The organism is Streptomyces sp. NBC_01410, assembly GCF_045040195.1.
Lineage (GTDB): Bacteria > Actinomycetota > Actinomycetes > Streptomycetales > Streptomycetaceae > Streptomyces.
The window spans coordinates 798771-1255232 of the sequence record NZ_CP109530.1 but is presented as its reverse complement, the minus strand read 5'-3'; the positions used below and the strand labels follow the sequence as shown (position 1 = coordinate 1255232).

405 protein-coding genes, 16 pseudogenes and 1 riboswitch (2 of these 422 running past the window's edge) are annotated in these 456462 nt (G+C 70.1%); of the genes and pseudogenes, 198 read left to right on the top strand and 223 right to left on the bottom strand.

What is annotated here, in order from left to right; all coding sequences use genetic code 11:
- Together OG741_RS05790 and OG741_RS05785 are read left to right on the top strand one after the other, a co-directional pair.
- A protein-coding gene (locus tag OG741_RS05790; protein WP_405595742.1) for a LuxR C-terminal-related transcriptional regulator crosses the window boundary here: on the top strand, positions 1-370 show its 3' portion. 1328 nt of this gene lie to the left of the window's left edge; 370 of the gene's 1698 nt are visible here — the last part of the coding sequence; its start codon lies off the left edge, out of view; the stop codon is at positions 368-370.
- A gap of 151 nt (positions 371-521) precedes the next feature.
- Positions 522-1907 carry an FAD-binding oxidoreductase gene (locus OG741_RS05785; RefSeq protein WP_405595741.1) on the top strand — a complete coding sequence of 462 codons (1386 nt, stop codon included), beginning with the start codon at positions 522-524 and terminating at the stop codon, positions 1905-1907.
- Positions 1908-1916: 9 nt separating this feature from the next.
- On the opposite strand, the gene OG741_RS05780 is transcribed toward OG741_RS05785, so the two are convergent.
- Positions 1917-3302, bottom strand: a complete 1386-nt coding sequence (locus tag OG741_RS05780; RefSeq protein WP_405595740.1) for a tannase/feruloyl esterase family alpha/beta hydrolase — start codon at positions 3300-3302, stop codon at positions 1917-1919.
- A gap of 287 nt (positions 3303-3589) precedes the next feature.
- Between OG741_RS05780 and OG741_RS05775 the strand changes: the two genes are divergently transcribed.
- From OG741_RS05775 to OG741_RS05765, 3 genes are all read left to right on the top strand, one after another.
- Complete coding sequence (locus OG741_RS05775) at positions 3590-4837, top strand: sensor histidine kinase (protein ID WP_405595739.1); 1248 nt, start codon at positions 3590-3592, stop codon at positions 4835-4837.
- On the top strand, positions 4834-5532 hold the full coding sequence (locus tag OG741_RS05770) for a response regulator (protein WP_405595738.1): 699 nt from the start codon (positions 4834-4836) through the stop codon (positions 5530-5532). The genes OG741_RS05775 and OG741_RS05770 overlap by 4 nt, the downstream gene beginning before the upstream one ends.
- A 187-nt stretch (positions 5533-5719) precedes the next feature.
- Entirely contained in the window at positions 5720-6742 is a 1023-nt protein-coding gene (locus OG741_RS05765) for a zinc-dependent alcohol dehydrogenase family protein (RefSeq protein WP_405595737.1), read from the top strand.
- Positions 6743-7112: 370 nt separating this feature from the next.
- Here the strand turns inward: OG741_RS05765 and OG741_RS05760 are convergent, their stop codons facing one another.
- From OG741_RS05760 to OG741_RS05745, 4 genes are all read right to left on the bottom strand, one after another.
- Positions 7113-7520, bottom strand: coding sequence for a hypothetical protein (locus tag OG741_RS05760; RefSeq protein WP_405595736.1), 408 nt, complete (start codon positions 7518-7520; stop codon positions 7113-7115).
- 291 nt (positions 7521-7811) lie between these two features.
- Positions 7812-8435, bottom strand: a complete 624-nt coding sequence (locus tag OG741_RS05755; RefSeq protein ID WP_405595735.1) for an NAD(P)-dependent oxidoreductase — start codon at positions 8433-8435, stop codon at positions 7812-7814.
- A 106-nt stretch (positions 8436-8541) separates the two neighbouring features.
- A complete protein-coding gene (locus OG741_RS05750) occupies positions 8542-9465 on the bottom strand; it encodes a glutamate ABC transporter substrate-binding protein (RefSeq protein WP_405595734.1) in 924 nt (307 codons plus the stop codon).
- 243 nt (positions 9466-9708) lie between these two features.
- Positions 9709-10674, bottom strand: a complete 966-nt coding sequence (locus OG741_RS05745; protein ID WP_405595733.1) for a DUF3048 domain-containing protein — start codon at positions 10672-10674, stop codon at positions 9709-9711.
- A 189-nt stretch (positions 10675-10863) separates the two neighbouring features.
- Between OG741_RS05745 and OG741_RS05740 the strand changes: the two genes are divergently transcribed.
- Positions 10864-11217: a cupin domain-containing protein gene (locus OG741_RS05740; RefSeq protein ID WP_405595732.1), complete on the top strand. Its 354-nt coding sequence runs from the start codon at positions 10864-10866 to the stop codon at positions 11215-11217.
- 89 nt (positions 11218-11306) lie between these two features.
- Positions 11307-12089 carry an amino acid ABC transporter ATP-binding protein gene (locus OG741_RS05735; RefSeq protein WP_405595731.1) on the top strand — a complete coding sequence of 261 codons (783 nt, stop codon included), beginning with the start codon at positions 11307-11309 and terminating at the stop codon, positions 12087-12089.
- Between the two features lie 36 nt (positions 12090-12125).
- Here the strand turns inward: OG741_RS05735 and OG741_RS05730 are convergent, their stop codons facing one another.
- Positions 12126-14147, bottom strand: coding sequence for a GTP-binding protein (locus OG741_RS05730; RefSeq protein WP_405595730.1), 2022 nt, complete (start codon positions 14145-14147; stop codon positions 12126-12128).
- Between the two features lie 353 nt (positions 14148-14500).
- Here OG741_RS05730 and OG741_RS05725 point away from each other — a divergent pair, with 353 nt between their 5' ends.
- Positions 14501-15877: an FAD-binding oxidoreductase gene (locus tag OG741_RS05725; RefSeq protein ID WP_405595729.1), complete on the top strand. Its 1377-nt coding sequence runs from the start codon at positions 14501-14503 to the stop codon at positions 15875-15877.
- Here the strand turns inward: OG741_RS05725 and OG741_RS05720 are convergent.
- The 4 genes from OG741_RS05720 to OG741_RS05705 form a co-directional block, all read right to left on the bottom strand.
- Entirely contained in the window at positions 15874-16584 is a 711-nt protein-coding gene (locus OG741_RS05720; RefSeq protein ID WP_405595728.1) for a YoaK family protein, read from the bottom strand. The two genes, OG741_RS05725 and OG741_RS05720, sit on opposite strands and share 4 nt — an antisense overlap.
- A gap of 149 nt (positions 16585-16733) precedes the next feature.
- Entirely contained in the window at positions 16734-17129 is a 396-nt protein-coding gene (locus OG741_RS05715; protein ID WP_266487888.1) for a hypothetical protein, read from the bottom strand.
- Positions 17130-17533: 404 nt separating this feature from the next.
- The gene (locus tag OG741_RS05710) at positions 17534-18457 is read right to left on the bottom strand and encodes a MurR/RpiR family transcriptional regulator (RefSeq protein ID WP_405595727.1); all 924 of its coding nucleotides are present in this window, start codon (positions 18455-18457) and stop codon (positions 17534-17536) included.
- A 242-nt stretch (positions 18458-18699) separates the two neighbouring features.
- On the bottom strand, positions 18700-18987 hold the full coding sequence (locus tag OG741_RS05705) for a hypothetical protein (protein ID WP_266487881.1): 288 nt from the start codon (positions 18985-18987) through the stop codon (positions 18700-18702).
- A gap of 172 nt (positions 18988-19159) precedes the next feature.
- Here OG741_RS05705 and OG741_RS05700 point away from each other — a divergent pair, with 172 nt between their 5' ends.
- From OG741_RS05700 to OG741_RS05680, 5 genes are all read left to right on the top strand, one after another.
- Positions 19160-20095: an NAD(P)-dependent oxidoreductase gene (locus tag OG741_RS05700; RefSeq protein ID WP_405595726.1), complete on the top strand. Its 936-nt coding sequence runs from the start codon at positions 19160-19162 to the stop codon at positions 20093-20095.
- Between the two features lie 71 nt (positions 20096-20166).
- Positions 20167-20745 (top strand): YdeI family protein, encoded by a 579-nt coding sequence (locus tag OG741_RS05695; protein ID WP_405595725.1) that lies wholly within the window; start codon positions 20167-20169, stop codon positions 20743-20745.
- Between the two features lie 138 nt (positions 20746-20883).
- Positions 20884-21330 (top strand): SRPBCC family protein, encoded by a 447-nt coding sequence (locus OG741_RS05690; protein WP_405595724.1) that lies wholly within the window; start codon positions 20884-20886, stop codon positions 21328-21330.
- Between the two features lie 88 nt (positions 21331-21418).
- Entirely contained in the window at positions 21419-23977 is a 2559-nt protein-coding gene (locus OG741_RS05685; RefSeq protein ID WP_405595723.1) for a SpoIIE family protein phosphatase, read from the top strand.
- The gene (locus tag OG741_RS05680) at positions 23974-26391 is read left to right on the top strand and encodes a SpoIIE family protein phosphatase (RefSeq protein WP_405595722.1); all 2418 of its coding nucleotides are present in this window, start codon (positions 23974-23976) and stop codon (positions 26389-26391) included. Before OG741_RS05685 ends, OG741_RS05680 begins: the two co-directional genes overlap by 4 nt.
- Positions 26392-26411: 20 nt before the next feature.
- Here the strand turns inward: OG741_RS05680 and OG741_RS05675 are convergent, their stop codons facing one another.
- Positions 26412-27530 carry a sulfite oxidase gene (locus OG741_RS05675; protein ID WP_405595721.1) on the bottom strand — a complete coding sequence of 373 codons (1119 nt, stop codon included), beginning with the start codon at positions 27528-27530 and terminating at the stop codon, positions 26412-26414.
- Positions 27531-27704: 174 nt separating this feature from the next.
- On the opposite strand from OG741_RS05675, the gene OG741_RS05670 reads away from it, so the two are divergent.
- A complete protein-coding gene (locus tag OG741_RS05670; protein WP_266487863.1) occupies positions 27705-28157 on the top strand; it encodes an SPW repeat protein in 453 nt (150 codons plus the stop codon).
- A 113-nt stretch (positions 28158-28270) separates the two neighbouring features.
- On the opposite strand, the gene OG741_RS05665 is transcribed toward OG741_RS05670, so the two are convergent.
- Entirely contained in the window at positions 28271-28966 is a 696-nt protein-coding gene (locus OG741_RS05665) for a type 1 glutamine amidotransferase domain-containing protein (RefSeq protein WP_405595720.1), read from the bottom strand.
- Positions 28967-29051: 85 nt separating this feature from the next.
- Here OG741_RS05665 and OG741_RS05660 point away from each other — a divergent pair, with 85 nt between their 5' ends.
- From OG741_RS05660 to OG741_RS05650, 3 genes are all read left to right on the top strand, one after another.
- Positions 29052-30023 carry a LysR family transcriptional regulator gene (locus OG741_RS05660; protein WP_405595719.1) on the top strand — a complete coding sequence of 324 codons (972 nt, stop codon included), beginning with the start codon at positions 29052-29054 and terminating at the stop codon, positions 30021-30023.
- A gap of 97 nt (positions 30024-30120) precedes the next feature.
- Positions 30121-31530: an acyl-CoA synthetase gene (locus tag OG741_RS05655; protein ID WP_405595718.1), complete on the top strand. Its 1410-nt coding sequence runs from the start codon at positions 30121-30123 to the stop codon at positions 31528-31530.
- Entirely contained in the window at positions 31523-32890 is a 1368-nt protein-coding gene (locus OG741_RS05650) for a carboxyl transferase domain-containing protein (protein WP_405595717.1), read from the top strand. Before OG741_RS05655 ends, OG741_RS05650 begins: the two co-directional genes overlap by 8 nt.
- A 54-nt stretch (positions 32891-32944) precedes the next feature.
- Here OG741_RS05650 and OG741_RS05645 read toward each other — a convergent pair whose 3' ends face one another.
- Both OG741_RS05645 and OG741_RS05640 read right to left on the bottom strand, forming a co-directional pair.
- Positions 32945-33733 carry a TIGR03943 family putative permease subunit gene (locus tag OG741_RS05645; protein ID WP_405595716.1) on the bottom strand — a complete coding sequence of 263 codons (789 nt, stop codon included), beginning with the start codon at positions 33731-33733 and terminating at the stop codon, positions 32945-32947.
- Positions 33730-34770 carry a permease gene (locus tag OG741_RS05640; RefSeq protein ID WP_405595715.1) on the bottom strand — a complete coding sequence of 347 codons (1041 nt, stop codon included), beginning with the start codon at positions 34768-34770 and terminating at the stop codon, positions 33730-33732. Before OG741_RS05640 ends, OG741_RS05645 begins: the two co-directional genes overlap by 4 nt.
- A 236-nt stretch (positions 34771-35006) precedes the next feature.
- Here OG741_RS05640 and OG741_RS05635 point away from each other — a divergent pair, with 236 nt between their 5' ends.
- From OG741_RS05635 to OG741_RS05620, 4 genes are all read left to right on the top strand, one after another.
- A complete protein-coding gene (locus OG741_RS05635) occupies positions 35007-35828 on the top strand; it encodes an alpha/beta fold hydrolase (RefSeq protein ID WP_405595714.1) in 822 nt (273 codons plus the stop codon).
- A gap of 375 nt (positions 35829-36203) precedes the next feature.
- Entirely contained in the window at positions 36204-37160 is a 957-nt protein-coding gene (locus OG741_RS05630) for a hypothetical protein (RefSeq protein WP_405595713.1), read from the top strand.
- Between the two features lie 71 nt (positions 37161-37231).
- The gene (locus OG741_RS05625; protein ID WP_266487848.1) at positions 37232-38770 is read left to right on the top strand and encodes an amino acid permease; all 1539 of its coding nucleotides are present in this window, start codon (positions 37232-37234) and stop codon (positions 38768-38770) included.
- Positions 38771-38843: 73 nt separating this feature from the next.
- Positions 38844-39761 (top strand): GNAT family N-acetyltransferase, encoded by a 918-nt coding sequence (locus OG741_RS05620; protein WP_405595712.1) that lies wholly within the window; start codon positions 38844-38846, stop codon positions 39759-39761.
- Between the two features lie 195 nt (positions 39762-39956).
- Here the strand turns inward: OG741_RS05620 and OG741_RS05615 are convergent, their stop codons facing one another.
- Complete coding sequence (locus tag OG741_RS05615) at positions 39957-41207, bottom strand: DUF6777 domain-containing protein (RefSeq protein ID WP_405595711.1); 1251 nt, start codon at positions 41205-41207, stop codon at positions 39957-39959.
- Between the two features lie 214 nt (positions 41208-41421).
- Here OG741_RS05615 and OG741_RS05610 point away from each other — a divergent pair, with 214 nt between their 5' ends.
- Entirely contained in the window at positions 41422-42690 is a 1269-nt protein-coding gene (locus OG741_RS05610; RefSeq protein ID WP_405595710.1) for a streptophobe family protein, read from the top strand.
- A gap of 19 nt (positions 42691-42709) precedes the next feature.
- Here OG741_RS05610 and OG741_RS05605 read toward each other — a convergent pair whose 3' ends face one another.
- The 4 genes from OG741_RS05605 to OG741_RS05590 all read right to left on the bottom strand — a co-directional run bounded on the left by OG741_RS05605 (position 42710) and on the right by OG741_RS05590 (position 47653).
- Positions 42710-43729, bottom strand: coding sequence for a serine/threonine-protein kinase (locus tag OG741_RS05605; protein ID WP_405595709.1), 1020 nt, complete (start codon positions 43727-43729; stop codon positions 42710-42712).
- Positions 43729-44382: a hypothetical protein gene (locus OG741_RS05600; protein ID WP_405595708.1), complete on the bottom strand. Its 654-nt coding sequence runs from the start codon at positions 44380-44382 to the stop codon at positions 43729-43731. The genes OG741_RS05605 and OG741_RS05600 overlap by 1 nt, the downstream gene beginning before the upstream one ends.
- A 14-nt stretch (positions 44383-44396) precedes the next feature.
- Positions 44397-46754, bottom strand: coding sequence for an FHA domain-containing protein (locus OG741_RS05595; protein ID WP_405595707.1), 2358 nt, complete (start codon positions 46752-46754; stop codon positions 44397-44399).
- A 68-nt stretch (positions 46755-46822) separates the two neighbouring features.
- On the bottom strand, positions 46823-47653 hold the full coding sequence (locus OG741_RS05590) for a hypothetical protein (RefSeq protein WP_405595706.1): 831 nt from the start codon (positions 47651-47653) through the stop codon (positions 46823-46825).
- A gap of 218 nt (positions 47654-47871) precedes the next feature.
- On the opposite strand from OG741_RS05590, the gene OG741_RS05585 reads away from it, so the two are divergent.
- Positions 47872-48816: a lytic polysaccharide monooxygenase gene (locus OG741_RS05585; protein WP_405595705.1), complete on the top strand. Its 945-nt coding sequence runs from the start codon at positions 47872-47874 to the stop codon at positions 48814-48816.
- A gap of 34 nt (positions 48817-48850) precedes the next feature.
- Here the strand turns inward: OG741_RS05585 and OG741_RS05580 are convergent, their stop codons facing one another.
- Genes OG741_RS05580 through OG741_RS05570 form a run of 3 tightly spaced genes read right to left on the bottom strand, consistent with a single transcriptional unit; the run spans position 48851 to position 53868 of the window.
- Positions 48851-51895 (bottom strand): alpha-mannosidase, encoded by a 3045-nt coding sequence (locus tag OG741_RS05580; RefSeq protein ID WP_405595704.1) that lies wholly within the window; start codon positions 51893-51895, stop codon positions 48851-48853.
- 10 nt (positions 51896-51905) lie between these two features.
- A complete protein-coding gene (locus OG741_RS05575; RefSeq protein ID WP_405595703.1) occupies positions 51906-53246 on the bottom strand; it encodes a 6-phospho-beta-glucosidase in 1341 nt (446 codons plus the stop codon).
- 34 nt (positions 53247-53280) lie between these two features.
- A complete protein-coding gene (locus OG741_RS05570) occupies positions 53281-53868 on the bottom strand; it encodes a putative glycolipid-binding domain-containing protein (protein WP_405595702.1) in 588 nt (195 codons plus the stop codon).
- A 147-nt stretch (positions 53869-54015) separates the two neighbouring features.
- Between OG741_RS05570 and OG741_RS05565 the strand changes: the two genes are divergently transcribed.
- Entirely contained in the window at positions 54016-55227 is a 1212-nt protein-coding gene (locus OG741_RS05565) for a DUF2993 domain-containing protein (protein WP_405595701.1), read from the top strand.
- Between the two features lie 73 nt (positions 55228-55300).
- On the opposite strand, the gene OG741_RS05560 is transcribed toward OG741_RS05565, so the two are convergent.
- Positions 55301-56053, bottom strand: a complete 753-nt coding sequence (locus OG741_RS05560) for an ArsR/SmtB family transcription factor (RefSeq protein WP_405595700.1) — start codon at positions 56051-56053, stop codon at positions 55301-55303.
- 46 nt (positions 56054-56099) lie between these two features.
- A riboswitch (cobalamin riboswitch) is annotated at positions 56100-56333 on the top strand.
- Between the two features lie 123 nt (positions 56334-56456).
- Here OG741_RS05560 and metE point away from each other — a divergent pair.
- Positions 56457-58778 carry a 5-methyltetrahydropteroyltriglutamate--homocysteine S-methyltransferase gene (gene metE, locus OG741_RS05555; RefSeq protein ID WP_405595699.1) on the top strand — a complete coding sequence of 774 codons (2322 nt, stop codon included), beginning with the start codon at positions 56457-56459 and terminating at the stop codon, positions 58776-58778.
- Positions 58779-59002: 224 nt separating this feature from the next.
- On the opposite strand, the gene meaB is transcribed toward metE, so the two are convergent.
- From meaB to OG741_RS05535, 4 genes are read right to left on the bottom strand one after another with little or no spacing between them, the layout of a single operon-like run.
- Complete coding sequence (meaB, locus tag OG741_RS05550) at positions 59003-59992, bottom strand: methylmalonyl Co-A mutase-associated GTPase MeaB (RefSeq protein WP_405595698.1); 990 nt, start codon at positions 59990-59992, stop codon at positions 59003-59005.
- A 4-nt stretch (positions 59993-59996) separates the two neighbouring features.
- On the bottom strand, positions 59997-62198 hold the full coding sequence (gene scpA / locus OG741_RS05545; RefSeq protein ID WP_405595697.1) for a methylmalonyl-CoA mutase: 2202 nt from the start codon (positions 62196-62198) through the stop codon (positions 59997-59999).
- Positions 62198-64090 carry a methylmalonyl-CoA mutase family protein gene (locus OG741_RS05540; protein ID WP_405595696.1) on the bottom strand — a complete coding sequence of 631 codons (1893 nt, stop codon included), beginning with the start codon at positions 64088-64090 and terminating at the stop codon, positions 62198-62200. The genes scpA and OG741_RS05540 overlap by 1 nt, the downstream gene beginning before the upstream one ends.
- The gene (locus OG741_RS05535) at positions 64071-65360 is read right to left on the bottom strand and encodes an MFS transporter (protein WP_405595695.1); all 1290 of its coding nucleotides are present in this window, start codon (positions 65358-65360) and stop codon (positions 64071-64073) included. Before OG741_RS05535 ends, OG741_RS05540 begins: the two co-directional genes overlap by 20 nt.
- 50 nt (positions 65361-65410) lie before the next feature.
- Between OG741_RS05535 and OG741_RS05530 the strand changes: the two genes are divergently transcribed.
- Positions 65411-65797, top strand: coding sequence for a MerR family transcriptional regulator (locus OG741_RS05530; protein WP_361903830.1), 387 nt, complete (start codon positions 65411-65413; stop codon positions 65795-65797).
- Positions 65798-65885: 88 nt separating this feature from the next.
- Positions 65886-66251 carry a VOC family protein gene (locus OG741_RS05525; protein ID WP_405605414.1) on the top strand — a complete coding sequence of 122 codons (366 nt, stop codon included), beginning with the start codon at positions 65886-65888 and terminating at the stop codon, positions 66249-66251.
- 32 nt (positions 66252-66283) lie between these two features.
- Here the strand turns inward: OG741_RS05525 and OG741_RS05520 are convergent, their stop codons facing one another.
- Together OG741_RS05520 and OG741_RS05515 are read right to left on the bottom strand one after the other, a co-directional pair.
- Positions 66284-66751, bottom strand: a complete 468-nt coding sequence (locus OG741_RS05520; RefSeq protein WP_405595694.1) for a PaaI family thioesterase — start codon at positions 66749-66751, stop codon at positions 66284-66286.
- 133 nt (positions 66752-66884) lie between these two features.
- A complete protein-coding gene (locus tag OG741_RS05515; RefSeq protein WP_405595693.1) occupies positions 66885-67244 on the bottom strand; it encodes a nuclear transport factor 2 family protein in 360 nt (119 codons plus the stop codon).
- Between the two features lie 79 nt (positions 67245-67323).
- Between OG741_RS05515 and OG741_RS05510 the strand changes: the two are divergent.
- The 4 genes and pseudogenes from OG741_RS05510 (at position 67324) to OG741_RS05495 (ending at position 70262) form a co-directional block, all read left to right on the top strand.
- A pseudogene (locus OG741_RS05510) lies at positions 67324-67955 on the top strand (DUF6629 family protein).
- A gap of 115 nt (positions 67956-68070) precedes the next feature.
- A complete protein-coding gene (locus tag OG741_RS05505) occupies positions 68071-68331 on the top strand; it encodes a hypothetical protein (RefSeq protein WP_405595692.1) in 261 nt (86 codons plus the stop codon).
- A gap of 117 nt (positions 68332-68448) precedes the next feature.
- Entirely contained in the window at positions 68449-68835 is a 387-nt protein-coding gene (locus OG741_RS05500) for a hypothetical protein (RefSeq protein WP_405595691.1), read from the top strand.
- 17 nt (positions 68836-68852) lie between these two features.
- Complete coding sequence (locus OG741_RS05495; RefSeq protein WP_405595690.1) at positions 68853-70262, top strand: NADP-dependent succinic semialdehyde dehydrogenase; 1410 nt, start codon at positions 68853-68855, stop codon at positions 70260-70262.
- A 26-nt stretch (positions 70263-70288) separates the two neighbouring features.
- On the opposite strand, the gene OG741_RS05490 is transcribed toward OG741_RS05495, so the two are convergent.
- From OG741_RS05490 to nagB, 24 genes are all read right to left on the bottom strand, one after another.
- Complete coding sequence (locus tag OG741_RS05490) at positions 70289-71218, bottom strand: ornithine cyclodeaminase family protein (RefSeq protein WP_405595689.1); 930 nt, start codon at positions 71216-71218, stop codon at positions 70289-70291.
- A gap of 389 nt (positions 71219-71607) precedes the next feature.
- Complete coding sequence (locus OG741_RS05485; protein WP_405595688.1) at positions 71608-72492, bottom strand: peptidoglycan-binding protein; 885 nt, start codon at positions 72490-72492, stop codon at positions 71608-71610.
- Positions 72493-72518: 26 nt separating this feature from the next.
- A complete protein-coding gene (locus tag OG741_RS05480; protein ID WP_405595687.1) occupies positions 72519-74111 on the bottom strand; it encodes a DUF6519 domain-containing protein in 1593 nt (530 codons plus the stop codon).
- Positions 74112-74152: 41 nt separating this feature from the next.
- Positions 74153-76312, bottom strand: coding sequence for a hypothetical protein (locus tag OG741_RS05475; protein WP_405595686.1), 2160 nt, complete (start codon positions 76310-76312; stop codon positions 74153-74155).
- Positions 76309-80061, bottom strand: coding sequence for a putative baseplate assembly protein (locus tag OG741_RS05470; RefSeq protein ID WP_405595685.1), 3753 nt, complete (start codon positions 80059-80061; stop codon positions 76309-76311). Before OG741_RS05470 ends, OG741_RS05475 begins: the two co-directional genes overlap by 4 nt.
- Positions 80058-83225 carry a putative baseplate assembly protein gene (locus tag OG741_RS05465; RefSeq protein WP_405595683.1) on the bottom strand — a complete coding sequence of 1056 codons (3168 nt, stop codon included), beginning with the start codon at positions 83223-83225 and terminating at the stop codon, positions 80058-80060. The genes OG741_RS05470 and OG741_RS05465 overlap by 4 nt, the downstream gene beginning before the upstream one ends.
- Positions 83222-83590, bottom strand: coding sequence for a GPW/gp25 family protein (locus OG741_RS05460; protein WP_266487781.1), 369 nt, complete (start codon positions 83588-83590; stop codon positions 83222-83224). Before OG741_RS05460 ends, OG741_RS05465 begins: the two co-directional genes overlap by 4 nt.
- Positions 83587-83958, bottom strand: coding sequence for a hypothetical protein (locus OG741_RS05455; RefSeq protein WP_405595681.1), 372 nt, complete (start codon positions 83956-83958; stop codon positions 83587-83589). Before OG741_RS05455 ends, OG741_RS05460 begins: the two co-directional genes overlap by 4 nt.
- Entirely contained in the window at positions 83955-84482 is a 528-nt protein-coding gene (locus OG741_RS05450; RefSeq protein ID WP_405595679.1) for a phage baseplate assembly protein V, read from the bottom strand. The genes OG741_RS05455 and OG741_RS05450 overlap by 4 nt, the downstream gene beginning before the upstream one ends.
- 18 nt (positions 84483-84500) lie before the next feature.
- Positions 84501-85640, bottom strand: coding sequence for a hypothetical protein (locus OG741_RS05445; protein WP_389369154.1), 1140 nt, complete (start codon positions 85638-85640; stop codon positions 84501-84503).
- The gene (locus tag OG741_RS05440; protein WP_266487773.1) at positions 85633-85983 is read right to left on the bottom strand and encodes a hypothetical protein; all 351 of its coding nucleotides are present in this window, start codon (positions 85981-85983) and stop codon (positions 85633-85635) included. The genes OG741_RS05445 and OG741_RS05440 overlap by 8 nt, the downstream gene beginning before the upstream one ends.
- Positions 85984-85986: 3 nt before the next feature.
- Positions 85987-86652, bottom strand: coding sequence for a hypothetical protein (locus OG741_RS05435; protein ID WP_405595676.1), 666 nt, complete (start codon positions 86650-86652; stop codon positions 85987-85989).
- A gap of 8 nt (positions 86653-86660) precedes the next feature.
- On the bottom strand, positions 86661-87248 hold the full coding sequence (locus OG741_RS05430; RefSeq protein ID WP_405595674.1) for a hypothetical protein: 588 nt from the start codon (positions 87246-87248) through the stop codon (positions 86661-86663).
- 19 nt (positions 87249-87267) lie between these two features.
- Positions 87268-93843, bottom strand: a complete 6576-nt coding sequence (locus tag OG741_RS05425) for a DUF4157 domain-containing protein (protein ID WP_405595672.1) — start codon at positions 93841-93843, stop codon at positions 87268-87270.
- Positions 93840-94148, bottom strand: a complete 309-nt coding sequence (locus OG741_RS05420; RefSeq protein ID WP_405595670.1) for a hypothetical protein — start codon at positions 94146-94148, stop codon at positions 93840-93842. The genes OG741_RS05425 and OG741_RS05420 overlap by 4 nt, the downstream gene beginning before the upstream one ends.
- Positions 94139-96253, bottom strand: a complete 2115-nt coding sequence (locus OG741_RS05415) for an ATP-binding protein (protein WP_405595668.1) — start codon at positions 96251-96253, stop codon at positions 94139-94141. The genes OG741_RS05420 and OG741_RS05415 overlap by 10 nt, the downstream gene beginning before the upstream one ends.
- 33 nt (positions 96254-96286) lie before the next feature.
- The gene (locus OG741_RS05410) at positions 96287-97120 is read right to left on the bottom strand and encodes a DUF4255 domain-containing protein (RefSeq protein ID WP_405595666.1); all 834 of its coding nucleotides are present in this window, start codon (positions 97118-97120) and stop codon (positions 96287-96289) included.
- A 4-nt stretch (positions 97121-97124) separates the two neighbouring features.
- Positions 97125-97847 carry a hypothetical protein gene (locus OG741_RS05405; protein WP_405595664.1) on the bottom strand — a complete coding sequence of 241 codons (723 nt, stop codon included), beginning with the start codon at positions 97845-97847 and terminating at the stop codon, positions 97125-97127.
- The gene (locus OG741_RS05400; protein ID WP_405595662.1) at positions 97840-98586 is read right to left on the bottom strand and encodes a hypothetical protein; all 747 of its coding nucleotides are present in this window, start codon (positions 98584-98586) and stop codon (positions 97840-97842) included. The genes OG741_RS05405 and OG741_RS05400 overlap by 8 nt, the downstream gene beginning before the upstream one ends.
- Before the next feature lie 29 nt (positions 98587-98615).
- A complete protein-coding gene (locus OG741_RS05395; protein WP_266487762.1) occupies positions 98616-99140 on the bottom strand; it encodes a phage tail protein in 525 nt (174 codons plus the stop codon).
- Between the two features lie 29 nt (positions 99141-99169).
- A complete protein-coding gene (locus OG741_RS05390) occupies positions 99170-101020 on the bottom strand; it encodes a phage tail sheath family protein (RefSeq protein ID WP_405595659.1) in 1851 nt (616 codons plus the stop codon).
- A gap of 419 nt (positions 101021-101439) precedes the next feature.
- Complete coding sequence (locus tag OG741_RS05385) at positions 101440-103002, bottom strand: APC family permease (protein WP_405595657.1); 1563 nt, start codon at positions 103000-103002, stop codon at positions 101440-101442.
- Positions 103003-103234: 232 nt separating this feature from the next.
- Positions 103235-104560, bottom strand: a complete 1326-nt coding sequence (locus OG741_RS05380) for a globin domain-containing protein (RefSeq protein WP_405595655.1) — start codon at positions 104558-104560, stop codon at positions 103235-103237.
- 221 nt (positions 104561-104781) lie between these two features.
- A complete protein-coding gene (gene nagB, locus OG741_RS05375) occupies positions 104782-105564 on the bottom strand; it encodes a glucosamine-6-phosphate deaminase (protein WP_405595653.1) in 783 nt (260 codons plus the stop codon).
- 146 nt (positions 105565-105710) lie between these two features.
- On the opposite strand from nagB, the gene OG741_RS05370 reads away from it, so the two are divergent.
- Positions 105711-106733, top strand: a complete 1023-nt coding sequence (locus OG741_RS05370) for an alpha/beta fold hydrolase (RefSeq protein WP_405595651.1) — start codon at positions 105711-105713, stop codon at positions 106731-106733.
- Positions 106734-106752: 19 nt separating this feature from the next.
- Here the strand turns inward: OG741_RS05370 and OG741_RS05365 are convergent, their stop codons facing one another.
- The 7 genes and pseudogenes from OG741_RS05365 to dhaK form a co-directional block, all read right to left on the bottom strand.
- Positions 106753-106968 carry a hypothetical protein gene (locus OG741_RS05365; RefSeq protein WP_405595649.1) on the bottom strand — a complete coding sequence of 72 codons (216 nt, stop codon included), beginning with the start codon at positions 106966-106968 and terminating at the stop codon, positions 106753-106755.
- A gap of 116 nt (positions 106969-107084) precedes the next feature.
- Positions 107085-107717 carry a class F sortase gene (locus OG741_RS05360; protein ID WP_405595647.1) on the bottom strand — a complete coding sequence of 211 codons (633 nt, stop codon included), beginning with the start codon at positions 107715-107717 and terminating at the stop codon, positions 107085-107087.
- 15 nt (positions 107718-107732) lie between these two features.
- Positions 107733-108275, bottom strand: a complete 543-nt coding sequence (locus OG741_RS05355; RefSeq protein WP_405595645.1) for a hypothetical protein — start codon at positions 108273-108275, stop codon at positions 107733-107735.
- 298 nt (positions 108276-108573) lie between these two features.
- Positions 108574-108675: pseudogene (locus tag OG741_RS05350) on the bottom strand (50S ribosomal protein L32); the annotation flags it as partial.
- A gap of 54 nt (positions 108676-108729) precedes the next feature.
- A complete protein-coding gene (locus OG741_RS05345) occupies positions 108730-109140 on the bottom strand; it encodes a PTS-dependent dihydroxyacetone kinase phosphotransferase subunit DhaM (RefSeq protein WP_405595643.1) in 411 nt (136 codons plus the stop codon).
- Positions 109137-109751, bottom strand: coding sequence for a dihydroxyacetone kinase subunit DhaL (gene dhaL, locus OG741_RS05340; RefSeq protein WP_405595641.1), 615 nt, complete (start codon positions 109749-109751; stop codon positions 109137-109139). The genes OG741_RS05345 and dhaL overlap by 4 nt, the downstream gene beginning before the upstream one ends.
- A gap of 48 nt (positions 109752-109799) precedes the next feature.
- Complete coding sequence (gene dhaK / locus OG741_RS05335; protein ID WP_266484572.1) at positions 109800-110792, bottom strand: dihydroxyacetone kinase subunit DhaK; 993 nt, start codon at positions 110790-110792, stop codon at positions 109800-109802.
- A 245-nt stretch (positions 110793-111037) separates the two neighbouring features.
- Here dhaK and OG741_RS05330 point away from each other — a divergent pair, with 245 nt between their 5' ends.
- On the top strand, positions 111038-111613 hold the full coding sequence (locus OG741_RS05330; protein WP_405605412.1) for a MepB family protein: 576 nt from the start codon (positions 111038-111040) through the stop codon (positions 111611-111613).
- A 17-nt stretch (positions 111614-111630) separates the two neighbouring features.
- On the opposite strand, the gene OG741_RS05325 is transcribed toward OG741_RS05330, so the two are convergent.
- Positions 111631-112299 (bottom strand): hypothetical protein, encoded by a 669-nt coding sequence (locus OG741_RS05325; RefSeq protein WP_405595639.1) that lies wholly within the window; start codon positions 112297-112299, stop codon positions 111631-111633.
- Positions 112300-112720: 421 nt separating this feature from the next.
- Between OG741_RS05325 and OG741_RS05320 the strand changes: the two genes are divergently transcribed.
- Positions 112721-113596, top strand: a complete 876-nt coding sequence (locus OG741_RS05320) for a universal stress protein (protein WP_405595637.1) — start codon at positions 112721-112723, stop codon at positions 113594-113596.
- A 42-nt stretch (positions 113597-113638) separates the two neighbouring features.
- Here OG741_RS05320 and OG741_RS05315 read toward each other — a convergent pair whose 3' ends face one another.
- Positions 113639-114292, bottom strand: coding sequence for a DUF4389 domain-containing protein (locus OG741_RS05315; protein ID WP_405595635.1), 654 nt, complete (start codon positions 114290-114292; stop codon positions 113639-113641).
- Positions 114293-114367: 75 nt separating this feature from the next.
- Positions 114368-115471, bottom strand: a complete 1104-nt coding sequence (locus OG741_RS05310; RefSeq protein WP_405595633.1) for a zinc-dependent alcohol dehydrogenase family protein — start codon at positions 115469-115471, stop codon at positions 114368-114370.
- 202 nt (positions 115472-115673) lie between these two features.
- Between OG741_RS05310 and OG741_RS05305 the strand changes: the two genes are divergently transcribed.
- A complete protein-coding gene (locus OG741_RS05305) occupies positions 115674-116141 on the top strand; it encodes a cyclic nucleotide-binding domain-containing protein (RefSeq protein WP_405595631.1) in 468 nt (155 codons plus the stop codon).
- Between the two features lie 103 nt (positions 116142-116244).
- On the opposite strand, the gene OG741_RS05300 is transcribed toward OG741_RS05305, so the two are convergent.
- Together OG741_RS05300 and ppk2 are read right to left on the bottom strand one after the other, a co-directional pair.
- On the bottom strand, positions 116245-116751 hold the full coding sequence (locus OG741_RS05300; protein WP_405595629.1) for a flavodoxin domain-containing protein: 507 nt from the start codon (positions 116749-116751) through the stop codon (positions 116245-116247).
- A gap of 257 nt (positions 116752-117008) precedes the next feature.
- Positions 117009-117830, bottom strand: coding sequence for a polyphosphate kinase 2 (ppk2, locus tag OG741_RS05295; RefSeq protein ID WP_405595627.1), 822 nt, complete (start codon positions 117828-117830; stop codon positions 117009-117011).
- Positions 117831-117842: 12 nt separating this feature from the next.
- On the opposite strand from ppk2, the gene OG741_RS05290 reads away from it, so the two are divergent.
- On the top strand, positions 117843-120239 hold the full coding sequence (locus tag OG741_RS05290) for a phosphoketolase (RefSeq protein WP_405595625.1): 2397 nt from the start codon (positions 117843-117845) through the stop codon (positions 120237-120239).
- A 76-nt stretch (positions 120240-120315) separates the two neighbouring features.
- Here OG741_RS05290 and OG741_RS05285 read toward each other — a convergent pair whose 3' ends face one another.
- Positions 120316-120552 carry a hypothetical protein gene (locus OG741_RS05285; RefSeq protein ID WP_405595623.1) on the bottom strand — a complete coding sequence of 79 codons (237 nt, stop codon included), beginning with the start codon at positions 120550-120552 and terminating at the stop codon, positions 120316-120318.
- A 209-nt stretch (positions 120553-120761) separates the two neighbouring features.
- Between OG741_RS05285 and OG741_RS05280 the strand changes: the two genes are divergently transcribed.
- From OG741_RS05280 to OG741_RS05270, 3 genes are all read left to right on the top strand, one after another.
- Entirely contained in the window at positions 120762-122039 is a 1278-nt protein-coding gene (locus tag OG741_RS05280; protein ID WP_405595621.1) for a DUF2254 family protein, read from the top strand.
- An 84-nt stretch (positions 122040-122123) separates the two neighbouring features.
- Positions 122124-124178, top strand: coding sequence for a SpoIIE family protein phosphatase (locus OG741_RS05275; protein WP_405595619.1), 2055 nt, complete (start codon positions 122124-122126; stop codon positions 124176-124178).
- Positions 124179-124310: 132 nt separating this feature from the next.
- Positions 124311-124694, top strand: a complete 384-nt coding sequence (locus OG741_RS05270; RefSeq protein ID WP_266484597.1) for a VOC family protein — start codon at positions 124311-124313, stop codon at positions 124692-124694.
- A gap of 27 nt (positions 124695-124721) precedes the next feature.
- Here OG741_RS05270 and OG741_RS05265 read toward each other — a convergent pair whose 3' ends face one another.
- From OG741_RS05265 to OG741_RS05255, 3 genes are all read right to left on the bottom strand, one after another.
- Entirely contained in the window at positions 124722-126026 is a 1305-nt protein-coding gene (locus tag OG741_RS05265; RefSeq protein WP_405595617.1) for an LCP family protein, read from the bottom strand.
- Positions 126027-126180: 154 nt separating this feature from the next.
- Positions 126181-128238, bottom strand: a complete 2058-nt coding sequence (locus tag OG741_RS05260) for a phosphocholine-specific phospholipase C (protein ID WP_405595615.1) — start codon at positions 128236-128238, stop codon at positions 126181-126183.
- 181 nt (positions 128239-128419) lie between these two features.
- Positions 128420-129445, bottom strand: a complete 1026-nt coding sequence (locus OG741_RS05255) for a PHP domain-containing protein (protein WP_405595613.1) — start codon at positions 129443-129445, stop codon at positions 128420-128422.
- Between the two features lie 278 nt (positions 129446-129723).
- On the opposite strand from OG741_RS05255, the gene OG741_RS05250 reads away from it, so the two are divergent.
- Both OG741_RS05250 and OG741_RS05245 read left to right on the top strand, forming a co-directional pair.
- Positions 129724-129972 (top strand): DUF5133 domain-containing protein, encoded by a 249-nt coding sequence (locus OG741_RS05250; RefSeq protein WP_266484613.1) that lies wholly within the window; start codon positions 129724-129726, stop codon positions 129970-129972.
- Between the two features lie 141 nt (positions 129973-130113).
- Positions 130114-131268, top strand: coding sequence for an FUSC family protein (locus OG741_RS05245; RefSeq protein ID WP_405605410.1), 1155 nt, complete (start codon positions 130114-130116; stop codon positions 131266-131268).
- Positions 131269-131308: 40 nt separating this feature from the next.
- Here OG741_RS05245 and OG741_RS05240 read toward each other — a convergent pair whose 3' ends face one another.
- Positions 131309-132100: a SigB/SigF/SigG family RNA polymerase sigma factor gene (locus OG741_RS05240; protein ID WP_405595611.1), complete on the bottom strand. Its 792-nt coding sequence runs from the start codon at positions 132098-132100 to the stop codon at positions 131309-131311.
- Positions 132101-132340: 240 nt separating this feature from the next.
- On the opposite strand from OG741_RS05240, the gene OG741_RS05235 reads away from it, so the two are divergent.
- The 3 genes from OG741_RS05235 to OG741_RS05225 all read left to right on the top strand — a co-directional run bounded on the left by OG741_RS05235 (position 132341) and on the right by OG741_RS05225 (position 133744).
- Positions 132341-132718 (top strand): DUF2795 domain-containing protein, encoded by a 378-nt coding sequence (locus OG741_RS05235; RefSeq protein ID WP_405605408.1) that lies wholly within the window; start codon positions 132341-132343, stop codon positions 132716-132718.
- Between the two features lie 166 nt (positions 132719-132884).
- The gene (locus OG741_RS05230) at positions 132885-133283 is read left to right on the top strand and encodes an STAS domain-containing protein (protein WP_405595608.1); all 399 of its coding nucleotides are present in this window, start codon (positions 132885-132887) and stop codon (positions 133281-133283) included.
- An 11-nt stretch (positions 133284-133294) separates the two neighbouring features.
- Positions 133295-133744 (top strand): ATP-binding protein, encoded by a 450-nt coding sequence (locus tag OG741_RS05225; protein WP_405595605.1) that lies wholly within the window; start codon positions 133295-133297, stop codon positions 133742-133744.
- Positions 133745-133771: 27 nt separating this feature from the next.
- On the opposite strand, the gene OG741_RS05220 is transcribed toward OG741_RS05225, so the two are convergent.
- Positions 133772-134647, bottom strand: coding sequence for a SigB/SigF/SigG family RNA polymerase sigma factor (locus OG741_RS05220; RefSeq protein WP_405595603.1), 876 nt, complete (start codon positions 134645-134647; stop codon positions 133772-133774).
- A gap of 121 nt (positions 134648-134768) precedes the next feature.
- Between OG741_RS05220 and OG741_RS05215 the strand changes: the two genes are divergently transcribed.
- Positions 134769-135227: an ATP-binding protein gene (locus OG741_RS05215; protein ID WP_405595601.1), complete on the top strand. Its 459-nt coding sequence runs from the start codon at positions 134769-134771 to the stop codon at positions 135225-135227.
- A gap of 130 nt (positions 135228-135357) precedes the next feature.
- Positions 135358-138300 carry a HAMP domain-containing protein gene (locus tag OG741_RS05210; protein ID WP_405595600.1) on the top strand — a complete coding sequence of 981 codons (2943 nt, stop codon included), beginning with the start codon at positions 135358-135360 and terminating at the stop codon, positions 138298-138300.
- Positions 138301-138313: 13 nt separating this feature from the next.
- Here the strand turns inward: OG741_RS05210 and OG741_RS05205 are convergent, their stop codons facing one another.
- Positions 138314-140575, bottom strand: a complete 2262-nt coding sequence (locus tag OG741_RS05205; protein ID WP_405595598.1) for a SpoIIE family protein phosphatase — start codon at positions 140573-140575, stop codon at positions 138314-138316.
- 117 nt (positions 140576-140692) lie between these two features.
- Here OG741_RS05205 and OG741_RS05200 point away from each other — a divergent pair.
- Positions 140693-140824 (top strand): annotated as a pseudogene (locus OG741_RS05200) (plasmid stabilization protein); the annotation flags it as partial.
- A gap of 39 nt (positions 140825-140863) precedes the next feature.
- On the opposite strand, the gene OG741_RS05195 reads toward OG741_RS05200, so the two are convergent.
- Positions 140864-141673: a VOC family protein gene (locus OG741_RS05195; protein ID WP_405595596.1), complete on the bottom strand. Its 810-nt coding sequence runs from the start codon at positions 141671-141673 to the stop codon at positions 140864-140866.
- A gap of 259 nt (positions 141674-141932) precedes the next feature.
- Here OG741_RS05195 and OG741_RS05190 point away from each other — a divergent pair, with 259 nt between their 5' ends.
- From OG741_RS05190 to OG741_RS05180, 3 genes are all read left to right on the top strand, one after another.
- On the top strand, positions 141933-142160 hold the full coding sequence (locus OG741_RS05190) for a DUF6458 family protein (protein WP_405595593.1): 228 nt from the start codon (positions 141933-141935) through the stop codon (positions 142158-142160).
- A gap of 76 nt (positions 142161-142236) precedes the next feature.
- Positions 142237-143568 carry an NAD(P)/FAD-dependent oxidoreductase gene (locus OG741_RS05185; RefSeq protein WP_405595592.1) on the top strand — a complete coding sequence of 444 codons (1332 nt, stop codon included), beginning with the start codon at positions 142237-142239 and terminating at the stop codon, positions 143566-143568.
- A 1-nt stretch (position 143569) separates the two neighbouring features.
- Complete coding sequence (locus OG741_RS05180) at positions 143570-145414, top strand: transketolase (protein ID WP_405595589.1); 1845 nt, start codon at positions 143570-143572, stop codon at positions 145412-145414.
- Positions 145415-145464: 50 nt separating this feature from the next.
- Here OG741_RS05180 and OG741_RS05175 read toward each other — a convergent pair whose 3' ends face one another.
- Positions 145465-145635 carry a hydrophobic protein gene (locus OG741_RS05175; protein ID WP_266484641.1) on the bottom strand — a complete coding sequence of 57 codons (171 nt, stop codon included), beginning with the start codon at positions 145633-145635 and terminating at the stop codon, positions 145465-145467.
- 63 nt (positions 145636-145698) lie between these two features.
- Between OG741_RS05175 and OG741_RS05170 the strand changes: the two genes are divergently transcribed.
- The gene (locus tag OG741_RS05170; protein ID WP_405595587.1) at positions 145699-146199 is read left to right on the top strand and encodes a DUF6328 family protein; all 501 of its coding nucleotides are present in this window, start codon (positions 145699-145701) and stop codon (positions 146197-146199) included.
- A gap of 198 nt (positions 146200-146397) precedes the next feature.
- Positions 146398-147021 (top strand): LAETG motif-containing sortase-dependent surface protein, encoded by a 624-nt coding sequence (locus tag OG741_RS05165; RefSeq protein ID WP_405595586.1) that lies wholly within the window; start codon positions 146398-146400, stop codon positions 147019-147021.
- Positions 147022-147119: 98 nt separating this feature from the next.
- On the opposite strand, the gene OG741_RS05160 is transcribed toward OG741_RS05165, so the two are convergent.
- From OG741_RS05160 to OG741_RS05135, 6 genes are all read right to left on the bottom strand, one after another.
- Positions 147120-148016, bottom strand: a complete 897-nt coding sequence (locus OG741_RS05160; protein ID WP_405595584.1) for a TauD/TfdA dioxygenase family protein — start codon at positions 148014-148016, stop codon at positions 147120-147122.
- A gap of 48 nt (positions 148017-148064) precedes the next feature.
- Entirely contained in the window at positions 148065-149390 is a 1326-nt protein-coding gene (locus tag OG741_RS05155; RefSeq protein WP_405595581.1) for an LLM class flavin-dependent oxidoreductase, read from the bottom strand.
- Between the two features lie 11 nt (positions 149391-149401).
- On the bottom strand, positions 149402-150286 hold the full coding sequence (locus OG741_RS05150) for an ABC transporter permease (protein ID WP_405595579.1): 885 nt from the start codon (positions 150284-150286) through the stop codon (positions 149402-149404).
- On the bottom strand, positions 150283-151098 hold the full coding sequence (locus tag OG741_RS05145) for an ABC transporter ATP-binding protein (RefSeq protein ID WP_405595576.1): 816 nt from the start codon (positions 151096-151098) through the stop codon (positions 150283-150285). Before OG741_RS05145 ends, OG741_RS05150 begins: the two co-directional genes overlap by 4 nt.
- Positions 151099-151102: 4 nt before the next feature.
- A complete protein-coding gene (locus OG741_RS05140; protein WP_405595574.1) occupies positions 151103-152116 on the bottom strand; it encodes an ABC transporter substrate-binding protein in 1014 nt (337 codons plus the stop codon).
- 210 nt (positions 152117-152326) lie between these two features.
- Positions 152327-152410 (bottom strand): putative leader peptide, encoded by an 84-nt coding sequence (locus OG741_RS05135; protein ID WP_351446407.1) that lies wholly within the window; start codon positions 152408-152410, stop codon positions 152327-152329.
- A gap of 364 nt (positions 152411-152774) precedes the next feature.
- Between OG741_RS05135 and OG741_RS05130 the strand changes: the two genes are divergently transcribed.
- Together OG741_RS05130 and OG741_RS05125 are read left to right on the top strand one after the other, a co-directional pair.
- On the top strand, positions 152775-156194 hold the full coding sequence (locus OG741_RS05130; protein ID WP_405605405.1) for a phosphodiester glycosidase family protein: 3420 nt from the start codon (positions 152775-152777) through the stop codon (positions 156192-156194).
- A gap of 297 nt (positions 156195-156491) precedes the next feature.
- Positions 156492-157349 (top strand): hypothetical protein, encoded by an 858-nt coding sequence (locus OG741_RS05125; protein WP_405595572.1) that lies wholly within the window; start codon positions 156492-156494, stop codon positions 157347-157349.
- A 3-nt stretch (positions 157350-157352) separates the two neighbouring features.
- On the opposite strand, the gene OG741_RS05120 is transcribed toward OG741_RS05125, so the two are convergent.
- Positions 157353-158408, bottom strand: a complete 1056-nt coding sequence (locus tag OG741_RS05120; protein ID WP_405595569.1) for an enoyl-CoA hydratase/isomerase family protein — start codon at positions 158406-158408, stop codon at positions 157353-157355.
- A 208-nt stretch (positions 158409-158616) separates the two neighbouring features.
- Here OG741_RS05120 and OG741_RS05115 point away from each other — a divergent pair, with 208 nt between their 5' ends.
- Both OG741_RS05115 and OG741_RS05110 read left to right on the top strand, forming a co-directional pair.
- A complete protein-coding gene (locus OG741_RS05115; RefSeq protein ID WP_405595567.1) occupies positions 158617-159795 on the top strand; it encodes a serine hydrolase domain-containing protein in 1179 nt (392 codons plus the stop codon).
- Between the two features lie 98 nt (positions 159796-159893).
- Positions 159894-161084, top strand: coding sequence for an acyl-CoA dehydrogenase family protein (locus OG741_RS05110; protein WP_405595565.1), 1191 nt, complete (start codon positions 159894-159896; stop codon positions 161082-161084).
- 187 nt (positions 161085-161271) lie between these two features.
- Here OG741_RS05110 and hypE read toward each other — a convergent pair whose 3' ends face one another.
- The 8 genes from hypE to OG741_RS05070 are packed head-to-tail and all read right to left on the bottom strand — an operon-like array spanning position 161272 to position 168699.
- Positions 161272-162342, bottom strand: a complete 1071-nt coding sequence (gene hypE / locus OG741_RS05105) for a hydrogenase expression/formation protein HypE (protein WP_405595562.1) — start codon at positions 162340-162342, stop codon at positions 161272-161274.
- On the bottom strand, positions 162339-163445 hold the full coding sequence (hypD, locus tag OG741_RS05100) for a hydrogenase formation protein HypD (RefSeq protein ID WP_405595560.1): 1107 nt from the start codon (positions 163443-163445) through the stop codon (positions 162339-162341). The genes hypE and hypD overlap by 4 nt, the downstream gene beginning before the upstream one ends.
- Entirely contained in the window at positions 163442-164128 is a 687-nt protein-coding gene (locus OG741_RS05095) for a CBS domain-containing protein (RefSeq protein WP_405595558.1), read from the bottom strand. Before OG741_RS05095 ends, hypD begins: the two co-directional genes overlap by 4 nt.
- Positions 164129-164150: 22 nt before the next feature.
- Positions 164151-165518: a Ni/Fe hydrogenase subunit alpha gene (locus OG741_RS05090; RefSeq protein ID WP_405595556.1), complete on the bottom strand. Its 1368-nt coding sequence runs from the start codon at positions 165516-165518 to the stop codon at positions 164151-164153.
- Positions 165515-166294, bottom strand: coding sequence for an oxidoreductase (locus OG741_RS05085; protein ID WP_405595553.1), 780 nt, complete (start codon positions 166292-166294; stop codon positions 165515-165517). Before OG741_RS05085 ends, OG741_RS05090 begins: the two co-directional genes overlap by 4 nt.
- A 1-nt stretch (position 166295) precedes the next feature.
- Positions 166296-167111 (bottom strand): FAD/NAD(P)-binding protein, encoded by an 816-nt coding sequence (locus tag OG741_RS05080; RefSeq protein WP_405595552.1) that lies wholly within the window; start codon positions 167109-167111, stop codon positions 166296-166298.
- Positions 167108-167563: a Crp/Fnr family transcriptional regulator gene (locus tag OG741_RS05075; protein ID WP_405595550.1), complete on the bottom strand. Its 456-nt coding sequence runs from the start codon at positions 167561-167563 to the stop codon at positions 167108-167110. The genes OG741_RS05080 and OG741_RS05075 overlap by 4 nt, the downstream gene beginning before the upstream one ends.
- Positions 167560-168699, bottom strand: coding sequence for a 4Fe-4S dicluster domain-containing protein (locus OG741_RS05070; protein WP_405595547.1), 1140 nt, complete (start codon positions 168697-168699; stop codon positions 167560-167562). Before OG741_RS05070 ends, OG741_RS05075 begins: the two co-directional genes overlap by 4 nt.
- A gap of 200 nt (positions 168700-168899) precedes the next feature.
- Here OG741_RS05070 and OG741_RS05065 point away from each other — a divergent pair, with 200 nt between their 5' ends.
- Together OG741_RS05065 and OG741_RS05060 are read left to right on the top strand one after the other, a co-directional pair.
- Positions 168900-169802, top strand: coding sequence for a universal stress protein (locus OG741_RS05065; RefSeq protein WP_405595544.1), 903 nt, complete (start codon positions 168900-168902; stop codon positions 169800-169802).
- A 257-nt stretch (positions 169803-170059) separates the two neighbouring features.
- Positions 170060-170599, top strand: coding sequence for a flavodoxin family protein (locus tag OG741_RS05060; RefSeq protein WP_405595542.1), 540 nt, complete (start codon positions 170060-170062; stop codon positions 170597-170599).
- Between the two features lie 93 nt (positions 170600-170692).
- Here the strand turns inward: OG741_RS05060 and OG741_RS05055 are convergent, their stop codons facing one another.
- The 7 genes from OG741_RS05055 to OG741_RS05025 all read right to left on the bottom strand — a co-directional run bounded on the left by OG741_RS05055 (position 170693) and on the right by OG741_RS05025 (position 178497).
- Entirely contained in the window at positions 170693-171073 is a 381-nt protein-coding gene (locus OG741_RS05055) for a hypothetical protein (protein WP_405595540.1), read from the bottom strand.
- A gap of 212 nt (positions 171074-171285) precedes the next feature.
- The gene (locus tag OG741_RS05050) at positions 171286-171804 is read right to left on the bottom strand and encodes a flavodoxin domain-containing protein (RefSeq protein ID WP_405595537.1); all 519 of its coding nucleotides are present in this window, start codon (positions 171802-171804) and stop codon (positions 171286-171288) included.
- A gap of 13 nt (positions 171805-171817) precedes the next feature.
- Positions 171818-172549, bottom strand: a complete 732-nt coding sequence (locus OG741_RS05045) for a CBS domain-containing protein (protein WP_405595535.1) — start codon at positions 172547-172549, stop codon at positions 171818-171820.
- A gap of 14 nt (positions 172550-172563) precedes the next feature.
- Complete coding sequence (locus OG741_RS05040; RefSeq protein ID WP_405595532.1) at positions 172564-175269, bottom strand: GNAT family N-acetyltransferase; 2706 nt, start codon at positions 175267-175269, stop codon at positions 172564-172566.
- A 98-nt stretch (positions 175270-175367) separates the two neighbouring features.
- Positions 175368-175655 carry a HypC/HybG/HupF family hydrogenase formation chaperone gene (locus tag OG741_RS05035; RefSeq protein ID WP_405605403.1) on the bottom strand — a complete coding sequence of 96 codons (288 nt, stop codon included), beginning with the start codon at positions 175653-175655 and terminating at the stop codon, positions 175368-175370.
- 5 nt (positions 175656-175660) lie between these two features.
- Positions 175661-177961: a carbamoyltransferase HypF gene (gene hypF, locus OG741_RS05030; RefSeq protein WP_405595529.1), complete on the bottom strand. Its 2301-nt coding sequence runs from the start codon at positions 177959-177961 to the stop codon at positions 175661-175663.
- Positions 177958-178497 (bottom strand): hydrogenase maturation protease, encoded by a 540-nt coding sequence (locus OG741_RS05025; protein WP_405595527.1) that lies wholly within the window; start codon positions 178495-178497, stop codon positions 177958-177960. Before OG741_RS05025 ends, hypF begins: the two co-directional genes overlap by 4 nt.
- Before the next feature lie 169 nt (positions 178498-178666).
- On the opposite strand from OG741_RS05025, the gene OG741_RS05020 reads away from it, so the two are divergent.
- On the top strand, positions 178667-179578 hold the full coding sequence (locus OG741_RS05020) for a universal stress protein (RefSeq protein WP_405595525.1): 912 nt from the start codon (positions 178667-178669) through the stop codon (positions 179576-179578).
- A gap of 26 nt (positions 179579-179604) precedes the next feature.
- A complete protein-coding gene (gene ppdK / locus OG741_RS05015; protein WP_405595522.1) occupies positions 179605-182262 on the top strand; it encodes a pyruvate, phosphate dikinase in 2658 nt (885 codons plus the stop codon).
- A gap of 32 nt (positions 182263-182294) precedes the next feature.
- On the opposite strand, the pseudogene OG741_RS05010 reads toward ppdK, so the two are convergent.
- Positions 182295-184015: pseudogene (locus tag OG741_RS05010) on the bottom strand (SulP family inorganic anion transporter).
- Between the two features lie 220 nt (positions 184016-184235).
- On the opposite strand from OG741_RS05010, the gene OG741_RS05005 reads away from it, so the two are divergent.
- The 6 genes and pseudogenes from OG741_RS05005 (at position 184236) to OG741_RS04980 (ending at position 190177) form a co-directional block, all read left to right on the top strand.
- Positions 184236-184847, top strand: coding sequence for a hypothetical protein (locus OG741_RS05005; protein WP_405595520.1), 612 nt, complete (start codon positions 184236-184238; stop codon positions 184845-184847).
- A 173-nt stretch (positions 184848-185020) separates the two neighbouring features.
- Positions 185021-185905 (top strand): universal stress protein, encoded by an 885-nt coding sequence (locus OG741_RS05000; protein ID WP_405595518.1) that lies wholly within the window; start codon positions 185021-185023, stop codon positions 185903-185905.
- Between the two features lie 46 nt (positions 185906-185951).
- Positions 185952-186827: a universal stress protein gene (locus OG741_RS04995; protein WP_405595516.1), complete on the top strand. Its 876-nt coding sequence runs from the start codon at positions 185952-185954 to the stop codon at positions 186825-186827.
- A gap of 43 nt (positions 186828-186870) precedes the next feature.
- Positions 186871-187029 (top strand): annotated as a pseudogene (locus OG741_RS04990) (type I glyceraldehyde-3-phosphate dehydrogenase); the annotation flags it as partial.
- Positions 187026-187793, top strand: a complete 768-nt coding sequence (locus OG741_RS04985; RefSeq protein WP_405595513.1) for an HAD family hydrolase — start codon at positions 187026-187028, stop codon at positions 187791-187793. The pseudogene OG741_RS04990 and the gene OG741_RS04985, both read left to right, overlap by 4 nt.
- A 2-nt stretch (positions 187794-187795) precedes the next feature.
- Positions 187796-190177: a glycoside hydrolase family 65 protein gene (locus OG741_RS04980; protein WP_405595511.1), complete on the top strand. Its 2382-nt coding sequence runs from the start codon at positions 187796-187798 to the stop codon at positions 190175-190177.
- A 352-nt stretch (positions 190178-190529) separates the two neighbouring features.
- On the opposite strand, the gene OG741_RS04975 is transcribed toward OG741_RS04980, so the two are convergent.
- Complete coding sequence (locus OG741_RS04975; protein ID WP_405595509.1) at positions 190530-191240, bottom strand: CBS domain-containing protein; 711 nt, start codon at positions 191238-191240, stop codon at positions 190530-190532.
- 724 nt (positions 191241-191964) lie between these two features.
- On the opposite strand from OG741_RS04975, the gene OG741_RS04970 reads away from it, so the two are divergent.
- Positions 191965-192546, top strand: a complete 582-nt coding sequence (locus OG741_RS04970; RefSeq protein ID WP_405595507.1) for a hypothetical protein — start codon at positions 191965-191967, stop codon at positions 192544-192546.
- 321 nt (positions 192547-192867) lie between these two features.
- Positions 192868-193326, top strand: coding sequence for a pyridoxamine 5'-phosphate oxidase family protein (locus OG741_RS04965; protein WP_405595506.1), 459 nt, complete (start codon positions 192868-192870; stop codon positions 193324-193326).
- A 25-nt stretch (positions 193327-193351) separates the two neighbouring features.
- Here OG741_RS04965 and OG741_RS04960 read toward each other — a convergent pair whose 3' ends face one another.
- From OG741_RS04960 to OG741_RS04915, 10 genes are all read right to left on the bottom strand, one after another.
- The gene (locus OG741_RS04960) at positions 193352-195121 is read right to left on the bottom strand and encodes a GAF domain-containing protein (RefSeq protein WP_405595503.1); all 1770 of its coding nucleotides are present in this window, start codon (positions 195119-195121) and stop codon (positions 193352-193354) included.
- A 108-nt stretch (positions 195122-195229) separates the two neighbouring features.
- The gene (locus tag OG741_RS04955; RefSeq protein ID WP_405595501.1) at positions 195230-195598 is read right to left on the bottom strand and encodes an MBL fold metallo-hydrolase RNA specificity domain-containing protein; all 369 of its coding nucleotides are present in this window, start codon (positions 195596-195598) and stop codon (positions 195230-195232) included.
- 120 nt (positions 195599-195718) lie between these two features.
- On the bottom strand, positions 195719-196375 hold the full coding sequence (locus OG741_RS04950) for a potassium channel family protein (RefSeq protein WP_405595499.1): 657 nt from the start codon (positions 196373-196375) through the stop codon (positions 195719-195721).
- Complete coding sequence (locus OG741_RS04945) at positions 196372-197031, bottom strand: potassium channel family protein (RefSeq protein ID WP_405595497.1); 660 nt, start codon at positions 197029-197031, stop codon at positions 196372-196374. The genes OG741_RS04950 and OG741_RS04945 overlap by 4 nt, the downstream gene beginning before the upstream one ends.
- On the bottom strand, positions 197028-199835 hold the full coding sequence (locus tag OG741_RS04940; RefSeq protein ID WP_405595495.1) for a cation-translocating P-type ATPase: 2808 nt from the start codon (positions 199833-199835) through the stop codon (positions 197028-197030). Before OG741_RS04940 ends, OG741_RS04945 begins: the two co-directional genes overlap by 4 nt.
- Before the next feature lie 54 nt (positions 199836-199889).
- Positions 199890-200879 carry an Acg family FMN-binding oxidoreductase gene (locus OG741_RS04935; RefSeq protein ID WP_405595492.1) on the bottom strand — a complete coding sequence of 330 codons (990 nt, stop codon included), beginning with the start codon at positions 200877-200879 and terminating at the stop codon, positions 199890-199892.
- A 22-nt stretch (positions 200880-200901) separates the two neighbouring features.
- Positions 200902-201807: a universal stress protein gene (locus OG741_RS04930; RefSeq protein ID WP_405595489.1), complete on the bottom strand. Its 906-nt coding sequence runs from the start codon at positions 201805-201807 to the stop codon at positions 200902-200904.
- A 215-nt stretch (positions 201808-202022) separates the two neighbouring features.
- Positions 202023-202739 carry a CBS domain-containing protein gene (locus OG741_RS04925; RefSeq protein WP_405595487.1) on the bottom strand — a complete coding sequence of 239 codons (717 nt, stop codon included), beginning with the start codon at positions 202737-202739 and terminating at the stop codon, positions 202023-202025.
- Positions 202736-204064: a nicotinate phosphoribosyltransferase gene (locus OG741_RS04920; RefSeq protein ID WP_405595485.1), complete on the bottom strand. Its 1329-nt coding sequence runs from the start codon at positions 204062-204064 to the stop codon at positions 202736-202738. Before OG741_RS04920 ends, OG741_RS04925 begins: the two co-directional genes overlap by 4 nt.
- Entirely contained in the window at positions 204057-204683 is a 627-nt protein-coding gene (locus OG741_RS04915; protein ID WP_405595483.1) for a CBS domain-containing protein, read from the bottom strand. The genes OG741_RS04920 and OG741_RS04915 overlap by 8 nt, the downstream gene beginning before the upstream one ends.
- A 233-nt stretch (positions 204684-204916) precedes the next feature.
- On the opposite strand from OG741_RS04915, the gene OG741_RS04910 reads away from it, so the two are divergent.
- From OG741_RS04910 to OG741_RS04900, 3 genes are all read left to right on the top strand, one after another.
- A complete protein-coding gene (locus OG741_RS04910) occupies positions 204917-205816 on the top strand; it encodes a universal stress protein (protein WP_405595481.1) in 900 nt (299 codons plus the stop codon).
- Between the two features lie 8 nt (positions 205817-205824).
- A complete protein-coding gene (locus OG741_RS04905; RefSeq protein ID WP_405595480.1) occupies positions 205825-206685 on the top strand; it encodes a universal stress protein in 861 nt (286 codons plus the stop codon).
- Positions 206686-206754: 69 nt separating this feature from the next.
- The gene (locus OG741_RS04900; RefSeq protein ID WP_405595477.1) at positions 206755-209376 is read left to right on the top strand and encodes a cation-translocating P-type ATPase; all 2622 of its coding nucleotides are present in this window, start codon (positions 206755-206757) and stop codon (positions 209374-209376) included.
- Positions 209377-209595: 219 nt separating this feature from the next.
- Here OG741_RS04900 and OG741_RS04895 read toward each other — a convergent pair whose 3' ends face one another.
- The 4 genes from OG741_RS04895 to OG741_RS04880 form a co-directional block, all read right to left on the bottom strand.
- Complete coding sequence (locus tag OG741_RS04895; protein WP_405595474.1) at positions 209596-210243, bottom strand: CBS domain-containing protein; 648 nt, start codon at positions 210241-210243, stop codon at positions 209596-209598.
- A 21-nt stretch (positions 210244-210264) separates the two neighbouring features.
- The gene (locus OG741_RS04890; RefSeq protein ID WP_405595472.1) at positions 210265-210729 is read right to left on the bottom strand and encodes a cyclic nucleotide-binding domain-containing protein; all 465 of its coding nucleotides are present in this window, start codon (positions 210727-210729) and stop codon (positions 210265-210267) included.
- A gap of 61 nt (positions 210730-210790) precedes the next feature.
- Entirely contained in the window at positions 210791-211405 is a 615-nt protein-coding gene (locus OG741_RS04885) for a flavodoxin domain-containing protein (RefSeq protein WP_405595470.1), read from the bottom strand.
- Between the two features lie 15 nt (positions 211406-211420).
- On the bottom strand, positions 211421-212140 hold the full coding sequence (locus OG741_RS04880; protein ID WP_405595468.1) for a CBS domain-containing protein: 720 nt from the start codon (positions 212138-212140) through the stop codon (positions 211421-211423).
- A gap of 439 nt (positions 212141-212579) precedes the next feature.
- Between OG741_RS04880 and OG741_RS04875 the strand changes: the two genes are divergently transcribed.
- Both OG741_RS04875 and OG741_RS04870 read left to right on the top strand, forming a co-directional pair.
- Positions 212580-213338 carry an ABC transporter ATP-binding protein gene (locus tag OG741_RS04875; protein WP_405595466.1) on the top strand — a complete coding sequence of 253 codons (759 nt, stop codon included), beginning with the start codon at positions 212580-212582 and terminating at the stop codon, positions 213336-213338.
- Between the two features lie 4 nt (positions 213339-213342).
- A complete protein-coding gene (locus OG741_RS04870; protein WP_405595464.1) occupies positions 213343-216279 on the top strand; it encodes an ABC transporter permease in 2937 nt (978 codons plus the stop codon).
- A 159-nt stretch (positions 216280-216438) separates the two neighbouring features.
- On the opposite strand, the gene OG741_RS04865 is transcribed toward OG741_RS04870, so the two are convergent.
- The 6 genes and pseudogenes from OG741_RS04865 to OG741_RS04840 form a co-directional block, all read right to left on the bottom strand.
- On the bottom strand, positions 216439-216630 hold the full coding sequence (locus tag OG741_RS04865; protein ID WP_405595462.1) for a hypothetical protein: 192 nt from the start codon (positions 216628-216630) through the stop codon (positions 216439-216441).
- 138 nt (positions 216631-216768) lie between these two features.
- Positions 216769-218264, bottom strand: a pseudogene (locus OG741_RS04860) (ISL3 family transposase).
- 882 nt (positions 218265-219146) lie between these two features.
- Positions 219147-219746, bottom strand: a complete 600-nt coding sequence (locus tag OG741_RS04855; protein ID WP_405595460.1) for an SMI1/KNR4 family protein — start codon at positions 219744-219746, stop codon at positions 219147-219149.
- Between the two features lie 323 nt (positions 219747-220069).
- The gene (locus OG741_RS04850) at positions 220070-220864 is read right to left on the bottom strand and encodes an AMP-binding protein (RefSeq protein ID WP_405595458.1); all 795 of its coding nucleotides are present in this window, start codon (positions 220862-220864) and stop codon (positions 220070-220072) included.
- Positions 220865-221083: 219 nt separating this feature from the next.
- Positions 221084-221421, bottom strand: a pseudogene (locus tag OG741_RS04845) (hypothetical protein); the annotation flags it as partial.
- A 71-nt stretch (positions 221422-221492) separates the two neighbouring features.
- Positions 221493-222167 carry a CBS domain-containing protein gene (locus OG741_RS04840; RefSeq protein WP_405595456.1) on the bottom strand — a complete coding sequence of 225 codons (675 nt, stop codon included), beginning with the start codon at positions 222165-222167 and terminating at the stop codon, positions 221493-221495.
- Between the two features lie 220 nt (positions 222168-222387).
- On the opposite strand from OG741_RS04840, the gene OG741_RS04835 reads away from it, so the two are divergent.
- The 3 genes from OG741_RS04835 to fdhF all read left to right on the top strand — a co-directional run bounded on the left by OG741_RS04835 (position 222388) and on the right by fdhF (position 227711).
- The gene (locus tag OG741_RS04835) at positions 222388-223251 is read left to right on the top strand and encodes a pyridoxamine 5'-phosphate oxidase family protein (RefSeq protein WP_405605401.1); all 864 of its coding nucleotides are present in this window, start codon (positions 222388-222390) and stop codon (positions 223249-223251) included.
- A 93-nt stretch (positions 223252-223344) separates the two neighbouring features.
- On the top strand, positions 223345-225030 hold the full coding sequence (locus tag OG741_RS04830) for an NAD(P)H-dependent oxidoreductase subunit E (RefSeq protein ID WP_405595454.1): 1686 nt from the start codon (positions 223345-223347) through the stop codon (positions 225028-225030).
- A complete protein-coding gene (gene fdhF / locus OG741_RS04825) occupies positions 225027-227711 on the top strand; it encodes a formate dehydrogenase subunit alpha (RefSeq protein ID WP_405595452.1) in 2685 nt (894 codons plus the stop codon). The genes OG741_RS04830 and fdhF overlap by 4 nt, the downstream gene beginning before the upstream one ends.
- Positions 227712-227839: 128 nt before the next feature.
- On the opposite strand, the pseudogene OG741_RS04820 reads toward fdhF, so the two are convergent.
- Positions 227840-228073: pseudogene (locus OG741_RS04820) on the bottom strand (dsRBD fold-containing protein); the annotation flags it as partial.
- A 206-nt stretch (positions 228074-228279) separates the two neighbouring features.
- Between OG741_RS04820 and OG741_RS04815 the strand changes: the two are divergent.
- From OG741_RS04815 to OG741_RS04805, 3 genes are all read left to right on the top strand, one after another.
- Complete coding sequence (locus OG741_RS04815) at positions 228280-228570, top strand: universal stress protein (protein WP_405595450.1); 291 nt, start codon at positions 228280-228282, stop codon at positions 228568-228570.
- 332 nt (positions 228571-228902) lie between these two features.
- Positions 228903-229778, top strand: coding sequence for a universal stress protein (locus OG741_RS04810; protein ID WP_405595448.1), 876 nt, complete (start codon positions 228903-228905; stop codon positions 229776-229778).
- Between the two features lie 103 nt (positions 229779-229881).
- Positions 229882-231357: an AAA family ATPase gene (locus OG741_RS04805; RefSeq protein WP_405595446.1), complete on the top strand. Its 1476-nt coding sequence runs from the start codon at positions 229882-229884 to the stop codon at positions 231355-231357.
- 152 nt (positions 231358-231509) lie between these two features.
- Here OG741_RS04805 and OG741_RS04800 read toward each other — a convergent pair whose 3' ends face one another.
- A complete protein-coding gene (locus OG741_RS04800; protein WP_405595444.1) occupies positions 231510-231743 on the bottom strand; it encodes a hypothetical protein in 234 nt (77 codons plus the stop codon).
- A 222-nt stretch (positions 231744-231965) separates the two neighbouring features.
- Entirely contained in the window at positions 231966-232217 is a 252-nt protein-coding gene (locus OG741_RS04795) for a hypothetical protein (protein ID WP_405595442.1), read from the bottom strand.
- A gap of 85 nt (positions 232218-232302) precedes the next feature.
- Here OG741_RS04795 and OG741_RS04790 point away from each other — a divergent pair, with 85 nt between their 5' ends.
- From OG741_RS04790 to OG741_RS04775, 4 genes are read left to right on the top strand one after another with little or no spacing between them, the layout of a single operon-like run.
- Complete coding sequence (locus OG741_RS04790) at positions 232303-232548, top strand: hypothetical protein (RefSeq protein WP_405595439.1); 246 nt, start codon at positions 232303-232305, stop codon at positions 232546-232548.
- Positions 232529-232873 carry a helix-turn-helix transcriptional regulator gene (locus OG741_RS04785; protein ID WP_266486510.1) on the top strand — a complete coding sequence of 115 codons (345 nt, stop codon included), beginning with the start codon at positions 232529-232531 and terminating at the stop codon, positions 232871-232873. The genes OG741_RS04790 and OG741_RS04785 overlap by 20 nt, the downstream gene beginning before the upstream one ends.
- On the top strand, positions 232873-233370 hold the full coding sequence (locus tag OG741_RS04780; RefSeq protein WP_405595437.1) for an ATP-binding protein: 498 nt from the start codon (positions 232873-232875) through the stop codon (positions 233368-233370). Before OG741_RS04785 ends, OG741_RS04780 begins: the two co-directional genes overlap by 1 nt.
- 31 nt (positions 233371-233401) lie before the next feature.
- Complete coding sequence (locus OG741_RS04775; RefSeq protein WP_266486505.1) at positions 233402-233527, top strand: DUF6126 family protein; 126 nt, start codon at positions 233402-233404, stop codon at positions 233525-233527.
- A 9-nt stretch (positions 233528-233536) separates the two neighbouring features.
- On the opposite strand, the gene OG741_RS04770 is transcribed toward OG741_RS04775, so the two are convergent.
- The 4 genes and pseudogenes from OG741_RS04770 to OG741_RS04755 all read right to left on the bottom strand — a co-directional run bounded on the left by OG741_RS04770 (position 233537) and on the right by OG741_RS04755 (position 235424).
- Positions 233537-233758 (bottom strand): hypothetical protein, encoded by a 222-nt coding sequence (locus tag OG741_RS04770; RefSeq protein ID WP_405606002.1) that lies wholly within the window; start codon positions 233756-233758, stop codon positions 233537-233539.
- A gap of 151 nt (positions 233759-233909) precedes the next feature.
- Positions 233910-234149, bottom strand: a pseudogene (locus OG741_RS04765) (hypothetical protein); the annotation flags it as partial.
- Between the two features lie 242 nt (positions 234150-234391).
- Positions 234392-234871 carry an NADH-quinone oxidoreductase subunit B family protein gene (locus OG741_RS04760; protein ID WP_405595435.1) on the bottom strand — a complete coding sequence of 160 codons (480 nt, stop codon included), beginning with the start codon at positions 234869-234871 and terminating at the stop codon, positions 234392-234394.
- A 202-nt stretch (positions 234872-235073) separates the two neighbouring features.
- Positions 235074-235424 (bottom strand): helix-turn-helix transcriptional regulator, encoded by a 351-nt coding sequence (locus OG741_RS04755; protein WP_266486502.1) that lies wholly within the window; start codon positions 235422-235424, stop codon positions 235074-235076.
- A gap of 402 nt (positions 235425-235826) precedes the next feature.
- On the opposite strand from OG741_RS04755, the gene OG741_RS04750 reads away from it, so the two are divergent.
- Positions 235827-236177, top strand: a complete 351-nt coding sequence (locus OG741_RS04750) for an STAS domain-containing protein (protein ID WP_405595433.1) — start codon at positions 235827-235829, stop codon at positions 236175-236177.
- Positions 236178-236286: 109 nt separating this feature from the next.
- Here OG741_RS04750 and OG741_RS04745 read toward each other — a convergent pair whose 3' ends face one another.
- From OG741_RS04745 to OG741_RS04720, 6 genes are read right to left on the bottom strand one after another with little or no spacing between them, the layout of a single operon-like run.
- Positions 236287-236508 carry an alkylphosphonate utilization protein gene (locus OG741_RS04745; RefSeq protein WP_405595430.1) on the bottom strand — a complete coding sequence of 74 codons (222 nt, stop codon included), beginning with the start codon at positions 236506-236508 and terminating at the stop codon, positions 236287-236289.
- A gap of 36 nt (positions 236509-236544) precedes the next feature.
- Positions 236545-236958, bottom strand: coding sequence for an STAS domain-containing protein (locus OG741_RS04740; RefSeq protein WP_405595428.1), 414 nt, complete (start codon positions 236956-236958; stop codon positions 236545-236547).
- Between the two features lie 16 nt (positions 236959-236974).
- A complete protein-coding gene (locus OG741_RS04735) occupies positions 236975-237397 on the bottom strand; it encodes an ATP-binding protein (protein WP_405595426.1) in 423 nt (140 codons plus the stop codon).
- A complete protein-coding gene (locus tag OG741_RS04730) occupies positions 237397-237807 on the bottom strand; it encodes a pyridoxamine 5'-phosphate oxidase family protein (RefSeq protein WP_405595423.1) in 411 nt (136 codons plus the stop codon). The genes OG741_RS04735 and OG741_RS04730 overlap by 1 nt, the downstream gene beginning before the upstream one ends.
- Complete coding sequence (locus OG741_RS04725; protein WP_405605399.1) at positions 237804-239513, bottom strand: SulP family inorganic anion transporter; 1710 nt, start codon at positions 239511-239513, stop codon at positions 237804-237806. Before OG741_RS04725 ends, OG741_RS04730 begins: the two co-directional genes overlap by 4 nt.
- A gap of 20 nt (positions 239514-239533) precedes the next feature.
- A complete protein-coding gene (locus OG741_RS04720; RefSeq protein WP_405595420.1) occupies positions 239534-239875 on the bottom strand; it encodes an ArsR/SmtB family transcription factor in 342 nt (113 codons plus the stop codon).
- A gap of 536 nt (positions 239876-240411) precedes the next feature.
- Here OG741_RS04720 and OG741_RS04715 point away from each other — a divergent pair.
- Entirely contained in the window at positions 240412-240819 is a 408-nt protein-coding gene (locus tag OG741_RS04715; RefSeq protein ID WP_405595417.1) for a hypothetical protein, read from the top strand.
- Entirely contained in the window at positions 240819-241139 is a 321-nt protein-coding gene (locus OG741_RS04710) for a hypothetical protein (protein WP_405595415.1), read from the top strand. Before OG741_RS04715 ends, OG741_RS04710 begins: the two co-directional genes overlap by 1 nt.
- Positions 241140-241812: 673 nt before the next feature.
- Here the strand turns inward: OG741_RS04710 and OG741_RS04705 are convergent.
- Positions 241813-242217 carry a DUF302 domain-containing protein gene (locus OG741_RS04705; RefSeq protein WP_405595413.1) on the bottom strand — a complete coding sequence of 135 codons (405 nt, stop codon included), beginning with the start codon at positions 242215-242217 and terminating at the stop codon, positions 241813-241815.
- A gap of 173 nt (positions 242218-242390) precedes the next feature.
- Here OG741_RS04705 and OG741_RS04700 point away from each other — a divergent pair, with 173 nt between their 5' ends.
- Genes OG741_RS04700 through OG741_RS04690 form a run of 3 tightly spaced genes read left to right on the top strand, consistent with a single transcriptional unit; the run spans position 242391 to position 244942 of the window.
- On the top strand, positions 242391-243755 hold the full coding sequence (locus tag OG741_RS04700) for a rhodanese-like domain-containing protein (protein ID WP_405595411.1): 1365 nt from the start codon (positions 242391-242393) through the stop codon (positions 243753-243755).
- Between the two features lie 54 nt (positions 243756-243809).
- The gene (locus tag OG741_RS04695) at positions 243810-244199 is read left to right on the top strand and encodes a rhodanese-like domain-containing protein (RefSeq protein ID WP_360866978.1); all 390 of its coding nucleotides are present in this window, start codon (positions 243810-243812) and stop codon (positions 244197-244199) included.
- Positions 244196-244942: a sulfite exporter TauE/SafE family protein gene (locus tag OG741_RS04690; RefSeq protein ID WP_405595409.1), complete on the top strand. Its 747-nt coding sequence runs from the start codon at positions 244196-244198 to the stop codon at positions 244940-244942. Before OG741_RS04695 ends, OG741_RS04690 begins: the two co-directional genes overlap by 4 nt.
- Positions 244943-244963: 21 nt before the next feature.
- Here OG741_RS04690 and OG741_RS04685 read toward each other — a convergent pair whose 3' ends face one another.
- Positions 244964-245251: a metal-sensitive transcriptional regulator gene (locus OG741_RS04685; RefSeq protein WP_405595406.1), complete on the bottom strand. Its 288-nt coding sequence runs from the start codon at positions 245249-245251 to the stop codon at positions 244964-244966.
- Positions 245252-245331: 80 nt separating this feature from the next.
- Between OG741_RS04685 and OG741_RS04680 the strand changes: the two genes are divergently transcribed.
- On the top strand, positions 245332-245919 hold the full coding sequence (locus OG741_RS04680) for a rhodanese-like domain-containing protein (RefSeq protein WP_405595404.1): 588 nt from the start codon (positions 245332-245334) through the stop codon (positions 245917-245919).
- Here the strand turns inward: OG741_RS04680 and OG741_RS04675 are convergent.
- From OG741_RS04675 to OG741_RS04660, 4 genes and pseudogenes are all read right to left on the bottom strand, one after another.
- Positions 245816-246400, bottom strand: a complete 585-nt coding sequence (locus OG741_RS04675; RefSeq protein ID WP_405595402.1) for an OsmC family protein — start codon at positions 246398-246400, stop codon at positions 245816-245818. The genes OG741_RS04680 and OG741_RS04675 overlap by 104 nt on opposite strands.
- A gap of 213 nt (positions 246401-246613) precedes the next feature.
- Positions 246614-246913: a hypothetical protein gene (locus tag OG741_RS04670; protein ID WP_266480411.1), complete on the bottom strand. Its 300-nt coding sequence runs from the start codon at positions 246911-246913 to the stop codon at positions 246614-246616.
- Positions 246914-246918: 5 nt separating this feature from the next.
- Positions 246919-247242: a universal stress protein gene (locus OG741_RS04665; protein ID WP_405605397.1), complete on the bottom strand. Its 324-nt coding sequence runs from the start codon at positions 247240-247242 to the stop codon at positions 246919-246921.
- 40 nt (positions 247243-247282) lie between these two features.
- Positions 247283-247546: pseudogene (locus tag OG741_RS04660) on the bottom strand (MFS transporter); the annotation flags it as partial.
- Here OG741_RS04660 and OG741_RS04655 point away from each other — a divergent pair.
- The 5 genes from OG741_RS04655 to OG741_RS04635 all read left to right on the top strand — a co-directional run bounded on the left by OG741_RS04655 (position 247545) and on the right by OG741_RS04635 (position 253281).
- Complete coding sequence (locus tag OG741_RS04655; protein ID WP_405605395.1) at positions 247545-249449, top strand: heavy metal translocating P-type ATPase; 1905 nt, start codon at positions 247545-247547, stop codon at positions 249447-249449. The pseudogene OG741_RS04660 and the gene OG741_RS04655 sit on opposite strands and share 2 nt — an antisense overlap.
- A gap of 486 nt (positions 249450-249935) precedes the next feature.
- On the top strand, positions 249936-250664 hold the full coding sequence (locus OG741_RS04650) for a transposase family protein (protein ID WP_405605393.1): 729 nt from the start codon (positions 249936-249938) through the stop codon (positions 250662-250664).
- A gap of 250 nt (positions 250665-250914) precedes the next feature.
- The gene (locus OG741_RS04645; RefSeq protein WP_405595400.1) at positions 250915-251559 is read left to right on the top strand and encodes a transposase; all 645 of its coding nucleotides are present in this window, start codon (positions 250915-250917) and stop codon (positions 251557-251559) included.
- Positions 251560-251615: 56 nt separating this feature from the next.
- Positions 251616-252083 carry an HIT family protein gene (locus OG741_RS04640; RefSeq protein WP_405595398.1) on the top strand — a complete coding sequence of 156 codons (468 nt, stop codon included), beginning with the start codon at positions 251616-251618 and terminating at the stop codon, positions 252081-252083.
- Between the two features lie 322 nt (positions 252084-252405).
- Positions 252406-253281, top strand: a complete 876-nt coding sequence (locus OG741_RS04635) for a universal stress protein (RefSeq protein ID WP_405595395.1) — start codon at positions 252406-252408, stop codon at positions 253279-253281.
- A gap of 74 nt (positions 253282-253355) precedes the next feature.
- On the opposite strand, the gene OG741_RS04630 is transcribed toward OG741_RS04635, so the two are convergent.
- Positions 253356-254189 (bottom strand): universal stress protein, encoded by an 834-nt coding sequence (locus OG741_RS04630; RefSeq protein WP_405595392.1) that lies wholly within the window; start codon positions 254187-254189, stop codon positions 253356-253358.
- Positions 254190-254481: 292 nt separating this feature from the next.
- Here OG741_RS04630 and OG741_RS04625 point away from each other — a divergent pair, with 292 nt between their 5' ends.
- The 3 genes from OG741_RS04625 (at position 254482) to OG741_RS04615 (ending at position 256423) form a co-directional block, all read left to right on the top strand.
- Positions 254482-255678: a site-2 protease family protein gene (locus OG741_RS04625; protein ID WP_405595390.1), complete on the top strand. Its 1197-nt coding sequence runs from the start codon at positions 254482-254484 to the stop codon at positions 255676-255678.
- 102 nt (positions 255679-255780) lie between these two features.
- Entirely contained in the window at positions 255781-256125 is a 345-nt protein-coding gene (locus OG741_RS04620; RefSeq protein WP_405595388.1) for an OsmC family protein, read from the top strand.
- 85 nt (positions 256126-256210) lie between these two features.
- The gene (locus OG741_RS04615; RefSeq protein WP_266484924.1) at positions 256211-256423 is read left to right on the top strand and encodes a universal stress protein; all 213 of its coding nucleotides are present in this window, start codon (positions 256211-256213) and stop codon (positions 256421-256423) included.
- Positions 256424-256512: 89 nt separating this feature from the next.
- Here OG741_RS04615 and OG741_RS04610 read toward each other — a convergent pair whose 3' ends face one another.
- From OG741_RS04610 to adhE, 8 genes are all read right to left on the bottom strand, one after another.
- The gene (locus OG741_RS04610) at positions 256513-256785 is read right to left on the bottom strand and encodes a universal stress protein (protein WP_405605391.1); all 273 of its coding nucleotides are present in this window, start codon (positions 256783-256785) and stop codon (positions 256513-256515) included.
- Entirely contained in the window at positions 256782-257051 is a 270-nt protein-coding gene (locus tag OG741_RS04605) for a universal stress protein (protein WP_405595385.1), read from the bottom strand. Before OG741_RS04605 ends, OG741_RS04610 begins: the two co-directional genes overlap by 4 nt.
- On the bottom strand, positions 257048-257314 hold the full coding sequence (locus OG741_RS04600; protein ID WP_405605389.1) for an SHOCT domain-containing protein: 267 nt from the start codon (positions 257312-257314) through the stop codon (positions 257048-257050). Before OG741_RS04600 ends, OG741_RS04605 begins: the two co-directional genes overlap by 4 nt.
- A 190-nt stretch (positions 257315-257504) precedes the next feature.
- Positions 257505-259016: a YfcC family protein gene (locus OG741_RS04595; RefSeq protein ID WP_405595383.1), complete on the bottom strand. Its 1512-nt coding sequence runs from the start codon at positions 259014-259016 to the stop codon at positions 257505-257507.
- Complete coding sequence (gene arcC / locus OG741_RS04590; protein ID WP_405595381.1) at positions 259013-259966, bottom strand: carbamate kinase; 954 nt, start codon at positions 259964-259966, stop codon at positions 259013-259015. Before arcC ends, OG741_RS04595 begins: the two co-directional genes overlap by 4 nt.
- Before the next feature lie 41 nt (positions 259967-260007).
- Positions 260008-261009, bottom strand: a complete 1002-nt coding sequence (gene argF, locus OG741_RS04585; protein ID WP_405595378.1) for an ornithine carbamoyltransferase — start codon at positions 261007-261009, stop codon at positions 260008-260010.
- Between the two features lie 70 nt (positions 261010-261079).
- The gene (locus OG741_RS04580) at positions 261080-262303 is read right to left on the bottom strand and encodes an arginine deiminase (protein ID WP_405595376.1); all 1224 of its coding nucleotides are present in this window, start codon (positions 262301-262303) and stop codon (positions 261080-261082) included.
- A gap of 624 nt (positions 262304-262927) precedes the next feature.
- The gene (gene adhE, locus OG741_RS04575; protein WP_405595374.1) at positions 262928-265588 is read right to left on the bottom strand and encodes a bifunctional acetaldehyde-CoA/alcohol dehydrogenase; all 2661 of its coding nucleotides are present in this window, start codon (positions 265586-265588) and stop codon (positions 262928-262930) included.
- 469 nt (positions 265589-266057) lie between these two features.
- Here adhE and gap point away from each other — a divergent pair, with 469 nt between their 5' ends.
- From gap to pflA, 4 genes are all read left to right on the top strand, one after another.
- A complete protein-coding gene (gene gap, locus OG741_RS04570; protein ID WP_405595372.1) occupies positions 266058-267086 on the top strand; it encodes a type I glyceraldehyde-3-phosphate dehydrogenase in 1029 nt (342 codons plus the stop codon).
- Positions 267087-267338: 252 nt separating this feature from the next.
- Positions 267339-268538, top strand: coding sequence for an Acg family FMN-binding oxidoreductase (locus OG741_RS04565; protein WP_405595370.1), 1200 nt, complete (start codon positions 267339-267341; stop codon positions 268536-268538).
- Positions 268538-270799 carry a formate C-acetyltransferase gene (gene pflB / locus OG741_RS04560; protein WP_405595368.1) on the top strand — a complete coding sequence of 754 codons (2262 nt, stop codon included), beginning with the start codon at positions 268538-268540 and terminating at the stop codon, positions 270797-270799. The genes OG741_RS04565 and pflB overlap by 1 nt, the downstream gene beginning before the upstream one ends.
- Entirely contained in the window at positions 270790-271524 is a 735-nt protein-coding gene (gene pflA / locus OG741_RS04555) for a pyruvate formate-lyase-activating protein (RefSeq protein WP_405605387.1), read from the top strand. Before pflB ends, pflA begins: the two co-directional genes overlap by 10 nt.
- A 211-nt stretch (positions 271525-271735) precedes the next feature.
- Here the strand turns inward: pflA and OG741_RS04550 are convergent.
- The 3 genes and pseudogenes from OG741_RS04550 to OG741_RS04540 all read right to left on the bottom strand — a co-directional run bounded on the left by OG741_RS04550 (position 271736) and on the right by OG741_RS04540 (position 273170).
- Positions 271736-272276, bottom strand: a pseudogene (locus OG741_RS04550) (GNAT family N-acetyltransferase).
- Between the two features lie 355 nt (positions 272277-272631).
- Entirely contained in the window at positions 272632-272913 is a 282-nt protein-coding gene (locus tag OG741_RS04545) for a hypothetical protein (protein WP_405595366.1), read from the bottom strand.
- On the bottom strand, positions 272913-273170 hold the full coding sequence (locus OG741_RS04540) for a hypothetical protein (RefSeq protein WP_405595364.1): 258 nt from the start codon (positions 273168-273170) through the stop codon (positions 272913-272915). The genes OG741_RS04545 and OG741_RS04540 overlap by 1 nt, the downstream gene beginning before the upstream one ends.
- Before the next feature lie 74 nt (positions 273171-273244).
- Between OG741_RS04540 and OG741_RS04535 the strand changes: the two are divergent.
- The 5 genes and pseudogenes from OG741_RS04535 to OG741_RS04515 all read left to right on the top strand — a co-directional run.
- A pseudogene (locus OG741_RS04535) lies at positions 273245-273547 on the top strand (helix-turn-helix domain-containing protein); the annotation flags it as partial.
- A gap of 195 nt (positions 273548-273742) precedes the next feature.
- Positions 273743-274588, top strand: coding sequence for a DNA-binding protein (locus OG741_RS04530; protein ID WP_405605385.1), 846 nt, complete (start codon positions 273743-273745; stop codon positions 274586-274588).
- Positions 274589-274605: 17 nt separating this feature from the next.
- Positions 274606-275082 (top strand): hypothetical protein, encoded by a 477-nt coding sequence (locus OG741_RS04525; RefSeq protein ID WP_405595362.1) that lies wholly within the window; start codon positions 274606-274608, stop codon positions 275080-275082.
- A gap of 394 nt (positions 275083-275476) precedes the next feature.
- Positions 275477-276403, top strand: a complete 927-nt coding sequence (locus OG741_RS04520) for a universal stress protein (protein WP_405595360.1) — start codon at positions 275477-275479, stop codon at positions 276401-276403.
- A 121-nt stretch (positions 276404-276524) separates the two neighbouring features.
- Positions 276525-278255 (top strand): GAF domain-containing protein, encoded by a 1731-nt coding sequence (locus OG741_RS04515; protein ID WP_405605383.1) that lies wholly within the window; start codon positions 276525-276527, stop codon positions 278253-278255.
- An 88-nt stretch (positions 278256-278343) separates the two neighbouring features.
- Here the strand turns inward: OG741_RS04515 and OG741_RS04510 are convergent, their stop codons facing one another.
- On the bottom strand, positions 278344-278760 hold the full coding sequence (locus OG741_RS04510; protein WP_405595358.1) for a pyridoxamine 5'-phosphate oxidase family protein: 417 nt from the start codon (positions 278758-278760) through the stop codon (positions 278344-278346).
- Positions 278761-278861: 101 nt separating this feature from the next.
- Positions 278862-279584: a response regulator gene (locus tag OG741_RS04505; RefSeq protein ID WP_405595356.1), complete on the bottom strand. Its 723-nt coding sequence runs from the start codon at positions 279582-279584 to the stop codon at positions 278862-278864.
- Positions 279585-280121: 537 nt separating this feature from the next.
- On the opposite strand from OG741_RS04505, the gene OG741_RS04500 reads away from it, so the two are divergent.
- From OG741_RS04500 to OG741_RS04485, 4 genes and pseudogenes are all read left to right on the top strand, one after another.
- Positions 280122-280250, top strand: coding sequence for a hypothetical protein (locus tag OG741_RS04500; RefSeq protein WP_405595353.1), 129 nt, complete (start codon positions 280122-280124; stop codon positions 280248-280250).
- 144 nt (positions 280251-280394) lie between these two features.
- Positions 280395-280661 (top strand): annotated as a pseudogene (locus OG741_RS04495) (nitrate reductase subunit alpha); the annotation flags it as partial.
- A 2-nt stretch (positions 280662-280663) separates the two neighbouring features.
- Positions 280664-281959, top strand: a pseudogene (gene narY / locus OG741_RS04490) (nitrate reductase subunit beta); the annotation flags it as partial.
- A gap of 202 nt (positions 281960-282161) precedes the next feature.
- On the top strand, positions 282162-282509 hold the full coding sequence (locus tag OG741_RS04485) for a respiratory nitrate reductase subunit gamma (protein WP_405595350.1): 348 nt from the start codon (positions 282162-282164) through the stop codon (positions 282507-282509).
- Between the two features lie 78 nt (positions 282510-282587).
- Here OG741_RS04485 and OG741_RS04480 read toward each other — a convergent pair whose 3' ends face one another.
- Positions 282588-282713, bottom strand: coding sequence for a hypothetical protein (locus OG741_RS04480; protein WP_405595348.1), 126 nt, complete (start codon positions 282711-282713; stop codon positions 282588-282590).
- Between the two features lie 81 nt (positions 282714-282794).
- Here OG741_RS04480 and OG741_RS04475 point away from each other — a divergent pair, with 81 nt between their 5' ends.
- The 5 genes from OG741_RS04475 (at position 282795) to OG741_RS04455 (ending at position 285667) form a co-directional block, all read left to right on the top strand.
- Positions 282795-283304, top strand: a complete 510-nt coding sequence (locus OG741_RS04475) for a flavodoxin domain-containing protein (protein WP_405595346.1) — start codon at positions 282795-282797, stop codon at positions 283302-283304.
- Positions 283305-283383: 79 nt separating this feature from the next.
- The gene (locus tag OG741_RS04470) at positions 283384-283854 is read left to right on the top strand and encodes a universal stress protein (RefSeq protein WP_405595344.1); all 471 of its coding nucleotides are present in this window, start codon (positions 283384-283386) and stop codon (positions 283852-283854) included.
- A gap of 74 nt (positions 283855-283928) precedes the next feature.
- Positions 283929-284849 (top strand): ABC transporter ATP-binding protein, encoded by a 921-nt coding sequence (locus tag OG741_RS04465; protein ID WP_405595341.1) that lies wholly within the window; start codon positions 283929-283931, stop codon positions 284847-284849.
- Complete coding sequence (locus OG741_RS04460; protein WP_405595339.1) at positions 284846-285379, top strand: ABC transporter permease subunit; 534 nt, start codon at positions 284846-284848, stop codon at positions 285377-285379. Before OG741_RS04465 ends, OG741_RS04460 begins: the two co-directional genes overlap by 4 nt.
- A 51-nt stretch (positions 285380-285430) precedes the next feature.
- Positions 285431-285667, top strand: coding sequence for a hypothetical protein (locus OG741_RS04455; RefSeq protein ID WP_405595338.1), 237 nt, complete (start codon positions 285431-285433; stop codon positions 285665-285667).
- 472 nt (positions 285668-286139) lie between these two features.
- Here the strand turns inward: OG741_RS04455 and OG741_RS04450 are convergent.
- The 14 genes and pseudogenes from OG741_RS04450 to OG741_RS04385 all read right to left on the bottom strand — a co-directional run.
- A pseudogene (locus OG741_RS04450) lies at positions 286140-286298 on the bottom strand (universal stress protein); the annotation flags it as partial.
- A gap of 33 nt (positions 286299-286331) precedes the next feature.
- Positions 286332-286493 (bottom strand): hypothetical protein, encoded by a 162-nt coding sequence (locus tag OG741_RS04445; protein WP_405595335.1) that lies wholly within the window; start codon positions 286491-286493, stop codon positions 286332-286334.
- A 54-nt stretch (positions 286494-286547) separates the two neighbouring features.
- Positions 286548-287153 (bottom strand): CBS domain-containing protein, encoded by a 606-nt coding sequence (locus tag OG741_RS04440; protein WP_405595333.1) that lies wholly within the window; start codon positions 287151-287153, stop codon positions 286548-286550.
- A 148-nt stretch (positions 287154-287301) separates the two neighbouring features.
- Complete coding sequence (locus tag OG741_RS04435; protein ID WP_405605381.1) at positions 287302-287568, bottom strand: SHOCT domain-containing protein; 267 nt, start codon at positions 287566-287568, stop codon at positions 287302-287304.
- Positions 287569-288121: 553 nt separating this feature from the next.
- Positions 288122-288739, bottom strand: coding sequence for a TOPRIM nucleotidyl transferase/hydrolase domain-containing protein (locus OG741_RS04430; RefSeq protein ID WP_405595332.1), 618 nt, complete (start codon positions 288737-288739; stop codon positions 288122-288124).
- 279 nt (positions 288740-289018) lie between these two features.
- On the bottom strand, positions 289019-290500 hold the full coding sequence (locus OG741_RS04425; protein WP_405595331.1) for an alpha/beta fold hydrolase: 1482 nt from the start codon (positions 290498-290500) through the stop codon (positions 289019-289021).
- Positions 290501-290607: 107 nt separating this feature from the next.
- Complete coding sequence (locus OG741_RS04420; protein ID WP_405595330.1) at positions 290608-291972, bottom strand: carotenoid oxygenase family protein; 1365 nt, start codon at positions 291970-291972, stop codon at positions 290608-290610.
- A gap of 36 nt (positions 291973-292008) precedes the next feature.
- On the bottom strand, positions 292009-292449 hold the full coding sequence (locus tag OG741_RS04415; RefSeq protein ID WP_405595329.1) for an SRPBCC family protein: 441 nt from the start codon (positions 292447-292449) through the stop codon (positions 292009-292011).
- 76 nt (positions 292450-292525) lie between these two features.
- Positions 292526-293998 (bottom strand): MFS transporter, encoded by a 1473-nt coding sequence (locus OG741_RS04410; protein ID WP_405595328.1) that lies wholly within the window; start codon positions 293996-293998, stop codon positions 292526-292528.
- A gap of 114 nt (positions 293999-294112) precedes the next feature.
- Positions 294113-296113, bottom strand: coding sequence for an ATP-binding protein (locus OG741_RS04405; protein ID WP_405595327.1), 2001 nt, complete (start codon positions 296111-296113; stop codon positions 294113-294115).
- 180 nt (positions 296114-296293) lie between these two features.
- Positions 296294-296686 (bottom strand): nuclear transport factor 2 family protein, encoded by a 393-nt coding sequence (locus OG741_RS04400; RefSeq protein ID WP_266485020.1) that lies wholly within the window; start codon positions 296684-296686, stop codon positions 296294-296296.
- A 97-nt stretch (positions 296687-296783) separates the two neighbouring features.
- Entirely contained in the window at positions 296784-298037 is a 1254-nt protein-coding gene (locus OG741_RS04395; protein WP_405595326.1) for a cytochrome P450, cyclodipeptide synthase-associated, read from the bottom strand.
- Positions 298038-298329: 292 nt separating this feature from the next.
- Complete coding sequence (locus tag OG741_RS04390) at positions 298330-299775, bottom strand: glyceraldehyde-3-phosphate dehydrogenase (RefSeq protein ID WP_405595325.1); 1446 nt, start codon at positions 299773-299775, stop codon at positions 298330-298332.
- Between the two features lie 117 nt (positions 299776-299892).
- On the bottom strand, positions 299893-301719 hold the full coding sequence (locus OG741_RS04385; RefSeq protein ID WP_405595324.1) for a glycoside hydrolase family 15 protein: 1827 nt from the start codon (positions 301717-301719) through the stop codon (positions 299893-299895).
- Between the two features lie 232 nt (positions 301720-301951).
- On the opposite strand from OG741_RS04385, the gene OG741_RS04380 reads away from it, so the two are divergent.
- The 3 genes from OG741_RS04380 (at position 301952) to OG741_RS04370 (ending at position 306785) form a co-directional block, all read left to right on the top strand.
- A complete protein-coding gene (locus OG741_RS04380) occupies positions 301952-302884 on the top strand; it encodes an oxygenase MpaB family protein (protein ID WP_405595323.1) in 933 nt (310 codons plus the stop codon).
- Positions 302866-305106 (top strand): tetratricopeptide repeat protein, encoded by a 2241-nt coding sequence (locus OG741_RS04375; protein ID WP_405595322.1) that lies wholly within the window; start codon positions 302866-302868, stop codon positions 305104-305106. Before OG741_RS04380 ends, OG741_RS04375 begins: the two co-directional genes overlap by 19 nt.
- 146 nt (positions 305107-305252) lie before the next feature.
- Positions 305253-306785, top strand: coding sequence for a phytoene desaturase family protein (locus OG741_RS04370; protein ID WP_405595321.1), 1533 nt, complete (start codon positions 305253-305255; stop codon positions 306783-306785).
- Between the two features lie 39 nt (positions 306786-306824).
- Here the strand turns inward: OG741_RS04370 and OG741_RS04365 are convergent, their stop codons facing one another.
- Positions 306825-308690, bottom strand: coding sequence for a serine hydrolase (locus OG741_RS04365; protein ID WP_405595320.1), 1866 nt, complete (start codon positions 308688-308690; stop codon positions 306825-306827).
- Between the two features lie 149 nt (positions 308691-308839).
- On the opposite strand from OG741_RS04365, the gene OG741_RS04360 reads away from it, so the two are divergent.
- Both OG741_RS04360 and OG741_RS04355 read left to right on the top strand, forming a co-directional pair.
- A complete protein-coding gene (locus OG741_RS04360) occupies positions 308840-309949 on the top strand; it encodes an NAD(P)H-dependent flavin oxidoreductase (RefSeq protein WP_405595319.1) in 1110 nt (369 codons plus the stop codon).
- Entirely contained in the window at positions 309946-311493 is a 1548-nt protein-coding gene (locus OG741_RS04355) for an acyl-CoA synthetase (protein WP_405595318.1), read from the top strand. Before OG741_RS04360 ends, OG741_RS04355 begins: the two co-directional genes overlap by 4 nt.
- Before the next feature lie 40 nt (positions 311494-311533).
- On the opposite strand, the gene OG741_RS04350 is transcribed toward OG741_RS04355, so the two are convergent.
- Positions 311534-313954, bottom strand: a complete 2421-nt coding sequence (locus OG741_RS04350) for a penicillin acylase family protein (RefSeq protein ID WP_405595317.1) — start codon at positions 313952-313954, stop codon at positions 311534-311536.
- Between the two features lie 85 nt (positions 313955-314039).
- On the opposite strand from OG741_RS04350, the gene OG741_RS04345 reads away from it, so the two are divergent.
- Entirely contained in the window at positions 314040-315542 is a 1503-nt protein-coding gene (locus OG741_RS04345) for an acyl-CoA synthetase (RefSeq protein ID WP_405595316.1), read from the top strand.
- 16 nt (positions 315543-315558) lie between these two features.
- Here the strand turns inward: OG741_RS04345 and paaK are convergent, their stop codons facing one another.
- A complete protein-coding gene (gene paaK, locus OG741_RS04340) occupies positions 315559-316851 on the bottom strand; it encodes a phenylacetate--CoA ligase PaaK (RefSeq protein ID WP_405595314.1) in 1293 nt (430 codons plus the stop codon).
- 221 nt (positions 316852-317072) lie between these two features.
- Here paaK and OG741_RS04335 point away from each other — a divergent pair, with 221 nt between their 5' ends.
- Positions 317073-317606, top strand: a complete 534-nt coding sequence (locus tag OG741_RS04335) for a VOC family protein (RefSeq protein WP_405595313.1) — start codon at positions 317073-317075, stop codon at positions 317604-317606.
- A 34-nt stretch (positions 317607-317640) separates the two neighbouring features.
- Here the strand turns inward: OG741_RS04335 and OG741_RS04330 are convergent, their stop codons facing one another.
- Positions 317641-319263 (bottom strand): acyl-CoA synthetase, encoded by a 1623-nt coding sequence (locus tag OG741_RS04330; protein WP_405595312.1) that lies wholly within the window; start codon positions 319261-319263, stop codon positions 317641-317643.
- 166 nt (positions 319264-319429) lie between these two features.
- On the opposite strand from OG741_RS04330, the gene OG741_RS04325 reads away from it, so the two are divergent.
- The 8 genes from OG741_RS04325 (at position 319430) to OG741_RS04290 (ending at position 328135) form a co-directional block, all read left to right on the top strand.
- Positions 319430-320239: a crotonase/enoyl-CoA hydratase family protein gene (locus tag OG741_RS04325; protein WP_405595310.1), complete on the top strand. Its 810-nt coding sequence runs from the start codon at positions 319430-319432 to the stop codon at positions 320237-320239.
- A gap of 232 nt (positions 320240-320471) precedes the next feature.
- Complete coding sequence (locus tag OG741_RS04320; protein WP_405595307.1) at positions 320472-321431, top strand: Zn-ribbon domain-containing OB-fold protein; 960 nt, start codon at positions 320472-320474, stop codon at positions 321429-321431.
- Entirely contained in the window at positions 321431-322492 is a 1062-nt protein-coding gene (locus tag OG741_RS04315; protein WP_405595304.1) for a thiolase domain-containing protein, read from the top strand. Before OG741_RS04320 ends, OG741_RS04315 begins: the two co-directional genes overlap by 1 nt.
- Positions 322485-323651, top strand: a complete 1167-nt coding sequence (locus OG741_RS04310; RefSeq protein WP_405595302.1) for a thiolase domain-containing protein — start codon at positions 322485-322487, stop codon at positions 323649-323651. Before OG741_RS04315 ends, OG741_RS04310 begins: the two co-directional genes overlap by 8 nt.
- 117 nt (positions 323652-323768) lie before the next feature.
- Complete coding sequence (locus OG741_RS04305; protein WP_266485060.1) at positions 323769-324011, top strand: DUF397 domain-containing protein; 243 nt, start codon at positions 323769-323771, stop codon at positions 324009-324011.
- A gap of 138 nt (positions 324012-324149) precedes the next feature.
- On the top strand, positions 324150-324494 hold the full coding sequence (locus tag OG741_RS04300) for a hypothetical protein (RefSeq protein WP_405595300.1): 345 nt from the start codon (positions 324150-324152) through the stop codon (positions 324492-324494).
- A 145-nt stretch (positions 324495-324639) separates the two neighbouring features.
- The gene (locus OG741_RS04295) at positions 324640-327567 is read left to right on the top strand and encodes an ATP-binding protein (protein ID WP_405595298.1); all 2928 of its coding nucleotides are present in this window, start codon (positions 324640-324642) and stop codon (positions 327565-327567) included.
- Between the two features lie 67 nt (positions 327568-327634).
- A complete protein-coding gene (locus OG741_RS04290; RefSeq protein ID WP_266485066.1) occupies positions 327635-328135 on the top strand; it encodes a hypothetical protein in 501 nt (166 codons plus the stop codon).
- Between the two features lie 82 nt (positions 328136-328217).
- Here the strand turns inward: OG741_RS04290 and OG741_RS04285 are convergent, their stop codons facing one another.
- Complete coding sequence (locus OG741_RS04285; RefSeq protein WP_405595296.1) at positions 328218-330143, bottom strand: N-acetylmuramoyl-L-alanine amidase; 1926 nt, start codon at positions 330141-330143, stop codon at positions 328218-328220.
- A 355-nt stretch (positions 330144-330498) separates the two neighbouring features.
- Positions 330499-331623 carry an aminoglycoside phosphotransferase family protein gene (locus OG741_RS04280; RefSeq protein ID WP_405595294.1) on the bottom strand — a complete coding sequence of 375 codons (1125 nt, stop codon included), beginning with the start codon at positions 331621-331623 and terminating at the stop codon, positions 330499-330501.
- 232 nt (positions 331624-331855) lie between these two features.
- Here OG741_RS04280 and OG741_RS04275 point away from each other — a divergent pair, with 232 nt between their 5' ends.
- On the top strand, positions 331856-333349 hold the full coding sequence (locus OG741_RS04275; RefSeq protein WP_405595291.1) for a hypothetical protein: 1494 nt from the start codon (positions 331856-331858) through the stop codon (positions 333347-333349).
- A gap of 111 nt (positions 333350-333460) precedes the next feature.
- On the opposite strand, the gene OG741_RS04270 is transcribed toward OG741_RS04275, so the two are convergent.
- On the bottom strand, positions 333461-334903 hold the full coding sequence (locus OG741_RS04270) for a PP2C family protein-serine/threonine phosphatase (protein ID WP_405595288.1): 1443 nt from the start codon (positions 334901-334903) through the stop codon (positions 333461-333463).
- A gap of 334 nt (positions 334904-335237) precedes the next feature.
- On the opposite strand from OG741_RS04270, the gene OG741_RS04265 reads away from it, so the two are divergent.
- Complete coding sequence (locus OG741_RS04265; protein ID WP_405605379.1) at positions 335238-335516, top strand: DUF4440 domain-containing protein; 279 nt, start codon at positions 335238-335240, stop codon at positions 335514-335516.
- A gap of 47 nt (positions 335517-335563) precedes the next feature.
- Positions 335564-337678, top strand: coding sequence for an NAD-dependent DNA ligase LigA (gene ligA, locus OG741_RS04260; protein WP_405595286.1), 2115 nt, complete (start codon positions 335564-335566; stop codon positions 337676-337678).
- A 13-nt stretch (positions 337679-337691) separates the two neighbouring features.
- On the opposite strand, the gene OG741_RS04255 is transcribed toward ligA, so the two are convergent.
- Together OG741_RS04255 and OG741_RS04250 are read right to left on the bottom strand one after the other, a co-directional pair.
- Positions 337692-338303, bottom strand: a complete 612-nt coding sequence (locus OG741_RS04255) for a GNAT family N-acetyltransferase (protein WP_405595284.1) — start codon at positions 338301-338303, stop codon at positions 337692-337694.
- Positions 338293-340368 carry a penicillin acylase family protein gene (locus OG741_RS04250; protein WP_405595282.1) on the bottom strand — a complete coding sequence of 692 codons (2076 nt, stop codon included), beginning with the start codon at positions 340366-340368 and terminating at the stop codon, positions 338293-338295. Before OG741_RS04250 ends, OG741_RS04255 begins: the two co-directional genes overlap by 11 nt.
- Positions 340369-340455: 87 nt before the next feature.
- Here OG741_RS04250 and OG741_RS04245 point away from each other — a divergent pair, with 87 nt between their 5' ends.
- The gene (locus OG741_RS04245) at positions 340456-341181 is read left to right on the top strand and encodes a siderophore-interacting protein (RefSeq protein ID WP_405595280.1); all 726 of its coding nucleotides are present in this window, start codon (positions 340456-340458) and stop codon (positions 341179-341181) included.
- A gap of 81 nt (positions 341182-341262) precedes the next feature.
- Here the strand turns inward: OG741_RS04245 and OG741_RS04240 are convergent, their stop codons facing one another.
- A complete protein-coding gene (locus OG741_RS04240; RefSeq protein ID WP_405595278.1) occupies positions 341263-342438 on the bottom strand; it encodes an alpha/beta hydrolase family protein in 1176 nt (391 codons plus the stop codon).
- 208 nt (positions 342439-342646) lie between these two features.
- Between OG741_RS04240 and OG741_RS04235 the strand changes: the two genes are divergently transcribed.
- The 5 genes from OG741_RS04235 (at position 342647) to OG741_RS04215 (ending at position 346792) form a co-directional block, all read left to right on the top strand.
- A complete protein-coding gene (locus tag OG741_RS04235; RefSeq protein ID WP_405595276.1) occupies positions 342647-343135 on the top strand; it encodes a GNAT family N-acetyltransferase in 489 nt (162 codons plus the stop codon).
- A gap of 247 nt (positions 343136-343382) precedes the next feature.
- Positions 343383-344150, top strand: coding sequence for an ABC transporter substrate-binding protein (locus tag OG741_RS04230; RefSeq protein WP_405605377.1), 768 nt, complete (start codon positions 343383-343385; stop codon positions 344148-344150).
- A complete protein-coding gene (locus OG741_RS04225) occupies positions 344117-344947 on the top strand; it encodes an amino acid ABC transporter permease (protein ID WP_266485091.1) in 831 nt (276 codons plus the stop codon). The genes OG741_RS04230 and OG741_RS04225 overlap by 34 nt, the downstream gene beginning before the upstream one ends.
- 9 nt (positions 344948-344956) lie before the next feature.
- Positions 344957-345805, top strand: a complete 849-nt coding sequence (locus OG741_RS04220; RefSeq protein ID WP_405595274.1) for an amino acid ABC transporter ATP-binding protein — start codon at positions 344957-344959, stop codon at positions 345803-345805.
- A 207-nt stretch (positions 345806-346012) separates the two neighbouring features.
- A complete protein-coding gene (locus tag OG741_RS04215; RefSeq protein WP_405595271.1) occupies positions 346013-346792 on the top strand; it encodes a uracil-DNA glycosylase in 780 nt (259 codons plus the stop codon).
- A 19-nt stretch (positions 346793-346811) separates the two neighbouring features.
- Here OG741_RS04215 and OG741_RS04210 read toward each other — a convergent pair whose 3' ends face one another.
- From OG741_RS04210 to OG741_RS04195, 4 genes are all read right to left on the bottom strand, one after another.
- Positions 346812-347711 carry a hypothetical protein gene (locus OG741_RS04210; RefSeq protein WP_405595269.1) on the bottom strand — a complete coding sequence of 300 codons (900 nt, stop codon included), beginning with the start codon at positions 347709-347711 and terminating at the stop codon, positions 346812-346814.
- On the bottom strand, positions 347708-348718 hold the full coding sequence (locus OG741_RS04205; RefSeq protein ID WP_405595267.1) for an SPFH domain-containing protein: 1011 nt from the start codon (positions 348716-348718) through the stop codon (positions 347708-347710). The genes OG741_RS04210 and OG741_RS04205 overlap by 4 nt, the downstream gene beginning before the upstream one ends.
- A gap of 104 nt (positions 348719-348822) precedes the next feature.
- Positions 348823-349782, bottom strand: coding sequence for an endonuclease/exonuclease/phosphatase family protein (locus OG741_RS04200; protein ID WP_405595264.1), 960 nt, complete (start codon positions 349780-349782; stop codon positions 348823-348825).
- Between the two features lie 82 nt (positions 349783-349864).
- Complete coding sequence (locus OG741_RS04195) at positions 349865-350161, bottom strand: hypothetical protein (protein ID WP_266485100.1); 297 nt, start codon at positions 350159-350161, stop codon at positions 349865-349867.
- Positions 350162-350423: 262 nt separating this feature from the next.
- On the opposite strand from OG741_RS04195, the gene OG741_RS04190 reads away from it, so the two are divergent.
- Positions 350424-350951, top strand: coding sequence for a GNAT family N-acetyltransferase (locus OG741_RS04190; RefSeq protein WP_405595262.1), 528 nt, complete (start codon positions 350424-350426; stop codon positions 350949-350951).
- Positions 350952-351134: 183 nt separating this feature from the next.
- On the top strand, positions 351135-352283 hold the full coding sequence (locus OG741_RS04185) for a S1 family peptidase (protein WP_405595260.1): 1149 nt from the start codon (positions 351135-351137) through the stop codon (positions 352281-352283).
- 249 nt (positions 352284-352532) lie between these two features.
- Here the strand turns inward: OG741_RS04185 and OG741_RS04180 are convergent, their stop codons facing one another.
- A complete protein-coding gene (locus tag OG741_RS04180; protein WP_405595258.1) occupies positions 352533-352829 on the bottom strand; it encodes a DUF1876 domain-containing protein in 297 nt (98 codons plus the stop codon).
- Between the two features lie 225 nt (positions 352830-353054).
- On the opposite strand from OG741_RS04180, the gene OG741_RS04175 reads away from it, so the two are divergent.
- Entirely contained in the window at positions 353055-353669 is a 615-nt protein-coding gene (locus OG741_RS04175; protein ID WP_405595256.1) for a hypothetical protein, read from the top strand.
- Positions 353670-353730: 61 nt separating this feature from the next.
- On the opposite strand, the gene OG741_RS04170 is transcribed toward OG741_RS04175, so the two are convergent.
- Complete coding sequence (locus tag OG741_RS04170) at positions 353731-354993, bottom strand: Tm-1-like ATP-binding domain-containing protein (RefSeq protein ID WP_405595254.1); 1263 nt, start codon at positions 354991-354993, stop codon at positions 353731-353733.
- Positions 354994-355281: 288 nt separating this feature from the next.
- Between OG741_RS04170 and OG741_RS04165 the strand changes: the two genes are divergently transcribed.
- From OG741_RS04165 to tgmB, 3 genes are all read left to right on the top strand, one after another.
- Positions 355282-355737 (top strand): lamin tail domain-containing protein, encoded by a 456-nt coding sequence (locus OG741_RS04165; RefSeq protein WP_405595252.1) that lies wholly within the window; start codon positions 355282-355284, stop codon positions 355735-355737.
- 272 nt (positions 355738-356009) lie between these two features.
- Positions 356010-356201, top strand: a complete 192-nt coding sequence (gene tgmA, locus OG741_RS04160; RefSeq protein WP_328681298.1) for a putative ATP-grasp-modified RiPP — start codon at positions 356010-356012, stop codon at positions 356199-356201.
- Between the two features lie 16 nt (positions 356202-356217).
- Positions 356218-357207, top strand: a complete 990-nt coding sequence (tgmB, locus tag OG741_RS04155; RefSeq protein ID WP_405595249.1) for an ATP-grasp ribosomal peptide maturase — start codon at positions 356218-356220, stop codon at positions 357205-357207.
- Between the two features lie 109 nt (positions 357208-357316).
- Here the strand turns inward: tgmB and OG741_RS04150 are convergent, their stop codons facing one another.
- The 5 genes from OG741_RS04150 to OG741_RS04130 all read right to left on the bottom strand — a co-directional run bounded on the left by OG741_RS04150 (position 357317) and on the right by OG741_RS04130 (position 364108).
- Positions 357317-358249, bottom strand: a complete 933-nt coding sequence (locus tag OG741_RS04150; RefSeq protein WP_405595246.1) for a carbohydrate ABC transporter permease — start codon at positions 358247-358249, stop codon at positions 357317-357319.
- Positions 358246-359586 (bottom strand): carbohydrate ABC transporter permease, encoded by a 1341-nt coding sequence (locus tag OG741_RS04145; RefSeq protein ID WP_405595244.1) that lies wholly within the window; start codon positions 359584-359586, stop codon positions 358246-358248. Before OG741_RS04145 ends, OG741_RS04150 begins: the two co-directional genes overlap by 4 nt.
- 12 nt (positions 359587-359598) lie before the next feature.
- Positions 359599-360933, bottom strand: coding sequence for an ABC transporter substrate-binding protein (locus tag OG741_RS04140; RefSeq protein ID WP_405605375.1), 1335 nt, complete (start codon positions 360931-360933; stop codon positions 359599-359601).
- A gap of 27 nt (positions 360934-360960) precedes the next feature.
- The gene (locus OG741_RS04135) at positions 360961-362634 is read right to left on the bottom strand and encodes a glycoside hydrolase family 13 protein (protein ID WP_405595242.1); all 1674 of its coding nucleotides are present in this window, start codon (positions 362632-362634) and stop codon (positions 360961-360963) included.
- Between the two features lie 202 nt (positions 362635-362836).
- On the bottom strand, positions 362837-364108 hold the full coding sequence (locus OG741_RS04130; RefSeq protein ID WP_405595240.1) for an ABC transporter substrate-binding protein: 1272 nt from the start codon (positions 364106-364108) through the stop codon (positions 362837-362839).
- Between the two features lie 167 nt (positions 364109-364275).
- Here OG741_RS04130 and OG741_RS04125 point away from each other — a divergent pair, with 167 nt between their 5' ends.
- The 7 genes from OG741_RS04125 (at position 364276) to OG741_RS04095 (ending at position 374036) form a co-directional block, all read left to right on the top strand.
- Complete coding sequence (locus OG741_RS04125) at positions 364276-364782, top strand: PadR family transcriptional regulator (protein WP_405595238.1); 507 nt, start codon at positions 364276-364278, stop codon at positions 364780-364782.
- Positions 364779-365573, top strand: coding sequence for an ABC transporter ATP-binding protein (locus tag OG741_RS04120; RefSeq protein WP_405595236.1), 795 nt, complete (start codon positions 364779-364781; stop codon positions 365571-365573). Before OG741_RS04125 ends, OG741_RS04120 begins: the two co-directional genes overlap by 4 nt.
- 2 nt (positions 365574-365575) lie before the next feature.
- Complete coding sequence (locus OG741_RS04115; protein ID WP_405595234.1) at positions 365576-367885, top strand: FtsX-like permease family protein; 2310 nt, start codon at positions 365576-365578, stop codon at positions 367883-367885.
- A 238-nt stretch (positions 367886-368123) separates the two neighbouring features.
- Positions 368124-371501, top strand: coding sequence for a pyruvate carboxylase (locus OG741_RS04110; RefSeq protein ID WP_405595232.1), 3378 nt, complete (start codon positions 368124-368126; stop codon positions 371499-371501).
- A gap of 136 nt (positions 371502-371637) precedes the next feature.
- A complete protein-coding gene (locus tag OG741_RS04105) occupies positions 371638-372573 on the top strand; it encodes an NADP-dependent oxidoreductase (protein WP_405595230.1) in 936 nt (311 codons plus the stop codon).
- A 39-nt stretch (positions 372574-372612) separates the two neighbouring features.
- Positions 372613-373644 (top strand): aldo/keto reductase, encoded by a 1032-nt coding sequence (locus tag OG741_RS04100; protein ID WP_405595228.1) that lies wholly within the window; start codon positions 372613-372615, stop codon positions 373642-373644.
- A 116-nt stretch (positions 373645-373760) separates the two neighbouring features.
- Complete coding sequence (locus tag OG741_RS04095; RefSeq protein ID WP_405595226.1) at positions 373761-374036, top strand: DUF2087 domain-containing protein; 276 nt, start codon at positions 373761-373763, stop codon at positions 374034-374036.
- A 29-nt stretch (positions 374037-374065) separates the two neighbouring features.
- On the opposite strand, the gene OG741_RS04090 is transcribed toward OG741_RS04095, so the two are convergent.
- Positions 374066-375361: a YncE family protein gene (locus OG741_RS04090; protein WP_405595224.1), complete on the bottom strand. Its 1296-nt coding sequence runs from the start codon at positions 375359-375361 to the stop codon at positions 374066-374068.
- Positions 375362-375535: 174 nt separating this feature from the next.
- On the opposite strand from OG741_RS04090, the gene OG741_RS04085 reads away from it, so the two are divergent.
- Positions 375536-376195 carry a TetR/AcrR family transcriptional regulator gene (locus OG741_RS04085; RefSeq protein ID WP_405595223.1) on the top strand — a complete coding sequence of 220 codons (660 nt, stop codon included), beginning with the start codon at positions 375536-375538 and terminating at the stop codon, positions 376193-376195.
- Between the two features lie 46 nt (positions 376196-376241).
- Here the strand turns inward: OG741_RS04085 and OG741_RS04080 are convergent, their stop codons facing one another.
- Complete coding sequence (locus OG741_RS04080) at positions 376242-378404, bottom strand: FUSC family protein (protein WP_405595221.1); 2163 nt, start codon at positions 378402-378404, stop codon at positions 376242-376244.
- Positions 378401-378574 carry a hypothetical protein gene (locus tag OG741_RS04075; RefSeq protein WP_405595219.1) on the bottom strand — a complete coding sequence of 58 codons (174 nt, stop codon included), beginning with the start codon at positions 378572-378574 and terminating at the stop codon, positions 378401-378403. The genes OG741_RS04080 and OG741_RS04075 overlap by 4 nt, the downstream gene beginning before the upstream one ends.
- Positions 378575-378831: 257 nt before the next feature.
- Between OG741_RS04075 and OG741_RS04070 the strand changes: the two genes are divergently transcribed.
- The 3 genes from OG741_RS04070 to OG741_RS04060 all read left to right on the top strand — a co-directional run bounded on the left by OG741_RS04070 (position 378832) and on the right by OG741_RS04060 (position 382787).
- Entirely contained in the window at positions 378832-379362 is a 531-nt protein-coding gene (locus OG741_RS04070) for a hypothetical protein (protein WP_405595217.1), read from the top strand.
- Positions 379363-379381: 19 nt separating this feature from the next.
- The gene (locus tag OG741_RS04065) at positions 379382-380278 is read left to right on the top strand and encodes a DMT family transporter (protein ID WP_405595215.1); all 897 of its coding nucleotides are present in this window, start codon (positions 379382-379384) and stop codon (positions 380276-380278) included.
- A gap of 97 nt (positions 380279-380375) precedes the next feature.
- Positions 380376-382787 (top strand): SpoIIE family protein phosphatase, encoded by a 2412-nt coding sequence (locus OG741_RS04060; RefSeq protein WP_405595213.1) that lies wholly within the window; start codon positions 380376-380378, stop codon positions 382785-382787.
- Positions 382788-382869: 82 nt separating this feature from the next.
- Here OG741_RS04060 and OG741_RS04055 read toward each other — a convergent pair whose 3' ends face one another.
- Positions 382870-383523: a M15 family metallopeptidase gene (locus OG741_RS04055; protein ID WP_405595211.1), complete on the bottom strand. Its 654-nt coding sequence runs from the start codon at positions 383521-383523 to the stop codon at positions 382870-382872.
- Between the two features lie 24 nt (positions 383524-383547).
- Between OG741_RS04055 and OG741_RS04050 the strand changes: the two genes are divergently transcribed.
- Entirely contained in the window at positions 383548-384354 is an 807-nt protein-coding gene (locus OG741_RS04050) for a class I SAM-dependent methyltransferase (RefSeq protein ID WP_405595209.1), read from the top strand.
- Between the two features lie 121 nt (positions 384355-384475).
- On the opposite strand, the gene OG741_RS04045 is transcribed toward OG741_RS04050, so the two are convergent.
- Entirely contained in the window at positions 384476-384778 is a 303-nt protein-coding gene (locus tag OG741_RS04045) for a dsRBD fold-containing protein (protein WP_266485173.1), read from the bottom strand.
- 228 nt (positions 384779-385006) lie between these two features.
- Here OG741_RS04045 and OG741_RS04040 point away from each other — a divergent pair, with 228 nt between their 5' ends.
- The 5 genes from OG741_RS04040 to OG741_RS04020 all read left to right on the top strand — a co-directional run bounded on the left by OG741_RS04040 (position 385007) and on the right by OG741_RS04020 (position 389678).
- Positions 385007-386338, top strand: coding sequence for an ABC transporter substrate-binding protein (locus OG741_RS04040; RefSeq protein ID WP_405595207.1), 1332 nt, complete (start codon positions 385007-385009; stop codon positions 386336-386338).
- Positions 386335-387273: a sugar ABC transporter permease gene (locus tag OG741_RS04035; protein WP_323136096.1), complete on the top strand. Its 939-nt coding sequence runs from the start codon at positions 386335-386337 to the stop codon at positions 387271-387273. Before OG741_RS04040 ends, OG741_RS04035 begins: the two co-directional genes overlap by 4 nt.
- Positions 387273-388106 (top strand): carbohydrate ABC transporter permease, encoded by an 834-nt coding sequence (locus tag OG741_RS04030; RefSeq protein ID WP_266485179.1) that lies wholly within the window; start codon positions 387273-387275, stop codon positions 388104-388106. Before OG741_RS04035 ends, OG741_RS04030 begins: the two co-directional genes overlap by 1 nt.
- 38 nt (positions 388107-388144) lie before the next feature.
- Positions 388145-389335, top strand: coding sequence for an ABC transporter ATP-binding protein (locus tag OG741_RS04025; RefSeq protein WP_405595204.1), 1191 nt, complete (start codon positions 388145-388147; stop codon positions 389333-389335).
- 136 nt (positions 389336-389471) lie between these two features.
- A complete protein-coding gene (locus OG741_RS04020) occupies positions 389472-389678 on the top strand; it encodes a cold-shock protein (RefSeq protein WP_405595202.1) in 207 nt (68 codons plus the stop codon).
- A gap of 158 nt (positions 389679-389836) precedes the next feature.
- Here the strand turns inward: OG741_RS04020 and OG741_RS04015 are convergent, their stop codons facing one another.
- Positions 389837-390790 carry an IS481 family transposase gene (locus OG741_RS04015; protein WP_405595200.1) on the bottom strand — a complete coding sequence of 318 codons (954 nt, stop codon included), beginning with the start codon at positions 390788-390790 and terminating at the stop codon, positions 389837-389839.
- A 209-nt stretch (positions 390791-390999) separates the two neighbouring features.
- On the opposite strand from OG741_RS04015, the gene OG741_RS04010 reads away from it, so the two are divergent.
- On the top strand, positions 391000-391509 hold the full coding sequence (locus OG741_RS04010; RefSeq protein ID WP_405595198.1) for a DUF664 domain-containing protein: 510 nt from the start codon (positions 391000-391002) through the stop codon (positions 391507-391509).
- A gap of 72 nt (positions 391510-391581) precedes the next feature.
- Here OG741_RS04010 and OG741_RS04005 read toward each other — a convergent pair whose 3' ends face one another.
- Entirely contained in the window at positions 391582-392460 is an 879-nt protein-coding gene (locus OG741_RS04005) for a trypsin-like serine protease (RefSeq protein ID WP_405595196.1), read from the bottom strand.
- A 219-nt stretch (positions 392461-392679) separates the two neighbouring features.
- Positions 392680-393918 (bottom strand): AI-2E family transporter, encoded by a 1239-nt coding sequence (locus OG741_RS04000; protein ID WP_405595194.1) that lies wholly within the window; start codon positions 393916-393918, stop codon positions 392680-392682.
- Positions 393919-394129: 211 nt separating this feature from the next.
- Here OG741_RS04000 and OG741_RS03995 point away from each other — a divergent pair, with 211 nt between their 5' ends.
- On the top strand, positions 394130-396349 hold the full coding sequence (locus OG741_RS03995) for an NADP-dependent isocitrate dehydrogenase (RefSeq protein WP_405595192.1): 2220 nt from the start codon (positions 394130-394132) through the stop codon (positions 396347-396349).
- Positions 396350-396406: 57 nt separating this feature from the next.
- On the opposite strand, the gene OG741_RS03990 is transcribed toward OG741_RS03995, so the two are convergent.
- Positions 396407-397138: a TetR/AcrR family transcriptional regulator gene (locus tag OG741_RS03990; RefSeq protein ID WP_405595190.1), complete on the bottom strand. Its 732-nt coding sequence runs from the start codon at positions 397136-397138 to the stop codon at positions 396407-396409.
- Positions 397139-397315: 177 nt separating this feature from the next.
- Here OG741_RS03990 and OG741_RS03985 point away from each other — a divergent pair, with 177 nt between their 5' ends.
- Together OG741_RS03985 and OG741_RS03980 are read left to right on the top strand one after the other, a co-directional pair.
- Complete coding sequence (locus OG741_RS03985) at positions 397316-398539, top strand: saccharopine dehydrogenase family protein (RefSeq protein WP_405595188.1); 1224 nt, start codon at positions 397316-397318, stop codon at positions 398537-398539.
- Positions 398540-398842: 303 nt separating this feature from the next.
- Positions 398843-400180 carry a DUF1996 domain-containing protein gene (locus tag OG741_RS03980; protein WP_405605373.1) on the top strand — a complete coding sequence of 446 codons (1338 nt, stop codon included), beginning with the start codon at positions 398843-398845 and terminating at the stop codon, positions 400178-400180.
- Positions 400181-400257: 77 nt separating this feature from the next.
- On the opposite strand, the gene OG741_RS03975 is transcribed toward OG741_RS03980, so the two are convergent.
- Together OG741_RS03975 and OG741_RS03970 are read right to left on the bottom strand one after the other, a co-directional pair.
- On the bottom strand, positions 400258-401205 hold the full coding sequence (locus tag OG741_RS03975) for a DUF5996 family protein (RefSeq protein ID WP_405595186.1): 948 nt from the start codon (positions 401203-401205) through the stop codon (positions 400258-400260).
- A gap of 97 nt (positions 401206-401302) precedes the next feature.
- On the bottom strand, positions 401303-402139 hold the full coding sequence (locus OG741_RS03970; protein ID WP_405595184.1) for a hypothetical protein: 837 nt from the start codon (positions 402137-402139) through the stop codon (positions 401303-401305).
- Positions 402140-402253: 114 nt separating this feature from the next.
- Between OG741_RS03970 and OG741_RS03965 the strand changes: the two genes are divergently transcribed.
- Both OG741_RS03965 and OG741_RS03960 read left to right on the top strand, forming a co-directional pair.
- On the top strand, positions 402254-403732 hold the full coding sequence (locus OG741_RS03965) for a glutamate-cysteine ligase family protein (RefSeq protein WP_405595182.1): 1479 nt from the start codon (positions 402254-402256) through the stop codon (positions 403730-403732).
- Positions 403733-403874: 142 nt separating this feature from the next.
- Positions 403875-404426 carry a hypothetical protein gene (locus OG741_RS03960; RefSeq protein ID WP_405595180.1) on the top strand — a complete coding sequence of 184 codons (552 nt, stop codon included), beginning with the start codon at positions 403875-403877 and terminating at the stop codon, positions 404424-404426.
- Between the two features lie 18 nt (positions 404427-404444).
- On the opposite strand, the gene phzG is transcribed toward OG741_RS03960, so the two are convergent.
- The 12 genes from phzG to OG741_RS03900 all read right to left on the bottom strand — a co-directional run bounded on the left by phzG (position 404445) and on the right by OG741_RS03900 (position 415149).
- Positions 404445-405104 (bottom strand): phenazine biosynthesis FMN-dependent oxidase PhzG, encoded by a 660-nt coding sequence (phzG, locus tag OG741_RS03955; protein ID WP_405595178.1) that lies wholly within the window; start codon positions 405102-405104, stop codon positions 404445-404447.
- Complete coding sequence (locus OG741_RS03950; RefSeq protein ID WP_405595176.1) at positions 405097-405933, bottom strand: PhzF family phenazine biosynthesis protein; 837 nt, start codon at positions 405931-405933, stop codon at positions 405097-405099. Before OG741_RS03950 ends, phzG begins: the two co-directional genes overlap by 8 nt.
- A 40-nt stretch (positions 405934-405973) precedes the next feature.
- On the bottom strand, positions 405974-407908 hold the full coding sequence (locus OG741_RS03945; RefSeq protein ID WP_405595173.1) for an anthranilate synthase family protein: 1935 nt from the start codon (positions 407906-407908) through the stop codon (positions 405974-405976).
- The gene (locus OG741_RS03940) at positions 407905-408528 is read right to left on the bottom strand and encodes an isochorismatase family protein (RefSeq protein WP_405605371.1); all 624 of its coding nucleotides are present in this window, start codon (positions 408526-408528) and stop codon (positions 407905-407907) included. The genes OG741_RS03945 and OG741_RS03940 overlap by 4 nt, the downstream gene beginning before the upstream one ends.
- An 8-nt stretch (positions 408529-408536) precedes the next feature.
- Entirely contained in the window at positions 408537-409742 is a 1206-nt protein-coding gene (locus OG741_RS03935) for a 3-deoxy-7-phosphoheptulonate synthase (RefSeq protein WP_405595171.1), read from the bottom strand.
- Positions 409743-409770: 28 nt separating this feature from the next.
- Entirely contained in the window at positions 409771-410259 is a 489-nt protein-coding gene (locus OG741_RS03930; protein ID WP_405595168.1) for a PhzA/PhzB family protein, read from the bottom strand.
- A gap of 239 nt (positions 410260-410498) precedes the next feature.
- Positions 410499-410807 (bottom strand): SCO5918 family protein, encoded by a 309-nt coding sequence (locus tag OG741_RS03925; RefSeq protein ID WP_361906706.1) that lies wholly within the window; start codon positions 410805-410807, stop codon positions 410499-410501.
- Between the two features lie 55 nt (positions 410808-410862).
- The gene (locus tag OG741_RS03920; RefSeq protein ID WP_266485221.1) at positions 410863-411261 is read right to left on the bottom strand and encodes a CBS domain-containing protein; all 399 of its coding nucleotides are present in this window, start codon (positions 411259-411261) and stop codon (positions 410863-410865) included.
- Between the two features lie 58 nt (positions 411262-411319).
- Positions 411320-412858 carry a DEAD/DEAH box helicase gene (locus OG741_RS03915; RefSeq protein ID WP_405595165.1) on the bottom strand — a complete coding sequence of 513 codons (1539 nt, stop codon included), beginning with the start codon at positions 412856-412858 and terminating at the stop codon, positions 411320-411322.
- Between the two features lie 363 nt (positions 412859-413221).
- Complete coding sequence (locus OG741_RS03910; RefSeq protein WP_018536328.1) at positions 413222-413425, bottom strand: cold-shock protein; 204 nt, start codon at positions 413423-413425, stop codon at positions 413222-413224.
- Positions 413426-413732: 307 nt separating this feature from the next.
- Complete coding sequence (locus OG741_RS03905) at positions 413733-414080, bottom strand: MerR family transcriptional regulator (protein ID WP_266485227.1); 348 nt, start codon at positions 414078-414080, stop codon at positions 413733-413735.
- A 445-nt stretch (positions 414081-414525) separates the two neighbouring features.
- Positions 414526-415149, bottom strand: a complete 624-nt coding sequence (locus tag OG741_RS03900; RefSeq protein ID WP_405595162.1) for a class I SAM-dependent methyltransferase — start codon at positions 415147-415149, stop codon at positions 414526-414528.
- A gap of 306 nt (positions 415150-415455) precedes the next feature.
- Between OG741_RS03900 and OG741_RS03895 the strand changes: the two genes are divergently transcribed.
- Positions 415456-417135 (top strand): ricin-type beta-trefoil lectin domain protein, encoded by a 1680-nt coding sequence (locus OG741_RS03895; RefSeq protein ID WP_405595160.1) that lies wholly within the window; start codon positions 415456-415458, stop codon positions 417133-417135.
- 193 nt (positions 417136-417328) lie between these two features.
- A complete protein-coding gene (locus OG741_RS03890; RefSeq protein WP_405595158.1) occupies positions 417329-419179 on the top strand; it encodes a sulfatase-like hydrolase/transferase in 1851 nt (616 codons plus the stop codon).
- Positions 419180-419215: 36 nt separating this feature from the next.
- On the opposite strand, the gene OG741_RS03885 is transcribed toward OG741_RS03890, so the two are convergent.
- Together OG741_RS03885 and OG741_RS03880 are read right to left on the bottom strand one after the other, a co-directional pair.
- Complete coding sequence (locus tag OG741_RS03885; RefSeq protein ID WP_405595156.1) at positions 419216-419641, bottom strand: VOC family protein; 426 nt, start codon at positions 419639-419641, stop codon at positions 419216-419218.
- Between the two features lie 293 nt (positions 419642-419934).
- Positions 419935-421443 (bottom strand): glutamate synthase subunit beta, encoded by a 1509-nt coding sequence (locus OG741_RS03880; RefSeq protein WP_405595154.1) that lies wholly within the window; start codon positions 421441-421443, stop codon positions 419935-419937.
- Between the two features lie 157 nt (positions 421444-421600).
- Between OG741_RS03880 and OG741_RS03875 the strand changes: the two genes are divergently transcribed.
- From OG741_RS03875 to OG741_RS03860, 4 genes are all read left to right on the top strand, one after another.
- A complete protein-coding gene (locus tag OG741_RS03875) occupies positions 421601-422311 on the top strand; it encodes an alpha/beta fold hydrolase (protein WP_405595152.1) in 711 nt (236 codons plus the stop codon).
- Positions 422305-423141: an SDR family NAD(P)-dependent oxidoreductase gene (locus OG741_RS03870; protein ID WP_405595150.1), complete on the top strand. Its 837-nt coding sequence runs from the start codon at positions 422305-422307 to the stop codon at positions 423139-423141. The genes OG741_RS03875 and OG741_RS03870 overlap by 7 nt, the downstream gene beginning before the upstream one ends.
- A gap of 98 nt (positions 423142-423239) precedes the next feature.
- Positions 423240-424388 carry a serine hydrolase domain-containing protein gene (locus OG741_RS03865; RefSeq protein WP_405595148.1) on the top strand — a complete coding sequence of 383 codons (1149 nt, stop codon included), beginning with the start codon at positions 423240-423242 and terminating at the stop codon, positions 424386-424388.
- A gap of 156 nt (positions 424389-424544) precedes the next feature.
- Positions 424545-425633 carry a sugar ABC transporter substrate-binding protein gene (locus OG741_RS03860; RefSeq protein WP_405595146.1) on the top strand — a complete coding sequence of 363 codons (1089 nt, stop codon included), beginning with the start codon at positions 424545-424547 and terminating at the stop codon, positions 425631-425633.
- Positions 425634-425704: 71 nt separating this feature from the next.
- Here OG741_RS03860 and OG741_RS03855 read toward each other — a convergent pair whose 3' ends face one another.
- Complete coding sequence (locus OG741_RS03855) at positions 425705-426043, bottom strand: hypothetical protein (RefSeq protein WP_405595144.1); 339 nt, start codon at positions 426041-426043, stop codon at positions 425705-425707.
- A gap of 146 nt (positions 426044-426189) precedes the next feature.
- Here OG741_RS03855 and OG741_RS03850 point away from each other — a divergent pair, with 146 nt between their 5' ends.
- The 5 genes from OG741_RS03850 (at position 426190) to OG741_RS03830 (ending at position 432084) form a co-directional block, all read left to right on the top strand.
- The gene (locus OG741_RS03850; RefSeq protein WP_405595142.1) at positions 426190-427848 is read left to right on the top strand and encodes an FAD-dependent oxidoreductase; all 1659 of its coding nucleotides are present in this window, start codon (positions 426190-426192) and stop codon (positions 427846-427848) included.
- Positions 427845-429362, top strand: coding sequence for an ATP-binding protein (locus OG741_RS03845; protein ID WP_405595140.1), 1518 nt, complete (start codon positions 427845-427847; stop codon positions 429360-429362). The genes OG741_RS03850 and OG741_RS03845 overlap by 4 nt, the downstream gene beginning before the upstream one ends.
- Before the next feature lie 15 nt (positions 429363-429377).
- The gene (locus OG741_RS03840) at positions 429378-429737 is read left to right on the top strand and encodes a UBP-type zinc finger domain-containing protein (protein WP_405595138.1); all 360 of its coding nucleotides are present in this window, start codon (positions 429378-429380) and stop codon (positions 429735-429737) included.
- Positions 429738-430004: 267 nt separating this feature from the next.
- Positions 430005-430349 (top strand): three-helix bundle dimerization domain-containing protein, encoded by a 345-nt coding sequence (locus OG741_RS03835; RefSeq protein WP_405595136.1) that lies wholly within the window; start codon positions 430005-430007, stop codon positions 430347-430349.
- Between the two features lie 7 nt (positions 430350-430356).
- Positions 430357-432084, top strand: coding sequence for a SulP family inorganic anion transporter (locus tag OG741_RS03830; protein ID WP_405595134.1), 1728 nt, complete (start codon positions 430357-430359; stop codon positions 432082-432084).
- Between the two features lie 2 nt (positions 432085-432086).
- Here OG741_RS03830 and OG741_RS03825 read toward each other — a convergent pair whose 3' ends face one another.
- The 3 genes from OG741_RS03825 to OG741_RS03815 form a co-directional block, all read right to left on the bottom strand.
- Positions 432087-432896 carry a Cof-type HAD-IIB family hydrolase gene (locus OG741_RS03825; protein ID WP_405595132.1) on the bottom strand — a complete coding sequence of 270 codons (810 nt, stop codon included), beginning with the start codon at positions 432894-432896 and terminating at the stop codon, positions 432087-432089.
- Positions 432897-432960: 64 nt separating this feature from the next.
- Positions 432961-434292 carry a diacylglycerol/lipid kinase family protein gene (locus tag OG741_RS03820; protein WP_405595130.1) on the bottom strand — a complete coding sequence of 444 codons (1332 nt, stop codon included), beginning with the start codon at positions 434290-434292 and terminating at the stop codon, positions 432961-432963.
- A 98-nt stretch (positions 434293-434390) separates the two neighbouring features.
- Complete coding sequence (locus OG741_RS03815; protein ID WP_405595128.1) at positions 434391-435377, bottom strand: YhjD/YihY/BrkB family envelope integrity protein; 987 nt, start codon at positions 435375-435377, stop codon at positions 434391-434393.
- A gap of 215 nt (positions 435378-435592) precedes the next feature.
- On the opposite strand from OG741_RS03815, the gene OG741_RS03810 reads away from it, so the two are divergent.
- The 5 genes from OG741_RS03810 (at position 435593) to OG741_RS03790 (ending at position 438275) form a co-directional block, all read left to right on the top strand.
- Complete coding sequence (locus tag OG741_RS03810) at positions 435593-436261, top strand: GAP family protein (protein WP_405605369.1); 669 nt, start codon at positions 435593-435595, stop codon at positions 436259-436261.
- A 169-nt stretch (positions 436262-436430) separates the two neighbouring features.
- Positions 436431-436868 carry a DUF6325 family protein gene (locus tag OG741_RS03805; RefSeq protein WP_266485271.1) on the top strand — a complete coding sequence of 146 codons (438 nt, stop codon included), beginning with the start codon at positions 436431-436433 and terminating at the stop codon, positions 436866-436868.
- A gap of 27 nt (positions 436869-436895) precedes the next feature.
- On the top strand, positions 436896-437174 hold the full coding sequence (locus tag OG741_RS03800; protein WP_405595126.1) for an SHOCT domain-containing protein: 279 nt from the start codon (positions 436896-436898) through the stop codon (positions 437172-437174).
- A 48-nt stretch (positions 437175-437222) separates the two neighbouring features.
- The gene (locus OG741_RS03795; protein ID WP_405595124.1) at positions 437223-437513 is read left to right on the top strand and encodes a YkvA family protein; all 291 of its coding nucleotides are present in this window, start codon (positions 437223-437225) and stop codon (positions 437511-437513) included.
- A 66-nt stretch (positions 437514-437579) separates the two neighbouring features.
- A complete protein-coding gene (locus tag OG741_RS03790) occupies positions 437580-438275 on the top strand; it encodes an alpha/beta fold hydrolase (protein ID WP_405595122.1) in 696 nt (231 codons plus the stop codon).
- Positions 438276-438331: 56 nt separating this feature from the next.
- Here the strand turns inward: OG741_RS03790 and OG741_RS03785 are convergent, their stop codons facing one another.
- The 4 genes from OG741_RS03785 to OG741_RS03770 form a co-directional block, all read right to left on the bottom strand.
- A complete protein-coding gene (locus OG741_RS03785; protein WP_405595120.1) occupies positions 438332-438790 on the bottom strand; it encodes an SRPBCC domain-containing protein in 459 nt (152 codons plus the stop codon).
- A 46-nt stretch (positions 438791-438836) separates the two neighbouring features.
- Positions 438837-439208 (bottom strand): TetR/AcrR family transcriptional regulator, encoded by a 372-nt coding sequence (locus OG741_RS03780; protein ID WP_405595118.1) that lies wholly within the window; start codon positions 439206-439208, stop codon positions 438837-438839.
- A gap of 115 nt (positions 439209-439323) precedes the next feature.
- A complete protein-coding gene (locus tag OG741_RS03775; protein WP_405595116.1) occupies positions 439324-440781 on the bottom strand; it encodes a M1 family metallopeptidase in 1458 nt (485 codons plus the stop codon).
- A gap of 96 nt (positions 440782-440877) precedes the next feature.
- The gene (locus tag OG741_RS03770) at positions 440878-441246 is read right to left on the bottom strand and encodes a low affinity iron permease family protein (RefSeq protein WP_405595114.1); all 369 of its coding nucleotides are present in this window, start codon (positions 441244-441246) and stop codon (positions 440878-440880) included.
- Positions 441247-441447: 201 nt separating this feature from the next.
- Here OG741_RS03770 and OG741_RS03765 point away from each other — a divergent pair, with 201 nt between their 5' ends.
- The 12 genes from OG741_RS03765 to OG741_RS03710 all read left to right on the top strand — a co-directional run bounded on the left by OG741_RS03765 (position 441448) and on the right by OG741_RS03710 (position 455085).
- On the top strand, positions 441448-443241 hold the full coding sequence (locus OG741_RS03765) for an enoyl-CoA hydratase-related protein (RefSeq protein WP_405595112.1): 1794 nt from the start codon (positions 441448-441450) through the stop codon (positions 443239-443241).
- Positions 443242-443289: 48 nt separating this feature from the next.
- The gene (locus OG741_RS03760; RefSeq protein WP_405595110.1) at positions 443290-444378 is read left to right on the top strand and encodes a hydrogenase expression protein HypE; all 1089 of its coding nucleotides are present in this window, start codon (positions 443290-443292) and stop codon (positions 444376-444378) included.
- A gap of 98 nt (positions 444379-444476) precedes the next feature.
- Positions 444477-446261, top strand: a complete 1785-nt coding sequence (locus OG741_RS03755; RefSeq protein WP_405595107.1) for a nickel-dependent hydrogenase large subunit — start codon at positions 444477-444479, stop codon at positions 446259-446261.
- The gene (locus tag OG741_RS03750) at positions 446258-446860 is read left to right on the top strand and encodes a hypothetical protein (RefSeq protein ID WP_405595105.1); all 603 of its coding nucleotides are present in this window, start codon (positions 446258-446260) and stop codon (positions 446858-446860) included. Before OG741_RS03755 ends, OG741_RS03750 begins: the two co-directional genes overlap by 4 nt.
- 68 nt (positions 446861-446928) lie before the next feature.
- The gene (locus OG741_RS03745; protein WP_405605367.1) at positions 446929-447534 is read left to right on the top strand and encodes a DUF5947 family protein; all 606 of its coding nucleotides are present in this window, start codon (positions 446929-446931) and stop codon (positions 447532-447534) included.
- Positions 447531-448229 (top strand): DUF6084 family protein, encoded by a 699-nt coding sequence (locus OG741_RS03740; protein WP_405595103.1) that lies wholly within the window; start codon positions 447531-447533, stop codon positions 448227-448229. The genes OG741_RS03745 and OG741_RS03740 overlap by 4 nt, the downstream gene beginning before the upstream one ends.
- Entirely contained in the window at positions 448226-449623 is a 1398-nt protein-coding gene (locus OG741_RS03735) for a hypothetical protein (RefSeq protein WP_405595102.1), read from the top strand. The genes OG741_RS03740 and OG741_RS03735 overlap by 4 nt, the downstream gene beginning before the upstream one ends.
- Positions 449620-450168 carry a hydrogenase maturation protease gene (locus tag OG741_RS03730; RefSeq protein WP_405595100.1) on the top strand — a complete coding sequence of 183 codons (549 nt, stop codon included), beginning with the start codon at positions 449620-449622 and terminating at the stop codon, positions 450166-450168. Before OG741_RS03735 ends, OG741_RS03730 begins: the two co-directional genes overlap by 4 nt.
- A 10-nt stretch (positions 450169-450178) precedes the next feature.
- The gene (locus OG741_RS03725) at positions 450179-450286 is read left to right on the top strand and encodes a DUF6893 family small protein (protein ID WP_405595098.1); all 108 of its coding nucleotides are present in this window, start codon (positions 450179-450181) and stop codon (positions 450284-450286) included.
- Positions 450287-451279: 993 nt separating this feature from the next.
- Entirely contained in the window at positions 451280-451771 is a 492-nt protein-coding gene (locus OG741_RS03720) for a sulfatase-like hydrolase/transferase (RefSeq protein ID WP_405595096.1), read from the top strand.
- A gap of 23 nt (positions 451772-451794) precedes the next feature.
- Entirely contained in the window at positions 451795-453513 is a 1719-nt protein-coding gene (locus OG741_RS03715) for a sulfatase-like hydrolase/transferase (protein ID WP_405595094.1), read from the top strand.
- A 258-nt stretch (positions 453514-453771) separates the two neighbouring features.
- Positions 453772-455085, top strand: a complete 1314-nt coding sequence (locus OG741_RS03710; protein ID WP_405595092.1) for a cation:proton antiporter — start codon at positions 453772-453774, stop codon at positions 455083-455085.
- A gap of 43 nt (positions 455086-455128) precedes the next feature.
- Here OG741_RS03710 and OG741_RS03705 read toward each other — a convergent pair whose 3' ends face one another.
- Positions 455129-455422, bottom strand: a complete 294-nt coding sequence (locus OG741_RS03705; RefSeq protein ID WP_405595090.1) for a hypothetical protein — start codon at positions 455420-455422, stop codon at positions 455129-455131.
- Positions 455423-455613: 191 nt separating this feature from the next.
- Here OG741_RS03705 and OG741_RS03700 point away from each other — a divergent pair, with 191 nt between their 5' ends.
- A complete protein-coding gene (locus tag OG741_RS03700) occupies positions 455614-455760 on the top strand; it encodes a hypothetical protein (RefSeq protein ID WP_405595088.1) in 147 nt (48 codons plus the stop codon).
- Positions 455761-455809: 49 nt separating this feature from the next.
- On the opposite strand, the pseudogene OG741_RS03695 reads toward OG741_RS03700, so the two are convergent.
- Positions 455810-456004: pseudogene (locus OG741_RS03695) on the bottom strand (MFS transporter); the annotation flags it as partial.
- 49 nt (positions 456005-456053) lie between these two features.
- Positions 456054-456462: the final stretch of a PP2C family protein-serine/threonine phosphatase gene (locus OG741_RS03690; RefSeq protein WP_405595086.1), read on the bottom strand. 713 nt of this gene lie beyond the right edge of the window; the window shows 409 of its 1122 coding nt (coding positions 714-1122); the start codon falls outside the window, past its right edge; the stop codon is at positions 456054-456056.

The window sequence follows — 456462 nt, the reverse complement described above, 5'->3', positions numbered from 1 at the left end:
GCCGTACGAGGCCGCGCAGGTCCGTATGACCCTGGCCGCCGCCGACCGCGCCGCCGGGGACGACGAAGGCGCGCGGCTGGAACTCCGGGCCGCCCGGGCGGTCTTCGAGCGACTGGGCGCGGTGCCCGACGAACGGCGGGCGGCGGCCCTGCTCAACACCGTGCGCCATCGGTTCCCCGGCGAGCTCACCGAGCGCGAGGTCCAGGTCCTGCGCCTCGTGGCCGCGGGCCGGACCAACCGCTCCATCGCCTCCGAGCTGGTCATCAGCGAGCACACCGTGGCCCGCCACCTCAACAACATCTTCGCGAAGCTTGATGTGTCATCGAGAGCCGCTGCCACGGCGTACGCGTGCACACACGGCCTCGCGTGATCCCTGCACGGTGCGGCGCATGGGCTGTTCTGCCCATGCCCGGACAACCGACATGGGCGGTTGTGGCGATGAGCCTTGCACGGCCCCGTGCCTACAACAGAGCTGTGCCCAACCCTGAGATCCCCGACGACGTGGAAAGCGGGTGGCGGTCATGACCACCTACACACCAGCCCTCGACGACAAGCTGCTGGTACGGCTGCAGGGGGCCGTACGCGGCGAGATCATCCAGCCTGCCGACCCCGACTACGACGAGGCCCGCAAGGTCTACAACGCGATGCACGACAAGCGCCCGGCGATCATCGTCCGGGCGGTCGACGTGGGCGACATCGTCGCCACCGTGGACCTCGCCCGGGAGCAGAATCTGCTGCTGGCCGTGCGAGGCGGCAGCCACAGCGTCCCCGGCTACGGCACCTGCGACGGCGGCGTTGTACTCGACCTCGGCCGCATGCGCGGGATCCGGGTCGACCCGCAGGCGGGTACCGCCCGGGCCGAGGGCGGATGTACCTGGGCCGATGTCAACCACGCCACGCATGCCTTCGGTCTGGCCACCACGGGGGGAATCGTGTCCAGCACTGGTATCGGCGGGCTGACCACCGGAGGCGGAATGGGCCATCTGGCCCGGCGCTGCGGGCTGGCCTGCGACAACGTGCTCTCGGCCGACCTGGTCACGGCGGACGGATCCTTCCGCACCTGTACCCGGGAGCAGAACGCCGACCTGCTGTGGGCGGTATGCGGCGGAGGCGGGAACTTCGGGGTCGTCGCGTCTTTCGAGTACCGGCTGCACCCCGTGGCCGACATTCTCGGCGGGCCGACCTTCTATCCCCTCGACGGCGACGTCATACGGCGATACCGCGAGCTGCTCGCCGAGTCCGAGGAGAAGCTCGGCGCTCTGCTCGTCGTCGCGCTCGGCCCGCCCGTGCCGTTCCTGCCGGAGCGCTGGCACGGGCGGCCGCTCTGCGGAGTGGTCACCTGCTGGACCGGCGCCGAGGACGAGGACGACCGGATCCGTGCCCGTCTCGCCGACCTCGGTCCGGTGGTGGGGCAGTACGTCGAACGCATGCCGTATCCGGTGATCAACACGCTGTTCGACGAACTGCTCCCTGCGGGTCTCTTCCACTACTGGAAGGGCACCTTCAGCCACGGTCTGCCGGACGGAGCCATCGACGCGTACGTCGAGTACGGCGCCACGACGCCCACCATCCAGAGCGCGACGGTGATCTTCCCCATCGACGGCGCCTGCCACCGGGTAGGACCCGAGGAGACCGCGTTCACCTACCGGGACGCCGACTTCGCGACGGCACTCAGCCCGACCCTCATGACCCGCGCCGACTGCGAGGCAAACGTCCCCTGGGCGCGGGCCTTCGCCGCGGCGCTCGCGCCTCACTCCCTGGAGGGCGGCTACGTGAACTTCATGGACAGCGACGACCAGGACCGGGTCCGCGCCAACTACCGTCAGAACTACGACCGCCTGACCGCCATCAAGCGGCGCTACGACCCCGGCAATCTGTTCCGCCTGAACCACAACATCGCGCCGTGAGCCCCCGGTTCACAGTGAGCAGGAGTCCACGCCTGCGTCGTCGTCCGGCCGGGGCACCGTGCGGCTCCGGGGCGGGGTGACACCCCGCTGCGTCCAGTCGACCATCGCGTCGAACGCCGCACGGAAGCAGGGCAGCATCGGCCGGACCGTTTCCGGATGGGCCGCGTACAGACCGTCGGTGTGGGATCCGTCGGTGATCCGGAAGTACCGGTGCAGGTCCCCGCGGCCGGCGTCCTTGACCATCCGGGTGTAGACATCCCCGCTCCTGCTGATCGGCAGCAGTACGTCACGCGTGCCGTGCAGGGTGATCAGCGGCTTGCCGATGCGCCCGGTCAGCGACACCCGTTCCACGGCCTTGTGCACCGAGCGGGGGCGCGAGGCGTAGTCGTAGTCGGTGTCGCAGCCGGGCCCGGTGCCCTCGGGGCAGAACGGCGTACCGCCCTCGGCCGCGCCGTCGTAGCCGGGGTCCAGTTCCTCCCGCACGATGCGCTGGAGCGTGTCCCACTGCGTGCGGTGGTGCAGGCCCCACAGCGGCTCGGTGCCCGCCGGGTAACCGGCGGCCAGCATCTCCTCGTGCGCGCCGGGCCGGCCGGCCACATAGCGGGGATACGCCCGCAGCGCCGGTGGCAGGGTGGTCAGCAGATTGGGCGCCTCGCGGGTGAACAGCAGGCCGTGCCAGTCGATACCGCCGCTGTAGAGCCCCGGATGCCGTTCCAGCTGCCAGCGCACGAGGTAGCCGCCCGCGGATGCCCCGGCGGCGTACGTGTGGGAGGGCCGGCGTCCGTACCGCTGGGCCGCAACGCGCTTGGCGGCGATGGTCAGTTGGGTGACGCGCCGGTGCCACTCGAGGATGGCGTCGCCCGGGCGGCGGCCGTCCTTGTAGATCTGCGGTCCGGTGTTGCCCTTGTCGGTGGCGGCGAACGCGAATCCCTTGGAGAGCGCGTAGTCGCCGATGATGCGGTCGTTGGCGTACTGCTCGCGGATGCCGGGCGGGCCCGCCACGATCAAGCCGCCGTTCCACCGCTCGGGGAGTCTGATCACGAACTGGCTGTCGTGGTTCCAGCCGTGGGTCCGGTTGGTGGTGGAGGAGTCGGGGAAGTAGCCGTCGAGCTGGAGCCCCGGAACGGCGGGTGGGCTGACCGTGCCGGGCGGTTCCAGGCCGGCCCAGTCGGCCGGGTCGGTGTGACCGCTCGCGACGGTTCCACCGGTGGTGAGATCCGGCAGGCAGGCGGAGATCATGAACTCCGCTCCCGGCACGCGCGGCGAATGCCCGCCGCAACTCGATCCTCCTCCTGCCGCGGTGCCTGCGCTCCCGCCGCCAGTGGCGAGGGCCGGGGTCAAGGTCGCCGCCAGCACGAGCGCGGTCAGTGCGGCGAGACGGCCGAAGACAGTCATGCGGTGTCCTTTCCGGGATGTCCGACGTGAACAGGACGACCGTAGAAAGGCATGGGAGCGCGCGTGAGTGCCCTGCGGCCACACCGAGGAGCGAAGGTCACGCGCCCTGCCGCAGCCACCCGGCCGGACGGCACATGACCTTTGGCCACATCTGCCCCGGGCCGGGCGGGAGTCGGGGGCCGCGGTCGTGGCCGCGACGTATCCTGCTGGGACACGACCGGCGCGGCGCAGCAGCGCAGCTCGCCTTGTGCCAGGGAGCAAGTGCCGCAGTTCCGCAGGGGGTTGGTATGGCCGCACCACCGACACCCCCCAGGCCACTGCGCTGGGTCCCGTCCGCGCTCTACGCCGCGGTGCTGGCCGGCGGGCTGTACTACGAGACTCTCGGAGAGGGCAGCCTCCGACTCGCGGGCACGGCGGGCTTCGTGACCTGCCTGCTGCTGCTGTTCGCGCTGGAAGCCGTCGAGCGCGGCCGCTACCCCGAACACGTGCCGACCCGCCCCGCGGTCCTCCTGCTGGCGGCCCGTCTCGGGCTGTACGCGGCGGTGAGCGCCCTCGACGAGGCAGGCGTCTCACGGGCACTGTTCGTACTGGTCCCGTTCACGGCCTACTTCGCCCTGGGCCGCACGGCAGCCCTGGTCGCGAGCGCCGGATGCCTCGGGCTGCTGCTGACCGGCAATGTGCTGTGGGTGCCGCGGTGGTGGGCGACGGCCGAGCACATCTCCGACCTGCTCATGCTCGGCATCGGTCTGGTGCTGGCCGTGTCCATGGCCGCGGTGGCGGTCGGCGAACAGGAAGGCCGGGCGCGGCTGGAGCACGCCCTGCGCGAGCTGAGCGACTCCCACGAGCGACTGGCCGACCATGCCGAGCGGGTGGCGGAGCTGTCGACGGCCAAGGAACGCAACCGGCTGGCCAGGGAGATCCACGACAGTCTCGGCCACCATCTGACTGCGATCGCCGTCCAGTTGGAGAAGGCCGAGGCTTTTCACGACCGGGACGCCGAGACCGCGCGGACGGCGGTCGGCCATGCGCACTGGTCGGCGGTGCGCGCGCTCGACGAGGTACGTCATTCGGTACGGGCGCTGCGCGACGAGGGTGAGCCGTTCTCGCTCTCCCGTGCCCTGGCCGACCTCGCCCGGCACGCCGACGGGGGCCGGTTGAAGATCGTCGCGCAGGTGAGCGGCGACGAGCGGGGCTTTTGCACCGGGGCGCTCACCGCCCTGTACCGCGCGGCGCAGGAGGGACTGACGAACGCCCATCGCCACGGGCACGCGACCCGGGTGTCTGTCGCCGTCGCGTTCGGCGGTGACGGCGCGCGGCTCGCCGTCACCGACAACGGACGCGGTTTTCCGGACGGTGCCTGCGAGGGATACGGCCTGCGCGGCATGCGGGAGCGGGTGGCGCTGCTCGGCGGCACGGTCGACATCCGCTCGGCACCGGATGCCGGGACCGCGGTGACCGTGACGCTGCCGCGGGCCGCCGCCTCGCCGCCCGAGGTTCAGGGCACGCCGGGCGCTTCGGCAAAGGCGGTGCGATGAGCACGCGCCCACCGGGGGCCCGCGACGCGGTGGCGGTGCTGGTTGTCGACGACCAGGAGCTGGTGCGGGAAGGGATCGCCTCCCTGCTGGGCCTTCAGCCCGGGATCACCGTGATCGGCGCGGTCGCCGACGGACGACAGGCCGTCGAGGCCGCCGTGACGGACCCGCCCGACGTGATCCTGATGGACGTCCGTATGCCGGTGATGGACGGTGTCGAGGCGGTGAGCCATCTGAGCAGACGGGCCCCGACGTGCAAGGTCGTCATGCTGACGACCTTCGACGACGACGAGTACGTGGTGCGGGCTCTGCGCGCCGGGGCGGCGGGCTATCTGCTGAAGAACCTGCCCGCGGCCGAACTGGCCGACGCGGTGCGGCTTGCGCATGCCGGGGTCACCCAGCTCGACTCCTCGGTGGCCCGGATTCTCACCGGCGCGCTGCTGCCCGCCGAGCCCGGCCGTGGCGCCGGGGACTCGGCTGCCGCGCCCTCCCACGGCGCTCCGCCCGGCGGTCTGACCGCCCGTGAGGTCGAGGTGCTGCGGCTGATCGCCGCCGGTTCCACCAACCGTGAGATCGCGTCCCGGCTGTACGTCAGCGAGGGCACCGTCAAGAACCACATCTCACGGATCCTGGGCCGGCTCGGCCTGCGCGACCGCACCCAGGCGGCGATCTACGCGCACGACCACGGACTCCTCTAGACGCCCGGCCGGTACGTGGGCGTGGGTGCCTGCGGGCGGACGCGGTCCGTCAGCAAGCATCCGGCCATGCTGGAGGCGGCCAACCTGGTCACCACCATGCGGCGGGGCAGGGAGAAGTGGGGAAGGGAGAAGTCGCGAGAGAAAAGGGAGAAGTTGCGAGAGAATACGTTGCGCGGACAGGAGGGCGATGATGGCATCCCCGAGCCCCGCGGCCACATCCGCGTGGGTGGTCGAGCACCCCGGACCGATCACGTCCGCCCCGCTGCGGCGGGTCGAGCGCGAGACGCCCGCGCCCGGCCCGGGCGAGCTGTTGCTGCGCGTACGCACCTGCGGAGTCTGCCGGACCGACCTGCACCTGGCCGAAGGCGACCTGCCACCCCACAAGCCTCGGTGTACGCCGGGTCACGAGGTCGTGGGCGAGGTCATCGCCACCGGGCCGGACGCCGAGGACTTCCGCGTCGGCGACCGGGCGGGCGCGGCCTGGCTTGCGGAGACCTGCGGGCAGTGCCGGTACTGCCGAAGCGCGCGCGAGAATCTGTGCCCCGACTCCCGCTACACCGGCTGGGACATCCACGGCGGCTACGCCGACCACCTGCTCGTGGACGCGCGCTTCGCCTACCGCCTGCCGCAAGGGTGGAGCGACGAGGACGCGGCGCCCCTGCTGTGCGCGGGCATCATCGGCTACCGGGCGCTGGAGCGGGCCGACCTGCCTCCCGGTGGCCGGCTCGGCATCTACGGATTCGGCGCCTCCGCGCATCTGACCGCCCAGCTGGCCATCGCCCGGGGCGCCGAGGTCCATGTCGTCACCCGCTCGCAGGGTGCGCAGCGGCTGGCGCTGAAGCTGGGGGCGACATCGGCCGGAGCGGCCGCGCCACCGAAGCCTCTGGACGCGGCGATCCTGTTCGCCCCGGCCGGGAGCCTGGTGCCGGTCGCGCTCGCGGCGCTGGACCGCGGCGGCACCCTCGCGATCGCCGGGATTCATCTGAGTACGATCCCGCCGCTCGACTACGACCGGCACCTGTTCCAGGAACGGACCGTGCGCAGCGTCACCGCCAACACACGTGAGGACGGCCGAGCCTTCCTGGCCGAGGCGGCGCGTCTGCGGCCCACGGTGCGGGTCACCCGCTACCCGATGCGACGAGCCGACCGGGCCCTGGAGGACTTGGCGGCCGGACGAATCACGGGCGTGGCCGTACTCGTAACGGAGTGATCCACCGCCGCCGTTTGCCGGAAGCCGGCCCGGGCACCTGCGCAGCAGGACAGATAGCGTGTCGAGCGGTCCATCCGGTCAGTGCGCCCAGCCCGGACGCGCGGAGAGAAGGGATCAGGACAGTGGGTACGCCTCCCAACGATCCGGTACCTCCCAACCCGACGCCCGCGCCGGGGCCCGGACCGGGGCCGGGGCCGGGGCCACTGCCCGGTCCGGTGCCTGGCCCGGGCGGGCCCGATCCAGTGCCCCCGGCTCCGCCCCAGCCCGAGCCGGACCCGCCGTCGCCGACCCCGCCTCCGGAGCCGCAACCCCAGCCGGGCCCGCTGCCGCACCCCGAGCCGGTCACCTGAATCCGCCTCTTACACGCCTACTAGTGCCCGAAGTGGTGACGGAACCTGTGGCCGGGGGACGCGGTCCGGGTCCGGTCGTCGGGCGGTGCCCTCCGGTCGTCGGGCGGTGCCTCAGCGGCGGGTGTCGTGGGCTCGCGCAGCGCGTCGTCGCGCTCAGCCGTAGTCCTGACGGCCTGGGCTCGCGGCTCCCGCATGGCGGTGGACCGGCGCCGTCGTCGCGCGCCACCGCCCATGACCATGGCACATCCGATGCAGAAGAGCAGGGCCAGGGCGACTCCGGCCAGGAAGATCGACAGGCTGTTCATGCTGGCCAGGTCGTTGTCGAACATCGTCACGGTGTAATCCGGGCCACCCGAGGTGTTGTACGCGATCAGCAGCCCGGTGAAGGCTCCGGTCGCTCCGAGCAGCAGAAGCCCAAGAAGGATCATGGCGCTAATCCCTTCAGATGGTCCGCTATGGCGTATCGCGTGTGCCCCGATTTCGCCCGTTCTAACTCGCGCCCGGCGTCGACGCTGCCGGCCTCCCGTACGCCCCAGAAGGGTCGGCTCGCTCTTCAGGTGCGCAACCGTCGCGGGTGTACTCCCTGGGCTCGCGGCCGGGAAACGGTATGACGGCGAGGTGCTCGTCGTAACTGCCCTGGGCCCAGCAGGCAGCGGTGACAGACGACAGCAGGTCGCGGCGCCTCAAGTGCCGCTGCGTCCCCCGCTTTTGGGAAGCGGTCAGTTGGTGAGGATCGCGGTGCGCCGGGACCAGGTCGGGTCGGTGAGCTGCGTGAGCATGAAGTGGGCGACGTCCGCCCGGCTGATCTTGGGCATGCCCCTGAATTCGAAATGGTCACCCACGCGGTAGGTGCCGGTGAATGGCCGGTTGGTCAGCGTCACCGGATAGACGAGGGTCACGTCGAGGTCGCTGGCGAGGAGCCTGCGGTCCGCCTTCCCCTTGTCGGGGTAGATCTTCCTCAGCATCGTGCGGTAGAAGAGCCGCTGCGGCAGCGAAGCCTGGGCGTAGGTCTCGTTGACGCCGAAGGCCGAGAGGAAGATCAGGCGGTCGACTCCCGCATCGTGCATGGCGGGGACGAGCGCGTCCACGGTGCGGCTGACGATGTCGGACGTGAGGCTCCACCCCGTCCCCATCGTGCTCAGCACGGCGTCCTGGCCCACGGCGGCAGTCGCGAGCTCCTGCTCGTCGGCGACATCACCGAGGAGCACGGTCAGACGGCCGTCGACCCGAGGCAGCTTTTCCGGACTGCGGACGAGCGCGGTGACGTGATGCCTCTGGTCAAGGGCCTGACCGACCAGCTGGAGGCCGGTGGGGCCGGTCGCGCCGAGAAGCAGCAGTCTCATGCCCTCCAGCCTGGGCCGGTTGGGGGCAGGGCGCTATCGCGCCCGGTGACGCGCCGAACCGGCTTCCGGTCGGGAAGCCGGTTCGGCATCAGGTGCCGGCCAGGTGTCAGTAGCGCTCGACCACCGGCGCACCGCCGTACTTCGAGCCGGAGAGGCCCAGCGTCGCCGCGTACGCCCTCTTGTGGTCGCCGTTCTCGTCGTGCGCCTCGAGCGCCGCCGTCACCGCTTCCCGCAGCGCCTCGTCGTCCTTGTTCATGCCGATGCCGTAGGGCTCCTCGGTGAACGGGTTGCCGACGACCTTCAGCTTGTCCGGGCGCTGGGCGGCGTAGCCCATGAGGATGGCGTCGTCCGTGGTGACGGCGTCGACCTTCTTGTCGAGCAGCTGCTGGACGCACTCGAAGTACTTGGACGTCTCGACCGTTGTCGTGTTGTAGTCGGGCTTCCTGATCTCGCGGAGAGCGGTCGATCCCTTGACCGAGCAGACCGTCTTGCCCTCCAGGGAGTACGGGCCCCCGATCGTGCCGTCGTTCTTGCGGACCAGGAGGTCGGCGCCGGCCCTGTAGTACGGCCCGGCGAAGCCCACCTTCTTCTTGCGCTCGTCGTTGATCGTGTACGTACCGACGTACAGGTCGACCTGGCCGCTGGAGATGGCGGCCTCACGGTTCTTCGTGTCGACCGTCTTGAACTCGATCTTGTCGGGCGAGAACCCGAGACTCGCCGCGACCATCTTGGCGATCTCGATGTCGAAGCCGGACCGCCTTCCGTCCTTCTCCTCGAAGCCGAGGTACGGCTGATCGTTCTTCGCGCCGATGACGAGCTTGCCGGCCCTCTGCGCCTTCGTCAGGGTCGGGGAGTCGATCTTGACGTCCTTGGCGACCGTGTACGTGGGCAGCCTCGGGTTGCTCCCGTTCGAGCTGCTGGTGGGCTCGTCACCGGAGGCATTATCGGACCCGCCGCTGCACGCGGTGGCGGTGAGGGCGACCGACAGCACAGTGATCGCCGCAACCGCGGCGGACTTGCACGACTTCATGGTGGAACATCCTCAAAAATCAACAGACTGAGCAGAGTGCACGAGGAGGCTGAATGACGGGACGGCGCCCTCAGGCCGTCGAAATGTCCGTCATCGGTGCATTGCTCCGGCCTTCTCGATGGGAAGACAGCTGGGAGGACGATAAGCCTGAGTCCTCGCATCGTCATCACATCTGAGGGGAACTTGAGCATTACAGTCCGGCCACGGAAGACCTGTCGCGCCCCCGGACCGGTCGGGAGCCCGTCAGCGAGCCGCGTACACGATCCAGACCTGTCCCGGGGCGAACGCCATGGGCCTGCCGTCCGGTGTCGTGAACGTCGTCCCGGACCGGGCGGTCGGGCGCTTCCACTCCGCCTTGTGCGCCTTGCTGTCACGCAGGACGAGCGCCGTGCCCGATCCCACGGTCTCGGTGTACGGAGAGATGTTCCCCGACCGGTCGTGGAACTTCGACGGGCGCACGGATACGTACTGCACGACCACGGTGGCGGCCCCCAGCGGCTGCCCCGCCTGTGTGCGGGAAGGCGTGCCGTCCATGGCCACCAGCCACTGAGCCCTCTGTGGCGACCATGTGAAGGCGAAGCGCGCGGCCGGATAGCGCACGGTGTACGCGGCAGTCGGTTTCCCGCCCGGGGGCTCGGCACCGAAGGTGAAGCCGGCGTACGTGGCCGCGTTCACGCCGGAGGCGTCGCGCAGTACGCGCTCGGGCCGTAGATAGAGGTTGTGCGGGGCGGCCCGGTCCTGGCTGCGGAAGTACGAGCCCCCAGGCGCCTTTCCCGGCGGAACCGCGTTCACCGGGGCCGCCTCGATGACCGGCAGGAGCTTGCTCTGCGCCCCGGAGAAGGCGAGGGTCGGCCGGTCGAACTGCGTCAGCAGTTCCAGATCGGATTCGCGGGCACTGCGCACCGGGCCGACGACGGGCGGAAGTCGGGAGGAGAAGACGGCGAGGATCCGGCTGAGGCCCGCCTCGACCCGCTCGACGTAGACGATGTCCGCCTCGTCGAGTCCCGTCGGGGGCCGGGCGGGAACGACGTTGTCGATTTTCACCGCGAGTACATGCGCGCGCGGGACGGACGCGCTCGTGGACGGCGTACGGTCACGGGCCGGGGGATTGCTGCCGTCGCCGCCCTCGCATCCGGAGGCGGCGAGGGCGAGCGTCACGAACAGCATCGCGACGGCGGCGGCCGGTCTCTTCTTCGTCTTCGCGGGCATGGCGGACGCCCCTTCGAGTCACCCGCCGGCGCCCGTGGCGAACCATCGGCAGCGGCGTCATGATGCACGCACTCTCTGTAGTCCGAGAATACGGCGCACCGGGGCCGAACGTTCTGTCGTCCCGGGGCGCGGGGAGAGCGGCACTGTGTCCCTGCCCCGCGCCACCCGGTATGGCCTAACGTCGCGATCATGACGACGTACAACAGTTTCGCCGTACACATCCCCGACGCCGACCTCGAGCCGGACCCGCTCGACCCCGCACAGATCGTCCGGGGCACCCCCGAGGTGTCGGGCAGGGTGCTCTGGGAGTCGGAGGACGGCAGGAACATCCGGGGAATCTGGCAGATCACCCCCGGCGTGGTGACCGACACGGAGGCGAACGAGCTCTTCGTCGTCGTCAGCGGCCGGGCAACCATCGCGGTCGAGGGCGGCCCCACGTTCGACGTCGGCCCGGGCGACGCGTGCGTCCTGCGCGAGGGCGACCGGACGACCTGGACCGTCCACGAGACACTGCGGAAGGCGTACCAGATCACGACGGCCTGAGCGCGTAACTTGGGCAACAGGTACGACGCTGCGAACGCCATGGGGCGCTCGGTATGCGGCCGGTCCGCGGCGGACGGAGTATGAAGCCGATGAGCGGAGTAACAGTGACCAAGGGAAATGCCACGCAGGCCAGGAGCGACGCCCTCATCGCGCTGAGCAACGTCAACAAGCACTTCGGCGCGCTGCACGTGCTCCAGGACATCGACCTGACGGTCTCCCGTGGCGAGGTCGTGGTCGTCATCGGGCCGTCCGGGGGCGGGAAGTCGACGCTGTGCCGCGCCATCAACCGCCTCGAGACCATCGACTCCGGCGAGATCGCCATCGACGGCAAGCCGCTGCCCGCCGAGGGCAAGGAGCTCGCCCGGCTGCGGGCCGATGTCGGCATGGTCTTCCAGTCCTTCAACCTCTTCGCGCACAAGACGGTGCTGGAGAACCTGATGCTGGGCCAGATCAAGGTCCGCAAGAAGGACAAGAAGGCCGCCGAGGAGCGGGCGCGCTCGCTGCTCGACCGGGTGGGCGTCGCCGACCAGGCGGACAAGTACCCGGCGCAGCTCTCCGGCGGCCAGCAGCAGCGTGTCGCGATCGCGCGCGCACTGGCCATGGAGCCGAAGGTCATGCTCTTCGACGAGCCGACGTCGGCCCTCGACCCCGAGATGATCAACGAAGTTCTCGAGGTCATGCAGCAACTCGCCCGTGACGGCATGACGATGGTCGTCGTCACCCACGAGATGGGCTTCGCCCGATCGGCCGCCAACCGTGTCGTCTTCATGGCGGACGGCCGGATCGTCGAGGAGACGACGCCGGAGGAGTTCTTCACAAATCCGAGCAGCGACCGCGCGAAGGACTTCCTCTCGAAGATCCTTCACCACTGAGCCGGCCTACCCGCCCTGCGTACGGTCGCAGTGCGACTACTCGCCTTCCCGGTGGCCACCGACCCGGCGCACGACATGCAGCAGGTATTCCTTGCGGTTGAGGGGATCGTGGTCCGTCCGCGGTCGGCTCGGGATCGCGCCCCGGACCGGCTGGTAGCGTTCGAAGGCGTATTCAAGTACGCCCTCGCCGCGTGTGAGCCCCGGCAGTTGCTGCTCCAGCGCGTACATCCGATCCGCCGGAATCTCACCCTCCAATACGCAGGCGGAACCCCGCACGACCGGTGTCTGCGGAACGGCACCCAGCCGAGCCAGCACGGGCAGAACCGGCCCGAGCGCGTCCGCCGGAAGCTCGAACCGGAAGCGGTGCAGCGGCTCGTAGACCGTGGTCCCTGCCTGTCGCAGTGCGCTCATCAGGACCAGCGGCGTCAGATTGCGGAAGTCCCCGGCCGTGCTCGACATGCTCTTGTCGAAGGTGCCGTGAGCATGGCTCTGCCGCGCCCAGTAGCCGGAGTGCGTCATGATGACGCTGCAGTCGGTGACCTGCCATCCGTAAATCCCTTGCCGCAGCGTCTCCTTCACGGTTTCTTCGACCGCCTTGATGAAGGAGTACGGCATCGACCCGAGCTCCACTTCCAGCCGGAATTCCACACCGCTGCCGATCTGAGCGGGCTCGATACGCAGCCCGACCGTGGCGAGAAACGGATTTGGCTGTTTGTCGATGATCTCGACACAAGTCCCTGTGCCGATGGGACGCTCCAGGCAGATCGTCGTCGTCTCGCGGAAGGTGACGTCAATGCCGAAGTCGTTCGCCAGCGTTGCCTGGATGACTTCCTTCTGCACTTCTCCGTAGAGCGAGACGGATACTTCCTGGCGGATATCGTCCTGCCGCAGATTGATCAGCGGGTCCTGTTCGGCGAGCTGGGCCAGCGCGAGATGCAGCGCCCCCTTGTCGCAGGCCCGGCCGGGAACCACGACCGTTTCCAGTGTCGGCGGAGCGAAGTAGCCCTGCCCGGCTGCCTGCTCGGGTGCTGGCTTCGGCGCGTCGCCGATCGCATCGCCGATCCGGATGTCCCCAAGCCCCCAGAGTTTCGCGATCCGCCCGGCGGTGACCGAGCTGTGCCGGACGGCCGCACCACGGTCGAAGACGCTGATCGCCGTCACTTTCTCCTCGCCGTCGCCGCGGATCCGCAGCCGGTCTCGGGTCCGTACGGTTCCGGACAGCATGCGTACGTACGCGATCTTCTCGCCGGACGGGCCGCGCTCGATCTTGAACACGGTGCCCGAGACCGGGCCTTCGGCGCAGCCCTCGCGCGCGGGCAGCAGCTCCCGGACACCGGCGACCAGCGCGTCCACGCCCGCGCCGGTGATGGCCGAGCCGAAATACACGGGCTGCACGAGCGCCTCTCGCGTCTGCGCCGCGAGTTCGCCGCGGAGTTGGGCGTACGAGAGGGTGGTCTCGTCGTCGACATAGGCGGCGATCAGCGCGTCGTCATGGCCCGACAGCAGATCGACCAGCGTGGAGACAAAGTCCGCGTCGGCTCCGGTGAACGGCTTGGGCAGCGCGCTACGGGTGCCCAGGCCGGCAGCCGAACCCATCGGGACGATGTCCCGGCTCAGCTTCTCGGCGATGCCCCGCAGTACATGCTCGTACTGTGCTCCACTGCGGTCGATCTTGTTCACGAAGATGAGGGTCGGGATGCGCAGCCGCTGCAGCGTCCGCATCAGCACACGCGTCTGCGCCTGCACGCCCTCGACGGCGGAGACGACCAGCACGGCACCGTCGAGCACGCTCAGCACCCGCTCCACCTCGGCGATGAAGTCCGGGTGACCGGGTGTGTCGATCAGATTGACCGTGATGTCGTCGACGACGAAGGACACGACCGCGGACTTGATCGTGATTCCGCGCTGCCGTTCGAGCGCCAGTGAATCGGTCTGCGTACTTCCGTCGTCGACGCTGCCGATCTCGTCGATGACTCCGGCGGCGTGCAGCAGCCGCTCGGTCAGGCTTGTCTTACCGGCGTCTACATGCGCCAGAATTCCCAAGTTCAACGTTCGCACTGAGCGTCAGGTCCTCAAGATAGGTGTCAATTGCCTTCTGGATGGACGTGAACGCTCCGCGCACAATCATCTCCTTGGTCGATCAGCTGTCATCGCGAGTCCAGCAGACGACCGCCCCGCGGGGCAACCGATTTGCCGGGCTCCGGCGCGCCCGCGTTTGCGCAGTCCCCGGCCGGGCGTGAGGCTTGATGTATCAGCCCCGCGGCGCCCGATTGTGCCTGCGGCCCCGTGAAGTGCCCGGGCGCCAAGACTCCGCCGACGGGGGACACCGCGGCGGCGAGGCGTTGGGCCGCGGCCGGAACGGCCGGAAGGCCGGGTGGGCTGCGGGTCCGCACCCCGCGTGGGAGACGGCGATGGACGGCACAACCCTGGAAGCGATGCGGTCCGCCCTGCGCGGTCCGGTGATCGGCTCGACGGACCCGGACTACAACCAGGCCCGCAAGATCTACAACGCGATGATCGACCGGCGCCCGGCCGCCCTTGTACGCTGCTCGGACGCGGCAGACGTCATGAACGCGGTCGACTTCATCCGCGACCACGGTCTCCAACTCGCCGTCAGGGGCGGCGGACACAGCGGAGCCGGCCTCAGTCTCGTGGACGACGCTGTCACGGTCGATCTGTCTCCCCTGCGCTGGGTGCGCGTCGATCCGGCCGCCAGGACCGCACAGGTCGGCGGCGGCTCACAGCTCGGCGACCTCGACCACGCCGCTCACGGCTTCGGTCTCGCCACCCCCGCCGGCATCATGTCGACGACGGGCGTCGGCGGCCTCACCCTCGGCGGCGGTATGGGCCACCTCACCCGCAAGTACGGCTTGACGGTGGACAATCTGCTCTCCGCCGACGTCGTGCTCGCGGACGGCAGCTTCGTCACCGCGAACAAGACCGAGCACCCGGACCTCTTCTGGGCGCTGCGCGGCGGTGGCGGGAACTTCGGCATCGTCACCTCCTTCACCTTTGGACTGCACCCAGTGCACACCGTGGGTGTGGGGATCACCGTCTGGCCGGTCGACCAGACACGCGAAGTCCTGCGCTGGTACCGCGAGTTCCAGCCACAGGCACCCGATGACCTCAATGGCTTCTTCGCACTGCTGGCTGTGCCTCCCGGCCCGCCGTTCCCGGAAGAGATCCACGGACACAAGATGTGCGGCGTGGTGTGGTGCTGGACAGGGGACCTGGCCCAGCTGGACGAGGCCCTCACCGCAGTCAACGAGCCCGGCCGGCCCACCTTCCACTTCACGACGCCGATGCCCTACCCCGCGCTCCAGAGCATGTTCGACGAGCTGATTCCCACCGGTCTGCAGTGGTACTGGCGCGGAGACTTCTTCGACCGGATCACGGACGAATCCATGGACGTCCACCTCAAGTACGGCGAGAACCTCCCCACCGACCTGTCGACCATGCACCTCTACCCGGTCGACGGCGCCGCGGGCCGGGTCGCCGACGGCGACACCGCCTGGGCGTACCGGGACGCCGTCTGGTCCGGCGTGATCGGCGGCATCGACCCCGAGCCGGACAACGCGGAGGCGATCAGGCACTGGGCCGTGGACTACTGGGAAGAGCTGCACCCGTACTCCATGGGCGGCTCGTACGTGAACTTCATCGGCGCGGGCGAGGGCAAGGAGCGGGTCAGGGCCACCTACCGCGACCACTACGACAGGCTCGCGGAGATCAAGCGGACCTATGACCCGCACAACCTCTTCCGCGCGAACCAGAACATCGAGCCGTCCTAAGTCCCGACCGGCTGGGCGTGCCGGGGTGCGGCTGTCGTCGCGGCCGCGATGGAGAGGATGAGGGCGGCCACCAGAAGCAGTACCCCCGTCGGGGGCCACTCCAGCCGGATGAGCCACGCACCCAGAACGCCGCCCGCGAACAGTGCCAGTACGCCGACGCCCCTGCGGACGGTGGCTCGGCTGCCGTAGCCCAGGGACGCGTCGTGGCCGAGGGGCGATCCGCTGATCAGCGCGGTGATCGTCCGCGTCACCAGCGTGGTGGGCAGGTCCGGTACGCGCGCACGCATCGCTGTCACATTGCGCATGCCCATCGCGATCGCCACTACGGCCGCCGTCGCGATGTGCCGCGCGGACGGTGAACCGGCTGCCCGCTCAAGACCCCAGGCGATGAAGGCGGCGCCCGCGACGAGCGCCGATTCCACGAAGAGTGCGAGGACGAACCAGCGGTAGCCGCGGGCCTCGGCCATGGACTCCATCCGTGCGCCGATGAGCGCTCCGACGGCGAACGCGCCGAGCGACACGGACGTTGCCACGGCGGACACCGGGCCCTCGCCCACGAGCGCGAAACCGAGGAAGAGCGTGTTGCCCGTCTGCACCGCGGTGAAGACGGGACCGAGAGCGAGAAGGCTGACGGCTTCCACCATGCCCGTGGTCAGCGTCAGCGCCGCCATCAGGGACGTCAGCTCGTGCCCGGGCTTCGTCTGCAAGCGCGCTCCTCGGCTGCGGCCGCGGCTGGGGTGTCGGGCCAGTGTCCGCATCCGCGTGCCACCGACCGCACCATTGGGCCAACCGTGGGCCGAACCCGGCCGGAGCGACCAGGGCGCCTCGAGACGTGCAACTACAACTGGACGGGCAACTACACGTGCGACCGTCTGCGCGGTACCGCGCCGGCCGCCTGAAGGGCTTCGCTGATCAGCCGGACGCCGCGGGCCAGGCGGTTCAGCTGCTCCAGCTCGATCGCGTACATCCTGATCGTGCTCTCGATGATCGTCTCGGCCACTCCGAGCGTCGGAAGCTCGGCCCTGCAGGTCTGCAACGCGGTCCGCACTGCCCGCATCTCGTGCTGCACCTGGAAGTGTGCGTGGCGCGCGAGCAGGATGGGGTTGCGGGTGAGCGGCGAGTAGCCGGCGTAGCGGGCCGGCAGGAGGTCTCGCAGCCAGCGGGCGGCCGTTCGTTCCCAGTCAGCGCTGCCGGGAGCCTTGACCTGGCACGGCCAGTCCGCGTTGATCGGCGAGTAGGTCGTCTGGGACATCGTCGTCCTTTTGGGATGTCGTGCGGATGTCGTACGCGTGGGCTCTGGTCGAGGGGATTTCCGGCGGCCCCGGCCCAGGGGTTGACCGGGGCCGCCGATGGACGGGCGTCCGAGGGGAAACGGAGCGCCCTGTTGGATCACCCCGGGCCGACGAGAGGAGGCGTCGTCCCATGGTGTCCGGTTCTGTGGCCCGTGAGGGCCGTGGTTCCGGCGTGCGGCTCCGGGAAACCCGGGGCCACCGGAGCAGTAAATATATATACCGTCGAGTAAGCAAGGGTATGAAAAATTTCATGCATGAATAAAGGTGAAAACGCCTGGTCTGCGGCCTTCCTCGACGGCGGCTCAGACGCCGGGCGAAGCCCAGGGGCCACTCCCAGGTCCAGTCCCCGGGCCGGCCCCGGGATTCAGTCCTCGAGGAAGAAGTTGTGCTGATCGGCGACCTGCTCGTAGCCCTCGAGCCGGACCTGCGTGCGCTGGGGGTCGGCATCCGCCATGGCCTGGAGGAGGGCCGCGGACAGAACGCCCGGTGCCGCGTACGAGTCGAAGACGAGACGTGAGCCGGTGCCCGCGATCAGCGCCACATCGGCCTCGTCCACCAGCGGCCCGAAGGCGAGGTCGGTGATCAGCGCGACGCGCAGCCCGATGCTGCGGGCGGTACGCATCGTCGCCAGCGTCTCGTTGGCGTGCCGCGGCATGGCGAAGGCCAGCACCCAGGTCCCGCCCGCCTCGTGCGACTGCAGCAGCGCGTCATAGGCGACGCTGCCGCCGCGGGTCACCGTGCGCACATCGGGATGGATCCGTCTCGCGGCGTAGGCGAAGTACTCCGCGAGCGACACCGAGATCCGCAGGCCCAGGATCGTCAGCGGAACGGACCGCGCCAGCTCCCGGCCCACGTCCAGGACCTGATTGGTGTCCGCGAGCAGGCGGCGCAGGCTCTCCAGGTTCTCGATCTCCGCGTCGACGGCGGCCTGCAGTTCGTTGCGGCGGATCTCCTCCCGGGTGTCCGGCGAACCGGCGACCGCGCTGAGGGCGATGGGCTGAAGTGCCTCCCGCAGCGCGGGGTATCCGCTGAAACCCAGCGAGGACGCGAAGCGGGTGACCGACGGCTGGCTCACCCCCACGCGTTCCGCGAGCTCGGTGATCGACAGGAAAGCGGCCTCGGTGAGGTGATCCACCAGGTACTGGGCGATGCGCCGCTGCGCGGGCGACAGCCGGTGGCCGCCGAACAGGGCCAGAACCCTGTCCGTGGGGGCGGCTTCCGTCTCGGGAGACTGCCCTCCCGGCGTGATCGCAGACGCCTGTGCGCGTGCCTGCTGATCTGATGGCACCGGTGTCACTCCTTCTCGTCCCACTTCCGCTCAACATAGCTCACTCACCGTGGTCGCAAGGGGTCGAGAACGAGAACGGGCAGCCGCCGGCGGCTGCCCGTTCCCGGATCGGCGTGCGTCCACCGTCGTCGTCGGAGTGTTCCAGCCGGAGATCCTCAGGTGTGGAGGGAGTTGGCGGGCCGGGGCCCGTTCCCGCCCGGCGTTGTTTCGCTGCCGGGCCCCGGCCGTTGCCGTGCGACCTGCTACTGAACGGAGGGAAGCAGCCCCGTGACGGGCGCGACCAGGTCGGTCAGCTGGTGCAGCTGGTTCAACTCGGCGAGCCCCTTGTCGGCACCCCGGAACTGACCGGACACCGACGGCAGTTCGGCCCGGTGCTCCGAAGGGATGCTGCTCTCGGCGAGAGAATCGACCTGGCTCATGACGGGGATCTTGTGGTCGGTGGCGACATCGGCGCTCGCTGCGGGGGCGGCCAGCGCCGTGGCGCCGGTGGCAAGGGCTACGGCGGCGAGAACGCGTCGTGTGTTGTTCATGCCCTGGCAACGGCTGACATGACGGGCGGACACGGCCGAACGGTCTCACTCACCCGCGGGCCGTATCGCGCGATGCCCTGATGACGCCGGGGCTGCGGTGACCGGCTGCGAGGGGTGCGATCGGCTGGTTGGCTACGAGGTGTCATCAGCCCAGCAGGGAGAGGCGGCACGCATGTCCACATCGCCGGCAGACAGCAGCGAGAAGATTTCTCCCGTGGTGGCGGTGCTCGGCACCGGTATCATGGGCGCCGCGATGGCCCGCAGTCTGCTCCGCTCCGGTCTGTCCGTCCGGGCGTGGAACCGTACGCGGGAGAAGGCCGAAGCTCTCGTGGCCGACGGAGCGTACTGCGCCGAGTCCCCACAGGACGCCGTCGCGGGCGCGGACGTGGTGCTGACCATGCTCAACGACGGGCCGCGGGTGCTCGCCGCCATGCGGGCGGCGAGCGCGGGCCTGGCCCCCGGAACGGTGTGGGCCCAGTCGGCCACCGTCGGGGAAGCCGCGACGGCCGAGCTCGCCGACTTCGCCCGGCGGCACTCCCTGGTCTTCGTCGACGCCCCCGTGCTCGGCACGCGCCAGCCCGCCGAGGCGGGGGAGTTGCTGGTCCTTGCGGCGGGGCCGGACAGCGCGCGAGCCGTACTCACGCGCGTCTTCGACGCTGTGGGCCGGCGCACCACATGGGTCGACGACGACGGCTCCTGTGCGGCCGCCAGCAGGCTCAAACTCGTACTGAACAGCTGGGTCGCCGCGCTGACCCATGCGACCGGCGAGGCGCTCACACTGGCCAAGGTGCTCGGTGTCGATCCGCAGGCCTTCCTTGACAGCGTGTCCGGCGGCCCGCTCGACAGCGGGTACCTGCGCGCCAAGGCCCAGGCAATCCTTGGCGGTGACTACACGCCAAGCTTTGCGGTCAACAATGCGCTCAAGGATTCCCGGCTGATCGTCGAGGCGGGGGAGCGCGCGGGTGTACGGCTCGATCTCGCGCGGGCGGGAGTGGCGCGCTTCGAGCGGCTGGAGCGGCGCGGCCTGGGCGAGCGGGACATGGCCGCCACCTATCTCGCCTCCTTCGACGACTGCGTGGAGCCTTCGGCTCAAGGAGGCGGCAATTAGGACAGGAGCTGGCCTAGAGGATGGCTAACGTGGCAATCACGTCAGGCATTCGCAGCCGGGGAGGCGCCACGATGGAATCGTTCAATGGCCTGGAAATCAGCGCCTTCGAGGACGCAGCGGAGCTGGAGTGCTGGCTCGCCGAACATCACCTGCTGCAGTCCGGCATATGGCTGAAGCTCGCCAAGAAGAATTCCGGAATCGCCTCGGTGACGGCCGCGGAGGTCATCGATGTCGCGCTGTGCTACGGCTGGATCGACGGTCAGCGCCGGTCCTTGGACGAGTCGTACTTCCTGCAGAAGATCACGCCTCGACGGCCGCGGAGCATGTGGTCGCAGGTCAACATCCGCAAGGTCGAGGCGCTGACGCGGGCAGGCCGGATGCGGGAGCCCGGCCTTGCCCAGGTCGAGGCCGCCCAGGCGGACGGACGCTGGGCCGCGGCGTACGCATCGCAGAAGGAAGCCACCGTCCCGTCCGATCTCGAAGCCGCGCTGGACGGAAATGAGCCGGCGAAAACCGCCTTCGGGAAACTCAACAAAACGCAGAGATACGCCGTGATCTATCGCCTCCTGACGGCAAGGACCTCCGATATCAGGGCGGCTCGGCTCCGGGAGATGATCGCCGCGCTGGAAGTGGGTCGGCCGATCCGGTAGTCCTGCGCGTAAGGGGCCTGTGCGAGGGCCGTCCGCGGCGCCTCCGGCTGGCCGCCACGAAGCCGGTATGCACACCATGGCTCTCTGGAACGATGCCAGCACGCCGCACCCCGGGCGCGAGCGATCACTGGAGGAAGCATGGCCGGTCAGTTCGAGGCAACGGTCGAGATCGGCCGCCCCGTGGAGGAAGTCTTCGCCTTCCTGGCGGACGGCAGGAACGATCCCAAGTTCAGCCCCAGGGTCCTCGAGATGACGAAGACGCCGGACGGGCCGACGGAAGTGGGCACCGTCTTCAGGAGCACGGTCAAGGACGCCGGGATGACGACCAAGCGTGAGATCCGGATCAGCGAGTTCGTGCCGCCGAGCACCCTCCGCTGGACCGAGACCTCCAAGAACATCGTCGTGTCCAAGGAAGGCGGCTACGACCTCGAGCCCACGCCGGAGGGCAATACCCGCCTGCGTATCTTCAACAGCCTTGAGGGCCATGGCATCGGCAAGCTCATCGTGGGCCTGGCCCTGAGCGCGGCACGCAAGGACGCTGACGCGTTCGGACAGCGGATCAAGGCGGCCGTCGAGGCGTCCTGACCGGGAGCCCGACGGAGAGGTCCTGGCGGCATCCAGAACGTGGGCGCGCCGGGCACGCGGCCCGGGTGGGGTGCCGGGTGGCAAGGAGATGCGCGGGGCGCCCGCCGGGGAGCATGCTGGCTGTGTGACCTGGTACCGCGCGGCCGGCCGCGCCGCGGTGAACGTGGGCGGGGCGGATCCCGGGGGACCGAACGGCACCGACCGCGTTCCGGACGAACTGGCCCTGGTGCTCGCGCATGCCGCCGTAGGGGCGGTCGAGGCTGTCGGCGGGTACGCGGGCGGTGTCTATCTGCCCTCGCGCACGCCCGGGCTGCTGCGGCTGGGCGTGATGGCCGGGTTGCCCAGCCGGCTGTTCAGGCCCTGGTGGCGCATGCATGTGAACCGGCCGTTCCCGGTGGCCGACGCGCACCGTTCGGGCCAGGCCATCCACCTCGGCGACGGCGAGGAAGCCATGCGGCGATATCCGCAGCTCATGGCGGGTCTGCCGTACCCCTTCGGCTCGCTGTACGCGCCTGTCGTCAGCGGCCGCCAGAAGTTCGGGGTGCTGGTCGTGCTGCGCCCGGCCACGCCCGGACACCCGGTGACGCACGCCGACCGGCTGCGCATGCACAACGCCGCGGCCCGGCTCGGCACCACCCTCGTCACGCTGGGCGCGCGGGGGGTGCCGGTCGTGTGGGACGGTGAACCGGTGTCCGTCCAGTTGCCCGCGGTCACCACGCCGCCCGTGCGCTTCGGCCGCTTCGACTGGGACCTGGGCACCGGAGCCATATCCGCCGACGAGGACCTGCGCGCGATTCTCGGCACCAATCGTGCGGACTTCGGCGACACCGTCGACTCACTGGCGGCACGGCTGGCACCGGAGGACATGTACGGGCTGTGGACCATTGCCCACCAGGCCATGGAGACGGGCAGGCCAGTCTCCCGCAGAATGCGCCTGCGCGGCCCGGACGGACGGCCTCACCTGCTCGAACTCTCCGCCCAAGCGCAACCACCCGGAGACGGCCAGGGGCGCCGTCTGACCGGATTCCTGGTGGACCTCGGCACCGGACCGATCGTGGCAGAGGCGACCGACCGTCTCCCGCGCGGCTTCTTCGCGCTCGACCGACTCGGGCGGATCACCTATGTCAACCACAGTGCGGAGATCCTGCTCGGCCGGCCGCGGTCGGAGCTGTTCGGACGTGTCCTGTGGGAGGTCCTGCCGTGGTTCGGGGACCCGGCGTACGAGGACCACTACCGGGCGGCGCTGCTCTCACGCGACCCCGTTCACTTCATGGCTCGCCGATCGCCCCAGGACTTGCTGTCGGTCTCCCTCTACCCGGGTCACGACGGCCTCACCGTCACCGTCTCCCCGTCCGATCAGCCGTCGTACACGCCGGGGTCCGTCGCCCTGCCCGGCACCGGGCTCGGCTCCGCGGCCGACCGGGCATCGGCCCTGTACCGCCCGGTTGCCCTGGCCATCGCGCTGACCGAGGCCGTCACGGCCCGCCAGGTGTCCGCCGTGGTCACCGAGGAACTGCTGCCCGCCTTCGGTGGCCGTCAGCTGGCGATCTACCTGCTCAACGAGCGCCATCTCTATCTGGCCTGGGAGACCGGGTTCCCGCAGGGCTTTTTGAACCGCTTCGACGGTGTCGCGCTCGACGCCAGGCTGCCCGGCGTCGAGACGCTCACCACCGGCCGTCCCATCTTCTTCGAGTCCATGGAGCACCTGGCCGAGGCATACCCCGGCATCCCCCTCGACGCCAACGTCGGCGCCCGGGCCTTCCTGCCGCTGATCGCCTCCGGGAGGCCCGTCGGCTCCTGCATCCTCGGCTTCGACCGGCCGCGCGGCTTCAGCCCCGAGGAGCGCACGGTGCTGACCGCGCTCGCCGGACTCATCGCGCAGGCCCTCCAGCGAGCACAGCGCTACGACACCGAAGCGGCCCTCGCGCGCGGACTGCAGGACGCCCTGCTGCCGCACCGGCTTCCCGTGCTCGACCAGGTCGACACCGTGGGTCGGTATCTGCCCGGCACCCAGGGCATGGAGGTCGGAGGCGACTGGTACGACGTCGTCGAGACCGACCGCGGGCTGGCCCTGGTCATCGGCGACGTACAGGGACACGGCGTCTCCGCCGCGGCCACCATGGGCCAACTGCGCAGCGCCGTACGCGCCTTCGCGCTGAGCGGGCACGACCCGGAGGAGGTGATGACCGGCACCAACCGGCTGCTCATCGACCTTGATCCCGGCCAGTTCGCCAGCTGCTGCTACATCGTCCTCGACCCGGCGACCGGCTCCGTACAGGCGGTACGGGCCGGGCATCCGCAGCCTCTCCTGCGCCACGCCAACGGCAGGACCGAGGTCCTGGACCTTGCCGGCGGGGTCGTGCTCGGCATCGACGTGGAGGCCTCGTACCCCGTCACCGAACTGCGGCTCGGGCCCGGCGATGTGCTCGCGCTGTACACGGACGGACTCGTGGAACAGGCGGGCATCGACATCGACCTCGGCGTCGAGCGGCTGCGCGCCTCGCTCGCCGAGGCCGGCTCGTCCTCGCTCGCCGGAACGGCGGACCGCCTCATGAACGAGGCACGGCAGGCCACCGACCGGCCCGACGACATCGCGCTGCTGCTCGCTGCCCGCTGGACGGAATCCGGCACCGGGAATCCGCCATGAGCAGCGTGTACGGCGCCGAGCACCACAGCGTGCGCGGGCCCCTCAACGCCACGAGGGCCGCCACGGCCGTCCTGGACGCCGACGGCACGGTCGTCGGCTGGAGCCCGACGGCTCAGGGGCTGCTGGGATACGCACCACAGGACGTGCTCGGGCGCCCGATCGACACCCTGGTGATGGACGGAACGGAAGAGGATCACGCGGCGCCTGATGCGCCGGCTGTGGGACGCGTAGCCCGGACGCTCCGTATGCGCCACCAGGACGGTCGCGCCCTCCGTGTGACCACCACAGAGCTGCCGCTCGCTCACACCGGCCCCGGTCCCGCACGGCTCCTGGCACTGGCCGACGCCGAGGAGACCGAGCAGTGGGAGGCCCTCCAGTCGATGCTCCGGGGACTCGCCACCCAGTCACCCGTCGGTCTGGCCATCTACGACACGGATCTGCGGGTGGTGTGGACGAACGCCGCCCTGTACGAGGAGATGGGCCCTTCGCAGTACGTGGGCGTCGGCCCGGACGACATGGTGACCCATGGCGAGGTGCTCTCCGAGTCGTATCCGAAGACTCTCGAAGAGATGATGCGGCGGGTACTCGCCACCGGCGAGACTGTCGTCGACCTGCACTACCGGGGCCGCCCGCCCTCGGACCCGGAGCGTGATCACGTCTGGTCGTGCTCCTACTACCGGCTGCAGGACGCCGGATCGGTCTCGCTGGGTGTGTGCGAGGAGACGGTGGACATCACCGATCGCTATCTCGCGCAGCAGCGACTGGATCTGCTCGTCCGCGCCGGGGCGCATCTGGGCACGAGCCTGGACATCACCCGCACGGCTCGGGAGCTCTCCGCGGTCGCCGTACCGGAGTTCGCCGACAAGGTTACGGTCGATCTCCTGGAGGAGGTCCTCGAGGGCGATCGGGCCACGCCCGGCTCGCGGCGGGCGGGAAGTGTGGTCCGGGTGTTGTGGGAGGCGGAGGAAGCCACGGGCGCGGTGGGTGAAATGCCCGTACCGGGGAAGCGGATCTACTACGCCCCCGACTCGCCACAGGCCCGCAGCCTCGCCTCCGGCAGCCCCGTGCTGGAAGGCCCGGCGGGCTCGGAGGACGATGACGAGCCACCGCCCCAGCGCTCGTGCCTGGCCGTGCCCCTGCGTGTCGAAAGCGCGACGCTGGGCGTGGTCACGTTCACGCGGAACCGTCTGCCCAGCCCGTTCGACCCCGCCGAACAGGCGGTTGCCGAGGAACTCGCGGCCCGGGTCGCCGTCTGCATCGACAACGCCCGCCACTACACCCGAGAGCATGCCGCTGCCCTGATGCTTCAGCGCAGTCTGCTCCCGCAGAAACTGCCACGGCTGACCGGAGTCGAGCTGGCCCACCGCTATCTGCCCGCGGACAGCAGGGCTGGAGTGGGTGGCGACTGGTTCGATGCCATCGCCTTGTCCGGCGCGCGGGTCGGTCTGGTTGTGGGAGACGTCGTGGGGCACGGTCTGCGGGCCGCTGCCACCATGGGCCGGCTGCGCACGAGCGTACGGGTGCTCGCGCGACTGGACCTCGCGCCCGACGACCTCCTCGCCCGCCTGGACGACCTGCTCTGGCAGGGGGCCGACGAGCAGGAGGCCGCGCGTATGGAGGGCGACGAACTGCCCGACGACGCGGCGCTCGGCGTGACGTGTCTGTACGCCGTCTACGACCCGGTGTCCGGTCTGTGCCGCATGGCGCGGGCCGGGCATCTGCTGCCCGCCGTCGTCGATCCCACGAACGGCTCCGTCACGTTCCCCGACATTCCGGCGGGACCGCCCCTTGGCCTGGGGGGCCTTCCCTTCGAGACAGCGGAGCTGACGCTGCCGGAGGGGAGCCTCCTCGCGCTGTTCACCGATGGCCTCGTGCGGACCCGCGACCGGGATGTCGACGCCGGTCTCGACGGGCTGCGGGCCGTCCTCGCGGAGCACCGGCGCCCGCTGGACGAGCTGGCCGACCGGGCACTGGCAACGCTGCTTGCCGGTCCTGTCGACGACGACGTCGCGCTACTGCTCGTCCGGACCCGCACGCTGGACAGCCGTCAGGTGGCCACCTGGGAGCTGACACCCGATCCCCAGGAGGTCGCCCGGGCACGTGCGGAGGCCGCCGCTCAGGTAGGCGTCTGGGGACTGGACGACCTTGTCTTCACCACCGAACTGGTGGTGAGCGAGCTGGTCACCAACGCCCTGCGGTACGCCTCCGGCCCGATCCGTCTGCGGCTCATCCGCGACCGGACGCTGATCTGCGAGGTCTCGGACAACGGCCACACCTCACCCCACCTGCGCCGGGCGGGATACGACGACGAAGGCGGCCGGGGTCTCTTCCTCGTCGCCCAGATGACCCAGCGGTGGGGGACCCGCCATGCGTACAGCGGCAAGACCATCTGGGCCGAGCAGACACTGCCGTAGACGCTGGGCACGCAGGGCGTTCAGTCGCCGTCCAGGCACAGGACCGGGATCCGCTGGACCAGATTGTTGGCGAACCCGCCGCGGTTCCAGGGCTGGGTGAGGGGCTGCGTACGGCCGCCGGCGTCGGTGGCACGGACGCTCAGCACATGGCTGCCGGGCGTCGCGGTCCAGACCGTCCGCCACTGCCGCCAGGCCCAGCCGTGTCCGTCCGCGGGGCCAAGAGCGGCCTCGCTCCAGGAGCCGCCGTCGTCGGTGCTGACCTCCACGTGGGTCACCGGGGCGTGACCGGACCAGGCCCGGCCCTCCAGCGGCACCTCGCCGGGGCGTACGACACGGGCCCGCGACATGAAGTCCGGGAACCCGGGCGGGATCATCAGCGCCCGCGGGGCGATCTTGTCGACCGGTTCGCCGGGCTCGTCGGGAGACTGCTTCAAGCGGTACGCCACCGCCTGCTGGAATCCGGTGAACGGGGTGTCGGTCAGCGCGATGTCGCGCAGCCACTTCACCTGCGCCATGCCGTACCACCCGGGGACGATCAGCCGCAGGGGATAGCCGTGCTGCGGCGGCAGGGGAAGGCCGTTCATCTCGTACGCGACCAGCACCTCGGGATCCTCGCCCCGGGCCAGTGCCAGCGGCAGGCTGCGCCGGTAGTCCTGCTCGATGCCGCGCTCGACGCCGTGGTCGGCCCCGGTGAAGACGGCCTCGACGGCATCCGGCTCCACTCCCGCCTCGATGAGCAGGGTGCGCAGCGGCACCCCCGTCCACTCGGCGGTCCCGACCGCCTCGACCAGCCAGGGCTGGCTCACCGGCCGTGGATCGAGGCGTGCCCTGCCGTTTCCGGCGCATTCCATCGTCACGCGGTGGGTGGCGGCCGGGAGCGATCGCAGCCTCGGCATGTCCAGGGTCAGCGGGGTGCGCACCCGGCCGCTCACGGTCAGCCTCCACTCGTCGGCATCGGCGGCGGGGATGTCGTAGTGGACGAGCACGTAGTGCAGTCCGGCGGGGGTGAGGTCGTAGCGCAGCGCCTCCAGCGGAAGCCCGTGATTGCGGGCCGCGAGGGCCAGTTCGTCCAGGCCGATGCCCTCGCCGGGCTCCGCGAGACGCCCTGGTGTGCTGAGGTCGGCGATGCGTCCGTCCATGACTTCATGGTGCTCTCCGGGCGGGTCCCGGGCACCTTGCGGGCGGACGTGAGCACATCTCCCGCCGGACAGGACCTAGGTGCTCATGGGCCGCCTGTTGACTGGAATGCCCTGGCAAGCGTTATATCGGAGATAAAGGGCAGATAAAGGCTTCTGAGTAGGAGGCAGCCCGCAATGACCACCCACCCGAGCATTGAGCAACACCCCGATCTGGCCGAGATGCGTTCCCGGTTCGAACGGGCGACCACGACCCCCCGTGCCCAGGCGATCGAGACACTGGCCCTCCTGACGGGTCTGTACCTGGCCGCCTCGCCCTGGATAGTCGGGTTCAACGACCTGAGCACGCTGACCGTCTGCAACCTGATCACCGGCGCCGCCTATTGCCTGTGCATGGGAGGGTTCGGCTCGGCTTACGAGCGGACTCACGCCATGGCATGGTGTGCCATCGCCATCGGAGCGTGGACGATCATCGCTCCGTGGGTCGTGGCAGGCAGTGTCGACACGACCCGCACGATCGTCAGCAACGTAATTGTCGGAGCCGTGGCCCTGCTGCTCGGCCTCGCAATGGCCGCCATGGACGTCCGCCGTCCCAGCCGCCTCCGCGCTCGCAGGAACGCGGCCATGTGATCCCCGGCGCTGACGCCACGTTCCCAAACGGAAGGGCCCGGTGGGGTGCGGCTGCCGCACCCCACCGGGCTGCCTGCGTCAGGTACGCGGCCGCCGGTGCGGCATGAGACGGGTCAGCCCAGCGCCTTGAGGAGCTCGACGGCCAACGGGGCGGACGACGAGGGGTTCTGGCCGGTGATGAGATTGCGGTCGGTGACCACGTGCGGGGCCCACGGCTCGCCCTCCTGGAAGTCCGCGCCGATCTCCACGAGCCGGTCCTGGAGCAGCCACTTCGCCTTGTCCGCGAGACCGGCCTGGGTCTCCTCGGCATTGGTGAAGCCGGTGAGCCGGTAGCCCGCGAACGGCGACGTGCCGTCCTCGCTCCGGGCGGCGAGCAGCGCGGCCGGGCCGTGGCACACCACGCCGAGCGGCTTGCCGGAGTCCAGCGCGGCCGTGAGCAGGGCGCCCGAGTCGGCATCGGCCGCCAGGTCCTCCATCGGGCCGTGCCCGCCGGGGTAGAAGACCGCCGCGTAGTCGGCGAGGTCGACCTCGTCCAGCTTGATGGGGTGCTCCAGGACGGACATCTCGGCGAGGGCGGCCGTCACGGCGGCGGCGCCCTCGGGGCCGCCGTTCACCTCGGGGGCCAGGCTCCCGGCGTCCACGGTGGGGATGACGCCGCCGGGTGTGGCGACCATGACCTCGTGGCCCGCGGCGGTGAGCGCCCGGTAGGGGGCCACGGCCTCCTCGGCCCAGTAGCCGGACGGGTGCCGGGTGCCGTCCGCCAGCGTCCAGTGGTCCGCGCCGGTCAGTACGAACAGGATCTTCGCCATCTCACATCTCTCCGCTGGGTTTCGCTCTTGCTGACGTCTTCGAACCTAAATCGCCGGGTCATTCGGATCCAATAGGCTCACCACCATGAGCCATAGAGAATCCAATGGATCGACGGGAATGCGGGAGGCCGCGTCGAACACACCCCTCGATCTGACCCTGCTGCGGACCTTCCTCGCCGTCCACCGGGCGGGCTCATTCACCGCGGCCGCACGTCTCCTCGGTCTGTCCCAGCCCACGGTGACCACCCAGATCCGTTCCCTGGAACGGCAGTTGGGCCGCGAGTTGTTCGGGCGGCTGCCCCGCGGCGTCACTCCGACCCCGGTCGCCGACGGTCTCGCCGCGCGGATCGCGTCGCCCCTGGACGCCCTGGCCGCCGTCGCCGACCGCGGCCATCTCGACGAGACCGTCCCCGCCGATCCCGTGCACCTCGCGGGTCCGGCCGAGCTCCTGTGCGTACGTGCCCTGCCCGCCCTCGCGCCGCTCGTCGAGCAGGGCGTACGGCTCAGGGTCACGACCGGGCTGACCGACGAACTGCTCGAAGGCCTGCGCCAGGGTCACTACGACCTGGTGATCTCCACCCACCGCCCGCGCGGCCGCACGCTCACCGCCGTACCGCTGATGGACGAGGAATTCGTGCTGGTCGCATCGCCGCTGTGGGCCGAACGCATCGGCCGGGACGGGGACTGGCAGGAGCGGGTGGCGGACGAGGGGCCCGCCGCCCTGCGCGGCGTCCCACTGGTCACCTACGCGGAGGACCTGCCCATAGCCCGCCGCTACTGGCGCCATGTCTTCGGCACCCGCCTGAACGCGCAGGCCGCACTGACCGTCCCCGATCTGCGCGGGGTGCTCTCGGCCGTCGCCGCGGGCGCCGGAATGAGTGTGCTGCCGCGCTATCTCTGCCAGGGCGAACTCACCGCCGGCGTGGTGGTGACGCTGCTGGCGCCCGAGGACCCGCCCATCAACACCGGCTATCTAGTCCAGCGCCCCGGCGCCACCGACAACCCGCACCTGACACTGGTGCGCGACCGGCTGCTGCGGGAGGCGCGCGGCTGGTGAGCCGAGGCTCCTGGCCGGTGAACGATTCCTTCGGCACCGGGCGGCGTAAGGAGGGATCATCGTGACAGCGGTCCGACGACAGCAAGGAGTACGACGCGTGTCCCCTCTCTTCCCCGCACTCGCCGCGAGGTCTGCGCTGCCGGCTCTCCGCTTCGGCGACCGGTCCCTGACCCATGCCGAACTGGCCGCGGCCGCGGGCTCACTGGCCGCAGGGCTGGCCGGCGCGCGAAGGGTCGCGGTGTGGGCGACGCCCACGCCGGAGACCGCGGTGGGTGTGGTCGCGGCACTGCTCGCGGGCGTGCCCGCCGTACCGCTCAATCCGAAGACCGGCGAGCGTGAACTGGCGCACATCCTCTCCGACAGCGAGCCGTCGCTGGTGCTGGCCGAGCCGGGCGCCGAACTGCCCGCGGCCCTGGGCGCCTTGCCGCGCAGGGACGTGGAGCTCACCGGACCGGAAACACCGCTGCCGCCCGAGCCGTCACCCGAGGCGCCCGCCCTCGTCGTCTACACCTCGGGCACCACCGGACCGCCCAAGGGTGCCGTCCTGCCGCGCCGGGCGATCACCTCGACACTCGACGCGCTGGAGGACGCCTGGCAGTGGACCGCCGACGACGTTCTGGTGCACGGGTTGCCGCTGTTCCATGTCCACGGGCTGATCCTCGGCATCCTGGGGCCGCTGCGCCGCGGCGGCGAGGTGCGGCACCTGGGGCGGTTCAGCACGCAGGGCGTGGCACGCGAACTGGCGTCCGGCGCCACGATGCTCTTCGGCGTACCGACGATGTACCACCGCATCGCCGAGGCACTGCCCGGCGATCCGCAGCTGGTGAAGGCACTGGCCGGGGCCAGGCTGCTGGTCTCCGGATCGGCCGCGTTGCCCGTGCACGACCATGAGCGGATCGCCGCGGCGACCGGCCGCCGGGTCATAGAGCGCTACGGGATGACGGAGACGCTCATGAGCACTTCCGTACGCGCCGACGGCGAGCCGCGCCCGGGGACGGTCGGTGTGCCCCTCAAGGGAGTTGAGTTCCGGCTGGTCGACGAGAGCGACGGCATCGGCGAGATCCAGGTGCGCGGGCCCAACCTCTTCACGCAGTATCTGAACCGGCCCGACGCGACCGAGGCGGCGTTCGACGACGGCTGGTTCCGTACGGGAGACATGGCGAGCCTCGACGCCGACGGCTATGTGCGGATCGTCGGCCGCAAGGCCACCGACCTCATCAAGAGCGGCGGTTACAAGATCGGCGCGGGCGAGATCGAGAACGCGCTGCTCGACCATCCCGGCGTCCGCGAGGCAGCCGTGACGGGCGAGCCCGACGCGGATCTCGGCGAGCGGATCGTCGCCTGGATCGTGCCGGCGGACCCGGCCGAGCCACCCGCCCCCGAAGAGCTGTCCGCGCATGTCGCGGCCCAACTCGCCCCGCACAAGCGCCCGCGCGACGTGCGCTTCCTCGACACCCTGCCCCGCAACGACATGGGCAAGATCATGAAGCGGGCGCTCCATGGCTGAGCGGCTCACGGCACGCGAGGCCATCACCCGGGTGGCCTCCGCCTTCACCGAACTGCCCGCGCCCGACGGCACTTCCGCGCCCGACGGCACTTCCGCGCCCGACGGTCCGATCGCGCCCGATGGTCCGATCGCCTGGCAGGGCTACGACGAGCAGCACGCCCGTGCCGCGCTGCGCACCGGCGAGAACGAGTCGGTGGTCTGTGGCACCGGAACCGTCGGCGAGACCGAAGCGGTGCTGATCTCCTTCGAGTTCGGCTTCCTCGGCGGATCGCTCGGGGAGCGCACCGGCGACCGGCTGGAGGCGGCATACACGCATGCGCGCGAGCGGCGGCTGCCCGTCGTCTCGCTGATCGCAACCGGCGGCAGCCGGATGCAGGAGGGCATGCGCGCGCTGGTCCAACTCCAGCGCGTGGCACGGCAGTCCACGCTCACACGCGCCGCGGGACTGCCCCAGATCGCGGTGGTGCGCGACCCGTCGACGGGCGGCGGCTGGGCCACCCTGGGCGCCGGCGCGGATGTCGTCCTGGCGCTGCCCGGCGCCCAGATCGGCTTCGCGGGCTCGCGGGTACGCCCTGCGGACGCCGACCCGGCTGCCTACACGGCGGAGGCTCAGCTGGCCGCGGGCCATGTCGACGCGGTCGTACGCCAGGAGGAGCTGCGCGAGAAGATGGGCCGCTGGCTGACGCTGCTCACCGCCCCTTCCGACGCACCGGCCCGGCCGCCCCGCGCCCTGGGCCGCGCCGAACTCCCCGCCACCGGCTGGGAAGCCGTCCAGAACGCCCGCTCCGCCGACCGCCCGCGGGCGCCCGCCTACCTCGACGCGTACTTCGAGACACGCGAGACCATCAGCGGCGACCGGTGCGGAGGCGTCGACCCGGGCATACTGTGCGGCTTCGGACTCCGCGAGGGACGGGCCATCGCCTACGCGGCCCAGTGCGGCACCGCGACCCTCCCGGTCGGCTACCGGACCGCGGCCCGGCTGATCCGGCTCGCCGGCCGTCTCGGCGTACCGGTGCTCACCCTGATCGACACGCCGGGCGCCGCCAATGACGCCGCGGCGGAACACGCGGGAGCGGGACCCGCGATCGCGGACGTCTTCGCCGCCGTGGCCGCCGCCCGTGTGCCGGTCACCACGCTCGTGATCGGCGAGGGCGGATCGGGCGGGGCGCTTGCGCTCGCCTCACCCGGCAACACCTGGGCCACGCCGGACAGTTACTTCTCCGTCATCGCACCGGAGCTGGCCGCGGCGATCCTCAAACGCGGGCCGGATCAGGCGCGCGCGACCGCCGAACAACTCCGGCTGCGCCCGCAGGACTTGGTGGACCTGGGCATCGCCCGGGGCATCGTTCCCACGGACTGACTGTCTGGAAACAAGCGCCGTGCTCCGGCACGCTCGCGGGGCTGATCGCGCGGCTCAGGAGTCGATCGCGGGAGCCCGGTCCAGGTAGGGGCTGGGAGGCTGCGGGATCCTCCGCAGGGAGGTGACGTCCAGGGCGAGAGCCGCGGAAGGGGTCCCGAGAGTGCCCTCGCGATGCCAGGTGCCGGTGACCTTCACCCAGGTGTCGGCGGGCGGCGCCTGCACGCCGTGCATCGTGACCGTCAGGGACTGGGAGTCGGCGGCGCAGCAGGCCACCAGCAGCCGGGTGAGATCCCAGGTGCCGTTCTTGCCCGGTGTGACAAAGCCCGACAGGAGCACGGTGCGGTCCTTGAGGGCCTGGTGGTCGTCCTGCTGCGCCCGGGCGATGAACTCCGTCAGCGAGAGAGGCGCGGGGCCGTGCGCCGGCAGCGGTTCGAAGCGGTCGTAGTCCTCGACGACCTTGGCGTTGTCGCGTGCGGCCGTGTACGAGCCGAGTGCGGGGGGCGCGTAGAACAGCAGGGCGAGCGCGGGCAGGAGCAGCAGCCACGCGATGCGGGGACCGTGCGAGTGATCATGTCCGTGCTCGTGATCGTGCCCGTGAACCTGCTCCTGAACCTGCTCCTGCCCGTGCTCATGGCCGGCTCCGTCCTTGGCGGGTCCGTCCCTTCCGGGTCTGTCGCGCACCGCGCCGATCAGGCCGAGCGCCATCAGGCAGACACCCGAGGCGATCACGTACGGCTGCAGTCCCGCCTTGACGTACCGCAGGACGATGTCGCTGAAGAGGGAGACCCGCAGCACTCCGGCCCCGGTGAGCAGGAGCAGTCCTGCCTGGAGGGTGCGCTTCACAGCAGCCACCACCCGGTCAGCGCGCTGCACACGACGGCGGTGATCGCCGTGGCCGTCGAGAAGCGTACGGCGAAGGCCCGGCCGAAGGTCCCCACCTGCAGGGCGATCAGCTTGAGGTCGACCATCGGGCCGACCACCATGAACGCCAGCCGTGCCGTGGGGGAGAAGCCGGTCAGCGAGGCGGCCACAAAGGCGTCCGCCTCCGAGCAGACCGCCAGGACCACGGCCAGGCCCGCGAGGAACAGCACCGACATCCAGGCCGAGCCGGAGAAGGTCTCGAGCACCGAGCGCGGCACGGTGACATTGAAGGTGGCGGCAGCCATCGCGCCGAACACCAGGAACCCTCCGGCGTGCAGGAAGTCGTGCTGGAAGCCCAGCCGGAACTCGTCCCAGCGGCTGTGGCCGCTCTGATGCCCGGTGTGCCGGGACGGCATCCGCAGCCACTCGGAGCGGCCGAGTCTGAGCCACAGCCAGCCCATGGTCGCGGACGTGGCCAGCGAGGCGATCAGCCGCGCGACGACCATCTGCGGACTGCCGGGGAAGGCCACGGCAGTCGCCGCGAGCACGACCGGGTTGACCGCGGGTGCGGACAGGAGAAACGCGAATGCGGCGGCCGGTGTGACACCGCGTCGGATCAGGCTGCCTGCGACCGGCACCGAGGCGCACTCGCAGCCGGGCAGTACGACGCCCGCCGCGCTCGCCACCGGCACCGCCAGCGCGGGGTTGCGCGGCAGGATCCGGCTGAAGGCATGAGCGGGGACGAACGCGTTGACGGCGCCGGAGATCAGGGTGCCCAGCAGGAGGAACGGCAGCGCCTGTACGGCGATGGCCACGCAGATCGTCTGCCAGGCCCGGAAGCCGGGCTGCGTGAGCCACTGGTCGGCGCCGAGCAGTCGGCCGAGCGCCACGAGGAGAAACAGCGAGACCGCTCCGGCGACGACTACAGAGGGCACCAGGCGGTCAGGCGCGGTCCTGGGGTTTGGCGCGACGGCCTGCCCGCTCAGCGGCCGGTCCGCCAGTTCTTCCGTATTGGGCACAACTGCTCCGGTTGTCGGTGACAGGGCATCACGATAGCCAGGCGATCGGTGCGTCCTGCATACGTTGAAACGCAAACATATGACCGATACCAGGTGTCTCCGCCCCAGTACGCGTTCGCGAGCGCCGTGAGCGACGATGAGGTGAAGGAGCCCTCAACCCGTGGGCGGAGGCCCAGGTCGCCAATACCGCTCTCACCTGCGTACGCCGCTTCGTCCGAGCGAGAGGACAGCAGCTCATGAGCAGCTTTACGACCACCGACGGCACCGAGATCTATTACAAGGACTGGGGCAGCGGGCAGCCTGTCGTCTTCAGCCACGGCTGGCCGCTCAACGCCGACGCCTGGGACGGACAGTTGCGGCTGGTCGCCGAGAACGGCTTCCGCGCCGTCGCTCACGACCGGCGCGGTCACGGCCGCTCCGGCCAGCCCTGGCAGGGCAACGACATGGACACGTACGCCGATGATCTCGCCCAGCTGATCGAGTCCCTCAATCTCAACGAGGTCATCCTGGTCGGGCACTCGACCGGCGGCGGCGAAGTGGCCCGCTACATCGGCAGACACGGCACGGCCCGCGTGGCCAAGGCCGTACTCCTCGGCGCCGTACCTCCGCTGATGCTGAAGACCGACGCCAATCCGGAAGGTCTGCCCATCGACGTCTTCGACGGCATCCGGGCGGGAGTCGAGGGCGACCGGTCGCAGTTCTACAAGGACCTCAGCGAGAGCTTCTACGGGGCGAACCGGCCCGGCTCGTCCGTCTCCCAGGGCACGCGGGACGCGTTCTGGCTGCAGAGCATGCAGTGTGGGCTGAAGGCCGCGTACGACTGCGTCGCCCAGTTCTCGGAGACCGACTTCACCGAGGATCTGAAGCGGATCGACGTCCCCACCCTCGTCGCCCACGGCGACGACGACCAGATCGTGCCCATCGTCGCTGCGGCCCACAAGTCCGTACAGCTCGTCAAGGACGCGACGCTCAAGGTCTACCCCGGTGCGCCGCACGGTCTGACCGGCGACTACGAGCAGGCCTTCAACGCCGATCTGCTCGACTTCATCCGGGCGTAGTCGTCGGCGCCGCCTCCAATGGCAGGGCACCGAGGGCTGGAGGACTGGACCACTGATGGACATCGTTGTCAAGGGGGTATGCACGGGCGCTTCGGGGCGTCGGGCGGGGCGCCGGGATTCCGCCCCGGAGATCTCGCGGAGAAGTGCATATGCCATACGGATGTCCCGCGAGTTGGGGGTGTAAAAGAGACTGCGGTCCGGTTAGTGCAATCCTGAATGAGTTGGCGGTGGATCATCCGGACTGCTGTTTTCGATATGACTTGTTGGTGAGTAGGGTGTGCTCGCTGCCGTGGATCAATGGAAGGGATCCGGCTAATTCTGCGTGGCCGGAATCTGTGCATGGGTGGTGTCGTCTGCAGGAGCGGGGAGGGGTTCATGGCTGCTGGCTCGTTCGAGGGGCAGTATGTCTGGCATCCGGCTGCCGATGACCGCCAGTTGGCTCAGGCCTGTATCGATGTGAAGGCCGGCCGGTACCTGAGCGCGCACGAAGCCCTCCTGGACGCGCGCCACGATTTCGAAGTGCGGGCCCATCGCTCCCTGGTGCTGGCGTCCGAGGCGGCGGACTCCGATCTTGCCGAGCGGTGGCTGGACGAGGAGCCGGGCCCGGAAGCGGCCCTGCTGTGGGCGCGCGTGGCGATGCTCCGGGCGTTACGGATGGCCGATGCCCATGACCGACGGGCGGGAACGCTCGTGGGGATAGCGCAGGCGGCAAGCGAACGGGCGGCGCAGATGCTGCCGCAGGACCCCACTCCGTGGGTTGCCCAACTGGCCCTGTCCCGCCTCAGGCGCCCCCGGGATCCGGCCCCCAACGGCTTGCTGACCGCGCCGCCGGGACCCTGGCAGTTATTCGCCCACATCCTCCGGCTGGACCCCTGGCACCGCGAGGCGCACCACCGATTTCTTGCCTTCTTCTTCACCCGCCACGGCGGCACGGCGAGTGCGCGCTGGGACGTCGCCTCCTTCCTCAGCCACCGGGCCCCCGCCTCCTCCGCGTTGAGGCTGCTGCCGCTGGTCGCCCTCGTCGAGGACTACGACGCCTCGGCCCTGCTGGCCGACCGCACCTGGGAACAGCCCCAGTGGCTGGCCGCTGCGACGGGCAGCTACAACAACTGGTTCCCCCGGGTTGCCGACTACCGCTTCACTCCCGTACTCGACCTCTCGTATCTGGCCCACGCGCTCTACATGGCGAAGCGCGAATTCGAGGCCCGGGAGGTGCTCACGGCGATGGGACCCTATGCCTCGCGTATGCCGTGGAGTGCATTCGGTGCCCCGGCGGACCAGTTGACCCGAGCGAGACGCTCCTGCGGGCTCCCCATTCCCAGTGCGGCCTGATATTGCCGCACGAGTTGTCCCCTCAATGAAGCCGATCAGTTCTCTCACCCCCAATGAGAAAGGCTGCGATTGTGTCCGAGCGTACGTCTGTCCTTCGCTCGAAATACCGTCAGGATGCGGAGTCGGTCACCCTCGACGACGACGCGACACTGCACGCCATGGGCTACCCCAGGAAACTCACCCGCAGATTCCGGGCGTTCGACAATTTCGCCATCTCCTTCACCATCATCAACATCATCTCCGGGATCTTCTCGGCCTTCGGCTTCGGCATGGGCGCGGGCGGGCCCCGGATCCTTGTCTTCGGCTGGATCGGCGTGTCGGTCATGGTGCTGTTCGTCGGCGCGGCGATGGGTGAAATCGCCTCCGCCTACCCGACGAGCGGCGCGCTGTACTTCTCCGCGGGCAAGCTCGCCAAGCGCCACCGCGGAGCCTGGTCCTGGTACACGGGCTGGCTGAACTTCGTGGGCCAGGTGGGCGGCACCGCCGCGACCGGTTACGCCGCGGCCACCTTCATCCAGGCCTTCATAGTCATGCAGTGGCCGGGCTACGACGTCACGGCGCAGCGCACGGTGCTCATCACGGCGGTGATCCTGGTCCTCCAGGCGCTGGCCAACACGTACACGGTGCAACTGGTCGCCGCCCTCAACCGGATCTCCGTGTGGTGGCTGCTGGTCGGCATGGTGGTGATCGTCGTCGCCCTGACCGTGAAACCGGCGCACCATCAGTCGGCCTCGTTCGTCACCCATTTCGCGAACAACACTGGTTTCACCAATGGCATCTACGCCGCAATGCTGGGTCTGCTCGTGACCAGCTGGACCTTCACCGGTTTCGACGGCAGTTTCCACATGTCCGAGGAGACCGTGAAGGCGACGGTCAACACGCCCAAGGGCATCATGCGGGCGATCTCCTACTCCGCGGGCGCCGGGCTGATCCTCATGCTCGCTCTGGTGTACGCGATCCAGGATTACGCGGCCGAAGCGAGCGCCGCGGCGCCCCCGGTGCAGATTCTCATCGATGCGCTCGGCATGGGCACGGCGAAGCTGCTTCTGCTGATCGTGATCGGCGCCATGCTCTTCTGCGGGCTCGCCAACATGACCAGCAATACACGCCAGATCTTCGCCTTCTCGCGCGACGGGGCGATGCCCGGCTCCCGTTGGTGGCATTCGGTGTCCCTGCGGACCCGTACGCCGGTCAATGCGGTGTGGCTCGCCGCGGCCTGCTCCATGGCGCTGATCATTCCCGCCTGGTGGTCCCACACGGCCTTCACCGCCATTGTGAGCGTCAATGTCGTCGGGCTCTATCTCGCCTACGGAGTGCCGATCTTCCTGCGGCTGCGGCTCGACGACTTCCAGCCGGGACCGTGGAACCTGGGCCGTTGGGGCAAGCCGGTGGGCGTGATCGCGGTGACCTGGATCGTCTTCAGCAGCGTGCTGTTCATGCTGCCCCAGGTCTCTCCGATCACCGGAACGACGTTCAACTACGCGCCGATCGCACTGGGAGTGGTGCTGTTCATCGCCACGGTGTGGTGGTTCGCCACCGCCCGCCGCCGCTTCCAGGGGCCGGTCAGCTACGGCAGCCCCGACGAAGTGGCCGCCATGGACCTGATCTGAGCCCCCGGCACAACCACCCCGAGGCCGCGCACGGCGGCCGCACCCGCCATCATCTGAAGGGACGAAAGAACGTATGAACCCCCTCGGCGAAGCCCCCCAGTCACCTGCCGCCGTCGAGCGCGCCGCCGGGAGCACTCCCGGCGGCGCGGGCGGACTCACCGTCACCGCAGCCTCGTTGGAGGACTGGCACCAGGTGGCGGGGTGGGCCGCCGAGGAGGGATGGAATCCCGGCCGCGGCGACGTGGCCTGTTTCCACCCCACCGATCCCGCGGGCTTCTTCATCGGCCGCCTGGGCGGCCGCACGCTGTCCGCCGTCTCGATCGTCAACTACTCGGAGCAGTACGCCTTCCTCGGCTACTACCTCGTCCACCCCGACCACCGTCGGCAGGGCCTCGGCCTGGCGACCTGGCGGGCCGCCTTCCCGCACGCCGGGACCCGCACCGTCGGACTGGACGCGGTCCCCGAGCAGCAACCCACCTACATGCGCGCAGGGTTCAAGTCCGCCAACGACACCCTCCGCTACGGCGGCCGCCCCGAGCGGTCCGCAGCCCCGGCGCCGGATGTCGTGCCCGTCACCGCGGCCCATGCCGACGCGATCGCGGCGTACGACCGGCAGTGCTTCCCCGCCGACCGGCGGGCCTTCGTCGCGCGCTGGCTCACCGCTGCGGGACATGTCGCCTACGCCCGCCTGCGCGAGGGACACATCAGCGGCTACGGAGTGATCCGCCCGGCCCGCGACGGCCATCGCATCGGGCCGCTGTTCGCCGACACGCCCGAGGACGCCGAAGCTCTCTTCGACGCCCTCACCGCGCATCTCGGGCCCGAGGACGAGGTCTCCATCGACATCCCCGAACCCCAGCACGCCGCTGGTGCCCTGGCCACGGCGCGCGGTCTCGAAGCGCGCTCGCACACGGTGCGCATGTACAGCGGGCCGGTCCCCGAGATCCGGGCGGAGCGCACCTTCGGCGTCACGACGCTCGAACTCGGGTAGCGGCGCCGGGCGGTCGCCCTAGGCCGTGTTTTAGAACTCCCGCCTGGCCCGCGACGCCTGGCACGCGCACTCGCTGCGTTGTCGGAGTCATCCAAGTACGTCCAGTACGAGGATGATCCTCCGCCTTGCGATTGCACGCACCAGACGCCGCGAGCCCCGCCCTACGGGCGGACGGCGCTAGTTCTAAAACACGGCCTAGCTCACAGGCGGGGACGAGGAGGCCGCGTCGGGCTGCGAGGCCGATGAGCCGCTGGGCGACTCAGGGGCCGACGAGCCCGACTCCGGTTGTTCCGACGACGGCGGCTCCGACGAAGGCGAGGAGGACGAGGGGGACTCGGGCGACGGGGGCTTCGAGGAAGGCGACGTCGGGGGGCAGGGGCTGCTCGACCCGGGCGAGGGCTCAGCCGGGGGCGGGCAGGGCGACGACACGCCCGCCGACGGCGAGGACGTGTTCGGGGACGGCGACGTGGGCGGCCGGGTCACGGGCGGCGGGACCTTCTTGTCGTGGCGTCCGTGCTGGTCACCGGACTTCCGCACGAACCAGTCCCCCTGGTTCGGGTCGAAGACGACAAAGACGTTGATCACGGTGACGGAGGGCTGAACCTGCACCACCTTCGTGGTCTGGAAGCCGGACCACGTGGGGCCCGTCAGCCGGGCGTCGCCCTGCACCTTTTTCGGCTCCAGCAGCGGATTGCCGCATGCGCAGCGCACGCGCGGAACGCCGTGGTCGTCGACGAGGACGGCCGTACCCGCCTGCAGCACCGACTGATACGTGGTGGGGCCGCCGTCCTTGTAGCCGTGGTTGGTGACCCGGGTGTCGTAGCTGAGCCGAAGGGGTGTCAGCGAGCGCAGATAGCCGGGCACCTGGCCGGGGCTGATGCCCAGGACGGAGGCGAACGCGCTGTTCTTGGCCGGAGCCGCGGAGAGATATCCGATCTGTTTCTCCACGTTGCAACTGGCCACCTGCCGTGTTCCGCCGTACACGCCGGCATCCGAGCCGCTCAGCTTTCCCGCCGGCGGGGCGGGCTGGTCCGTGGGAGGGGGCTCCTTGTCCGTCGACGGGGGCGTGTACGGATCATCGCCCGCCGCGTTGACGGGGTCTCTGACGATCTCCCCGGCTGCGGCCGTGCCGCCTCCTCCGGGGCGCGTCAGGACCAGGGTCAGAGCCACGACGGCGACCAGCGCGGCGGCGATCGTCGCGATTCTGGGGACCGACCGCCACCAGGGGCGTTCGGGCTCCCCGCCCGGGCCCTGTGTCTGCCCGCCTCCTCCGGGACCGCCCGGTCCACCGCCGCCTCCGGAGCCGCCCGGTCCGCCGCCGCCACCACCGGTCGGGGGTCCCGGGGGAGTGCCGGGCGGAGGCGTCGGGGTCTGCTGCGTCGGGCCCGAGAGGGGGCCGGACGGGGGTCCTGTGGGGCGGTCGGACGACGGCGGTTGGGCGCTCACGGGCCCTTCCTTCCAGCGTAGGAACATCCGGCGCAGGAGTGCGTCAGCGCCGGAACTCGGCACAGCGATGCCAGTGAATGCTGGCAAAAACAAAAAATGCCCAATATCACGCATACCGAGCCCATTGTGTGCTCCATACCTGGACGGCCCGCAAGCCGACGCGGTCGGCCCACCACAGCGGGCGCGGCGCCGCAGCCCTGCATAGCGTGGCAGCGTGAGCTTCCAGGAGACCGGCCGCCGGAGCCGTACGACGCGTGCCTCCCCCGGCTGGGGCGACGCCCTGGTGGCGGTGCTCGCAGGGGTGATCGCCCTCTTCGCCACCGCCGCACTCGGCCTGTGGGCCGCCGGTGCCGCCGACCTCCCCGGGAATGCCTTCGGGAGCGTCGCCGCGGCCGTGGTCGTCATGGCCGTCGGCGGCTCCGTGGAACTCTCGGGCGACGCCGGATTCATCGCCGACACCCAGGCCGACCTCGATGTGCTGCCACTGTCGGTCACCCTCGCCGGAGCCCTCGTCATCGCCGCCGGTTTTCTGCGGCCGCTGCGCAACCGTGCCGTCGCCGGGACCCGCGAACTCGTCGGCTGGGCGGCCCGCTTGGCGGTGCTGTGGGCGCTGGCGCTCATCGGCCTCGCGGCCCTGGCCCGCCACACCTTCGACATCCCGCTCGGGGAAGGAACCATCGGCGACATCGGCGACCTGCTGGACGCCTCCCCCCAGGTCGGCTTCCGCGCCGACATCCCGCTCACGCTCGTCCTCGGCCTGGTCTGGCTCGCGGGCCTCCTCGTCCTCGCCCTGCTCGTGTCGCGCAAAGCACCGCTCCCCACCCGACTGGTGCGCTTCCAGGAGTCGGTGCGCCCGGCCGCCTTCGCCATGGTCGTGCTGCTGCTCGCCTACGTCGTCGTAGGAGTGGTCATCGGACTCGTCGTCGCGGCGACCCGGGGGCACGCCGCCGAGACCTTCGCCGTGATCCTGCTCGGACTGCCCAACCTCGTCTGGCTCGCCCTCACTCTCGGTCTCGGCGCCTCGTGGGAGGGACGGGTCGAGGGACCCTTCGGGCTGCCCATGCCGCAGGTGCTCGACTCGGTTCTGCGTACGCCCGAGGACTCCACACTCAATGTCGGCTCGCTCGCCGACTACGACGAGCGGGCGTGGTGGCTCGTCGTCGTGGCCGCGGTCCTGGTGCTGGGTGCCGCGTTCGTGATGGCCGTGCGCTCACCTGCCCGGATGCGGGCCTGGCAGCACGCCGTTCACATGGCCGTGGGGCTGACCCTCACGGTGCTGACCATCTGCCTCGTCGTTCCGGTCAACGCTCGCTACGGCCTGTCCCTGCTGGGCATCGGCGACCTCGACGGCGGCCTGAGCGGAGTGGTGACGCTGAAGCCGCAGCTGTGGGCCGCGCTCGGCCTGGCCGTCCTGTGGGGACTGGTCACCGGCTTCCTCGGCAGTCTGCTCGCCTCCCGCGTGCACCGCAGGGGCGAGGTCTGATCCGCCGGCCGGACAGCCGTCACAGACCGGGCCCGAGCCCGGGGAACACCGGCCTCGCCCAGCGCGGCGGCAGCGGCGGCGGCCCGGGTTCCTGAACCGGCTTGGCCACGCGGACATCCACCTGCGTCGGCGGATGGCCGCCACCCGCATCCCGTACCGTGCCCGCGAGGCGCAGCGCGGACACGAACGCGAGGCAGCTGTCGTAGCGCTCGTCGGGCGACTTGGCGAGAGCCCGCGCCAGTACGCCGTCGACCGCGGCCGGGAGATCGGGGCGCCGTTCGGTCAGCGGCGGCGGGGGATCGTACTGATGGGCCCACAACAGCGCCATGTCGTCGTCCCGCTGGAAGGGCGGGGCCCCCGCCATCATCTCGTAGACGACACAGGCCAGGCTGTACACGTCGCACCGGCCGTCCACCGGGCGGCCCGAGATCTGCTCCGGGGCCACATAGTCGAGGGTCCCGACGAACTGGCCGACCGTGGTGAACCCGGTCAGCGACAGCGACTTCTTCGTCAGCCCGAAGTCGGTGAGGTAGACGTGCTCGGGGTGGTCGCTGTCCGTGCCCGCCGCGACCAGGATGTTGCCCGGTTTGACGTCCCGGTGCACCAGATCGTGGTCGTGCGCGGCGTCGAGCGCGGATGCCACCTGCGCGGCGATCCGGCCGGCCGCACGTACCGAGAGCGGCCCCTTGCGGTCCAGGAGGGCCCGCAGATCCTGTCCGGCGACAAAGCGCATGGCGATGTAGAGAATGCCGTCGGTCTCACCGGCCTCGAAGACCGGCACGATGTGCGGGTGGTCGATGGCGGCGGCGACCCGTGACTCGTGCGTGAAACGCTTGCGGAAGGTGTCGTTGCGGGCGAGTTCGGGGGCGAGCAGCTTCAGCGCGACGGTGCGGTCGAGCCGCAGATCCTTGGCGCGGTAGACGACCGCCATGCCGCCGCGGCCGATCTCGCTCTCGACGAGATAACCCGCGATCTGCTTCCCGAGCAGCTCCGAGGGCCTTCCGGTGGGCAGGCCGTCGTCACGCGGGGCACCGGTCATCAGGGCTCACCGGGCCACGTGGGCGGATGGGCGGGGGAGTCCCCGACGGGTGGCAACGGACGGGTCTCCTCCGCCCTGCCCGGCTCGGGCGCGACCTCGCCCGGGCCGACCACTCGCGTCGCTTCCGCCGGTGCCGCGGTACCGGTCCCCGACGGTGATGTCCCGGCCGCGGGCCCCGACGGCGTGGCGTAGGTCCGAAGCCGTGTCCCGTCGCAGTAGACCCACCGCTCGTGCTCGGCGTCGTACAGCCAGACCGACTCACCCTCTACGACCATGCCCACGCGCAGCCCCCGCGTCCGGCGGTGGAAGGTCTCGCCGTCCGTCCGCCCGGCCGCCAGGTCCTCCGCCGCGCTGCGGTACTGGCCCAAGGTCTCCTCGACGCGTGCCATCAGCGGCCGCGGATCCGCCGTACGGGCCATCGGCCGTCCGGCAGCCGGGGGTTCCTGCGGTACGGAGACCAGCAGCCGGCCATCCACCCACGCCGACCAGCCGTTCGCGCACAGGATCTGCCCCCAGTCACCGCGCCGCTCCAGCAGTTGTACCGGCAGCAGCGGGTCCAGCGGCTCGGTCGGCCGGGACCCGTCCGGGGCCTCCCAGGCGGGCAGGCCGTCCCGGGGGACGACATGTGTCGGGCGGAAGTCCTCGATCGTCATCGGTGATCCCGCCCCTACTTCCGCATGATGGCGGGTTCATGGCGGCGCAGCAGCTTCGCGACCGCGTAGCCGAAGACGACGGAGAGGACCACCATCATGCCCATGTTGAGCAGCCACACCGCGGTGTCGTGCTCGAAGAGCGGATCGGCCGTCAGCTTGCCCGGGACGATCCGGTGCAGCCCGATCGTTCCCGCCATCGCCCCCAGCGCCCACCGGGAAGGCACCAGCCACGCCAGCTGCTCGACCCCGGGGACCCCGTCCAGCTTCAACAGCGCGCCGCAGAACACGACCTGGACGATGGCGAGGAGCACCAGCAGAGGCATCGTGACCTCTTCCTTGCGCACCAGCGCGGAGACCAGCAGGCCGAGCATCATCGCGGTGAAGGACAGCAGTGCCACGGCAAGGGTGATCTCCACCAGCGGCGGCATCAGCACTCCTTCGCCGCCCGGCGCGGAGAGGTCGACGCCGACGAGCCCGACCAGGGTCAGGACGATGGCCTGCAGCACGGTGATCGTGCCGAGCACCACGACCTTGGACATCAGATACGCGGATCTGGACAGCCCGACGGCGCGTTCACGCTGGTAGATGACCCGTTCCTTGACCAGCTCCCGCACGGCGTTGGCCGCTCCCGTCAGCACGCCGCCCACACACAGGATGAGCAGCGCGTTCATCGCCGTCTCCTGGGTCAGCGTGCTGCCGGCCAGGGCGCGGGTCATCGCACCCATCACGAAGGGCAGCGCGACCATGATGACCAGGAAGGTCCGGTCGGCGCCGAGTGCGGCGGCGTACCGGCGCACCAGGGTCCACAACTGTGTCCCCCAGCTCTGTGCCTTCGGCGGCGGCGCGACCTGGGCGGCCGCCTGGTCCTGCGGCAGCACCGGCTGCGTCGTGGAGTTCGCGATGTACTGCCGGTGGAAGGGCGACTCGCGGTAGGTACCCGCCCAGTCCCGGTCCTGGTCGTTCTCGAAGGCCTCGAACGCCTCCGGCCACTCCTCGAAGCCGAAGAAGGCCAGCGCGTCGTCCGGCGGCCCGTAGTAGGCGATCCGGCCACCGGGCGCCAGCACCAGCAGCCGGTCGCAGACATCCAGGCTGAGGACGCTGTGCGTGACGACGATGACGGTGCGACCGTCGTCGGCGAGGCCGCGGAGCATCCGCATGACCGAGCGGTCCATGCCGGGGTCGAGTCCGGAGGTCGGCTCGTCGAGGAAGAGGAGCGAGGGCTTGGTCAGCAGCTCGAGGGCCACACTGACCCGCTTGCGCTGGCCGCCGGACAGGCTGTGGATCGGCTGGCCGACCCGCTGCTCCAGGCCCAGCTCACGCACCACCTCGGCCACTCTGGCCTGCCGTTCGGCCTTCGCGGTGTCCTGCGGAAAGCGCAGTTCGGCCGCGTAGCCCAGGGCACGGCGCACACCGAGCTGCGAGTGCAGGATGTCGTCCTGCGGTACGAGTCCGATGCGCTGGCGCAACTCCGCGTAGTCGCGGTACAGGTCGCGTCCGTCGTACAGAACGGTGCCCTGGTCGGCGGGCCGCAGGCCGGTGAGCGCGTTGAGAAGCGTTGACTTGCCGGCGCCGCTGGGGCCCACCACGGCGAGCAGGCACTTCTCGCCCACCGGAAACGACACATGGTCGAGCAGTGTCTTGCGGCCCCGGTCCACCGACACCGCCAGGTCCTGGACGTCGAGCGAGACCTCGCCGGTGTCGACGTACTCCTGCAGCTCGTCGCCGACGAGACAGAAGGCGGAGTGGCCGATGCCGACGATGTCACCGGGCAGAACCGGCGCGCGGTCGACCGGCTGGCCGTTGAGGTAGGTGCCGTTGTGCGAGCCGAGGTCGACGATCTCGTACGTGCCGTCAGGATGCGCCTGCAGCTCCGCGTGCCTGCGCGAGACGACCAGATCGTCGATGACCAGCTCGTTGTCGGTGCCGCGTCCGATGCGTACCGTGCGCACCGGCAGCGGCCGTACCGTGGTCGGCTGCCGGAACGTGCCCGTCGCGGACGGCATGGAGACCTGGGACGGGCGGTCCGGCCCCCGCAGTACGGCGGCCGGGGGATCCCGGCCGATCAGAACAGCACGCGGTCCGTTCACGGGATTGCCGAACCTGATGACGCTGCCCGGGCCGACGTCCCATTCGTGGATCCGACGGCCGTCGGCGAACGTGCCGTTGGTGCTGTCCTCGTCCTCGATCGTCCAGTGCCCGGCTTCGGGCCGCAGCACCGCGTGGTGCCAGGACACCCGGGCATCGTCGATGACGATGTCGCTCAAGGGGTCGCGCCCGACGTGATAGTCCCGGCTCGGACTCATCACCGTGGAGCCCGCGTCGGTTTCGAGGACGAGTTCGGGCGCAGTCGGCGCGACAGGCCGCTCTCCCATGTTCGAATTCTAGCGATTGGTCCCCGTCTGCGCCCGCCCGCGATCCGTCGCCCGCGATCTGCGCCCGGTCAGGCAGCGCGGGGGCGGGACTGGTACAGCCGCGTGTAGTAGCGGCCTTCGGCCTCAAGGCCCGCCGGGTCGTGACCCAGCAGACGGGCCTGCTCGACGGCATTGCGCTGTTCCGCCGAACCGGTGAACAGCCGCTGCGGATAGGTCTTCGCCGGGTCCGTCTCGGTGGCAAGACCGAAGTCGGCCAGAGTGGAGATCACCGGCTCGTAGTCGACGGTCCGCAGGACGAACGCGGTGACCCAGAGGGGTATCTCGGCACACTCCAGCAGTGCTTCGAAGGTGCGGCGGGTGATGTAGCCGATGCCTCCGGTGACCGTTATCAGCCCGGTGCCCGCGACGGCGCGCCTCAGCCGCTCACCGGGCGCGTGCTGCTCCAGGTTCTCGGCGTACCCCTCGTCGAGCAGGCCGACGGCCAGGGCATAGCGCACGGCCTGGTCCGCGGCGTCGAGACCGATCGCGGGAGTCGCGTCCTCGCGGCGCCGCGAGGCGTAGAACTCCTTGTCCAGGTCGATGAGTTCGGCGGTGGTGAGGGACTGCGTCTCCGGGCCCGTGTAGTGCGCGTACAGCTCGGCGAGCGTGAGGTCGTGGTTGAGGAGCGCGGCGTTGATGCCGTACGAGCAGCACAGATCGAGGACCGTGACGGGGCCGCCGGTGTTCCCGGCCGCGGCCCGTTCGGCCCGGGCCCTGCGGAACGGGTCCTGGGCCTGATGCGGAATCTCGTACTGCAGCGGGGCGAGCCGGCGGAAGTAGGCGCGCGGATCGGGCCGGTTGTAGATGTCGTCGAAGCGGCTCTTGCCGGGTGTCGTGGTGCTCGTCCGTCCTCGGTTCATGCGGCATACCTCCGCGGTTGGGGGAACAGCCCTGCGCCCAGGAACGTCTATCCGACGTCCGGTGTGGGCCGGTAGGGCGCGGGGGCGGAACCGGCCACCTGCGCGGTTCTACGGATCTTCGGCCGTTCCGCTCGGGTTGTGGCCCGTAATGAACGCTACGCCGGGCGATGTCGTACTAGACGGCAGGCCACCCCGCCCACCCAGGAGGTCTGCCGCGGATGATAGACCATCGTCGCACCGTCGCCGCCGTCGCGCTCGTCGGTGCCGTGCCCCTTGCACTCACCGTCACCGTCGCCGCTGCCGGCGCCGCCCAGGCGCACGGCGCGCCGACCGATCCCGTCAGCCGGGTCGCCGCATGCAGCTCCGAGGGCGTGCAGCGGGCGTCGGCGGCCTGCCGGGCCGCCATCGCCGTCAACGGCGGATCGGGGTTCGAGGACTGGGACAACCTGCGCCTCGCCGGCGTCCGCGGCAGAGACCGGCAGGTCATCCCGGACGGACAGCTGTGCAGCGCGGGTCTCGACGCGTACAAGGGCCTGGACCTCCCCCGTACGGACTGGCCGGCGACGCCCCTGAGGGCCGGAACGGCCTTCACGCTCACCTATCGGTCGACGATCCCGCACGAGGGAACCTTCAGCCTGTATCTCACCAGGCAGAGCTACGATCCCGCCGAACCGCTGACGTGGGACGACCTACAGTCCGTGCCGTTTGCGAAGGCCAGAAACCCGGAGCTGAGGGGCGGTGCCTACCGGATTTCCGGCAGGCTGCCCGAGGGGCTCACCGGCCGTCACGTTCTGTACACGATCTGGCGGAACTCCAGCACTCCGGACACGTACTACTCGTGCTCCGACGTGGTGATGGCCGACCACGAGGAGTCGAACGACAGCCGGCAGGGCGACACCGGGCCGAGCGTGGCCCCACCCGCCGACACCGCGCCGGCCGAGGTGCCGCCGAGCCAGGCCCCCACCAGTCAGGCGTCCCCCACCGACGTCCCTGTGGGCGGGCAGCAGGCCGCCCAGCCGCCCGCCGAGCCCATCGGCCGTTCCGCCGCGGCCACGGCGCAGCGGGCGAACGACTCGGCTGTGCTGATCGGCGGGGCGGCATCCGTGCTGGCGCTGCTCGCGGTGGTCCTGTCGGTGGTCCTCAGGCGCCGGGCCACGCGCTAGGCCAACTGATCCGGCCTGATCGACCGGACAGGACCTAGCGATTCAGCCGCAGCGTCAGGATCTGGAACGGCCGCAGCGTCAGCGCCACTGAGCCGTCGTCCCCCACGGACACCGGCTCGTCGGGCAGCGGCCGCTCCAGCAGGTCCGTGATCCGCGCTCCTGCCAGCGGGAAGCCCGTGCGCAGCGTGGCGTGCGCCCGGCCGCCGTGGGACTCGTAGAGACGGACGACCACATCGCCCGAGCGGTCGTCCGCGAGCTTCACCGCCTCGATGGTCACGGCCGGGTTGTCGCTGCTCACCAGCGGCTCGATGCTCCGGTCCGCGTCCGCGACGCGCAGCGGCAGATTGAGGGCGTACCCCTCCGCGATCGCGTCCTCGACCGTGGCGCCCGGCAGCAGTGCGTAGGTGAAGCGGTGCATGCCCTGGTCGGCCCCGGGGTCCGGGACGCGGGGTGCCCGGACCAGGCTGAGGCGGACCGTGGTGGTCGTCCCGCCGTCGTCGCGGGTGGTGCGGGTGACATCGTGTCCGTACGTCGCGTCATTGATGACCGCGACGCCGTAGCCCGGCTCGCCGACATGCACCCACCGGTGCCCGGAGACCTCGAAACGGGCCGCTTCCCAGCTGGTGTTGGTATGGGTCGGGCGGTGGACATGGCCGAACTGGATCTCCGCCGTGGACCGTTCGGCGCGGACGTCGACCGGGAAGGCGGCTTTGAGGATCTTCTCGGCCTCGTGCCAGTCGATCTCGGTCTCGACGTCGATACGGCGGCTGCCGGCCCGGACCGTGACGGTCTGGACGATGCGCGAGCCCCTGCCGAAGGCGCGCTCGATTCGTACCGCGCCGCGGAGCGGGCCGCTCTCGACCACGGCGACCGACTCGGGGTCGAGCAGATCGGTGTAGCGGTTCTTGTAGTGCTTGTCGATGTCCCAGGCGTCCCAGTAGTTGGGCAGGTCACTGTGCAGCCGCAGCAGATTGCCGGGGCCGGCGAGGACTTCGCGGCCGGCGACGAGATCGCGTACGGATGCCAGGGTGCCGTCCTCGGCGAACTCCACGCGGACCAGGCCGTTGTCGAGGACGCGGTCCGCCGCCGAGACGGGCTGCGGGGCCGTCCCGGTGCCCAGCGGGGCGCTTCCGCCGGCGGGGACCTCGGTGTAGACGGCGTCGCCGTCCGGGCCCGTGATCACCTCGGCGCGGGCGCGCGGACTGGTGTTGAACACATGGGGGGTGCCCTCGCCGAGCGCGGTCAGTGCCTCGGACGTCAGCGCCTCCAACTCCCGCGCCACCCGCGCGTACTCCGCCTCCGCCTCCTGGTGCACCCAAGCGATCGACGAACCCGGCAGGATGTCGTGGAACTGGTGCAGCAGCACCGTCTTCCACAGCCGGTCAAGATGCTCGTAGGGATAGGCGTAGCCCGGGGCGTGCAGAGCGGCGGCCGTGGCCCACAACTCGGCCTCCCGCAGCCGGTGTTCGCTGCGCCGGTTGCCTTGCTTGGTGCGGGCCTGCGAGGTGTACGTGGCGCGGTGCAGCTCCAGATAGAGCTCGCCGGACCAGACCTGGTCGGCCGGGATCTCCTCCCGGGCCGCGGCGAAGAAGGCGTCCGGGTGCTCGACCCGGACCTTGGCGGAGCCTTCGAGGTCGGCGAGCCGACGGGCGCGCTCCATCATCTCGCGGGTGGGCCCGCCACCGCCGTCACCGTGCCCGAACGGCGCGAGCGAGCGCGTACCGCGGCCCTTGTCCTGGTAGTTGCGGACCGCGTGCGCCATCTGACGGCCGGAGAACTCCGCGTTGTACGTGTCCACCGGCGGGAAGTGCGTGAAGATCCGCGAGCCGTCGATGCCCTCCCACCAGAAGGAGTGGTGGGGCAGCTTGTTGGTCTGGTTCCAGGACAGTTTCTGGGTGAGGAACCACTCGTTGCCCGCCAGCTTCGCCAGTTGCGGATAGGCCGCGTTGTAGCCGAAGGAGTCCGGCAGCCAGACGCCCTTCGTCTCGATGCCGAAGTGCTCGATGAAGAAGCGCTTGCCGTGGACGAACTGGCGGGCGACGGCCTCGCCGCCGGGCAGATTGCCGTCGGACTCCACCCACATACCGCCGACCGGTGCCCACTGACCGTCCGCGACGGCCTTCTTGATGCGCTCCCACACCTTGGGGCAGTGGTCGCGGACCCATGCGTACTGCTGGGCCTGCGAGCAGGCGAAGACGAACTCCTCGTACTCCTCCGCCAGCGCCGTGACGTTCGAGAAAGTGCGGGAGGTCTTGCGCTTGGTCTCCCGCATCGGCCAGAGCCAGGCAGTGTCGATATGGGCGTGGCCGACCGCCGAAATGGTGTGCGCGCTCGCGTGCGCGGGCCGGGTGAGCACCGGCCGCAGCAGTTCCCGTACATCCGCTGCCGTGCCGGAGATGTCGTCCAGGTCCAGGGCGTCGAGCGCGTGGTCCAGCGCGTGCGTGATCTCGTGCCGTCGCGGCTCGTGTTCGCCGAGCTCCAGCATCAGTTCGCGCAGTACCTGGATATCGAGCCCGAGGTGCCACACCTCCTCGTCCAGTACGGCGAGATCGGCGCGGGCGAAGGTGTACAACGGCTCGCGGCCCGCTGTCGCCTTGTCGCCGAGGGGGGTCGGGACGAAGCCGTCGGCGAGGATGTCGGGGTTGGACGCGGCCTCGATGAGGTAGTCGACCCGCTCCCCGCCCGCCGCCGGACGGGCGACCGGTACGTACTGATTCTGCGGGTTGACTGCCTTGAGCGGGCTGCCGTCCAGGGTGTGGACCAGGGCCTCGGCCTGAGTACCGGGCGAGCCGCCGACGAAGCCGAGGTCGAAGACGGTCTCGACGCGGCGCCCCGCCCAGGCGGCGGGGACCTCGCCGCGGACCCGGAACCAGGTCGTGCCCCACGGCGGCCCCCACCGGGTGCCCATGGCGAAGGGCTCGTACGACTGGGACGCCGCCTCGGCGAACGGCACCGGCTCGTCCGGCGCTTCCCAGGCCGCGAGGGAGAGGGGGAGGGCCGCGGCGTAGACGGCGGGCTGGATGCGCTGCTCCAGGATGCGTGCGACGCGCTCCTCGATGCGGCGGCGTTCGTCATGCATGTGCGGGCTCCTACCTCAGATACGCGAGCGCGGGGTGGACGCGGGTGTAGCCGTCGACGAGTCGGCGGGCGACGGTCACGGAATCGACGAGCGGGTGCAGGGCGAAGGCCTTCACCGCAGTCGCACGCGAGCCGCTGTAGGCCGCGGCGAGCACTTCGCGTTCGACGGCCTTGACGGCGCAGACCAGACCGGTGGCGTGGAGCGGCAGCGGGGAGACGGGGAGGGGATGCGCGCCGTTCGCGTCGACGGAGCACGGCACCTCGACCACCGCGGCCTCGTCCAGCACCGAAAGGGTGGCGCGGTTGCGGACGTTGAGGATGAGCGTGGTCCGCCGGTCGTGGGCGATGGCCCGCATCAGGGCGAGGGCGACCTTCTCGTAGCCGCCGGACTCCAGGTCGCTCGCGTCGCGCTCACCCGCACCCGCGGCCTCGCGGTTGTGCGCCATATAGGTGGCCTCGCGCTCGGCGCGGGTGCGGTCCCAGGTCGCGAGCGCCGGGGTGTCGGGCCGCTCCATCTCCGCGTAGAACGTGGCCTGTTGCTCCCGGAGGAAGGCGCCGCGGGTCTGCTCCGCCTCCTGATAGGCGCGTACCGCCTCGCGGTTGAAGTAGTAGTAGTGCAGATACTCGTTGGGGATCGCGCCCAGCGACTGGAGCCAGTCCGCGCCGAAGAGCCTGCCCTCCTCGAAGGAGCCGAGCAGTTCGGCGTCGGCGAGCAGCCGGGGGAGCTCGTCGCGGCCGTCGACGCGCAGGCCGCGCAGCCAGCCAAGATGGTTGAGGCCGGCGTAGTCGAGCGAAACCGTTGCGGGGTCCGCGCCCAGGGCATGGGCGACCCGGCGGCCGAGTCCCACGGGCGAGTCGCAGATGCCGATGACGCGGTCGCCGAGGTGGCGGGCCATGGCCTCGGTGACAAGACCGGCCGGGTTGGTGAAGTTGATGACCCAGGCGTCGGGGGCGAGCCGGGTGACCCGGCGTGCGATGTCGATGGCGACCGGGACGGTGCGCAATCCGTACGCGATGCCGCCCGCGCCGACCGTCTCCTGTCCCAGGACGTCCTCGGCCAGGGCGATCCGCTCGTCGGCCGCGCGGCCCTCCAGGCCGCCGACGCGGATGGCGGAGAAGACGAAGTCCGCGCCGCGCAGGGCCTCGTCGAGGTCGGTGGTGACGGTGATCCGCGGCGCGTCCGGCACTCCTTCGGCCTGGTCGGCGAGGACCCGTGCGATCGCGGTCAGCCGAGCCGGGTCCACGTCGTGCAGGACGACGTGGGTGATACGGCCCTCCGCGTGGTCGCCGAGCAGGGCGCCGTACACGAGCGGCAGGCGGAAGCCCCCGCCGCCGAGGATCGTGAGTCTCATACCTCCACCACCTTCACTCCGGCCTCCTCGACGGTCATTCCGGTCGCGCCGCCGCGCTGGCCGACATGCGGTGGGCCACCCCCGGATAGTCGATCACGAGCCCTTCCGCGTCGAACTCCACATCGCTGCGGAAGTCGCCCGACGCGAAGCGGACGAGCGCACCGGTGTCGGTACGCCCGAGGTGGGTGTACGTCTGCCGAGAGGCGTGCACCGTCAGATCGGGCACCGAGACCCAGGCCATCAGGAACGTCCGCTCGCCCGGCGCCAGATGGAGCCCGTGCCGCAGCACCGGCATGGTGTTGGTGAGCGGACACAGCCCCAGATCGCAGTCGAGCGCGCCGTCCATCTCGGGCAGCCGCTTTCCGTCGGCGGTCCACCGGCCGGCGCCGTCGTGGAGCAGGCGCAGCTCGTGCGAACCGTGGGCGGTCGCGGCGCGCACATGCAGCTCACGAGTCACGAAGTCCTCGTCGGTATCGAGCTCGTACGAGATCCAGTAGACCTCCGGCCGGGTTCCGACCGCGCGCCCCCGGGCCTGGAGCGTTGTGCCCCGGAGCTCGATCCACGAGGTCTCGTACCCCTGGCTCCCGGTGACTTCCCATGTGAGGACGTGCGAGGTGACCATGTCCTCAGCCTAATGAGCGCGCGAAGCCGCGGGCACGGTGACGCGCGCCACGGCGTCCGCGCAGCAGAGTGGCCGATATTTGGCTCAAACCCTACCCATGGGTAGCAGGATTTGCGTTCGAGGGTGGCCGACAGGTGGGATGAGGCGATGCGACCCCCCACACGCATATCAGCGCATCCACGAAATCCGTACGAAGAACTCGCTCAACTGGCAGATCCTGAGCCCGACTTCAGCGTCTACGACCCGAAGGACCCGCTGGAGCTCGGGCTCACCTCCGACCCGGACGACGACGACTGGACACCGCCCAACCACCGTGGCAAGAGCCGGTTCGCGGCGCTGCCCGCGATGGTGAAGCTTACCGCCGCGGCCGTCCTGTGCGCTGTGTGTCTGCTGCTCGCCGACCGGCTCGCGGAGTACTACGCGCAGAGCAGGGCGGCGGACCAGCTCCAGAAGTCCCTCGGGCTCGCCACCAGGCCCGACGTGGACATTCACGGTTTTCCGTTCCTCACCCAGCTGCTCGACGAACGGATCGACCGGGTCGATGTCGCCGTGCCCGATGTCTCGGCCGACCGTGTCTCGCTGGCCGAGGTGCGGGCCACCGCCAAGGACGTACGCATCGTCGGGGACGCCCCGACCTCGATCAAGGGCGCCGTCATCGGCGATCTGGACGGCGAGGTGCTGCTCTCCTTCGACGACCTGAACCGTGAACTGGGCGCCTCACAGCTGAAGTTCACCGGCAGCGGCGCGGACGCGGTCCGGGTGAACGGCGAACTCGCGGTCGCCGGACAGGATCTGCGCGTACAGGCACAGGCGCACATCCAGCGTGACAACGAGCGCTCCCTCACCACCACCCTGGACGGCATGCGGCTCGACATTCCCCGGGTCGCCACCTACCGGCCCGGCAAGGATCCGGATCACTCCGGCCTGCGGCTGCATCGCGAGGCCGCCGAGCGGATCAGCGCCGAAGGCGCCCGGCTGAAGGCGCTGCTCGCCGTGCCCGCGATCGTGGACCGGCTCGGAGTGCCCAGGGAGTATGTGCGCCGGGCCCTGCGGAGCGAGGAGGAGCTCCACCGGCTCACCAGTGCTCCGAAGTTCATCGAGCGGCTGATGAAGGTGAATCTCGTCGATGTCGTACTCGAGCATCCGCAGCTGCTGCGGAAGCTGGGCATCGATCCCGGTCTCGTCGAGGCACTGCTCGCCCTCAAGCCCCCGGAGCTGTCCGAGCGGCTGTCGCTCTCCTTCGAACTGCCCCGCTCTCTGAAGGAGTTGCGGCTCCAGCACATCACCGTGGAGCGCGACGGCATCAAGGCGCGCGTGGTGGGATCCGGCCTGCGCGTCGGGCAGTCCGGCGGCTCCTGAGGTGACCCGGCGCTTTTCCGGTACGGGTACCGCCGCGCACAGCCGTACCGGAAAAGCGGGTCGCCGGGCCTGATCAGGTGTACATCAGTGAGCCGGGCGTGGTCAGCAGCTCGCCCGTCTCCAGCCAGGTCTTGAGGCCGGAGAGGATCATCGGCCAACCGCCGTACAGCTCCTCGTTCGCACCCTCGCGCAGCTGGTCGTGCGTGACGGTGAGCCGGCAGGAGTCGCCGACGGGCTCGATGTCCCAGGTGACCCTCGACGTGCCTTCGGCTTTCACCTCGTCGCTCCAGAGCGCGACCATGCTCTGGACGAGCTTGCGCGGTGGATCGATTTCGAGGATCTCGCCCTCGCCGAGCAGGCCGTCGGCCTTGGGGGAGCTCATCTCGAAGCGCCCGCCGGGCTGCCAGTCCGAGGTGACCCGCATGCCGAAGTTGTACTTGCTCCGGATCTCGGGGTCGGTGATCGCCTCCCAGAGGCGCTCAGGGGTGGTGCGGATGTAAATCTCGAAGACCTTTTCCATGGGGCTCTCCAGTCGGCTCTTGAGGCCGCTGAGTGCGGCCGCCCAGGGTTCCGCGTACTTGCTCACCCACCGGTCGTGGACGAGCCGGATAGGGACGGGGTTCAGGAAGTGGAGCTTTTCCCGGCCACGGCGCCTGGTCACGATCAGGCCGGCTTCCTCGAGCTGCTTGAGGTGCTTCATCACGCCGAAGCGGCTGATGCCGAAGCGTGCCTCGAGCGCGCTGAGCGTCTGCCCGTCCTGACGGAAGAGCTCGTCGAGGAGACTGCGCCGCGTCGGGTCGGCCAGTGCCTTGAACACTTCGTCCATGCCATCCAAAATAGGTGACTGTTTGGTCACATGTCAATGACGCGCCTAGGGTGATCGTGCAGCTGGTTCGCCCTGTCCTCCAGGCAGGCGCGTCGCAAGAGGGAATCCGGTGGGAATCCGGAACTGCCCCGCAGCGGTGAGTGGGAACGACCGCCGTCATACGCACTGGATCCGGCAGCGGATCCGGGAAGCGACGGCCAGTAGGTGCCCGCGTACGCAAACCTCGTACGCGCGGGCGTGCCCATGAGTCCGAAGACCTGCCACTGCCCGTGCGCGAACGCGCGCGGAGATCTCGGTGACCTCGTGGGCGGGTCGGCGGCATGGGCAGACGGGTGTGTCTGCCCTCCTTCGCGTTCCACGAGCTGTCCGAGGTCATGGACGAGTACTCGCGAAGGAGAGTTCCGTGACCAGCACATCCACGGCCGCAGGATCCAGGGCCACCGTCCACGGCTACCCCCGTCAGGGCCCGAACCGGGAACTGAAGAAGGCCGTCGAGGGCTACTGGAAGGGCCGCGTCGACGCCGACGCCCTGCAGGAGACGGCCGCCCGGCTGCGCCGGGCCACCTGGCAGCAGCTCGCGGGCGCCGGTATCCACGAAGTCCCCACCGGAGACTTCTCGTACTACGACCACGTCCTGGACACCAGCGTCATGGTCGGCGCCATTCCCCCGCGTCACCGGGCGGCCGTCGAAGCCGACGCGCTCGACGGCTACTTCGCCATGGCGCGCGGAACACAGGACGTCGCCCCCCTGGAAATGACCAAGTGGTTCGACACCAACTACCACTACCTCGTCCCCGAACTCGGCCCCGACACCGCCTTCGCCGCCAACTGTGCCAAGCAGGCCACCGAGCTGAAGGAAGCGCTCGCGCTCGGACTCACCGCCCGCCCGGTGCTCCTCGGACCGATCACCTATCTGCTGCTCGCCAAGCCCGCGCCCGGAGTCGCTTCCGATTTCCAGCCGCTCACCCTGCTGGACCGGCTGCTGCCCGTGTACGCCGAGGTGCTCCGCGAGCTGCGGGCCGCGGGCGCCGCCTGGGTGCAACTCGACGAACCGGCCCTGGTCCAGGACCAGCCGCCCGCCGTGCTCGGCGCCGCGGGCCGTGCCTACCGCGAGCTCGGAGGGCTCAGGGACCGGCCGAAGCTGCTGGTCGCCTCCTACTTCGACCGGCTCGGCGAGGCGCTTCCCGTCCTGGCCAAGGCCCCCGTCGACGGACTGGCCCTCGACTTCACCGGCCCGGCCCACGCGAACCTCCGCGACCTCGCAGCCGTCGGCGGACTGCCCGGCAAGCGGCTCGTCGCCGGAGTCGTCGACGGCCGCAACGTATGGATCAACGACCTCGGGAAGTCGGCCGCCACCCTCGCCACCCTGCTCGGGCTGGCCGGCCGGGTGGACGTCGCGCCGTCCTGCTCCCTGCTGCATGTGCCGCTCGACGCCGCCGCGGAACGCGATGTCGACACACAGGTCGCCCGCTGGCTGGCCTTCGCCCGCCAGAAGACGGCCGAGGTCGTCACGCTGGCCCGCGGGCTGACCGAGGGCACCGACGCCATCGCCGCCCAACTCGCCGCCAACCGGGCCGACCTGCTCTCCCGCGCCACCTCCGCGCTCACCCGCGACCCCGCCGTTCGCGCGCGCAGCGCGGCCGTCACCGCGGCGGACACCCGGCGCAGTCTCCCGTACGCGCAGCGCGCCGCGGCCCAGCGCGCACGTCTGCGCCTTCCCCTGCTGCCCACGACCACGATCGGCTCGTTCCCGCAGACCGTCGAACTGCGCACCGCACGGGCCGACCTGCGGGCCGGGCGCATCGACACCCAGGGGTACGAGGAGCGCATCGAGGCCGAGATCCGCGAGGTCGTCTCCTTCCAGGAGAAGACCGGAATCGACGTGCTCGTGCACGGCGAGCCCGAACGCAACGACATGGTCCAGTACTTCGCCGAACAGCTCAGCGGCTATCTCGCGACGCAGCACGGCTGGGTCCAGTCGTACGGCACCCGCTGTGTCCGGCCGCCGATCCTGGCAGGCGACGTCTCGCGCCCCGATCCGATGACGGTCCGCTGGACCCGCTACGCCCAGTCGCTCACCGACCGCCCCGTCAAGGGCATGCTCACCGGACCGGTCACCATGCTCGCCTGGTCCTTCGTACGCGACGACCAGCCGCTCGCCCAGACCGCACGCCAGGTCGCCCTCGCCCTGCGTGACGAGGTGAACGACCTTGAGGCGGCGGGCAGTTCGGTGATCCAGGTGGACGAGCCTGCGCTGCGCGAGACGCTGCCGCTGCGCGGCGAGGGCCACGAGGCCTATCTGGCCTGGGCGACGGAGGCCTTCCGGCTGACCACCGGCGGCGTCCGTCCGGACACCCAGATCCATACGCACATGTGCTACGCCGAGTTCGGTGACATCCTCCGGGCGATCGACGACCTCGACGCCGATGTCATCAGCCTGGAGGCCGCCCGCTCCCACATGCAGGTGGCCGGCGAACTCGCCACGGCCGGATATCCGCGCGAGGTGGGGCCCGGTGTCTACGACATCCACTCACCGCGGGTGCCGAGTGCCGAGGAGGCAACCGCGCTGCTGCGGAAGGGACTTGAGGCGATCCCCGCCGAGCGGCTGTGGGTCAACCCCGACTGCGGTCTGAAGACGCGCGGCTGGCCCGAGGTCCGTACCTCACTGGAGCACCTGGTCGCCGCGGCGCGCGAGGTCCGGGCCGGGCTCACGATGTCCTCCTGAGTCGTACGGTTCCGGGGCCTGGCCGCATCGAGCCCGCCCCGGAACCGCTGGGCCGTGTCTGACAAATAGCGCCGTCCGCCCGCAGGGCGGGGTGCGCGGCGTCCGGTGCGTGCAATCGCAAGGCGGAGGATCATCCTCGTACTGGACGTACTTGGATGACTCCGACAACGCAGCGAGTGGGCGTGCCGGGCGTCGCGCGCCAGGCGAGATTTGTCAGACACGGCCTAGCTCGGTCGCTGAAACGCCTGAAGGATCCGTTCCGCCGCCAGCGTCGCCGTCAACTCCCCGTCCCGCACCTGCTGTTCGAGGCCGGGAGCGAGCGCGCGCACACCGGGATGGCTGCGCAGCCGGTCCCGCAGCTCGTCGTGGACCATCGTCCAGGCCCAGTCGATCTGCTGGTCGCGGCGTTTCGCGGCGAGCCTGCCCGTCGAGTCCAGCAGCGCCCGGTGCTGTTCGAGACGCTCCCAGAGAGTGTCGAGCCCAGTGCCCTCCCGCGCGCTGCAGGACAGCACCGGGGGAGTCCAGGCGGCGTCGGCGGGGTGCATCAGCCGCAGCGCACCGGCCAGTTCACGGGCGGCGGAGCGGGCGTCGCGCTCGTGCGGGCCGTCCGCCTTGTTGACGGCGATCACGTCGGCCAGCTCCAGGACGCCCTTCTTGATGCCCTGGAGCTGGTCACCGGTCCTGGCCAGGCTCAGCAGCAGGAAGGAGTCCACCATGTTGGCCACGGCGGTTTCCGACTGGCCGACCCCGACCGTCTCCACGAGCACCACGTCGTAGCCGGCGGCCTCCATCACGATGATGGTCTCGCGGGTCGCCTTGGCCACTCCGCCCAGCGTGCCCGAGGTGGGGGACGGCCGCACAAAGGCGGCCGGATCCACCGCGAGCCGCTCCATCCGGGTCTTGTCGCCCAGGATGGAGCCGCCCGTACGGGTCGACGACGGATCGACGGCGAGGACCGCGACCCGGTGGCCGAGGCCGGTGAGCATCGTGCCGAGCGCGTCGATGAACGTGGACTTGCCGACGCCGGGCACACCGCTGACGCCCACCCGCCGCGCCGTACCCGAGTACGGCAGCAACTCGGTCAGCAGCCGCTGGGCCAGCGCACGGTGATCGGCGCGCGTGGACTCGACGAGTGTGATGGCGCGGGCGATGTACGCCCGCGACCCCTCACGCACGCCTTTGACATAGCTGTCGATGTCGATGACCGGTGGCATGGGCCTACAACTCGTGGCCGAGCGAGGCGCCCAGCGTCTTCACCAGGTCCTGCGCCGCATCCGGGATCACCGTGCCCGGCGGGAAGACCGCGGCGGCTCCGGCCTCGTGCAGCGTCTGGACGTCCTGGGGCGGAATCACCCCGCCCACCACGATCATGATGTCGTTCCGTCCCTCGGCAGCCAGTTGCTCCTTCAGCGCCGGTACGAGGGTGAGATGCCCGGCCGCCAGCGACGACACGCCGACGATGTGGACGTCCGCCTCGACCGCCTGGCGGGCCACCTCCTCAGGCGTCTGGAACAGCGGGCCGACATCCACGTCGAAGCCCAGGTCGGCGAAGGCCGTGGCGATCACCTTCTGGCCGCGGTCATGGCCGTCCTGGCCCATCTTGGCGACCAGGATGCGCGGACGGCGGCCCTCGGCCTGCTCGAACTCCTCCACCAGCGTGCGGGTCTGCTCCACCGCGGGTGACGTCCCTGCCTCGTTCCGGTACACACCGGAGATCGTACGGATCTGCCCCGAGTGCCGCCCGTACACCTTCTCCAGGGCGTCGGAGATCTCACCGACGGTCGCCATCGCACGGGCCGCGTTCACCGCGAGCGCCAGCAGATTGCCCTCCAGACCGGGGCCCGGACCCGACTCGGCGGCCGCGGTCAGCGCGCGCAGCGCGTCCTGGCAGGCGTTCTCGTCCCGCTCCGCGCGCAGCCGCCGCAGCTTCTCGATCTGCTGGGTGCGCACCGAGGAGTTGTCGACCTTGAGCACGTCGATCTGCTCGTCGGTCTCGACGCGGTACTTGTTCACACCGATCACCGGCTGTCGTCCGGAGTCGATTCGGGCCTGCGTACGGGCCGCGGCCTCCTCGACGCGCAGCTTGGGGATGCCCGCGTCGATGGCCTGCGCCATACCGCCGGCGGCCTCGACCTCCTCGATGTGCTGCCAGGCGCGGCGCGCCAGATCGTGGGTGAGCTTCTCGATGTACGCGCTGCCGCCCCAGGGGTCGATGACCCGGCAGGTCCCCGACTCCTGCTGGAGCAGCAGTTGGGTGTTGCGGGCGATGCGCGCGGAGAAGTCGGTCGGCAGGGCCAGCGCCTCGTCGAGGGCGTTGGTGTGCAGCGACTGGGTGTGCCCCTGGGTCGCGGCCATCGCCTCCACGCAGGTGCGGGTGACGTTGTTGAACACGTCCTGCGCCGTCAGTGACCAGCCCGAGGTCTGGCAATGGGTGCGCAGCGAGAGCGACTTGGGGTTCTTCGGGTCGAAGGTCTTCACCAGCTTCGCCCACAGCAGCCGCGCGGCGCGCAGCTTGGCGATCTCCATGAAGAAGTTCATGCCGATCGCCCAGAAGAACGAGAGCCGCGGCGCGAAGGCGTCCACGTCGAGTCCCGCGCCGATACCGGCCCGCAGATACTCCATGCCGTCGGCGAGCGTGTACGCCAGCTCCAGATCGGCCGTCGCACCGGCCTCCTGGATGTGATAGCCGGAGATGGAGATCGAGTTGTAGCGGGGCATCTTCTGCGAGGTGTACGAGAAGATGTCCGAGATGATCCGCATCGAGGGCCGGGGCGGATAGATGTAGGTGTTGCGGACCATGAACTCCTTGAGGATGTCGTTCTGAATGGTCCCGGCCAGCTTCTCGGGCGGTACGCCCTGCTCCTCGGCGGCCACGATGTACAGCGCCAGCACCGGAAGGACGGCGCCGTTCATCGTCATCGACACGCTCATGCGGTCCAGCGGAATGCCGTCGAAGAGCTGCCGCATGTCGTAGATCGAGTCGATGGCCACACCGGCCATACCGACATCGCCCGTCACCCGGGGATGGTCACTGTCGTAGCCGCGGTGGGTCGGCAGGTCGAAGGCGACCGAGAGACCCTTCTGTCCGGCGGCGAGATTGCGCCGGTAAAAGGCGTTGGACTCCTCGGCGGTGGAGAACCCGGCGTACTGACGGATCGTCCACGGCTGATTGACGTACATCGTCGGGTAGGGGCCGCGCAGATAGGGCGCGATGCCCGGATACGTGCCGAGAAAGTCCAGCCCGGCCAGATCCTCGTCCGTGTACAGCGGCTTGACGGGAATGCCCTCGGGCGTCTCCCACACCAGATCGGCCGCGCCCTTGCCGGTGGAGTCCTTGACGGCGCTGCGCCACTGGTCCCCGGACACGCCGGAGGCGCTGCCGGGCCCGAGTTCGACACCTGAGAAGTCGGGGATGCTCATCACGCCACTCCCATCCGGTCCAGCGCGGAGGTCAGGACGGCGACCGCGTCGCCGCCCGCGACGACGAACTCGTCGACTCCGGCACGTACATACGTCTCGCGCTGCTCACCGGGACGGCCCGCGAGGAACACCCGCAGGGCTCCGGCCGCCTTCAGCGCCTCGGCCACCGGCGCGGCCTGCTCGGCGTAGAGCGTGTCACTGGAGCAGACGCACGCCACGCTCGCTCCACTTGCGGTGAACGCCTCGGCGACCGAGGCCGCGTCGACGGACACCGGGTCATGGACCGGTTCGATGCCGCCCGCCTGGAAGAGGTTCGCGGCGAAGGACGCGCGTGCGGTGTGCGCGGCCGCCGGGCCGAGCGCCGCCAGGAAGACGCGCGGCCGGGTGCCGGTCGCCGCCAGATGGCCGTCGGAGCGGGCCCGCAGGGTTTCGAAGGCCTCGTCGCGGCGCACCTTCGGCAGTCCGCCGGAGGGTGCCGCGGGCGCGGGGTCGCGCTCGACCGGAGGCTGGTCAAGGATCGGGAACTCGCTGACCCCGGTGACCGGTTCGCGCCGCTTGGCGAGGTTCTTCGTACGGTTCTGCCAGGTGGCGCCGATCCGCTCGGACACCAGACCGGCGCGCAGCGCTGCCTCCTGGCCCCCGGCACGCTCGATCTCCTGGAACCAGGCCCAGGCGGCCTGCGCCAGCTCGTCGGTCAGCTGCTCCACGTACCAGGAACCGCCTGCCGGATCGATGACGCGACCCACATGCGACTCCTCGACCAGGATCGTCGAGGTGTTGCGGGCGATACGGCGGGCGAAGGCGTCGGGCAGTCCGAGCGCGTGGTCGAAGGGGAGCACCGTCACCGCGTCGGCCCCGCCGACGCCGGCGGCGAGGGAGGCGACCGTGGTGCGCAGCATGTTCACCCACGGGTCGCGCCGGCTCATCATCACCGGGGACGTCACGGCGTGCTGGCGCTGTGCGCCCGCTGCCGGGTCCGCGCCGCAGGCCTCGGCGACCCGGGCCCACAGGCGCCGCGCCGCACGCAGCTTGGCGATGGTGAGGAACTGGTCGGCGGTCGCCGCGTACCGGAACTCCAGCTGGCCGCAGGCCGCTTCGACGCTCATTCCGGCCGCGGTCAGGTCCCGCAGCAGTGAGACACCGGTGGCCAGCGAACAGCCCAGTTCCTGGGCGGCCGAGGCGCCGGCCTCGTGGTACGGCAGCGCGTCGACGGTCAGTGCCCGCAGCCCGGGGTACGTCGCGTGGCACAGCCGGGCGAGTTCGGCCGCCGCGGCAGTGAGTGTGGCGAGGTCCTCGTACCGGCCGGTGCGAGCGGCGTGCCCCAGCGGGTCGGCGCCGAGATTGCCGAGCGCGGCCCCGGGGGCGACGCCCCGCTCCTCGTACAGACGCAGCAATTCCCGTGCGGCGGCCTCGAATTCGGCCCCCGCGTCGAGGACGACCGGGGCGAGGTCGAGATAGACGCCCTCCAGGACGGTGGCCAGTGCGGAGAGGGGAACTCCGGCCGCGCCGACGGACAGCCAGAGCGAGGTGACCCCGTTCTCCAGGTCCGCGAGCACCGCCTCGTTCGCGCGCAGCGGATCGGGCCGGTCGTGGCGCTGGCGTACGTCCCAGCCGGAGAGCGCGCCGCCTTCGGGCCTGCCGCCCCTGGTGAAGGGGGCGAAGCCCGGATAGCCGGCGCCGTCCGCGCCGTCGCGTGCCGAGTCCGCGGTGTACAGAGGGCGGGTGGCGAGCCCGTCTTCCAAGACCGTGGACAGCACGTCATCGGCCGCCGTGTCCGGGGCGTCCTTGCCTGCCTTGCGCAGCACGCCGGCCACCAGCAGCTGCCACTGCTCGTGGGTCGCATCCGGGAATTCGGCGGCCAGTGAGAACCCGTCATCGGGGAGGACCGTCATGCTCAGATGCTAGGTCACTGGCGCAAAGGTGCAGCAGGGGAGAAGGCTGTGACCTTGCACTCTCAGGACCGCCCTTGATCCTTCGGTCGCGATGGCCTATCCGGCGGGCAGCGCAGGTGGTGGCCAGTGCGGCGGCGATCAGCGGGAGTGCCGTCCAGGGCAAGTCGCCCGCGCCTGCGCCTTCCAGGACGATTCCACCGGTGAGGGAACCGGCGGCGATCCCGATGTTGTAGACGGTGGCCTGGAGGGCGGTGGCCACGTCCGCGTGTGCGGGTCCCGAGAAGTCGACCAGCGCGGTCTGCAGAAGCGTGGGCGCCCCGCCGAAGGCCGCGCCCCACACAGCTGCCGCGATGAGCAGGGCGGCGGGAGCCTGCCCGAACAGACCGAGGACGAGTGTCGCGGCCGCGATCAGCGCCGGCGCCGTCAGCAGGGCCGGCCGGAGGTGACGGTCGGCGAGGACGCCGACGGTCCAGATCCCGGCGACCGTGGCGACGCCGAAGACGAGGAGGACCGGGCCCGCGTCGCCGAGTCCCGCACGCTCGGCAAGGGGCGACATGTACGTATACATCGTCTGGTGGCCCAGCAGGAGGAACAGGGTCACGAGAAGTACGGACCGGATCCCGGGCAGCGTGGCGATGCGGTGCAGCCGTGCACGGTCGGCGGCCGGCTCCCCCGGGAAACGGGGGACCTTCCGCAGCACCCAGGCCACGAGGACCACGGAGAGGACGGCCAGCGAGGCGAACGCGGCGCGCCAGCCGAAGGCGGCGGCCAGCGCGGTTCCGGCCGGAATTCCGGCACAGAGCGCGACGGTGATCCCGGCCAGGACGATCGCCATGGCCCGGCCGCGGCGCTCGGCGGGGACCATCCGGGCCGCGTAACCGGCCAGCATCGCCCACAGCAGGCCTCCCATCGCACCGGCCAGCAGCCGGGTCCCGAAGGTCAGGGCGTACGAGGACGAGAGGGCGGTGACCGTGTTGCAGAGCGCGAACCCGAGCAGCACGCCGATGAGTACCGGCCGCCGGGGCAGCCCGCGCAGCGCGGTGGTCAGGGGTATCGCGGCGAGGAACGAGGCGGCCGCGTACCCGGTGACCAGAAATCCGACGCGCCCCTGCGTCACCCGCAGGTCCTCGCTCATCCGGGGCAGCAGCCCGGCCGGGAGCAGTTCGGTCATCACGGCCGTGAAAGCGGCCGTGAACAGGGCGAGCAGTCCCCACAGCGGCAGCCCGGGCGCGGGCGGCATCAGGGGAGGCGGCGTGGGTGCGGTCGACATGCGACCATGGTGAGACCTTCACATCAGTGTGAAGGCAAGGAGAAGCGGCCATGAAGATCGGCGAACTGTCCCGGCAGACCGGCGTCCCCACCCGGATGCTGCGCTACTACGAGGAACAGGACCTGCTGCACCCGGAGCGGGCCGAGAACGGCTACCGCGCCTACGACACGTCTGCCGTCTACCGGGTCCAGCAGATCCGCGGGCTGCTCGACTCCGGTCTGACCACGGAGATCATCCGCAGGATCCTGCCCTTCCTCACCGAGCCGGACGAGATCCATGTCCATCCCGAGTGCCTGACGGAGGAAACCGCGGCGCTGCTGCGGGGCGAGGCGGACCGGATCCAGCAGCGCATCGACTGTCTGGCGCGCAACCGCGACGCGATCCTCGCCTATCTCGCGGCCGTCCGGCCCGACACCTCCCGGCCACTGACAGGGTGAGCGGGCCGGGTGCACGGGCGCGGGGGCGGCCGTACCGTGGATGCACACGGTGGGACGGACAGTCTCCGTACGGAAGGCGGGACCCGCGATGGCCGGTGAGATCTCCTTCTTCGAACTGGGCGTGGGCGACTTCGAGGTGGCCCGCACGTTCTACGGCAGCCTGTTCGGCTGGAGTTTCGATCCGGGGCCGACCGAGGGCGGGGGCTATGCGATCGGCACGCCCAACGTCCCCGGCGGAGTGCACGGCGGCGACGCGGGCGCGAGCCCGTATCTCTTCTTCAGGGTCGACGACATGAAGGCCGCGCTCGAACGGGTCCATGAACTGGGCGGCACGGTCGACGACTTCGACGCGGGCAGCGACGACGAGAGCGTCGCCCGCTTCGGCCGGTTCACGCTGTGCCACGACGATCAGGGCTCACCCTTCGGCCTGCACGAGCCACCGAAGAACACCTGATCCGGCGGCGCCGAGCGGCCCGGCGCCTCACGTCAGACCGCGCCCGCCGTGCGCCGTACGCTCCATTCGAAGCTGCCACGGCACACCAGTACACCCGTCGAGTCGACGACCTCGGCGTGGGTGGTGAACCGGGCGCGGAGCGCGGCCCCCACCAGGACCGGACGAAGCTCCCGCAGAGCCGGCTCGTCGAGCCGGCAGGACGCGACCAGCCTGCCCCGGGCGGGCGCCAGGAACTCCATGGCCGCGGCGGCCCCGAGCGGCACGACTCCGTGGAACTCCTTCTCGTCCTCGGCCGCCCCGATGATCGCGGCGAGCCCGGCGGCGTCGATCAATGTGATCAGCCCGCTGGAGTGCAGGGACCCGATCACATTCGTCAGCGCCTGGGGCGTCGACAGGGCGACTTCCGCGACACCGTCGGCGGCGCGGAGCACTTCGATACCGGCAGTCCGGTGCGCCGGTACGGGATCCAGCAGGGCGCGGGCCAGAGGTGTGACGTCCACGTGACCAGCGTGACCGCCCGGGGCGACGACCGCATGACCGCCCGGTCAACAACCGGCCACCGGGGTGAAGACGCTCCGGCTGCCGCGGCCCCGGAGGTCACACAGGCCGCACAGGCCGCACAGGCCGCGCCGGTCACGGGCCGTGAACGCGGCCGCCGAAGAAGACCTGCGTCTCGGTGAGCCGCCCGTCCCGGACAGTGCTCAGCTCGACATTGCGGTAGCGCTCGCCGTTCTCGAGCTCGTACTCGTACGCGATGAACACGCCGTCGCCCGACGCCGGGACGGCCTCGATGATCTGCGGGGACCGCAGCCGGTCGGCCGTGGGGAAGCAGCGCTCGAAGAATGCCGCCCTGTGGATACGGTCGTCCTGCGGGCTGGTGAACACGAAGTCCTCGGCGATAAGACGGTCCGCTGCGGCACGGTCCTGAGCGATGTAACTCTCCATGCAGGCGCGGACGACATCGACGTTCGACCCGTTGGACTGCTTGGACATCGGGCGTTTCCTTCCGGTCACGGCGAGCACTCACGGTGTTCACGGATCCGTACGGCCTAGTGGGATATAGCTTGACGCCATGTGCTGGAGTGCGACAGCCGACCTCGCGGCGGGTACATGTGTCGCCGCGATCGGAGTGGCCTGCGTCGCGCAGGTGCGCCGCCTCCGCGATCTGCCGCTCGCCGCGCTGCCGTTGCTGCTCGGAGCGCACCAGATCATCGAGTCGGTGGTCTGGCGCTCCGGTGGGGGCACGGGTCCGGCCACCGTCGCCTGGGCCGTCATCGCCCTGCCCCTGCTGCCTGTGTGGGTGCGTTCGGCGTACTCCTCGCCGCGCCGCCGCACGCCCGGCGCAGGCTCGCGGTGCTCGCCGCCGTCGGGATCGCCACCGCCGCTGTCCTCGCGTACAGCCTCGCGACCCGGTCCGTGACCGCACAAATGCGGGGGCACACCCTCGGCTATGTGCTGGATCTGCCGCGCTCCCCGCTGATCATCATCGGCTATCTGCTGGCCACGGTCGGCGCACTCCTGCTCGGCGGGGATCCGGTGCTCCGGCTGCTGGGAGTGGTCGCCGGGCTCTGGGCCGTGGCGTGCGCGCTGCTGTGGCGGCTGGAATTCGTCTCCACCTGGTGCGCGCTGGCCGCGGTGGCCTCCGTCGTCCTGTACCGCTGGGCCCGGCAGCGTCCGGCCGGCCCGGGAACGGCCCTGGCGTAGCCGTTCGGCGCAGCGCGGGCAGAGCCGCGAACCGGCGTCGGTACCTCCGGTTGGCCGCACGCAGTGCGGGTACCCGCCCGGCGTCCGAGGGCGCGCCCTGCAAAGGAGGAGACCCATGACCGACCGACGGCCTCGCGATCCCGCAGACGCCGACAACGACCCCGGCACGCAGGTGCCCCGCGACCTGCCCGATCAGCAGGCGCACGAGGACGGCGACCCGCTGGAGACAGCCGGCAGCCACGACTCGGACGAGGACCCACACGATCCCGACGCGAGCCTTCCGGAAATGGACGAGTCGGGGGCGGGCCGCGGCGGAGAGCCGCGCAGTGGCGCAGTGCACCCCGAGCAGCCCGTGCCGGACGAGCCCTCCGGCTGAGTCCGGTCGCAGACGGTGCCTCACCGGGTGAGGCTGTAGGAGGCGCACCCCTTCGGTGGAGCGGGCCCGCCCGGCGACGGAGGGCACAGCACTGGATCCCGAGAGGCAGGAATCACCGTGAACAGCACCCAGGAGCACACGACACCTGTCGTCGTGACGCTCAGCAGCTGCGCCAAGGAGGACGCACACAGCGTCTTCCGGCTGCTGAGGCAGTCGTTCGCCTCCGACCGCGCGGACGACGACGTACCCGACTACACCTCCCACGACACTTCGGACGTCCATACGAGCGTGTGGACGTCGACCTTCGAGGTCGCGCCCTCGCACGCCAAGCCCGGACCGGTGCGGTTGACGGCGCCCGTCAGAGTGGATCTCCAGGGCACCTACTGGGGTGTGGACCGGATGACCGAGACCCTGGCCGACGCCTTCGCCGTCAAGGCGCAGGGCATGGCAGCGGGTGACCAGGAGAAGGACGTCCAGCTTCTTCTCGAGAGCGGCAGCGGATAGTTCGAGGAGGACCTGCCATGCCCATCGCCACCGTGAATCCCGCGACCGGTGAGACGCTCAGGACGTTCGACGCGCTCGGACCGGACGAGATCGAGCGGCGTCTCGCGCTCGCAGTGACCGCCTTCCAGAAGCACCGCACCACGGAATTCGGCGACCGGGCCGAACTGCTCGACCGTGCCGCGAGCCTGCTGGAAGAGGATCAGCACTCCATCGCGCGCACCATGACCACCGAGATGGGCAAGCCGATCACGGCCGCCCGCGCAGAGGCGGCCAAGTGCGCGAAGGCGATGCGCTGGTACGCCGCCCACGCCGAGCGGCTCCTGGCCGACGAGAACCCCTCGACCGTCGATGTGAAGGACTCCGGGGCCTCGCGGGCGAGCGTCCACTACCGCCCGCTGGGCGTCGTGCTGGCGGTCATGCCGTGGAATTTCCCCCTCTGGCAGGTCGTGCGCTTCGCCGCCCCCGCCCTCATGGCGGGCAATGTGGGACTGCTCAAGCACGCCTCGAACGTGCCCCAGACCGCCCTCTACCTGGAGGAGCTGTTCCGGCGCGCCGGATACCCGGAGGGGTGCTTCCAGACGCTGCTGATCGGATCCGGCGCGGTCGAGGGAGTGCTGCGCGATCGCAGGGTCGCCGCCGCGACACTGACGGGCAGTGAGCCGGCCGGCCGGTCCGTGGCGGCGATCGCCGGTGACGAGGTGAAGAAGACGGTGCTGGAACTCGGCGGCAGCGACCCCTTCGTCGTGATGCCGTCGGCCGACATCGAACGCGCGGCGCAGACAGCGGTGACCGCCCGCGTGCAGAACAACGGCCAGTCCTGCATCGCGGCCAAGCGCTTCATCGTCCACGCCGAGGTGTACGAGGACTTCTGCGAGCGCTTCACGGCGGGCATGCGGAAGCTGACCGTCGGCGATCCGATGCGGGACTCCACCGACATCGGCCCGCTCTCCACCGCACAGGGCCGCGCCGACCTGGAGGAGCTCGTCGACGACGCCCTGCGCCTGGGGGCCACGGCCCGCTGCGGGGCACAGCGCCCCGAAAAGTTTGACCAGGGCTGGTACTACGAGCCCACGGTCCTCGTCGACGTGAAGCCCGAGATGCGTATCCACCACGAGGAGGCATTCGGTCCGGTGGCCACGGTGTACCGCGTGGCCGATGTCGACGAGGCGGTGAATCTGGCCAACGACACGCCCTTCGGGCTGAGTTCCAACGTGTGGACGCGCGACGACGCGGAGGTGAGCCGCTTCACCCGCGACCTCGAGGCGGGCGGGGTCTTCTTCAACGGAATGACTGCCTCGCATCCCGCGCTGCCGTTCGGCGGCGTCAAGCGCTCCGGCTACGGCAGGGAGTTGTCGGGTCACGGAATCCGCGAGTTCTGCAACATCACCACGGTGTGGCACGGAGCGGAGCCCGCAGCGAGCCGTTGAGGTTACGTACCTCTGGGTGAACTGCCCTACCCCTGGCGGGACTCGTATGCGACGCCGGCGAGGACCAGGTCTTCCCAGGCCATGCCGACGCTCTTGAAGAGCCGGGGCCGGGAGGTGTCGGCCTTCACCGTGCCGCGTACGAGGTCCGCCAGGCCCACCAGGGCATCGGGGTCCAGCGCACCCGACCGGACGGCGAGGATCACGTCACCGGCCTCGCGCAGCGCGGCCCCGTGCGCCTCGACCACGACGGTCGACCGCCGCGCCGTTGTGTCGTCGACCTCGCGCGCGTCGGGCTCGTGCGAGCCGACGGCGACGACCGTCGCATGCGCGGGCAGAGCTGAGCCGTCGAAGAGGGGAGTACGGGCCGTGGTGCAGCATGCCACCAGGTCGGCGCGCGCCACGGCGTCGGGGGCGCCCGCCTCGACGGTCGGACCCGCATCGCCGTACTGCGTGAGGAAGGCGGCGAGTCGGCCCTCGTCGCGGCCCACGACCGTGATGTGCCGCAGCGTCGGGCGAATCGCGCGCAGCGCCTCGACATGGCTGTGTGCCTGCGGGCCCGTGCCGAAGACGACGAGCCGCTCGGGCTCCGCCACGGCCAGCAGATCGGCGGCGGCCGCCGACACTGCGGCGGTACGGATCGCGGTCAGGGCGACGCCGTCCAGCACGGCGAGCGGGCTCAGCGTCTGTGCGTCCAGCAGCAGGTAGTTGCCCTGGATCCGGGGGAGTCCGAGCGCGGGGTTGCCGGGCGCGACGGTGGCGATCTTGACGCCCGCGTAGCGGCGGGAGTGCGAGGGCATCAGCAGCAGCTGCCCGTGCTCGACGGGCACCACGGAACGGGCCGGGTCGGCTTCGGGGTCGAGCCCGTCGCGAAGGGCGTGCTGGATGGCGGTGACGGCGGTTGCGAGGGGGAGGGCGGCGCGGAGGTCGCCGGCGTCGATGAGGGTGAGTTGGCTCATGGGGTTCCTCCAGTGCGGGCGGATGGGTCGCCCTTTGCGGGGCGGAACCCTACCGGCCCGCGCGGGCGGCCGGCGGCACCCTCCGGGGGTCTTTCCCCCACCCCGCCCCTTCCCGTAACTGGGGGCAAGCCCCCAGACCCCGCGCGCCGGCTTCGGGCGCGGAGTGGGGCTTCGCCCCCGGGCCCCCGTATGCGACCTTCGGCCGCATGTCCTCAAACGCCGGACGGGCTGGATTTCCGCCGGTCGGCCTGAATATTCAGGCCGACCGGCGGAAATTTCAGCCTCGCCGGCGATTGAGGCGCGGGGGTTCGGGGGCGGAGCCCCCGCAAGGGGTCCGGGGCGGAGCCCCGGTTACGGGAAGGGGCGGGTAGGGGGAAACCACAACCCCCTCAGACGTTCGGCACCTTCAGCCTGTCCCAGCTCGCCTTCCCCGGGATCCCATCCGCATCGCTCCCCGAGAACCCCAGCTTCCGCTGCCACGCCGCGTACGACTTCCGGTCGGCCTCCGACCAGTCCGGGCTCGGGCCCTCCTCGTACCGTCCACAGCCCTCGGCCACCAGCCGCTTGCCCATCGCGGTGATGATCGGGCTGCGCCGCCCCGGTGCGAAGAACGCGGCGCCGGGGAACGGCTCGAACGTCGCCGGAGGCTTCGGCGCGGGCGGCTTCGGCGGGCCGTCCGGCCCGCCGCCCAGACGCGCCTTGATCCGCGCTCTCATCGAGTCCATCGTGAACCCGCGCGGGTCGACCTTCCCCGGCTGCCACTCCTTGTGGCCGATCACCGAGCGGTACGTCCAGCCGTGTGCCCGGCAGATCGCGGCCGCGGCCTTCTCGATCGCCTCCAGCTGCACCGCGGGCCACGGGTCCGAGCCGTTGCCGAGGTTGACGCACTCGAAGCCGTAGAAGTAGCGGTTGCCGTCCGTGTTGGCCTCGTTGTCGGAGGGCAGGGCGGTCTCGTTGATCACCGCGCGCAGGACGTCGTCGTCGCCGAGTCCGGCGTGGTTGGCCCGGCCGTTGCCGACCAGGTGGACCGTGCCGTCCTTGGCGATCACCCCGTGGCACAGCGGCCCCGGCAGGCTGGAGTAGCCGTCGTAGCAGATGTTCACGGAGTTCTGGGTGCCCTCGGTGACGGTGTGATGGATCATCACGCCGTGCATGGGGCCCCAGGGCCCCTTGTGGTTGCGGTTGTGCGTGCGCCAGCTCCGCTCCTCGACGACCTGAAGCCCTTCGTCACGCAGAACCTTGACCAGTTGGGAGGCGGTCAGAGGCGTTGCCATCGTGGTGCTCCTTTCCAGGTGCTACGTCAGTGGTCGGGCTGTCCTTCGACGTCCTGCCCCGCCGTGCCAGGGTCCGAACCGCCCGCCGCCGCGTTCTCCGCGGCCGCTGCCTCCGCCTCGTACGTGGCCTCCGCCACCAGCGCCTCGGCGTCGGCCGCCGGGATGGGCGCCGCCAGCGGGGCGAAGGTCTGGCGCAGGTCGGCGACCGAGCCCTCGCCGAGCACCCAGGCGAGCGGCGCGTAGTGCACATGGTTGCCCGCAGGGGCCTGGAGCAGCGGCCGGCGAGCCGCATCCGTCGGCCACTCGACGTTGCCCGTCGCCGTGCGCGCCGCGACGCTCCAGTAGTCGCCGGTCGAAAAGGTCTTGCCGGGCTCGAAGTAGACGAACACGCCGTCCTCCAGCGGCAGCCAGCCGCCCTCCTCGATCCGCAGGGCTCCATGGCGCAGCTTGGCCGCTCCCTGCTTCGTACGGCCGGAGCCGCTCGCGCGCCCGGAGCCCGAGCGGTGGTCCCAGCGCCGCAGGAAGGGGTGGAGTTCGGGGCGGCGGCCCACTGAGGGGTCCGGCTCGGCCGAGAGCCGCACCCGGCGTCCCGGCAGGTCGAGCTCCTCGACCCGCAGAAGAGGCAGCGGTTCGTTGCGGCTGAGGTAGGCGGTGTCGGCGAACTCGACCCAGTCACCGACGTTCAGATCGAGCTTGTCGTCGCTGCCGAGTGAGGCCAATTCCACCCAGGTGCCGTCGAGTCCGTCGACCGCGAAGGTCACCGAGCCGTTCTCCCGCGACCACTTGAAGGTCGCGTCCTTGGCCGCGCCGCCCTCGTGGATCTCCACGCGGTACATCTGGTTCTCCTGGCCCCGGTAGCGGGCGTCCGGCTTCACCAGGCAAGGGTCCTCGTCCGCGTGCTCGGGACGCTCGCTGCGCGCCGCCATCCGCGCGCTCGGCGCCTGCGCGGCGGCCCACTTCGTGAAGGCCGCCCGAACCTGGTCCTTCGTCGCCCCGTCCGCCAGCTCCAGCTGCGAGCCGGGCAGCGCAACGACCTGCCACACGACCTTCAGCCGGGCCGCGGTGTCGGGCATCGCCGACCCGAGCGCCACCTCACGCAGCAGCGGGTCCTCGGCAGCCGTGACCGAGCGCTCCCACACCTTCAGATAGGCGAGATACGGGAACTGGGAGGGGAGCCGGTCGCCGGGACGCTCGGCGTCCCGGTATCCGTCAGGCTGGTCCCAGTACGTCCAGGTGGCCGGCGGCGCGGCGGGCGCGGGCGCCTCGGCGGGCTCGTCCTTCTCGCCCTCCTCGGCGCTGTGCGCGTCGTCCACGACCGGGACGCCCGGCTGCGGGCGGGTCGCGTCCAGCAGGATGCCGTCCACGTAATAGCGTCCGCCGCCGATGGAAAGATCGTCCAACTCCCGGCTCCCGCCCAGGAAGTGGAGCTCGAAGCCGGTCGCGCCGCGCGGCCCGCCGTGCTGTCCGATCAGATCGGCCGCGGTGGTACGGGCCTGCGTCAGCTGGATCGCGGTCTGCTCATTGGCGTCGGCGTCCAGCTGGACGCGGCCCTGCTGGGCGATCACAGCCGAGTAGTGCCGGTCCGGCCGGAAGGTGCTGCGGGAGATGTCTGCGTGCATGGGAAGGGGTCCCCCTCAAAGATTGGGCAGTTGATGTCGTGTCAGGTGACGGGGATGATCCCGGCGTCGGTACCGGCCGGGGTGTACTCGGCGAGCCGGGCCCGCAGGCTGTCCTCGCGCTGGGGCTGGTACAGGTCGTGGAAGGCCCCCATCTCGGAACCGTCTTCGGCGCCCCGCTTGATCTCCTCCGCGCAGCCCGCGGCGAGTTGCCCGTACGCGGGCGTGCCATAGCGCTCACTGGTGAACAGCGGGCGTACCAGCTGGGCGTTCTGACTGCCCACCAGGTCCGGCTGGCAGCGGTGGCGGCGCGGAGTGCGTGAGCCGCCAGGCACGTACGAGAAACGCATACAGCCGATGCCCCGCCGCGCCACCTGCATCCGCCCGGTGAAGACGCTGTTCTCGGCGATCTCCACGGCATGGGTGTGGACTTCACCGATGACGGTGGTGCGGTGCGCGTGGAGCACGGCGTGCGCGTGGCGGCAGTCCGGGGCGGACAGCGCCGCCCGGTCGTGGCCGGTGGCGTCCAGGACGCTGTCCCGGATGTGGATGGACAGCGGCTCGTGGTTCACCTCGTCGCCGATGACCTCGATGGTGCCGAGGATGCTGCGCTCGATCGACACACACGCGGTGGTGCGGTCCAGGACCAGGCTGGGTTCCTCGGGGGAGTGCGGATGGCACTCGGGCTCCAGCGACCAGCCCGGCACGAGCGTGCAGTGCCGCAGTCCCACCGCGCCCACCGGGCCGGTGACATTGAGCCCGCGACCGGTGATCAGCAGACCGTCGAGCACGATCCGCGGAGGCTCACCCTCGCAGTCCTCCCGGGCGCGGATGTTGAGCGCGTCGGGCCGGTTGCTGTACCAGTCGAGCAGCCGGATGACCGGCCGGGTGCCCTCGGCGGCGCGCACCTCGAGACGGTCGCCCGGATCCAGATCGAAGTCCAGCTGCTCCTGGTAGGCGCCGCTGTGCGTGATCTCGATGATGCCTTCGGGGCCGCACTGCCCGGAACGCCGTTCGCGCTGCCAGTCGTTGTACGCGTCCATGATCCGCTGGTAGCTCTGGTCCGGGCCGACCCGGTAGACCTTCGCCGCCGTCGGCGTCTCACGCTCGCGCGGGTACTCGCCGCCGCCCGTGTCGTCCGCGAACGCGTAGTGGTAGGTGACCCAGACGCCCTGCCGCGGCGCGGACCGTGAACCGAACGCGATCCTGCCGAGCGCCGGATCGACCGCCACCTGGCCGCGCCTGGGCCGGTAGCGCCAGTGAGTCAGGTCCGCCACCACGATGTCCGAGAGCGGCACGGGCTCGTCCTGGCCGTCGCGCCAGATCGTGAAGCTCTTGCCCGGCCCGTAGTAGTCCGCGAGCCGGTCGGCGAGCTGCCTGCGCCGGATGTTTGCGGGCACGTTGTCGATCGTCGCGACATGGGTCGCCGACGGCTCGGGGACCGGCTTGGTCACCAGCGGACTGTCATTGCCCAGAATCGAGAAGGTGTACAGGTTGCGGGCCCGGTCGATGCAGTACGCGGGCGCGCCGGTCACGTGGTACGGCTTCAGCCGCCACACGAAGAGGCCCACCCCGGCGGGGGAGTAACCGCCTTGCCTGCGTGCCGAGTCGGCCCGCCGCACATTTACCGACTGCGCCACCGTGCCGAACGGCCCGCCCGCCAGGTCGAGGGCGGAACCGTCGCGTACGTCCACGAGCCTGCCGCGTTCCCGGCGGCGCGCGTTGGAGGCCTCGGTGCCCGATCCGTACAGCTTCACCGGCTGCTGGTGGGAGACGAGCCGGGAGAATTCCACGGCCCGCGAAGGCCATCCGGCGACGTCCTCGGCCAGCTCCTCGAGGAGGGCGAGGGTGCCCTTGCGGCGCCGGTTGGCGACCGTGGCCGCCACATCGCGGCGCGGCGCCAGGGCCTCGGCGAGCCGCAGGCGGGAATCGTCCCCGCTCTCGCCCTCCAGACCCTGCGCCTGCACGCGTTCGTAGCCCGGCAGAGGGGAGTAGCCCACCAGATCGCCGAGATACGGCAGCACCCAGGGCGCCGCGGTCTCCACGAACCAGTCCTCGTAGCCCTGCTCGACCCCGTCCCGCACCCGGTCGACCTGCTCGGCGATCACCGCGAGCAGGGCGCGCAGCGGCTCCCCGCCCTCGGCGTCCCGCAGGCGGTGCCACTGCGGAAGCAGATCAGCGAGGCCGTCCGGTTCCCTGGTCATGAGGTGACCTCCGTCAGAATCAGCGTGTCCGCGACATGCGGGGAGAGCAGGGCGAGCTGTGCGGGCCGGATGCCGCGGTAGACGAACACGGCCCGGCCCTTCTCCAGCCGCCGGGTATCAGTGATGTCCGGGTTCAGCCGCAGCAGTTCGGCGAGCGAGATGCCGTGCCGGGCGGCGACCTGGGTGAGCGTTTCGCCGTTGTCGGCGGTGACGCGGTGCACTGCTTCGTCGTACGCGGCGAGCCGGGCGCCGACAGCGGTACGGGGCTCAGCGAGCTGTTCCGCGAGGCGCGTCAGCTCGTCGGGCGTGACGGACGCCGGCACTCCGGTGAAGACGTCCACGTCCATGTAGTCGACACCGGGCACCGAATGGGCGGTCGCCAGCACCTCGGACAGGCGCGCGGGACGGCCCAACTCGCGCCGCCCGCTGCCGAATTGGGCCAGCAGCGCCCGCCGCAGCCGCGGTTCGACGACGCTCCAGGTGTGGTCGGGGGCGACCTTCACCTTCGCCGCGAGCAGCAGCAGTACCAGCTCGCGCACGTCCACCCTGACCGGCAGGCGCGAGTCGCCGTACTCGGCCAGCGAGGAACGCAGCGCACGCAGCACCTCCGAGTCGTCGGCGATCGCGATGTCGTCGACTCCGGCGACCGTCACATGCAGCACCCGGCGCCGGCCGTCGAAGATCTCGCGGGCCGCAGCCCGCCCGATGCCCGCACGCGAGCGTGCGAAGTCCTCGTAGTCCTCGACGGACAAGAGCCGGTCGAGCGCCGAGACCGCCAGCGGGATCGTGCGCCGGGTCAGCCCAGGGCCGTCCGCGTCCGCGCCGCCCGTGGCGGGCTGCGGGTTGGTGACGGCACTGACGCCCAGCGGCCGGGAGACCGCCTGAGTGATGCGGTCCGCCCGCACGTTGGCGGCTTTGCCGGTGCCGAAGCGGTACCGGGCCCGGACGTTCTCGTGCCCGGTGGACAGCCGTGCGCCGTGTACCCCGTCGCCGAAGGTCACCGTCGTACGCCCGTCCCCGGCCGTCCCCGAGACATACACGCGCTCGCGCGGACCGCGCCCCGCCAGACTGTCCACCTCGTGCCACAGCAGTCCGTCGACGCGCACCTCAAGGGTGGGCGTCGCGCCCAGAGGATTGTCGGCAGGCAGCCAGGTCAGGGGCGACTGCCACAGTGTGAACGTCTGGTTGGCCCGGTCGGCGTCGCCGCTGCCGATCGGCTCGTCACGGCTCTCGCCGTGCGTCGCGGGCACCACATTGCCCTGGACGCGCACCGTGTCACGGCGGTAGCGGTAGGCCAGATCCGTGGTGAGCGTCAGCTTCGTATGGACGTGATCGCCGGGCAGGTGCGGGTCGAGCTGCTGCTCCACCGCCGCGATCACCACCAGTTCGGTGCCGCGGACCCCTGCCGTGCCGGGGATGTCGGTGCGCTCGCCCGAGACCACCAGATGACGGCCCGGCCTCAACCCGTCGTGCAGCTCGGCCAGTTCGAGCTCATTGCCGTGAACGTCCTCGCCCAGCGGCTCGTCGGCGGGACGCAGCGCCTCGCCGCCCGCGTGCACGGTCGCGTCCCGGATCGCCGAGAGCAGGACGTCGTGCTCGTCCAGCCACGGATCGGCGAGCGTCAGCTCGGTGCCGCGGCCGGTGATCCCGTAGTTGGTGTACACGGCCGTGCGTACGGCGGTGACACGGGTGGTCACGAACGCGAGCTTCTTGTCGCCGGGGATGCCGTCGGGTTCCCCGGAGCCCTTGCGGGGACGCTCGACCGCGACCCAGCTGCCGACGGTGATCCCGTCGTGTACGGAGTCGAGCGGAAGCACATGACGGTTTGCCTGCTCCGGCACGGTAGCGATGCCGATCTCGACATTCGCGGGCTCACTGCCGACGGTGTACCGCGCGGTCACCTCCACACCGCCGTGGGTGACCTGCTTGTGGTCACCCGGCGACAGCAGCCAGTTGAGCGGCTGGCCGTTCTGCACGGCCACATGCACCCGCCCGTCCTCGGCGGGCCTCGACACGAACAGCGTCCGCTCCGGCAGCCCTTGGGAGAACTCGGCCGTCACACCGGGCTCCTGGGAGTCCGCGGGGCGCCTGGTCAGCCAGCTCAGATCGTGGTCCTGGCCGACCCGGGTCTGCAGCGAGACCCTGCCCGGCCCCAGACCGAAGCTCGTGTCCGTGGGCAGATTCTCCGAACGCTGCCAGGAGGACCCTGTCTCGATGTGCTGGAACTCGGCGCGCACCGGAACCCGTCCGGCCGTGTCGTACACGATCCGCATCGTGGTGAGTTCCCCGCCGCTCACGGGCCAGTCCGTCTGCCGGATCACCCGCCCGCGCTCGTCCTGAACGGGCTTGAGCGGCGCCGTCGCCCCGAACGGCGCGGCGGTCACCCGCATCGCCTGAAGCTCCCGCAGCAGTGCGGGCGCGGCAGGCGCCGCCTGCCGCCACGCCGCGTACATGCCGTCGGCGACCCGCGGATCGAGCGCCGACAGCAGCTGGGCCCCCAGATCGGAGCCCGGCGCGAAGTACCGGCCAGGATCGTGGGGGAGCGTGCGCGCCCCCGACGGCGGGCGCACCACGCGGGTGCGCAGCGCGGGAAGTACGGCGCCGAGCGCCCGCATGGCCGGTGAGTCCGAAGCCGCCGCCGGAGTGTCGGCGCGAGAAGGCTCCAGATCGGCCGCCCGCTCCATCAGCTCGCCGACCACGGCTTCCAACTGCTCGAACCAGGCGGCCACTTCCTCGTACGGCGCTGCTATCGCCTGCGCCTCAGCGAGCCGGTCGTGCGGCTCGACGAGCCGCGCCGCGAACTGCGCGGGCGTCCTGATCCCGGCCAGATCCGCACGCAGCGGCGCGAGCACCTGAGTGTCGAAGGCCTCGATGATCCGGCTGACGGGACGCGGGTTGGGGTTGCCGGGGGTGGGCTCACCCTCCTCGACCTCCCGCTCGTCCTCGGTGATCCACTCGCGCAGCCCGGCCACCAGCTCGGACAGCGAGGGCGGGGCGGACTGCGGCAGCCCGACCGCCGTGACCTCGTCGTCCCGGTCGATGCGGATACGCGCCACCGGAAGCAGCAGACGCTGCCCGGGGGTGTCCTTGTCCCCGCCGAAGACGAAGAGCAGTCTGTCCCCGGTCTGGAGGGAGGTGTCGGTCCCGGAGACGAAGATCTCCGGGCGCTTGCGCAGATCGTCCGGGGTGAGCAGCGCCGGCCTGCGCCGACGCACCGCAAGTTCGTTCCACGCCCAGCGCGCGATGAGGTCCTCGCTGGTCTCAAAGGCCTGCGACTCCTCGTCGGAGGTGCCGGGCACGCTGTTGGCGCGCGCGCCTCTCGGGATCAGCACCGGCACGTCCTCGGCCCGCGGATCCCGGTCCAGCGTGTACGCGAGATGGGTGTCGGCGGCGATGCCCGGCCGCGGCCGGTGCCCCACAAGACGCCCCAGCAGAGCCAGCGAACGGTGCTCGTCGGCCGTGCGCAGATACCCCTCGTCGGCGATGCGCTCGGAGTGGAAGGTGAGCAGATCGCCCACCACCGCCCACGCGTCGAGCAGCCCGATGGACGGATCGTCCGGGGTGCGGACGGTCAGCCCGCGCAGCGCCGGATAGGCGGGTGAGGCGAGCCGGTCGCGCATGGCCGCCAGGAACGAGCCGTACTCGCCGACCCGGTAGTTCAGGGCCGTGCGGCCCGGAGGGTTGTACAGAACCTTCGGCGCGTGGCGTTCGTCGTGACCGCCGCAACCGCAACCGCAGGAGCCGCTCATCGCGCACCTCCGCCGAGCTCGATAGAGAGCCGGCCCAGCTCGGGCCGGTCGGGGTCGTTGTCGCAACGCGCGATCTCCAGCGGGCCGAGCCGCAGCACGCCTGCCTCCAGTGCGGTGTCATCGAGTGGGTCTTCGTGGAACAGCCGGCGCAACTGGGTCACCCGTACGCTCTCCACGCCCTGGACCGCCGCGGCCGCCGCCACCAGACGGCTGAGCCGCACCGGTTCACCGAAGGTCAGTGCGTCGGGATGGAAGAAGCCGAGCCGTCCGCCGGTCAGCGGGCGGTTGCCGAGGAGCCGGTACAGCTCGGAGAGAATCTGGCCGTGCTGATGACCGGGCGCCGCGCACACCGCGAGCTCGATGTCCAGCGGCACGGACCGCGCGGGCCCCACCACCAGGTCGTGCCCGATCCGGCGGTAGCTCTCCAGCGCGTACGCCACCGAGTCGAGCAGCTCCGGGGACGCGTCCCCGTTGCCCAGCGTGTCGACGGCGACATGCGCCTCCTGCACACTGCCGGTCCAGCGGATCTCGGCCGCCGCCCGCTGCACGCCCGGCAGCTTCGACGCCAGTGCCGCATAGTCCTCGGCAGTGACCGCTCGCAGGCGGGTGCGCTTCAGGTCGAGCGGGGCGAGCTGGCGCACCTGCTCGACCGGCTCGGGCTCCGTGCCGCCGACGGCGGGCAGGGGATTGCGTACGCCCGCGACGGGCATCGGGTCCCCGGCGTCCGCGTCCTCGGGATCACGGCACAGCACCAGATGGTTGATGGACTCCGCGCCGACATTGCCGGCGGTGCCGCCGCCGAGCCGGTAGTGCAGTTCCAGGCGCGCGCCCGGCTGCGGGCGGGAGCCGTGGCGCCCGTCCCCGAACCGCAGCGCGATCCGGCCGTCGTCCTCCAGCTCACTGACGAAGTACCGTTCGCGCGCACCCGAGTCGAGCAGATCCCGCTTCGCGGTCCACCACTCCTCGCCGTCCGCGAGCGAAACAGCGGGCAGCGCGGCCCGCGGATCCTGTACGAGCGCGGCCGCGGGGCCCCGCAGCACCGGCTCGTCCGGATCGATCCCCGCCGCGTACTCGGCGCCCCAGGTATGGGTGATCTCCCAGGCGATGGAGTCGTCCAGCACCGCACCGGCCCGCGCCCGGGCCGTCAGCACGTCCAGACGACGCAGCTTCGCGGCCAGCAGCCGTTCGCTGCGGTGCAGCAACTCCCGCAGCGCGCGCACCGGATGACGGCGCAGCTCGAGACGCTCCAGCACCCGCAGGCCGAACAGCACCGTCAGCTCGGCGATTTCGGGCTCCGTGAGTCCGTCGCAGTCGCGGGCGCTGCGCCACAGTTCCACCAGCCGCTGCCGGACGCGTCCGGGGATGGCGGCCAGCCGGGTGGACTGTCCCGCCGAGACATGACGCGGGTCGGGGAACGGCACCGACTGGACCACGGGGGAGCGCTGCAGCACCGGCCGGAAGCGCGCCGGGATACCGGGGTAGACGACCTGAGCCAGCAGGGTCTGAAGCGCCTCGGCCTGCTCGTAGGCGGTACCGGGGACGACCTTCTCCCGTCGGCGGCCCGCGAGTTCCAGGCCGAGGCCCGCACGTGCGGTCTCGTCCTCGCCGACGACGGTGAACAGCTCCCGAATCTGATCAGCTGTCAGGAGACGACCGCAACGGGTCTGCTCCAGACGGGCGTTGATCTGATCCGCCGTGGCATTGCCCTCCTTGCGGTCCCAGCAGCCGAAGCCGGACGGATTGCAGGAACCGAGGACGGCGGGCGCGGGAGGCACGGTGACCGTCTCCGGCGTCCCGCCGCAGAACGTCAGCGAGCGCCCATGGTCGACGAGCACGACATTCCCGCGCGCCACACTCACATCCTCGACCGGCTCGCAGTCCCTGTCGCCCCGCGTCGACAGACAGACGGGGAAGGCCGGCGCGTCCTCCTGCGCCCAGGTGACTTCCAGGACCGGCTGGTCCGCCAGCCGGTCCACGACCGGTGTGACCGAGGTGAGGCGTACGGCCTGACGGTGGGCGGGGTCGGCGTCGCCCGGTGTGCCGGAGACTGCTCCCAGTACCTCCTCGATCAGCAGCAGATCGCCCGGAGCCAGCTCCAGCGACCTGACCGAGCACCCCTCGTCCGCCCACGCGTCCCGCAGCGTCGCGGATGTGGCGCCCTTGGGCAGCCAGCACACCTCGTCGCCCCAGGTCCAGAACCGGATGGTGTTGTGCTCGGGGCGCAGCGCCAGCGGCTCGTCGGCGACGACCGGCTCGAACACCTCGACCGATCCCCGCTCGTCCAGCACGGCCAGGTCCCGGTCGTCGATGACGGTCCCGATCGCGGGCCTGTCGCGCGGCCCCAGGCTGCGGACGTCGACGGCCGCGAAGCGGTAGGTGCCGGGCCCCAGCGTCAGCGGCCGTGCGGTCTCGACCGCGACGAAAGCGCGTGCGTTGACGCCGTCGTGCATCGGGTAGTCGATGAGCCGCACATGACGGCGTACGGAGACGCGGCGGCGGGCCGTGTCGAGATACGCCTCCGTCGCCACCGCGTCCTGCTGATAGCTGATCCGGTCGGCGGTGTGGGCGAGCAGCTCGACCAGCGTCGTGCCGAGGTCGGCGGCGTTGCGCTCCACCCAGTCCGGCGTGGTCAGCGCCAGCCGGTCCAGGATCAGGCGGCGGATCGTGTCGTAGTCGCGCGCGGTGTAGTCGATGACCGGCGCGGCGGGGAAGGCGGGCGGGCAGTCGGGCTGCTCGTCCTTGCAGTCGAAGGGGGCCGGGCAGTCAGGACGGAAGTCGAACCCGGCGGAGAAATAGCGCTGGTCGAAGCCGGGAAAGGGCTCGGTGCCGGGCCGTCCGTACGGATCGGTGTCCACGACGGAGAGCGTGTACCGGGACGTGTCGCCGGTGCGGTCCAGCATGACGCACAGCCGGTCGTCGAGCTCCGGGTCCTCCTCGCGCTCGACGGACACCTCGACGGCCTCGATGCCGGTGATCCGGCGCCCGCCGTCGATGCGGATGTTCTCAGGGCACAGCCCGTCGGGCGCCTTGCCGAGGAAGGTGACGGTGAGCGTCAGCCCGTCGTCACCGACCTCGACGGCGTCCACACCGCCGAGCTGCGCGGCCCGTACCTTGGCGCGCCTGCCGTCCGTACGGCAGACCAACTCCTTGCTCGTACCGCTCATGCCGGGCCGCTCCCCTCGAACACGTCGTCGCGCCGGCTCGCGGTGGAGCGCACCACGTAGCGCAGATACACCCTGACCACGTTCTCCTCGCTCACCACGTCCAGGGCCTCCACCTCGATCAGTTCGCCGAGCCAGCGCTGCAGGGAGGCCTGCACCGACAGCTCAAGCGCGGAGGCCAGTTCGGGGCTGTTGGGTGTGAAGACCAGGTCGAGCAGCCCACAGCCGAAGTCGGGTCGCATCACGCGCTCGCCGGGACTGGTGAACAGCAACTGCTCGATCAGATCGCGCACATGCTCGTCGTACGCCGCGTGCGCGGTGCGTCCCCGCCGGTCCGTACGGAAGGGGAAGGCGATATCGCTCCTCATCGCGACGACACCCCCCGCGCCGACGCGGCGACCACCGGCGGGCCCTGCGGCACCAGCGCGGCGCTGAAGCAGAGCGCGGATGTGCTGTCCAGCAGCACGGGTGAGGCGTCGATGAGCACGCTGTCGCGGTGCGGCGTCCAGCGGACGGTGGCGCACGGATGCGGCACGCCGTCGACCGTGTGGCGGCAGCCGCTGACGATGAAGACGTCGGCGGCGGTGGGCACTTGATGGCCGTCGATCCGGACGCCGGACGACGGGGCGGAGGCGGGCACGACCCGGCCGCCGTGCGGGCAGCTGATCACGCTGCCGCCGTTCACGAGATTCCCCGACAACACGTAACTCCCCGTTCCCTTGGTCCTTGTGCTCATCGCTTCTTCGGCACGATCAGCCGGCCCTCGTTGATGTTGACCTCGTCGCCGATCAGCACGATCGACGCCCCCTTGCCGTTGCCGATCGTCACGCCCTTCTCGTCGATCTGGATGTACGCGCCGCCCTTGGCCTCAAGGAGAATCCCCGTACCGCCGGGCACGTCCGACATCACCAGCTTGTGAGCGCCCGGCGTCTGGATGACCACCGGCTGAGAGCCGGGCAGCTCGGCGCTCGCCCTCGGCGGCAGCTCGGCGGCGTCGCCGTACCAACTCCCCGTCCAGATGGGGAAGCTGGGATCACCCTGCTCGAACTCCATCCACACACCGGCGCCGATCTCGGGCACGACATACTGACCCGCCTGCCGTCCGGTGAACGGCAGACAGGGCAGCGCCCAGGTGGAGGCCTCGTCGCCGAGCACATCCGGCACCTGGGCCGTGATCCGGCCGAGCTTGAGCGGATCCCTGTTGTCGATCACCCGCCCCCGGAACTTGCCGAGAAACCGGTTGTTCGGTCCTGCAGCCATGCGAAGTTCTCCTGGTCTTTACGGTCGTACGGTGCTGCTGCGGGCGATCAGTCCTTCACGTGAGAGCGTGAAGTTCTGCTGATACGAGCCGGGCCTGAGGTTGTGCGTCACGCTCTTGACGTAGTAGTCGCCGTCGTACGTCACGCCCGAGCCGCGAACCCCCACCAACTCCCGTGGCCGCAGGACGTATCCGTGCCGGTTGACATCCAGCGACCCCGACCCGGAAATCGCGTCCGCGGACGTCGCGGCCCTGGCGAGGGTCTCGGCCTCGGCCTGCCCCAGCTCCTTCTTCGCCGTACCGGAAAGGGTCTTGCGCTTGAGGGCGGGCGAGGCGCGTAGGCCGAGCGGAGGGCGCAGCGGGCTGATGTCGGGCTGCGCCAGCAGCCGCACGTCGCGGGTGCGCGGGTCCTGGACGCGGGCCTGGGGCTCTTCCCTGGCCGTGCCGTCGTAGGCGAAAGTCAGCTGGTCGACGGTGGAGTTGTTGTCCATGTTGACGTTCAGCGCGTGCTGGCGCTGACCGAGTCGCTGCTCGGGCCCCCAGAAGGCGACGGACCGGCCGATACCCGGACCCGGCTCCAGATAGAAGGTGTATCCGTTGGCGCGGGCCAGCTCGTTCAGATACTGCAGATCCGTGCCCGTCTGGTAGTCGACGCGCAGCTGCTCGCGAGGCGGCTGATGGATCTGCTCGCGGATGATCCAGGGATCGATTCCGTAGTCCGCGTACCTCCGCAGAATTCGCTCAACGCGCTGTGCGGGGCCGAGATTCGGATACCGGTCCGTCCGCTCCTCCAGATCCATCAGCAGGGTCAGATCCTCACCGGTGACGGTGAGTGTGGTCTGCCCAGGCTGATTGCTGGCGCCCACTTCCTGCCGCACGATCAGCCCGTCCAGGATCACCGTCGACGTGCCCTTGACGGACGTCGTGACGATCACCCTGGTCTTCGGATCGAAGTAGCCCTCGGGCAGCAGCCGCTGAGTGATCAGTCCCCGTTTGGTCAGATCGAAGGCGAGCTGGAACCCGCTCCGTTCCCCCGCGGTCATGGTGATCTGCGCGGACAACAGAGCCTCGGCCACCTCGGCCGGCACCGGTCGGGTGAGCTTGGGCCCCATGTGCAGGGTGAGATGGACGGGCCCGCTCCCGATGGGCTCGTCAGCCATGGAACCCACCCGGCAGAGGAATGTCGATCGTCCGCCCCGGCTCGGCGGTCAGCTCCTGGGGGTCGAGCACGGGATTGGCGTCCGCGATCTGCCACCACTGCCCGGGGTCGCCGAAGTAGCGCTGCCCGAGATGATCTGGCCGCTCCCCACTGCTGACGGTGTGCGGGGCGGTCTCGCCGGCGGCCTCGCTGAGCGGAGGCAGCAAACGCCGCTTGGTGTACCGCACTTCGGTGCCGTCCGCGAGGCGGTGCACGCCGATCTCCGCGTCGTGGTACCGGCTGGTGCGGGGGTACGGGTGTGCCCCCGGGATCGCGTCCAGCGCACTCTCATAAGGATCAATCACGTCCTACAGCCCCCGTCCAAGCCCGAGCTCGGCCAGCCGCCCGCTGCGCGCGGCGCCGGCGAGCCGTTCCTTCTGCGCCAGATGTGCGAGATACAGGTCGGCCCCGCGGTGCCCGGCAGGCAGATCGCTCACGCTGAGCACCTTCATGCCGATGCCGAGGCTCGCCCTGATCGGATTGAGATTGACGTCGAACGCCGACTCGTTGATGGACAGTTCGGTGAGCCGCACGGGCATGACGCGCTTGCTCCCCCAGGTGAAGAGGGTGAGAGGCATCTCGATCGGGCTGATCTCAATGGTGCCCTTCTGGGTCCGGCGGGAGGCTTCGCGGAGCTGTGCGCTGGTGGGATGCACGAGCATCTCCAGCGTCGCGAGCTGCGGATGGATCCCGTCGGGCGCGGCGACCTCGAACTGATCGGTGGCATCGATCTCGGCGGTGAACTTCCACGTCTCCTCAGCTGGCCCCTTGAGCCGGAGGGCCTCGTTGCGATCCCCTCCGCTTCCGCCTCCGCCGGCGTCACCGCTTCCGCCGGCGGATTGGGGGGCGAGGGAACGTTCGAGGGTGTCGGGGTTGAACTGGAGGACGATGATGCGTTGGGGGGTTCCGCGCTCGGGGTCGACGACGACGATGCCGGAGCGGATGGGCTTGGGTATGTCCGCGTAGCGGGTCATGCGGCTTCCTACTCTGCGTAGTGGTTGAGGATGATCCGCGCATCTCGCTGCAACGATTCGAGGGGATCCTGTTGGGAGACATCCGTGAGCAAGGGGACGAACTCCGGCCAGCGGGAATAAGCAGTGGCCCAGATCCCGGCCGATCGAATTCGGGAGTCGCCGTTGAGGATGGCCTTCTTGATGCGTTTGAAGAATTTCCTGTGGAATTCCCTCGGTGCCCCGACGCCGGCCCGCAGGACAGCTCGGTACAGGGCTTCTCTGTCTTCTGCTCGGTCTACCGCTGTAATGAGTTCGTTAAGTGTCCATGGATGCACATTGCGTTCGATCGACTCCTGAAGCCGTTGCACGGAATCCTCGGGCGAACCGATGAGGACAAAAACAGAGCACTCCGACCGGCTGTCGACTGCATACTGCAGAACGATATCAGGGGTAACTTGCCACATTACATTGCGAACGATCCCCTCAGGAATGTCGAAAGATTGATCCTGCACTGCCTCCCAATTTCCCTCGGCACCGAATTGCATGACTTCTTCCTCGCTGCCCCAGTCCTTCAGGATCAGACGGCGAGAAGTGTATGACGCGGGATTGTCCGACATTCTGCTTTCCTTGCCTGGATCACTTCTTGAGGCCATAGACGTTGAACAGCCAATCTCGGTCGCCGAACAGCTCGTCCACTCCTTCTACGAGCTCTTCCACTCGCTTGTTCTTGTATTGCTCGGTGGTCAGAATGCCCTCTGCCAGGAGGAGGTCGACGATCGTGTCACGCATTTTCCGCAATTCACCCTCCGAGGAGCCACCTTTCCGCTTCTGCTCCGCGATCTCATCGTCGGTGATGTCATTCTTCTTTACGTCCCAGGTTTTCTTTCCGTTGTCATCGACTCCGGTGACCTTGGGCTTCCTGGCCAGCCATGCCCTGTTACGGTGCTCGCTGTTATTGGCCGTCTTGAGTCTTGCGTCCTCCTTCTTGAGATCGGCGATCAGATCTTGCGATGTCAGAGGCTTCTTGTTGCGCTTGACGGTCTGACCGTTTCGAAGCTTGGCCAGCTTCCGTATCGCGTTTCCGGTGCGGGACAGGAAGCCCCGAATCGGGCTGGTCAGTCGGTTCGCGCCGGTCTGAGTCAAGGCGCCATTGCGGAGCACATCATCAGGCGAACGCTGTCCCAGCTCAATGAGGCGTAGCTCGGCAGGAGCGACGGCCAGCATGTATCCATCCGTACGGAGTCCCTCGGCCAGGGACCTCGTGAGGGCCACCTGGGCCGGCAGCTGGCGTCGTCCCGAGAAGCTTTCCAGGGAATCCTCGTTGCTGAGGATCTTCATGCCGTGACTGCCGAGGACGCTCCCCATCCCCTGGTCATTGGCCTCCCGCGCCATGTTGGAGTACGGACCGAAATCCCCAAGATTGGGTTCATCGGGGTGTCGGTCAACGGTGATCAGGCCCGATTTGTCGCTCTGCGGTCCCTTCGTTCGTGTGAAGTCGAGGGACTGGTTGGTGCCCACGGTGTAGTTGGTCTCAGTGCCTTCCGGGGTGCTCCTCTTCTTGAACTCGGCATCGCCCTCCATCTTTTGATAGACGTCAAGCAGGTTGTTCCCGCCCTTGCCCTCCTCCAAGGCCTGCCTGATGTAGTCCATGACCCGCGCGTCAAGGTCCGAATCCCGCAGTTCGCGGCCCTGTTCGACGGCCGGAAGCCGGGGGTTCAAGACGGCGTCGACATCGAACGAGGTTCCGCCGGCACGAGAGAGCCCGCTGAGCCGGTACCACATCCGCATTCCGGTCAGGAGGCCGCGGAACACACCATCGCGTACGCCCTTGCCGAGGAGAGACGTGAGACGGGGCTTGATCCTGGCCACGATCTTCTGGAGGCGTGCCTCCTTGGACTCCTTGGACTTCTCGTCCTTCGTCTGCTTGTCCTGGTTCTGCCGCTTCTGGTCCTGCTGGTTCTTCTTGTTGTCACGCAGCTGGTCGCGCTTCTTCTTGAAGACGTTGCGCAGCTTCGACGCGCTGTTCTTGAGCGCCTTGCCCGGCTTGCTCTTCTTGAGCTTCTTGCCCAGCGTCTTCGCCGCGTTGCGGACCTTCGTCAATGCCGACTTGACCGCTTTCTTCGCCTTGCCCAGGGCGTTGCCCAGCGGAGACTTCGGCTTCTGGGGCCTGGTCGGCTTGGGTCCCTCGATTTCCCTCTTCTTCTTGGGAGTCTGGGGGGTGCTGTCCTTCTGGCCGCCCAGGGTCTTGTCCTTCGACGGGCCCGGTGTCGTGTCCTTCGGCTTCGCCGGTGTTGGCTCCGGCTTCGCAGGAGACTTCGGTGTCGCCGTGTCCTTCGGTTTCGGCGGGGCCTTCGGGTTAGGGGAAGGCTTCGCCTTCGGCTTGGGGGACACGGCCGGCTTGCGCAGGGTCTGCTTGGCGTTCCGGATCGCGCCCCGCGCCTTGTTGACCGCCTCGCCGGCCGCCTTCTTCGCGCCCTTGCCCGTCTTCTTGAGGCCCTTCATGATCTTCTCGGCCATCGCCTTGAGGCGCTTGCCGACGCCCTTCGTCGCCGAAGACAGGCGGATCATCAGGAAGTTGGCGATGAAGTCGAGCAGCGCCACGATCCCCGCAGCGACCGCCTCCGCGAACAGGCACGCCGCCGGGCCTGCCTTCACCGCCTTCAAGTACGCCCAGAACTTGCTGAAGGCGTTCAGGATCGAGCTCAGGCTCTGCCATGCCGCCATCAAGCCCTGGACGATCGTGAGGATCGCCCCCGCCGCCGGCACCAGCATCGAGACGACCTTCTCGATCACGAGCGACGCGATCATCATCGGCAGCGACGCAATGATCGCGTCCCACGCCATCTTCCCGATCTGCTTGATCGAGACGCAGCCCTTCACCAGGACATTGATGACGGCCTTGCCCAGGCCGAGGATGCCCTCGACCTTCGTGTCGAACCACCGCTTCACGCCGGTCTTGATCGCGCCCCAGAGGTGGTCCTGGATACCGGACTTCGCCGAGCTTCCCGCCTTGCTGATCCAGCCACCCGGGTCCGGGGCGATGTCCGCCACCAGCGCGGCGAACTTGCCCAGCGCCTCGATCGCAGCCTGGGCGAACTTGATGGCGCCGAGGATGACCGCCTGGTAGATCTTGATGACGGCCTTGATGCCCGCCTCAAGGACGTCGAGCAGCGCGTTCAGGCCCGCCGCCAGCGCGTCGAGCAGCGCGTTGACCGCCTTCTTCAGGCCGTCCGCCAGCGCGTTGACCCCCGCGATCGCCTTGTCGCGCAGGCCCTCGATCGCCTTGCGGAACTTGTCCCGCAGCTCGGGGAAGGCCGCGAGCAGCACGTCCCCGATGGCGATCAGCGCGTCCGCCAGCACATTGATCGCGCTGATGGCGAGGTCACGTACGAAGTCGATGGCCTTGTTGGCCCACTCCTTGAACGTGTCGATGATGCCGTTGACGAGCTTGCGCGCCGCGTCGAAGACCTTGGTGACCGCGTCGAGGATCGCGTTGAAGGCGCTCTTCACCTTGTCGGCGACCCAGCCGAAGAAGCCTCCAGAGGGCTTCTCCTCCTCCTTCTTCTTCTCGGCCTCCTTCTCCGCCTTCTCGCGCTCCGTGTCGATCTGCGCGTTGTCCTTGTCCTTCCGGTCGCTGACCTCCTTGTCCTTGTCGTCGCGGGCCTTGACGATTTCCTTGTTTTTCTCGGTGTGTTCCTTCTCGGACTTCTTGTCCGCGTCCTCGATCTTCTGGTCCTGCTCGGTGCGCCAGTTCTCGCGCTCGCGCTGGGCACCCTCAGCCGCTCGGCCGCGCTCGGCCGTCTGCTTCTCGGCGTTCTGGGCGACCTCGCGGTCGATCTCGGTCTGCTTCTCCTGCTTGGCCTGCTGCTCGCCCTGCTGCTGTTCCTTCTCCTTGGCGACGAGGTCGCCCTGGGCCTGGCCCGCGGCTCCCTGGATCTCGCTGCCGCGCTCCTGCTTGGCGACCGCACCGACGCCGGGCTTGGGCGCGGACCCGGCCTTCAGATCGCCTCCGCCGCCCCGCCGTCGACCGCCCGTGGCCTCGCCGACCAGCTGCTCCTTAGGCGCGTCGGGGAAGATCTGGTCCTCGCCCATCGGCTTGGCCGCGTCCTCGCGGCCGGTGCTCTGGATGTCGGACTGCTTCTCCTTGAGCGCCTTGGCCTGGTCGTCCGTGCGCTTCGGGTCGCTCTCGCCCTCAAGCCTGATCTTGGGGGCGGGGCCGACCGTCTTGTTCTGCAGTTCCGGGTCGACGGTCGGGACCGCGTCGGCCGCGGCGTCGACGTTCTTGGCCTCTTCCGCGGTCAGCTTGTCCGCCACGGGTGGCGGCGGCGGGGGAGTGTTGTCGGTGGGCCTCGCGCCCTCCGCCTTCTCGCTGCCCTTCGCCTTCTGCTTCTCGATGCGATCCTCGGGCCCGAGCTTCTCGACCTGGCCCGTCACCTGGTCGGCCGGAGGGGCCGCCTCGGGCGGGCCCGACTGAGTCTGCGGCGCGCCCGAAGGACGTTCCCGCCTCGGCGGGTTGGCGTCCAGCCGCCGCTGCTCCTCGCCGACCTTCTTGTCCGCCGCGGCGTCCACACCAGGCATGGCGGCAGCCGCCTGGTCCGGCGCCAGCTTGCTGACCGTACCGATGGCGGCCTTCGGGTCCTGGCCCGAGACGTCCGGCGGCTCCTCCTGCTTCTCCTCGGGACCGGCCCCACCGCCGCCTCCACCGCAACTGCCGCCGCCCTCCTCCTTCTCCGCCGCGGGCTCCGGCGGGGCGCAGCCGCCGCCGTCCTTCTCCAGCGACGCCTCCGGAGCAGCCTGGGCACCTTCCGGTGCGGGCGCGCCCATCCTGCCGGGGCTGTCGGTCTGTTCGCCCGCGGGGCTGACCGCCGCCTGCGCCGCGGACGGGGCCGCGCCCGGTCCCGCCGCGGGCGTTGGACCGGCCTGCTCGCCGCCGCCGACCGTCCCACGGGGAGCCGCACCGGGGCCTGCTTCCTTGGGGATCCGGCTCTTGGGTCCGGCCGCTTCCCGCTCGGACTTGGGCGGCTCGGCGTCGCGCCGTGCGGCGGGGGAGGGGTTACGGTCCTCGGCGGGAGCCTTCTGAGTCTGCGCACCTGCAGGCCGCATCGCCGCAGGGCCGGGTGACGTATCCGGCGCCGAAGACGCGACAGCAGACTTGTCCCCGGCAGCCCCCTGGGGCTGCCCCTGTTCGCTCCGCTGTTCCTGTTGCCCGCGCTCCTTCAGCTCCTGCTGCTCGTCCTGCGCATCCTTGGCGTCCGGCCGCTCCTCGCCTTCGCCGGAGTCCTCGCCCCTGTCCTCCTGGTCCTGCTGCTGCGCGGGGTCCTGCTTCTCGGCCTCGGGCTCCTGCTGGTCCTTCTCGGTGGTCTCCGGGTCGGGGCCGACCTCCTGATCGGTCGGCTTCTCCGGTTGCAGGTCCTTCGCGCTGCGGTCCTGAGCCTCGGCCGCGGGCCCGCCCTCGGGCTTCGGCGCCTCGCCCTCGACCGGACCCACGTCCTCGCCCGGCGCCTTCGCCTCGGGCCCGGCGGACTCCTCGTCCTCCTCGTTGGCCTCGTTCTCCCGCTGCTGCTCGACCCGTTCCGCCTTGGTCGGCGGCGGTGTCGGGAACGTGGGGACGGACGGCTCCGCGGCACCAGGTGTCATGTGGTCGGCGGTCGGTACGGAGGAAAGGTCCAGGTCGGTGTCGGGCAGATAGTCCTCGGGCTTCAGCTCCGGCTCACTCTTGGCGGCACCGCCCCGGTCATCGCCCTGCTCGCCGCCGATCTCCCGGTCCGCGCCCGCCTCGAGCCCGAGCGGCTTCTCCTCCTCGCGCGGCTCGCCCTCGTCCTCGTCCTTCTCGTGCAGGCCGTGCTCGGACAGCGCGCTGTCCCGCTGCTCCGCCCGCTCGTCCACCTTCTCCGGGCGTACGGGTCCGGGCTGGCCCTTCGCCTTCGGGTCGAGGTTCTCCTGCTTCGAGCCGTCTGCCGGCTTCTTCGCGTCGTCCTTGCGCTTGCGCTTGTCAGCGCCGGGGGCGTTCGCCTGCTCCGGGTCCTGCTCCTCCCGGTCCCGCTGCTCCTTGCGCTCCTCTTTGGCCTGCTCGGAGCCGTCCGCCCGTCCCTGGGCCCGTTCGTCTGCGGCCTCGTCGACCCGCTGACGGTCCTGGCCCTGCTTCTCCTCTTCCTGCCGCTGCTCCTGCGCGGCCTGCTGTCGGGACTGGGCGCGTTCGTCCTCCTGGTCCTTGCGCTGGGCGGCCTCCTGGTCCTCGGCCGCCGTGTCGGAGCGCGCCCTGCTCTGGTCGCCGCCGCGCTTCTCGTCCCGCGCCTTGGCGTCCTTCTGCTCCTCGCGGGAGTCCTCGGCCCGCTTGTCCTTCGAGCTACGCCCGCCCTCTTCCTGCCGCTTCCACTGGGTGCGCTCGACACCCAGGAGCTCGAAGAGGTCCGTCTCCGGTTCGGGCACCTCGGCGGGCTGGAGGTCGACGGGCCCGGTCTCGGAGTCCTCGGCGAGGTCGAGGAGCCGGTCGTACTCGTTGGAGAGCAGCCGCACTTCCAGCCGGTCCAGCACCGAGTCCTGCAACTGCGGGGACATCCGGCCCAGTTGGAGGCGTACGCGTCCCGACAGGTCCGCCGGGTCGCCGCGCAGCGAGCGCAGCACGCCGTTCGCAAGACGGTCCACGAGCGTTGCCGGATCCAGCTGTTCCATACGGGAGCGGTCGGCGTCGACCGTGGCGTACCGCAGCCAGCCGGGCGTCGACGGCTCCGGCTCCACCTGGGGGGCTTGCTCCTCGTCCCGTACGAGAGCCTGCGCCGCCGACTCCGCCTCGCGCTCCATCGCCTGCTGCGGCAGGCTCACCGCACCCAGGTCGCGGCCCGCGCGCAACGCGCCCAGCCCGTCCGGGTTCTGCACCGTGTGCAGCAGCTCATGGGCGAGCAGCCGCTGCCCGTCCGCCGTGCCGGGGCGGTAGGCGCCCTCGCGGACGAAGATGTCCTGGCCGACCGCGACCGCGTCCGCGCCCAGCAGCTCGGTGAGCGTGCCCGCGTCCCGGTCGGTGTGCAGGCGTACCCGGCTGAAGTCGTGGCCGAGCTGCTCCTCCAGCTCCCGCCGTACGCTCAGGTCGAGCGGCTGTCCAGCCCCGCTGACGATGTTCTTCGGCTCCGGCGTACGGGACTTGGCGCGCTCCTTGCGCTTGCGCCGCCGTTCGGCCTGGGCCGTCTGCGCGTCCTGGGCATGTGACGTACTCATCGCGGCTCACCCCGCCCCGAAAGTCCCGCGTGCACGGCACGCGCCAGTGCCTCGCCCAGTCGCCCCGGCGAGGTGGTCGCGGGCAGCGGCGGCAGCCCGGACAGTCCGTCGAGCGCCCGGCCGCCGTCGGCGGCCACCGGCACGCCCCGCTCCCGTACGAGCCGGGCCAGCTCCGCCTGGAAGGCGGCCGACACCCGGTCGGGGTCCAGCCGCTCGAACCCGTCGAGCACCAGCTCGCCGATGTCCACGCGGATCATGCGCTCCGGAAGGCGCGATGCCTCGCGCGGTGCCTCGTTCAGACCCATCCGTGGACCTCCGAGGGCGTCAAGGAGCGGTCCAGCTTGAGGTATTCGGTACGCGCCGCCTCCAGCATGTGACGCATCTGGAGCCGGTCGCCCTCCTCCGCCGCGAGGAAGGCGCCCGACAGCGCGATATTGCGGATCGAGCCGCCCGCCACGGTCAGCCGGGCGAGCTGCTCGGGATCGATGCCCTTCATCGGGGCCCGCGCGGGCAGCACCCGCCGCCAGATCTCGGCGCGCTCGCTCTCACCGGGGAAGGGGAAGTCGACGACGAAGCGGATACGGCGCATGAACGCCGTGTCCAGCGCCTGCTTCATGTTCGTGGTCAGGATCGCGAGCCCCCGGTACGCCTCCATCCGCATCAGCAGATAGCTGACCTCGAGGTTGGCGTATCGGTCATGGCTGTCCTTGACCTCGCTGCGCTTGCCGAACAGCGCGTCGGCCTCGTCGAACAGCAGCAGCGCGCCGCCGCGTTCGGCCGCGTCGAAGACCTTGCGGAGGTTCTTCTCGGTCTCGCCGATGTACTTGCTCACGACCTGCGAGAGATCGATGATGAACAGGTCCAGGCCCAGCTCCTTGGCCATGACCTCGGCGGCCAGGGTCTTTCCGGTGCCGGAACCGCCCGCGAAGAGCGCGGTGACGCCGAGCCCCCGGCGCAGCGTCTCGGCGAAGCCCCACTCCTGGTACACGGTCGAGCGCTGACGCACATGCGCGACGATCTCGCGCAGAATCCGCAACTGCCGCTCGGCCAGCACCAGATCGCCCCACGCCGCCTGCGGCTCGATCCGCCGGCCCAGCTCGTCCATGCCCATCCGGGCCTCGGTGAGCCCGGCCCGCCAGGCAAGAGCGGTGGCGTCCAGTTCGTCCTCGCCCGGCAGATCCCGTACGACGGCCGCGCCGGCTGACCGGATCAGATGCGGCGGAAGCGAGAACTGCTCGACGAGATCCCGCAGATCCTCCTCGCTCACCTCCGGTACGTCCGCGAACGCGTCGGCCCACACGCCCAGTTGCTCATCGCTGTCCAGCGGGGGCACGGACACGCGCTCGCCGCGCGGCCGGGCAGTCTGCCGGGGATCGAGGCTGGAGACGACGAGCGGAACGGCCGCGCTCTCGATGAACGCGTCCGTCGCCGCGGCCTGGTCGCGGTCGAGTTCGCCGACCTCGACGAGCAGGGCGGCAGGCAGCATGATCGCCTCGCGCTGCCACAGCCGCGCCAGGCGGTCGCGCTCGGCCGGATCGGTGGGCATGTCGTCGGCGGCCATCGCATACAGCCCCAGCCCCGAACGGCGGGCCGCCGCAGCGGCGATGTCGGCACGGGTCCGCAGATCGCCGCCGACCAGCTCGACCCGCAGCGGAGCATGCGCTCCGGCTCCCGCCCAGCCCGTGGCGACCTGACTCGCGGCCAGATCGTACGAGGCGGGCAGGGACTCCGGTACGGGCGCACGGCGCAGCAGTCCGTGCAACCGGGAGTCCAGATAGGGCGAGCCGACGAGGAAGTGCAGGATGCGCTCGTCCAGCCGCAGCCGGGAGGTCGTCAGCCGGGTCTCGTCGTCCAGCTCGACGAGCCGCCAGCGGCGCAGCGGGGCGACGGGGGTCAGCGCGCTCCAGTGGGCGCCGTCGAGCGCGGCCAGGGCGAGCGAGAAGGTGGGGTGGGCGCGCTCGGGGTCCCCGCTCGCGGCCGCACACCGTCCACCGGTCGTGGGGTCGAGCTCCGCGGCGGCGGCCAGCAGGACGACGTCACGCTCGAAGGGGCTGAGCCCGAAGCAGGCGACGAGCGAGTCGAGCGTGGCAGGCCCGCGCACGCCGGGGGCGGCTGCGAGAAGGCCCTGGGCTGTCGGTTCGCCTCCGGCCGCGGCAGCGGAGGTGCTGTCTCCGGCTGCGAGTTCGCTCCGCGGAAGGGTCGCGGCGCCCGGGTCGCTTCCCTGCCGTCCGGGCTCATCCGCCGCATCCGCCGCATCCGCCGCACCCGTCGTGGCGCTCTGTCCCCGGCCAGGCCGTCCCTGCGCCCGGGCCGCATGGGCGTCGATACGGGTGAGCACGGACCGTACCGCCGCGAACAACGCACGGCCGTCCGCCGTGGTGGACCCAGCCGACCCGTCGAACGTGCCCATACCCTCACCCGCCCCCGTGTCGCGCACCGTGCCTCAGCTCTGCTTGTCGTCGGCGCCCGCTTCAGTGCCTTTACGGGCACGAGCGGGGGCGGCCCGTTTCGCGACGGGCTTCGCGGCAGCCTTGGTGGCCTTCGCCGCGGCCCGTTTCCTCACCTGCACGTCCGCCTTGGGCTCCGCGTCGGGCGCAGGCTCCGGCTCGGTCGGCGGCTGGGTTACGGACACCGGCGACTCACTCCCCGGCGGCACCGGCGCGCCCGGTGCCCCGAACGGCAGCACCCTCACCGTCCGCCGCTCCACGGGCTTCGCCGGGACCGGCCTCTCGCGGCCCTCGATCAGGACCAGCGACGCCTGGTACGCCACCGACAGGGTGTACGGGGTCTGGTGGAGCATTCCCCACAGCTTCGACGTCTCGTCGATGTCCATCACCGTCGGCGTGAACCGCACCTTCTGCGGCGACTCGGCCAGATCGCTGCCCGCCAGATACGGCCGCTCCGCGGCGAGCTCGATCAACTCCTTGGGCAGCACCGGGATTTCGTGCAGTGTCCGCACCACGCAGCCGATCAGCCGCTGCCCGACCAGCTCCGCCTCCTCCCCGTACGCACTGATCAGAAAGTGCAGATCCAGCGCGGCCGCCGGACGCTTGAGGAGCGTGCCGTCCGAGGCGCGCGTCGGCAGGTCGGTGTGGCGCATCGAGGGGTTCGGTGTGACCTGGTACAGGAAGACGTTGATGGTCGGTTCGGTCGGCGGTTCGGCCGGTGGTTTACGGGTCTCGACCTTGACCGCGATGTCCATCTCGGGGCTCAGGTTGTGATCGATCAGCAGGGCCAGTGCCTGGGTGACCGTCGCGATGGCGAGTGCGTTGCTCATGACCTCAGTCCCTCTTCTCGCCGCGTGACAGATAGTCGTCCAGCGTCAGCGCGGGTGTGCGCCGTCCGGTGTGCTCGGGGCGGCCGCCGGCGGGGCGGCTCGCGCCGGGCGGCGGGGCCGCGCTCACCTCCAGCCGTCCGATCTGTACGTGCACGACGCGTTCGGCGGGCCGCGGCGCGCGCCGTCCCACTCCGCTCAGCGCCGCACCACGGGCCGCCGCCGTATCGGAGCCGCGCGGCCGGGCCGGTGCCGAGGCGGCCCGGGTGACCGCTTCCGTGGCCCGGGGCGCGGAGGCAGTCTGCGTGCGCTGTGCCTCGGGCGCCTCGGCCGAAGCCCCCCGCCTCCCGGCACGCGGAACATCCGAAGCGGCTCGGCGCGGTGTCAGGGGCGCGGGCACGGCAGGCCGCAGCAACGGCCCCGGACTCTGCATGGCCTGCACCGCCCGCCGCTCGGTCTCACCCGCCGCAGCCGCGGCCTCGGTCCGTACGACGGTCTCGCGATCTGTCCGCACCTCGCGCTCGTGCCGTACCAACTCGGCCGGTCCGAAGGCAGGCTGGGGCGCCGACGGGATCAGCGCCGCCGGCTGGTCGGGTTCCGGTGGCCCGCTCCGCAGCGCCTCGACCCGTTCGAACGGGCCGGGCAGCCGCGGCCGGACCCGTGCCGGGCCACTGCCGGCCGCGGGCACCGGTGTGTGCCGGGCGAGCAGCCGGTCGAAGTAGTCAGGCATCTGCGCACAGCTCCAGGTAGTAACGACGCCGCAGCGGGCTGAGCGCCAGAATCGCCGGCTCGCTCCACCCGTAGGCGGTGGCGAGCAGATGGACGTCGAGCATCAAGTCCCGCGCCCAGGTGTCGAGTTCGGTCCACAGATAGGAGGTGATGTCCAGCTCGGCCGGGGTGGCCTCGCCGCACTCGGGGCAGGCGACGTTCAGCGTCACGTCGGCCGCCGGATCGGCTTGCTCCGCCAGTTCGGCCAGCCGTCGCTGTACGACCTCGGGCAGCAGTGCGGCCAGCCGTTCGGCCGGAACCGCCTGCCCGTTCCGCAGCGCCGAAACAATGCAGCGCGCCATGAGCAGCCGACGGGCCTGGTCCGGTTCCGGCATCGCACCGGCCGCCGCGAGGTCGGCGACGGTGGGCAGCCGGAACTCGATCGCCCACTCGCCCTCCTCCACCCGCAGCGGCCCGTCCGGTGTCTTGGTCCGGGCGCCGAACAGCGTCGCGTCGAGGTCGAACTCCATGGCCTCGCCGCATGCCGCGCACTCGACCCGCACCTGCATGCGCTCGCCGAACAACGCCCGGCGCAGCGCGAACAGATCAGCCTCCCGCTCGCCGACCGGCATCGACAGCAACGCGTCGGTGCCGGCCCCCGGGCGGGCCGCCCGGTGCAGCAGCAGAGACCTTCCCGGGTCGTGCTGTGCGAGCCCGGCCTCCCAGGTGGCGAGCAGCTCGGCCGGCCCCGTCGGCGTCATCCCTCATTCCTCCGGTGCGCAGACGTCGTTCAGGCGGGATGGGTGAAGGAGGGCTCGACCGGCTCCTCCACCTCGTAGTCCCGCTCCCAGCCCTCGCACTCGAGCTTGACGCTCTGGATCGCGACGGCGTTGGCGTTGGCGTCCAGTTCACCGAGCACCTGGTACTCGCTCACCCAGGCCCGGTAGAGCTTGTGCGAGACGGCCACCTGCCCGGCCTCGTTGAGGACCTGGATGATGATGTCCTTGCGGAAGTCCCGCAGCGAGACCTCCGAGCCGAGCCCGGCCCCGACCTGCCAGACCTTGTTGGCCCAGCGGTCGAACTCCGCGTCGTGGGTGACCCCGCGCTCGAGGGTGACGCCCTCGAACTCGGAGCGGCCCGGCGACTTGCGCGGAGAGCTCGGGTCACCGCCGTGGCGGTGCTTGACCACTTCGGTGGTGCGCTTGAGGGGACTGATCTTGCTGATGCCCGCGACCGTTCGACCGTCCCAGAGGACCAGGAACTTGAAATTCTTGTAGGGGTCGAAGCGATGGGCGTTGATCTGGAACTCAGCCATCGGTTTCCTTCGTGTTCCTTTTCCTTGGGTTACGAGAGGTCGAACTGCCCGGCCATCTGCTGGATCTTGACGATCACGAACTCCGCGGGCTTGACCGGCGCGATGCCGATCACGACATTGACCACTCCGGCGTCGATGTCGGCTTCGGTGGTCGTGTCCTTGTCGCACTTGACGAAGTACGCCTCGCGCGGTGTGCCGCCCTTGAACGCGCCCTGCCGGAACAGGTCGTTCAGATACGCCGATGCCTTGAGCCGGATCTGCTGCCACAGCTGCTCGCTGTTCGGCTCGAAGACGACCCACTGAAGACCGCGGTGAAGGCTCTCCTCGACATGCAGCGCGAGACGGCGCACGGGTACGTACTTCCACTCGCTGTCGAGCGCGTCGGCGCCCTCCAGCGTGCGCGCGCCCCACACCAGCGGGCCCACCACAGGGAAGGTGCGCAGGCAGTTGATGCCCAGCGGATTGAGCAGACCGTTCTCCCGGTCGGTGAGCTTGACCGACAGGGACCGCACACCGGCGAGCCGCGCCTCGGTACCGGCCGGGGCCTTCCACACGCCGCGCTCGCCGTCGGTCCTCGCGATGACACCCGCGATGGCACCCGAGGGCGGGAAGGACCGCAGCCGCCCGGTCAGCGGGTCGTTGAGCTGCAGATGCGGGAAGTACAGCCCGGCGTGATTGCTGCGTACGGGCTCGAACGCGCCGATTCCGGCCCGGGCCGCGTCCACGCTGCCCCAGGTGGACGGCGAGTCGACGAGCAGGAAGATCCGCCGCTCCCGGCACAGCTGCTCGGCCGCGGAGAGCACGGTGACCATGTCGTCGGTCGACTCGTACGCCGAAAGCTCCGGCAGAGCCAGCAGGTTGACGTCGTCCACGTCGCGCAGCGCCTGGACGCCGGTCTTGCGCGCCTCGCTGCCGATGAGGTCGCGCGGTCCGGGCGGATCGCCGTCCTTGCCGCCCTGCAGCGGGAAGACCGGCGGGTTGACCGAGGCTTCGAGACCGAGGTCGTTGGCGCACTCGCCGACGAAGCGGACCACATCGTCGGGGTCGACGGACCCGGCGACGACCTGGAGGCGCCGGCCGAAGGCGGTGACCTCTGCTCCGGCGAAGGCGTGCTTGCCGGGGGCGTCGGGCAGCGCGCGCAGCTTGCGCTCCAGGAGCAGGGCGAGCTCGGTGACACCGGCCGGGGGCTCGCCGTCGTGGTCGGGCTCGTAGAGCGTGAACTCGCGCTCCACATCGCCGATCTTGACTTTCAACTCGACGTTCAGATCGGGCAGTTCGGCCGCGAACGGCTTGGAGACCGTGCCGGAGGGGTCGGGGCGGTCCTCGTCCAGGGCCTTCACCCGGACCAGCGAGGAACCGGCGCCCACGACCGTCTCCACGAAGCGGCCGTGACCGCTGTGCATCGACAGTCCGGTGAAGGACTCGCGGGCGCCGCCGCGCGCGTCGAGGATGTGCAGATTGAAGGTCTTGTCCGGGGTCGGGGTGTCGTGATCGACGGCCACCCGCAGGCCCGAGCCCCATACGCCGGGCTCCTTGGCGTGCACCTCGAGCACCGGGCACTCGCTGTGCCCCTCGGTGGAGTTGAGCGTGACGCAGGCTTCCTCGCCGGTGCCGGCCTTGGCCACGCGGACGATCACCGCGACCGTGCCGCCGTTCCCGAAGAACTGGTGCACCGCGTAGCTGACGGCGCTCTGCGAGGTGAGTCCGCCGAAGCGGCGCTCGAAGTCGGCGAAGCTGGTGATCCGCACGGGTTGATTGAGCGGACCCCGGCGGGTGTGCCCCACGAACGCGGTCACCGAGGTGGTGACGGAGGCGATGGTACGGATGCTGCTGGGAAGTTCTTCGATGTATACGCCGGGATAGCCCATGTGCGTCGGCATTCCCCCTCCATTCCCTTCGCGCGCAACAGGAGATGAGGAGGGGAGGTGAAGAAGCCGCACGTATGCGTCGAGCATGCATACGCGCTCTTCACTGCAATCCCCCGTCACACACCCCGTGCGATATCGGTCTCGCAGGGCCATCGGCATGTGCCTGCGCTTGTGGCTCCTGATGCATGAGTGCCAATAGGAAGTCTGGTTTGCACCTGGAGGGCGGGTCAAGGGCCGATTCAGTCATCCGGCGATCATCGCCGGAGGAGTCGGTGACGGGTGATTTGACGTGGTCGGAGGGATATCGCTGGCCGAATATGAAGAGGAATTCACGATCACTTCACAGGAAGATTCGATCTGGGGTGGGAAACCAGCCGAATGCAACTGGTCGCGGCGCGCCGCCTTGTGTCCCGATCGGGGGCAAATGGGGCTTACTGGGTGGGGTACTTGGAGGCGTCACTGACGGGTACGTCGGGGTTGCGGAACCACGAGCCCTGCACCGCCCGCTGAATGAGCATCAGAATGGCGCCGATCACCAGGGCGCCGATGCCGATGACGGAGACCCCGCCGGTGTCGCCGAGCCAGGGCAGGTCGATGACGGTGGTGCCGTACTCGGGGTCGGCGTAGACGCTGAAGGCCGCGTAGCAGAAGAAGTACAGGAGCATCAGCGCGCCGAGGAGCGGCAGAACACCCTTCAGCCAGAAGTTGGCGGCGCTGCGGGTGAGGACCTTGCGGAAGTACCAGACGCAGGCGAAGCCGGTGAGTCCGTAGTAGAACGCGATGCCCAGGCCGACCGAGGCGATCGAGTCCTCCAGGACATTGCCGCTGATGGCCGTCAGGCCTGCGTAGAAGGCGATCGACGCCAGTCCCATGGCGACCGTCGACCAGGTCGGGGTCAGGAAGCGCGGGTGGACACGCGCGAAGACCGCGGGGAGTGCCTTGTGCGTCGCCATCGAGAAGCTGGTGCGTGCGGTGGGAAGAATCGTCGTCTGCGTGGAGGCCGCGGCCGATGTGAGCACCATCAGGACCAGCAGCTTCGACAGGAACCCGCCGAATCCTTCCGTGCCGAACACATCGTCGCCGAAACTGCCCAGCACGTCCCCGGAGTTGTCGGGATTGGCCAGCCCGATGCCCTTCTCGCCGATACCGGCGAAGGCCTGGGCCGACGTGGTCACCAGCAGGTAGATGCCGAGCAGCATGACGGTGGAGATGACGGCGGCGCGGCCGGGGGTGCGCTCGCGGTCGGCGGTCTCCTCGTTGACCGAGACGGCCGTGTCCCAGCCCCAGTAGATGAAGACGGCCAGCAGGACGCCCTGCGTCAGGGCGCTGGCGGAGTCGATCTCGAAGGGGTTGAACCAGGAAGCGGACACGTGCAGCGATTCCGCGTGCGGGTTGTCGCCGTACACCTTCACCAGCGCCGTGATGGAGAGGATGGCGAGGAGTACGAGCTCGATGCTGAGCAGCCACTTCTGAAGGAATGCGGAGATCTCGATGCCGACGTAGCAGATGAACGTCATCACGGCGATCCAGATCACACCCGCGAACATCGTCCACCAGCGGCTTTCGGCCACGCCGTCGGCTCCGACCAGCTGGAATCCGTACTGGCCGGCGATCTGCGCCAGATTCGCCATCACGATGATGTCGGCGATGATGATGCCCCAGCCGCCCATCCAGCCCGTGCGCGGTCCGAAGGCCCGGGCGGACCAGCTGAAGGTGGTGCCGCAGTCGGGGTCCACGGCGTTCATCGCCTTGTAGGCGTAGGCGATGAAGAACATCGGGACGAATCCCAGGATCACGATGACCGGTGACTGGAGCCCGACGGCGAGGACGATGAAGCCGAGCGTGGCGGCCAGGCTGTACGCGGGGGCCGTCGAGGCGAGGCCGATGGCCACGGAGGAGACAAGGCCCAGGGCACCGCGCTTGAGCCCTTTCTCGCCCACCGCGGATGTCTGCGTCGGCAGGGAGCCGGGAGGCTCGCCGGGAAGTCTTTGCATGGTGCGGCCTTTCGCCCAACAGCCACGCGGAATGCGCAGAAGCATCGCTACTTTCCGTGATACACCCGTTTGTGGATGATCGAAAGTCGGGACACCTTTCGGCAATCGAGGGAAAGCGCTCTCAGTCCGCGCTCCCCAAACCCCGGACTCGGCTACCGTCCCGATTTCTGGGGCCGGCCGGCTCTACCGCGGCGATTCTCCCAACTGGCCCGGCCTCGGGGAGATGGAGCGGTCACCTGGGAGCTGCTGAATACCCCGGCGCTCTGACCGGCTTCCTGGTCGGTTCGAACCAGCTGCCGTCGTCCGGCCCGGACTCCGGCTGCGTCGCCGCCCGGGGCGCCGGGAGGGAGAGCGGCCGGGTGCGGGCTTCGGGATCGATCCAGGTGACGGGGCGGGGGTCGAGGAACTGTTCCGAGTGGGAGACATGTCCGCGCCGCTGCACCGACGTGGGCAGCGGGTCGCGGATAAGTGATGCCGCGGGCAGGCCGGACTCGTACAGCAGCGCGGCCGTCTCCTGGACGAACATCACCGGACCGCACAGATAGACGGTCTCGCCGGGCCACTCCCGGCGCCCGCTCAGATTGCTCTGCAGCCGTTCGGCGGCCCGCGTCCTGCCCTCGTCGCGCTCCTGGTACCACCAGTAGGCGCTGAGACAGGGGTGGGCGCGCAGCAGCTCGACCAGTGCGTCCGAGTCGTAGAAGTCGGCCTCGCCGCGCGCCACGACGTCGACCCGGATACGGGGCGAGGGTTTGCGGGCGAGTAACTCCTCCAGGACCGACTTGACCGGGGCCCAGCCCGTACCGGCGGCGATCAGTGTGACGGCCGGGGTGCCGGGCGGCGGGGCGAGCGCGGAGCCCGAGGCGCCGCCCAGCCGGAGTATCTGGCCCGGCTCGGTGCGGTCGCACAGCACATTGCTCAACAGGCCTTCGTCGACCCGGCCGACATGGAATTCGAGCGCACCGTCGCGGTCGGGGTGGCCCGCCAGGGAGTAGGGCCGCCATACGCCCGGCAGATCGGGGTGCTCGATCGTGGCGTACTGGCCGGGGAGCCACGGGTAGTGGGCCGACGGTGCGGCACGGATGACAGCCGTGTGCCCGGCGTGCAGCCTGTGCGAGACGATGGTGGCCTCCCACGAGGCGGGCTCGCCCGCGGCCAGAGACAGACGGGCGCCGCCGGTCATGGCCTCGGCGGCGCCCGTGTAGACCCGAGTCCAGGCAGCTTCGGTCCGGTCGTCCCAGAAATACGTGCTGTGGTACCGGACGGCGGCGACGAGACTCTCGCCCACCGCCGCGTAATCGTCGTCCACTGTCCCGAACTTGCGGTGGTCCCGGCCGAGCCGCTCGAGATGGGCCGGGAGACCGGGGTGGTCGAGATGGTCCACGACATGTACCAAGGCCGTGAACAGACGCTCGTACTGATCGTCCATCACGGCCGGAAACAGCGGGCGCAGCTCCGGATGATGGCTGAAGAGGTGCGCGTAGAAGTAGCGGACCACGTGGGAGGCTCGTCGTCTGACCAGCTCCAGGCTCGCTCTGACCACATCGATGTCGTCGTTCATGGGTATCCCCCGCGCCCTCGTGAAGCACCGACCGCCCGCGCGGGGTCAGGGGGCGGCATCGTTGCGCGCCGTCTGAACGCGCGTCAAAAGTGCTGAGCCAGCGCACCGTATCAACTCAGGGGCGATGTCGAGCTGTTGAGGCGTAAATTATGTCTCGACTGGAACATTCCCCCTTCCGGCCGGGACGCGCGGGAGCCGGACGGGCTGCCTCGTACGGGCTTCTAGATGCCCTGCCAGTCGGGCTTGGCGGCATAGGTGGCGCGGAAGTAGTCGGCGAGCTTGAGGCTGGAGGCCGCGGCCTCGTCCACGACGACCGTGGCGTGCGGGTGGAGCTGCAGCGCCGATGCGGGCACCAGCGCGGACAGCGGGCCTTCGACGGCGAGCGCCACGGCGTCGGCCTTCGACTCGCCGGTGGCCAGCAGGACCAGATGGCGGGCTTCCAGGATGGTGCCGATGCCCTGGGTGATCACATGGTGGGGGACCTCGTCGAGGCCGTTGAAGAACCGGGCGTTGTCCTGCCGGGTCTGCTGGGTCAGCGTCTTGATCCGGGTGCGGGAGGCGAGGGACGAGCAGGGCTCGTTGAAGCCGATGTGTCCGTCGGTGCCGATGCCCAGCAGCTGGAGGTCGACGCCGCCGGCCTCCGCGAGCGCGCGGTCATAGGCGAGACACGCTGCCGCGACGTCCTCGGCGGTGCCGTCGGGGCCCATGAAGGAGGCCTCGGTCAGGCCGAGGGATTCTATCACCTCGCGCAGGACGACCGAACGGTAGGACTCGGGGTGTCCGGACGGCAGTCCGACGTACTCGTCGAGCTGGCAGATCCTGGCTCGGGAGGCGTCCACCTCCGAGGCGCGCACCTTGGCCGCGAGGGCTTCGTAAATGGGCAGCGGAGTCGATCCCGTGGCGACGCCCAGAAGGGCGTCGGGCTTGCGTCGCAGCAGGTCGGCCATGGCTTCGGCAATGAGCTCGCCGCCGACGGCGGAGTCCGGAACGATGACAACTTCCACGAAGATCCCTGTCTCTGAAGGCGCAAGTGGTGTAGACCAATCTACCTGGTGGAAGGAGCTTCTGTCGCCCGCCGCAGACGTACCCCGGGTGAAACCTGACGGAAATCCCCGGTGCGAGAGCGCCTCTACGCTCGGATCAGGACGCCATGGGAGGTGAGCGGGTGGTCACCGGCCTCGGACCGCACGCATCGGACCGGAGCAGGCTGCGCTCCGTCAGCGAGGACGACGTACAGCTGCGCCACCATGTGGTGCACGGCTACCGCCGCGCGTACCGGATCGCCGGAGAGGGACCGGCGCTCCTCCTCATCCACGGCATAGGGGACTCCTCGGCCACCTGGGTGGACCTCATTGCGGGTCTGGCGCGCAGATACACCGTCATCGCACCCGACCTCCTCGGCCACGGGGCCTCGGACAAGCCGCGCGCCGACTATTCGGTGGCTGCCTACGCGAACGGCATGCGCGATCTGCTCGGCGTACTGGGCATCGACTCGGCCACCCTCGTCGGCCACTCGTTCGGCGGCGGCGTCGCCATGCAGTTCGCCTACCAGTTTCCCGAGCGCACCGAGCGGCTGGTCCTGGTCGGCGCGGGCGGGGTGGCCCGCGACGTCAACCCGGTCCTGCGGGCCGTCTCCCTCCCGGGCGCCGACCTGCTGCTCTCGACGCTCTCGCTGCCGGGGATGCGCACGGTCACCGGCCTCTTCACCGAGCTGATCAAGCGGCTGGACACCGACCTCGGACAGGACGCCCCCGAGCTGCTCAACCTGGTGGACGCGCTGCCTGACGCCACCTCGCGCAGTGCTTTCATCCGCACGCTGCGGGCGGTCGTCGACTGGCGGGGCCAGGTCGTGACCATGCTCGACCGCTGCTATCTGAGCGAAGGGATGCCGACCATGCTGCTGTGGGGATCACGCGACAGCGTGGTGCCGGTGGAGCATGCGTACGGTGCGCACGCGGCGATGCCCGGAAGCCGGCTGGAGATCTTCGAGGGCGCAGGCCACTTTCCCCATCACGTCGACCCGACGCGCTTTATGGCACTGGTCGAGGAATTCGTCGAGACGACCGGGCCGGCCGACTGGAGTACGGAGCGCTGGCGCGAACTGTTGCGGGCGGGGCGCGGGGGAGAGAGCGAGAGCGACGTGAGGATGGCGAGCGAGCGCAGCGCGACGTAGTGGCGCGGCTCCGGACGATTCAGAACAGGGGCAGCTGGCCCGGGAAGTCCGGCACGACGGCGCCGTCGAGATCCGGCTGCAGAGCCGGATCGAACGGCGCCTGACTCCGGGACCCGGGACAGGAGACGAGCTCGGACACCGTCCGCGCGCCCGCAGGGTCATGGCGGGCGAACCGCCCGGCGACGACGGCGATTTCACGGCGGCACACGGGGCAGCGGCGACGGGGAGCGGACATGGCTCCAGTCTGCCAGCCCGGACCGACAGGGCAGCGGCGCGGCGGGCGCACGCCGGGAGGGCACCGACGTACCCCTCACCCTCGTCGGTCGGCTACGGCGGAGCCTCGGCAGGACCTCAGCGCACCGCGGTCAGCCGGGCGGACGCCACGACGTTCCCGTCGTAACCGGTCTTCTTCGTGTACCCGCCGCCGCAGGTGATGACCCGCAGCTCCGGCCGAGGCGTGTCCCGGTAGATCCGCTCCGCGGGGAAGCTCTTCTTGGCGAAGACCTGGACGGCGTAGACGGCGAACACCGCCGTACGCCCGTCGCCGCGCAGGATCTCGATGCGGCTGCCCCGCTGGAGCGAGCCGAGCGAGTAGAAGACGGCCGGGCCCGCCGGGTTGTCGACATGGCCGACGACGACGGACGTGCCCCGTTCGCCGGGGCTGACCGCGGCCCGGTACCAGCCGGCGAGATTGCTGATCTCCAGGGGCGGCGCGTCGACCCAGCCGTCGGCGTCGAGGCCGACCTCGGTCAGCGGGGCGTCGACTCGGAGCGACGGGACGGCGATCCGGCGCGGCGGGGAGTGGGGGAGCGGGCCGGGCGCGGCAGGAAGAGGGTCGGCCACGCTCTTGTGCGCAGGGGCGGCGGCGCGGGGCTGGGGTGGGCCGCCGGTCCCCTCGCCTGCTCCGTTGCGTACGAGAAAGAGCCCGAGCAGCAGGACACAGGCGAGCGTGAACCAGGTGCCGCGTCTGCTGGACGTGGGCATGGGCCTTCCCTTGGGTCAGCTGCCGTTCCCGGTGGGGCGGCGCAGCATCAGGACACCGCCACCGGCGAGCGCGCCCGCGATGAGCGCGGAGCCGACGCCGATCTGAGTGGGGCTCAGATCGGCGAAGCTGCCGCCGGTGCCGCCCTTCACGCCTCCGCCGGGCTTGACGGGCCTGAAGGACTTGGCAGGCTTGGCGGGTTCGACGGGCTCCATGGGCCTGGCGGGCTCGGCCTTGCCGGTCGTTTCGGTCGCATCGTTCGCTTCGGCCGTGTCCGTCGGTTCCGTGAACTGAGTCGAACCGGTGTGCAGGTCCGACCCGTCGGCGGCGGTGAGGGGCGCGGTGCCCGTCCCGCCCAGGCAGTCCGAGGTGATGTCGTACCCGGCCTCGCACTCGGTTGCGTCGAGGGTCCCGGTGTCGCCCTGCGCGGTGGCCGTGGGCGGGAGGGTGGAGCCGAACGAGGTGATGCTGCTCCCGTCGTCGGCGAGGGCGGCCGGGGCGCCAAGAGCGAGCGCGGCGGTGCCGATCAGGGCGAGGGAAGCGACATTTATCGCACGCATGGTCAGTTCTCCATGTTCCCGAGGAGCCATGGCGGAAGGTTCGGCGAAATGGGATAAATGCCCCTCGTTGAGACTGACGCTAGGAGGGCAGAGGGGGGTGGCGCATGTGGCGCGGGGGGCACCGGAGCGGCGTGTCACCCCCGTCGGGCGCCGCGGCCGTGACGGTCGTGCCAGGTCACGCGGCATGCCCGGGCGCCCCGGCCGTACGGAGGCCTGCGCGGCGACGGCCGGGGCCACCGGGGTGACGGCGTCACCCGTACGGAAGGTGTCCCTCGGTGCGGTGCACGTCCCGGGCCCGTCAGCCCTCCGGGCGCAGCATGCCGCGCTCGTACGCCTTCGCGAGCCGCTGCGGTACGCGGTACACCGAGCCGTCGATCGTGACGGGCACCAGCTGGGGCGTCGCAATCGGGCTCGCCCCTGCCCCGGCGGCCTGCCGCCCCGCGCCGCCCCGGGCTCACACCTTCCGGTAGTCGTACGCCTCCGAGGCCGCGGCCTCGACCGCGTCGAGATCCCCGCCCGCCGACGCGGTCACCACCGCGGCCACCGCGCCCTCCAGGAAGGGCGCGTCCATCAGCCGTGTCCCGTCCGGGAGTTCATCGCCCTCGGCCAGCAGCGCCTTCACCGTCAGTACGGCACTGCCCAGATCGACGAGTACGGCCACCCCAACGCCCCCGTCCACCGAGGCCGCGGCCGCCGAGATCAGCTCCGAGCTGGTGCCGAGGCCGCCGTCGGGCGTACCGCCCGCCGCGGCGACGGGGGCGGTCGGGCCGCCGCCCGCGAGCCCCTTGGCCAGTTCGGCGACGGCCGCCGCCACCGCCTTGCTGTGCGAGACCAGGACGATCCCGACGGGCTTGCCCCCGCTCATCCCGCGACCTCCGCGGCATCCGCAAGCGCCGCGATCAGCAGCGCCGACGAGGTCGCGCCCGGGTCCTGGTGCCCGATGCTGCGCTCGCCCAGATAGCTGGCCCTGCCCTTGCGCGCCTGCAGCGGTACGGTCGCGAGCGCGCCCGCTTCGGCCGCATCGCGTGCTGCCGCGAACGAATCGGTACTGTCGCCGAGCGCCTCGACCGCCGGCTCCAGCGCGTCCAGCATCGTCTTGTCCCCGGCCCTGGCCCCGCCGAGCTGTGCGACCGCCGCCACTCCCGTACGCAGGGCATCGGCCAGCTGCCCGGGCGTCACCTCGGCGTCGTCGCCGAGCGCCTTGCCCGTACGCCGCAGCAGCGTCCCGTACAGCGGACCCGACGCCCCGCCCACCGTCGAGATCAACTGCCGCCCCGCCAGGGTCAGTACGGCCCCGGGCGTCTGCGGTGCCTCCTTTTCCAGGACGGCGATCACCGCCGTGAACCCCCGCTGCATGTTGGTGCCGTGGTCGGCGTCGCCGATCGCCGAATCCAGCTCGGTGAGCCGGTCCGCCTCACGGTCCACCCGGGCCGCGGCTGCCGTCAGCCAGCGGCGGAAGAAGTCGGCGTCGAGCACATGAACTCCCTGGGGTGAGTCGTACGGGGACAGTTTGGTCCAGCTGGTTCAGCGGCCCCAGCGCAGGGCGGCCGTCTCCACCGGCGCGTCCCACAACCGCAGCAGCTCCTCGTCGACCTGACAGAGCGTCACTGAACAGCCGGCCATGTCGAGCGACGTCACATAGTTCCCGACGAGGGTACGGACGACGGGCACCCGGCGCTCGCTCAGCACCCGCTGCACCTCGGCGTTGAAGCCGTACAGCTCCAGCAGCGGGGTGGCGCCCATGCCGTTGACGAGCACGATCACCGGGGACGTCGGCGGCAGATCCTCCAGCACCGCGTTCACGGCGAAGTCGGCGATCTCGCGCGAGGTCATCATCGGGCGCCGTTCGCGGCCCGGCTCGCCGTGGATGCCGATGCCCAACTCCAGCTCACCCGAAGGGAGATCGAAGGTCGGGCTGCCCTTCGCGGGCGTCGTGCTGGCGCTGAGCGCGACGCCGAAGCTGCGGGAATTCTCATTGACCTGCCGCGCGATCGACTCGACCCGCTCCAGCGGCGCGCCCTCCTCGGCTGCCGCACCGGCGATCTTCTCGACGAACAGGGTGGCGCCGGTGCCGCGCCGGCCTGCCGTGTAGAGGCTGTCGGTCACCGCCACATCGTCGTTCACCAGCACCTTGGCGAGGCGTACACCCTCGTCCTCGGCGAGTTCGGCGGCCATGTCGAAGTTGAGGACGTCGCCCGTGTAGTTCTTGACGATGAACAGCACCCCCTCGCCGCTGTCGACGGCGGCGGCGGCCCGCACCATCTGATCGGGCACGGGACTGGTGAAGACCTCTCCCGGGCATGCCGCGGCGAGCATCCCGGGCCCGACGAAGCCGCCGTGCAGCGGCTCGTGCCCAGAACCGCCCCCGGAGACCAGCCCGACCTTCCCGGCGACGGGAGCGTCACGCCGCACGATCACCCGGTTCTCCACATCGACGGACAACTCGGGGTGTGCCGCCGCCATACCGCGGAGGGCGTCGGCGACGACGGTCTCCGGCACATTGATGAGCATCCTCAACGGTTCCTCCTGGGAAGGTTGGCGGCCAGGCTGCCCCTGAGCGGGGTTCTTCCTGGTCTGCGCTGCTCTGACGAGGGCTTCCAGTATCGAAGAGGCGGGAGCGATCGGGAAGCGACGCGTCGAAGGTGGCGCACAGACCCGTTGCCGCCACGGTGCGCCTCGCTCGCCACCGGGCATGCGTCGAGGACGCCCCGACGAGTAAATTCGCTCATGCGTTCGATGTCTGGCAGGATGCAGGAATGGCGATGGAACGTGACGGCTCTCCGGAGGCCGGTGCCTGTGATCCTGGGTCTTGGCCGCGCGAGGCCGGGATCCCCAGCGATCTGTTGGTGGCGAAGGCGCTGGTGTACGACCCGAGTGGGTTCGCCTGCGCACGGCCGGTGCCTGAAGCGGAGAGCGCCGAGTACGGGGCATGCGAGTTCACGCTGGACGGCTTCTCGGTCAGGTTCCGGGTGGCCAAGACGACACCGACGAAGGTCGGCCAGTTCGTCACGGTGTGGAGGAGATCCGCGAGCGGGCCGATCCGGCCCTTCGACGCTGAAGATCCGGTTGATCTGTTCGTCATCAGCACTCGCGACGGCGAGCGGTTCGGGCAATTCGTCTTTCCGCGAGACGTGCTCTGCGAACGGGACATCGTGTCAAGGAACGGGTCCGGCGGGAAACGGGCATTCCGCGTCTATCCGCCGTGGGTGACGACCACCAACCGCCAAGCCCGCAACACGCAGACGTGGCAGTTGAACCACTTCCTGCAACTGTCCGAAGACGGGCCCATCGGCACGGAGTGCGCCCGCGCGCTCTATCACGCCTGTGACCGCTTGTGACACAGAGACCACACGCGTCACGTCCCATCCCTTTCCGAGCTGTCAACCCGGACGGGCCCGGGCCTGTCCCTGTGCTCCACGGCCGACCTGACCGACCGCAGCGCGGCACGCAGGACGACGCCGACGCCCGGTGAGACGAGCGTCCAGTAGCGGCCGAAACGAGCCGTGGACTCCGGGTCGGTGCAGGCGGTGCGCGCCTCGTAGACCAGCAGGGAGCGCCGCGTGCCGTACGGATGAACGGTGAAAGCGGCGGCCATCTTCGCCCAGCCGGGCTCGTCGAAGGCGGTGAACGCCTCCGGCTCGATACGGCGCCATTCGATGGCGGGCTTCCATACCTTGCCGACCGCTCCGAAGACGAGTTCCCGTCGTGGGGTCTCGCCGAGCGCCACCCAAGGCTGGCCCTGTTCATGCTTGTCGGTGGCGTCGAAGAGATCGGCCACGCGCATCGTCGGCGGCGCCGGAAGCGGGCGGCTGCGAAGCCGGTCCGGTACCCCGCGCGCCCACATGACCATGTCGAACAGCGGCGAGTGAACGGTGAGCAGGTCCAGCTCCCGCGTGGCCTCGTACACCGCGGAGGGCGGGGCTGTGATCATCACGCATTCCAGGCGGGTGAACCGGAATTCCGGCAGCGCCCCGTCGAGCAGCAGGGGAGCGGTGGCCGTATCCGTCGTCGGGTCGGCGTTCATCAGAACCTCCCAGGTCCGATACGTGCCCGATGCCTCCAGTGTGAGGTGGCACCCCGACCGGCGCAGGGGCCGAACGGTCCCGGTCCCAGCGGGAAACCGGGTCCGGCCAAGCGCCTGCGCGCCCGGCCTCGCTCCGGACGCGCAGGTGTGTGCGGCTCCTGGCGGATATGCGCTCAGGCATGCCGCACCGGGATGGTCCGGTGCCCGCCTTCGTCTCCGGCACCCGGACCCTGATGGTCAGCACGCGTGCCGCGCTCGGCACGCAGCGTCGGGACGCCTTCCGTCTTCCAGTGTCACGCCGGACAGGTGGCACTGGCGAACGCCGAGGACGCACATCTGCCGACGCGACACCGCCCCGCGCACAGTGGGACCGTGACAACAGCAACGCCTTCGATCAGCCCGAAGAAAGGTGGTGGGGACGATGGAGCTGCCCCTCGTCGTGGGTGTGGACGGCTCGGAATCCAGCCTGAAGGCCGTGGACTGGGCGGTGGAGGAGGCTGCACGGCACGGCATCCCGCTGCGGCTCGTGTACGCGTCCCTCTGGGAGCGTTACGAAGGGCAGACGCCTTCGTCCAGCCTCGACCGCCCCACCGACGAGGTGCTCGCGGACACCATCGTCGCCACCGCCGCGGAGCGCGCCCACCGGCGCGACCCGGACGTGAAGGTGACCACCGCGGTGCTGCCCGAGGAGGCGGCGACCGCGCTGCTGACCGAGGGGCACAACGCTTTCGCGGTCGTCACCGGATCACGTGGCCGCGGGGAACTCGCCGGTCTGCTGCTCGGCTCGGTGAGTCTGGCGGTGGCGGCAGGCGCAAGCTGCCCGGTGATCGTCGTACGGGGCGACGCGGCGGCCCTGTCGGCCGCCCACGGGCGGATCCTGCTGGGCATCGGCGAGGCGGCCCGTGGATCCAGCGCGGTGGACTTCGCCTTCCGCGAGGCGGCGGCACGGGGCTGCACCCTCGATGCCGTACGCGCCTGGCGCTGCCCCGCACACGAGACGACCGACCATTCGCTGCTCATCGGAGACGCGGCCGCGTACCACGAGATGCGGGCTGCCACTGTGGTCGACGAGGCGCTGGGCGGTGCTGTGGACGATCACCCGGATGTCCTCGTGCGCCGGACCACGCTGGAGGGACAGGCCCGCAAGGTGCTGCTCGACCGGTCGGCCGCCGCGGACCTGCTGATCGTCGGAGCGCGGCGCAGGGAGGGACACTTCGGCCTGCAGCTCGGCCGGCTGGCCCACGCCGCACTCCATCACGCCGCATGCCCCGTGGCAGTTGTACCGCAGCGGGTGTGAGCCGCGCTGCGCGGCCGTGGCAGCGGTGGCGTCCGCGCACGCTCAGCGCAGGGGCGCCGGGTGGGTACCGCCCATGTCCAGCCTGAAGGGCGGGTACGTGTCGGTCATCAGGAGCGCGTACGCGGCGACCCGCAGAACCCACCGGTTGAGACCCATGACGAGGTCGAAGATGTCCCTCGGGTACTTCTCGGTGAAGGCGAGAATGACACCGGCGATGACGGACAGGACGGCGATGAGCCCCCCGTCCCACCAGCCGGCGTGGAAGCCGCCCGCGAAGAAGCCGATCACGATGTACTGCGGAATGGCGAGCAGCCACCATTTCACCAGGACGAGGCCACGAGACAGCCGCTCCGGATAGGCGATGTCCAGTCGGGCCGGATAGCCGGGCTCCTCGCCGAGGCTGAACGGCGGGTAGCGGTCGGTGGCCAGCGCTCCGTATCCGTAGTACGAGACCCGCCACGTCCAGCGCAGCACTCCGAGGGTGAAGTCGAACAGCGGCCGGGGATAGCGCTCCGTGATCAGAATGGCGAAGAAGGCGACCACGCTGACCAGGAAGACGGCTACCCAGAGGAAGAACAACACGATGTAGTGCGGGATCAGCATCAGCCACTTCACCAGCCAGAGCCAGCGTGACAGCGGTGCCTCGAGCACCGCATCCACTCTCACCGGGTCGTACGCCGCCGGAGTCGTCGTCATGGCTGTCAGCTCCTTCCTCCACGTGCCCTCGTAGATCAAGGGCTGCTTCCAGCTTGCGCGCGCCGGGCGCCCCGGTCATTCGGAGGCCGGCCGGGGGTGGGGTCCGTCGGCCCCCGCAAGAGGCTCGACGTCCTTGTGTTCCGGACCGCCGAGGACGACTTTCAGCGCGCCCGTGTCGGCCGCCTTGGAGAAGACGTCGTACGCCTCCTCGATCTGCGCGAGCTCGAAGCGATGGGTCGCGAGAGCGGACGCCGGCAGCCGGCCGGCCGCCAGCATGCCCAGCAGCAGCGGTGTGGAGTACGTGTCCACGAGGCCGGTCCTGATGGTCACGTTCTTGATCCAGAGCTCTTCCAGGTGAAGCGTCGCGGGCTTCCCGTGCACGCCCACATTCGCCACGCGGCCTCCTGGCCGGACCACACGGGTGCAGAGTTCGAAGGTCTCGGGGACACCGACGGCCTCGACGGCCACATCCGCCCCGAGCCCCTCGGTCAGGTCCGAGACAAGCGACTGCGGTCCTTCCGCCGCGTTGACGACGGCATCCGCGCCGAGTTCACGGGCGGCGTCCAGCCGGGACTCGGCCAGATCCACGGCGATGATCCTTCCGGGGGAGAACAGCCGCGCCGTGGCGATGGTGGCGAGTCCGATCGGCCCGGCCCCGACGACCACGACGGTGTCGCCCGGCAGCACACCTCCGTTGAGTACCCCCACCTCGTACGCGGTGGGGAAGATGTCGGACAGCAGTACGGCGTCGCTGCTGTGCACCGCCGCGGGAAGCGGGTGGACGGAGAAGTCGGCGAAGGGGACACGTACGTACTCGGCCTGGGTGCCGTCGATCAGGTGGCCGAGCACCCATCCGCCGTTGCCGCGGCACTGCCCGTACATCTGCTCGCGGCAGTAACGGCAGCGGCCGCAGGGGGAGATGCAGGAGACGAGCACCCGGTCCCCGGGGCGGACCGTGCGGACGTCACTGCCCGCCTCGACGACCTCGCCGACGGCTTCGTGTCCGAGGACCGTGCCGGGGGTCACCTCGGGCACGTCGCCCTTGAGGATGTGCAGATCCGTACCGCAGATCGTCGTGGTGTCGACCCGGACCACGATGTCCGTCGGCTCCTGGATGCCCGGATCCGCCACCTTGTCCCATGAGGCCTTGCCCGGGCCATGGAAAACGAGCGCTTTCATGGTGTTCCTCTCCTCATGCGGTGCGCCTGATCCCGTCCCGACCAGCGTGTTCCGCGTGGTGCGGGGCGCACAGGGGCCGTCCGGCCCAAGCGCGCGGCCTCCGGGCCCCTGCCGGGTTGCCTCGCCGCCCGCGCGAGCTGGGTGCAAGGTTGAAGACGACCACCCCAGGCCCCTGACGCGGCCCCGAGGGACGGAGACGGCAATGACCACGATGTCCACGCTGCTGAACGTCCTGCCACCGGACGGCCGGGACCGGCTGATGGAACTTGCCGAGGAGAAGGAGTTCCCTGCCGGTGCGCGCATCTTCGAGGAGGGCGGCCGCGCCGACCACTTCTGGATCATCCGCAGCGGGACCGTCGATCTCGACCTGCATGTGCCGGGCCGGCGCGCTGCCGTCGTCGAGCACCTCGGCCCGGGAGATCTGCTGGGCTGGTCCTGGCTCTTCCCGCCGCGCAACTGGCATCTGGGCGCCCGGGCGGCCACACCGGTCCGGGCCATGGAATTCGACGCCGTGAGCGTACGAACCCTGTGCGACGAGGATCCGGAGTTCGACCGGGTCCTCACGCACCGCGTCGCCGAGGTGATCGCGCACCGGCTGCAGTCTGCCCGCGGTCGGCTGCTCGACCTGTACGGGCCATCGGGCGGCGGGGATGCTGGGCAGGGCGACTGAGAGCCGGCGAGGAGGCGTGGTCAGGACCCGGCCGGCGGCGCCCCGTCTCCCGTGGGCCGCCCGTCACGGAGCACGTCGCTCACGATGTGCGGGCCGGGTTTCTTCAGAGGGCCCCTTCGGCGTTGAGTTCCTTGGCGATGTCGCGGGCCCAGGACCTGATCTGCTCCTCGTCGCGGAAGTCCCCGCCGCGGCCCTGCCGGACCAGCATTCTCGCGATCCTTCCCGTCGCGCCTTCGTCGAGCCGGCCGCCGAAGGTGACGTGTCCGCGGGCGTCGAGCCGCTCGGCGACGCGAACGGCACCGCGCACCGCGGGGATGTCGCGTTCGTGCGCGGACGCGTCCAGCGGGCCGCTGCTGAACAGCCACACCGGGCGCCCGGCGAGCTCGCGTCGATGGCGCCGGGCGAAGCCGCGCGCCGGCCTGAGCCAGCGGCCGGCGTACAGGGCGCTGCCGAGCACCACGGCGTCGTAGTCGCCGACGTCGAGCACTTCGCCGGCGGGACGGGCCACGGCAGGCACGCCCTGTTCGTCGAGGGTTTCGGCGATCGTGCGGGCGATCTCGGCGGTGGACTGGTTCTTCGTGGCGTACGCGACCAGGACGTTCGCTGTCATGGCTGATTCTCCTCTCGGATCCCGGGCTCAGTGCGCAGCCGCTGACCCGGGGACTGCCTCGGCTCTAGCCTCCGGCCGGGAGACGCCCGGGCCCATGGGCTGCTCGGTCACACGAGGGGGCCAAAGGTCCCCGACAGGGGCCGAACCGCCCCTCCACCGGGGCGGGCCCCCGGTGGGACCGTGCGGACAGGGACCTCACTCGAAGCCGGGCGCAAGGAGATCGAGATCATGGAACAGCCCCTGGTGGCCGGGACGCCTCAGCCCATGAGCCCCGCCGCATGATCGGGCACATAGGTCTGCAGATCCCGCGGCGGCCGCTCATAACCCGAGGAGGGGGGCCGCGGCGGGAGTGTCAGCGCCGGTGGCGGCACATCGCGGTACGGCACGGTGGACAGCAGGTGGGCGATCATGTTGAGCCGTGCCCGGCGCTTGTCGTCGCTCTCGACGACGAACCACGGCGCCTCCGCGATGTCGGTGTGGACGAGCATCTCGTCCTTCGCCCGGGAGTACGCCTCCCAATGGGTGATCGACTCCAGGTCCATGGGGGAGAGTTTCCACCGCCGAGTGGGATCCTCGAGCCGCCGGCGGAACCGCTGCTCCTGTACGTCGTCGCTCACCGAGAACCAGTATTTGCGCAGCAGGATCCCGTCCTCCACCAGCATCCGCTCGAAGATCGGGCACTGGTGGAGGAAGCGCTGGTGCTCTTCCTTGGTACAGAAGCCCATGACGCGCTCGACACCGGCCCGGTTGTACCAACTCCGGTCGAAGAGGGCCATTTCCCCGGCGGCGGGAAGATGTGCGGCGTAGCGCTGGAAGTACCACTGGCTGCGCTCGCGCTCGCTGGGCTTGGGGAGCGCGACGATGCGCGCCACGCGCGGATTGAGATGCTCCGTGACCCGCTTGATGGTGCTGCCCTTGCCGGCCGCGTCGCGCCCTTCGAAGACGACAACGAGGCGGGCGCCCTCGGCGCGCACCCACTCCTGGAGTTTCACCAGTTCCGTCTGCAACCGGTAGAGCTCGCGTTCGTACAGCCCACGCGGCACTTTCGCGGGCTGCTCGGACCCCTTCTTGACTGCCATGCAACGACCTTCATGGAGGAAATGATGATGCGCAAGGTCAAGGTCAAGGACCGCACGGTGCTGGGCGCCGAGGAGCTGAAAGCGCTCGACGCGCACTGGCGGGCCGCCAACTACCTCGCGGTCGGACAGATCTATCTGATGGGCAACCCCCTGCTGACCGAGGAGCTTCGACCCGCGCACATCAAGCCACGGCTGCTGGGCCATTGGGGTACCTCACCCGGTCTCAATCTTGTCCACACGCATCTCAACCGGGTCATCAAGGCCCGTGATCTGTCCGCCCTGTGCGTCTGGGGTCCGGGCCACGGGGGACCCGCAGTTCTCGCGAACGCGTGGCTGGAAGGCAGCTACAGCGCCGTCTATCCGGACGTCGGCCGGGACGCGGCAGGTATGGAACGGCTCTTCCGGCAGTTCTCGTTCCCCGGCGGTGTGCCCAGCCACGTCGCACCCGAGACGCCCGGCTCCATCCACGAGGGAGGAGAGCTCGGCTACTCCCTCGCGCACGCATACGGCGCGGCGCTCGACAATCCGGAGCTCCTGGTCGCCTGTGTGATCGGCGACGGCGAGGCCGAGACCGGACCGCTCGCCGCCTCCTGGCACTCCAACAAATTCCTCGACCCGGCGGGCGACGGCGCGGTGCTGCCGATCCTCCACCTCAACGGCTACAAGATCGCCAACCCGACGGTCCTGTCCCGGCTGCCCGAGGCGGAACTCGACGATCTGCTGCGTGGATACGGCCATGAGCCGCTTCATGTCACCGGCGACGAACCGGAGCAGGTGCACCGGGCGATGGCCGCGGCGATGGACGAGGCGCTGGACCGCATCGACGAGATCCAGCAGGAAGCGCGCGGCGGGGGAGAGCGGCAACGGCCGCGCTGGCCGATGATCGTGCTCCGTACGCCGAAGGGCTGGACCGGACCCCACGAGGTCGACGGCGTCCCCGTCGAAGGAACCTGGCGCTCCCACCAAGTCCCGCTCTCCGGTGTACGGGACAACCCTCAGCACCTCGCCCAGCTGGAGGCTTGGCTGCGCTCGTACCGCCCCGAAGAGCTCTTCGACGCCTCGGGCAGGCCGAGCCCGCAGGTGCTGGCCTGCGTCCCCATGGGCGAGCGGCGACTCGGCTCCACGCCGCACGCCAATGGCGGAGTTCTCGTCCGGGATCTGCCCGTACCCCCGCTGGAACACTTCGCCGTCCCCGTCGACAAGCCCGGCGCGACCCTGCACGAACCCACCCGCGTACTGGGCGGCCTGCTCGCACAGCTCATGGCCGACACGGCTGAACGCCGGGACTTCCGTGTCGTCGGACCGGACGAGACCGCATCCAACCGCCTCGACGCCCTCCTCGACGTCACCGGCAAGGCGTGGCAGGCACAGACCAGGGCCACCGACGAACACCTCACCCACGACGGCCGGGTCATGGAGGTGCTCTCCGAGCATCTGTGCCAGGGCTGGCTGGAGGGCTATCTGCTCACCGGCCGGCACGGACTGTTCTCCTGCTACGAGGCGTTCGTCCATATCGTCGACTCGATGGTCAACCAGCACATCAAGTGGCTCAGGACCGCCCGGTCGCTGCCGTGGCGTGCGCCCGTCGCCTCCCTCAACTACCTGCTCACCTCGCACGTCTGGCGGCAGGACCACAACGGCTTCTCGCACCAGGATCCCGGCTTCGTCGACCATGTCCTCAACAAGAGCCCCGAGGTCGTACGGGTCTACCTGCCGCCGGACGCCAACACCCTGCTGTCCGTCGCCGACCATGTCCTGCACAGCCGCGACTACGTCAACGTGATCGTCGCGGGCAAACAGCCCTGCTTCGACTGGCTGTCGATGGACCAGGCCCGCGCCCACTGCGCTCGCGGAGCCGGGATCTGGGACTGGGCGGGTACGAACCACGAACGTGAACCGGACGTCGTCCTCGGCTGCGCGGGCGATGTGCCCACCCAGGAGGTGCTGGCCGCCGCGCAGCTGCTGCGCCGGCACGTGCCCCACCTCGCGGTACGTGTCGTCAACGTCGTCGACATGACAAGGCTGATGCCCACGGAGGATCACCCGCACGGGATGGCGGACTTCGAGTACGACGCGCTGTTCACCCGGGACAAACCGGTGATCTTCGCGTATCACGGCTACCCCTGGCTGATCCACCGCCTGGCCTACCAACGGGCGGGCCACCCCAACCTCCACGTCCGCGGCTACAGGGAGATGGGCACGACGACGACGCCCTTCGACATGGTCGTACGTAACGACCTCGACCGGTACCGGCTCGTCATGGATGTCATCGACCGGGTCCCCGGGCTCGGTGTACGGGCCGCGTCAGTACGCCAGGAGATGGCGGACATGCGCACCCGCCACCACGCCTGGATCCGCGAGCACGGCACCGACCTCCCGGAGGTCGCCGACTGGACCTGGACCGGCTGATCGCGACGGCGACATGGCGCAACTCGGGCCCTGCGGGCGCCGGTTGGGCCGAGGATCACGCCGCGCGCAGGTCACGTCACGACTGGGGCGGCTCGTCGGACCAGCGCTGCTCGTAGGCATGGGCCCTGACGCGGCGCGCGATGCGTCGCTCTCTGCTGAAGGCCGTGACGGTGCCGAAGGCGAGCGCGGCAGCGCCCGCGGTCAGGAAGACAGAGCCGAGGACATCGACGTCGACCCAGCTGAGGTGCCAGTCGACGACGTACCTGAGTATTGCTCCGAGGGCGATGAGGGCGAGTCCGCCGGCTGCGGTCATGAGCGGCCTCCTGGGGATGCGCGCCTGTCCGGTGCTCCCGGTGCCTCGTCCGGGACTCTCACGCCTCAGCCTGCGGGCTCGCACGGTAAATGTCCTGGCGGGGGCGTTGGTGATTGAGCCGATCGAGTGTCCGGCGCGCGGCGTGGACGGTCCTTTCGTACCGTGAACCCGGGCTTTCGATGCGTCGTCCGAGACCGGTAGGAGGCCGGATGGCCGAGCGAGCGGACCATGGTGGCGAACCCCGCGGTGCCCGGACGCGGCCAGGGGGGCGGAGCCGGCCCGCCGGGCTCTTCCACCGGCCGCGGCGTGCGATGCGCGCGGAGCTGAGCCAGCTGCTCTGCGCCGTCGTGGGCTTCGGCCTCGGTCTGGCGGTCCCGGAGGTGAATGCGGGGCCGGAGGTCGACGCCGGCCGTGTGGTCAACCTGCTCTTCACCGTCGGGTTCGGCGTCGTCAGCCTGGTGAGCATCATCTACTCGGTGCTGTTCCTGGTCGTGCAGTTCAACGCCACCACCTTCAGTCCCCGGCTCGGCTTGTTCCGGGAGGATCCCATCGTGTGGCGGACCTTCGCCTTCGCTATCGGGGTCTTCGTCTTCTCGATGACCGCGGGGCTGGCGATCGGGACAGAGCAGAGGGTGTCGGCGTTTCTGCCGTGGGTGGCTGTGCTGCTCGCGCTGGTGGCACTGCTCCTGATGCGCAACCTTCAGACCAGGGCGTTCCAGTCGCTCCAGCTGGCACCCACGCTGGCGGCCATCACGTCACGGGCGCACCGCGTATTCGATGTGCTGTACACCAAGCCGTACGGGGACGCCGCGCCCGCTGCCGGTGCACCGCCCGGCCCGGGAAAGGCCGTCACCGTACGGTGGACCGGGCGGGCGGCGGTCCTCCAGCAGCTCGATGTGCCCGCACTGGTCGCCGTGGCGAAGCAGTACGGCTGCGTGATCACCCTGCGTCAGTCGGTGGGCGCCATGATGGCGCGCGGGATGGCGCTCGCCGAGGTCCGGGGCGGGGAGCTGCCGGAGGAGGTGCTGCGCGGGACGCTGCTGACCGGCGAGGAGCGCAGCTTCGCCCAGGACCCCGAATTCCCCTTCCGGCTGCTGGCCGACATCGCGCTCAAGGCGCTCTCGCCCGCGGTCAACGATCCCGCCACCGCCGTACAGGCGCTGGACCATATCGAGGACCTGCTGATCCGCCTCGCGGACCGCGACCTGGACATCGGGCGGGTCGCCGACGCCGAGGGAACCGTCAGGCTGATCGTCCCGGTGCCCGCATGGGAGCGGTATGTGACCAACTCGGTCGACGACATCACCGTTGCCGCCGTCGATTCACCCATGGTGCTGCTCAGGATCCGCACGATGCTGCGGCGGCTGCTGGAGGCGTGCCCGGCCGAACGGCGCCCGCTGGTGAGCGACCGGCTGCGCTGGGTGGAGGACGCCGGGGCGGAGGATTACCCGCTGCACTGGGAGCCTCACGCCGAGAAAACGCCATAGTGCGGGGCAAATTTCGCAAAGCTATGCTGGCCACGATCCTGGCCGCCAGACCGGAACTCCCGGTCCCTCCTCCGGAGCGAGCGCATGGCAGGACGGCACTGGCCCGCGATTGGTCCGGGCGAGAGGCTGGCCCTGAACCGCATGGGCAGCTTCGACTGGGATCTGCGGAACGGGACCCTCGATCTCGACGAGGCGGCGCAGGCCGTGTTCGACCTGGGCCCGGGGGAGTACGACGGCAGGCCCGAGTCCCTGGAGTCCCGGGTGCCTCCCGAGGAGCAACTGCGCCTCGATGCGGCCTTCGAGCAGGCCATCGAGCGCGGACGGTCCTCGTACGGCGCGTACTTCCAGGTCAGACGCCGCAACGGGATCCGCCAGTGGTCCCATGCGCGGGGGCGCATCCTGCGCGATGCGCACGGCGAGGCCTACCGGGTCGTCGGAATCGTGCGCAACGCGACCACCGAGCTCACCGAATTCACGGTGATCAGCCCGCTGGAGGCGGACCGGCAGCGGATGACCGCCATGGTCCAGGGCACCACGGAAGTGCTGTCGAGAGCGGTGACCGTGGACGATGTCACCGCCGCCCTGACGGGCAGCGGCGGCCTGGAGCGCTTCGGCGCGGACGGGCTGGCCCTGGCACTGGTCGAGGGCTCCACGCTCAAGATCATCGCCATGTCGGGGATGGGGACGGAAGTACTGGCCGATCTCACCCTCAATCGTCTGGACGGATCCCTGCCGCTCGCCGAGGCCGTCCTCACCCAGCAGCCACGGTTCGTGACCTCGCTGGTCGAGCTCGTCGACACGTTTCCGAGGCTGGAGCCCCACATCCGCGGGCGGCACGGAGTCGACGCGGCCGCCTTCCTCCCGCTGGTCGCCCAGGCCCGTCCCATCGGCGGGCTGGCACTCTTCTACCGGGGCCGGAACAGGTTCTCCTCCGAGGACCGCACCCTGTGCCTGGGTCTTGCGGGAATCGTCGCCCAGTCACTGCAACGAGCCGTTCTCTTCGACAAGGAGAGGGAGTTCGCGACCGGTCTCCAGGCTTCCATGCTGCCGCGCCACATCCCTCAGTTCTCCGGCGCCGAGATCGCCGTGCGCTACCACGCGGCGTGGAGCGGCCGGGAGGTGGGCGGTGACTGGTACGACGTCATCGCGCTGCCCCGGGGGCGGGTCGGGATAGTCGTCGGCGACGTCCAGGGCCATGACACCCACGCGGCCGCCATCATGGGCCAACTGCGCATCGCGCTGCGGGCGTTCGCGGGGGAGGGGCACGACCCCTCGACCGTGCTGGCACGCTCGTCGCGCTTCCTCGCCGAACTCGACACCGAACGCTTCGCCACCTGTACGTACGCCCAGGTCGACCTGGTCTCGGGAGGCGTACGAGCCGTCCGCGCGGGCCACTTGGGGCCGATGATCCGGCACACCGACGGACGGGTCGGCCGGCCGAACCTGCGCGGCGGACTTCCGCTCGGCCTGGCCACTGCTTTCAGGGAGGAGGAGTACCCCGAGTCCCGGCTGGATCTGGTACCCGGCGAGACCCTCGTCCTGTGCACCGACGGCCTGGTGGAGGAACCCGGCCTCGACATAGCGGCCGGGATGGACGCGCTCGCCGACGCCGTACGTACGGGTCCCCAGGAGGCGGGGGCCCTCGCCGACCATCTGTCGGACCGGCTGTGGCAGCGCTGGGGGAGCGGCGACGATGTCGCGCTGCTCGTGCTGCGCCGGGCACCCGACCCCGGCACCCACCGGGCGCCCCGCATCCACCTGTACATCCACCAGGCCGACCCTGAGGGTCTTGCCGAGGCACGCACCGCGCTGCGTCATGCCCTGGAGGACTGGGGGCTGCCCGGCCTCGCGGACGATGTGGAACTGGCCGCCGGGGAACTGCTGGTGAACGTACTCCTCCACACGGAGGGCGGCGCCGTCCTCACGCTGGAAGTCCTGCCCGAACCGGTACGGCGCGTGCGGCTGTGGGTCAAGGACCGCTCCAGCGTCTGGCCGCGCCGCAGGACGCCCGGTGAAGCGGCGACCTCGGGAAGGGGACTGATGATGATCGACGCGGTTGCCTCACGCTGGGGCGTGGAGCCCAGGGGCGAAGGCAAGGCGGTCTGGTGCGAGTTCGAACCGGTCGGCCAGGACAGCTGAGCGCTGCCTCGGCCATCGGGGGGAATCGCTCCCGTCATCCCGCGTCCCGGGCCGGTTCGCAGCCCTGGCCCGGTGGTCCCGTGTGAATACTCGTACCCGCTCGTCCGTACGGCAGACGGAAGGAAAGCGATCATGCTCACGAACAGCAAGGCGTTCAGCGGTTTCGCGGTCAACGATCTTCAGAAGGCAAAGGAGTTCTACGGCCAGACGCTCGGCCTTCGAGTCACCGAGGAGACCGGCCCCCCTGGCGGCATGCTGACGCTGCATCTCGGAAGCGGCGCGGAGATCTTCGTCTACCCCAAGCCGAACCACGTCGCTGCGAACTTCACCGTGCTCAACTTCCCGGTCCCCGACATCGACGAAGCCGTCGACGAACTGGCCCGGCGCGGTGTGACCTTCGAGCGGTACGCCGGCTTCGACCAGGACGGGAAGGGCGTCATGCGCGCGGAGGGCCCGCCGATCGCCTGGTTCACGGACCCGTCGGGGAACACCCTGTCCGTGCTCCAGATGGACTGAGACGTCCGCCGCGCGGCAGCCGGCACCTCACTCGGTGGTTCCGCACCGGAGCCGGTCTCCGGTGACCGGCGCCCCCTCCACGCTGCTCCGGTCGTGGACCACCTTGACGACCGAGGCGGCCCCCGATCCGACGGCGACGTCGAAGACCGGGCCGTGCCCGTCGACCGGGCGCAATTCGGCGCCGGGGATCGCGGCCTTGAGGGTCACCGCGTACCGCTCCCAGTACGGGTCGTAGGTGATGACGGTCGGACCCTCGGGGCGCGGCTCCCCCGCCTGCCCCGAGCCGTCCTCGATCACGAAGCCGTTGTCCCGCAGCGCACCGGCGACCTCAGGATCCGTCACCCGCACATGAATCCAGGCCGGCGGAATCTCCACCGGAACGTCCTTGCTCGGGCGGATCCCGGCGTCGTCGATGATCGACCGGTCTTCGCGCAGCGCTTCCCACAGCGCCGCGGAGCGTTCCGTGTCCCACAGCAGTGAGGAGCCCCACTCGGGCACGCGGTAGTCGAATTCCGAGATCGGGACGGTCACGAACTCCGTCTGATCCGCCTTCAGCCCGCCCAGCAGTGAGCCCAGACGGGCGAGATCCGCGACGCTCGTGTCCTCATCGGCGCGTACGAACCGGTGCAGCGCCAGCGCCGTCTGTGCCGCGGCGGCCGGGTTGGCGAACGCCCCTTCCTCCCTCAGCCGGGAGAGCATGTCGATGAGCAGGCGCTGCTGGCGCCGGACCCGGCCGAGATCGCCGGGCGGGGAGAGATGGCGGGCGCGGACGTAGCGAAGGGCGCGGCGCCCGTCCAGCACACGTGTTCCCGCCGGCAGGTTCAGCCCCGAGCCGAGGTCGACCAGCGGCTTGTCCGTACACACCTTCGCGCCGCCGAAACCGTCGACGGCGTTCACGAAGCCGGTGAAGTCCGTCTCGAGATAGTGGTCGATCTTCAGGCCGGTCGCCTTCTCCACGGTCCGAACCGCGAGATCTCCGCCGCCGTGCGCGAAGGCGCCGTTGATTTTTCCGGAGTGCCGCGGATGAGCGTGATCAGCGAACTCCACATAGGAGTCACGGGGAATGGAGACCGCCGTCATCCGGCGACCGTCCTCGGCGATGTGCACCAGCATCAGCACGTCTGTGCAGTCGCATCCCTTGCCGCCGACGTGCAGGCGTTTGATCTCCTCGGCGGACATCCCGGTGCGCCGGTCGATTCCGGCGAGAAGGACATTGATGCCCTTGGATTCGTCCGCGCTCGAGGACGGGGACGCCAGTTGATCGGCTGTCCACAGAGAGCCGCCCGAGGCCAGCGTGGCGACCAGAACAGCGGAGAGGGCGAAGCTGCGCACAGAGATCTCCTCCGACATCGAATCCCAGCGGATCTCAACCGATAATCGACAAAAGCACGGGAGGGTTCTGCACGATCGGCGGACGCGCGCGCCATTCGAGGGAAAAGGGGCCGCCCGCCGACAGCGGGCGACCCCTTCGGGTCCGGAGTCCGGGTCAGACGGTGATGATCGCCGGGTCACTCACGCTCGGCAGGCCGTTCTCGACATGCCCGGCGAACCGGCGCAGGAAGGTCGCGTTCCGGTCGGACACCACGCTCAGGTCGTACCAGCGCTTGCTGCGGCACAGATCCACCGTGTGCACGACGCGTCCGCCCGGGCGCACGGTGAACGTCTGCTTCGCTCCGCCGTACGCCTGCGTCATCGTGAGGCGGCAGGTGGTGCTGCCGGTGTTCGTGATCGTCAGCCGGATGCTGCCGCTGGAGGCGATGTGGCGGGCCGTCACCTCGGGTCCGGAGGTGTTGCCGGGTCCCTTGAAGGTGCGCAGGAAGCCGTTCGGTCCGTGCACCGACAGGTCGTACACACCATTCGAGTACGTCGTGTTCCAGGTGTCGGAGATCTGCTTCCCGGCTGCGGCGGTGTAGGTCCACGGTCCGTCCGTGCGGTTCCCGGACGTCACCAGGAACTGCGCACCCGTCGCCGGGCCACCGCTGAAGGTGAGCGTGAAGCGGCCGGTGGACGGCGTCGATGCCCCGTCCACAAGCGGTGCGTACCGCAGCGGGCGCGCGGGCCTCGAACCCACCTCCTGCTTGGGCAGCGAGGCCTTGGCCGGCGGCTTGGGAGCATAGTCGGGGTGGCGGAGCTTGTCCGGCGGCTGGTAGGCGTCGGTGTCCGGGAGCGAGACCGGCTGGGTGTTCTTGAGACCGAAGTCGAAGGCCGAGGTCAGGTCGCCGCAGACAGCCCGGCGCCACGGCGAGATGTTCGGCTCGTGCACGCCGAAGCGGCGCTCCATGAAGCGGACGATCGAGGTGTGGTCGAGCGTCTCGGAGCAGACGTAACCGCCCTTGCTCCACGGCGAGACGACCAGCATCGGCACGCGCGGCCCCATGCCGTACGGACCGGCCTGACGCTTGCTGTCGCCCGGGTAGACGTCGAGGGAGACGTCGACCGTCGACTTGCCCTGCGCGGCGGACCGCGGCGGAAGCGGCGGCACCACATGGTCGAAGAAGCCGTCGTTCTCGTCGTACGTGATGAACAGGGCCGTCTTCGCCCACACCTTCGGGTTGGAGGTGAGCGCGTCCAGGACCTGAGCGATGTACCAGGCGCCGTAGTTGGAGGGCCAGTTGGAGTGCTCGGAGAAGGCCTCGGGGGCGGCGATGTAGGAGACCTGGGGGAGTTTCCCGGCCTTCACATCGGCCTTGAGGACGTCGAAGTAACCGTCGCCGTTCTTGACGTCGGTGCCGGTGCGGGCCTTGTCGTAGAACGGGTCGCCCGGTACGGCGTTGCGGTACTTGTTGAAGTACAGCAGCGAGTTGTCGCCGTAGTTGCCGCGGTAGGCGTCCCCGATCCAGCCCCAGGAGCCGGCCGCGTCCAGGCCGTCGCCGATGTCCTGGTAGATCTTCCAGGAGACCCCGGCCGCTTCGAGCCGCTCCGGGTAGGTCGTCCAGCCGTAGCCGAGCTCGTCGTTGCCGAGGACGGGGCCGCCGCCCTTGCCGTCGTTGCCCGTGTGACCCGTCCACATGTAGTAGCGGTTCGGGTCGGTGGAGCCGATGAACGAGCAGTGGTACGCGTCGCAGACAGTGAACGTGTCAGCGAGCGCGTAGTGGAACGGGATGTCCTCACGGGTCAGGTACGCCATGGTCGTGGTGCCCTTCGCGGGGACCCACTTGTCGTACTTGCCCCCGTTGTAGGCGGCCTGGCCATCGCCCCAGCTGTGCGGCAGGCCCTCCAGGAACTGCATGCCGAGGTCGTCGGCGTCCGGGTGGAAGGGCAGCAGATCCTTGGTGCCGTCCGACTGGTGCCACACGGACTTGCCGTTGTCGAGGGTCACCGGACGGGGGTCGCCGAAGCCGCGGACGCCTCGCAGCGCGCCGAAGTAATGGTCGAAGGAACGGTTCTCCTGCATCAGCACGACGACATGCTCGACGTCCTTGATGGTGCCGGAGCGGCGTGCCGCGGGAATGGCGGCGGCACGGTCGATGCTGCTGGACAAGGCGGCGAAACCGGCGGTGGCGCCGGCGATCTGCAGGAAGCGCCGCCGATTGAGTTCAGGCATGAGTGTGGCCCTCTTGGGGGTGAGGAAACAGGAGCGAGCGGAGTTTCCAAGAGGAACGAGCGGAAGGGAAGAGGCGGTGTCGTACGAGTGACAGAGCGGGGTACTCACCGCGAACAGCCAGGCGGGGTCCCGGACATGGCGCGAACTGGGCCTTTCGGTGGAGCGGTCCCCGGCTCACGCCTCAGGAGGCCGGGGCCGCCCGGGACACGGTCCAGTCGAGCAGGTTCTCGGCGCTCCAGGTGTTGATCACTCGCTCCGCGGGCACCTCGCACTCCTCTGCCCGGGCACAGCCGATGATCTGCCAGTCGAGCTGTCCGGGGGCGTGCGCGTCGGAGTCGACGGAGAAGAAGGCCCCTGCGGCCACCGCCTGCCGCAGCAGGCTCTTGGGCGGATCGCGTCGCTCGGGCCTGCTGTTGATCTCCACGGCCGTGCCGTGAGCGGCACAGGCGGCGAAGACCTCTTCGGCGTCGAACTGCGAGGGAGGCCGTCGCCTTTCGGAGATCAGCCGGCCCGTGCAGTGGCCCAGCACATCGGCCAGCGGGTTCTGGACGGCCTTGACCATGCGCCGCGTCATCGGTGCGGATTCCATGCGCAGTTCGGAGTGGACCGAGACGACCACGAGGTCCAACTGGTCGAGCAGCTCCGGCTCCTGGTCGAGCGAGCCGTCCGACAGGATGTCGCACTCGATGCCGGTCAGCAGCCTGAACGGGGCCCAGCGGGCGTTGAGCTCCGCCACGACCTCCAACTGCTCGCGCAGCCGCTCCGCCGACAGACCACTGGCGACCGTCAGCCGGGGAGAGTGATCGGTGAGTACGGCCCACTCGTGCCCCAGTGCGATCGCCGCCCGCCCCATCGCCTCGATCGGGCTGCCGCCGTCCGACCAGTCCGAGTGCAGATGACAGTCGCCCCGCAGCAGGGCACGCAGGTGAGTACCGCCGTCGGCAAGCGGCCCGGACGCCTCGTCCTCCAGCCGCCGAAGGTAGGCGGGCACCTCACCGGCCAGGGCCTCGCGTACGACACCGGCGGTCTTCGGGCCGATGCCCTTGACCGCTTCCAGGGAGCCCGAAGCCGCGCGCCGGCGGATCTCGTCGTCGGACATCTGCACCAGTACGGCGGACGCGGTGCGAAAGGCGCGGACCCGATAGGTCTCCGCGCCGCTGCGCTCCAGCAGAAACGCGATCCGTTCCAGCGCCTCCACGGGGTGCATCTCGTCTCCTTCGCACCGTGCCGGTGGATCCACCGGTTCCCGGCCGTTCCTCCCACTGTCGCCCGCCCCGCAAGCCTCGGCACCCCGTACGGCCGTATGCCGCTTCGGTAACCGAAACTCGCTCACGGTAGTCACGCGAATGGCGGGTGTGACAACCCCGGGCGAAAATGAACGGCCGGATGACTCCGACGTACGGCAGGCCCGCTGCGGCCGTCCGCGCCCCCTGGTGGGGCCGGATCGGACCGCCCGCTGGTGCTTTTCACTCAAGGAGGGCACTGATGTTGATGCCGGACACCGCTGTGATCACCCGCCTGATGGCGCTCTATCGGGCACACGAACACCACTTTCTGCACGCGCCCCACGACCGTGGCGCGCGGATGCGCTTCGAGGACACGGCGTACACGCTGTGCGTGCTGATGGGTGAGCGCACGGCCAGAGAGGCCGTGCTCAAGGCGGAGCGCTACGTGGCCCGCACCCGGCCCGCGAAGGGGTCCGCCGGGCAGCGCTCGTCACCCACGGTCAGCTGACCGGGGCACCGCTCGACGACTGCCCGGGTCCGCCCGCTGACGAGCGGGAAGGATCAAGGAGTGCGTGAGCTAACCAAGTCCGTGACGGCGCCGGTGGCCGAACTGGTCCGCCGGCGCCGCGAGCCCGCCGTCGTCCAGACGATGCGCTCGACGGCGGCCGCGACGATTTCGTACGTCGTCGCCCTGCAGCTGAGCAGCGAACCCGCGCCGCTCACCGCGCCCCTCACGGCGCTCCTCGTTGTCCAGGTGACCCTCTACTCCACCCTCACGACCGGTATCCGCCGGGTGAACTCAGTCGTCGTGGGCGTACTGATCGCCATCGGCTTCAGTGCGCTCGTCGGCCTGACGTGGTGGAGCCTGGGGCTGATCATCCTGGCTTCGCTCGTGGTCGGACGACTGGTCCGCGTCGACGAGTTCGTGCCCGAGGTCGCGATCAGCGCGATGCTCGTCCTCGGTGTGACCCAGGTCGGCGGCGCGGCCTGGGACCGGGTCCTGGAGACACTGATCGGCGCGGTCGTGGGGCTCTTGTTCAACGTCGTCTTCGTGCCACCGGTATGGGTGGGTCCCGCCGGTGACTCCATCGAGGACCTCGCCCGGCGCATGCGCCGACTGCTGCTGCACATCGGCGAGGAGCTGAGCGGCCCCACTCCCGTCGAGCGCGCGGCCGCTCGTCTTCACGAGGCACGCCGCCTCGACAACAACATCGCGGAAGTCGACGGGGCTCTGCGGCAGGCGGAGGACAGCCTCCGGCTCAATCCGCGGGTCAAGGAGGCGCTGCTGCACCGGGTCGTGCTGCGCACGGGGCTCGACACCCTCGAAATCTGTGCGGTGGTCCTGCGCGTACTGGCCCGCACGATGACCGACCTCGCCAAGAAGCGCGGTGGGCAGGACGTGTTCCCGCCGGAGGTGGGCGTCGCCCTCGAGGAACTGCTGAGCCATGTCGCCGATGCGCTGGTCAGCTTCTCCGTACTGGTGACCACACAGGTGAGCCGCAGCGCCGACGCGGCGGAGTCCCGGCTGGCCGACGAGCTCGCCGCGGCCGCCGCAGCGCGGGAGAAGGCCGCGGAGCTGCTTCTCCAGGGTGTGCAACGGCATCCGCGCGACTGGCAGCTGCACGGCGCACTGCTCACGGAGATCGACCGGATCCTCGACGAGCTGGACATGGACCACCGCTCGCAGCGCCTGATGGAGGAACTGGACCGGGTGACCCGGGAGCAGCACGAACGGTATCCGTGGATCTCCGCCATGAGCCGGTGGGCGCGCGGAAAACGCCGGCGGCGGGCCGCGTCCCGCTGACCGGCCCGCGCGCGGTGCGTGCGGGCCGGGGCGGCACGGGTTACGCGGCCTCCTGCATGACCTGTTCACGCAGATGCGCGCAGCAGCGGCTGATCAGCCGGGACACATGCATCTGGGAGATGCCCAGGTCCTTCGCGATGCTGCTCTGGGTCATGTCCCGGAAGAAGCGCAGGTAGAGGATGCGCTGCTCGCGCTGCGACAGCTTGCTCAGCTCCGGTTTGACCGCCTCGCGGTCCACGAGCACGTCGATCGCCGGGTCGGGTGTGCCGAGAGTGTCGCGCAGGGAGTATCCGCCGTCGGAACCGGCTGTTTCGGCGTCGAGGGAGAGCGCGGTGAAGCTCTCGAGCGCCGAGAGCCCCTCCCGCACCTCGGCCTCGGTCATTCCGGTGTACTGGGCGATTTCGGCCGCCGAAGGGTCGCGGCCGGGGATGGACTGGGCGAGGTCCCGTCGGGCGACCCGGACACGGTTGCGCAGATCCTGGACCCGGCGCGGGACATGCAGGGCCCACATGTGGTCGCGGAAGTGGCGCTTGACCTCGCCGACCACGGTCGGTACGGCGTAGCTCTCGAATGCGTGGCCGCGGGACGGGTCGTAGTGGTCGACGGCCTTGACCAGGCCGAGGGCGGCGACCTGCCGCAGATCCTCGAGGGACTCCCCGCGGTTGCGGAAGCGGCCGGCCAGCCGTTCCGACATGGGCAGCCAGGCGTACACGATCTCCTGGCGCAGGAGCCGCCGTTCGGCTCCGTCGGGCAGTGCGGCCATCCTGCGGAACGCGTCCGTGGTGTCGGGTGCGTCGTCGTGCGGATGCTTGCGGTTCTTCTGGGTACGCATGGTGCTCGCAGCTCCCTGAGAGTGGTCTTCGCTCATTCGGGCGGGCGTGGTGGGATCACCGGAGATCCGCCGGGCAGGACCGGTGCACGCCCGGAGCTGATCGCTCTCACGGGGTGCCTCCTGTCCGGAGCACATGACGCAGGTGCCCGGTCGAACCTCCCGGAAACGTGCGGCGCCGGCCTGTGTCAGAAGGCGACGATCGGGTACGTGCACAGTCTCCCCACGATCGAGGAGGAGGACATGCAGCGAGGCAGTGATCGCCTCAGCGTCCACAAGGACGAAGAGATGAAGCATGAATTGCAGGGGCTGCTCCGATCCGGACACCCCACGCGGGTGGAGGAGTGGCACGACCCCGAGCCCGGCGCCGACGACGACCCGGAGATCGCGTCGGGCTTCGTGACCACGATGGGCTCGCTGAGCCCCGACGAGCAGTTGCGGATCGAACTGGGGCGGCACCTGGGCCGTACGGCCTTCCCGGCCACGCGTCGCGAACTGGTACACACTCTGACCGCGCGGCATGCTCCCGACCGGCTGGTCGACATGGTCAACCGGCTGCCCGCCCACCACACGTACCGCACCGCGCACGAAATTGTCAGCGCCCTCTCGCGTCGGTCCTGACGGCTTCGCCGAAGCAATCTCCCCCGGTGTGGAGACCCGGGCAGCAGCGGGTACGAGTCTCGTGAAGCGGGCGCGGGAACGGGCCCGGTGGCGGAGGCGGTCTCGCCCTGCCAACGTCGAAAGCATCGACATGACCGGATGGACGTCGAGGAGCGGGAGAACCCCCATGGTGTCGGGAGTCGCCGGACAGCCGCAGGGGGATGGTGCCGCCCAGAAGGGACGCTTCGACGTCGAGGTGAGGCCGGTGGCCGGTGCCGTCGTCCTCGTACTCTCGGGCGAACTCGATCACGACACGGCCGAGCAACTGCGTGAGGCCCTGTCGGACGCTGTGCGGGCCGCACCCGAGCGGATCGTGGTCGACTGCGCGGACCTGAGCTTCTGCGATTCCACCGGCCTGAACCTGCTGCTGCGGGCACGGCTCGCGGCGCGCGAGTCGGACAGCCGTCTGGCGCTGTCCGCGCTGCGGCCGCCGGTGGCCCGCATGTTCGACATCACCGGTGCCCAGGCGGTGTTCCCGGTGTACGCCGGCCTCGACGAGGCGCTGGCGGACGAGTGGCCGAAGTAGGCGAGGAACGGATGGGCGTGAGCGTCCGCGGGCAGGGGCAGACCCGTCGACTTGGGCTGTTCGGCACCAAGGGGGTCGTGGGCCGCTGCCGTGACTTCACCGAACAGGCTCTGGCCGACTGGGGGTGGACGCCGGCCAGGACGCGGCAGGACGCGGAACTTGCCGAGGACGTACTGCTCCTTGTGTCGGAACTGGTCACCAACGCCTGCCTGCACGCGGGCGGGCCCACCGAGCTCGTGCTCAACCACACCGGCGACCGGCTGCGGATCGAGGTCGCCGACGCCAGCCCCGAGCATCCGAAGCCGCGGGTGCCGCAGGTCGTCTCGCAGCCCGGGGGCCACGGCCTGATCGTGATCGAGCGGCTGGCGCGGAGCTGGGGCTGGGCGCCCGTGGGCGACGGCAAGGTCGTCTGGCTGGAGGTCGGCACCCCGGCGCACGCGGCGGGGGAGTGGCCCCCGTAGATCCCGGGCGGTTCAGGGCCGAGCGGCTCAGGACGAGGCTTCGTCGAGGAGTGCGGCCCGCAGCCTCGCGTAGATGGCGGCCAGCAGCCGTGAGACATGCATCTGCGACAGCCCGAGCCGGGCGCCGATCTCGGACTGCGTCAGTTCCTCGCCGAAGCGCAGCGAGAGGATCAGCCGGTCCCGCTCCCCGAGCGAGGCGATCACCGGCTTGAGGGACGCGACGGCCTCCACGACGTCGAAGGCAGGGTCCTCGTTGCCCAGGCCGCGGGTGAGGGCGCTCAGGGCGTCGTCCTCGTCGACCGGGGCGTCCAGGGAGCGGGCGATGTAACCGTTCGCCGCCTGCTCCCCCTCGGCCACCTCGGCATCGGTGATCCCGAGATGGGCGGCCAGCTCGGCGGCGGTCGGGCAGCGGCCCAGGTGCTGTTCCATCTGGTCGCGGGCCCGGGCCAGGTCGATACGCAGCTCCTGGAGACGGCGTGGCACCTGGACGGCCCAGCTGGTGTCTCGGAGGAAGCGCTTGATCTCGCCGACGATGGTCGGCAGGGCGAAGCTGGTGAACTCGGTGCCTCGCTCGGCGTCGAAGCGGTTGATCGCCTTGATGAGGCCGATCGTCCCGACCTGGATGATGTCCTCGGTGGGCTCGGACCGGCTGCGGAACCGCCGGGCGGCGAATTTCACCAGGCTGAGGTTGAGCTCGACCAGGGTGTTGCGGACATACGAGTACTCAGCTGTGCCCTCTTCGAGCGTGGCGAGACGCTTGAACAGCGAGGCCGACAGGGTCCGTGCGTCCACGGTGCTGACGGACAGCGGGTCCGCGATCTCCGGTATGCCGTCCGGCGCGCTACGGCGTGCGACGCCTGCCTGCTTGGTATCGGACGGCTCGGTTCGAGTCCTGGTGGACATGAGGCTTCCTCGACGGGGCGGAGGCCGGCGCTGCCGATGCAGCGTGACCGTCGTATGAGCTCTGCCTTGAAGATGCCCATTTACGGTGCTTTGATGCCGCCCGATGGGGCACCCGCACCCTATGGACCGGGCACAGAAACAATGGCAGGCGACCGACAGCCGCCGATTTCCGCTGGCGGGCGGGCCGGGCGGGCGTGGCGTGGTGGGCCGGTGCCGCGACCTGACGCGGCAGGTGCTCGACGAGTGGTACAGCCTTTCCGGCCCGTCCGGAAGCGCCCTGAAGGCGGACATACTGCTGCTTGTCTCCGAGGTCGTCACCAATTCGTGCCTGCACGGCGGGACGCCCGTCGAGCTGGGGCTCGACAGGGCTCCCGGGCGGCTGTGGGTCCAGGTGAGCGACACCAGTCCGGCACTGCCCCGACCGCAGGCCCCGCACCGGCCGGCCAGGTCCTCGGGGCACGGCCTGTATCTGCTGCAGCAGCTCTCCGACGGCTGGGGCTGGGTGCCGCGCGGAACGGGCAAGGCCGTCTGGTTCGTGGTCACCATTCCCGAGTCACCCAGCGGCCCAGGGGCCGGATGAGCTGCGGTTTTCCGGCGCCCGGGGTGTCCGCGCCGGTACTGCGTGTCAGAGTGGGGAGAGCCGCCCCGACCGCCTGTCCGCCCGGTCGGACAGCGGGGCGCAGTTGAGTCACGACAGCGCGAGGTCAGCGATGGATGTGCCCGCCCACACGCCCGATCCGCACCGGGCCCGGCCCCCCGCCGACCTGGGTGAGGACGGGCTGAGAAAGCTGCTGGCCGGACTCACGGCCGTGCGGGACGGAGACCTCTCCACCCGGCTGCCCGACGACGCCGGCGGGCTGCTCGGTGAGATCGCGACCATCTACAACGCCATGGTGGAGCAGCTGACGCAGGTCACCTCCGAGGTCACCCGGGTCGCCCGGGAAGTGGGTGGCCAGGGGCTGCTCGGCGGTCACGCTCGGGAACCCCATGTGCGTGGCGTCTGGCGGGAACTCACCACGGGCGTCAACACCATGGCCGACAATCTGACCTCGCAGGTCCGCTCAACCGCCCAGGTCGTGACCGCCGTGGCGCGCGGCGACCTCACGCAGAAGATCAGAGTCGACGCCCGCGGGGAGATTCTGGAGCTCAAGGAGACCATCAACACGATGGTGGACCGGCTCTCCTCGTTCGCCGAGGAGGTCAGCAGGGTCGCCCGCGAGGTGGGCACGGACGGAAAACTCGGCGGGCAGGCCACCGTCCAGGGCGTGTCGGGCACCTGGAAGGACCTGACCGACAACGTCAACTCCATGGCGAACAACCTGACCAACCAGGTACGCAACATCGCCCAGGTGACCACCGCCGTGGCGCGCGGCGACCTCAGGCGCAAGATCGATGTCGACGCGAGCGGGGAGATTCTGGAGCTCAAGACCACCATCAACACCATGGTCGACCAGCTGTCGTCCTTCGCCGCAGAGGTCACGCGCGTGGCCCGCGAGGTGGGCAGCGAGGGCCGGCTCGGCGGCCAGGCCGAGGTGGAGGGCGTTTCCGGTACGTGGAAGAGACTCACCGAGAACGTCAATGAACTGGCCGGCAATCTGACCCGGCAGGTGCGCGCCATCGCGGAGGTGACCAGCGCGGTCGCGGAGGGCGACCTCACCCGGTCCATCACGGTCGAGGCCCCCGGAGAGGTCGGCGACCTCAAGGACAACATCAACGCGATGGTGGAGTCCCTGCGTGCGACGACACGGGCCAATGAGGAGCAGGACTGGCTCAAGACGCATCTGGCCCGTATCTCCGGCCTGATGCAGGGCACCCGAAGCCTCTCCGCGGTCGCCGAGCTGATCATGACCGAGGTGCCCCCGCTGGTCTCCGCGCAGTACGGCGGCTTCTTCCTGGCCCAGGACGGGGGTGAGGGGCTCGAACTGGTCATGATCGCCGGGTACGGGGTGCCCGACGACCCGGCGGCGGGACCCCGCCGCTTCCGGCTCGGCCAGTCCCTCGTCGGGCAGGCCGCGCAGAGCCGCCACACCATCACGGTCGAGGACCTGCCGCCCGGCTACGCGACCATCGTCTCCGGCACCGGCCGCATGGACCCCGCCCACCTCATCGTGCTGCCGATCGTCGTCGAGGGGCAGGTCCTCGGAGTCATCGAACTCGCGGCGCTGCGCCCCCTGACCGTCATCCACCGTGACTTCCTCGACCAGTTCATCGAGACGGTCGGCGTGAACCTCAGCTCGCTGATCGCCAATGTGCGTACCGACGAACTCCTCGACCAGTCGCAACGCCTCACGGCCGAACTGAGCGCCCGTTCGGGGGAGTTGCAGGCGCGCCAGGAAGAGCTCCAGCGCTCCAACGCCGAACTGAAGGAGAAGGCGGCGCTGCTGGCCGACCGCAACCGTGACATCGAGCGAAAGAACCTGGAGATCGAGCAGGCGCGCCAGGAACTGGAGGCCCGCGCCCAGCAGCTGTCGCGCACCTCGATGTACAAGTCGGAGTTCCTGGCCAACATGAGCCATGAGCTGCGTACGCCGCTCAACAGCCTTCTCATCCTTGCCCAGTTGCTCGCCCAGAACCTCGAAGGCAACCTGACGCAGAAGCAGGTCGACTACGCCGAGGTGATCCACTCCGCCGGTTCCGATCTGCTCCAGCTGATCAACGACATCCTGGACCTGTCGAAGGTCGAAGCCGGGAAGATGGACATCCATCCCGAGCCCGTTTTCCTGCATCAGCTTCTCGAGTACGTCGAGGCGACCTTCCGGCCGGTGGCGAGCGATCGCGGGCTGGCCTTCCGGGTGGTGGCCGAGCCGGGTATCCCCGACGAACTCACCACCGACGAGGCACGGCTGCGGCAGGTGCTGCGCAACCTCGTGTCCAATGCGCTGAAGTTCACCGAGGAGGGCAGTGTCGAACTCCGCGTCCACACCGTCACCGACGAGCAGCTGCCGCCCGCGCTGCGCGATGCCGGGCCGGTGGTCGCCTTCCGGGTCACCGACACCGGAATCGGCATCCCGGCCGATCGCCTCCAGAGTGTGTTCGGAGCCTTTCAGCAGGGCGACGGCACCACGTCCCGCCGCTACGGCGGAACCGGACTCGGCCTGTCCATCAGCCGTGAGGTGGCACAACTCCTCGGCGGCGCCATCGTGGTGGAGAGCGCGGTGGGCCTTGGCAGCACCTTCACGCTCTATCTGCCGGTCCTGGCCCAGCACCGGGGACGGCAGGACCGCGCCGACCGTCAGGAGCATCCGGCGGGAGTGCCCGGCGAGGAGGAACCGGCCACGGGACACACGGTCCTGGTGGTGGACGACGACATCCGCAACATCTTCGCGATGACCCAGATCCTCGAGCGGGAGGGCATGCGGGTGCTCCAGGCGGACAACGGCAGGGCCGGGATCGACCTGCTCAGGGAGCACGGCGAGGTGGATCTCATCGTGATGGACGTGATGATGGCCGGTATGGACGGCAATGCCACCATGGAGGCGATCAGGGAACTGCCGCGTTTCACCGAGGTTCCCATCATCGCGGTCACCGCCAAGGCGATGCCCGGCGACCGCGCCAAGGCGCTGGCGGCCGGAGCCAACGACTATGTGGCCAAACCCGTGGACGCGGACGATCTGATGGCGCGCATCCGTACCTGGCTGGCGCGCGGTCGCTGAGTGAGCGCCGACGTCAGACCACGCGGATCGCGATGAGGCTGGTGTCGTCGTCCGTGTCGCCCGTGGCCTCGCTCAGCAGCCGGTCGGCCTGTTCCTCGACTTCGCAGGCGCTCAGCCCCTCCGCCGCCCGCCGCAGCGTCTCGAGGCCCTGGTCCAGCCCGTCGTGACGGCGTTCGATGAGCCCGTCGGTGTACAGCAGAAGTGTGTCGCCGGGCTTCAGCTGGGTGATCGTCTCCCTGTAGACGGACGAGGGTACGGCCCCCAGCAGGATGTCGCGCGGCGGGTCGATCAGCTGCGCCGTGCCGTCCCGCAGCAGCAGCGGCGGCAGATGCCCGGCGCTCGCCCAGCACAGCGTCCGGTCGGCCGGATCGTAGAGTGCGCAGACCGCCGTGGCCGTCGGGTGCCCCTGCGTGTTCAGGGTGACCTCGTTCAGCCACTGCATGAGCCGTCCCGGTGTGTGCCCGGTGAAGGCCAGCCCCCGCAGGGCGTTGCGCAGAGCGACCATTCCCGTGGCGGAGTCGATGCCGTGCCCGGCGATGTCGCCGACCGCGACCAGCACCCTGCCGTTGGGCAGCGGGAGTACGTCGTACCAGTCCCCGCCCACGCGGTACTCCTGGACCGCGGGCCGGTAACGGGCCGTCGCCTGCAGCCCGGGCAGCCGCCGCAGAGCGGGCATCTCGGGGACGATCGCCTGCTGGAGCTGGAGGGCCAGCCGGTGCCGCAGGGCTGCCTGCGCCTGCACGGCGGTGAGCTGGTCGAAGGTGGCGGTGAGGGCCACCTCGGCGTGGAACCCGGCCGAGACGTCCTGATACACGCCGGTGAGCCCGGTGAGGACCCCCTCGTCGAGCAGCGGCTCCGCCGCGATCCGTACATGCCGCAGCCCACCGTCGTCCCGGATGACGCGCACCACCGCGACCGCGCCCTTTCGCCGCTCGGTGAGCGTCGACAGCAGCTCGGTCAGATCGTCGCCGTCCTCCGGATGCACGCGCAGCAGCAGCTTTGAGAGAGGGATCGGCTGCGACTGCGGATCGACGCCGAGAATTCCGTAGGCCTGCTCGCTCCAGCTCGATGTGCCGGCGACGAGATCGTCCTCGAACGGCGCGACGCCCTGGAGTTGGCTCACCGCGCGCGTGGCGGCCGTCCGCAGGTCGCTGCCGGTGTGCCACAGGACGACCGCCTGTTCGTCGCCGGCCGCCAGGACACGCACATCGAGGAGAGGGGCGGGGGAGCCCTCGCGGTGTTCCACGGGGACGCGGGCCGCGCGCTGGAGGGAAGTGGCCTCGTACGCGCGCCGGATGAGCGGCGCGAGGTCGGCATGGTGCCGGGGGAAAGCCACTTCGAGCGGCTGCCCCACCGCCTGGTAGGTCCCGCCGAGTGCTTCGGACGCCGGCTCGTTGAGGTGCTCGACCGACAGCGTCGAGGAGTCCGGACCCAGACGCACCGTCGCCGCCGGATGGGCCAGGGCGTCGACCAGGTCGTCGAGCAGCGGCGACCGGGACGGTTCGGCCTCCGTGGCGTTGAGTACCCTCGCCGCCACGTCGATCAGATCGGTGAGCGCGCGGCGCAGATTCTCGTCGAGATCCGCGCGGTTGGGCCAGACGGCGAGGGCCAGCCCCACGGTCGCGCCCTGGAGCCGCAGCGGCAGCAGTGCGCGGGCGGCCTCGGGTCCCGGGCCGGGAAGGACGACGTCCATGGGCGGCCCCGTGGCCAGCCACACCGGCGAGCCCTCGGCGAGGACCGACTGGAAGGGCGCCGGGAGGCCGGGCGGGATCCACTGCCATCGCGCGGCTTCGGTGGCGCTCACTCCGGCGTGTCCGGCCAGGCGCAGACAGTCGGACTCCATGCGCCGCCACAGCCACAGACTCTGCACACCGAGCGGGCGCAGGCCGCCGTCCAGCAAGGTGGCAGCCGCCTCGCTCACCGCCTCGTTCGCCTCGGCCGCGGTGACGACCTGGCGCATCCGGCGTGCCCCGGCGAGAACGTCCTCGCCTCCGGTGGGAGGTGCGACGGCGATGGTTCCCGCCACGCCGTTGACGATGTCCGCGGCCAGGTCCTGCGTACTCACCCCCGTCGCCTCGGCGAGCCGGGCGAGGTGCTCGGCGGCCTCGGCGGGCGACGCCTGCAGCTGCGCCACCAGGATCCCGGTGGCCAGATCGATCAGATGCCGCCGTGTGAGCTGCTCGCGCAGACCCGCGTTGTCGGCGGCGAGGCCGGCGAGCGCGGCGGACCGTTCGTCGTGCCCGCCGCTCAGGCCCGAAGGCTCCCGCGCAGGCATGATCACGACTACCCCCATCCCGGGCAGACGGCGCGATGCGGGCGATCGCGCCCGATCTGGATTTTACGCGGCGGTGCCCCGGATTGCGGCCCCAGGCGGACCGCCGCAGGGTGGTGGGGGAACCCGCGTTCGCACAGCGGATTCGAAGGGCCGACCTACGACCAGCTGTACGCCGAGGCGCAGCGCCGCGACATCCATGGCCGGTCGTCCATGAACAAGAACGAGCTCAAGCGCTCACTGGGCCGCTGACTCCGGCAGCCGCGTCACCGCGCGGGTCCCGCCGGATCCCTACGGCTGCGCGGAGGTGACGGTGAACAGGGCGCCGTCGGGATCGCGCAACGCCGCCTGAAGGCCCTGCGGCGAGGACTGCCGCTCCAGGACGACAGCGCCGTTGTCCAGGGCCGCATCGACAGTTGCCGCTACATCCTCGACGGGGAAGTGGACATGCCACCTGGGCCTGATCATGGGATCGGGCGCCTCTCCCGACGCCCCGGAACTGATGCGCGCCAGAACGTGCCCCTCGCTGCGGAGCACGACCTCCTCCCCCTCGTAGCTGACCTGGCAGCAGCCCGGGCGGTCCGTCGCCCACTCCAGGACTTCTCCGTAGAAGATGGCGGCATCGAGGGTGTTACGGGTGCGCAGGCGCAGCCAGGCGGGAGCGCTCTTGCGCCACCGGTGCCAGTTGGGGATGAGCATCCCTTCCCAGATGCCGAAGACGGCGCCGTCGCGGTCCGCCGCCAGGGCTCCCCGCCCCATGGCGAACGACAGCGGGCCGACCGCGACCGTGCCGCTGCGCTCCCGGATGCGTGCCGCCGCCTCGTCGGTGTCGGTCACGGCGAAGTACGGAGTCCAGTCGACGGCGACCTGCAGCCTGGGCGCCAGTGCCCCGATGCCCGCGACCGGCGCTCCGTCGGAGAAGGCCACGCTGAATTCCTCGCCCATGCGGCCCTTGCGGAAGCGCCATCCCAGTACCGCTCCGTAGAAGTCCTGCGCGGCCTGCAGATCCCGGGTCATCAGGCTGACCCAGCACGGCGCACCGAACACGGACGCGCTCGATGGGGCAGTCTGCGATCTGACTGCTCTCGGTTCGTTGTCCATAACCCTCGGTGTCCTGATCGAATGCGCGTGAGCGGCGGGGGTGACGGGAGTCGGCTGACGCAGCCCATCCTCTCGCCGAGGAGGCGTCCTCGCGAGCGGCGCGCCCGCCGAGTCCCCGTCCGCGCCGCCGCCAAACCCGTTGCCCCGGCGTTTTCTGACCGCAGTCCGCTGTTTTCCGTCTCCCGGCACGGGTACCCGGCTGTGACCGTCCCTGCGCAGAGGTTCGTAGGCAGGGATTCGTACAGGGAAGGTGAGTCACATGGGTCTTGGCGGGTGCATCATCCTGATCGCCGCCGGAGCGATACTGACGTTCGCCACCGACTGGAAGGTGGAGGGCGCCAATCTCGACGTGGTGGGCCTGATCCTGATGGCCGTGGGCATCATCGGCGTCGCCACGTTCACCAGCATCGCCAGGCGCCGGCGCGTCATCGTGCCGCCGTCGACGCCGGTGGTCGACGCGGAGCGCGACCGCCACCGCTACGAGTGACGGTGCCGGTTCGTCGCCTTGGCAGGGGCACCCGCCGGGCTCGTTATGCCCAGTCCCCACTCGCGCCGGAGTCACCGTGAATCGTTCCCGTGTCGTTGTCGTCGGAGCCGGATTCGCCGGTTTCCAGGCCGCCCGAGCGCTCTCCAGGACCGCCCGGGACGAGGCCGAGATCATCCTGCTCAATCCCACCGACTACTTCCTCTATCTGCCGCTGCTGCCGCAGGTCGCGGCGGGGATCCTGGAACCCCGACGAGTGAGTGTTTCGCTCCCCGGCACACTGCCGCGGGTACGTCTGCAGCTGGGCGAGGCCACCGGAGTCGATCTGGACGCGCGGCGCGTCCGGTTCACCGATCCCGAGGGCCGCTCCGGCACGCTGGAGTACGACCGTCTGGTGCTTGCCGTCGGCAGTGTGAACAAGCTGCTCCCCGTGCCCGGGATCGCCGATTACGCCCATGGCTTCCGCGGACTTCCTGAGGCGCTCTATCTGCGCGACCACATCACCCGGCAGATCGAGCTGGCCGATGTCGCCGCGAGTGCGGGGGAGAGCGCGTCGCGCCGTACCTTCGTGGTCGTCGGCGCCGGGTACACCGGAACGGAAGTCGCCGCTCAGGGGCAGCTGTTCACCGACGCGCTGACCCGCCAGCGGCCCGCCGGGAACCGCGGCGGCCGGGCCCGCTGGGTGCTGCTCGACATCGCCGACCGCGTCCTGCCCGAGCTGGACCACCGGCTGTCGTCGACGGCCGACCGGGTGCTGCGCCGGCGCGGTGTCAACGTACGCACCGGGACCTCGGTCAAGGAGGCCACCGAGGCCGGAGTGCTGCTGGACGACGGGGAGTTCATCGACACGAAGACATTGATCTGGTGTGTGGGCGTACGTCCCGACCCGCTGGTGTCCGAGGTCGGACTGCCCGTCGAACGCGGCCGTCTCGTGGTCGACCCGCGGCTGGGCGTGCCCGGCCATCCCGAGGTCTTCGCCTGCGGTGACGCGGCCGCCGTGCCTGACCTGACCCGGCCCGGCGAGTACACGCCGATGACCGCTCAGCACGCCTCGCGCCAGGGCAAGCTGGCCGGACTCAATGTGGCGGCCTCACTCGGCGACGGCGAGCAGCGCCCGTACGAACATCATGATCTGGGCTTCGCCGTCGACCTCGGAGGCGTCCAGGCCGCCGCGAACCCCCTGGGCATTGCGCTGTCCGGGCCGCTCGCGGGCGCCGTGACCCGCGGCTACCACCTGGCAGCCATGCCCGGCAACCGGGTGCGTGTCGCCGCCGACTGGCTGCTGGACGCTGTGCTGCCGCGCCAGTCCGTCCAGCTGGGTCTCGTCCGTTCCTGGTCGGTTCCGCTGGACAGCGCCTCACCGGAACTCGCCCGCGTCCCGGGCCCGGGCACCGTCGCCAAGGAGGAGTGAGATGCGAAACGAACAACTGGCAGAACTGGGGCAGCAGTTGCGTGTGGACTCCGTCCGTGCCGCCGACGCGGCGGGCTCCGGGCACCCCACGTCCTCCATGTCGGCGGCGGACCTGGCCGCCGTGCTGCTGGCCAACCATCTGCGCTACGACTTCGACCGGCCCGGCCATCCCGGCAACGACCGGCTGATCTTCTCGAAGGGACATGCCTCTCCGCTGCTGTACGCGCTCTACCGGGCGGCGGGTGTCATCGACGAGGAGGAACTGTTCACCTTCCGCCGCCTGGGCAGCCGTCTCGAAGGACATCCCACCCCCCGTCTGCCGTGGGTGGACGTGGCCACCGGGTCGCTCGGGCAGGGCCTGCCGGTCGGTGTCGGCATGGCGCTCGCGGGCAAGAAGCTCGACCAGATCCCCTACCGGGTGTGGGTGTTGTCGGGCGACAGCGAGATGGCCGAGGGGTCCGTCTGGGAAGCTGTCGAGCATGCGGCGTACGAACACCTCGACAATCTGACGCTGATCATCGATGTGAACCGGCTCGGCCAGCGCGGTCCGACGCGCCACGAGTGGGACCTCGATGCGTACGCCCGCAGGCTGCAGGCCTTCGGCTGGCACACCATAGAGATCGACGGCCATGACGTCGGCGCGGTCGATGAGGCACTGGCCGAGGCCCGCACCACCTTCCGCCGGCCCACCGCGGTCATCGCCCGCACCCACAAGGGGCGCGGCGTCTCCACCGTCGAGGACCGGGAGGGCATGCACGGCAAACCGCTGCCCCACGCCGGGGAAGCCGTCGAGGAACTCGGCGGACCGCGCGCCATCCACGTCGATGTCCAGCCGCCGCCCGCGGCACGCGTGCTGCACGGCACCCGCGGCGGGCACGCCGAGCCGCCGCGCTTCGCCGTCGGCGAATCGGTCGCGACCCGCACCGCGTACGGGAAGGCCTTGGCCGCACTCGGCTCGGAGCGCGCCGACGTCGTCGCGCTCGACGGCGAGGTCGGCGACTCGACCCGTACCGAATACTTCGCCAAGGCGCACCCCAGCCGCTACTTCGAGTGCTATATCGCCGAGCAGCAACTCGTCGCGGCGGCCGTGGGGATGCAGGCGCGGGGCTATGTCCCCTATGCCGCCACCTTCGCGGCGTTCCTGACGCGTGCCCACGACTTCATACGCATGGCAGCAGTCAGCCGGGCGAGCATCAGGCTCGTCGGCTCGCACGCGGGAGTCGCCATCGGCCAGGACGGACCGTCCCAGATGGGGCTGGAGGATCTGGCGATGTTCCGTGCGGTTCCGGGCAGCACCGTGCTCTGTCCGTGCGACGGCAATCAGACGGCCCGCCTGGTCGAGGCCATGGCCGATCTGTCCGGTGTCAGCTATCTGCGCACCAGCAGGGGCGAAACGCCGGTCCTCTACGGACCCGACGAGGAGTTCCCGGTCGGCGGCTCCAGGGTGCTGCGGTCGAGCGAGCGGGACCGGTTGACCGTGGTCGCCGCGGGAGTGACGGTCCATGAGGCGCTGGCGGCGGCCGAGTTGCTGGAGAGTGAAGGTATCGCCGTGCGGGTCGTCGACCTCTACTCCGTCAAGCCGGCCGATGCGCGGACACTGCAGAAGGCGGCCGACGAGACACGGTGCCTGGTGACGGTGGAGGACCATCGTCCGCAGGGTGGTCTGGGCGACGCGGTCGCGGAGGTCTTCTCCGACGGGCGACCGGCGCCCCGGCTGGTGCGGCTCGGAGTCCGGAACATTCCCGCGTCGGCCACGCCTCAGGAGCAGTTGCGCGTCGCCGGTATCGACGCGGCGTCGATCGCGGTCGCCGCACGGCTGCTCGTGGAAGAAGTGGTGGTGCGCTGAGAAAAGAGAAGTACGGCGGCCCGGAGGCCGCCGTACTTCTTCACTTCTCGCTACCACCGGTACCAGCGAGACCGAGTGCCACCCACCGATGTCGACCGCATCAGGAATCCCAGCAGCCATACGACCAGGACGATGATGGCAATCCACCAGAGTGCCTTCACAGCAAAACCGGCACCGAAGAGAATCAGCGCGAGTAGCAGAACGAGCAGGATGGGAACCATAGTCTGTACCTCCAATTAGCGGGTGCCCCCTGTTCTTCGGCGTACACATCGAGGACGTGCGACATGACTGAGAAAGCGGAAGACGGCCCGGAGCGCGGCCGGGACGAGACGCCGGAGGAGAGGGCCGACCGGAGATGGACCGATCTGCTGCAGGAATTGCGGGTCGCTCAGACCGGGGTTCAAATCCTGTTCGGATTTCTGCTCGCGGTGGCTTTCCAGCCCCGGTTCGCCGGGCTTTCCGACACCGATCGCCACATCTATCTGGTCACCATGCTGCTGGGGGCGGCGACGACCGGTGTTCTCATCGGGCCCGTCTCCTTCCATCGCCTTCTGACCGGCCAGCGGCTCAAGCCGGAGACGGTCGTCTGGGCCTCCCGCCTCACGGTCGTCGGCCTGGTTCTGCTGCTGTGCACGATGGCGTCCGCGCTGCTGCTCATCCTGCGGATCGTCGTCGACGACGAGGTCGCGCTGTGGCTGGTCGCCGGGATGGTCGGCTGGTTCGTCGTCTGCTGGTTCGTCCTGCCCTTCTGGGCTCGCGCCCTCGGCCGACGGACCGACGAATGACCCATGGTTGCGCTCCATTTCGGTCACCTTGTGCCCTCGTACCGTTTCGGGCAAGTGCATCAACTGCGCCGAGGGGGCGGCGGATTGGGTGACGCGAGTCAGCCAAAGAAGGGGGTGGGGTGGGTGTAAACCTCTGGGAGCTTGGCGGTACTGTGCGCGCACCGCCAAATGGGTGGCGCGGCAACCGTGGAGGAATGAGTGACAACAAACAACAGATCGTGGCGGCGGGCAGGAGCCTTCGCAACGATCGCGACGGTCAGTGCACTCGGCGTCGGCCTGGCCGCCGGCACCGCCCAGGCGCACACCCCTGTGTGGGAGGTGACCTGCACCGAGGTCAGCGTCGACCTCACCGCTTACAGCCCCAAGGAAGACAACACCGTGACCGTCACGGTGGACGGCAAGGACCTGCTGCCCGCCGAGACGTTCAAGGGCAACTTCCACAAGAAGCTCGAGCTCCCCAAGCACGACAAGGAGCTCACCGTCCGTCTCGTCGTGAAGGCGGGCGACGACGACAAGTTCTCGCGCGACGAGAGCAAGACGGCGCCCGTGTGCGACGACACGCCGAGCCCGTCGCCGACCCCGTCGGAGACGCCCAGCCCGTCCACTCCCGCGCCGAGCGAGACTCCGAGCGACACCCCGAGCACCGCCACCAGCTCCGCCGAGGTGCCCCCGGCTTCGACCAAGCCGAGCCCCTCGGGTGACCTGGCCGAGACGGGCTCCTCCAGCTCCACCCCGCTGATCGCCGGCGCTGCCGCCGTGGTCATAGTCGCGGGTGGCGGCATCATGTGGGCCGCTCGCAAGCGGCGCAGCGCGCAGCACTGACCTTGGCGCGTTTGCCGCGGGGGAACGAACCGCGGAGCGCCGCCGCAGCGGCGCACACGGGAAGGGCGGGCCCTCGGCCCGCCCTTCCTGCGTTGTCGTCAGGCCGCCGCGGGTGTGTAGTGCGCGGCCTCGTCGCCCTCGACCACCCGGCTGAGGCTGCCGTCGACGCCGACCGGGACATCGCCCGCGACCGTCACCCGGTGCAGCAGGCGGGGCAGATCGCCGTAGTCGTCGGGCGCGTAGTGCTGGGTGATGCGGTTGTCGAACAGGACGAGGTCGCCGGGCGCCCAGGACCAGCGGACGACGTTCTCCGGGCGGGTCACGTACGACTGCAGGATCCTCAGGATGTCGCGGGACTCGGACGGGGACAGGCCCACCAGAGACTGCGCGAAGCCGCCGATGAACAGCCCGCGCTCGCCCGACTCGGGGTGGACACGCACCACCGGGTGCTCGGTGCGGTACCTCCTGGAGACGAACTGCCTGCGGTGCTCGGCGGCTTTCTCGCTCTTCGGCTCGGCGTAGTCGTAGGCGTTGGTGTGCACCGCCCACAGCCGGTCTGCCAGTTCGCGCAGCGCATCCGGCAGATCCCGGTAGGCGGCAGCCGAGTTGGCGATCAGGGTGTTGCCGCCGTAGGGCGGGACGACGAGGCTGCGCAGTGTGGACGCCTTGGGCGGGGTACGCAGGAAAGTGACGTCGGTGTGCCACTGGTTGGCACGGATTCCTTCGTCGCCGTCGACCGCCAGGATGTGCGGCTGCCCCTCGGCGGACGGCACGGTCGGGTGCGCCGTGGTGAGTTCACCGAAGAGCGAGGCGAACCGGAGCTGCGCCGCGTCGTCGAGCTCCTGGCCGCGGAAGAAGAGTGCCTTGTGCTCCAGGAGCGCCGCGTTGATCTCGCTCACGACGGCGGGCTCGAGTTCCGTGGAGATGTCGACGCCGAGGATCTCGGCGCCGATGCGGCCGCCGATCCGGCGGATGTCGAAACCGGTGCTGGTCATGCGGGAACGTCCTCTCTGTTTACGGGAAAATGCGGGGGCGGTAGGGGATCAGTGGGCCCGGCCGGGCGGCCGCTCCAGGCCGTAGTGCTCGCGCAGCGTGCGACCGCTGTACTCGGTGCGGAACAGGCCACGGTCCTGGAGCAGCGGAACCACCTGGTCGACGAAGTCGTCGAGTCCGCCCGGCAGATACGGGGGCATGATGTTGAAGCCGTCGGCCGCGCCCTGGGTGAACCACTCCTCCAGCTGGTTCGCGATCTGCTCGGGCGTACCGGCGAAGACGCGGTGTCCGCGTCCGCCGCCGAGCCGTGCGATCAGCTGCCGGATGGTGAGCTGCTCGCGCCGGGCGAGGTCCGCGACCAGCGTGAAGCGTGATTTGTTGCCGTTGATGTCCCGCTCTTCGGGGAGCTCGGGCAGCGGGCCGTCGAGCGGCAGTCCGCTCAGATCCGTGCCGAGCATCCCGGACAGCTGCTCCAGTCCGTACTCCGGCACCTGCAGGCCCGTGAGCTCGTCCTCCAGCGCCCGCGCCTCGGCCTCGGTGGCGCCGATGACGGGGCAGATGCCGGGCAGGATCTTCAACTGGTCCGGTCGACGGCCGTACTTCGCCAGCCGTGACTTGAGGTCCTTGTAGAAGGTCTGGCCGTCCGCCAGGGTCTGCTGGGCGGTGAACACCGCCTCCGCGTACCGGGCGGCGAACTCCTTGCCGTCCTCCGACGAACCGGCCTGCACCAGCAGCGGATGCCCTTGCGGCGAGCGCTGTACGTTGAGCGGCCCGTCCACCCGGAAGTGCGTGCCGCGGTGGTCGATCGCGGCTACCGCACCCTCCTCGGAGTAGACGCCACGTTCGCGGTCGACGACCGGCGCGTCGTCGCGCCAGCTGTCCCACAGCTGCTTGGTCACATCGAGGAACTCGGCGGCCCGCTCGTAGCGCAGGGCGTGCTCCAGGTGTTCCTCGCGGCCGAAGTTCCTGGCCTCTGCGACATTCCCGGAGGTGACGATGTTCCAGCCGGCGCGTCCCCCGCTGATGTGGTCGAGCGAGGCGAACTTGCGCGCCACATGGAAGGGCTCGTTGAACGTGGTGGAGACAGTGGCGATCAGGCCGATGTGCTCGGTGGCCACGGCCAGCGCGGACAGCAGAGTGAGCGGCTCGAACCCGCCGACCGCGTTGTAGCGGGCATTGCCCCACAGGGCGACACCGTCCGCGAGGAACAGCGAGTCGAGCCTGCCGCGTTCGGCGGTGCGGGCCAGCTCCTGGAAGTACGAGATGTCGGTGATGCGCTCCGGCTGGGTGCGCGGATGTCGCCAGGCCGCGTCGTGATGACCGGCGTTCATCAGGAAGGCATTGAGGTGGAACCGGCGTGGAGTGTCGGCGGACATGGGCTGTTCCCTCAGTTTCCGGTCGGGGTGCGCCAGGACGTGAAGCGGCGCTCCAGGGCCACGAGCAGCTGGTTGAAGCCGACGCCGATGGCGGAGATGGTGATGATCCCGGCGTACATGTCGGGGATCGCGAAGTTGAATTGCGAGGCATTGACGAGATAGCCGAGCCCGGCCTTGGCACCTACCATTTCGGCGGCGACGAGGACGAGGATCGCGACCGCGCCCGCCAGCCGGATGCCGGTGAAGACCGTCGGCACCGAGGCGGGAAGGATCACCTTCTGGAAGATCCTCGGCGCGGGCAGATCCATCGACCTGGCCAGCCTCAGCAGGGTCGGGTCCACGCTGCGTACGGCACTGATGGTGTTCAGCAGGATCGGCCAGGTGCACGCGTACAGCACGATGGAGATCTTCGAGGTCTCGCCGATGCCGAGCAGCAGGACGAAGACGGGAAGCAGCGCCAGAGCCGCGGTGTTGCGGAAGACTTCCAGCAGCGGCCCGAGAAGGTCCGCGAGCGGCCGGTACCAGCCGATCAGCAGGCCCAGCGGTACGGCCAGCGCGACCGCGAGCCCGAATCCGGTGAGCGAGCGGCCGAGGCTGGCCTGTGCGTGCTCGGCGAGCTGCCCGTCGAGCAGCAACTGCCACCAGGCGACGGCCACTTCGGAGAACGGCGGCAGGAAGGTGCGGTCCACCAGGGCAAGCCGGGGCGCGGTCTCCCACACCGCAAGGAGCAACCCGATCGCCACGGTCCGCGTGAACACGGCCAGCAGTACGTGGCCCGTACGCCGTAGGGGAGTCGGCAGCGTCCGGCGCGGGACCGCGAGCGCCGGATCGGTGTCGTGTGCGGCGCCGCCGGAATCGACGGCCGGCGCGAGCGCCTTCTCGGTGGTGATGCTCATGGCGTTGCGGCCTCCCTCTCCTCTTGCTGGGCCCGGCCGACCTCGTCGCGCAGCAGGCTCCAGATCTGGTGGCGGTGGTGCGCGAACTCGGGGCTGGAGCGCGGATCGGCATCGGCATCGGCGCCGCGGTCGCCCAGGTCGATCGGCACGACCTCCTTGATCCGGCCGGGCCGCGAGGTCAGCACGGCGACCCGCTGCCCGAGGTGGACCGCCTCGTCGATGCCGTGCGTGATGAACACGATCGTCTTGCCGGTGCGCTGCCAGATACGCAGCAGCTCGTCCTGGAGGGACTCGCGGGTCTGCGCGTCGAGCGCGGCGAACGGCTCGTCCATGAGCAGCACATCGGGGTCGTACGCGAGGCTGCGTGCGATGGCGACCCGCTGGCGCATACCGCCGGAGAGCTCGTGCGGATGGCGGTCCTCGAAGCCGGTGAGACCGACGAGCGCCAGATACTCCCTGGCCCGCCCGGCCCTGACCCGGCGCGGCACCCGGGTCGCTTCGAGGCCGAACTCCACATTCCCCAGGGCGGTGCGCCAGGGGAGCAGGGCGTACTGCTGGAAGACGATGCCCCGGTCCAGGCCCGGGCCTGTGACGGGCTCTCCGTCCAGCAGGATCCGGCCGGAGGTGGGCGCCGAGAGACCGCCGAGAAGATCGAGCAGCGTCGACTTGCCGCAGCCGCTCGGGCCCACGATGACCACGAACTCACCGGCGGCGACGTCGAGATCGATGCCGTCGAGCGCGGTGACCTGGCCCTGGTTCCCGCGTACGGGAAAGGTCTTGCCGACGCCCTGGAAGCTGATTTTCGCGGTCATGGGGTCAACTCCCCTCCTTGGCCCGGTTGGTGTTGAACTCGTTGGTGAACAGATCGGGGACGCTGACCTGGCCGGACGTGATGTCCCCGCGCTCGGTGAGCCAGTCGGCCCAGACCGAGAGCTCCTGCTCCGCGATCCGGCCGCCGGGCGCGGAGACGCCGTACGACCGCCAGAACGCGAGCGCGTCGGGACTTTCGTTGCGCTTGCGCTTGGCGACGATCTCGGTCATCCGGGCCACGACCTCGGCGCGGGGTGTCGTACGGGACCAGTCCAGGGCCCTGCCCACTCCGGTGACGAAGGTCCGTACCGTCTCCGGGTTCTGCTTGATGAAGCGCTCGGTCAGGACCAACGTCCCGGCGCTGAAAGGCCCGCGCAGATCGAAGTCGCTGAAGAGTTTGCGTACGCCCCCGGTCGCGAGAGCCTTGTCGCGCAGGATGCCGCCGAGGACCGCCACGTCGATCTGCCGCTGCCGCAGTGACTGTTCGGTGTTGACGGGCGGGATGACGATCCGTTCGACCTGCTCGGCCTCGGCCCGGCTGAGCCCGCTCTTCTTGAGGTAGATGTCGAGCATCGCCTCGTGGTGGGCGCCGAGGGTGTTCATCCCGACCTTCTTGCCGATGAGGTCGCGGGGCGAGCGGATGGCGCTCTTCTCGGTGACGTAGAAGCCGCTGTAGGCGTACTTGTCGGAGCCGTAGTAGCTGACGACGGCCTTGATGGGGGCCTTGCGGGCGGCGAGCTTGACCACCGCGCCGTTGAACGCGCCGCCGAAGTCGGTCTGGCCCGACGCGGCGGACTGGATGTCCTGCGGGCCGCTGATGGTGTTGCCCACCCAGTCGAGCTTCAGACCGTCCAGGAAGCCGAGGGCAGCGGCCAGTTCGGGTGGGGTGACCGCGCCGGCCGAACCCTGGTAGCGGAGCGTCGTGGTGTTGCGGATGCCGCTGCCGCTCGCCGTGCCGCAGCCCGCGGCCGCCAGCGCCGAGAGGCCGGAGAGCACAAGGAAGGTGCGTCTGGAGGTCATCAGTCATTCCGTTTCGGGGTACGCGAAGTTGCCTGAATCGCCATGCCGAAGGGCGCAGTTCATTCAGGAAGGAGACAGGTGCAATTGCGGCAGGGGAATTCAGCGGAAGGCCTGCCGAGGAATTACCGCGTGACGGGAGCGATTGTGCTCAGCCCGTCGTAAGGGCCCGGAGCAAGGGCCGGAGGCGGAGAGAGATCAGCTGAGCGTGTTTCAGCGGCCGGCGGCACAGAGTGCGCTGGCGTGCCGTCGAAGATCGACGTGCAGGCGCGATACGAGAATGTCAGCTTGACTCACACCCGAGAGAATGGCAGCGACTTCCGGTCACGTCAATGAGCGCCGGAAATCGTCTCGCATGCTGAATTGTTGCGGATTTCTTTCACGAATGTGGCCTGTACGGGAAGAGTTGCGGGCGGCCGGATCCTGCGCACCCCGGTGAGCGTGACCGCCGGTCCCCCGATGCGTCGACGTGCCGTCAGCCTCTGTTCTCCCTTGGTTCTCACGGCCCCCTGTTGCGGTTGTCCCGGCCCCGCGATGCTGTGCGGTGACAGCGCTTGCTGTGAGCGCAACTCGCCGTATTCCAGGAGTAGTTGTGGGCCTTGGCAGAGCAAGACGCTCCGTCGTGCTGGTCGCGACGGTGTCCGCCCTGGTGGCGGGGGCGATGTCCCCCGCAGTCGCCGATTCCACCCCCGACCCACGCCCCCGCGACGCGTACGAAGTGTTGCGCCCGGTGGCGCCGCCGCCCGCGAGCAACGCGGCCACCAGTCCCCGGGCTGTCGCCGACGGCGACGGAATCGAGACGGCGCGCAGCGCCCGGCCGATCGCTCCGGGCATCAGCCTCACCTCGTACGACCGGCTGGAATCGGACAAGTGGCTGCGGGTCGACGCTCTTTCCGTCGACCTCGGCGGCAGCGGCGTACAGGCGGACTATCTCTCCTCGGGCACGGTCGCCGACCGCCGTGCCGTCTCCGAACTCGCCGCCCAGCACGACCCGGGACCGGGCCGTCGCACGGTCGCGGCCATCAACGCCGACTTCTTCGACATCAACCAGACCGGCGCTCCACAGGGTCCCGGCATCAAGGACGGCAAGGTCACCCAGTCACCTGCCGCGGGTGCCAACCGGGCCGTCGGGATCGGCCCCGGGAACGCGGGACGCGTTCTCCAGCTGTACTTCGACGGCACCCTGACGCTGCCCTCGGGCACGCACCCGCTGACCGCGTACAACGCCGCCAATGTCCCGGCGGGCGGCATCGGCGCGTACACCGCGGCCTGGGGGACGGCCGACCGGGCGCTGACCGTCGACGCCGCGACTCCCGTCGCCGAAGTCCTCGTTCGCGACGGCAAGGTGGCCGAGGTCGCGAGCAGGCCGGGCAGCGGGCCGATCGCGCCGGACACCACCGTCCTGGTCGGCCGCGAGGCAGGCGCCGGGGTGCTCGCCGCGCTGCGGCCGGGCGACCCCGTCGCCCTGGAGTACCGGCCGCGCACCGACAACGGACCCGTACCGCGCACCGCGGTCGGCGGCCGTGAACTCCTCGTCGTCGACGGCACACCCCAGAACCACGACGTCGAGGGCAACAACACCGCCGCTCCCCGCACCGCCGTCGGCTTCTCCAAGGACGGCCGCGCGATGCAGGTCATCACCGTCGACGGCCGGCAGGCCGACAGCGGCGGCGTCACCCTCACCGAGCTCGGCCTGATGATGAAGCAGGCCGGTGCCCACAGCGCCCTGAACCTCGACGGCGGCGGATCGTCGACACTCGTCGCCCGCGAACCCGGCAGCGACGCGCTCCAGGTGGAGAACAGCCCCTCCGACGGCAGCGAACGCACCGTCCCCAACGGGCTCGCGCTCACCGCGCCGGACGGCAGCGGACGCCTGCGCGGCTTCTGGGTCGAGACCCGTACGCCCGCCGGGAGCGCTGCCACCGCCGACCCGGTCAAGGGCGGCCACCCCGAGCGGGTCTTCCCCGGACTGACCCGCCGGCTCACCGCCGCCGGTTACGACGAGACGTACGGACCGGCCGCCGGGACCCCGCACTGGCGTACCGTCAGGCCCTCGGTGGGCCGGGTCGACGACCACGGCGTGTTCCGGGCCCGGCGCAGCGGCACCACCGAGGTACGCGCGGAACGTGCGGGCGCCCACGGCAGCACCCGGCTGACGGTCCTCGACGACCTCGCCCGGATCGAACCGACCACCCGGCGCGTCGGCCTCGCGGAGGCGAACGCCACCGGCACGTTCGGCATCCTGGGCCTCGACGCGCAGGGCAACAGCGCACCCGTCGAACCGGCCGACGCCGAACTCGCCTACGACCACACCCTCTTCGACATCCGCGACGACGGACGGGGCTCCTTCACCGTCAGGTCCCTCACGGGCAGCGGCGCCGGACGGATCACGGTGACCGTCGACGGCGTCACCACCGTTCTGGCAGTCAGCGTCGGCCTCGCCGAACAGGCCGTTTCCGGCTTCGACGACGCCGCGGCCTGGACCTTCAGCCAGGCGCGCGCGAGCGGTTCGGTCGCGGCGACGCCCGACGGCCAGAGCGGCACCGGCCTGGAGCTCACCTACGACTTCACGCAGTCGACGGCGACCCGCGCAGCGTACGCCAACCCGCCCAGGCCGATCCCCGTACCCGGTCAGCCGCAGTCCTTCACGCTCTGGATCAAGGGCGACGGGAAGGGCGCCTGGCCCACCCTGCACCTCAAGGACGCGGCCGGGTCCGACCAGCTGCTGCGCGGGCCGTACGTCACCTGGACAGGCTGGCGGCGAGTGACCTTCGCGGTGCCGCCCGGGGCCGCGACGCCGCTGTCCGTCTTCCGCTTCTATCTGGCCGAGACCGCGGCCGCGAAGCAGTACACCGGGAAGATCGTCATCGACGGACTGAGCGCGCAGGTGCCGCCGACGGTCGACCTGCCCGCGCAGCCGCGTACGCCCGATCCGCTGATCGACCCGGCAGCCGAAACCGAGGCCAGGGACTGGCAGTTCGCGGTCATGTCCGACGCGCAGTTCGTCGCCCGCGACCCCGACAGCGCGATCGTCGCCCAGGCACGGCGCACCCTGCGCGAGATCAAGGCCGCCCGGCCCGAGTTCCTCGTCGTCAACGGCGACCTGGTCGACGAGGGCTCGCCGGCGGACCTCGCCTTCGCCCGGCGGGTGCTGACAGAGGAGCTGGGCGACGAGCTGCCCTGGTACTACGTGCCGGGCAACCACGAGGTGATGGGCGGAAAGATCGACAACTTCATCGCCGAATTCGGGCCCGCGCACCGTGTGTTCGACCATCGTGGTACGCGCTTTCTCACCCTCGACACATCGAGCCTGAGCCTGCGGGGCGGCGGCTTCGCCCAGATCAAGGAGGTGCGGGCGCAGCTGGACGCGGCGGCGAAGGACCCGGGCGTCAGCTCGGTGATGCTCGTCGAGCACGTACCGCCGCGTGACCCGACCGTCCAGAAGGGCAGCCAGCTGAGCGACCGCAAGGAGGCGGCGCTGATCGAGCAGTGGCTCGCGGAGTTCCGCCGTACGACGGGGAAGGGGGCGGGGCTCATCGGCAGCCATGTCGGCGTCTTCCACGCGGACCACGTGGACGGCGTGCCGTATCTGATCAACGGCAATTCGGGCAAGGCGCCGGCGGGGCCGGTGAACGAAGGCGGTTTCACGGGCTGGTCGCTGGTCGGCGTCAACACGGTGTCCCGGTCGGAGCAGCAGGCCGGTCGGCTCCGGCCGTGGGAGGGACAGCCCGACTGGGTCTCCGTCCAGACCCGCGCCCATGTCGACGGCCTGACGCTCGACGCGCCCGCGGCTCTGCCGCCGGGCCGCAGCGGGGCCGCGGCGGCGACGGTCACGCAGGGCGCGCGCCGGATCCCGGTCGCGTTCCCGCTGAGCGCGGACTGGACGGGCTCGCCGAACCTGTTCATCGGCGCGCCGGAGGATGCCCGCCACCGGCATGTGGCGTCCTTCGACCCGAGGACGGGCCGCGTGACGGCGCTGCGGCCGGGGACGGTGACGCTGGCGGTGACGGTTGCGGGCGTGACGAGCCGCACGGAGATCCGCGTGGCGGGGGAGGGGGAGGGGGCGGGGGCGGTGGCGTAGGCGGCGCCTGCGGGCGGGCCTTGTCCCCTACCCGCCCCTTCCCGTAACCGGGGCTCCGCCCCGGACCCCCCGCCTCAAACGCCGGCGAGGCTGGATGTGCGGCTCGGCCGCACATTTCAGCCCGTCCGGCGTTTGAGGACATGCGGCCGAAGGTCGCATACGGGGTCTGGGGCTTGCCCCAGTTCGGGAAGGGGCGGGTAGGGGAACAGCCCCGCGCAGCGGAACCGCACCAGGCCGCCCCCCAGCCCCGCGCACAACCGCGCTCGCCCGTCTGATACGAAAGCCGGACGATCCGGCATGACCAGTCACGCCAAGCACGGGAGCACCATGACCGCCGCACGCAACCGCCTCCTCTACGTCACCGATCTCGGCTACGAGGCCAAGGGACGCCGGTACTGCGACGAGGACATCCGGCTCTCCGGCCGCCTGCGTGAGGACTTCGACATCGCCCTGTGCCATCCGCTGGACGCGGCGCGCCTCATGGACCCCTTCGACGCCGTCGTCGTACGCAACAGCGGTCCGGTGCTCCACTACCAGCGCGAGTACGACGCGTTCCTGGACCTCGTCCGACGGTCCGGCGTCCGCCTCTACAACCCGCCGACGGGCCGCGCCGACATGGCGGGCAAGCAGTATCTGGTGGAGCTGAGCGCCGCCGGATTTCCGGTCATCCCGACCGTGGACCGCGGTGAGGACGTCGGACGGCTGCCGCACGCGGCGCAGTACGTCGTCAAACCCAAGCTCGGCGCGGACTCGATCGGCATGGAGTTCGTCGACAGGGACGGCCTGGACGGGCTCGTGTACGGCGAGGTCCTGGTGCAGCCCAGGATCCCGTTCCGCTACGAGGTGTCGTTCTACTTCGTCGACCGCGACTTCCAGTACGCGCTGTACGCCCCGCGCCCGGAGCGCCGCTGGGAGCTGGAGCGCTACGAACCGGGCCCGGGCGACCTGGAGTTCGCGCAGCGGTTCATCGACTGGAACACCTTGGACCACGGCATCCAGCGCGTCGACGCCTGCCGGGCACCGGACGGCGAGCTGCTGCTCGTCGAGCTGGAGGATCTCAATCCGTATCTCTCGCTGGACCTGGTCGAGGACAGCGTGCGCGAGACCTTCGTCGCCCGGACGAAAGCTTCCCTCCACGCGTTCCTCGGCGGCTGACGTTCAGCCGGCGAGTCCGAGTCCGAGTTCGCGCTCACCGAGGGGTGCGAAGAACCGGGCCACGTCCGCCTCCGTCACCTCCGAGAGCTCCGCGGGCGACCAGCGCGGCCTGCGGTCCTTGTCGATGACCTGGGCCCGGACCCCTTCGATCAGATCGGGCGAGGAGAAGGCTGCGGACGAGACGCGGAACTCCTGGTCCAGGACCGGCTCCAGCTCACCCAGCGCCCGGGCCCTGCGCATCGCCGCGAGGGTCACCTTCAAGGAGGTGGGGGACCGGGTGAGGATCGTCTCCGCGGCCTCCTTGGCCGCCGGATCGCCGCAGTCGAGCAGCCGCGCGAGGATCTCTTCCACGGTGTCGGCCGCGTAGGAGTGGTCGATCCACTCGCGGTGCGGGGCCAGTTCGCCTTCGGGCGCTGCGGCCGCGTATCGCCGGACCGTCTCGGAGACATCCAGCACGGCGAGAGAAGCGGTGAGCTCGGCCAGCCGCCGCGAGGGCACGAAGTGGTCGGCGAGCCCGCACAGCAGCGCGTCGGCCGCGCCGACCGCCGAGCCGGTGAGTGCCAGATGCGTGCCGAGCTCGCCGGGCGCCTGCGCGAGCAGATGCGTACCGCCGACGTCCGGTACGAAGCCGATGCCCGTCTCCGGCATGGCGACGGCAGATCGTTCCGTGACGATGCGCACGTCGCCGTGCGCGGACACGCCCACTCCGCCGCCCATGACGATGCCGTCCATCACGGCGACGTAGGGCTTGGAGTAGCGGGCGATGCGGGCATTGAGGCGGTACTCGTCGCGCCAGAAGGCCACCGAGGCGCTGCCGCCCGCGAGCGCGTCCGCGTGGATCGCGCGGATGTCGCCGCCCGCGCAGAGTCCGCGCTCACCGGCTCCCGCGATGACCACGACCTCGACGGCGGGGTCCTGCTCCCAGGCGGCGAGTGCCGCGTCGACGGTGCGGACCATGGGGTGGGTCAGGGCGTTGAGAGCCCGCGGGCGGTTGAGCGTGATGTACCCGGCGCGGCCCTCGGTGCGCAGCAGTACCGGCTCGGACTCGTCGAGGGCCATGAGTGTTCCTTCCGGGGACGGATCTTCTCGTCCCATCCTCGCTCACCCCTGCCCGACGATCGGTGGGCAGGGGTTCATGGCGACCGGGCGCGGGCCGCCGGGCGCGGCTTGTTCGGACTCTTCACGGCAGTCCGACCAGTCGGTACGTTCTCCATGAGCTCGACACCGGCAGGCCGGAATCCACCGGTCAGAGGCGACGGAGGCCCCCATGCCAGAACGTGCACCCCACATCGAAGGCCACTGCGACGATCGTTTCCGGGCGGTGCGTGCCGCCTTCGAGGAGAACTTCGGCGAGCGCGGCGAACTGGGCGCTGCCGTGACCGTGATCCTCGACGGGGAGTCCGTCGTGGACCTGTGGGGCGGGTGGGCCGACGAGGCGCGCACCCGCCCCTGGGAGCGCGAGACGCTGGTAAATGTGTGGTCGACGACCAAGGGCCCCACCGCCCTGTGTGCGCATCTGCTCGCCGACCGTGGACTGCTCGACCTGGACGCCCCCGTCGCCACCTATTGGCCGGAATTCGCCGCGGTGGGCAAGGAGACCCTCCCCGTACGCCATCTGCTCTCGCACCGCGCGGGCCTGTCCGGGCTCCGTGAGCCGCACAGCCTCGGCGAGCTCTACGACTGGGAGCTGACCTGTGCCCGCCTCGCGGCCACCGAGCCCTGGTGGGAGCCGGGCACCCGGTCGGGGTACCACGCGATGACGTACGGGTTCCTGGTCGGCGAGGTGATCCGGCGCATCACCGGACAGCTCCCGGGAGAGTTTCTGCACCAGGAGGTCACAGGGCCGCTCGGTATCGACTTCACCATCGGTCTGCCGGAGAAGGAGGCGGGGCGCGTCGCCGAGCTGGTGCATCCGCCCGCCGCGTCCGGCAGCGAACAGGCCGCAGTCTTCGCCCAGTTGCAGCCCGCCGCCCTGGCGGCCCTGGTCAACCCCATCGTCGGGGCGGCGGACGCCAACACACCTGCCTGGCGCGCGGCCCAGATCCCCGCCGCCAACGGCCACGGCACCGCCCGCGCCGTCGCCGCGCTCTACGGGATCTTCGCGGGCCGCGGTGAGTTCGCCGGCCGGCGCCTGCTGTCGCCCGAGGCGGCCGAACGCGTCCGCGAGAGCCAGGGCAGCTGCCGGGACCTGGTGCTCGCCGCCGGGTTCGAGCACGAGACGGAGGTCGGGCTCGGCCTCTGGCTGAGCGGCGAGAACGGTTCGTACGGACCCAATCCCCGTGCCTTCGGGCACGACGGCTTCGGCGGCTCCTGCGGTCTGGCCGACCCGGAGGCGGGCATCAGCCTCGGTTACGTCATGAACCGCATGGGCCCCAACATCGCCGACGATCCACGGAAGATGGCACTGGTGGACGCCCTGTACGAGGCGATCCGAGCGCCGCGCTAGCCCGATCCCGAATCGGTCGACGGCCCTTCCGGATTCTTGCAACACGTTCTACTGTGTGCGCCGCGCATGCGACGGATCGCGAGACTCCTGGAGGGGCCGTGCACCTCGAATACACGCCTGAGCAGCAGCAGTTGCGCGCCGAGCTGCGCACGTACTTCGCCGAACTCGTGCCGGACAACGTCTACGCCCGCTACGGCGACCCCGGCGAACAGAAGCGCTTCTACCGCGAGACCATTCGTCGTCTCGGCGGGGACGGATGGCTCGGCGTCGGCTGGCCGAAGGAGTACGGCGGCCGTGGTCTCAGCCCCATGGAGCAGTTCATCTTCTTCGACGAGGCCGCCCAGGCAGGCGTCCCGCTGCCGCTCATGGCTCTCAACACCGTCGGCCCGACGATCATGCAGTTCGGTACCGAGGAGCAGAAGGCCCACTTCCTGCCGAAGATCCTCTCCGGCGAGATCGACTTCGCGATCGGTTACAGCGAACCCGACGCGGGCACCGACCTCGCCGCCCTCAAGACCCGCGCCGTACGGGAGGGCGACGAGGACACCGGCACGTACACCGTCAACGGACAGAAGATCTGGACCACCAACGGCGACACCGCCGACTGGGTCTGGCTCGCCGTGCGCACCGACCCCGAAGCCCCGCCCCACAAGGGCATCACCATGCTGCTGGTGCCGACGTCCGATCCCGGTTACTCCTGCACCATCATCAACACCCTCGCCTCGCACGACACCACCGCCAGCTACTACGAGAACATCCGGGTGCCCGCATCCCGCCGGGTCGGCCAGGAGAACAAGGGCTGGCGGCTGATCACCAACCAGCTCAACCACGAGCGCGTCACCCTCGCCGCCCACGGCACCATGGCCATCCGCGCCCTCCACAACGTCCAGCGCTGGGCCGCCGACACCAAACTCGCCGACGGACGGCGCGTCATCGACCTCGGCTGGGTACGGGGGCGCCTGGCCCAGACCCACACCAAGCTCGACGCGATGAAACTGCTCAACTGGCAGATGGTGGGCGCCGTCCAGGAGGGCACCCTGACTCCGCACGACGCCTCCGCCGTCAAGGTCTACGGATCGGAGGCGCGCCGCGACGCGTACGCCTGGCTGATGGAGGTCGTCGGTATGGCAGGCCCGCTCAAGGAGGGCTCGGCGGGAGCCGTCCTGCACGGCGAACTGGAACGCGGCTACCGCTCCGCCGTGATCTTCACCTTCGGCGGCGGCAACAACGAGATCCAGCGCGAGATCATCTCCTGGATCGGACTGGGGATGCCGCGGGTGCGGCGCTGAGCGGCTGCGACGAGGGGCGGGCACGAGTTCGGTGCTTGGCCGGTGGCGGACGGCTCGTTCGGCGGCGCGGTCAGAGACCAGGCCGGCGATCGCGCCGTGCGTCCCGGCGTAGTCCTGGCGGCGTCCTGTCCAGCGCTGCAAGGGGCGCCCTTGACGAAGTTCGGACCCGCGCCGCGGGTGGCTGGTCTCAGCAGATCCGCGGGAGCAGTTCGCCCAGCGGCATGTCCACCACTCGGCGGGCGCCGACCAGGGTCCGGATGACCACTCGGCCGGCCTGCCCCTCGCGCGGTACCTGCCCGATGCGTACTGCTCCCGAGCCCTCCGGCTGGGTCCGCATGAGTGCCAGCGCCTCGTCGGCGGCCGCTGGTGCGACGAAGGCGACCAGGCAGCCCTCGTTCGCCACCACCAGGGGGTCCAGGCCGAGCAGATCGCAGGCGGCTGCCACGGGCGTCGGCACGGGGAGGGCGCTCTCCTCGATCTCGACGGCGATCCGTGCATCCCGGGCGATCTCGTTGAGCGCCGCGGCCAGTCCTCCCCGGGTCGGGTCGCGCAATGTGTGGACCTCGCTGCCGAGGCGAGCCATGGCGCGTACGAGCCGGTGAAGGGGTTGCGAGTCGGAGGCGATGTCGGCTTCGAAGCCGAGCCCCTCACGGGTGCTGAGCACCGTGGTGCCGTGCAGCCCGATGGGGCCGGAGAGCAGGATCGCGTCACCGGGTTGGGCGAGGGCGGCGGAGGGGCGCAGGGCCGAGAGGACGCGGCCGACCCCCGTGGTGTTGATGAAGATCTTGTCCGCGGCGCCCCGGCCGACGACCTTGGTGTCCCCGGTGATGACCGGGACCCCGGCTTCGCGGGCCGCCTTGCCCAAGGAGGTGAGTACGGAGCGGAGTTCGGAGAGTTCAAGGCCCTCTTCGACGATCAGCGCGACCGACAGTGCGATGGGCCAGGCGCCGCGCATCGCCAGGTCGTTGACCGTGCCGTGCACAGCGAGTGAACCGATGTCACCGCCGGGGAAGAACAGCGGGCTCACTACGAAACTGTCCGTACTCACCACGAGTTCGGGGTGATCAGGGAGCAGTGCGGCGTCTTCCAGCGGCTCCGGCTGCTCCTGCGGTCCATCGAGGGCGGGCAGGACCAGGTCCTCCAGCAGTTCGGCAGTCAGCCGTCCGCCGGCGCCGTGACCGAGGAGTACGCGCTCGCTCTCCGCGTACGGGACAGGGCAGTTGAGGCGGTTCATGTCGGGGTTCGTCTCGGAGGTCATGCCGGACTCCTTGCCAGCCTCGTTCGGCCCGCCGCGTGGAAGGCGGCGCAGGTTCCCTCGGCGGAGACCATGGGCGCGCCGAGCGGATGACGGGGTGTGCAGCGCACGCCGTACGCCGTGCAGTCGGTGGGCAGCTTGGCGCCGGTGAGGATGGCGCCCGCGATGCACTCGGGGTGCTCCTCGGGGCGCAGCCCGCCGACGTCGTAGCGCCGTGCCGCGTCGAATTCTGCGAATTCCTCCGTGAGTTCGAGACCGCTGGCGGGCAAGGTGCCGATGCCGCGCCAGGACCGGTCGGTGACCTGGAAGACCCGGCGCAGGACGTTCTGGGCCTCGGTGTTGCCGGAGCGGCGTACGGCCCGCACGTATTGGTTCTCCACTGTGTGCCTCCCGCGCTCCAGCTGTTGGACGGCCATGAGGATGCCCTCCAGCAGATCGAGAGGCTCGAAGCCGGTGACCACGATCGGGACCCGGTAGCGGTCGGCTATGGGTTCGTACTCCGTCCAGCCCATGACCGCGCACACGTGTCCGGCGGCGAGGAAGGCCTGAACCTCGCAGTCCGGCGACTCCAGCAGGGCCGTCATGGCCGGAGGTACAAGGACATGGCTCACCAGCATGCTGAAGTTGGCAAGGCCCAGGCGGGAGGCATGCAGCACGGCCATGGCGTTGGCGGGTGCGGTGGTTTCGAAGCCGACGGCGAGGAAGACGACCTCGCGGTCGGGGAGTTCGGCGGCCAGGCGTACGGCGTCCATGGGTGTGTAGACGACCCGGACGTCCGCGCCCCTGGCGCGCAGCGAGAGGAGGTCGGTGCTGCTGCCGGGGACGCGCAGCATGTCCCCGAAGCTGGTGAGGATCACTCCGGGGCGGGCGGCGACGGCCATGGCCCGGTCCAGTGTCTCCAGCGGGGTGACGCACACGGGGCAGCCGGGCCCGTGCACCATCCGGATGCCGGCGGGCAGCAGTTCGTCGATGCCCTGGCGGACGAGGGTGTGGGTCTGCCCGCCGCACACCTCCATGATCTGCCAGGGCGCGGTCGCGGTCCGGTGCAGTTCGTCCAGCAGCTGCCGGGCGAGAGCCGGATCGCGGTACTCGTCGAGGTACTTCATGACGAGGCCTGTGCGCCCTCGGCCGCGTCGGGGTGCCGGTGCGGACTCGTCAGGTCGAACTCGACATCCACCACGCCCTCGACGGCCTGCACCAGGCGGGCTGCGACGGGCACGAGGGCGGTGTCGCGGATGCGTCCCGTGAGGGTCACCACACCTTCCTCCACCTTTACTCGGACCGGTTCCGGCTGCGTGGGGAACAGGAGGGCCACCACGTCCTTGCGGACCTCTTCGGCGATGTCCTTGTCGTCCCGCAGGAAGACCTTCAACAGGTCTGCGCGGCTGACGATGCCCTCGAGCACACCTATGTCGTTGACGACAGGCAGTCGCTTGACCTTGCGCTGCGCCATGACCCGTGCAGCCTGTGGGAGGGTCGCGCCCGGGTGGGTGGTGACGGCAGGGGCGGACATCAGCTCCTCGGCCGTCACTGCTCCGGCCTTGGCGAGATCGGGCAGCCGCCTCAGCTGGGTGTAGCGGTCCGCGTCGCGCTCCCGGAACTCCTCCTTGGGCAGTAGGTCGGCCTCGGACACGACGCCGATCACCCGGCCCTCGCCTTCCAGGACTGGAAGCGCGCTGACCTTCCACCGCTCCATGGTCTGCACGATTTCCTTGAACGTCGCCTCGCGGCTGACGGCGACGACAGCGTGGGTCATCACATCGCTCACGATGTGCGGGGTGCCGTGCATGGTGCCCTCCTGGTCCGGTCGGTCAGCTGCGATGGATGGTCAGGTCGAGGAAGTGGGTCGAGCAGGAGATGCAAGGGTCGTGGTTGCGGATGGCCCGCTCGCACAGTGCGGTGAGATCGGCGTCGGTCCCCCCACCCCGGTCGGACTCGTCCTGGACCAGGCGGCGCAGGTCCTCCTCGATCGCTGCCTGGTTCTGGGCGGTGGGCGGGACGAGCCTGGCGTCGGTGACAGTGCCTTCGGCGTCCAGGACATAGTGGTGGTAGAGCAGGCCACGGGGCGCCTCGGTGGCACCATGACCGGTGCCCGCACGAGGCGTCACCTCGATGTGCGGACGGGGCGGGGGCTCGTACGCCTCGATGATCCGCAGCGCCTCCTCGACGGCGTACAGCGCCTCCACGGCTCGTACGAGGATGCTGCGGAAGGGGTTGCGGCACACCGTCCCGGCGAGCGGGTCGCCGAGTCCGGCAGCCCTGGCCGCTTCGACGGCGACGGGGGAGAGGAGTCGGCCGTTGATGGCGTAGCGGGCGAGCGAGCCGGTGAGATGGCGCTCTCCGCGCAGAGTGGCTTGCAGGGCAGTCGAGTGGGGCACCTGGTGTTCGACGACCTCGTCCGGGAAGGCCGGGACGAGGAAGGTACGAACCGGCAGTCGCCGCATGGTGTCCGCGGGGAGCCCGTGCGTGCTCGGGGCGGGCATCACCGCCGGGACGCCCGCGTCGATGGCATAGCGGCCGGACTCGGTGAGGGCGAGGAGCACGTTGTCGGAGCCGGCGTCCGGGAAGTCGAAGCCGGCCACCCAGCGGACGGTGTCCCAGGCGTCGTCCATGGCGCGACGCAACCGCTCGGCGAGCGGCCGCAGTTCGGTTCTCGTAGGCACCCGGTGGAAGCCGCCGAGGCGCACGTTGACCGGATGGATCGCGCGCCCGCCGAGGAGTTCGAGGATGGCGTTGCCGGTCTGCTTCAGGCGCAGTCCGCGCTCGACGTGGGCGCGGTGGGTACGGGCCAGGTCGATGGCGCCGTCGCAGCCGAGGAAGTCCGGGGCGTGCAGCAGATAGATGTGCAGGACCTGGCTCTCGATCCACTCGCCGCAGTACAGCAGCCGTCGCAGCTCGGCCAACTGTCCGTCGACCGCGGCCCCGCAGGCGTCCTCGATCGCCCGGCATGCGCTCATCTGGTAAGCGACCGGGCAGATCCCGCACACCCGGGCGGTGATGTCGGGCGGCTCGGTGTACGCACGGCCGCGCAGGAACGCCTCGAAGAAGCGGGGCGGCTCGTAGATCTGCAGTCGCGTCTCGGTGACCCGCCCCTCCTGCATGCGTACGTGGAGGGCCCCCTCGCCCTCGACGCGGGAGAGCGAGCCGACGTGCAGGACCCTCGATCCACGGTGCGTCACGGCGTGGCCTCCTTCGCTTCCCGGTCGAAGGCGGCGGCATTGAAGGTGCGCAGCAGCCGCTCCACATCGCGATCATCCATGCCGTCGCGGTGCAGCAGTGGGATCAGGGCGGGCAGGTTCACCGATCCGGAGGGGCCGAAGCAGCCGTAGCAGCCGCGCCCGTACGCCGGACAGATCGCACCGCAGCCCGCGTGGGTGACCGGTCCCAGGCAGGGCGTGCCGTGGGCGACGGTGACGCAGACCGTGCCGCGCCGCTTGCAGGCGAAGCACACGCTGTGGTTGGGGATGTCGGGTTTGCGGCCCGAGAGGTAGGCGGTGATGACTTCGAGCAGCTGACCTCGGTCGATGGGGCAGCCGCGCAGCTCGAAGTCGACGTTCACATGGGCCGAGACGGGGGTGGAGGTGGCCAGGGTGTCGATGTAGTCGGGCCGGGCGTAGACGGTGCGCCGGAACTCCTCGACGTCCGCGAAATTGCGCAGGGCCTGAATGCCGCCGGCCGTGGCGCAGGCTCCGATTGTCACCAGCCGGCGCGACTCGGCGCGGATGGCGCGGACACGTTCGGCGTCTGCGGCCGTCGTCACCGAGCCCTCGACGAGGGAGAGGTCGTATGGGCCCGGCCGCACCGCGCTGGATGCCTCCAGGAAGTGGGCGATCTCCACCTGGCCGGCCAGCGAGAGGAGTTCGTCCTCGCAGTCCAGCAGGGTGAGCTGACAGCCGTCGCAGGAGGCCAGTTTCCAGATCGCCAGGGTAGGAGCGGCGAGCGTCGGAGTGTCCATTTCACAACTCCCTTACCGTGAGCAGGGGTTCCGCACGGTCGTAGCCCAGGACCGGCCCGTCGCGGCACAGCAGGACGGGTCCCAGCTGGCAGTGTCCGCAGTGCCCGGTCGCGCAGCGCATGTTCCGCTCCAGCGAGACCCTGATGCGCTCGGCGGGCAGCCCGCGGTGCATCAGCTCGCGGGCGGTTGCACGGATCATCACCTCGGGCCCGCACACGAATGCTGTTGTCCTCTCAGGTTGGAAGCGGGCGCCGTTCAGCAGCGTGGTGACGACCCCGACTCCGCCGCGCCAGTCCCGGCCCGCCCGGTCGACGGTCACGGCCATGTGCAGGCCGCCGCGGTGCGCCCAGTGCCGCAGCTGCTCACGGAAGACGACGTCGTCCGGGCTGCGGGCGCCGAGCAGCAGGTTCAGCCGCCCGTACGAGCCCGGGTCGGCCAGCGCGGCGACCATCACCGGGCGCAGCGGAGCCAGCCCGATGCCGCCCGCGACGACCAGGACGTCCTGCCCGGCCGCCCGCTCCAGCTCCCAGCCGGTGCCGAAGGGGCCGCGCAGCCCCACCCGGTCCCCAGGCAGCAGTGCGTGCAATGCCCCAGAGGTCGCACCGACGGCACGCACGGTGTGTTCGAGGGACGGGCCGTGGATGCCGGACACCGAAACCGGGATCTCGCCGATCCCGAAGGCGTACATCATGGCGAACTGACCGGGTGCGAAGGCGGGCAGCGCGTCGGGGCCGGCCGGGGACAGCCTGAGCGTGATCGTGTCGGCGGTCTCGGTATGGCGGCGCACCACGCGGTACGGCACCGGGGGCGCGGTCATCGCGGACTGCCGCTGCCGTACGGGGCGTACAGGTCGAGCAGCCGGGTCCTGGCCGCTTGCAGCCTGTGGGCGATCACCTGGCCCACCCACTCGGCGACCGCTGCCCTCAGCTCGGTGTCTGTCTGGCACAGCAGGCGCACCGCAGTGGCGTCGAACTCGTAGGCGCGCACCGGGCTCATCGCTTCTGCGCCCAGCTGCCAGGTGTGCGGCGGGAACAGCCAGGACCAGCCGACGAGCTCGTTGATGCCCAGATTCTCGATGATGGCCGCCCGGCGGCCCGGCACATGCATGTCGAGGGTGACCGTGCCGGAGCGGATGATCCAGAAACGGTCCGCCCGCCGTCCTTCCTCGAAGATACGGGTCCCCTGCGGGAAGTTGACCTCGCGCGCGATGCGCAGCAGCTGGTTGCGGTGCTCGGCGGGCAGCGCCCGCATGATCGTGGTCGCGTTCATCGGCCTGCCTCTTCCTGGAGTTCCTCGTTGAGCGCCGTGATCTCTTCGGTGAGGTCTATGCCGACGGGGCACCAGACGATGCAGCGGCCGCAGCCCACGCAGCCGGAACTGCCGAACTGGTCGTGCCAGGTGCCGACTTTGTGCGTGAGCCACTGGCGGTAGCGACTGCGCGTGGCGGAACGGACCGGCCCGCCGTGCAGATAGGAGAAGTCGAGGTCGAAGCAGGAATCCCAGCGCTGCCACCGCTCGGCGTGGTCGCCGGTCAGATCGGTGACGTCCTCGGTGGTGGTGCAGAAACACGTGGGGCACACCATGGTGCAGTTTCCGCAGGTCAGGCAGCGCTGTGCGACCTCGTCCCAGCGCTCGGCGTCCAGGCTCGCGCCCATCAGCGCCCGCAGGTCGACCGGCGGCACGGACCGGCCCATCCGGTCTGCGGCTCCGGCGACGGCGGCGCGTGCGGCGGTCTCGGTCTCCGGGTCGGCGGGCTGGTGCGGAATGTCCGCCAGCAGTGCCGCGCCTTTCTCACTCCCGGTGCGTACAAGGAAACGATGCCCGGCACCGTCCACGATCTCGGTGAGCGCCAGATCGAAGCCCGCATCGGCTGCGGGCCCGGAGCCCATGGAGACGCAGAAGCAAGTGGCCCCGGGCTCGGTGCACTCGGCGGCGATCAGCAGAGCGCCTGTCCGCCGCCCCGCGTACCCGTCGTCGCGGAACCGGCCGCCGGCCAGTACCCGGTCCTGGATCGCGATGGCTCGCAGATCGCAGGGCCGTACGCCCAGAAATGCATACGAGGCGGGAGACACTTCCTCGGCCTGTACCGTCAGCTCACCGTCGGGTCCACGGTCCGCGCTCCACAGCTTCTCCCGCTGCGGGTGCAGGAACGTCTTCCACGACTGGGGCCCCGCGCTGTGCGCGAAGGCCGCCCCGTCCTCGCGCGGGCGCAGCCGGTAGTGACCGGCCTCCAGCTCGACGCCCCACCCGAAGGGCAGTTCGTCGGCGGAGGCCAGCTCGGCGAGGACGACCGCTCCGTCCCGGACCGTGGGTCCGACGACAGTGCGCCCCTGCGTGACGAGCAGCCTGATGAGCGCGTCGAGTCCGGTCCTGTCGAGTACGGCGACTGCCGGATTGGCATCCATGTCGTCCCCCTGGACGTACCTATGAGGCTGACACCCTCAGCGTCCGGCAGGCGCCGCACCGCGACTACGGGCCGCCCGGCCCTTGGCCTGGGTCGTTCGGCCCTCAAAAGGGAAGCTCGGCACCTCTGTGTCGCACTCCGCGCCGCTATGTGATGGAAGGGAGAGAGGTCCACAGCCGAGCGGGACAGGAGGCCCGGATCATGCTTCGACCGGTCGTCGTGGGAATCGACGGATCCCCCGAGAGCCTGGCCGCCGCGCATTGGGCGGCGAGGGAAGCCCTGCTGCGCGGGCGGCCCCTTCGTCTTGTGCACGCCTGGGAAGGGATGGCGGGTGACGACGCGACCCTGCCGGAGCTTCAAGTTCCGAGGGACAGGGCGCGCCGAACTCTGCGCCAAGCGATGGACCAGCTGATCGAGTGCCACCCCCACCTCGACATCAGCGCGGACGTGATCGCGCGGCCCGCGCCCGTCGGTCTGCTCGCCGAGGCGGAGGCCGCCGAGATGCTGGTGCTCGGCAGTCGTGGCCTCAGCGGTGTCGGCGGCTTCCTGGTCGGCTCGGTCGCCCAGGCGGTCGTGGCTCACGCGCGGCGGCCGGTGGTCCTCGTACGAAACGGCACGGCCGCCGGGGGCGACGACGTTCCCAGCCCCGACGGAGGGCACTCCACACTCACGCCACACAGCCCTGTGGTCCTGGGCATCGACCCGTCGCATCTCTGCGGTGAGCTCGTCGAGTTCGCCTTCGACGAGGCGGTCCGGCGCCACGCGCCCCTGCAGGCCGTCCACGCCTGGCACTTTCCGCACGCCTCGGGCTACGCGCCGGGCCCCATGGACGCCACAGCACGGGCGGAGTCCGGAGCGGAGGCGTCGAGGGCCCTCGTATCGGCACTCGGTCCGTGGCGGGAGAAGTTCCCGGCGGTGGAGGTCCATGAGCTGGTGGCGGAGGGCCGGCCTGTGCAACACCTGCTTGAGGCCGCCCATGGAGCGGGCCTGCTGGCCGTGGGCCGCAAGGTGCGCCCGGGCTCGATGGGCCCGCACATCGGTCGGGTCGTCCACGCGGTGATGCACCATGCCGGATGCCCCGTGGCGATCGTCTCTCATGAGTGAGGCTCTCTGAGCGAGTCCCAGGACCCTGCGCCGACCGGCCATGAAGAGAGGTGGCCCGGGTGACCCACGTCACGGGCCATTTGGCCCTCGCGCCCGGAGCCCTACCCGATCTCACATGGGAAGTACCGGCTCTGGCCTCATGAACGCCGCCGCGACCATCGACACGGCCTGGCTCGCACTGCCTGCCGGGCGGCAGAGGGAGAGACGGCACGGTCCGCATCCGCGGACGCCGGAAGTTCTGGAGGAGATGAGACGTGATGCGTGTCGCGATCGTGTACGAGAGTCTGTTCGGCAATACGCGCCAGGTCGCCGAGGCGATCGCGGATGGTGTGCGGGAGTCCCGGCCGGACGCCGAGATCGACTGTTTGAAAGTGGAGGAGGCGAATCCGGAGCGAGTCGGGGCGGCCGACCTGCTCGTCGTGGGAGGCCCGACCCATATGCGGGGCATGACGTCCGGTCTCACCCGGAAGATGGGGCTGCAGGCCGAGCAGAAGGAGAGCGAGGGTGACCAGGAGAAATCCCGGCACGAGCCCGAGGAGGGCGCGGAGGGCCCGGGGGTTCGGGATTGGTTCCACGGGCTGTCCAAGACCCGCAACGGTGCCCGCGCCGCAGCCTTCGACACCCGTGCGGACTTCCGTCTGGCCGGCGGCGCCGCACACGCCATAGCGCGCAAGCTGCGCAGTCACGGCTACCAACTGACCGCCGAGCCTGAAGGCTTCATCATCGAGGACACCGAAGGCCCGCTGCGGGAAGGGGAACTCGACCGGGCCAAGGCCTGGGGCGCGGCACTGGACTGATGCATCCCACCCCCATCCGTGGGCCGCGCCGAAGCCGGTGCCACATTCCCTTGTCACCGGATGAGTGCGCGCTGCCTTGGACGGCGCGGGCTCTCAGTACAGAGAGGCCGGCCACTGGCCGAAGACGGCGGCGAGGACCCCCGCGTCCAGCAGCACACCCACCAGGAGCCAGGGGTTGAACCAAACCGCCTTGAGGACCAGGCCGGACACGGCCGCGGCGACGGCGGCATCCGGCCAGCCGCCGCTGTGCGCGGCCACCGCCGCGCCGGCGATGACGTACAGCAGCGCGGTGACGGCGGCGAGGGACACGGCCGAGACGTTGACCGCCGACCGCGGCATACCGGATTCCGCAAGGACCCAAGAGTGCGTCGGCGAGAATGACATGGGGCGCTCGGGTCCGGCCGGTCCGGCCCATACCGCGAGATGGACAAGGCCGTGGGCAATCAGGAAGACGGCGACGAGTGCGGTGATCACGGTTGCGGCTCCGGTTCCCCGCCGCCCAGGCCGAGGCGGAACGGCGGGTGGACATCGGTCATGGTGTGATCTCCTTCGGCTTGTGCGGACATGCTGGCTGTCCCGGAAGCGCCGGGAGTCGCGCGGGGAACAACTCCGAGCCGAGCGGGGATGGTTGGCGGCGTCCGCAAGGAGGACGCGGACGGCGAGCGGGGGGCGTAATCCGGGGCGTCTCACGTCGGCGGCGCCGGCCCCGCCCCTTCGCCGATTTCCTTGGCAATGCCGCGGGCCCAGGCTCGTATCCGCTCCATGTCGCGGAAGTCACCGCCTCGCCCCTGCTTGACGATCATCCGGGCGACGAAGCCCCGGGCTCCCTCCTCGAGTCGGCCGCCGAAGGTGACGTGCTCCCGTGCGTCGAGCAGGGTCGCCGCGCGGGCAGCGCTCCGCACCGCAGGGATGTCGCGTTCGCCCGCCGAGGCGTCCAGAGGACCGCTGCTGAACAGCCACACCGGGCGCTCGGCCAGGGCGTGCTCGTGGCGGCGGGCGAAGCGTACGGCGTCGTGGTGCCAGCGGCCCGCGTACAGGGCGCCGCCGAGCACCACCGCGTCGTACCCCGAGACATCGCGGACCTCCGCCGCGGGGCGCGCCTCGGAGCGCATCCCCTCCTCCTTCAGGGCGTCGGCGATGACGCCGGCGATCTCGGCGGTCGATCCGTTCTTCGTGGCGTACGCGACAAGTATTCTCGCGTTCATTCCGGACACCTCCTCAGTGCCTGCGCAGCCACTCCTCGCCGACGCCATAGACGGCCGGATCGTCGGGCCGCAGATGCGAGTCGTCCAGGCGGTACGTCAACATGTCGACGACGGCCACGACTCCGTCCACCTGACTGACCATCCGCAGCGCAATCGGTACGTCGCTGCACCGCTCCAACTGGCCGCTGAGCGTGACGACGCCTTCGCTCACGTCAACCGTCACGGTCTCCGGGTCGAGCCAGAGGGCGTTGACGATCACTTCGTCCACCACCGCGCGGCGGATCTCTTCGTCCGGCCGCAGGAAGACCTGGAGCAGATCCCAGCGGGTGACGATGCCAACCAGCCGGTCCTCCTCATCGACCACGGGCAGCCGCTCGATCCGGCGCTGCGCCATGGTCCTGGCGGCGTCCGCGATGGTCGACTCGGCCCGCACGGTGATGGCAGGCGCGGACATCAAGGTTCCCGCAGTACGCGCATGGGCCTTGTCCGCATCATGCCCCTTGGAGATGTGCAGCCAGCTGAGCCAGTGCGGCCGTCCCTGCTCGTCCAGTGCCGGTTCCTCGGCCTGCCGGGCCATCAGGTCGGTCTCCGAGATCACCCCGATGACCTTTTCGTCCTCGTCGACCACAGGCAGTCCGCTGATGCGGTGCTCGCCGAGCAGCCGGGCCACTTCCTTGAACGGAGTGTCGTACGTGACCTTGACGACGTCATCGACCATCACCCCACCGATCTTCATGTGCTTCATGTCCATAGCTCCTCTCAGCGCAGCCGGCGCAGATACGGGTCGCGGGCCTGCCGCGGCACCAGGCGGACGCGGACGTCCAGGGCCGTGATGCCGCCCGGGCGTGCGATCACGGGATTGAGATCGGCCTCGGCGAGCTGCGGAAGGTCACAGGCCATCCGGGACAGCCGCAGCAGCAGCTGCTCCAGTCCTTCGAGGTCGACGGCGCCGCCGCCGCGGAAGCCGAAGAGCAGCGGCGCGCAGCGCGGCGAGGTAATGAGGTCGTGGACGTCGTGGTCGGTCAGCGGGGCGAGCCGGGCCGCGTGATCGGCCAGGAGCTCGGTCGCCGTACCGCCCAGGCCGAACAGGACCAGCGGGCCGAAGACTTCGTCCTGGACCACACCCGTGAACAGCTCGATGCCGCGTTCGGCGAGCGGCTGGACGACCACTCCGGTCATCAGGTCTCCGAAGCGGGTGACCAGATCGCGGTGTGCAGCCCGCACCTGCGAGGCATTCTGAAGATCGAGGTGGACAGCGCGCTGTTCGCTCTTGTGGACCAGGCCCGGCCAGTGAGCCTTCATCACGACCCGCCCATCAGGTCCCGCCAGCCGTGCCGCAGCGGCGACGGCGGCCTCTTCGTCCTCGGCCCACTCCCAGCGGATCTGCGGAATGCCGTAGTGGCCAAGGAGTTCGGCCGTCGCGCGGGGGTCGAGCCAGTCCCCGTCCGGGTGTTCGGCGAGGAAGGCGTCGGCCATTGCTTTCGCCGCGGCGCTGTCCACGTCCGCGAGCTCGGGGACCGTGCCCTCCGGGCGGGCGCGCCAGCGTGCGTACGTCACGGCGTGTGCCAGGGCGCGGGCCGCGTCCGCCGCGTCGGAGTAGGCGGGTACGAAACCGCCGCCCGCGGTCGGCAGCAGCTCCACCCGCGCCGCCTGGGCGGGCAGGACCGCGGCGACCGTTCGGGAGCGACGGCGGTCCGGGCCGGGGGACAGGGCCCGGACGAGATCGTCGCCGGTCGCCGCGGCGACCGCGGTGGGGACCAGCACCACCAGTACGGCGTCGACGGCTCCGTGCGCCGCGAGCCGGTCGACGCACTCCTGCAGTTGCGTCTCGGTGACGGCGGCGGTGGCGTCGACGGGATTGGTGGCTGAGGCCCCCACTGGCAGCCCGGCCAGCAGCTCCGCGACCAGTTCGCTGCCGAGCTCGGGAATCCTCAGCCCGGCCTCTGCGCATGCGTCGGCGGCCAGTACGCCTGCCCCGCCCGCGTTGGTGACGATGGCGACCGAGGAGCCGGACGGCAGTGGCTGGGAGTGCAACAGGGCCGCACTGTCGAGGAGTTCGCCGATCGTGCGGGTCGCGATGACTCCGGCTTGGGTGAACAGGGCCTGCCGGGTCATGGTCCGGGTGGCTGCCGCCGCGGTGTGGGAGGCGGCGGCCCGGCGACCGGCCTCGGAGCGCCCGGCGTCCACGGTCAGGACCGGCATCGTGCGGGCCACCCGCCGCGCTGTTCGCGAGAACGCGCGCGGATTGCCGAAAGACTCAAGGTGCAGCACAGCAAGGTCGGTCTGCCCGTCGCTCTCCCACCACTGCAGCATGTCGTTGCCGCTGACGTCGTACTTGTCGCCCAGCGAGACGAAGGTGGACACCCCGATGCCGAGCCGGGACAGCCCGTCGAGCAGTGCGATGCCCACCCCTCCGGACTGCACGGCGACTCCGGCCGTGCCCGCCAGGGGGCGGTCGGCGGCGAAGGTGGCGTTCAGCCGCAGATCCGGGTCGGTGTTGGCCAGACCGAGGCAGTTGGGGCCGACCAGCCGCATCCCGTACGCACGGCACGTGGCGAGCAGCGCGGCCGCCTGGTGGGCGTCGAGGCCGGAGGAGACCACCAGCAGCGCCCTCGCGCCAAGCTTTCCGCAGTCCTCGGCGGCCTGCGGTACGGCGGCTGCTGGGACGGCGAGCACGGCGAGATCGGGCGGGAAGGACAGCTCGGCCACGGAGTGGTGGCAGCTCACCCACTCGATCGCGTCCGCCTGCGGATTGACCGCGTCCAAACGGCCGGCGAAACCACCGGTCCGCAGATTGCGCAGCACGGCCCGGCCGACCGAGCCCGCCTTGCGGCCCGCGCCGACGACGGCGACCGTGCGGGGCCGCAGCAGTGGCTTCAGGCTGGCCACGTCGGCGGTGCTGCCTCGGTTGTCGACAGCCGACAAGTAGTCCTCGTCCACGGCGAGTTGGACGGTCCACCGCACCTCGGGACCGTCGAAGCGCCGGGTCGTGCGCAGGCCGAGGTCGGCGAATACTTTCAGCATCTCGTGGTTCTCGGACAGTGCGTCGGCCGCGAAGGCGGTGATGCCCGCCTTGCGGGCGGCGTCGACGAGATGCTCGAGCAGCAAGGTGCCGAGTCCCCGGTGGTGCCAGTCGTCCGCGACGGTGAGTGCGATCTCGGCCGTTGCCGATTCCGGTATGGCGTCGTACTCGGCCAGTCCGACGAGCCGCCCGCCGCTCTCCGCGACCAGAGCGCGGTAGCCGGACCGGTCGCGCCGGGTGAGCCGGTCGGCCGCCTGTTCGGCGGACAGGTGGCTCACCGTGAAGAAGCGCCGCCGCAGATTCTCCGCCGACATGCCCTCGTACAGGGCCAGGACGGCGTCGTGATCAGCCGGCTCCGCCTGCCGTATCCGCACTGTCGTGCCGTCCGTCAGCAGCGCGTGCACCTGCTGGGCGTTGCTCGCGGGGCTGTGGATCTGCGTCATGACGGTGCCTTCCTCGTGGGGAATCCACGTCCAGACTCGGGCGGGAGTGCGGCAGGCCGCAGGGGTCGGCCGGGCCATTGAGCGGGGCCGACCGGCCCTCAGGGCGCGTCCGGTCGGTCCCGGGGCGCCTGCGGCAGCGGCTCGCCCAGCTCGCCGGTGACGGCGTCCGCCATCGCGCGCAGCACCCCGAGCGTCCGCTCGGCCTCCGCCTCGTCGACAGTCGTGATCGCGAAGCCGACATGGACGATGACGTACGTGCCGGTGGCGGCCTCCGGGGTGTACTCCAGGCACACCTCGCGCCGCACTCCGCCGAAGTCGACTGTCGCCATGCGCAGTCCGCCGGAGTCGTGGACCTCGAGGACCCGGCCGGGAATGCCCAGGCACATCGCGCTCACCCCTTCGCTTTCGCGAGCCGGGCGGCGGCCACCGCCGCCTGGCCGTAGCTGATGCCGCCGTCGTTGACCGGGACCGCACTGCCCACCAGTACGCGCAGACCTTGGGCGCGCAACAGTGTTCGTACGGTGGTGAGCAGCCGCCGGTTCTGGAAGCAGCCGCCGGACAGGCACACGGTCCGCGGGGCTCCGGCGGCAACGGTGCGCTCGACGAGTGCGGCGGTCGCCTCGGCAATGGTCGTGTGGAAGGCGGCGGCGATACGGGGCACGGGGACGCCCGACGCGAGCTCTTCGAGGAGTGCGGTCAGGGTCGCGACCGGATCGTAGACCCACAAGCCCTCGGCCCGTACCAGCCGCCACGGCAGCGCGTCGGTGTGGATGTCACCGGCCGCGGCTTCCAGTGCGACGGCTGCCTGGCCTTCGTACGACACCTCGTTTCCCAGCCCCAGCAGACCGGCGGCCGCGTCGAACAGCCGGCCCGCGCTGGAGGTGCGCGGACAGTTGATCCCGCGTTCGGTCATCGCCCGCACCAACCGCACCTCGCGGGGATCGAGCCGTTCGGTGAACGGCTTCGTCAGCCAGGGCGCGGGGCGGGGCGTGCCCAGCGTCTCAGCGCCGTACAGGTAGCCCAGTGCCATCCGGGACGGGTGGCGCACCGCCGCCTCGGCGCCCGGCAGGGGTGCGGTGGCGAACTGGCCGACGCGCCGGTAGCCGGCCAGGTCCGCGACCAGGATCTCGCCGCCCCACAATGTGCCGTCGTCGCCGAGGCCGAGCCCGTCGTAAGCCACGCCGATGAAGGGGCCGCGCACGCCGTGTTCCGCGGCGCAGGCGGCCACGTGGGCGTGGTGATGCTGAACGGCGATGCGATGCTCGACGGGCCAGGAGTGGGCCCACTGGGTGGAGAGGTATCCCGGGTGGAGGTCATGGGCGACGGCGCTCGGGGTGATGCCGGTGAGGCGTCGCAGATCGGTGTACGAGGTCGCGAAGGCGTCCAGGGTCGCCGCGTCGGCAAGATCGCCACCGTGCGGACCGAGGTGCGCGTGCCGGCCCTCGGCGAGGGTGAAGGTGTGCTTGAGCTGTGCACCGGCTGCGACCAGAGGCAGCGCTGCCGGGACGGGGAGCGGCAGCGGCGCCGGGGCGAGGCCGCGGGCACGGCGGATGGTGAGCACGGCGCGGCCGGCGACGGTGGCCACGGAATCGTCGTAGCGCGCGCGGATCGGCCGGTCGTGGGTGAGGAAGCCGTCGGCGACCGATGCCAGGCTCCGGCGGGCCTCGGCGTCGTCGATGGCGGTGGGCTCCTCCGCCCGGTTGCCGCTGGTGACGATGAGCGGCCGGTCCAGATCGTGCAGCAGCAGATGATGCAGTCCGGTGGTGGGCAGGAACAACCCGATCCTGTCGGTACCGGGGTGAACATCGGGGCACAACTGCCCCGCACGGGCGGTGAGCAGCACCACAGGCCGCGACGCAGACGTCAGCACCGCCCGCTCCGAGCGACTGGTCCGCGCCAGGCGCTCGACCGCGGCCAGGTCCCGCACCATCACCGCGAACGGCTTCGCGGGACGCCGCTTGCGGCGGCGGAGCTCGGCGACGGCGGCCGCGTTGCCCGCGTCGCACACCAGTTGGTAGCCGCCGATGCCCTTCACCGCGATGATCCCTCCCGCGGCCACGGCGGCCACGGCGGCGCGCAGCGCGTCCTCCCCGGCCAGGCCGTTCCATGCGAGGACGGGTCGGCAGTCGGGGCACGCCAGGGGTTCTGCGTGGAAGCGGCGGTCGGCGGGATCGGCGTACTGGGCCGCGCAGGGCGGGCACAGGCGGAAGCCGCGCATGGCGGTGCGCACTCGGTCGTACGGGAGATCGTCGATGACCGTGGCACGGGGGCCGCAGTCGGTGCAGTTGATGAACGGATAGCGATAGCGGCGGTCGGCAGGGTCGAACAGCTCGCGCAGGCATGCCTCACAAGTGGCCGCGTCCGGCGGGATCTCACGGGGCGCGTGCGGCGCGTGGGCGGAACTGCCGCGGACGGTGAACCCCGTTCCGGGCGCCGGGGGTCTGCCGACGAGGCCCGTCACCCGTATCCGGCGTACAGCGGCCAGCGGGGGCGCATCGCTCCGTATCCGGTGGACGAAGTCGCGCAGTGCGGACGGCGGCCCGGCAACGGTGAGTTCCACATGGCCGTTCGCGTTGCGCACCCAGCCGTCCAGCTCCAGGCCGGTCGCCAGGCGGTGCACGTGCGGGCGGAAACCCACACCCTGGACCGTGCCGAAGACCTCGATGCGCTGGGCGGTGCGCTCGCCGCTCATGGTGGGCCACCGCTGTGTGTATCGCGGAGGCCGCGCGCGGCCGCGTCCCGGCGGCGGACGATCTCGTCCTCCACCCGTTCGACGAGTGCTTCGACCCTCGCAGCAACCGGCTCCGACAGGCCGGTGCCGAGCGACGTGTCCGCCCCTTCGACGGCGTACACCACGAGATGGCCGGGCAGTCGCCCCAGCGCCCGCGACAGCTCGACGGCCTCACCGAGGCCCAGCCCGTGCGAACTCGTCGTGTGCGGCTGCCCCAGCTCGGCGGCGTCCAGCTCCAGCCGGTGCACCCGCCCCGGGTGGCCGGGATGGGCGTGTGCGGCGTCCAGTACCACGGCCAGGTCCGCGTTCTCCCACAGCCCGATCAGTCGGCCCGGCTCTCCGTCGCACACCGACAGGACCGTTCCCGGGGGCAGGGGACGACCGGCAGCCCGCTCCCGCAGCCGGGCGATCACCGCCCAGGCCACCCCGTCGTCGTGGCGGAACTCGTTGCCGACCCCGATGATGGCGATACGGGCGGAATGCGTGGAGCCGGACATGATTCCTCTCCCTCCGCTGCGTTTGCCTCCAGCCTGCGTGCGGACCTGCCTGGGAGCGTTGGGCCAAAGGGCCCCAGGAAGGGTCTGTGTGGCCCCTGCGCACCCGACCGCGCACACGCCAGGCTCGATGGCAAGGCACGAAGCAGTCCCTGCACAGGAGGTGCGGATCATGCATCGACACGTCGTCGCCGGAATCGACGGATCCCCCGAGAGCCTCGCAGCCGCGCACTGGGCGGCCCGGGAGGCCCTGCGCCGCGGCCTGTCGCTGCGGCTGGTGCACGCCTGGCAGTGGCAGCCGCGTCCCCCCATCTACGTGCCCGCCGGCACGACCCAGCGCTACTGGGCGCACCGGACCCTCAGCCAGGCGAGCGACAGCGTGCGTGCCTCACACCCCGCGCTGCACATCGACGACGAGTCGGTGGCCGAATCGACGGTCACGGCCCTGCTCACGGCGGCCGAGCGGGCCGAAATGCTGGTACTCGGCTCCCGAGGGCTCAGCGGCGTCGCGGGGTTCCTTGTCGGCTCGGTGTCCCAGGCGGTCGTCGCGCGGGCGGCGCGCCCTGTGGTCCTCGTACGCGCCGGTGAGGAAGCGGCCGACGAACAGTTCCCGGCCCCCGAGGGAGCCTCCCCGGACCGGGACTCGGTCAAGACCCCGTACCGGAACATTGTCCTCGGCCTCGACACCAGCAGCTCGTGCGACGAACTGATCGAGTTCGCCTTCGACACCGCGCAGCATCGTGGTGCCGCGCTGCGCGTGATCCACACCTTCAGCGCCCCGCCCCCGTATGCCGCCGTCGACCAACTCGTCCCGACGCCCGGCCCGGAACTGCTCGCAGAGCACGAACACGCCGTGAGTGCGGCGCTGCACCCCTGGCGGGAGAAGTTCCCCGAGGTCACTGTCACCGGGACCGTCACCGAAGGCCGGGCGGCCTCCGAGCTGACGCGCGCCTCGACCGGGGCGGGCCTGGTCGTCGTCGGGCGCCGGATCCGCACCGGGCACCTTGGCATCCACATCGGCCCCGTCGCTCATGCGGTGCTGCACCACGTCGGCTGCCCCGTGGCCGTCGTCCCGCACGTCTGACCCACCGCAGCAGGAGATCGAGACCCATGAGGCAGTACGTGTACGGATTCGGCGAGGGCAGTCGTGAGATGGCGGACCTGCTCGGGGGCAAAGGTGCCAACCTGGCCGAGATGACCCGGCTGGGGCTGCCCGTGCCTCCTGGGTTCACCGTCACCACGCAGGCCTGTCGTGAGTACCTGGCCGCCGGCGAGGAACCGGTGGAGCTCGGGGTGCAGGTCGCGCAGGCACTCGCGGATCTGGAGCGGCGAGTCGGCCGGCAGCTGGGCGAGAGCGACAACCCGTTGCTGTTGTCCGTGCGTTCGGGCAGCAGGTTCTCGATGCCCGGCATGATGGAGACGATCCTCGACATCGGCCTGAGCGACGCATCCGTACGCGGACTCGCCAAGGCCACCGGACAGGAGCGGTTCGCCTGGGACTCGTACCGCCGACTGCTGCAGATGTTCGGCCGCACGGTGCTGGGCGTCGACCCGGAGCTGTTCGAGGACGCCCTGTCCCGGCACAGGGCGGACCGCGGCGTGGCGAGCGACACCGGGCTCGACGCGCATGATCTCGCTCTGCTGGCCGACGAGTTCAAGACGCTGATCCGTGAGGCGACCGGTGAGGAGTTCCCACAGGACCCGGTCGAGCAGCTGTACCAGGCGATCCGTGCCGTCTTCCGTTCGTGGAACGGCGAGCGCGCCCGCCTCTACCGCAGGCGGGAGCACATTCCCGACGACCTGGGCACCGCCGTCAACATCCAGGTGATGGTGTTCGGCAACCTCGGTCCCGATTCCGGCACGGGCGTCGCCTTCACCCGCGACCCGGCTACCGGGGCACGCGGCGTCTACGGTGACTACCTGACCGACGCGCAGGGGGAGGACGTCGTCGCGGGCATCCGCAACGCCGTACCCCTCCAGGAGCTCAAGCGTCTGGATCCGTCCTCCTATCTGCAGCTCGGCGACCACCTGCGGACCCTGGAACGCCACTACCGAGACCTGTGCGACGTCGAGTTCACCATCGAACGCGGCACGCTGTGGATGCTCCAGACCCGGGTCGGCAAGCGCACCGCCGAGGCCGCGTTCCGTATCGCGCACGAACTTGTCGACGAGCGCCTGATCAGCGAGGACGAGGCGCTCGCCCGGGTCGGCGGGCACCAGCTCGCCCGGCTGATGTTCCCCCGCTTCGACGAGGACGCGACCGGTCAACCGCTGGCACACGGGGTCCCGGCCTCGCCGGGCGCGGCGGTCGGAGCGGCCGTGTTCGACTCCGCCGAAGCGGTACGCCGTGCCGCGGCCGGTGAGAAGACAGTTCTCGTACGCCGTGAGACCACGCCCGACGACCTGCCGGGAATGGTCGCGGCGGAGGCCGTACTGACCAGCCGGGGCGGCAAGACCAGCCACGCGGCCGTCGTCGCGCGGGGCATGGGCAAGGTCTGCGTGTGCGGGGCCGAGGAACTCGCGGTGGACACCGGGGCACGGCAGTTCACCGCGGCCGACGGGACCGTGGTGACCGAAGGCACGGTGATCTCCGTGGAAGGCACCGCGGGTACGGTCCACCTCGGCGCCCTGCCGCTGACCGAATCGCCGGTTGCGCGCTTCCTGGAGACCGGCGAGCAGGACGGGGCGCTGACAAGCGCTGTGGCCCGAACCCTCGAACGGGCTGACGCCGTACGGCGACTGGAGGTGCGAGCCAACGCCGACACCCCCGAGGACGCGGTCCGTGCCCGGCGCTTGGGGGCCCAAGGCATCGGGCTCTGCCGCACCGAGCACATGTTCCTGGGCGAGCGCCGAAGTCTCGTCGAGGCGTTGATCCTCGCGGAGGACGAGGCCGGGCAGCGCGCGGCGCTGGACGCCCTACTGCCGCTCCAACGTAGCGACTTCACCGGAATCCTCGCCGCAATGGACGGCCTGCCGGTGACGATCCGCCTCATCGACCCGCCCCTGCACGAGTTCCTGCCCGACCGCACCGAACTCGCTGTGCGTGTCGCCACTACTCCGACCGACCGCGACAGGCGATTGCTGGCGGCCGTGGAGCGCATGCACGAGAGCAACCCCATGCTCGGGCTGCGTGGCGTGCGTCTCGGGCTCGTCGTCCCGGGCCTGGTGCAGATGCAAGTACGAGCGATCGCCGAGGCCGTCGTGGAGCGGACGCGGGCCGGCGGCGACCCACGGGCCGAGATCATGGTCCCGCTGGTCGGTACGGCCGAGGAGCTGCGGATCGTACGCGCCGCCGCGGAGCGCGTTCTCGCCGAGGTGTCGGAGGCATCCGGCATCGCCGTGCGGTGCCCCGTCGGCACGATGATCGAGCTGCCCCGCGCCGCGCTGACCGCCGGCTGCATCGCGGAGGCCGCCGACTTCTTTTCCTTCGGCACCAACGACCTGACCCAGACCGCCTGGGGCCTGTCCCGCGACGACGTAGAAGCCTCGTTCTTCCCCGCCTACCTCGACCAGGGGATCTTCGCCACCTCGCCCTTCGAGACGCTCGACAGGGACGGCGTCGGCCGGCTCATCCGTATAGCCGTCGAGGAGGGCCGCACAGCCCATCCGGGCCTCAAGATCGGTGTGTGTGGCGAGCACGGCGGGGACCCGGACTCCATCCACTTCTTCCACGACGCCGGACTCGATTACGTCTCCTGCTCCCCCTTCCGAGTCCCGGTCGCCCGACTCGAAGCGGGACGCGCCGCCATCGAGGGCCGGTCGGCCTGAGCAGCCATGCCATCAGGAGTCTCGCCGGGTGGTCACTGAGTCTGGTCGTCTCCCTGGGCGCGGCTCCACTGCCGGTATGACGCCACGGCGGTCGGCAGAGTGGCGAAGATCCGGTCGGGGCCGACCGATTCGGTCAGCCCGTACGCGTTCAGATCGTCGCGCAGCTCCTGTTTCACGCGGGCGAGTGCGAAGACGATGCCGCGACCGGTCAGTTCGTGGCGCAGCGATTCGACCGCGTCCAGCGCGGTGATGTCCACCTCCACATTGGCCTCCGTGTTGAGGACGAACCACGACACGCGACCTTCCTGCTCGTCAACCGAGGCCAGCGCGCGGTGTCTGAAGTCCTCGGCGTTGGCGAAGAACAGCGGCGAGTCGTAGCGGTAGACGAGCAACCCGGGGATGGTGCGGGCCTGTGGATAGTCGTCCACGTCGTGCATCCCGGCCACACCGGGCACCAGGCCCTCGACGGCATCGTGCGGCCGGGCCACCCGCGCCAGCAGCTCGGCCACCGAGAGCCCGACCGCCACCAGCACGCCGTAGAGGATGTCCAGGGCCAGCACGCCGGCCAGGCAGCCGAGCGCCAGCAGCAGTTCCCGGCGGCGGAAGGAGGCCAGCCGCCGGAACCCCGCCAGGTCGATCATGCGGACGGCGGCGTAGACGACCAGGGCGCCGAGCACGGCCGCGGGCGCGTCCGCCAGAAGCGGGCTGAGGAAGAGCAGCACCGCCAGCACGGCCGCGCACGCGACGAGCGAGTACGCCTGGCTGCGGCCGCCCGCCGAATCGGCGAGCGCGGTACGGCTGGCGCTACTGCTCACCGGGAAGCCGTGCAGGACGCCGGCGCCGAGGTTCGCCGCTCCCAGGGCCAGCAGTTCCTGGTTGGCGTCCAACCGATGGGCGCCGTCGCGTGACGCGAAGGCCCGCGCCGTGAGGATCACATCGGTGTAGGCGACGAGGAGCACGCCGAGTGCGGGCAGCAGCAGATGCGGCAGCTCGCCCAGGTCCGGTACATCGGGCCGCGGGAGCCCCGCGGGGATCTCGCCGATCACCGCGATGCCGTGGTCCTCGAGGCCGAAAGTCGCCACGACGGCGGTTCCGAGGACCAGGGCCAGCAGCGGGGCGGGCACGGCGTGGGCGTACCGCGACATCGTGAACAGGAAGATCAGCGTGGCCGCGGCGAAGACGGTTGTCGCCGCGTGGATCTGAGGAAGATGCCGTACGAAGGAGGCGAGCTGGGGGAAGAATCCGGCCCCCTCGGTTCGTACGCCGGTGAGCTTGGGCAGCTGGTCCACCATCATGATGAGCGCCACGCCGGCCAGATAGCCGACCAAAACCGGCCGCGACAGCAGATCGGCGACGAAACCCAGCCGTACCGCCCACGCCACCAGGCACAGCAGCCCGACCGCGACGGCAAGCGTAGCCGCCAGCACGGCATACCTGCCCGGATCTCCGGCGGCGAGCGGCCCGACCACCGTGGCGGTCATCAGCGCGGTCGTCGACTCGGGGCCGACCGAAAGCAGCCGCGAGGAGCCCAGCAGGGCATACAGCACCAGTGCGGGAAGGATCGCCCACAGCCCGGCGACCGGCGGCAGCCCGGCCACGCCCGCGTACGCCACACCTGCGGCACGAGATACGCAGCCACCGTCACCCCGGCCAGCAGGTCGCCGCGCAGCCAGGAGCGCTCGTATCCCACCAGTACGGCCACTCCGGGCACCAGGCGCCACCTCGGGCCGCCCGCACCGGTCCGCTGGGACATGGGACTCCTTTCGTCGCGGCCCCTCAGCATCCCGCCGCCCCCGCGCAGTCGCGAGGGCCGACCGGCCTCATGATCCGCCTCCGTACCCCAACGAGCCCCGGAACCAGGGCCGTTCAGCCCCTGCAGTACCGCCTTTCGGCCCCCGGCGGACTGGGGCGCCGGGCCACGACAGTAAGTGATGTCAGGCACCGACCCGGCATCCTCCGAAGGGAACACCACCATGGCTGTGCACGAGCACCCCCACAAGCGCCCCGTCTTCCACTTTCCCTCGTGGCGCAGGACCAGGACGGCGTCCGCGACGACCGCTGGTACACAAACCCGGCCGGCCTACGCCATCGCGGCCCTGCGCCTCCTGACCGGCTTCGTCTTCCTGTGGGCGTTCCTCGACAAGACCTTCGGCTGGGGCTATGCCACCCCGTCCGGCAAGGGCTGGATCGACGGCGGTTCGCCGACCAAGGGCTTCCTGAGCTCCGTCGCAGCCGGGCCCATGGAGTCCACGTTCCACGACTGGGCAGGTGCCGCCTGGGCGGACTGGCTGTTCATGCTCGGCCTGCTCGGCATCGGTGCCGCCCTGCTGACCGGTACCGCGCTGCGCCTGGCGGCAGTCGCCGGCACGGCGATGATGGCGCTGATGTGGCTCGCGGAGTGGCCGCCTGCCCAGCACCTGTCCGACGGCTCGCCGAGCATGTCCACCAACCCCGTCGTGGAGTACCACGTCATCTATGCGGCCGCCCTTGTCGCCCTCGCTCTGACGTCCGCGGGCGAGACCTGGGGGCTCGGCCGGATCTGGGCACGACTGCCGTTCGTACGCCGCAACGGCTGGCTGTGCTGACCCCTGTGCCACCTTCCGAGGAGGGGGCTGCCGGTCCCCGGTCGCCGGCCGCCCAGGTATGGGCCGACCGGCCCGGGCCGGGGACCTGCGGCCCCTCCAAGACACCCGCCGAGTCAACGACGCTGGAAGCGGATCGTCCGACAGATCCGCCCGCCATCCAGGAGGTACGCATCATGTCCCGCACCGTCACCGTCGGCCTGGACGGCTCGAACGAGAGTCTGGCCGCCGCCGAATGGGCCGCCCGCGAAGCGCGGCTGCGCGGTCTGCCGCTACGCCTCGTCAACGTCTGGGAACCGCAGCCCTACATTCAGGCTCCACTCCTGGGCGGCGAAACGATGCAGCACTGGGCGGAGCGCATTCCCCGCGAGACGGCCGACGAGCTGCGGCTCCGTCACCCGGATGTGGAGATCACCGTGGATCAGGTCGCCGGCCGGCCCGGCACCATCCTGCCCGAAGAGGCCCGGGACGCCGAGCTGCTGGTCCTGGGCTCCCGCGGCCTGAGCGGCGTCGCCGGATTCATGGTCGGGTCCGTCGGCATGGCAACCGTGGCCCACACGGAGCGGCCCGTCGTCCTCGTACGGGCAGAGGAAGAGGAGAAGACCGAGGACGAGCGCGCGCCCGGTTCCACTGCAAAACGGCCCGTTGTGCTGGGCCTCGACACCGAGCACCCGGACGACTCGGTGATCGAGTTCGCCTTCGATGCGGCTGCGCGCCGTGCAACCGCCCTGCACGTCGTCCACGGCTGGAACTTGCCGCCCTACTTCGCATACGGGCTTCCTGCCGACCCGAGGATGAACGCCCAACTGGCCGCCCAGGCCGCGGACTCCCTGGCCGAGACGCTGCGCCCCTGGCGGCAGAAGTTCCCGGCCGTCGAGGTCGTCGAGCGGTCGAGATCGGGCAAACCCGCCAACCACCTGGTGGACGCCTCCCGAGACGCGTCCCTGGTCGTTGTCGGCCGCCGTACTCGCCGTTCGCCGCTCGGCGCCCACATCGGGCCCGTCACACATGCCGTGCTCCACCACGCCACCTCGCCCGTTGCGGTGGTCCCCCACGACTGAGCCCAAGAAGTCCGCACTCCGCATGAGAAGGAAGAAGGTGGGGACAATGGAGCTGCCCCTCGTTGTAGGCGTGGACGGATCCGAGTCCAGCCTGCGGGCCGTGGACTGGGCGGCCGACGAAGCAGCCCTGCACGGTGTACCGCTGCGCCTGGTGAACGCGTCGATGTGGGAGCGGTACGAAGGGGCCGCGCTCGCCCAGGAGTTGGGACGTTCCTCGGAGCGGGTCATGGCCGAGAACATCGTAGGTACCGCCGCGGAACGCGCCCGCCGTCGCGACCCCGACCTGAAGATTCAGACGGACATCCTGCCCGAGGACACGGTGAGCGCCCTGCTGAGCGAGGGACGCAACGCCTCCGGCCTGGTCACCGGCTCGCGCGGCCGCAGCGGACTCGCCGAGATGCTGCTCGGCTCGGTCAGCCTGGCAGTCGCCGCCCGCGCCGACTGCCCGGTGTTCGTCATTCGCGGCAACCACGACCCGCAGAGCGGCATGCACCGGCGGATCGTCCTCGGCGTCGATGAACCCCCGGAGGGCTCGGCCGCTGTGCGTTTCGCGTTCCGCGAGGCGGAGAGGCGCCGGGCTGCCCTGCACGCCATCCGGGCGTGGCGCTGCCCCGCGCACGAGGGGGCCGACCATCCTCTGGTCGCCAAAGACGCCGCCCGTTACCACGAGAGCCAGGCCGCGGAGATCCTCGAAGCGGCGCTACGTGAAGCCGTGGCGGACCACCCCACCGTGAAGCTGCACCGGGCAACGGCCGAGGGTCCCGCCCGCATGGTGCTCATGAACGCCTCGGCCGCGGCAGATCTGCTGGTTGTCGGCGCCCAGCGGCGGCACGGGCACTTTGGCCTCCAACTCGGCCGGGTTGCCCACGCGGTGCTGCACCAGTCGGTGTGCCCGGTGGCCGTCGTACCGCAAAGGGCGTGACGACATGAGCGCCCTGGGCATCATTCCGACCAGCACCGACGCCGCCCGCGTCGTCATCGGGGATCCCGCCCCGTGCGTCTTCGACCCCGCTCTGACCCAGGCGAACGGCGAGAAGGTGAAGGTCTTCGCCTGGTACGACAATGAATGGGGCTACAGAAACCGGCTCCTCGAACTCCCCGCCCTGGTGGCCGACGACTCATGAATCCGACACAGCCCGACACAGCCATGCCCCGCGCGCTGCGGGGTATGGCGGCCGTGGTCCTCGACACCGACGGAGTGATCACCGACTCCGCGCGGTTGCACGCCGCCGCCTGGAAGACCGCCTTCGACGCCTACCTGCGCGATCACCCGCCCGCCGATCCCGCCCAGCGGCGCCCCTTCGACGTGCGGGAGGACTATCTGCGGTACGTCGACGGCAAGTCACGGATGGACGGTGCCGCGGCCTTCCTGGAGTCCCGGGGGCTGCGGCTGCCCGCCGCGGAGGTGCAGGCCGTCGCCGGGAGCAAGGAGCGCTTGTTCACCGCGCGGCTGCGGGAACACGGCGTCGACGCCTATCCGGGCACGGTCCGGCTGCTGCGTGCCCTGCGCTCCGCCGGTGTACCACTGGCCGCCGCCTCCGCCTCCCGGCACGCCCGCGAACTCCTCGAACACGCGGGAGTGCTGGACCTCTTCGATGCCCTGGTGGACGGCGGTGAGGCGGCGCGCCTGCACTTGCCCGGCAAACCCGACCCCGCGCTGTTCCTGGAGGCGGCCGGCCGCCTTGGTGTCCCCACCTCCCGTACCGCTGTCGTCGAGGACGCTCTGGCCGGAGTCGAGGCCGGGCGCCGCGGCGGCTTCGGCCTGGTCGTCGGTGTGGACCGGGCGCGTACGCCACAGACGCGTGCTGAACTGCTGAAGCACGGCGCGGATGTGGTGGTCCGTGACCTCGCGGAACTCCTCACCGACAGCGACTGCCAGAAGGGTTGACGATGCGCGACTGGACCTGGGAGTACGAAGGCTACGACCCGGAAGAGGAGCGCCTGCGCGAGTCGCTGTGTACCCTCGGCAACGGCTACTTCGCGACCCGTGGGGCGGCCCCCGAGTGCACGGCGGACTCCGTCCACTACCCGGGCACGTATGCGGCGGGTTGCTACAACCGGCTGATCTCGGACGTGGCGGGGCGGCACGTCGAGAACGAGGACATAGCCAATCTGCCCAACTGGCTGCCCCTGCGTTTCCGTACGGGCTCCGGGAGTTGGCTCACTCCGGACACCCACAGGCTCCTCGACCATCACCAGGCGCTGGACCTGCGCGTCGGCACGCTGGAGCGCACGTTGCGGTACGAGGACGAGAGCGGCCGGCGCCTCCGGGTGCGACAGCTGCGCCTGGTCCACATGGCTCACCCCCATCTGGCGTTGCTGCGCACCGAGTTCACCGCGGAGGGGTGGTCCGGGGAGATTGAGGTCGAGTCGGCCCTCGACGGCGCCGTTGCCAACACCGGCGTCGAGCGTTACGGACTGCTTGCCGGCCGTCATCTCACCCACGTTCACACGGGGACCTCCGCGTCGGACACCATGTGGCTCCGCTGCCGCACCAGCACCTCTGACATCCGGGTCGGCCTGGCCGCACGCACCGTGGCCGACGTCCCGGCCGAGCCCACCAACCGCCACGAGGACTTGCGGGTTGCTCACGTCCTGCGCCTTCCCTTGGCCGAAGGCCGGACAGTCACCGTCGACAAGACGGTCGCCCTGCACACCTCCCGGGACCGGGCGATCAGCGACCCGCTGCATGCCGCTGTCGACCGGGTGAGCCGTGCTCCGGACTTCGATGCCCTGCTGGCCTCGCACCGCACGGCCTGGCGCCAGCTGTGGCGCACGGCCGAACTCGACGTGCCGAACAGCTCGGGCCCGGTCCTGCGGCTCCACCTCTTCCACGTCCTGCAGACGCTCTCCCCGCACACCGCGGACCTCGACGTCGGAGTCCCGGCCCGGGGACTGCACGGCGAGTCGTACCGAGGTCATGTCTTCTGGGACGAACTGTTTGTCCTGCCCTATCTGAACCTCCACTTCCCCGAGGTCTCCCGGGCCCTGCTCAGCTATCGCCACCGGCGCCTGGAACGAGCGTGCTTCGCAGCCCGCGACGCCGGACGCGCCGGGGCCATGTACCCCTGGCAGAGCGGCAGCAACGGCCGCGAGGAGACCCAGCAGCTGCACCTCAACCCGCGCTCGGGGCGCTGGCTGCCCGACCACTCCCGGCTCCAGCACCACGTCGGATCGGCGATCGCGTACAACGTGTGGCAGTACTGCGAGGCGAGCGGCGACACGGAGTTCCTGCACACCAAGGGCGCCGAAATGCTGCTGCAGATCGCCCGGTTCTGGGCGTCGTCCGCCGCCTACGACGAGGCGCTCGGCCGCTACCGGATCCGCGGAGTCGTAGGCCCCGACGAGTACCACGACGCCTATCCCGAGGCGAAGGAACCAGGCCTTGTCGACAACACGTACACCAATGTCACCGCGGCCTGGGTGCTCGCCCGCGCCCTCGACGTGCTGCACTCTCTCCCTGAACCGCGCCGCCGGGACTTGGCCGAGCGCATCGGGCTCGACGACGGCGAACCCGCAAGGTGGGAGGAGGTCTCCCGCAAGCTGCACGTCCCCTTCCATGCCGGGGTGATCAGTCAGTTCGACGGCTATGGCGAGCTCGCTGAACTCGACTGGGACCGCTACCGGGACCGCTACGGCGACATCCGGCGCCTCGACCGGATCCTGGAGGCCGAGGGCGACACGGCCAACCGCTACCAGGCATCGAAACAGGCCGACGTGCTGATGCTCGGCTATCTCTTCTCACCGGCCGAACTCCAGGGGCTCTTCCGTCGGCTCGGCCACGAAGTGGACGACACCATCTGGCAGCGCACCGTCGACTACTACCTGCGTCGCACGAGCCACGGCTCGACGCTCAGCAGCCTCGTGCACGGCTGGGTGCTGGCGAGAGTGCGGCGCGCTGAAGCATGGACGTTCTGCCAGGAGGCACTGGCAGGAGATATCGCCGATCTGCAGGGTGGCACCACCGGCGAGGGCATCCATCTCGGCGCCATGGCCGGCACCCTCGATCTCGTGCAACGCGGACTGACCGGCCTCGAGACCCGGGGCGGCGCGCTGTGGCTCAACCCGGTGCCGCTGCCGGAGCTGTCGGAGTACGGCTTCGCGATCCGCTACCAGGGCCACTGGGGAGTCCGGCTCCGGCTGCGCCCGGGGGAGCTGCAGATCACCGTGCCCGAATCCGACCGCGCACCGATCGACATCGCCCTGCCTGACCGCACGGTCTCGGTGGCGCCCGGGGAATCCTGCACACTCACCCTGCCCGGGGAGCGGTAGGGATGTTCGGCGCCGCCGCCGCCGCCGCCGCCGCCGCCGCCGCCGGCGCCGGCGCCGGCGCCGGCGGCGGGTTCGGGTTCGGGATCGCCCCGCCGAGTCTGATGCCCCTCAGATGGTCGTCGGCGGCGTGACCGAGCGGCCCCGCTCCGTGGACAGACGGTTCGAGGTCCGTGCCGTGCCAGACCTGACCATCACCTTCGACCACAACGTGATCGGAGGTGCTACGCGCACTCGACGGCACGAGCAGTGAACACCCCACACATCCGGCCGAGTGAGGCCGGGGCCGCGTGCCGCCGGCTCACCGACGGCACCTGAACCGACGTCGGCGGGTCCGCTGCCCCGATCGATGACTTCAATGGCGCTGGGTGTATCCGACGACACTGTCGGGGTTGGTCGCTTCGGCCGCCCCAAACTCGTCGTCGCCGGGTGAGTCGAGAACCCCGTGCACGGTGACGACGCCGTCGACGGCCTGGCACAGCCGCATCGCGATCGGGATGAGGCTGCGCTGGCTGACCCTGCCGGTCAGCGTCACCACACCGTCGACCACACTGACTTGGACTTCTTCGGAAGAGAGGGACAGCGTGTCTCTCAGGACCTCTCGGGTGATCTCCTCGCGGATCGCGCTGTCCTGCCGCAGAAAGACCCGAAGGAGATCGCTTCGGCTGATGATCCCGACGAGGTGTCCGGCCTCGTTGACCACGGGCAGCCGCTTGACCTGGTGGCGGGTCATTTCCCGGGCCGCTTCGACGATGCTCCACTGGGCGCGGGCGGTCACGGCGGGCGAGGTCATCAGCCCTTCGGCGGTCTCTGCCGCGGCGCGGTCGCGGTCGCGGGGGCGCATCCCCAGCGACGCCGCACGGCCCCCCGGATCTGGCTGGGCTGCCTCGTGCCGGAGCAGGTCCGCCTCCGAGACCACGCCGACGGGGTTGTCCTGCTCGTTGACCACGGGCACTGCGGTGACGCCGTGCTCGGCGAGCAGCCGTACGACGTCCTTGAAGGGCGTGTCGGGGCGGACCCGGATCACTTCGCGGGTCATCAGGTCTTCGACGGTGCGGTGCTTCATGGCTTCCTCATCCCTCTGCTGCGCCCCCTCCGCGAGAGGCGCCGTTCAATAAGGGAGCGGGCGTCCGGAGGGCGTGTGCCGGTCCAGGGGCGGGCGTCGCTCGCTGGGTGTCGGCCGGACGATGGCTCTGATGCGGATCACCTTGGCCACCTCCTCGACGGACCGGAAGGATCCGACGGTCCGGGTCTTCACCCTCGTTCTGCGCCGGGCTGAACGGAAGGGGACAAAGGTCCTCCGCAAGGGGCCGGTCGGCCGTGCCGGAGACCTCTACGGGCTGTGCGGCGGCCCGCGGTTTCGCAGGCCGGGCCACTGTCGCGGGTAGCACGGACACCCGTGTACGGCTCTCCGCCCGGAGGGGGACGTTCGGCCCCCACATTTGGGCCTGAGCGGCCCTCCTGGCCTCGCGGGCACCGTGGCAGCGTGAGCAGATGTCACCCCGGCGATCGCGACACGGGAGGAGGACACGATGGCCGGCAGCGCTCCGGGTCTGTTACGGGACACCCGGGCGCGTCGTGGTCGGCACGGACGGTTTGGCCCGTGCGACAAGGGCTGGCTGTCGTGCCTCACCGGGACGCGACGCCTCGGGGCACAAGGACTGAACGGCCCTTGTACAGGCGGTGGTCGGGTCTATACGGCCCGATCGTCAATGGCTCGCCCGCCGTCCGCGGGAACGGGGCCCGGAGTGTCACGGTCGTCCCCGCTCACCAGGGGGTGTGGAGTCAAGATGAGGAGCAACGGGCGTACGAGTACGAGGTTCTGGCGATGGCGGCGCAGCCCGCTCAGGCGCCGCAGCGACGTGGTCGAGGCCTGGATCGTGCTTGCCGTATGGGTGCTGGCGGTGGTCGGCGGAGCAGCCGTCACCCTCGCAGCGGGCTTGGCCGTCGTGCACACCCAAGAGCGGCATCGGGCGGAACGGTACGCCGTCAAGGCCGTGCTCACCGAGGCCGTGCCCGAGGCGATTCCCACGGCAGACGGTGTGAAGGCGCAAGTCCGGGCGCCGGTGCGCTGGAGGGACCGATACGGCGTGGTCCGTACCGCGACGGTGAGTGTCGAGGCGAGCGGCCCTGCCGGAGCGAAGGTCGTGTTCTGGACGGACCGCTGGGGGACTCCGACCACGCCGCCGGTCGCCGGCGCGGAGGTGGCGGCCCAGGCGGTTGCCGCCGGAGCACTGGCCCTCGGCGCCTGGGGTGGACTGGTGGCGGCCGCCGGCTGTGCCGCACGCGGGCGTCTTGACCGCATCCGCATGGACCAGTGGGCGAAGGAGTGGGGGGAGGTCGGTCCGGGGTGGCGGCGCAGGATCACCTGATACGGACCGGGCCGGTCCTGGCGAGGGCCGGTCGGCCCTGGCTGCGGCCCGGATCGGCGGAGGACGACGGCCCGGGCCGCACATCTCGCACCCGCGCGCCTTGGGCACCGAAGCGCGCGGGCGCTTCTGTCCGTGAACATTGCTGCTCACACCGCCCGGCACGGGCCGTTCGCCCGATGACCAGGGACTCTCGGCCCATTCCCAAGCACAGGCCGACACCGGAGCGTTGGGTACATACAACCGCAGTTCCGGACAACGGGAGGTATCGGCGAGGCTTTGCGTGCCCTACGATCCGGGCGGACCGCCCTAAGGATGGACGCCATGCACCACCACGACGGCTTCCGAGAGCTCGACCGGCAGGAGTGCCTGCGTCTGCTGGGGCAGGTGTCGATCGGGCGCATCGTCTACACCGACCAGGCCCTGCCTGCCGTCCTGCCGGTGAACTTCTCCCTGGATCATGACTTCTGCGTGGTGCTGTGCACCTCGGCGGCCTCGCGAGTGGCCCGCGCAGTGGGCCAGGCAGTGGTGGCGTTCGAGGCGGACCGGTTCGACGAGGCGGCCGGCACCGGTTGGAGTGTCGTCGTCATTGGCCCGGCGATCCTGGTCACTGACCCGGGGGAGCGCGAACGGCTGCTGCGGACCGGACCGCGCTCGTGGGTGCCGGTGCCGGACGGAGTATTCATCCGGATCCGTCCCGAGCTGGTGACCGGACGTGTTGTGGACCGCGATGAATTCCGTTCGGACAGGCGCGTGTCGCACGAGCAGCAGTCCGCCCCGTGATCCCGGTGGAACCTGGGAATGGGACTCAGGTGATCTGTACTGGGACGCGCCAGACCAGCGAGGTTCCGCCACCGGACGGGCAGGTCAACTCCAGCTCGCCGCCCAGCTGCTGGGCCCGCTCCGAGATGTTGGCCAGGCCGCTACGGCGCCCGTCGGGAGGGAGCCCCACCCCATTGTCGGAGACGGTCAGCACCACTTCCCGTCCGTCCGTCTGAAGGGCCACGTCGGTCCGGGTGGCGTGCGCATGGCGGCAGACATTGGTCAGCGCCTCCGAGAGAACCGCCACCAGGTGGTCTGCAGTCTCCCGCGGCACGTCGGTGTCCAGAAGCCCCTCCATCCGGAGGCTCGGCGCGAAGCGCAGTGCCGGAGCCGCTTCCCCGACCGTCCGCACAGCGCGTGCCCGCAGGCCCTGCCCGGCCCCCGTCTCGTGTGAGCGCAGCCCGAAGATGGTCGAGCGGATGATCTTGATGGTCTCGTCCAGGTCGTCAACCGCGCGCAGCACACGCTCCGAAGCTGGGGAGTTCTCGATCAGACGCCCCGCGCTCTGGAGTGTCATGCCGGTGGCGAAGAGCCGTTGGATCGCGAGGTCGTGCAGGTCACGGGCGATCCGGTCGCGGTCCTCCAGCAAGGCGATCTGCTCCGCGTCGTTGCGTCGCTCCGCCAGCTCCATCGCCACCGCCGCCTGACCGGCGAAAATCCGCAGCGGGTCGATCTCCTCGCCCGCGAAGACCGTCGCACTCGCCTCGCGGGCCAGCAGCAGCACTCCTCGTACCCCGTCCGCGGTGCCAATGGGCACGGCCACCGCGGGCCCCAGCCCGGCGAACCGCGGCGGCCCGGCCGAAACGCGCTCGTCGTGAGCGACATCCGCGCTCGTTACCGGTACGCCCGCGGAGAACGCGGCGCCGCTCAGGCTTCCCTCGACCGGCAGCACCAGCCCCCGGTGAGCATCCGCGTCCCGCCCGATCGCCAGCTCGACCGCCAGCGTGCCGGTGTCGGGCATCGGCAGCGCCACCACAGCCAGTTCCGCGCCGGCGATCTCCTTGGCCCGTTCGGCGATCAGAGTGAGGACTTCGCTGCGGGGGCTGCCCGACATAAGACTGTGCGTGATGTCCGCGTTCGCCCGCAGCCAGCGCTCGCGCCGCTTGGCCTCCTCGTACAGACGGGCGTTGTCGATCGCCACCCCGGCCGCGACAGCCAAGGTGGACAGCACGGACTCGTCCTCTTCGTCGAACTGGACTCCGCCCCGCTTCTCGGTCAGATAGAGGTTGCCGAAGACGTGGTCGCGCACCCGGATCGGGACGCCGAGAAAGGTGTTCATCGGCGGGTGATGCGGCGGGAAACCGTACGACGAAGGGTGCTCGGAGATCTTCGGCAGCCGCAGCGGCTGGGGGTTCCTGATCAGCTCGCCGAGGATGCCGTGCCCGGACGGGTACGGGCCGATCGCGGCGATCTGCTCGTCGCTGACCCCGACCGTCAGGAACTGCGAGAGTGACGTCCCGCCCGGCGCGATCACACCCAGCGCGGCGTATTCCGCGTCGACCAGCACGGCCGCCGCCTCGGTGATGCTGTGCAGCACCTGCTCCAGGTCCAGCTCCCGCCCGACCGACAGCACGGCCTCCAGCAGGCTGTGCACCCGGTCCCGGGTGCCACGCGCCGCGTCCAGGCGGGCCTGCAGCTCCTCCAGCAGTTCGTCCAGCCTCAGCTGCGGCAGCCGTACGCGGCCGTCCTCCGAGCTTCCCACCGCTGCTCCCTCCGGGTGTGCCTCGACGGGCCGACGGCTGACTCTGGCGGTCATGGCTACCGTACCGGGCCTGATGGCGCGACGGCATGGGGAACTGTGGCTCGGTGGCCGGGTGTCCGGGGTCGGGTGTACTCGTCGGGCGGCGGCAGCGGGCACGCGGAATCAGCGGACCAGAACGGCCTCACCTGTGCGGGGCACGACCGTGGTCCAGCCCAGCTCCTGGTCGATACGGTCGCGAAGCGCCCCGGCGGCGCCGGGCTCACCGTGGACCATGTAAGTCGTATTGGGCGCGGGAGCGCCACGAAGCCAGTCGACGATCTGTCCCGCGTCGGCGTGCGCCGAGAAATGCGGCACATTGGCGATCTCGGCCCGCACGGGCACGTACTGGCCGAACATCTTGAGCGTCCGGGCGCCGTCGACCAGGTCCCGGGCCCTGGTGCCCTCGGCAGCGAACCCCACGATCACAACTGCGTTGCGCGCATCGGGAAGCACACGCCGCGGATGGTGCAGGACGCGTCCGCCAGTGGCCATACCCGCCGTCCTCGCTTCGTGGAGTGGGCCTCCACTGTCACGCTCCGGGCCTTTCGTTCGGATGGGCCGACAGGTCCCGGCGCAGGGTCGTTCGGGCCCGTTTCGGCCCAGTGGGCGCACTCACTGGAACGCCGAGTGGATCTCCTGCTCGGTGGCGCTGTGCGAGACAAGAAGCAACTCGTCACCGGGCTGGAGGCGGACGGCCGGTCCGGGCACGGTCGGCCGGCCGTCCCGTATGACGGTGGCGACGACGGTTCCGTCGGGCAGAGGGATGTCCGAGAGGGGTTTGCCGACTGCGCGAGAGTGCGTGGTGATCACGGTTTCGATGATGTCGACGCCCGCCTTGCTGAGGCGCAGCAGGGCCACGGTATCGGTGGCACCGGTTGCCTCCTCGATGAGGGAGATGAGCGGAGTGGCAGCGGGGACGGCGATGTCGACACCCCAGCGCCGGTCGAACAGCCAGGCGTTCTCACTGTCGTTGACGCGGGCCACGACGCGTGGCGCGGCACACTGCCGTTTGGCCAGCAGGCTGATGACGAGGTTGTCCTCGTCCTCTCCCGTGGCGGCGATGACGAGGTCGGCCGTGTGGGCGCCGGCCTGGTCCAGAACCGCAGGTTCGCAGGCGTCCCCCAGGATGAGGTGTACGGCGAGCTGTCCCTGAAGCGTATTGATGCGGTCGGCGTTCGCGTCCACCACGGTGACGTCGTTCCCGGCGGCGGCGAGCACCTGGGCGATCTGGGTGCCCAGTCGCCCGGCGCCGGCGATGAGGGCCTTCATGTCCCCAGCTCCTTGTCGATAAAGCCACGCAGACGGCCGAGCGCGGTGGCGGCGACGGCGAAGGTGACGAGATCTCCGGGCTCGGCTGCCGTGCCGTGGGCGGGCACCAGCGAGCGGCCCCCTCTCGTCACTTCCACGACACGGATCTCACTGTCGACGTCGAACTCGGCGAGCCGGCGCCCGGTGAGGTAGGCCGGGAGCTGCGAACGGACCAGGAGCGTTTCGCCGTTGCCGAAGGTGAGTTCCGGTGTGAGATGGCGGTGCAGCAGCATCTGATGGATCTGGTTCACGGTCCAGCGGACACTGGCGATGGTGGGGATGCCCAGTTCCCGGTACATGTCGGCGCGCCATGGGTCGTAGATGCGGGCGAGCACGATGGGTACTCGGTACGTGTCCTTCGCGGTCCGTGCGGTGACGATGTTGCTGTTGTCCCCGGAGGTGACGGCGACGAGCGCGTCGGCGTGCTCGATACCCGCTTGCTCCAGGACGGCGCGGCTGAATCCGTTCCCTTCGAGGAACTGGCCGGGGAACCCTGCGGGCAGGCGCCGTCGGCTGCTCTGTTCGCGGTCGACGAGCCGTACGTCATGGCGCTCCTCGGTGAGCCGGACGGCGAGTGCGGATCCCGTCCGCCCGCAGCCCACGATGATGATTCTCATCGCTCTCCTCCCTTGTCTCGTGCGGCGCGGTGGCGCAGCCAGGCCTTGCGGGCTTCCTCTGCGGCCAGAAGCACGACTCCGAGCCCGGCGAGGACGGCCCAGTCGGTGACGGTGAGCGGGGCCGTGTTGAACACCTCCTGGAGTGGGGGCAGATAGCTGATGGCTGCCATCAGGCCGATCCCGAAGAATCCGGCTGCCAGCAGCCACAGGTTGCTCAGCAGACCGGCCCGGAAGACGCTCTCGCGTTCAGTGCGCACCGCCAGGGCATTGAAGAACTGGCTGACCACGATCCCGGCCTGCACCAGGGTGATCGCCTCCCGATAGGCGACGCTGTCCTCGGTGAAGTCGGCATAGGGGATACCGGAAGCGTTGATGTGCCAGAAGAACACCGCGCAGACCCCGGCTGCCTGGATTCCGCCCAGGAAGAGGATGCGGCCCATCACCGCGGGAGAGAACAGCCGTTCGTCCCGTGAGCGCGGCGGACGGTCCATGACGTCGTCCTCCGGGGGCTCGGCGCCGAGCGCGAGAGCGGGCAGGACGTCCGAGCCGAGGTCGATCGCCAGGATCTGGACGGCACTGATCGGGACCAGAGGGAAACCTGCGAAGGTCGCGGCGAGGATGGGGACGAGTTCCCCGATGTTGTGGCTGAAGAGGTAGACCAGAAACTTCCTGATGTTCTGGTAGACGGAACGGCCCAGCCGCACCGCCGTGGCGATGGAGGCGAACGAGTCGTCGAGCAGCACCATGACGGCGGCTTCCCGGGCCACATCCGTTCCCGACGCGCCCATGGCCACACCGATGTCGGCGTGCTTCAGGGCCGGGGCGTCATTTGCGCCGTCGCCCGTGACAGCGACCACCTCGTGACGCCGCTGGAAGGCGGTGACCACACGCATCTTGTGCTCGGGGCTGACCCGGCACAGCAACAGATCGCCCTGGCCGGCCAGCAGCCCGTCGAGGGCGTCGTCGTCCAGATCGTTCAACTGGGCACCGGTCACGACCGTCGGAGCGGAATGCCGCACGATCCCCACGCGCCGGGCCACTGCCTCAGCGGTCAGCGGATGGTCCCCGGTCACCATGACAACGCGGATACCGGCCCGGTGGCAGGCGGCGACTGCCTCTCGTACCTCCGGCCTCGGCGGGTCCAGCATGCCGACGAGCCCCAGGAAGGTCAGCCCCGACTCGACGGTGTCCCGGTCGGGATGCGGGCCTGAGAGTTCCCGCCGGGCGGCGGCCAGAACCCGCAGTCCCTGCGTGGCCAGCTCGTCATTGACGGCCATCACTTCCGCACGCAGCGCGTCGGTCAACGCGATCACTTCGCCCTGCCGGTCGATGGCCGTGCACCGTTCGAGCAACTCCTGGGGAGCGCCCTTCACACAGGCGTGGTAAACGTCGGCCCCGGAGTGCACCGTGCTCATCAACTTGCGTACGGAGTCGAAGGGATGCTCGCCGACGCGCGGAGCGGCCGCCTCTTCGGTGGCCTGATCGAGCCCGGCCTTGGCGGCGGCTACGAGCAGCGCACCCTCGGTGGTGTCCCCGAGAACATGCCATCGACCGCCGTCGGAGGGCGGCACCAGACGAGCGTTGCTGCACAGCGCCGCGGTCCGCAGGACAGCGCGCACCGGTTCGGGATCCGTGACCTCACCGGCCGGCTCGTAACCCACCCCGGACACGGTGTGCATGGCGCCTCCGGCCCAGACCTGGACGACGGTCATCTCCGCCTGCGTCAGTGTCCCGGTCTTGTCCGTGCACACCACCGTGGTCGAGCCGAGAGCCTCGACAGCGAGCAGTTGCTTGACCAGCGCATGGTGGCGGGCCATACGCCGGACGCCGATCGCGAGGGACACGGAGAGCGTGGCGGGCAGCCCTTCGGGGACCAGCGCGACCATCACACCGAGCGCGAAGACGAACGCCGACACCAGGTCCTGCCCCGCGGGCAGCCGCACGGCGAACAGAAGCGCTCCCACGGCCAGTGCCGCACCCGCCACCCGGCGCGCCATCGAGGCGACCTGATGCTGCAGTGGGGTCTTCTGCCGCGGTGCGGCGGCGGTGAGCTGGAAGATCCGCCCGAACTCGGTCGACCGGCCCGTGGCGAAGACCACGGCCTTTGCGGTTCCCGCCACGACGTCGGTGCCCATGAAAACACAGTTGCGCGCCTCCAGGACCGGGCCCTGCTGATCGGGCTCGTGGCCGCGACGGACCGCGTCGCTCTCCCCGGTGATCGCGGCGTTGTTCACGGTGATGTCGTGCGCCTCCACCAGGCGGCAGTCGGCGGAGACCGCATCTCCGGCTTCGAGAATCACCACGTCCCCCCGCACCAGCTCCCGCGCGGGCAGTTCCCGGAGCACGGCGTCGCGCAGCACGCGGCAGGTGTGCGGCACCATCGCCTGCAGCGACTCCGCCGTCCGCTCGGCCGAGTACTCCTGGGCGAACCCGATGGACGCGTTCAGGACCACCACTCCGAGGATCGCCACGGCGAGTTGCAGTGTGCCGGGGTCCCGTGGCTCCTGGAGTGCGTACGCGAGAGCGGTGATCGCCGAAGCGATGAGCAGGACGACCGCGAAGAGGTCCGTGAACTGGGCTGCCAGTTGCCGCCACATGGCCGGGTGCGCTGCGCGCGGGAGTTCATTGGACCCGAACCGCCGGAGCCGGGCGCCGGCTGCCTCGGTCGTCAGGCCACGGGGCGACGTGTCCAGCGCGGAGTACACGTCGGCGGGCGACAGCGTCCGTATGGCGGGACCCTCGGCATCCGCCGAAGCGTCCCCGCCCGAGCCGCCGGGAGTCAGCACATCCGTCGGGGCGGCCACTACCGCGTCCCTGGAGCGCGCCGACCCAAAGGGCGGGCCGGGCACCCGTGCGGTTCACGTGATGTCGAGGACATCGCTCACCGACCGGCGCGGGGACGCTGGACCTTCGGGGCCGTATCCGAGGCGGATCACCATCTGTACGTGACCCATCGCCGACCCCGGGTCGCGTACCGCCCACCGCAGTTCCGGCCATTCGAGGGCCTGCGACGTCAGGGACGTGACCAGCCCGTCCAGGGTGGCCTGGAGCAGAACCCGCTCCATCGCCTGACCCGCGCGCAGCCAGTCCTCCGCCCGGTCGCCGGCCGTACCGAGCAGAGCGAGGCGGGGTTGCTTCTCGAAGGTGGCTGAGCCACGGCCGGGAACGGGATGCCGGCCGGCGAAGTCCCGCATGGGAGCGGTGACATCGTGCTGACGGGGGCCGAAGGCATATGCGGGGATTCCTTCCCGCCGCGAAGTGTCGCCCTTGGCGCCGGTGTCGGTCCAGCGTGCCATCTCTTCCCGCACTTCGGGGTGGAGCGCTTCACGGCCCTCGGCGTCGTGCACCAGGTTCAGCACGGACTTCACGTGCCACGCTTCGGGAACGTACAGCCGGGCGCCTTCGAGCAGGGCGGCGCCGCGCAGCCCGTCCAGGATGTCGTCCGGGATCTCCTCGTCGGTGAAGGGGTGGCGGCTGGTGTGCCGTTTGCGGACAGCGGGGTGAAGTATGGCGAGATCGTGCTCTGGGCCCGCGGGTTCGGCGAGGTTCACCTCGGCCAGCAGCCACGGTTCGGAGGGGTCGGGGAGCAGTGTGGTGACCGGTTCCCGGCCGGCGTGCACGGCGGCCACCCGCAGATTGAACAGTGCGGCGGCACAGCCGAGATGGACGGCACGGTGCGTCGGGTCCGACTTGGGCATCGTGCGCTCCGGATCGGCGCGCAGTTGCATCGTTCCGGTGCCGCTCAGGTACCGGAACTTCCAGGGCTGTGCGTTGTGCATGGACGGGGCTGCCGTGGCGTCCTCGACAAGGGCTGTCACGGTGGTCGGGTCGAGCGGTGGTGAGGGCACTTGATCCTCCTGCCGAGAGGGGTCAGTCGTGGGCGACGACGGCGACAGGTGCGGCGCTGTGGTGCATCACCGCGTGGGCGACGGGGCCGATGTGCCCACCCAGTGGAGCCCGGCGGAGGCGCCGGCCGACGACCACCAGGTCGGCGTCGGCCGCCGAGTACACCAACTGCTGCCCAGGCGAACCGATGAGAGCCCGCTCGACAACCTGCACCGACGGGAACTTCTGCCGCCATGGCAGCAGCATGTCGCTCAGGGCCCGCTCGAATTGACGGCCCACTTCCAGCTGGATGCCGGGGTCGAGTATCGGTGCGTAGCTGAACACGAGGGGGAGCGTCCAGCCGTGTACGGCGCGGAGAGTGCAGCCACGGCGTGCGGCCTCGTCGAAGGCGAAGGCCAGGAGCTTGTCGCAGGACTGGTAGACGTCCAGGCCGACGACCACGTCGCGGTGCGGGGACGCGGTGTCCGGCTGCTCGGCGTCGCCGGATCCGGCCCGGGGCTCCTTGTCCTGGTGTTTGGGTGCCCGTACCAGCACGACCGGCTGCTCGGTGGCACTGACCGTGGCCATGCCGACCGAGCCGATGAGGAAGCCCATGATGCTGCCGAGACCCCGTGAGCCGAGCACCAGCATCTCCGCGTCACCCGCCTCGACGGGCAGGGCGGCGGCGGGCCTTCCGGAGAGCCGTCGTGCAGTGATCTCCAGTCCGGGATGGCGTTGCCTCAGCTCGTCCGCGGCATCGGCCAGGACCTTGTCGGCCCACTGCTGCTGCACTTCGGGTCCGACCATGGGAATGGCCGCGGTCGTGGGCCACTCCTCCGCGTGAACGAGGTGCAGGGGCACTTCGCGCAGCAATGCCTCCTGGGCAGCCCAAGCGGCGGCGGCGCGGCTCTCGGGCGACCCGTCCAGGCCGACGGTCACATTGCGAGTCATGGTTCGGACCTCCTCAGGGCCGCGCGTGCGGCCACAGTTCCAGCGTCATGGTCCGGCGGCCGTGACAGGAGGGGCCAAGGGGCCCACGAAGGGGCCGACCGGCCCCGGCGCCCCGCGGGACCTCCCCTGATCACGGCCGGCCGACCGGATCCGCGCCACCCATGGGGCTGGCTGCTCCGGCAGGGCCGGTCGGCCCTGGGGGTGTCGTCCTGGGCTCACCAGGGCCACCCGTACTCCGCGCCTTCCGGTGGTGTGAGCCCGGAATCGTTGACACGTGACGACAGGCGGTCCACCACCGATACCACTCCGTCCAACCGCTGCGTGAGCTGCAGTACGACAGGGATCTGACTGTGCCGCTCCAGCTGCCCCTCCAGCGTGACCACCCCGTCGACGACATGGACCTCGATCACGTTCGGGGCCAGCCCGAGCGTGTCCGTGAGCACGTCTTCGACCACGTGGCGGCGGATTTCGGAGTCGGGGCGAAGGAACACCTGGAGAAGATCGCGCCGGGTGACGATGCCGACCAGGCGGTCTGCGGCGTCCACCACCGGAAGCCGTTCGACGCCGCGCCGTAGCATCGTCCGGGCGGCCTTGGCAACCGTGTCTTCGGCCTTGACGGTGATCGCGGGTGCGGACATCAGCAGGCCGGCGGTGAGGCCTTCCCGCTTGTCGTCCCGCGTGTCCGCAGCCGAGCCCGCGGTCCGGCCGTGCCGAGGTCCCTGTTGTTCCTCGTCCGCCCCGCCGGCTGACGCCTGACGGACGAGAAGGTCGCTTTCGGAGACGACCCCGAGCACTCTGCCGTCGTCGTCGAGGACGGGCAGCCCCGTGATGTCGTGCTCGGCGAGCAGTTTGGCGACATCCTTGAACGGCGTGGCAGGCATCACCGAGATGACCTCGCCCACCATCACGTTTCCGACCTTGCTGAGTTTCATGTCCGTATCTCCTCCTCGATACGGTGACGCACGGCCGCGGTCAGGGCCGCCAGCCGCTCGGATGTGACCGGACGGAGTGATTCGGGGCCGTGGATACGCCGTGCCGAGGCCGGGAGAGCGGCGAGATCGGCGTCGAACCGCGCGCGGGCGTCCGACAGGCTGTCCGGCCTCCCCGTCCTGCTGCCCCCGCGCATGACCGTGCGGAGCAGAGGTTCCGCGCCGGGTGGCATGTCCTCGCTCCACACGCCGATCACGTCGGCGAGGCCGGACCGGCGGAAGACCTGCTTCGGCGCAGGGGCCGTGACCTTCGCGGAGGAGAGCTTCATGACCGGCCGCCCGTCGTACTCCACCAGTTTGTACGCCGCGTCGAGGTAGGGCGCGTCCGCGGCCACGCCGACGCGGGTACCCACCGCATACACGTCGATCGGGGCGCCGGCCCGCACGAGCTTGTCCACTGCGTACTCGTCGAGGCCACCGCTGGCGATGATGCGGACGTCCGTGAGCCCCGCGGCGTCGAGAATGTCCCGCGCCCTGCGCGCGAGAGCCCCGAGGTCACCGCTGTCGAGGCGAATGGCGCAGCCGGGACCGAGCCCGAGCTCCTTGAGTACCCGCGCCGCGATCGCGACTCCGCCATCGGTGTCGTACGTGTCGACGAGGAAGGTCACCGGTCCTGGATGGGCACGTGCGAATGCCCCGAACGCCTCCTCCTCGCCCGGGAAGGCCTCGATGTACGAGTGAGCCATGGTGCCCGAAGCGGGTATACCGAGGCTCGTGGCCGCGGCGACATTGCTGGTGCCCGCGAAGCCGACCAGTGCGCCCAGCCTGGCGGCATGGAATCCCGCCTGCGGCCCGTGCGTACGACGCAGTGAGAAGTCCACCAGGGGCCGCCCAGCGGCGGCAATGACACAGCGGGCCGCCTTGGAGGCGACCGCTGTCTGATGGCACAGCTGAGTGAGCAGGTAGGTCTCGACGAGCTGGGCCTGCGGCAGTGGCGCGGTCACTTCCAGCAGCGGCTCTCCGGCGAACACCAGCCGCCCCTCGGGGACAGCACGCACCTCGCCGTCGAATCCCAGGCCGAGCAGCGGCTCAAGGTCCGCGGCCGGCCGGTGCAGGGCCTCGGCGAATTCCTCCACGTCGTGCGGACCGACGCGGAAACGGGACAGGTAGTCGAGCGAAGGCTCCAGGCCGGCCGCCACAAGGAACCCGCGGTCGGGCGGCAAGTCCCGCACGAACAGACTGAAAGTGGCCGGAGCACGCATCCCCTCCCGCAGGTAGGACATGGCCATCGTCACTTCGTACAGATCGGTCGTGGTCACCTCAGACATGGCGGTCGCCGCCCTTCACAGCCGCGGAGTCGTCCACGTCGTAGGCGAGCCGGTCGATCACATCCACTACCCCGTCGACGCTCTCGCACAGCCGCAGGGTGATGGGGATGAGGCTCTTGCGCGCCACCCTGCCGGTGAGCGTGACTCTGCCGTCGGTGACCTCGACCGTCAGCGCAGAGGGCGGCAGCCCAAGGGTGTGGGTGACGACGTCCTCGAGGATTTCCTCCTGGATCGCCCGGTCCCGCCGCAGGAAGAGCTGCAGGAGGTCGCTGCGGCTGATCACACCGACCAGACGGCCCGACTCGTCGACGACGGGCAGCCGTTTGATCCTTTTCTTCTCCATGACCCTGGCTGCACGGACCACGCTCCACCCCGGCTGCGCGACGATCGCCGGACTGGACATCAGTTCCTCGGCCACGCTGGATGTGTCTCTCGATGTCTGTTTGCGTAGCAGGTCGGCCTCGGAGACGACTCCGACGGGCCGCTCCTTGTCGTCGATCACCGGTACGGCGGTGATGCCGTATTCGTCGAGGAGGCGGGCGATCTCTTTGAAGGCGGTGCCCCGCTGCACGCTCACGGCCGTGGGGGACATCAGGTCCGCGACACTCCGGTGCCTCATGGCGCGCCAGTCCTTTCCATCACGTGCCGGATCAGGCCGTCCTGAATGCCAGCGTGGAACGAATCCCGCCCGCGTGCACAGGGCCGAGAGGTCCTCGGAGCGGACCGAATGGATCAGCTTCGGCCGGAGAGGGACCTTCGGCCCAGTCGGGGGCCCCTGTGGCCCTCACCACGCCCATCTCGTGGTGACACCGTGAGGGCGTGATCCCCGATGAAACTCGGCAAGGAGTAGACATGGGCAGCAGCACTGCGGCCGAACCGGAGCTCGGGATGGTCGTCGTGGGCGTGGACGGTTCGGCGAATGCGGCGACGGCTGCCGACTGGGCCGCGGCCGAAGCCGACCGGCGAGGAAGGCCGCTGCGCCTCCTCTATGCCGCCGACACCTACCGGAGAGCTCTGTACGCCTCGGTCGAGACCGTCGAGCGCGTGCGCCAGCGCGGGCGCGACGTGCTCAAGGAGACGGCGGACCGGCTGGCGGAGCAGTACCCCGAACTGCAGATCAACAAGGAACTGAGCCCACGGGAGCCAACCGTCAGCCTGCTCGACGCTGCAGGCAGTGACGGCACGATCGTCGTGGGGAACCGCGGCTACGGAGGCTTCGCCGCGTTGCTGCTCGGCTCCGTCGGGCTCCGCGTGGCGGCGGGTGCGACGGTCCCCGTCGTGGTGGTCAGGGGCGGAGCACAAGGGGCGGGGGCCGGTGTGGTGGTGGCCGCCGTCCGCGACGAGGACGACCTCGACTGCGTCCGGCGCGCGGCGCGCGCCGCGGAACTCCGCAAGGCGTCGCTGCGTCTGCTGAGCGTCTGGCAAGTGCTGCGGTACGTGGGCACGGTGGCCACCATGCTGGACGACGTCGACGAGATCGCCCAGCAGCACCTGCACCGTGTTTCCACGGTGGCCGACCGGATCCGGGATGAATTCCCCGAGCTCACCGTGACCGCGGACGTGGAAGAGGGCGCGTCCGTCGCCGGGACCCTCGTGGAGGCATCACGTCAGGCCGACCTGCTCGTCATGGGCGGCCGACGGCCGCCCGATGCATTCGGCCCCACGCTGGGACGGGTGACGCATGCGGTTCTCCACCATGCCGAATGCCCCGTGGAGCTCATTCCGCGCGAGAGCAAGCGACAGCGACACTAGGAGGAGAAGTGACAGACCTCGCAGACCGCCGCGAGATGATCGTCGGCGTCGACCCGCAGCACCAAGCCCGCCCCGCACTTGCCTGGGCCGCCGACGAGGCCCACCGCCGACAGCTTGCGCTTCGGCTGCTGCTGGCCGTGCCGCCGTCGCACGACACACGCCACGCCGATTCCACCGCGCACCACATCGAGCTGCGGCGTCGAGGAGCCGAGGCACTCACGTCCGCTGCCTCCTGGATACGGGAGCGGCACGGGAAGCTTGAGGTGATCACGGACCTGCTCGACGGGGTTCCCGCCCCGGCGCTATGCCGCCACTCGGCACAGGCCCGGATGGTGGTCCTCGGCTCTCGTCGGCTCGGCCGGGCGGAGGAGTTCTTCAGCGCGAGTTCGGTGGTGGTGCCTGTCAGCGCACAGGCGAACTGTCCGGTCGTCGTCGTGGGAGAGCCCGAGCATGTGACGCAGCAGCCGCCCTACCTGGTGGTCGGCGTCGACGGCAGCCAGGCTTCGCGCGCTGCCGTCGCCCAGGCCTTCGAGGAAGCAAGCCTGCGGGGGGCCGGCCTGCGTGCCCTCTGGGTGTGGTCGCCCCCGGTGGTCTCGTTCACGGACGAGGCGGAGGCGGTGCAGGAGCGCCGACGGCTGCTCTCGGAAACAACGGCGGGCTGGTCGGAGAAGTACCCGGATGTGGCCCTGACGCACGAGGTGGTCCGCGGGCATCCGGTCGAGGAGCTTGCCCGCGCCTCCGAGCACGCACTGGCCGTCGTGGTCGGCCGCAGGGGCCGAGGCGGACACACCGGCATGCGGCTGGGATCGGTCGTCCACGGCCTGCTGCACCGGGCGCTCAGCCCGGTGATCACGGTTCCCACGCCGTGAACCGCGCCTCGCGATGCCACGACCTGATCCGCTTCATACCAGCCCCGTCGCCGTCGATCGGAGCACCACGTGACCTCGCACCCCGTCCGCACCCCGCAGTCCACCGACGAGCGCCGTCGAGGGCTCACGGAAGAGGATGCGGCACGCCGCCTCGCCGAATACGGCCGCAACGAGGTGGCCACCCGGAGAACCGTGCGCCTGCATACGCGCGTTGTGGCGCAGCTCCGGGATCCGCTGATCATGGTCCTCCTCGGGGCCGTGGCACTGACCGTCGCGATCGGAGACCACGCCGACTCCGTCGTCATCGCCCTCGTGATCGTCGTGAACACCACGGTGGGAGTGATCCAGGAGGTCAGAGCCGACAACGCGGTTGCCGCACTCTCCGCCATGTCAGCCCCGAACGCACGTGTCCTGCGCGGCGGTTGCGAGCGGGAGGTGCCCGCGGCCGAAGTGGTCCCCGGCGATGTGCTGGCACTCGGTGAAGGGGACATCGTTCCCGCCGACGCGCTCCTCACGCAGGCATCGGCGCTGCTCCTCGACGAATCCATGCTGACCGGTGAATCCGTACCCGTGGACAAGGACCTGCGCTCCGGACGGCCGGGGGCCGCGACGCTGAGCGCGGGCACCGTCGTGGTCCGGGGCAGGGGCATCGCCACGGTGACAGCCACCGGGGCCGCCAGCGCGCTGGGCCGCATCGCCGCGTTGCTGGAAGGGCGACTCGAGGCGACACCTCTGCAGCGGCGGCTGGCCGCACTGGGACGGGTTCTCGCCGTGGCCACCCTGGCACTGTGCCTCTTGGTGTTCGCCCTGGGACTGATCCGTGGCCTGGCGCCAGGCACCATGGCAGTGACCGCGATCAGTCTCGCCGTCGCCGCCGTACCCGAGTCGCTCCCGGCCGTCGTCACGCTGGCACTTGCCCTGGGCGCTCGGCGCATGGCCGCACGCCACGCCGTCGTACGACGCCTCCCCGCCGTGGAGACGCTCGGATCGGTGACCGTACTCGCGACGGACAAGACCGGCACTCTCACCGAAGGCCGCATGGTCGTCGAACGCGTATGGACACCTGAAGGCGCCGTCGATTTCACAGGCGCCGGGTATGAGCCGTTCGGCGACGTTCGCGTCGACGGCCGGGCAGCGGAGCCCGCCGAACTCGGCCCCGTACAAAAGCTGTTGACCACCGCAGCGCTGTGCAACGACGCCGCGCTGCGCCCACCGGACGAACCGTCCGACGGCACCGGCAGCCGCTGGACTGCCCTCGGCGACCCCACCGAAGCCGCGCTCCTCACGGCCGCGGCCAAAGCGCACTGCGAGGAACCGAGCACGCTTCACCAGACCTACCCGAGGACCGACGAAGCGCCCTTCGACAGCCTACGCAAGCGCATGAGCACGCTCCACGGAACGCCGACGGGGCAATTGATGGTGTGTCTGAAGGGTGCTCCGGAAGCAGTCCTCGACCCCGCTGTGCTCGACGAGTCCGCGCAGCTCCTCGATCGGGCCCAGGACGAGGCAGCGCTGCTCGCCGCGCAGGGATACCGGGTGCTGGCCGTGGCCTGCGGCGAGCGGACCGAGGCTCCGACGCGGGCAGCGGACGCCGAATCGGGGCTGCGGCTGCTCGGCCTGGCGGCGATCAACGATCCTCCCAAGCCGGCTGCGGCCGCCACGCTGGCCGCGTGCCGGGCTGCGGGCATCACCCCCGTGCTCATCACCGGTGACCATCCCGCCACCGCATGGGCCATCGCCACGCGCGTCGGTCTGCTGTCCCCCGACAGCGAGCCGGGCGAGGTCGTCACAGGTCAGTCGCTGGCGGCGGGAACCGTGGACGACCTCACGGCGGTCAGGGTGTTCGCCCGCACGGACCCGCAGCAGAAGCTGGACATCGTCGAAGCCTGGCGCGACCGCGGGGACGTGACGGCGATGACCGGTGACGGCGTCAACGACGGACCCGCACTACGACAGGCTGACATCGGCGTCGCCATGGGGCGGCGAGGCACCGAGGTGGCGAGACAGTCGGCCGATCTGGTGCTCACCGACGACGAGTTGTCCACCGTGGTCGCGGCGGTCGAGGAGGGGCGCCGCGTGTACGACAACATCCGGCGCTTCCTCGTCTACGGACTCGCCGGGGGCACCGCAGAGATCCTGGTGATGCTGTTGGGCCCGCTGCTCGGATTGTCACTGCCGCTGCGTGCGGGTCAGATCCTGTGGATCAATCTCCTCACCCATGGCCTGACCGGTGTGGCGATGGGGGCGGAGCCAGTGTCCCCGCGCGCCATGCACCGGCCCCCGCGCCCGCCGCAACAGCACGTGCTGGGGCACGGCCTGTGGCAACGGGTGCTCTTCCTCGCAGCTGTGGTCACCATGGCAAGCCTCGCTGCAGGCCTCTCGGCCCGTGCCGTGGACGCAGCCTGGCAGAGTGTGCTGTTCCTGTCCCTGCTGGCCGCACAGCTCGGGGTCGTCATGGGGCTGCGGGACCGCCTTCTCACACGGGAGAACCTCTTCCTGCCGGCGGCGGTGCTCGCCTCGGCCGGTCTCGCGATGGCGGCTCTGTACGTACCGTTCCTGCGATCTGTACTTGAGACCCAGCCACTTGGCGGGACGGAGGTCGCCGTGGCCGCCGCCGTGGGCTTGGCCGGATTCGCCGCCGCCCGCCTCAGCAGGCAGCCGTGGCTGCGCCGATTGGTCGTCAAGCAGTAAGGGAGGGGTGGGGCCGAGCGGCACCGAAGGTGGGGCTGTTCGGCCCTGGCAGCAGCCCACCCCCCCCGTGTTTCCATGGAATTGACGGAAAGGGCCCCTGAGGAGGACGTGGAGAAGCGGCTCGTGGCCGTGCACCACGCAATCAGGATCCGCGAGAAGCGGGTGGGCCCTTTTCGCCTTGACGTGCCGTGCCGGGGCCGAGGTGATCGTGCCCACGCCTCAGGGCGCTGGGGGTGCCTGGTTGTTGAGGCTCAGGCGGACGTCCACGACGCCTTCGACCGCGCGGGCGGCCCGGGCAAGCAGGGAGACCAGCGCCCGGTCCCGGAGGTTGCCGTGGAGGGTGACCACGCCGTCGGTGACGGAGACTTCCACGTGTGCCGTGGGTGGCTGGTGCTCGATGACGGTACGACGGATCTCGTCGGCGATGGTCTCGTCCGGCCTGAGGAACACCTTCAGCAGGTCGCTGCGACTGACGACACCTTCGAGCAGGCCGACACCGTCGACCACGGGCAGGCGCTTGACCCGACGGCGCGCCATGATCCGTGCGGCCTCGGCGACCGTGGCGCTCGCGTGAACAGTGACGGCCGGGCTCGACATCAGCTCCTCTGCCGAGACCGCCCTCGCCTTCGCCAAGTCGGACAGCGGCCGGTCTGCCTGTGCGGGGTCGTCGAGGCGGTACTCCTCCTTGGGGAGCAGATCCGCCTCCGAGACCACGCCGATCACACGGCCCTCGCCCTCCAGCACCGGCAAGGCACTGACCTTCCACTGCTCCATCAGCTCCACGATCTCCTTATAGGTCGCACGGCGCCCCACCGCGACTGCGGTGTGCGTCATGACATCGCTCACTGTGTGCGGGGAATCGGGCATGGCGGGCCTCTCGGACGTCGGTCACAGAGTCATGCCGCTGCCGTGCGGCGCGTACAGATCGAGCAGCCGGATACGGGCGGCATGCAGCCGATGAGCGAGCACCCTCCCGACCCAGTTTCCGATCGCGGAGCCGAAGGCAGGGTCGGCATCCATCATCATCCGCACCGTTGACGCGTCGAACTCCTGGGCGCGTACGGGTGTCATGGCCTCGGCGCCGAACTGCCACACATGCGGTGGGAACAGCCAGGACCAGCCCACGAGTTCACCGAAGCCCAAGTTCTCGATCACCGCCGGGCGCCGTCCCGGAACTTTGATGTCGAGAGCGACAGTGCCGGACTGGACGATCCAGAACCGGTCGGCGCGGCGGCCTTCTTCGAAGATGCGGGTTCCCTCAGGGAATCTGACGTCCCGGGTGATGCCCAGCAGCCGGGCACGGTGCTCGGGGGAGAGAACGGCGGTCATACGGATGGGGGAGGGGGTGCTCATTGCTGGGCCTCCGTTTCGAGCGCGCGGCTTCTTCGGTGATGACTGGTGAGCCTTCCGGGCCTCACTCGCCGGTTGTCCTGCGGGGCCGCTGTCTGTGCTCAGCGTCAGTCATCCGATCGGCGCCGGGGAAGGGCCGGCCGGCCCTGTCTGCGGCTCCAACAGGGCCAGCTCTGCCCCGCTTCGGTATCGCGGTCAGGCAGGCGGCGATGCTTTCGGCCCACAGGGCAATCCGTTTGAAGTCGCGGCAGTCGTCGCCGTCCTCCTCCAGGATCGCCCGGGCGATGCGTCCTCGCGCTCCGTCCGTCGGCCGTCCGCCGAACGTGACGTGCTCCAGCGCTCCCAGTCGACGCTCGACCTGGCGGACGCCGCGCACAGCAGGGATGTCCCGTTCCAGTGCCGACGGGTCGAGGGGGCCACTGCTGAACAGCCACAGCGGCCGTCCGGCCAGAGCATGGCGGTGGCGCCGGGCGAAGCGCCGTGCATCCCGGTGCCAGCGCCCCATGCGGAGCGCGCCTCCGAGTACGACGGCCTCGTACGGGCGGATGTCACACACCTGGGCGGCAGGCCGGGCGTCGGCCTTCACTCCTTCGTCGCGCAGGATGGAGGCGATGAACTGGGCGATCTCCGCCGTCGAGCCCTTCTTGCTGCCGTAAGCGACGAGCACGGTGCGAGTCATCGTGATCACTTCTCTTTACAGTGTGCGCCTCCGGCCGCTGTTGCCGTAGAACTCTTCCTCGGACAGCCCACTGCGCGAGTCGGTGACGCTGAACGTCAGCTCGTCGACGACCGCGATCACACCGTCGATCTGGCGGGTCATCCGCAGCGCGACGGGTACGTCGCTGCGCCGTGGCAGCTGCCCTGTCAGGGTCACGACGCCGTCACGCACGTCGACCCGGACAGTCTCGGGCGGGAGCCATAGCGCGCGCACCAGAACCTCGTGGATCACTTCACGGCGGATCTCGGCGTCGGGCCGCAGGAAGACCTGGAGCAGGTCGCGTCGCGTGACGATGCCGACGAGGCGGTCCTCCTCGTCCACGACCGGAAGTCGTTCGATGCGGTGCTCGGCCATGATGCGGGCGGCAGCTGCGATCGATTGGTCGGCATGGACGGTGACGGCCGGGTGGGTCATCAGCTGCCCGGCGTTGCGAGCCTGTGCCTTGGACTCCCGGACGCGTGCCCTGCGGGTGAGTGAGGACCAATTGAAGCGGCCAGGAGTGTCTTCCTCTCCGGACTGGTGGACCATGAGATCGGTCGTGGAGATCACCCCGATGACCTTCTCGTCGTCGTCGACAACGGGAAGGCCGCTGATCCGGTGCTGCGACAGCAGCCGGGCGATCTCCTCGAAGGGGGTGTCGTAGGCGGCCTTGACGACTTCACTCGTCATCGTGGATCCGACGTTGTCGTGCTTCATCGTCCAGTCCTCCTTCAGCGGAGAGGGCCCCGGCGAATTACCTGCGCGGGACGACGCGTCCAGAGTCCGGCGAACGGACGACGGATCACAGGGCTGCAAGGGGCAAGAAGGGGGCCGGACAGCCCCCTCCTCGCCGTCCCGCAGGCCGTACCTCCGTGCTGTTCCACCGGCCGCCACGTCGTCACCTCGTACTGTCTTGTTGAGCCCACCGGAGCACCGGCGGCGCCCCGGTGCCCCTCCAGGCCACGAGGCCCGATCGCACAGCGCCTGAACCGTGCGGCGCACCGACGACTGAGTTCAGGCGGGATGGGAGTGTCGGGGTGCTCGGGCCCCAGCACGTCGAGGGCCGGACCTCGTGAGGCACTGGCGCGCGCTCCGCCACGCAGTGGGGCCTTTCGGCCCGGGGCTCGGGCCATGTGGCACATACATGATCGCGCCCATGTCGGCTTCGCTGGGATACATGGGCGACCACCAGCCACTTCTCATAGCCTCCGGAGTGCAGAAGATCTACCGGACGGGCTCCGTGGCGGTGACCGCCCTGCTTGACCTGGACCTTGTCGTTTTCCCGGGCGAGCTGGTCGGCGTCATGGGGCCCTCTGGGTCCGGGAAGACCACCCTGCTGAACTGTCTGTCCGGTCTGGACGACATCGACGGCGGGCGGGTGGAGGTCGATGGCCACGACCTGTTCGCCATGTCGGACGCCGCGCGCACCGAGCACCGGGCCCACACGATGGGCTTTGTCTTCCAGGCGTTCAACCTGATTCCGGTCTTTTCCGCGGTGGAGAACGTCGAACTCCCGCTCCTGCTTGTCGGCACCCGGCCACGGGAGGCCCGGCGCCGGGCGCTGGCCATGCTCGACCGGGTCGGCCTCGGCCACCGGGTCCATCACCGGCCGAGCGAGATGTCGGGCGGCGAACAGCAGCGGGTGACCATCGCCCGCGCGCTGGCCGGCCGCCCGGCCATCGTGTGGGCGGACGAACCCACCGGCAATCTGGACAGCGCGATGGCCATCCAGGTCATGGACCTGCTGTGCGAACTGAACCAGGACGAAGGCCAGACGATCGTCCTGGTCACCCACGACAGCGCCATCGGGGACCGTGTCCCCCGGCTGATCCGTATGCGTGACGGACGACTGGTCGACGACGTCCGCCAGCGCGTGCCCGTTCCCGGTGCAATGCCCAACATCCCCACGGGCTGACCTCATGTACCCGAACCTGTTGGCCCCGCTGCTCATCGCCCTGGCGATCGCAATCGCAGCGCTCCTGCTGGTCGCCGTCCGGCAGCCGGTGTCCCGCCGTCTGGCCTTCCGCCAGCTCGCCCGCCGCAGGACAGAGGCGGCGCTCGTGATCAGCGGTTCGGTGCTCGGGACGGCCATCATCGTCGGCGCGCTGGTCGTCGGCGACACCTTGAACTTCTCGGTACGCCAGGAGGCGTACCGGACCCTCGGGCCGGTCGACGAGCGCGTCGTCGCACCCGCCGGTCCGTCCGGGCACAACGTCGCGGAACGGCTCAGCGAACTCGCCGGAAATCCTGACATCGACGGAGTGCTGAACGCCCAGGCCACACAGGCGGCAGCGGTCAGCCACCCCGGCGGCCGGCCGATCGCCGAACCGCGGGCGCTGGCGTGGCAGATGGACTTCGCCGAGGCGTCCCGCTTCGGCCGCGCGGGTGGCGACTCGGGACTCGGCGGCGCGAACCCGAAACCGGGCCACGTCGTGGTCAACGAGCCGCTGGCCCGGTCACTGCGGGTGGGAGCCGGGCAGCAGGTCACGTTCTACCTGTTCGGGACACCGCAGACGTTCCGCGTCGACCGCGTTGTGCCGGAGCAGGGCCTGGCGGGTGTGGGACTGGGCGGCAGACTCAACCGCGACGCATTCCTGCCTCCGGGCACGCTCGAGTCCGCTGCCCGGGCCACCGGGGCGGAACCGCGCTCGGTCACATTCGTGTCCAACCGCGGCGGCGTCGAGGGAGGCGACGCGCTGACCGAAGGAGTGACTGCGGACATCCGCAGGACTCTGGGTCTGGTCGCCGAGCAGGCCGCCATCGAGACGCCGAAACACACCGTACTGCGGGAGGCCAAGGTTACCGGGGACAGCCTCGGCGCGCTGTTCCTCATGATCGGCAGCTTCAGCATCATCGCGGGAGCCCTGCTGCTGGTGAACATCTTCGTCATGCTGGGCGAAGAGCGGAAATCCCAACTCGGCATGCTGCGTGCGGTGGGCATGAAGCGCTCGCGCCTGGTCGGGTCCTTCACTCTCGAAGGGGCTGCCTACGCGCTGCTGTCCGCTCTGCCGGGCGTCGCCATCGGTGTCGCGGTCGGCTGGGGAGTCGCCGTCGTGGCCGCGCAGATCTTCCGCGGCTGGGCGGTCGGCGGAAGCAGCCTGCAGATCGTCTTCGCCGTCACCCCCACCAGCATCCTCAACGGGATGGCCATGGGCCTGCTCATCGCGTTCGTGGCGATTCTCGTGACGACGGTGCGGATCAGCCGCTTCAACATCATCGCAGCCATCCGGGATCTCCCGCCGGCAAGCGGACGCAAGCCGCGCCGCAGGCTGCTCGTCATCTCCAGCACGCTTGCGCTGCTGTGCGCATTCGCCGCCGTTCCCGCCCTGGCGCGCAGCCAGGCCGAACAGACCTACCTCATGCCGGCGCTCGCCATCGCCTTCGCCACCCCGGCCATGCTGCGCGTCATGCCCGGACGCACCGCCATCACAGTGGCGGCGGGCGCCGTACTCGCCTGGACCCTGCTGGCGCCCGTCGTCCGCCCCCGTATTTTCGACACACCCTCGATGGCCGTCTACGTCATCCAGGGCAGCCTGGCCGCGTTCTCCGCGGTGTTGCTGGTCAGCGAGAACCAGAAGGGGGTGCTGCGCCCGGTGCGGCGGCTGCTGGAGCGACCCTCGGAGTCCGGCCTGGCCGCGCGGCTCGCGGTCGCCTACCCCCTCGCCAAGCGGTTCCGCACCGGAGCGACGCTGGTGATGTACACGCTGATCGTTCTCGTTCTCGTGCTGCTGACCGAGATCTCGGGCATCCTCAACGCGAGCGTGAACAATGTCGTCTCCGACGCCACCGCCGGATACTCCCTGCGGCTGGACTTCAATGCCCAGGTCGCACGTGATCGTCTTCCGACGGACCTGCGTAGCGGCCCGTCGGCCGGCCAGATCTCCGCCGTCACGCCGCTGCTCAATGCCACCGGCCGCGCCACCGATCCCGGGCATCGCACCAGCTCGCCCCTGGACACCGCGGTCGTCGGGGTGCCCGACGGCGCGATCACAGGCATCGCCTTCGGCGACCGGCTGCCCGGCCTGCGCGACGACGCTGCGGTCTGGCGCGCGCTCGCCTCCCATCCGCAGTACGTCGTGCTCGACGCGTTCTTCGGCAGCACCGGCGGCCCCAGCGGCGACTACTACGACGCCGGTGACACGCTCGCCCTGACCGACCCGCGCACCGGCAGGACCGAACAGAAGACCATTGCCGGAGTCCTTAAGAACGGCATGGTCTTCTACCCGGGCACCGGCGCCAGTTCGACGGTGTATCCCGTCGTGATCGGCGAGACCGGCATGCGCGACCTCTTCGGCACGGAGGCCCAGAACGCCTCCGCACTCGTCAGAACCCGGCCCGGTGTGTCCCCCGACATCCTGGCGACCCAGTTGCAGGGCGAGCAGTTGTCGTCCAGCGTGGTCGCCACGCCGATCGCCTCCGATGTGCGCCGCCAGTTCGACTCCAGTACCGCCTTCTTCCGCCTCATGCAGGGCTTTCTCGCTCTGGGACTCCTTGTGGGCGTCACCGGCCTCGGGGTGGTCATGGTCCGGGCCGTCCGAGAACGGCGTCGCACCATCGGAATCCTGCGGGCACTCGGCTTCAGGGCCCGGACCGTCCAGCGGGCCTTCCTGTGGGAGAGCGCCTTCATCGCCGTGGAGGGCATCGTTCTGGGCTCGCTGCTCGGGGTGCTCACCACGTGGCTGATGTATCGCAACAGTTCCGCGTTCGCGGGCCTCGAGGGAGGATTCCCCATCGAATGGGCCAGCATCAGCGTGCTCGCGGCAGCGACCTTCGCCGCATCCCTCCTGGCCACGATCGGGCCGGCTCGCCGCGCCGCCGCCATCCGCCCGGCTCTCGCCGTCCGCATCGCCGAATGAAAGCGGTTCCCGCGTCACGAGGGGCAACAGGGGCGGCGGGATCCCGGCGGATCCCGCCGCCCCTGTTGGCCGCTCGATGCGGACTCAGTGCGTCAGTTCATGCCGCGTTCGGCCGCCCGCCGGACCAGATCGTGCGGGCGGGAGGTGCCGTACCGACCCTTAAAGCCCTTGGGAGAGGAGGAGTTCGTGCGCCAGCCGCGCGCCGCGGGCTGCCTGCTTCTCCATGTCAGTGTCCTCTGAGGGGATGTCCTCCAGTCCTTCGGCCAGTGCTCTGACGGCCTGTGCCAGGACCTGCACCTGGGACTCCAGGGTGCGCAGCCCGCACGCGTCTGCGGCCCGGCTACCTGCCATGGGCGGGCACTGTGGTAGGCCGCCCGGTCTGCTGCCAACTTCCTCCCGGCACTGCTGACGCCCCGCAACAGCAGCACCCACATGGGGTCTGTCAAACGAAGGGCCCTGTCTCACATTCGGTGGTGGCGGAGGGTGACGCTATCCGAGGAGGATGCGGTGGCGGGGGAGCGGGAAGCCTGCCCGGCCGTACATCTGCCGCGCGATCAGCTTGGTCTTGGTGTTGACGCCCTCGGTGGGTCCGTTGCTGTGCGGGAGGGTGAGAGCGGCGATCACAGCGTCACGGTCTCGCTCCAGCCCTCGGGTGAAGGCGTGCAGGTGCGGCAGATCAGCCGCGCGGACCTGGGCGATCCAGAACTCGAGCGTGTCGGCATTTCCTGGGTGTGGCTTCAGGAGCTGGGCGAAGGTCCGGATGTGGGCGGCCAGCTGTGTCACCTCGGGGCAGGCGGCGGTGAGCCAGGCGAGGAGGCCGTGATGCTCTGACGTGAGGTTGTCGGGCCTGGTGAGCAGCATCCGGGCGAGCCTGCGCGCGGAGATGTGGCAGCGGTCGGCGTCCGCGCGGCCTTGGTTGATGTACTTGTGAAGCAGGTTGACGCAGCCCGCGAAGCCGAGGGCTTTGATCTCTTCGAAGAGGTGCAGGACGGGGACGGCGGGGTCTTCGGCCCGGCCTTTTTACAGGTGCTCGCGGTAGGGATCGACAAGGCTGGCCCGGTACTTGGGGACGCGGAACATCCGCTCAGGTCGGTCGGCGCGGGCGTAGCGCTTGACGGTGTTCAGGGACAGTTGCAGGCAGCGGGCACATTCGAGCAAGCCCACGCCCGCCTCAAGGAGGTCGTGGACCTGGTGCCAGCGCTCCAGGGTGGTCTGGGCGCGGGGCCCGTCGTACAGGGGTGCGTCCAGCACGGTGGCCCAGCAGCCGCTGTGCGCCTTGACCTCGCTCAGGGCGCCTTCGCACAGGTTGTGCCACAAATGCCATCGATCAGCGACCTGTGTTGCCTTGGGCAGGGCGCGGCGGATGGCCTCGGCGTAGGTGGCCGAGCCGTCGCGGCACACGATCTCGACGCCCGGATGGGTCCGCAGCCACGATTCCAGGGTGTCGGCCGTGCGGTCGGGCAGTACGTCGATCCGCTCATGGGTCTCGGCGTCGATCACCACGGTGGCATCGCGGTGCCGCCGGCGCAGAGCGAAATCGTCGACGCCTATCACGCGAGGCACCCGCCCGACGGCCAACGGGATGCGCAACAGGGCGCGCAGGGCAGTGTGACGCGACAAGCCCACCGCGGGTATCGCAAGCAAACGTGCCCCCGCCGCTGGTATCGCTCCAGCACGCCAGGCACCTGCTCGCGGAAGGTGTGACGGCAGCCGCGCGTGGGACACACCAGGCGCCGCGCCCGCACACGGACCACCACCCGCCGCCCGTCCACCGGTACGTCGGGCACGGTCCGCAGGTGAAAGCCGTGCACACGATCGGACGGCGCCCCGCAACCCGGACACGGCACCGGTTCCTCCGGCGTCCGTGCCCGCACCAGAATCCGCTCGGCCTCGTCGGTCACATCCTCGATGGCCAGCGGCGATAGACCCGAGAACACCACATCTACAAGCTCGTTGACATCACGCACGCCATGCCAACGACCCATCACAACCCTCCGTCACCACCGAATGTGAGACAGGGCCGAACGATTTACAGTCCCGACGGAACCTCCGGTCGACGCGTCGGTGACCTCGCGGAAGACTATGAAGGTCCGCAGAATCTGTCCGTCGGCCGTGTAGAAGGCCAGGATCCGCGTGGTCGGCGAGCCGCCCGGCGCGGTGTGGGCCGTGATCTCGCGACGTGGGTGGTTCGCGCAGAAAACGCGGCCTTCGCTCCGGGCAACAACAGTGGCAACAACGGTGGCGGCAACCGTGGCAACAACCGTGGCAACAAGTGTGGCGCTGCTCGGGAACGCGCTGGCGCATCACTGCTGGTCAGGGAGTGTGCGGTGTGTGGTGAGTGGGGCGACTTCCCTCGTTTGCTGCCTTTCTGTACCCGGATGTTGGTGGTTGATGGGTGTGGTGCTGGGGTGGTGGCGGTCTCGGTCTTGTGTCCGTGCTGCGCTGGCTTGGTGGTGGGTGCGTCGGCTGGGGGCCGTCGCGGTGGCGGGGTGGGGGAGCGTGTGCTCCCGTGCGTCGTGCGCATCCGCGAGACACAGCCGCACGAGATCCTGCACTGGCTGCACGTGGACAACGACGACTGAGCCTGGGTCCCCCTCACGCGCCGCGAGCCCGGAATCGCCTGCGGGCCGGTGCCGGGCGCCCCGCCGTCATGGACGGCCGCTTCACCGACTGCGGCCGCCCCCAGGGCTACGCCCAGTCGCGGCTCAACGAGCTGCGCGAGGTCGCCGAGTACGCCCGCGCCCGAGGCCTGCGCGTCGCCTCCGACCGCACGCGGACATCGACCCGGGCCGGGGTGGGACTGCGACGTCTTCTGCGGTCCCGGGAGATGCCACTGCGGCGTGCGGGCACTCGCGAAGCCAGCGAATTCAGAATCCATACCGACGGTTCAGTCCGTCCATGTTCCAGGCGATCTCCTGCCCGTCCTCCGGCTCACGCCATTCCAGGAAGCCGTCCTCGTCCGCGTACGGGTGCCAGGCGCCCCACAGACTCAGCGTCCCCTCCTCCAGGCCGGTGGCCACCGCGGTGAGGAGCGCGGTCATCGAGCCGAAGGCAGGGTCCGGGTCGAACTCACCGCCGCCGTCCTTCTCATGGACGCCGATGCGCCCGCGGATCTCGTCGTCAGCGGTGCTGATGACGAGGCTGTTCCCGCTCTCGTCGTACGCGAAAGGGATCCAGGCCGGGTTCCAGTACTCCGGCCGGTGCTCCCGCGCGCCGAGGTGGGCGGCGTACTCCCGGGCGATCAAAGGCGCTCCGCTGAGCCGGTGGAAGGCGGGCAGCACGAATTCGCCCGATCCGTCGTGGCGCGCGAGCGAGGTGCGCAACTCATCAGACACGGGGCGGCCGATGGCCGCTTCCGTCGCGGTCACCGCGGCCGGCAGAGCCGGGCCAGGCAGTGACGCGCGGGCGGCCGGGGCGTGCCGGTCCAGCCAGGTCTCGATGCGCTCCCAGGCGTCGTTGAGGGACATGCATGCATCCTGGTGACGGCGCTCCCGCCCCGCAAGACGCGGGGTGGGAGCGGTCGCTCACTTCCTCCTGAGCGTCTGCGACGGTACGAGCCGGGTGGTCGCTGTGCTGCGCACTCTCTGAGAACCCCGGGAAAGCGGTTCGCCCGGTCGACGTGCGAAGGACCCCGGGCGGACTCCGCTTCCCACACTGCCTTGTCGCTGGCCGGGACGCCGTGCACGCGGCCGCAATCTGCGCCGAACGAGGCACCGCCCGACGCTGCCCTGCGCTGATGTCGCTGCCGTTGACAGGGCCGGGCCGAACTGTCGGCCGCAAGCCGCTGCGGTCAGCGACCGCACACCCGGCTTGCTCGCCGATGCATGATCTGCCGTCCGCTCCGTTCCGCTCCTTCGCGATGCCACACTCTCGACCACCACCGCGACGCAGAGGGACTGTTCCGTTGACTGATGACCGCGAGGCCGTTGAGCAGTACGCGCTCGCCACGCCTCCGGCGAGGTCGGCGGGATGTGAAGGAGTCGGAGACTGAGGACATGAGCTCGTCGAAGGAGACCGTGCCGGGCAGCTCCTCGGCACCCGGCCCGACGATGAGTACCTTCTCGAGCCCGGGCAGCGAAGCCCGGCGCTCGGCCACCTTGCGCCGGTACAGGGCCGCGGTGGTGACCAGGACCCGGGCGTCGCCGAGACGCAGCCGCTGCTCCACCGGGTCAGGGCCGAACGCAGAGAAGAGCGGGCACAGCACGCTGGTGTTCTTCAGCGTGCCCAGCACCGCCGTGTAGAGCTCGGGACAGCGGCCGAGCAGGGTGAACACCCGGTCCCCATGGCCGACGCCGAGCGACCGCAAGACGTTCGCGAAGCGGGCCGTACGACGGGCCAACTCGGTGTAGGCGACAGTCGAGACGGAGTTGTCGCGGGCGATGCACCGAAGCGCGACCCTGTCCCGTGATGCGGAACCCGCGTGCCGGTCGACCGCCTCGTGCGCGATGTTCAGCCCGCCGCCGGGCAGCCCGGCCAGCGCAGTACGTGCCTGCGACCAAGTGAAATCGGAACGAGCCCGGTCGTAGTCGGCGAGATTCGGTGTGACACCCGGCGCGGTGTCCTTGTGGATCGTGTCCCAGTGCATGCGCGCTCCTCCCGATGCATGCCTCTGCCTCCAGAGTCAGGGAGCCTGGCCCGGGCCGCACTGCGACTGATCCTGATCGGGACTGGCCACCGACGAGGGGGCCGCAGCACGCTGCCGGCATTCATGGAGCCTGGGGCTGCCCGCTTCTCGCAGGCCCGAGGCGATCGCCTGGTCACCAGCCTTCTCGCCCGCGGCGACAGCAGGCGTCACATACGTCCTGGGTATCCCTGAAGCCTTGACGAGGAGTTCCGGGGTGTCCGCGCCCGGGCTGCGAAATTCTCCCAGGCCCAGGTAGACGTCGGGGGCGAAGCGACGGTTGAGAGCCAGTTCCCGCTCGCACGCCGCACGCCGAGCCGCCACGGTGGAGTAGTCCAGGAATTCCAGGTCCACGGGCATCTTGATCTTGTAGGCATGGTCGCGCCGACGAAGCAAACGACCGCCGTATGGGTTTCGCAGACCTCTGCTCGCGGGAGCGCCGCCTCTGCTCGCGGGAGCGCCGGTACATCGACGCCGGTGCCTGTCTGGTACACGGTTGCGTCGGTTCGGAGCGTGGACATCGTGATCCTCCCTGCGGTGGTCGCGAACAACATCTGGTCGACCACGGCGTGCGGGGCCACGTTCGGACGGCCTACGTGCCGCTGGTGGAACTCGCGGTGTCGTCGGTCCGGTACGCGATGCGTTCCGACACGGAAACCACGCCGTCCACACTCCGGCACAGCCGCACAATGATCGGGACCAGACTCCTGACATCGACGGACCCACCGAGCGTGACCTGCCCTTCGTGCACCTCTGCGGTCACCTCCGAAGGGCCGAGGCGCATGGTCGACTGCAGCACATCCCGGTTGATCTCATCGCGGATGGCGTCGTCGCGACGCAAGAAGACGCGCAGCAAGTCGCTGCGGCTGAGGATGCCTTGCAGCCTGTCCGCCGCGTCCACCACGGGCAGCCGCTTGACGTTCTGAACTGCCATGAGGCGAGCCGCCTCGACAACGGTCCACTCCGGACGCGCACAAACGGCCGGAGCCGACATCAGTTCTTCGGCGCAGGCTCCCTCGGCCTTGGCTCGCTCCCAGGCCTCCAGATGCGGCATCGGCACCCGACCCGACGGGTCGGACTGGCCGGACGACTTGCGCAGCAGGTCGGCCTCGGACACCACACCCATCGGGCGGTCCAATTCGTCCACGACGGGTACGGCGGTGACATCGTTCTCGGCAAGCAGCCTGACGATCTCCTTGAACGGCACGTCACGCCGTACCCGGACGACCTTCCAGGTCATGAGCTCTCCGACTGTTCGGTGGTGCATTCCGCCCTCCCTTCGGCGTCGTGACAACCAGTCACGGTCACAGATCAAGCCTGTCAGGGGCCGGGCGTCATCGGATGAGCCGTCCGGCCCCCATTTGGGGCCGACCGGGCCGAGACCGACCCGTACGGCCCTGCGGACTCGGGCTTCTCGACCTATGCGCCACGACACCGCACGTGGCACGTTGGGGGTACAGCGACGCTTCGCAGGAGCGGTGATGATCATGCGAGCTCACCTTGGCGATCAACTAGTCGTCGAAAGCCCGAACACCGGCGCCACCAGGCGGGACGGTGAAATCGTCGGGCTCCACCACGCGGACGGAACGCCTCCGTACGACGTGCGCTGGTCGGACACGGACGAAGTGACGCTCGTGTTCCCCGGGCCGGACGCGCACATCCATCACGTCGAGCACGGGCCTGGCGAAACACCGTCCCACGAAGCACACGACCCCAGCGACATCGGCCGGCGCATCGCACTCGAACGCGCGCGGCAAGGACTGACCCGGACAGAAACAGCCCGGCGCGCCAGAATGGCGCCGGAATACCTGGCGTACCTCGAAGAGCGCCGGGCAGACCCCAGCCTCGCGAGCCTTATCAGGCTGGCCGCCGCGCTGGGGACTACCGCAGCCGCCCTGCGCGGCGGCGGCATCGATCTGCCGCCCGGCCGGGGTCAGGCGCTCCTGCACCCTCGGCTGCGAGACCTCGAAGCCGATGAATGCCGCGCCCTGCTTTCGACGCATGGCGTGGGCCGCATCGCCGTTTCGACGCCCGACGGTCCGGCGGTCATCCCTGTGAACTACGAGGTCGTCGATGACGCGATCGTCTTCCGCACCGCACCTGGTTCCGCCCCCGCGGCGGCCATGGGAACGGACGTGGCATTCGAGGTCGACCACGTGGACGAGGCGATGAGCCAGGGCTGGAGCGTGCTCGCAGTCGGCCCCGCGCGGGCTGTTACGGAGCCCGACGCGGTGCGACGGCTTGCCGATCGCGCGCACACCACGCCGTGGGCAGGGGGCAACCGCGAGCTGTGGATCTCGATCCAGCCCGAGCGCCTCACGGGACGGTCTATCAGTCCGTCGGATCAGTGAGTGTCCTCGGGACTGCGCCGGGGCAGCGAGGAGACGAGTCGGGCGACGGCGGCCCCGGATGCGGCCCCCCGCGAAGGACTCCACGATGAAGGCATGGTGCGCGTCTGCCCCGCCGACCGTTTCGACGCCTTCAGGGCCCTCGCCGAACGGCGTGGGAAACCTGCAGACCGGTTGATGACGTCGCTGGCCGTGGCCCGGACGGGCACGGCGACCCACCCCGAGGCCTGGGCGCCGGCCGTCGCCGCCGACGTTGGCCTGCCTGCCGCTGCCGCGCTCGGAGCGGCCCGTTACTACGCGGACTTCGCCGCCCCGCACGGTAGCCGTCACATCCGGGTCTGCGCCGCGACAGCGTGCTTCGCCGCGCAGGCCGGTCTGCATCTCACCGCTGTCGAGCGCCAGCTGGGCGTTACCGCGGGCACGGCCTCATCCGACGGAGGGACGTCGGTACAGGCCGTGCGCTGTCTCGGATACTGCTACGCGGGGCCCGCCGCGCTCGACGGGGATGTGCCCTGTACGGGCCCGACCCTGGCCGCTCAACTCGCGGGCCGGGAGCCACCGCGGGCACCCGGGATCCCGGCGGCCGACGCAACCGGCGACCCGGTTCTGCTGGGCGGTGAGGTGTCCGGAGAGCGCCCGTGGCAGGTGTGGCTCCGAACGGTGACAGCACTTACTCCTGACGAGGTCCACCGGCAGGTGGCCGCATCCGGGTTGCGGGGGCGCGGCGGCGCGGGGTTCCGGGTGGCCGCGAAATGGGCGGCGGCGGGCCGCCGTCCTGACACCGTGGTCGTGGCCAACGGGGATGAGGGCGATCCCGGCTCCTACGCCGACCGGCTGCTGATGGAGGCCGACCCGGGACGGGTGCTGGAAGGGCTGGCCCTGGCCTGCTTCGCCTGTGGAGCGTCCCAGGGCGTAGTGCTGGTGCGCTCCGAGTATCCGATGGCCCTGGCCCGGATGCGCGAGGCGGTCGGGCAGGCGTACAGGGACGGTCACCTCGGGCCGTCCCTGTACGGAACGACCACCACCCTGCACATCCAGGTCGTCGAAGGCGCCGGCTCGTACGTCGCCGGTGAGGAGACCGCGCTGATCGCTGGTCTTGAGGGCGGCCGGGGATGTGCCCGGCCGCGCCCGCCGTACCCGACCGAGCGCGGGCTGTGGGGTGCACCGACCGTGGTCAACAACGTCGAGACCCTTGCGGCTGTCCCATGGATCGTCCGGCGCGGTGGCTCGGCATATGCCCGGCGCGGAACGGCGTCCGAGACCGGGACCAAGCTGGTCTGCCTGTCCGAACGGTTCGCACGGCCGGGTGCGTACGAAGTCGAACTCGGCACTCCGGTGCGGCACATCGTCACCGGGCTGGGCGGCGGCCTGAAGGACGGCGCCGAGCTGGTGGCACTCCAGGTCGGCGGTCCGCTGGGCGGCTTCCTGGCCGCCGATGCGCTGGACGTGCCGCTGACGGAGGCCGACCTCGCTGCCCGGGGCGCCGCCCTTGGCCACGCCGGGCTGGTCGCCTTCGACCGGAGCGTGGCACCGCAGGATGTGCTGCGGCACATCTGGCAGTTCGCCGCCGCCGAGAGCTGCGGCGCCTGCTCACCCTGCCGCGTGGGCTCACGCCGCGGTCTGGAGATGGCCTCTGCGGGCGCACCGCCCGGAGAGGAATACGGACGGCTGTCGCGGGTGCTGGCCGAGGCGAGCCTGTGCGCCTTCGGGCGCCGGATCCCGCCCGCGGTGCGCAGCCTCGCCCGCGCGTACGGCGACCGGCTGGCGGGATGGGACCAGTGACAGGGATCGACGTTGACGGCAGGAGCGTCGAGGTGCCCGAGGGAGCCTCGCTGCTCTCGGCCGTGCGCGCGGCGGACATCGACCTGCCCTCGCTGTGCCACGACGACCGGCTCAGCCCCGCAGGATCGTGCCGTACCTGCCTGGTACGGGCCGACGGCCGAATCGTGGCGGCCTGTGTCACCCCGGCCGCCGCAGGGGCACGTGTCGAAACCGGCACCGACGATCTGCGGTTGCTGCGCCGGGACGCGGTGGAGCTCATCGCCTCCGCCCTGCCGCCGAGGGCCCTCGCCGCCGACAGCCGCAGCGAGTTGGCGCGAGCCTGCCGGTCGCTGGGGATCGGCTCCGAGGCGGCGCAGGGTGCCGGAGGCCGGGGCAGCGACGAGTCCCACCCGTACGTTCACCTCGACCGCGACCTGTGCATTGCCTGCGGCCGGTGCGTCAGCATGTGCTCCGAGGTGCAGGGCACCTTCGCGCTCACCCTCGCCGGCCGGGGCGCCGACACCGTCGTGGCTCCCGGTACCGGCGGACCGTGGGCCGAGTCGGACTGCGTGGCCTGCGGCGGCTGCGTCGACACCTGCCCCACCGGTGCGATCACCGAGCCGGGCCCGGGGCGCGGGCTCACCTCGGCGAACCGGCCGGAGGCAGGACTCACACGCACCACCTGCGGCTACTGCGGTGTCGGCTGCTCCCTTGAGGTCACCACCCGGAACGGCGAGGTCAGCGCGGTTCTGCCCGCTCGGGACGGTCCGGTCAACCAGGGGCACGCGTGCGTCAAGGGCCGCTTCGCCCACGGATACCTCACCTCGCCCGAACGGCTCACCCGGCCCCTTCTGCGACAACGCGACGGCCGACTGGAGCCCGTCGGCTGGGACGAGGCGCTGGACCACATCGCCCGTGGACTGCGCGCAGCTGTTGACGCGGGCGGCCCCGACGCCGTGGCAGCCATCTCCTCCGCTCGGGCGACCAACGAGGAGAACTACCTGATCCAGAAATTCATGCGGGTCGCGATCGGCACCAACAACATCGACAACTGCTCCCGGCTCTGCCACTCCCCGTCCGCAGCCGGCCTCGCCGCCTCCTTCGGACTGCCCGGCGGCACCGACAGCTTCGACGACGTCGAGCGGTCCGACTGCCTGCTCGTGGTCGGGGCCAACCCGGTCGAGGCCCACCCGGTGATCGGGGCGCGACTGCTCCAACGCGTGCTGCACGGAGCCCGGTTGGTCGTCGCCGACCCGCGGGCCGTCGGCCTCGCCCTGCACGCGGACGTGCACCTGCGGCCGCGCCCCGGCACCAATGTCGCCCTGTTCCACGGCCTCGCCCATGTGCTGCTCACCGAAGGCCTGACCGACACGGACTTCCTTCGCGAGCGGGCCACCGGCCTGCCGGAACTCGCCGAGCTGCTCGCCGACTACCCACCCGACCGGGTGGCGGACATCACCGGCGTGCCCGCCGTGGACCTGGTCGCTGCCGCCCGGCTCTACGGCCGTGCCGAACAGCCCGCAATCGTCTACGGCCTGGGCGTCACCGAACACCTCCACGGCACCGACGGGGTCCGCGCCCTGTCCAACCTGGCGATCCTGCGGGGCGCCGTCGGCACGAGTAACGGCTATGGGGTCAATCCGCTGCGCGGCCAGAACAACGTCCAAGGCGCCTCCGACATGGGCGCGTTGCCCGATGTCCTGCCCGGGTACCGGAAGGTGACCGACCCTGCTGCCAGGTCACGGGCCGAGGAACTGTGGGGCGCGCCCGTTCCGCAGCGGCCCGGGATGCGTATCCCCGAGATGTTCGCGGCCGCGCGGGGCGGGAATCTGCGAGCGCTGTGGATCGTGGGGGAGGACGTGTGCGCCACCGACCCCGACACGCAGCGGGTGACTCAGGCCCTGGCCGCCTGTCCGCTCGTCGTCTGCAATGAGCTGTTCCTGTCCGAGACGGCCCGCCGCGCGGACGTCGTGCTGCCGGTCGCGTCCTGGCTGGAAAAGGACGGCACCTTCGTCAATTTCGACCGCCGCTTCCAGCGGGTGCGCGCCGCCGTTTCCCCGCCGGGAGAAGCCCGTACCGACTTCGCGGCCGTACACGCCCTCGCCTCGGCCCTGGGCGTCGACCTCGGCTGCCCGACCTCGGCCGCAGCCCTCGCCGAGTGCGCCCGGCTCACTCCCCTCTTCGCCGGTCTGTCCCACGACCGGCTGGACCGCGAGGACGCCGTCCCGTGGCCCTGCCCCGGTCCCGACCGCCCTGGGGAAGCCACGTTGTACCGGCGCCGGTTCGCCACCGCGGACGGCCGGGCCCATCTGGCCGCCGCCCCCTATCTCCCGCCGGGGGAGCAGCCCGACGAGACGTATCCGCTGGTCCTGGTCACCGGGCGGCGCTGGGCGCACTACAACTCCGGCAGCATGACGCGGCGCGGTGGCAACCTCAGGCTCGATCCGGTCGACCACCTGGACCTCCATCCCGACGACGCCGCCCGGTACGGACTGCGCGATGGCAAGCAGGTCACGGTGGAGAGCCGACACGGCCGGGCCCTGCTGGTCGCCCGGGTCGGCGAAGAGACGGCACCCGGCCAGGTCTTCTGCTCCTTCCACTTCCCGGCGAGCGGCGTCAACAGCCTCACCTCCGACCGCTCGGACACCGTCACGTCCTGCCCCGAGTACAAGGTCACAGCAGTACGCGTGTCCAGGCCGTGACGGCGAGGCGGACTGCAAGAACGTCAGCGCCCCCGCCCTTGGAGACGGAACCAGCGCTCACCGGCGCGGGTCTCCGGGCCGACACCGGACAACCGATGAGGTTGTCCACGTTGCTTCGCCATCGGCGGTCACATACCAGCAATCCGGCGGGTGCTCGGGCCGGTCGCGGCAGTGCCCATGCCCTCGATGTTGCGCTGGGCGACATCCACCAGGTGCTGGCCGAGGTCGCGCATGGCCCTGCCCGCCGCCAGTTCGTCACCGATCTCCGGCACGTCCGCGTCCACCGGGTTACGGTGCGCGACCCCGTAGCCGGTGAGCGCAGTGGCTCCGGTATCCAGCACCACACGTGCCTTCGTCGTTCCGACGCATCCGAAAGACCGGAAACCGGGCCGGTCATTGCGGGCGTGGACGCCGCCAGCGCCGCTGCGGCCATGCTGTGGGCCGCGGCCGAGGCGGACTTACGAGGGCAGCCGCTGCGCATCGTGTACACGGCAAGGTACGGGACAGCCGCGCCGCGTATGCGTCGGTCGAGACCTCCAGTAGGGCGGTCTGGGCGTGGCCACGCCCGGTGTTCGCCCACGGCGACGAGTCGGCAGGCTTCAACGAACGCCGCAGGCTGCTCTCGGAATCCACTGCCGGGTGGGCGGACAAGTACTCCAACGTCCGGTTGACCCACGAGGTCGTGCGCGGCCACCCTGTGGAAGAGCTTGCCCGTAGCTCTGAACATGCGTTGTCTGTTGTCGTCGGAAGACGAGGCTGCGGCGGCTACACAGGCATGCGCCTGGGGTCGGTGGTGCATGGACTGCTGCACCGCGCGGTCTGCCCGGTGATCACCGTTCCCACGCCACCCGCGAAATGAGGACCGGGTGTGTGGTCGGAGCCTGACTGGAACACCGGTACGTCAGCGGACCGGCACCCAGAGGAATCGCCACTGCTCTTACCTCCTCCCGCCGGATTCCGCGCCCACCCGAGCCCTGCCGCATCGGGGTCCGCATGCGCCGCTGGAAGATTTGGGGTACTCCTCGAATGAGAAGCGGCCGTGCTCGGCGCATCGGCGCAGATGCTCACACATCGAGTACGCCTCGAGGTCGCCTGCAAGGCCACCAACAAGGGCACGGGGGACGACAGCAGCCCGGTCAGCCGGACTCGCTCACCGTCGTTCCAGCTTGGTACGAGACGGAGGCAGTCGCCATGGAGCCAGTCGTCACCGTGGGCCTCGACGGCTCACCCGAGAGCCTTGCCGCCGCCCATTGGGCCGCCGACGAAGCCGAGCGGCGCAAGCTCACGCTGCGCCTGCTGCACGCGTGGCCTCTGCTGGTGCCGGAACCGACCCGCATCCCCGCCGAGATGGACCAGAACTACTGGGCGAAGCGGATCGTGCACAACGCGCGGGCAGAGCTCCAGGCGCGTCACCCGGGCCTCTCCATCGTCGGCAACCTCGTCGCCGACGACGCCCAGGACGCACTGCTCCAAGCGGCATCGGAGTCCGAGATGATCGTGCTCGGTTCGCGGGGGCTGGAGCCCGTCGAGAGCTACTTCCTGGGCGACATCAGCTTGCCCGTCGTGGCAGGGGCCGAGCGGCCGGTGGTCCTGGTACGTGCCGAAGCCCCCGAAGAAGGGCCACCGCCCACCCCAGGTACGGCAGGCGGCGTAGTGGTGGCTCTGAAATTGCACGGCCCATGCGACGACCTGCTCGAATTCGCCTTCGCCACCGCCGCAGCGCGGGGCATGCCTCTTCGGGCCGTCCATGGCCGAAGCGTGCCGATCCATGCGCGTGTTCCCTGGGGCGTGGATCACGACGTGACCGAAGAGATCACGCAGGACGCGCAAAATCAGTTGAGCCAGGCCCTCCGTCCCTGGCGCGAGAAGTTTCCGCGCGTGGAGGTGGCCGACAGCGTCGATCTCGAAAGCCCCGCCAAGGCCGTGGTACGGGCCGCCAAGGGCGCCGGGCTGCTGGTGGTCGGCCGACGCAAGCATCGTCCCGCCGTGGCGCCACGTCTGGGTTCCGTGGCCACGGCCGCCATCCATCACGCGCGCTGCCCTGTCGCCGTCGTCGCCCATGACTGAGCCGAGCCGCCGCCGCGAGCCGATGGTGTCGATGCATCAGGCCGACGCGTCTGCGCTCCGGACAGGCACTGGCATTGATGGGCCGCCGCTCCCGCGAGCAGAGGTGTGCGAGACCCATACCGCGGTCGTCTTCTTCGTCGGCGACCGCGTCTACAAGCTCAAGAAGCCGGTGGACCTGGATTTCTTGGACTACTCCACCGTGGCGGCTCGGCGTGCGGCGTGCGAGCGGGAACTGGCTCTCAACCGTCGCTTCGCCCCCGACGTCTACCTGGGCCTGGGAGAGTTTCGCAGCCCGGGCGCGGACACGCCGGAACTTCTCGTCGTGATGCGCCGCATGCCGTCGGAGCGCCGCCTCTCCCGGCTGATAAGCGAGGGCGTCGTCGTCGACGACGCCCTGCGGGCCGTCGCCCGGCAGCTCGCCGCCCATCACGCGGATGCGCCCCGCAGCCGGGACGTGGACGAGCAGGGCACCCGGGACGCGCTGTCGTCGCGCTGGGAAGCCAGCTTCGCGCAGGTCCACGCGCTGGCCGACGACGCACACGCCTCTGACGACGTGGAGGAGGTCGAGCGGCTGGTGCGCCGCTACCTCGCCGGCCGCAAGCAACTGTTCGACACGCGCATCGCGCAGGGGCGGATCGTTGACGGCCACGGCGATCTGCTCGCGGAAGACATCTTCTGCCTCGACGACGGCCCGCGCGTCCTGGACTGCCTGGAGTTCGACGACCACCTGCGCTACGTCGACGGCCTCGACGACGCCGCCTTCCTGGCCATGGACCTGGAACAGCGGGGAGCCCCGGAGGCCGCAGGGTTCTTCCTCGCCCAGTACAGCGAGTACTCCGGTGACCCGGCGCCGCCGTCCCTGCGGCACCACTATGTCGCCTACCGCGCCTTCGTCCGGGCCAAGGTCTCCCTCATCCAGGCCCGGCAGGGCGCGCCCGGCGCTGAGTCCGCGTCACGGCGACTGGTCCTGACGGCGCTGCGTCACCTGCGGACTTCCGCTGTCGGCCTGACGCTCGTCGGCGGGCTGCCGGGCAGCGGGAAGTCCACACTCTCCGGCGCACTGGCCGATCGCCTCGGCGTCACGCTGCTCAGCAGCGACCGCCTCCGCAAGGAGCTGGCGGGCATCCCGGCGGAAAAGTCCGCGGCGACCGGCTACGGCGAGGGTCTGTACACACCCGAGTGGACCGCCAAGACTTACGCGGCCCTGCTCGACCGCGCATCCGCCCTGTTGTCCACGGGAGAGTCCGTCGTCCTGGACGCCACCTGGTCCGATGCGGAACAGCGCGAAGCTGCCCTGCGCATGGCCGAACGCGTCAGCGCCGACCTGGTGGCCCTGCACTGCCAGGTTCCGGGCGAGGTGTCGGCGGCCCGCCTGCGTACGCGCGCCCCCGGAGCATCCGACGCAGGGCTGGAGGTGGCCACCGCCATGGCAGGCAAGGAGTCGCCATGGACGGAGGCGGTCACGGTCGACACCAGCGGTCCTTTGGAGGCCGCCGTCGTCCAGGCGCTGGCAGCCGTACGCCCTTACGGCACCGGCCAGGCCCCAGTCTTCCGCCGCCCCTACATGGAACCGGACTGAGGAGAGTCGCGATGACGCAGCGGGCGGTCTGTGGGCAACCGACGAAATGCGCTGATCAGGACCGATGACGGGCTGACAAGTGACCATTTCCCGCGAATATCAAGATCGTATCCCACGGTCCTGGTCCGGGCCGGTCACAGGGCGCCTGCGGGTCAGTGGCTGTGCCCGTCATCGTGCCCGGATTCCGGGGCGCCGCCGCCTGTCGCAGGCGTGGAACTCGCCTTGGGAGCTTCGGTTGCGGGGGATGCTTCCCCGCGCTGGTCCTCCTCGGGCTGGTGATCGTCCGCTTCCTGTTCCGTGCCGCTGCCGTGGCCTCCGGCTCCCGGCTGTTCGGCCATGTTGGAGGCCAGCCGGCGCAGACCGGCGAAGCTGATGACCGCAGCCATGAGGACAGCAAAGCCAGCCAAGCCGAAGACGCGCCGCCAGGACGTGCCCTCGTCCTTGAGGAAATACGCGCCGAAGGATTGCCGGCAGGTATGAGGACGGCCGCCCGGGTGAGGAAGTCGTCGAAGTGCTGCAGGCCGCCGCTGAGCATCCCGATGCCGAAGGACAGCGGATGCCCTTCGTCAGGTCTCCGAACGTCGAGCAATGGCCTCGCGAGCCTCCTTTCAAGTACGGCCCTCACACCAGCGACCTCTCACCGTCGGGCAGCCACCCCTCCCAGTAGCCGTCCACCAGATCGAGTATCTGCCCGCCTCGACCGTGACCCGCTCCGACCGAAGTTCGGGCACGGTCCACCAGCGGGCGTCGGCCCCCAGCATCCGGCCGGGCTTGTCCTTCCAGCTGCCGTCGGCGGGCAGTACGAGTACGACGTAACCGCGCTTGTCCGCATCATCGACGGCGAACAACCGCCCAACCATTGGAGCGATTCGAACCGGGGGCGCCGTCCCCCGGGAGTGGTGTTACTCCGCACCACTCAGGGCTAGGATTGAAGAGTTCTTCAATTTGTTAGTTGCCGAGCCGGACAAGGGTGCCGAGGTGGGAAGGGTGGCCGTGGGCGGGTTCGTCGAGGCGGTGCTGGAGCGTATCCGGGAAGCGCGGGCCGCCTTGGAGGCCGCGCTGGAGGCCGAGGACGCCTACGGCGCGGCGGTAGCGCAGGAAGAGTTGGACGATGCGCTTCGGCTCGCGAGCGACCACGGGATCGACGTGGGGGCGGAGGAGGGTGAGCGAGGTGCCGGTTCCGCTGTATGAGGCGAAGGCGGAGTTCTTCCGGATGCTGGGGCATCCGGTGCGGATACGGGTGCTGGAACTGCTGCAGGGCGGGCCGATGCCGGTCCGTGATCTTCTTGCGGCGATCGAGATCGAGCCGTCGAACCTGTCGCAGCAGCTGGCGGTGCTGCGCCGTTCGGGCATCGTCACGGCCACCCGCGAGAGTTCGACGGTGGTGTACGAACTGGCGGGCGGGGATGTGGCGGAGCTGCTGGCTGCCGCGCGGCGCATCCTGTCTGTCCTGCTGGCTGGGCAGCAGGAGCTGCTGGCCGAGCTGCGCGAGGCGGAGAAGGAAGCGGCTCCGTGATGGGGATGGACAGGTCCAGGCCGTGGCGCAAGCACTTGCCCGCGGCGGCAGTCGAGCACACCCTGCCTTCGGTCCAGCGGCACATCGTGTCCGTCCAAGTGGCGCCGGAGGCGGTGCGGGAAGCTCGGCAAGCAGTGGCCGAGCACCTGCCGAAGGTCGGCATCGCCGCAGACTCCGCATTCGCCGACGCAGTGCTGCTGGTGGCCAGCGAACTGGTCGCCAACGTGATCCGGCACGCGGCGCACACTCCCGTGACGGACGTCGGGATAACCGTCGGTGCCGGACAGCTGGTGATTGCGGTCACCGAGGGGACCCTCGCCTCCCTTGCCTCGCCGCGGACACAAGGGGTGAGGGTCTGCGGACAGTCGCTGAGCTCGCCGACATGTACGACGGCGATGTCAGCGCGGAACCGGCCGTGGATCACGACGGCAAGGTCGTGCTCGTCCGGTTCCGGATTCCTTATCCAGAGACCCCAGGAGATGCAAGGCCGTGAGTGATGACGGGAACAAGAAGCAAGCCAAGCAGCCGATGGACCTGGAGAGGTGGAAGGAACGCGGCGTCATGCTGCGCGTCTTCGTCTACGTCTTCGCAACGCACCTGTTCGCCGGCTTCATCTGGCTTCTGTTCTACGTGGGCGAGCACGCGCCGAAGTAGCGGGCCGCGTCATAGGTCGTTGCCGGCGTAGGAGAGGTTGAAGCTCTTATTGGTCAGTGGGAAGTCCGGGACGATCGTGTCGGCGAGGGCGACGGGCAGTGCCGGCCAGTTGAAGAACGACGGGTCGACCGGTTTGACCCGGGCCAGAGTGCCGTTGGGGGCGAGCTCGATGCGGGTGGTGATGGTGCCGCGCCAGCCCTCGACGATGCCGACGCCGCTTCCTGGCCCCACGCCCGGTGCGGGCGTCGGCGCGAGGACGGCACCTGGGGCGAGGCCGTCGGTGAGGTGCTCGATCAGGGCAAGGGAGACGTCGATCTCCTCGGCGGACGAGGAAGCGGGCGAGCACGTCGCCGGTGTCGCGGACGGGGACGGCGATTTCGGAGTCGTACGTGGTGAAGGGGTGGCTGACGCGGGCGTCGGTGCCGGGCAGCCCGCTGGCGCGGGCCACGTAGCCGAGACAGCCGAACGTGGACACCGATCCCGCCGCAGGCACCAGCGACAGGGCGAACAGCGGCAGCACCGTCTGCGCCGCCCGTGAGCCCAGCCCGTGCGGGCCGTGCCCGGACGCATACCCGATGCCGTACACCGCCACCGCCGCCACCACGGCCCCCGCCACAGCCATGAACAGCCCCGACAGCGCATCCACTTCAAGATGCACCCCGGCCAGCGGCAGCAGCCCCGGGAGCTCGGCCGACCATCGCCTTCCGCCCAGTACAGCCACACCCGCCGCACCACCGGCCACCCCCACCCCCGCCATGCACATTCCGGCGGCGATGATGCGCCACCGGACCGGCAGCCCGGCACCCGCCGCCGCTCCGGCCCCACCCATGGCGACGGCAGCACCAAGGGCGGCCGCGACCAGGCTCACCGGCCGGTCACCCGCCGCAGCGCCGCCACGATGTCGTCCGGCGTCGGCGGGCACCCCGGCACCTCAAGATCGACCGGTACGACATCGGCGACCGCGCCCTCGACCCCGTACCCTCCCGCGAACTCACCGCAGTTGATCGCACAGTCCCCGACCGCGACCACCAGCCGCGGCTCGGGCATGGCCGCCACCGTGCGCCGCAGCGGCTCGGCCATGTTCCGCGTGACCGGCCCGGTCACCAGGGCCACATCCGCATGCCGGGGCGAGGCCACCAGCCGGGCTCCGTACCGCTCCGCGTCGTAGACCGGGCCGAAGGCCGCCGCGATCTCGATCTCGCATCCGTTGCACGAGCCGGCATCCACACAGCGCACCTGCACCGACCCGCCCAGCCCGCGCGCCATCGGCAGCGGTTCCACCGACCGGGGCGGAGCAGGTTCAGCCACCCGCCCGGTGTCGCGGATCTTGCGCAGCAGGCCCATGAACGCCCCTCCCGGATGCTGGTGAGGACTCTTCCGCAGGTGGCTAATGGACGTCTCCACAGCCGGAGTTACGCCCTTTTTTTGCGCTTTGCCTGTTTTGTTGAGATTTTGTCGGCGCGCGGGCGGGTTGAAGGCGGCCGCCCCTCGCCGCGCAGAGCGCTGTCCATGCACGCCGAAGGGCGGCCGCCGGTCTGGGGACGGCTCAGGTCCGCGGTTCTCCCTCGGACGCCGCCGCCTGCAGGTCGGCGAGCAGTTCGGCCTGGCCCGCCAGCACCCCGGACAGGATCGACCGCGCGACCCTCAGCAGCTCAGCCACCTGCGGACTGGTCAGCGAGTAGAAGACGGCCGAACCCTCCCGGCGGGTTATGACCAGATTGGCCCGGCGCAGCACGGCCAGCTGCTGCGAGAGGTGGGCAGGCTCGACCCCCACCTCCGGGAGCATCTCGGAGACCGCATGCTCGCGCTCGCTCAGCAGCTCCAGGACCCGGATCCGCACCGGATGCCCCAGCGTCTTGAAGAACTCCGCCTTCAGTTGGTACAGCGGCGCGCTCACTGAACCGGCCCCGCGCCCGGGCGTGCCGCCGAAAGGCCGGACGATCGTTGCCAAGCCTGCACCGTGCATCGCATCCACCCAAAACTCTTCACCATGGGGTCATCCTCGCGCCATCACACCGACGTGATGACCTCGGGAATTGCTAAGATTAGCAATTCCGAAGGTCGAGAGTGGGAGGTTCGGGATGCGAATCCCACGACTGCGTGGTGGCAGTCTCTGCTCAAGTGCCCTGCGTGCCGCCTCAAGTGCCTGCCCGCGGCAGTCGAACCCGGGCTCATGCCCCCGCTGCGGGCATGAGCGACTGCTGAGCATGGACCTCGAGCGCGGCTGGATCGGGCACCCCGCCCCCCTGGCCGGCAGCCCGAAGCTGTCCGACGGCGAGCACTGAGAACGGCGCCGCCCATGAGCATCAGCTGGAGCTTCGGAGAGCAGCGCGGCGTGGCAGTCATGCGTCTCGCCGGGTTCCTCGGCAGCAGCGCGGTCGGGCGCTTCTCGGAGGGGTTCGCCTGGGTAGCGGCCCGCAGCACCGGGGCCGTCATCCTGGACCTGACCGAACTGCTGGGCTGGAGCACCGAAGGAGAGGGTGCAGTCCTGCAGGCGGCCGCCACGCTGCGGAAGACTGAGCGTTCCCTCGTACTGTGCGGCCTGGATCGCATCGAGGCAACGCAGTCACGGGTCATCCACCACGACTCGATGACCATCTACGCGGACCTGGACACCGCCCTCGGCGCCCAGGCACCGCCCTCCGGCTGACCACGCGCTGCACCGTGACGTCGTGGAACAGCTGCGGCGCTGCCCCTGCCGTCGGCCAGGAGGTGACGGCAGGGAGAAGCGCCGGACGAACGCCAGGGTGGCCTTGAGGTCACGCCTTTTTCAGGAACTCGGTCTTCAGGACCAGGCCCTTGACCTTCTTGGTGTTGCATTCGATCTCGCCGGCCTTGCCAGTGAGGCGGATGTTCTTCACCAGCATTCCGCGCTTGAGTGTCTCGGAGGTGCCCTTCACCTTCAGGTCCTTGATCAGCGTCACGGAGTCGCCGTCCTCCAGCGGGGTTCCGTTGCTGTCCTTCACGATCACGTCGCTCATACTGCTTCCTTGTCTGCTTTCGTTCCTGTGTATCTCTTACATCAGGCCCTGTGGCGCCACATTCCGCGCGCCGGGCCAGTCGTCGCTGTGCCACTCACGCGTTTGGCCACTCACGTCGTCGTACGCCGCGAGGGCGGCTTCGAGGTCGCAGTGGACGGGGATCGGCGGGTGGGTGCCGTCTGGGACGAGGGAGCCGTCCGCGGGGATCGCAGCGAGTTCCAGGCGCCGTCCCTCATCCGCGAGTTGGCGTGCTGCCTGGGCGACGGCGAGCTGGCCACCGATGGACCAGCCGCGCAGCTCGGTGAGGTCAAGGATGACCGGTCCCGTGCCACGGGCCAGGGCCCAGCCGACGGCGCCGGAGAAGCGGGCCACGGCATCAGCGCCGAGATACCCGGCCAGCGAGAGGACACAGAAGTCCTGCTGGGTGGTGTAACGCCACTCGATGGTCATCGTCGCTCTCTCGTTCTCACAGGGGGAGGGTGATCCACACGCTTTTGCCACGGCCGTCAGCGTCCGCGCGTACGACCGCGGTGCCGCCGAGGCCGAGGGTGAGCTCGACGACAGTGGCCAGCCCGCTGCCCCCGTTGCCAGCCGTGGCGTACAGGGCTGGCTGATAGGGGTGACGGTCGTGGACGGCGAAAGCGAACGTGTCATGGCCCGCCGCGTAGATCACCGTGACGTTCGGGGAGAGCACGGCGGCGTGCCGCACGCTGTTGGTGACCAGTTCGCCGAGGATCAGCAACGCGGGATCGACCGTGGGGTGGCGCCGGCTGATGCCCCACTCCACCAGCACCTGTTCGGTGGTCTCGCGCGCTATCCGGACAGCGGACCCTATGGCGGGAACAGTCAGCACATGCCGGTAGGGCAGGCTCTCGAGCTGAGCGGCCATCAGGCACCCTCGTGGGCGAGGCGGAAGCCGGTCACCGTCTGCGGGCGGATCCGGACGAGGGTGTCGTGCGGGCCGTGGACCCAGCCGGGCAGCGTACGGCGGTAGTGGGCCGCCTCATCCGGATCGGTGATCACCTCGGCCGGACCGGTCGCCGTCACCGTCCACCCGATGCCGCCAGCCACGCGGATCTCGTCCGCGTGGTACGTGAGCGCGGCCCTGCCGGACAGGGCTGCCGCCTGGGCCGGGGTGCGTACGATCAAGCGGCCGTACTGGAGGATGTGCACCGCCGGGCGTATCACCGCGCTCTCGCGCTGGACGTACACGAGCCGTCCCTGGGCGGCACCTTCGAGCAGCCACAGGGCTTCGGTGCCGGACACCTCGACCATGCGACGGGAGACGGGGACGGTCATCGGGAAGCCTCCTCGGCGACGGGGGCGGGAGACTGCGCGGGAACGACGGGCAGCACGCCGGCACCCTGCAGATGGGCGCGGGCACCGGCGATGGCCTCGGGGGTGGTGGCGTACTCCCGCCCCTCCAGCCGCAGCAGGTCCAGGGCCCCGACGGAGTCGAGGACGCGCCGCTGTCCGGGCCGTATCCCGGAGGTCATGACGGCGATGCCGCGCCGGTTGAGCTTCTGCACGGCGTCCTTGAGGACCAGTGCACCGGTGGCGTCCATGGTCGTGATGCGCGACATGCGCAGGATGACGACCCGGACGTCGGCGACCTCGCTCAGCTCCAGCAGGAAGCGGTGCGCGCCGGCGAAGAACAGCGGCCCGTCGATCCGGTAGGCCACGATGTGCTCGGCCAGCAGGGCGTGTTCCTCGTCGCTGTGCTCGCCGGGCAGGTCGGGCCTAAAGTCCACCTGATCCATCCGGGCCTGATTGGCCACAGCCCGCAGGGCCAGTGCCCCGGCCACGACCAGGCCGATGATCACCGCGTAGACCAGGTCCAGGGCGAGCGTGGCGACCGCCGTCAGTACGAGCACGAGGGCATCGGATCGGGTCGCGCGGGCCATGGCGCGCAACGCGCCGACCTCGACCATGCGGATCGCGGTCGCCAGCAGTACGCCCGCGAGCGCGGCCAGGGGGATCTTGGAGACCAGCGGGGCGGCGGCGAAGACGATCACCGCGAGGACGGCGGCGTGAGCGAGCGCCGCGAGCCGCGAGCCCGCGCCGGTACGGACGTTGACCGCCGTACGGGCGATGGCGGCCGTCGCCGGGACGCCACCGAACAGCGGCGCGGCCAGGTTCGCGATGCCCTGACCGAACAACTCCTTGTCCGGGTCGTGCTTCTGGCCCACCGTCATACCGTCCGCGACGGTGGCCGACAGCAGCGACTCCAGCGCCGCGAGCGCGGCCACGGCGACCGCCGGGGCCATCAGAGAACCGAGCGCCGACAGGTCGAGGAAGCCCAGCGACGGAGCGGGCAGCCCGGACGGCAGATCACCGATCGGCGCGGCAGCGTCCAGATGGAAGAGCTGTGCGACGAGGGTCGCGGCGATCACCGCGACGATCGAGAAGGGGACGGTCGGCCGCCAGCGCGCACCGAGGAGCATCACGATGGCGACACCGGCCGTGAGCGCGACGGCGGTCCAGTTCGGTGTGCGTACGAACGCTTCGACTGCCCGCCAGGTCACCACCAGGACCCTGTCGCCCTCGGGCTTGGCCACCCCGAGCGCGTTCGGGATCTGCTGAAGCCCGATCACGCACGCGATGCCGAGGGTGAAACCCTCCACCACCGGGGCCGGGATGTACTGCATGTACTTCCCGGCGCGCAGCAGGGCGAGTGCGATCAGGATCAGCCCGGCCAGCACTCCGACCGTCAGCACCCCGCCGGGCCCGTACTCGGCGACGATCGGCACCAGCACCACCGTCATGGCCCCGGTGGGGCCGGAAACCTGGAGATTGGAGCCGCCGAAGAGCGCGGCGAGCGCACCGGCGACCACCGCGGTGGCAAGCCCCGCCTCCGCGCCGAGCCCGGAGGACACCCCGAAGCCCAGCGCGAGCGGCAGCGCCACGATCGCCACCGTCAGGCCCGCCAGCAGATCGCGGCGTGGGTTGCGCGCCATGAGCAGGAAGTCGGCGCGGGCGGGCAGCAGGGAACGCACCCGGCCCATGCCCCGGGTGAAGACCGCACTCACTGCGCCGCGACCTCGGCTTCCCGCAACTCCGCCAGCAGCTCGTTCTGCCCGGCCAGCATCTCGGTGAGGATCCGCCGTGCGGCCCGCATCAGATCCGCGACATCCCCGCCCGCGAGCTCGTAGACCACGGTCGAGCCCTCCCGCGTTGAGCTCACGATCCCCGACCGGCGCAGCATCGCCAGCTGCTGGGACAGGGCCGACGGCTCCACCTCGATCGAGGCGAGCAGATCCCGCACCGGCATCGGCCCGCCCTGCAGCAGCTCCAGCACACGGATGCGCACCGGATGCCCCAGCATCCGGAAGAACTCTGCCTTGGCCTGATACAGCGGAACCGGCACGACCCTCGAACTCTCCTCAACCCCCGTCGGGGGTGTCGCTTGGTGCTGTGCCCGCGGCTACCTACGGACACAGCCACCACAGCATGTATTGAATTGCAGAATTTTGCAATTCATGGAATGTCGCTGAAGGCTAACGACGTCGCCAGCTGGTCTGCGACAGCGCCGGAGGGAGGGGAAGTTCCACTCTCAACTTCCCCTGCAGTCACGGCCTCCACTCAATGAGGCCAGAGCCAGACCTCCGTGCGCCTCGGAGCAGGTAATACCTAAGATCTTTCCCACGCTCCTGGTGGGCGCTGATCACAAGTGGCGGCGCATCGCCTCGAGGCGCGCTGCCCGGGCTGCATTGGAGCGGTCGCGGGGATAGGCGGTGCCCAGGTTCATTCCGCTGTCCGAAGTGATCGGCGGCTGCTGCCACGCCTGGCTCATCTGCACCCCGACCTCGGAACGCGCCGTGGCCACGAGTGTGGCGTTAGGGACCAGCGACCGACGATGCCTCGATCTGGAGCCATGCTTGGTGGAACGCCATTCGGGCGAGGATGGAGCTGATCTCCTCGGTCAGCTCTCGACGCGCTTCGGCGGAGTCAGGTCGTCGCCGGATCCGGTACGGCATCTCGAGGTACTCCTCGACGGCCGTCAACGCTTCCGCGAACGTCTTTGAGCGCCGTTCTCTCCGAGCGGCTCGCTGGTTGAGGACGTACGTGACATACGACCCCAATGAATGGCAGCTGCCGGTCCGAGCCCTTGGCTACAAGCCGGTCTATGACTACCGGGTCGACCAGCTCGGCAAGCAAGCCGGGACAGAGGGCGCGATCATGGTCGAGGGGACCTGGTACTGCCCCTCCATGCCGCAGGACCTCATCGATGCCACCGAAGACCTCTACGCCGAGCGCATCGACCGCGAGACTGGGCCAAACGCATCGAAGCCCGCAGGGCTTACCGCCTGATGCCCAAGGAGAACGAGGACGCCAACGGGTACCAGCGCATGATGTGCCCGGCCGAAGCCGGCAAGGTCCAGTGCCCCCTCAAGCCGCACTCGCTCTGCCGCGGCATCCACCTGCCGCTGGTCGACCCGGAGCCGAGCCCCACCGGACCGGTCGCGGTCTGCCGCCAGCGCAGCGGCACCGTCGCCCCCGCTGCCGGCGCCAAGCACTGGCAGGCCCTCGAGTACGGCGACGAGGAATGGCAGAAGGTCTACTTCCGGCTCCGCAACAGCGTCGAAGGGCTACAACGGCTACGCGAAGAACCCCCTCGCCGAAGCCATTGAGGCGTCCGACACCCGCCGCATCCGCGGAATCGCCGCCCAGACCATCCTCCTGGTCTTCCAGCTGGCCCACGCCAACCGCCGGAAGACCAAAAATTGGGTCGAGACCCTCGCCCTCAATGGGAACGCCCCCGCAGGCGCACCCACCACAGGCGGAGAACCAAGCCGCTGGGCAGCTGGACCCCCACCGGGTACCTCGCACCCACCGGCTAGAGATCAACGCCAGCGCACACCAACCGAAGATCATCGAACAAGCAGAGCCCGCACCGTGAGGCATGTCATGGTGTGGGCTCATTCACGCAAAAACCACCCGGTACGTACCGAGTCGGGCCGTCACGGGCCCGACCAACGAGAAACGAGCCCCCACCACGACTTTCGTCACTGGCAGAGACCCGTTTCGTCGGTTTCTCTCTGTCTGTGGGGAACCGACGGAATGCGCTGGTCAGCGGCTGAGCAATGGCAGCCGAGATCGTTTCCCGCGCTGATGGAGATCATTTCCCGCCGCCCTGGTCGGCGACTGTCCAGCCCCGCTCGATACACGCTCTCTTCCACGCGCCGCTCGGCAGCCCTCGGCTTCCTCGTTCAGCAGCTGCTCACCGGACGGGCGGCTCACGCCAGGGGAAACCGGGCGTCTGACGGTCAGTCGGCCCGGACGCAGTTGGGCTTGTGAGGCGGCTCAGCCGGCCGTCCTCGCCTCGGTCAGGGAGGCCAGTGCCGCGTCGAGCCGACGGGTGGCTTCCTCGGCGACTGGGCGCAGGGCATCGAGTTCGGTCAATGTGACCATCGTGCCGGGGTCGAGGGCCTGTACGGCGGTGCGGTCGCCGTCCCTGCGGACGACCACGTTGCAGGGAAGCAGCAGGCCGGCGGTGCGGTCGGCCTCCAGAGCGCGGCGGGCGAGCTGCGGGTTGCAGGCGCCGAGGATGACGTAGTCCTCCATGTCGTGATCGAGCTTGGCCTTGAGCGTCGCCGTGACATCGATCTCAGTGAGGACGCCGAAGCCCTGCTCGGCGAGGGCCTCGCGAACGCGGGCGACGGTGGTGGCGAAGTCGGCGTCCAGGTGCACGGTGCGGTCGTAACGCATGGCGATGGCCTTTCCTCGGCTTGTGCGGTGCGGGTGGGACGGGTGTCCGGCCCTGTGCCAAGTAGCCGTCAGCCGTCCCGCAGGGCTGCCCCTTCTTTCAAAAATACCCCCGGGGGTACTCGTGTACCGTCCAGATATACCCCCAGGGGTAATTTCATGGAAGGGAGTGCCTCGTGTTTTTCATCGACACGATCGAGGTGGCCGGGCTCGGCAACCGCAGCTACCTGGCAGGCGGCGAGCGGACGGCGGTGGCAGTCGATCCTCCGCGTGACATCGACCAGGTGATCACGGCAGCGGCGCGGCGCGGGGTGCGGATATCCCACGTCGTCGAGACACACGTCCACAACGACTACGTCACCGGTGGCCTGGAGCTGGCCCGGCTCACGGGCGCCGCCTACCTCGTCCCCGCCGGGGCCCGGGTCTCCTACGAGCGCGTACCGGTGCACGACGGCGACCGCTCCGAGATCGACGCCACCGCCGGACTGATTCTGCGCGCGCTGGCCACACCCGGCCACACCCCGCACCACACGTCCTACGCGCTGGAGGAGAACGGGACGGCCGTCGCGGTGTTCACCGGCGGCTCGCTGCTGATCGGCACCGTCGGCCGACCCGACCTGGTCGAACCACGGCTGACGGAACACCTCGCCCAGGCCCAGCACGCCTCCGCGCACCGCCTGGCCACCGAGCTGCCGGACGATACGGCGGTGCTGCCCACACACGGCTTCGGCAGCTTCTGCTCCTCCGGTCAGGCGGAGGGCGAGTACACCACGATCGGCAAGGAGAAGGCGTCCAACGAGGCGCTCACCCGTGACGTGGACACCTTCGTCGCCGACCTGCTGGCCGGCCTGGACGACATCCCCGCGTACTACACGCACATGGGCCCGGCCAACGCCGCCGGCCCCGCGCCGGTCGACCTGAGCCCGCCCGCCGTCGCGAACGCCGAGGAGATCGCCGCACGGCTGGCCGCCGGGGAATGGGTGGTCGACCTGCGCAACCGGGTCGCCTTCGCCGAAGGACACGTCGTCGGCTCGTTCAACTTCGAGGCCGAGGGACAGCTCGCCACCTACCTGGCCTGGCTGATCCCTTGGGGCAAGCCGGTCACGCTGCTTGCGGAGTCCGCCGGGCAGCTCGCCGCCGCCCAGCGCGAGCTGGTCCGGGTGGGCATCGACCGCCCGGCCGCCGCGGCCACCGGAGAACCGGCGCGCTGGGCGCGCGAAGGCGAGGACCTCGCCTCCTTCTCACGGGCCACGTTCGCCGATCTTGCGGGGCACTCCAAGGACGGCGTCGTCGTGCTGGACGTCCGCCGGGCCTCCGAACGGTCGGCGGGCTTCATCGAGGGTTCGGTCCACATCCCCATCCACGCCCTGCACCGTCGCGTCCACGAGGTCCCCGAAGGGCAGGTGTGGGTGCACTGCGCGGGAGGCATGCGCGCCGCCATCGCAGCCTCCCTGCTGGACGCCGCAGGCCGTGACGTCGTCGCCGTCGACGACTCCTTCGACTCGGCCGAGAGGGCAGGACTCACCGTCGACACCCTCTGACGACGGCCGCCGCAGATCACCGCACCCACAAGACGGACAGGAGCGAGAACCACGATGAGCCTCTTTCGACGCGGCCGGGGCGGCCCAGGGCGGGTGACCGTGCAGGAGGCCGCCGCCCGCACCGGGCACGCGCAAGCGGCCGGAAACGGCGGGACCTCCGTGCTGCTCGACGTACGCGAACCCGCCGAGTGGCAGGCCGGCCACGCCCCCGGCGCCGTCCACCTGCCCCTCACGGCGCTGGTCACCGGTGCCGGACTGCCCGCCGAGGCGCAGGCACGGCCTGTCGTCGTGATCTGTCGGTCGGGCAACCGATCCCGACGGGCTGCCGAACTGCTCCAGGCCCACGGCGTCGAGGCCGTCGACGTCATGGGCGGCATGCAGGACTGGGCCGAGGCAGGACTGCCGGTCGTGGACTCGCGCGGCAGGAACGGGACCGTCGCGTGAGCGCTGTGATGCTCGCACTGATCGCCGGTGCCGTCATCGGCCTGGCGCTGGGCGCGCTCGGAGGGGGTGGCAGTGTTCTGGCCGTCCCCGCCCTGATCTACCTGCTCGGTTTCACCCCGGTCGCGGCCACCACCGCAAGCCTGGTCATCGTCACCGTCACCTCCGCCACCGCGCTGTCCGCGCACGCCCGCGACGGACACGTTCGCTGGCGCACCGGGCTGCTGTTCGCCGCGGCGGGGGTCGGCCCGGCGATGCTGGGCGGCGCGCTCGCCGGGCGCCTGCCGGCGGCCGTGCTGACCGTGGCGTTCGCCGTGGTCGCGGCTGCCGCCGCGGTACGCATGCTCAGGCCCCGGTCTTCCTCGGAGAGCATCATTCACGTACGGCCGGGCCGGGCAGGGGCTGCCGGTGCCGGGCTGGGCGCGGTCACCGGCGTCCTCGGCGTGGGCGGTGGCTTCCTCGCGGTCCCCGCGCTGGTCAACGTCCTCGGCATGCGGATACGGGTGGCCGTGGGCACCAGCCTGCTCGTCATCACCGTCAACTCGCTGGCGGCCCTGGCGATGCGCGCCGGTACGGTCGACGGCCTGGACTGGGCCGTCATAGGACCGTTCGCCGGGGCGGCGATCTTGGGTGCCTGGGACGGCAAGCGACTGTCGGCGAGGCTGTCCGGGCAGACGCTCCAGCGGGTCTTCGCCCTGGTCCTGCTGGCGGTGGCCGGCTTCATGCTGGTGGATGCGGCCTTGTGATGTCCGCCCAACCCAAATTCCCTACGCCAGCGACAGGAAAAGCTTCTCCAGCCGCGCGCGCATCGCCTCCGCGTCCTCACCGTTCTTCCGACCCGATTCGATGTCCACCACGCACTGCTGCAGGCCGGTGGCGATGATCGCGAACCCGGCCCGGTCGAGCGCCCGCGAGGCGGCGGCCAGCTGCGTGACGACGTCCTCGCAGTCCCGCCCCTCCTCGATCATCCGGATCACGCCGGAGATCTGGCCCTGCGCCCGCCGCAGCCGGTTCAGCACGGCCCTCAGGGACGCGCCCTCAAGCTCCAGTTCCACGATCACTCCTCAAAAATACCCCTAGGGGTACTGTACGTCTCAGTTCGGGACGGCAGCGACCATTAAGGATCACACCTGGCATGACCACCCCCCTAACCCCCACAGCCCTCGGTGCAGACCAGGCCCGCGCCCGGCGGCACGAACTCACCGTCATCGACGTACGCACCCCCGGCGAGTACGCCTCCGGCCACCTGCCCGGCGCCCTCAACATCCCCCTGGACCAGATCCGGCGCGCACTGCCCGAGATCCGGCACGCGGCCGACCGGGGCGACGTCCTCGTGGTGTGCGCCTCCGGCGCCCGCTCGGAGAACGCCTGCAAGCTCATGACCGAGCAGGGCATCCCGGCGGCCCACCTCGTCGGCGGCACCAGCGCGTGGGCCGCCGAGGGACACGACCTGCACCACCCGGCGGCCTGCGAGACCCGGGCGCGGTGGAGCATGGAGCGGCAGGTGCGCTTCACCGCGGGCGCGGCGGTGCTCCTGGGCCTGCTCCTCGGCCTGCTGGTGCATCCGGCGTTCCAAATCCTCTCGGCTGGCGTCGCGGGCGGCCTCGTCTTCTCCGCGCTCACCGACACCTGCGGCATGGCCGCCATGCTGGGCAGGCTGCCCCACAACCGTCCCCGCCCGGCCGACCTCGCCGCGACGCTCGCCACACTGCGGCGCGGCTGATCACCGTCATGACAGACCCGCTCATGGCGCCAGTTCGATCTCGATCTCCGGTGGCTGTTCGAGTCGAGTGTGTTGTGGACGGTGCAGTGCGAGGCGACGGCCAGAAGGGCGGCGCGGCGTTGCTCGGGGAGTTCTGGCGGTGGGACGACCACGACGCGCACGGAGGTGACACGGGCCGGGGGCGGTCGGTCGCCATGACGAACTCGGCACGCACTCGCAGCCCGGAGCGGGGCAGGTCGTGGCGGTGCAGGTAGCGGCCTGCGTAGAAGGCGACGCAGGTGGCCAGGGAGGCGGCGAACAGCTCGGTGGGTGTCGGTGCGGTGTCCGTACCGCCCGCTTCGATGGGCTGGTCGCCCCGGATGTGGTGGCCGCGGACCTCGACGGTGTAGGCGTCGTCGCCGACGTGGGCAACATCGAGTCGGTGTACGTCGGCGTCCCTCGGCTGGTTTGCGCTGATGTTGTGCGGTGCGGTGCCGGTCATGACCGGTCCCCTTCCGTCGGTGACAACGGTCTCCGGTGCCCAGTCGACTGCGCACGGCTTCCCTGATCGAGAGGCCGGCAGGGTGGTCCGGGGGCCGATCCTCTCGTGCGCCGACGCCTCGTTACAGCCAGGCGGGTGTGTCCACAGAGCTGATCATGCAGGGAGGAGATGCGGGGCTCGTGCCTGTCCGACGCTCCGCGGCCGACTCTGACATCAGGAAGTGCCGTCCTGCGGCCGACCATCGGCGGGCTGTTCGGTCGCACCGACCTGCTGAAGAAGCAGGCGGGCCAGGCCGCGCGCCTCGTCCGGGGTGAGTGCCGCCCAGACTCCCGGCTCGCCACCCTGGTCCTCTCCCACGTCCAGAGCAATCCGGCTGACCGGCCCCGGCCGGTCCGGACGTCCGAGCCGCAGGCACCGTACTTCGATCCTGCGTCCGCACTTGGTCACCAGAGCGGTCTCTTCGGCACGGCTCTCGTCGATCCTGTGGAGCCGGTCGTTCACTGCCGTCGCCATCGGTCTCACGCTCCTCCGCCGGTCGGTTCCGTCCCCAGCGGTTGCCACCCCGAGGCCCTCATACCCGGTGGGGTATAAGGAATAGCGCTTTGTGGGCAGGAGTTGTTCCCGCTCGGGCTTTGGTCGTTCGGCCCGGGCCTGCCAGGCAGCAATGTTCTCGGGGCGCGGCCGAATGACTGCCAGGGGCACTGGGAGAGCTGCAAGAGGTGGTGGCTGACGGAGCCGAGGGCCATACCCAGGAAACCGCCGAGTCCACGAGAGCCGACGACCAGGAGGTCGGCCCGGTCCGAGGCTCGCGCCAGCGCGATGACCGGCGATTCGTCGGGCACCTGCTCCACCACCCCCCGCGCTCCCGGAACCCGGGTGGCGTCAGGCCGTGGCTGGTTCGGGCTGGGCAGCGGGTACCGGAGGTGCGAGGAGACCAGTGCGGTGCAGGCCGTACACGGCGGCGGCGCACGCAAGGCCCAGCAGGAACAGCGCGATCCACGGCAGGGCGGACACTCCGGCAGCGCGGGCGGCGTCCAGTGCGGCGCCGGTGAGGAGGTTGCCGAGGGTGATGCCGACGCCGCAGATGGTGTTGTACAGGCCGTAGTGCGTGGCGACGAGGCGGTCCCCGGAGAGCCGGACGATGGTGCTGCTCGGACGTCTCCTTGAGGCGCGGGCCAAGGCCGGAACCGGCGAGGCAATCCGGGCGCTGCTGGGCCTTCAGGCCCGTACCGCCCGGGTCATACGGGACGGGTCCGAGGCCGAAGTCCCAGTGGAGGACGTCGTCGTGGGCGACGAGATCGTGATCCGGCCCGGGGAAAAGATCCCCGTCGACGCCGTGGTGCTGTCCGGGTCCTCGGCGGTGGACGAGTCCATGGTCACCGGCGAACCGATGCCCGCCACCAAACGGGCGGGCGACACGATCATCGGCGCCACCGTCAACACCACCGGTTCCTTGCGGGTACGCGCGAGCAAGGTCGGCGCCGACACGATGCTGGCCCAGATCATCCGCCTCGTGCAGCAGGCCCAGGCGTCCAAGGCGCCGATCCAGCGGCTGGCCGACGCGGTCTCCGCCTACTTCGTGCCCGCCGTCATCGCCATCGCCATCGCCACCTTCGCGCTCTGGTACACGGTCGGTCCGGCCCCGGCGCTCACCCTCGCCCTGGTATCCGCGGTCGCCGTGCTGATCATCGCCTGCCCCTGTGCACTGGGACTGGCCACCCCCCTGTCCATCATGGTCGGCACCGGCAAGGGCGCCCAGGCGGGCATCCTCATCCGCTCCGCCGAAGCCCTGGAGACCGCCCACAAACTCGACACCGTCGTCCTGGACAAGACCGGCACCGTCACCGCGGGAAAGCCTGTCCTGACCGATGTTCACGCGGCTGACGGCTTCGACGCGTCCCAACTGCTGGCACTGGTGGCGGCTGCCGAGGCCGACAGCGAGCACCCATTGGCGGGCGCGATCGTCACCGGCGCCCGGGAGCGGAAGCTCACCGTGCCCGCTGCCAGCAACTTCGACTCGGTCACCGGCAAGGGCGTACAGGCCACCGTCGACGGCCACGCCGTGCTGGTCGGCACCGCCCGCCTGCTTTCGGAGGTGGGCATCGACGCCAGCGCCCTCGCCCCGGCCGCGGCCGAGCTGTCGGCGCAGGGCAAGACGCCCGTACTCGCCGCCGTCGATGGCCGGGCGGCCGGAGCGCTGGCCGTGGCCGACACCGTCAAGGACGACTCCACCCAGGCCATCGCCGCCCTGCAAGGGCTCGACATCGACGTGGTCATCCTCACCGGCGACAACACCCGCACCGCCGCCGCCATCGCGAGGCAGGTCGGCGTGGACCGGGTGCTGGCCGAGGTGCTCCCCGAGCACAAGGCCGACGAGATCCGCCGCCTGCAGGGCGAGGGCCGCACCGTGGGCATGGTCGGCGACGGCATCAACGACGCCCCCGCCCTCGCTGCCGCCGACGTTGGGCTCGCCATCGGGACCGGCACCGACGTGGCCATCGAAGCCGCCGACATCACCCTCATCTCCGGCTCCCTGACCGGCGTGGTCACAGCCATCCGGCTCTCCCGCGCCACCATGCGCAACATCCGGCAGAACCTCTTCTTCGCCCTGGTCTACAACGCCGTCGGCATCCCCCTCGCAGCCGGTGCCCTGTACCCGTGGCTCGGTCTGCGGCTCAGCCCGATCATCGCCGCTGCCGCAATGGCGCTGTCCTCCCTGTCCGTCGTCACCAACTCCGGCCGCCTGCGCCGCTGGCACACCGCCCCGCTGGCGACGGCCGAGCCGGCCCCCATAGAGCCCCGGGTCGAATCCGCCGCCGACCGGACCGAGCCCGAAGCCGCAGGCGATCACGAGCACAGCGACCACACCACGGTGGTGGACCCGGTGTGCGGCATGCGCCTTGACCCGGCAGCCGCCGCCGAGCGGCGCGACACCGCCACCGGCAGCCTGTACTTCTGCTCCCCGCGGTGCGCAGCCGCCTACGACACCGCCCCGGACCATTACCGCGCACCGGCACCCGGCGGATCGCACGGAGATGAACCCCACTGACCACCGCGCCCAGTCAAGCGCTGCCGTTCCGCCTGCTCGACGACATCGGGACGACAGGTCTCGTCGCGGTCGGCGTGGTCGTCACTCCCGTGCACCTGGGGCGGTAAGGGACTGCTGGCGAACTGGCGGTGGACGGCTGGGCAGCCGGCATCGTCCTGGCGGTGGTCCTTGCGAAGGTCATCGTTCTCACTGGCCTGGGCCGCCTCGCCATCCGCCGCGGGCAGCCTCCAAGTCGGGCTGACTGTGGGGGTGGCTGGTTGTATTCCGGAGGGTGGTTTCGTTCACGGATCACGACGGCGATTGTTCAGCACTCTGGGAGGCGCCCGCCCGGGGCCGAGGTCGATGTTCACGAGAACGGGTTCTGGCTCAGATTTCGTGACGTCGCCACGGTGAGTGACGGTTGGCTGTCGTGTCGGCCTTCGGGAAGTTGCCCGAAATTGATCAGTGGCGATCTCGAGTGGCTGACAGTTCGGGTCCGTGGAAGAGATGGTGCTCCGGCTGGAGGAGCTGCTGTTCCCGTCGACCGCGGACGTGTCGGTGCTGGCGGTGGGTGTGAAGAACGAGACGGTACGGATCGAGGCCCGCAGTACGGCGAGCGGCTCGGCCTGTCCGGGTTGCGGAAGCTGGTCCACCCGGATCCACAGCTCCTACCTGCGGTTTCCGGCAGACGTGCCTACCGCAGGGCTGCGGGTGCTGCTCTGTCTGCGGGTCCGTCGGTTCGTCTGCCGGGTTGCTTCGTGCGGGCGGCGGACGTTCGTTGAGCAGGTGCCGGGCCTGACCCGCCGCTACAGCCGGTGGACCGAGCGCCTGCGATCGACGCTGGCAGCGGTGGGCCTCGCGCTCGCCGGCCGGGCGGGTGCACGGATGGCCAGCGTCTTCGGGGTGCCTGTCAGCCGCAGCACCGTGCTGCGGCTGGTCGAGGCATTGCCCGAACCGGACTTACCAGCGCCGCGGGTGGTCGGCGTCGATGAGTACGCAACTCGCAAGGGCCGTCATTACGGCACAGTGCTGGTCGACGTCGAGACGCGACGGCCGGTGGACCTGCTGCCGGACCGGGAGGCGTCGAGCCTGACGGCTTGGCTGGCCGAGCGGCCAGCCGAGCCTGACGGCTTGGCTGGCCGAGCGGCCAGGCATCGAGGTGGTCTGTCGGGACCGGGCGCCGTTCTTCGCCGAGTGCGCCACCGTTGGGGCGCCCCAGGCGGTGCAGGTCGCTGATCGCTGGCATCTGTGGCACAACCTTGGCGAAGCCGCCGAGCGGTGCGTTGCAGACCACCGCGGCTGTCTACGGAACACGGCGCCCGAGCCACCCGGGCAGGTCCAGGAGCCCGAAGAACCCACGGATATCCCTGGCTCCCCGTGGCCTACCGGCCACCGGTTCGCCGACCGGACACGAGCCAATCACGCCGCCGTTCACGCACTGCTGGCCGTCGGCCACAGCCGCCGCGCGATCCAACGCCAGCTCGGCATGACCTACCGCACCGTCAAGCTCCTCGCTGACGCTGCCACCCCGGAAGACCTCTTCCACGGCCAGTGGCAGGGCCGCCCCTCGGTCTTGGATGAGTTCAAGCCCTATCTGGACGACCGCTGGAACCAGGGCTGCACCAACGCCTGGAAGGTATGGGAGGAGATCGTGCCACTCGGCTACACCGGCAGCTACCAGCGAGTTCGCGCCTATTTCCGCACCAAGCGCCTCTCGGCCGACCCGCTCCCCGCGTCCCCGCCATCGCCCCGCACCGTCGCGGGCTGGATACTGCGGCACCCCGACTCCCTCACCGAGGCGGAAAAGCTCCGCCTCAAGGCCGTCTTGGCCCACTGTCCCGAGCTGGACGCACTCACCGGACATGTCCGGTCCTTCGCCCAGATTCTCACCGAGCGCCAAGGCCACCGGCTCCCTGAGTGGCTCGACGCGGTCCGCCGAGACGACCTGCCCGGCCTCCACACCCTCGCCGCAGGCATCGACCGAGACCGCGACGCCGTCATCGCCGGCCTCACCCTGCCCTGGAACTCCGGCGTCGTCGAAGGACACGTCAACCGAATCAAGATGTTCAAGCGCCAAATGTTCGGACGCGCAGGCTTCCAACTCCTTCGGAAAAGAGTTCTCCTGGCGTGACTGGTGACTGAGGCCGACAGGCGTTTCGCAGCGAGACAATTCTACGATCTCAGTTCATGACGACTCCCGACTGCTACGCATGCAGCAAGGAAGCAGAGTTCGACGACCTTCCGCCACGCGAGTGCGTGGTATATGACCAGCACTGGCGGGTGGCCCACGACTTCAACACCGCAGTGCCCGGCTGGCTGGTGCTGCTGCCTCGGCGCCACGTTGCCGCAGTTCATGACCTCACCGACGCTGAGGCATCTGCCCTAGGGGTGTGGCAGGTCAAGCTCTCCCGGGCTCTCCGGAGCGTGACTGGTTGCGCCAAGACCTACGTCGTCCAATTTGCCGAAGCCGAAGGCTTCGCGCACGTGCACTTCCACATCGTTCCGCGCATGGCAGATCTGCAACCAGAGCATCGTGGGCCGGGCATTTTCGAGCTGCTTCGGCGACCAGAGCAGGAGCGAGTGACGGCTGACCAGGCAGACCGAATAGCCCACTCTCTCCGAGCTCGTCTTCATGGGCACCCGAACGCTCAGTAACCAGATCACGGAATCTGAGCCAGAACCCGAGAACGGACAGCACCCGTCGACTGACTCCCCACCCGGGCAGGGGGTGGCCTTCCTGGGCCTCGGCACCCGTAGTAGCCGTTGTTCGACCGGTCGGTATTCGGCCTGGTGACTGCTGCAGTTCCCGGCGGACAGGGACGCTCGCCCTCAACGGCCACGGCGGCCTTGGGCGGAAGGGCCAGTACCAGGGCCGAACCGCCCCTCCCGGGCGCTCCCTCGGGGGTGCGATGGTGACAGGGGGCGACGGCGACAAGGGGAACCTCTCCCCTCAACCGGACGGAAGGCGGTGGGCACGGTGGAGCTGCCCCTGGTCGTGGGTGTCGACGGATCGGAATCCAGCCTCCAGGCGCTCGACTGGTCGGTGGACGAGGCAGCGCGTCATGGAGTGCCACTGCGGCTGGTGTACGCCTCCAAGTGGGAGCATTACGAAGGCGTCGCACGTGCCGGGAGCCTCGGCCGTCCCAACGAGCAGGTCTTCGCGGAGAACATCGTCGGATCGGCCGCCGAGCGAGCCGGCCGACGCAACGCGGATGTGAAGGTCTCGGCAGAGGTACTGACCGACGACCCGGTGGCCGCGCTTCTTCGCGAAAGCCGCAAAGCCTCGGCGGTGGTCACGGGATCGCGCGGCCGAGGGGAGTTGAGGGGGCTGCTGCTGGGCTCGGTCGGTCTGGCCGTTGCGGCCAAGGCGCACTGCCCGGTCATCGTTGTGCGCGGCGACAGGGCGGCACTCAGGAGCACGCACGGGCGGATCCTCCTCGGCGTAGCTGACACCGCCGGGGGACAGGCGGCGGTCACGTTCGCCCTGCGCGAGGCCGAAACCCGCGGCTGCACCGTCGAGGCGGTCCGTGCCTGGCATCGCCCCGCGCATGAGACGACGGACCATCCGATGTCCGCCGGCGATCCTGCCCGCTACCACAAGGAGCGGGCCGCGACGCTGCTGGACCAGGCGCTCGGAGAGTTCGTCCGTGACAACCTGGCAGTGCAAGTGCACCGGACCACGGTCGAGGGCCCGGCCCACAAGGCGCTGGTGCAGCGTTCGGCCGCCGCGGATCTGCTTGTTGTCGGCGCCCAGCGGCGCCAGGGCCACTTCGGCCTCCAGCTCGGCCGGGTGGCGCATGCCGTGCTGCACCACGCCGACTGCCCCGTGGCCGTCGTACCGCAGCCGGTGTGATCGCGTGCTGCCCTTGCCCCCGCTGCCCGTCACATGGTCGGCGCGCCGGAATGGTTGACCGCCGATCGGTTCGGTCAGGAGGGCACGACGGCCACAGGGCAGTTGGTTCGACACAGGAGTGAGTGAACGGCAGGAGCGAGCGCGCCCCCTCGCCGCCCCACCACCAGCAGATCCGTCCTGGCAGAGGCCCACTCCAGCGCCTGAGTCGCGGTGAAGAGGACGACGTCCTGGAGGACCGGAACCCGGGGGTACTTCTCACGCCACGGCCGCAGAGCATCGGACAGCAGTTGCACCTCCTGGTCTTCCTGCTCGCACCGGTCCCGCTCGGGCATCGGGAAAGGCATCCGTTCGGCGTCCCCGGAGGAGGGGGACCATGCGTGAACGGCGTGCAGGGGGCCGCCCAGCCTCTGGGCGGCCTCGAACGCGAAGGCGATCGAGGCGTCCGCCGCATCGCGCGCGTCGATTCCGACCGCGACCCGGTCGGTTGTTGCCTCCACGTCGGCCGGGAGGCCACCGGGCACGAGCACGACCGGGCGCGCGGACTGATCGGCGACGCTTTCGGCGGTGGAACCGAGGGGCAGTCCGGCGAAGCCGCCGGCCCCATGCGTTCCGAGCACGACGACGGACGCTTCCGCGCCCTCGGCGATCAGCGCCGGGACGGCCGGGCCGCTCAGCCATACGCCCTCGGCCCGCAGGTCCGGGTACCGGGCGGACAGCACCTGAAGAGACCGCTCGGGCAAGTGAGCGGGCCGGTATGGCCAGACGTCCACCAGGTCCTGTGCGGACAGCGGCGACACATGGACGACCCGCAGGCCCTGGGCACGCCGCAGCGCCTCCCGGGCCGCCCAGTCCGCAGCGATCGCACTGCGAGCGGACCCGTCGACGCCCACAACCACTCGCTGTTCCATGACGGTTCGCCTCTCGCCCGGCGGGGTGTGTCCTTGCCCACCACTTTGGTCCGCTTTCTCACGGTCGGCATGGGCCGTACGGGTCCCAGATCGGCGCCTCGCGGCCCTTCTGTCCGCAGCAGTGGAGGTGTGACGCTCGCCGAGCCTGCGGACTGAGGTCAGGGCCAGCCGTCCCCAGGTGTGGACCGTGTGGCCCTGATCCCGCCGCTGCACGGGGCACCAGGATGGTGGCGAAGGAAACGGAGACAAGGGGCTCGGTCGGTGACACCCGTTGGGGAATCCGGTCCTGATCGTGCGCCAGAAAGCGGGAATCGTGAAGGAGACGCTTCCGCTGGGCCGGATAGCCGGTATACGCGTCGGGCTCCACTGGAGTGTGCTGGTCATCGTCGTCCTCGTCGCGCTGACTCTCGCACGAGGGCGGTTTCCCTCTGCGCACGCGGGCGAATCGGCCTGGGTCTACTGGGGACTCGGGATCGTCACGGCGGTCGTCTTCCTTGTGTCGCTGCTGGCACATGAGCTCGCACACGCCGTTGTCGCGCGTCGCAACGGCGTCGAGGTCGAAGGCATCACGCTGTGGATGCTGGGCGGAGTCGCACGACTGCGCGGCGAGGCGAAGGACCCGGGTGCAGAACTGCGTATCGCCGGAGTGGGACCGCTGGTCAGCGCTGCGGCAGCGATTCTGTTCACAGGAGTCGCGGTCTGGCTGGAGATCCTGGCCGTGCCCGGGCTCGTCGTCGAGGCCATCGCCTGGCTGGCTGCCATCAATTTCGTGCTGGCAGTGTTCAACGCTGTTCCCGCGGCACCGCTGGACGGCGGTCGAGTGCTGCGCGCGTTCCTGTGGTGGCGCAGCGGCGATCGGGTGCGGGCAGCGCTCAGCGCCGCGAACGCAGGGCGGGCGCTGGGCTGGTTCATGCTGTTCGCGGGCTTTGCGTCGGTCCTGGTCACTGGGGAACTCGGTGGGCTGTGGTCGGCTCTCATCGGCTGGTTCCTGATCGCCGCCGCGACGGCGGAGGGGCGGGAGGCACAGCTGCGGGGCGCGCTGGCCGGGGTGGCGGTGCGCCAGGTGATGACACCCGCCCCGGTCACAGTCGCTGCCACCGACACGGTCGAACAGCTCCTCAGCACGATGCCGTTCGGCCTGACTCGCCATTCGGCGTTCCCAGTGGTGTCGCACGACGGCAAGCCGGTCGGTCTGATGACAGTCACCAGGGTCAGCAGCGTGCCTGTGGGGGCACGATCCGCCACCGTCGTGGGAGGCGTCATGTGCCCATTGACCGATGTGGCGACGGCGGAGCCCGGTGAGGCCGTCATTGACCTTCTGCCGCGCCTCGAGTCGAGTGCCGAGCGGCGCGCCCTGGTGCTGGACGACGGACATCTCGTCGGCATCGTCGCTCTGTCGGACATCACTCGCGCGGTCTCGTGGCTGACGACAGCGACACGTTCAGGGCCAGTCACAACTGATAAGCAAGGGAGGCACGGTGATGGATGACCAAGCCAGAGCCGGCGGCGGTGCGGCCCTGCGTTCCGGGGCGGCAGCACCCCAGGAACTATCGATGTCACGCACGTGTCCGGCCAGTCGTACGCAGTGTTTGTGCGCGATCACGAACTGACCGTCGACCAACCGGTCGACGCGGGAGGCTCCGACGAAGGGCCCACTCCCGTGGAGCTGTTCGTCTCCTCGCTCGCTTCGTGTGTCGCTTACTACGCAGGACGTTTTCTGGAGCGCCATCACCTGCCGTACGAGAGCCTGCGGGTGCGGGCGGAGTTCGACATGGCCGACGACCGCCCGGCGCGGGTTTCGGCCGTGCGCATGAGGATCGAACTGCCTGAAGAGATCGGCACGGTGAGGCGCAGGAGCCTGCTTGCTGTTGTCGATCACTGCACGGTGCACAACTCGCTGCGCGTCCCTCCCGAGATCAGCGTGGGTGTCGGATGATGCCGGCCGGACAACTGTCCAGGGTGGGGCGAGCGATCCCCCTGGCCTCACCGCCGTACTCGACAGGACAGGGCTAGGAACCGGCATGAAGCAATCGACGTACGAGTGCCTGGTCGTGGGCGTGGACGGCTCTGACGCGTCGCTCACCGCGCTGCGCTGGTCGGCCACCCAGGCCAGGTTGTTGCGGACTCACGTGGTTGCCGTGCACGTCTGGCTGCCGACGGGCACATACCGCGCACCTTACGCGTCTCCCGCCGAGCTGCCCTCGCCGGAGCAGGATCGCCGGCGTGCAGCTTAGACGCTCCACGACACGTGTCCCGCCTTCTCGAACTGGACCCGGACGCACAGGTATGCACCCTGCTGGACCAGGGGTCGCCCGTCCCGGTACTACTGCGCCACGTTGCCCTTCGAAGTGGCGGCCCTGACGAGTACTACGGGCCGTTCGGTGGCAGTGATCGTTGCCATGGTGACGGAACCGATGAGGGAGCCCGGCACACCCGTCAGCCGGAGCGAACCGATCACCAGCATTTCCGCCTTCGGAGCTTCGGCGGGCACAGGGAGGCCGCGGGCCGCCCGGACAGTCGGCTCGTGGTGATCTCCAGGCCTGGATGGCGCTTTGGGAGTTCGTCGGAGGTGCGGCTCAGGAGGGTGTCGGCCTATCGGCGCTGTTCATCCGGGCTGACCAGGCGGACCACGGCCGTCGTGGGCCAATCGTCCGCATGGACGAGGTGCAGGCTGTCTCGGCGCAACGCGGCCTCACGTGCCGCCCAATGAGCCGCGGCGATACTTTGCGGCGAGCCGTCCAGGCCCGCGGTGACGGTTCCAGTCGTGGTCGGGACCTCCTTCGGCCGGCCCGCACGGACCCGAACAGGCCCGCGTTCCCCGCCCGATCGGCCCTGCCAAGCGGGCTGCGGCCTGAGGGTCAAGGCTTGGTGGGTGGACCGGAGGCGTGCAGCGTGGCGAGGCGTCGGCGGTACTCCTCGTCGTCGATCTCGCCACGTGCGAACCGCTCGGCAAGCACCTGCTCCGGTGACGGCACGCTCGGGCCGTGGGTGTGCTCGGGAGTCTGGCCCAGGGCGCGGAAGAGAAGAACGGCAACGGTGATGATCAGCACCCAGAACAGGATCATGCTGGCCGACATCGCGAACCAGCCCCAGCCGCTGACGCCGTGGTCGAACCAGAACATCATCACGATCACCTCCCCGGTCGCCCGGACTGCGGGTGCGGACCCGCTGTCCGGCTTGGCTCATGCGTCACTGCCATCGTCGCCGGACATTGGCCGGTGGGTGCAGAGTCCACTGGTCCCGGGCTGTTGGGCCGGTCAGCCCCTACCGGGGGCGGGTAACGCGACGGGCCGACGGCGTGGTGGGGGCCGGTCGTCAACCGAGCGTCGCTCCCAGAGCCAGGAAGACCGCGACCGCGGCCAACAGGATGCCCATGAGAGGTGCCATGAACCGCAGGTAGCGGTCGTAGCGGACCTTGGCGAGGGCCAGGCCGCCCATCACGACCGCGGAGGTCGGGGTGATCAGATTGACCCAGCCGGAGGCCGATTGGTAGGCGGTGACCACCAAGGCGCGGCTGACGCCAGCGAAGTCGGCGAGCGGGGCGAGGATGGGCATCGCCAGCGCCGCGTGGCCGGACGAGGAGGGCACGAGGAAGGCCAGGGGTATGTTCACCAGGAACATCAGCACCGTGAAGATCCCCGAGGACCTTCCCGAGACGGCATTGTTGAGGCTGTCGAGGATGGTGTCGGTGACGCTGGCATTGTTCATGATCACGGTGACACCGCGGGCCAGCATGATGATGAGCGCTGCTCCGATGAAGTCTCCGGCGCCCGCGACGATCGCGTCTGCTGTTCCCTTCTCGCCCAGCCCGGCGATGAGGCCCACCACGATGGCTGCCACGATGAACAGAGCCGCCAGTTCGGGGAAGTACCAGCCAAGGGTCGGCAGGAATGTGACGTTCAGGTCCGCCCAGGGAATTACGGCGAAGATCATGAAAAGGAAGGTCGCCGCGAACACCGTCAGCACGATCCGCTGACGCAGTGTCGGTGGTGTGGTGGAGGAGCCCTGGGACCTGAGTTCGTCGTCCTCGGGCATCGGGGCGACAAGGGAGCGGGAGGGGTCCTTGTGCACGCGGTTGGCGTAGCGCACCAGATAGGCCGCGGCCAGTGCCGTCAGGACGGCCCACATCAGCAGCCGCAGCACGATGCCGTCGCCAGTGCCGATGCCGGCACTGTCGGAAGCCACGCCGGTGGCGAACGGGTTCACAGTGGAGGCGAGCGTGCCCACTCCGGCACCGACCATGATCACACTCGCGCCGGTCATCCTGTCGTAGCCGAGCTTGAGCATGAGCGGGATCATCAGCGCGTAGAAGCCCAGCGTTTCCTCGGCCATGCCGTAGGTGGTGCCGCCGAGCGAGAACAGTGCCAGAAGCACGACGAGCAGGAGTGTCCTGTGCCCCTTGAGGCGTTCGGCGAGGTGGGCCACGCCGGAGGTGAGTGCGCCGGTGCGCAGGGTGACGGTGATGAAGGCGCCGACGGCCAGGACGAACAGGAACACTCCCGCAGCCCCGAAGAAATCGCCGCTGCCTCCTGGCGCGGTGAGTCCGGACTGCGTGTCGGTGACCCCGTAGAGGCCGTTGACGGGGGCGAGGAAAAGGTCCTTGAGCCGACTCCAGAACCCCGTGGCCAGCTCCACGGAGTGGTATGTGCCCGGTATCGGGCTGCCGTCCTTGGTGTCGTAGCGGCCGGCGGGGATGACGAAGGTCAGTGCCCAGACCACGAGGGTGACGGCCACCAGGACGGTGAAGGCCGATGGAAAGCGCAGCTTTCTCCTTCGCGCCTGTGGGGCCGGGGCCGGGGTTGCTGAGGTGGCTGGTGTTGTGGTCATGTCTGGTTCCCTGGTGCGTCGTTGGTGTTCTGGGGGTAGCGGCCGTTGGGCGTGACGACGGTGCCTGCTGAGCCGTCGAGGATGGCCTGTGCGTCGTTGAGAGATCCGATGGCTGCCATCCCGCCGGTGAGTTCCACGAAACGGCAGGCCGCCTCGGCTTTTGGCCCCATGGATCCGGCCGCGAACGGTTCCGCGCGCAGCCCCGCCGGTGTGGTGCGACCGATGGGTTCCGCATCCGGTGTGCCGTAGCGGCGCATGGCCTGAGGGACGTCCGTGAGCAGCAACAGCGCGTCGGCATCGAGTGCTTCGGCAAGCAGGGCGGCGGTGAGGTCCTTGTCGACGACCGCTTCCACACCCGTGAGCTGTCCGTGCTCGTCCCGGATCACGGGGACACCGCCGCCGCCTGCGCAGACGGCAACGGCGCCGGAGGTGAGCAAGAGACGGATCAGCCTGGTTTCCACGACGCGTTGCGGATCGGGCGACGGCACGACCCGGCGCCAGTGCGGTCCGTCGGCCTTGACGGTCCAGCCGCGCTCGGCGGCGAGACGCTCGGCTTCTTCGCGTTCGTAGACTGGACCCACGAACTTGGCGGGGTTGGCGAAGGCGGGGTCCGCGGCAGAGACGAGGGTCTGGTTGAGCAGGGCGCAGACCTGGCGCCCGGGCAGAGCGTTCTGCAGGGACTGCAGCAGCCAGTAGCCGATCATTCCCTGTGTCTCGGCGCCCAGAACGTCGAAGGGGTAAGGGCTGGTGAGGGACCTGTCGGCGGCGCTCTGGAGGGCGAGCAGGCCGACCTGCGGGCCGTTCCCATGAGTGATCACCAGTTCGTGCCGGTGGGCGAGAGGGGCCAGGGCGGCCACGGCCGCTTGAATGTTGGTGTGTTGGACGGCGGCGTCCGGCCGGTCTCCCCTGCGCAGCAGGGCATTGCCGCCGAGCGCGATGACGACGCGCATGACTTCTCCTGTGTGTGCGGTTCCGAACGGGCGGCCTCGCGTCAGTCGCCGAGGGTGGCGACGAGAAGGGCCTTGATGGTGTGCATCCGGTTCTCGGCCTGGGCGAAGACGATGGAGTGGGCCGACTCGAAGACCTCGTCGGTGACTTCGAGGGCGCTCATGCCGGTGCGGGACAGGATGTCCGCGCCCACGGTGGTCCCGCTGTCGTGGAAGGCCGGGAGGCAGTGCATGAACTTCACCCGCGGATTGCCCGTTGCCTTGAGCACGCGCGAGGTGACCTGGTACGGCTTGAGCAGGGCGATACGCTCGTCCCACATCTCCTTCGGCTCTCCCATGGAGACCCAGACATCGGTGTAGAGGAAGTCCACGCCGGCCACACCTTCGGCGAGGTCCTCGGTGAGGGTGATCCGTGCGCCGGTGGACTCGGCGATCCGCCGGGCCTCCTTGACCACCTCAGGGGCGTTGCGCAGGCTCGCGGGCCCGACCATGCGCACATCCATGCCGAGCATCGCGGCGGTTATCAGCAGTGAGTTGCCCACGTTGTTACGAGCATCGCCGAGGTAGGCGAAGGAGATCTCGTGCAGGGGCTTGTCCGTGTGCTCCCACATGGTCAGAACATCGGCGAGCGACTGGGTGGGGTGCCACTCGTCGGTCAGGCCGTTCCACACCGGGACGCCGGAGTATTCGGCCAGTTCCTCTACGTTGCTCTGGCTGCTGCCCCGGTATTCGATGCCGTCGAAGAGGCAGCCCAGGACACGGGCGGTGTCCTTGATGGACTCCTTGTGGCCGATCTGGGAGCCCGACGGCTCCAAGTAGGTGACGTGGGCGCCCTGTTGATGAGCGGCCACTTCGAAGGCGCAGCGGGTACGGGTGGACGTCTTCTCGAAGATCAGGGCGAGGTTCTTGCCCTGCAGGCGCTGCTGCTCGGTGCCCGCGTACCGGGCGGCCTTGAGCCGGGCGGACAGGTCCAGAAGGTAGTGGAACTCGGCCGGAGTGAGATCGAGTTCCTTCAGAAGCGAGCGGTGACGCAGGTTGACGGGCATGGCGGGGCTCTCCTTGAGCGCGTGGTGAAGGGGTGGGAGGCCGGATCGGCGGGAGCGCGGGCGGTCGGTATCAGGCGGCGTCGCGTTCTACGGGGCAGCTCATGCAGCGTGGTCCGCCGCGGCCCCGGCCCAGCTCGCTGCCCCGGATGGTGATGACCTCGATGCCTTTGCGGCGCAGGTGGGTGTTGGTGGTGACGTTGCGCTCGTAGGCGAATACGACGCCGGGTTCGACGGCCAGGACGTTGCAGCCGTCGTCCCACTGCTCGCGCTCGGCGGAGTGCACGTCTTGGGTGGGCGTGAGCACGGTGATGGCATCCAGGTCCAGAGCGTCGGCGATCGCGTGATGCATGTACTCCGGCGCGTGGTCGGTGATCCTCAGGCTCGCGCCGTCGGGACCGGGTTCGATGGTGCAGGACGGCAGCATGCCCAGCCCCGCGTACTTGGTGAAGGTGTCACCGCTGACCATGGTCATCACGGTGTCGAGGTGCATGAAGCTGCGGGACTTGGGCAGGTCGACCGCCACGACGCGGCGGGCCGAACCGGCGGCGAACATCCGCAGGGCGAGTGCTTCGACGGCCTGGGGAGTGGTGCGCTCGCTCATGCCGACCAGGACCGCGCCGTTGCCGATGACCAGGACGTCACCGCCCTCGATGGTGGACGGGTACGCCGACTGCCCGTCGGCCCAACGACGGAACTCCTGCTTCTCGAACAGGGGATGGTGCCGATAGATGGCTTCGAAGTGGACGGTCTCCCGGCGACGCGCCCGCTTCTTCATTGGGTTCACGCTCACCCCGTCGTAGATCCAGCACGAGGTGTCGCGGGTGAACAGGTGGTTGGGCAAGGGCGCGAGGACGAAGTCGTGGGGCGCCATGGCGTGCAGGCGCACACTGGGGACGGCGCCGAGGCGGCCCAGCAGTTCGCGCTGGGTGATGCCGCCCACGAGGTATGCCGTCAGCTCGGCCGGTTCGAGGGCGTCGAAGAAGGCTCGTATGCGGTCCGTGGCGAGTGGGCCGTATTCCCTGTCGTCGAAGACCCGGTCGTGGATGAGCGTCCGGGCGGCGGGGTGTGCGAGCGTCTCGGTGAGCAGGTCGGAGAAGAGGTGCACGCCCACGCCGCGGTCGCGCAGGGCGTCGGCGAAGGCGTCGTGCTCCTCCCTCGCCCGCTTGACCCACAGCACGTCGTCGAAGAGCAACGCGTCCTTGTTCGTGGGCGTCAGGCGCTTCAGCTCCAGGTCGGGCCGGTGCAGGATCACCTGCTTGAGCCGCCCGGTCTCGGAATCGACGCGAAAGGACATGGGGACTCCTGGGAAGGGGAAATGAGGGACGCGATCGATCTCCGAAGCCGGGCGCACGGCCGCTGCGGCCTCACCGGCTGTCCTCGCCGGTGGCTGATGGTGCGTCGGGGAGATCAACTGAACCCTGTCACCCGACCCACCCCACGGCCGGGCTGCGAAGGTCCCCTTCCGCCGGCCGCCCGGTACCGGAGGCCGTGGCCTGAACGGGACGTTGGAGGGGGCCCGTTCGGCCCTGGCATACGCATCGCTGCGCCGGGGCTACGAGCGGTGGCGTGTGCGTCGTCGCCCTCGTCGGCCCATGGCGATGGCTGAGCGGCGGCCCATGCGGACAACGAGGTCACCCTGACGGTCCGTTGCGGGTCGATGGGCTCGACGGGCGGGGCCGGTCGGCCCAGGCAGGCCGGGCGGTGCGCGCGGCAGCCTTGGGTCGATCAAGGAGGATCTCTGATGAACCGACACAAGACCAGCCCGGCCGTTGACGTCCAGGTGGCGACCCGCGGCCAGGTGCCCCGGGGGATCGGCCCGCTACGCCCGGGAGAAGACGCTTGCCGCGCTTGAGCATGTGAGCGAACCGATCTTGGGCGTCCGGTGGGGTCGTTCGGCCCATGCCGCCAGCCGGCCGCCCTATTCAGCGGGGGTGCCCGGTCGGCCGTAGTAGGCCGTGCGCATGATCTGTTGCATGTCGTCGAGGATGGGCATGCGGGGGTTGGCAGGGGCGCACTGGTCCTCGTAGGCGTTCAGGGCTTGGTGGGGCAGGGCGTCCAGGAAGGTCTGTTCGTCGACGCCGAGGGTCTGGAAGGACGGCTCGATGCCGACGGCGTCGCGAAGGTGTTCCACGGCGGTGGCGAGGGATTCGACGCCTTCGGCCGGGGAGCCGGCGGGAAGTCCAAGGGTGCGGGCGATGTCCTGGAAGCGTTCCGGGGCGCGGTACTGCTCGTACTTGGGCCAGCCCGTGAGCTTGGCCGGGACGGTGCCGTTGTAGCGGATGACGTGCGGCAGGAGGACGGCATTGGTACGGCCGTGAGCCAGGTGGAACGTGGCGCCGAGGGTGTGGGACATGGCGTGCACGATGCCGAGGAAGGCGTTGCCGAAGGCCATGCCGGCGATGGTGCCCGCGTTGTGCATCTTCTCCCGTGCGTCGGGCCGGTCGGCCCGGTCGTTCACGGCAGCTTCGAGGTTGTCGAAGATGAGCCCGATGGCGTGCAGGGCGGGGCCGTCGGTGAAGTCGTTGGCGTAGACCGACACGTACGCCTCGATGGCGTGGGTGAGGGCGTCGAAGCCGCTGTCGGCGGCCAACGCCGGGGGCAGGTCGGCGGTGAGCAGCGGGTCGATGATGGCCACGCTGGGGGTCAGCGCATAGTCGGCCAGCGGATACTTCTTGCCGGTCGCGGGGTCGGAGATGACGGCGAACGGGGTGACTTCGGCGCCGGTGCCGGAGGTGGTGGGGATGCACACCAGGCGGGCACGCTCGCCGAGGACGGGGAAGCGGAAGGCCCGCTTGCGGATGTCGGAGAACTTCTGCCTCATGTCGGCGAAGTCGATGTCCGGCTGCTCGTACAGCAGCCACATCACCTTGGCCGCGTCCATGGGTGAGCCGCCGCCGAGAGCGATGATGGTGTCCGGGCGGAATTCGCGCATCAGGCGGGCGCCGCGCTGTACGGAGTCGATGCTCGGCTCGGGCTCGACGTTGTCGATGACCTGCACGGTCACCGGTTCGCGGCGGCGCTGCAACACGCGGCTGACGCGGTCGACGAAGCCGAGGCGGGTCATGGTCGCGTCGGTGACCACGGTGACCCGGTGGACGTCCGGCATGGACGCCAGATAGCGGATGGCCTGCGGCTCGAAGTAGATCTTCGGCGGGACCTTGAACCACTGCAGGTTGTTCTGGCGGGTGCTGACGCGCTTGATGTTCAGCAGGTTCGCGGCGGAGACGTTGTTGGAGACCGAGGTGCTGCCCCAGGAACCGCAGCCGAGGGTCAGCGACGGCAGCAGGCTGTTGTAGATGCCGCCTATGGCGCCTTGGGAGGAAGGGGCGTTGACGATGATCCGTACCGTCTTCATGCGCCGGCCGTACTCCTCGGCGAGCGCGGGGTCCGCGGTGTGGATGACCGCGCTGTGTCCTTGCCCGTGGAAGGAGACCATGTCGGCGGCCAGGTCGAAGCCCTGCTGCTGTGAGCCGGCGCGCAGCACGGTGAGCACCGGGCAGAGCTTCTCGCGGGTCAGCGGCTCCTCCGGGCCGACCCGGTCGGCCTCGACGAGAATGATCGAGGTGTCGACGGGCACGGTGAAGCCCGCCTGCTCGGCGATCCACGCCGGGCTCTGGCCGACGGCCGCGGGGTTGACCTTGGGCTCGCAGCCGCTGCCCGTGACACCGGTGGGGAAGAGGTACGCCTCCAGCTTCGCCTTCTCCTCGGCGTCGGCCAGGTGGGCGTGCAGGGTGCGGAACTCGGCCAGGGCCGCGTCGTAGATCTCGGTGTCCAGGATGACGGCCTGCTCGGAGGCGCAGATCATGCCGTTGTCGAACGACTTGGACAGGACGAGGTCGTTGACGGCCCGGCGCAGCTTGGCGCTTTTGTGGACGTAGGCGGGGACATTGCCCGCACCGACGCCGAGTGCGGGCTTTCCGGCCGAATAGGCGGCCTTGACCATGGCGTTGCCGCCGGTGGCAAGGATCAGAGAGACGCCCGGGTGGTGCATCAGGACGTTGGTCGCCTCGATGGACGGAGACTCGATCCACTGCACACAGTGCTCCGGCGCGCCTGCGGCGATGGCCGCGTCCCGTATGACGCGGGCTGCCTGCGAGCTGCAGCGCTGGGCGGAGGGGTGGAAGGCGAAGACGACCGGGTTGCGGGTCTTCAGCGCCATGAGCGACTTGAAGATCGTCGTTGAGGTCGGGTTGGTGACCGGGGTGACCGCGCAGAGCACGCCGACCGGTTCGGCCATCTCGATGATGCCGTCGATGTCGTCGCGTGCGACGACGCCGACGGTCCGCATCCGCGCCATGCTGTGGGTGACGTGTTCGCACGCGAACATGTTCTTGGCGGCCTTGTCCTCGAAGACGCCGCGGCCGGTCTCCTCCACCGCGATCCGGGCCAGTTCGGTGTGCCGGTCCAAGGCTGCGACCGAGGCCTTCTTGACGATGTGGTCGACCTGCTCCTGGGTGAGGTCCTCGTAATCGGCGAGCGCCTTGAGCCCGCGTGAGACCAATTGGTCGACAGCAATGGCAATGTCTGACGGCGCACCGCCGGGGGCAGCGGTCGGGATTCGATCGTCCTGTCGGGTCATGGGGATGTGCCTCCGTCGTCGCATGCCACGGCCTGAGGGCCGAAGGCGTCCGGGTGGGAGCGGCACCGCGGGGGATCGGCACCGCTCCCGCCACCACCGTCTCTCGGGCCCGGTCCGGCGCCCCAGGTACCGATGGTCCCCGGTGAGCGGAGACCGGCCCCGGCCGAGCGCGGGCAGCCAGGTCCGGTTGCGGAAGGGGCCCGGGGGCGCGACGCTTCGACGCCGCGCCCGGTCACGTAACTCGCCCTGGAGAAATGGCGCTTGGCCCCCGTCACCTGCTGTCGCGTGCCGTGGTCTCGGGGAGAGCGGCCCCATCGCGAGGGGCGTTGGGCCGGCGGTTGTGGCGCGCACGGCTTCGGGATGCTGGGCCGAGTGTCCCTGGCCCGGCCCCGTACGGCCCATGCCCAACCCTGTCCCGCGTCCGCAGTCTGGCTTCGCACACCGGATACCGATCGGGAGGACAGCGGACATGAGCGTGCGCGTAGGCATCAACGGCTTCGGCCGCATCGGGCGCAACTACCTGCGTTGCGTGCTGGAGCGCGCGGAGACCGGGACCGGCACGCCGATCGAGGTGGTGGCCGTCAACGACATCACATCGCCGGCAGCGCTGTCCCATCTGCTGGAGTACGACTCGACATACGGCCGGCTGCGCCGCACGGTCGAGCACGACGACACGTCCCTCACCGTGGACGGACATCGCATCGCGGTGACGGCCGAGCGCGATCCCGCCGCCCTGGCCTGGGGTGCACTCGGTGTGGACGTGGTCATCGAGTCGACCGGTCGCTTCCGCACCCGCGTGGACGCCGGACTGCACCTGCGAGCGGGCGCGCGCAAGGTGCTGTTGTCCGTCCCGGGGAAGGGCGTCGACGCCACCGTCGTCATGGGTGTCAACGAGGGTGCCTACGACCCGGAGCAGAACCACGTGATCTCCAACGCTTCGTGCACGACCAACTGCGTGGCGCCGATGGCGAAAGTGCTGGACGAGTACTTCGGTATCGCCAAGGGTCTGATGACCACCATCCACGGCTACACCAACGACCAGGTGGTGCTGGACGGCCCGCACAAGGACCCGCGCCGGGGTCGCACCGCCGCGGTGAACATCATCCCGACCAGCACCGGAGCGGCCCGGGCGGTCGGCCTCGTACTGCCGGAGCTGGCGGGCAGGCTGGACGGTATCGCCGTACGCGTACCGGTCGAGGACGGCTCGCTGACCGATCTGACCGTGGTCCTCGACCGGCCCGTGACCGCGGACGAGGTCAACACCGCCTTCCGCGAGGCCGCCGACGGGCCGCTGAAGGGAATACTGCGGGTGTCCGACGCCCCGATCGTGTCCCGCGATGTCGTCGGTGACCCGGCCTCGTGCGTCCTGGACGCCCCGCTGACCCAGGCGCACGGCGACCTGGTGAAGGTCTTCGGCTGGTACGACAACGAATGGGGCTACACCAACCGGCTCCTCGACCTCACCGAGTACGTGGCAGCCCGGCTCCCGCAGAGGTGAAAGCAGCACCCGTGCGCGGCGCGTGGCCGCCGGCCCCGACATGGAAACGGGCCGGCTGCTACTCGCTGCCGCCCGGTACCAGTCGGCCTGCCCGCACCTTGGCAGAGGGCCGTTGAGCCTGGTCCGCATCGAGCGTCTCTCTGGCCCGCCCGGACCCGGCCGAGGGACCACCGGCCCCTCACGGCACCGCGCCGGAGCGGTCAGGATCGCAGGACGGGACGCCTGTCCCAGCCGGTCCAGGAGGTGGACATCATGGACTCCGCGACTCTTGACGCATCGACCTTGGAAGCCTGTATTTCGGCCGCGGTAGCGGCGCCGTCGATCTACAACACCCAGCCTTGGCGCTACCGCCTGGATCCCGACACGGTCACCTTCCAGGTACGTGCCGCTCCGGAACGGGGCCTGCGCCAGGCGGATCCCACGGGCCGCGCCCTCCACCTCTCGGTGGGTGCGTCCGTTTTCAACCTCCGTGTCGCGGTGGCCCACTTCGGCTGGTCACCCGTCACGCGCCTGCTCCCCAGCCCCGGGGACTCCGGGCTGCTGGCCACCGTCCGCCTCACCGGGGCCGCCTCCCGCCGGCCGACAGGACATCGGGCCGACCTGTACGCGGCGATCTGGCGCAGGCACAGCAGCCGGTTCCCCGTCTCCGGGAAGCCGCTTCCCTCTCACGTACACATCGAACTCGCCGAAGCCGCACGCATGGAGGGGGGTCTGCTCAGCTTCCCGTCGCCCGACGAAACGGCTCGTGTACTCGGCCTTGCGCAGGAGGCCGAACACCGCAACAGGAACGACCCCGACCGCGGTGCGGAGAGCCGTCGGTGGGTACAGCGGGACGGGCACGAGCCCGCAGATCTGGGGATCCCGCAGACAGGACTCGGCCCGCAGGACGCACACGAACGGCTCGCCATGCGTGACTTCACCGCACAGCGGCATCCGGAGCGGCTCCTTGCCCAGCCCTTCGAGCCCGACCCGGTCATCGCGGTGCTGACCACCGAACATGATCGCCGCAGCGACTGGTTGCGGGCAGGGCAGGCCCTGGAACACGTGCTGCTGGTCGCGACGGCCCAGGGCCTGCGCGCGTCTCCGCTGCATCAGCCGATGGAATGGCCCGACCTGCGGCGGTCGCTGAGCCCGATGCCTGGTCACAACGGGCACGCCCAGATGCTGGTGCGCCTGGGATACGGCCCGGCAGGCCCGGCCACCCCGCGACGTGCCGTGGACAGGGTGCTCGACACCGGGCTGCCGGATCGACAGGGGGCTGAGTGGCGGCCGACCGCACTCGGCGCCCCTGCGGTGACCGGGGCCGAACGTCCCTACGCCAACGGGCCGGACGGCGCGCGGACGGGCTCCCGCCGGCCCTGCCCCGTGCCGTGCGTGGGCGGCCACCATCGTGAGTGGAGCGGCTTGCGGGACGTCCGCGGGCAGCGTCGTAAGACGATGCGGAGGCAGTGATGACGGTGGCAACCCGCGCAAACGTGGAAGCGCCCGCCGCGGCCTGGCACGGCTTTGCCGGACAGCGCTGGCGCGACGAGATCGAAGTACGCGACTTCATCCAGGCCAACTACACGCCCTACGAGGGCGATTCGGGGTTTCTGGCCGGCCCGACCGAGCGCACTCGCTCGGTCTGGGACAAGGTCAGCGCCCTGTTCCCGGAGGAGCGCCGACGCGGGATCCTCGACGTGGACGCCGCCACCCCGTCCACCATCACCTCGCACCGGCCGGGTTTCATCGACCGGGAGCGTGAGCTGATCGTCGGGCTGCAGACCGATGCCCCGCTGAAGCGGGCGATCATGCCAAATGGCGGGCTGCGCATGGTGGAGAACGGGCTGCGCGCGTACGGGTATGAGCCCGACCCGTTCGTGACGAGGGTCTTCGGCGCCTACCGCAAGACCCACAACGACGGCGTCTTCGATGCGTACACGCCTGAGATGCGCGCCGCCCGCAAGGCCGGCATCATTACCGGCCTTCCCGACTCCTACGGCCGCGGCCGGATCATCGGCGACTACCGTCGGGTCGCGCTGTACGGCACCGCCCGCCTGATCGAGGCCAAGCGCGCCGAGCGACGCCTGCTGGATGCCGAGCCCTCCAGCCCGGACGTCATCCGTGACCGTGAGGAGCTGGCGGAACAGCTCCGGGCGCTGGGCGAGTTGACGGACATGGCCGCCTCCTACGGGTGCGACGTCACCCGCCCCGCCGGCACCGCCCGCGAGGCCGGGCAATGGCTGTATCTCGGCTTCCTCGCCGCGGTGAAGGAACAGAACGGCGCCGCGATGTCGCTCGGCCGTACCTCCACCTTCCTGGATGTCTACCTCCAGCGGGACCTGGACGAAGGCGCGATCGACGAGACCCGCGCCCAAGAACTGATCGACGACTTCGTGATCAAACTGAGGATCGTACGGTTCCTGCGGACCCCGGAGTACGACGCGCTGTTCTCCGGCGATCCCACCTGGGTGACCGAGTCCATCGGCGGCATTGGCGAGGACGGCCGCCCGCTGGTCACCCGCACCTCGTTCCGCTTCCTGCAGACCCTGTACAACCTCGGCCCGGCCCCGGAGCCCAACCTCACTGTGCTGTGGTCGCCCCAACTGCCCGAGGATTTCAAGCGGTTCTGCGCCCAGGTCTCCATCGACACGAGCTCGATCCAGTACGAGTCCGATGAGCTGATGCGCCCGTGCACCGGCGACGACACTGCGATCGCCTGCTGCGTCTCGGCGATGGCGGTCGGCAAGCAGATGCAGTTCTTCGGTGCCCGCGTCAATCTCGCCAAGGCCCTGCTGTACGCGATCAACGGCGGCCGGGACGAGATGACCGGCGAGCAGACGGCGCCCGAAACGCCTCCGCTCAGCAGCGAGTATCTCGAGTACGAGGAGCTGGCAGCCGCGTATGACAAGACGCTGGACTGGCTCGCCGCCACCTACGTGAACGCACTCGACGTCATCCACTACATGCACGACAAGTACGCCTACGAACGCATCGAGATGGCGCTGCACGACCACCCGGTCCACCGCTACATGGCCTGCGGCATCGCAGGACTCTCGGTCGCCGCCGACAGCCTGTCCGCGGTCAAGCACGCCCGCGTCAAGGTGATCCGGGACGACACCGGGCTGGCCGTGGACTACGAGGTCGAGGGCGATTACCCGGCTTACGGCAACAACGACGAGCGCGCCGACACCATCGCCGTCGGCCTGGTCCGGAGCTTCATGGAGAAGGTGCGCCGCCACCCCACGTACCGCAATGCGGAGCACACGCAGTCGGTGCTGACCATCACGTCCAACGTGGTGTACGGCAAGCACACCGGCAACACGCCCGACGGGCGCCGCGCCGGCCTGCCCTTCGCGCCCGGCGCCAATCCGATGAACGGCCGGGACCTCCGCGGCGTCGCCGCGTCCGCGCTCTCCGTCGCCAAGCTCCCCTACGAGCAGGCCCGCGACGGCATCTCGCTGACCACGACGATCACCCCCGAGGGCCTGGGCCACGACCCGGCCGAGCGCGCCGGCAACCTCGTCGGCATCCTCGACGGTTATATGACGGCAGGCGGCTTCCACATGAACGTCAACGTCCTGGACCGGGCGACGCTGCGGGACGCCATGGAGCACCCGGAGAAGTACCCGGACCTGACCATCCGCGTCTCCGGATACGCCGTCAACTTCGTCCGCCTGACCCGCGAGCAGCAGCTCGACGTCCTCAATCGCACCTTCCACGGATCACTGTGAACACCGGCCGTGTCCACTCCTGGGACTTGTCCACCGGCGTGGACGGTCCGGGGACCCGGTTCGTGCTCTTCGTCAGCGGCTGCCCACTGCGCTGTCTGTACTGCGCCAACCCGGACACCTGGCACCTGCGCGACGGGAAGCCGACCACCGTCGACGAGGTGATGGCAGAGATCGACAAGTACCGCGCCTTCGTCACCACCGCCGGGGGAGGGGTGACGATCACCGGCGGCGAGCCGCTCCTCCAGTCGGCCTTCACCGCCGAGATCTTCCGCCGCTGCAAGGAAGCCGGTCTGCACACCGCCCTGGACACGTCCGGCTTCCTCGGCGCCCGTGCCGACGACGCGCTGCTCGCCGACGCCGACCTGGTGCTCCTCGACATCAAGTCCTTCGACATCGGCACCTACCGGAAGCTGACCGGCGGCGAACTCGCTCCCACCCTCAGCTTCGCCACCCGCCTGGACCGGCTCGGCGTCCCGGTGTGGATCCGCTATGTCCTGGTCCCGGGCTGGACCGACGACGAGAGCGCCGTCGACGCACTCGGCGCCTTTCTGGCAGGGCTGCGCAATGTCGAACGGGTCGAGGTCCTGCCGTTCCACAAGCTCGGCACCCACAAGTACGACGCCCTCGGGATCCCTGTCCCGCTGCGCGACACTCCCGTGCCCGACCTTGCACTGACCGAGCGAGTGCGCGAGCAGTTCCGGGAGCACGGTCTGCGTTCGTTCTGACCAATCGTGCACCACGAGCACAGATGAGAAGCTGTGTCTGAGCCGCGCATGACAAGTTGAATGGTGCTTAGGTGCAGGTCATGGGCCTACCAAGCTCGCTCTCGCGGATTCGACTGGCTTCGGTGTAGAGCTGCTCCAGAACGGGTTCCTGAGGTGACTGGCTGCCAGGGGGAGTCCTCAGCAGCAGTGCGAGGGTCGGTACCCGGCTGGGTCAGACGCGCGCCCGTACGTGCACGTGACCGGCAAGAGGGTAGGTGGGCGGTGCCGCGGGCAGGAGCGTGGTTAGTTCGTACCTTCTGCGCGACGTGGCATGAGGCTGTGTTGTCCACTTGGTGCAGGAGGTCAAGGCGCGTCAGTCCGTCACCGGGGAAGGCGGTGACGGCCCAGTCCGTCAGCACCTGCAGTGCCCGGGGTGCCACTCCCCGGCCGCGCGCATGCGCCGCGCTCCATTAGCCGACCTCGGCGGACGAAGCGCCCGGGGTGACTTTCTTGAGGATTACCTTACCTGTCAACTGTCCCTCAATGCCCGCAGTTTGGGATTCCACGATGGCGAATCCAAAGCGGTTTCCCGTCTCCCATCCCTGTTGCTGGTCCTGAATCCACGGTGCCGCGCTCGCCTCGTCGTTCACGGCTCAGCTCGTCCAGCGGCGCAGGGCGTCATCCCGATACAGCTCAACCAGGTTGGCAGCGTCTGCCGGGCTCCAGGGACGCAGTATGAGAGCGGGGGCTGACGGTGTGGCGTCTGCCTCCAGTCGTGCCGCGAGGCGGCCTCGACGAGGAGGGTGGATCTGGCCTTCGGCAGCAGATGCCGACTGGTACGGCAGGTACGCCTTCTGCCGCACCCTCGGCTCTTACAAGCCTCATTTCTGGGCAGCTGAGCGGTGGGAGCACGTCAGGGACTTCGTCGAATTGAGTGTCTGGTCAAGGTTGTATGGAAGTAGTGTCTTGTGGCTTGAAGGATGCTCGCGACGCGGCTGCGACCCCCGCTCCGGCGTGGCTGTGCTCACGGGATCGATGCTCATGGACGGCTCGGGTCGCTGTAGATCGCCAGCGGGACGACTATCGCCACTACAAGCACGATCATCAGCACCATGGCTAATCGCTGCCTCACGGCCGAGCACCCCGGCTCTCTGACTCCTGGTAGGGGTTGCCGGGCGCCGGGTCCACCCGCCAGAAGCACTCCGTCATCGCGCTAAACTGACGATGCGTCGGATGCAGACCCGTGTGCTTGAGCGTCCATACCTCCACCGGCAACCGCTCGCCGTCCGTGGGCTGTGCCTCAGCGCCGCAGGTGACACAGGTCGCCGAGAAGATCGCCTGAGGTGCACCCTCGGCCGACTCGGCGCTCAGCGTCCACTCGGCGGCCGTGATGATCGTGTGCGGAACCATCAGAACCCCCGGCTCTGGCTACGCCTGTTGGTTTCAGCCACCCGCGCGCTCAGTGCCTCATCTGCACTCGCCGCGCGGATGTTCTGCGGCTCTACGTCCCACTCGCGGCCACCTTCTAAGGGGCGCAGCTGGACCCTCGGCCCGACATGCCCCATCACCCGACCGACCTTGTTCCGCCGAGTGTCGACAGCCAGCGTGCCGATCTCCAGCACGGCAGGAGTCCCGCTTTCCGACCCGTCTGCTCTCGTCCCAGCCATGGTCACCACCTCGTGGTCTCGCGTCTCGTACCGCCAAGACCAAAGCGTGATCGCTGTGTTCTGGGCCACACTTGATGCGCGCAGCGCATACGCGCATGCACCAAGCGCATTCGGATGCGAAGTGGCGCGGCCGGGGACCTACCGTCCGGAGAGGTGAGTCGATGAACTGGTCCAAGCAGGCCATCCGGGACGCGTCACGCGAGAGCGACTACGGGCGCGTCATTCAGCTTGCCCGTAGGGAACGTGGCCTCACGCAGCGCCAGTTAGGCCAGGCGTGCGGCCTTACTCAGTCCGCAGTCTCACGGCTCGAAGGCCGGGCAGCGGGCTCGTACAACATGAGCATTCTGGCGAGCGCCGCCGCCTACCTGGGTCTTCCCCCTCGTCTCGTCGGCCTTGCCGACGGAACGGCGGCATCAGCCGCAGATGGAAGAGACCCAGTGGAACGCCGAGAATTTCTGGCAGGAGCCGTTGCAGCAGCAGCGACGCCCGCCCTTGCAGCCATTCCGATACCCGAGCGCCAGGAGGCCGGCCAGGCCGCCACGCTCAGACTTGCCACGACAGCGTTCCGGCGCATGGACGGATCGACCCCGTCACGGCAGCTGTCCGAGGTGGTCTTCGCCCATCTGCGGCTGGTCCAAGCCGTTGCAGCGGAGGCACCGGACGAAGACCAGCGCGTCAGGCTCGCGGCCGTGGGCAGCGAGGCTGCGAGTCTGGCCGGGTGGTTGAGCTGGGACATGGGCGACCACGGTTCGGCCCGCACCTGGTACGGATCGGCCATCAAGGCGGCTCGTCGCTCGGGGAACCGGCTGCTCGCCGCGTACCAGATCGGCAGTCTGGCTCAGATGGAGGCAGATGCCGGCAACGCTGCTCAGGGGCTGAACCTGACGCGGTCCGCTCGACGGCAACTCGGTACGACCGCTCCGGCCGTCGCTGACGCATGGCTCTGCACGGTGGAAGCCCTCGCGCATGCGGCAGCCGGGGATGAGCGGTCGACGGATCAGGCCCTGGTGCGCAGCAGGAAGGCAGCGGCACTCATCACGGCGGAGGAGCAGCCACCGTGGCCGTGGGTCTTCACCTTCAACGAGACCAAGATTGCTGCCTGCCGGGTGACGTGCGGTGCGCGCCTCGGCCTGCCGACGTGGGTGTTTGGCAGGCACGACGGAGAGGCGACCGCGATGCCGTCAGCGCACGCCAAGCAGCACGCGCTGCTGCAACTCGACCTCGCGGCAGGGCACCAGGCCGCTGGACGACTGGAGGCGGCCTACGTCCTCGCGACACAGGCGGTCGAATCCGGGCTCCGCTACCGGTCCGGGCGGGTCGTCGAGCGGGCCCGGGTCTTCCGGCGTGCGTACACCAGCAGTACGCCGCCCAAGGTGGTGCGGACATTCGACGACCGGTTGCACGGCGTGTACCTGTGAAGGCGAGAGGAGACGGAATGAGGGTTGGAATCACCGGGCATCGCGGTCTGTCTACGGAGGTCGAGGAGCGCGTGAAGCAGGCGATCAGGGAGGCCGTGAGCGGCTATCCCGCCGCCGACCTCGTCGGGATCTCGTGCATCGCTGATGGGCCCGACGCCTGGTTCGCGCAGGCTGTACTGCACCACGGTGGCGCTCTCGAAGTCGTCGTTCCCGCCGAGAAGTACCGGGAGTCCCTGCCCGAGTGGCATCACGCGGTGTACGACGACCTCATGCACCAGGCCGCCCAGGTCCATGAGACCGGGCTGACGGAGTCCGACTCCAACGCCCACATGGCAGGCAGTGAAATCCTGGTCGGCCTGGCGGATGTCCTCCTTGCCGTATGGGACGGCCAGCCCGCACGCGGCTACGGCGGCACCGCCGACGTGGTGAACTACGCCGAGCGGACCGGGGTGCCGGTGCGGGTCGTCTGGCCGCAGGGTGCGACTCGTGCTTGATCGGCCGAGCGCACCACTCCAGTGCACACCGCATACGTGGGTGGTGTGGGAAATGAGAAGGTCAATCAACTAGCCCGCAGGGTACGGGTAAGTCGTATGCCTTCGCCGAGGCGGAACGCCGCGGCGCGGGGCTGCGCATTCTGCACGCCTGGACCCATCGGCATCTGATGCCCGGACGGCCAGCCCCCGGTGCGACCGCGCCGCGTGCCGGGACGAGGTCGGCCGACGCCTCCTGTTGTCCAGCCCAAGCCCAACCAGCCAGTGAGGCGAGGCCGTTCGGCCCCAACTGTGTGGCCTCCTGGGCCCGGGACGAGGACCCGCCCACAGGGGGAAAGTGGAACCAACTTCCGGGTGCCGGCTGCGCCACCCCTACTCCACTCGGAGGAAGTAGCTCATGTCTCGTACTGTCATCGCTGGACTGGACGGTTCCGCCGAGTCGCTGGCCGCCGCCGAGTGGGCCGCCCGCGAGGCGCGGCTGCGCGGGCTGCCGTTGAAACTTCTGCACGCCCTGGAGGACTGGGCGCCCGACTACGGCTCTGCGCCGCTGATCGGGACCATCGCCGCGCCGGTTGCGTGCTCGCCCAAGTACTGGGCCGAGCGCATCCCGCGTGAGGTGTCCGAGGGGCTGCGCGAGCGCCACCCCGGCCTGGAGATCAGCACCGAACAGGCAGCCGGACGGCCCGTCGAGGTCCTTCAAGCCGCCGCGAAGGAGGCCGAGGTGCTGGTGCTGGGCTCCCGGGGCCTGAGCACCTTGACCGGCTTCCTCATCGGGTCCGTGTCGATGTCTGTGCTCGCCCATGCCGAGCGGCCGGTCGTCCTCGTACGGGCGGGCGAGCGGGCCGAGGACGAGCACCTGCCCACCCCCGGCGGGAGCGGGCAGCAGCGGCACGCGTATCGCGATGTGGTGCTCGGCCTGGACATCGCCCGGCCGTGCGAAGAGGTGATCGAATACGCATTCGGCGCCGCCGCCGCGCGAGGAGCCGACCTGCGCATCGTGCACGGCTGGAGCCTGCCGCCCGTCTTCGGCTACGACCCGGCCGCCATCGACCCGGTCCACAACTCCGAACTGGCCACGCGCGAATCGGCTGCGCTCACCGACGTGCTGGGGCCCTGGCGGAGCAAGTTCCCCGGTGTCCGGGTCGAGGAGCAGTGCGTGGTGGGCCGGGCAGCCGATCACCTCGCCGATGCCTCGACCGATGCCTCACTCGTGGTCATCGGGCGTCGCAGGCGCCGTGCCGCGGCCGGCGCCCACCTGGGACCTGTCGCCCATGCCGTGCTGCACCACGCCATCGCACCCGTGGCGGTCGTGTCGCACGAGTGACCCGGCGCGTCCGGTGCTCCAGCACCCGCCCCACCTCAACGGGAGTTCTCCCGCCCGTTTGACCGCGGACAGTATCGTCTCCAGTGACGGGGTTGGTGCGGGGGGCCTGGAGGACGCGCAGATGGGCGGGGACGGGACGGCGGCACGGATGCCGCAGCTGCACCTGGACGAGTTGCTGGATGAGCTGCAGGCGCGCATCGAGGCTGTGCGCGGCACGCGCGACCGTGTGCATTCGTTGCTGGAGTCGGTGCTGTCGGTGGGCAGGACCCTCGACCTCACCCAGGCGCTGCACCAGATCGTGGGAGCAGCCGCGACCCTCGTCGACGCTCAGTATGCGGCGCTCGGGGTGATCGGCCCTGACGGCGAGACGCTCTCGCACTTCCTCACCGTGGGTATCAGCGAGGAGGAGATCGCGGCGATCGGCTCCTATCCGACCGGGAAGGGCGTTCTCGGCGAGCTGATCCACCGCCCCCAGCCGCTGCGGCAGAGTGACCTGTCCGCGCACCCTTCCTCGCATGGCTTTCCCCAGAACCATCCGCCGATGCGCAGTTTTGTCGGGGTGCCCATCCGGGTGCGTGAAGAGGTCTTCGGCAACCTGTATCTGTGCGACAAACGCGGCGGCCTGGACTTCGACGCCGAGGACGAGACCGTCCTGTCCACCCTCGCCGTGGCCGCGGGGGTGGCGATCGACAACGCCCGCCTGTACGACGAGGCGCAACGCCAGCACAAATGGCTGCGGGCCAGCGCAGAGATCACCAGGAGCCTACTGTCGGGCTCGCCGAGGGAGCAGGCTCTGACGCTCATCGCCGAGCGGGCGAAGGAGATCGCCGGGGCGTCGCTGGCCGACGTGTCCGTACCGTCGTCCGAAGGTCGGCTCACCGTCGAGGTCGCGCTCGGCGAGGACGCGCCCGCCCGGCTCGGTCTGGTTGTTCCGGTCCAGGGCACGCTGTCGGGCGCGGCCTTCACCGAGGGCTCGCCGGTGGCGTGCGCGGATCTGGCCGATGACGCCCGTTTTGACACCGGTCCGCGCAGGTTCGACGGGCTGGGTCCGGCGGTTGCGGTGCCGCTCGGCGACGCCTCCGGCAGCAGTCGCGGCGTGCTGCTGCTCGCCCGTTCCGCCGGCGGTCAGGCCTTTACGGACCAGGAGATCGGGCCGCTGCTCGGCTTCGCAGACCAGGCTGCCCTGGCTCTGGAACTGGCCGTACGCCGCACTGACGCAGAGCAGTTGGCGCTGCTGGAGGACCGCGACCGGATCGCCCGGGATCTGCACGACCTGGCCATCCAGCGGATTTTCGCCACCGGCATGACCTTGCAGAGTGCGGCCCGCATGATCCAGCAAGAGGCCCCCGCGGAGAGGGTCGTCCGTGCGGTGGACGACCTCGACGAAACCATAAGGATCATCCGGTCGACCATCTTCGGCCTACGGGTCCGCGAAGAGACCGGGCACAGCTTGCGTGCCCGGGTGTCCGAGGCTGTCGGCCAGGCACACGGGACACTTGGCTTCGCACCCCGCTTGATCATGGAGGGCCTGCTCGACACCGACGTGCCGCACGGTCTCGCCGAAGATGTCGTTGCGGTCCTCGGCGAGGCGCTGAGCAACGCCGCCCGGCACGCCCGGGCCACCCGGGTGGAGGTGTCTTTGCGAGCCACCGGCCCTGAGGTCGTCCTTGAGGTGAACGACAACGGCGTCGGCATCCCCGATGGCGGGCGGCGCAGTGGCCTGGTCAACCTCGCAGCACGGGCCGAAAAGGCAGGCGGCACGTTCACCGTGACCGCCCCGCACGGCGGTGGCACCCTCCTGGGCTGGACGGCACCATTGACCGGGGCCCGACCGCCCAGAGCTGAGCGATGAGCCCGACCGCCCGCCAGGTCGTGTCTTCGAAGTCCCGTCTGCCCGGCCCGCCCTTCGGGCGGACGACGCTACTTTGAAGACACTCCCTTTAGCCCGACCTGGGGGACACTCCGATACTTCGGCCGGTCACCAGTTCAGGATGGAGCCGGATGACTGTCCGCCCGGCGGGCTCGACGTCTGAGGGTGCGGCCGGACCTCTCGCGGGCATCAGCCCTTCCATGCGGGTGATCACCCTCGCGTGGCCCAGGACCGTGACGCTCCAGCCTTTGCCGTCGAGTTGGTCGATCTCGCCGGTCTCGAAAGCGATCACCCCGCTCTCGGCGGCGCGCAGCAGATCGGCCGGCGCGTGAGCGTCCAGAAGGAGGCTTCCGTCCTCGGCGAGACTGCAGCGCACAGGCAGCACCGCAGGCAACGCATGGGCGGTGTAGACCACCCGGCCGGTGGTCATGCCCGCGAGCAGGTGCAGGGCTTGCTGCCTGCTCAGGAGGTCGAGGTTCGCGTTCATGGTCCGTATCCTCGCCCGCGGTCGGCCACCGCGTCAGGGGCCGATGGGCCCCGCGGCAGGTCCGTTGTTCCTCCGCGAGAGGGACTCTCGGCGGGGCAGTGTCACGGCCGGGTGCGGCCCGCGTCGGCGGTGTTGCCCGTCTGCGCCTGCTCGCCCAGCACCTGGGCGGCGATGACCGCCGCCTGGACCCTGCGCGCCACGCCCAGCTTGCTGAGCATCCGCGAGATGTGGTTCTTCACCGTCTTCTCGGCGAGATAGAGCCTCTGCCCGATCTCCCGGTTCGTGAGTCCCTCGCCGATCAGAGCCAGGATCTCGCGCTCTCGGTCGGTCAGCTGTGACAACTCGTCAGGCCGTTGCTCCTCCGCGGCACCATGGCGCAGCCGGGCCATCAGGCGACCGGTAGTCTCCGGGTCGAGCAGCGATTGCCCGGTGGCCACGGTGCGGACGGCCTTGACCAGGTCGGTGCCGCTGATTTGCTTTAGGACGTAGCCGGCCGCACCGGCCATGATCGCGTCCAGCAGGGCTTCTTCGTCGTCGAACGAGGTCAGCATGAGGCACACCAGGCCGGGGACGCGCGAGCGCAGCTCGCGGCAGACGGTGACACCGTCCCCGTCGGGCAGCCGCACATCCAGCACGGCCACGTCCGGGCGGAGTGCGGGGACCCGAGCCAGGGCCTGCTCAGCAGTGCTTGCCTCGCCGACCACCTCCAGGCCGGGCTCGACATCGAGCAGGTCGTGCACTCCCCGCCGCACCACCTCGTGGTCGTCGAGGAGGAAAATCCGGACCGGAAGCTGGGCATCGGCCTCGGCAGGGCTGTGCGGCATTACCACTCCGTACCTATGGGAAGCGCAAACGCCTGCATCTTCTCCGGCCCTCCCGCTCCGGGCTAGGGCCGAACGGCCCCATCGCGCTACACAGGCAGCCCGAGGCCGACGGGGGCCCTCGTGGGTCCGTCAAGGACGATTCAGTCGGCCCCAAGTACGAGCGACGGAGAGCCTGGCGCGGCCGGTGTCTTCCGGGTGTATCACGGCCAACGCCTGCTGTACGGCGGTCTCCAGCGACCCGCTGGTGTCCACTGTGACGGAGTCCGGCCACGGGTCGGCTGTCGCAGCCATGGCTTCGGCGATGGCAGGGCCGGCGTCGGAGGGACCGGGCGGGGTGGACGCTGAGCCGGTGATCCGCCACCTCGTGCGGCACCTCGCAGCGCAAGGGCACCAGGTCGGCACCGCAGTGTCGTGCGGCCTCGGCAGCGGCATCCCGTCGCACACCAGCCGTCCACGAGGCATCGATCACCACGGACTCCGCGAGGGACATCAACATCGAAGCGAGTTCGATCAGTTCGCCGTGACGACACCCAGATCATGTTCGTCACGGCTCCCGGTCAGGACGTCGCCGAACTCGCCTGGCAGGCCCTGAAGATCGGATACGAGCGGCCGGCAGGCCACTTGGAAATGAGCTCCTTGGAGGCCGAGGGCGGGCCCGGCAGGTGATCGAACTGCTCACCGCCGACCGCATCCTGGGCCGCCCCGTCCTCGACATCCGGCAGCACAGTGCGGGCTACGCGTCCGACGCTTTCCGGGTCTGGCTGGGGATACGCGCTGCTGGCGGCCACCGCCGGCGCCACCGCGGCGTTCACCGCCCTGTCCGGCTCCACCAACGGCCGACTCGCCGTACAGGGCTTCCGCACCGCGGAGCAGCGGGTCGGGCGGCCGCTCGCTCATCTCGCCGAAGGCAGCGAGGAGCGGCGCATCACCTTCGCTGACACCCAGGCCCAGCCCGTCCCCGTGATCACCAGCCCCGAGTGGTCCGGCAGCGAGACCGGCGGTCGGCGCTACGCCGCGTTCACCACCAACGTCGAGGAACTCAAGCCCTGGCACACCCTCACCGGCCGGATGCACTTCCTGGCTGGGTCCGCACCCGCAGCGGGCGTCTCAGGCTCAAGGCCGGCGGGCGCCTGCGCAAGCTGCTCACCATCTTCGCCAACCCGGTGCTGCCCAACATCCGTGACTACTACGAACCCTGGACCTACGACTACGAGAAGCTCACCACCGCGCCGCTGGGCGACGACTTCCCGGTCGCGCAACCCAAGTCGCTCATCTCCGGCGAGCCGATGCGCATCGAGTGGAGCGCGAACTGGGACGACAGCCTCGGCGGCGGGGCCGAGGTGTGCGACGGCGACCCCATCGTCGAACGCATCCGCCGCCAGGCAGAGGAGAAGGTGCGCTTCGAGTACGAGCAGGCGTACATGTTCTACCTGCCGCCGTTCTGCTATCCACGTGTGGAAGTCGGCCTCCCTACAGTGTGCTCAGAAACCTGCGTGGGGCGCCTGCGCTACATCGGCCTCGTCCTCTACGACGCCGACCGGGTCGGCGCCGCCGCACCGGTCGCCGACGAGAAGGACCTCTACCAGGCGCAATTGGATCTTTTCCTCGATCCGTCCGACCCGCAGGTGATCGCGGCGGCACGCCAGGACGGCATCCCCGACGACTGGTTGGAGTCCGCGCGCCGCTCCCCCGTCTGCGCCCTGGCCAAGGAATACCGGGTGGCGCTTCCGCTCCATCCGGAGTTCCGCACGATGCCGATGGTCTGGTACGTGCCACCGCTGTCGCCGATCGTCGATGCGCTGACCGACACCGGTCACGACGGCGAGGACGCGGACAACCTCTTCGGCGCCATCGACACGCTGCGGATCCCGATGGAGTACCTCGCCGAACTGTTCACCGCCGGGGACACGGAGCCTGTGCGCCAGGCGCTGCAGCGGCTCTCGGCCATGCGATCGTACATGCGGGCCGTCAACCTCGGTGACCCACCTGATGAACGGACTGCCGCGGCAGCCGGTATGACCGGTCGGGAAGTCACTTCGCTCTACCGGCTGCTCGCCATCGCCAAGTACCACGACCGCTACGTGATCCCCACCGCGTACGAGGCAGAAGGACGGCAGCTCGAAGAGACCGGCTGCAGCCTCGATTTCGAAGGCGGCCCCGGGATGTACGACAGTGGGCCGTTCGGCGAAGCCTCGGGCCGGCCCGTACCCGTCTCCGTGGAGACCTTCCACGCGCTCAAGGAACGTCAGACCACCGGCGGTATCGCCGACCCACAGCGTCATGGCGCTCGGATCAACCTGCTGAACTGGGACGGCAGGGGGCGGCCCGAGGGCATGTCCCCGCCCGAGCGCCCGCAGCCGGAGGAGAAACCGTGATCGCCGAACGCCACGCCGCAGTGGTCTGTCAAGCAGCCTCGGTCCTGCTCCGCCATCCCGACCAGGACGTCCGGGACCGTGTCCCCCTGGTCACCGGAGCCGTGACCCCGCTGCCCTCCGGCGCGGCGCGATCCGCGCTGACCCGCTTCCTCGAACATCTCGCGGACACGTCGCCACGCGACCTCGCCGAGCACTACGTCGCATGTACGTCGTCCTGGTCGCGGCCATCGTCGCCGGACTTGCGACCACTCTGCTGGGCGCGGGCGTCATCGGCGATGAGCACAACTACCGCGCGACCGTCTCGCCCTGGTTCCGTTCCGTCTTCACGCTGCAGCCCGATATCGACGCCATGGCCGCCGCGCCGCCGTCCTTCCAACTGCACACGCTCATCGGCATGCTGCTCTTCGCCATCTGGCCGTTCACCCGGCTCGTACACGCCTTCACTGCGCCGATCGGCTATCTGTTCCGGCCGTACATCGTCTACCGATCCCGCTCTGTCGGCGCCCGGTCGCGACCGCCTCGACACGGCTGGGATGGCCCGGGCTCGTAGCGCCTCGGGCCCATCACGGCTGCCTGCCTGCGGACCGACGTCAGGGCCTGCCGTCCCCAGATGTGGACCGTGTGGCCCTCATCCCGCCGCTGCTCGGGGCACCAGGATGGTGGCGAAGGAAACGGAGACGTCGATGAGGATGACTACCCCGAACTCACCACCCTCGCCGATGCCCGGGAGTTCCTGGTCGCTCGAACGGTCCAACGCGACAGCGGTTGACGGTCAGCCGCACGGTCTTGACGATCACCGCCGCGCCGCGCGCTGCGACAACAGAGAGGCGAAGCCATGAACGTCCTGGTGGGATACGCCACCGCACACGGCTCCACACGGGAGATCGCGGAGCGAATCGGGGCACGCCTCGGCGAGGCGGGCCTGAAGGCCGATGTGCGGCCCATGAGCGAGGTCGGGGACGAGGACGCCTACGAGGCGTTCGTACTCGGCAGCGCGGTCCATGGGCAGGCATGGCTGGAGGCGGCGAAGGACTTCGTGCACCGCAACAGCGATCTGTTCCAGGTCCGCCCCGTGTGGATTTTCAGCGTGGGGATGCCTGGCGCGATGCGCGGCCCGTGGAGGCGCTTGGCCGGCAAGGAGGAAACGGTCATCATCGACGACATCCCCGATCACATCCCCTACCGGACCCATCGGCTTCTGTCGGGTGTCATCAAGCCCAGCCAGCTGCCCATCACCGGGCGAGTGATCTTCCGGCTGATGGGCCTCAGGTATGGCGACCACCGCGACTGGTCGGCCATTGACACCTGGGCGGACGGGATTGCCAGGGAGCTTTGTACCCCGTGACGGGGAGGGCTCGCGTGGCGGGCTTCGCTGAGGGACGGCAGCGTGGACTACGGGGGCACGGCGAGAGAGGCGACAGGGCATGGAGAACAAAGCATCGGCGGGCCGGGTTGTGGTGGGTGTCGATGGTTCGCCGTCGTCGCAGTCGGCTCTGCGGTGGGCGATGAGGCACGCCGGTCTCATCGGGGGCGTCGTGGAGGCGGTGTGTGCGTGGGAGCTTCCGGGGATGCGCGGCTGGTCGGCTCCGGCGGTGGACGCCGACCTCGACGAGGAGGTCGCACATTCCGGGTTCGTCGAAGAGCTGCGAAGTGTAGTTGGGGACGCGCCGTCCGTGGAGGTGCGGGAGCGTTTCGTGCGGGGTAATCCGACGGAGGTGTTGCTGGCCGCGGCGGAGGGGGCTGAGGTTCTGGTGGTGGGAAGCCGGGGCCGGGGTGGATTCGTCCGTGCTCTCCTCGGCTCTGTGAGCCAGCAATGTGCTCTGCACGCGACGTGTCCGGTGGTCATCGTCCGGCCGGACAGCAAGGCAGGAGTGGACCCGACCGAGGCCGCCTGAGTCACGTTGCCTGCGTCCTGCTCGGCAGGGGGACGGGCGAACGGCGCCTTCGCCGACAAGAGGGAGGCGGGACGGTGCAGCGCGCGACACCGGCGATCGAACTCAATGCCCTGACGAAACGGTACGGGAAGACCATCGGCGTCGAGCGGCTGGACATCACCGTGAACAGGGGCGAGGTGTTCGGATTTCTCGGCCCCAATGGGGCGGGCAAGACGACGACCATCCGCTGCCTGGTCGGGCTCTTGCGGCCGACGTCCGGGCGGGTCCGTGTGCTGGGCCTGGATCCCGTTGCCGACCACCTCCGGCTGACGCCGGCACTTGGTTATCTGCCCGGTGAGCTGCGGCTGTACCCGGAGTTGACAGGCAGGCAGACGCTAGAACTGCTGGCCGACCTGCAGGGGGCGCCGGTGCCGCGCTGCGCGGAACTGTGCGAGCGGCTCTCGTTGTCCGACGCGGTTCTCGGGCGCAGAGTTCTGGAGTACTCGCGCGGGATGAAGCAGAAGCTGGGACTCGTGCAGGCGTTGCAGCACGACCCCGAGCTGGTGGTGCTCGACGAGCCGACCGAAGGCCTGGACCCGTTGGTCCAGGAGACGTTCTTCGAACTGCTGTCGGAGGCCGTGGCGGCTGGACGCACCGTTTTGCTCTCCAGCCATGTGCTGCCCGAGGTGCAGCGCACTTGCGAGCGGGTGGCGATTGTCCGGGACGGGCGTCTGGTGACCGTACGCAGAGTGGCGGCCCTGCGCGAGGCCCGCGCCAGAAAGGTCCGGCTCACCTTCACCGACGGCCAGGGACGGCGCCCGCTCGGTGCAGCCGAACAGTGGGCGCCGAAGTGGGAGGGCGAACAGGTCGAGCTGCTCGTACCGCCCGATCAGTTGGTGGATGCTCTTCGCGACCTGCTCACACTGCCGGTCGGAGACCTGACGGTCGAGGAGGCGGGCCTGGACGAAGCCTTCCTCGACTTCTACCGGCATCCTGATGCCGAGGACCAGACGTGAGGAGCCGCTTTGCGTTGTTGTGGCTGGCGCTGCACCGGCGCCGTCGGATGCTGGCGGCGCTGGCCTTCGGGATGGTGGTCTTCGAAACCCTCATCGTGGTGATCGCCAACACAATTCCGCCCACCCAGCTTTTCGGCGGGCAGGGACGAACGCCGCCGGGCGCGTTCAAGGCCTTCAGCGGTTCCACCGGCGATGTGTCGATCGCCAGTTATCCCGGACTGCTGGGCGCCGGACTGGTCCACCCTTTCTGGATTGCCATGCAGCTCACGGTGATCGGATCGCTCGCAGCCGCCGCGGTGGCTGCCGACGTGGAGTCCGGGACGATCGAACTTCTGATGGTCCGGCCCGTCTCCCGGGCACGCCTGCTGGCCGAGCGGACGGCCGCCCTCGCCATCGCCTCCGTGCTGCTCAACGCGGCGGCCACGGGCACCATGGCCGTCGGAGTTCTGCTCTCACCGCGCTTGCACCGCGAGGTGCCGATCACCGGTGTCTTCTCCGCAGGGCTGCTCGGCTGCGGCTTTGCACTCTGACTGACCGGTTTTGCGCTCGCCGTCTCGGCCGTGGGTCGAAGGAGAGGTCAGGTGGTCGGGGCGACGATAGCCGTCGGATCCGTGGGATTCGCCGTGAACTTCGTCGCGCTGGCCTGGTCCAGGGCGGCGCCCTTGCGCTTCGTCAGCCCGTTCCACTACTACACACCGGGTGATGCGCTGGCCGACGGCACGGTCCCGTGGGTCGCGTTCGGTGTCCTGGCAGGTGCCGGTCTGGCCGGACTGGCCGCGGCGTTCGTACTGCTCGCGCGTCGGGACCTCGCACCGTAGCGCGGGCTTGAGGGCGCCCGGGCGCCGACGAGTGCCGCCACGCACCGTCAGTGATGGGCGACGACGGCGCGGGTGCGTCGGCGTGGTGCATCACCGCATGGGCTATCTCGACGACGTTCACCGACGGGTACTTCTCTCGCCAGGGAAGCAGCCGGTCGCTGAGTGTCCGGGCCACCCGCCGTTGCAGGTCCGATTGGATCTCTCGGATCGATGGCCGGCGCGTAGCTGAAGCCGAGAGGCAGGCTCCAGGCGTGGACGACCTGCAGTGTGCACGCGCGCTGTGCGGCCTCGTCGAAGGCGAAGGCAAGGAGCCCGTCGCAGGACTGATCGATGTCCACGCCGACCACCACGTCCCGGTACGGGCCCGTGCCCTCGACCGGTTCGTCGCCGGTGCGCGGACCTGTCTCCCCCTTGCCCTTCGAAGGGGCGGCCCTGACGAGTACCACGGGCCGTTCGGGGCACGGATCGTTGCCATGGTGATGGAACCGATGAGAGAGCCCGGCACACCCGTCAGCCGGCGCGAGCCGATCACCAGCATCTCCGCCTTCGAAGCCTCGGCGGGCAGGGAGGCCGCGGGCCGCCCGGACAGCCGGCTTGTGGTGATCTCCAGGCCCGGATGGCGCTTTCGCAGTTCGTCGGAGGTGCGGCTCAGGAGGGTGTCGGCCTATCGGCGCTGCTCATCCGGGCTGACCAGGCGGACCACCGCCGTCGTGGGCCAGTCGTCCGCATGGACGAGGTGCAGGCGGTCTCGGCGCAACGCGGCCTCACGTGCCGCCCAATGGGCCGCGGCGATGCCGTCCAGGCGCGCAGTGACGGTTCCAGTCATGGTAGGGACCTCCTTCGGCCCGCTCGCGCCGATCCGAACAGGCCCGCGCTCCGCTCAGGGCACCGGCATATCCACATCGATATCTGCCACCACGTTCACGACGCCCGGCACTGCCCGCGCGGCCCGGGCGAGCACGTCCGGAAGTGAGGTATCGGAGACCGTGCCGGACAGAGTGACGAGCCCGTCCTCGACATGCACGTGTACCGTTCCTGAGCCGACCGGGACCAGCTGCGCGACCAGCTCGCTTCGTACCTCCTCCGCGATGTCGGCGTCGGGACGGAGATAGATCTTCAGCAGATCGCCACGGCTGACGACACCCACGAGATGACCCGCGCCGTCGACGACGGGGAGCCGCTTGAGATGACCACGCGCCATCAGCCGGGCGGCTCCGGCGACCGTCGCGTCGGCCGACACCGTCATTGCCGGAGCGGTCATCAGCTGGCGTGCCGTCGCCGCCCCTGACCTGTCGTCCCCCTGCGCCTTCACCAGCAGATCGGCCTCGGAGACCACACCCGCGACGCGACCGTCGCCCATGAGAACGGGCAGGGCGCTGATCCGCCACTGCCGCATGCTCTCGACCATTTCCTTGATCGGCGCATCGGGACCAACTGCGATCACCGCGTGGGTCATCACGTCACCGACAGTTCGCAGATGTGTCATGACCGACCTTTCGCAGCGGTCCGCGGTTCTCTGTCATGAGCGTCCGTCACGAGCCGTACGACCGATAGGGCCGACCGGGAACGAATGGAGAGCCGTTCGGACCTCGGCCCGCCCGATCGGCCCTGCCAAGCGGGCTGCGGCCTGAGGGTCAAGGCTTGGTGGGTGGACCGGAGGCGTGCAGCGTGGCGAGGCGTCGGCGGTACTCCTCGTCGTCGATCTCGCCACGTGCGAACCGCTCGGCAAGCACCTGCTCCGGTGACGGCACGCTCGGGCCGTGGGTGTGCTCGGGAGTCTGGCCCAGGGCGCGGAAGAGAAGAACGACAGCGATGATGATCAGCACCCAGAACAGGATCATGCTGGCTGCCATGGCGAACCAGCCCCAGCCGCTGACGTCGTGGTCGAACCAGAACATCATCACGATCACGTCCCCAGTCACTCGGACGGCAGGTGCGGACCCGTGCTGTCCGGCATGGCTCATGCGTCACTGGCATCGTCGCTGGATGTTGGCCGTTGGTCCATAGTCCACTGGTCCCGGGTCGTTGGGCCGGTCAGCCTTGTGATTTCGGCTGCGGGACGGCGCGGCAGACCAGTTCTTGGGTGTCGACCACCCTCAGGTCGCCCACCCGGTCGATCCACTCGGCCGCGGGACCGGGCGCGAATCGACCCCCAGGTCGGGCCAGCTCTTTCTGATGAACTCCGGCGTGAACAATCCACGCCCATGGCAGAGGTGCTGTCACGAGGCGCACGCCGCCTCAATGCGAGCAGGTGCGCGCCCCCGGACTCGACGTGCCGCGTGGTCTCCGGGTGCGGCAGCTGACCAACCGGATGGAACGTGCGGGCGGAGTTCACCAAGCAGGGTGACCCGTATCCGTTGCGAGACCTTCAGTTGCTGTCGCGCTCGGCCCAGGCCGAAAGCCCCGCGCTCGTCCGCTGTCGAGCATGCTCGAAACAGCAATCCGTCCACGACCTCACAGGCTCGCGAGGAGGCAGTCGAGCGGTGGCGGTGTCCGGTCCGGTACGAGGGCCTCGACAAGAAGACGGCCATAGCGGATCTTGCGGCCCTTCTTTGTACCCAGGAAGCGCCGCACCTGCTGATGCCGGGGCCGGCCGTGCTGTGCGGGCTGGCGCTGGAAGGTCTGCCAGGCGCGGAAGTCGCCCTCGGCGCGGAGGATCTCCTCGACTCGTGCCATGCCGAGCGCCCGGACGAGTTCATCCTCCAGATCCGCGGTGCATACGTAGATGTCCTGGAGCGGGGCCTGTGCCCGCGTCAGGCCGCGCTCGTAGAAGTCCTGTTCGCCCTCGTCGCACAGTCCTGTCAGGCGCAGACCGAGGCCGGGCGGTCCGAGGAGACCGGCATAGCGGCCGACGCTCATCGCCCCACCCATCGGCACGACGCACACTCCCTCGGCGGCCAGGTCCCGGCCACGCCGGGCGGCCAGCGCCTCGACGGCCGCGAGATCGCTCAGCCCTTCCAGGAGCACCGTGGTCCGCACCCCAAGGCTTTCCGCCAGATCGCGCGCCGGCCCGTCGGGACCGCCCGTCGCCCAGCTGGTGACCGCATCCTGGAACGCCCTCATGTCCGCCATGGGGCGAGTCTGCCCGTCCACCGGTGGTACGGCACGGGAATATTCGACGGCCTCAGGAGCTGACCGCGATCGATCGGCGACGCCACGAACCGCGCCGCAGTCTGTGAATCGGGTCAGCGGGTGAGGCGGTTGCTGAGCTGCCAGGTGGGGGCGGTCCCGGCAGGTCGCCCACGAGCGCTCGCTGCCCTCTGAGCGGTGAGGTCACCGCTCAGAGGGCTCCGAAGACCTGGGTGAGGTCGGGCGCGCGGCCGACGGTCACCTTCGGCAAGGCGATGCTTCTCAGTCGGTGCAGGTGGTGCCAGGAGCGGGCAGCACGCGGGTGGTCAGGTAGCGGTTGGTGGCCTCCTGGACGCACTTGGAGACCAGGAACATGCTGTAGTCGTCGCCTTCGTGGCCGAGTACGACGCTGCCGGGCAGTTGGGCGGCCATGGCCGCGCCCGCGCGGTACGGGGCGAGGGCCTGGTGGGTGGACTGGAGGATCAGTGCGGGCGGTGCGCCGTGGACCCGCGCGCCGGCCTTGACGGGCTTGGCCGGGATGGGCCAGCCGAGGCAGCCCGCGATGGCCTTGTAGGAGCGCACGGCGCCGCCGAGGTGCGGGGACACGCGGGCGAGTTCCCTTTGCAGCCGGGTGAGCTGGGCGAGGGTGCGCACCGGGCGGGCGTTGTCGAGGCAGGCGGGCACCTGTACCTGGACCGGGTCGAGGGTGTTGTCCGGGTCGTGGGTGAAGTCCGTCGCGTCGCCGCCCTTGGCCTTGACGATGGCCTTCGCCAGCTCCGGCCAGGTCAGACCGGACAGGGTCAGGTAGTCCTGGGTGGCCTCGCGGATGTCCTCACCGGTCAGCGGCTGGTGGGCCGTGCCCCCCGTCGGGATCGGATCGCTGTCGGCACGGGCGACGAGGGCGTCGTACTCGGCTGCGGCGTCCTTGCCGTGCAGGGCGCAGTCGTTCGACGTGGCGCACCAGGCGGTGAAGCGGTTGAAGGCCTTCTCGGCGGTGGCCGCCTCCTGGGTGACCCGCGACAGAGGCGAGCCGGTGTCGTCCAGGGCGGTGTCGAGGACCATGGTGCGCAGTCTGCCGGGATAGAGCTTGGCGTAGGTCCGTCCGAGAAGCGTGCTGTAGTGGATGCCGTACCAGTTCAGCTGCCGTTCGCCCAGCCCGATCCGGACCGCCTCGAAGTCCCGCGCGGTGCTGGTCTGGTCGACGTGGGCGGTGAGTCGGCCGTTGCGGCGCAGGCAGTCTTCGGCGAAGGCCCGGTTGTGGGCCACGAGCGCGTTGAACGCGGCCCGGCCCTGCGGGAAGTGGCTGACTCCGGCGGGCTTGAGCGGTTCGCCGCAAAGGATCGGCGTGCTGTGCCCCACTCCGCGCGGGTCCACCGCGACCAGGTCGAAGTTCCGGGTCATGGCGCCGGCGAAGTTCGGCATGCCGATGTGCATCGCCAGTCGCAGCTGCTCGATGGAGGAGCCGCCGGCCCCGTCGTTGAGGAGCAGGGTGCCCCGGCGGTGGGCCCGGTCATCCGCCGGGCGGCGCACCAGGGCGAGGGTGGTGCTGCCTGCGTGGGGCTGGGACCAGTCCACGGGTACCTGAATCGATCCGCACTGCATGTGCTTGAAGTCGGTGTCGGCGCAGGCGTGCCAGTCGATGCCCTTGGCGGGGGTTCGGCGGTCGGCGTCCTCGGTCTGCGCGAGCGCCGGTACGGCGATGATGGTGACTGCGAGCGCGGAGAGGGCGGCTATCCAACGGGCGCTTTTCCGGATTCTTGTCATGTCGACTTCCTTGGTCGTGTGCCTCGGCCTGTGGGGGTTCGAGGCGTTGTTCGGGGGTGCTCCGGTCACACGCTGACGGTGGAGCTGAGGTGCGTCTTCGCTGTCACTCAGCCCTGGGTGGCCTCCAGGGCGGTGTCGGGGATCCAGGAGCCGTGGAGGCCGGCGCTTACCCGTTGGGGCAGGTGGACGGTGGCGATCCGGTCGAGGCCGGAGGCGTCGAAGACGAGGAGCTGGGAGGCGTCCTGCTTGAGGTCCGACGTCACGGTGAGGAGGTAGCCGTCGTCCTCGCGGGTGGCTCCGGCGGCGGGGACGAACACGGCTTCGCCGGGCATGCGGGCGTCGCCGACCTGGTGGATGCGGCGGGCGCCGGTGGTGCGGTCGTACTTGACGATGCCGTAGGCGCCGTAACCCTTCTCGTCGGGGAAGGAGACGGCGTACTGATAGCGGTTCTCAGAGCCCAGATAGTCCTCGTTGAGGGTCGGGAACTCCACCGTGAGGTCGTCGATGATCTGTTCGTCGACGGAACCGGCCGCCATGTCGACCACCCAGCGGCGGGTGTAGGAGCGGGCGACAGGCTCGGAGCCGCGCCCGGGGGCGCCGACCCACCAATTCCAGGAGAGCTGGAAGCCCTCCCGGTCCACGGTCGGGCCTTCCAGGACGATCCGGCCCTGGCCGTCCTCGTAGGCGTTGGCGACGTGCAGCAGGTTGCCGGGCTCGATGGAGAACCAGCGGACCTGCGGGGCGCCGTCGGTGCCGCGGGCCATGATGCCTATGCGGGCGGGCTGGGCGTCGCTCCAGCTGTAGGGGATGCCGGAGTGCTCGGCCGGGTCGAAGGTGACATTGCCCTCGATGAAGACCACATGGCGGCGGGTCAGGGCGAAGTCGTGCTTGAGGGAGGACGTCGCTCCCGGGATCTCGGCGCTGTGGACGATCCCGCCCTTGGCGTCGGCGACGTAGTACGTCAGGAACGGCGGGAAGGGCGAGGAGCCGAAGAAGTGCAACTCCCCGGTGACCGGGTCCTCCTTGGGGTGCGCGGTCATCGCGCTGCGCAGCGTGCCGTCGAAGTCGTACGCGCCGACGGTCTCCAGATCCGGGGTGAGTTCGAAGGGGACGTTCGCCTCGCACAGGGCGAGCAGCCGTCCGGCGTGCTCGATGACGTGGGTGCCGGCTGCGCTGGCGGTCAGGTCGGGGCCGCGCTCGGTCATGTAGGGCGCGCCGTCGAGGGCGGGGGTGTGCACCCAGCGGTTGCGGTACCACTCGGCGCGGCCCTCACGGAGGCGGATGCCGTGGACCATGCCGCTGCCCTTGAACCAGTGGGTCGGGGTGACACCGGGCTTGGGGTTGTGGCCGTTGCGGATCAGCCGGCCGTCCAGCTCCTGGGGCAATGTGCCCTCCACGGTGAGTCCGGTGGCGGTTACCTCGTCGGCGACGGGGGTGTAGTGGCCGGTCAGGTAGGGCTTCGCAGCAGTCATGGCAGGAACCTCTTTCTGTGGATGTGAGCTTTTTGGTCAGGCAGCTTGTTCGGCACGGGACTTGAGGTGGGAGAGCCAGCTGTCCAGGGAGTCGTGGAGGGCCTTGCCGAGGTGGTCGGCCGCGGCTTCGACCGGGGCGCCGCTCCAGGACTCCTCGGTGCGGACGGTGACATGGCCGCCGTCCTGCTCGAACGTCCATACATGGATGCCGGTGATGCCGGCGGCGGGGCCGCCCCACACGATTCGCTCGCCGGGGACCAGTTCGCGCACGGTGGAGGTGATCTCCAGGCCGTGGGTCCGCCAGCTGAAGGAGTTGCCGGGCATCAGCGGGCCGCTGACCTCAGCCTCGTCGATGTCCGTGTTCCAGGTGGGCCAGGACGCGATGTCGGTGTGCAGCTCCCACACCGTCGCGAGCGGGGCGTCGATCTCGGTGCTCAGGCGGACGATGACGGGGGCGGTCTCGTCGATGGTGACCATGTCTGTGCGTTCCTCTCGCTGGATGACATGTTTCGGTGGCGCGGCTGATCCATCGGTTCAGCCGGATGCGGGAGATTCAGGCGGGTTGCGGGTCGGAGGCCGGGACGGTGGAGGTGGTTGCGGTACGCGGGCCGGTGCGGCGGGTGAGGAGCAGCGCGAGGAGGGATGTTGCGGCCAGGACCGCGGCGGCGACGGTGAAGACGGTGCGGTAGCCGGCGGTGAGGGCTTCCAAAAGGGGCTGGTGGGTGGCCGCGTGGGCGGTGACGGAGCCGGCCAGAGTGGCCAGGGCGGCGAGGCCGACGGCGCCGCCGACCTGGCGGGTGGTGTTCACCAGGCCGCCGGCCAGGCCCGCGTCCTCCCCTGGGACGCCGTCCACGGCGAGCGCGGTGAGCTGGACGAAGGCGATGCTGAGGCCCGCGCCGATCACGATGCTTGGGCCGAGGAGGTCGGCGAGATAGCTGCCGTGGGCGCTGATCCGTGACAGCCACATCAGGCCCGCGGCCTCGGTGAGCAGGGCCCCGGTCACCGTCGCGGAGGCTCCGATGCGCCGGGCGATGTGCGGCGCCAGGGCGGCGCCGAGCATATTGGCGCCGGCGAGCGGGAGTTGTCCCGCTCCGGTTGCCAAGGGGCTGGATCCGAGGACCTGCTGCTGGTAGAGCGGCAGGAAGAAGAACAGGGCGATCCACACCGAGCCCAGCAGCGCCATCAGCAGGTTGCCCGCGGCAACCTGGCCGGTAGTGAACAGACGGGGCGGTATCAGTGCGTTCGGACGGCGGCGCTCGATCACGGCGAAGGCCGCGAGCAGCGCGGCGGCGGTTCCGAGGGCGCCCAGCACCCGGCCGTCGGTCCAGCCGGCACCGCGTGCGGTGGTCAGGCTCCAGACCAGGCAGGTCAGGGCGAGGGTGACGGTGGCCGTGCCCAGCAGGTCAAACCGCCCTGCCTTCTGTCCGGCCGCCCGTGGCACGAGCGCAGCCACAGCGGCCAGGACCAGCGCCGCCCCGAGCGCGACCGAGTGGAAGATCCAAGGCCAGCCCCACGCCTGCGTGAGCACACCACCCAGCAGGACGCCGCCCGCTCCTCCCGCGCCTGAGACGGCCCCCCACACCCCCAGTGCCTTGCCCCGCCCCGGGCCGGAGGGGAACTGGTCCATCGTCAGGGCGAGCGCGGCCGGGGCGATGGCGGCGGCGCCAAGGCCCTGAACGGCGCGGGCGGCGATCAGCACGCCCGGAGCGGTGGCCAGTCCCGCCGACAGCGAAGCCCCGGCGAACAGCGCGAGCCCGGCGATCAGCACCCGACGGCGGCCGAGGAGATCGGCCGCCCTCCCGCCCGCCAGGAGCAGTGCTCCGAACGCCAGGCCGTAGGCGTTGACCACCCAGGTGGTTCCGCCGTCCGACAGGCCGACTCCGGCGCGGATCTGCGGAAGTGCCACATTGACGATCGAGGTGGCGAGCATGACGGTGAACTGCGCCGCGGCGAGTGCCGCGAGCACGGCTCCCGGCCGGCGGGCTTGGAGTGCTGCCTGGTTCGTCTGCGTGCCTGCAACGTTCATGGCGCACAGGCTCGTGCCGGCCGCTGTCCACTTTCCAGGCCCGACAGGGGCGGGGACTGTCCACTGCTGTCCGCACCTGTCCACTCGCAACTGCCCAGCGTGCGCCTTCGGTTGCTATCGGGGGCCGTGCACCTCCTGCTGCCACAGGGCTTCGCAGAGCAGGTCCAGGCCCTGGCGCAGGTGGCGACGGTAGGTGCCGTACGGAAGGCTCAGGCGGCGGGCCGCGGCCTCCTGGGTGGGTGCACCGGAGAAGTAGCCTGCCGTCAGGGCCCCGCAGGCGCGCACTCCGCGCGGGTCTTGGGCGAGGTCGTCGACGGCCTGGCGCAGCAGCGTACGCAACTCCTCGACGGGATCACCGAAGTCGGCTGCGAGACGCGTACGCATCAGGGCACAGGCGGCGAAGGCGCCCGGATCGCGCCAGTGCGCCAACGCTTCGCGCACGGCCTGCTCGAACGCGGTACGCGATAGGGCCGATGGTCCGGACGGGACCGGTGCGTCGGGGGCTGATATGAAGCGGAGGAGCCATGTCTCCACGGGGACCTGACGCCAGTCGACGCTGAACAGCCCGTAGGTGTGCTCGCCCACTCGCGGGCGCGCCCCCGTGTCGCCGAGGGTGCCTTCGACCCGCTCGGCCCAGGTCTCGGCGTCCCGGTAGACGGCGAAGCCGTAGGCGCGGCCGCGGGCACGGGCTGCCTCCGCCTGAGCCCGGGAACTGCTCAAGTCGATGACGCGCGAGGGCACCTGGTACCGCTCGGGGTAGATCGAGAAGCGGCTGATGCCGATGTGTTCGCCGGGGTTCACCGGGGCGGTGGCATCGGTGTACCGCCACGCGGCGGCGACGACAGGATCGGTGGCAAGGTCCTGAGGGTCAGGAGGGGCGGGCAGAGCGAGTCGGGCCGTGAAGGCCACGATCCGGCCCGTGCTCACGAGACGGTAGACGCTGAAAGCCTGCGGCTGGCGATGTGCCCAGTAGCGGACCAGTTCCGCGGAGGCGGCCCCCTCGGTCTCCTCGGCCATCCACAGCACGACATCGATGTCGTCGGGGTGCAGCGGACGGTCGTGCACCTCGTCCTCGCGGGACCAGGTGCGTAGCCGGGCCAGGGTCTGCCCCTCCCGGAAGAGGTAGAAGAGCTCGTCGGTGACGGTCCACACCCGCTCCTCGGGTCCCTCGCGCAGGATGCGCAGGTACTCGTCCGCCAGACGCCGGCGCATCGTCTCGAACGCGTTGGGAGCGCGCCAGCGCAGGTCGGCGGCCAGCGTCTCGCGTGCGGCGTCGTGCGGGTGGAGCCCCCGATGCGTGGACTCCATGAAGGGCAGGTCCCTCAGCCAGGAGAGGAGCAGATGGGCATCCTCACCGGGCAGCACGGAGGCGAGCAGTTCCTCGGACGTCGAGTGGGCCTGTGCCGCCACCTCCAGGGCGCGGCGGTGGGCTGCCGTGGGGACCTCACCGATCAACCCCGCCACCAGTGTGCGCAGGACGTCCGCCGACGGGGCCCAGATCTCCTCCCTGGAGCAGCCCGCCGATCCTGCCGCGGCCGCGAGGGACAGGGCCAACGGGTTGCCGCCGGCGAAGCGGAGCACCCGGTCGCGCAGTTCGGGCCGGATCTGCGCCGCGATCAGCAGATTCCGGGCCTGCTCCGCGGAGAACGGCTCCAGTTCGGTCACGTGCAGGAGCCCGGACCAGGCGGGATCGGCGGTCCACTGCGGCTGCGGAGCGCGCCGTCCGGCCAGGACGACCAGGGTGTCGTCCGCGGCGCGGGGCAGAAAGTGGTGCCACAGCCAGCTCTCCAGCCACTGGCAGTGCTCGAAGGAGTCCACGAACAGGACCGCGCCTGGAACATCCAGGAAAGGACCGGCAGCCTGCTCGAAATCGGCCGGGTCCCGGCTGACGAACCGGCCGTCGAGTTCGACGAGCAGCCGGCCCGCGGCACGAGCGTGGTCCGCCAGACGCCTCAGCAGCGTCGACTTCCCGATGCCGCCCGGCCCGTACACGTAGAACGCGAACGGTGCCTGGGGAGCGCCGGCCAAAGCCTCCTCGAAGCGCCCGAGCTCCTCGTCCCGGCCGATGAACGCCCGCACGCGCGCTCTGCTCAGCCTCTCTCCCACGGACACCATGGCGGCTCCCATCCCCTTGCTCCAGCACTGGAAAGCCATGCCCGGAGACACCCATCGGGCACGGGCGGCGACAGCGACCGGCACGAGTCGCAGGGCGGTGTCGCATCCGGCGCTTCGGAGGCCGATTCCCCCGCCAGGGCCAGCTACTCCGGGGAGATCCTAACGGAGGCCCTGTCCATGTCACTTGATGAGCCCGAGGTTCCCGTCGTCGGGGTGGCCGGTGATCAGGAGGGTGGTTTCTTCGACGCGATGGAAGCGGCCGTCGGGGGCCAGCTGGGCGAAGAGATAGACCTCGGTGCGGGAGATGCGGCCGTTGTGCCGGCTGAGGGTGACGGTGTGGCGGTCGGCGTAGCGCAGTCCGTCCCGGAGTTCGTCGTGGACTTCTATGTGTCCGCTGCGGATCAGGGAGCGGAGGCGTGTGATGTGCTGCGCGAAGGAGGTCCGGTCACTCCACACGCCGTCGGTGCGCTGGCGGTAGTCAGGGGTGAAGTGCCGGTCGAGGGCTTCGGCGAGGTCGAGGCCCGGCGTGAACAGCAAGTCGTTGATGGCTCGGGTGATGTCGGTCGATGTCATCGCTGTATACGCCTGAAGAGAGTAGGGGCATGGAATTGGTTCTGGCCGCTGGAGCCGTGGAGGACACGACGCCGGGCCGGCCCGGGAGAGGCCGGGGTCAGGGACGGCCGTCGGTCGTGGCCGGTGCCGCCTTCGTGGACGGAATGAAGTCCAGCGACAGGGAGACAGGGCCTCGGGTGTACAGGCCGGTCTCCTGGTAGCGGAAGCCGGGGCTGTAGCAGACCTCGTTGAGCAGGGGCAGGAGCATTGCGGCGACGGTCTCGATCTCGGCGCGTGCGAAGGCCGCGCCGACGCACTGGTGGAGTCCGGTACCGAAGGCCAAGTGCTGGGCGGCCGCGGTGAAGGAGCGGGCGGTGCCCAGGTCCGGGCGGTGGATGTCGAAGGTGTCCGGGGCGGTGAAGGCATCGGGGTCGCGGTTGGCCGCGCCGATCATGCAGAAGACGGTGGCACCTGCCGGGACGGTGGTGCCCGCGAACACGGCGTTCTCCTCCGCCTGGCGGGGAATGAGCTGGACCGGCGGGGTGAAGCGCAGGGTCTCGGCGATCGCGGCGGCCAGCAGGTTTGGGTCCCGGCGGACCTGCGCCAGCTGCTCGGGGTGGTCGATCAGGTGCTTGAAGAGCAGGGCGAGGGTCTTGTCCGCGGGCTCGGTGGCGGCAGCCAACACGTTGATGATCAGCGCGGTGACGTCGCGATTGCTCATGGCGACGCCGTCGAACTCGGCGGTGCACAGCGTCGATATCAGGTCCTCGCCGGGGTGGCGGCGCCGCTGTTCGATGACGGGTACGAGATAGGCCTCCAGCTGCTCCGCGCAGTCCATGCAGTGCCGGCGGCGCTCGGGGGTGAGAGTCATGCTGGTGATGAATTCGACGACCCCGCTGTGCCAGGCGGCTACCTGCCGCCAGTCCTCTCTGTCCAAACCGAGGACATCGAGGGTCACGTGGACGGCGAAGGGCTTGCCGAAATCGTTGACGAGGTCCATCCGGCCTCGGGAAAGGAAGGGGGCCATGAGTTCAGCGGCGTTGGCGTGGACGGCGCGTATCTGCTTCTTGAGGGCCTGGCCGGTGAAACCCCGGACGACGATCTTTCGCTTGGCGGTGTGCTCGGCCCCGGTCATCTGGGCGAGGACCGGCCCGCGCATCACCGGCTCGGCGCGCACCTGCAGCGTCTGGGTAGTGAACGCCTCATGGTCGGTAAGTACCCGCTTGACGTCCTGGTAGCGGGAGAGGAAATAGCTGTCGATCGCCGGCTCGTAGTGCACCGGAGCCTGCTCCCTCAGCTGTGCGGAGTGGTGGTAGGGGGCTGCGGCGAAGTCGTCGGACAGGATGCTGAAACGGGGATTGGCCACGGGCATGGTGAAGACCTCTCAAAAGCGTCCGCGAGAGGGTAAGCGAAGCAAGCCCACCCGGGGTACAGGATGGGCGAACGGCGGCACGGGTTCCGGTCGTGGGGAGGGCTTCTCACTCAGCCCACAGGACCAACAATCACTCTCGCTCGACCTGGACCACCAGTCGCTGAAGCCAGTTGGCATCAGTGCGGGTCACGAACATTCTCTGATGCCAACTGGCAATCCTGGTCACAGCGTGTGTGAATGGCCCATCCGGCCGCCCGCCCGCCGGGAGGCCGGATGGGAAAGTCCGCCGGGATCAGACGACCGGGACCGGGTAGGTCGGGTACTCCACCCCGGACACGTGCTGAACGACGCGGATGACCTGGCAGGAGTAGCCGAACTCGTTGTCGTACCACAGGTAGAGGATCGCGTTGTCGCCGTCGACCTTGGTGGCGCCGGCGTCGACGATCGAGGCGTGGCGCGAGCCGATGAAGTCGCTGGAGACCGCGTCGGGGGCGGTGGTGAAGTCGATCTGGCGCTTGAGCGGCGAGGTCAGCGAGACGTTGCGGAGGTAGTCGAGGACATCCTCGCGGGTGGTCTCGCGCCCGAGCCGCAGGCTGAGGATCGCGATCGAGACGTCCGGCACCGGGACACGGATCGAGCTGCCGGTGATCGGCGCCTTGAGGTCGGGCAGCGCCTTGGCGACGGCGGAGGCGGCACCGGTCTCGGTGATGACCATGTTGAGCGGCGCCGAGCGGCCGCGCCGGTCGGAGCTGTGGTAGTTGTCCAGCAGGTTCTGGTCGTTGGTGAACGAGTGGACGGTCTCCACGTGACCGCGCAGGACGCCGTACTCGTCCGCCATCGCCTTCAGCGGCGGGACGATCGCGTTGGTGGTGCACGACGCGCAGGACAGGATCTGCTCGTCCGGCTTGATCATGTCGTGGTTGACGCCGTGGACGATGTTGGGGACGTCGCCCTTGCCCGGCGCGGTGAGGACGACCTTGTCCACGCCCGGGCGCAGGTGCTTCGACAGGCCCTCGCGGTCGCGCCACTTGCCGGTGTTGTCGATGAGGATGGCGTCCTTGATGCCGTACGCCGTGTAGTCGACCTCCGACGGGTCGTTGGCGTAGATCACCTTGATCTCGTTGCCGTTGGCGATGATCGTGCTGTTCGCCTCGTCGACGGTGATCGTGCCCTGGAACTGGCCGTGGATGGAGTCGCGCCGCAGCAGTGAGGCGCGCTTGACGATGTCCTGGTCGCCGCCCTGGCGGACGACGATGGCGCGCAGGCGCAGGCCGTTGCCGGAGCCGGACTTCTCGATGAGCAGGCGGGCGACGAGGCGGCCGATGCGCCCGAAACCGTAGAGGACGACGTCGCGCGACTCGCAGCGCTCGATCTTGTTGGCGCCCGTGGCGCCGACGACGGCCTCGGCGGTGAACTCCTGCGCCGAGAGACCGCGGTCGTCGGCCTTGTACATCGCGGCGAGCATGCCGATGTCGATCTGGGAAGGGCCGAGATCGAGCGTGGTGAGAGCCTGCAGGAACGGCAGCGTCTCGGTGACCGAGAGCTCCTCACCGTCGATCTGCCGGGCGAATCGGTGGGTCTTGAGGATGCTGACCACCGACTTGTTCACCAAGGAGCGGCTGTGAAGCAGGACCGTGACGTCCCGCTCCCGGTGCAGCTTCCCGATGATGGGGATCATCGACTCCGCGATCTCCTCGCGGTTTTTCCAGTTGGTGAACGAGTCGTCATTGACAGTCACAGATTTATCTTTCGAGCTAGGCGGCGCTCATATGCTAACCCGTCGCCAGTTTGATCGTTCAAACGGTGCCGCCTGGCGGGAAAGGTGTTCAGTTTTGAGGGTATTTAGCCCGAACTGTCAGCCAAGGGCGCGGTCGAGGTTGAACGCGGCGCTGATCAGCGAGAGATGGGTGAATGCCTGCGGGAAGTTGCCGAGCTGTTCGCCGGTCAGCCCGATTTCCTCGGCGTACAGGCCGACGTGGTTGGCGTAGGTGAGCATCTTCTCGAAGGCCAGCCGGGCCTCCTCCAGCCGTCCGGCGCGGGCGAGCGCCTCGACGTACCAGAAGGAGCAGATCGAGAAGGTGCCCTCGGCCCCGCGCAGGCCGTCCGGGCTGGCTTCGGGGTCGTAGCGGTAGACCAAGGAGTCCGACACCAGGTCCGCGGTGAGCGCGTCCAGGGTAGCGAGCCATTTCGGGTCGGTGGGTGAGATGAATTTGGCCATCGGCATCATCAGTACGGAGGCGTCGAGTACGTGATCCTCGAGGTGCTGAACGAACGCCCCTCGATCAGGGGACCAGCCGCGCTGCATGATCTGCCGGTAGATCGCATCACGGCTCTGCCGCCAGCGGGGGAGGTCCGCGGGCAGGCCGCGCCGGTTCGCCATCCGGATGGCTCGCTCTATCGCCACCCAGCACATCAGCCGCGAGTACACAAAGTTCCTGCGTCCGCCGCGCGTTTCCCACACGCCGTCGTCGGGTTGGTCCCAGTGGTCGCAGAGCCAGTCCACCAGCACACCGAGCTCGTCCCACCGGTCGCTGCTGATGGGCTGACCCCACTTGTCGTACAGGTAGACGGAGTCGATGAGCGCTCCGTATATGTCCAGCTGGAGCTGGCCGGTGGCGGCATTTCCCACCCGCACCGGGGCGGAGCCCAGGTAGCCCTCCAGGTGGGGCAGTTCGCGCTCGGGCAGCTCGTTGCGCCCGTCGATTCCGTACATGATCTGCAGCGGCCCCTCGGAACCGCTGCCCCGCATGGTGCCCCGCTCGGACAGGAAGCCCATGAACGCCTCGGCTTCTTCCGTGAAGCCCAGCCTGAGCATGGCGTACACACAGAAGGCGGCGTCACGGACCCACACGAACCGGTAGTCCCAGTTGCGCTCGCCGCCGATCTGCTCGGGCAGGCTGGTCGTCGGGGCAGCCACGATGGCGCCGGTCGGCGCGTAGGTGAGCAGCTTCAGCACGAGCGCGGAGCGGTGCACCATCTCCCGCCACCGCCCGTGGTAGCGCGAGGCGGCCAGCCAGTTGCGCCAGAACCTGACGGTGGTCTCGAACTGGTCCTCCGCCTCGGCCTGGGGGCAGGCGTGCGGGATGACGTCACCACTGACCGGGTCCAGGGCGAACACCGCGGACTCGCCCTCGAGGAGCTTGAAGCGCGAGCGCGCGTCCAGGCCGTCGCACTCCAGCGGCGCGGTGGCCATCAGCGCCAACGACAGGCTCTCGGAGCGGAACAGCGCGGTGTTGCCCTGCAACTCCGCGGAATGCGGTTCGGCCCCGTAGCCGAAGCGTGGAGCCACCCGCGCTGTGAACGGAAGCGATCCCCGGACGCAGATCACCCGCCGGATCAGCCGGTGCGGGGCCGCCGCGCTCTCGTCGGTGATCGGCATGAAGTCCTGGATCTCGGCCACCCCGTCGGAGGCGAAGAACCGCGTGATGAGAACGTTTGTATCGGGAAAGTAGAACTGCCGGGTTCGCGTCGGCACGTCGGCGGCCAGCTCGAAAGATCCGCCCCGGTTCGCGTCCAGAATGGAGGCGAACACGCTGGGTGAGTCGAAGCGCGGGCAGCAGTACCAGTCGATGGTTCCGTTGGTGCCCACGAGCGCCGCACTGTGAAGATCGCCGATGAGGCCGTGCTCGGCTATGGGCAGATAGGGCGAGACGCCCTCTTGTCCGAATCCGGTACTCGTCATACCGGCCTCCGTGTGGCCGCAGTCCGCATAGCGCGTATACGCAATGGTAAAAAGCCTGGTCATATTGCCGCAAGGGGGGCATTCCCGGCAGGAAGGGGGCCGTGGCGCCCCCGGAGAGCCGGGCGCAGGCGCTCGCGGCTCCGGTCGCCCAGGCGCAGGAGCCGGGCCAGGTGACGGCGCCGGCGGACGCGAAGACGCCCGCCCGGTTCATACTGAAGCCTGGGAGGGGAACATGAGTGATGGCGACGCGGACCCCGGGCTCTTCGGACCCGACTCGGTGACCTGGCAGCTGCACGGTGACCCGATGATGTGGGTCGCCGGGGTACGTGCCCTCTACCTCCAGGCGCTGCTCCCCCGCGCCGTACGAGGCGTCATGCAGAACTCGGACTTCCGCCACGACGCCTGGGGACGCCTCATGCGCACGGCGAACTTCGTCGGCACCATCACCTACGGCACCGCCCCGGCTGCCGAGCGGGCCGGTGCCCGGGTCCGCCGTATCCACACCCGCCTGGGGGCCACCGACCCCGCCACCGGAGAGCGCTACGGCGTCGACGAGCCCGAGCTCCTGCTGTGGGTGCACTGCGCCGAGGTCGGCTCGTATCTCGCCGTCGGACGCCGCTCGGGCTTCCCCCTCAGCGACGCCCAGGCCGACCGCTATCTCGACGAACAGCGCGAGGCGGCCCGCCTCGTCGGACTCGACCCGGCCGGCGTGCCGTCGTCCGTCGCAGAGCTCGACGCCTATTTCGACCGGGTACGCCCCGAGCTCGCCGCCGGACCCGAGGCGCACGACGTGGACGACTTTCTCCAACGGCCGCCGATCAACACCCTGCTCGTCCCGGCGCGTGAACTGCTGTGGCGGCGCGTCGCCGAACTCGCCTACAACGCACTGCCCCCTTACGCCCATGAGCTCTACGGCAGACCCGCCCCCGCCCCCGAACGCGTCACGCATCAGCTCATCGCCAGCGGCAACCTGCTGCGCTGCGTTCCCTCCCGTCTACGCTGGCAACTCCCGCCAGGTCACATCTTGAAAGCGATGGCGCGACTCGGCCCCGGCAGCCGCCCGGCCCCGTACAAACTGCGCAGACAGGAGGCCATACTGGACGGGCCGAGGAGGGCGCAGCTCAGCGACGGGGGCGACAGCACGCGATGGCGGAAACCAGGCTGATCCAAGGCCGGTACCGACTGCTCGATCTCATCGGGCGCGGAGGCATGGGCGAGGTGTGGCGGGCCCGTGACGAGGCGCTCGGGCGCAATGTCGCGGTCAAGTGCCTCAAGCCACTGGGACCTCAGCGCGACGACAAGTCCTTCACGCGGGTCCTGCGGGAGCGCTTCCGTCGCGAGGCGCGGGTCGCCGCCGCGCTCCAGCACCGCGGGGTGACCGTAGTCCATGACTTCGGCGAGTACGAAGGCGTGCTGTACCTGGTCATGGAGCTGCTTCAGGGCCGCAACCTCAGCCAGCTCCTCGAAGACAACAAACAGCATCCGCTGCCCGTGGCCGACGTCGTCGACATCGCCGAACAGGTCGCCGACGCTCTCGCGTACACCCATGAACAGGGCATCGTCCACCGCGACTTGAAGCCCGCCAACATCATGCGGCTCACCGACGGCGCGGTGAAGATCTGCGACTTCGGCATCGCCCGCCTCGGCGCGGACATCGGCTTCACCTCCAAGCTCACCGGCACCGGCATCGCCATGGGCACGCCGCACTACATGTCGCCCGAGCAGATCAGCGGCGACCATGTCGACCACCGCAGCGATCTGTACTCCCTGGGCTGTGTGCTCTACGAGATAGCCACCGGCGTCCCGCCCTTCGACCACGAGGACGCCTGGGCGGTCCTCGTCGGGCACCGCGACACCTCGCCGCAGCCGCTGCGCACCCATCGCGCCGAGATTCCGGAGTACTTCCAGCGGATCGTCCTCGATCTGCTCGCCAAGACCCCCGAGGGACGGCCCGACGACGCGAATGACCTGCGACGGCGGATCGGCTCGGCCGCGGGCCAGGGGCAGCCGCACGGTGTCGTGCCGGGGCCGCGCCCCGAGCAGCCGCCGTCGAGCGAGCCGCGGCTCCCGTCCTGGACCCGCGGTATGACGACCGGCCACAAGGCGACCGGGACCTCGGCGCTGCGGCCCGCGCTGCCCGACCACACCGCGGGGCTGACCGGCGAGTGGACGACGTCCACCGATCCGCGTGGCGGCCCGCTGCTGCCGCCGCGCGCCGGGGCCGAGCGCCCCACGCCGCCGCCCGAGCTGCTTGCAGTCCTCGCCGGCCGCCACAACGCCGGCCTCAGCCTCGGCCGGCTCGGCCGCTGGGAGGAGGCGGGCGAGGTGCATCGCGCGGTCGCCGCGGAGCGCGAACACTCCCTGGGGCCCGACCACCCGGACACCCTGGCCAGCCGTTACGAGGTCGGCTTCACCCTGAGCCGCACCGGGCGCGCCGCGGACGCGCTGCGGGAGTTCGTCCGGGTCGCGGAGGGGCGTGAGCGGACCTTGGGCGCCGACCATGCCGAGACGCTCGCCGCACGCCAGGAGACGGCGTACGTCCTCGGCCAGCTCGGGAGGCACTTCGAGGCCCACGAGGTGTACGCGGCGGTGCTTGAATCCCGTGAGCGCACCATGGGGCCCGAACACCCCGACACCCTGCGCTGCCGCCACAACCTCGCCTTCAACCTCAGCAGACTGGGGCGCCTGGAGGACTCCTACCGGATGGCGTACGAGGTCGCCGCGGCGCGGGGCCGGGTGCTCGGCGCCGAACATCCCGACACGCTTGTCACACGGTACGAAGTCGCGTACGCACTCGGTCAGTTGGGGCGCTGGGCCGAAGCCCTTCAGACGTATCGCGAGGTGGTGGTCTCCCGCGCGAGGGCGCTGGGCGCCGACCACCCCGACACCCTCGCCGCACGCTACGAGGTCGGCATAAGCCTCGGCCGGCTCGGCCGCAGCGCGGAGGCCCTGGAGCTGTATCGCGAGCTTGTCGACGACCGCACCCGACTGCACGGTCCCGCCGACCCCGAGACCCTGCGCGCCCGCCACGGCCTCGGCGTGAACCTCGGGCGTCTCGCCCGCTGGGAGGAGGCCCTCGCCGAGGCCCGCGACGTGTGCGCCCTGCGCGAGCGTGTCCTCGGCGCGGACCATCCTGACACCCTCGTCAGCCGCCGCGAGGTGGCCGTGGGCCTGGGCTGGCTGGGCCGCTGGGCGGACGCGCTGGCGGTCTACGGCCAGGTCGCCACGGCGCGGGAACGGGTCCTGGGCATGGACCATCCCGACGCGCTGGCCAGCCGTAACGACGAGGCGCACTGCCTGGAGCAGCTCGGCCGACACACGGAGGCGGTCGAGTTGTACCGCCGCGTGGCGGCCATGCGACAGCAGCGAGGCACACCGCACAGCTAGGCCCTGTCCGGCCGATCTTGGCCCGCGTGCCCTGGCACGGCCCCTCTCCCCGTAGCCCTTCGGGCACGGGAGGTGCCCCCATCGCCAGACCCGCTCACTGATCCGGCCTGATCGACCGAACAGGACCTGGAGGTTAGGGTCCGGCCATGCCCGCACACACTTCGTATGACGTCGTGATCGTCGGCGGCGGCCACAACGGCCTGGTCGCCGCCGCCTACCTTGCCCGTGCCGGACGCTCCGTCCTCGTGCTGGAGCGCCGCGGAAACACCGGGGGAGCCGCCGTCTCCACCCGCCCCTTCGACGGGGTCGATGCCCGGCTGTCCCGCTACTCGTATCTCGTGTCGCTGCTCCCCGACAAGATCGTGCGCGACCTGGGGCTGAGCTTCGCCGTCCGCAAACGCACCGTCTCCTCCTACACCCCCAAGGGCACCGGCGGCCTCCTCGTCGGCGGCGACGGCACCCGGGATTCCTTCGCCCGTCTCACCGGCGGGGACCGGGAGTACGAGTCCTGGCAGGACTTCTACGCGATGACGGGGCGCGTCGCCGAGCGCGTCTTCCCGACGCTGACCGAGCCGCTGCCGACCCGCGAGGCCCTGCGGGCGCGCATCGACGACGAGACGGCGTGGCGGATCCTCTTCGAGGAGCCCATCGGCGTGGCGATCGAGAAGCGGTTCGCCGACGATCTCGTCCGGGGAGTGGTGCTGACCGACGCCCTGATCGGCACCTTCGCCGACGCCCATGACACCTCGCTGCTCCAGAACCGCTGCTTCCTCTACCACGTGATCGGCGGGGGGACCGGGGACTGGGACGTGCCGGTGGGCGGCATGGGCGCGCTGACCGACGCGCTCGAGGGCGCGGCGCGGGCGGCGGGAGCCGAGATCGCCGTACTGCACGAGGTGACCGGGATCGAGACCGACGGCGAGCGGGCCGAGGTGGCCTTCCGTGCCGACGGGGCCGAGGGCACGGTCGCGGCCGGCCATGTCCTGGTGAACGCCTCGCCGCAGGCCCTCGCCGCGCTGCTCGGCGACGAGCCTCCCGCGCCCGCCGAAGGCGCCCAGCTCAAGGTCAATATGCTGCTGCGCCGGCTGCCCCGGCTGCGCGACCGCTCGGTGGATCCGCGGGACGCGTTCTCCGGCACCTTCCATGTGTCGGAGGGGTACGGGCAGTTGGCGACCGCGTACCGGGAGGCAGCCGAGGGGCGGCTGCCGAGCGCGCCGCCGTCCGAGATCTACTGCCACTCCCTGACCGACCCGTCGATCCTCGGTCCCGCACTCGCGGCGCAGGGGTATCAGACCCTGACGCTGTTCGGGCTGCACACTCCGGCGCGCCTGTTCGCCGCCGACAACGAGGCGGCGCGCGGCGAACTGCTCGCGTCGACCCTCGCCGAGCTGGACTCGTATCTGGACGAGCCGATCGCCGACTGTCTCGCGCTCGACGAGCACGGCGAGCCCTGCATCGAGGCGAAGACCCCGCTCGACCTCGAACAGGAACTGCGGCTGCCCGGCGGCCATATCTTCCACCGCGATCTCGCCTTCCCCTACGCGGCCGAGTCGACGGGGCGCTGGGGCGTCGAGACGGCTCACGCCAATGTGCTGCTGTGCGGTGCGGGCGCCGTGCGTGGCGGCGGGGTCAGCGGCGTGCCGGGGCACAACGCCGCGATGGCGGTGCTCGGCCGGTAGGTCAGTTCCGGGGGGTGTCCGCCGGGCACCCCCACGGGCTCAGTCCCGCGACGGCGCCCACCCGTTGGCCTCGATCCGGGCGGCGTCCGCGGGCCGCGCCTCGTCGAAGACCGGGCGGCCGTCGTCCTCGACGCGCAGGGCGTCCACATACACCCCGCGGCCGACATAGAGCTGATCGGTCGCATACCGCCAGCGCAGCCGTACCGTGCCGCCGCGCCACGCCGAGAGATCCGCGGTGAGCCGGTGCCAGACACGCCCGGACCAGCCGGTCGCCGACCCTGTGGGGTGCGGCTGCGGTTCGGCCCCTTTGCGTACGGTCGTGAACGGCACCGCCCGCCAGGTCACCCCGTCGTCCGTCGACCCCTCCAGGAACAGCGCGTCCGACCCAGGCTCGGTGTCCCACCACAGCGAGCAGCACAGCCGGGCCCGCTGCGAGGTGAGGGCGATCGCGGGGAGGCCGAGAACGGCGTTCGTGGCACCGGCCATGCCGGAGAACCAGGCGGTGCGGCCGCGCTCGGGGCGTACGGCGACCGCGCGGGCCATGTTGTTGGCGGCGGCGATCCGCGGTGCGCTGCCGGAACGCCAACTGCGCACCGGATGCACGGAGTTGCCGAGCACGATCAGGAACGAGTCGGTGCTCGGGTCGAGCACCAGGCTGGTGCCGGTGAAGCCGGTGTGACCCGCGGTGCGGGGTGTGGCCATGGCACCCATGTACCAGTGCTGGTAGAGCTCGAAGCCGAGGCCGTGCTCGTCGCCGGGGAAGGCGGTGTTGAAGTCGGTGAACATCAGCTCCACGGACGCCCGGCGCAGAATGCGGGACCGTCCGTAGACACCGCCGTTGAGGAGGGTGCGGGCGAGGATCGCGAGGTCCCAGGCGCAGGAGAAGACTCCGGCGTGACCGGCGACGCCGCCGAAGCCGAATGCGTTCTCGTCGTGGACCTCGCCCCAGACGAGACCGCGGTCGAGACCCGACCAGGGCAGCCGGGCGTCCTCGGTGGCGGCGATCTTCGGCTTCCAGGAGGCGGGCGGGTTGAAGCGAGTGCGGTGCATCCCGAGTGGAGCAGTGATCTCGTTGTGGAGCAGTACATCCAGAGTGTGACCGGTGATCTTCTCCAGGATCAGCTGCAGCGAGATCAGATTGAGGTCGGAGTAGAGGTACTTGGTGCCGGGAGGACTGGCAGGGGCCTCGTTCCAGAGCAGCCGGAGCTTGCCCTCCCTCGTCGGCTCCTTGTAGAGCGGAATCCAGGCGCGGAACCCCGAGGTATGGGTGAGCAATTGACGCACGGTGATGTCCTGCTTGCCCGCGCCCCCGAAGTCCGGGAGATACGAGGCGACTTCGGCCTCCAGTGCCAGGGCGCCGCGTTCGATCTGCTGCACCGCCAGAATCGAGGTGAACAGCTTCGAGACGGATGCCAGATCGAAGACGGTGTCCTCGGCCATGGCGATCTGCCGCTCCGCCGGGAACTCCACGCCCGCGTCGGCCTTCTCGTCGTATGCCGCATAGCGCACCGCCTTGCCGATCGGCCGGTGCAGTGCCACCGTGCCGCCGCGTCCCGCGAGCAGCACCGCTCCCGCGTACCAGGGGTGCTTGGGGGACGGACCGAGGAACTTCTCGGCGTCGGTGACGAGCCGGTCCAGATGGGCGGGGATCAGCCCGGCCTGCTCGGCGGAGCCGCGCCGCAGCGTGGGCTGCCCGGCGCCGGACAGGCCGCCCAAGTCGTCTTCCGGCCCGCTGCCCGTGCCGCCTTCCGGCCCGCCGGCCGAGCCCGCTCCCGGTCCGCCTCCCGAGGCCGAAGCCGCCTCGGCGAAGGGAATCGGTGCCAGCGCGAGCGCTCCGCCCAGGGCCAGTACCCCGCTGCCGAGCCTGCGCCGGCTGATCCCTCTGCCCGCTGCGTCCTCAGTCATCCAGCACCCTCCTGAAAGTATCTTTCGGGAACTGCCACGGCAGTGAAACTTTCTTGCCAAGGCAGGGTGGTGTCAACCACCGCAAAGAATCTGACACAGCATCAGAAAATCTCTTCCCTCGTCCGGCGGGCTGCGGCATCCTGCGGCCCATGGAGACGGAGCTGAGCAAGAGACTGGGAATCGAGCACGCCATCTTCGGCTTCACGCCGTTCCCGGCGGTGGCCGCCGCCATCAGCCGGGCCGGTGGATTCGGGGTCCTGGGCGCGGTCCGCTACACGGCGCCCGACGACCTCAAACGCGACCTCGACTGGATGCAGGAGCACACCGGATCAAAGCCCTACGGCCTCGATGTCGTCATGCCCGCCAAGAAGGTCGAGGGCGTGAGCGAGGCCGATGTCGAGGCGATGATCCCCGAGGGCCACCGGCAGTTCGTCAGGGAAACACTCGCCAAGCACGGCGTCCCCGAGCTCCCCGAGGGCGAGGCGTCCGGCTGGCGGATCACCGGATGGATGGAGCAGGTCGCCCGCCGCCAGCTCGACGTCGCCTTCGACTATCCGATCACGCTGCTCGCCAACGCCCTCGGCTCGCCGCCCGCCGACGTCGTCCAGCGCGCCCACGACCGGCGCATCCTCGTCGCGGCCCTCGCCGGAAGCGCCAGGCACGCACGCCACCACGCAGACGCCGGCATCGACATCGTCGTTGCCCAGGGTTACGAAGCGGGCGGCCATACCGGTGAGATCGCGTCCATGGTGCTCACGCCCGAGGTCGTCGACGCCGTGAACCCCCTTCCCGTACTCGCCGCCGGAGGCATCGGCAGCGGCGAGCAGATCGCCGCCGCTCTCGCCCTCGGCGCGCAGGGCGCCTGGCTCGGCTCCCTCTGGCTCACCACCACCGAGGCCGACCTCCACTCCCGGGCGCTCACCGAGAAGCTCCTCGCCGCGGGCTCCGGCGACACCGTCCGCTCCCGCGCCCTGACCGGCAAACCCGCCCGCCAGCTGCGGACCGAGTGGACCGAGGCCTGGGACGACCCGAACGGCCCCGGCACCCTGCCCATGCCGCTGCAGGGCCTCCTCGTCGCCGATGCCGTATCGCGGATCCAGAAGTACGAAGTGGGCCCGCTGCTCGGCACCCCCGTCGGCCAGATCGTCGGCCGGATGAACTCCGAACGCAGTGTGCAGCAGCTCTTCGACGAGCTGACCCGGGGCTTCGAACGGGCCGTCGACCGCATCAACCGCATCGCCGGAAGGAGCCAGTCGTGAGTGAGCTCAACGGCTTCTGGGCCCAGGCCGCCGCCGACCCCGGCCGTACGATCCTGATCGCACCGGACGGCGAGGCATGGAGCGCCGGGCGACTGGACGCGGCCGTGAACAGGCTCGTCCACGGCCTGCGTGCGGCCGGTCTCGAGCAGGGCGACTCCTTCGCCGTCGTCCTGCCCAACGGCGTCGAGTTCTTCACCGCCTACCTCGCGGCATCCCAGGCGGGGCTGTATCTCGTCCCCGTCAACCACCATCTCGTGGGCCCCGAGATCGCCTGGATCGTCGCCGACTCGGGCGCCAAGGTGCTCATCGCGCACGAGCGCTTCGCGGACGCCGCGACCGCCGCCGCGGACGAGGCGAAGCTCCCCGCGAGCCACCGCTACGCCGTGGGCACGGTCGAAGGCTTCCGCCCGTACGCCGAACTCCTCGACGGGCAGCCGGAGTCGGCGCCCGAGGACCGGGTGCTCGGCTGGGTCATGAACTACACCTCGGGCACCACCGGACGCCCGCGCGGCATCCGCCGACCGCTGTCCGGCAAGCTCCCCGAGGAGACCTACCTCGGCGGCTTCCTCGGCATCTTCGGCATCAGGCCCTTCGACGACAACGTCCACCTGGTCTGCTCGCCGCTCTACCACACCGCCGTACTCCAGTTCGCAGGCGCCGCGCTGCACATCGGGCATCCGCTGGTCCTGATGGACAAGTGGACGCCCGAGGAGATGCTGCGCCTCATCGACGCGTACGACTGCACCCACACGCATATGGTGCCGACGCAGTTCCACCGGCTTCTCGCGCTGCCCGACGCGGTCAAGGAGCGCTACGACGTCTCGTCGATGCGGCATGCCATCCACGGCGCGGCCCCCTGCCCCGATCATGTGAAGCGGGCGATGATCGACTGGTGGGGCACCTGTGTCGAGGAGTACTACGCGGCCAGCGAGGGCGGCGGCGCCTTCGCGACCGCCGAGGACTGGCTGAAGAAGCCGGGCACGGTCGGCAAGGCCTGGCCCATCAGCGAACTCGCCGTCTTCGACGACGAGGGCAACCGGCTTCCGCCCGGTGAACTGGGCACCGTCTACATGAAGATGAGCACCGGCGGCTTCAGCTACCACAAGGACGAGGCCAAGACGAGGAAGAACCGCATCGGCGACTTCTTCACCGTCGGCGACCTCGGCATCCTCGACGAGGACGGCTATCTGTTCCTCCGCGACCGCAAGATCGACATGATCATCTCCGGCGGCGTCAACATCTACCCGGCCGAGATCGAGTCGGTGCTGCTGACCCATCCCGCCGTCGCGGACGCGGCAGCGTTCGGAATCCCGCACGCCGACTGGGGCGAAGAGGTCAAGTCCGTCGTCGAACCGGCCGAGGGCCATGAGCCTGGCGCTGCACTCGCAGCCGACATCCTTGCCCACTGCGAACGTCAACTGGCGGGCTACAAACGCCCCAAGACGGTGGACTTCATCGAGGTCATGCCGCGCGACCCGAACGGCAAGCTCTACAAGCGCAGGCTGCGCGCGCCGTACTGGGAGGGCCACGAGCGCGCGATGTGAGCCCGGACAGCGCTCCCGCTGTCCGGGCCACTGAACCGCGTCAGCCCCTGACCCACACCACCTTCAGTGCGGGCGAGCGCAGGATGTCCCGCTCGCAGAACCGGGACGTCACCCAGCGCTCGCCCGAGAACAGCTCGGTCTGGTCGCTGTGGTGCGGGGAGTTCGGGTTCGACGACTGGGAGTACGTGAGCAGGGTGCGGGCCACCGGACAGCGGCCGCCGTCCCAGCCCACCGCCTGGATATGGCTGGAGCCCGCCGCCACCTCTGTATATCCCGTCGCCGGACTCCACAGCGGCTCGATCTTGTTCCAGACGCCGAGGCTCTCCGTGCCGCCGTGGACGGGGATGCGCTTGCCGTTGCGTACGACGAACTGGTGCTCACCCAGCGGCGAATCGAGTGCGATCCGGGCCGAGCGCAGCTCGGCGACGGCCGCGGTCAGGGCCTGCGCGAAGCCGGGCGAGGCGGTGTTGAGCGTGTGGGGCGTACGGACCGGATCCGCCGCCGAGAACGGCACCTGCCACAGCTGTGCCGCCGGCACCCTGGCCGTGAGCCCCCGCCAGAACCGGTCGAAGAGCAGCGCGCCGCGGCTGTCGGTGTTCATCGTCCGGTCCCAGCGCCCGATCACCGAGCACGCCTCGGTGTCGCCGGGCAGCACGGCCGTGCATGCCTTCGCCGCGTCCGCAGCCGCCATGTCCCCTGCGGGCGCGCGATTCGCGAACTGCTGCTTCTCCAGATCGAAGACCGTCAGCCCGCCCTTCCCGGCCATCGCCGCAACATCCTCGATCGCGCCCCGGGTACGCAGCGACCTGGGTGTGCCGAAGGAGCCGAAGACCCGCTCGTAGCCGCTCAGCGGCCGGTCGGGATTGGCCAGCCAGGCACTGTCGTTGGAGTTCTCCGCGTACGGAGCGTCCTTCAGCGTCGGCATCCTCGACGGGCCGAAGATGCCCGGCTGCACCGCGTCCGGGTCCGAGCCGAGCGCACAGTCCCCGCGCGAGCCGTCCAGGACGGCGACACCCGCGGCGGGGTACGTCACCTTGCCCAGCGGCGTCGAGCAGTGCTGCGCCAGCTCGTCGGTGATCCGCGGCAGGACCTGCGCCTGGGAGAAGAGGGTATGGCCCCTGGAGTCGGCGGCGATGGTGTTCACCCACGGCAGCCCCTGCGTACGCCGCAGCGCCCGCAGCATGTCTTTCGTGGAGCGGGCCTTGCCGAAGGCGAGAGCGGTGTCGGAGCCGCGCAGATTGCTCGCGTTGGGGTCGTTCAGCGCGTACGCGGTCGTCGCCGACCAGGGCAGGGGCAGCGTCGGGCCGAGCGAGGTGACGACCGGGCCGTACCGCGTCCACCACTGCGTACGCGTCACGGGGGCGCCGTCCCTGACCGGGACACTGACGGTCCGCTTGGTCATTCGCTCCGGCTTCCCGTCCACCAGATACGTGGTCGGGTCGGCCGGATCCAGTGTCAGCTGATGCAGATTGAGCGTCACGCCGGTCGCGACGGTGTGGCTCCACGCCACCTTGTCGTTGAAGCCGATGTTGACGACGGCGGTGCCGAGCAGTGAGGCGCCCGAGACGTTCAGTTCACCGGGGATGGTCTGCTGCGACTGCCAGAAACGGCGTCCGCCCTGCCAGGGGTAGTGCGGATTGCCGAGCAGCAGGCCACGCCCGTTCGCGGTCGTACTGCCGCTGAACGCGACGGCGTTGGAGCCCATGTCGGCGCTCTCGGCGGAGAACAGGTCCCGGGCCGCTTTCGCCGTCGCGGCCGCGTCGGGCGCGCCGACTGGGGCCTGACCCGGCGGCTGCGCGGCTGTGATGCCGTCGACGGCGCGTCCCTGGCCGCCGAGCACCGACACGGCGAAGCCGCGCCTGGCCACGTCCAGCGTGGTCACCGGGCCCACCCAGTCGGCGTCCTTGCATGCCGGATCGGTGATGCGATGCTGCTTCAGCCAGGCGTTGTAACCGGCCGCCCAGCCCCGCATCAGCTCCTTGACCTGCTGTCCCGGGCCTGCGGGCGCGGGCGTCGTGAGCAGCTTCTCCACCGTGCCCGCGTCTCGTACACCACGGAAGTAGAGATCGCTGGAGAGGTTCCTGGCCGCCGAGGAGAGCGAGCCGTCGGGGGCCGCGTCGGGGCCGAAATGGCGCGAGCGTTCGCCGCGCACGGTGAGGAAACCGTCGGCCAGGACGCATACCTGGTCGGCTGCCTGCGCCCACCCGGTGCCGAAGCCGAGACTCGCGTAGTTCTTGGCGACGATATGCGCAACGCCATGCTCGGTATAGCGGATGACGGCCGACAGACCACCGCCGGAAGGATGCCGGCCGTGCCGGTCACCGGAATCGGCGGCCGCGGCCTGCGGCAGTACGGCGGCTGCGGTCACCAGGGCGATGCAAGCGAGCCCGAGCCGTCTCAGGCGGGTGCGGAAGAGCAACGTGCCTCCCAACAGGACTGCGTTGAAAGCGGGTTGGTCCATGCAGTCAGCCGGGGCGTGCGCTGTCAACATCCCGTTCGGTATCCGAGGCCTTGACCCTCAGGTCGCCGCCGCCGAGGATCGCGCCATGACAGCTGTACGCAGCAACACAGTCGACTCCGTCGTACGGAGCACCGCGAAGCGCACCCCCGACCGCACCGCCCTGCGCTACGCGGACCGGACCTGGAGCTACGCGGAACTCGACGCCGCCGTCACCACGGCGGCGGCCGTCCTCACCGGCCACGGCCTGCGCACGGGGGACCGGGTCGCCTCCTTTGGCCACAACTCCGACGCGTATCTCATCGGCTTCCTCGGCTGCGCACGCGCGGGACTCGTCCATGTCCCGGTCAACCAGAACCTCACCGGCGACGATCTCGCCTACATCGTCGAGCAGTCGGGCAGCGCCCTCGTCCTCGCCGACCCGGATCTCGCGCCCCGGCTGCCGGGCGGACTGCCCGTCAGGCCCCTGCGCGACGCGGACGGCTCGCTGCTGGCCGAGCTGCGTACACCCCGCGACTTCACCCCGGAGCGGCAGCCCGGGACCGAAGACCTGGTCCAGCTGCTCTACACCTCGGGCACCACCGCCCAGCCCAAGGGCGCGATGATGACCCACCGGGCGCTCGTCCACGAGTACGTCAGCGCCATCACCGCCCTCGATCTGAGCGAGAGCGACCGGCCGCTGCACTCGCTGCCGCTCTACCACTCCGCCCAGATGCATGTGTTTCTGCTTCCGTATCTCGCGGTCGGCGCCGAGAACACCATCCTGGACGGCCCGGACGCGGAGAAGATCTTCGACCCCGTCGAAGCGGGCCGCGCCGACAGTCTCTTCGCGCCGCCCACCGTGTGGATCGGCCTCTCCAACCACCCGGACTTCGCGACGCGCGACCTCAGCGGACTGCGCAAGGCCTACTACGGCGCTTCGATCATGCCGTTGCCCGTGCTCGAAAAGCTCCGCGAGCGCCTGCCGGAGCTGGGCTTCTACAACTGCTTCGGACAGAGCGAGATCGGCCCGCTCGCCACCGTGCTGCGCCCGGACGAACACGAGGGCCGGATGGACTCCTGCGGCCGTCCGGTCCTGTTCGTCGAGGCGAAGGTCGTCGACGAGGAAGGCAAGGAAGTCGCCGACGGCACCGCGGGTGAGGTCGTCTACCGCTCGCCGCAGCTGTGCGAGGGGTACTGGGACAAGCCCGAGGAGAGCGAAGCGGCGTTCCGCGACGGCTGGTTCCGCTCCGGCGACCTGGCGGTGCGGGATGCCCAGGGGTACTTCACCGTCGTCGACCGGGTGAAGGACGTCATCAACTCCGGGGGAGTGCTGGTGGCTTCACGCCAGGTCGAGGACGCCCTCTACACCCACCCCGCCGTCGCCGAGACCGCCGTCATCGGCCTGCCCGACGAGCGCTGGATCGAGGCCGTCACCGCCGTCGTGGTGGCGCGCGGCGAGGTCACCGAGGACGAACTCATCAACCACGCACGCGAGAAGCTCGCCCACTTCAAGGCCCCCAAGAAGGTCCTGTTCGTGGACGAGCTGCCGCGCAACGCCAGCGGGAAGATCCTCAAGCGGGAGCTCCGGGACCGCTTCGCTTCCGCCTGACCGACTGCCGCAGGACCTACTTCTGCCTGAGGTCCACGATCCGCTTGATCTTGCCCACCGACCGTTCCAGGGTCTCGGGGTCCACCACATCGACCGCGACCGACACCCCGACGCCGTCCTTTACTGCCGCGGCGATCGCCCGCCCGGCGGCCTCCCGCTGCTCGGGCGTGGCCTCGGCGCGCGCCTCCGCACGTACCGTGAGCGCGTCGAGGCGGCCCTCGCGGGTCAGCCGCAGCTGGAAGTGCGGCGCGACATGCGGCGTACGCAGCACGATCTCCTCGATCTGGGTCGGGAAGAGATTCACCCCGCGCAGGATCACCATGTCGTCGCTGCGCCCGGTCACCTTCTCCATCCGCCGGAAGACCCGGGCAGTACCGGGCAGCAGCCGTGTCAGGTCCCGGGTCCGGTAGCGGATCACGGGCATGGCCTCCTTGGTGAGCGAAGTGAAGACCAGCTCGCCGTGCTCCCCGTCCGGCAGCACCTCACCGGTGAGCGGATCGACCACCTCCGGATAGAAGTGGTCCTCCCAGACGTGCAGCCCGTCCTTGGTCTCCACGCACTCCTGCGCCACGCCGGGCCCGATGACCTCGGACAGTCCGTATATGTCGACGGCGTCGATCGCGAACCGCTCCTCGATCTCGCGCCGCATCTCCTCGGTCCACGGCTCGGCGCCGAAGATGCCGACCTTGAGCGACGTCGTACGAGGATCGACGCACTGCCGTTCGAACTCGTCCAGGATCGTCAGCATGTACGACGGCGTCACCATGATGATCTCGGGGCGGAAGTCCGTGATGAGCTGCACCTGGCGGGCGGTCATGCCCCCGGAGGCCGGAATCACCGTGCAGCCCAGCCGCTCCGCGCCGTAGTGCGCGCCGAGGCCGCCCGTGAAGAGCCCGTATCCGTACGCCACATGGACCTTGTGGCCCGGGCGGCCGCCGGCCGCGCGGATCGAGCGGGCCACCACGTCCGCCCAGGTGTCCAGATCGCGCTCGGTGTAGCCGACGACGGTCGGACGGCCCGTCGTCCCGCTGGAGGCATGGATGCGGCGCACCTGGGACTGGTCCACCGCGAACATCCCGAAGGGGTAGTTGTCCCGCAGATCGGTCTTGGCGGTGAAGGGGAAGCGGCCGAGATCGGCGAGCGTACGGCAGTCCTCGGGGCGCAGGCCCGCCTTGTCGAAGGACTGCCGGTAGAAGCCGACGTTCTCGTACGCATGGCGCAAGGTGGCCCGCAGCCGCTCCAGCTGCAGCGCCTCGAGCTCCTCGCGACTCAGCCGCTCCGCCGCGTCCAGCAGGTCCGCTTCCGTCATACGGATTACTCCTGTCCCGAACCGGACGACCGATCATTCGGTCGTGCTGTTCCTGGATCAGTAATCCACCTCTCCCGGTCCCTGGCAAGGGGGTGATCCACGCAATCGCGTCCGCGACGACCGCTTCCGGGTGCCCCTCCGGCGCGCTGAGTGGCGCTTGACGGGGGAAGATGCTGGATAGAAGTTGAAACCTGCAAACAACCTCCGAGAAGGAGTCCGTGATGCCCCAGCCCGAGGGTGCCGAGCTCGACGCCGTCCTTGCCCGACAGGAAGAGCTGCGGCAGCTCTATCTGCGCCCCATAGAGGAACGGCCCCCGACCACGGCGCGCGGCATCCACCATGTGGCCTTCATCTGCCGCGACGTCGAGGAGACCATCCGCTTCTACCAGGAGTTCCTGGGCTTCCCGCTGGTCGAGATAGTGGAGAACCGCGACTACCGCGGCTCCACCCACTTCTTCTTCGACATCGGCCACGGCAATCTGCTCGGCTTCTTCGACTTCCCCGGCCATGAGCACCAGCCGATCAAGGAGACGATCGGCGGCGTACAGCATCTGGCCCTGTCCGTGGGCGCGGCGGAGTTCGATGCGGCCCGCAAGGCGCTGGACGAGTCGAAGACCGAGTATCTCGGGCCCGACCGAGGGGTCGAGGACAGCCTCTACATCCGCGACCCGAATGGCGTGCCGCTGGAGCTGTACCGGGAGCGGCTCGGCGTCTTCAACGGCGAGCGCATCCTCGCGACGGCGGGCGCCGACTGAGCGTGCCCTGTGGCTCCGCGTGCCCGGGATGCCTTCAGAGGCCGACCGCCTCCGCCGCGACCGTGCGGGCCCAGCGGTAGTCCGCCTTGCCGCTCGGTGAGCGCTGGATCTCCGGCGCGATCACCAGCTGCCGCGGGATCTTGTAGCCGGCCAGCCGGGTGCGGCAGTGCGACTGGATGTCGTCCAGGGTCGGCGCGAGCGCGCCGCTGCGCAGCTGCACCACGGCCGCGACATGGTTGCCCCACCTGCTGTCCGGCACACCCGCGACCAGCGCGTCGTACACATCCGGATGGGACTTGAGCGCCTGCTCGACCTCTTCCGGATAGACCTTCTCGCCGCCGGTGTTGATGCACTGCGAGCCCCGGCCGAGGACGGTGACGATGCCCTCCTCGTCGACCGTGGCCATGTCGCCGAGCAGGACCCAGCGCTCCTCGCCCCGCTGGAAGAAGGTCTCGGCGGTCTTCTTCGGGTCGTTGTAGTAGCCGAGCGGGACGTGCCCGCGCTGGGCGATGCGGCCCGGCTCGCCCGGCTTCACCGGCTCGTACGTCACCGGGTCGACCACCGCCGTACGGGCGTTGACCCGCAGCCTGAAGCCCCTCTCAGGGCCGGAGTCCTCGGTGGCGGTGCCGTTGAAGCCGGACTCGGACGAGCCGAAGTTGTTCAGCAGCATCACATTCGGCGCGAGCGCGGTGAACTGGGCGCGCACCGTCTCGGACATGATCGCGCCGGACGACGACACGCTGAACACCGAGGAGAGGTCGGTGCCCTTCATCGAGCCGTTCAGCGCGTCGATCAGCGGCCGCAGCATCGCGTCGCCGACCAGCGACACGCTGGTGACCTTCTCCTTCGCGATCGTACGCAGCACCTCCACCGGCACGAACTTGCGGTGGATGACGATCCGCTGGCCGAAGTTGAACCCGATGAACGCGGTCAGCGTCGACGTGCCGTGCATCAGCGGGGGAGTCGGGAAGAAGGTGATGCCGTCGCCGCCCGCGGCCACCCGCTCGGCGAGCTCCTCGGGCGAGGAGACGGACTCCCCGGTCGGCGCGCCGCCGCCCAGGCCGGAGAAGAACAGGTCCTCCTGACGCCACATCACGCCCTTGGGCATTCCCGTGGTGCCGCCGGTGTAGATGATGAACAGGTCGTCTGCGGAGCGCTGCGCGAAGCCGCGCTCCGGTGACGCGGCCGCCTCGGCCTCGGTGAAGGGGACTGTGTCCAGCTGCGGCGCACCGTCCGGGGGTGTGCCCACCCGTACCAGATGCCGGAGCTTGTCCGTCTGCGGCAGCGCGGTCGCGACCCGCTGCGTGAACTCCGCGTCGAAGACGAGCGCCGCGAGATCCGCGTCCCGGTAGAGATAGACCAACTCCTCCTCGACATACCGGTAGTTGACATTGACCGGTACGACCCGGGCCTTGAGGCAGCCGAGCACGGACTGGAGATATTCGACGCCGTTGTAGAGGTGCAGGCCGAGATGTTCGCCGGGCCTGAGGCCGGCGTCGATGAGGTGGTGCGCGACACGGTTGGCCGCCGCGTCCAGTTCCGCGTAGCTGAGCCGGCGCTCCGCGCCCGTGCCGGGATGGTCGATGTACACAAGCGCCTCGCGGTCGGGGACCACGTCGACGACCGACTCGAACAGGTCGGCAAGGTTGTACTCCACCGTTCCTCCTGACCCCGGCGAACTTCGGCCCGGCGGTCATTAGAGCGCCGGTGGGCGCAACTGGGAAGAGCTGCCGCAGAAGAAATCTGACTGACTGTCAGAAAACTATTGAACTGGACCCCGGCCTCCTGCAACCTGTTCTAGGTCTTGAGACGGAGGTCCGCACATGGAACGACGTGGTGGTACCGAACACCTCACCGTGGAGCGCCAAGGCGCCACGCTGGTGCTCACCCTGAACAGGCCCGAGGCCAAGAACGCGCTCTCGCTCCCGATGCTGGTCGGCCTGTACGACGGCTGGCTGGAGGCGGACGAGGACGACGAGATCCGCTCCGTCGTACTGACCGGAGCCTCAGGCTCCTTCTGCGCCGGAATGGATCTGAAGGCTCTTGCGGGCAAAGGCATGGAAGGAGAGCAGTACCGGGACCGGCTCAAGGCCGACCCCGACCTGCACTGGAAGGCGATGCTGCGCCACCACCGCCCGCGCAAACCGGTGATCGCCGCCGTGGAGGGGTACTGCGTGGCCGGAGGGACCGAGATCCTCCAGGGCACGGACATCCGGGTCGCGGGCGAGAGCGCCACCTTCGGCCTCTTCGAGGTCAAGCGCGGCCTCTTCCCGATCGGCGGCTCGACCGTACGGCTCCAGCGCCAGATCCCGCGCACGCACGCGCTGGAAATGCTGCTCACCGGCCGCCCCTACAGTGCGGCCGAGGCAAGGGACATCGGGCTCGTCGGCCATGTCGTCCCCGACACGACCGCGCTGGAGAAGGCGCTCGCCATCGCCGAACAGATCAACGCGTGCGGGCCGCTCGCCGTGGAGGCGGTGAAGGCGTCGGTCTACGAGACGGCGGAGATGACGGAGACGGAGGGGCTGGCGGCGGAACTGGCGCGGGGGTGGCCGGTGTTCGACACGGCGGACGCGAAGGAGGGGGCGCGGGCGTTCGCGGAGAAGAGGGCGCCGGTGTATCGGCGGGGGTGAGTTTTCCCCGCCCCGCCCTTTCCCGTAACCGGGGGCGCTGCCCCCGGACCCCCGCTCCTCAAACGCCGGAGGGGCTGAATTATTCAGCCCGTCCGGCGTTTGAGGACATGCGGCCGAAGGTCGCATACGGGGTTCGGGGCGGAGCCCTGATTCGGGAAGGGGCGGGGTGGGGTGAAGCCCGCCGCAGGCGCCCCGGCCGCACCCAACCCGACCCCCAGAAGAAGGAGCCCCCATGTCCCCCACCCCCGCCCCGCACCTCCTCGCCGCCCCCCTCATCGTCGAGTTCCCCTTCACCCGTTCCCTCGGCCCCGTCCAGTCCGCCTTCCTCACCGGGCTGCGCGAGCGCACAGTCCTCGGGGTGAAGGCCGCCGACGGCACCGTGCTCGTGCCGCCCGTCGAGTACGACCCCGTCACCGCCGAGGAGATACGCGACCTCGTCGAGGTCGCAGACACCGGCACCGTCACCACCTGGGCCTGGAATCCTGCCCCGCGCCGCGACCAGCCGCTGGCCGCACCCTTCGCCTGGGTGCTCGTCCGGCTCGACGGAGCCGACACCTCGCTCCTCCATGTCCTCGATGCCCCCGGCCCCGAGGCCGTACGCACCGGCATGCGCGTCCGTGTCCGCTGGGCCGGGGAGCGCACCGGAGCGATCACCGACATCGCCTGCTTCGAGCCGTACGACAGCGAACCCATCACCCAACCGACCGCACACAGCGGTGAGTTCGCCGAGGCCGTGACCGGCATCGTCGCTCCCGCCCGGCTGGATTACACCTACTCTCCCGGCCGCGCCCAGTCCGCGTACATCAACGCACTGGCCGGACGCAGGACCGTCGGCGAGCGCTGCCCCCAGTGCCGCAAGGTGTACGTCCCGCCCCGCGGCGCCTGCCCCACCTGCGGGGTCGCCACCGACGAACAGGTCGAGGTCGGCCCACGCGGCACCGTCACCACGTACTGCATCGTCAACATCAAGGCGAAGAACCTCGACATCGAAGTGCCGTACGTCTACGCCCACATCGCCCTCGACGGAGCCGACCTCGCACTCCACGGCCGTATCGGTGGAATTCCCTACGACCAGGTGCGCATGGGCCTGCGCGTCGAACCCGTGTGGACGGACGGCAGCCGCCACCCCGACCACTACCGGCCCACCGGTGAGCCCGACGCCGACTACGACGCCTACAAGGAGCTCCTGTGATGCGATACGCCAGGGACGTGGCCATCGTCGCCTTCGCGCAGAGCGACCACACGCGGCGCAGCGACGAGCTCTCCGAGGTCGAGATGGTGATGCCGGTCCTGCACGAGGTGCTGCGTCAGACAGGCCTGCAGACCAGCGACATCGGCTTCACCTGCTCGGGTTCCAGCGACTATCTCGCCGGCCGGGCCTTCTCCTTCACCATGACCCTCGACGGCGTCGGCGCATGGCCGCCGATCTCCGAGTCCCATGTGGAGATGGACGGCGCCTGGGCGCTCTACGAGGCCTGGGTGAAGCTGCTCACCGGCGAGGCCGACACCGCGCTCGTCTACGCGTACGGCAAATCGTCGCCCGGTGAGGTCCGCGATGTGCTGACCCGGCAGCTCGACCCGTACTACCTCGCCCCGCTCTGGCCCGACTCGGTGGCGCTCGCCGCGCTCCAGGCGCAGGCCCTGATCGACGCGGGACTCGCCGACGAACCCGCCCTGGCGGGGATAGCCGCCCGCAGCCGCGCCGCCGCCACGGACAACCCGCACGCCCAGCTGAAGGGTTCGATCCCGTCGGGAGAGTACGTCGTCCAGCCGCTGCGGACCGGGGACTGCCCGCCGGTCGGCGACGGCGTGGCCGCCGTGATCCTCGCCGCCGGCGTGCGAGCCCGGGAGCTGTGCGAACGCCCCGCCTGGATCCGTGGCATCGACCACCGCATCGAGGCCCACAGTCTCGGCGTCCGCGATCTCACGGACTCGCCCTCCACCTGGCTCGCCGCCCAACGGGCCGGCGCCTTCGAGCGGCCCGTCGACACCGCCGAACTGCATGCCCCCTTCAGCTCGCAGGAAGTCGTCCTGCGCCGGGCCCTCAACCTCGACGACAGGGTGAGGGTCAACCCGTCCGGCGGAGCCCTCGCCGCCAACCCGGTCATGGCCGCGGGCCTCATCAGGCTCGGCGAGGCCGCCGCCCGTATCCACCGCGGCGAGTCCGACCGGGCCCTCGCCCACGCCACCTCAGGCCCCTGCCTCCAGCAGAACCTCGTCGCCGTACTCGAAGGAGATGCCTCCGATGCCTAAGGAGCCCGTGGCCGTCGTCGGCATCGGCCAGACGAAGCATGTCGCCGCCCGCCGGGACGTCTCTCTCGCGGGCCTCGTCCGGGAAGCGGCGGGGCGGGCCCTGGACGACGCGGAGCTGACCTGGGCGGACATCGACGCCGTCGTCATCGGCAAGGCTCCCGACTTCTTCGAGGGCCTGATGATGCCGGAGCTGTATCTGGCCGACGCGCTCGGCGCGGTCGGCAAGCCGATGCTGCGCGTCCACACCGCGGGCTCGGTCGGCGGCTCCACCGCGCTGGTCGCCTCGAACCTGGTGGCATCGCGCGTGCACGGCACCGTCCTGACCCTCGCCTTCGAGAAGCAGTCCGAATCCAACGCCATGTGGGGCCTGTCCCTGCCGATCCCGTTCCAGCAGCCCCTGCTGGCGGGCGCGGGCGGCTTCTTCGCCCCGCACGTCCGGGCGTACATGCGCCGCACCGGCGCCCCTGACACGGTCGGCTCCCTCGTCGCCTACAAGGACCGCCGCAACGCCCTGAAGAATCCGTACGCCCATCTCCACGAGCACGGCATCACCCTGGAGAAGGTCCAGGCGTCCCCGATGCTGTGGGACCCGATCCGCTACTCGGAGACCTGCCCGTCGTCCGACGGCGCGTGCGCGATGATCCTCACGGACCGTGCGGGCGCCGCTCGTTCACCGCGGCCGCCCGCGTGGATGCACGGCGGTGCGATGCGCAGCGAGCCCACCATGTTCGCGGGCAAGGACTTCGTGTCACCCCAGGCGGGCAAGGACTGCGCCGCCGATGTCTACCGGCAGGCGGGCATCGCCGATCCGCGCAGGGAGATCGACGCGGTGGAGATGTACGTCCCGTTTTCCTGGTACGAGCCGATGTGGCTGGAGAACCTGGGCTTCGCCGCCGAGGGCGAGGGCTGGAAGCTCACCGAGTCCGGGGTCACCGAACTCGACGGCGATCTGCCCGTCAACCCGTCCGGCGGGGTGCTGTCCACCAACCCCATCGGGGCCTCCGGCATGATCCGCTTCGCCGAGGCGGCCCTCCAGGTGCGCGGCCGGGCGGGCGAGCACCAGGTGGAGGGGGCTCGCAGAGCACTGGGGCACGCCTATGGCGGCGGGGCACAGTTCTTCTCCATGTGGCTGGTCGGCGCCGAACCGCCCGCCACCTGACCGCCGGGCGCCGGACGCATCACCGAGGACAGGCCGCGGTCCTGCTTCCGTGGCCTGTCCCGGGCCGGAGACGATCGCTAGTCTGAGGCGCGGAGACGACCCGGGAGGAGCACGGACGTGGCCGAGAGCACGACCACCACGCAGAGGTTTTCGGGCTGGGACAAGCCGGAACTGGATCTCAGCAACGCCGACTGGCAGTCCAGCAGTCAGGGAACGGGAGACGTCCAGATCGCCTTCGTCGAGGGCTTCATCGCGATGCGCAATGGCGGCCGGCCGGAGAGCCCGTCGCTCATCTTCACTCCTGCCGAGTGGCGCGCCTTCGTCCTGAACGCCCGCGAGGGGGAGTTCGACCTCACCTAGGACTCCGCTGCCCCCGGGACGCAGTTGATCCGGGACTGAACACGCGGCGGGCGTTTCCCGTATCACTCTGCGCACCCCCGAATGCGGGGTGCGCAGAGTTCCCGCGAGGATTCCGTTCCGAGACCGTGAGGACAGCCCATGAACGACTCCGTCACTCCTCCCCTCCAGGCCCTCCCGGACGGGGAGGCCGAACTCCGCCTGGTCGTCCGCCTGCAGTGGGAAGATCTCGCGGCACTCGGGCAGGAGGCGAGCCGGCTGGCCGCCCAGATGCAGCGCCCGGTGAGCCTGGACGAGGCCGCCAGCCATCGGCTGCGTACACGGTCGGCGGGTCACGCGAGGCCCGCGGAGCGGAGCCAGGTCGCCGCGCCCTCCTCCGTGTCGTCGCTGACCGGTCGCACCCCGGGTGAGCACGCACGGCAGGCGATAGAGCAGATCAACGGTGCGGCCGCACCCGGGATGGGTTCCACCCAGACGTCGGCCTGACGTGACCACCGGGGATTCGCATAAACGCATTTGTCAAGGCTGCTCCCCCCGTGGCCTCGCGGGCGTACCCTGAGGTGCCTTGAGGACGTCCGTCCGGCAGCCCCTTCATCGCGCCGGGCGTACGCCCCGGCCGTGGGGGTGCACCATGACGCGACGCGCCGGCAGAACCAGGCGTCGACTCTACGAGCGTGAAGCCGAACTGGCTGCCGTGGACGAGGCGTTGGGCGAGCTGACGGGCCTCAGCACGGACGACCTGGACCCGCCCGAGCGCCCGGGCGGTGCTCTGCTCGCCTTCGCGGGCCACGCCGGCCTCGGCAAGACGACCCTGCTCACCGAGGTGCGCCGCCGTGCCGCGGCGAAGGGCTGCACCATCCTCTCCGCCCGCGGCGGCGACCAGGAGCAGCAGGTCGCCTTCCATGTCGCACGCCAGCTGCTCCAGCCCCAGCTCGCCGGTTCGTCGGACGCCGCCCTGCGGCTCCGGCTGGGGAGTTGGTACGCGATCGTGGGACCCGCACTCGGCCTGTGCACCGCCGAGGCGGGCGCCCCGCCCGACCCCCAGGGCCTGCGTGACGGCCTCGACTGGGTCCTCACCCATCTCGCCGTCCAGCGTGCCCCGGTCGTTCTCGTACTCGACGACGCCCACTGGGCGGACCCGGAGTCGCTGAGCTGGCTCGCCGCCTTCGCGCCCCGGGCCGAACAGCTGCCCATGCTGCTCGTCGTCGCCTACCGTCCCGAGGAACTGCCCGACCACGCACGGCAGTTCCGCGGTCTTCCCGGCCGGGCCGGACAGCGCCCCATCGACCTCGAACCGCTCACGGCGCCCGCCGTGGGCCGACTGGTGCGCGAACAGCTCGGCGCACACGCCGACGACGCCTTCTGCCGCGAATGCTGGGCCGTCACCGCGGGCAACCCCTTCGAGGCCGTCGAACTCACCGCCAAGATCAGCGACCGCGGACTCGAACCCAACGAGTCGGGCGCCCACCTCCTGCGCGATCTGGCAACCGCCGTCAAGGGCAGCGGACTGATCGCCCGCCTCGAACGCCTCGGCACCTCCAGCGTGCGCCTCGCCTGGGCCGGCGCCGTACTCGGCACCGAGATCCGGCCCGACCTCGCTGCCGACGTCGCCGGCCTCGGCAGGGAAGAGGCCGCCGACGCCGTCGAGCGGCTGCGCGACGCCCGTATCCTCACCGGTCCCCAGGCCGCCGACGGCACTCTCGAATTCGTCCACCCGCTGATCGCCACCGCCGTCTACCGGGCCATCCCCGACGCCGTACGCGTCGCACTGCACGGCCAGGCCGCCTGGTCCGTCGTCGACGCCGGACTCGGTTCCACGGCCGCGGCCCGCCATCTCATGGAGACCCACCCCGAGGGCGACCCGTGGGTGGTCCACCATCTGCGCCAGGCCGCGCGCGAGACGCTGCGCGCCGGAGCCCCCGACGCCGCCCGCCGTCATCTCGCCCGCGCCCTGCGCGAACCCCCGGCCTATGACGACCGGGCAGCCGTCCTGTACGAACTGGGCTGCGCGTCGCTGCTCACCGAGCCCGCCACCACCGTCAACCACCTGCGCGCCGCCCTCGAAGAGCCCGTCGCCGACCCGGCCCTGCGCCAGGGCATCGTCTACCGGCTCTCCCAGGTACTGGCGCACTCCGACCGCCTCGGCGAAGCCTCCGACACCCTCGCCCGCGAGGCCCGCCTCAGCAGCGATCCGCGCACCCGGCTGCGGATGCAGTCCGAGAAGTTCATGTGGGACGCCTTCCGCGCCGACGAGCCCGACTCGCCCGCCCGCTCCCGACGCCTGGCCCGGCTCGCCGACCGGCTCACCGGGCGCGACCTCACCGAGCGGTACATCATCGGGCTGCGCGCCTGGGACGCCATGCTGCGCGCCGAACCGGCGGGCGTCGCGCTGGCCCACGCCGAACGGGCTCTGGAGGGCGGCCTCAGCTGGGCCGTCGAGGACCGCGGCTTCGAGGTCCCCGTGCTGGTCGCGCTCACCTTCATGTACGGCGACCGGCCGGGCCGCGCCGAGGAGCTCTTCGCCGCCGGGACCGCGGAGTTCGAGCGCCAGGGCTGGCGCGGCGCCCATCTCTCCTTCGCCTACACCCTGCTCGCGTACATACGCTTCCGGCGCGGGCGTCTCGCGGAGGCGGAGGACTTCGTACGGGCCGGGCTGCGGCTCGCCGAACGTGTCGGGCCGCGCACCCCCGTCGAGTGGTACGCGCTGGGCACCCTCGTCGAGGTCCTGCTGGCCAGAGGGCGTGCGGACGAGGCGGTACAGGTCGCCGAGGACCACGACTTCGGCGAACCCTTCCCCGCGGCCGTGACCTTCCCCGATTCCCAGACCGTGTACGGCGAGCTCCTGCTGGCTCGCGGCCGTACCAAAGAAGCGGCCGTCGAACTCGCCGCGGCGGGCAGGCGGCTCGACCCGCGCGGAATGCGCAATCCCGCCTGGTGCCCCTGGCAGCTCCATCTCGCCCTCGCCGAGGTGCACGACGCGCCGGAGCGGGCCCGCGCGACCGCCCTGGAGGCGGTGCAGCGCGCCCGCCGCTTCGCCACCGCCTCCGTCGTCGGCCAGGCCCTGCGGGTGGCCGCCGAAGTCTGCGGCGGCACCGAAAGGACCGCCTTCCTCGAAGAGGCGGTCACCCATCTGGAGCGCTCACCGGCCGCCTACGAACTCGCCCGGGCTCTCGTCGACCTCGGCGCGCAGCTGCGCCGCACGGGCCGCTCGAAGGACGCCGCCGAGTATCTCTACCGAGGCTTGGAGGCCGCCGGACAGTGCGGCGCCGACGGGCTCGCCGACACCGCCCGCGACGAGCTGGCGGCGGCCGGCTTGCGCCCGCGCAGATTGCGTGCCATCGAAACCGACGCGCTGACCACCCGCGAGCGGACGGCCGCCGTCCTCACCGCCCAGGGCCGCGACAGGGCGTCCGTCGCCGTCGCCCTCCACGTCGACGAGCAGACCGTGACCAGGCTGCTCTCGGCCGTCTACCGCAAGGCGGGCACCGACGAGGCGGGCCTGGCGGACGCCATCGGCAAGGGCCCGGCCGAGGGGCTGGACGGCGGCCGTGGACGGTGACCGGCGGCGTCCCAGAGGCTTCGGGCCCCGGCTCGGCCGGGCCCGCCCGGACACGTACCATGGCGGTATGTCCTTCCTCCGCCGCCGCAGCGCCGCCACCCCCGCGGGCCCGGACTTCGACGTCCTGGCCATGGACCCGGGCGACTGGCCCGGCAATCTCGGCGCCGGTCTGCTGCCCGCCCCCGACGGAACCTGCCAGGGCGTCTTCCTGCGGTACGACCTGTTCGGCGGCCGCGGCCCCGCGATGATCATCGGCAATCTGCCGGAAGGCTCGCCGGCCCGAGAGCTCGAAGAGGGACAGATCCCCTTCGAGGTGGCCCAGCTGCTGCTGGCGCTGGAGAACGACGAGCCCGTCGACGTCGTGGGTGTCGAGGACACGCCGGTGATGCAGGGCGACAACCTCCTGATCGTGCGCCGCGTCAAGCTCTCCGAAAGCCGTATCTCCTGCGTGCAGTTCGACCGCAGCGACAATGTCCTCGTCACGATCGCCAGCTGGGACCGGCCGATCACCGACGATCTGTACGCGCTGCTCAAGCCGCTGCCCGCGGAGCTCTTCCAGCAGGGCTGACACCTTCGGCACATCCGCGCCCATGAAGCGTGGGCGGTGCGCCACCGGACCCCACGAACGATGGCGCACCGCGGCTCGCGTACTACCGCACCAGGGTCACGTCGGCGGCCTTCACGAAGGCGACCCGGTGCCCGAACTGGATCTCGTAGTACGGCTCCTGGCCGCGCACCACCGTGTGTCCGGCCGTGTCGAACGTCGTCGCGTAGAGATACTCACCGGGCATCCTGTCGCCCACCACATACTTCTGACCGGCGAGGAGCTTGTACGGCAGCGGCGAGATCGCCTGCACCGGGACACCGGCCGGGTATGCCGCCGCCTCCGGGTAGGCACGCCCGTACACCGGGATCTGTGGCGCGCCCGGCTTCGGTGTGAGCAGCACGCCCCGGGCGCCGACCGCCGTCGGCCGTGAGCGCGGGTTGTGGAACCACGCCTGCTGACCCAGAAACCAGATCGCCGTCCAGTCGCCCTCGCGACCGGCGACCGCGTACTGCTGGCCCGTCGAGGCCCGGGCGCCCATGTCGTTGACGCCGGTGGTGGAGTCCTCGCCGCCGGGGCGCAGACCGATGTCCTTGACCAGCGGGGCGTCCTCGGCGGGTGCGGTGTGCAGCCGTACCGCACCCGAGCCGTGCGGCACGCAGGCGTCGGCGGGCTTCACACAGCCCGTGTACACCGGCTGGTTCCGCGCGTAGTCCGGGCGGATCGTGACCACATCGCTGCCGGGCCCCGCGGTCGGCGTGAACGGGCGGCCCAGCAGCCGGAAGTAGTGCGACCAGTCCCAGTACGGGCCCGGATCGGTGTGCATCCCGCGGATCGTCGCGGCCGTCGTGCCCGGCACATTGTCGTGTCCCAGAATGTGCCGGCGGTCCAGCGGGATGCCGTATCTCTTCGCGAGGTACCTCACCAGCCGGGCCGACGAGCGGTACATCGCCTCCGTGTACCAGGCGTCCGGCGAGACCAGGAAGCCCTCGTGCTCCAGACCCACCGACTTGGCGTTGACGTACCAGTTGCCTGCGTGCCAGGCCACGTCCTTGAGGGGCACGTGCTGGGCGATGTGCCCGTCCGAGGAGCGCAGCGTGTACTGCCAGGAGACATACGCCGGGTCCTGGACCAGCTTGAGAGTGGTGTCCCAGGAGCCTTCGGTGTCGTGGATGACGATGAACTTCACCGACTGGGACGCGGGCCGGTCCGCCAGATCGTGATTGCCGTAGTCGTGGTCGCCGAACTCCTCGTACGGCGCGGGAATCCACTCGCAGGCCACGGTCAGCGGGCACTCCGTTTTCCGCGCGTCCGCCGTCCGCAGCCCGAGGCCGGCCGCCTGCGCCGGATCGGTGACCACGGCCGGGTCGGCCTCGAGCGCGACCCGCTGACCGCTGTCCGTGATCCGCGACTCGCCGGTGCGGATCACGTCGAATACGTCGTTGGCGTACGTCGTCGCCGTCGCGACGTCGTCGGCGCCGGAGAAACGTGCCACCGCGCCGTACCAGTCCGCCGGGTCCTCGCTCAGCGGGCGGCCCAGCTTCTTCTGCGCGTCCGCGAGCAGGGCCGCGCCACCGCTCACATTGGCGGCAGGATTGTCCCGAAGCCGCCCGGCGGAGTACCCCGACAGCTCTGCCGCCCGGTCCATGGTCCGCAGCCGGGCCGGGAGTTCGGACACCTGCGGAAGCTCCGCCCCGGCGGTCATCGGCGCCGGTCGGGCGTCGTCGCCGCGCGCGTCCTCGCCGCCGTGCGAGTGGTGCGGCGCCTCGGCCAGTGCGGTCCTGGCATCCGTCAGGTGCATCGGCCCGTAGCCGCCCGTGACGCTCGCGGCGCCGCCGTGCGTGTCCCAGCGGGACTGCAGATACGAGACGCCGAGCAGCACGCTCTGCGGCACCCGGTACTTCGCGGCGGCCGCGGCGAAGTCGCTCTGCAGCCCGTCGCCGGCGCGCTGTTCGGCGGTGGCCGAAGGACCGGCCGAGACCAGTGGCAGCAGCAGGGCGGCGGACGCCACCGCGCCCCCCGCTCTCAGCATGCGCCGGCGGACGCTTCTCACTCGTACGGGGGCGGATCCTTGCAAGGCGGCCTCCAGGGACGGATGGTGCGTGACGAGCCTGCCGGGTCGTGTTCGTCTACAGGCGTATCGACTCCCGGACGATCCGTCAATCTTGGCTCGCGGTAAGGATTTCGCACGTCAGCACGCATGTCGCCGAGTTTCGGCGGCACCGGTCCCGGGCCTGCGGCGCGTCAGTGGCGTGGACCAATGTCCGTATACGGAAGGCATGTTCGGGTGTACGGCAATGCGGGTCGGGAGCGGGCAGCACAACGCGCCGCGCGCCCAGTGTGTCGGCACTGGGCGCGCGGCGCGTTTCCCCCTCTGTGGCGGTCGGTCAGCGAGTGCCGACCGCCGCGCGCACGGCCCGGCGGGCCATTGCGCAGTCGTCGTGCAGCCGCCGCAGCAGCAGACGCTGCTCCTCACCGGCCGACAGTCCGCCGGGCGGAATCTGGGCGCCGCCCGCGGGCGGCGCGTCCCGCATCGTGCGCTGAACGGCCGTCTCGTAGGTACGGATCTCCCGGGTCAGCACCATCATCAGATTCACCAGGAACGCGTCCCGCGCGGCCGGTCCCGCCTGCTGTGCCAGCTGACTGATCTGACGGCGCGCCACCGGCGCGTCCCCCAGCACCGACCACAGCGTCGCCAGGTCGTAGCCGGGCAGATACCAGCCGGCGTGCTCCCAGTCGACCAGCACCGGACCCGTGGGCGACAGCAGGATGTTGGAGAGCAGAGCGTCGCCGTGACAGAACTGGCCCATGCCCTGCCGTCCGCCGGCGTGCGCCAGACCGTGCAGCAGCTTCTGCAGGTCCCCGAGGTCGCGGTCGGTGAACAGCCCCAGCTCGTGGTAGCGCGAGATGCGCGCCGCATAGTCGAGCGGGGCGTCGAACATCCCGGCCGGCGGGCGCCAGGAGTTGAGTCGCGCGATCGCGCCGAGGGCGGCCCGTACATCGGCACGGGGCGGAGCCTCGGCCGGGTGCCGTGCAAGGGCCGCCGCCCGGCCCGGCATCCGCTCGATCACCAGTGTGCAGTTGTCGGGATCCGCGGCGATGAGCCGCGGAACCCGCACTGGTGGGCGGTGCCGGACGAAGGCGCGATATGCAGCTATTTCGTGGCGGAGCCGCTCGGCCCAGACGGGCGAGTGATCCAGTAAGCACTTGGCGACCGCCGTCGTCCGTCCGGTGGTGCCGACGATCAGTACCGAACGTCCGCTGCGGCGCAGCACCTGCACCGGATGGAACTCCGGGCAGATCCGGTGCACCGACGCGACAGCCATGCGCAGCTGTGCGCCCTGAGGGCCGGACAAGTCGATTCTCCCGCTGAGGGGTTGGCCGACGGCTCCCGCCGGCCGTCGAGCCCGGCCGGCGTGGATCGGGTCGAGATACGGCCCGGTGCCGACGGCCGGGACAGCGGTGCGCTGCGGCCGGTGAGGGACGGACACGGAGGACGATGCTGTGTACATGGGGTGACAGATCCCTTCGTGTGCCGACAAGTTGCGTACGCGGCCCCGCCCCGGCAGCCGGGCAACACCCTGGGGAATGCCTCCGGCTGCCGAGCCGAGGTGGCGCGTTCCTACGTCACACCCCCTCGCGGGTGGCACACCATCTGGCGCACCCTGGCGAACCGTGGCGAATAGTCGCCAGCCCTATGACAGAGGGTTAGTGTCAACTCAGCCGAGAACCTGGGGGCTTGACGTGACCGGAGAACCCAACACCCGCCTCTGCGACCTGTTCGGCCTGGCCGGCTGGTCCAAGGGCGAACTCGCGAGACTCGTGAACCGGCAGGCGGCGGCCATGGGCCACCCCCAGCTGGCGACCGACACCTCACGGGTGCGGCGTTGGATCGACATGGGGGAGACCCCGCGCGATCCCGTGCCACGAGTGCTGGCAGCTCTGTTCACCGAGCGACTCGGTCGTGTCGTGACCATCGAGGACCTCGGGTTCGTACGAGTCGGGCGAGCGGGTAGACGGCGGGACGTCAAGGGAGCAGGCAACCCTGACGGCCTTCCGTGGGCGCCCGAGCGGACGGCGGCGGTCCTCACCGAATTCACGGGAATGGACCTCATGCTCAACCGACGCGGCTTGGTGGGTGCGGGCGCCGCGCTCGCCGCAGGCTCAGCACTCAGCGGCGCCATGCACGACTGGCTGCACACCGACCCCGCACTCGTCCAGGACGCTCCCCGTACCGACCATCCCCTGCGCGCCGACCCCGCTGGGTTCGACCGCTATGAGGCCGCCCCCATCGGGTCGCAGGAGATCGAGGCACTGGAGCGTTCCGTCGAAGTGTTCCGCGCCTGGGACGCCGCCCGCGGCGGCGGGCTCCAGCGCAAGGCAGTAGTGGGGCAGCTCAACGAAGTGGGCGGCATGCTCGCCTACCACCACCCCGACCATCTCCAGCGGCGCCTGTGGGGCGTCGCCGCCAACCTCGCCGTACTCGCCGGCTGGATGTCCCACGACGTCGGCCTCGAACCCACCGCCCAGAAGTACTTCGTCATCGCCGCCCACGCGGCACGCGAGGGCGGCGACCGCCCGCGCGCCGGCGAAGCGCTCTCCAGAGCTGCCCGGCAGATGGTCCATCTGGGCCGTCCCGACGATGCCCTGGACTTGATGAAGCTCGCCAAGTCCGGCTCGGGCGAACAGGTCCTGCCGCGCACCCAGGCGATGCTGCACACCATCGAGGCCTGGGCACAGGCGTCCATGGGCCGCGGCCAGGCCATGCGCCGCACGCTCGGTGAGGCGGAGGACCTCTTCGTCTCCGACAAGAGTGATGTGCCACCGCCGAGCTGGATGCAGATGTTCGACGAGGCGGATCTGCACGGCATGCAGGCACTCGCCTACCGCACCCTCGCCGAACACGACCCGTCCGCCGCGGCCACCGCGCAGAACCACGCCAAAATGGCGCTGGAGCTGCGCGAAGGCGGCCGACAGCGCTCGAAGATCTTCGACTACATCTCACTGGCCTCGGCATGCTTCATCGCCGACGACCCCGAACAGGCCGACCGCTACGCAAGGCTGGCACTCGTCTCGATGGGGGAGACCTCCTCGCACCGGACGTGGGACAGGCTGCGGGAGATGTACCGGCTGACCGGACACTACTCCGGCTATCCGAAGATCCAGGATCTGCGCGAGGAGATCCAGCTGGCCCTGCCCAACAGCCCCTCGAAGAAACCGAGGAGCGCGGAAATCTAGTCCAGTCCAGCGCGGTACGCGCCGTACAGTCCAGCGCGGTACGCGCCCCAGGACCCGACCCCACTACTGACCTCTACCGACCCACTGGGCGAGCCTGCCCACGCGGGCCTTCTACGCGCCGATCCTCGCGACCATCACGCAGGCGTCGTGCTCACGGCCGTCCTCACCGAAGGTCTCGACGACCGTCCGTACGCATTCCTGGGCGTCGCGGGCCTCGGCGAACCGCGGTGCCAGCGCGAGCAGCCGGTCCGTGTCACCTTCCTCGGCAGCGTTCCTGCGCGTCAGGCCGTCGGTGTGCAGGATGAGCAGATCGCCGGGGAGCAGCCGCACCTCGGCCTGCTCGTACTCGGCGCCGGACGTCGCACCGAGCAGCACCCCGTCGGGCGGCGTCAGGGCGCGCCCCGTCCCGTTGCGGAACAGCAGCGGGGCGGGGTGCCCCGCCTGCGCCCAGGACAGGGTCCGGCTCGCCGGGTCGTACCGGCAGCACACCGCACTGCCCAGGGCGGGCTGCACCGAGGTCTCCAGAAGCTGGTTGAGATGCGCCATGAGCGGCCCGGGCCTGATCCCCGCAACGGCCATTCCGCGCAGGGCGCCCAGCAGCATCGCCATCGCCGATGTCGCGCTCACGCCGTGGCCGGTCAGGTCGCCGACGCTCAACAGTGACTCGCCGCAGGGCAGTTGGAGCGCGTCGTACCAGTCGCCGCCGATCAACGCGCTGTTGGCGGACGGCAGATAGTGCGCCGCGACATCCAATGCGGTCGGCCCGTCGCCGTCGAGCGGGAACTGCAAGGATCCCCGCCAGGGCGGAAGTACGGCCTCCTGGAGCTCGACCGCGAGCCGGTGCTCCGTCTGCGCGAAGTGCTGGCGGCGCTGAAGGGAATCACGGGTCTCGCGCACCGCGCGCTGGCTGCGGCGCAATTCGCTGACGTCCCGCAACACGGCCCACATGGCGGCGGTCGATCCGTCGGAGTCGAGTACGGGCTCGCCCATCATGTGAACGGTGCGGACCCTGCCGTCGGGGCGCACCATACGGAACTCGCCGTCGATGGGCCGGCCGTCCACCAGACAGTCCGTCACCAGCGCGGTGAGCAGGCCCTGGTCCTCCGCGAAGACGATGGAGGGCAGCTCGTCCAGAGACATGGGGCCGCTCTGCGGGGAGCGCCCGAGGATCTGGTACAGCTCGTCGGACCAGCTCACCTCGTCGGTGAGGAGATTCCATTCTGCGCTGCCGACCCGGCTCAGGAGCGATCCGGTGGTCCGGGCGTTGTCCGCCTCGTACTCGGCGAGCTCGTCCTCGAAGGCGTCGAGCGGCTCCTGCGGCAGGCCTTCCTTGAGCTGTCCCAGGTGCGAGCCGAGGTCGTCGAGATGGTGAACGGCGAGGTCGCACAGTGCCCGCTGCCAGCGCCCCTGCGGGTCGTCCTCGTCCGTCGCGGCGTCCCGGCGGACGGCGTCCACGTCGCCGCGCAGCCGGCGCGTCCGGGTGATCAGCGCGTCGACGGTGCCGCGCTCGGGCGGCTGCGGGGCGGGACGGTCCGCGAACACATGGGACGGCATGTCGTACTCCGATACAGGCGCGGCCACAGCCAGGTCTCAACAAATGGACCGGTTACGACTGTTGCACAGGGAGCGATGGCCCGTAAGGGATTTGGCAACACTCGATACGGTGGTGCCTCTGCCATATGCCAATGGCCGCCCGGGCGGGACGGCGACGGCGTCGTGTACGCCTTCGAGGCGACACTGCCCGCCGCGCCCGTTTTCCGCTTGACGGACACCTCTGACGGTACAAGGCTCGCGCCATGTATGACGAGGCGGAACAGTCGGTCGACGCGGCGGTCGAGGGGGAACTGCACCTGCTCGATCCGGTGGTGCGAGCCTCGCCGGCGAGGTCCTGGAGCTGCTGGACCCGGAGTTCTTCGAGTTCGGGGCATCGGGGCAGCGCTGGGACCGTACGACGATTCTGAGCACGACGACACCGGTTCCGGGCGAGCCGGTGAAGCCCGTCGCCGTCAGCGACCTGCATGGCACGCTGCTGGCTCCCGGGCTCGTTCAGGTGACGTACGTGTCCGACGAGAGCGGCCGCCGGGCCCGCCGCAGCTCCCTGTGGCGCAGGAACCCCGAGGGCTGGCGGCTGTACTTCCATCAGGGGACGCCGATCGGCTCGGAGTAGGCGGCCGGCAGCGCGGGCCAGGGCCGTTGTCAGTGGTGGGCGGCACTATGAGAGCCATGACGACATCAACTCCCGCGCATGCCGCTGCCGCGACTCTCGAAGACTCCGCTGCCTACGCCGAGGCGGTCGAGACCGCGACGAAGGCCGCCGCCGCGTACTACGCGACGGGCGAGAGCACCCTCGACGACGATGCGTACGACCGGCTGGTGCGCGGCATCGCCGCTTACGAGCAGGCGCATCCGGACGAGAAGGCGGACCGGTCGCCGACCGGGAAGGTGGCCGCAGGCGCGGCTGTAGGGGATGTGCCGCACACGGTGCCGATGCTGTCCCTGGACAATGTCTTCTCCGCCGAGCAGCTGCAGTCGTGGGCTGCCTCGGTGGAGCGCCGGATCGGCCGGCCGGTCGAGCAGTGGAGTGTCGAGCCCAAGCTGGACGGCCTGGCGATAGCCGCTCGCTACGAGCACGGGCGGCTCGTCCGGCTCATCACCCGGGGTGACGGCAGCGCGGGCGAGGACGTCTCGCATGCGATCGGCACCATCACCGGCCTGCCGGACCGGCTGGCAGAGCCGGTCACCCTGGAGGTGCGCGGCGAAGTGCTCATGACCAACGAGCAGTTCGAGCAGGCCAACACGGCGCGCACCGAGCACGGCGGGGCTCCTTTCGCCAACCCGCGCAACGGCGCGGCGGGCACGCTGCGCGCCAGGGACCGCGAGTACCGGGTGGAGATGACCTTCTTCGGTTATGGCGCGCTGGCGCTCGCGGACTCCGGCGAGGTCCTCGCCGAGCAGTTGGGGGAGTGGCCGCACAGCGCTCTCATGACATACGTCGCGGGCCTCGGTGTGCACACCGCCGAGACCACCGCCGTCGCGCCTCGCACCCTGAGCACCGTCGAGGAGATTCAGGCGCGCGTCGGTGAGATAGGGGCGCTGCGTCCTCAATTGCCGTTCGGCATCGACGGCATCGTCATCAAGGCCGACCTCGCCGCCGACCAGACTGCGGCGGGCAACGGTTCGCGTGCGCCGAGATGGGCCATCGCGTACAAGCTGCCCGCCGTGGAGAAGGTGACGACACTGCTCGGTGTGGAGTGGAATGTCGGTCGCACCGGCATCATCGCGCCCCGCGCGGTCCTGGAGCCGGTGGAGATCGACGGATCGACCGTCACCTATGCCACCCTCCACAACCCCGCCGACATCACCCGCCGCGATCTGCGCATCGGCGACCGCGTGATGGTCTACAAGGCGGGCGACATCATCCCTCGTATCGAGGCGCCGGTCGCCCATCTGCGTACGGGGGACGAGCAGCCGATCGGCTTCCCCGAGGCGTGCCCGCAGTGCGGCTCGGAGATCGACACCTCCGAGCAGCGCTGGCGGTGCGTGCGAGGGCGCGACTGCCGGCTGGTGGCTTCCGTCTCGTACGCCGCGGGGCGCGACCAGCTCGACATCGAGGGCCTCGGTACGACGCGCGTCGTCCAGCTCGTCGAGGCGGGCCTGGTCAGCGACTTCGCCGGTCTGTTCTCGCTCACCAGGGAGCAGCTGCTCGGCCTGGAGAGGATGGGGGAGACGAGTACCGACAATCTTCTGGCTGCCATCGGGGCGGCGAAGGAGAGGCCGCTGTCCCGGGTCTTCTGCGCGCTCGGCGTCCGCGGCACCGGCCGCTCGATGTCACGCCGCATCGCGCGCCACTTCGCGACAATGGAACACATACGAGCCGCCGATGCCGAGGCCCTCCAGCGGGTCGACGGCATCGGCGTGGAGAAGGCCACGATGGTGGTGGCCGAACTCGCCGAGCTGGGACCGCTCATCGACCGGCTGGCCGCGGCGGGCGTCAATATGACCGAGCCGGGTGCGACCCCGCCGGTCGAGGCCGAGGAGGACGGGGGCGAGGCGGCCGCCGCGGACGAGGGCCCGCTGGCCGGGATGACCGTCGTGGTCACGGGCGCGATGACGGGCGTCCTGGAGAAGCTCTCCCGCAACCAGATGAACGAACTCGTCGAGCGGGCCGGGGGCAAGTCCTCCTCCAGCGTCTCCAAGCGCACTTCACTGCTTGTCGCCGGTGAAAACGCGGGATCCAAGCGGGAGAAGGCCGAGCAGCTGGGCACCCGGGTCGTCGGCCCGGACGAGTTCGCCGAGCTGGTTGCCGACTTCCTCGACCGGACCGGCTGACGGGCCCGGACGCTCAGCCGCGGCGCGCCATCGCGTCGCGGCTGAGAAAGGCCAGCCGGGCCCGCTTCTCCGGCTTGTCGATCTCGGGTCCGAGCACGAAACCGGCCCGCACCATGCGCTCGATGGCCTTCGTGTTGCGGGCGTCCGGCTCGACGACGATCCGCCGGTGTGCCGGGTCGGAGAGTGCGTAGGCGATGAAGGCGCGGAGCAGCTCGCCGGTGAAGCCTCGCTGCGGGGCGCCGTTGGCGGGGCCGATCAGGAGGTGGACCCCGAGGTCGCCGGGCTGCACGTCGTAGCACTCGCCGACCGGGTCGGCGTCCGGTTCGTACGTCTGAAAGAGCGCGACCGGCTCACCGTCCCGCTCGACGAGAAAGGCATGGTGGGTGGTGAGCGAGTCCAGGTACTCGTACATCTCCTGCACCTGCTCGCGGCTGTGGTCGGTCATTCCCCAGTAGCGGGCGCGTTCCTCGGTGACCCAGCCGTGGATCAGACCGGCGTCGGCGGCGGGATCCACCGGGACGATGCGTACGGTCCCGAAGCCGTCGACGACCTTCTCGAACACGGCCTCGCGAGGCCGGGCGGCGTCCTGGCGGGCGGGGGACTGCGCGGTGGATTCAGACGTCATGGCTCTCCTCGGTGAGTCGGTTCCAGTCGGTGACGAGGGGGGCGAGTTCGCCGCGCAGCCACAGCGGCAGCTGGTCGCGGTGATGGGCGTCGCCGGGTATCCCGGACGCGCCGAAGGGGACCACCCAGAGGCTGTCCTCGCGGCACCCCAGGTCCCACACATAGCGAGCGGCCGGTCCTCGCAAACTGTGGTCGGTGATGCCCGGCACGCTCGACGTGGACAGCACGCAGTCGTGGTCGCCGGACAGTCCCGGCCACACCTCGGGCTCGGCGTCCGGCTCCGCGCCGGGCAGTGCCTGCCACGGTGCGAGCCGGTGCCGCTCACCCCAGGGCGTGGGCGTACGGACCGTGCCCGCGACCTCCTCCAGTGCGGCGCGTACGACATCCGCGCGGTTCAGGCCGGGCAGTGCAGCGGTCGTCAGCAGCCCCTCCAGTGCGAAGGCGACGCGGGGGACGAGCGCCAGCCAGGGCCGGAACAGCTCGGGATATGGCGCCGACTCGACCCGTGTGGCCAATTCCTCCAGTTCCGGATGCTCCGCGATGCGCCGTACCACCGCGGATCGCACCTCCGCATAGGCGGTGGCGTCCACGCTGTCCGCGTCCATCCGGAGGTCCCAGCCCAGCAGTTGGTCCCGTAGGACCGCGGCGTCCGCGCTCAGCCCGCCGAGCGTGGCGACCAGCTCCAACAGGGGCTTGGCGGAGGCGAGTCGACTGTCCATATGGACGGTGGCCATGCCTTTGGCGGTCCAGGTGTGCGACTCCTCGAGCAGGGCCCGTATGCGTTCGGCCCGGTGGGGTGGTGCGAACTCGACTCCGAGCGGCGCGGCCAGGCCTCGCTGGTTCGCCATCACCGCGATGCCTTCCACCCTCTCGCGGGGCAGCGGTTCGCTGCGGCCGCGCCATGTGTGCGCGGCCTCCCAGGCGGGCACGACACGGAGCCGGTTGTCCGGGTGCCGAGGGGGCACCGCGCCGGCGACTCGGTGCAGCAGTCCGCCCGCGGTGTCCGCCGCCTGTACGACATTGACGGGCTCCGACCAGTGGTCGAAGGCCCGGTCCACATCGGCGACCGTCCGCGCGCGCAGCAGCGCGGGAAGCGCGCCGAAGCCGAGGTCCCCGCTCACCCGAGGGGGAACGCGCAGACTGATCGCCACATCCTCATCGGGGCCGCCGATCACGACCGGCCCGCGCGCGGTCCCGATCACCTCGACCACGACGGGGTCACCGCCCGCGACGTCGACGGTCTCCCGGTGCGCGGAGGCAGGACTCCAGCCGTCGGGGCCGAGTGCCTCCACGTCCGTGCCACGTCTTCGCAGCCGCTCCCGGTAGAGGTCCTGGTAGTCGGCCATGGCATTGGTGATCGCCCAGGCCACGCTCCCGGTGTGCCCGAAGTGCGCGATTCCGGGGACGCCCGGCACGGCAAGACCCACCACGTCGAACTCCGGGCAGGCCAGGCGGATCTGCTGATAGATCCCCGGGTCCTCGATGAACCGGTGGGGGTCGCCCGCGATCAACGGCGCCCCGCCGGCCGTGCGCTCGCCGGTGACGAGCCAGCCGTTGCTTCCCGACGTGCCGTTCCCGTCGGTGGCGAACAGCTCGATCGCCTCGTCGCCGAGGGCGCGGGCGACCTCCTCGCGCCACAGCTTGGTGGGGAAGCCCGCGAAGAGAATGTGGGTGGAGAGCCAGATCCCCAGCGGCGTCCAGGGGCGCCAGTGTCCGGGGGCCAGTCCGGCGGCCGCGAACTGAGGAGCCCGGCGGGCGCCCTCGTCGAGACCGGCATTGACCCCGTCGACGTACCGCGTGATCCACGAGGCGGTGTCCTCGTCGAGGCTGCCGAAGCAGCGCCGGGCGGTGTCGTCGAGCCGCGACCGGCGGGCGAAGACGTCCCACCCGACGGCGTCCCGGCCCAGGAAGGCGGCGGTGGTTCCCTGTGACCGGTGCCGCTCGACCTCGATCTGCCAGGCCCGGTCCAGCGCGGCATTGCGCCCCTGGGCGAAGGCGAGTTCGCTCGCGCTGTCTGCCCGCAGATGCGGGATTCCCCAGGCGTCCCGGTAGATCCTTGTGCTCACTCTGTTTCCCGACTCTTTAGGTTAGGCTGGCCTAACTTAAAGCACAGGTGTTCGGGTGACAAACCCGGCCCAGGGGAGGAGAACGCTGTGGGGCATGGCTGGGAGGGCGTCGTCCTCAAACTGATGCGCGGCAAGGACTTCGAGTTCACCGTGACCGGCGCCGAGGAGGTCACCGACCACTTCCGCAGGGTGCACTTCACCGACGGCGGCATGCTCGCGCTGACCGGCGTACACCCGACCATGTGGGTGCGTATCTGGTTCGACGACGGCGGCAAGCCGCATCAGCGCGCCTACACCCTGGTCGACGCGGACCCGGACGCCGGGACCTTCAGCCTGGAGTTCGCACTCCATGACGGCTGCGCCAGCGACTGGGCGCGCAAGGCCCAGCCCGGTGACACCATCGAGGCCACCCTCCAGGGCACCGGCTTCACCGCCCCCGACCCGCTGCCGGCCCGGCTCTTCGTCATCGGCGACCCCGCCTCGCTCCCCGCGATCAACTCCCTGCTCGACGCGCTGCCTCGAGTACCGGCGACGATCTGGTTCGAGACGACGCACGATTCGGACAAGGACCTGCCGCTGCGCGTGGACCCGGCGCACCACGATCTCCGCCGGGTCCCGCGCCGCGACGCGGGTGCGCACCTCGTCGACGAGGTGAAGGCGGCACTGCCCGGCCTGCTCGACGACCCGGCGGGCGCGTACGTATGGATCGCCTGCGACACGGCGACGACCCGGGCGCTGACCACCTACGTACGCAAGGACCTTGGCCTGCCCAAGGACCGCGTCAACGCCCTGGGGTACTGGCGCGCGGCGTGAGGGGGTGGGGCGTCGGCCGGCCGCGGCGAGCGGCCGGCCGGTCTCGGAGGAGTTACGACTGACGCCCGCGCCCGCGGCAGATCAGGGGTTGTGCAGCTTCACCTCCGGGTTCTGCGGCGAAGGCCCGTCGAGCAGCGGCTGGGGGATGCCCCGAAGATGCAGGTCGTAGAAGGCGCCCACATAGCCGAGGGTGATCTCGCCCGCGCGCTGCCCCGGCAGCGGCTCCGCCGGATCGCTCATCCCCAACTGCGCGCCGAACACCGGCAGATCGGTGAAGGCGAAGTGCCCGGAACCGGCGACCGTCACCCAGCGCTTCCAGCCGTCGAGACGGCGCCAGGCCCGGTCCCAGGTGGGGTCGCTGCTGCCGCCTGGGCTGTGACCCGCCTCCGTACCGAGCAGCATGAAGGGACGTCCGCCGAGCCCGGCCGCGGTGGGCGCGGTGGCGAAGCCGCCGTCCATGTTCACCCCGGCGCGGATCCGCCGGTCGAGAGCCATCGTCGAGGCGGTGCTCGCGCCCCCGATGGAGTGTCCGCCCATCCCGATCCGCTTCGGGTCGATCAGCCGCGCATACCGCCAGGCCGAGTGACGTCCCGTCAATCTGTCCAGCACGAAGGAGAGATCCTTGGCCCGCCCGTTGGCGATCGCTTCGTGATCGGCCTCGTCTTGGGCGAGTTCACATGCCGTACAGGGCAGGATCCGGCCGCCGGGGAACGGCACACCCACCGCCTCGTAGGCATGATCGACGGTGGCGACGACATAGCCGCGGCTCGTCAGTTCCTCCGCGAGGGCGCTGATCGTCGTACGCGGAGCGGTGAAGCCGGGGGAGAGGACCACCAGCGGGAAGCGGCCGTGCGCGCGCCGCGCGCCGGTGGCCGAGTGGGTGCGGGTGCCGCTGAGAACCTCGGCGGGGACGAGCTTGTCGAGGTCCTGGTACTCCAGCAGGAGCCGGGCCGACTCGGTGGTCATGTACGGGGCTTGTGTGCCGGTTCCGGGCCGCGCCGGGTAGTACATCGACACCATCAGCTCGCGGGCGCCCGCCTCGGGCACCCAGTGGTCGGTGCGGGACGTGTCGACGAGGTGCAGGGTTTCGCGTCCTACGGCGTACGACCCGGTCGGGCGCGGCAGGGAGAGCCGAACCTCCTTGGGCGCGAGCGCGGCGACGGCGGGACCGTGCTGAGGAGCGGCTAACGCCGTCCCGGTGCCGGCCAGTGAGAGCACCAGCGCGGCGGCGACGGCGGCAAGACGGACTCGGGGCATCGAGGAGGTCCCTTCTCCCGTTGGCCGCGCAGGGGGCGACAGCCTCATGAAGGGGGAGCCTAGGAAGCGCCCGCGGGCGAGGCGTCACTCCACGGGGCCAACTCGCGCTACCGCTCACGGTGGACAGGCGCCGGGAAATGTCCCCCGTCAGGCGGGGGCAACATATGCAGGCCTGCCGCCGTCGGCAGCGGCAGGTAATACTCTCTGCATGAGTGCGCATATGACCGGTGCCGCCCGCAGGGCCCGCGCGGAGGCTGTACGGATCAGACGAGCCACCGCCCGCGACGCCAAGCGGCTCACCAAGCTCGTACGCGACTCCCGTGCCTATCAGGGCCCGTACGCCCCGATGATCGCCGGATACCGGGTAGGTCCCGACTACATCGAGACCCACGAGGTCTTCGTGGCACTCGGCACCGACGACAGAGTGCTCGGCTTCTACGCCCTCCTCCTCGCCCCCGCGGAGCTGGACCTGATGTTCGTCGCCGATGCCGCCCAGGGGCTCGGCGTCGGCCGCCTGCTCATCGAGCACATGATGGGCGAGGCGGCTGACGCCGGGATCTCGGCCGTGCGCATCGTCTCGCACCCGCCCGCCGAAGGCTTCTACCTCAGCGTGGGCGCGCGGCGGACCGGCACTGTGCCGGCGAATCCGCCCGCCGTGATGTGGGACCGTCCCGAGCTGATGATCCAGGTCACTTAGGTCCCGTCCCGCACATCGGGCCGGACAGGACCTGCCGCGCCACGCCGTCCCACATGCTGGTACATATCGTGGACAGGCACCTCACCCCACGCGTCCCGTGCCTTACGATCTCCGACGGGCGGCCCGCCACGACGGCCGCCCACCACGCACCTATGGAGGTCAAACCGTGTTCTGGACGGCCAGCGGATCGCGCAGTCACCGCACCGGTATCCGTGCCCGCGCCACCGTCGGAGCCGTTGCGGCGGGGATGTTCCTCGCCGCAGGCTGTTCCTCCAGTGGCGATGGAGCGGGTGAGGCGGCGGGCGGCGTCCCCGTGGTCCACAAGGGACAGCTGACCACCTGCACCCACCTGCCGTACCCGCCGTTCCAGTTCGAACAGAACGGCAAAGTCGTCGGCTTCGACGTGTCCCTGATCGACCTCGTGGCGAAGAACCTCAAGGTCGAGCAGAAGGTCCTGGACACGCCGTTCGAGAACTTCAAGACCGGCGCCTTCCTCAACTCCGGCGAGTGTGACCTCGCCGCCGCGGGCATGACGATAACCGCCGAGCGCAAGAAGAACGTGGACTTCTCGGTGCCGTACTTCGACGCCACGCAGGCGCTGCTCGCGAGCAAGAAGAGCGGCGTGAAGTCCCTGGCGGACATCAAGGCCAAGAAGAAGAAGCTCGGCGCGCAGGCGGAGACCACCGGCGAGAGCTACGCCAAGGACAAGGGTTTCGACCCGGTCGCCTTCGAGAGCTCGGACGCGGTCCTCAACGGACTGCGCACCGGCCAGGTCGACGCCGTCGTCATCGACTACCCGGTCGTCCAGGGCTGGCTCAAGGACAAGGCCAACGCCGCCGAGTTCGTCCTCGGGGACAACATCACGACCGGTGAGCAGTACGGCATCTCGGTGAAGAAGGGCAACAAGAAGCTCCTCGACGCCATCAACAAGGCGATATCGGACGCCCGCGCGGACGGCACGTACAAGAAGCTGTACGAGCAGTGGATCGGCCCGCTGCCCCAGGCCACGTCGTGACCTCTCGGCTGACCAGGCGCCAGCGGCGCCGCGTGTCGCAGGGCATCCAGTACGCCGTATTCGTCGCGGCGATCGTCGCGATCGGCTTCCTGGCCGACTGGGACCGGCTGCAGAACCAGTTCGCGCAGAAGGACCTGGCCAAGGAGCTCTTCCCGGAGATCATCACCACCGCGCTGCGCAACACGGTGGTCTACACGCTCTCCGGATTCGCCTTCGGTCTGGTGCTCGGCCTGATCGTGGCGCTGATGCGGCTCTCTTCCGTCGCTCCCTACCGGTGGGTCGCCACCGTCTACATCGAGTTCTTCCGGGGCCTGCCCGCCCTGCTGATCTTCATCTTCGTGGGCGTGGCGGTGCCGCTCGCGTTCCCCGGGACGCAGATTCCCGGCGGTACGTACGGCAAGGTCGCGCTCGGTCTCGGACTGGTCGCCGCGGCCTATATGGCAGAAACGATTCGGGCGGGCATCCAGGCGGTGCCCAAGGGGCAGATGGAGGCCGCCCGATCGCTGGGCTTCTCGCACGCCCGGGCCATGGTGTCGGTGATCATCCCGCAGGCCTTCCGCATCGTCATCCCGCCGCTGACCAACGAGCTCGTCCTGCTGTTCAAGGACTCCTCGCTGGTGCTGTTCCTCGGCGTCACACTGGAGGAGCGGGAGCTGACCAAGTTCGGCAGGGACCTGGCCAGCCAGACCGCCAACTCCACCCCGATTCTGGTCGCCGGGCTCTGCTACCTCCTCGTGACCGTGCCGCTGAGCTTCGTGGTGCGCCGCCTGGAGGCGCGCGCCGAGAAGGCCAAGTGAGGAATCCAGATGTCACAGAAGACGGAGACGGTGGACAGCATGGGTGAAGGCCGCGCGGAGATCGAGATCCGCGGCCTGCACAAGTCGTTCGGGGACAACGAAGTGCTCCGCGGCATCGACCTGGAGATCGCCCGGGGCGAGGTCGTGTGTGTCATCGGCCCCTCGGGCTCGGGCAAGTCGACGCTGCTGCGCTGTGTGAACCTGCTGGAGGAGCCCACCTCCGGCAAGGTCTTCGTCGGTGGCACGGAAGTCACCGACCTCGATGTGGACATCGACGCGGTACGCCGCCGAATCGGCATGGTCTTCCAGCAGTTCAACCTGTTCCCGCACGTGAATGTGACCGAGAACCTCACGCTACCGCAGCGCCGCGTGCTCGGCCGGGACAAGGCGAAGGCAGCCGCCGTTGCCAAGGAGAACCTGGACCGGGTGGGGCTCGCCGACAAGGCCGAGGCCTTTCCGGCGCAGCTGTCCGGCGGGCAGCAGCAGCGGGTGGCGATCGCACGGGCACTGTCGATGGGCCCGGAGGTGATGCTCTTCGACGAGCCGACCTCGGCGCTCGACCCCGAACTGGTCGGCGATGTGCTCTCGGTGATGCGGCTGCTGGCCGCCGAGGGCATGACGATGATGGTCGTCACGCACGAGATGAGCTTCGCCCGCGAGGTCGCCGACAGGGTCGTGTTCATGGACGAGGGCGTGATCGTAGAACAGGGTCCGGCGGAGCAGGTCGTGGGCGATCCGCAGCACGAGCGGACCAGGAACTTCCTGATGCGGATCCTGGACCCGGCGGCGGCGGAGGCACCGGCGGAGGAAGCCGGGCGGGATGTGCGCAAGGCGGTTGACGGCCCGTCCGGAGGTTGACGGCGGGGTGCGCCTGCGGCGGGCTTGTTCCCCACCCCGCCCCTTCCCGTAACCAAGGGGCTTCGCCCCCTGGACCCCCGTATGCGACCTTCGGCCGTATGTCCTCAAACGCCGGACGGGCTGATTTTTCAGCCCCTCCGGCGTTTGAGGCGCGGGGGTCCGGGGGCAGCGCCCCCGCGGCACCCGCACCCGCACTAGCGTGACCTCATGGGAACGCAACAAACGTCTCCGCCACCGCACCCCGATGACCGCGACTTCCCCGCGCGCCGTGCACCAGGCTGCCCCGGACTCGCCGAGCTGGACGCTGCCGTGACCCAGTGCCGCGCGTGCCCGAGGCTGGTGGCCTGGCGCGAGGACGTCGCCGTCACCAAGCGCCGGGCGTTCCAGGACTGGGAGTACTGGGGCAGGCCGGTCCCGGGCTTCGGTCCGCCGGACGCGGCGCTGGCGGTGGTCGGTCTCGCGCCCGCGGCGCACGGCGGCAACCGCACGGGCCGGATGTTCACCGGGGACGACTCCGGCGACATCCTCGTCAAGGCGCTGCATGCCGTGGGTCTCGCGTCCCAGCCGACCTCCACACACCGCGGCGACGGCCTGGAACTGCGCGGCGTGCGGCTCGCGGCACCCGTCCACTGCGCTCCGCCGCAGAACAAGCCCACGCCCGGTGAACGGGACACCTGCCGGCCGTGGCTGGCGAGAGAGCTGGAGCTGCTGAGCCCTGCCCTGCGCGCAGTGGTCGTCCTGGGAGCCTTCGGCTGGCAGGCGGTGCTGCCGGTGCTGAGTCATGCGGGGTGGCAACTGCCGCGGCCCCGCCCGGCGTTCGGGCACGGTGCCCAGGTGACGCTGCCCAGCTCCGGCACCGGACGGGAACTGCACCTGCTCGGCTGCTACCACCCGAGCCGGCAGAACACCTTCACGGGGCGGCTGACCCTGCCCATGCTCGTCGATGTCTTCCGGCACGCGGCCGACGTCGCGGGCCTCAATCCGTAGACACAGCGGAGCCTCGCGGTCAGAGCAGCAGACGCAGCGTGGTGTCCGCGACACCGAGCCGTACCGTCTGACCCCAGGTCAGTTCCAGCGCGTCACTCTCGATGCCGTCGCCGAACGCGACCAGTTGGTCGGACTCGACGACGAGCCTGAGCTGCTCGGCGCGTCGCAGTGTTCCCTCCACGAGCGAGGTGCCGGTGGTGGGGGAGGGCCACGCCTCGCGTACGAACCAGATGAGCCGCGGATCGGCAGGGCTGGGCAGCGTCAGCGCGCTGGCCCGCTCCTGCCACAGCGAGCGCAGCCACCCGGTCGCGCCGGTGCCGGTGCCGACCAGGACGCCCGAGGACGCCTGTGCCTCGGCGGGGGCCGCCTCGTCGTCGTTCCCGATGCGGTAGCGCGCCGTCTGATGGCCCCGCGCGCCGAGATAGATCTCGTTGAGTGCCAGCAGCCGCTGGGTGTCGTCGGCCACCGCCTCCACCATGGTGAGCTCGTCCGTCGCGCAGCGCGGGGACTCGGCGGCGGGGAGCAGTTTGGCCGCGTCGCCCGCCCGGTGGCGGACCAGGACGCCCGGGTTGCGGCCCGGATCGGCGTCGATCCCGATCACGGGCTGGCCGGACAGATACTTGGCCGCGTTGGCGACCAGCCCGTCCTGTCCGACCACGACCACCACGTCCTCGGGGGCGAACAGAAAGCGGTCGAGGTCCCTGCGCTCAACCCGTGCCTGCCGCCACTGAAGCGGAACCGCCGCCGTCACCTGGGCGAGGGTGCGCCGCGCACGGTGGTGGCGCTCGGCCACCTCCTCGATGCCGCGGCCTCGCGAGGAGAGGAAGAAGCCGGCCTGGCCGTGCGTGCCGTGGCGGGCGAGCAACTCCTCGTACTCGGTGGTCCGATGCACGAGCACCGCCCGCGGCGCGAGGCTCATCCCCGGTCCCCGTCGGGCCGGCCGAGCCTGGCCAGCAAGCCGGTCAGGACGTCGGGCGAAACGGTGAGGCTCTCTATACGGGGCAGGTTCTCGGCGAGCCGGGTGGCGGTAAGGGCGTGCAGCGTGGCGGCGTCGACGTCGGCGTGCACCCGCAGCCAGGCGGCCTGCGCCTGGGCCCGTGCCTCGCCGACCTCGCGTGCCGCTTCGGCCTCGGCCTTGGCCAGCCGTACCGTGCGGGCGGCCTCCGCCTCGGCCCGTACGCCGTCGGCCGCCGCGCTCTCCTCGGCCTCGCGGCGGGCATTGGTGCCGCGCTGCTCGACCAACTGCTCCTCGCGGCGGGCCAGTTCGATCTTGCTGGCGAGCTCGTTCTCCGCGATGGTGCGCTCCCGCTCGACCGCCACGGCCCGTCGTTCGTACGTCGCGCGGTCGGCCTCCTGCTGGATCTGCTCCCGTGCCGGCGTGCGCAATGCGCGTTCGACCTCGGGCTCGGGACGCAGGGCGACGACGCGCACGGCGACCACCGCGATGCCGGTGGCCTCCAGCCGCGCCTCCGCCGCCAGTCCCTCGGCAATGCGCCCGCGCACGGACGCGACGCCGTCGACCAGTGCCGCGGCCAGCGGGGTACGGGCCAGCACATCGAGCGCGTGCTGCTGGGCGGTCTCGGTGAGCAGGGTGGAGATCTGCTCCAGCGGGGCGCTGCGCCAGACGCCGGTGTCCGGGTCGATGGAGAAGTCCAGCCGGGCGGCCGCGGTGGCGGGATCGCCGATGCGGTACGTCACTGTCGCCTGCACCGTGACGTCCTGGAAGTCGGACGTACGGGCGTGGAAGGCCATGGCCAGTTCCCGGTCGTCGACGGGCACTTCGCACAGCGCCGCCGTCAGCGCGCGGTACCAGAAGCTCAGCCCGGGCCCGTCGTGGACGAGCCGGCCCCGCCGGTGGTGGCGGACGTGGGCGGTGGGCGCGGAGCGAAGATGACGCCAGCCGAAGCGCCTGATGATGTCGGCCATGACAACCTCCCCTTTTCGTCGCATCGACGATATAGGGACAGTTTCCTTATCGTCAACACGACGAAATGCGCGGGACCGCAGCTGCTGCTGAGTCGGTACCGCACTCAGGACCGCAGCCGGATCCAGACGGGTGCGTGGTCCGAGCCCGCCGCGTCGCGGCGCTCGGCGGGGGATTCGTCGACGGAAGGCAGCGGCTGCGGGGTGGCCGTCCCGCTGAGCCCCGCACCGGCTGATTCCACCCGGTTCAGGAGCCGGTGGCTGACGAGTATGTGGTCTATCAATTCGGGCCGTCCCGAGTGGATGCGGGAGAACCGCCGGTCCTGCGGGATCAGCGGTGCCACGTTCCACAGCCGATGGGCGTCGCCCTTGTCCGGCCGCTCGAAGCCGGGCGTACCGATCTCGGAACCCGGCGGACCCTGAAGGAGTTGGGTGGTGGCCGCGCCCACCTCGTCGTTGAGATCGCCCAGGACTACCACGGCGCGCTGCTTGCCCTGGCCGTCGAGCAGGGTGTCGGCCAGCGCGCGCAGGGTGGTCGCCTCGGCGGCGCGCCGGAACAGGGCGTAGGCGGCGTAGCGGGCGCGTTCACCCTCGTCGCGTGGCTGGAACCGGCCGCCCGGGTAGCTGAGCAGTTTCGATTTCAGGTGGCAGACGGCGGCCACGATCTCCGGCCCCTGGTCCGGCTCGACGCGTACGGCCAGCGCGCCGCGGCCCATTCGGGCGGTCAGATCGGCGTGGTCGTCACTCTGGACGGCATGCAGTTGCCCGGGAAACGCGTCGGTGTCGGCGACGACGGTGATCGGATGGCGGCTGAGGAAACCGACCCGGATGCCCCGGCTGTCCGCGTGCTCGGACAGCGCCGTGTGCCACGTGCCGCCGAGCACGCTGGTGAGCTCGGTCAGTGCCTGTGGGTCACCGACCTCCTGGACTCCGAGCAGACCCGGATCGAGCGCGGTGACGGTTTCGGCGAGTGCGGCGAGCTTCGCCTCGTACGAGGCCTTGTCGCTGGGGCCGAAGGGCCCGCCCGGCAGGTAGAGGTTCTCGAGATTCCACGTCCCCAAGAGCATGGCCTGGCTCCGTCCTGAGACTGGGACTTGCCCGGACTGTCATCGTGACAGGGCCACGGCAAGGGAGCCAGGTGTCTGCCGTTCAGGCCGGCGGAGCCGCACCGTGGGCGGCGGTGACGGGGACTTCGGTTCCATCGCGCACGGCGTCGACGATGGCCTGGTGGAGGGTACGGCTGGCCTCTTCGGAGGGGCACGGCACAGGGCTGCCCGACATGGTGAACCAGTCCGAGGCCCCGCTGTACTGAACGGCGATCTGAGCCTGGCCGTCCGACCAGGTGGTGTGGACGGTCACGTCTCCTTTGATCACGCCGACTTCCTCGGTGAGAACGCCGCCGGGTCCCGCGTAGATTCCGGTGGTGGTCCACGATGCCCAGGTCATGGCGCATGCCTTACTGACGGTGGGAGAAGGTGAAAGGACACGGCTGCCTCCGAGCGCAGCTCTGCGAAACGCCGTCCTTCGAGTCTGACACCTGCGCGACAGGTGCGCGCGGTGGTGTCGGGGCGCGGTTCCGTAACAGGGTGCGTGGCGGCTCCTCGCCGCTGTCAACATTGCGTGACGACCGTCACGAGGACGCTCGACTCGTTACAGCAAGGAGCCGGCGGGATTCGGGGAGCCCGAAGCCCTCGATAGGGTGCGGCGCATGATCCTCGAAGAGCTGGTGGTCGCCCGTGGCGAGCACGGCGCTCCTGACATCTCGGGCGAGCTGCTCACCGAGATCGCCGAACTCTATGCGTCCAACCAGGAATTCTTCGCGCTGAGCGGCGACTTCGCCGACCCGTACGACATCCGGATCGAGCAGGTCGCGAAGGCGCTCGCCGACGAGCTGGCGCACGAGGGGGCGCAGGTGCTGCTCGCCCGGTCGCGCGGCGAACTGGTGGGCCTTGCCGTGACGTTGGACCATCACCCGACAGATCCGGACGACCAGGATCCATGGATCGGGCTGCTGATGATCGACCGGCGTCGGCAGCGATCGGGCTTCGGCCGACACCTGGCCGGCCTGGTCGAAGACCGTTTCCGCCGGGCGGGCCGTACGGGCTCCCGCCTCGCCGTCCTGGAGAACAATCCGAGGGCGCTCTCCTTCTGGACCTCCCTCGGATACACCGAGCTCCGCCGCGCCAACGACCGCGAGCTGAACCGCCCGAGCATCGTCCTGCGCAAGCCTCTGTAGGCGGCTCCGGAACGCAAACCGGGACCGGGGCGGTATTCGGCCAACCGCCTTGCTGCTGGGGCCCGTTGGTATGGACCTCTCCCTTGCCTTCGGTTACTGTCCGCCCGGGAGCGCTCTGAGAGCGCTCTCGCCTGCTCGCTGTTCCATCCCCCACGAAGCTGGAACAACTGAAGGGTCAAGGCCTTGAGACGCACGACAGGTATAGGTACCGGACTGTCCGCACTCCTCCTCCTGGGCGCCTCGGTAACCGCCGGGTCCGCCCCGGCCGCCGCCGCGGCGCCCACCCCCGCCCCCGAGCCCGCCGCCTCCGCCGGTCTGCTCACCGCCATGCAGAAGGACCTGGGTCTGACGGAGAGTCAGGTGCAGGCTCGGCTGGCGGCCGAGAAGACAGCAGCCGCCGTCGAAACAAACGCGCAGCGCGTAGCCGGATCCTCCTACGGCGGATCCTGGTTCGACGCGAAGAGCGGAAAGCTGACCGTGGCCGTCACCGATGGCCGCAAGGCCGGAGCCGTACGCGCGACGGGTGCCACGGTCCGGCTGGTGACGCACAGCGCCCAGCAGCTCGACGCGGCCAAGAAGAAGATCGACGCGCTCGGCGCGCCCGCCGGGGTCAGCAGCTGGCACGTCGACCCGAAGGCCAACCGGGTCGTGGTGAACGTCGTCGCGTCCGAGCGAGGTGACAACGATGTCGCCACGTTTGTCGCCCGCGCCCGTCAAACCGGCCCGGTCCAGATCAAGGAGACCACCGAGGCCCCGAAGACCTTCGCCGCCGGCACCGTGGGGGGCGACCCGTACTACACCGGCAACGTCCGCTGTTCCATCGGCTTCTCGGTGTACGGAGGCTTCGTCACCGCCGGGCACTGCGGCCGGCCGGGCATGGGCGTCCGGGGCTGGGACGGCTCCTACATCGGGAACTTCCAGGGATCGTCGTTCCCCGACAACGACTACGCCTGGGTCAACGTCGGCAGCGGCTGGTGGACCGTCCCCGTGGTCCTGGGCTGGGGAACCGTCTCCGACCGGCTGGTCCGCGGCTCGAACGAGGCTCCCGTCGGCGCATCGATCTGCCGCTCGGGCTCCACGACGCACTGGCACTGCGGCAATGTCCTGGCCAAGAACGAGACCGTCAACTACAGCCAGGGCGCGGTCCATCAGATGACAAAGACCAGCGTCTGCGCCGAGCCCGGTGACTCGGGCGGGTCCTTCATCAGCGGTGACCAGGCGCAGGGCGTGACCTCCGGTGGCTGGGGCAACTGCAGCGGCGGAGGCGAGACCTGGTACCAGCCGATCAACGAAATCCTCGGCCGGTACGGTCTGACCCTGCACACGACGTAGCCCCCACGGGTGGAGCCCGTCGCGACGTGATCAAGGGTCGAGCCGGCCCAGCGCCGCGACGGGTTTTCCGTATGCGGGGCATGGCGTCGGGAAGGGCCCTATCCGCTTCTCGCGGATCCTGATTGCGCGGTGCGCGGCTGCGGGCCGCTCCTCCGCGTCGTCCTCGAGCCCTTCCCGGCCACTCCATGGAATCACCCGGGGCCGCTCCAAGGCCAGGGTCATGCAGTGCCGTACCTGGCGGGTGCCAGGCTAGAGCGCCGTCGTCCAGGCGTACGGAGGTGCGAGCCGTTCACCGGCACCGGCGCCCACGCTCTCCAGGTCGCGGTCCGCGATCCGCGTCAGCTGTGCCGCGAGGTCCTTGAAGGCCCTGCCTGCCGCGAGTTCGTCGCCGATCTCGGGCACGTCCGGGTCCTCGGTGCTGCATCGGGCGGTCCCGTGGCCCGTGAGGGTCGAGGTGCCGGTGTCCAGCACCACCCGCGCCTTCGTCGTCCCGTCCTCCTCGAACAGGTACAGGCCGACCTTCCACTCCAGGGTCCGTGTCGTCATGGCCTACCTCCTCGACGGCATCCGGCCGCAGCGGGCCGCCGCTGCGCTGTCCTGTCTTCAGGGTCCACCCATCCGGCGCCTGCCGTGAATTTCTCTCGGACCGAGGGGCCGACCGGCTGTCGGACGAGGCCCGCCTGGCCCATGCTGGAGGTGGGACAAATCAGTCACCGTGGGCACCGGGCGAGCGGACGCCGGCTCGGTCCTTCGAGTGAGCGAGGTCAGGCCATGACTGCACATCTGCCCGGCTGGGGGAGGGGCACGCATTCGGAGCCGGAGCGCGGAGCACCGCGCGAAAATCCTCTGCGCCGCAGGTCGGACCGTGTGCAGCGGTGGGCCGGAGCCTTCGCGGTAGTGCTGTCCCTCGGGGCCGTGCCGGGGGTGGCCACCGGGGTCGGGCTCGCCGTCCACCGGGCCGAGATGCACAAGGTCCAGGACGCCGCCGGCTCGTACATGGTCGAGGCGCGCCTCGTCGCCGACGCGGGTGCGCGCAAGGCGGCCCGGGGGGACGACCCCGTGACAGCACAGGTCCAGTGGAAGCAGCGCGACGGCGTGGTGCACACGGCGCGGGTCAGGGTCGACCCGGGCACCCCCGTCGGCTCCGCGGTCCAGATATGGGCGCGCCCCGACGGCACCGCGACCAGGGTGCCGCCGACGACCCCTTCCGAGGCGGTTCTCGCGGGCTGGCTGACGGCGATTGTCACCGGCGCCGGGGTGAGCGGAGTCTGCTACGTGTCGTGGATGGGTTTCGTCCACCTGATGGACCGCAGAAGGTACGCGCAGTGGGAGCGCGAGTGGGCGGAAGCGGAACCGGGCATGTCCGGCCGGACACATGACCTGTGAATCTTGAGGTCCCGGAACCTGCCGGGGCGGTCACGGCGGCCGTGACCGCCCCGGCAGGGATTCAGGCCGTCGCGGCGTTCGTCACCGACTGCTGGTCGATCATCCGGTGCAGCCGCTCGGCGGCCGCCCGCCCGAAGGCCGGGTCGTTGATGTGCGTGTCGAATGTCCGGAACTCGACGTCGGAGTCGCTCAGCCCCGCGCTGAGTTCGGCGACCAGGGCGGCGTCCGCACGGGGGTCGTGGTACGGGCCGCTCAGGACGCCGAGGGTCGACAGCCCGCGCAGGGGCGCGAGGACGGCGGTGGGGCCGGTCGCGGTCCGCAGTTTCGCGGTGATACGGCGCCCCAGCTCGGCGCACTCCTGCGCCGTCGTGCGGACCACGGTGATCGACGGATTGTGGACGCGGATCATCCGGTCACGGAACCGGCGGGGGAGGGTGTCGAGCGGTCCGAACTTCACCATGTCCAGCGCCCCCAGGCTCACCACCTGAGGAACACCGGCCCGGCCCGCGGCCTCCAGGCGGTCCGGTCCGGCCGTCAGGATGCCCCCGACCAGGTCGTCGGCGAGTTCGCTCAGCGTCAGGTCGAGGACCCCGGCGAACAGGCCCTGTCCGGCGAGCGCTTCCAGCGACCGGCCACCGGTGCCGCTGGCATGGAACACCAGTACCTCGTAGCCGAGTTGTGTCAGCAGCTCGCGTGCCGCGTCGACGCCGGGAGTGGTCACGCCCGCCATCGACGCCGCCACCAGCGGCCTGCCCCCGGCGAGGAGATCCTCCGCCCGTACCGCTCGTGGGGAGCAAGCGAAACCCTGGGCCATTCCCGCCATGGCGTCGGCGGCGTTGGCGAGCAGCGGTGCCGAGATCCGGTTGACTCCGGCGATGTCGACGACGCTGTACATCATGGTGATGTCCGAGGCGCCGACATACGGGGCGACATTGCCCGAGGCCATCGAGGAGACCATCAGCTTGGGCACGCCGATGGGCAGGGCGCGCATCACCTGGGTCGCCATCGAGGTCCCGCCGCTGCCTCCGAGGGCCAGTACGCCGTGGAGGCGGCCCGCGGCATACAGGTCCAGGGCTATGGTCGTGGCGCCGCGCGCCATGGCCGTGACGGCTGCACCGCGATCCTGTTCCCGCAGGTGACGCAGGTCGTCCCCGGCGGCGCGAGCCACGTCGGAGTGGGTGATGTCGGGGCGCACCAGTGGCTCTCCGATGACGCCGGTGTCGATGAGGATGGTCTCGATGCCGTGCCGGTGCAGGTGATCCCGCAGCCAGCCGTACTCCGTTCCTTTGGTGTCCAGCGTGCCCACCAGTGCAACGATTGCCATGACAAGGCATGTTCATGGCTTATGGCGCAGGGGACAAGGCGGCATCCCGGTAATCGGACACTCCCGCCAGGGCGTTGAGGCCACGGCTGGGGCAACTCGGCAGCCGGCTGACGCAGACCCCCGGGCCGCTACCACCCGGTCCGCGAGTGCCGCGCCGTACACCCAGTGCCTTGTGGGGTTTGTGCCGGGTTCTTCAACTCCTGCCCCGGCCTGTGTGGTTAGTCCCTATTCTGGGCGTCTCGCCGGGCCCGATATTGGGGGGTGCCCGGCCTGAGCCTAGGGACACTCATGATCCGCACCCGCTCCATCGCGGCCGCCGCTGTCGCGGCGTCGCTCACCGGGCTCGCCCTGTTGCCGTCACAGGCGCAGGCCGCGACCGGTTCGGTCCACCTGTACAAGATCTACTACGACAGCCCGGGATCGGACCGGGGCTCCAACGCGAGCCTCAACGCCGAGTTCGTGCAGATACGCAACACCACGGCGAGGTCCGTCAGCCTCAAGGGCTGGACGCTCGTCGACGCGTCGAACCACAAGTACGTGTTCGGCACCTACACCCTGGCCAGGGGAAAGATGGTGACGGTCCGTACGGGCAAGGGGACGAACACCGCCACCAACCGTTATCAGGGGCGCGCCTGGTACGTGTGGAACAACGACAAGGACACCGCCACGCTCAAGACGTCCACGGGCAGCAGGGTCGACACCTGCTCCTACAACTCGACCAGGGTCGACTACAGGATGTGCTGAGCGCCTGATCGCAACGTGACGAGCGCCCACCCCGGGGAGGGGTGGGCGCTCGTCCGTGTTCCGGCTCCGGATGTGAGAAAGGTCGGCGGGTGGAACGCCCCCTGCCCACAAGCACGTCAGACATAGGGGGCCGACCTCTGCCGCGGCCGGCCTCTGTGTGACGTCCTTCACTCTCTTATGGAGGTGATGTGACGGAACGTAGTGAGACCCCTACATCATCTACACGTACTGTTACGTGTGGCACCGCCACATCGTGAGCACCAAGGAGACTCATGCGACCGTTCGTGCTGAACTACGCGCTCCCCGCTGAGAATTCAGCGGTCACCATCCCCTACACGTACGACTCCAACCTGCAACTGAACGTCCTGCCCGACGGCCGCCCCGCCATATCCGACCGGGCGGTGATCCTCGCGACCGGTACGACGACGTCAACGGCCGGCTCGCAGACGCACTTCGACGACTGACCGGCCCGGCGCACCGATGACTGTGCTGATCCTGACCTGCCAGCAGGACGTGACGACGGACATGGTGGTGGCCAAGCTGCATGAACGGGGCGTCCCGTTGGTGCGCTTCGACCCCGCCGACCTGCCCGGTGAGGCCGACATGTCGGCCGAGTACGTCCGCGGCGACTTCGAGGGCTACCTGTCGACCGACGGGCGCCTGCTCAGCATGAGCGGGCTGCGTTCCATCTGGGTGCGCAGGCCGGGTGAGCCCGCGGCGCATGCCGAGGAGCCGTCGGAGTGGCTGAGCGCCGAGTCCGGGCAGGCGCTGTACGGGATGCTGTACTCCACCACGGCGCGCTGGATGAACCATCCCTGCGTCGCGGCGCAGGCCCGGTGCAAGCCGTGGCAGTTGCGTGTCGCCCACCGCAGCGGTTTCGCCGTGCCGCCCACGCTCATCACCACCTTCCCGCGCGTGGCCCGGCAGTTCGCGGAGCAGTACAAGGAGATCGTGGTGAAGTCCGCCTCCGGCCCGCCGTCGACCGAGCCTCCCGTCGCCCTGCCCACGACCCGTATCGGGCCGGACGCCGATTTCTCCGGCGTCGCGGCCGGGCCCACCCTGCTTCAGCAGTACGTTCCCAAACTGGCAGACATCCGGCTGACGTTCGTCGGCGGGAGGATGTTCGCCGCGCGGAAGGATTCCGCGTCCGGACAGGTGGACGGCCGCTATGGCACCACCGGCCACGCCTGGGAGCCGACGGACGTACCCGACCGGGTGGCGCGGGCCGTGCGTGAGTACGCCGATCTGTCCGGAATCGCTTATGGCGCCTTCGACTTCGCCGTGGACGGCGATGACGTCTGGTGGTTCCTGGAGTGCAACCAGGGCGGCCAGTTCGGCTTCATCGAACTGGAGACCGGTCAGCCCATCGCCGAGGCGGTCGCGACCTGGCTGGCCGCCACGCCGACGTCGACCGCGCGCGTTCCCTGGGCAGGCTACGGCTGGGTGGGCGATGTGGACGCGGGCTCGTAGAGCACCGATGCCAGCACGACTCCGGGCAGGCCGCCCGGACCCCGAAAGCAGCCGGCGGTGCCGGACCGTCGGGAGTCCGGCACCGCCAGCGACCTGGCTCGCGCATTCGCTACTTGACGGAGCCCGCCATCACTCCCTGGACGAAGTGCCGTTGGAAGGCGAAGAAGACCACCAGCGGCACCACCAGGGAGAGGAAGGCCCCCGGCGCCAGGACTCCGATATTGCTGCCGAACTGCCGCATCTCGGACTGCAGGGCGACGGTGAGCGGCTGGGACTCGCTGTCGGCGAAGAGCAGCGCGACCAGCATGTCGTTCCAGACCCAGAGGAACTGGAAGATCGCCAGGCTGGCCAGTGCAGGCCGTCCCAGAGGCAGGATCAGCTGGTAGAAGATCCGCCACTCCCCGCCGCCGTCCATCCGCGCCGCCTCCAGCATTTCGCGCGGGATCTCCGCGAAATAGTTACGGAGAAGGAAGATCGCGAAGGGCAGCCCGTAGGCGACATGGAAGAGGATCACGCCCGGGATCGTGCCGAACAGGCCGATGGCGCCGAAGAGTTTGGCCACCGGCAGCAGCCCGATCTGGACGGGCACCACCAACAGACCCACGACCACCAGGAAGATCGCGTTGCGGCCGGGGAACTCCAGCCAGGCGAAGGCGTATCCGGCCAGTGCCGCGATGCCGACGACCAGCGCGGTGGCGGGCACCGAGATCAGGACGGTGTTCCAGAAGGACTGCGTGATGCCGGAGTCCTCGAACAGGGCGGTGTAGTTGTCCAGGGACAACTGCCCCGGATCGGTCAGTGCCGTCCACCAGCCCTTGGCCGCGTTGTCCTGCTCGGAGCGCATCGAGGACAGGAACAGACCGGCGAGCGGAGTGATCCAGACGAGTGCGACGACGAGCAGGACTGCCTGGACCACTCCGTTGCCGAGCCACGTGGTCAGCCGGCTCACGAGCCCCGGACGCGGCGGCAGGACGGGCGCGCGGTCGGAGTTCTTGGCGACCGGCAGGGACGCACTGCGGTCGATGGTGCTGTGGCCGCTCATGCTCCGCTCCTTCGGAAGCGCCGGACGTTGAAGATCATGGCGGGCACGACCAGAAGCAGCAGCAGGACGCTGAGGGCGCTGCCGAGCCCCTGGTTGTTGCCGCCGCCGAAGGACACCAGCCACATCCGGGTCGCCAGCACATTGGCCTCTTCCTGGACCGGCCCCGGCGCGATGATGTAGACGAGGTCGAAGACCTTCATCACATTGATCACCAGGGTCACGAAGACCACCGTCAGTACGGGTGCCAGCAGCGGCACCGTGATCTTCCGGAAGATCTGCCACTCATTGGCGCCGTCCATCCGGGCCGCCTCCAGGGCGTCCCGGGGGATGGCGGCGAGTCCCGCAGCGATCAGCACCATCGAGAAGCCGGTCCAGATCCACAGATAGGCACCGATGATCGCCGGGGTGACCAGGGCGGGGCCCAGCCAGGAAATGCCCTGGTAGGGGGCGGCGAAGTTCTCCGCCGGGAGCCTGACGGTGTACGAACCCGCCTCCAGGCCGCGGAAGTTGAACGAGCCGTCCGCGGCGGTGGTGGCTTTCGCGGCCACCTTTCCGTCCCGTACCGCCTCGACCGACATCCCCGGCAGACCCTTCTCGGCCGGGTCGACCTTGCCGGGAGTGCCTCCGCCGCCCGGGGTGAAGTCGAGATAGACGACGCCCCTGACCTCGTCGGCGCCGGGCGCGGCGGCTGATGCGGCCCCGGCGGGCCGGGCGTCGGACGGCATCTTGTCCGGTGCCACTCCGACGAAGCCGAGGCTGATGGACTTGCCCGGGCTGACCGCCTCGGTCGTGCGGTAGTCGCCGCCCGGGTTCCCGGTCAGGTTCTGGCCCTGCCGGGCCCTGGCGGTGGGGTAGGCGGCGCTGTCGTCGAAGGCGTCGTGGACGCCGACGGTGACGGCGTTGAGCACGCCGCGGTTGGGGTCCTCCTCGTACGCGAGCCGGAAGATGATGCCGGCGGCCAGGAACGAGACCGCCATCGGCAGGAAGAGCACCAGCTTGAACGCGGTTGCCCAGCGCACCTTCTCGGTGAGTACGGCGAGCACGAGGCCGAGACCGGTCAGCAGCACCGGAGCCACGACAACCCAGATGGTGCTGTTGCGGATCGCCTTGAGCGTGGCCGGATCGCTGAATATCTCGGTGTAGTTCTCGCCGCCGACGAAGCGGTCACCGCTCGCGTCGAAGAGGCTCCGCCCGGCGGAGAACAGCACCGGATAGACGACCAGGGCGCCGAGGAGCAGCAGCGCGGGGAGGACGAACACCACCGCGATGTTGCGCCTCTTGCGCTGGGCCCGCCGCCGCGGATTCGCGGCGGCGGGGGATGGGGTGAGTACAGCCATGAGTGCGGGGCCTCAGCTCTTGTAGGCCTTGGCGGCCGCGGCCTCGAGCTTGGCCGCGGTGGCCGTGGGGTTCGAGGGGTCGCGCAGGAAGTCCTGGAGGAGCTTCCACTCGCCCGCGCCCTTGGTTCCGCCGAACGCGGCCGGGGCCTGGTCGGACATGTCGAAGCGGACCGTGTCACCGGCATCCACCAGCGACTTGGCCGTCGCGCGGGTGGTGTCGTCGGCGTACGAGGCGAGGTCGACGTCCTTGTTGGGGGAGATGAAGCCTCCCGCGCCCGCCCACACGGCGGCCGCTTCGGGCGTGGCCATGAACTCCAGCAGCCGCTGCGCGGCCTTCTTGTTCTTGCCGTCCTTGAGGACCACGGCCGCGTCGCCGCCGCTGACCACCGGTGCCTTGCCGCTGTCCACGGCGGGGAAGGGGAAGAACTTGGCGTCCTCGCCGAGCTTCTTGCCGAAGTCGTCCTTGGCCATGCCGCCGACGAAGTCGCCCTCGTAGACCATGCCGGCCTTGGGCTTGGGGCCGAAGACCTGCTCGATGGAGCCCGGGAAGTCGGTGTTCAGCGCGGCGCTCGAGCCTCCGGCGACGAGCTGCTTGTCCTTGAAGACCTCGCCCAGGGTGGTCAGCGCCTTGACCACGCTGGCGTCGGTCCAGGGCAGGGTGTGGGCGGCCAGCTGGTCGTACTTCTCGGGTCCGGCCTGCGAGAGGTAGATGTTCTCGAACCAGTCGGTCAGCGTCCAGCCGTCCTCACCGGCGACGGAGAAGGCCGGAAGTCCGGAATCGGCGATCGTGCGTCCGGACTTGAGCATGTCCGCGAAGCTCTTGGGCTCGGAGACCCCGGCCTGCTCGAACGCGCTCGGGCTGTACCACACGGTCGACTTGTGCGCCGCCTTGAAGTAGAGGCCGTAGTAGGTCTTGTCGACGGTGCCGTAGTTCTTCCACACCTCGGCGAGGTTGGCGCCGGCGGTCGTGGCGGCCTTCTGCGAAAGCGGTTCCAGCCAGCCCTCCTTGGCGAACTGCTGGAGCACGCCGACCTGGGGCACCATCGCCACGTCGGGGGCGTTGCCGCCCTCGATCTTGCTGCCGACGAAGGTGGAGACGTTGTCACCGGTGGGCACGAAGACCGTCTTGGCGCCGGTCTGCTCGGTGAAGGCGTCCAGCACCTTGCGGAAGTTCTTCTGCTCGCTGCCGGTCCATACTCCGGCCACGGTCACGGTCTGGCCCTTGAGGTCCTTGCCGCCGCTCGCCGGCTCCGTCGACCCGTCGCAGGCGCTCGCCCCGAGTGCGAGAGCGAGCACGGTGGATGCGGCCGCGGCCGTCCGGATGCTGGTCGTGATTCGTCGCATGATGATGGTCCTTTCGAAAAGAGGGTGAGTTCAGGGGGTGGGGCAGTCGCCCGTCCACCACGCGGCGGTCGCTCCGGGGAGCACGCCGTCGGGACATGGCCCGCTGGAGAGGAGCGGGGTGCCCGCGACCGGGGCCGGTACGGGCTCGGTGCCGAAGTTGACCGCGCAGATCAGCCCTTCACCGCGGGCCATGGCCAGGACCTGCGGGGGTGCCTCGAGCCAGCGCAGGCTGCCTTCGCCCAACTGGGGCAGGCTGCGCCGCAGTTGAAGGCCTTCGCGGTAGAGGTGCCAGAAGGAGCGGGTGTCGGCCAGGGCCCGGTCGGTGGCGTGTTCGGCGAACCACTCGGGCTGCGGCAGCCAGGGCCGAGCGCCGGCCGCGCCCTGGCTGAAGCCGAACGGTGAGGCGTGGCCGGACCAGGGCAGCGGCACTCGGCAGCCGTCGCGGATGCGCGCCCGGCTGCCGGTGCGGCGGAAGATCGGGTCGGTGAGTACCTCGTCCGGCAGATCCAGGACTTCGGGGAGTCCGAGCTCCTCGCCCTGGTAGACATACGCGGCGCCGGGCAGCGCCAGCATCAGCAGGGCGGCGGCGCGGGCACGAGCCGCACCCAGACCGCTGGCCTCCACGCCGGGCTCGCCCGCGTACCGGGTGACCGTGCGCACCTGGTCGTGGTTGTTGAGCACCCACGTGACGGTGGAGCCCGTCCCGGCGATGTCGCGTATCGCCTCCGTGATGGTCGCCTGGAAGGCGTCGGCGTCCCAGGGGGCGCTGAGCAGGTCGAAGAAGAAGGCCTGGTGCAGTTCGTCCTGCCGCACGTACTTGGCGTGCTCGATTGCCGTGGGCACGGAGACCTCGCCGACCAGGAGCCGTTCGGTGCCGTCCAGGGCCGCGTACTCCTCGCACACCGACCGCCAGCGGCGCCACACCTGGTGGACCTCCGGCTGGTTCCAGGCCAGCGGGTTCACCGAGTCCCGGGCGCGCTCGTCGGCGCAGGGGTCGGCGGAGTCGGGCAGCTCGGGGTGCTTGAAGAGTCCGGCGGCCACATCGATGCGAAAGCCGTCCACGCCCCGGTCGAGCCAGAAGCGGAGCACCCGCTCGAAGGAGTCGCCGACTTCCGGGTTGCGCCAGTTCAGATCGGGCTGCTGCGGGGTGAACAGGTGCAGATACCACTGGCCCGGGGTGCCGTCGGATTCGGTGATCCGGCTCCAGGCGGGCCCGCCGAACATCGCCCGCCAGTTGTTGGGCGGCTCATCGCCGTCCGGGCCGCGACCGTCGGCGAAGTGGAACCGGGAGCGGGCCACGCTGCCGGGTGCGGCGGCGAGTGCCTCGCCGAACCACGGGTGATCGCTGGAGCAGTGGTTGGGGACGATGTCGAGCAGCAGCTTGAGTCCGAGCCTGCGGGCGTCGGCCATCAGCAGGTCGAACTCGGCCAGGTCGCCGTAGACGGGGTCCACGTCGCAGTAGTCGGCGACGTCGTAGCCGTGGTCGTGCTGCGGCGAGGGAAAGAACGGGCTGAGCCAGATGCCGTCGACACCGAGCTTCCTCAGATACGGCAGTCCGGCCCGTACGCCGGCCAGATCGCCGATGCCGTCCCCCGTGCTGTCGAGGAAGCTGCGCACGTAGACCTGGTAGATCACCGCGTCGCGCCACCAGGAGGTGGCGGTGCGGGAGGAGTGGCCGATGGCGGCCGGGAGAGCAGTGAGCATCTCGCGTTGACCCGTTCCTGCTGGATGCGAGAGCGCCCCAGAGCGGGTGCGCTGTTATGCATGCATGTTAAGTAGCGGTGACGGGAGGGTGTCAACGATGCTGCGCGAACCGGCCCTGGTATGTCCAGATTTTTGCTGGTATGCCAGACGAGCTTGCTACTTAACATGTAAGTAGCAAGCTCGTGGAGGAGGCGGAGAGGGCTCAGCCCTTGCGGGAGATCGATCCCAGCTCGCGCGACAGGCGACCGACGGCTGCCTGTGGTGTCTGGCGCAGCGCCATGACGTCCTGAACGACCGCCTGCACGGCAAGGCTCACCTGGTCGTAGCGAGGGCTCTTGGGGCGCGGCTCGGCCGCCAGCACGCTCTGGCGCAGGGTGGGCAGATACGGATAGGCGCGCACCAGCGCGGGATCCTCGTACAGCGCGGCGCGCACGGGAGGCAGCGAGCCTGCGGTGAGCACCTTGCGCTGGACGCGCTCGCTGGTGAGATAGGCGATCAGATCGGCCGCCGACTCCGGATGCCGGGAGCGGCTGCTGACCGCCAGATTGGAACCGCCCAGCACGCTCGTGCCCGGTCCGTCCGGCCCGGGCAGCGGCACGGCGCCGAACCTGCCGGCGACCTTCGACCCCGGCGCGTTGGCCATCGCGTACACATAGGGCCAGTTCCGCAGGAAGAGCAGCCGGCCGTCCTGGAAGGCCTGCCGGGACTCCTCCTCCTTGTAGTCACGGGCACCGGGCGAGATCCAGCCGTCCCGTACCCCGCCCGCAAGGAACTCGAGCCCCTTGCGGGCCGAGACCGAGTCCACCGTGACCCGGGCACCGTCGTCCCGCAGGATCGACCCGCCCGCCGAATGGACGGCCTCGGTGGCGTTGACGGTCAGCCCCTCGTACGGCAGGAACTGACCGGCGTAGCCGTCCATCTTGTACTTCGGCGCAAGGGTCTTCGCCTGCCGGGCCAGCTCTTCCCAGGTGCGCGGCGGCCGTTCGCCCGCCCGCTCCAGAATGTCCTTGCGGTAGTACAGCAGCCCGGCATTGGTGACATACGGGACGGCGTACAGGCGGCCGTCGAAGGTGGCCGTGTCCACCACGGGCGCGAGGAAGGTGTGCAGCGGGAACGCGTCCCGCTCCAGTGGGGATATCCAGCCCGCCGCCGCGAACTCGGAGGTCCAGGCCACGTCGATGTTCAGTACGTCGAACCGGTCGCTGCCCGAGCGCAGTTCGCTGATCATCTGGGCCCGGGTCTCGTCCGCGGAGTCGGGCAGCTCGACGAGCGAAACCTTCTCCTGAGGATGACCGCGGTTCCAGTCGTCCAGCAGCGGACCGAGATAGTCGGTGAGATCGCCCGCCGTCACCAGGGTCATCGGACCGCGGCCCTTGGGGGCCGCCGCACCCGGCTGGCTGCCGAAGCCCGCGTACCCTGCGAAGATCACGGCAGCAGCGAGGAGCCCCCTACCCGCGGCATGCATCCACCGCATAGGTTCCTCCCAGTGCACCGACCCGGCCGCGTTGCCGTCCAATGTGGCCTATGTATACCTGTTAGGCATGGGGGATACTAGACGTCCAGGCGGAGAAGGCGGGTGGCGCGAACCACAGCCCGTATCCGAGTGAACTGTCAAGTACGGAGCGGGAGGGAGGGGAGCGCGTGCGGCTGCCGCTCCTGGCACTCCTCACCCGTGGCCCGGCGCACGGTTACGAGCTCAAGCAGGACCTTGAGAAGCTCCTGGGCGCCGCGTACCCTCAGCCGAATGTCGGCCAGATCTATGTCACTCTCGGGCGGCTGGAAAAGGCCGGCCTGATCGCCGGCGAGGATGTCGAGCAGTCCGGCCGACCCAATAAGCGGACATACCGTCTCACCGACGCCGGGCGCGAGGCGGTACTCGCCTGGTTCGACGAGACCACGGACGAGCCGCGGGTCCGGGACGAGTTCTTCATGAAGATCGCCCTCGCACCCGAGTCCGGTCTCGCCGACCCGATCACGCTGATCAACAAGCAGCGGCGGCAGTATCTGAACACCATGCGCGATCTGTCGAAGCTTGCCGCGGCCGAGGACCGGGACAACAGGGTCTCCCAGCTGTTGATCGAGGGCGCGATGCTGCATCTGCAGGCCGACCTCGACTGGCTGGAACGCTGTCAGGAGGAGCTGGAATGAGCGACGACACCGCTCCCGTCGCGCTGGGGGGCGCTCCCGGCACGCAGGGCACAGTGCCTATCGTGCGCGCCGAGGGTCTGACCAAGACCCATCATGGCGAAGGCGCGCCGGTTCAGGCCGTACGCGGTGTGGATCTGACCGTTCAGCCCGGGGAGTTCGTTGCCGTCACCGGCCCCTCCGGCGCCGGAAAATCCACCCTTCTCCACCTCATCGGCGGGCTCCAGCGGCCCGACAGCGGCTCACTGTGGCTGGACGGCCGCCGCGTGGACGCCTATCGCGAAGCCCGCTGGGCGGTGCTGCGCCGCCGGAGCATCGGCATCGTCTTCCAGTTCTTCAACCTGGTCTCCGACCTCACCGTCGCCGACAACGTCGAACTGCCCGCGCTGCTCGCGGGCGCCTCGCCCAAGGCCGCCCGCGACAGCCGGGCAGAACTCCTCGCCGAACTCGGCCTCGAAGGCCGGGAACGCTCGATGCCCGGCGAACTCTCCGGAGGCGAGCAGCAGCGTGTCGCCCTGGCCAGGGCCCTGGTGAACCACCCGGCACTGCTGCTCGCCGACGAGCCGGCCGGAAGCCTCGACAGCAAGGGCACCCGGGAAGTGCTCCGGCTGCTCTCCCGTTTCCACCAGCGCGGCCAGACGATCCTGCTGGTCACCCATGACGCACGGATGGCCAGCGCGGCCGACCGGGTCATCAGCTTCTTCGACGGGCGCATAGCCGACGACGCGACACTCGACGCGGGGTCCCGCACCACGGGCCGCGGCGTCTCCGGCGTACTCGAACTGAAGGAGTGACCGTGCGGGCCACTCTGCGCTGGGCACACGCCGACCTGCGGGCACACCGCGGACAGTCGGCCTTCGTCGTCCTTGCCAGCGCCGGCATCATCGCCTCACTGCTGCTGGCCGTGGCCCTGTTCAGCTATGCCGCCAACCCCTGGCAGCGGATCTTCACCCAGTCCCAGGGCGCCCATGTCTGGCTCCACACCCGGGCCGCCGCCGACACCGGGAAACTGTCCGAGCTGGACGGCATCGACGGCATCGCGGGGCCCTACCGCACCGGGCAGGTCACCGTGGAGTCCCGCGGGGCGAGGGCGAGCGTGTCCCTGCGCGCCGCCGACACCCGGCCCCCGGACATCGCCCGGCCGCTCGTCACCGGAGGCGACTGGCTCGACAAGCAGCCCGGGGGAGTCGTACTGGAGAGCTCCCTCGCCCGCGTCCTGTGGGCGGAACCCGGCGACACCCTGACCGTGGCGGGACCGGACGGCACCGCACACACCCTCCGCGTGGCCGGTGTCGCCGAAGCCGCGGAACCCCGCTACCGGCCGGGCGGCGAGTCCGGCATCGGCTGGGTGCTGCCCCGTACGCTCAACCGCGTCGCGGCGGGAAGCACCGGACAGAGCGTGGGGCTGCGTCTGAAGGATCCGGCCGACCTCGACTTCACCATCCAGCAGGCCGTCACCCAGCTCGGCGCCGACCGGGTCGCCCAGGTCACCAAATGGCAGCAGGCGCGGGCCGAGGCGGGCAGCGACGACCGGCTGCTCGGGCAGCTCTTCGCCGTGTTCGGTCTCGGGGCCCTGCTGGCCGCCGCGCTCGCCGCGTCCGGGGCCATCAGCGCCCGTATCCGCGGACAGCTGCGGGACATCTCCATCCTCAAGGCGATCGGGTTCACCCCCGGCCAGGTGGTACGCGGCTTCCTCGCCCAGCACCTCGCCTTCGCGCTGCTCGGGGTCACCCTGGGCACCGCGGCGATCGCGTTCCTCGGCGCCCGGATACCCGGACGGATCGGGGAGGCGGCCGGGGTCTGGCAGGACCTGCCCGGGCACACCGCCCTGATGATCGGCGTCCCGAGCGGCGCGGTACTGCTGATCGCCACCGCCACCGGACTCGCCGCCTGGCGTGCCGGAAGGGTCCCTCCCGTTCCCGTCGCCCGGGCCGCGCTTCCCTCGGCCGCCCCGATGACCGGTCTCGGCCGCCGGGCACTCGGCATGCGGGTCCCGCCCGCACTGGTTCTCGGCTGGCGGGCGGCGTTCCCCCGGCGGCCGCGCACCCTGATCACCGTGGCCCGGCTGGCACTGCCGCTCCTCATGATCACGGTCGCGCTCGTCGCCTGGTCCACGCTGGACATGTTCCGCAGCCGCCCCGCCGAGATGGGCGTGCCCGCTGCGCTGTCCGTACGGGCCGAGCAGCCCGGGAGCCTCAGCGGCCAGGACCTTCGGCGCGCGCTGACCGCGCCCCCGGACGTCTTCGCCGTCCACCCGGGCGTGGAGGTCGCGGCGCTGGTGCCCGGCCAGACCGGCACCATCACCCTGCGCGGGCTCGGCACGGCAGGCACCCCGTACCCCTTCACCGTGGTGGAGGGGCGCCCGGCCGACGGCCCCGACGAGGCGGTCGCCGGCCAGGGACTGCTCGACCTGCTGGATGTGCGGGTCGGTGACTGGGTGCGGATGACGGTGGAAGGCCGGCCGCAGATCCTGCACATCGTCGGACGCAGCATCGAACCCGAAGCCGGCGGCCGGGTGATCTCGACGACCGTCGACACGCTCCAAGAACGCGACCCCGCGCTGCGGCCGGACTTCTACCACCTTGTCCTGCGGCCGGGCGCGGATCCCCGGGCGGTGAGCAGCGAACTCGCCGACAAGGCCGGAGGCGCCCTGGAGATCCGCGAGACCCCCAACCCGGGGGACCGGCTGGAACCGGCGCGGGGCGTGATCGCTGCCCTGATCGGGGTGCTGGCCCTGATCGGGCTCACCGAACTGCTGACCCTCATCGGTACGTCAGTCCGCGACCGCGGCCGCGATCTGCTCGCGCTCAAGGCGATCGGTCTGACGCCCCGCCAGATCAGCTCGGCGATCGTGGCGGCCGCGGGCTTCACGGCTCTGCTCGCCGCCGCGATCGGCACGGGACTCGGGGTGCTGTCCGGCAGGTGGCTGGTGGACATCCAGGGCCGCTCCAGCGGAATGGGCGCCGGCATCGCCCATGTCCCGCCCACGCTGCTGCTGGCTTCGGTCGCCGTCGGTGCCGTGCTGGGCGCCGTCGCGGCCGCGGCGCTGCCCGCGGCCCGGACGGCCCGCCGCCGACTGGCGGATTCACTGGCCGAGACGCTCTGAGCGCCGCGCCTGTGAACTGCCGTTATACCGCTTCACGATCCGGTCGCCGGGCGTGACGTAACTCATCGTCTTTGCTCGCGATCCGTCCGAAGTCCTCGGGTACGGTGACCAACGCTCCGTACTGCTCAGCACACTCATCGACACCGTCCACGAGGACACCGGATGCCCATGTTCCGGCGCCGGTTGCGACATCCCTAGACCCTTGGGCCGCCGGCCCGCGACATGACAGGGGAGTTTGATGTTCCGCAAGGTTTTGGTCGCCAACCGAGGTGAGATCGCGATCCGCGCATTCCGCGCAGCGTTCGAACTCGGCATCTCCACGGTGGCGGTGTTCCCTCATGAGGACCGCAACTCACTGCACCGCGCCAAGGCGGACGAGGCGTACCAAATCGGTGAACCGGGCCATCCCGTACGGGCGTACCTGTCCGTCGACGAGGTGATCAGGGCCGCGCGCAAGGCGGGTGCCGATGCGATCTACCCGGGCTACGGATTCCTGTCGGAGAACCCGGACCTCGCCGCGGCATGTGCGGAGGCGGGGATCACTTTCGTGGGACCGCCCGCCTCCGTACTGCTTCTGACGGGCAACAAGTCCCGGGCGGTCGCGGCGGCACGGGAAGCCGGAGTTCCGGTCCTGAAGTCCTCGCAGCCTTCCACCGATGTCGACGCGCTGCTGGAGGCCGCGGAGGGCATCGGTTTCCCCCTGTTCGTCAAGGCCGTCGCGGGTGGCGGCGGCCGGGGCATGCGCCGGGTGGCCGAGCGCGGAGAACTGCGGGAGGCGGCCGACGCCGCGATGCGCGAGGCGCAGTCCGCGTTCGGCGACGCGACGGTCTTTCTGGAGCAGGCCGTCATCAACCCCCGCCATATCGAAGTACAGATCCTCGCCGATGCCCACGGCAATGTCGTGCACCTCTACGAGCGGGACTGCTCGGTGCAGCGGCGCCACCAGAAGGTCGTCGAGATCGCGCCCGCACCCAACCTGGACCCGGATCTGCGCGAGCGGATCTGCGCCGACGCCGTCGCCTTCGCCCGCCACATCGGATACGTCAACGCGGGAACCGTGGAGTTCCTCGTCGACGAGCGCGGCAACCACGTCTTCATCGAGATGAACCCCCGCATCCAGGTCGAGCACACGGTCACCGAGCAGGTCACCGGCCGCGACCTGGTCATCGGGCAACTGCGCATCGCCGCCGGCAGGTCCCTGCCCGAACTGCGCCTGACCCAGGACGACATCGTCCTGAACGGCACCGCCCTGCAGTGCCGCATCACCACCGAGGACCCCGCCAACGGCTTCCGGCCCGACGTGGGCACCATCTCCGCCTACCGCTCACCGGGCGGGCCCGGCGTCCGGCTCGACGGCGGCACGGTGCACACCGGCGCGGAGGTGTCGGCGCACTTCGACTCGATGCTGGTCAAGCTCACCTGCCACGGGCACGACTTCGCCAACGCCGCCCGCCGCGCCCGCCGGGCGATCGCCGAGTTCCGTATCCGCGGAGTGGCCACCAACCTGCCCTTCCTCGGTGCCGTACTCGACCATCCCGAATTCCGGGCCGGCCGGATCACGACGAGCTTCATCGGCGAGCATCCGGAGCTGATGCGGGCCCGCCCCTCGGCCGACCGCGGCAGCCGCATGCTCACCTACCTCGCCGAGACGACCGTCAACCGGCCGCACGGCCCGCGCCCGCGCGTCATCGAGCCCAGCCACAAGCTGCCTGCCACCTCGCTCGCCGCGCCGCCGCCCGACGGCTCGCGCCAGCGCCTCGCGGCGCTGGGACCGGACGCCTTCGCCGCGGAACTGCGCAGCCAGTCGGCCGTCGCCGTCACGGACACCACGTTCCGCGACGCGCACCAGTCCCTGCTCGCCACCCGTGTGCGCACCCGCGATCTGCTCGCCGTGGCCCCGTACGTCGCGCGCACGGCGCCGCAGCTGCTGAGCCTGGAGTGCTGGGGCGGTGCGACCTACGACGTGGCGCTGCGCTTCCTGGCCGAGGACCCCTGGGAGCGTCTGGCGGCGTTGCGCGAGGCGGTGCCCAATGTCTGTACGCAGATGCTGCTGCGCGGGCGCAACACCGTTGGCTACACGCCCTATCCGACCGAGGTGACGGAAGCGTTCGTCGCCGAGGCGGCAGCCACGGGCATGGACATCTTCCGGATCTTCGACGCGCTCAACGACGTCTCCCAGATGCGCCCGGCGATCCACGCGGTGCGCTCCACGGGCACGGCTCTGGCCGAGGTCGCCCTCTGCTACACCGCGGACCTGTCCGACCCCGGCGAGAAGCTCTACACGCTGGACTACTACCTGCGCCTGGCCGAGCAGATCGTCGAGGCGGGCGCGCATGTGCTCGCGATCAAGGACATGGCCGGGCTGCTGCGCCCGCCGGCCGCCCGCACGCTGGTGACCGCGCTGCGCGAGCGGTTCGACCTGCCGGTGCACCTGCACACCCACGACACGGCGGGCGGACAGCTCGCGACGCTGATGGCCGCGATCGACGCGGGTGTCGACGCCGTCGACGCCGCCGTCGCCTCGATGGCCGGGACCACCAGCCAGCCGCCGCTGTCGGCCCTGGTAGCGGCCACCGACCACACGGAGCGGGCAACCGGGCTCTCGCTGCAGGCGGTCGGCGATCTGGAGCCGTACTGGGAGGCCATGCGGAAGGTGTACGCGCCGTTCGAGTCCGGCCTCGCCTCCCCCACCGGGCGGATCTACCACCACGAGATCCCCGGCGGTCAGCTGTCGAACCTGCGCCAGCAGGCCATCGCGCTCGGACTCGGCGACCGCTTCGAGCTGATCGAGGACTGCTACGCGGCGGCGGACCGGATGCTCGGCCGCCTGGTGAAGGTCACTCCGTCGTCGAAGGTGGTGGGCGACCTCGCACTGCATCTGGTCGGCGCCGGGGTCGAGGCAGCGGACTTCGAGTCCGACCCCGGCAAGTTCGACGTCCCGGACTCGGTGATCGGCTTCCTGCGCGGCGAGTTGGGCGACCCGCCCGGTGGCTGGCCAGAGCCGTTCCGTACCCGGGCCCTCAAGGGCCGTCCGGCGAAGGCGGAGGCTCCCACGCTGTCGGACGAGGATCTGCGAGGTCTGCGCGACACCCGCCGGGCCACGCTGAACCGGCTGCTGTTCCCCGGCCCGACCAAGGAGTTCGACGCCCACCGTGAGGCGTACGGAGACACCTCCGTACTGCCCACGCAGGACTTCTTCTACGGCCTGGAGCCGGAGAGGGAGCACACGGTCACCCTCGATCCGGGCGTCACGCTGCTGATCGAGCTGGAGGCCATTTCCGATGCCGACGAGCGGGGCTTCCGCACGGTCCTGGCCACGCTGAACGGGCAGCTGCGGCCGGTGTCCGTGCGCGACAAGTCCGTCGCCACGGAGGTCAAGGCGGCGGAGAAGGCCGAGCGTGGCAACGAGCGCCATGTCGCCGCACCCTTCGCCGGGGTGGTCACGCTGCAGGTGGACGAGGGCGACGCGGTCTCCGCGGGCCAGACGGTGGCCACGATCGAGGCGATGAAGATGGAGGCCTCCATCACGGCGCAGTGCGCGGGAACCGTGGGCCGGCTCGCCATCGGCAAGATCCAGCAGGTCGAGGCGGGCGACCTGCTGATCGAGATCAGCTGACGCTCCCGCGTCCACGACGTCGCGGTTCGGGGGGTCCTCTGGGCCCCTCGTTCGGCGGCTCGTACGGTCGGGCTCCTCGCTTGGGCAGGTCCGACCCCGTACAAGGGGAGGCACCCACCTCGTCAGGGAGCCGCCCGTGAAAGCCCTCGTCGCATCCGACTACACGCCGCTGGACCGGATCAGCGTCACCGACCACCCCACTCCCACCCCTGAGGCGGGCCAGGTGCTGATCAAGGTCGAGGCGGCGGCGCTCAATCCGCTCGACCTGATGCTGATCACGGGTGCGGCGAAGGAGAGCTATCCGGCTGCCCACCCGCTGGTGGTCGGAATGGACGCCGCGGGCACCGTTGCCGAGGTGGGGGAGGGTGTGTCCGGATACGCGCCGGGTGATCCTGTGCTCGCCTTCACCGGACAGGCCGGCGCCGTCGCCGAGTACACGATGGCGTCGCCCGGACCCCTGCTCGCCCCGCGGCCCGCGGGCCTGGACAGCGCGCACGCGGCAGCCATCCCCGAATCGGGGCTCACCGCCGTCTGCCTGCTGCGCGCAGTCGCGCTCGCCGAGGGTGAGAGCGTGCTGGTCGTCGGGGCCACCGGCGGCATCGGGCTGTATGCCGTGCAGTTGGCCACGGCACTCGGGGCCCGGGTGGTTGCCACGGCGACCGAGGAGGACGAGGAGTATCTGCGCGGCCTCGGCGCCGCCCACACCGTCGACTACAAGAGAGGCGACGTGGCGGAGGAGACCTTGCGCCTGGTCCCCGGAGGGGTCGATGTGGTCGTCGACGTCGTCACCATGGGCGAGCGGCTCACCGACACCGCGCGTGCCGTGCGTCCGGGCGGCCGGCTGGTGTCGCCGCTCTTCGGGCCCGCCGAACTGGGACGCGATGTCACACCGGTCTACATCGGCCGGTTCCAGGCGCAGCCGGGCGATCTGGAGGACCTGGCAGCCCGGGCCGCGGACGGGAGGCTGCACGTGGAGATCGGCGCGCGCTACCCCTTGGACAACGCCGTACAAGCCGTCGCCGACTTCGCCGGCAAGCACATTCGGGGCAAGGTTGTCATCACCACTGCATGAGCGACGGCGTGCACGAGACACACGGAAGGGGTGGCTCTCATGAAGCGCAGAATCCTCGGCGGCACGGGAATCTCGGTCAGCGAGTACGCGCTGGGCGCCATGATGTTCGGCGCCTGGGGCAATGCCGACCCGCACGAGTCGGTCCGTATGATCCACCAGGCGCTGGACGCCGGGATCAACGTCGTGGACACGGCCGACGTCTACAGCATGGGTGAGTCGGAGGAGATCGTCGGCAAGGCCCTCAAGGGCCGCCGGGACGATGTCGTACTCGCCACCAAGGGCAGCAGCTCGATGGGCGGCGACCCCAACCACAGCGGAAACTCACGGCGTTGGCTCACCCGCGCCGTGGAGAACAGCCTTCGCCGCCTGGGCACCGACCACATCGACCTCTACCAGGTGCACCGGCCCGACGCGGACACCGACATCGACGAGACCCTCTCCGTCCTGTCCGATCTCGTACGGTCGGGAAAGGTGCGCGTGATCGGCCACTCCACCTTCCCGGCGGAGCAGATCGTCGAGGCCCAGTGGACGGCAGAGCGGCGCGGCCACATCCGGTTCCGCACCGAGCAGCCGCCGTACTCCATCCTGGCCCGGGGCGTCGAGGCGGCCGTGCTGCCGACCGCCCAGCGCTACGGCCTGGGTGTGCTGACCTGGGGCCCGCTCAGCGCGGGCTGGCTGTCCGGCAAGTACGCCAGGCCGACGGACATCAACCTCACGGAGGGGAGCGGGCGGGCGGCCCTCGAGCGGCACAAGTTCGACCCGTCGGTGCCCGGCAACGCACGCAAGCTGGAGGCCCTCGGCGAACTGACGAAGCTGGCCGACGAGGCGGGCCTGAAGCTCCCGCACCTGGCGATCGCGTTCGTACGCGCCCACCCGGCCGTCACCTCGGTGATCATCGGCCCGCGGACGAGCGAGCACCTGGAGGACCTGCTGGCGGGCGTGGACGTCGAGTTGAGCACGGACGTCCTGGACCGGATCGACGAGATCGTGCCTCCGGGCACGGACCTGAACAGGAACGACTTCTACTACACGCCGCCCGCGCTCGTTGACGCATCCCGGCGACGCCGCTGACGCTGCGAGGCCGCCGTCCCGGGCATCCGGTCCCGGGCATCCCGTCCCGGCCCTGCCGTGGCGCGGCCGCGAAAATCGCGTTGCCCGGTCATCGGCGCACTGCGAGGCTTCCGGTCATGTCTGAGAACGGATCCAGCAGTTCGCCCGGCGTTGCCGGCCTCTTCTCGCACGGGCGGCTGACGGCGATCCCACGCAAGGCGGCCCGCCGCGAGCAGTTGCTCGTACACCTCGCGCAGACGCTGTTCGAGCGGGACCGGGACTACAGCGAGCGTGAGGTCAACGAAGCGCTGCTCACGGTGCACGAGGACTTTTCGGCGCTGCGCCGCCACCTGGTCGTGGCGAGTCTGCTGGACCGGACGAAGGACGGCAGCAGCTACCGGCGGGTCCGGTAGCGGTCACGGCGCGGCAGGCCCGGTGGCGGTCAGCGCGCCGCAGGCCCGGTCCAGTCGGCCGCCACATGGGCGATCCGTACGCGCTGCGGGTGGTCACCGACCGCGACGGACGCGACCTTCCTGCCGGTGGCGAAGTCGATCGCGGTGACGCGGTCGGCGCCGCTCTCGGAGATGACGCAGGATCCGCCGTCGCCGCTGACAGTCGCCCAGTACGGCTTCGAGGCAGCCACCAGCGGCCCCTCCTGGAGCGATGCCCTGTCGACGATGGTCGCGTAGTCGTCCATCGTCCCCGCGATGCACAGCTTGTCGCCCGCGGCGTTCATCGACATGCCATGGTGGCGCGAGTCGTTGACCCAGGTGGTGCGGTCCTCGCTGGTCGCGGGACTCTTCGGCAGCGTCTTCGCCCGGGTGATCTTGTCGGAGGCGAGGTCGTACTCGAGGAAGCCGTTGAAGAACGAGACCTGGAAGTAGAGCTTCGACTCGTCCGGGGTGAAGGCGACGGGTCGTACCGCGTCGGACAGGTCCTTGCGGCCGAAGGCGTCGAGGCGGGCACGCATGTCGATGACCCTGACCTCCTTGAAGGTGGTGGCATCGACGACGGTGATACGGCGGTCGCCCTTCGTCCAGTCCCACGCGGGATCGTCGAGCGCGGTGTTGACCTCGCCGATCGACATGTTCCACAGATACCTGCCGCCGTCGGTGAAGACGTTCTCGTGCGGTTTGTCGCCGGTCTTGAACGAGCCCAGCTGCTTGCCGGTCCGGATGTCGAGTACATGCACGGTGTTGGAGGTCGAGGCCGACACGGCGACCCGGGTGCCGTCGGGCGAGACCGTCATGTGGTCGGAGCGGTAACCGGACACGGGGAAGCGCCAGTTGATCCGGCCCGAGGCGAGGTCGATCGACACGACGTCGGCGAAGCTCGGGCGGGAGACGACCATGGCCGTGCCGTCGGGCGTGGAGTACATGTCGTCGACGAACTGGTCGTGTCCTTCGCCGGGGCCGTTGCGGATGCCGAGGAAGTAGATGAGCTTGATCGGGTTGAGATAGATCTCGGTGAGCCGCTGGTCCTTGTCCGGTATGACGTTGACGCGGCCGATCTTTGAGAAATCGCCGCGGGAGTTGATGACGTCGGCGGTGCCGTCCCAATTGTTGCCCACGAACATCACCTCCTTGAGACCGGCGGCGGTGTTGGTGGTCGCGGCGGGTGCGACGGGCGCGGCGAGAGCCGTCGTCGAACCTGCGACGGCCATGGCGACGGCCGTGGCGAGTGCGCGCAGCGCGCGCCGGGTGATCCGCTGTGGACGCCGGCTTGCGGGCAGAGACATCGTCGTCGTTCCTTCCGTGGGGGCGCTACCGGACGGGCTTGTGCGAAGAGCTGCGGCGGGCCGAGTCTGAATACGAGCCGATTCAGACTGGGCTACTGGAAAGTAACGACAGGCGGTGAGGTCCACAAGACTCGCGACACGAGAAAATGACCGGGACCGACGAAGGAGGTGCGCGTGGCCGGCAGGCTCAGGCAACCGACGGGCCGCTACGGGGGCAGGTCCGCCGAGGAACGACAGGCCGAACGGCGCCGGCGGTTCCTCGACGCCGCACTCCAGCTTTTCGGCGACAGCCCCGGCTACCGGGCCACGACAGTGGCGGCGCTGAGCGAGGCGGCCGGCCTGTCCACCCGTCAGTTCTACGAGGAGTTCCGCACCCTCGAAGACGTACTCGCCGCTCTGCACCTCCAGGTCAACGACTGGGCGGAGGAGGCCGCGCTGGCCGCGCTCGCCGAGGCCGAAGGCATGCCGATCGCAGAGCGCGCCGCGGCGGCGTTCCGCGCGTACGCCGCCAACGTCACCGGCGACCCGCGTCGTATACGCATCACGTTCGTCGAGATCATCGGTGTCAGCCCGCGGCTCGAGGAACAGCGTCTGGCCCGGCGCTCGCGCTGGGTGGACCTGATCTGCGCCGAGGCGGCAGCGGCGGTCGAACGAGGCGAGGCGGCACCGCGGGACTATCGCGTCGCCGCGGCAGCCTTCATCGGAAGCGTGAACGGCCTGCTGCACGACTGGAGGGCGGGCTGGGTGGATGCGACGCTCGATCAGGTCGTGGACGAGCTGGTGCAGTTGCTGCTGGGAATCCTGCGCCCCGTCGACCGGGCGCCGGGCGCGTAGAACGCTGGGGCCGCTCGCCGTGTCCGGCGCGCCCCCGCGCGGCACCTCACTTCCCGGGCGGCACCGAGCTCTCGATATGCGTGAGTTGGGCCGCGAGGCTGCTCAGCCACTGCTCCAGGTCGATCAGCATCGGCAGGGGAGCGAAGGCCCGCACCCCGGGCGGCGGGTGGTACGCCACGGGGACGGGCGGCCCTGGCGCCCGGCTCTCGTCGGCGCAGAGCGCGGCGATCCGGTCCGTGGCCCGGACGAGCTGTTCGGCGGTCGTACGAGCCCAAGCGGCGGCGTCCGGGGGAATGCCGGTCGGCGGCAGGTCGAAGCGGGGCAGCCAGTGTGCGCCGAGCAGCACATGGTTCGCCGTGATCAGAGCGGCGTGCCAGTCCATGGGATCGGCCGCCGCATCGCCCGGTTCGCTCCGGAGCTGGAAGTACGCGGCCTCGGCGAGGCGGAGGCGGTGGACGACAGGGAAGGTGGGTGGTGCGGGCGCTGTTCCCGGCGGCGTGGCGAGCAGCAGCCGCACCGTCCCGGTGATCAGCGGGCCGCAGGACTGCAGCAGGTCGGACACGGTTCTTCGCACCTCGCGCCGGGCCCCGGCCGGCCAGGCGAGGAGCCCGCACAGCAGACCGATCGCGCTGCCCGTGACCACGTCCAGGATCCTCTCCTCGGCCAACTGCCAGGAGGCGGGGGCGATCTGGGCGAATGCGGCCGACACCACGAGCGTGAACAGGGCCTGCGCCCAGGCGATCCCGAAGAGCGGGCCGAGAGCGAAGGCGGCCAGCATGGCGGGCGCCAGCACCGCCGCGTACGCATCGGTGTGACGTCCGACGACGAGCAGGAGCGTGCCCGCGGCGACCGCGCCGACGAGCGTGCCGATCAGCGCGGAACGCACGGCCGTCCAGGTGGCCCCGGCGGTCGTACGGCCGAGAGTGAGCACGGCGAGCAGCACCCAGAAGCCGTGGGACAGGTCCAGCGATCCGGCGATCAGGCGGGCGGCACCCAGCCCGAGCGCGGTCCGGATGGCGTTCTGGAAGAGGACCGAACGCAGCGTCATATGGCCGGCGAGGCGGCGCCACCACAGGTACGGGGTGCGAGCGTCGGCGTACCAGAAGAGGGCGTGCGGCTGGATCGGTGCGGTGCGTCTGCCGTCCAGCCCGACGCGTACGGCGGTCTGCAGGATCCGCGCCGATTCGGCCGCGCCCAGTACCTCGGCCTGGCGGCGCAGTGCGGGGACCGGCGGCGCGGTCCCCGGTGGCCGGGCAGCCCGTGCCACACGCAGCGCTTGAAAGCGCTGTATCGCCGTGTCCAGGGCGGGGGCCGCCGACCGCGGGGGCGGGCGGCCGGTGCGCAGGGCCTCTGCGGTGGAGGCACAGTGCGCGGCGACGCGGGCGAGCATGTCGGCCGACGCGGCATCCGCCTCCGCGTCCCGGCCGGCCGGCGGGGTCGCGCCCAGCTGCGCCAGTTGGTCGAGGAGTCTGCGCGCCGCGGATCCGGCCTGGGCCAGGGCGCGGGCCGAGCGCCCGGCCCCGGCGGGCCGTTCGGCGGGTGGAAGACGGGAGAGCCGCAGCCGCCGGCCGGTCTCCCGCAAGCGGTCCGCGGAGTCGCCGCTCTCGCCGGCCGCTGCCGCGGCCGCCGCGCGACCGGCGGTGGCGACGGCCTCCGTCAGGCTCTCCCGGTAGGAGACGGCCGGCGCCGCGGGCAGCAGGAAGACCTCGCACGCCGCGAGCAGCAGCACGCCCAGCGTGAGGCCGACCAGCCGCGATCCCAGAGTGTCCGGCGCGTAGGGCGGAAAGCAGGCCAGGATGTAGAAGAGCTGGAGCCCGGGTGCCGCTCCGGCCGGTCGGGGCCCCGCGACCGCCGCGAAGGCGAGAGCGAAGCCGACCACCAGCATCCCGAGAACCGCCGCCCAGGTGTCGACGGCCAGCACCGTGCCCAGAGCGACGAGCACCAGGCCGACCGGCAGCGCGCGCAGCATCACGGCCGCGCGCTGCCGCCCGGATCCGGGGATGGGCGACAGCATCCCGAGTGCCACCGGTCCGAACAGGGCGTACAGGGCCGGCACCGGCTGATCCGCCCCGTACACGAAGGGGTAGAACCCGGCGCACGAGGCGGTGGTCACCCGGACCGCCCGGTGCACGATCGCCTTACGGTCCGCCTTCCGCGTGACAGCGCGGTGGCGCCGCGAGTCCGCCTCGGCGGGGCGTGCCCGGCTCACGGCCTGATCTCACGGTTGCCGGGGCCCATGTCTCCGGGCGGGCGGGGCGCGTGCACGGACAGCGGCGACACCTGGCCGTGGACGACGAGCCGCTGGCGACTACGGAACAGCGCGACCGTGACCAGGACAGAGGCCCCCGTTCGCGCGGCCGACGACGACTCTGCGCGCATGGGCACGTTCCTCTCGGGCGACGCCGCCGCAGCGTCGCGGGTCGTTCGGGCATGCGCCCTTGATCCCTCGGGCCATTGTCGGCTCGGGGCCTCGGGTCCGCAGCCCGGGCCGGTGCTGGTGCCGGTGCCGGTGCTGTGCGGCGGATGATCGGCCGGATCGCGGGAGAGCGCCGGCCGGGGCCACCATGGCAGTGAGTGCACGGACCGGCCCCGTGGCGCCGCGGGGCGCCGGACCCCTGCGGAACGTGGGAGGCCGTATGTCTGCCGAGCGTGCTGCCCCGCTGATCTGGGACACGATCGAGCGCTACTTCGCACTGCTCCAGGCCCATGTCCCGGCGGAGCGGATGCGGGACGAAATCCTCACCGACGACTTCCGTACGGGCTTCGTCAACGGGCTGATCTGGCAGGGCGATGAGGGGCTGCGGGACTTTCTGGAGGCCCGCGCGGAGTTCTTCGACGAATCCCACGTCGTCGAGCAGCTGTCCCGGCCCGAGCGGCTGCCCAGCGGCCGCTGGCGCGCCCATACCCGGCTGGAGTTCTTCCTGAGGCAGCGGCTCGAAGGATCGCCGGTGAGCGAGACGTTCACCGGAAAGGCCTTCCATGTCTGGGAGTTCGCCCCGATGCCAACGCTCGTCGATCCACCCGGTGAGGAGCCACCGGGTGACGAGCCGTCGGACAGCGGCTGGCTGGTCGCGGCGCAACTGGTCGAAGGCTTCGCCGCCCTCGACGAGAACGCCCGGCGGCTCTTCGCGCAGCCCTCCGCGGGACTGAACCTCGACGAACCCTGAAAGCGGGAGGCCGACCACCGTGCACCTACTGCTGCCGGTCCTCTTCGCCCTCTGCGCGGCACTCAGCAACGCGGTCGCCACCGTGCTCCAGCGCAAGGCGGCCCTCACCGTGCCGCGCTCCGAGGGCCTGCGCGCGGGGCTGATGCTCGATCTGCTCAAGCGCCCCGTCTGGCTGGCCGGAATCCTTGCCGTCATCGCGGCCGCCGTCTGCCAGGCACTGGCCCTGGTGACCGGGCCACTGACGATCGTTCAGCCGCTGTTCGTCCTGGAACTGCCGCTCACCCTGATCGTCGCCTCGCTGCTGATGCGGCGGCACCTTCCGCGCGTCGGCTGGGTGGCAGTGACCGGTGTGGTGGCGGGTCTGGCTGTCGCCCTCGCCGCGGCGTCCCCCACGGGCAACCGCACCCACGTGGCGCTGGACCGCTGGGTTCCCGCGCTCGCGGCGTGCGTGGGACTGGTCGTCGTCCTCGCCCTGGCGGCACTCAAGCGCCCCGAGGGCCGGGCACGTGCGGCGTGCTTCGGCGCGGCGACCGCCATCAGCTACGCGCTGACCGCGGCTCTCATGAAGGCGGCGATGCACATCCTGGACGACGAGGGGATCGTGGCGTTCTTCACCGCATGGCAGACCTACGCCTTCGCGGCGGTCGGCGGGGGAGCGCTCTTCCTGCTGGAGAACGCGATGCAGTCGGGCCCCCTGGTCGCCTCCCAGCCCGCACTGACCCTCGGCGACGCGACGGTGAGCCTGGCCCTCGGTATCACCCTGTACGAGGAACATGTCCGCTCCGGCTGGTGGCTGCTCCCGCAACTGCTCGGCGTCGTCATGATCGCCACGGGAGTGTTCGCGCTCGCCCGGATCCCGCTGACCCGGTCGGTGGTCTCCCCCGACGAGCCGCAGCGAGTCGGAGACGCGCCGTGAGCGCCCGCACATCAAGGCGTACGGCAGTGCCCACCCGGTTGTGCCCGTCGCGGGCAAGGCGGATTCTGGAGGCAATGAAACGGGCTGGTGTGGCGCTGTGACCGCATGGGGTGCGGCGACGAGTGCCGATTTCCGTGGTCCGCTCGACGTCGCCAGGGCTGCCACGGTGGTTCTTGATGCCCAGGACACGGTCATCGGATGGAGCCGCACGGCCGAGGAACTCTTCGGATACGCGCAGGACGAGATCATCGGAAAGCCCCTGGACACCTTCCTGCCGCCCCGGCAGTCCTCCGGGCTCACTGAGGCCGACGAGCCGGGTTCGGCCCTGGGTGCCCCGCTGAGCGGCGGCGAGATCCGTGTCGCCCAGCACAGTGACGGCCGCTCGCTGCTCGTGGCCACAGCGGTGAGTTCCCTGCCCGGCAGCGGCACGGCGGCCCATGTCCTCGTCGCGACGGCGCTGGAGAATCTGCGGCTGTGGGAGTCCCGGCTGGCGCTGCTGCACGGGCTGGCCACCCAGTCGCCCGTCGGCCTGGGAATCTACGACACCGACCTGCGGCTGACGTGGTGCAACGCCGCCTACGAGCGGGAGATCGGGCTGCCGTTCGCCGAGTTCCGCGGTCTGCGGGCCGACGAGCTGTACTCCGAGGGAAGCTTCTTGACCGAGAGCTACCCGAACACCCTCGACGCGGTCATGAACCATGTGCTCGAGACCGGTGAGCCGATCCTCGACCTGCACTTCCGTGGCCACCCGCCCAGCGATCCCGGCGTGGAGCACCTGTGGTCGTGCTCCTACTACCGGCTGCAGGACGCGGACGGCCATGTCTTCGGGGTCTGCGAGGACGCGTTCGACATCACCGATCGCTACGAGGCGCAGAAGCGGCTGGCCCTTCTCGTCGAGGCCGGCCGTGGAATCGGCACCGTCCTCGACGTGATGGTGACCGCGGAGGAGATCGCCGAGGTGGCGGTCCCGGAATTCGCCGACGCAGTGACGGTCGACCTCGTCGAGGAAGTGGTGGAGGGCGAAGTGCTGGGCGCCGGTGGCCCGGCTGGGGGCGCTCTCGTACGGGTCGCTTCGCGATCGGCCACGGCGACCGGGATGAGCGAGCCGGACGAGTCGGAGAAACCGAATCCGCCTTCCCCTGTCGACTACCCGCCGGGTTCCCCGCAGCTGCGCAGCCTCTCCTCGGGCGGGCTCGTGCTCGCGGACGACACCTTGGTCGTTCCGTTGCGGGCCGGCGGCAGCCCGCTGGGACTGGTCACCTTCCGGCGCGCACCGTCGGCCACCTTCGACAACGGCGAGATAGCTCTCGCCGACGAACTGGCGGCCCGTACAGCGGTGTCCATCGACAACGCGCGACGCTACTCCCGTGAACGTGCGGCCTCACTCGCCCTCCAGCGCCAACTGCTGCCGCGCCACCTGCCGCAGCCGACAGCGGTCGACCTGGCCTACCGCTATCTGCCCACCGACGATGTGACAGGGGTGGGCGGCGACTGGTTCGACGTCATCCCACTGTCCGGAACCCGGGTCGGGCTCGTCGTGGGCGATGTGGTCGGCCATGGCCTCCAGGCGGCGGCCACCATGGGCCGGCTGCGCACGACCGTACGCGCGCTCGCCCAACTGGACTTGTCCCCCGACGAGTTGCTCACCCGGCTCGACGATCTGGTGGGCCAGTCGGCGGAGGATCTGATGGACGCGGTGGGTCCGCCCGTCGAGCCGCGCGAGGACGACGCCACCGGGGCGACCTGTCTCTACATCGTCTACGATCCGGTCTCGCGCCGCTGCACCATGGCCCGGGCGGGGCATCTGCCACCGGCGGTCGTGGACCCCGAGGGCCGCCTGTCCTTTCCTGACCTCCCGGCCGGTCCGCCGCTGGGGCTCGGCGGTCTGCCGTTCGAGTCGAAGGAGCTCGAGCTGCCGGTGGGCAGTCTCATAGCCCTGTTCACCGACGGCCTGGTCGAAACCCGCGGCCGCGACATCGATCAGGGCCTGGACATCCTGGGGCGGGTGCTCGGCGACCGCGGCAGGTCGCTGGAAGAGCTGTGCGACCGCGCGCTGTCGGAACTCCTGCCGTACGGTACGACCGCCGACGACACGGCACTGCTGCTCGTACGCACCCGGGAACTCGACCCGGGACACGTGGCCCACTGGGAACTGCCCGCCGAACCGGTCGCGGTGGGCCACGCCAGGGAACTGGCTACGGGTCAGCTGCGCGAATGGGACCTGGAAGAGCTGACGTTCTCGACCGAACTCGTCGTGAGCGAGCTGGTCACCAACGCCGTCAGGCACGCCGCGGGGCCGCTGCAGCTGCGCCTCATCCGCGACCGCACGCTCCTGTGCGAGGTCGCGGACGCCGGCCACACCTCGCCACATCTGCGCCACAGCGAGGAGGAGGACGAGGGCGGGCGTGGCCTGTTCATCGTCGCGCAGCTGGTTCACCGATGGGGCACCCGGTACACGGAGTCCGGGAAGACGATCTGGACGGAACAGGTCTTCCCCTCGGCGGAATGACGGTCCGGCGACCGCGGCTGACCCGCGCGGCGCGCCGAGCCGTTACGCCGAGCCGTTACGCCGAGCCGGACTGTGCCACGGATCAGTCCAGGGTGCGGGGCTCGTAGAGGGCGGCAGCGGCCCCGGTGGCCAGGGCCCAGTAGCGGTCGCCGAAGGACCAGTGCCACCATTCCGTGGGGTAGTTGACCAGGCCCGCACCCGTCAGTGCGCCGCCCAGGATGTCCCGGTTGGCACGGGCGTCGTCCGGGATGTTGGTGGCATGCGTATAGCAGGCGCCGCCGCTCTCCTCGGGGCTTGCGTTCATCCGGGTCCCCAGGTCCAGTTCACTGCCGTCGGCATGCGCAAGCGTCAGGTCGACGGCCGCACCGGCGCTGTGCGGGGCGATCTCGGGCGGGGACACATAGCGGCTCGCCGCGGAGTGGACCTGGTCGTCGGACCAGTCGGGATGGCCGGCTCGTAGCTCGTCCGCGTACTGCCCGAAGTACCGGCGCTGCAGCGAAGGCGGCCGGTAGCCCTCGACGAACAGCAGCCGCAGACCGGGCGGAAGCAGTGTCTGAGCCGTGAGCAGACGATCGTAGACGCCCTCCCGCAGCCGGGCGAAGGCGCCCGAGGGATCCTCCTTCCTGGCATCGACCAGCAGGGAACCGCCACGGCGGACGTCCACAAGGCGCTCCCCGCACTCCTGGACAGGCAGGGCCACGATCTTCGGGTCCGACATCAAGATGATCTCGCTCATGACCTGCACCCTAGGATGACGGCCGTGACTGTGTTCGACGATGCGGAGCGCCGGACCTGGGCGGGGCGGGCCGAGGCGTACGCGGCCAGCTTCGCCGGGCTCTGCGCCTACCCGGTGCCCATGCTGCTCGACGCCGCGGAAGTCCGGGCGGGTACCCGCGTGCTGGACATCGGGACCGGCACCGGAACCGTCGCCAGAGTCGCGGTCGGGTGCGGCGCGAAGGTGACGGCCGTCGACGCCGAGCCCGGCATGGTCGCTCTGGCCGCGCGGGCTGCACCGGGCGCGGATGTACGAGTCGCCGCTCTGCCCGATCTCCCCTTCGCCGACGGCGAGTTCGACGCCGTCGTGGGCAACTTCGTGCTCAACCACGTGGGACAGCCACACGTGGCTCTGGCCGAACTTCGCCGCGTGACCCGACCGGGAGGGCGTGTCGCCCTGACGATCTGGGCCGCCCCAACCGCCGCCGGACAGGCTTTGTTCGGACGCGCTCTTCAGGCGGCCGGGGTCTCCCGGCCGACCCATCTACCTGTTCTGGCCCCGGAGGACAACTTTGAGCGGACAGCCGGTGGGCTGGCCGGGCTGCTCAGCGCCGCGGGCTTCGCGGACGCTGCCTGTCGGACAGTCGCCTGGAACCACCGGGCAACCGCCGAGGAGTGGTGGAGCGGCCCGGCCGCGGGTGTGGCGTCGATCGGGCAGGTGGTGGTGAGTCAGACCGCCGAGGTGGTGGCGGAGATCAAGCGACACTACGACTCGATCAGTGCCGAGTTCGCCGGACCGGACGGTGTGCTGGCTCTGCCCCAACTCGCCTTGCTGGGTTACGGACAAGCCTGATCCACGATGCCACCGGCGGCCGGAGGCCAGTCGGTCCCGGCGCCCGCCAGTTCGGCGACCACCGCGGGCCTGATCCGACGGCCATGCCCCGTCGACCGGGTGTGAGAGCAGCGCTGTCGATCTATGTCACCGCGTCCGACCAGCCGTACGGCGGCCCTGCACGCCCCGTCCCCGGACCCGCGCCCACTGCCTCCAGGTCCCGGTCCGCCGCGCGCATCAGCTTCCCGGCGATGTCCCGCATGGCCCGGCTCGCCGCGAGTTCGTCGCCGATCGCGGGGACATCCACGTCCTGGGGGTTGCAGTGGGCCACCCCATGGCCGGTGAGCGTCGTGGTGCCCGTGTCCAGCACCGCGCGGGCCTTCGTCTTGCCGTCCTCCTCGGACAGATAGACGCTGACCTTCCACTCCAGTGTCCGATGAGTCATCGCGCACCTCCTCGCCCGCGGCCGCGGAGCCGCCGCGACGCAGTCCTGCCTTCAGGATCCACCCACCAGTACCCGGTCGCGCGCCGCCCCCTGGCCATACGGGGGATCTCTGTCCACGACACGCCGCATCGCGCCTGGCAACGGCAGGTGAGGGGCTACCTTCGCCCGACGAAGGCGCAGCGCGGGGTGACCAGGCACCCGGTGACCGCCGGGTCCGGGAGGTGAATGGTGGGGCGCACGAACGGACAGGCCCGTCCGGTACGGGTGCGCGGCAAAGCATCGCCGCGAACCGCCGGCCGTCGTGCCGCGCAACGGCTGCGGTGCCTCGCCGCGCTGTCGCTGCTGGCCGGGCTGCTGACGTCCTGCGGCTCAGATGAGTCCGGCGGTCCGGTCCGCCTGAACTGGTACAACTTCCCCGACGACTCGGGCGCCCTGGACAGTGCGGCGAGCAACTGCACCCGTGCCTCGGGCGGGCGGTACAGCATCTCGTACAACAAGCTCCCGCGCGCCGCGGACGGCCAGCGTCAGCAGCTTGTGCGCCGGCTTGCCGCCGAGGACAGCGCGATGGACATCCTGGGCCTCGATGTCACCTGGGCCGCGGAGTTCGCGGAGGCCAAGTGGATCCTGCCGTGGACGGGCGCCAATCGCAGCAGGGCCACGGTGGACACCCTCGAAGTGCCGCTGCAGACGGCGACGTGGAAGGGCAGGCTGTACGCCGTTCCGTACAACACCAACACCCAGTTGCTCTGGTACCGACAGGATCTGGTGCCCAAGCCGCCCACGACCTGGGCGGAGATGCTGGACATGGCGCGCGTCCTCGCCAGGCAGGGCAAGCCCCACTTCGTGGAGATCCAGGGCGCCCAGTACGAGGGCCTGACGGTCTGGTTCAACACGCTCGTGGAGAGCGCGGGCGGCTCCATCCTCAACCGGACGGCCACCGCACCCTCGCTCGGCCCGCCCGCGGTCCGGGCGGCCACGATCATGCACGACCTGGCCACCTCGCCCGCCGCCGACCCCTCCCTCTCCAACCAGATGGAGGACCAGAACCGGCTGGCAATGGAGTCGGGAACCGCGGCCTTCGAGCTGAACTACCCGTTCGTCTATCCCTCGATGAAGTCGAACAACCCCGAGCTGTTCAAGAGTTTCCGCTGGGCGCCGTACCCAGGAGTCGAACCCGGCCGGCCGGCGAAGCCGACCATCGGCGGTATCGACCTCGCCATCGGCGCCTACTCGAAGCACCCCGACCTCGCGTTCGAAGCCGCCCTGTGCCTGCGCAATCGTCAGAACCAGATGACCGCGGCGATCGAAGGCGGACTTCCGCCCACCCTGCGCTCGCTCTACTCCGACAAGGCGTTGATCAAGAGCTACCCGTTCGCCGCCGACGTGCTCTCGGCCCTGGAGAACGCGAGCACCCGCCCCCAGACCCCCGCCTACCAGAACGTGTCCATCGCGATCTCGCACACGCTCTCCCCGCCCTCGGCGATCAATCCCCGAAGCGATGTCGATGAAATCGGCAACCAGATCGAGGACGCCCTCGAGTCCAAGGGGCTGATCCCGTGAACACCCCGACCTCCGCTACGGCGACAGCCCCGGCCCCCGGCACCACCGAGGCACTGTCCGAGGGCGCACGGCAGGAACGACGGCTGGGCTGGCTGCTGTGCGCGCCGGCGGTCGTCGTCATGCTCGCGGTCACGGCCTACCCCATCGGCTACGCCATCTATCTGTCCCTGCAGCGCTACGACCTGCGCTTCCCCAACCAGGCGAAGTGGGTGGGCCTGAGCAACTACGGGGCCGTGCTCTCCTCCGACTTCTGGTGGGAGGCGTTCTGGGTCACGCTGTTCATCACCGCCGTGTCGGTGGCCGTGGAACTCGTCCTCGGCTTCGCGCTGGCCCTGGTCATGCACCGCGCCATCTTCGGCAGAGGGACAGTGCGTACCGCGATCCTGGTCCCGTACGGCATCGTCACCGTTGTCGCCGCCTACTCCTGGCAGTACGCATGGACTCCGGACACCGGCTATCTCGCCGCGCTGCTTCCGTCGGGTGAAGCCCCGCTGACCGAGCAGTGGCCGGCCATCGGGATCATCATCCTCGCCGAGGTCTGGAAGACCACCCCGTTCATGGCCCTGCTCCTGCTGGCCGGACTCGCCCTGGTGCCGGAGGAGACACTGCGCGCCGCCATGGTCGACGGTGCGTCCTCCTGGCAGCGTTTTATTCTGGTTACGGTGCCGTTGATGAAGCCGGCCATCCTGGTCGCCCTGCTTTTCCGCACCCTGGACGCCTTCCGGATCTTCGACAACATCTACATCCTGACCTCGGGTGCTCATGGCACAGGATCGGTGTCGATTCTCGGCTACGACAACCTGTTCACGTCACTCAACCTCGGCATCGGATCGGCAATCTCCGTGCTCATTTTCATCTGCGTCGGCCTGATCGCCTTCGGCTTCATCAAACTCTTCGGGGCTGCCGCCCCCGGTTCAGAGGAGGCGGGCCGCTGATGGCCAGTGCAGGCAAGAGGCACATCACCGGCTGGGCCATCACCAACATCGTGGTGATCGCCTACGCACTGTTCCCGGTCTGGTGGATCGCGGCTCTGTCGTTCAAGGACCCCAGCACCCTCACCGACGGCAACTTCGTCCCCGACAAGTGGACGTGGGAGAACTACCGCGGCATCTTCGACACCTCGGAGTTCACCCGTGCCCTGATCAACTCGATCGGTATCGCCCTGATCTCCACGGTGATCGCCGTGGTGCTCGGCACCATGGCCGCCTATGCCGTGGCGAGGCTTCGCTTCCCCGGCAAGAAGCTGCTGATCGGCATGTCCCTGTTGATCGCGATGTTCCCGCCGATCTCCCTGGTGTCCCCACTCTTCAACATCGAGCGCATCATCGGGATCTTCGACACCTGGCCGGGGCTGATCATCCCGTACATGACCTTCTCCCTGCCGCTCGCGATCTACACCCTCTCGGCGTTCTTCCGGGAGATCCCCTGGGATCTGGAGAAGGCGGCCAAGGTCGACGGGGCAACTGCAGCCCAGGCCTTCCGGCTGGTGATCGCACCCCTGGCGGCGCCGGGCGTGTTCACCACCGCGATCCTCGTCTTCATCTTCTGCTGGAACGACTTCCTGTTCGCCATCTCCCTGACCTCGACGACCGCGGCCCGCACCGTGCCGGCGGCTCTCGCCTTCTTCACCGGGAGCAGCGCGTTCCAGCAGCCCACCGGTTCGATCGCCGCCGCCGCGGTGGTGATCACCATCCCGATCATCGTCTTCGTGCTGCTGTTCCAGCGGCGCATCGTCGCCGGACTCACGTCCGGGGCCGTCAAGGGCTGACCGGCAGCAGCCGACCGTCAGGACAAGGAGCAGCGACCGTGGCCGAGATTGTTCTCGAGGGCATCACCAAGAGGTTTCCCGACGGCGCCCTGGCCGTTCAGGACGTCAACCTCACCGTGGCAGATGGGGAGTTCGTCATCCTGGTCGGTCCCTCCGGTTGCGGCAAGTCCACGACCCTCAACATGATCGCGGGGCTGGAGGACATCACCGACGGCACCCTGCGAATCGACGACCAGGTGGTCAACGACAAGGCGCCCAAGGACCGCGACATCGCGATGGTCTTCCAGAGTTACGCCCTCTATCCGCACATGACCGTGCGCGAGAATATGGGGTTCGCCCTGCGCCTGGCCAAGGCCGACAAGGCCACCATCAAGAGCAAGGTGGAGGAGGCCGCCCAGATCCTCGACCTGACGGAACATCTGGACCGTAAACCGGCGAACCTCTCGGGTGGCCAGCGGCAGCGTGTCGCCATGGGCCGCGCCATCGTCCGCAGTCCCAAAGCGTTCCTGATGGACGAGCCACTGTCCAACCTCGACGCGAAGCTCCGGGTGCAGATGCGCACCCAGATCGCGCGCCTCCAGAAGCGACTGGCCACCACCACCGTCTACGTCACCCACGACCAGACCGAGGCCATGACGCTCGGGGACCGCGTGGTCGTGATGCGCAGCGGCATCGTGCAGCAGGTGGGCACCCCGCAGCACCTCTACGACGCCCCGCGCAATCTGTTCGTCGCCGGGTTCATTGGCTCACCCGCCATGAACTTCATCCACGCGACGCTGGAGGAGGACAGGCTGCAGACCGCCCTCGGTGACTTTCCGGTGAACGACGAGATCCGTCGCAGCCTGGAGCGGCAGAACGCCCCGCGCGACCTCATCGTCGGGCTGCGGCCCGAAGCGTTCGAGGACGCCTCGCTGGTGGATCCGGACCGGGAAGGGACGCGGTTCAGCGCCAGCGTGGACGTGATCGAGTCCGTGGGCTCGGATGTCTACGCGTACTTCAGCGAGGAGGGCTGGGAGGCGACCATGACCTCGGAACTCGAGGAGCTGGCAGCCGACTCCGGCCAGAAGGACACCGGAGGCGCAGCCAACAAGATCGTCACGCGGCTCGACGCGTCCACGCGCATTACCGAGGGAGGCGGCCGGGCCGAACTGTGGGTGGACACCTCACGCATGCATGTCTTCGACCCGCGCACCGGTGTCAACCTCACCCACCCGGAGAACAGCGGCTGAGCCTTTCGCAATTGCCAGCGTGTCATGGCGCGCCTGACAGCGGCCGGGTGGGGAACATTTGAGGACCACAGTCGCTATGGGGCTGCGGTCGGCACGTCAAGGACATGCCGTGGCAAGCGAACAAGGAATGTGACCAATGGCAAGTGGCACGGTGAAGTGGTTCAACGCGGACAAGGGCTTCGGCTTTATCCAGCAGGACGACGGCGGCCCGGATGTATTCGTCCACTTCTCCGCCATCCAGACCACCGGCTTCAAGGAGCTGGTTGAGGGAAACAAGGTCGAGTACGAGGTCACGCAGGGCCCCAAGGGCCCCCAAGCGGAGAACGTCGTCCCGCTGACCTAGGGGGTGTCGTTTGGATCAGGCCGGATCAGGGAGCGGGGTCTGGTGCGTGCGATCGCAAGGCGGAGGAAGGAGCCGACGCGGAGCGTCGGCGACTGACGACAACGCAGCGAGCGTGCGTGCCAGGGCACGCGAGCCCGGCAAGATCCGAAAGACACCCCCTAGCTGTACTGACCCGTGAGGTTGGGGACGCGGCTGGCGGGTGGCTGGCCCTTGAGCGCGGTGTGTCCGCGGTGGTGATTGTAGGTGTGGAGCCAGACGGGGTATGCCTCGCGTCGCTCGGTCTCGGTCCGGTAAGCCTTCGCGTAGGCCCACTCGTCCAGCAGGGTCCGGTTGAACCGCTCCACCTTCCCGTTCGTCTGTGGCCGGTAGGGACGGGTGCGCTTGTGTGAAATCCCTTGCTCGGCAAGGGAGCTGCGCCACAGATGCGACTTGTAGCAGGAGCCGTTGTCGGTCAGGACCCGCTGGACGGTGATACCGCATGACGTGAAGTAGGCGTGCGCGCGCTGCCAGAACCCGACGGCGGTTTCCTTCTTCTCGTCGGTGAGGATCTCGCTGTAGGCCAGGCGGGAGTGGTCGTCGACCGCGTTGTGCAGGAAGCTCATGCCGGCGCCGGCCCGGTTCTTGCGGCCGGCGGCCCGGCCGAGGACCTTGTGGCCGCCGCCGTCAGGGATGTTCCCGAGTTTTTTGATGTCGACGTGGACCAGGTCGCCGGGGGCGGCGTGCTCGTAGCGCCGGATCGTGCGGCCGGTCGCGCGGTCCAGGTGGGTCAGGCGGGCCAGCCGGTAGCGGGTCAGGATGCGGTGGACGGTCGCCGGGTTCAGTCCGAGGAGGTAGGCGATGCGGGCCGGTCCCCAGCGACGCAGGACGCGGACCTTGATGATCCGCCGCTCGGTACGGGTCGGTGTCCGGCGCGGACTGTGGTGAGGCCGGGAGGAGCGGTCGGCCATCCCGGCCTCGCCCTGGGCCCGGTAACGCCCAGCCCACCGCCGAGCCGTCGTGGGCGAGACCTGGAAGCGTTCGGCGGCACGGCGCAGAGGCCAGCCGTGCTCGACGACGCAGCGGGCCAGACGCAGGCGGCCGGTCTCGGTCAGGGGTGCATTACCGTGGGGCATGAGGGCCTTCTGATCGTTCGGTGGCGATGTCGCAATCCACACCGAACCTGGAAGGCCCTCACTCGTTCAAGATCACCCAGCCGTGATCACTGTCACCAACCTCCGTGGACAGAACACCTAGCCCGCCCCCACACGACTGAGACACGCTCTGCCCACCGGGTGACCCCGAGGGCAGAGCGTGTCTGCTTCAGCGACCAAGGGATCAGTGCATGAACAGCTCAGATTTGCTGGCAGATGCCTTCGAGCGCATCCGGGAAGCAGTACACGGTGCCGTCGAGGGCCTTTCGCCGGACGACCTCAATGCCCGGCTGGACCCCGACGCGAACTCGATCGCCTGGCTCGTGTGGCATCTTTCACGTATCCAGGACGACCACGTGTCCGACGCGGCCGCGGTGGAGCAGGTGTGGTTCTCACTGAAGTGGGCGGACCGTTTCGAGCTGCCCTTCGCCAGGGGAGCGACCGGCTTCGGCCACACCAGCAAGCAGGTCGCCGCGGTACGGGTCGAGTCCGCCGAGCTGCTGCTCGGCTACTTCGATGCCGTCCACGAGCAGACCATGCGATTCGTCGGTGGCCTCGACGACACGGCACTCGACAGCGTCGTGGACGAGTCCTGGTCCCCGCCGGTCACCCTGGGCGTCCGACTGGTCAGCGTCATCGCCGACGATCTGCAGCACGCGGGCCAGGCGGCTTTCGTCCGGGGCTCTCTGGAACGCCGGTAGCCGGAACACCGAGGACTACGGTGCCGCCGGGGCCCGGACCCGGCGGCACCTGTGGAGCATGCGCGGCAGCTTCTACGGCAGCTTCGCGAAGGGGGAGAGGAAGGCGCGGGCCCCGGGGGTGTCCAGGCGGTAGGCGACGTTCGTCGCGTAGCACGGTGTGTCGCCCGTGATCGTGGTGGCGACCAGGGTGATCTTCCCGCCCAGCGTGGCGAAGTTGGGGCCGCCGGAGTCGCCGTAGCACGCGCCGCCGTTGCCCTGCGGCGCCGTCATCGCGAGGCGCACCCAGGTGTTGTTGAGCGCGTCGAAGGTGACCGGGGCCTTCATCCGCACACCGCCGCCGGGATGGGTCTGGCCGCCGGGGCCCCGCTGGGCCTCCTGCGTCCCGTAACCGGCCACGAAGAACGAGGTGTTGTTGAGCCCCTGCGGTCCCAGCGCACCCAGTGCCCCGGCCTTGGGAAGCGTGGCCGGGGTGAACGTCCAGCGCGCCTTGACCTGGGCGGCGGGCAGTTCGATCACCGAGATGTCGTGCGTGTCCGAGGCAGGGCCCGGGTATGCGGGGTGGCTGTGGGCCGTGCCCTGGACGGCGACGGCCTTCGCCACGGCCGCCGGGTCGCCGGGGTGCGCGGCGGAGGCCTTGTCGAGTGCGCCCTGTACGTCCTGGTCGAGGGAGACGTAGAACTTCACGTTCGCCGGCCAGTCGGTGGTGCAGTGCGCGGCGGTCAGGAAGGTGTCCGCGTCGATCATGGTGCCCGAGCAGACCCAGTCGACCCGGTCGGGGGTCGCGGGGTTGTCGTCGTTGTCCCAGGTGGCGACGAGCGCCCCGACTTCGGTGCGCTCCGGCGCGGGCGTCGCGTTGTACGAGTTGATCGCTGAGGACGGCAGAGCGGCGCCGAACACCAGGGCGCAGGCCGCGGCGGTGACGGTACTCAGGCGTACTGGAACGGCAGTCAAGAGAAGCCCTTCGGTATGAGGGAAGTGGGGTTCTCCTGTGGGGGTGAGCGACAGTGAAGCGCGCGGGTGGCCGGTGCGGCAAGAGTGCCGGGAATCCTTGGCAGTTGTTTGACGGATCTCCTGTTGCGTACGGGGTGTCGCAGCAAGCTTTGCGCCGACCGGCGGCGGACGAGCGCCCCGGTCCTGGTGAGAGCTGTGGCGCCTGTACTCCGCAGGGCATTACGGGACGGGGGAGACCGCCTTCTCCAGCGGTACCGGCTCAGGCGCCCGGCGCAGCGCCTGCCGGGCCGACCACACGACGGACACCAGCGGTACGGCCACCACCGCGCCCAGGATCCCGGCCGCGATGGCGCCGCCGATGACCGTGAGCGCGACCACCACCGGGTGCAGCCGGACCGCCCAGCTCATCACGATCGGGTGCAGGAGATGGCCCTCGATCTGCCCGATGATCACGATGAGCGCGATGACCAGCCCCGCGACGAGCGGACCTTTCGCTGCCAGGGCCACCACGGCGGCGACGGCCAGGGCGATGGGCGAGCCGATGAGCGGAATGAAGGCGGCGAAGAACTCCAGCAGAGCCAGCGGGAGCGCGAGCGGCACGCCGAGGATGAACAGGGCCACCCCGACCAGGACGGCATTGGTCGCGGCCACCAGCACGATGCCGTGCGTGTAGCCGGTGAAGGTCCGCCAGGCCGCACGGCCCGCGACCGACACCCGTTCCCGGGCGGCCACCGGAAGCTGCTCGCAGAACCAGCCCCACTGCCGGTCGCCGGAGTGAATGAAGAAGACCGAGCAGAACAGGGCCAGCGCGAGCACCGTCAGCACCTCGACCAGCCTGTGCGCGCCGCTCATCGCCGTACTGATGAGGGTGGAGCGGTGGCTCGAAAGGAACTGCCCGATCCGGGACTGGAGGTCGGTGAGTGCGTCAGGGTTGAGCCGGAACGGCGGCTTCTCGAGCCAGCGCTCGATTCTTCCGATGCCTGCCTCGAACTCCCGTTGCAGTCCGGCCCGCTCTCCCGCCACCGACTCGCCGATCAGGGCCAGCACCCCGAGGACGATGACGATGCTGCCGAGCAGGGACACGGCGACGGCGAGCGGTCGCGGCATCACGCGCCCCAGCAGGTCGGCCACCGGCCGCAGCATCGCGGTGACCACCAAGCCGAGAAAGACGGCCACGGCGATCTCGTGGAACCGGCCCAGCACCGAGAAGACGGCGTAGACGAGGCCGCCCACCACGAGAATCCGCCACGCGTACGAGGCTGCCGTCTGGAGGGCGGGATGCACCGGCAGCCGGTCGCCGGGCCGCGAGCGGGACAGCGGCCCCCCGCCCGGGTTTCCGGCCGCGGGGCGGCTGATGCCGTGCAGGGCTTGGCGCGTCGCAGTGCGGATCCGGCGCCGGCGCCCGTCGGAGGGCCGGCCGGGGTCCGGGTTGCTGGGCTGCGGATCCGATGGCCACATCCACAAGCACGTACCACCGGAGGCGCCCCGTGCCACGCCACCGGCGCGATATTCGCCCGAAGGCACCCCCATCCAGGGCAGCCGATCCCTGCCCGGCACAGGTCGCGTCGCCCCGTTCCGCTTCCCGGTGGGGCAGGGCCCTGCCGGTTGGCGCCCGAACACGAGATATCTTGATGTCGAGCAATGTTGCAGACGTGGAGTGGAGTATCCGGTGACTGACTCGACCATCATCTATACGCACACTGACGAGGCCCCCGCCCTGGCGACCTATTCGTTCCTGCCTGTGGTCGAGGCGTACGCCGCGACGGCCGGTGTCCGGGTGGAGAGCCGTGACATCTCCCTGGCCGGCCGGATCATCGCCGGCTTCCCCGAGCGTCTGGAGGAGGGACAGCGGATCGAGGACGCCCTCCACGAACTGGGCGAGCTCGCCAAGACTCCGGGCGCGAACATCATCAAGCTGCCGAACATCTCGGCTTCGATTCCGCAGCTGAAGGCGGCGATCGCCGAGCTGCAGCAGCAGGGCTACGCGCTGCCGGACTACCCGGACGACCCGAAGACCGACGAGGACAAGGACGTCCGCGCGCGGTACGACAAGGTCAAGGGCAGTGCCGTGAACCCGGTGCTGCGCGAGGGCAACTCCGACCGCCGTGCCCCGGCGTCGGTGAAGAACTACGCCAAGACCCACCCGCACCGGATGGGCGCCTGGACCGCCGACTCGAAGACGAACGTCGCGACCATGGGCGCCGGTGACTTCCGCTCGACCGAGAAGTCCGCGGTCATCGCCGACGCCGGCTCGCTGCGTATCGAGCTCGCCGGTGACGACGGCAGCACCACCGTCCTGCGCGACTCGGTGCCGGTCCTCGCGGGCGAGGTCGTGGACGCGTCCGTCATGCGCGTCGCCCAGCTGCGCGAGTTCCTCACCGAGCAGATCGCCCGCGCCAAGGCCGAGGGCGTGCTGTTCTCCGTGCATCTGAAGGCCACGATGATGAAGGTCTCCGACCCGATCGTCTTCGGCCACGTGCTGCGCGCCTTCTTCCCGAAGACGTTCGCCGAGTACGGCGAGACGCTGGCCGCCGCCGGTCTCAGCCCGAACGACGGACTCGGCGCCATCTACCAGGGCCTGGAGTCGCTGCCCGAGGGCGCGAAGATCAAGGAGTCCTTCGAGGCCGAGCTCGCCGCCGGTCCCGAGCTGGCCATGGTCGACTCCGACCGCGGCATCACCAACCTGCACGTGCCGAGCGATGTCATCGTCGACGCCTCCATGCCGGCCATGATCCGCACCTCCGGTCACATGTGGGGCCCCGACGGCCAGGAGGCCGACACCCTCGCGGTCCTTCCCGACAGCAGCTACTCCGGCGTGTACCAGGTCGTCATCGACGACTGCCGCGCGAACGGCGCCTTCGACCCGTCGACGATGGGTTCCGTACCCAACGTCGGTCTGATGGCGCAGAAGGCCGAGGAGTACGGCAGCCACGACAAGACCTTCGAGATCCCCGCCACGGGCACCGTGCGGGTCGTCGACGGCAACGGCACCGTCGTCCTGGAGCAGACGGTGGGCGCCGGCGACATCTTCCGCATGTGCCAGGCCAAGGACCTGCCGATCCAGGACTGGGTCAAGCTCGCCGTCACCCGCGCCCGCGCGACCGGTGCCCCGGCGGTGTTCTGGCTCGACGAGAGCCGCGCGCACGACGCTCAGCTGATCAAGAAGGTCAAGACCTACCTCGCCGACCACGACACCGACGGTCTGCAGATCGAGATCATGGCGCCCGTCGAGGCGACCGCGTTCTCGCTCGAGCGCATCCGCCGCGGCGAGGACACCATCTCCGTCACCGGCAACGTGCTGCGTGACTACCTGACCGACCTGTTCCCGATCCTGGAGCTCGGCACGAGCGCCAAGATGCTGTCGGTCGTCCCGCTGATGAACGGTGGCGGTCTGTTCGAGACGGGTGCCGGCGGCTCGGCGCCCAAGCACGTCCAGCAGCTGGTCAAGGAGAACTACCTGCGCTGGGACAGCCTGGGCGAGTTCTTCGCGCTCGCGGCCAGCTTCGAGCACCTCGCGCAGACGACGGGCAACGCACGCGCCCAGGTGCTCGCCGACACCCTCGACCGGGCGACGGCCACGTTCCTCAACGAGGACAAGTCGCCGACCCGCCGCGTGGGTGGCATCGACAACCGTGGCAGCCACATTTACCTGGCCACGTACTGGGCCCAGGAGCTGGCCGGGCAGACCGACGACGCGCAGCTCGCGGGTGCGTTCGCGGCTCTCGCCAAGACGCTCACCGAGCAGGAGCAGACGATCGTCGACGAGCTCCTCGCGGTGCAGGGCTCCCCGGCCGACATCGGCGGCTACTACCAGCCGGACGCGGCCAAGGCCGCGGCGGTCATGCGTCCGTCGGCGACCTTCAACCAGGCCATCGCGACGCTGGGCTGACGCGACGGCGGCGGCACGGGGAGCCTCCGTCCGCACCTGTTCCGCCCCGGTCGGCACTCATGCCGACCGGGGCGGCTTCGTTGTCCGGGCCGTGGAGCCGAGCCGGGCGGATGCGCTGTCCAGCAGCATGTCCAAGGCGGTGGGATACGCGCTGTGGTTCATGCGGGCGACGAGCAGGTGCGCCGTGGCCGCGATGTGGGGATGCGTCGTCGCGGGCAGCCGGGCATAGGTGGCCTGCCAGACCTCCTCGTCCGCCTCGCGCGCCGCGGCAGGCAGCGCGAGTGAGGCCGCGTCCAGCGCGGCGAAGGCCAGAGTCTGGTCGATGAACGCCTGATAGATCCGGACGGCGTCGGCGTCCGCGAAGCCCGCCGTACGAAGCACCCCCAGGATCGTCTCGTCGGCCGCGACCTCGTGCGCCCTGCCGGACACCCGGCTCGCGGTGAGAACGGCCGCCTGCGGGTGCCCGAGGTACGCGGCGTGGATGCGCAGCCCCAGTTCCCGCAGGTCGGCCCGCCAGTCACCGGTGCTCTTCCAGCCCGCCACGGCCCGCCCGACGAGCACGTCCCCGATGGCGAGCGTCAGGTCGTCGATGCCGCTGAAGTACCGGTACAGGGTGCTCGGGTCCGCGCCCAGGGCGGTGCCCAGGCGGCGCACGGTCAAGCCCTCGCTGCCGTGCTCCCGCAGCATGCGCAGGGCGGTCTCAATGATCAGCTGCTCGGAGAGCACCGCCCCGTTCTTGGTGGGACGACGGCGTCGCCGGGCCTCTTCCGGCACGACGGGCTTGGCCACAGCACGCTCCTTCCACGGTGACCGTCCGGACCCGGCGAGCTTATGCCAACGCCATTGACGTGAAAAGGGGCGCGAGCGTTGGATCGATGACGTCGGGCGCCGCGACCGGAGCAGCGTCTGACCGTTATGCCTGCTGTATCCGCTATGCCCGCTGTGTCTTGGAAACGGAGTTCTGTCATGCGTGTTCTGCTCGTGGGAGCCGGCGGCGTCGGTACCGCCATCACCCGGATCGCGGCCCGCCGATCCTTCTTCGACCACATGGTCGTCGCCGACTACGACCTCTCCCGCGCCCAGGCCGCCGTCGCGGCCCTGGAACCGGACGGCCGCTTCCGCGCCGTACGGATCGACGCGAGCGACGAGGGGGCCGTCACCGCTCTGCTGAAGGAGCAGCGATGCGACGTGCTGCTCAACGCGACCGACCCACGCTTCGTGATGCCGCTGTTCCAGGCGGCCCTGGCCGCCGGAGCGCACTACCTGGACATGGCGATGTCGCTGTCGCGCCCGCACCCGGAGCGCCCGTACGAGCAGTGCGGAGTCAAGCTCGGAGACGCTCAGTTCGAGCGGGCCGGGGACTGGGAGGAGGCCGGATCGCTCGCCCTCGTCGGCATCGGCGTCGAACCCGGCCTGTCCGACGTCTTCGCGCGGCACGCCGCCGACGAACTCTTCGACGAGATCGAGGAGATCGGCATCCGCGACGGGGCGAACCTCACGGTCGACGGCTACGACTTCGCACCCTCGTTCAGCATCTGGACCACCATCGAGGAATGCCTCAACGCACCCGTCGTCTACGAGGCGGGCCGCGGCTGGTTCACCACCCCGCCCTTCAGCGAACCCGAGGTCTTCGACTTCCCCGAAGGGATCGGACCCGTCGAGTGCGTCAACGTCGAGCACGAGGAGGTGCTTCTGGTGCCGCGCTGGGTGGACGCGGGACGCGTGACCTTCAAGTACGGCCTCGGAGAGGAGTTCATCCGTACGCTCCAGACGCTGCATCTGCTGGGCCTGGACCGCACCGATCCGGTGCCGGTGGCCGCGGCGGACGGGTCGGGTACGGTCCTCGTCTCCCCGCGCGACGTGGTCGCCGCCTGCCTGCCCGACCCGGCAAGCCTCGGGGAGCGCATGCACGGCAAGACCTGCGCGGGCACCTGGGTGAAGGGAACCAAGGACGGCCGTCCGCGCGAGGTCTACCTGTACCACGTGGTCGACAACCAGTGGTCCATGCGTGAATACGGCTGCCAGGCCGTCGTATGGCAGACCGCGATCAACCCGGTCGTGGCCCTGGAACTGATCGCCGCGGGCACCTGGACCGGCAGCGGTGTCCTCGGCCCCGAGGCGCTCCCGGCCCGGCCTTTCCTGGACCTGCTGACCGAGTACGGCTCGCCCTGGGGCATGCGGGAGCAGTGAGAGCGCCCGCCGGCGTACTTCAGGCCCGCGCCACCGCCCCGCCGGAGCCGTACTCCTGACCCGAATCAAAGAATCTCGGTTCGTACTGAGCAGAACAGTCCCCGTCTCCGTATCCCTGTGCGTCGTGCTGTGCCCTCCGCCCGAGCGGTTGAGGGCACGGTCCGGCTCGGCCGAGGGCACGACGTCCCGGCGCGACGACCACAGAGGGGCGGACCAGTGAGGTACAGGCAGAGACACAAGCGGTCCAGATGGATCGGCATCACTGTTGCCGGAGTGGCGGCTCTGGCCGTCGGGGGCGGGGCGATGCTGATGACCGACAACAACGCCTCGGCCGCGCGTGACTCCTGGGGCGGACAGGCCGCCCAGGCACCGGTGACCATCAACTGCCCTGACGTCGCGGTCCGTTTGTCGAACGTTCCGGAGCAGGCACGGCCGGCCGTGGACAATCAACTGGCGCAGCTGGACACTCAGGTCGCGGATGCCTACGAGCAACTCGCCGCGGGCGGCACACAAACCGACCGGAACTGGGTGCGCACGCGCGTGCTGGACCCGCTCTCGTCCCAGCGCCGCGGCACCCTGGACCGTATCGCCACCGAGATCGACCGCGTCTCGAACCGGCCTGCGGGTCTGGAATCGATGGCCTCCTGCACCGTCAAGAAGGACGACGTGGCCCCCGCCGCCGCACCCGCGTCCGGCTCCGCGGCTCCGAACGCCCCCGCTCCGAGCGCTTCCGCCCCCGCCAACGGCGACAAGGCGCAGACCGGCCCCCGCAGGTCGGACTTCGTGGACATCCGCAGAGTGCGACCGAATGTCGCGGCACCGCGCCTCCAGGCCAACGCCTCGCGCGGCACGTTCAAGTCCCGCTGCGGGCGCAACGAGAACAAGCACTTCAACCCCGACAACGTGATCGTGGCCCCCGGCGTGAGCAACGGCGCCCACCACATGCACGACTACGTCGGCAATCTCGAGACCGACGCCTTCGCCACCAACGACGACCTCGCCGCCGCCGGGACGACCTGCACCAACGGCGACCGCTCCACTCACTACTGGCCGGTCCTGCGACTGCGCAACGGAAAAGTCGAGAGCGACGCGAACCTCCCCGGCGGAGGACAGGACGGCAACGTCGGACGCATTCTCCAGCCCGCTTCCGTACAACTCACCTTCCGCGGCAGCCCCGTCAGCAAGGTGACGGCGATGCCCACGTTCCTGCGCATCATCACCGGCGACGCCAAGGCGTTCACCAACGGAACGGCCAACGCCAACGCGTCCTGGAGCTGCACCGGCTTCGAGAACCGGCAGCTGAAGGAGAAGTACCCGATCTGTCCGCAGGGCAGCAATGTGGTGCGTACCTTCAACTTCCAGAGCTGCTGGGACGGCAGCAACACCGACAGTGCGAACCACCGCACGCATGTGGCCTTCGCCCGCCCCAACGGCACGTGTCCCAAGGGATTCAGGGCCATACCCCAGCTGGTCCAGCGGATCACCTACAAGATCGCGCCCGGCTCGGTCTTCGCCGTCGACAGCTTCCCCGAGCAGTTGCACAAGCCCGGTACAGACCACGGTGACTTCATCAACGTGATGTCCGCGTCGCTGATGAAGAAGGCGGTGAGCTGCATCAACAGCGGCCGCAGGTGCGGCTGACGCCCGGCGGACCCGGCACGGCGAAGCGCGCCGCTGCCGGGTCCACGGCGGGCCTGCGGCCGTGAGCCCCGGCGGGTTCAGAGTCCGGGCGGGAGGGGCAGTAGCGGGTCCGTGATGCCGCCCGGAGCGGCGAACTGGCCGACGTCCCAGCCCGCGCGCCGGGCACCGCCCTGGTACGCGCTCTCGTAGAAGGCGAGGACGGCGGCACGAGGATCGCTCTCGGCGCGTGCCGCGTCGTAGGGCAGCACGGCCAGGTGGGTCTTGTAGCGCGGTGCCCAGTACGCCGACGCGGGTTCGAGGGGCTCCTCAGTCAGTCCCGCGGGCTCGGGCGCCGTGTAGGAGTAGAACGCCGGCTCGGGAAACAACTCGTCACCGAACCAGAATCCGAAGCTGATCAACTCCCGCGAGTACGCCTCTCGCGTCACCGGATCGACTTCCGGCGGCTGGCCGGTGTGCCGCCCCGAGAACCGGGTGTGGGCGATGTCGAGCGAGTGCCAGAAATGGTGGACGGGGCTGGCCTTTCCCGCGAAGCCGGCAGCGAATTCCTCCAGTACGACGGCCACCTGGCTGAGGAGCCGCCAGTAGCCGTTGGCCAGTACGGGATCGTAGGCCGCGTGCTCGGTGTCCTCGGCGAACGGCCGGCCTGCATCGGGCAGCCCGTAGGGCCTGGGAAGGCTGATTCTCACCCCGAGGCCCAGGGCGGCCAGAGCATCGAGTGTGTTGTCGTGGAAGGACGCGACGGACTGGCCCGCGAGCGGGAACGACCTCGCTCTGCCGTCCAGCGTCGAGACGACGAGTCGGTGGTCGACGAAGTCGAAGTCGACCGTGAAGACCGAAGTGCCGTCGACGTCTCTCATCGGACGTGTGGTGATGCCGCGACCGGTGAGATGGAAGGGAACGTTCCACCAGTGGTTGCGCCGGGGACTCGCGGCGAGGCGGATCTTGCCGACGATCTGCTCGAATCGGTGCAGCGTCTCTTTGGTGTCCTGCCACTGGCTGAGCGGCATCGGCGGGAACAGCTCCATCGCGGCACCTTCCTGCCCGGCGCGCCCGCTGGCCAGGCCCTTTCATCATGACCACGCCTGACACGTACGGCATCCTGCCGCGCCGCCGGACGCGACCCTAGGGGCGCTCGAAGAGCTGCAGTACGCCGCCGACCGAGAAACACGCGGCGCCGGTGATGGTCCCCCAATTGGCGACGGCGGCGTTGATCACATCCCCGGTGGTCGGGTTGGTGAAGTCGGCCAGTGCCGCGACCAGGAACAGCACCGAGCCGAACTGGTTGACGGCGACGATCCACCAGCCGAGGTTCCGTACGCGCAGGCGGGGAGGGCCGTGGCTGACCTCGACGAGGGCGAGGTGCCCGGAGATGAGGAACAGCAGGCATCCGATGAGATCCGGCGTCCAGATCAGCCGGTTCACCTGCTGGGAGGACAGCCCCTTGAAGAAGGAGTCCAGAAGGTTGACGCCGAACACCAGCGTGCCCGCGAGCAGGACGAACGTGCTCAGCCAGTCGATCTGCAGCGGCTCGTAGCTCCACCACCGCCACCGATGCGTGACCAGGGTGCCGGCCTCGCTGCGGCGCCTCGGGGCGTTGACCGTCTGGAGCAGGGAGGCGTACGCGCCGGCGGTGAAGAACACGCCCCCGACGAGGTAGACCGTGGCGCTCTGCGTCTGATCGCCGGACCCGAACTGGGCGAGTGCGGCGCCGAGGACGAACAGCGCTCCACCGATCGTGAACGACACCGCGGCCACCGCGTTGAGGACGCGAAGCCGGTGGAGGGCTTGCTCGTCCGCGTACTGCGTGACGGCCTCGGCTCCCTCGGGCCGGACCGTGAGCAACCCGCGTTTGCGGGCCGCGCGTGATTCCCAGACCGCGGTGCCGCCCCCGGCGAAGCGCCAGGTGACACGCGTGGTGAACGGTCCGGCGCCCTCGGCGCGCTCTTCGCTGTGACTCACGTGCCGAGCCTACGAGCGAGTGCACGCCGGAACGCGGACCTCTTGGCTGGTCCGGGTGGCGGGGGAGTGGGACCCTATGAGTGGGGTGTCTGCCGAGGGGACTCGGGAGGGCCGATGGGACGAGATGTCCCGGCGCTGGTATTCACCCGTGACGACCGCCGCCGGTACCGGATCAAGATGCAGGAATGCCTCGACGCGTTCGCGCAGATGCTGCGTGAGTCGCGATTCGAGTCCGAGCGGCCCCAGGTGGGTCTGGAGATCGAACTCAACCTGGTGGACGCGACCGGCGAGCCCACCATGCGCAACACCGACGTGCTGGAGGCGATCGCGGATCCCGCCTGGGCGACCGAGCTGGGCAGATTCAACCTGGAGATCAACATTCCGCCGCGGCGTCTGACGGCCGGTGGTCCCGACGCGTGGGAGCAGGAGATCCGGGACGCGCTCAATCACGCCGAGGGCCGGGCCGCGGAGGTCGGCGCGCATCTGATCATGGTGGGAGTCCTGCCTACGCTGCGCCAGCCGGACGTGAGTGAGGCGGCGCTGTCGGAGAACCCGCGCTACCGGCTGCTGAACGAGCAGGTGTTCGCGGCCCGCGGTGAGGATCTGAGGATCGAAGTGGACGGCGTCGACCGGCTGCGGACGTACGCGGACACCATCACGCCGGAGGCGGCGTGCACCAGTACCCAGTTTCACCTGCAGGTCTCGCCGGACGAGTTCGCGGCCTACTGGAATGCGGCACAGGCGATCGCGGGGGTCCAGGTGGCCCTGGCCGCGAACTCGCCGTTCCTGTTCGGCAAGGAGCTCTGGCACGAGACGCGCATCCCGCTCTTCGAGCAGGCCACCGACACCCGCTCGGAAGAGATCAAGGTGCAGGGGGTGCGACCGAGGGTGTGGTTCGGAGAGCGCTGGATCAACAGCGTCTTCGATCTCTTCGAGGAGAACGTGCGCTACTTCCCCGCGCTGCTGCCCCTGTGCGACGAGCAGGACCCGAAGGACACCCTGGACGGCGGCGACACTCCTGAACTGGCCGAACTCACGCTGCACAACGGCACGATCTACCGCTGGAACCGCCCGGTCTACGCCGTGGCCCACGACAAGCCGCACCTGCGGGTGGAGAACCGCGTGCTCCCCGCCGGCCCCACGGTCGCCGACGTCCTCGCCAACGGCGCCTTCTACTACGGGCTCACGCGCGCCCTGGTCGACGAGGAACGGCCGGTCTGGTCGCGCATGTCGTTCTCGGCGGCCGAGGACAATCTGCACGCCGCGGCCCGCAACGGGATCGACGCGCGGCTGTACTGGCCCGGGATGGGCGAGGTGCCCGCGTCGGAACTCGTACTGAGACGCCTCCTGCCGCTGGCGCACCGTGGGCTGGAGCAGTCGGGAATGGACGCGGCGTGGCGCGAGCCGCTGCTGGGGATCATCGAGCAGCGGTGCGTCACCGGCCGCAACGGCGCGGTCTGGCAGAAGGAGATGTTCCACCACATCGATGCCACCGCCCATGTCAGCCACCATGAGGCGCTGCGGCGGATGACACGGCAGTACATGGAATACATGCACCTCAACGCGCCTGCGCATACCTGGCCGGTCGAGTGATGCAGCTGCGCTGTGCCACTTCGGCTACCGTTTGTCACTGAAAATGCCCGTATTTCGGGCACGTTGACTCACGGCGGAAGGGCGCACGCATGACCCCGATCCTGGCCGACACTGTGGTCGGCGCGCCCGGTTCCGTACTGGCATGACGACACCCGACCCGGAACCGGGGGGCGGCGCCGTCGAGCCGAGCATCGCCGCCACCGCCGCCCGTGCCGGCGACACCGCGGCCGCACGGCTCAAGGAACGGATCTACGCGACCATCACCGTGGCCGCGGTGGTGGTGACTCTCGCGGAGGCAGACACGCACGACCCCGAGGAGGCGGCGCTCACCGTGGCCGGGACGGCTCTCGGGGTCTGGCTGGCAACGCTGGTCGCCGACGAGCAGGCGCACCGTGCCGTGACCAAGCGCGGCGCGAGCCGGGCGGAGATCCGGACGACTTTGTATGTCTCCGCCCCGTTGCTGCTGAGCGCGGTGGGGCCACTGGTGCTGATCGGTGTGTCGGCGCTGGGCGCGATGGATCTGGGCACCGCGCTGCTGATCAGTGCCGGGGTGGAAGTGGCGACCCTCTTCCTGTGGGGCTGGCGAACCGGCCTCCGGATGGGCAACGGGCCGCTGAGCGCACTTGTCTCAGGCCTGCTGGACACCGCGATCGGCGTAGGGGTCGTGGGCGTGAAGCTCCTCGCGGGTCACTGAGCCGGGCGGCGATGTCCGTCAGGGCTGCAGGCGGGTGGCGGTCCAGCCGTTCGGTGTGCGGTCGTAGCGGAGTCTTTCGTGCAGCCGGTCGGTGCCGTTCGCCCAGAACTCGATGGCGTGCGGGACCAGTTCGAGGGCGACATAGGTCAGCGGGCGCGGCTGCGGTCCCGCCTGGGCGAGGGTGTGGGCGCGGGCGCGCAGGGCGGGCACGTCGTCCAGGGGCTCGCTCTGACGGGATGCGGTTGTCATCGCGTGGGTGAAGACCGGCCTCTTGGCCCACAGGGCTTCGGTATCGGCGTCGGACAGCTCTCGCACCGGGCCGCCGAGGCTGACCTGCCGACTGGTCTCGCGCCAGTAGAGCAGGCCGGAGGCCCAGGGGTTCGCCCGTAGTTCGCGAGCCTTGCGGCTGGTTCGGTGGGTGGTGAAGACCAGGCCGCACTCGGTAATCCGATTGACGACCACGGTGCGCAGGGACGTGCGGCGCTGGGTGTCGGCGGTGGCCAGAGCCAGAGCTCTCGGTTCACGTACACCGTGAGCGTGCGCGTCATCAAGCCAGCTGTGCAGCAGAGCGATCGGGTCGGGCGGCGGCGCCGCGTACTCGGGGAAAGCGATGTCGATGGTCGCCGTAAGGGATTCGGACCGGGTGCCGGGGCGCGCGTTCATGGGCAGGTCAGACATGGAGAGTCCCCTGGGCTGTGATCACGCCGTCGCCGCCGACCTCGACCGACTCGATGTGGGTTCCGATTCCTTCGGCGCGGGCGAGCATGCGGGAGGGGCGGCCCATCTCGACGCCCTGCATGATCTCGATGCAGCGGCCGCGGGTGAGAGCACCGTGCCGCAGGAGGTGGACGACCAGCGGGCCCGCGGCCGAGCCGGTGGCAGCGTCCTCGGTCACTCCGTAGGCGGGCGAGAACATCCGGCTGCGCCAGTGCGCGCCGTGGCCGGCGAAGCAGTTGGTCGCCATGTCCTCGAAGGCGGCCAGCGCGCGGTGGTCGGGATTCAGCGCGGACAGTGCGCTCACGCTGTCCAGGCCGACGAACACGTGCCGGGGCCCGTTGTGGTAGATCTCCACGGGCAGCGTCGAGGCGGGCACACCCAGCGCGTCGAGAAGTTCCCCGGTCCGGTCGAACGGTTCCCAGGTGGGCAGCGGCTGTTGCATCCGGGCGGTGACCACCCGACCGTCCTTGCGTTCCAGTTCGAAGGGGATGACGCTGACGGCGGTCTCCAGCCGGAGGCGGTCGCCCGGGATGCGGCGGGCCAGTGCGAGGGCGGTGCCCAGCAGCGGATGCCCGGCGAACGGCAGCTCGTTGACCGGCGTGAAGATACGGATCCGCGCGTCACCGCCCTGACGCGGGCGCAGGACGAAGGTGGTCTCGGAGAGGTTCATTTCGCGGGCGATGCGCTGCATGAGCTCCGGGCTGAGGTCGTCGCTGTCGAAGAAGACCGCCACGGGGTTGCCGAGCAGGCGTTCTCGGGCGAAGACGTCCACGACGACGTAGGGGTGCATCCGATATCTCCAATCACTGCTGGCAGCAGCGGCTTCCGGGTCAGGCGGGCACGGCGGCCGGGCGCTCGGTGGTGCCGGTGGGTACGAGGGTCGGGCGCATCGCCCGGCGTACGGCCTGTGCGACGAGGCGGACTCCGTGCTGAGTCAGTACGGATTCGGGGTGGAACTGCATTGACGTGAAGTGAGGGCCGCGCAGCGCGTGGACCTCGCCGCTCGCCCGGTCGCGGGAGACGTCCACCCTGCCGACACCGTCGATGTGTTCGGTGTAGTTGCGACTGTGTGCGGCGTACGTGTTGTAGAAGCCGGCCCGGACCCGGTCGCCGAAGAAGTCGATCTCCTGTTGCGCGCCCTGGTTGGGATGATCGCGGCGCTCCAGGCGGAAGCCGAGCCGCAGACTGAGGACCTGGTGGCTCAGACAGACGGCGAGGAACGGCCGCCGCCGCGCCAGCAGCGTGTCCACTGCCGAGCGCAGGGCGTCCATGCGGGGGTGGCCCCGCTCGCCGGGGTCGCCGGGTCCGGGTCCCAGCACCACCAGGTCGTAGCCGTCGAAGGTGTGTTCCTGGTCGAACCGGCGGACGGTTACCACCAGCCCGAGGGACCGGAGTTGATGGGCGATCATGGAGGTGAAGGTGTCCTCCATGTCGATGACCAGCACGCTGCGTCCGGTCAGGTCGGGCGGCGACCCCTCCCGCGGCATGTCCGGCCGCAGCCAGAACGATGCGAGGGTGTCGTTACGGCGCTCCAGCGCGGCCCGGACGCTGGGATGCGCGGCAAAGCGGGAGACTTCGCCGGTTTCACGAGGTGCGGTGGGTCCGGATTCCAGCGCGGCGATCAGCCCGGCCGCCTTTGCCCGCGTCTCGGCCGCCTCCGCACCCGGGTCGGAGTGGCGTACGAGGGTCGAGCCGGCCCCGATCCGCACCCGCCCGGCCGGGCTGATGTCGGCGGTGCGGATGAGGATCGCCGAGTCCAGGGTGCGGCCCCCCTGCTCGTCGCGGCCGATGAGGGCGGCGATTCCGCTGTAGTAGCCGCGGCCCTGCTGCTCGTGCCGGGCGATGACGCGGCAGGCGCTCTCCAGCGGGCTGCCGGTCACGGTCGGCGCGAGCAGCGTCTCACGCAGGATGCTGCGCACATCGCGGGTGGTGCGCCCCTCGATGTAGTACTCGGTGTGTGCGAGCCGCGCCATTTCCTTGAGATACGGGCCGGTGACGCGGGTGCCCGGCTCACAGATCCGGGCCATCATCTTGAGTTCTTCGTCGACCACCATGCACAGTTCGTCGCTCTCCTTGGGGTCGGCGAGGAAGTCCATGACGCCGGTCAGGCTGGGGCCTGCGGCCGGGTAGCGGTAGGTGCCGCTGATCGGGTTCATCACCGCCGTCGCGCCTCGTACGCTGATGTGCCGCTCCGGCGATGCCCCGACGAAGGTGCGTGCGCCGGTGTGGACGACAAAGGTCCAGTACGCACCTCCCTCGCTCTCCAGCAGTCGCCGGAAGAAGGCCAGGGCGCTGTCCGGCCCGTAGTCGGTGATGTCGGCCACGAAGGACCGCTGGATGACGAAGTTCGCCCCGGCGCCCGTGCCGATCTCGTCAGCGATCACCTGCTTGACGGTCTGTGCGTACGTGGCGTCGTCGCTGTCGAAGCGTCCGCCCGACAGCGAGGTCGCCACACGCGGCAGCCGGGCGAGCGCTGCGCCGAGCGGCATGGTCTGCTGCCCGGTCACCGTCATCGAGATCAGCGGGGAGTGGTCGTCGTGGCAGGCGAATCCGCGTTCGGTGATCTGCCGGTAGGGGATGAGCACGAGTGTTTCGTGGCGGCCGGGTGTGGCTGTGCGCGGGAGCGGGATCCGGGCGAGCGTCGCGGGGTGCGTCACGCTGCCCGTGAGGATGTCCAGTTGGCCGGGGCCCGTGGTGTGGGGGCGGTGGAGGATGGCGTAGGCGGGTGGCTGATCACGGAGAATCCGGTCCAGCAGGGTTGTCATGCCAGGGCCTCCTTGGTGGTGATGACCATGGCGCAGCACCGGGCGGCGTAGCGGAGCGCCATGCGGTGGTCTTCGAGGGAGAAGTCGGCGACGGCGTCGGAGACCAGAAAGGTCTGGATGTCGTGGCTGAACGCGTCGGCTGCGGTCATGAGGACGCCGATGTGGGCGTACACCCCGCACAGGACCAGCTGGTCGCGGCCCAGTCGGCGCATCCACTCCAGCAGCCGGGAGCGGTGGAATGCGCTGTAGCGCCATTTGGTGAACACCATGTCGCGGGCGGTGGGCGCCAGTTCGCCGGTCACGCTCTGCTCGGTGGGTGCGGTGCGCATGCCGGGACCCCAGAAGTCCCTCAGCAGGCCCCGCTGTTGGTCGTTCATGCTGCCGGGCTGGGCGGTGTAGGCGGTGGGGATGCCGCGAGCCCTGCAGTGTGCGCGCAGGAGTGCGGTGTTGTGGACGAGTTCGCTGCGCAGTGGGTGGGGGAGTGGTGCGAGGAAGTAGCGCTGCATGTCGTGGACGAGCAGTGCGGCACGGTCGGGATCGACGCTCCAGCGGGCGGTGTTGGCGGGCGGCTCGGCCGCGGCTGCCATGAGGTAGGGCTCGGTGGGCGCCATGCCGGTCACGGGTGTCCTCATGCCGGGTCCTCGTCCGCGTGGGAGCCGCCGGGGGAGAAGGCGGAGACGACGGACAGGGCCTGGTCGACGTTGAGGCGGGGGTCGCACAGGCTCGTGGAGTGGCGCCCGCCGGTCATGGACAGGTCCCTCTCGTCGCCGACGCACTCCAGGACATCGTCCGGAGTCGTCTCCAGGTGCAGTCCCCCGGCGATGCCCCCTCCGGCCCGGACCGCCTGCCGGAACGCGATGACCTCGCGGATCGCGTGCTGGACGACGCGGGTCTTGGTGCCGTTGGCCGTCTGCACGGTATTGCCGTGCAGCGGGTCGGTCAGCCAGCTGACGGGGTGGCCGGCGGCTAGGACCGCTGCGACGAGGCCGGGCAGACGATCGGTCACGGTGTCGGCGCCCATCCGGGCGATGAGGGTGAGGCGGCCGGGCTGTCGCTCGGGGTCGAGGCGTTCGCACAGGGCGAGGAGCTCGCCCGGGCGGACGGTGGGGCCGACCTTGCAGGCGACCGGGTTGGCGATGGCGGCGAGGAGGGCGACATGGGCGCCGTCCACCTGACGGGTGCGCTCGCCGATCCATGGCCAGTGCGTGGAGCCGAGATACAGCCGGCCCGCTTCGTCCCGGCGGAGCATGGGCACTTCGTAGTCGAGGAGCAGTGCTTCGTGGCTGGTCCAGACGGGGGCGTCGATACGGGTGCTGCCGGGGGGCGCTGCCCAGCCCAGGTGGGTCATGATGTCGCTCGCGGCCATGTAGCCGGTGAGGATGCGCAGGGGGTCGGGCCTGCGGCTGTCCGGCGTCGGCTGTGGCCCGTTGACCATGTGACCCTGGTAGGAGGGGAGTTCGAGGTCGCCTACCTGCTCGGTCCGGTGCGTACGCGGCTTGGCGAACTGTCCGGCGATCCGGCCGACGCGCAGTACCGGCCGGGCAGTGGCCATACGCAGTGTTCCGGCGAGCAGTTCCAGTACGGCGATCTTGCGGCTGACGTGGGCGGGCGTGCACTCGCCGGGGTCCTCGGAGCAGTCGCCGCACTGCACGACCACGCACTGTCCGTCCGCGACCTGGGCCAGCAGACCGGAAAGGGTACGCAGGTCCTGGGGCCGTACCAGTGCGGGGCGGGCGGCGAGGGCATGGCGCAGCCGCCGTACTTGTACGGGGTCGCTCCACTGCGGCTGGTGCAGTGCGTTGTCGAACCGGGTCTCGCTCAGCAGGTCTTCCATCACATCGCCCCTCGTTCCCGGCCGGCCTTCAGGTGGGAAGTCCTTCGCGCTTGATCCGGGGCACTGGGATGCCGAGCGCGCGCAGTTGCTCGCAGGGGTTCATGAACTCGCGGTTCTGCCTGATCTTTCCGTTGTCGAGCAGGAAGGAATGCAGGAAGCGGTTGTGGTAATAGCCGTCCGGATAGCCCGGGAAGAGGATCTTTCCGCGACCTTCGCACTCGACCCAGAAACGGTTCGGGTCCTGCGTCTCGAAAATCTCGATGTTGTACCACACCCAGTCCGGGAAACAGGCCAGCGACCAGACGGCATGCTCGGCCAGCCGGTCCCGGCCGCTGATGACGATCGGCTCCCCGTTGTCGGTGGTCCACAGGCCGCCGCTGCCGTCGGCGGTGAACAGCTCGTGCCGGCGCAGCCGGTCGGGGCCTGTGGTGTGCATGTACTTCTCGACGGTGGCGCGGTTGGTGCGGCGCAGTTCGGCCGCATCGGTGAAACCGTGCGTCACGACGGCGTCGGACATGGCTCTTCCCCCTTGATACATGGACGGGCGCAGCGAGCGGGCGGTCAGCGCGATCGTCCAGGTGCACGCTCGGGATCGGCTCGGAGCCGACCTGAGGAGCGGTGGATTCCGGGCCGCGCGGCGCATGACACCGGGGCCGGGCGACCTGGTCGCGGACACACGCAAGAGGACCCCGACCGGTTTGCCGGTCGGGGTCCTCGATGCTGTCCGGTCCGGGTTCGCGCCCGTCCCGCTGTCGGTCAGATGTGCGCCGCTGTGCCGAGCTGCACGGACGCCGATTCGAGTGGGCTGAGGACGGGCGGAACGACGGGTGCCGGGGTGGCATGGCAGGTGAAGCCGAGCTTGGTGAGGGCCCTGGTCACTTCGCCGGCGGTGAAGTCACGGCGGTCCTGACCGGTGATCACCTCGCCGACCTGCTTGACGGGGAAGACGCGGCGGCCGATGGTCACTGACTCACCCGTGACGGGTTCGGGCTTGATGCCCTTCATCGATTGCTGCACGTCACTCTTGACCAGGTCGAAGGGGAAGCGGGCGATGACGCAGCGCATAGTGCCTCAACAGGGTTGGAGGGAAGGGCGGACACGGATGCCGACCAGGGGGAGATCAGTTTCTGAGAGCGAGGACGCCGAGGATGTACCCCTCTTCGTCGACCACGGGCGAGGAGCCGAGGGATCGGGCCCGCATGGCGTATTCCGCCTCGGGCAGCGAGGTCTCGGACAGGGTGAACGGTCCCCGGTCGTGGACGATGTCCCGCAACCGAGTGTCCTCGGTGTACCACGAGCCGCCGCGGTACGCGGTGAGCTGGGCGCGTGAGACAAGACCGGCACAGCGGTCGTCCTCACCGCGGATGATCAGGTGCCCCACGCCGGCGCCGATGAGGACGGAGAGGGCGACGTCGACGATCATGTCGTCGCCGACCTGCGGTCCGGGTGCGGTCATGGCGTCGGCGGCAGTCAGCCCGATGCGGTCCGTCTGCCGTGGCTGCGTGAGAATCAGCGTCAAAGGACACCTTTCGTGTTCTGCGGGTCGACCGGCCGGGCGTGACTGCCGGCGTGCGGTGTCATACGGCGCTCTTGAACGAGGACTGGCGCTGCGAGGTGCCTGCCCGCCCCTGGGACGCGGCGCGGGAGCGGCGGGCCTGGGAGGGGCGGCTGCGCTTGCCGCGGGAGGACGAGGAGCCGCCCTTCGCGCGCTCCGGCACCGGTGCGGTGATGGTGACGGGAACACCCGAGGGCGCCTGGGCTCCGGTGATGCGGCTCAGTTCGGCCTCGCCGGAGCGCACCTGGGCGACCTGCGGGGTGATGCCGGCGTCGGCCATCAGGCGGGTCATCTCGCGGCGCTGATTGGGAAGGACCAGCGTGACGACGCTGCCGGACTCGCCGGCGCGGGCGGTGCGGCCGCCGCGGTGAAGGTAGTCCTTGTGGTCGCTGGGGGGATCGACGTTGACGACGAGGTCGAGGTTGTCGACGTGGATGCCGCGGGCCGCGACATTGGTGGCCACCAGCGCCGTGACGTGGCCCGTCTTGAACTGGGCGAGGGTGCGGTTGCGCTGGGGCTGGGACTTGCCGCCGTGCAGGGCCGCGGCCCGTACGCCGCTGTTCAGCAGGTGCTTGGTGAGCTGGTCCACGGCGTGCTTGGTGTCCAGAAACATGATCACCCGCCCGTCGCGGGCCGCGATCTCGGTGGTGGTCGCGTGCTTGTCGGCGCCGTGGACGTGCAGTACGTGGTGCTCCATGGTGGTGACCGCGCCTGCCGACGGGTCGACGGAGTGGACCACCGGGTCGTGCAGGTAGCGGCGGACCAGCAGGTCGACGTTGCGGTCAAGGGTGGCGGAGAAGAGCATCCGCTGGCCCTCGGGGCGTACCTGGTCGAGCAGCTCGGTGACCTGCGGCATGAAGCCCATGTCGGCCATCTGGTCGGCCTCGTCCAGCACGGTGATGCCGACGCGGTCCAGGCGGCAGTCGCCGCGCTCGATGAGGTCCTTGAGTCGGCCGGGGGTCGCCACGACGACCTCGGCACCGCCGCGCAGCGCGCCGGCCTGGCGGCCGATCGACATACCGCCGACCACGGTGGCCATGCGCAGCTTCAGCGACCTGGCGTACGGGGTGAGCGCGTCGGTGACCTGCTGAGCCAGCTCGCGGGTCGGAACGAGGACCAGGGCCAGCGGCTGCCGGGGCTCGGCGCGCTTGCCCTCGGTCCGCGCCAGCAGCGCCAGGCCGAAGGCGAGGGTCTTGCCGGAGCCGGTGCGTCCGCGGCCCAGTGCGTCCCGGCCGGCGAGCGTGTTCGGCAGGGTGGCCGCCTGGATCGGGAACGGCACGGTCACGCCCTCGGAGCGGAGCGCCGCCAGCAGGGGTGCGGGCATCTCCAGGTCCTCGAAGGCCTCGACAGCGGGCAGCGCCGGGGTGATGGTGACGGGCAGGGCGAACTCTCCCTGGCGCGCCGCGGGGCGGCGCCCGTAGCTTCCGGAGCGGCTGGGGGCGGCCGAGCGGCCCGGAGCGCCCTGGCGTCCCTGTGACTGCGTACGGAAGCCGCCGCTCCTGCCGGAGCCGGCGTTGCCCCTGCGGGAGTAGCGGTCGTTCGTGCGGGCTGTGCGGTTCATGCAGAACCTTCCTCGATGCGGCACGTATCGAGGGGTTCCCGGCAGCAAAAATGAGCAGCCATGAGAATCGCAAGAACGAGCCGGAATGAAAACGAAGACGAAGTGCGGCCGCCGGCGAAGGCGGAGGGCCGATACGTCAGAATGAGTGACATGCGCCGGAGCGGCTGCGATGCCGAATCATGGGGGATCGGGCGGACGTGTGTCCGGCAGGAGCAGGGGGGCGGATCGACCGCCCTGCGGCGTTGAAACGTATGACGTCTCGCCGCATATGACGTCACTGCGGCCTGGCCAAACCCGGAAAAAGCAACGAGCCGGGGCCCGCACCCCAAGGTGCGGGCCCCAGCTGCGTTGTGCGTTTCAGCCTCAGGCGGGAACGATGTTCTCGGCCTGCGGGCCCTTCTGGCCCTGCGTGACGTCGAAGTTCACCTTCTGGCCTTCCTGAAGCTCACGGAAGCCCTGGGTGGCGATGTTCGAGTAGTGGGCGAAGACGTCGGGGCCGCCACCCTCCTGCTCGATGAAGCCGAAGCCCTTTTCCGCGTTGAACCACTTGACGGTGCCAGTAGCCATGTCTTATCTCCTTCGGGGCAGTGCCGGAGCCCGCACTGTGCGAACTCCGCGTCGCCTTGATGATTGCCCCGTCCGGAAATACATCCGGAAATACATAAGTGCACGATCCGGCATTGATACCGGTCCGAGCACTTGAAGTCTTTGGGAACCACAACTGCAACTGAGAACAACGGTAGCACGACGCAAGCGGCCGGGCGCGGCGAGTAATATCACTCCGCCCGTCGCACCATAAACCCTCATCGCCCGTTGCTCGAATATCTATGCCTGTCGCGACAGATATCGGCTGTCTGTCGAGCTGGGGGCGCTGTCAGGAGTCGGCCGCCCCGCTCGAGTCTGCCGTGGACCGTCGCAGTTCTTCATTGAGTCGCAGGGCCTCCTCGAGCTGGTCCTCCAGAATGACGATGCGGCAGGCCGCCTCGATCGGCGTACCGCCGTCGACGAGCTCGCGCGCCCGGGCGGCGATGCGCAGCTGGTAGCGGGAGTAGCGGCGATGGCCGCCCTCGGACCGCAGTGGGGTGATCAGCCGGGCCTCGCCCACGGCCCGGAGGAAGCCGGGCGTGGCGCCGATCATTTCGGCGGCACGGCCCATGGTGTACGCGGGGTAGTCGTCATCGTCGAACCGGTCGGCGGCGGGCGAGGGGGTTTCTTGGGGCATTCGCACCTGTTCTGAAACGCGTCGAGGGGCCCCGGTGCGTAGACACCGGGGCCCCGAGGGGTATCAACACCATCTGCCGGCGCTGTGCGCTGGCTTTCGTATTCCGCTGGTCCGTCCTTGAGACCGGACGTGCGGGGATCGCGGATGCGTGACCGGGGACCACCTTCCCATCGGGGTCTGCGGCACCCGGGCGAACCGGAGTATCGCCCGGGCGATCCTGATGGCGTCTGCTCCTCTCTTTCTTGGGGGTGTGTTGGGCTGAACATCTGGTGCCGCACACGGCTTGGCGTGCGCTCGCACCAGTCGGCTGTGTTGCGTATCGCCGACGTGATCGGCTACGCAAGAAACTTTAGCTGCGTGGCCATCTAATTTCTACCTTGTCCGCCATAGATTTTGAGGACTGGGGAGAGCTAGGCCCTGTCCGGTCGATCAGGCCGGACAGGACCTAGGCGGACAGGGCGACGCCGAGGGAATCGGCACCCATGGGCTTCGGCGCACCCTTCTCGTAGAACACGTCCAGTTCCGAAATCGTGAACCCCGCGCTGGTCAGCATGTCGACGATCGGCCGGGTGAGGTGGCACCCGCCGAAGAGCCGCTTGTTCACCGGCTCGAGGCGTCGTTGCCAGCGGCGGACGTTCTCGTCCCCTTCTGGGGCCAGCCCGTGCTCGACGAAATGCAGAGTCCCACCGGGCTTGAGAACGCGGCGCACTTCGCGCAGCGCGGCGTCGGCATCGGGAATGGTGCACAGCGTCCACGTGGACAACGCGGTGTCGAAACTGTCGTCCTCGAAGGGCAGCGACTGCCCGTCAAGCCCGGCGCGCCGCACCGGGATCCGTGACGCCCGGACGCGCTCGCCGGCAATCCTCCATCCGGCATCGGAAGGCTCGACCGCGGCCACGCCGGTGACGGTGTCCGGGTAGAAAGGAACGTTGTGCCCCGTCCCGAACCCGATCTCGACGACTTCGCCCTTCAGGCCCTCGCAGACTCGGCGTCGCAGCGGCTGGGCGGTCTTGGCTCCGCAGGCGACGTTGACAACCCGCGGTAGGACCCGCTCGGCGTAGAACCCCATGGCGACCTCCGCGTCTCTCGTCCAGCATCGCACCGGAGCAGCTCGGACGCAGTGCCGGGCGGGCTGTTCGCCGGCCTCGGGAACGGTGCCGAGTGACGCATGGGCGGGAGCGACTGCTTCCCGCCGTGGCGGGCGAGTTGAGCGCGCGGCGGTCGGTCTCGCCGCGAGCAGCGACTTACCCGCGGAAACACCTTTCCCTGACGTGCCGGCTGCTTCACTATGGGCTCTTGTTTCTTGCCGGTAACACCGGCGTGTTTCCACTGGTCGGCGGGTCGCTCGCGCAGTAGTGAACGAGGAGTCAAGAGGGTGCCAGAGCTCCACCAGATCGGTCCCGGTCCCGCGGACGAGAAGCCGGTCTACGCCGCCCTGTCGGACGCGGAGCTCACCGAACGCATCCGCGCCGGTGCGCCTGCCGCCCATCCCGCCGCCCAGGAGCTCAAGCGCCGCCACCTGTCCGCTGTCCTCACCTACGCCCGGCTCTGCGGACGCCATCAGGTCGCCGGGAACCAACTGGCCGTACAGGCCTTCGACCTGGCCGTTCAGGAGGCATGCCGGGGCATCGAACCCCGGGGGAACTGGCGGCACCATGTCCTGATGCTCGTTCAGCGGGTGGGGCTCGCCTGGGCCGTCGGCAGCCGCCGGGACCGGCTCGAACCCGATTTCGCCGCATGGATCGACGAGACGGCCGACTTCACCGCACCGGATGTGCCCATGTCCCGGCTCCGGTTCGAGGCGTCGTCCGCGATGCTCACCGGCTTCTACCGGCTGCCGGAGCTGACACGGGGCATCCTCTGGTACGCGGTGGTGGACGCGGAACCCGACGCCACCGTCGCCACCTTCCTCAGCGTCAAGCCGGAGCTCGTTCCGGAGCTGCGGGACAAGGCACAGGACGCCATGCGGCAGGCTTATCTGCGGGCCTATCTGGAGCGTGGCGGGGACAGGAAGTGCCTGGGCTTCCGCCGCATCATCGAGGCGGCGGCGCGGCCGGGGGACCGGCGGCACAGCGAGGATCTGACGCTCCACCTGGCGGAATGCCCCAGCTGCACGCGGCTGCTCGCGGAGCTGGCTCGGATGGGGAACGACCCCCGTACCGTGTTCGCCGAAGGGCTGCTCGGCTGGGGCGGACCGGCGTACGCGGACCGCGGTCCGGTGCGCGGGCTGCTCGATGCCGTACCGGCGCAGCCCGACCGGTCGAAGGCCACGGCCACCATGCCGGCGTACTCCGCTCCCGGGACGCTGCCGGGGCGCGACGGGACGTCGCGCAAGGGCGCGAGCCGGCCGTCCCGGACCGTCGTCCTCGTCGCCGTGGCGGTCGCGGGCGCCGTCGTCGCCGGCACTCTGCTGGCGTACGCCTCCGAGGACTCCGGTCCGGCACGCGTGCGTGCGAAGGAGCCCCCGCTCAGGGAGAGCTGGCCGGCCGTTGCCGCGCCCGCCCCCGCCCCGACGAAGAGTCCCACCCGGCAGCCGTCGAAGAAGCCTTCACCCGCGCCGAGCCCCACCGCCTCGCCCGCCGCCCGCAAGACCCCGGCGCCCACTGCCTCGAAGGAGCTCCCGCCCCCGCCGTCGCCGATCGCCGCGGGGAGCGGCTTCACCTCGGTGGTGAATGCGGATTCCGGGCTGTGCCTGGACATCGTGAACGGCGTGATGGAGAACCGTACCGACGTCATCACCGCCCGCTGCAGTGGCGCCCCGACCCAGCAGTGGAGCCTGGACTCCATCGGACTCCTGCACAGCAAAGAGGACCCCGACTACTGCCTGGACTCGCGCGGTGACACCGACCGTGGCGTCGGTATCTGGACCTGCGCCTCGGTCGAAGGCCCGAACGGGCTGAATCTGCTCTTCACCGTTGATGGATCGGGAGCCGTACGGCCACGGATCGCGCCGGACTTCGCTCTTGAACCCCTGGGCGGCTCCGAGGGCGCTCCCCTCGACTTCGACCCCGCGGACGGAGACCGCGACCAGCGCTGGACCACGGGTGTTGCCTGAGCGGCGGGCCGGTCAGCTCCGGCAACAGGGGGACCCCGTCAACCAGTTCACCCTCCCCGCGTACGCTTCCCGCGCGGGCGACCCCGGTGATTGAACAAAAGCCGCAGGCAGGCCGTACACATGGGCGCGGCCCCGACCTCACGAGCCTGGTCCGCCGTGCCACCACCCGGCTTCGTACGGAAGGACCTCCGGCGTGTCGCTCTTCACGCGCTCCAGCCAGCTGCCGCCCGCGGACATGGCATCCACAGAGGAGTGCCCGGCGCCGGACGGCCCCTCGGAGCGCACGCCGGACGACGACGCCGCGGGTCGGGACTGCACCGCAGGTGACGCCACCGGCGACGACCCGGACGAGCCCCACGCCGGCGGCAGCCGGCGGGACAGGCATCCGGCCGCGGCGCGTGCGGTGGCGTGGACGACCACCGCCCTGGCCGCCCTGCTCGTATTCTTCGCCCTCCTCATGCCGCAGGACGCCGCCCGCCTCACGCCCAGCACGTTCATACGCATACCGGTGGAGGGGATACTCGGCGCCGCCGTACTGCTTGCCCTGCCGACGAGGGCGAGGCGTGCGGCGGCGGTTCTCGCCGGGGCGGTCCTCGGCATGCTGACCCTCCTCAACTTCCTCGACATGGGCTTCCACGAGGTCTTCGGCCGGGGGTTCAACCTTGTGCTCGACTGGATCCTGCTCGACGACGGCGAGTCGTTCCTCCAGGACTCGATAGGCCGGGCGGGCGCGATCGGTGTCGTCATCGTGGTCGTGATCCTCGTGCTCGCCCTGCTCGTCCTCATGACGCTGGCGGTCGTCCGGCTCAGCAACCTCATGGCCCGGCACAGCGCCGTGGCGACCCGTACGACTCTGGTACTCGGGACCGCCTGGATAACCTGCGCGGCGCTCGGGCTGCAGCTCGCCGGAGCGCCGGTCGCCTCCAGGAACACCTACGCGCTCGTGAACAACCGTGTGGACCTCGTGAACGCGACCCTGAAGGACGAGAAGGCGTTCGCCAAGGAGGCCGCCGTCGACGCCTTCCGCGACACCCCGCCCGACCAGTTGCTGACCGGACTGCGCGGCAAGGACGTCATCTTCACCTTCATCGAGAGCTACGGCCGCAGCGCGGTCGAGGACCCGTCGATGGCGCCGGGGGTCGACGCGGTACTCGCCGGCGGGACCAAGCGGCTGCGCGCGGCCGGGTACTCGGCCAGGAGCGGCTGGCTCACCTCTCCGACGTACGGCGGCGGCAGCTGGCTGGCCCACTCCACCTTCGCGTCGGGCCTGTGGATCGAGAACCAGCAGCGCTACCGCACCATCACCGCCGGGGACCATCTGACCCTCCCCGGCGCCTTCCGGAGCACCGGCGCCTGGCGGACGGTCGGCATCATGCCGGGCGTCACCAAGAACTGGCCGGAGGGCAAGTTCTACGGCTTCGACAAGGTCTACGATTCGCGGCATCTCGGGTACGAGGGCCCGGAGTTCAGCTGGTCGACCATGCCCGACCAGTACGCCCTGAAGGCCTTCGAGCGCCTGGAGCACGGCAAGAAGCACGACAAGCCGCTGATGTCGGAGATCATCCTGACCTCCAGCCACAACCCCTGGGCACCCCTCCCCAAGACCCTCGGCTGGGACGAGATCGGTGACGGCTCCGAATACGACGCCATCGAGAAGGCGGGCAAGGACCCCGTGGACGTGTGGAAGGACTCCGGCGAGTTGCGCGCCGAGTACGCCAAGTCCATCCAGTACTCACTGGAGAGCCTGATCTCCTACGTGGAGAAGTACGGCAACAAGAACACCGTGCTCGTCTTCCTCGGCGACCACCAGCCGGTGTCGAAGGTCTCCGGCGACCACGCCAGCCGGGACGTACCGATCGCGATCGTCGCCCACGACCCGGCCGTGCTGGACCGGATCTCCGGCTGGGGCTGGCAGGACGGCCTGAAGCCCGACCCGAAGGGCCCGGTCTGGAAGATGGACGCCTTCCGCGACCGCTTCCTGACCGCGTACGGCCCGAAGCCCGGCCCCAAGCCCGGCCCCACGCCGTCGCCGACGGCCCGGTGACGGGACTTTGAGACCCGGCCTGGCGCGCCCCGGTGATCAGACGACCGGCTCTCCGATGCCCAGCATGTTCCCCTCGCTGTCGCGGAACCAGGCGCCGCGTTCACCCCGTGCGCCCTTGCTCGGGTAGTTCCCGTCGATCTCGGCGATTCCACCACTCGTACGCAGTCCGGGAAGGTCGACCTCCTCGAACATGACGCCGCGTCGCCCGAGTTCCGACACGACTGCCTCGATGTCGTCGACCTCCCACCCCATCTGGGTGAAGGTGCCGGGTGACGAGCCCGCGGACTGGAACAGGGCGAAGTCCACGCCTCCGCAGCGGTACAGCAGCCCGCCGGGCCGCTCGTCGACCGGTTCGAGCCCGAGCGTCTCGGAGTAGAACTGCCGCGCCCGGTCCAGGTCCTGGGCGGGAAGTCTGGTCGCCACGCGTGCGCGGGCGAGAATGCTGGTGTCGTTTGCGTTCATACGTCCCACTGTGCCGTGAGCGGGGCGAAGGGGCAGCTGCGACGAAGCCGTCCGCCTGGTTTCTTGTGGCGGACGGCTCGCGTCGTGATGTTCAGAGATCAAGATCGGCGACGGCACATAAGAGTCCTTGGCCGCTGGACGACACCGGCGCGAGCCGGCGGCGGGATTCGAACCCGCGTTTCTCTCTTGACAGGAGAAGTAGCCGCAGCCTGCGCACCTGAACGAGCTTCACAGTAGCTCCGGAGCGGCTGCGCGGGCACGCGAATTATCGTCAGGCCACCAGGGGCCAATCGTCAGGCCATCAGGGGCCGGTCCGTCGGGGCGACGGGAGCCGGGAGCACGGTGGAGCCGGTCAGATAGCGGTCCGTCGCCGCCGCGGCGGAACGCCCCTCCGCGATGGCCCACACCACCAGGGACTGGCCGCGTCCCGCGTCGCCCGCCACGAAGACCCCGTCCCTCCTGGCACGGCCCGTCGCCTCGGCCGGCTCCGTCGCTTCGGCCGCGAAGGCGGCGTCCCGCGCGAAGTTCCCCCGCTCGTCCAGCCAGAGTCCCAGCTGCTCCATCAGACCTGTGCCCCGTTCGGGACCCGAGAAGCCGAGGGCGAGCAGGACCAGTTCCGCCGGGATCACCCGCTCGGTGTCCGGCCGCGGACTTCTGTGCCCGGGTTCCACTTCCGACAGCCGCAGCGCGCGCACCTGTCCGGCCGGGTCCCCTTCGAAGCGGAGCGTGGCGGAGGCGAAGACCCTTGGATCCGTGCCCTCCCGCCCGCGGGCCTCCTCATGGGCGTGGGAGATCCGGTAGACCTTCGGATACGTGGGCCAGGGCTCGGCGTCCGGCCGGGAGCCGCCCGGCTCCGGATTGATGTCCAGCTGCACCACGGAGGCCGCGCCCTGGCGCAAGGCGGTGCCCAGACAGTCCGAGCCGGTGTCCCCGCCACCGACGATCACCACGTGCTTTCCCTCGGCGGTGACGGGGGGCGAGGTGTAGTCGCCTTCCCTGACGCGGTTGGCGAGGGTCAGATAGTCCATGGCCTGATGGATGCCGTACAGCTCGCGGCCGGGGACGGGGAGCTCCCGCTGCTGCGTGGCTCCGACGGCGACGACCACGGCGTCATGGCGCCTTCTGAGCTCGGTGGCGTCGAGATCGCTGCCGATGTCCACACCCATGCGGAATTTGGTCCCTTCCGCCCGCATCTGCTCGATGCGGCGGTCCAGGTGCCGCTTTTCCATCTTGAACGCGGGGATGCCGTAACGCAGCAGTCCGCCGATGCGGTCGGCCCTTTCGTAGACGACGACGGTGTGACCGGTACGGGTGAGCTGTTGCGCGGCGGCCAGTCCGGCGGGTCCGGAGCCGATGACGGCGACGGTCTTCCCACTGAGCCGCTCCGGTGGCTGCGGGGAGGCGTACCCGCGCTCCCAGATCTGGTCGGCGATGGCCTGCTCGACGTTCTTGATCGTCACCGGATCGGCGTTGATGGCCAGCACGCAGGCGTCCTCGCACGGTGCCGGGCACAGCCGCCCTGTGAACTCGGGGAAGTTGTTGGTCGCGTGCAGCCGTTCGGCCGCGGCCCGCCAGTCGCCGTGCCTCGCGTACGCGTTCCACTCGGGGATGAGATTTCCCAGCGGGCAGCCGCTGTGGCAGAACGGTATGCCGCAGTCCATGCAGCGCCCCGCCTGCTCGGAGACGAGCGGAAGCAGGATCTGCCCCGCGTGGACCTCGTTCCAGTCGCTCAGCCGCTCTTCGACGGGGCGCGCGGGGACGGGCCGCCGGGGGGTCTTGAGGAAGCCGAAGGGGTCGGTCATGCGCCGCGCCTCCATCGTTCGTTCGCGGTGCAATGGGGCGTTCTGGCCAGCCTACGCCTGCTTTGTCCCGCCTCTGTCGACTGCCTGGCGAGCGGGAACGGTTCGGCTGCGGGTGAACCGCGCTGCGGAGGCCGGAACCCTCACGTAGGTTCCGGCCATGGTTGATCATCGCTCCATTGACGTCGGGGGCATCCGGCTGAGCTTTCAGGTCTCGGGTCCCCCGGACGCTCCACCGGTCGTCCTGCTGCACGCGCTGGGCGAGGACGTGACCGACTGGGATCTCATCGCTGTCGCGCTCGCGGCGGGCCGACGTGTCTACGCCCTCGATCTTCGCGGTCACGGCCGGAGCGCCTGGCCGGGGGAGTACTCGCTGGAGCTCATGCGTGCCGACGTCGTGGGTTTCCTGGACGCGCTCGCGCTCGACCGGGTGGACCTGATCGGGCATTCGATGGGCGGGATCGTGGCCCTTCTGCTCGCCGAGGATCATCCGCGGCGGGTTAACCGGCTCGTCCTGGAGGACGTTGCGGTTCCACGTCCGCGCGCCAAGACGACCCCGGCGAGGCCGGAAGGCGAGCTGACTTTCGACTGGGACATGGTGCTCGCCATCAGGAAGCAGATCGACGCGCCTCCCCCTGCGTGGCTGGAGCGGCTGGGTCTGATCACCGCGGAGACGCTCGTCGTGGGCGGCGGTCCGCGCAGTCATGTGCCTCAGGACGGCGTGGCCGAGTTGGGCAGGCTGATCCCCGGCGCCCGGGTGGTCACCATCGCGGCCGGGCACCTGATCCACCGGGCGGAACCCAAGGCGTTCACGGAAGCAGCCGGGACGTTCTTGGGATGTGCCGTTGAGGAGGGCCAACAGTCATGGTGAGCAAGCGAGTTGTTCTCGTTACCGGCGGTGGTACGGGGATCGGCGCGGCCACCGCCCGTCTGCTGCGCGAGGCCGGGCACCACGTCGTTGTCTCGGGACGCCGGCCGGAGCCGCTGGAGCGGCTCGCGAAAGAGACCGGAGTTCTCGCCCACCCGTCCGACATCGGTGATCCCGATGCCGTGCGCGATCTCGTCGCGGCGTCCGTGGCTGCCTACGGCCGACTCGACGGTGTCGTACTCAATGCCGGTGTGGGGAGAGGTGGAGCGGTCGGCGACCTGTCGGTCGAGGACTGGGACACCGTCATGCGGACCAACGTCACCGGCCCCTTCCTGCTCCTGCGCGCCGCACTCCCGCACCTGCTGAAGGCCAAGGGCTCCGTCGTCGCCGTCGCCTCGGTCTCCGCACTGCGCAACGGGTCGGCCAACGCCGCCTACGCAACGTCCAAGGCGGCCCTCCTCCAGCTGTGCCGCTCGCTCGCCGTCGACTACGGGCCACAGGGGCTGCGCGCCAATACGGTGTGCCCCAGCTGGGTGCGTACCGAGATGGCTGACCGGCGCATGGTGCGCTTCGCCGAAGAGGCGGGGCTGGGGGAGGGCGGCGTCGATGGGGCGCACGGCGTCGATGCGGCGTACGAGGAGGCGACCCGGCTGCTTCCCGCTGGCCGTCCCGGAGAGCCGCACGAGGTCGCCGAGGCGATCGCCTGGCTGCTCTCGCCCGCCGCGTCGTTCGTCAACGGGGCGGTGCTCACCGTCGACGGCGGGGCGACGGCACTCGATCCCGGGACCGTCGCCTTCGACTTCCGCATCGAGCCCCGTGCCGAAGGCGGCTGATCCCCCTCGCTGATGGTGAATCCGCAGCACTGGCGCGCGATGATTCCGTGCCGCAGGGGGAGTCTCCTTTCCGACCGCACTCTCCAGAAGGTGGACCGATGACCAACCTGCACGACACCCTTCAGGCGAACGTCAGCAACGGATCGGTGCCGGGCGCGGTGGGCCTGGTTGCCCGCGGCGACCGCGTCGAGGTGGCGGCCGTCGGTTCCGTCGACGTCGACGGAACCGCGCCGATGGCCAGGGATTCAATCTTCCGTATCGCTTCGATCACCAAGCCCGTGGTCGCCGCGGCGGTCATGATGCTGGTCGAGGACGGCCGCATCGCCCTGGACGACCCGGTCGGCCAGTGGCTGCCGGAGCTGGCGAAGCCGACCGTCGTCCGCACGCCGGGCAGTGCGGTAGACGACGTGGTCCCGGCAGCGAGGCCCATCACGGTGCGCGATGTGCTCAGCTCCCGCGCCGGGCACGGCTTCCCGTCGGACTTCTCGCTCCCGGCGGTGCAATTGCTGTTCAGTGAGCTGAAGCAGGGACCGCCGCGGCCCCAACTCGTCGCGGCGCCGGACGAGTGGATGGGGGCGCTGTCCCGTATTCCGCTGCTGTACCAGCCGGGGGACGCGTGGCTGTACAACACCTCCTCCGACATTCAGGGCGTGCTCATCGCCCGAGCCTCGGGCCGTCCGCTGCCCGTGTTCCTGGCGGAGCGGTTGTTCGAGCCGCTCGGCATGACGGACACCGGATTCGAAGTCCCCGCCGACAAGCTCGACCGGTTCACCAGCTACTACCAAGCGGATGAGGAGGGCGCTCTCGAACTGGTCGACGCCCCCGACGGGCAGTGGAGCAGCCTCCCGGTGTTCCCGTCCGGCGCCGGCGGGCTGGTCTCGACCCTCGACGACTGGCACGCATTCGCCAGGATGCTGCTCGCCGAGGGGACCGCCGGCGGCCGCCCGCTGTTGTCGCCCGAGTCGGTGCGGCAGATGACCACCGACCAGCTGACCCCGTCCCAGCGCGCTGCGGGCACCTTGTTCCTGGAGGGCCAGGGCTGGGGCTTCGGCGGCTCGGTCGACGTCGAGGCCATCGACCCCTGGAACGTCCCGGGACGCTACGGCTGGCTCGGCGGCACCGGAACGGCAGCGCACATCACGGCGTCCACCGGCACGGTCACCATCCTGCTCAGCCAGCGTGCGATGTCCGGACCGACTGCGCCCGATCTGATGCGGGACTTCTGGCGGTACGCGGCCGCCGTCTGAGGGCGGGCGTGGTGTGCTGCCTTCACTTAGCTAACGAATGAGCGCCGTTGCTATCTCGTTAGGATTGTACTTCTTGACGCTTTTATGGGGGTGGAGTTGACTTCCAGCCACCTCGGCCGCAGTAACGCGGTCGGTCAGGGAGGTTGAGTTCCACAGATGAACGCACTACTGCGTCGTTCCGCCGTTGCTGTCGCCGCATCCACCATGGCTGTCTCGCTCGCTGCCTGTGGCGGCGACGAGGGCTCGGGCGTGAGGATGAGCGACGACATCGCCGTCGGTCTGCTCCTTCCGGAGAACGAGGCTGCTCGCTACGAGAAGTTCGACCTGCCGGTCATCAAAGAGAAGATCGGACAGCTGACGAACGACAAGGGCAAGGTGGTCTACGCCAACGCGAAGCAGGACGCGGCGCTGCAGAGCCGGCAGGTCGAAACGATGATCGCCGACAAGGTCGATGTGCTGATCGTGGACGCGGTGGACTCCAAGGCCATCGCGGGCTCGATCAAGAAGGCCCACGACGCAGGTATCCCGGTCGTCGCCTTCGACCGTCTCGCCGAGGGGCCGATCGACGCCTACACCTCCTTCGACAACGAAGAGGTCGGCCACGTCCAGGGCAAGGCGCTGCTCACGGCACTCGGCGACAAGGCCAAGGACGGCCGGATAGTGATGATGAACGGTGCCGTCACCGACCCGAACGCCGCCATGTTCAAGAAGGGCGCGCACACAGAACTCGACGGCAAGGTCAACATCGGCGAGGAGTACGACACCAAGGACTGGAAGCCAGAGAACGCCACCGCGAACATGGAGGCGGCGATCGACTCGATCGGCAACGACAAGATCGTCGGTGTCTACTCCGCCAACGACGGCATGGCGGGCGGCGTCATCGCCGCCCTGAAGTCGGCCGGCATCTTCCCGATCCCGCCGGTCACCGGCCAGGACGCCGAGCTCGCCGCCGTGCAGCGCATCGTCGCGGGCGAGCAGTACGCCACCGTCTACAAGCCGTACGCGCCCGAGGCCGCTGCCGCCGCCGAGATGGCCATCCTGCTGGCCAGGGGCATGGAACTCGGCATGGCTCAGACGGACGTCGACAGCCCGACCACCAAGGCCATCCCCTCGGTGCTGGTCCCTGTCATCTCCGTGACCAAGGAAAACATCGGGGAGACGGTCATCAAGGACGGCGTCTACACGGCCGCGGAGATCTGCACCCCGAAGTACAAGGCAGCCTGCGCCCAACTCGGTCTGAAGTAGGACCTCGCCCGGCAGCGGCACCGCGACTCCGCCGGTGCCGCGGGCCGGGGCCCAGAGCGGCCGATCTGCCCTCAGCCCTTGTCGCCGGACCCGTCCTGGTCGCCGCTCTCGCTGTCGGCCGCGCTGTTGAGCACCTTGAAGTCCTTGTCCAGGTGGACATCCGTCTGCTTGCCGTTGGTGAGCGTGACCTCGACCTCGTAGTAGCCCTCTTCGTCGCCGACCTCCGTGCCCGTGACCGTGCCGCCGCCGGTGTGGGCGAGCGCGGCGCTGCTTGCCCTGTCGAGGGCGGGTCCGGTGATGGCTGGTGTGCTGTCGTCGTCGCCGGAGCCCGCCACGGCAATGCCCGTGCCCGCGCCGATGAGGGCGGCCGCGGCCGTCGCGCCGACGATCCACATGGTCCTGCGGTTCATGGCTGCTGCCTCTCGCCGAGGGTTGCTGTGCAGAAAACATGATGCGCCGGCCCACCTGAAGGGACGCTGAACCGGCCGACGCCGGTGGCCCGCCCAGTTGGGCATTCGCATCGCTTTCGTGATCGATGCGGCGCATTATGGGGGGCATGGCGAAGCCGACCATCCTGACCGTCGATGACGATCCGGGAGTCTCCCGAGCCATCGCCCGTGACCTCCGACGCCGGTACGGCGACCGGTATCGGGTCATTCGCGCGCCTTCGGGTGAAGAGGCGTTGGACGCCTTGCGCGAGGTCAAGCTGCGAGGCGAGCCGCTCGCCGTGATGATCGCCGACTACCGCATGCCGACGATGAACGGCGTGCAGTTCCTCGAAGCGGCCATGGACCTCTTCCCGCTCGCCAGACGGGTGCTTCTGACGGCGTACGCCGACACGGGCGCGGCCATCGACGCGATCAACATCGTCGATCTCGATCATTACCTGCTCAAGCCGTGGAGTCCCCCGGAGGAGAACCTCTATCCGGTGCTCGACGCACTGCTGGAGGTGTGGGCGAGCGCACCCGACCCGGAGGTCGGAGAGACAAGGATCGTCGGCCACCGCTGGTCGGCGCCGTCCTTCGCCGTACGGGAATTCCTCGCCCGCAATCTCGTGCCCTACCGCTGGATCGCCGCCGACGAGCCCGAAGGCGGGCGGCTCCTCGACGCCGCCGGCCTCAGTGCCGATGACGTGCCCCTGGTGATCACGGCCGACGGCAAGACCCTGCAGGCGCCGACCGAGGCCGAACTCGCCGCCCAGGTGGGGCTGAGCACCACCCCCGCCGCAGACTTCTACGACGTTGTCGTCATCGGCGCGGGCCCCGCAGGTCTCGGCGCCGCCGTCTACGGGGCCTCCGAGGGCCTGCGCACGGTGCTGGTGGAGCGGAGTGCGACCGGGGGGCAGGCCGGTCAGAGCAGCCGTATCGAGAACTACCTGGGCTTCCCCGACGGAGTGTCCGGTGCGCAGCTGACGGACCGGGCACGTCGGCAGGCGACCCGTTTCGGCGCCGAGATCCTCAGTGCGCGGGAAGTGGTCTCGCTCGAGGCGGCAGGGGCCGGCCGGGTGCTGCGCTTCAGCGACGGGACCTCGATCGGGGCCCACACCGTCGTCCTGGCCACGGGCGTCTCCTACCGGCGGCTGGAAGGGCCGGGCCTGGACGAGTTCACCGGAGCGGGCGTGTTCTACGGCTCGGCGTCCTTCGAAGCGGCCAGCTGCACCGGGGAAGACGTGTACATCGTCGGAGGAGCCAACTCCGCGGGCCAGGCCGCCGTCTACTTCTCCCGCTACGCCGAACGCGTCCACCTCCTCGTGCGCGGCTCCGACCTGACCCGGGCGATGTCGCACTACCTGATCCAGCAGATCGAGAGCATCCCCAACATCCAGGTGCACCCGCACACCGAAGTGGCGGGCGGCGAGGGCGAGTCGCATCTTGAGCGCCTGCTACTGCGCGACAACCGCACCGACGCTGTCACCACGACCGATGCCTCATGGCTCTTCGTCTTCATCGGCGCCGAACCGCCCACGCAGTGGCTGGAAGGCGTCGTCTCCCGTGATGAACGGGGCTTCGTGCTGACTGGCCCCGACCTGCTGTCCGAGGGGACACGCCCCGCGGGATGGCCGCTGGCACGGGATCCGTACCACCTCGAGACCAGCGTGCCCGGTGTCTTCGCCGCCGGCGACGTACGGGCCGACTCGGTCAAAAGGGTCGCATCCGCGGTGGGGGAAGGCGCCATGGCCGTCTCCCTGGTGCACCGCTACCTGGAGGCGCAATGAATGCCCCGATCCGCGACAGACTCAGCCCGGCCGAACTGCAGACCCTCTTCCTCTTCGAGGCCCTCGACGACAAGCAACTGGCCTGGCTCTCCGAGCGCGGCCGCGTCGAAGTACGTCAGGGCGGAACGCCCGTCTACTCCCAGGGCGAGCCCGCCACCTGCTTCTTCGTGCTTCTCAGCGGCACGGTCGCCATCGTCCGCCGCCTCCACGGCGACGACATCGAGTTCGGCCGCACCGACCAGGTGGGCGTCTACAGCGGAGCCACTCAGGCCTACCTCGGGGACCGGGTGGACCAGGTCTACCTCAACACCCTGAAGGCCATCACCGACGTCGAACTCTTCGTGCTGCCCGCCGAAGACTTCGCCCACGCGATACGCACCTGGTTCCCCATGGCCCTGCATCTGCTCGAAGGCCTCTTCTTCGGCACCCGCGCCAGCAACACCATCATCGGCGAACGCGAACGCCTGGAAGCCCTCGGCTCACTCACCGCCGGACTCACGCACGAGCTCAACAACCCCGCGGCCGCGGCCGTACGAGCCACCGACACCTTGCGCGACCGGGTCACCAAGATGCGCCACAAGCTCGCCCTCATCGCCGACGGCCGGGTCGACGGCACCCGCCTGCACCATCTGGTCGAGATGCAGGACGAAGCCGTCAAGCGCGCCTACAACGCCCCTAAGCTGTCGGCGATCGAGGCCGCCGACGCCGAGGACGAGGTCACCGACTGGCTGGAGGGCCACGACATCGACCGGTCCTGGGACATCGCGCCCGTCATGGTCGCCGGTGGCATCGATGCCGCATGGCTGTCCGCGGCAACCGACAGCCTGGGCGACGAGAACCGGCAGGCCGCGGTGGGCTGGCTCATGTACACCATCGACACCGAGCTGCTGATGGGGGAGATCGAGGACGCCGTCAGCCGCATCTCCGGCCTCGTGGAAGCGGCACGCCAGTACTCCCAGCTCGACCGCGCCGCCCAGCAGCCCGTCGACGTCCACGAACTCCTCGACGCCACCCTGGTGATGCTGCAGGCCAAGATCCCCCCGGGCGTGCGGGTGGTGAAGGAGTACGACCACGACCTGCCGGCCGTCCCGGCGTACGGCGCGGAGCTCAACCAGGTCTGGACGAACCTCATCGACAACGCGCTCGGCGCGATGAACGGCAGCGGCACCCTCACGATCGCCACCTGGCGCGACGGCGAACACCTCTTCGTCGAGGTCCGCGACACCGGTCCCGGCATCCCGGCCGACATCCGCCCGCGGATCTTCGAGCCCTTCTTCACCACGAAGCCGGTCGGCGAGGGCACCGGCCTGGGCCTCGACATCTCCTACCGCATCGTGGTCAACAAGCACCACGGCGACATCAGAGTGGACTCGCAGCCGGGCGACACGAGACTCCGCGTATGCCTGCCGATCACACCACCCACGGACGCCGAGGAACCGCCGCCCGCCGCTGCCGACACGTCCCGGGCCTCCCCGACTTCCCCGACTTCCCGAACCGAACCTGCCTCCGGATGAGCGAGGAGAGAACTGATGGCACACGACCAGATTCCGGGCATCGACCTCGCAGCCAGGCCGAGCGGTGACGGGTGCGCCGAGTGTCTGGCCGGTGACGGTCCAGGCTGGTGGTTCCACCTGCGGCGCTGCGCCGAATGCGGGCACATCGGCTGCTGCGACTCGTCGCCCTCACAGCACGGAACGAAGCACGCGAAGCAGGTGGGGCACCCGTTCATCACCAGTTTCGAGCCGGGGGAAAGCTGGTTCTGGAACGTGAACACACAGGAGTACTACGAGGGGCCGGAGTTGGCTCCCCCCAACTCGCATCCGATGAGACAGCCGACACCGGGCCCCGAGGGCGCGGTGCCCGCGGACTGGGAGCGGCACCTGCACTGACGCGAGGGCCGAACCGGCGTCGCCCGCCTCGCTGGTGTCCCGGACGGGGCCCGGGGGCGATCTTGACCGGTCGGCCGGAGAATGGGGCGTGGCGGCTTCGCCGTCAGGCGATGACGTGCCCCGAGGTTTTGGGGTCTGGAGGTCGTGGGCCATGCAGTCTGTGACAGTCCGGAGCGGAGCACGGGCCTCGACCGTGCGCGTCCGGAAGGCTCAGGGGGAACAAGGGACGGTCGGGCTGCCGTCCCCCGATGCCGGGCCGGCGCTGCCATGACGGCCGAGTCCTTCGAGGGGGAAAGTCGCTCTCCCGGCCTGGTGGACAGCGGGCATCCGGCGACGCGACCGAGCGGCGCGCGACCCGCCTCGCGAGACGAACTCGTGGCCATTCAGAACGTGGCGGCGCGACTGAGAGCCGCCTACCCTCAGGCCGACGCGGCCACCGTGGAGGCGACGGTCGGGACCGCATACGGCTCATTCCGCCAGGCCAGGGTGAGAGCTTTCGTCCCGATCCTGGTCGAACGCCGAGCCCGGACAGTGCTCGGTGCTGCTGCCCGCGCGGCGATGGGCGAGGCGAGGACGCTCCAGCCCCCGCCGGCGGCGGGGAGCGGGCCGTGACCATCGGATGAGTTGGCGCTTTCGCGTGCCCGGTGCGCCGGGCCTCGCCGTCCTCAAGGGATACCGGCGCGGCTGGCTGCGAGGCGACCTCGTGGCCGGGGTCACCGTCGCGGCCTATCTTGTGCCGCAGGTCATGGCGTACGCGAGTGTGGCCGGTCTGCCGCCGGTCGTGGGGCTGTGGGCGATCCTGCCGGCCATCGTCCTGTACGCCTTCCTCGGCTCGTCACGGCTGCTGTCGGTGGGTCCCGAATCGACGACTGCGCTGATGACTGCCACGGTGGTGGGGCCGCTCGCCGGGGGTGATCCCGCGCGGTACGCCGTCCTGGCCTCGGCGCTCGCCGTCGCCGTCGGCCTGATGTGCCTGCTGGCGTGGGCCGCGCGGCTCGGCTTCGTGGCCGACCTGCTGTCGCAGCCCATTCTGATCGGCTATCTCGCCGGCGTTGCACTGATCATGATGGTGGACCAGCTGACCAAGCTCACCGGTGTCCCGACGGAGGGCTCCGGCTTCTTCCCGCAGCTGCTGTCCTTCGTACAGAACCTGGGCGAGGCGCACCTGGCGACGGTGATCTTCAGCGCCGTGGCCCTGCTTTTTCTCTTCCTGGCGGCCCGCCTGCCCCGCACGGTTCCCGGTCCCTTGCTGGCCGTCGTGCTCGGTACGGCCGTGGTGGCGGCTTTCGGCCTGGAGGACCACGGCCTCGCGGTGATCGGGGAGATCCCGGCCGGGCTGCCCGGCCCGAAGCTCCCGGCGCTCGGCGATCTGCCGGAGCTGCTGCTTCCCGCGGCCGGTGTCCTGCTCGTCGGCTACACCGACTTCATCCTCACCGCGCGGGCCTTCGCCACCGACGACAGCGGGCCGCGCCTCGACGCCAACCAGGAACTCCTCGCCCTGGGCGCCGCGAACCTCGGAGCCGGCACTCTGCAGGGATTCCCGGTGAGCAGCAGCGCCAGCCGGACCGCGCTCGCGCAGTCGGCCGGTGGACGCACCCAGGTGTACGCGCTCGTCGCGGGCGCGGCCGTACTGGCCGTGCTCCTGTTCCTCAGCCCGCTGCTCCACAGCACACCCACGGCCATCCTGGGCGCACTGGTCGTCTACGCCGCTGTGCGGATGATCGACCTGTCGGGCTTCCGACGGCTGGCCTCCTTCCGGCGCAGGGAACTCCTGCTGGCCGTCGGGTGCCTGGTCGGGGTTCTGGTCCTGGACATCCTCTACGGGGTGCTCGTGGCCGTGGGCCTGTCGGTCGTCGAGCTGCTGAGCAGGGTGGCGCGACCGCACGACGCCGTCCAGGGCATGGTGCCCGGCCTGGCCGGCATGCACGACGTCGACGACTACCCGCAGGCGCGGATCATCCCCGGGCTGCTGGTCTACCGCTACGACTCCCCGCTGTTCTTCGCCAACGCGGAGGACTTCAGACGCCGGGCCCTGGCAGAGGTGGCTGCGCAGGAGAGTCCCGTCAGGTGGTTCGTCCTCAACGCGGAGGCCAACGTGGAGGTGGACATCACCGCGCTGGACGCGCTGGACGCACTGCGACGGGAACTGACCGGGCGCGGCATCGAGTTCGCGATGGCGCGCGTCAAACAGGATTTGCGCGACGACCTGGAGGCGTACGGGCTCACCCGGTCCGTGGGCGAGGACCGGATCTTCCCCACCCTGCCCACGGCGGTGGCCGCGTACCGCGCCTGGTGCGGGGAGAACGAGAACGGCGGCGGCCACCAGGCGGACGGGAACCCCCCTTAGGGTCAAGAGTTGCAGAAGAGCTGTTCCAGGACGACCGCCACCCCGTCCTGCTCGTTCGACGCGGTGTGCCGCGGCACCGCAGCGAGTACTGCCGGATGCGCGTTGGCCATGGCGTAGCCGGTGCCTGCCCATTGCAGGATGGTCAGGTCGTTCGGCATGTCGCCGAACGCGACCACTTCCGTGGCGTCGATTCCGCGCGCGGCGCACAGTGCGGCCAGGGTGCTCGCCTTGCTGACACCCGGCGCGCTGATCTCCAGCAGACCGGCCCCGCCCGAGTGGGTGAACTGCGCCACCCCGCCTGCCGAGGCTTCCGCGGCTGCGAGCAGGAAGTCCGCGTCGAGCTGCGCCGACCAGGCGAGCAGCTTGGTGATGGGGACATCGGTCAGCCATAGGTCCGGCAGGGACGCCACGGCGATCTCGGTGTCGGCGGCTCCGGGGAATCGCAGCCCGAACCCCGGCTCGTACAGGACCTGGTGGCCGGTTTCCACGGCGAAGCCCAGTCCGGGTGCGGCCTTCGACAGTGCGGTGGCCACGTGGCGGGCGGCGGCTAGGGGCAGGGCTCGTGTTTCGACTACGGTGCGCGCCGTGGCGTCGTAGACGAGGGCACCGTTGCTGCATACCGCCGTTCCGACCAGCCCGCTGGCTGTGGTGAGCATGTCGACGAAGCGGGGCGGCCGGGCGGTGACGAGGACGACCTCCGCGCCGGCGTCGACCGCGCCGCGCAGCGCGCGAACGGTGCGCTCCGAGAGAACACCGCCGCTGCGCAGGAGGGTGCCGTCGAGATCGGTGGCGATCAGCCGAGGAGGATGCATCGCCCGATGTTACTGAACTGCCCGGCGCACGCCCTGTCTTCAAGCCCTGAAGCCTGGCGGGGCCTCAACTGCTGCCCGTGGCGAGCTTCCCCAGCCGCCGCCAGTCCATCGGCGGGCTCGTCGGGGGCACACCGGGGCGGTCGCGCGGAACCCGTACGCGCAGGGCCTGCGGCTGGATCCGGCAGCGGACGGGTGTCGGCAGGGTGAGCGCCTCGCCGTCCACACCGACCTGGACTTCGGGCTCGTCCGCGTCGACGACCACCTCACGGACGGTCAGCACAGTAAGTCCGTGCGCATGTTTGCCGCGAAGCAGGTCGGCTGCTTGCGCCGGGCTGTCGACCTTGATGCCCAGGACGCCGAGGATGCCGGAGTCCAGCCGGTCCCGGCGCCCCAGTCCGGCGCGATCGCCCATCCGGTAAGGGTTGTTGCTCACCAGTACGGCCTGGGGCTCGTGTACGGATTCGGGCTCGCCGGTCACCTCGTCAGCGGCGCGAAGGACCAGCCGGGGCCCGCTCCGGTAGGTGAGCAGGTCCGGAATCATCCGCATGATGGTGCGCACCTTGTCATTGCGGTAGGCGGGGCTTTGCACCACTGCCGCGTACGTGCCGAAGGAGGCGTTGTTGACGAAGGCGAGCTCTCCGATGAAGCCCAGGTCGACACGGAGTTCGACGCCGTCGGTGAGTGCGTCGAGGGATGTCGACGGGTCGTCCCGGTCGAGGCCCAGATCCAGGGCGAAGTGGTTGCGCGTTCCTGCCGGGAGGACCAGGAAGGGAATGTCGTGTTCCGCGGCGACCGCGGCGACCTGAGCCTGTGTGCCGTCGCCGCCCGCGACGCCGAGCAGGTCGGCGCCATCGCTGATGGCCCGGCGCGCGAGCTCGGCGACATCTCGTGGACCGCCGGCCTCCAGCACCAGAACCTCGGCGCCCAGTGCCTCGGCCTTTTCCCTGAGGTGGAACTTCCCCACCTTTCCTCCGCCCGACCAGGGGTTCATGATCAGGAACGGACGTTTCGGGGGCGGAGTACGGAATTCAGGAGTGGGCGCGGGCTTCGGGGGCCTGAGGGCGGCCCGCCCCGCCGAGCCCGCCACCGCGCACAGTACGAGGGAGCCGACGACCACCCACAGCAGGTCGTACAGCGCGTACAGCACGATCACGGCCACCGGCGCGGCCGCCCCCACCACGAACGCGAGAAACCTGCCGAGACCGCGGCGGGTCAGTGCCCACCACGCGCAGGCCGCGCTCAGGGCCAGTCCGCCAAGTCCCACGGCCACCAGAGCCACGCTCTTCAGTCCCGCGAACACCAGCAGCACGAGTAGGGCGGCGGCTCCAGCGGCAATCGCCGAACGAGCGAGCCAGCGTCTCGCCCGGGCGCTGCGCGCTCCGGCCACGATGTCCATGGACCCTCCCGCCGCCGGCTGTGGCTCATTGCACCGCTGCGAGACGGCTCAGGCATCACCCATCACGGGTGGGGCTCGTCGTCGCCTGCGGATGACTCTCATGGTGCGCGCCTCACGTCCCCTTCGGCCAGGCGGGAGGGCGGGCTGCCCAGGTGACGGGCCAGGAGCGGTTGCTGGGCCGCCACGGCTCCCACGGTGATGCCGACGGCGATCGCCACGCAGACCACGATGAGCCACGAGAGCATGACGAAGACGGTGCCGACCGAGCCGTACTCGGACAGTGCGCGATTGAGCGCCCGTGGCATGTAGAACTGCGCCGCGACCGACAGACCGGTCACGCCGATCGCCGTCAGGAAGGCACCGGGCAGGAGGGGCGGCCAGCGGATCAGGCCGCCGAGCAGAAGGTGCTGGCTCCACCACCACAGCACGGTCTGGGACACGACGGTGACCGGGATGCCGAGCCACAGCCCTGCGCCGAAGCCGTTGCGCAGCGGCGCTTGCACGATGAGGACGGCCAGCCAGACGCCGATCCACGCCAGCCACCGCCAGGGGGCGACCTTGGTACCCGTCCTCGGCAGCTCCCAGGCCCGCTTGCACAGCCGCTGCATCGCCCGGCTGACGGCGGTCGCGGAGAGCAGCAGCATCAGTGCCCCCACCACACCGGTGGCCTCGCGCAGGCTGCTGGCCGTGGACTGATACACCTTCGCCAGCTCCTGGTTCGCGGCGCCGCTGAGCCCGAAGACCGCGCGTACGGAGCTGATCAGCTGCTTGCGTACGGCCTCCGGGGCGAAGGCTCCGACGACGAAGAGCAGCGGGACCGCGGTCAGGAAGCACTGCGCCGCCAGCCGGGTGGCGGAGTCGAAGATGTTCACCGACACCATCCGAGCGGCGAGATGGGTGATGACCGGGAAGCGTGCCTCGGCCTGCTTGTGCAGCCACTTCGCGCTGGTGACCAGCTCCTGGGACCGGACCCGCCACCATGACGGCCGGAAGATCGAGCCGACGCGGCGGCCCGATCCGCCCCTTGCCCCCTGCCTCCCCTTGCTCGGCTGCTCCCCGAGATCCTCGGGCTTTCTGCGGGGCATCACACGGCCGGTACTGCACCCGGGCTCTGCGAACGGTCCCTCACCCGCGACGGCACCCGTCCGATAGGCGTCATGGCGTTGCTCCTTCCCTGCGTCCAGCGTGGGGGACGCGGGACGCGGCGGCATCTCGGCAAGGGGCGGGACACGTCGGCCAAAACGTGCCGCTTTCTTGGTCATTGCGTAGGCTCGTGACATCGCCGCACGATTGGGACGCCATGGTCCTGGACCTCCTCCTCATCGCGCTGGCCATCACGCTCGACCCACTGCCGATCATGGCTTTCGTCCTGGTGGTGTCTTCCACCAGGGGCGTGTGGAAAGGGCTGGTCTTCATCCTGGCCTGGCTGGCCTGTCTCGTCGCCGTGATGGCCTTGGTGCTGACGCTGACCGGCGGAGATCCGCCGTCGCCCAGATCCGCGCCGTCGACGGCGGGGATCGCGGTGAAGCTCGCCATCGGCGTCGGGCTGGTCCTCTACGGCGAACGCCGGCGACGGCGCATGCGATCGGCCCGCGAGTCGTCGTCCTACCGCTCCACCTCCTCCGCTTCCGTGACCTCCCGGATGGACCGCAGCTCGATCTGGGCGGCGGCAGGACTTGCCGTGTTCCTGCAGCCCTGGGGCATGGTCGCTGCGGGCGCGGCCACGGTCCTCGAGGCCGACCTGTCGCACACTTCGTCGTACCTGGCGCTGTTCGGATTCGCGATCCTGGCCACCGCGAGCCTGCTGGCCGCCGAGCTGTACGTCGTGTTCGCTCCTGAGGCTGCCCAGGCGCGGCTGATGAAACTGCGCGCTTGGATGCAAGGCCACCAGGAACAGGCGATCGTGGTGATCTGTCTCCTGCTCGGCCTGTGGCTGACCGGGAACAGCATCTACCAGCTGACCAGTTGACGTGCGGCATTCTGCCGACTGACGTGCGGCACCCTGCGGAAGTGCGAAGCCCTGCCCAGGGTGCTGCAATGGTTGAAAAGGGCCGTTCGTCGCCGTCTCTCGCGGCGAGCGCCGCCGGACATGAGCGGCGGGCCAGGCCCGGACCCCGAACCGCTCGTGAGGAGTGGCCATGAGCGATGACGTGGAACAGATGGGACCCGTCGACTACGTGGTCGTCGAGTTCCCGGGCAACCGCATGACGGGCGAGGGCTTCCCGATCCTCCTCGACCTGGTCGAACGCGGCATCATCCGCATCCTCGACCTCCTGTTCATCCGTAAGGACAGTGATGGGTCTGTTGCGGCACTGGACCTGAAGGATTTCGGGGACGAGGTGGATCTGACCGTCTTCGAGGGCGCCTCGTCCGGTCTGCTGGGCCAGGACGACATCCAAGAGGCCGCGAACGCGCTGGAGCCGAACAGTTCCGCCGGAATCCTGATCTACGAGAACGTCTGGGCGGCACCTTTCGCGCGAGCCATGCGGCGCAGCGGTGGGCAGTTGGTGGCGAGCGGGCGCATTCCCGTCCAAGCCCTGCTCGCCTCGCTGGACGCGACCGAAGCGACCGCGTGAGCCGCACACCCTGGGAGATGAGTGAACATGCCCGGACTTCTTCGTGGTGTCGCCCGCACCGCCGTCGTCGCCGGAACCGCCACTGCGGTGTCCAACCGCGTGTCGCGGCGGCAGGGCGGCCGATGGGCACAGCAGGAAGATCAGCAACAGGCGAGCCAGCAGGCAGCGGCGCCCCCTCCGCCTCCCCCTGGCGACGACATGACCGCAAAGATGGATCAGCTCAAGCAACTGGGTGACCTCAAGGCGCAAGGGGTACTGACCGAAGAGGAATTCGCGGCACAGAAGGCCAAAATCCTCGGTAGCTGACACCGGACGTGGTGTGGGGTATGCCTGTTCCAGGAGACGGGAGCAGACATGCGTACCGAGATGTGGGTTGTGGTGGCGGTCGTCGGGGCTCTGATCGCCGCCACCGTGGTGCTGGCGGGCGTGCTCCTGGTCAGACTCGTGAGGGCACGGCGGCTGCTGCGGGACGCCGGAATTCCGGTGGAGAACAAGGTGATCTTCTGGGGCGCCCTGATCTACCTGGCGAGCCCGGTCGACCTGCTGCCCGACCCGGTGCTTCTCGACGACATCGGCGTCCTGCTGCTCGCGCTGCGTTCCCTGCAGTCCGCGGTGGACAATGCCCGCGTCGCCCGCCGACCCTGAAGCCGCGGCCGCATCTCTCGAAGCGCCCGGGACCGGGTTGTCAGACCTCTCCGCTACGTTGCCACCATGACGGAATTCGTACTGGTTGCAGGCGCGTGGCTCGGATCGTGGGCGTGGGACGAGGTGGTGCCGGAGCTGCGTGCGGGCGGCCACGGCGCCCACCCCTTGACCCTCTCCGGCCTCGCCGACAAGCAAGGTGTTCCGGCCGGGCAGCAGACCCACGTCCAGGACATCGTGGACGAGGTCGAACGCCTCGACCTGCGCGATGTCGTCCTGGTCGGACACAGCTACTCGGGCATCCCGGTCGGTCAGGCGGCCGAGCGGATCGGCGACCGCCTGGCCTGCGTGGTCTTCGTCGACTCGAACGTTCCGGCCGACGGCGAGTCGTTCGTGTCGGGCTGGTGGGAGGGCCCGGCGAAGCTGGAGGCCGCGATCGCCGGGAACGGTGGCTTCTGGGCACCGCTGACCGCGGCCGACTGCGACGGCCAGGGGCTCGCGGATGAGCAGATCGCACGGCTCGTGGGCGGCTCGACGCCGCACCCGGGTGCCTCGCTGGCCGAGCCGGCCGTGCTGGCACGCCCGCTCGGCGAGCTTTCGGCGACGTACATCAAATGCCTGCTCGACGGCCCCGAACCGAACCCGGATGTGGCCGAGCTGCTGACCAGCGAGCACTGGCGGCTGGTCACGATCGACACCGGCCACTGGCCCATGTTCTCCCAGCCGCGCGAGCTGGCACGGATTCTCCTGGAGGCGGCCGGGTAAATCGTGAACGCAGCCCACCTGCCACCTCGTCAGATATGGCCCGTTCATCGCATTTGCTATGCCGGTGCTTGTGCTGACAGCAGTCTCTCCAGCTTGTCGAGAGCTTGAGTCCAGCCTGCCTCGTGCAGGGCGTAGCGCTCCTCAGTGGCGAAGTCGCCCTGCGTGAGGACCAGCTCCGTGGCCGTCCAGCCGAGATCGTGGAGGGTGAGCGTCACCACTGTCTCCCGGTCGTCGGGGGTGGGGGGCTCCCAGCGGAAGGTGTAGGACAGGTGAGCCGGTGGGTCGACACCGAGGAACTGGCCCGTCAGGTGGAAGAGATCTCCCTCCGGAGGCTGCATGGCGATGCGATAGTCGCCGCCGGTCCGGAGATCGCTCTCCACACGGGGAATGGCGAATCCGTCCGGGCCGAACCACTTCGCCAGCTCCCGCGGTTCGGTCAGGGCCCGGAACACAGCCGCGCGCGGTGCGCGCACGATGCGCTGTAGATGCAGGGTCGGACGGGCTCTGTTCGTCATCACGGACCTCCTCGGGTCAGGGGCCCCGCAAGGGTGGCACTTGGCGTCATGTGACGGAGCTGTGGTGAGCCTGGCTCTGTGGCGCGGGCCGGGCGTCGAGGGCGCGCAGAAGGTGCTCGACCAGGCGGTCGAAGTAATCGGGCTCCAGCTGCGCGTGGCGGACGCTCAACCGCCAGTAGACGGGGGCGGCGAGCAGGTCGAGGGCGAGTTTGAGATCGAGGTCGGTGGGCAGTTCGCCGCGTTCGACGGCCCGCTGTAGCGCGGACTGCAGGTCCTCGCGGAGCGAGAGGCCCTCGGGAACGTCGGCCGGCGGGACGCTGAACTCTGACAGCACCGCGATCACCATGTCCTGTTTGGACGGCCAGCGGCGGTAGAGGGTGCTCTTGCCGACCCCGGCGCGCCGGGGGACTTCGGACATGACTCAAGGGTACCTATGGGCGGGACGGTATCGTCCCGTTTTGTCCGCCGGGGCAGCGGCAACCGGGCAGCGCCCGAGCGCTGCCGCCGCCTCCGGCGGGCCGTCGCCGTGACGTCTACGGCTTGGACGGCTTGCCCTTCGTGCCGATCCACGTGTGGAACAACTGGTCCAGGTCCTTGCCCGACTGCCGCTCCGACAGGCGGATGAACTGGGCAGTGGTCCCGTGTCCGTCGCGGTGGTCGGACGCCCACGTGCGCAGGATCCGGAAGAACGTCCTGTCGCCGACCGCCGTGCGCAGCTTGTGCAGAGCCATCGCCCCGCGCGCGTAGACGGGCGTATCGAAGATGTGCGCCCCGCTGCCAGGGTCGGCGGGCGGGAATGCCCACAGGTCACTGCTCGCCGGGCTGGCGTAGAGGGCGTCGAAGGCCTTCTGCGCGCTCTGGCCGCCGTGCTGTTCGTCGTAGAGCCACTCGGCGTAGGTCGCGAAGCCCTCGTTCAGCCAGATGTCCTTCCAGGTGGTGAGGGAGACGGAGTTCCCGAACCACTGGTGTGCGCTCTCGTGGACCAGGGTGCCGAGGTCCGGCGCCCGGTCGTACACCGGCCGTGCCTGGGTCTCCAGGGCGTATCCCGCCTGCGGGGCACGGTCCACGATGGCTCCCGCGCCCTTGAAGGGGTAGGGGCCGAAGAGCTTGCTCTCCCACGCCAGGACCGACGGCAGCTTCTCGAGTACGGGCGCCGAGGCAGCCGCCTCACGGGGGTCGACGGCGTTGAAGACCTTGAGGCCGCCGGGGGCGGTGTACTGCTCGACCTTGAACGTGCCCACCGTCGCCGTTGCCAGGTACGCCGCCATCGGCTCGGACTGCCGCCAGCGGAAGGTGGTGCGTCCGTTGGCTGTCTTCTGCCCGCGGAAGACACCGTTGGACACGGCGGTGCGCCCCGCGGGGACGGTGATCGCGAAGTCGTAGGACGCCTTGTCCTTGGGGTGGTTGTTGGCGGGGAACCACGTCATGGCGCCCTGCGGCTCACCGGCCACGAACGCCCCGTCATCGGTGGGGATCCACCCGTCGAGGGATCCGTCCGGATCGGTGACAGGCCCGGGAGTGCCCGCGTAGGTGACCGTGGTGCGGAACTCCTGGTCCTTGCGGAGGGGTTTCCTCGGAGAGACCACGAGTTCCTGTCCGTCGCGGCGGAAGGCCGCCTTGGCGTGGTTGACCGTGATGCTCGTGACCTTCAGCCCCTTCAGGTCGAGGTCGAAGCGGGTCAGCCGCTCGGTGGCGCGGGCCGTGATGACCGCGCGTCCTTCGAGGTGACGGGTCTTCGGGTCGTATCCGAGGGTGAGGTCGTAGTGGTGGACGTTGTAACCGCCATTGCCCGCCAGGGGAAAATACGGGTCCCCCACACCGGACGAGCCCGTCGTAGCGGCCGCGGGCCCGGCGGCCGCCGCGAGCAGCGCCACGACGGCGGCGGGGAGACCTGCCGCGACAACGGCGCCTCGCCGGTGGGGAGCCGGGCGCCTGGCGGGCTGCGGGAGGGGTGGTGTCACAAGGGCTCCTCTGGGCTCGGTAGTGATCATTCGGGCCCAGCCTATGGGTCTCCTCCGCCTCAAAAGTCCCTCGAATCAGTCAAGTCATGCCCAATGCCCGGCGCAGGGACGGAACTTGGCTGTCCGTCAGGTCTCCTCTTCCATACGGATGGCCTTCCTGAGGTCCTCGAACGCCTCGCCGGGCTTGTTTCCGTGCATCTCCAGCAGCGCTGCGGCGATGGCATCGAGTTTGCGCTGGATGGTGTGCTCGGCCCGCCGCTCCGAGTTCTTGAGCAGCGCCAGGAGCAGCAGAGTGACGGCGGTCATCGATTCCCCGGCGAGCAGCAGCCACTCGTCCGAAAGCTTCAGGGCGTGGGCGACGGCGACGAGTGCCACCAACGCCAGACACACTCCGAAGAACACGGGTGAGCTGGTGAAGTTCGATGCCCGCTCCGCCAGCCGGGCGAACAGTCCGGGCTCGTTGCCACCGCGGTCGGCGGGATGCTGAAAAGTCATGCGACGTGCCTACCCGACGGCGCCGTGCGCGAACGCCGGGGCCGCACATGCCGCGGGACCGAACCGCCGGGTGGCCGTCGCCATGTCCGCTTTCGGGTGACCCTCGTGGCCCGGCGCCGCCATGGCCGATCCGGCGTACTCGACGATCACAGGCGGCCGGGGAGACCCCTGCCTGAGACGTCGACCGCTGGGAGGCCCGCCATGCACATTCTGCTTGTCGCCACGGCGTTCAACAGCCTCACGCAGCGTCTCCACGCCGAACTGAGGGATCACGGTCACAGCGTGGCGGTGGAACTCGCGGTGCACGGCGAGTCCTTGACCGACGCCGTACGACGTCATGAGCCCCAGCTCGTCGTCGCGCCGATGCTGAAGACGGCGATCCCGCGCGAGGTGTGGTCCGCGTACACATGTCTTGTCGTCCATCCGGGGCCCGTCGGAGACCGCGGGCCCTCGTCCCTCGACTGGGCGATTCACGAGGACGCCGGCGAGTGGGGTGTGACGGTCCTGCAGGCCAACGCGGAGATGGACGCGGGCGACGTCTGGGCCTCGGTCGCCTGCCCGGTGCCGCCGGTGGCCAAGAGCGACCTCTACCGCGGCGAGGTGTCCGACGCGGCGGTGGCTGCGGTGCTGCTGGCGGTCCAGCGGTTCGCCACCGGGACGTACTCCCCGCGGGCGCAGACCGAAGGCGGTGCGGGATCCGGCCGGGCCCGGCCGTATCTCGATCAGAGCGTCCGGCGGATCGACTGGGCTTCGGAGTCCACCGAGACGATTCTCCGCAAGCTGCGGGCCGCGGACTCGCAGCCCGGAGTACGGGACGAACTGCTGGGCGGCGAGTGGTACTTGCACGGGGGCCACCGCGAGTACGAGCTGCGCGGCTATCCCGGCGACCTTCTTGCGACCCGGGCCGGAGCCGTCTGCCGGGCGACCACGGACGGCGCCGTGTGGATTCCCGAGCTGCGGGCCAGGCGCGGGCCGGGACAGCCCCCCACGTTCAAGCTGCCCGCCGTCACGGCGCTCGCCGGCCGGCTGCCCGCCTTGCCACAGAGCCCCGTGCCGTCGCGTCCGGACGGTCGGCGGCGTGTCTGGACCGACATCAGCTACCACGAAGAGCGCAATGTCGGCTTCCTCTCGTTCTCCTTCCCCGGCGGCGCGATGAGCACCACGCAGTGCCGGCGCCTGCTGGCGGCCTATCGCGAGGCCTGCTCGCGCCCCACGTCGGTGCTGGTCCTCGGTGGCGGCCGGGTCTTCTCCAACGGCATCCACCTCAATGTCATCGAGGCAGCAGAAGACCCGGGTGCCGAGTCCTGGGCGAACATCAACGCCATCGACGATCTGGTCGAGGCCGTACTGACGACCACCGACCGGCTGGTGGTCGCCGCCGTCGGCGGGTACGCCGCCGCGGGCGGGGTGATGCTCGCACTGGCGGCGGACGAGGTGTGGTGCAGAGCGGGCACCGTGCTGAACCCGCACTACCGGCTGATGGGGCTGTACGGCTCCGAGTTCTGGACGTACACGCTGCCTCGCCGAGTCGGTCCGGCAGTGGCCGAGCGACTGATGCGCCAGGCTCTGCCCGTCAGCGGGACGGCCGCGCAGCGGCTTGGCCTTGTCGACCGTCTCGTCGAGTGCACTCCACAGGACTTCGCCGCAGAGGCGGCCCGGCTCGCCGGACATCTCGCTTCCCTGCCCGCCGTGCAGCAGCGGATCGCCGCGAAGAAGGCCGAACGGGACCACCAGGAGAGCCTCAGGCCGCTCGCCGCCTTCCGGGAGGAGGAGCTGGCCCACATGCGGCGGGTTTTCTCCGACCCGTCGGCCCCGTACCACGCGCTGCGTCGCGCATTCGTCCGCAAGGAGAAGCCGCTGCGAACGCCGGCGCATCTGGGCGTTGCGGTGCCGGGAGCGCGGGTGACGGATCAGCTCCGCTCCGAGCCCCGTGTCACTGAACCGGCCCCCGATAACTCGGCCCCGGAGCCGGATGCCTGTTACCAAGAAGGCTGAGACCGAAATGCCGACGTTCCTGCCATACCTCCCCGAGGGGGCATCCTGATGAATGCAGCCACGCCGACCGCGGCCCAGGACACGGACGCCGCCGGGGGACCTGCCGACGAAGCGTCCCCGATCCATATCCTCTGGATCAATGCCGGGCTGAGCTGCGACGGCGACTCGGTAGCCCTGACGGCGGCCATGCAGCCGAGTATCGAGGAGATCGTCACCGGAGCACTTCCCGGCCTGCCCAAGATCGCTGTCCACTGGCCCCTGATCGACTTCGAATGCGGTCCGGTCGGGGGAGCGGACACGTTCATCGAATGGTTCTTCAAAGGCGAGCGCGGCGAGATCGACCCGTTCGTCCTGGTGATCGAGGGATCGGTCCCCAATGAGTCGATCAAGCCGGAAGGCTACTGGTGCGGCTTCGGCGACAACCCCGAAACCGGCCAGCCGATCACCACCAGCGAATGGATCGACCGGCTCGCGCCCAAGGCGCTGGCTGTCGTCGCGATCGGAACCTGTGCCACCTACGGCGGGATCCACGCCATGGCGGGCAACCCGACCGGCGCGATGGGTGTGCCCGACTATCTGGGCTGGGACTGGAAGTCCAAGGCCGGTATCCCGATCGTGTGCGTGCCCGGCTGTCCGATCCAGCCCGACAACTTCGCCGAGACCCTGACCTACCTGCTCTACCAGGCGGCGGGCTCCGCTCCCATGATCCCGCTGGACGACAAGCTCCGGCCGACCTGGTTGTTCGGTGCCACCGTGCACGAGGGGTGCGATCGCGCGGGCTACTACGAACAGGGCCAGTTCGCCGAGACGTACGACTCACCCAAGTGCCTCGTCAAGCTCGGCTGCTGGGGCCCCGTCGTCAAGTGCAACGTGCCCAAGCGGGGCTGGATGAACGGGATCGGCGGCTGCCCCAACGTCGGAGGCATCTGCATCGCCTGCACGATGCCGGGATTCCCGGACAAGTTCATGCCGTTCATGGACGAACCGCCCGGCGCGAAGATCTCCAGCGCCGCCAGCGGGGTGTACGGCACGGTGATCCGCCGACTGCGGTCCATCACGGCCAAGACGGTCGACAAGGAGCCGAAGTGGCGCCACACGGGGGAGAAGCTGACCACCGGTTACCGGCGGCCCTGGTGATCCCCTGCCCCATCCGCATCAGACCTCCTCGCGCCGCATCCGAATGAGACCTCCCCGCGCGACCCAACTCCAGCTTGAAGAAGGGCACGGCACTCACGATGGCACCGACGACGAAGGCGGCCGGCGACGGCAGTGGCCTGATGGAAATGTCCTGGGATCCGATCACCCGGATCGTGGGCAGTCTCGGTATCCACACAAAGATCGACTTCAAGCAGAAGCGGGTCGCGGAGTGCTACAGCACCTCGTCCGTCTTCCGCGGCTACAGCGTCTTCATGCGCGGCAAGGACCCCCGGGACGCGCACTTCATCACCAGCCGGATCTGCGGGATCTGCGGCGACAACCACGCGACGTGTTCGGTGTACGCGCAGAACATGGCGTACGGCGTCAAGCCCCCGCATCTCGGTGAGTGGATCATCAACCTCGGCGAGTCCGCGGAGTACATGTTCGACCACAACATCTTCCAGGAGAACCTGGTCGGGGTCGACTACTGCGAAAAGATGGTCCGCGAGACCAACCCCAGCGTCCTCGAACTCGCCGAGCGCACCGAGGCGCCGCACGCGGGGGAGCACGGCTACCGCACCATCGCCGACATCATGCGGTCACTCAACCCCATCGAGGGCGAGTTCTACCGCGAAGCCCTCCAAGTGAGCCGCTACACCCGGGAGATGTTCTGTCTGATGGAGGGCCGCCATGTGCACCCCTCCACGCTCTACCCGGGCGGAGTCGGCACCGTCGCCTCCGTACAGCTCTTCACGGACTACCTCACCCGCCTCATGCGCTACGTGGAGTTCATGAAGCGCGTCGTCCCCCTGCACGACGACCTGTTCGACTTCTTCTACGAGGCCCTGCCCGGGTATGAGGAAGTCGGCCGCCGACGCGTGCTGCTCGGCTGCTGGGGAGCCCTCAACGACCCCGAGTACTGCGACTTCACCTACGCCAACATGACCAGTTGGGGACGGCGGATGTTCGTCACCCCCGGCGTCATCGTCGACGGCAAGCTCGTCACCAACGACCTCACCGAGATCAACCTCGGCATCCGCATCCTGCTGGGGAGCTCGTACTACGACGACTGGCAGGGCCAGGAGCAGTTCGTCACCCACGACCCGCTCGGCAACCCCGTCGACCCGCGCCACCCGTGGAACCAGCACACCATCCCGGCCCCGCAGAAGCGGGACTTCAACGACAAGTACAGCTGGGTGATGTCGCCGCGCTGGTTCGACGGCAAGGACTATCTGCCGCTGGACACCGGCGGCGGCCCGATCGCCCGCCTGTGGTCGACTGCGCTGTCCGGCCTCGTCGACGTCGGCTACGTCAAGGCCACCGGCAACAGCGTCGTCATCAACCTGCCGCGCACGATGACCAAGCCCGAGACCACCTTCGAGTGGAAGATCCCGCGCTGGAGCAACGCGCTGGAACGCAACCGCGCCCGCACCTACTTCCAGGCCTACGCCGCGGCCATCGCCCTGCACTGCGCCGAGAAGGGCCTGGAGGAAGTACGCGCCGGCCGCACCCAGACCTGGGAGAAGTTCGAGGTGCCGGACCAGTCCATCGGCGTCGGCTTCACCGAGGCCGTGCGCGGGGTCCTCTCCCACCACATGGTCATCCGGGACGGAAAGATCGCCAACTACCACCCGTACCCGCCCACTCCGTGGAACGCCAGCACGCGCGACACCTACGGCACACCCGGCCCGTACGAGGACGCCGTGCAGAACACGCCCATCTTCGAGGAGAACTCGCCGGAGAACTTCAAGGGCATCGACATCATGCGCGCGGTGCGCAGCTTCGACCCGTGCCTGCCCTGCGGCGTCCACATGTACGTCGGCGGCGGCAAGACCGTGAAGTCGATGCACGTGCCCACCGGCCTGAGCGGTCTTGCCGGATGAGCGCGGCAGCCCGCACCGCCGCCCCGCCGCAACACGGCGCCACCGGGGTCATGAACGCGGAGCAGGCAGGACGGCGCGTGGAACAGGTCCTCGACAAGCTGGCCGCCACCGGTGACGAGTCGGCACGTGCCATGGCCGAGGAACTGGTCGGGGTCCTGATGGACTTCTACGGCGCTTCTCTGGCCCGGATCGTCCGGCTGCTCGACGCCCCGGGCGCCGGCAGCCGTCTGTCCGGCCTGCTCGAAGACGAACTCGTCTCGAGCTTGCTCCTCCTGCATGACCTGCACCCCGAGGACACAGGCACGCGCATCGCCCGCGCTCTGGAAGCGGCCGGTGACACGGCCTGGGAGGTGGCGGGCTTCGACGACACCTCCGGAACGCTGCGCCTGCGGTCCGCGGGCGGTGGAGGCTGCGGATGCGCAGCCACGAGCGCGGCGGCACTACAGGCCGTGGAGAACGCTCTCACCTGCTTCGCGCCCGAGGTGACCGCCGTGGAAGTGGAGACGGGCGCCGCCGCCGGGGAGCCCGCTCTGCTCCAGATCGGAACCCCTCCCACCTCCCGCACCGGGCACGGACCGGCCGGGGCGAAGACGCGGTGAGCGCCTCTCGGCTCCAGCCGCAGCCTCCTGCCCCGTTTGCCGGTGAAGTGAGCGGTCTCCGCCGTTTTCTGACGGAGCGTCCAGTCCCACAGGCGAGTTGCGAACTGTGCGGAGCGGTGGTGGCCGAAGACAGCCACCGCCACCTGGTGGACACGGACAAGCGTGCACTTGCCTGCGCCTGCGTCTCGTGTGCCCTCCTGTTCGAGCGGCCCGGCGCCGCGGGCGGCCGCTTCCGGGCGGTCCCGGACCGCTATCTCGCCGACCCGGACCACCGCCTGGACGACAGCGCGTGGGACGTTCTGCAGATCCCGGTCGGTGTCGCCTTCTTCTTCCGCAACGCGGCGCTGAACCGCCTGGTGGCGCTCTACCCGAGTCCCGCAGGCGCGACCGAGAGTGAACTCGAACCCTCGGCATGGCAGACCGTGCTGGACAACAGTCGCCTGGCCGCGCTCCTCGAACCCGACGTGGAGGCGCTGCTGTTGCGCCGTACACAGGGCGGTAGCCGGCCCGAGTGCTACCTCGTCCCGATCGACATCTGTTACGAACTGGTGGGCCGCATGCGTCTGTTGTGGCAGGGCTTCGACGGCGGAGCCGAGGCCCGGGCCGACCTGGAGGCGTTCTTCGAGCAGGTCGGCCACCGCGCCAGGGCGCTGCAGGGGGAGGCCCGGCCATGACGGAGTTCGGCTTCACCTGTACGGGCGTACGGGCAGACCCGTACGCGGCCGGTCCGACGCTCGTCTTCAGGCTGCGCATCACCGCGTCCGACAACGCCCGCGTGCACGCCCTGGCCCTGCGCTGCCAGATCCGCATCGAGCCCGCGCGGCGCGGCTACGAGCCTGCGGAGGCCGATGGGCTCGCCGACCTCTTCGGTGACCGCTCGCGCTGGGGCAGCACGCTCCAGCCGGTTCAGTTCGCCCAGGTCTCGCACATGGTTCCCGGCTTCACGGGGGAGACGGAGACCGACCTCGCAGTGCCCTGCACGTACGACATGGATGTCGCCGCCACCCGGTACTTCAACGCCCTGGAGGCGGGCGAGGTGCCGCTGCTCATGCTGTTCTCCGGAACGGCATTCACGGGAGCGGGCGGCTTCCGTGTCGAGCCGGTGCCCTGGGACCGGGAGGCGGCCTTCCGTATGCCGGTCGAGGTGTGGCAGGAGATGGTCGAGCAGCACTTTCCCGGCTGCGGCTGGATCCGGCTGCCCCGCGACACCGTGGACGCACTGCTCGCGTTCCGGTCACAGCGGGCGCTGCCCTCCTGGGAGGCGGCCGTACGGGCCCTGCTGGCCGAGGCCGAAAGGCCGGGCCCCGCGCCGGGCCACGCCCTGGACCGTGCGCTGCTGCCACACGCGACGGGAAGGACGGCGCGGTGACGACAACTGCCTTCGCACCGGAGACGGAAGCCAGACTGGCCCATGCCCGGCAGGTGGCGGACGCGGTGCTGTTCGAGGGCTATGTGCTCTACCCGTACCGCGCCTCGGCCGCCAAGAATCGGCTGCGCTGGCAGTTCGGCGTGCTCGTGCCGCCCGCGTGGGGCGCCGAGAGCGAGGAGCACGACTTCCAGCACACCGAATGTCTGATGGAGCCGAAGGCGGGCGCGAGTCTCGCGGTCGAGGTGCGCTTCCTGCACGCCCAGCGGCGGACCGTGCAACAAGCCCTGCTGGACGGCGGCTTCGAGACGGTGCCCGAACTCCCCTTGGAGGACCGCGTCCTGGTGCCCTGGGACGAGGGCGTCGAAGAACGAGTCGAAGTGCTCGCCCCGGTGGAGGGGCTGACCGGAGACGGCGTCACGGTCCCCTTCACCCGCCCGGCCCGCGAAGAGACCGAGCCCGTCCTGGACGCGGGCGGGCAGACGGTCGGACGGCTCATTCGCCGGTGCGAGGAGATCAGCGGCGTCCTGCGGCTGTCCGCGCGTGAACTCGACGGGCCCTACCGGGTGATGTGCCTGACCGCCGTCGTGGAGAACACCAGCACCTGGAGCCCGCCGGACGGCTCGGCCGACCGGGACGCCGCGCTGGCGTACTCGCTGGTGGCCGCGCATCTTCTGATGGGCCTCAGCGCCGGGTCGTTCCTGTCGATGACGGATCCGCCCGAGTGGGCCAAGGGCGCGATCGCCTCCTGCCGCAACCTGCACACCTGGCCGGTCCTGGCCGGGGAACCCGGCCGCGCGGACCTGGTGCTGTCCTCCCCGATCATTCTCGAGGACCACCCCGCCATCGCCCCGGAGAGTCCAGGGACCCTCTACGACGCCACCGAGATCGACGAGATCCTCGCGCTGCGCACGGCGGCCCTCACCGACGAGGAGAAGCGCGAGGCCCGCGGCACCGACGAACGAGCCGCCGCGGTGATCGACCTGGCCGACTCGATGCCCCCCGAAGTCCTTGAGCGCCTGCACGGCGCCGTGCGTTCGCTGCGGGAGGTGACCGGACCCGACATGGCGGACGAGGTACGGCGGCCGGACACGCCGTGGTGGGACCCGGCAAGCGACTCCGGCTTCGACCCGGCACACGACCGGGTCCTCGTCGACGGCCGGCCGCTGGGCGCCGGGAGCCGCGTACAGCTGCGCCCGGGCCGGCGCCGAACCGACGCACAGGACCTCTTCCTGCATGGCCGCAGCGCCAGGGTCGAGGCGGTGCTGCACGACGTGGACGGGGCTGTGCACCTGGCGGTGACCGTCGAGGGCGATCCGGGAGCCGACATCCGCCGCGAGCAGGGCCGCTTCCTGTACTTCCAGCCCGACGAGGTCGTCCCCCTGGAGGACGGATGAAACGGCCACCGGACAACAGCGCACGGACTCTGGTCGCCGGGGTCGGCAACATCTTCCTCGGCGACGACGGCTTCGGCGTCGAGACCGTACGCAGGCTGGCCGCGGAACAGCTGCCGGACCACGCGGAGGTCGTGGACATCGGCGTACGGGGCGTACACCTGGCGTATCAACTCCTCGACGGCTACGACACCCTCGTCCTGGTCGACGCGACGGCACGCGGCGGCGCCCCCGGCACGGTCTACCTGATCGAAGCCGAGCGCGCGGGCGACGTCGAGCCCCAGGGCGCACTGTTGGACGGCCATCGGATGTCCCCCGACGCGGTCCTGGCCCTCCTGGAAACCCTCTGCGCGGGCACCGGCGCCCGGCCACCGCGGCGCACCCTCGTCGTCGGCTGCGAACCCGCGAGCGTGGAGGAAGGCATCGGCCTCAGCCCGGCGGTGGCTGCCGCGGTGCCGGAGGCCGTAGGGCTGATCCTGGGCGTGCTACGGGACGGCGAGCAGGAATCGTCCGCGCGACCGGCTGCGGTCGGCGAGGCCGCGAAGTGAGGAGACAAGAATGAAGAAGACAATCATCGGCGGCGCGGCCGCCGCGGCTGCGCTGGTGGCCGCTGTCAGGCAGTTGCTGCCGGATCTCGCGCGGTACCTGCGTATCCGCAGGATGTGAGCGACGGAGTCACGATCCGTCGGCCGTGGGTTCGAGTCCCACCCGCCCCACTTGAAGCATGCCCTGACCTGCGGAAACGTTCCTCGCGAGGACGGTCGGAACTGCGAATTCGGGACGCTGGCAGGACGCGGGTACCGGGAAGTGTCCACGAGGGGTCCGAGTACAACGGCTTGCTGGGCGTACGGTCCACCGCGTGGTGGTGCCGCGGACGCCTGAGGTTGTGGATCACCTTCCGGCTGGCGCGAGCCGCGGCAGACGACCCTGCGGCGACGGAGCCGTGATGTGGGGACAGCGTGGGGCCTCGGTAATTGGAACGTGTCCGCGAGGGGTCTGCGCTCTGGTCGGGTGCTGCATGCGGGTTGAGGAGTTCGACGTTGTGATCGTCTTCGGTCGCCGGGGTTCATCCGGCCACAGGTCGCGTTCACCACGCTCATTGCGTCGAGACGTTCACGCCGGGCGGTGGCCTCGGTCCCGACCCCCACCTTCACGGCCTGGCGACCACCGGCTGGGCGAAGTTCGACGAACTCGAAGGCTGGGCCGCGCCCACCCCCGGCTGGAACGCCGTCCTGGACGTGGCCCGGCAACCTTCTCACCATGGCCGGTCCCGGCGGCGTGCTGTTCTACTCCGGCACCCTGGGCAGCGAACCGCACGAAGTCCGGCGCCCGCCACTGCGCCGGGTCCGCCGCGGTCCCCATGCTCGTTCGCAGCGAGGACCGGATACCGCGCCCGGTCGCCGTGGTGATGGCGGCGGCCTAGCGTGGAAGTGCCCGGGTCGCACCCCCCGCCGACTGCCGACGACAGGGCCTCCCTGTCCGGCCGTCCGAGCGGGATCCCATGTCGGCGACAGGGCTCTGTTGTGACAGCCGCATGCACAGACATCGTGGAGTGAGTACAGGCCGGGGCAGCGGTTCCCTGGCGTGATCGGGCGGACGACTGACGAGTCGAGTCCGGCATGGCCGCAGCCGGTGCGGGCGGTGCCGGGTGCACCGAACGTGCTGTTCATCGTTTTCGATGACACGGGGTTCGGGCAGTTGGGCTGCTACGGCAGTCCGATCGAGACGCCGAATCTGGACGCGCTGGCCGCGGGTGGGCTTCTCTACAACAACATGCACACCACTGCGCTGTGCTCGCCATCGCGCTCCTGCATCATCACGGGCCGCAACCACCACGCCAACGGCATGGCGGCGATCACGGAGCTGGCGACTGGCTATCCGGGCTACGACGGCCAGATCCCGTTCGAGAACGGGTTCCTGTCGGAGATGCTGCTGCAGCACGGCTACAACACGTGCATGGTCGGCAAGTGGCACCTGATGCCCTCGGAGCAGGAGTCCGCGGCGGGCCCGTACGACCGGTGGCCGCTGGGGCGGGGCTTCGAGCGGTTCTACGGGTTCCTGGGCGGCGACACGAGCCAGTGGTATCCGGACCTGGTGTACGACAACCACCAGGTCGAGCCGCCGACGCGCCGGAGGAGGGCTACCACCTGACGGAGGACCTGGTCGAGCGGGCGATGTCGTTCATCGCTGACGCCAAGCAGGTCGCCCCGGACAAGCCGTTCTTCCTGAACCTGTGCCCCGGCGCCACTCACGCCCCGCACCATGTGCCGACGGAGTGGGCGGACCGCTACCGGGGACGGTTCGACGACGGATGGGACGCCTACCGCGAGCAGACCTTCGCCCGGCAGAAGCAGCTCGGCGTGGTGCCCGCGGACGCGCAGATGTCCCCGCGCGATCCGGACGTGCCCGCATGGGAGTCGCTCGCGCCGGACGCGCGGCGTCTGGCCGCGCGGATGATGGAGGTCTACGCCGGGTTCCTCTCCCACACCGACCACCACATCGGGCGGCTGCTGGACTTCCTGAAGGAGACCGGCGAGTTCGCCAACACGCTGATCATGGTGGTCTCCGACAACGGGGCGAGCGCCGAGGGCGGAGTGACCGGCACCACCAACGAGATGCAGTTCTTCAACAACGCGCCCGAGACGCTGGAGGAGAGCCTGGCCCGGATCGACGAGCTCGGCGGTCCGGCCACGTTCAACCACTACCCGTGGGGCTGGACGTGGGCGGGCAACACCCCCTTCCGGCGGTGGAAGCGGGAGACCTACCGCGGCGGCGTCAGCGACCCGTTCCTCGTCCACTGGCCCGACGGCATCAGGGCCCGCGGTGAGATCCGCGACCAGTTCGCGCACATCATCGACATGGTTCCCACCGTCCTGGACGTGCTCGGCATCGAGGCTCCCGCGACCATCCGGGGTGTCACACAGGCGCCCCTGCACGGGGTCAGCTTCGCGCACACCTTCAACGACGCCGCCGCGGCGAGCCGCCACCGCACCCAGTACTACGAGATGCTCGGGCACCGGGCGATCGACCACGACGGATGGCGGGCAGTCTGCCCCTGGCCCGGCCCCTCCTTCGAGGAGGCCAAGCGGCCGTTCGGCACCCCGATCACGATGGCGGACCTCGACGATCTCGACGCCCACCACTGGGAGCTGTACCACGTCGACGAGGACATCGCCGAGACCCAGAACCTCGCCCAGGAGCACCGCAGCAAGCTCATCGAGATGATCGCCCTGTGGTACGTGGAGGCCGGCAAGTACAACGTGCTGCCGATCGACGGCAGCGTCCTGCAGCGCATCATGACCGAGCGCCCGCAGATCACCGAGGCCCGCACCACCTACACCCTCCGTCCCGGCACCCAGACCCTGCCCGCCGCAGTCGCGCCCCGGGTCCTCAACCGCCCGCACAGCATCACCGCCGACGTCGAGATCCCGCCCGGCGGCGCGCAGGGCGTCCTGCTCTGCCAGGGCACCACCGCCGGAGGCTGGTCCCTCTACATCAAGGACAATCACCTCCACTACGCCCACAACTACGTCCAACGGGCCCTGCACCACGTCGCCTCCAGCGAGACCCTGCCCGAGGGACGCCACGCGCTGCGCTTCGAGTTCGAGCCAACCGGCGCCCCGGACATGGCCCACGGCAAGGGCGCACCCGGCCGGGCCCAGCTGTACATCGACGGCCGCCTCGTCGGCGAGGCCGACATGCCGCTGACCACCCCGATCGCATTCAACCCGGGCGGCATGGCTTGCGGCGCCAACCCCGGTTCTGCCGTCACCCCCGACTACCAGGCGCCGTTCCGCTTCACCGGCACCCTCCACCGCGTCACCGTCGACCTGTCCGGCGATCTGATCGTCGACGCCGAGAGCGAGATGCGCATGCACATGGCCCGCCAGTAGCCGTCCGTTCGGCCGGGCTGCTCAGCCGGTGCGGTCCAGCCCCAGCCGCTGGCCAGCCTGGAGCGACTACGCCCCGCCGTTCCACTGCCTGGGCGGCACCACCCGGCGTGTCCTCGTCGGCGTCAGCGGGCAGCCCTGCGCCGACCTGTAGAAGGAGGCCACCGGGGCGTTCATGCGGAACCAGCGGGGCAGCCGCAGCGGCGCAGGAGTCGACAATCTGCCGGGAGCGTCCGGCGGGTGGATCCGGAGGGCCAGAACATGAGCAGTGGCGCCTGGACCGGTGTGGCGGTGGCGGGCGTCGCTGCCGCGTACGCATTGGGCTCGCGACGGCTGTCCTCGACGCCGCTGTCGTCGGCGATCGTGTTCGTCGGCTCGGGGATCCTCCTCGGACCGGCCGTGCTCGACCTCGTCGACCTGGAGCGCGACCCCGCCCCGATCGTCGCGCTTCTCGAAGCCGCCCTGACGCTCGTCCTGTTCACCGATGCCATGACGATCCGCAGACGGGACCTGCGGACCGGGGGCTTTCTGCCCGGCCGTCTGCTGGGCATCGGACTGCCGCTGAGCATCGGGGCGGGCTGGCTGCTTGCCTGGCCTCTGCTGCCGGGGCTGACGGTTTGGGAACTCGCACTCGTCGGCGCCATCCTCGCCCCCACCGACGCCGCCCTTGGAAAGACCGCCATCTCCCATCCCCGCGTCCCGGCGCTCGTACGTCACGGGCTGAACGTCGAAAGCGGCCTGAACGACGGCATGGTGCTGCCCTTCTTCGTCCTGTTCCTGGCAGCCATCCCGGGCACGCACTATGCGGAAGAGGGCGTGGCGGGTGTCTTCTGGCGCGCCCTGGTGCTGAGCACCGCGCTGGGTCTGCTGGTCGGTGGCCTCGGCGGCCGGCTGCTGCAATGGTCCCGGGCCAGGGGATGGGTCACGCGGGAGTGGCGGCAGGTCTGCCTGCTGGCTGTCGCGGTCGCGTCGTACGAACTCGCCGTCGTGACGGACGGCAGCGGCTTCATCGCCGCCTGGGTCGCCGGATTCGCCTTCGGGTTCGTCCTGCGCCGTCACCGGACCGGCCACAAGCAGGAAGACCCGGACCGCACAGCCGAGTTCGCCGAGAATCTCGGAGGACTCCTCGCGTCGATCAGCCTGCTGGTCTTCGGCGCGGTCCTGCTCGGCCCTGCGCTGGAGCACCTGAGCTGGCGGATCATCCTGTACGCGGTGCTCAGTCTTACCGTCGTCAGGATGCTGCCGGTGGCCCTCTCGCTCGCCGGGAGCAGGCTGCGTCCCCCCACGGTGGCGTATATCGGGTGGTTCGGGCCACGCGGTCTCGCGTCCGTCGTGCTGGCGCTGCTCGTGGTCGAGGAACACGTCCCCGGGGTGGAACTGCTGGGCAGGGTGGTCGCGATCACCGTCGGCCTCAGCGTCCTCCTGCACGGCGTCTCGGCCGTGGCCCTCGCCGACCGGTACGGCCGCTGGTACGAGAAGACCGCGGCCACCACCCGCGACCTGCGCGAGAGCACACCCGTACCCGAGAGCCCCGCGCGCCGCAGGCTCGGTCCCCCGGACCCGCCCGAGAGGTGAGGCAGCGCCCCAGGGCTCGCTGCATCACGGCATTGCGCGTGGCTCAGCCGTCTCCGTCCAGCAGCCAGCGCAACTCGATCTCAAGCCATTGGCTCTCGTGACGCCACGTGTCCAGGGCGGTCACCAGCTGGCGGCTCACGGCGTCGGCTGTCAGCGAGCGCCACCGGCAGCCGGTAAGAAAGTCGACGAGTACTCCGATCCGCTCGTCGTGGCGGGCCACCGGCGCCGCGTCGGCCGCTCCGTGTCCGTCGATCGCGACGATCGCGCGACGGCTGACCATCTCGGGGGTGAGCCTCCGCCACGCGTACGGGCTCAGCGCCTCGCTCACTGCGCGCACGCGCGCATCGCTCAAGGAAGCCGGCCGCACCATCGGAAAAGCCCTCCGCAATGTCTGGGGACGCTCCCCGTCAATGGCCACGTCACCAGTCGGCACTGGGCTGCCCGGGCCCTGCATCGTGGGGAGCGGCATGTTGCGCAGAGCGTAAAGGCCACACCAGGGCACGTCCAGCTCTACATCGGCCGCCACCGTTGCGGCACCCGGCAGTAAGGGGCGTCCCGAGCGTCGCCACCAACAACCTGTTTGAGTTCGATCTCACCGGATGGGGCTGGATCCATCTGATCATGGGCGAAGTCATCACTCTCGCCGGTTTCGCCCTGTTCCAGGGCGCCACGTGAGCGAGGGGCTTCGGCGTGGGGCTGGCTGGCCTGGCCATGTGCGCTCTGCTTCTTCCGGCACTGCGGACACGCTGACCGACCCGAGCTGGGACGCCAGCGCGCGCATGCCGAGCCCGATCAACAGGAAGGGGATGGTGGCGATTTCCGCGCCGACGTCTGCGTCGAGCGCGGCCATCAGGGCCACCGCGCCCGCGAGCAACGCGAGGATCCCGAGCCGCACGACCCGCCGCGGCGAGACGTCCGGGAAACAGTGGCCGGCCGACCGGCGAGTCCCACCTACGGCTTCCAGCCACCTACGCGGGGTGCTCCTGGGCCCGGGTGTTCGGGCACCGCACGGCGACGAGGGCCGCGATGTCGTCGTCGAGCCTTCCGCCGCTGTAGTGGAGCAGGTCCCGGTGAAGCCGGTCGAGCAGTTCGCGGGGCGGCGCCGGGCCTTGCCGCCGCATCCAGTCGGGCAGGGGGAAGAACTCGCCGGTGCGGTCCCGGGTCTCCGTTACGCCGTCGGTGTAGAGCAGCAGCTGGTCGCCCAGGGCGAAGGCGACGGTGTCGACGCAGTAGCGGTCTCCGATGAGCGTCGCGAGGTTGAGGGGCGGCGAGGGGGCGGTGGGCTCCAGGACGCGGATCTCCCCGCGATGCACGAGCAGCGGCGGGGGGTGCCCGCAGTTGAGGAGTCTGACGTGGCCGCCGCCGTGCGGGATCTCG

What these genes read in the sequence shown, in the direction of transcription:
- OG741_RS05785 (WP_405595741.1), top strand. Translation starts at nt 522, where the DNA reads ATGACCACCTACACACCAGCCCTCGACGACAAGCTGCTGGTACGGCTG.
- OG741_RS05780 (WP_405595740.1), bottom strand. Translation starts at nt 3,302, where the DNA reads ATGACTGTCTTCGGCCGTCTCGCCGCACTGACCGCGCTCGTGCTGGCG.
- OG741_RS05775 (WP_405595739.1), top strand. Translation starts at nt 3,590, where the DNA reads ATGGCCGCACCACCGACACCCCCCAGGCCACTGCGCTGGGTCCCGTCC.
- OG741_RS05770 (WP_405595738.1), top strand. Translation starts at nt 4,834, where the DNA reads ATGAGCACGCGCCCACCGGGGGCCCGCGACGCGGTGGCGGTGCTGGTT.
- OG741_RS05765 (WP_405595737.1), top strand. Translation starts at nt 5,720, where the DNA reads ATGATGGCATCCCCGAGCCCCGCGGCCACATCCGCGTGGGTGGTCGAG.
- OG741_RS05760 (WP_405595736.1), bottom strand. Translation starts at nt 7,520, where the DNA reads ATGATCCTTCTTGGGCTTCTGCTGCTCGGAGCGACCGGAGCCTTCACC.
- OG741_RS05755 (WP_405595735.1), bottom strand. Translation starts at nt 8,435, where the DNA reads ATGAGACTGCTGCTTCTCGGCGCGACCGGCCCCACCGGCCTCCAGCTG.
- OG741_RS05750 (WP_405595734.1), bottom strand. Translation starts at nt 9,465, where the DNA reads ATGAAGTCGTGCAAGTCCGCCGCGGTTGCGGCGATCACTGTGCTGTCG.
- OG741_RS05745 (WP_405595733.1), bottom strand. Translation starts at nt 10,674, where the DNA reads ATGCCCGCGAAGACGAAGAAGAGACCGGCCGCCGCCGTCGCGATGCTG.
- OG741_RS05740 (WP_405595732.1), top strand. Translation starts at nt 10,864, where the DNA reads ATGACGACGTACAACAGTTTCGCCGTACACATCCCCGACGCCGACCTC.
- OG741_RS05735 (WP_405595731.1), top strand. Translation starts at nt 11,307, where the DNA reads ATGAGCGGAGTAACAGTGACCAAGGGAAATGCCACGCAGGCCAGGAGC.
- OG741_RS05725 (WP_405595729.1), top strand. Translation starts at nt 14,501, where the DNA reads ATGGACGGCACAACCCTGGAAGCGATGCGGTCCGCCCTGCGCGGTCCG.
- OG741_RS05715 (WP_266487888.1), bottom strand. Translation starts at nt 17,129, where the DNA reads ATGTCCCAGACGACCTACTCGCCGATCAACGCGGACTGGCCGTGCCAG.
- OG741_RS05705 (WP_266487881.1), bottom strand. Translation starts at nt 18,987, where the DNA reads ATGAACAACACACGACGCGTTCTCGCCGCCGTAGCCCTTGCCACCGGC.
- OG741_RS05700 (WP_405595726.1), top strand. Translation starts at nt 19,160, where the DNA reads ATGTCCACATCGCCGGCAGACAGCAGCGAGAAGATTTCTCCCGTGGTG.
- OG741_RS05695 (WP_405595725.1), top strand. Translation starts at nt 20,167, where the DNA reads ATGGAATCGTTCAATGGCCTGGAAATCAGCGCCTTCGAGGACGCAGCG.
- OG741_RS05690 (WP_405595724.1), top strand. Translation starts at nt 20,884, where the DNA reads ATGGCCGGTCAGTTCGAGGCAACGGTCGAGATCGGCCGCCCCGTGGAG.
- OG741_RS05685 (WP_405595723.1), top strand. Translation starts at nt 21,419, where the DNA reads ATGCGCGGGGCGCCCGCCGGGGAGCATGCTGGCTGTGTGACCTGGTAC.
- OG741_RS05680 (WP_405595722.1), top strand. Translation starts at nt 23,974, where the DNA reads ATGAGCAGCGTGTACGGCGCCGAGCACCACAGCGTGCGCGGGCCCCTC.
- OG741_RS05675 (WP_405595721.1), bottom strand. Translation starts at nt 27,530, where the DNA reads ATGGACGGACGCATCGCCGACCTCAGCACACCAGGGCGTCTCGCGGAG.
- OG741_RS05670 (WP_266487863.1), top strand. Translation starts at nt 27,705, where the DNA reads ATGACCACCCACCCGAGCATTGAGCAACACCCCGATCTGGCCGAGATG.
- OG741_RS05665 (WP_405595720.1), bottom strand. Translation starts at nt 28,966, where the DNA reads ATGGCGAAGATCCTGTTCGTACTGACCGGCGCGGACCACTGGACGCTG.
- OG741_RS05660 (WP_405595719.1), top strand. Translation starts at nt 29,052, where the DNA reads ATGAGCCATAGAGAATCCAATGGATCGACGGGAATGCGGGAGGCCGCG.
- OG741_RS05650 (WP_405595717.1), top strand. Translation starts at nt 31,523, where the DNA reads ATGGCTGAGCGGCTCACGGCACGCGAGGCCATCACCCGGGTGGCCTCC.
- OG741_RS05635 (WP_405595714.1), top strand. Translation starts at nt 35,007, where the DNA reads ATGAGCAGCTTTACGACCACCGACGGCACCGAGATCTATTACAAGGAC.
- OG741_RS05630 (WP_405595713.1), top strand. Translation starts at nt 36,204, where the DNA reads ATGGCTGCTGGCTCGTTCGAGGGGCAGTATGTCTGGCATCCGGCTGCC.
- OG741_RS05620 (WP_405595712.1), top strand. Translation starts at nt 38,844, where the DNA reads ATGAACCCCCTCGGCGAAGCCCCCCAGTCACCTGCCGCCGTCGAGCGC.
- OG741_RS05605 (WP_405595709.1), bottom strand. Translation starts at nt 43,729, where the DNA reads ATGACCGGTGCCCCGCGTGACGACGGCCTGCCCACCGGAAGGCCCTCG.
- OG741_RS05600 (WP_405595708.1), bottom strand. Translation starts at nt 44,382, where the DNA reads ATGACGATCGAGGACTTCCGCCCGACACATGTCGTCCCCCGGGACGGC.
- OG741_RS05595 (WP_405595707.1), bottom strand. Translation starts at nt 46,754, where the DNA reads ATGGGAGAGCGGCCTGTCGCGCCGACTGCGCCCGAACTCGTCCTCGAA.
- OG741_RS05590 (WP_405595706.1), bottom strand. Translation starts at nt 47,653, where the DNA reads ATGAACCGAGGACGGACGAGCACCACGACACCCGGCAAGAGCCGCTTC.
- OG741_RS05585 (WP_405595705.1), top strand. Translation starts at nt 47,872, where the DNA reads ATGATAGACCATCGTCGCACCGTCGCCGCCGTCGCGCTCGTCGGTGCC.
- OG741_RS05580 (WP_405595704.1), bottom strand. Translation starts at nt 51,895, where the DNA reads ATGCATGACGAACGCCGCCGCATCGAGGAGCGCGTCGCACGCATCCTG.
- OG741_RS05575 (WP_405595703.1), bottom strand. Translation starts at nt 53,246, where the DNA reads ATGAGACTCACGATCCTCGGCGGCGGGGGCTTCCGCCTGCCGCTCGTG.
- OG741_RS05570 (WP_405595702.1), bottom strand. Translation starts at nt 53,868, where the DNA reads ATGGTCACCTCGCACGTCCTCACATGGGAAGTCACCGGGAGCCAGGGG.
- OG741_RS05565 (WP_405595701.1), top strand. Translation starts at nt 54,016, where the DNA reads ATGCGACCCCCCACACGCATATCAGCGCATCCACGAAATCCGTACGAA.
- OG741_RS05560 (WP_405595700.1), bottom strand. Translation starts at nt 56,053, where the DNA reads ATGGACGAAGTGTTCAAGGCACTGGCCGACCCGACGCGGCGCAGTCTC.
- meaB (WP_405595698.1), bottom strand. Translation starts at nt 59,992, where the DNA reads ATGCCACCGGTCATCGACATCGACAGCTATGTCAAAGGCGTGCGTGAG.
- scpA (WP_405595697.1), bottom strand. Translation starts at nt 62,198, where the DNA reads ATGAGCATCCCCGACTTCTCAGGTGTCGAACTCGGGCCCGGCAGCGCC.
- OG741_RS05540 (WP_405595696.1), bottom strand. Translation starts at nt 64,090, where the DNA reads ATGACGGTCCTCCCCGATGACGGGTTCTCACTGGCCGCCGAATTCCCG.
- OG741_RS05535 (WP_405595695.1), bottom strand. Translation starts at nt 65,360, where the DNA reads ATGTCGACCGCACCCACGCCGCCTCCCCTGATGCCGCCCGCGCCCGGG.
- OG741_RS05530 (WP_361903830.1), top strand. Translation starts at nt 65,411, where the DNA reads ATGAAGATCGGCGAACTGTCCCGGCAGACCGGCGTCCCCACCCGGATG.
- OG741_RS05525 (WP_405605414.1), top strand. Translation starts at nt 65,886, where the DNA reads ATGGCCGGTGAGATCTCCTTCTTCGAACTGGGCGTGGGCGACTTCGAG.
- OG741_RS05515 (WP_405595693.1), bottom strand. Translation starts at nt 67,244, where the DNA reads ATGTCCAAGCAGTCCAACGGGTCGAACGTCGATGTCGTCCGCGCCTGC.
- OG741_RS05505 (WP_405595692.1), top strand. Translation starts at nt 68,071, where the DNA reads ATGACCGACCGACGGCCTCGCGATCCCGCAGACGCCGACAACGACCCC.
- OG741_RS05495 (WP_405595690.1), top strand. Translation starts at nt 68,853, where the DNA reads ATGCCCATCGCCACCGTGAATCCCGCGACCGGTGAGACGCTCAGGACG.
- OG741_RS05490 (WP_405595689.1), bottom strand. Translation starts at nt 71,218, where the DNA reads ATGAGCCAACTCACCCTCATCGACGCCGGCGACCTCCGCGCCGCCCTC.
- OG741_RS05485 (WP_405595688.1), bottom strand. Translation starts at nt 72,492, where the DNA reads ATGGCAACGCCTCTGACCGCCTCCCAACTGGTCAAGGTTCTGCGTGAC.
- OG741_RS05480 (WP_405595687.1), bottom strand. Translation starts at nt 74,111, where the DNA reads ATGCACGCAGACATCTCCCGCAGCACCTTCCGGCCGGACCGGCACTAC.
- OG741_RS05475 (WP_405595686.1), bottom strand. Translation starts at nt 76,312, where the DNA reads ATGACCAGGGAACCGGACGGCCTCGCTGATCTGCTTCCGCAGTGGCAC.
- OG741_RS05470 (WP_405595685.1), bottom strand. Translation starts at nt 80,061, where the DNA reads ATGAGCGGCTCCTGCGGTTGCGGTTGCGGCGGTCACGACGAACGCCAC.
- OG741_RS05465 (WP_405595683.1), bottom strand. Translation starts at nt 83,225, where the DNA reads ATGAGCGGTACGAGCAAGGAGTTGGTCTGCCGTACGGACGGCAGGCGC.
- OG741_RS05460 (WP_266487781.1), bottom strand. Translation starts at nt 83,590, where the DNA reads ATGAGGAGCGATATCGCCTTCCCCTTCCGTACGGACCGGCGGGGACGC.
- OG741_RS05455 (WP_405595681.1), bottom strand. Translation starts at nt 83,958, where the DNA reads ATGAGCACAAGGACCAAGGGAACGGGGAGTTACGTGTTGTCGGGGAAT.
- OG741_RS05450 (WP_405595679.1), bottom strand. Translation starts at nt 84,482, where the DNA reads ATGGCTGCAGGACCGAACAACCGGTTTCTCGGCAAGTTCCGGGGGCGG.
- OG741_RS05445 (WP_389369154.1), bottom strand. Translation starts at nt 85,640, where the DNA reads ATGGCTGACGAGCCCATCGGGAGCGGGCCCGTCCATCTCACCCTGCAC.
- OG741_RS05435 (WP_405595676.1), bottom strand. Translation starts at nt 86,652, where the DNA reads ATGACCCGCTACGCGGACATACCCAAGCCCATCCGCTCCGGCATCGTC.
- OG741_RS05430 (WP_405595674.1), bottom strand. Translation starts at nt 87,248, where the DNA reads ATGTCGGACAATCCCGCGTCATACACTTCTCGCCGTCTGATCCTGAAG.
- OG741_RS05425 (WP_405595672.1), bottom strand. Translation starts at nt 93,843, where the DNA reads ATGAGTACGTCACATGCCCAGGACGCGCAGACGGCCCAGGCCGAACGG.
- OG741_RS05420 (WP_405595670.1), bottom strand. Translation starts at nt 94,148, where the DNA reads ATGGGTCTGAACGAGGCACCGCGCGAGGCATCGCGCCTTCCGGAGCGC.
- OG741_RS05415 (WP_405595668.1), bottom strand. Translation starts at nt 96,253, where the DNA reads ATGGGCACGTTCGACGGGTCGGCTGGGTCCACCACGGCGGACGGCCGT.
- OG741_RS05410 (WP_405595666.1), bottom strand. Translation starts at nt 97,120, where the DNA reads ATGAGCAACGCACTCGCCATCGCGACGGTCACCCAGGCACTGGCCCTG.
- OG741_RS05405 (WP_405595664.1), bottom strand. Translation starts at nt 97,847, where the DNA reads ATGCCTGACTACTTCGACCGGCTGCTCGCCCGGCACACACCGGTGCCC.
- OG741_RS05400 (WP_405595662.1), bottom strand. Translation starts at nt 98,586, where the DNA reads ATGACGCCGACGGGGCCGGCCGAGCTGCTCGCCACCTGGGAGGCCGGG.
- OG741_RS05395 (WP_266487762.1), bottom strand. Translation starts at nt 99,140, where the DNA reads ATGGCTGAGTTCCAGATCAACGCCCATCGCTTCGACCCCTACAAGAAT.
- OG741_RS05390 (WP_405595659.1), bottom strand. Translation starts at nt 101,020, where the DNA reads ATGCCGACGCACATGGGCTATCCCGGCGTATACATCGAAGAACTTCCC.
- OG741_RS05385 (WP_405595657.1), bottom strand. Translation starts at nt 103,002, where the DNA reads ATGCAAAGACTTCCCGGCGAGCCTCCCGGCTCCCTGCCGACGCAGACA.
- OG741_RS05380 (WP_405595655.1), bottom strand. Translation starts at nt 104,560, where the DNA reads ATGAACGACGACATCGATGTGGTCAGAGCGAGCCTGGAGCTGGTCAGA.
- OG741_RS05370 (WP_405595651.1), top strand. Translation starts at nt 105,711, where the DNA reads ATGGGAGGTGAGCGGGTGGTCACCGGCCTCGGACCGCACGCATCGGAC.
- OG741_RS05365 (WP_405595649.1), bottom strand. Translation starts at nt 106,968, where the DNA reads ATGTCCGCTCCCCGTCGCCGCTGCCCCGTGTGCCGCCGTGAAATCGCC.
- OG741_RS05360 (WP_405595647.1), bottom strand. Translation starts at nt 107,717, where the DNA reads ATGCCCACGTCCAGCAGACGCGGCACCTGGTTCACGCTCGCCTGTGTC.
- OG741_RS05355 (WP_405595645.1), bottom strand. Translation starts at nt 108,275, where the DNA reads ATGCGTGCGATAAATGTCGCTTCCCTCGCCCTGATCGGCACCGCCGCG.
- OG741_RS05345 (WP_405595643.1), bottom strand. Translation starts at nt 109,140, where the DNA reads ATGAGCGGGGGCAAGCCCGTCGGGATCGTCCTGGTCTCGCACAGCAAG.
- OG741_RS05330 (WP_405605412.1), top strand. Translation starts at nt 111,038, where the DNA reads ATGGAACGTGACGGCTCTCCGGAGGCCGGTGCCTGTGATCCTGGGTCT.
- OG741_RS05325 (WP_405595639.1), bottom strand. Translation starts at nt 112,299, where the DNA reads ATGAACGCCGACCCGACGACGGATACGGCCACCGCTCCCCTGCTGCTC.
- OG741_RS05320 (WP_405595637.1), top strand. Translation starts at nt 112,721, where the DNA reads ATGGAGCTGCCCCTCGTCGTGGGTGTGGACGGCTCGGAATCCAGCCTG.
- OG741_RS05315 (WP_405595635.1), bottom strand. Translation starts at nt 114,292, where the DNA reads ATGACGACGACTCCGGCGGCGTACGACCCGGTGAGAGTGGATGCGGTG.
- OG741_RS05310 (WP_405595633.1), bottom strand. Translation starts at nt 115,471, where the DNA reads ATGAAAGCGCTCGTTTTCCATGGCCCGGGCAAGGCCTCATGGGACAAG.
- OG741_RS05305 (WP_405595631.1), top strand. Translation starts at nt 115,674, where the DNA reads ATGACCACGATGTCCACGCTGCTGAACGTCCTGCCACCGGACGGCCGG.
- OG741_RS05300 (WP_405595629.1), bottom strand. Translation starts at nt 116,751, where the DNA reads ATGACAGCGAACGTCCTGGTCGCGTACGCCACGAAGAACCAGTCCACC.
- ppk2 (WP_405595627.1), bottom strand. Translation starts at nt 117,830, where the DNA reads ATGGCAGTCAAGAAGGGGTCCGAGCAGCCCGCGAAAGTGCCGCGTGGG.
- OG741_RS05290 (WP_405595625.1), top strand. Translation starts at nt 117,843, where the DNA reads ATGGAGGAAATGATGATGCGCAAGGTCAAGGTCAAGGACCGCACGGTG.
- OG741_RS05285 (WP_405595623.1), bottom strand. Translation starts at nt 120,552, where the DNA reads ATGACCGCAGCCGGCGGACTCGCCCTCATCGCCCTCGGAGCAATACTC.
- OG741_RS05280 (WP_405595621.1), top strand. Translation starts at nt 120,762, where the DNA reads ATGGCCGAGCGAGCGGACCATGGTGGCGAACCCCGCGGTGCCCGGACG.
- OG741_RS05275 (WP_405595619.1), top strand. Translation starts at nt 122,124, where the DNA reads ATGGCAGGACGGCACTGGCCCGCGATTGGTCCGGGCGAGAGGCTGGCC.
- OG741_RS05270 (WP_266484597.1), top strand. Translation starts at nt 124,311, where the DNA reads ATGCTCACGAACAGCAAGGCGTTCAGCGGTTTCGCGGTCAACGATCTT.
- OG741_RS05260 (WP_405595615.1), bottom strand. Translation starts at nt 128,238, where the DNA reads ATGCCTGAACTCAATCGGCGGCGCTTCCTGCAGATCGCCGGCGCCACC.
- OG741_RS05255 (WP_405595613.1), bottom strand. Translation starts at nt 129,445, where the DNA reads ATGCACCCCGTGGAGGCGCTGGAACGGATCGCGTTTCTGCTGGAGCGC.
- OG741_RS05250 (WP_266484613.1), top strand. Translation starts at nt 129,724, where the DNA reads ATGTTGATGCCGGACACCGCTGTGATCACCCGCCTGATGGCGCTCTAT.
- OG741_RS05245 (WP_405605410.1), top strand. Translation starts at nt 130,114, where the DNA reads ATGCGCTCGACGGCGGCCGCGACGATTTCGTACGTCGTCGCCCTGCAG.
- OG741_RS05240 (WP_405595611.1), bottom strand. Translation starts at nt 132,100, where the DNA reads ATGCGTACCCAGAAGAACCGCAAGCATCCGCACGACGACGCACCCGAC.
- OG741_RS05235 (WP_405605408.1), top strand. Translation starts at nt 132,341, where the DNA reads ATGCAGCGAGGCAGTGATCGCCTCAGCGTCCACAAGGACGAAGAGATG.
- OG741_RS05230 (WP_405595608.1), top strand. Translation starts at nt 132,885, where the DNA reads ATGGTGTCGGGAGTCGCCGGACAGCCGCAGGGGGATGGTGCCGCCCAG.
- OG741_RS05225 (WP_405595605.1), top strand. Translation starts at nt 133,295, where the DNA reads ATGGGCGTGAGCGTCCGCGGGCAGGGGCAGACCCGTCGACTTGGGCTG.
- OG741_RS05220 (WP_405595603.1), bottom strand. Translation starts at nt 134,647, where the DNA reads ATGTCCACCAGGACTCGAACCGAGCCGTCCGATACCAAGCAGGCAGGC.
- OG741_RS05215 (WP_405595601.1), top strand. Translation starts at nt 134,769, where the DNA reads ATGGACCGGGCACAGAAACAATGGCAGGCGACCGACAGCCGCCGATTT.
- OG741_RS05210 (WP_405595600.1), top strand. Translation starts at nt 135,358, where the DNA reads ATGGATGTGCCCGCCCACACGCCCGATCCGCACCGGGCCCGGCCCCCC.
- OG741_RS05205 (WP_405595598.1), bottom strand. Translation starts at nt 140,575, where the DNA reads ATGCCTGCGCGGGAGCCTTCGGGCCTGAGCGGCGGGCACGACGAACGG.
- OG741_RS05195 (WP_405595596.1), bottom strand. Translation starts at nt 141,673, where the DNA reads ATGGACAACGAACCGAGAGCAGTCAGATCGCAGACTGCCCCATCGAGC.
- OG741_RS05190 (WP_405595593.1), top strand. Translation starts at nt 141,933, where the DNA reads ATGGGTCTTGGCGGGTGCATCATCCTGATCGCCGCCGGAGCGATACTG.
- OG741_RS05180 (WP_405595589.1), top strand. Translation starts at nt 143,570, where the DNA reads ATGCGAAACGAACAACTGGCAGAACTGGGGCAGCAGTTGCGTGTGGAC.
- OG741_RS05175 (WP_266484641.1), bottom strand. Translation starts at nt 145,635, where the DNA reads ATGGTTCCCATCCTGCTCGTTCTGCTACTCGCGCTGATTCTCTTCGGT.
- OG741_RS05170 (WP_405595587.1), top strand. Translation starts at nt 145,699, where the DNA reads ATGACTGAGAAAGCGGAAGACGGCCCGGAGCGCGGCCGGGACGAGACG.
- OG741_RS05160 (WP_405595584.1), bottom strand. Translation starts at nt 148,016, where the DNA reads ATGACCAGCACCGGTTTCGACATCCGCCGGATCGGCGGCCGCATCGGC.
- OG741_RS05155 (WP_405595581.1), bottom strand. Translation starts at nt 149,390, where the DNA reads ATGTCCGCCGACACTCCACGCCGGTTCCACCTCAATGCCTTCCTGATG.
- OG741_RS05150 (WP_405595579.1), bottom strand. Translation starts at nt 150,286, where the DNA reads ATGAGCATCACCACCGAGAAGGCGCTCGCGCCGGCCGTCGATTCCGGC.
- OG741_RS05145 (WP_405595576.1), bottom strand. Translation starts at nt 151,098, where the DNA reads ATGACCGCGAAAATCAGCTTCCAGGGCGTCGGCAAGACCTTTCCCGTA.
- OG741_RS05140 (WP_405595574.1), bottom strand. Translation starts at nt 152,116, where the DNA reads ATGACCTCCAGACGCACCTTCCTTGTGCTCTCCGGCCTCTCGGCGCTG.
- OG741_RS05130 (WP_405605405.1), top strand. Translation starts at nt 152,775, where the DNA reads ATGTCCCCCGCAGTCGCCGATTCCACCCCCGACCCACGCCCCCGCGAC.
- OG741_RS05125 (WP_405595572.1), top strand. Translation starts at nt 156,492, where the DNA reads ATGACCAGTCACGCCAAGCACGGGAGCACCATGACCGCCGCACGCAAC.
- OG741_RS05120 (WP_405595569.1), bottom strand. Translation starts at nt 158,408, where the DNA reads ATGGCCCTCGACGAGTCCGAGCCGGTACTGCTGCGCACCGAGGGCCGC.
- OG741_RS05115 (WP_405595567.1), top strand. Translation starts at nt 158,617, where the DNA reads ATGCCAGAACGTGCACCCCACATCGAAGGCCACTGCGACGATCGTTTC.
- hypE (WP_405595562.1), bottom strand. Translation starts at nt 162,342, where the DNA reads ATGACCTCCGAGACGAACCCCGACATGAACCGCCTCAACTGCCCTGTC.
- hypD (WP_405595560.1), bottom strand. Translation starts at nt 163,445, where the DNA reads ATGAAGTACCTCGACGAGTACCGCGATCCGGCTCTCGCCCGGCAGCTG.
- OG741_RS05095 (WP_405595558.1), bottom strand. Translation starts at nt 164,128, where the DNA reads ATGCACGGCACCCCGCACATCGTGAGCGATGTGATGACCCACGCTGTC.
- OG741_RS05085 (WP_405595553.1), bottom strand. Translation starts at nt 166,294, where the DNA reads ATGGACACTCCGACGCTCGCCGCTCCTACCCTGGCGATCTGGAAACTG.
- OG741_RS05080 (WP_405595552.1), bottom strand. Translation starts at nt 167,111, where the DNA reads ATGACCGCGCCCCCGGTGCCGTACCGCGTGGTGCGCCGCCATACCGAG.
- OG741_RS05075 (WP_405595550.1), bottom strand. Translation starts at nt 167,563, where the DNA reads ATGAACGCGACCACGATCATGCGGGCGCTGCCCGCCGAGCACCGCAAC.
- OG741_RS05070 (WP_405595547.1), bottom strand. Translation starts at nt 168,699, where the DNA reads ATGGATGCCAATCCGGCAGTCGCCGTACTCGACAGGACCGGACTCGAC.
- OG741_RS05065 (WP_405595544.1), top strand. Translation starts at nt 168,900, where the DNA reads ATGCTTCGACCGGTCGTCGTGGGAATCGACGGATCCCCCGAGAGCCTG.
- OG741_RS05060 (WP_405595542.1), top strand. Translation starts at nt 170,060, where the DNA reads ATGCGTGTCGCGATCGTGTACGAGAGTCTGTTCGGCAATACGCGCCAG.
- OG741_RS05050 (WP_405595537.1), bottom strand. Translation starts at nt 171,804, where the DNA reads ATGAACGCGAGAATACTTGTCGCGTACGCCACGAAGAACGGATCGACC.
- OG741_RS05045 (WP_405595535.1), bottom strand. Translation starts at nt 172,549, where the DNA reads ATGAAGCACATGAAGATCGGTGGGGTGATGGTCGATGACGTCGTCAAG.
- OG741_RS05040 (WP_405595532.1), bottom strand. Translation starts at nt 175,269, where the DNA reads ATGACGCAGATCCACAGCCCCGCGAGCAACGCCCAGCAGGTGCACGCG.
- OG741_RS05035 (WP_405605403.1), bottom strand. Translation starts at nt 175,655, where the DNA reads ATGTGCCTGGGCATTCCCGGCCGGGTCCTCGAGGTCCACGACTCCGGC.
- hypF (WP_405595529.1), bottom strand. Translation starts at nt 177,961, where the DNA reads ATGAGCGGCGAGCGCACCGCCCAGCGCATCGAGGTCTTCGGCACGGTC.
- OG741_RS05025 (WP_405595527.1), bottom strand. Translation starts at nt 178,497, where the DNA reads ATGTCCGGCTCCACGCATTCCGCCCGTATCGCCATCATCGGGGTCGGC.
- OG741_RS05020 (WP_405595525.1), top strand. Translation starts at nt 178,667, where the DNA reads ATGCATCGACACGTCGTCGCCGGAATCGACGGATCCCCCGAGAGCCTC.
- ppdK (WP_405595522.1), top strand. Translation starts at nt 179,605, where the DNA reads ATGAGGCAGTACGTGTACGGATTCGGCGAGGGCAGTCGTGAGATGGCG.
- OG741_RS05005 (WP_405595520.1), top strand. Translation starts at nt 184,236, where the DNA reads ATGGCTGTGCACGAGCACCCCCACAAGCGCCCCGTCTTCCACTTTCCC.
- OG741_RS05000 (WP_405595518.1), top strand. Translation starts at nt 185,021, where the DNA reads ATGTCCCGCACCGTCACCGTCGGCCTGGACGGCTCGAACGAGAGTCTG.
- OG741_RS04995 (WP_405595516.1), top strand. Translation starts at nt 185,952, where the DNA reads ATGGAGCTGCCCCTCGTTGTAGGCGTGGACGGATCCGAGTCCAGCCTG.
- OG741_RS04985 (WP_405595513.1), top strand. Translation starts at nt 187,026, where the DNA reads ATGAATCCGACACAGCCCGACACAGCCATGCCCCGCGCGCTGCGGGGT.
- OG741_RS04980 (WP_405595511.1), top strand. Translation starts at nt 187,796, where the DNA reads ATGCGCGACTGGACCTGGGAGTACGAAGGCTACGACCCGGAAGAGGAG.
- OG741_RS04975 (WP_405595509.1), bottom strand. Translation starts at nt 191,240, where the DNA reads ATGAAGCACCGCACCGTCGAAGACCTGATGACCCGCGAAGTGATCCGG.
- OG741_RS04970 (WP_405595507.1), top strand. Translation starts at nt 191,965, where the DNA reads ATGAGGAGCAACGGGCGTACGAGTACGAGGTTCTGGCGATGGCGGCGC.
- OG741_RS04965 (WP_405595506.1), top strand. Translation starts at nt 192,868, where the DNA reads ATGCACCACCACGACGGCTTCCGAGAGCTCGACCGGCAGGAGTGCCTG.
- OG741_RS04960 (WP_405595503.1), bottom strand. Translation starts at nt 195,121, where the DNA reads ATGACCGCCAGAGTCAGCCGTCGGCCCGTCGAGGCACACCCGGAGGGA.
- OG741_RS04955 (WP_405595501.1), bottom strand. Translation starts at nt 195,598, where the DNA reads ATGGCCACTGGCGGACGCGTCCTGCACCATCCGCGGCGTGTGCTTCCC.
- OG741_RS04950 (WP_405595499.1), bottom strand. Translation starts at nt 196,375, where the DNA reads ATGAAGGCCCTCATCGCCGGCGCCGGGCGACTGGGCACCCAGATCGCC.
- OG741_RS04945 (WP_405595497.1), bottom strand. Translation starts at nt 197,031, where the DNA reads ATGAGAATCATCATCGTGGGCTGCGGGCGGACGGGATCCGCACTCGCC.
- OG741_RS04930 (WP_405595489.1), bottom strand. Translation starts at nt 201,807, where the DNA reads ATGACTCGCAATGTGACCGTCGGCCTGGACGGGTCGCCCGAGAGCCGC.
- OG741_RS04925 (WP_405595487.1), bottom strand. Translation starts at nt 202,739, where the DNA reads ATGAAACTCAGCAAGGTCGGAAACGTGATGGTGGGCGAGGTCATCTCG.
- OG741_RS04920 (WP_405595485.1), bottom strand. Translation starts at nt 204,064, where the DNA reads ATGTCTGAGGTGACCACGACCGATCTGTACGAAGTGACGATGGCCATG.
- OG741_RS04915 (WP_405595483.1), bottom strand. Translation starts at nt 204,683, where the DNA reads ATGAGGCACCGGAGTGTCGCGGACCTGATGTCCCCCACGGCCGTGAGC.
- OG741_RS04910 (WP_405595481.1), top strand. Translation starts at nt 204,917, where the DNA reads ATGGGCAGCAGCACTGCGGCCGAACCGGAGCTCGGGATGGTCGTCGTG.
- OG741_RS04895 (WP_405595474.1), bottom strand. Translation starts at nt 210,243, where the DNA reads ATGCCCGATTCCCCGCACACAGTGAGCGATGTCATGACGCACACCGCA.
- OG741_RS04890 (WP_405595472.1), bottom strand. Translation starts at nt 210,729, where the DNA reads ATGAGCACCCCCTCCCCCATCCGTATGACCGCCGTTCTCTCCCCCGAG.
- OG741_RS04885 (WP_405595470.1), bottom strand. Translation starts at nt 211,405, where the DNA reads ATGACTCGCACCGTGCTCGTCGCTTACGGCAGCAAGAAGGGCTCGACG.
- OG741_RS04880 (WP_405595468.1), bottom strand. Translation starts at nt 212,140, where the DNA reads ATGAAGCACGACAACGTCGGATCCACGATGACGAGTGAAGTCGTCAAG.
- OG741_RS04875 (WP_405595466.1), top strand. Translation starts at nt 212,580, where the DNA reads ATGTCGGCTTCGCTGGGATACATGGGCGACCACCAGCCACTTCTCATA.
- OG741_RS04870 (WP_405595464.1), top strand. Translation starts at nt 213,343, where the DNA reads ATGTACCCGAACCTGTTGGCCCCGCTGCTCATCGCCCTGGCGATCGCA.
- OG741_RS04865 (WP_405595462.1), bottom strand. Translation starts at nt 216,630, where the DNA reads ATGGCAGGTAGCCGGGCCGCAGACGCGTGCGGGCTGCGCACCCTGGAG.
- OG741_RS04855 (WP_405595460.1), bottom strand. Translation starts at nt 219,746, where the DNA reads ATGTCCCTCAACGACGCCTGGGAGCGCATCGAGACCTGGCTGGACCGG.
- OG741_RS04850 (WP_405595458.1), bottom strand. Translation starts at nt 220,864, where the DNA reads ATGCACTGGGACACGATCCACAAGGACACCGCGCCGGGTGTCACACCG.
- OG741_RS04840 (WP_405595456.1), bottom strand. Translation starts at nt 222,167, where the DNA reads ATGCACCACCGAACAGTCGGAGAGCTCATGACCTGGAAGGTCGTCCGG.
- OG741_RS04835 (WP_405605401.1), top strand. Translation starts at nt 222,388, where the DNA reads ATGCGAGCTCACCTTGGCGATCAACTAGTCGTCGAAAGCCCGAACACC.
- OG741_RS04830 (WP_405595454.1), top strand. Translation starts at nt 223,345, where the DNA reads ATGGTGCGCGTCTGCCCCGCCGACCGTTTCGACGCCTTCAGGGCCCTC.
- OG741_RS04810 (WP_405595448.1), top strand. Translation starts at nt 228,903, where the DNA reads ATGGAGCCAGTCGTCACCGTGGGCCTCGACGGCTCACCCGAGAGCCTT.
- OG741_RS04800 (WP_405595444.1), bottom strand. Translation starts at nt 231,743, where the DNA reads ATGGCTGCGGTCATCAGCTTCGCCGGTCTGCGCCGGCTGGCCTCCAAC.
- OG741_RS04795 (WP_405595442.1), bottom strand. Translation starts at nt 232,217, where the DNA reads ATGGTTGGGCGGTTGTTCGCCGTCGATGATGCGGACAAGCGCGGTTAC.
- OG741_RS04780 (WP_405595437.1), top strand. Translation starts at nt 232,873, where the DNA reads ATGGGGATGGACAGGTCCAGGCCGTGGCGCAAGCACTTGCCCGCGGCG.
- OG741_RS04775 (WP_266486505.1), top strand. Translation starts at nt 233,402, where the DNA reads ATGGACCTGGAGAGGTGGAAGGAACGCGGCGTCATGCTGCGCGTCTTC.
- OG741_RS04760 (WP_405595435.1), bottom strand. Translation starts at nt 234,871, where the DNA reads ATGGGCCTGCTGCGCAAGATCCGCGACACCGGGCGGGTGGCTGAACCT.
- OG741_RS04750 (WP_405595433.1), top strand. Translation starts at nt 235,827, where the DNA reads ATGAGCATCAGCTGGAGCTTCGGAGAGCAGCGCGGCGTGGCAGTCATG.
- OG741_RS04745 (WP_405595430.1), bottom strand. Translation starts at nt 236,508, where the DNA reads ATGAGCGACGTGATCGTGAAGGACAGCAACGGAACCCCGCTGGAGGAC.
- OG741_RS04740 (WP_405595428.1), bottom strand. Translation starts at nt 236,958, where the DNA reads ATGACCATCGAGTGGCGTTACACCACCCAGCAGGACTTCTGTGTCCTC.
- OG741_RS04735 (WP_405595426.1), bottom strand. Translation starts at nt 237,397, where the DNA reads ATGGCCGCTCAGCTCGAGAGCCTGCCCTACCGGCATGTGCTGACTGTT.
- OG741_RS04730 (WP_405595423.1), bottom strand. Translation starts at nt 237,807, where the DNA reads ATGACCGTCCCCGTCTCCCGTCGCATGGTCGAGGTGTCCGGCACCGAA.
- OG741_RS04725 (WP_405605399.1), bottom strand. Translation starts at nt 239,513, where the DNA reads ATGGGCCGGGTGCGTTCCCTGCTGCCCGCCCGCGCCGACTTCCTGCTC.
- OG741_RS04715 (WP_405595417.1), top strand. Translation starts at nt 240,412, where the DNA reads ATGGAGCTGATCTCCTCGGTCAGCTCTCGACGCGCTTCGGCGGAGTCA.
- OG741_RS04710 (WP_405595415.1), top strand. Translation starts at nt 240,819, where the DNA reads ATGCCCAAGGAGAACGAGGACGCCAACGGGTACCAGCGCATGATGTGC.
- OG741_RS04705 (WP_405595413.1), bottom strand. Translation starts at nt 242,217, where the DNA reads ATGCGTTACGACCGCACCGTGCACCTGGACGCCGACTTCGCCACCACC.
- OG741_RS04695 (WP_360866978.1), top strand. Translation starts at nt 243,810, where the DNA reads ATGAGCCTCTTTCGACGCGGCCGGGGCGGCCCAGGGCGGGTGACCGTG.
- OG741_RS04680 (WP_405595404.1), top strand. Translation starts at nt 245,332, where the DNA reads ATGACCACCCCCCTAACCCCCACAGCCCTCGGTGCAGACCAGGCCCGC.
- OG741_RS04675 (WP_405595402.1), bottom strand. Translation starts at nt 246,400, where the DNA reads ATGACCGGCACCGCACCGCACAACATCAGCGCAAACCAGCCGAGGGAC.
- OG741_RS04670 (WP_266480411.1), bottom strand. Translation starts at nt 246,913, where the DNA reads ATGGCGACGGCAGTGAACGACCGGCTCCACAGGATCGACGAGAGCCGT.
- OG741_RS04650 (WP_405605393.1), top strand. Translation starts at nt 249,936, where the DNA reads ATGGTGCTCCGGCTGGAGGAGCTGCTGTTCCCGTCGACCGCGGACGTG.
- OG741_RS04645 (WP_405595400.1), top strand. Translation starts at nt 250,915, where the DNA reads ATGACCTACCGCACCGTCAAGCTCCTCGCTGACGCTGCCACCCCGGAA.
- OG741_RS04640 (WP_405595398.1), top strand. Translation starts at nt 251,616, where the DNA reads ATGACGACTCCCGACTGCTACGCATGCAGCAAGGAAGCAGAGTTCGAC.
- OG741_RS04630 (WP_405595392.1), bottom strand. Translation starts at nt 254,189, where the DNA reads ATGGAACAGCGAGTGGTTGTGGGCGTCGACGGGTCCGCTCGCAGTGCG.
- OG741_RS04615 (WP_266484924.1), top strand. Translation starts at nt 256,211, where the DNA reads ATGAAGCAATCGACGTACGAGTGCCTGGTCGTGGGCGTGGACGGCTCT.
- OG741_RS04600 (WP_405605389.1), bottom strand. Translation starts at nt 257,314, where the DNA reads ATGATGTTCTGGTTCGACCACGGCGTCAGCGGCTGGGGCTGGTTCGCG.
- OG741_RS04595 (WP_405595383.1), bottom strand. Translation starts at nt 259,016, where the DNA reads ATGACCACAACACCAGCCACCTCAGCAACCCCGGCCCCGGCCCCACAG.
- arcC (WP_405595381.1), bottom strand. Translation starts at nt 259,966, where the DNA reads ATGCGCGTCGTCATCGCGCTCGGCGGCAATGCCCTGCTGCGCAGGGGA.
- argF (WP_405595378.1), bottom strand. Translation starts at nt 261,009, where the DNA reads ATGCCCGTCAACCTGCGTCACCGCTCGCTTCTGAAGGAACTCGATCTC.
- OG741_RS04580 (WP_405595376.1), bottom strand. Translation starts at nt 262,303, where the DNA reads ATGTCCTTTCGCGTCGATTCCGAGACCGGGCGGCTCAAGCAGGTGATC.
- adhE (WP_405595374.1), bottom strand. Translation starts at nt 265,588, where the DNA reads ATGACCCGACAGGACGATCGAATCCCGACCGCTGCCCCCGGCGGTGCG.
- gap (WP_405595372.1), top strand. Translation starts at nt 266,058, where the DNA reads ATGAGCGTGCGCGTAGGCATCAACGGCTTCGGCCGCATCGGGCGCAAC.
- OG741_RS04565 (WP_405595370.1), top strand. Translation starts at nt 267,339, where the DNA reads ATGGACTCCGCGACTCTTGACGCATCGACCTTGGAAGCCTGTATTTCG.
- pflB (WP_405595368.1), top strand. Translation starts at nt 268,538, where the DNA reads ATGACGGTGGCAACCCGCGCAAACGTGGAAGCGCCCGCCGCGGCCTGG.
- OG741_RS04545 (WP_405595366.1), bottom strand. Translation starts at nt 272,913, where the DNA reads ATGGTTCCGCACACGATCATCACGGCCGCCGAGTGGACGCTGAGCGCC.
- OG741_RS04540 (WP_405595364.1), bottom strand. Translation starts at nt 273,170, where the DNA reads ATGGCTGGGACGAGAGCAGACGGGTCGGAAAGCGGGACTCCTGCCGTG.
- OG741_RS04530 (WP_405605385.1), top strand. Translation starts at nt 273,743, where the DNA reads ATGGACGGATCGACCCCGTCACGGCAGCTGTCCGAGGTGGTCTTCGCC.
- OG741_RS04525 (WP_405595362.1), top strand. Translation starts at nt 274,606, where the DNA reads ATGAGGGTTGGAATCACCGGGCATCGCGGTCTGTCTACGGAGGTCGAG.
- OG741_RS04520 (WP_405595360.1), top strand. Translation starts at nt 275,477, where the DNA reads ATGTCTCGTACTGTCATCGCTGGACTGGACGGTTCCGCCGAGTCGCTG.
- OG741_RS04515 (WP_405605383.1), top strand. Translation starts at nt 276,525, where the DNA reads ATGGGCGGGGACGGGACGGCGGCACGGATGCCGCAGCTGCACCTGGAC.
- OG741_RS04510 (WP_405595358.1), bottom strand. Translation starts at nt 278,760, where the DNA reads ATGAACGCGAACCTCGACCTCCTGAGCAGGCAGCAAGCCCTGCACCTG.
- OG741_RS04505 (WP_405595356.1), bottom strand. Translation starts at nt 279,584, where the DNA reads ATGCCGCACAGCCCTGCCGAGGCCGATGCCCAGCTTCCGGTCCGGATT.
- OG741_RS04500 (WP_405595353.1), top strand. Translation starts at nt 280,122, where the DNA reads ATGTTCGTCACGGCTCCCGGTCAGGACGTCGCCGAACTCGCCTGGCAG.
- OG741_RS04485 (WP_405595350.1), top strand. Translation starts at nt 282,162, where the DNA reads ATGTACGTCGTCCTGGTCGCGGCCATCGTCGCCGGACTTGCGACCACT.
- OG741_RS04475 (WP_405595346.1), top strand. Translation starts at nt 282,795, where the DNA reads ATGAACGTCCTGGTGGGATACGCCACCGCACACGGCTCCACACGGGAG.
- OG741_RS04470 (WP_405595344.1), top strand. Translation starts at nt 283,384, where the DNA reads ATGGAGAACAAAGCATCGGCGGGCCGGGTTGTGGTGGGTGTCGATGGT.
- OG741_RS04445 (WP_405595335.1), bottom strand. Translation starts at nt 286,493, where the DNA reads ATGACTGGAACCGTCACTGCGCGCCTGGACGGCATCGCCGCGGCCCAT.
- OG741_RS04440 (WP_405595333.1), bottom strand. Translation starts at nt 287,153, where the DNA reads ATGACACATCTGCGAACTGTCGGTGACGTGATGACCCACGCGGTGATC.
- OG741_RS04435 (WP_405605381.1), bottom strand. Translation starts at nt 287,568, where the DNA reads ATGATGTTCTGGTTCGACCACGACGTCAGCGGCTGGGGCTGGTTCGCC.
- OG741_RS04430 (WP_405595332.1), bottom strand. Translation starts at nt 288,739, where the DNA reads ATGGCGGACATGAGGGCGTTCCAGGATGCGGTCACCAGCTGGGCGACG.
- OG741_RS04425 (WP_405595331.1), bottom strand. Translation starts at nt 290,500, where the DNA reads ATGACAAGAATCCGGAAAAGCGCCCGTTGGATAGCCGCCCTCTCCGCG.
- OG741_RS04420 (WP_405595330.1), bottom strand. Translation starts at nt 291,972, where the DNA reads ATGACTGCTGCGAAGCCCTACCTGACCGGCCACTACACCCCCGTCGCC.
- OG741_RS04415 (WP_405595329.1), bottom strand. Translation starts at nt 292,449, where the DNA reads ATGGTCACCATCGACGAGACCGCCCCCGTCATCGTCCGCCTGAGCACC.
- OG741_RS04410 (WP_405595328.1), bottom strand. Translation starts at nt 293,998, where the DNA reads ATGAACGTTGCAGGCACGCAGACGAACCAGGCAGCACTCCAAGCCCGC.
- OG741_RS04405 (WP_405595327.1), bottom strand. Translation starts at nt 296,113, where the DNA reads ATGGTGTCCGTGGGAGAGAGGCTGAGCAGAGCGCGCGTGCGGGCGTTC.
- OG741_RS04400 (WP_266485020.1), bottom strand. Translation starts at nt 296,686, where the DNA reads ATGACATCGACCGACATCACCCGAGCCATCAACGACTTGCTGTTCACG.
- OG741_RS04395 (WP_405595326.1), bottom strand. Translation starts at nt 298,037, where the DNA reads ATGCCCGTGGCCAATCCCCGTTTCAGCATCCTGTCCGACGACTTCGCC.
- OG741_RS04385 (WP_405595324.1), bottom strand. Translation starts at nt 301,719, where the DNA reads ATGACGAGTACCGGATTCGGACAAGAGGGCGTCTCGCCCTATCTGCCC.
- OG741_RS04380 (WP_405595323.1), top strand. Translation starts at nt 301,952, where the DNA reads ATGAGTGATGGCGACGCGGACCCCGGGCTCTTCGGACCCGACTCGGTG.
- OG741_RS04375 (WP_405595322.1), top strand. Translation starts at nt 302,866, where the DNA reads ATGGCGGAAACCAGGCTGATCCAAGGCCGGTACCGACTGCTCGATCTC.
- OG741_RS04370 (WP_405595321.1), top strand. Translation starts at nt 305,253, where the DNA reads ATGCCCGCACACACTTCGTATGACGTCGTGATCGTCGGCGGCGGCCAC.
- OG741_RS04365 (WP_405595320.1), bottom strand. Translation starts at nt 308,690, where the DNA reads ATGACTGAGGACGCAGCGGGCAGAGGGATCAGCCGGCGCAGGCTCGGC.
- OG741_RS04360 (WP_405595319.1), top strand. Translation starts at nt 308,840, where the DNA reads ATGGAGACGGAGCTGAGCAAGAGACTGGGAATCGAGCACGCCATCTTC.
- OG741_RS04350 (WP_405595317.1), bottom strand. Translation starts at nt 313,954, where the DNA reads ATGGACCAACCCGCTTTCAACGCAGTCCTGTTGGGAGGCACGTTGCTC.
- OG741_RS04345 (WP_405595316.1), top strand. Translation starts at nt 314,040, where the DNA reads ATGACAGCTGTACGCAGCAACACAGTCGACTCCGTCGTACGGAGCACC.
- paaK (WP_405595314.1), bottom strand. Translation starts at nt 316,851, where the DNA reads ATGACGGAAGCGGACCTGCTGGACGCGGCGGAGCGGCTGAGTCGCGAG.
- OG741_RS04335 (WP_405595313.1), top strand. Translation starts at nt 317,073, where the DNA reads ATGCCCCAGCCCGAGGGTGCCGAGCTCGACGCCGTCCTTGCCCGACAG.
- OG741_RS04325 (WP_405595310.1), top strand. Translation starts at nt 319,430, where the DNA reads ATGGAACGACGTGGTGGTACCGAACACCTCACCGTGGAGCGCCAAGGC.
- OG741_RS04320 (WP_405595307.1), top strand. Translation starts at nt 320,472, where the DNA reads ATGTCCCCCACCCCCGCCCCGCACCTCCTCGCCGCCCCCCTCATCGTC.
- OG741_RS04315 (WP_405595304.1), top strand. Translation starts at nt 321,431, where the DNA reads ATGCGATACGCCAGGGACGTGGCCATCGTCGCCTTCGCGCAGAGCGAC.
- OG741_RS04310 (WP_405595302.1), top strand. Translation starts at nt 322,485, where the DNA reads ATGCCTAAGGAGCCCGTGGCCGTCGTCGGCATCGGCCAGACGAAGCAT.
- OG741_RS04300 (WP_405595300.1), top strand. Translation starts at nt 324,150, where the DNA reads ATGAACGACTCCGTCACTCCTCCCCTCCAGGCCCTCCCGGACGGGGAG.
- OG741_RS04295 (WP_405595298.1), top strand. Translation starts at nt 324,640, where the DNA reads ATGACGCGACGCGCCGGCAGAACCAGGCGTCGACTCTACGAGCGTGAA.
- OG741_RS04290 (WP_266485066.1), top strand. Translation starts at nt 327,635, where the DNA reads ATGTCCTTCCTCCGCCGCCGCAGCGCCGCCACCCCCGCGGGCCCGGAC.
- OG741_RS04285 (WP_405595296.1), bottom strand. Translation starts at nt 330,143, where the DNA reads ATGCTGAGAGCGGGGGGCGCGGTGGCGTCCGCCGCCCTGCTGCTGCCA.
- OG741_RS04280 (WP_405595294.1), bottom strand. Translation starts at nt 331,623, where the DNA reads ATGTACACAGCATCGTCCTCCGTGTCCGTCCCTCACCGGCCGCAGCGC.
- OG741_RS04270 (WP_405595288.1), bottom strand. Translation starts at nt 334,903, where the DNA reads ATGCCGTCCCATGTGTTCGCGGACCGTCCCGCCCCGCAGCCGCCCGAG.
- ligA (WP_405595286.1), top strand. Translation starts at nt 335,564, where the DNA reads ATGAGAGCCATGACGACATCAACTCCCGCGCATGCCGCTGCCGCGACT.
- OG741_RS04255 (WP_405595284.1), bottom strand. Translation starts at nt 338,303, where the DNA reads ATGACGTCTGAATCCACCGCGCAGTCCCCCGCCCGCCAGGACGCCGCC.
- OG741_RS04240 (WP_405595278.1), bottom strand. Translation starts at nt 342,438, where the DNA reads ATGCCCCGAGTCCGTCTTGCCGCCGTCGCCGCCGCGCTGGTGCTCTCA.
- OG741_RS04235 (WP_405595276.1), top strand. Translation starts at nt 342,647, where the DNA reads ATGAGTGCGCATATGACCGGTGCCGCCCGCAGGGCCCGCGCGGAGGCT.
- OG741_RS04230 (WP_405605377.1), top strand. Translation starts at nt 343,383, where the DNA reads ATGTTCCTCGCCGCAGGCTGTTCCTCCAGTGGCGATGGAGCGGGTGAG.
- OG741_RS04220 (WP_405595274.1), top strand. Translation starts at nt 344,957, where the DNA reads ATGTCACAGAAGACGGAGACGGTGGACAGCATGGGTGAAGGCCGCGCG.
- OG741_RS04215 (WP_405595271.1), top strand. Translation starts at nt 346,013, where the DNA reads ATGGGAACGCAACAAACGTCTCCGCCACCGCACCCCGATGACCGCGAC.
- OG741_RS04210 (WP_405595269.1), bottom strand. Translation starts at nt 347,711, where the DNA reads ATGAGCCTCGCGCCGCGGGCGGTGCTCGTGCATCGGACCACCGAGTAC.
- OG741_RS04205 (WP_405595267.1), bottom strand. Translation starts at nt 348,718, where the DNA reads ATGGCCGACATCATCAGGCGCTTCGGCTGGCGTCATCTTCGCTCCGCG.
- OG741_RS04200 (WP_405595264.1), bottom strand. Translation starts at nt 349,782, where the DNA reads ATGCTCTTGGGGACGTGGAATCTCGAGAACCTCTACCTGCCGGGCGGG.
- OG741_RS04195 (WP_266485100.1), bottom strand. Translation starts at nt 350,161, where the DNA reads ATGACCTGGGCATCGTGGACCACCACCGGAATCTACGCGGGACCCGGC.
- OG741_RS04190 (WP_405595262.1), top strand. Translation starts at nt 350,424, where the DNA reads ATGATCCTCGAAGAGCTGGTGGTCGCCCGTGGCGAGCACGGCGCTCCT.
- OG741_RS04180 (WP_405595258.1), bottom strand. Translation starts at nt 352,829, where the DNA reads ATGACGACACGGACCCTGGAGTGGAAGGTCGGCCTGTACCTGTTCGAG.
- OG741_RS04175 (WP_405595256.1), top strand. Translation starts at nt 353,055, where the DNA reads ATGACTGCACATCTGCCCGGCTGGGGGAGGGGCACGCATTCGGAGCCG.
- OG741_RS04170 (WP_405595254.1), bottom strand. Translation starts at nt 354,993, where the DNA reads ATGGCAATCGTTGCACTGGTGGGCACGCTGGACACCAAAGGAACGGAG.
- OG741_RS04165 (WP_405595252.1), top strand. Translation starts at nt 355,282, where the DNA reads ATGATCCGCACCCGCTCCATCGCGGCCGCCGCTGTCGCGGCGTCGCTC.
- tgmA (WP_328681298.1), top strand. Translation starts at nt 356,010, where the DNA reads ATGCGACCGTTCGTGCTGAACTACGCGCTCCCCGCTGAGAATTCAGCG.
- tgmB (WP_405595249.1), top strand. Translation starts at nt 356,218, where the DNA reads ATGACTGTGCTGATCCTGACCTGCCAGCAGGACGTGACGACGGACATG.
- OG741_RS04150 (WP_405595246.1), bottom strand. Translation starts at nt 358,249, where the DNA reads ATGAGCGGCCACAGCACCATCGACCGCAGTGCGTCCCTGCCGGTCGCC.
- OG741_RS04145 (WP_405595244.1), bottom strand. Translation starts at nt 359,586, where the DNA reads ATGGCTGTACTCACCCCATCCCCCGCCGCCGCGAATCCGCGGCGGCGG.
- OG741_RS04135 (WP_405595242.1), bottom strand. Translation starts at nt 362,634, where the DNA reads ATGCTCACTGCTCTCCCGGCCGCCATCGGCCACTCCTCCCGCACCGCC.
- OG741_RS04130 (WP_405595240.1), bottom strand. Translation starts at nt 364,108, where the DNA reads ATGCGGTGGATGCATGCCGCGGGTAGGGGGCTCCTCGCTGCTGCCGTG.
- OG741_RS04120 (WP_405595236.1), top strand. Translation starts at nt 364,779, where the DNA reads ATGAGCGACGACACCGCTCCCGTCGCGCTGGGGGGCGCTCCCGGCACG.
- OG741_RS04110 (WP_405595232.1), top strand. Translation starts at nt 368,124, where the DNA reads ATGTTCCGCAAGGTTTTGGTCGCCAACCGAGGTGAGATCGCGATCCGC.
- OG741_RS04100 (WP_405595228.1), top strand. Translation starts at nt 372,613, where the DNA reads ATGAAGCGCAGAATCCTCGGCGGCACGGGAATCTCGGTCAGCGAGTAC.
- OG741_RS04095 (WP_405595226.1), top strand. Translation starts at nt 373,761, where the DNA reads ATGTCTGAGAACGGATCCAGCAGTTCGCCCGGCGTTGCCGGCCTCTTC.
- OG741_RS04090 (WP_405595224.1), bottom strand. Translation starts at nt 375,361, where the DNA reads ATGTCTCTGCCCGCAAGCCGGCGTCCACAGCGGATCACCCGGCGCGCG.
- OG741_RS04075 (WP_405595219.1), bottom strand. Translation starts at nt 378,574, where the DNA reads ATGCGCGCAGAGTCGTCGTCGGCCGCGCGAACGGGGGCCTCTGTCCTG.
- OG741_RS04070 (WP_405595217.1), top strand. Translation starts at nt 378,832, where the DNA reads ATGTCTGCCGAGCGTGCTGCCCCGCTGATCTGGGACACGATCGAGCGC.
- OG741_RS04055 (WP_405595211.1), bottom strand. Translation starts at nt 383,523, where the DNA reads ATGAGCGAGATCATCTTGATGTCGGACCCGAAGATCGTGGCCCTGCCT.
- OG741_RS04045 (WP_266485173.1), bottom strand. Translation starts at nt 384,778, where the DNA reads ATGACTCATCGGACACTGGAGTGGAAGGTCAGCGTCTATCTGTCCGAG.
- OG741_RS04030 (WP_266485179.1), top strand. Translation starts at nt 387,273, where the DNA reads ATGGCCAGTGCAGGCAAGAGGCACATCACCGGCTGGGCCATCACCAAC.
- OG741_RS04020 (WP_405595202.1), top strand. Translation starts at nt 389,472, where the DNA reads ATGGCAAGTGGCACGGTGAAGTGGTTCAACGCGGACAAGGGCTTCGGC.
- OG741_RS04015 (WP_405595200.1), bottom strand. Translation starts at nt 390,790, where the DNA reads ATGCCCCACGGTAATGCACCCCTGACCGAGACCGGCCGCCTGCGTCTG.
- OG741_RS04010 (WP_405595198.1), top strand. Translation starts at nt 391,000, where the DNA reads ATGAACAGCTCAGATTTGCTGGCAGATGCCTTCGAGCGCATCCGGGAA.
- OG741_RS04000 (WP_405595194.1), bottom strand. Translation starts at nt 393,918, where the DNA reads ATGTGGCCATCGGATCCGCAGCCCAGCAACCCGGACCCCGGCCGGCCC.
- OG741_RS03985 (WP_405595188.1), top strand. Translation starts at nt 397,316, where the DNA reads ATGCGTGTTCTGCTCGTGGGAGCCGGCGGCGTCGGTACCGCCATCACC.
- OG741_RS03980 (WP_405605373.1), top strand. Translation starts at nt 398,843, where the DNA reads ATGCTGATGACCGACAACAACGCCTCGGCCGCGCGTGACTCCTGGGGC.
- OG741_RS03975 (WP_405595186.1), bottom strand. Translation starts at nt 401,205, where the DNA reads ATGGAGCTGTTCCCGCCGATGCCGCTCAGCCAGTGGCAGGACACCAAA.
- OG741_RS03965 (WP_405595182.1), top strand. Translation starts at nt 402,254, where the DNA reads ATGGGACGAGATGTCCCGGCGCTGGTATTCACCCGTGACGACCGCCGC.
- OG741_RS03960 (WP_405595180.1), top strand. Translation starts at nt 403,875, where the DNA reads ATGACGACACCCGACCCGGAACCGGGGGGCGGCGCCGTCGAGCCGAGC.
- phzG (WP_405595178.1), bottom strand. Translation starts at nt 405,104, where the DNA reads ATGTCTGACCTGCCCATGAACGCGCGCCCCGGCACCCGGTCCGAATCC.
- OG741_RS03950 (WP_405595176.1), bottom strand. Translation starts at nt 405,933, where the DNA reads ATGCACCCCTACGTCGTCGTGGACGTCTTCGCCCGAGAACGCCTGCTC.
- OG741_RS03945 (WP_405595173.1), bottom strand. Translation starts at nt 407,908, where the DNA reads ATGACAACCCTGCTGGACCGGATTCTCCGTGATCAGCCACCCGCCTAC.
- OG741_RS03935 (WP_405595171.1), bottom strand. Translation starts at nt 409,742, where the DNA reads ATGGAAGACCTGCTGAGCGAGACCCGGTTCGACAACGCACTGCACCAG.
- OG741_RS03930 (WP_405595168.1), bottom strand. Translation starts at nt 410,259, where the DNA reads ATGTCCGACGCCGTCGTGACGCACGGTTTCACCGATGCGGCCGAACTG.
- OG741_RS03925 (WP_361906706.1), bottom strand. Translation starts at nt 410,807, where the DNA reads ATGCGCTGCGTCATCGCCCGCTTCCCCTTCGACCTGGTCAAGAGTGAC.
- OG741_RS03915 (WP_405595165.1), bottom strand. Translation starts at nt 412,858, where the DNA reads ATGAACCGCACAGCCCGCACGAACGACCGCTACTCCCGCAGGGGCAAC.
- OG741_RS03910 (WP_018536328.1), bottom strand. Translation starts at nt 413,425, where the DNA reads ATGGCTACTGGCACCGTCAAGTGGTTCAACGCGGAAAAGGGCTTCGGC.
- OG741_RS03905 (WP_266485227.1), bottom strand. Translation starts at nt 414,080, where the DNA reads ATGCCCCAAGAAACCCCCTCGCCCGCCGCCGACCGGTTCGACGATGAC.
- OG741_RS03900 (WP_405595162.1), bottom strand. Translation starts at nt 415,149, where the DNA reads ATGGGGTTCTACGCCGAGCGGGTCCTACCGCGGGTTGTCAACGTCGCC.
- OG741_RS03885 (WP_405595156.1), bottom strand. Translation starts at nt 419,641, where the DNA reads ATGAACGCAAACGACACCAGCATTCTCGCCCGCGCACGCGTGGCGACC.
- OG741_RS03880 (WP_405595154.1), bottom strand. Translation starts at nt 421,443, where the DNA reads ATGACCGACCCCTTCGGCTTCCTCAAGACCCCCCGGCGGCCCGTCCCC.
- OG741_RS03875 (WP_405595152.1), top strand. Translation starts at nt 421,601, where the DNA reads ATGGTTGATCATCGCTCCATTGACGTCGGGGGCATCCGGCTGAGCTTT.
- OG741_RS03870 (WP_405595150.1), top strand. Translation starts at nt 422,305, where the DNA reads ATGGTGAGCAAGCGAGTTGTTCTCGTTACCGGCGGTGGTACGGGGATC.
- OG741_RS03865 (WP_405595148.1), top strand. Translation starts at nt 423,240, where the DNA reads ATGACCAACCTGCACGACACCCTTCAGGCGAACGTCAGCAACGGATCG.
- OG741_RS03860 (WP_405595146.1), top strand. Translation starts at nt 424,545, where the DNA reads ATGAACGCACTACTGCGTCGTTCCGCCGTTGCTGTCGCCGCATCCACC.
- OG741_RS03855 (WP_405595144.1), bottom strand. Translation starts at nt 426,043, where the DNA reads ATGAACCGCAGGACCATGTGGATCGTCGGCGCGACGGCCGCGGCCGCC.
- OG741_RS03850 (WP_405595142.1), top strand. Translation starts at nt 426,190, where the DNA reads ATGGCGAAGCCGACCATCCTGACCGTCGATGACGATCCGGGAGTCTCC.
- OG741_RS03845 (WP_405595140.1), top strand. Translation starts at nt 427,845, where the DNA reads ATGAATGCCCCGATCCGCGACAGACTCAGCCCGGCCGAACTGCAGACC.
- OG741_RS03840 (WP_405595138.1), top strand. Translation starts at nt 429,378, where the DNA reads ATGGCACACGACCAGATTCCGGGCATCGACCTCGCAGCCAGGCCGAGC.
- OG741_RS03835 (WP_405595136.1), top strand. Translation starts at nt 430,005, where the DNA reads ATGACGGCCGAGTCCTTCGAGGGGGAAAGTCGCTCTCCCGGCCTGGTG.
- OG741_RS03830 (WP_405595134.1), top strand. Translation starts at nt 430,357, where the DNA reads ATGAGTTGGCGCTTTCGCGTGCCCGGTGCGCCGGGCCTCGCCGTCCTC.
- OG741_RS03825 (WP_405595132.1), bottom strand. Translation starts at nt 432,896, where the DNA reads ATGCATCCTCCTCGGCTGATCGCCACCGATCTCGACGGCACCCTCCTG.
- OG741_RS03820 (WP_405595130.1), bottom strand. Translation starts at nt 434,292, where the DNA reads ATGGACATCGTGGCCGGAGCGCGCAGCGCCCGGGCGAGACGCTGGCTC.
- OG741_RS03815 (WP_405595128.1), bottom strand. Translation starts at nt 435,377, where the DNA reads ATGCCCCGCAGAAAGCCCGAGGATCTCGGGGAGCAGCCGAGCAAGGGG.
- OG741_RS03810 (WP_405605369.1), top strand. Translation starts at nt 435,593, where the DNA reads ATGGTCCTGGACCTCCTCCTCATCGCGCTGGCCATCACGCTCGACCCA.
- OG741_RS03805 (WP_266485271.1), top strand. Translation starts at nt 436,431, where the DNA reads ATGAGCGATGACGTGGAACAGATGGGACCCGTCGACTACGTGGTCGTC.
- OG741_RS03800 (WP_405595126.1), top strand. Translation starts at nt 436,896, where the DNA reads ATGCCCGGACTTCTTCGTGGTGTCGCCCGCACCGCCGTCGTCGCCGGA.
- OG741_RS03795 (WP_405595124.1), top strand. Translation starts at nt 437,223, where the DNA reads ATGCGTACCGAGATGTGGGTTGTGGTGGCGGTCGTCGGGGCTCTGATC.
- OG741_RS03790 (WP_405595122.1), top strand. Translation starts at nt 437,580, where the DNA reads ATGACGGAATTCGTACTGGTTGCAGGCGCGTGGCTCGGATCGTGGGCG.
- OG741_RS03785 (WP_405595120.1), bottom strand. Translation starts at nt 438,790, where the DNA reads ATGACGAACAGAGCCCGTCCGACCCTGCATCTACAGCGCATCGTGCGC.
- OG741_RS03780 (WP_405595118.1), bottom strand. Translation starts at nt 439,208, where the DNA reads ATGTCCGAAGTCCCCCGGCGCGCCGGGGTCGGCAAGAGCACCCTCTAC.
- OG741_RS03775 (WP_405595116.1), bottom strand. Translation starts at nt 440,781, where the DNA reads ATGATCACTACCGAGCCCAGAGGAGCCCTTGTGACACCACCCCTCCCG.
- OG741_RS03770 (WP_405595114.1), bottom strand. Translation starts at nt 441,246, where the DNA reads ATGACTTTTCAGCATCCCGCCGACCGCGGTGGCAACGAGCCCGGACTG.
- OG741_RS03765 (WP_405595112.1), top strand. Translation starts at nt 441,448, where the DNA reads ATGCACATTCTGCTTGTCGCCACGGCGTTCAACAGCCTCACGCAGCGT.
- OG741_RS03760 (WP_405595110.1), top strand. Translation starts at nt 443,290, where the DNA reads ATGAATGCAGCCACGCCGACCGCGGCCCAGGACACGGACGCCGCCGGG.
- OG741_RS03755 (WP_405595107.1), top strand. Translation starts at nt 444,477, where the DNA reads ATGGCACCGACGACGAAGGCGGCCGGCGACGGCAGTGGCCTGATGGAA.
- OG741_RS03750 (WP_405595105.1), top strand. Translation starts at nt 446,258, where the DNA reads ATGAGCGCGGCAGCCCGCACCGCCGCCCCGCCGCAACACGGCGCCACC.
- OG741_RS03740 (WP_405595103.1), top strand. Translation starts at nt 447,531, where the DNA reads ATGACGGAGTTCGGCTTCACCTGTACGGGCGTACGGGCAGACCCGTAC.
- OG741_RS03730 (WP_405595100.1), top strand. Translation starts at nt 449,620, where the DNA reads ATGAAACGGCCACCGGACAACAGCGCACGGACTCTGGTCGCCGGGGTC.
- OG741_RS03725 (WP_405595098.1), top strand. Translation starts at nt 450,179, where the DNA reads ATGAAGAAGACAATCATCGGCGGCGCGGCCGCCGCGGCTGCGCTGGTG.
- OG741_RS03715 (WP_405595094.1), top strand. Translation starts at nt 451,795, where the DNA reads ATGTCGTTCATCGCTGACGCCAAGCAGGTCGCCCCGGACAAGCCGTTC.
- OG741_RS03710 (WP_405595092.1), top strand. Translation starts at nt 453,772, where the DNA reads ATGAGCAGTGGCGCCTGGACCGGTGTGGCGGTGGCGGGCGTCGCTGCC.